This window comes from Reticulibacter mediterranei (assembly GCF_016587455.1).
In genome coordinates, this window is the sequence record NZ_BNJK01000001.1 from 3,917,675 (window position 1) to 4,379,047 (window position 461,373).

Annotated in this window: 389 protein-coding genes, 3 tRNA genes, 2 rRNA genes and 2 pseudogenes (2 of these 396 only partly in view); 204 read left to right on the top strand and 192 right to left on the bottom strand. The window is 52.9% G+C overall.

The genetic code is table 11. From position 1 onward, the window contains the following. Both K3T83_RS16890 and K3T83_RS16895 read right to left on the bottom strand, forming a co-directional pair. Positions 1-271, bottom strand: the 5' portion of a protein-coding gene (locus K3T83_RS16890; RefSeq protein WP_220204126.1) for an SUI1 family translation initiation factor. It extends 89 nt beyond the left edge of the window; the window shows 271 of its 360 coding nt (coding positions 1-271); it begins with the start codon at positions 269-271; its stop codon lies off the left edge, out of view. Between the two features lie 96 nt (positions 272-367). Next, positions 368-724: a hypothetical protein gene (locus K3T83_RS16895; RefSeq protein ID WP_220204127.1), complete on the bottom strand. Its 357-nt coding sequence runs from the start codon at positions 722-724 to the stop codon at positions 368-370. Between the two features lie 572 nt (positions 725-1,296). Between K3T83_RS16895 and K3T83_RS16900 the strand changes: the two genes are divergently transcribed. The 5 genes from K3T83_RS16900 (at position 1,297) to hemH (ending at position 8,252) form a co-directional block, all read left to right on the top strand. After that, positions 1,297-2,400 carry a dipeptidase gene (locus K3T83_RS16900; RefSeq protein WP_220204128.1) on the top strand — a complete coding sequence of 368 codons (1,104 nt, stop codon included), beginning with the start codon at positions 1,297-1,299 and terminating at the stop codon, positions 2,398-2,400. A gap of 89 nt (positions 2,401-2,489) precedes the next feature. Then, positions 2,490-3,827 (top strand): serine/threonine protein kinase, encoded by a 1,338-nt coding sequence (locus tag K3T83_RS16905; RefSeq protein WP_220204129.1) that lies wholly within the window; start codon positions 2,490-2,492, stop codon positions 3,825-3,827. Positions 3,828-4,027: 200 nt separating this feature from the next. Then, positions 4,028-5,893, top strand: coding sequence for a serine/threonine protein kinase (locus tag K3T83_RS16910; protein ID WP_220204130.1), 1,866 nt, complete (start codon positions 4,028-4,030; stop codon positions 5,891-5,893). A 280-nt stretch (positions 5,894-6,173) separates the two neighbouring features. Further along, positions 6,174-7,241 carry a uroporphyrinogen decarboxylase gene (gene hemE, locus K3T83_RS16915; protein WP_220204131.1) on the top strand — a complete coding sequence of 356 codons (1,068 nt, stop codon included), beginning with the start codon at positions 6,174-6,176 and terminating at the stop codon, positions 7,239-7,241. A gap of 69 nt (positions 7,242-7,310) precedes the next feature. Beyond that, entirely contained in the window at positions 7,311-8,252 is a 942-nt protein-coding gene (gene hemH, locus K3T83_RS16920) for a ferrochelatase (protein ID WP_220204132.1), read from the top strand. Positions 8,253-8,325: 73 nt separating this feature from the next. On the opposite strand, the gene K3T83_RS16925 is transcribed toward hemH, so the two are convergent. The 6 genes from K3T83_RS16925 to K3T83_RS16950 form a co-directional block, all read right to left on the bottom strand. After that, positions 8,326-8,853 (bottom strand): hypothetical protein, encoded by a 528-nt coding sequence (locus K3T83_RS16925; protein WP_220204133.1) that lies wholly within the window; start codon positions 8,851-8,853, stop codon positions 8,326-8,328. Between the two features lie 492 nt (positions 8,854-9,345). Beyond that, a complete protein-coding gene (locus K3T83_RS16930; RefSeq protein ID WP_220204134.1) occupies positions 9,346-9,741 on the bottom strand; it encodes a hypothetical protein in 396 nt (131 codons plus the stop codon). 80 nt (positions 9,742-9,821) lie between these two features. Further along, positions 9,822-11,081, bottom strand: coding sequence for a bifunctional phosphopantothenoylcysteine decarboxylase/phosphopantothenate--cysteine ligase CoaBC (gene coaBC, locus K3T83_RS16935; protein WP_220204135.1), 1,260 nt, complete (start codon positions 11,079-11,081; stop codon positions 9,822-9,824). A 154-nt stretch (positions 11,082-11,235) separates the two neighbouring features. Continuing rightward, positions 11,236-14,310 (bottom strand): FHA domain-containing protein, encoded by a 3,075-nt coding sequence (locus K3T83_RS16940; protein ID WP_220204136.1) that lies wholly within the window; start codon positions 14,308-14,310, stop codon positions 11,236-11,238. Between the two features lie 262 nt (positions 14,311-14,572). Then, entirely contained in the window at positions 14,573-15,721 is a 1,149-nt protein-coding gene (locus K3T83_RS16945; protein ID WP_220204137.1) for a DUF4097 family beta strand repeat-containing protein, read from the bottom strand. A gap of 229 nt (positions 15,722-15,950) precedes the next feature. Then, the gene (locus K3T83_RS16950) at positions 15,951-16,652 is read right to left on the bottom strand and encodes an LppX_LprAFG lipoprotein (RefSeq protein WP_220204138.1); all 702 of its coding nucleotides are present in this window, start codon (positions 16,650-16,652) and stop codon (positions 15,951-15,953) included. Positions 16,653-16,814: 162 nt separating this feature from the next. Between K3T83_RS16950 and K3T83_RS16955 the strand changes: the two genes are divergently transcribed. From K3T83_RS16955 to K3T83_RS16985, 7 genes are all read left to right on the top strand, one after another. After that, positions 16,815-17,801, top strand: a complete 987-nt coding sequence (locus tag K3T83_RS16955; protein ID WP_220204139.1) for a helix-turn-helix transcriptional regulator — start codon at positions 16,815-16,817, stop codon at positions 17,799-17,801. 349 nt (positions 17,802-18,150) lie between these two features. Further along, positions 18,151-18,633: a hypothetical protein gene (locus K3T83_RS16960; protein WP_220204140.1), complete on the top strand. Its 483-nt coding sequence runs from the start codon at positions 18,151-18,153 to the stop codon at positions 18,631-18,633. A gap of 1 nt (position 18,634) precedes the next feature. Further along, entirely contained in the window at positions 18,635-20,182 is a 1,548-nt protein-coding gene (locus tag K3T83_RS16965) for a tetratricopeptide repeat protein (RefSeq protein ID WP_220204141.1), read from the top strand. A 449-nt stretch (positions 20,183-20,631) separates the two neighbouring features. After that, positions 20,632-21,030, top strand: coding sequence for a response regulator (locus K3T83_RS16970; protein WP_220204142.1), 399 nt, complete (start codon positions 20,632-20,634; stop codon positions 21,028-21,030). A 234-nt stretch (positions 21,031-21,264) separates the two neighbouring features. Then, the gene (locus K3T83_RS16975; protein ID WP_220204143.1) at positions 21,265-21,516 is read left to right on the top strand and encodes a YtxH domain-containing protein; all 252 of its coding nucleotides are present in this window, start codon (positions 21,265-21,267) and stop codon (positions 21,514-21,516) included. A gap of 575 nt (positions 21,517-22,091) precedes the next feature. After that, positions 22,092-22,697, top strand: coding sequence for an SMC-Scp complex subunit ScpB (gene scpB, locus K3T83_RS16980; protein ID WP_220204144.1), 606 nt, complete (start codon positions 22,092-22,094; stop codon positions 22,695-22,697). A gap of 3 nt (positions 22,698-22,700) precedes the next feature. Next, positions 22,701-23,579 carry a deoxyribonuclease IV gene (locus K3T83_RS16985; protein WP_220204145.1) on the top strand — a complete coding sequence of 293 codons (879 nt, stop codon included), beginning with the start codon at positions 22,701-22,703 and terminating at the stop codon, positions 23,577-23,579. Here the strand turns inward: K3T83_RS16985 and K3T83_RS16990 are convergent. Continuing rightward, positions 23,576-27,721: a BACON domain-containing protein gene (locus K3T83_RS16990; RefSeq protein ID WP_220204146.1), complete on the bottom strand. Its 4,146-nt coding sequence runs from the start codon at positions 27,719-27,721 to the stop codon at positions 23,576-23,578. The two genes, K3T83_RS16985 and K3T83_RS16990, sit on opposite strands and share 4 nt — an antisense overlap. Positions 27,722-28,250: 529 nt before the next feature. Between K3T83_RS16990 and K3T83_RS16995 the strand changes: the two genes are divergently transcribed. The 5 genes from K3T83_RS16995 (at position 28,251) to K3T83_RS17015 (ending at position 35,338) form a co-directional block, all read left to right on the top strand. Then, positions 28,251-30,707: a serine/threonine protein kinase gene (locus tag K3T83_RS16995; protein ID WP_220204147.1), complete on the top strand. Its 2,457-nt coding sequence runs from the start codon at positions 28,251-28,253 to the stop codon at positions 30,705-30,707. Between the two features lie 372 nt (positions 30,708-31,079). Continuing rightward, positions 31,080-32,885, top strand: coding sequence for a hypothetical protein (locus tag K3T83_RS17000; protein WP_220204148.1), 1,806 nt, complete (start codon positions 31,080-31,082; stop codon positions 32,883-32,885). Between the two features lie 293 nt (positions 32,886-33,178). Next, complete coding sequence (locus tag K3T83_RS17005) at positions 33,179-33,784, top strand: nucleotide exchange factor GrpE (protein ID WP_220204149.1); 606 nt, start codon at positions 33,179-33,181, stop codon at positions 33,782-33,784. A gap of 111 nt (positions 33,785-33,895) precedes the next feature. Continuing rightward, positions 33,896-34,924, top strand: a complete 1,029-nt coding sequence (locus K3T83_RS17010) for a DnaJ C-terminal domain-containing protein (RefSeq protein WP_220204150.1) — start codon at positions 33,896-33,898, stop codon at positions 34,922-34,924. Positions 34,925-34,939: 15 nt separating this feature from the next. Then, complete coding sequence (locus tag K3T83_RS17015) at positions 34,940-35,338, top strand: MerR family transcriptional regulator (protein ID WP_220204151.1); 399 nt, start codon at positions 34,940-34,942, stop codon at positions 35,336-35,338. A gap of 136 nt (positions 35,339-35,474) precedes the next feature. Here the strand turns inward: K3T83_RS17015 and K3T83_RS17020 are convergent, their stop codons facing one another. The 5 genes from K3T83_RS17020 to K3T83_RS17040 all read right to left on the bottom strand — a co-directional run bounded on the left by K3T83_RS17020 (position 35,475) and on the right by K3T83_RS17040 (position 41,636). After that, on the bottom strand, positions 35,475-36,833 hold the full coding sequence (locus K3T83_RS17020) for a glycoside hydrolase family 3 N-terminal domain-containing protein (protein WP_220204152.1): 1,359 nt from the start codon (positions 36,831-36,833) through the stop codon (positions 35,475-35,477). A gap of 50 nt (positions 36,834-36,883) precedes the next feature. Then, the gene (locus tag K3T83_RS17025; RefSeq protein ID WP_220204153.1) at positions 36,884-37,228 is read right to left on the bottom strand and encodes a cupin domain-containing protein; all 345 of its coding nucleotides are present in this window, start codon (positions 37,226-37,228) and stop codon (positions 36,884-36,886) included. Positions 37,229-37,254: 26 nt separating this feature from the next. After that, on the bottom strand, positions 37,255-39,231 hold the full coding sequence (locus K3T83_RS17030) for a zinc-dependent alcohol dehydrogenase (RefSeq protein ID WP_220204154.1): 1,977 nt from the start codon (positions 39,229-39,231) through the stop codon (positions 37,255-37,257). 374 nt (positions 39,232-39,605) lie between these two features. Continuing rightward, positions 39,606-40,829, bottom strand: coding sequence for a sensor histidine kinase (locus K3T83_RS17035; protein ID WP_220204155.1), 1,224 nt, complete (start codon positions 40,827-40,829; stop codon positions 39,606-39,608). Between the two features lie 54 nt (positions 40,830-40,883). After that, complete coding sequence (locus tag K3T83_RS17040; protein ID WP_220204156.1) at positions 40,884-41,636, bottom strand: response regulator transcription factor; 753 nt, start codon at positions 41,634-41,636, stop codon at positions 40,884-40,886. Between the two features lie 468 nt (positions 41,637-42,104). On the opposite strand from K3T83_RS17040, the gene K3T83_RS17045 reads away from it, so the two are divergent. The 8 genes from K3T83_RS17045 to K3T83_RS17080 all read left to right on the top strand — a co-directional run bounded on the left by K3T83_RS17045 (position 42,105) and on the right by K3T83_RS17080 (position 52,227). After that, positions 42,105-43,223 (top strand): LacI family DNA-binding transcriptional regulator, encoded by a 1,119-nt coding sequence (locus K3T83_RS17045; RefSeq protein ID WP_220204157.1) that lies wholly within the window; start codon positions 42,105-42,107, stop codon positions 43,221-43,223. Positions 43,224-43,392: 169 nt separating this feature from the next. Further along, positions 43,393-45,132 carry an ABC transporter substrate-binding protein gene (locus K3T83_RS17050; RefSeq protein WP_220204158.1) on the top strand — a complete coding sequence of 580 codons (1,740 nt, stop codon included), beginning with the start codon at positions 43,393-43,395 and terminating at the stop codon, positions 45,130-45,132. A gap of 187 nt (positions 45,133-45,319) precedes the next feature. Continuing rightward, a complete protein-coding gene (locus tag K3T83_RS17055; protein WP_220204159.1) occupies positions 45,320-46,315 on the top strand; it encodes an ABC transporter permease in 996 nt (331 codons plus the stop codon). A 3-nt stretch (positions 46,316-46,318) separates the two neighbouring features. Further along, positions 46,319-47,365 carry an ABC transporter permease gene (locus tag K3T83_RS17060; protein ID WP_236064920.1) on the top strand — a complete coding sequence of 349 codons (1,047 nt, stop codon included), beginning with the start codon at positions 46,319-46,321 and terminating at the stop codon, positions 47,363-47,365. Continuing rightward, entirely contained in the window at positions 47,366-48,517 is a 1,152-nt protein-coding gene (locus tag K3T83_RS17065) for an ABC transporter ATP-binding protein (RefSeq protein WP_220204160.1), read from the top strand. It abuts the gene before it with no gap. Beyond that, positions 48,514-49,629 (top strand): ABC transporter ATP-binding protein, encoded by a 1,116-nt coding sequence (locus K3T83_RS17070; RefSeq protein ID WP_220204161.1) that lies wholly within the window; start codon positions 48,514-48,516, stop codon positions 49,627-49,629. Before K3T83_RS17065 ends, K3T83_RS17070 begins: the two co-directional genes overlap by 4 nt. Positions 49,630-49,767: 138 nt before the next feature. Further along, positions 49,768-51,168, top strand: coding sequence for a GH1 family beta-glucosidase (locus tag K3T83_RS17075; RefSeq protein ID WP_220204162.1), 1,401 nt, complete (start codon positions 49,768-49,770; stop codon positions 51,166-51,168). Positions 51,169-51,423: 255 nt separating this feature from the next. Beyond that, positions 51,424-52,227 (top strand): VOC family protein, encoded by an 804-nt coding sequence (locus K3T83_RS17080; protein WP_220204163.1) that lies wholly within the window; start codon positions 51,424-51,426, stop codon positions 52,225-52,227. A gap of 23 nt (positions 52,228-52,250) precedes the next feature. Here the strand turns inward: K3T83_RS17080 and K3T83_RS17085 are convergent, their stop codons facing one another. The 5 genes from K3T83_RS17085 to K3T83_RS17105 all read right to left on the bottom strand — a co-directional run bounded on the left by K3T83_RS17085 (position 52,251) and on the right by K3T83_RS17105 (position 58,042). Beyond that, positions 52,251-53,075, bottom strand: a complete 825-nt coding sequence (locus tag K3T83_RS17085; RefSeq protein ID WP_220204164.1) for a TrmH family RNA methyltransferase — start codon at positions 53,073-53,075, stop codon at positions 52,251-52,253. Positions 53,076-53,314: 239 nt separating this feature from the next. Next, the gene (rplT, locus tag K3T83_RS17090; protein WP_220204165.1) at positions 53,315-53,674 is read right to left on the bottom strand and encodes a 50S ribosomal protein L20; all 360 of its coding nucleotides are present in this window, start codon (positions 53,672-53,674) and stop codon (positions 53,315-53,317) included. A 39-nt stretch (positions 53,675-53,713) separates the two neighbouring features. Next, positions 53,714-53,917, bottom strand: a complete 204-nt coding sequence (gene rpmI / locus K3T83_RS17095; RefSeq protein ID WP_220204166.1) for a 50S ribosomal protein L35 — start codon at positions 53,915-53,917, stop codon at positions 53,714-53,716. 124 nt (positions 53,918-54,041) lie between these two features. Continuing rightward, positions 54,042-56,012 carry a serine/threonine protein kinase gene (locus K3T83_RS17100; RefSeq protein ID WP_220204167.1) on the bottom strand — a complete coding sequence of 657 codons (1,971 nt, stop codon included), beginning with the start codon at positions 56,010-56,012 and terminating at the stop codon, positions 54,042-54,044. A 161-nt stretch (positions 56,013-56,173) separates the two neighbouring features. Then, entirely contained in the window at positions 56,174-58,042 is a 1,869-nt protein-coding gene (locus K3T83_RS17105) for an MptA/MptB family glycosyltransferase (RefSeq protein ID WP_220204168.1), read from the bottom strand. Positions 58,043-58,741: 699 nt separating this feature from the next. Between K3T83_RS17105 and rpsF the strand changes: the two genes are divergently transcribed. The 6 genes from rpsF (at position 58,742) to recJ (ending at position 64,904) form a co-directional block, all read left to right on the top strand. Next, positions 58,742-59,293 (top strand): 30S ribosomal protein S6, encoded by a 552-nt coding sequence (rpsF, locus tag K3T83_RS17110; RefSeq protein ID WP_220204169.1) that lies wholly within the window; start codon positions 58,742-58,744, stop codon positions 59,291-59,293. Between the two features lie 85 nt (positions 59,294-59,378). Next, positions 59,379-59,792, top strand: a complete 414-nt coding sequence (locus tag K3T83_RS17115; RefSeq protein WP_220204170.1) for a single-stranded DNA-binding protein — start codon at positions 59,379-59,381, stop codon at positions 59,790-59,792. 25 nt (positions 59,793-59,817) lie between these two features. Continuing rightward, positions 59,818-60,117, top strand: a complete 300-nt coding sequence (gene rpsR / locus K3T83_RS17120; protein WP_220204171.1) for a 30S ribosomal protein S18 — start codon at positions 59,818-59,820, stop codon at positions 60,115-60,117. A gap of 132 nt (positions 60,118-60,249) precedes the next feature. Further along, positions 60,250-61,728, top strand: a complete 1,479-nt coding sequence (locus tag K3T83_RS17125; RefSeq protein ID WP_220204172.1) for a peptidylprolyl isomerase — start codon at positions 60,250-60,252, stop codon at positions 61,726-61,728. An 89-nt stretch (positions 61,729-61,817) separates the two neighbouring features. Next, positions 61,818-63,059 carry a radical SAM family heme chaperone HemW gene (hemW, locus tag K3T83_RS17130; RefSeq protein ID WP_220204173.1) on the top strand — a complete coding sequence of 414 codons (1,242 nt, stop codon included), beginning with the start codon at positions 61,818-61,820 and terminating at the stop codon, positions 63,057-63,059. Positions 63,060-63,071: 12 nt separating this feature from the next. Then, on the top strand, positions 63,072-64,904 hold the full coding sequence (gene recJ / locus K3T83_RS17135; protein WP_220204174.1) for a single-stranded-DNA-specific exonuclease RecJ: 1,833 nt from the start codon (positions 63,072-63,074) through the stop codon (positions 64,902-64,904). A gap of 36 nt (positions 64,905-64,940) precedes the next feature. Here recJ and K3T83_RS17140 read toward each other — a convergent pair whose 3' ends face one another. Both K3T83_RS17140 and K3T83_RS17145 read right to left on the bottom strand, forming a co-directional pair. Beyond that, positions 64,941-65,330 carry a PPOX class F420-dependent oxidoreductase gene (locus tag K3T83_RS17140; protein ID WP_220204175.1) on the bottom strand — a complete coding sequence of 130 codons (390 nt, stop codon included), beginning with the start codon at positions 65,328-65,330 and terminating at the stop codon, positions 64,941-64,943. Positions 65,331-65,575: 245 nt separating this feature from the next. After that, positions 65,576-66,160: a hypothetical protein gene (locus K3T83_RS17145; protein WP_220204176.1), complete on the bottom strand. Its 585-nt coding sequence runs from the start codon at positions 66,158-66,160 to the stop codon at positions 65,576-65,578. Positions 66,161-66,872: 712 nt separating this feature from the next. Between K3T83_RS17145 and K3T83_RS17150 the strand changes: the two genes are divergently transcribed. From K3T83_RS17150 to K3T83_RS17160, 3 genes are all read left to right on the top strand, one after another. Next, on the top strand, positions 66,873-67,298 hold the full coding sequence (locus K3T83_RS17150) for an RDD family protein (protein ID WP_220204177.1): 426 nt from the start codon (positions 66,873-66,875) through the stop codon (positions 67,296-67,298). A gap of 222 nt (positions 67,299-67,520) precedes the next feature. Continuing rightward, entirely contained in the window at positions 67,521-68,132 is a 612-nt protein-coding gene (locus K3T83_RS17155) for a DUF3592 domain-containing protein (protein ID WP_220204178.1), read from the top strand. A gap of 20 nt (positions 68,133-68,152) precedes the next feature. Beyond that, positions 68,153-68,722, top strand: a complete 570-nt coding sequence (locus K3T83_RS17160) for an NUDIX domain-containing protein (protein WP_220204179.1) — start codon at positions 68,153-68,155, stop codon at positions 68,720-68,722. Here the strand turns inward: K3T83_RS17160 and K3T83_RS17165 are convergent. Then, complete coding sequence (locus K3T83_RS17165; protein WP_220204180.1) at positions 68,697-69,488, bottom strand: aminoglycoside phosphotransferase family protein; 792 nt, start codon at positions 69,486-69,488, stop codon at positions 68,697-68,699. The two genes, K3T83_RS17160 and K3T83_RS17165, sit on opposite strands and share 26 nt — an antisense overlap. A gap of 538 nt (positions 69,489-70,026) precedes the next feature. Between K3T83_RS17165 and K3T83_RS17170 the strand changes: the two genes are divergently transcribed. Then, entirely contained in the window at positions 70,027-71,346 is a 1,320-nt protein-coding gene (locus K3T83_RS17170; protein ID WP_220204181.1) for a leucine-rich repeat domain-containing protein, read from the top strand. A 126-nt stretch (positions 71,347-71,472) separates the two neighbouring features. On the opposite strand, the gene K3T83_RS17175 is transcribed toward K3T83_RS17170, so the two are convergent. The 5 genes from K3T83_RS17175 to K3T83_RS17195 all read right to left on the bottom strand — a co-directional run bounded on the left by K3T83_RS17175 (position 71,473) and on the right by K3T83_RS17195 (position 78,476). After that, positions 71,473-72,090 carry a LysE family translocator gene (locus K3T83_RS17175; protein WP_220204182.1) on the bottom strand — a complete coding sequence of 206 codons (618 nt, stop codon included), beginning with the start codon at positions 72,088-72,090 and terminating at the stop codon, positions 71,473-71,475. A 280-nt stretch (positions 72,091-72,370) separates the two neighbouring features. Further along, on the bottom strand, positions 72,371-73,558 hold the full coding sequence (locus tag K3T83_RS17180) for a helix-turn-helix transcriptional regulator (protein WP_220204183.1): 1,188 nt from the start codon (positions 73,556-73,558) through the stop codon (positions 72,371-72,373). A 123-nt stretch (positions 73,559-73,681) separates the two neighbouring features. Next, positions 73,682-75,106, bottom strand: coding sequence for an extracellular solute-binding protein (locus tag K3T83_RS17185; protein WP_220204184.1), 1,425 nt, complete (start codon positions 75,104-75,106; stop codon positions 73,682-73,684). A gap of 26 nt (positions 75,107-75,132) precedes the next feature. Further along, entirely contained in the window at positions 75,133-77,094 is a 1,962-nt protein-coding gene (locus K3T83_RS17190; protein WP_220204185.1) for a type 1 periplasmic-binding domain-containing protein, read from the bottom strand. 338 nt (positions 77,095-77,432) lie between these two features. Beyond that, positions 77,433-78,476 carry a sigma-70 family RNA polymerase sigma factor gene (locus K3T83_RS17195; protein ID WP_236064921.1) on the bottom strand — a complete coding sequence of 348 codons (1,044 nt, stop codon included), beginning with the start codon at positions 78,474-78,476 and terminating at the stop codon, positions 77,433-77,435. Between the two features lie 302 nt (positions 78,477-78,778). Here K3T83_RS17195 and K3T83_RS17200 point away from each other — a divergent pair, with 302 nt between their 5' ends. Further along, positions 78,779-79,687: an alpha/beta hydrolase gene (locus K3T83_RS17200; RefSeq protein WP_220204186.1), complete on the top strand. Its 909-nt coding sequence runs from the start codon at positions 78,779-78,781 to the stop codon at positions 79,685-79,687. After that, on the top strand, positions 79,647-80,015 hold the full coding sequence (locus K3T83_RS17205) for an EthD family reductase (protein ID WP_236064922.1): 369 nt from the start codon (positions 79,647-79,649) through the stop codon (positions 80,013-80,015). Before K3T83_RS17200 ends, K3T83_RS17205 begins: the two co-directional genes overlap by 41 nt. A gap of 95 nt (positions 80,016-80,110) precedes the next feature. Here the strand turns inward: K3T83_RS17205 and K3T83_RS17210 are convergent, their stop codons facing one another. The 4 genes from K3T83_RS17210 to K3T83_RS17225 form a co-directional block, all read right to left on the bottom strand. Then, entirely contained in the window at positions 80,111-81,382 is a 1,272-nt protein-coding gene (locus K3T83_RS17210; protein ID WP_220204187.1) for a M16 family metallopeptidase, read from the bottom strand. A 134-nt stretch (positions 81,383-81,516) separates the two neighbouring features. Next, a complete protein-coding gene (gene selA, locus K3T83_RS17215; protein ID WP_220204188.1) occupies positions 81,517-82,917 on the bottom strand; it encodes an L-seryl-tRNA(Sec) selenium transferase in 1,401 nt (466 codons plus the stop codon). 17 nt (positions 82,918-82,934) lie between these two features. Further along, positions 82,935-83,366 carry a type II toxin-antitoxin system PemK/MazF family toxin gene (locus K3T83_RS17220; protein ID WP_220204189.1) on the bottom strand — a complete coding sequence of 144 codons (432 nt, stop codon included), beginning with the start codon at positions 83,364-83,366 and terminating at the stop codon, positions 82,935-82,937. A gap of 55 nt (positions 83,367-83,421) precedes the next feature. Next, positions 83,422-83,646, bottom strand: coding sequence for a hypothetical protein (locus tag K3T83_RS17225; RefSeq protein ID WP_220204190.1), 225 nt, complete (start codon positions 83,644-83,646; stop codon positions 83,422-83,424). A 381-nt stretch (positions 83,647-84,027) separates the two neighbouring features. On the opposite strand from K3T83_RS17225, the gene K3T83_RS17230 reads away from it, so the two are divergent. Both K3T83_RS17230 and K3T83_RS17235 read left to right on the top strand, forming a co-directional pair. Continuing rightward, positions 84,028-84,423 (top strand): DUF4383 domain-containing protein, encoded by a 396-nt coding sequence (locus K3T83_RS17230; protein WP_220204191.1) that lies wholly within the window; start codon positions 84,028-84,030, stop codon positions 84,421-84,423. A gap of 75 nt (positions 84,424-84,498) precedes the next feature. After that, complete coding sequence (locus tag K3T83_RS17235) at positions 84,499-85,623, top strand: YncE family protein (RefSeq protein ID WP_220204192.1); 1,125 nt, start codon at positions 84,499-84,501, stop codon at positions 85,621-85,623. 22 nt (positions 85,624-85,645) lie between these two features. On the opposite strand, the gene K3T83_RS17240 is transcribed toward K3T83_RS17235, so the two are convergent. Then, a complete protein-coding gene (locus K3T83_RS17240; protein WP_220204193.1) occupies positions 85,646-85,981 on the bottom strand; it encodes a hypothetical protein in 336 nt (111 codons plus the stop codon). 287 nt (positions 85,982-86,268) lie between these two features. Between K3T83_RS17240 and K3T83_RS17245 the strand changes: the two genes are divergently transcribed. Further along, entirely contained in the window at positions 86,269-87,420 is a 1,152-nt protein-coding gene (locus tag K3T83_RS17245; RefSeq protein WP_220204194.1) for an epoxide hydrolase family protein, read from the top strand. Between the two features lie 181 nt (positions 87,421-87,601). Here K3T83_RS17245 and K3T83_RS17250 read toward each other — a convergent pair whose 3' ends face one another. The 3 genes from K3T83_RS17250 to K3T83_RS17260 form a co-directional block, all read right to left on the bottom strand. Then, on the bottom strand, positions 87,602-88,585 hold the full coding sequence (locus K3T83_RS17250; RefSeq protein WP_220204195.1) for an alpha/beta fold hydrolase: 984 nt from the start codon (positions 88,583-88,585) through the stop codon (positions 87,602-87,604). A gap of 157 nt (positions 88,586-88,742) precedes the next feature. After that, positions 88,743-90,017, bottom strand: coding sequence for an RNA polymerase sigma factor (locus K3T83_RS17255; protein ID WP_220204196.1), 1,275 nt, complete (start codon positions 90,015-90,017; stop codon positions 88,743-88,745). A 107-nt stretch (positions 90,018-90,124) separates the two neighbouring features. Continuing rightward, positions 90,125-90,985: a helix-turn-helix transcriptional regulator gene (locus K3T83_RS17260; RefSeq protein WP_220204197.1), complete on the bottom strand. Its 861-nt coding sequence runs from the start codon at positions 90,983-90,985 to the stop codon at positions 90,125-90,127. Positions 90,986-91,116: 131 nt separating this feature from the next. On the opposite strand from K3T83_RS17260, the gene K3T83_RS17265 reads away from it, so the two are divergent. The 3 genes from K3T83_RS17265 (at position 91,117) to K3T83_RS17275 (ending at position 94,525) form a co-directional block, all read left to right on the top strand. Then, on the top strand, positions 91,117-92,121 hold the full coding sequence (locus K3T83_RS17265) for an LLM class flavin-dependent oxidoreductase (RefSeq protein WP_220204198.1): 1,005 nt from the start codon (positions 91,117-91,119) through the stop codon (positions 92,119-92,121). A gap of 156 nt (positions 92,122-92,277) precedes the next feature. Then, positions 92,278-92,847 (top strand): hypothetical protein, encoded by a 570-nt coding sequence (locus tag K3T83_RS17270; protein ID WP_220204199.1) that lies wholly within the window; start codon positions 92,278-92,280, stop codon positions 92,845-92,847. Positions 92,848-93,109: 262 nt separating this feature from the next. Continuing rightward, positions 93,110-94,525, top strand: a complete 1,416-nt coding sequence (locus K3T83_RS17275) for an acyltransferase family protein (protein WP_220204200.1) — start codon at positions 93,110-93,112, stop codon at positions 94,523-94,525. On the opposite strand, the gene K3T83_RS17280 is transcribed toward K3T83_RS17275, so the two are convergent. Beyond that, positions 94,507-96,192: an ArnT family glycosyltransferase gene (locus K3T83_RS17280; protein ID WP_220204201.1), complete on the bottom strand. Its 1,686-nt coding sequence runs from the start codon at positions 96,190-96,192 to the stop codon at positions 94,507-94,509. The two genes, K3T83_RS17275 and K3T83_RS17280, sit on opposite strands and share 19 nt — an antisense overlap. Before the next feature lie 483 nt (positions 96,193-96,675). Between K3T83_RS17280 and K3T83_RS17285 the strand changes: the two genes are divergently transcribed. Both K3T83_RS17285 and K3T83_RS17290 read left to right on the top strand, forming a co-directional pair. Then, entirely contained in the window at positions 96,676-97,305 is a 630-nt protein-coding gene (locus K3T83_RS17285; RefSeq protein WP_220204202.1) for a TetR/AcrR family transcriptional regulator, read from the top strand. A 381-nt stretch (positions 97,306-97,686) separates the two neighbouring features. Further along, a complete protein-coding gene (locus K3T83_RS17290) occupies positions 97,687-97,986 on the top strand; it encodes a GlsB/YeaQ/YmgE family stress response membrane protein (RefSeq protein ID WP_220204203.1) in 300 nt (99 codons plus the stop codon). Positions 97,987-98,141: 155 nt separating this feature from the next. Here the strand turns inward: K3T83_RS17290 and K3T83_RS17295 are convergent, their stop codons facing one another. From K3T83_RS17295 to K3T83_RS17345, 12 genes are all read right to left on the bottom strand, one after another. Further along, positions 98,142-98,702, bottom strand: a complete 561-nt coding sequence (locus K3T83_RS17295; protein ID WP_220204204.1) for a P-loop nucleotide/nucleoside kinase family protein — start codon at positions 98,700-98,702, stop codon at positions 98,142-98,144. A 210-nt stretch (positions 98,703-98,912) separates the two neighbouring features. Then, complete coding sequence (locus tag K3T83_RS17300) at positions 98,913-99,773, bottom strand: hypothetical protein (RefSeq protein ID WP_220204205.1); 861 nt, start codon at positions 99,771-99,773, stop codon at positions 98,913-98,915. Positions 99,774-99,787: 14 nt separating this feature from the next. Continuing rightward, on the bottom strand, positions 99,788-101,149 hold the full coding sequence (locus tag K3T83_RS17305; RefSeq protein WP_220204206.1) for a DUF4331 domain-containing protein: 1,362 nt from the start codon (positions 101,147-101,149) through the stop codon (positions 99,788-99,790). 81 nt (positions 101,150-101,230) lie between these two features. Continuing rightward, on the bottom strand, positions 101,231-101,512 hold the full coding sequence (locus K3T83_RS17310; RefSeq protein ID WP_220204207.1) for a twin-arginine translocation signal domain-containing protein: 282 nt from the start codon (positions 101,510-101,512) through the stop codon (positions 101,231-101,233). A 293-nt stretch (positions 101,513-101,805) separates the two neighbouring features. Then, positions 101,806-102,399, bottom strand: a complete 594-nt coding sequence (locus tag K3T83_RS17315; RefSeq protein ID WP_220204208.1) for a Rieske (2Fe-2S) protein — start codon at positions 102,397-102,399, stop codon at positions 101,806-101,808. A 173-nt stretch (positions 102,400-102,572) separates the two neighbouring features. Next, positions 102,573-103,367 carry a triose-phosphate isomerase gene (tpiA, locus tag K3T83_RS17320; RefSeq protein ID WP_220204209.1) on the bottom strand — a complete coding sequence of 265 codons (795 nt, stop codon included), beginning with the start codon at positions 103,365-103,367 and terminating at the stop codon, positions 102,573-102,575. A gap of 18 nt (positions 103,368-103,385) precedes the next feature. Next, positions 103,386-104,579, bottom strand: coding sequence for a phosphoglycerate kinase (locus K3T83_RS17325; protein ID WP_220204210.1), 1,194 nt, complete (start codon positions 104,577-104,579; stop codon positions 103,386-103,388). 208 nt (positions 104,580-104,787) lie between these two features. Further along, on the bottom strand, positions 104,788-105,801 hold the full coding sequence (gene gap, locus K3T83_RS17330) for a type I glyceraldehyde-3-phosphate dehydrogenase (RefSeq protein WP_220204211.1): 1,014 nt from the start codon (positions 105,799-105,801) through the stop codon (positions 104,788-104,790). A 433-nt stretch (positions 105,802-106,234) separates the two neighbouring features. Beyond that, positions 106,235-106,705, bottom strand: coding sequence for a Uma2 family endonuclease (locus K3T83_RS17335; protein WP_220204212.1), 471 nt, complete (start codon positions 106,703-106,705; stop codon positions 106,235-106,237). Further along, positions 106,706-107,263, bottom strand: a complete 558-nt coding sequence (locus K3T83_RS17340) for an aminotransferase class I/II-fold pyridoxal phosphate-dependent enzyme (RefSeq protein WP_236064923.1) — start codon at positions 107,261-107,263, stop codon at positions 106,706-106,708. After that, complete coding sequence (locus K3T83_RS56285; RefSeq protein ID WP_236064924.1) at positions 107,155-108,162, bottom strand: PLP-dependent aminotransferase family protein; 1,008 nt, start codon at positions 108,160-108,162, stop codon at positions 107,155-107,157. Before K3T83_RS56285 ends, K3T83_RS17340 begins: the two co-directional genes overlap by 109 nt. Before the next feature lie 598 nt (positions 108,163-108,760). Then, positions 108,761-109,489: a DUF7873 family protein gene (locus K3T83_RS17345; protein ID WP_220204214.1), complete on the bottom strand. Its 729-nt coding sequence runs from the start codon at positions 109,487-109,489 to the stop codon at positions 108,761-108,763. 267 nt (positions 109,490-109,756) lie between these two features. Between K3T83_RS17345 and msrB the strand changes: the two genes are divergently transcribed. From msrB to K3T83_RS17365, 4 genes are all read left to right on the top strand, one after another. Then, positions 109,757-110,185 carry a peptide-methionine (R)-S-oxide reductase MsrB gene (gene msrB, locus K3T83_RS17350; RefSeq protein WP_220204215.1) on the top strand — a complete coding sequence of 143 codons (429 nt, stop codon included), beginning with the start codon at positions 109,757-109,759 and terminating at the stop codon, positions 110,183-110,185. After that, positions 110,185-110,664 carry a peptide-methionine (S)-S-oxide reductase MsrA gene (gene msrA / locus K3T83_RS17355; protein WP_236064925.1) on the top strand — a complete coding sequence of 160 codons (480 nt, stop codon included), beginning with the start codon at positions 110,185-110,187 and terminating at the stop codon, positions 110,662-110,664. Before msrB ends, msrA begins: the two co-directional genes overlap by 1 nt. An 85-nt stretch (positions 110,665-110,749) precedes the next feature. After that, on the top strand, positions 110,750-111,502 hold the full coding sequence (locus K3T83_RS17360; protein ID WP_220204216.1) for an SDR family NAD(P)-dependent oxidoreductase: 753 nt from the start codon (positions 110,750-110,752) through the stop codon (positions 111,500-111,502). A gap of 103 nt (positions 111,503-111,605) precedes the next feature. Further along, on the top strand, positions 111,606-112,091 hold the full coding sequence (locus K3T83_RS17365) for a hypothetical protein (protein ID WP_220204217.1): 486 nt from the start codon (positions 111,606-111,608) through the stop codon (positions 112,089-112,091). 85 nt (positions 112,092-112,176) lie between these two features. On the opposite strand, the gene K3T83_RS17370 is transcribed toward K3T83_RS17365, so the two are convergent. The 6 genes from K3T83_RS17370 to hutI form a co-directional block, all read right to left on the bottom strand. Beyond that, a complete protein-coding gene (locus tag K3T83_RS17370) occupies positions 112,177-112,743 on the bottom strand; it encodes a DUF4870 domain-containing protein (protein WP_220204218.1) in 567 nt (188 codons plus the stop codon). Positions 112,744-112,936: 193 nt separating this feature from the next. Continuing rightward, complete coding sequence (locus K3T83_RS17375; protein ID WP_220204219.1) at positions 112,937-113,140, bottom strand: hypothetical protein; 204 nt, start codon at positions 113,138-113,140, stop codon at positions 112,937-112,939. Positions 113,141-113,175: 35 nt separating this feature from the next. Further along, on the bottom strand, positions 113,176-113,715 hold the full coding sequence (locus K3T83_RS17380; RefSeq protein WP_220204220.1) for a hypothetical protein: 540 nt from the start codon (positions 113,713-113,715) through the stop codon (positions 113,176-113,178). 81 nt (positions 113,716-113,796) lie between these two features. Next, positions 113,797-115,320: a histidine ammonia-lyase gene (gene hutH, locus K3T83_RS17385; RefSeq protein WP_220204221.1), complete on the bottom strand. Its 1,524-nt coding sequence runs from the start codon at positions 115,318-115,320 to the stop codon at positions 113,797-113,799. Positions 115,321-115,432: 112 nt separating this feature from the next. Further along, the gene (locus K3T83_RS17390) at positions 115,433-115,957 is read right to left on the bottom strand and encodes a GNAT family N-acetyltransferase (protein WP_220204222.1); all 525 of its coding nucleotides are present in this window, start codon (positions 115,955-115,957) and stop codon (positions 115,433-115,435) included. A 203-nt stretch (positions 115,958-116,160) separates the two neighbouring features. Then, complete coding sequence (gene hutI, locus K3T83_RS17395; protein ID WP_220204223.1) at positions 116,161-117,441, bottom strand: imidazolonepropionase; 1,281 nt, start codon at positions 117,439-117,441, stop codon at positions 116,161-116,163. 517 nt (positions 117,442-117,958) lie between these two features. On the opposite strand from hutI, the gene K3T83_RS17400 reads away from it, so the two are divergent. The 3 genes from K3T83_RS17400 (at position 117,959) to K3T83_RS17410 (ending at position 119,446) form a co-directional block, all read left to right on the top strand. Further along, positions 117,959-118,210 (top strand): hypothetical protein, encoded by a 252-nt coding sequence (locus K3T83_RS17400; protein ID WP_220204224.1) that lies wholly within the window; start codon positions 117,959-117,961, stop codon positions 118,208-118,210. Positions 118,211-118,214: 4 nt separating this feature from the next. Further along, complete coding sequence (locus tag K3T83_RS17405; protein WP_220204225.1) at positions 118,215-118,565, top strand: rhodanese-like domain-containing protein; 351 nt, start codon at positions 118,215-118,217, stop codon at positions 118,563-118,565. 110 nt (positions 118,566-118,675) lie between these two features. After that, on the top strand, positions 118,676-119,446 hold the full coding sequence (locus K3T83_RS17410) for an enoyl-ACP reductase FabI (protein WP_220204226.1): 771 nt from the start codon (positions 118,676-118,678) through the stop codon (positions 119,444-119,446). Between the two features lie 77 nt (positions 119,447-119,523). Here K3T83_RS17410 and K3T83_RS17415 read toward each other — a convergent pair whose 3' ends face one another. Continuing rightward, the gene (locus tag K3T83_RS17415; RefSeq protein ID WP_220204227.1) at positions 119,524-121,332 is read right to left on the bottom strand and encodes a trypsin-like peptidase domain-containing protein; all 1,809 of its coding nucleotides are present in this window, start codon (positions 121,330-121,332) and stop codon (positions 119,524-119,526) included. Between the two features lie 303 nt (positions 121,333-121,635). Then, the gene (locus K3T83_RS17420; protein ID WP_220204228.1) at positions 121,636-122,202 is read right to left on the bottom strand and encodes a GNAT family N-acetyltransferase; all 567 of its coding nucleotides are present in this window, start codon (positions 122,200-122,202) and stop codon (positions 121,636-121,638) included. Between the two features lie 433 nt (positions 122,203-122,635). Between K3T83_RS17420 and K3T83_RS17425 the strand changes: the two genes are divergently transcribed. Beyond that, entirely contained in the window at positions 122,636-123,574 is a 939-nt protein-coding gene (locus tag K3T83_RS17425; protein WP_220204229.1) for a DUF6612 family protein, read from the top strand. Between the two features lie 192 nt (positions 123,575-123,766). Continuing rightward, the gene (locus K3T83_RS17430; protein ID WP_220204230.1) at positions 123,767-124,795 is read left to right on the top strand and encodes a hypothetical protein; all 1,029 of its coding nucleotides are present in this window, start codon (positions 123,767-123,769) and stop codon (positions 124,793-124,795) included. Here K3T83_RS17430 and K3T83_RS17435 read toward each other — a convergent pair. Further along, a complete protein-coding gene (locus K3T83_RS17435; protein WP_220204231.1) occupies positions 124,788-125,597 on the bottom strand; it encodes an NUDIX hydrolase in 810 nt (269 codons plus the stop codon). The genes K3T83_RS17430 and K3T83_RS17435 overlap by 8 nt on opposite strands. 6 nt (positions 125,598-125,603) lie before the next feature. Then, positions 125,604-127,250, bottom strand: coding sequence for a glutamine-hydrolyzing GMP synthase (gene guaA / locus K3T83_RS17440; protein ID WP_220204232.1), 1,647 nt, complete (start codon positions 127,248-127,250; stop codon positions 125,604-125,606). Positions 127,251-127,647: 397 nt separating this feature from the next. Here guaA and K3T83_RS17445 point away from each other — a divergent pair, with 397 nt between their 5' ends. Then, positions 127,648-128,259: a Uma2 family endonuclease gene (locus K3T83_RS17445; RefSeq protein ID WP_220204233.1), complete on the top strand. Its 612-nt coding sequence runs from the start codon at positions 127,648-127,650 to the stop codon at positions 128,257-128,259. Between the two features lie 55 nt (positions 128,260-128,314). Here the strand turns inward: K3T83_RS17445 and K3T83_RS17450 are convergent, their stop codons facing one another. After that, on the bottom strand, positions 128,315-128,638 hold the full coding sequence (locus K3T83_RS17450) for a cupin domain-containing protein (RefSeq protein ID WP_220204234.1): 324 nt from the start codon (positions 128,636-128,638) through the stop codon (positions 128,315-128,317). Positions 128,639-128,914: 276 nt separating this feature from the next. Between K3T83_RS17450 and K3T83_RS17455 the strand changes: the two genes are divergently transcribed. Continuing rightward, positions 128,915-129,628 carry a zinc ribbon domain-containing protein gene (locus K3T83_RS17455; protein ID WP_220204235.1) on the top strand — a complete coding sequence of 238 codons (714 nt, stop codon included), beginning with the start codon at positions 128,915-128,917 and terminating at the stop codon, positions 129,626-129,628. Between the two features lie 505 nt (positions 129,629-130,133). Then, positions 130,134-131,177: a ribosome small subunit-dependent GTPase A gene (gene rsgA / locus K3T83_RS17460; protein ID WP_220204236.1), complete on the top strand. Its 1,044-nt coding sequence runs from the start codon at positions 130,134-130,136 to the stop codon at positions 131,175-131,177. A gap of 67 nt (positions 131,178-131,244) precedes the next feature. Here the strand turns inward: rsgA and K3T83_RS17465 are convergent, their stop codons facing one another. Then, positions 131,245-132,630 (bottom strand): hypothetical protein, encoded by a 1,386-nt coding sequence (locus K3T83_RS17465; protein WP_220204237.1) that lies wholly within the window; start codon positions 132,628-132,630, stop codon positions 131,245-131,247. A 312-nt stretch (positions 132,631-132,942) separates the two neighbouring features. Here K3T83_RS17465 and K3T83_RS17470 point away from each other — a divergent pair, with 312 nt between their 5' ends. Further along, positions 132,943-134,745: a M3 family oligoendopeptidase gene (locus K3T83_RS17470; RefSeq protein WP_220204238.1), complete on the top strand. Its 1,803-nt coding sequence runs from the start codon at positions 132,943-132,945 to the stop codon at positions 134,743-134,745. Positions 134,746-134,922: 177 nt separating this feature from the next. Here K3T83_RS17470 and K3T83_RS17475 read toward each other — a convergent pair whose 3' ends face one another. Beyond that, positions 134,923-135,291, bottom strand: coding sequence for a response regulator transcription factor (locus K3T83_RS17475; RefSeq protein ID WP_220204239.1), 369 nt, complete (start codon positions 135,289-135,291; stop codon positions 134,923-134,925). Beyond that, positions 135,272-138,007: a sensor histidine kinase gene (locus tag K3T83_RS17480; RefSeq protein WP_220204240.1), complete on the bottom strand. Its 2,736-nt coding sequence runs from the start codon at positions 138,005-138,007 to the stop codon at positions 135,272-135,274. The genes K3T83_RS17475 and K3T83_RS17480 overlap by 20 nt, the downstream gene beginning before the upstream one ends. Before the next feature lie 778 nt (positions 138,008-138,785). Between K3T83_RS17480 and K3T83_RS17485 the strand changes: the two genes are divergently transcribed. The 7 genes from K3T83_RS17485 to K3T83_RS17515 all read left to right on the top strand — a co-directional run bounded on the left by K3T83_RS17485 (position 138,786) and on the right by K3T83_RS17515 (position 145,985). Continuing rightward, a complete protein-coding gene (locus tag K3T83_RS17485; protein WP_220204241.1) occupies positions 138,786-139,313 on the top strand; it encodes a YceI family protein in 528 nt (175 codons plus the stop codon). A gap of 102 nt (positions 139,314-139,415) precedes the next feature. Beyond that, entirely contained in the window at positions 139,416-139,889 is a 474-nt protein-coding gene (locus tag K3T83_RS17490; RefSeq protein ID WP_220204242.1) for a response regulator, read from the top strand. A gap of 133 nt (positions 139,890-140,022) precedes the next feature. Beyond that, positions 140,023-140,121: a potassium-transporting ATPase subunit F gene (locus K3T83_RS17495; protein WP_220204243.1), complete on the top strand. Its 99-nt coding sequence runs from the start codon at positions 140,023-140,025 to the stop codon at positions 140,119-140,121. 53 nt (positions 140,122-140,174) lie between these two features. Further along, a complete protein-coding gene (gene kdpA, locus K3T83_RS17500; RefSeq protein WP_220204244.1) occupies positions 140,175-141,908 on the top strand; it encodes a potassium-transporting ATPase subunit KdpA in 1,734 nt (577 codons plus the stop codon). Between the two features lie 4 nt (positions 141,909-141,912). Continuing rightward, positions 141,913-144,063, top strand: coding sequence for a potassium-transporting ATPase subunit KdpB (gene kdpB / locus K3T83_RS17505; RefSeq protein WP_220204245.1), 2,151 nt, complete (start codon positions 141,913-141,915; stop codon positions 144,061-144,063). A 15-nt stretch (positions 144,064-144,078) separates the two neighbouring features. Beyond that, positions 144,079-144,711 (top strand): potassium-transporting ATPase subunit KdpC, encoded by a 633-nt coding sequence (kdpC, locus tag K3T83_RS17510; protein ID WP_220204246.1) that lies wholly within the window; start codon positions 144,079-144,081, stop codon positions 144,709-144,711. Beyond that, on the top strand, positions 144,708-145,985 hold the full coding sequence (locus K3T83_RS17515; RefSeq protein ID WP_220204247.1) for a universal stress protein: 1,278 nt from the start codon (positions 144,708-144,710) through the stop codon (positions 145,983-145,985). Before kdpC ends, K3T83_RS17515 begins: the two co-directional genes overlap by 4 nt. Positions 145,986-146,193: 208 nt before the next feature. On the opposite strand, the gene K3T83_RS17520 is transcribed toward K3T83_RS17515, so the two are convergent. The 6 genes from K3T83_RS17520 to K3T83_RS17545 form a co-directional block, all read right to left on the bottom strand. Continuing rightward, a complete protein-coding gene (locus K3T83_RS17520) occupies positions 146,194-146,565 on the bottom strand; it encodes a VOC family protein (RefSeq protein ID WP_220204248.1) in 372 nt (123 codons plus the stop codon). A 278-nt stretch (positions 146,566-146,843) separates the two neighbouring features. Beyond that, complete coding sequence (locus K3T83_RS17525; protein WP_220204249.1) at positions 146,844-148,112, bottom strand: cytochrome P450; 1,269 nt, start codon at positions 148,110-148,112, stop codon at positions 146,844-146,846. Between the two features lie 43 nt (positions 148,113-148,155). Next, positions 148,156-149,556: an NAD(P)/FAD-dependent oxidoreductase gene (locus K3T83_RS17530; protein ID WP_220204250.1), complete on the bottom strand. Its 1,401-nt coding sequence runs from the start codon at positions 149,554-149,556 to the stop codon at positions 148,156-148,158. Next, complete coding sequence (locus K3T83_RS17535; RefSeq protein ID WP_220204251.1) at positions 149,543-149,812, bottom strand: ferredoxin; 270 nt, start codon at positions 149,810-149,812, stop codon at positions 149,543-149,545. Before K3T83_RS17535 ends, K3T83_RS17530 begins: the two co-directional genes overlap by 14 nt. Before the next feature lie 346 nt (positions 149,813-150,158). Further along, positions 150,159-154,019, bottom strand: a complete 3,861-nt coding sequence (locus tag K3T83_RS17540) for an AAA family ATPase (RefSeq protein ID WP_220204252.1) — start codon at positions 154,017-154,019, stop codon at positions 150,159-150,161. A 52-nt stretch (positions 154,020-154,071) separates the two neighbouring features. Further along, complete coding sequence (locus tag K3T83_RS17545) at positions 154,072-155,385, bottom strand: metallophosphoesterase family protein (protein ID WP_220204253.1); 1,314 nt, start codon at positions 155,383-155,385, stop codon at positions 154,072-154,074. A 607-nt stretch (positions 155,386-155,992) separates the two neighbouring features. Between K3T83_RS17545 and K3T83_RS17550 the strand changes: the two genes are divergently transcribed. After that, entirely contained in the window at positions 155,993-156,670 is a 678-nt protein-coding gene (locus K3T83_RS17550; RefSeq protein WP_220204254.1) for an HD-GYP domain-containing protein, read from the top strand. Positions 156,671-156,737: 67 nt separating this feature from the next. Here the strand turns inward: K3T83_RS17550 and K3T83_RS17555 are convergent, their stop codons facing one another. Beyond that, positions 156,738-157,487: an iron-sulfur cluster-binding protein gene (locus K3T83_RS17555; protein WP_220204255.1), complete on the bottom strand. Its 750-nt coding sequence runs from the start codon at positions 157,485-157,487 to the stop codon at positions 156,738-156,740. A 9-nt stretch (positions 157,488-157,496) separates the two neighbouring features. Next, positions 157,497-158,321, bottom strand: coding sequence for an ABC transporter substrate-binding protein (locus K3T83_RS17560; RefSeq protein WP_220204256.1), 825 nt, complete (start codon positions 158,319-158,321; stop codon positions 157,497-157,499). A gap of 493 nt (positions 158,322-158,814) precedes the next feature. On the opposite strand from K3T83_RS17560, the gene K3T83_RS17565 reads away from it, so the two are divergent. After that, on the top strand, positions 158,815-161,229 hold the full coding sequence (locus K3T83_RS17565; RefSeq protein WP_220204257.1) for an amylo-alpha-1,6-glucosidase: 2,415 nt from the start codon (positions 158,815-158,817) through the stop codon (positions 161,227-161,229). Between the two features lie 144 nt (positions 161,230-161,373). Here K3T83_RS17565 and K3T83_RS17570 read toward each other — a convergent pair whose 3' ends face one another. Beyond that, positions 161,374-162,288, bottom strand: coding sequence for an ATP-grasp domain-containing protein (locus K3T83_RS17570; RefSeq protein ID WP_220204258.1), 915 nt, complete (start codon positions 162,286-162,288; stop codon positions 161,374-161,376). Between the two features lie 2,615 nt (positions 162,289-164,903). On the opposite strand from K3T83_RS17570, the gene dnaG reads away from it, so the two are divergent. From dnaG to K3T83_RS17585, 3 genes are all read left to right on the top strand, one after another. Beyond that, positions 164,904-167,018: a DNA primase gene (gene dnaG, locus K3T83_RS17575; RefSeq protein WP_220204259.1), complete on the top strand. Its 2,115-nt coding sequence runs from the start codon at positions 164,904-164,906 to the stop codon at positions 167,016-167,018. Positions 167,019-167,171: 153 nt separating this feature from the next. Continuing rightward, a complete protein-coding gene (gene rpoD / locus K3T83_RS17580) occupies positions 167,172-168,434 on the top strand; it encodes an RNA polymerase sigma factor RpoD (RefSeq protein WP_308441684.1) in 1,263 nt (420 codons plus the stop codon). Between the two features lie 396 nt (positions 168,435-168,830). Continuing rightward, a complete protein-coding gene (locus K3T83_RS17585; protein WP_220204261.1) occupies positions 168,831-169,550 on the top strand; it encodes a YceI family protein in 720 nt (239 codons plus the stop codon). Between the two features lie 137 nt (positions 169,551-169,687). Here the strand turns inward: K3T83_RS17585 and K3T83_RS17590 are convergent, their stop codons facing one another. Then, positions 169,688-170,113, bottom strand: coding sequence for an OsmC family protein (locus K3T83_RS17590; RefSeq protein ID WP_220204262.1), 426 nt, complete (start codon positions 170,111-170,113; stop codon positions 169,688-169,690). Positions 170,114-170,336: 223 nt separating this feature from the next. Further along, positions 170,337-171,374, bottom strand: a complete 1,038-nt coding sequence (locus K3T83_RS17595) for a PP2C family protein-serine/threonine phosphatase (protein ID WP_220204263.1) — start codon at positions 171,372-171,374, stop codon at positions 170,337-170,339. Positions 171,375-171,639: 265 nt separating this feature from the next. Here K3T83_RS17595 and K3T83_RS17600 point away from each other — a divergent pair, with 265 nt between their 5' ends. Continuing rightward, positions 171,640-172,425, top strand: coding sequence for a class I SAM-dependent methyltransferase (locus K3T83_RS17600; RefSeq protein WP_220204264.1), 786 nt, complete (start codon positions 171,640-171,642; stop codon positions 172,423-172,425). 64 nt (positions 172,426-172,489) lie between these two features. Here K3T83_RS17600 and K3T83_RS17605 read toward each other — a convergent pair whose 3' ends face one another. Further along, positions 172,490-173,317 (bottom strand): HAD family hydrolase, encoded by an 828-nt coding sequence (locus K3T83_RS17605; protein ID WP_220204265.1) that lies wholly within the window; start codon positions 173,315-173,317, stop codon positions 172,490-172,492. 279 nt (positions 173,318-173,596) lie between these two features. Continuing rightward, positions 173,597-175,153 (bottom strand): carboxypeptidase M32, encoded by a 1,557-nt coding sequence (locus tag K3T83_RS17610; protein ID WP_220204266.1) that lies wholly within the window; start codon positions 175,151-175,153, stop codon positions 173,597-173,599. Positions 175,154-175,478: 325 nt separating this feature from the next. Between K3T83_RS17610 and K3T83_RS17615 the strand changes: the two genes are divergently transcribed. After that, positions 175,479-175,889 carry a response regulator gene (locus K3T83_RS17615; protein WP_220204267.1) on the top strand — a complete coding sequence of 137 codons (411 nt, stop codon included), beginning with the start codon at positions 175,479-175,481 and terminating at the stop codon, positions 175,887-175,889. Positions 175,890-176,152: 263 nt separating this feature from the next. Continuing rightward, entirely contained in the window at positions 176,153-176,410 is a 258-nt protein-coding gene (locus K3T83_RS17620; RefSeq protein ID WP_220204268.1) for a hypothetical protein, read from the top strand. Positions 176,411-176,879: 469 nt separating this feature from the next. Here K3T83_RS17620 and K3T83_RS17625 read toward each other — a convergent pair whose 3' ends face one another. Further along, positions 176,880-177,095 carry a DUF2795 domain-containing protein gene (locus tag K3T83_RS17625; RefSeq protein ID WP_220204269.1) on the bottom strand — a complete coding sequence of 72 codons (216 nt, stop codon included), beginning with the start codon at positions 177,093-177,095 and terminating at the stop codon, positions 176,880-176,882. Positions 177,096-177,269: 174 nt separating this feature from the next. Between K3T83_RS17625 and K3T83_RS17630 the strand changes: the two genes are divergently transcribed. The 5 genes from K3T83_RS17630 to K3T83_RS17650 all read left to right on the top strand — a co-directional run bounded on the left by K3T83_RS17630 (position 177,270) and on the right by K3T83_RS17650 (position 181,772). Continuing rightward, a complete protein-coding gene (locus K3T83_RS17630) occupies positions 177,270-177,917 on the top strand; it encodes a TetR/AcrR family transcriptional regulator (RefSeq protein WP_220204270.1) in 648 nt (215 codons plus the stop codon). Positions 177,918-177,991: 74 nt separating this feature from the next. Beyond that, positions 177,992-178,441: a cupin domain-containing protein gene (locus K3T83_RS17635; RefSeq protein ID WP_220204271.1), complete on the top strand. Its 450-nt coding sequence runs from the start codon at positions 177,992-177,994 to the stop codon at positions 178,439-178,441. 103 nt (positions 178,442-178,544) lie between these two features. Further along, positions 178,545-179,336, top strand: coding sequence for an alpha/beta fold hydrolase (locus tag K3T83_RS17640; RefSeq protein WP_220204272.1), 792 nt, complete (start codon positions 178,545-178,547; stop codon positions 179,334-179,336). Between the two features lie 18 nt (positions 179,337-179,354). After that, positions 179,355-180,119, top strand: coding sequence for an MBL fold metallo-hydrolase (locus K3T83_RS17645; protein ID WP_220204273.1), 765 nt, complete (start codon positions 179,355-179,357; stop codon positions 180,117-180,119). 96 nt (positions 180,120-180,215) lie between these two features. Continuing rightward, positions 180,216-181,772: an MFS transporter gene (locus K3T83_RS17650; RefSeq protein ID WP_236064926.1), complete on the top strand. Its 1,557-nt coding sequence runs from the start codon at positions 180,216-180,218 to the stop codon at positions 181,770-181,772. Between the two features lie 504 nt (positions 181,773-182,276). Here K3T83_RS17650 and K3T83_RS17655 read toward each other — a convergent pair. From K3T83_RS17655 to K3T83_RS17680, 6 genes are all read right to left on the bottom strand, one after another. Beyond that, positions 182,277-182,885 carry an AAA family ATPase gene (locus tag K3T83_RS17655; protein ID WP_220204274.1) on the bottom strand — a complete coding sequence of 203 codons (609 nt, stop codon included), beginning with the start codon at positions 182,883-182,885 and terminating at the stop codon, positions 182,277-182,279. A 54-nt stretch (positions 182,886-182,939) separates the two neighbouring features. After that, complete coding sequence (locus K3T83_RS17660; protein WP_220204275.1) at positions 182,940-183,551, bottom strand: class I SAM-dependent methyltransferase; 612 nt, start codon at positions 183,549-183,551, stop codon at positions 182,940-182,942. A gap of 335 nt (positions 183,552-183,886) precedes the next feature. Continuing rightward, positions 183,887-183,960 (bottom strand) — tRNA-Val (locus tag K3T83_RS17665). 71 nt (positions 183,961-184,031) lie between these two features. Beyond that, a tRNA-Leu gene (locus K3T83_RS17670) sits at positions 184,032-184,111 on the bottom strand. Between the two features lie 85 nt (positions 184,112-184,196). Then, complete coding sequence (locus K3T83_RS17675) at positions 184,197-185,510, bottom strand: hypothetical protein (protein ID WP_220204276.1); 1,314 nt, start codon at positions 185,508-185,510, stop codon at positions 184,197-184,199. Positions 185,511-185,838: 328 nt separating this feature from the next. Further along, complete coding sequence (locus K3T83_RS17680; RefSeq protein ID WP_220208378.1) at positions 185,839-186,021, bottom strand: hypothetical protein; 183 nt, start codon at positions 186,019-186,021, stop codon at positions 185,839-185,841. Here K3T83_RS17680 and K3T83_RS17685 point away from each other — a divergent pair. The 3 genes from K3T83_RS17685 to K3T83_RS17695 are packed head-to-tail and all read left to right on the top strand — an operon-like array spanning position 185,983 to position 190,467. After that, the gene (locus K3T83_RS17685; protein ID WP_236065123.1) at positions 185,983-188,199 is read left to right on the top strand and encodes a serine/threonine protein kinase; all 2,217 of its coding nucleotides are present in this window, start codon (positions 185,983-185,985) and stop codon (positions 188,197-188,199) included. The two genes, K3T83_RS17680 and K3T83_RS17685, sit on opposite strands and share 39 nt — an antisense overlap. A gap of 13 nt (positions 188,200-188,212) precedes the next feature. Further along, positions 188,213-189,142, top strand: coding sequence for a tRNA (adenosine(37)-N6)-dimethylallyltransferase MiaA (miaA, locus tag K3T83_RS17690; RefSeq protein WP_220204278.1), 930 nt, complete (start codon positions 188,213-188,215; stop codon positions 189,140-189,142). Positions 189,143-189,174: 32 nt separating this feature from the next. Beyond that, positions 189,175-190,467, top strand: a complete 1,293-nt coding sequence (locus tag K3T83_RS17695) for an FIST signal transduction protein (RefSeq protein ID WP_220204279.1) — start codon at positions 189,175-189,177, stop codon at positions 190,465-190,467. Here K3T83_RS17695 and K3T83_RS17700 read toward each other — a convergent pair. Further along, on the bottom strand, positions 190,457-191,206 hold the full coding sequence (locus K3T83_RS17700; RefSeq protein WP_220204280.1) for a histidine phosphatase family protein: 750 nt from the start codon (positions 191,204-191,206) through the stop codon (positions 190,457-190,459). The two genes, K3T83_RS17695 and K3T83_RS17700, sit on opposite strands and share 11 nt — an antisense overlap. Positions 191,207-191,382: 176 nt before the next feature. Between K3T83_RS17700 and K3T83_RS17705 the strand changes: the two genes are divergently transcribed. Further along, positions 191,383-191,793, top strand: coding sequence for a general stress protein (locus K3T83_RS17705; RefSeq protein WP_220204281.1), 411 nt, complete (start codon positions 191,383-191,385; stop codon positions 191,791-191,793). Positions 191,794-192,020: 227 nt separating this feature from the next. Next, positions 192,021-192,320 carry a hypothetical protein gene (locus K3T83_RS17710; RefSeq protein WP_220204282.1) on the top strand — a complete coding sequence of 100 codons (300 nt, stop codon included), beginning with the start codon at positions 192,021-192,023 and terminating at the stop codon, positions 192,318-192,320. Between the two features lie 16 nt (positions 192,321-192,336). On the opposite strand, the gene K3T83_RS17715 is transcribed toward K3T83_RS17710, so the two are convergent. Further along, positions 192,337-193,224 carry a sigma-70 family RNA polymerase sigma factor gene (locus tag K3T83_RS17715; RefSeq protein ID WP_220204283.1) on the bottom strand — a complete coding sequence of 296 codons (888 nt, stop codon included), beginning with the start codon at positions 193,222-193,224 and terminating at the stop codon, positions 192,337-192,339. A gap of 435 nt (positions 193,225-193,659) precedes the next feature. Here K3T83_RS17715 and K3T83_RS17720 point away from each other — a divergent pair, with 435 nt between their 5' ends. From K3T83_RS17720 to K3T83_RS17745, 6 genes are all read left to right on the top strand, one after another. Continuing rightward, positions 193,660-194,607, top strand: coding sequence for a phosphate ABC transporter substrate-binding protein (locus K3T83_RS17720; RefSeq protein ID WP_220204284.1), 948 nt, complete (start codon positions 193,660-193,662; stop codon positions 194,605-194,607). A gap of 65 nt (positions 194,608-194,672) precedes the next feature. Continuing rightward, positions 194,673-195,581, top strand: coding sequence for a phosphate ABC transporter permease subunit PstC (pstC, locus tag K3T83_RS17725; protein WP_220204285.1), 909 nt, complete (start codon positions 194,673-194,675; stop codon positions 195,579-195,581). Then, complete coding sequence (gene pstA, locus K3T83_RS17730; protein ID WP_220204286.1) at positions 195,578-196,519, top strand: phosphate ABC transporter permease PstA; 942 nt, start codon at positions 195,578-195,580, stop codon at positions 196,517-196,519. The genes pstC and pstA overlap by 4 nt, the downstream gene beginning before the upstream one ends. Before the next feature lie 145 nt (positions 196,520-196,664). After that, positions 196,665-196,889: a hypothetical protein gene (locus K3T83_RS17735; protein ID WP_220204287.1), complete on the top strand. Its 225-nt coding sequence runs from the start codon at positions 196,665-196,667 to the stop codon at positions 196,887-196,889. A 184-nt stretch (positions 196,890-197,073) separates the two neighbouring features. Beyond that, positions 197,074-197,865, top strand: coding sequence for a phosphate ABC transporter ATP-binding protein PstB (gene pstB / locus K3T83_RS17740; protein ID WP_220208252.1), 792 nt, complete (start codon positions 197,074-197,076; stop codon positions 197,863-197,865). A gap of 150 nt (positions 197,866-198,015) precedes the next feature. After that, the gene (locus K3T83_RS17745; protein ID WP_220204288.1) at positions 198,016-198,786 is read left to right on the top strand and encodes a response regulator; all 771 of its coding nucleotides are present in this window, start codon (positions 198,016-198,018) and stop codon (positions 198,784-198,786) included. A gap of 43 nt (positions 198,787-198,829) precedes the next feature. Here the strand turns inward: K3T83_RS17745 and K3T83_RS17750 are convergent, their stop codons facing one another. After that, positions 198,830-199,198: a hypothetical protein gene (locus K3T83_RS17750; protein ID WP_220204289.1), complete on the bottom strand. Its 369-nt coding sequence runs from the start codon at positions 199,196-199,198 to the stop codon at positions 198,830-198,832. Positions 199,199-199,575: 377 nt separating this feature from the next. Between K3T83_RS17750 and K3T83_RS17755 the strand changes: the two genes are divergently transcribed. Further along, complete coding sequence (locus K3T83_RS17755) at positions 199,576-199,800, top strand: DUF2795 domain-containing protein (protein ID WP_220204290.1); 225 nt, start codon at positions 199,576-199,578, stop codon at positions 199,798-199,800. Between the two features lie 324 nt (positions 199,801-200,124). On the opposite strand, the gene K3T83_RS17760 is transcribed toward K3T83_RS17755, so the two are convergent. From K3T83_RS17760 to K3T83_RS17780, 5 genes and pseudogenes are all read right to left on the bottom strand, one after another. Beyond that, positions 200,125-200,373, bottom strand: coding sequence for a hypothetical protein (locus K3T83_RS17760; protein WP_220204291.1), 249 nt, complete (start codon positions 200,371-200,373; stop codon positions 200,125-200,127). A 94-nt stretch (positions 200,374-200,467) separates the two neighbouring features. Next, positions 200,468-200,713: pseudogene (locus tag K3T83_RS17765) on the bottom strand (gas vesicle protein); the annotation flags it as partial. A gap of 50 nt (positions 200,714-200,763) precedes the next feature. After that, complete coding sequence (gene gvpJ / locus K3T83_RS17770) at positions 200,764-201,435, bottom strand: gas vesicle protein GvpJ (RefSeq protein WP_220204293.1); 672 nt, start codon at positions 201,433-201,435, stop codon at positions 200,764-200,766. 12 nt (positions 201,436-201,447) lie between these two features. Continuing rightward, a complete protein-coding gene (locus K3T83_RS17775) occupies positions 201,448-202,260 on the bottom strand; it encodes a GvpL/GvpF family gas vesicle protein (protein ID WP_220204294.1) in 813 nt (270 codons plus the stop codon). Positions 202,261-202,273: 13 nt separating this feature from the next. Then, positions 202,274-202,537 carry a hypothetical protein gene (locus K3T83_RS17780; protein ID WP_220204295.1) on the bottom strand — a complete coding sequence of 88 codons (264 nt, stop codon included), beginning with the start codon at positions 202,535-202,537 and terminating at the stop codon, positions 202,274-202,276. A 482-nt stretch (positions 202,538-203,019) separates the two neighbouring features. Between K3T83_RS17780 and gvpJ (K3T83_RS17785) the strand changes: the two genes are divergently transcribed. The 8 genes from gvpJ (K3T83_RS17785) to K3T83_RS17820 all read left to right on the top strand — a co-directional run bounded on the left by gvpJ (K3T83_RS17785) (position 203,020) and on the right by K3T83_RS17820 (position 210,657). Next, positions 203,020-203,232 (top strand): gas vesicle protein GvpJ, encoded by a 213-nt coding sequence (gene gvpJ, locus K3T83_RS17785; protein WP_220204296.1) that lies wholly within the window; start codon positions 203,020-203,022, stop codon positions 203,230-203,232. A 220-nt stretch (positions 203,233-203,452) separates the two neighbouring features. Next, complete coding sequence (gene hsp20 / locus K3T83_RS17790; protein WP_220204297.1) at positions 203,453-204,259, top strand: archaeal heat shock protein Hsp20; 807 nt, start codon at positions 203,453-203,455, stop codon at positions 204,257-204,259. A gap of 1 nt (position 204,260) precedes the next feature. Continuing rightward, positions 204,261-206,396: a CDC48 family AAA ATPase gene (locus tag K3T83_RS17795; protein WP_220204298.1), complete on the top strand. Its 2,136-nt coding sequence runs from the start codon at positions 204,261-204,263 to the stop codon at positions 206,394-206,396. Beyond that, the gene (locus K3T83_RS17800; protein WP_220204299.1) at positions 206,393-207,397 is read left to right on the top strand and encodes a GvpL/GvpF family gas vesicle protein; all 1,005 of its coding nucleotides are present in this window, start codon (positions 206,393-206,395) and stop codon (positions 207,395-207,397) included. The genes K3T83_RS17795 and K3T83_RS17800 overlap by 4 nt, the downstream gene beginning before the upstream one ends. Continuing rightward, positions 207,394-208,155: a GvpL/GvpF family gas vesicle protein gene (locus tag K3T83_RS17805; protein WP_220204300.1), complete on the top strand. Its 762-nt coding sequence runs from the start codon at positions 207,394-207,396 to the stop codon at positions 208,153-208,155. The genes K3T83_RS17800 and K3T83_RS17805 overlap by 4 nt, the downstream gene beginning before the upstream one ends. Before the next feature lie 8 nt (positions 208,156-208,163). Then, positions 208,164-209,117 (top strand): ArsA family ATPase, encoded by a 954-nt coding sequence (locus K3T83_RS17810; RefSeq protein WP_220204301.1) that lies wholly within the window; start codon positions 208,164-208,166, stop codon positions 209,115-209,117. 2 nt (positions 209,118-209,119) lie between these two features. Beyond that, the gene (locus tag K3T83_RS17815; RefSeq protein WP_220204302.1) at positions 209,120-209,371 is read left to right on the top strand and encodes a gas vesicle protein GvpG; all 252 of its coding nucleotides are present in this window, start codon (positions 209,120-209,122) and stop codon (positions 209,369-209,371) included. Between the two features lie 143 nt (positions 209,372-209,514). Beyond that, complete coding sequence (locus tag K3T83_RS17820; RefSeq protein ID WP_220204303.1) at positions 209,515-210,657, top strand: TRAFAC clade GTPase domain-containing protein; 1,143 nt, start codon at positions 209,515-209,517, stop codon at positions 210,655-210,657. Between the two features lie 124 nt (positions 210,658-210,781). Here K3T83_RS17820 and K3T83_RS17825 read toward each other — a convergent pair whose 3' ends face one another. Then, complete coding sequence (locus K3T83_RS17825; protein ID WP_220204304.1) at positions 210,782-211,300, bottom strand: fasciclin domain-containing protein; 519 nt, start codon at positions 211,298-211,300, stop codon at positions 210,782-210,784. 378 nt (positions 211,301-211,678) lie between these two features. Here K3T83_RS17825 and K3T83_RS17830 point away from each other — a divergent pair, with 378 nt between their 5' ends. Then, positions 211,679-213,283 (top strand): serine/threonine protein kinase, encoded by a 1,605-nt coding sequence (locus K3T83_RS17830; RefSeq protein WP_220204305.1) that lies wholly within the window; start codon positions 211,679-211,681, stop codon positions 213,281-213,283. Between the two features lie 143 nt (positions 213,284-213,426). On the opposite strand, the gene K3T83_RS17835 is transcribed toward K3T83_RS17830, so the two are convergent. Together K3T83_RS17835 and K3T83_RS17840 are read right to left on the bottom strand one after the other, a co-directional pair. Next, a complete protein-coding gene (locus K3T83_RS17835) occupies positions 213,427-213,930 on the bottom strand; it encodes an HIT family protein (RefSeq protein ID WP_220204306.1) in 504 nt (167 codons plus the stop codon). 37 nt (positions 213,931-213,967) lie between these two features. Beyond that, positions 213,968-214,354, bottom strand: coding sequence for a winged helix-turn-helix transcriptional regulator (locus K3T83_RS17840; protein ID WP_220204307.1), 387 nt, complete (start codon positions 214,352-214,354; stop codon positions 213,968-213,970). 259 nt (positions 214,355-214,613) lie between these two features. On the opposite strand from K3T83_RS17840, the gene K3T83_RS17845 reads away from it, so the two are divergent. Next, complete coding sequence (locus tag K3T83_RS17845) at positions 214,614-215,765, top strand: ABC transporter ATP-binding protein (RefSeq protein WP_220204308.1); 1,152 nt, start codon at positions 214,614-214,616, stop codon at positions 215,763-215,765. Between the two features lies 1 nt (position 215,766). Here K3T83_RS17845 and K3T83_RS17850 read toward each other — a convergent pair whose 3' ends face one another. Further along, complete coding sequence (locus tag K3T83_RS17850) at positions 215,767-216,279, bottom strand: hypothetical protein (protein WP_220204309.1); 513 nt, start codon at positions 216,277-216,279, stop codon at positions 215,767-215,769. 410 nt (positions 216,280-216,689) lie between these two features. Here K3T83_RS17850 and K3T83_RS17855 point away from each other — a divergent pair, with 410 nt between their 5' ends. Beyond that, positions 216,690-217,778 carry an ROK family protein gene (locus K3T83_RS17855; RefSeq protein WP_220204310.1) on the top strand — a complete coding sequence of 363 codons (1,089 nt, stop codon included), beginning with the start codon at positions 216,690-216,692 and terminating at the stop codon, positions 217,776-217,778. Between the two features lie 163 nt (positions 217,779-217,941). Continuing rightward, the gene (locus K3T83_RS17860) at positions 217,942-219,102 is read left to right on the top strand and encodes a protein kinase domain-containing protein (protein WP_220204311.1); all 1,161 of its coding nucleotides are present in this window, start codon (positions 217,942-217,944) and stop codon (positions 219,100-219,102) included. A gap of 74 nt (positions 219,103-219,176) precedes the next feature. Here K3T83_RS17860 and K3T83_RS17865 read toward each other — a convergent pair whose 3' ends face one another. After that, a complete protein-coding gene (locus K3T83_RS17865; protein WP_220204312.1) occupies positions 219,177-220,148 on the bottom strand; it encodes an isoaspartyl peptidase/L-asparaginase family protein in 972 nt (323 codons plus the stop codon). Positions 220,149-220,751: 603 nt separating this feature from the next. Between K3T83_RS17865 and K3T83_RS17870 the strand changes: the two genes are divergently transcribed. From K3T83_RS17870 to K3T83_RS17920, 11 genes are all read left to right on the top strand, one after another. Further along, a complete protein-coding gene (locus K3T83_RS17870; RefSeq protein WP_220204313.1) occupies positions 220,752-223,031 on the top strand; it encodes an AAA domain-containing protein in 2,280 nt (759 codons plus the stop codon). A gap of 1 nt (position 223,032) precedes the next feature. Beyond that, positions 223,033-224,160 (top strand): hypothetical protein, encoded by a 1,128-nt coding sequence (locus K3T83_RS17875; RefSeq protein ID WP_220204314.1) that lies wholly within the window; start codon positions 223,033-223,035, stop codon positions 224,158-224,160. 245 nt (positions 224,161-224,405) lie between these two features. Further along, positions 224,406-225,074, top strand: coding sequence for a GntR family transcriptional regulator (locus K3T83_RS17880; protein WP_220204315.1), 669 nt, complete (start codon positions 224,406-224,408; stop codon positions 225,072-225,074). A 29-nt stretch (positions 225,075-225,103) separates the two neighbouring features. Further along, the gene (locus tag K3T83_RS17885) at positions 225,104-225,487 is read left to right on the top strand and encodes a cupin domain-containing protein (protein ID WP_220204316.1); all 384 of its coding nucleotides are present in this window, start codon (positions 225,104-225,106) and stop codon (positions 225,485-225,487) included. A 36-nt stretch (positions 225,488-225,523) separates the two neighbouring features. After that, on the top strand, positions 225,524-226,531 hold the full coding sequence (locus K3T83_RS17890) for a Gfo/Idh/MocA family protein (protein ID WP_220204317.1): 1,008 nt from the start codon (positions 225,524-225,526) through the stop codon (positions 226,529-226,531). After that, a complete protein-coding gene (locus tag K3T83_RS17895; RefSeq protein WP_220204318.1) occupies positions 226,528-227,277 on the top strand; it encodes a sugar phosphate isomerase/epimerase family protein in 750 nt (249 codons plus the stop codon). The genes K3T83_RS17890 and K3T83_RS17895 overlap by 4 nt, the downstream gene beginning before the upstream one ends. A gap of 284 nt (positions 227,278-227,561) precedes the next feature. Next, entirely contained in the window at positions 227,562-228,587 is a 1,026-nt protein-coding gene (locus K3T83_RS17900) for a Gfo/Idh/MocA family protein (protein WP_220208253.1), read from the top strand. A 41-nt stretch (positions 228,588-228,628) separates the two neighbouring features. Next, on the top strand, positions 228,629-229,696 hold the full coding sequence (locus K3T83_RS17905; protein ID WP_220204319.1) for a helix-turn-helix transcriptional regulator: 1,068 nt from the start codon (positions 228,629-228,631) through the stop codon (positions 229,694-229,696). Positions 229,697-229,755: 59 nt separating this feature from the next. Further along, positions 229,756-230,766 carry a Gfo/Idh/MocA family protein gene (locus K3T83_RS17910; RefSeq protein WP_220204320.1) on the top strand — a complete coding sequence of 337 codons (1,011 nt, stop codon included), beginning with the start codon at positions 229,756-229,758 and terminating at the stop codon, positions 230,764-230,766. Between the two features lie 491 nt (positions 230,767-231,257). Next, complete coding sequence (locus tag K3T83_RS17915; protein ID WP_220204321.1) at positions 231,258-232,448, top strand: hypothetical protein; 1,191 nt, start codon at positions 231,258-231,260, stop codon at positions 232,446-232,448. Positions 232,449-232,607: 159 nt separating this feature from the next. Then, positions 232,608-233,477 (top strand): class I SAM-dependent methyltransferase, encoded by an 870-nt coding sequence (locus K3T83_RS17920; RefSeq protein ID WP_220204322.1) that lies wholly within the window; start codon positions 232,608-232,610, stop codon positions 233,475-233,477. 77 nt (positions 233,478-233,554) lie between these two features. On the opposite strand, the gene K3T83_RS17925 is transcribed toward K3T83_RS17920, so the two are convergent. Continuing rightward, a complete protein-coding gene (locus K3T83_RS17925) occupies positions 233,555-234,400 on the bottom strand; it encodes a MerR family transcriptional regulator (protein WP_220204323.1) in 846 nt (281 codons plus the stop codon). 169 nt (positions 234,401-234,569) lie between these two features. Between K3T83_RS17925 and K3T83_RS17930 the strand changes: the two genes are divergently transcribed. Next, positions 234,570-235,424 (top strand): SDR family oxidoreductase, encoded by an 855-nt coding sequence (locus tag K3T83_RS17930; RefSeq protein WP_220204324.1) that lies wholly within the window; start codon positions 234,570-234,572, stop codon positions 235,422-235,424. A gap of 124 nt (positions 235,425-235,548) precedes the next feature. Then, entirely contained in the window at positions 235,549-236,343 is a 795-nt protein-coding gene (locus tag K3T83_RS17935; RefSeq protein WP_220204325.1) for an SDR family oxidoreductase, read from the top strand. On the opposite strand, the gene K3T83_RS17940 is transcribed toward K3T83_RS17935, so the two are convergent. Both K3T83_RS17940 and K3T83_RS17945 read right to left on the bottom strand, forming a co-directional pair. After that, positions 236,338-236,880: a GNAT family N-acetyltransferase gene (locus tag K3T83_RS17940; protein ID WP_220204326.1), complete on the bottom strand. Its 543-nt coding sequence runs from the start codon at positions 236,878-236,880 to the stop codon at positions 236,338-236,340. The two genes, K3T83_RS17935 and K3T83_RS17940, sit on opposite strands and share 6 nt — an antisense overlap. Positions 236,881-236,885: 5 nt before the next feature. Next, entirely contained in the window at positions 236,886-237,164 is a 279-nt protein-coding gene (locus K3T83_RS17945; protein ID WP_220204327.1) for an Lrp/AsnC family transcriptional regulator, read from the bottom strand. A gap of 228 nt (positions 237,165-237,392) precedes the next feature. Between K3T83_RS17945 and K3T83_RS17950 the strand changes: the two genes are divergently transcribed. The 4 genes and pseudogenes from K3T83_RS17950 (at position 237,393) to K3T83_RS17965 (ending at position 241,405) form a co-directional block, all read left to right on the top strand. Then, entirely contained in the window at positions 237,393-238,817 is a 1,425-nt protein-coding gene (locus tag K3T83_RS17950; protein ID WP_220204328.1) for a GAF domain-containing sensor histidine kinase, read from the top strand. Positions 238,818-238,913: 96 nt separating this feature from the next. Then, positions 238,914-239,909, top strand: a pseudogene (locus K3T83_RS17955) (ADP-ribosylglycohydrolase family protein); the annotation flags it as partial. Positions 239,910-240,258: 349 nt separating this feature from the next. Beyond that, entirely contained in the window at positions 240,259-240,906 is a 648-nt protein-coding gene (locus tag K3T83_RS17960; protein WP_220204330.1) for a hypothetical protein, read from the top strand. Positions 240,907-241,186: 280 nt separating this feature from the next. Continuing rightward, positions 241,187-241,405: a hypothetical protein gene (locus tag K3T83_RS17965; protein ID WP_220204331.1), complete on the top strand. Its 219-nt coding sequence runs from the start codon at positions 241,187-241,189 to the stop codon at positions 241,403-241,405. Between the two features lie 133 nt (positions 241,406-241,538). Here the strand turns inward: K3T83_RS17965 and K3T83_RS17970 are convergent, their stop codons facing one another. Beyond that, the gene (locus K3T83_RS17970; protein WP_220204332.1) at positions 241,539-241,967 is read right to left on the bottom strand and encodes a hypothetical protein; all 429 of its coding nucleotides are present in this window, start codon (positions 241,965-241,967) and stop codon (positions 241,539-241,541) included. Positions 241,968-242,214: 247 nt separating this feature from the next. Continuing rightward, positions 242,215-243,315: an aminopeptidase gene (locus K3T83_RS17975; RefSeq protein ID WP_220204333.1), complete on the bottom strand. Its 1,101-nt coding sequence runs from the start codon at positions 243,313-243,315 to the stop codon at positions 242,215-242,217. A 376-nt stretch (positions 243,316-243,691) separates the two neighbouring features. Here K3T83_RS17975 and K3T83_RS17980 point away from each other — a divergent pair, with 376 nt between their 5' ends. Together K3T83_RS17980 and K3T83_RS17985 are read left to right on the top strand one after the other, a co-directional pair. Beyond that, on the top strand, positions 243,692-244,018 hold the full coding sequence (locus tag K3T83_RS17980; RefSeq protein ID WP_220204334.1) for a hypothetical protein: 327 nt from the start codon (positions 243,692-243,694) through the stop codon (positions 244,016-244,018). Further along, positions 244,015-244,425: a type II toxin-antitoxin system PemK/MazF family toxin gene (locus K3T83_RS17985; protein WP_220204335.1), complete on the top strand. Its 411-nt coding sequence runs from the start codon at positions 244,015-244,017 to the stop codon at positions 244,423-244,425. The genes K3T83_RS17980 and K3T83_RS17985 overlap by 4 nt, the downstream gene beginning before the upstream one ends. Positions 244,426-244,467: 42 nt before the next feature. On the opposite strand, the gene K3T83_RS17990 is transcribed toward K3T83_RS17985, so the two are convergent. After that, positions 244,468-245,139 carry a Uma2 family endonuclease gene (locus K3T83_RS17990; RefSeq protein ID WP_236064928.1) on the bottom strand — a complete coding sequence of 224 codons (672 nt, stop codon included), beginning with the start codon at positions 245,137-245,139 and terminating at the stop codon, positions 244,468-244,470. Between the two features lie 401 nt (positions 245,140-245,540). On the opposite strand from K3T83_RS17990, the gene pdxS reads away from it, so the two are divergent. The 5 genes from pdxS (at position 245,541) to ilvA (ending at position 251,751) form a co-directional block, all read left to right on the top strand. Further along, the gene (gene pdxS, locus K3T83_RS17995; RefSeq protein ID WP_220204336.1) at positions 245,541-246,428 is read left to right on the top strand and encodes a pyridoxal 5'-phosphate synthase lyase subunit PdxS; all 888 of its coding nucleotides are present in this window, start codon (positions 245,541-245,543) and stop codon (positions 246,426-246,428) included. A gap of 25 nt (positions 246,429-246,453) precedes the next feature. Then, positions 246,454-247,065 carry a pyridoxal 5'-phosphate synthase glutaminase subunit PdxT gene (pdxT, locus tag K3T83_RS18000; RefSeq protein WP_220204337.1) on the top strand — a complete coding sequence of 204 codons (612 nt, stop codon included), beginning with the start codon at positions 246,454-246,456 and terminating at the stop codon, positions 247,063-247,065. A 40-nt stretch (positions 247,066-247,105) separates the two neighbouring features. After that, entirely contained in the window at positions 247,106-248,188 is a 1,083-nt protein-coding gene (locus K3T83_RS18005) for a hypothetical protein (RefSeq protein ID WP_220204338.1), read from the top strand. Next, entirely contained in the window at positions 248,169-250,082 is a 1,914-nt protein-coding gene (locus tag K3T83_RS18010; protein WP_220204339.1) for a R3H domain-containing nucleic acid-binding protein, read from the top strand. The genes K3T83_RS18005 and K3T83_RS18010 overlap by 20 nt, the downstream gene beginning before the upstream one ends. 385 nt (positions 250,083-250,467) lie before the next feature. Continuing rightward, entirely contained in the window at positions 250,468-251,751 is a 1,284-nt protein-coding gene (ilvA, locus tag K3T83_RS18015) for a threonine ammonia-lyase (protein ID WP_220204340.1), read from the top strand. 160 nt (positions 251,752-251,911) lie between these two features. Here ilvA and K3T83_RS18020 read toward each other — a convergent pair whose 3' ends face one another. From K3T83_RS18020 to accC, 3 genes are all read right to left on the bottom strand, one after another. Further along, the gene (locus K3T83_RS18020; protein WP_220204341.1) at positions 251,912-252,376 is read right to left on the bottom strand and encodes an acetyl-CoA carboxylase biotin carboxyl carrier protein; all 465 of its coding nucleotides are present in this window, start codon (positions 252,374-252,376) and stop codon (positions 251,912-251,914) included. 4 nt (positions 252,377-252,380) lie between these two features. Further along, positions 252,381-253,619, bottom strand: coding sequence for a beta-ketoacyl-ACP synthase II (gene fabF / locus K3T83_RS18025; RefSeq protein WP_220204342.1), 1,239 nt, complete (start codon positions 253,617-253,619; stop codon positions 252,381-252,383). A gap of 77 nt (positions 253,620-253,696) precedes the next feature. Beyond that, positions 253,697-255,046, bottom strand: coding sequence for an acetyl-CoA carboxylase biotin carboxylase subunit (gene accC / locus K3T83_RS18030; RefSeq protein WP_220208255.1), 1,350 nt, complete (start codon positions 255,044-255,046; stop codon positions 253,697-253,699). 443 nt (positions 255,047-255,489) lie between these two features. Here accC and K3T83_RS18035 point away from each other — a divergent pair, with 443 nt between their 5' ends. Continuing rightward, entirely contained in the window at positions 255,490-256,479 is a 990-nt protein-coding gene (locus K3T83_RS18035) for a LamG-like jellyroll fold domain-containing protein (protein WP_220204343.1), read from the top strand. Between the two features lie 64 nt (positions 256,480-256,543). Here the strand turns inward: K3T83_RS18035 and K3T83_RS18040 are convergent, their stop codons facing one another. Then, on the bottom strand, positions 256,544-257,155 hold the full coding sequence (locus K3T83_RS18040) for a hypothetical protein (protein WP_220204344.1): 612 nt from the start codon (positions 257,153-257,155) through the stop codon (positions 256,544-256,546). A 235-nt stretch (positions 257,156-257,390) separates the two neighbouring features. Beyond that, the gene (locus K3T83_RS18045; RefSeq protein WP_220204345.1) at positions 257,391-258,611 is read right to left on the bottom strand and encodes a glycoside hydrolase family 3 N-terminal domain-containing protein; all 1,221 of its coding nucleotides are present in this window, start codon (positions 258,609-258,611) and stop codon (positions 257,391-257,393) included. 233 nt (positions 258,612-258,844) lie between these two features. Between K3T83_RS18045 and K3T83_RS18050 the strand changes: the two genes are divergently transcribed. Further along, positions 258,845-259,639: an SDR family NAD(P)-dependent oxidoreductase gene (locus K3T83_RS18050; RefSeq protein ID WP_220204346.1), complete on the top strand. Its 795-nt coding sequence runs from the start codon at positions 258,845-258,847 to the stop codon at positions 259,637-259,639. 173 nt (positions 259,640-259,812) lie between these two features. After that, positions 259,813-260,523, top strand: coding sequence for a siderophore-interacting protein (locus tag K3T83_RS18055; protein WP_220204347.1), 711 nt, complete (start codon positions 259,813-259,815; stop codon positions 260,521-260,523). 257 nt (positions 260,524-260,780) lie between these two features. Here the strand turns inward: K3T83_RS18055 and K3T83_RS18060 are convergent, their stop codons facing one another. Further along, positions 260,781-262,523: an AMP-binding protein gene (locus K3T83_RS18060; RefSeq protein ID WP_220204348.1), complete on the bottom strand. Its 1,743-nt coding sequence runs from the start codon at positions 262,521-262,523 to the stop codon at positions 260,781-260,783. 394 nt (positions 262,524-262,917) lie between these two features. On the opposite strand from K3T83_RS18060, the gene K3T83_RS18065 reads away from it, so the two are divergent. The 3 genes from K3T83_RS18065 to K3T83_RS18075 all read left to right on the top strand — a co-directional run bounded on the left by K3T83_RS18065 (position 262,918) and on the right by K3T83_RS18075 (position 264,159). Continuing rightward, the gene (locus K3T83_RS18065; RefSeq protein WP_220204349.1) at positions 262,918-263,157 is read left to right on the top strand and encodes a hypothetical protein; all 240 of its coding nucleotides are present in this window, start codon (positions 262,918-262,920) and stop codon (positions 263,155-263,157) included. Between the two features lie 84 nt (positions 263,158-263,241). Continuing rightward, positions 263,242-263,694: an FAS1-like dehydratase domain-containing protein gene (locus tag K3T83_RS18070; RefSeq protein WP_220204350.1), complete on the top strand. Its 453-nt coding sequence runs from the start codon at positions 263,242-263,244 to the stop codon at positions 263,692-263,694. An 18-nt stretch (positions 263,695-263,712) separates the two neighbouring features. After that, the gene (locus K3T83_RS18075) at positions 263,713-264,159 is read left to right on the top strand and encodes a MaoC/PaaZ C-terminal domain-containing protein (protein WP_220204351.1); all 447 of its coding nucleotides are present in this window, start codon (positions 263,713-263,715) and stop codon (positions 264,157-264,159) included. Between the two features lie 64 nt (positions 264,160-264,223). On the opposite strand, the gene K3T83_RS18080 is transcribed toward K3T83_RS18075, so the two are convergent. The 6 genes from K3T83_RS18080 to K3T83_RS18105 all read right to left on the bottom strand — a co-directional run bounded on the left by K3T83_RS18080 (position 264,224) and on the right by K3T83_RS18105 (position 273,218). After that, positions 264,224-265,645, bottom strand: a complete 1,422-nt coding sequence (locus tag K3T83_RS18080) for a toll/interleukin-1 receptor domain-containing protein (RefSeq protein ID WP_220204352.1) — start codon at positions 265,643-265,645, stop codon at positions 264,224-264,226. Positions 265,646-265,705: 60 nt separating this feature from the next. Further along, complete coding sequence (locus K3T83_RS18085; RefSeq protein ID WP_220204353.1) at positions 265,706-267,325, bottom strand: radical SAM/SPASM domain-containing protein; 1,620 nt, start codon at positions 267,323-267,325, stop codon at positions 265,706-265,708. A gap of 138 nt (positions 267,326-267,463) precedes the next feature. Next, positions 267,464-270,151, bottom strand: coding sequence for a tetratricopeptide repeat protein (locus K3T83_RS18090; RefSeq protein ID WP_220204354.1), 2,688 nt, complete (start codon positions 270,149-270,151; stop codon positions 267,464-267,466). 12 nt (positions 270,152-270,163) lie between these two features. Beyond that, positions 270,164-271,498, bottom strand: a complete 1,335-nt coding sequence (locus K3T83_RS18095; RefSeq protein ID WP_220204355.1) for an NACHT domain-containing protein — start codon at positions 271,496-271,498, stop codon at positions 270,164-270,166. A 240-nt stretch (positions 271,499-271,738) separates the two neighbouring features. After that, positions 271,739-272,587 carry a class I SAM-dependent methyltransferase gene (locus tag K3T83_RS18100; protein WP_220204356.1) on the bottom strand — a complete coding sequence of 283 codons (849 nt, stop codon included), beginning with the start codon at positions 272,585-272,587 and terminating at the stop codon, positions 271,739-271,741. A gap of 145 nt (positions 272,588-272,732) precedes the next feature. Beyond that, positions 272,733-273,218 carry a DinB family protein gene (locus K3T83_RS18105; RefSeq protein WP_220204357.1) on the bottom strand — a complete coding sequence of 162 codons (486 nt, stop codon included), beginning with the start codon at positions 273,216-273,218 and terminating at the stop codon, positions 272,733-272,735. A gap of 312 nt (positions 273,219-273,530) precedes the next feature. On the opposite strand from K3T83_RS18105, the gene K3T83_RS18110 reads away from it, so the two are divergent. Next, entirely contained in the window at positions 273,531-274,454 is a 924-nt protein-coding gene (locus K3T83_RS18110; protein ID WP_220204358.1) for a LysR family transcriptional regulator, read from the top strand. On the opposite strand, the gene K3T83_RS18115 is transcribed toward K3T83_RS18110, so the two are convergent. Beyond that, entirely contained in the window at positions 274,451-276,181 is a 1,731-nt protein-coding gene (locus K3T83_RS18115) for a DUF2690 domain-containing protein (RefSeq protein ID WP_220204359.1), read from the bottom strand. The genes K3T83_RS18110 and K3T83_RS18115 overlap by 4 nt on opposite strands. Before the next feature lie 266 nt (positions 276,182-276,447). Here K3T83_RS18115 and K3T83_RS18120 point away from each other — a divergent pair, with 266 nt between their 5' ends. The 6 genes from K3T83_RS18120 (at position 276,448) to K3T83_RS18145 (ending at position 283,796) form a co-directional block, all read left to right on the top strand. After that, positions 276,448-278,190 carry a helix-turn-helix domain-containing protein gene (locus K3T83_RS18120; protein ID WP_220204360.1) on the top strand — a complete coding sequence of 581 codons (1,743 nt, stop codon included), beginning with the start codon at positions 276,448-276,450 and terminating at the stop codon, positions 278,188-278,190. A 102-nt stretch (positions 278,191-278,292) separates the two neighbouring features. Then, a complete protein-coding gene (locus K3T83_RS18125) occupies positions 278,293-278,919 on the top strand; it encodes an RNA polymerase sigma factor (RefSeq protein WP_220204361.1) in 627 nt (208 codons plus the stop codon). Further along, positions 278,916-280,229 carry a WD40 domain-containing protein gene (locus tag K3T83_RS18130; RefSeq protein WP_220204362.1) on the top strand — a complete coding sequence of 438 codons (1,314 nt, stop codon included), beginning with the start codon at positions 278,916-278,918 and terminating at the stop codon, positions 280,227-280,229. Before K3T83_RS18125 ends, K3T83_RS18130 begins: the two co-directional genes overlap by 4 nt. A gap of 321 nt (positions 280,230-280,550) precedes the next feature. Further along, positions 280,551-281,942: an ABC transporter substrate-binding protein gene (locus K3T83_RS18135; RefSeq protein ID WP_220204363.1), complete on the top strand. Its 1,392-nt coding sequence runs from the start codon at positions 280,551-280,553 to the stop codon at positions 281,940-281,942. A gap of 13 nt (positions 281,943-281,955) precedes the next feature. Beyond that, a complete protein-coding gene (locus K3T83_RS18140; RefSeq protein WP_220204364.1) occupies positions 281,956-282,870 on the top strand; it encodes a carbohydrate ABC transporter permease in 915 nt (304 codons plus the stop codon). After that, entirely contained in the window at positions 282,867-283,796 is a 930-nt protein-coding gene (locus tag K3T83_RS18145; protein ID WP_220204365.1) for a carbohydrate ABC transporter permease, read from the top strand. The genes K3T83_RS18140 and K3T83_RS18145 overlap by 4 nt, the downstream gene beginning before the upstream one ends. A gap of 42 nt (positions 283,797-283,838) precedes the next feature. Here K3T83_RS18145 and K3T83_RS18150 read toward each other — a convergent pair whose 3' ends face one another. The 4 genes from K3T83_RS18150 to K3T83_RS18165 all read right to left on the bottom strand — a co-directional run bounded on the left by K3T83_RS18150 (position 283,839) and on the right by K3T83_RS18165 (position 291,046). Then, positions 283,839-284,918: a ParB/RepB/Spo0J family partition protein gene (locus K3T83_RS18150; RefSeq protein WP_220204366.1), complete on the bottom strand. Its 1,080-nt coding sequence runs from the start codon at positions 284,916-284,918 to the stop codon at positions 283,839-283,841. Positions 284,919-284,949: 31 nt separating this feature from the next. Next, positions 284,950-285,861, bottom strand: a complete 912-nt coding sequence (locus K3T83_RS18155; RefSeq protein WP_220204367.1) for a ParA family protein — start codon at positions 285,859-285,861, stop codon at positions 284,950-284,952. 129 nt (positions 285,862-285,990) lie between these two features. Beyond that, a complete protein-coding gene (locus K3T83_RS18160; RefSeq protein WP_220204368.1) occupies positions 285,991-288,024 on the bottom strand; it encodes a replication-relaxation family protein in 2,034 nt (677 codons plus the stop codon). Then, positions 288,008-291,046 carry a type IV secretory system conjugative DNA transfer family protein gene (locus K3T83_RS18165; protein WP_220204369.1) on the bottom strand — a complete coding sequence of 1,013 codons (3,039 nt, stop codon included), beginning with the start codon at positions 291,044-291,046 and terminating at the stop codon, positions 288,008-288,010. Before K3T83_RS18165 ends, K3T83_RS18160 begins: the two co-directional genes overlap by 17 nt. A gap of 479 nt (positions 291,047-291,525) precedes the next feature. Here K3T83_RS18165 and K3T83_RS18170 point away from each other — a divergent pair, with 479 nt between their 5' ends. Continuing rightward, positions 291,526-292,029: a hypothetical protein gene (locus K3T83_RS18170; protein WP_220204370.1), complete on the top strand. Its 504-nt coding sequence runs from the start codon at positions 291,526-291,528 to the stop codon at positions 292,027-292,029. Between the two features lie 15 nt (positions 292,030-292,044). Continuing rightward, positions 292,045-293,853, top strand: a complete 1,809-nt coding sequence (locus tag K3T83_RS18175; protein WP_220204371.1) for a serine/threonine protein kinase — start codon at positions 292,045-292,047, stop codon at positions 293,851-293,853. Between the two features lie 573 nt (positions 293,854-294,426). Here K3T83_RS18175 and K3T83_RS18180 read toward each other — a convergent pair. The 14 genes from K3T83_RS18180 to K3T83_RS18245 all read right to left on the bottom strand — a co-directional run bounded on the left by K3T83_RS18180 (position 294,427) and on the right by K3T83_RS18245 (position 312,083). Then, positions 294,427-295,470 carry a hypothetical protein gene (locus K3T83_RS18180; RefSeq protein ID WP_220204372.1) on the bottom strand — a complete coding sequence of 348 codons (1,044 nt, stop codon included), beginning with the start codon at positions 295,468-295,470 and terminating at the stop codon, positions 294,427-294,429. 650 nt (positions 295,471-296,120) lie between these two features. Continuing rightward, positions 296,121-297,707 carry an alpha-amylase family glycosyl hydrolase gene (locus K3T83_RS18185; protein ID WP_220204373.1) on the bottom strand — a complete coding sequence of 529 codons (1,587 nt, stop codon included), beginning with the start codon at positions 297,705-297,707 and terminating at the stop codon, positions 296,121-296,123. A 28-nt stretch (positions 297,708-297,735) separates the two neighbouring features. Then, positions 297,736-298,635, bottom strand: coding sequence for a carbohydrate ABC transporter permease (locus K3T83_RS18190; RefSeq protein ID WP_220204374.1), 900 nt, complete (start codon positions 298,633-298,635; stop codon positions 297,736-297,738). Positions 298,636-298,651: 16 nt separating this feature from the next. After that, the gene (locus tag K3T83_RS18195) at positions 298,652-299,578 is read right to left on the bottom strand and encodes a carbohydrate ABC transporter permease (RefSeq protein WP_220204375.1); all 927 of its coding nucleotides are present in this window, start codon (positions 299,576-299,578) and stop codon (positions 298,652-298,654) included. Positions 299,579-299,690: 112 nt separating this feature from the next. Beyond that, positions 299,691-301,043 (bottom strand): ABC transporter substrate-binding protein, encoded by a 1,353-nt coding sequence (locus K3T83_RS18200; RefSeq protein WP_220204376.1) that lies wholly within the window; start codon positions 301,041-301,043, stop codon positions 299,691-299,693. Between the two features lie 667 nt (positions 301,044-301,710). Beyond that, on the bottom strand, positions 301,711-302,778 hold the full coding sequence (locus K3T83_RS18205) for a LacI family DNA-binding transcriptional regulator (RefSeq protein ID WP_220204377.1): 1,068 nt from the start codon (positions 302,776-302,778) through the stop codon (positions 301,711-301,713). Between the two features lie 323 nt (positions 302,779-303,101). After that, positions 303,102-304,001, bottom strand: a complete 900-nt coding sequence (locus tag K3T83_RS18210; protein WP_220204378.1) for an aldose epimerase family protein — start codon at positions 303,999-304,001, stop codon at positions 303,102-303,104. Positions 304,002-304,295: 294 nt separating this feature from the next. Next, positions 304,296-304,970 (bottom strand): hypothetical protein, encoded by a 675-nt coding sequence (locus K3T83_RS18215; protein WP_220204379.1) that lies wholly within the window; start codon positions 304,968-304,970, stop codon positions 304,296-304,298. Between the two features lie 173 nt (positions 304,971-305,143). Continuing rightward, positions 305,144-305,980, bottom strand: a complete 837-nt coding sequence (locus tag K3T83_RS18220; RefSeq protein ID WP_220204380.1) for a gamma-glutamyl-gamma-aminobutyrate hydrolase family protein — start codon at positions 305,978-305,980, stop codon at positions 305,144-305,146. Positions 305,981-306,148: 168 nt separating this feature from the next. Next, entirely contained in the window at positions 306,149-308,035 is a 1,887-nt protein-coding gene (locus K3T83_RS18225; RefSeq protein WP_220204381.1) for an alpha-amylase family glycosyl hydrolase, read from the bottom strand. A gap of 215 nt (positions 308,036-308,250) precedes the next feature. Further along, positions 308,251-308,946, bottom strand: coding sequence for a gamma-glutamyl-gamma-aminobutyrate hydrolase family protein (locus K3T83_RS18230; RefSeq protein ID WP_220204382.1), 696 nt, complete (start codon positions 308,944-308,946; stop codon positions 308,251-308,253). 184 nt (positions 308,947-309,130) lie between these two features. Then, positions 309,131-310,078, bottom strand: a complete 948-nt coding sequence (locus K3T83_RS18235; protein WP_220204383.1) for a gamma-glutamyl-gamma-aminobutyrate hydrolase family protein — start codon at positions 310,076-310,078, stop codon at positions 309,131-309,133. Positions 310,079-310,206: 128 nt separating this feature from the next. Continuing rightward, entirely contained in the window at positions 310,207-311,319 is a 1,113-nt protein-coding gene (locus K3T83_RS18240; protein WP_220204384.1) for a hypothetical protein, read from the bottom strand. 32 nt (positions 311,320-311,351) lie between these two features. Then, positions 311,352-312,083, bottom strand: coding sequence for a hypothetical protein (locus K3T83_RS18245; protein WP_220204385.1), 732 nt, complete (start codon positions 312,081-312,083; stop codon positions 311,352-311,354). A gap of 1,050 nt (positions 312,084-313,133) precedes the next feature. Between K3T83_RS18245 and K3T83_RS18250 the strand changes: the two genes are divergently transcribed. From K3T83_RS18250 to K3T83_RS18260, 3 genes are all read left to right on the top strand, one after another. Beyond that, positions 313,134-313,511 (top strand): hypothetical protein, encoded by a 378-nt coding sequence (locus tag K3T83_RS18250; protein WP_220204386.1) that lies wholly within the window; start codon positions 313,134-313,136, stop codon positions 313,509-313,511. Positions 313,512-313,690: 179 nt separating this feature from the next. Then, positions 313,691-314,275 (top strand): RNA polymerase sigma factor, encoded by a 585-nt coding sequence (locus K3T83_RS18255; RefSeq protein WP_220204387.1) that lies wholly within the window; start codon positions 313,691-313,693, stop codon positions 314,273-314,275. Between the two features lie 4 nt (positions 314,276-314,279). Continuing rightward, complete coding sequence (locus K3T83_RS18260; protein WP_220204388.1) at positions 314,280-316,352, top strand: HEAT repeat domain-containing protein; 2,073 nt, start codon at positions 314,280-314,282, stop codon at positions 316,350-316,352. A gap of 216 nt (positions 316,353-316,568) precedes the next feature. Here the strand turns inward: K3T83_RS18260 and K3T83_RS18265 are convergent, their stop codons facing one another. The 9 genes from K3T83_RS18265 to K3T83_RS18300 all read right to left on the bottom strand — a co-directional run bounded on the left by K3T83_RS18265 (position 316,569) and on the right by K3T83_RS18300 (position 327,748). After that, positions 316,569-316,970, bottom strand: a complete 402-nt coding sequence (locus K3T83_RS18265; protein ID WP_220204389.1) for a hypothetical protein — start codon at positions 316,968-316,970, stop codon at positions 316,569-316,571. 548 nt (positions 316,971-317,518) lie between these two features. Next, positions 317,519-319,378, bottom strand: coding sequence for a hypothetical protein (locus K3T83_RS18270; protein ID WP_220204390.1), 1,860 nt, complete (start codon positions 319,376-319,378; stop codon positions 317,519-317,521). Between the two features lie 59 nt (positions 319,379-319,437). Further along, positions 319,438-319,566, bottom strand: a complete 129-nt coding sequence (locus K3T83_RS57240; RefSeq protein WP_268963467.1) for a hypothetical protein — start codon at positions 319,564-319,566, stop codon at positions 319,438-319,440. Further along, positions 319,541-321,016: a hypothetical protein gene (locus K3T83_RS18275; protein ID WP_220204391.1), complete on the bottom strand. Its 1,476-nt coding sequence runs from the start codon at positions 321,014-321,016 to the stop codon at positions 319,541-319,543. The genes K3T83_RS57240 and K3T83_RS18275 overlap by 26 nt, the downstream gene beginning before the upstream one ends. A 469-nt stretch (positions 321,017-321,485) precedes the next feature. Continuing rightward, entirely contained in the window at positions 321,486-322,421 is a 936-nt protein-coding gene (locus tag K3T83_RS18280; protein ID WP_220204392.1) for an ABC transporter permease, read from the bottom strand. A gap of 46 nt (positions 322,422-322,467) precedes the next feature. Beyond that, positions 322,468-323,430, bottom strand: a complete 963-nt coding sequence (locus K3T83_RS18285; RefSeq protein WP_220204393.1) for an ABC transporter permease — start codon at positions 323,428-323,430, stop codon at positions 322,468-322,470. A gap of 363 nt (positions 323,431-323,793) precedes the next feature. Continuing rightward, on the bottom strand, positions 323,794-325,497 hold the full coding sequence (locus K3T83_RS18290) for an ABC transporter substrate-binding protein (protein WP_220204394.1): 1,704 nt from the start codon (positions 325,495-325,497) through the stop codon (positions 323,794-323,796). 129 nt (positions 325,498-325,626) lie between these two features. Continuing rightward, a complete protein-coding gene (locus tag K3T83_RS18295) occupies positions 325,627-326,655 on the bottom strand; it encodes an ABC transporter ATP-binding protein (protein ID WP_220204395.1) in 1,029 nt (342 codons plus the stop codon). Then, on the bottom strand, positions 326,642-327,748 hold the full coding sequence (locus tag K3T83_RS18300) for an ABC transporter ATP-binding protein (RefSeq protein WP_220204396.1): 1,107 nt from the start codon (positions 327,746-327,748) through the stop codon (positions 326,642-326,644). The genes K3T83_RS18295 and K3T83_RS18300 overlap by 14 nt, the downstream gene beginning before the upstream one ends. Positions 327,749-327,901: 153 nt before the next feature. Here K3T83_RS18300 and K3T83_RS18305 point away from each other — a divergent pair, with 153 nt between their 5' ends. Next, positions 327,902-328,258 (top strand): hypothetical protein, encoded by a 357-nt coding sequence (locus K3T83_RS18305; protein ID WP_220204397.1) that lies wholly within the window; start codon positions 327,902-327,904, stop codon positions 328,256-328,258. Positions 328,259-328,441: 183 nt separating this feature from the next. Here the strand turns inward: K3T83_RS18305 and K3T83_RS18310 are convergent, their stop codons facing one another. From K3T83_RS18310 to K3T83_RS18330, 5 genes are all read right to left on the bottom strand, one after another. Beyond that, entirely contained in the window at positions 328,442-329,758 is a 1,317-nt protein-coding gene (locus K3T83_RS18310) for a glutamate-cysteine ligase family protein (protein ID WP_220204398.1), read from the bottom strand. A gap of 96 nt (positions 329,759-329,854) precedes the next feature. Then, positions 329,855-331,477, bottom strand: a complete 1,623-nt coding sequence (locus tag K3T83_RS18315; protein WP_220204399.1) for a hypothetical protein — start codon at positions 331,475-331,477, stop codon at positions 329,855-329,857. Between the two features lie 313 nt (positions 331,478-331,790). Continuing rightward, positions 331,791-333,218 carry an aminotransferase class V-fold PLP-dependent enzyme gene (locus tag K3T83_RS57910; protein WP_373324529.1) on the bottom strand — a complete coding sequence of 476 codons (1,428 nt, stop codon included), beginning with the start codon at positions 333,216-333,218 and terminating at the stop codon, positions 331,791-331,793. A 22-nt stretch (positions 333,219-333,240) separates the two neighbouring features. Then, positions 333,241-334,443 (bottom strand): aminotransferase class V-fold PLP-dependent enzyme, encoded by a 1,203-nt coding sequence (locus K3T83_RS18325; protein ID WP_220204401.1) that lies wholly within the window; start codon positions 334,441-334,443, stop codon positions 333,241-333,243. A gap of 103 nt (positions 334,444-334,546) precedes the next feature. Further along, complete coding sequence (locus tag K3T83_RS18330; protein WP_220204402.1) at positions 334,547-335,719, bottom strand: aminotransferase class V-fold PLP-dependent enzyme; 1,173 nt, start codon at positions 335,717-335,719, stop codon at positions 334,547-334,549. 977 nt (positions 335,720-336,696) lie between these two features. Between K3T83_RS18330 and K3T83_RS18335 the strand changes: the two genes are divergently transcribed. From K3T83_RS18335 to K3T83_RS18350, 4 genes are all read left to right on the top strand, one after another. Then, a complete protein-coding gene (locus K3T83_RS18335) occupies positions 336,697-337,338 on the top strand; it encodes a TerC family protein (protein WP_220204403.1) in 642 nt (213 codons plus the stop codon). A gap of 632 nt (positions 337,339-337,970) precedes the next feature. Continuing rightward, positions 337,971-338,459, top strand: coding sequence for a hypothetical protein (locus K3T83_RS18340; RefSeq protein ID WP_220204404.1), 489 nt, complete (start codon positions 337,971-337,973; stop codon positions 338,457-338,459). Positions 338,460-338,587: 128 nt separating this feature from the next. Next, positions 338,588-340,552: an ATP-binding cassette domain-containing protein gene (locus K3T83_RS18345; RefSeq protein ID WP_220204405.1), complete on the top strand. Its 1,965-nt coding sequence runs from the start codon at positions 338,588-338,590 to the stop codon at positions 340,550-340,552. A gap of 453 nt (positions 340,553-341,005) precedes the next feature. Further along, positions 341,006-342,874 (top strand): ATP-binding cassette domain-containing protein, encoded by a 1,869-nt coding sequence (locus tag K3T83_RS18350; protein WP_220204406.1) that lies wholly within the window; start codon positions 341,006-341,008, stop codon positions 342,872-342,874. An 86-nt stretch (positions 342,875-342,960) separates the two neighbouring features. Here K3T83_RS18350 and K3T83_RS18355 read toward each other — a convergent pair whose 3' ends face one another. Continuing rightward, the gene (locus K3T83_RS18355) at positions 342,961-343,911 is read right to left on the bottom strand and encodes a hypothetical protein (protein ID WP_220204407.1); all 951 of its coding nucleotides are present in this window, start codon (positions 343,909-343,911) and stop codon (positions 342,961-342,963) included. A 137-nt stretch (positions 343,912-344,048) separates the two neighbouring features. Here K3T83_RS18355 and K3T83_RS18360 point away from each other — a divergent pair, with 137 nt between their 5' ends. Continuing rightward, positions 344,049-344,513 (top strand): hypothetical protein, encoded by a 465-nt coding sequence (locus tag K3T83_RS18360; RefSeq protein ID WP_220204408.1) that lies wholly within the window; start codon positions 344,049-344,051, stop codon positions 344,511-344,513. 395 nt (positions 344,514-344,908) lie between these two features. On the opposite strand, the gene K3T83_RS18365 is transcribed toward K3T83_RS18360, so the two are convergent. From K3T83_RS18365 to rpoC, 3 genes are all read right to left on the bottom strand, one after another. Continuing rightward, positions 344,909-345,589, bottom strand: coding sequence for a hypothetical protein (locus K3T83_RS18365; protein ID WP_220204409.1), 681 nt, complete (start codon positions 345,587-345,589; stop codon positions 344,909-344,911). Between the two features lie 74 nt (positions 345,590-345,663). Then, positions 345,664-347,460 (bottom strand): serine/threonine protein kinase, encoded by a 1,797-nt coding sequence (locus K3T83_RS18370; protein ID WP_220204410.1) that lies wholly within the window; start codon positions 347,458-347,460, stop codon positions 345,664-345,666. Positions 347,461-347,486: 26 nt separating this feature from the next. Beyond that, positions 347,487-351,551, bottom strand: a complete 4,065-nt coding sequence (gene rpoC / locus K3T83_RS18375) for a DNA-directed RNA polymerase subunit beta' (RefSeq protein ID WP_220204411.1) — start codon at positions 351,549-351,551, stop codon at positions 347,487-347,489. Between the two features lie 307 nt (positions 351,552-351,858). Between rpoC and K3T83_RS18380 the strand changes: the two genes are divergently transcribed. Continuing rightward, positions 351,859-352,557: a DUF3455 domain-containing protein gene (locus K3T83_RS18380; RefSeq protein ID WP_220204412.1), complete on the top strand. Its 699-nt coding sequence runs from the start codon at positions 351,859-351,861 to the stop codon at positions 352,555-352,557. Here K3T83_RS18380 and K3T83_RS18385 read toward each other — a convergent pair. The 5 genes from K3T83_RS18385 to K3T83_RS18405 all read right to left on the bottom strand — a co-directional run bounded on the left by K3T83_RS18385 (position 352,517) and on the right by K3T83_RS18405 (position 359,478). Beyond that, the gene (locus K3T83_RS18385) at positions 352,517-354,748 is read right to left on the bottom strand and encodes an MFS transporter (protein ID WP_220204413.1); all 2,232 of its coding nucleotides are present in this window, start codon (positions 354,746-354,748) and stop codon (positions 352,517-352,519) included. The genes K3T83_RS18380 and K3T83_RS18385 overlap by 41 nt on opposite strands. A 230-nt stretch (positions 354,749-354,978) precedes the next feature. Further along, entirely contained in the window at positions 354,979-356,334 is a 1,356-nt protein-coding gene (locus K3T83_RS18390) for an MFS transporter (protein WP_220204414.1), read from the bottom strand. A gap of 103 nt (positions 356,335-356,437) precedes the next feature. Beyond that, positions 356,438-357,820 carry an MFS transporter gene (locus K3T83_RS18395; protein ID WP_220204415.1) on the bottom strand — a complete coding sequence of 461 codons (1,383 nt, stop codon included), beginning with the start codon at positions 357,818-357,820 and terminating at the stop codon, positions 356,438-356,440. 110 nt (positions 357,821-357,930) lie between these two features. Then, a complete protein-coding gene (locus K3T83_RS18400; RefSeq protein WP_220204416.1) occupies positions 357,931-359,226 on the bottom strand; it encodes an MFS transporter in 1,296 nt (431 codons plus the stop codon). A gap of 27 nt (positions 359,227-359,253) precedes the next feature. Next, positions 359,254-359,478: a hypothetical protein gene (locus K3T83_RS18405; RefSeq protein WP_220204417.1), complete on the bottom strand. Its 225-nt coding sequence runs from the start codon at positions 359,476-359,478 to the stop codon at positions 359,254-359,256. Positions 359,479-359,570: 92 nt separating this feature from the next. Between K3T83_RS18405 and K3T83_RS18410 the strand changes: the two genes are divergently transcribed. Further along, complete coding sequence (locus tag K3T83_RS18410; RefSeq protein ID WP_220204418.1) at positions 359,571-359,918, top strand: hypothetical protein; 348 nt, start codon at positions 359,571-359,573, stop codon at positions 359,916-359,918. 42 nt (positions 359,919-359,960) lie between these two features. Here the strand turns inward: K3T83_RS18410 and K3T83_RS18415 are convergent, their stop codons facing one another. Further along, a complete protein-coding gene (locus tag K3T83_RS18415) occupies positions 359,961-360,584 on the bottom strand; it encodes a hypothetical protein (RefSeq protein WP_220204419.1) in 624 nt (207 codons plus the stop codon). A 1,139-nt stretch (positions 360,585-361,723) separates the two neighbouring features. Here K3T83_RS18415 and K3T83_RS18420 point away from each other — a divergent pair. From K3T83_RS18420 to K3T83_RS18440, 5 genes are all read left to right on the top strand, one after another. Further along, positions 361,724-363,385 carry an Hsp70 family protein gene (locus K3T83_RS18420; RefSeq protein WP_220204420.1) on the top strand — a complete coding sequence of 554 codons (1,662 nt, stop codon included), beginning with the start codon at positions 361,724-361,726 and terminating at the stop codon, positions 363,383-363,385. A 189-nt stretch (positions 363,386-363,574) separates the two neighbouring features. Next, the gene (locus tag K3T83_RS18425; protein ID WP_220204421.1) at positions 363,575-365,701 is read left to right on the top strand and encodes a zinc ribbon domain-containing protein; all 2,127 of its coding nucleotides are present in this window, start codon (positions 363,575-363,577) and stop codon (positions 365,699-365,701) included. Then, the gene (locus tag K3T83_RS18430; protein WP_220204422.1) at positions 365,656-366,885 is read left to right on the top strand and encodes a TRAFAC clade GTPase domain-containing protein; all 1,230 of its coding nucleotides are present in this window, start codon (positions 365,656-365,658) and stop codon (positions 366,883-366,885) included. Before K3T83_RS18425 ends, K3T83_RS18430 begins: the two co-directional genes overlap by 46 nt. Then, positions 366,882-367,850: a GAP1-N2 domain-containing protein gene (locus K3T83_RS18435; protein WP_220204423.1), complete on the top strand. Its 969-nt coding sequence runs from the start codon at positions 366,882-366,884 to the stop codon at positions 367,848-367,850. Before K3T83_RS18430 ends, K3T83_RS18435 begins: the two co-directional genes overlap by 4 nt. Positions 367,851-367,865: 15 nt before the next feature. After that, on the top strand, positions 367,866-369,386 hold the full coding sequence (locus K3T83_RS18440; RefSeq protein ID WP_220204424.1) for a TRAFAC clade GTPase domain-containing protein: 1,521 nt from the start codon (positions 367,866-367,868) through the stop codon (positions 369,384-369,386). 150 nt (positions 369,387-369,536) lie between these two features. On the opposite strand, the gene K3T83_RS18445 is transcribed toward K3T83_RS18440, so the two are convergent. From K3T83_RS18445 to K3T83_RS18470, 6 genes are read right to left on the bottom strand one after another with little or no spacing between them, the layout of a single operon-like run. After that, the gene (locus K3T83_RS18445; RefSeq protein ID WP_220204425.1) at positions 369,537-370,844 is read right to left on the bottom strand and encodes a hypothetical protein; all 1,308 of its coding nucleotides are present in this window, start codon (positions 370,842-370,844) and stop codon (positions 369,537-369,539) included. A gap of 9 nt (positions 370,845-370,853) precedes the next feature. Beyond that, positions 370,854-373,619 carry a VirB4 family type IV secretion system protein gene (locus K3T83_RS18450; RefSeq protein WP_220204426.1) on the bottom strand — a complete coding sequence of 922 codons (2,766 nt, stop codon included), beginning with the start codon at positions 373,617-373,619 and terminating at the stop codon, positions 370,854-370,856. A gap of 12 nt (positions 373,620-373,631) precedes the next feature. Next, positions 373,632-374,018 carry a PrgI family protein gene (locus K3T83_RS18455; RefSeq protein WP_220204427.1) on the bottom strand — a complete coding sequence of 129 codons (387 nt, stop codon included), beginning with the start codon at positions 374,016-374,018 and terminating at the stop codon, positions 373,632-373,634. Positions 374,019-374,057: 39 nt separating this feature from the next. Further along, positions 374,058-374,378: a hypothetical protein gene (locus tag K3T83_RS18460; protein ID WP_220204428.1), complete on the bottom strand. Its 321-nt coding sequence runs from the start codon at positions 374,376-374,378 to the stop codon at positions 374,058-374,060. A gap of 29 nt (positions 374,379-374,407) precedes the next feature. Next, the gene (locus K3T83_RS18465) at positions 374,408-375,676 is read right to left on the bottom strand and encodes a transglycosylase SLT domain-containing protein (protein ID WP_220204429.1); all 1,269 of its coding nucleotides are present in this window, start codon (positions 375,674-375,676) and stop codon (positions 374,408-374,410) included. A gap of 42 nt (positions 375,677-375,718) precedes the next feature. Further along, positions 375,719-377,035, bottom strand: coding sequence for a hypothetical protein (locus K3T83_RS18470; RefSeq protein ID WP_220204430.1), 1,317 nt, complete (start codon positions 377,033-377,035; stop codon positions 375,719-375,721). Positions 377,036-377,384: 349 nt separating this feature from the next. Between K3T83_RS18470 and K3T83_RS18475 the strand changes: the two genes are divergently transcribed. The 5 genes from K3T83_RS18475 (at position 377,385) to K3T83_RS18495 (ending at position 384,922) form a co-directional block, all read left to right on the top strand. After that, the gene (locus K3T83_RS18475; RefSeq protein WP_220204431.1) at positions 377,385-380,642 is read left to right on the top strand and encodes an ATP-binding protein; all 3,258 of its coding nucleotides are present in this window, start codon (positions 377,385-377,387) and stop codon (positions 380,640-380,642) included. Positions 380,643-380,679: 37 nt separating this feature from the next. Further along, on the top strand, positions 380,680-382,311 hold the full coding sequence (locus K3T83_RS18480) for a hypothetical protein (RefSeq protein WP_220204432.1): 1,632 nt from the start codon (positions 380,680-380,682) through the stop codon (positions 382,309-382,311). Between the two features lie 108 nt (positions 382,312-382,419). Continuing rightward, a complete protein-coding gene (locus K3T83_RS18485) occupies positions 382,420-383,253 on the top strand; it encodes a hypothetical protein (RefSeq protein WP_220204433.1) in 834 nt (277 codons plus the stop codon). Positions 383,254-383,265: 12 nt separating this feature from the next. Next, on the top strand, positions 383,266-384,195 hold the full coding sequence (locus K3T83_RS18490) for a class I SAM-dependent methyltransferase (protein ID WP_220204434.1): 930 nt from the start codon (positions 383,266-383,268) through the stop codon (positions 384,193-384,195). A 130-nt stretch (positions 384,196-384,325) separates the two neighbouring features. Then, positions 384,326-384,922: a hypothetical protein gene (locus K3T83_RS18495; protein WP_220204435.1), complete on the top strand. Its 597-nt coding sequence runs from the start codon at positions 384,326-384,328 to the stop codon at positions 384,920-384,922. A 118-nt stretch (positions 384,923-385,040) separates the two neighbouring features. Here the strand turns inward: K3T83_RS18495 and K3T83_RS18500 are convergent, their stop codons facing one another. Both K3T83_RS18500 and K3T83_RS18505 read right to left on the bottom strand, forming a co-directional pair. After that, on the bottom strand, positions 385,041-385,388 hold the full coding sequence (locus K3T83_RS18500; protein ID WP_220204436.1) for a response regulator transcription factor: 348 nt from the start codon (positions 385,386-385,388) through the stop codon (positions 385,041-385,043). 268 nt (positions 385,389-385,656) lie between these two features. Beyond that, positions 385,657-386,571 carry a hypothetical protein gene (locus tag K3T83_RS18505; RefSeq protein ID WP_220204437.1) on the bottom strand — a complete coding sequence of 305 codons (915 nt, stop codon included), beginning with the start codon at positions 386,569-386,571 and terminating at the stop codon, positions 385,657-385,659. A gap of 442 nt (positions 386,572-387,013) precedes the next feature. On the opposite strand from K3T83_RS18505, the gene K3T83_RS18510 reads away from it, so the two are divergent. From K3T83_RS18510 to K3T83_RS18520, 3 genes are all read left to right on the top strand, one after another. After that, positions 387,014-388,657 (top strand): protein kinase domain-containing protein, encoded by a 1,644-nt coding sequence (locus K3T83_RS18510; protein WP_220204438.1) that lies wholly within the window; start codon positions 387,014-387,016, stop codon positions 388,655-388,657. 39 nt (positions 388,658-388,696) lie between these two features. Beyond that, positions 388,697-389,884: a methyl-accepting chemotaxis protein gene (locus tag K3T83_RS18515; protein WP_220204439.1), complete on the top strand. Its 1,188-nt coding sequence runs from the start codon at positions 388,697-388,699 to the stop codon at positions 389,882-389,884. A 101-nt stretch (positions 389,885-389,985) separates the two neighbouring features. After that, positions 389,986-390,906 (top strand): hypothetical protein, encoded by a 921-nt coding sequence (locus K3T83_RS18520; RefSeq protein ID WP_220204440.1) that lies wholly within the window; start codon positions 389,986-389,988, stop codon positions 390,904-390,906. A gap of 113 nt (positions 390,907-391,019) precedes the next feature. Here K3T83_RS18520 and K3T83_RS18525 read toward each other — a convergent pair whose 3' ends face one another. Continuing rightward, positions 391,020-391,238, bottom strand: coding sequence for a hypothetical protein (locus K3T83_RS18525; RefSeq protein ID WP_220208379.1), 219 nt, complete (start codon positions 391,236-391,238; stop codon positions 391,020-391,022). Positions 391,239-391,427: 189 nt separating this feature from the next. On the opposite strand from K3T83_RS18525, the gene K3T83_RS18530 reads away from it, so the two are divergent. After that, a complete protein-coding gene (locus K3T83_RS18530; RefSeq protein ID WP_220204441.1) occupies positions 391,428-394,058 on the top strand; it encodes an FAD-binding oxidoreductase in 2,631 nt (876 codons plus the stop codon). Positions 394,059-394,112: 54 nt separating this feature from the next. On the opposite strand, the gene K3T83_RS18535 is transcribed toward K3T83_RS18530, so the two are convergent. Both K3T83_RS18535 and K3T83_RS18540 read right to left on the bottom strand, forming a co-directional pair. Further along, positions 394,113-395,051 carry a hypothetical protein gene (locus K3T83_RS18535; RefSeq protein WP_220204442.1) on the bottom strand — a complete coding sequence of 313 codons (939 nt, stop codon included), beginning with the start codon at positions 395,049-395,051 and terminating at the stop codon, positions 394,113-394,115. A 146-nt stretch (positions 395,052-395,197) separates the two neighbouring features. Beyond that, positions 395,198-395,656: a hypothetical protein gene (locus tag K3T83_RS18540; RefSeq protein ID WP_220204443.1), complete on the bottom strand. Its 459-nt coding sequence runs from the start codon at positions 395,654-395,656 to the stop codon at positions 395,198-395,200. 616 nt (positions 395,657-396,272) lie between these two features. Between K3T83_RS18540 and aspS the strand changes: the two genes are divergently transcribed. The 4 genes from aspS (at position 396,273) to K3T83_RS18560 (ending at position 400,804) form a co-directional block, all read left to right on the top strand. Then, positions 396,273-397,580, top strand: coding sequence for an aspartate--tRNA(Asn) ligase (gene aspS / locus K3T83_RS18545; protein ID WP_220204444.1), 1,308 nt, complete (start codon positions 396,273-396,275; stop codon positions 397,578-397,580). Between the two features lie 95 nt (positions 397,581-397,675). Then, complete coding sequence (locus K3T83_RS18550; RefSeq protein WP_220204445.1) at positions 397,676-398,926, top strand: alpha/beta hydrolase; 1,251 nt, start codon at positions 397,676-397,678, stop codon at positions 398,924-398,926. A gap of 82 nt (positions 398,927-399,008) precedes the next feature. After that, on the top strand, positions 399,009-399,575 hold the full coding sequence (locus K3T83_RS18555) for a GNAT family N-acetyltransferase (RefSeq protein ID WP_220204446.1): 567 nt from the start codon (positions 399,009-399,011) through the stop codon (positions 399,573-399,575). Between the two features lie 188 nt (positions 399,576-399,763). Next, on the top strand, positions 399,764-400,804 hold the full coding sequence (locus tag K3T83_RS18560; protein WP_220204447.1) for an aldo/keto reductase: 1,041 nt from the start codon (positions 399,764-399,766) through the stop codon (positions 400,802-400,804). A gap of 57 nt (positions 400,805-400,861) precedes the next feature. On the opposite strand, the gene groL is transcribed toward K3T83_RS18560, so the two are convergent. Together groL and groES are read right to left on the bottom strand one after the other, a co-directional pair. Continuing rightward, on the bottom strand, positions 400,862-402,502 hold the full coding sequence (gene groL, locus K3T83_RS18565) for a chaperonin GroEL (protein ID WP_220204448.1): 1,641 nt from the start codon (positions 402,500-402,502) through the stop codon (positions 400,862-400,864). 122 nt (positions 402,503-402,624) lie between these two features. After that, entirely contained in the window at positions 402,625-402,927 is a 303-nt protein-coding gene (gene groES / locus K3T83_RS18570) for a co-chaperone GroES (protein WP_220204449.1), read from the bottom strand. A 462-nt stretch (positions 402,928-403,389) separates the two neighbouring features. On the opposite strand from groES, the gene K3T83_RS18575 reads away from it, so the two are divergent. Further along, the gene (locus K3T83_RS18575) at positions 403,390-405,477 is read left to right on the top strand and encodes a serine/threonine protein kinase (RefSeq protein ID WP_220204450.1); all 2,088 of its coding nucleotides are present in this window, start codon (positions 403,390-403,392) and stop codon (positions 405,475-405,477) included. A gap of 5 nt (positions 405,478-405,482) precedes the next feature. On the opposite strand, the gene K3T83_RS18580 is transcribed toward K3T83_RS18575, so the two are convergent. The 5 genes from K3T83_RS18580 to K3T83_RS18600 form a co-directional block, all read right to left on the bottom strand. Then, positions 405,483-406,136, bottom strand: a complete 654-nt coding sequence (locus K3T83_RS18580) for a RecX family transcriptional regulator (RefSeq protein WP_220204451.1) — start codon at positions 406,134-406,136, stop codon at positions 405,483-405,485. A gap of 215 nt (positions 406,137-406,351) precedes the next feature. Continuing rightward, positions 406,352-406,783, bottom strand: a complete 432-nt coding sequence (gene panD, locus K3T83_RS18585; RefSeq protein WP_220204452.1) for an aspartate 1-decarboxylase — start codon at positions 406,781-406,783, stop codon at positions 406,352-406,354. A 139-nt stretch (positions 406,784-406,922) separates the two neighbouring features. After that, positions 406,923-407,177: a hypothetical protein gene (locus K3T83_RS18590; RefSeq protein WP_220204453.1), complete on the bottom strand. Its 255-nt coding sequence runs from the start codon at positions 407,175-407,177 to the stop codon at positions 406,923-406,925. Between the two features lie 38 nt (positions 407,178-407,215). After that, complete coding sequence (locus K3T83_RS18595; protein ID WP_220204454.1) at positions 407,216-407,779, bottom strand: DUF402 domain-containing protein; 564 nt, start codon at positions 407,777-407,779, stop codon at positions 407,216-407,218. Between the two features lie 78 nt (positions 407,780-407,857). Next, positions 407,858-409,687, bottom strand: coding sequence for a serine/threonine protein kinase (locus K3T83_RS18600; protein ID WP_220204455.1), 1,830 nt, complete (start codon positions 409,685-409,687; stop codon positions 407,858-407,860). Between the two features lie 364 nt (positions 409,688-410,051). Here K3T83_RS18600 and K3T83_RS18605 point away from each other — a divergent pair, with 364 nt between their 5' ends. Then, positions 410,052-411,473 (top strand): class II fumarate hydratase, encoded by a 1,422-nt coding sequence (locus tag K3T83_RS18605; RefSeq protein ID WP_220204456.1) that lies wholly within the window; start codon positions 410,052-410,054, stop codon positions 411,471-411,473. A gap of 70 nt (positions 411,474-411,543) precedes the next feature. Here the strand turns inward: K3T83_RS18605 and K3T83_RS18610 are convergent, their stop codons facing one another. Continuing rightward, entirely contained in the window at positions 411,544-411,768 is a 225-nt protein-coding gene (locus tag K3T83_RS18610) for a DUF2795 domain-containing protein (protein ID WP_220204457.1), read from the bottom strand. Positions 411,769-412,157: 389 nt separating this feature from the next. Here K3T83_RS18610 and K3T83_RS18615 point away from each other — a divergent pair, with 389 nt between their 5' ends. Both K3T83_RS18615 and K3T83_RS18620 read left to right on the top strand, forming a co-directional pair. Further along, entirely contained in the window at positions 412,158-412,403 is a 246-nt protein-coding gene (locus K3T83_RS18615) for a cation transporter (protein ID WP_220204458.1), read from the top strand. Positions 412,404-412,411: 8 nt separating this feature from the next. Further along, positions 412,412-413,215, top strand: a complete 804-nt coding sequence (locus K3T83_RS18620; protein ID WP_220204459.1) for a DUF2182 domain-containing protein — start codon at positions 412,412-412,414, stop codon at positions 413,213-413,215. A gap of 113 nt (positions 413,216-413,328) precedes the next feature. Here K3T83_RS18620 and K3T83_RS18625 read toward each other — a convergent pair whose 3' ends face one another. Then, the gene (locus K3T83_RS18625; protein ID WP_220204460.1) at positions 413,329-413,880 is read right to left on the bottom strand and encodes an HdeD family acid-resistance protein; all 552 of its coding nucleotides are present in this window, start codon (positions 413,878-413,880) and stop codon (positions 413,329-413,331) included. Positions 413,881-414,414: 534 nt separating this feature from the next. Here K3T83_RS18625 and K3T83_RS18630 point away from each other — a divergent pair. Both K3T83_RS18630 and K3T83_RS18635 read left to right on the top strand, forming a co-directional pair. After that, a 16S ribosomal RNA gene (locus tag K3T83_RS18630) occupies positions 414,415-415,901 on the top strand. A 221-nt stretch (positions 415,902-416,122) separates the two neighbouring features. Then, positions 416,123-419,089, top strand: a 23S ribosomal RNA gene (locus K3T83_RS18635). Together the 16S and 23S rRNA genes form the textbook arrangement of a ribosomal RNA operon. A 537-nt stretch (positions 419,090-419,626) precedes the next feature. Here the strand turns inward: K3T83_RS18635 and K3T83_RS18640 are convergent. Continuing rightward, positions 419,627-421,885: a sodium-translocating pyrophosphatase gene (locus K3T83_RS18640; protein WP_220204461.1), complete on the bottom strand. Its 2,259-nt coding sequence runs from the start codon at positions 421,883-421,885 to the stop codon at positions 419,627-419,629. Positions 421,886-422,387: 502 nt separating this feature from the next. On the opposite strand from K3T83_RS18640, the gene K3T83_RS18645 reads away from it, so the two are divergent. Next, entirely contained in the window at positions 422,388-423,047 is a 660-nt protein-coding gene (locus tag K3T83_RS18645) for a helix-turn-helix domain-containing protein (RefSeq protein ID WP_220204462.1), read from the top strand. Positions 423,048-423,137: 90 nt separating this feature from the next. Here K3T83_RS18645 and K3T83_RS18650 read toward each other — a convergent pair whose 3' ends face one another. Together K3T83_RS18650 and K3T83_RS18655 are read right to left on the bottom strand one after the other, a co-directional pair. Continuing rightward, positions 423,138-424,007, bottom strand: a complete 870-nt coding sequence (locus K3T83_RS18650) for a class I SAM-dependent methyltransferase (RefSeq protein WP_220204463.1) — start codon at positions 424,005-424,007, stop codon at positions 423,138-423,140. Positions 424,008-424,388: 381 nt separating this feature from the next. Beyond that, a complete protein-coding gene (locus K3T83_RS18655) occupies positions 424,389-424,973 on the bottom strand; it encodes a TetR/AcrR family transcriptional regulator (RefSeq protein ID WP_220204464.1) in 585 nt (194 codons plus the stop codon). Between the two features lie 159 nt (positions 424,974-425,132). Between K3T83_RS18655 and K3T83_RS18660 the strand changes: the two genes are divergently transcribed. From K3T83_RS18660 to K3T83_RS18675, 4 genes are all read left to right on the top strand, one after another. Further along, complete coding sequence (locus K3T83_RS18660) at positions 425,133-425,834, top strand: class I SAM-dependent methyltransferase (RefSeq protein ID WP_220204465.1); 702 nt, start codon at positions 425,133-425,135, stop codon at positions 425,832-425,834. 11 nt (positions 425,835-425,845) lie between these two features. Continuing rightward, positions 425,846-426,496 carry a nitroreductase family protein gene (locus tag K3T83_RS18665; protein ID WP_220204466.1) on the top strand — a complete coding sequence of 217 codons (651 nt, stop codon included), beginning with the start codon at positions 425,846-425,848 and terminating at the stop codon, positions 426,494-426,496. A gap of 103 nt (positions 426,497-426,599) precedes the next feature. Continuing rightward, positions 426,600-427,373 (top strand): ABC transporter ATP-binding protein, encoded by a 774-nt coding sequence (locus K3T83_RS18670; protein ID WP_220204467.1) that lies wholly within the window; start codon positions 426,600-426,602, stop codon positions 427,371-427,373. After that, the gene (locus K3T83_RS18675; protein WP_220204468.1) at positions 427,370-429,832 is read left to right on the top strand and encodes an ABC transporter permease; all 2,463 of its coding nucleotides are present in this window, start codon (positions 427,370-427,372) and stop codon (positions 429,830-429,832) included. The genes K3T83_RS18670 and K3T83_RS18675 overlap by 4 nt, the downstream gene beginning before the upstream one ends. A 174-nt stretch (positions 429,833-430,006) precedes the next feature. Here the strand turns inward: K3T83_RS18675 and K3T83_RS18680 are convergent. Together K3T83_RS18680 and K3T83_RS18685 are read right to left on the bottom strand one after the other, a co-directional pair. Next, a tRNA-Arg gene (locus K3T83_RS18680) sits at positions 430,007-430,079 on the bottom strand. A 197-nt stretch (positions 430,080-430,276) separates the two neighbouring features. Then, positions 430,277-430,957 carry a CHAP domain-containing protein gene (locus tag K3T83_RS18685; protein ID WP_220204469.1) on the bottom strand — a complete coding sequence of 227 codons (681 nt, stop codon included), beginning with the start codon at positions 430,955-430,957 and terminating at the stop codon, positions 430,277-430,279. 503 nt (positions 430,958-431,460) lie between these two features. Between K3T83_RS18685 and K3T83_RS18690 the strand changes: the two genes are divergently transcribed. Then, positions 431,461-431,688, top strand: coding sequence for a hypothetical protein (locus tag K3T83_RS18690; RefSeq protein ID WP_220204470.1), 228 nt, complete (start codon positions 431,461-431,463; stop codon positions 431,686-431,688). A 110-nt stretch (positions 431,689-431,798) separates the two neighbouring features. On the opposite strand, the gene K3T83_RS18695 is transcribed toward K3T83_RS18690, so the two are convergent. Further along, the gene (locus K3T83_RS18695) at positions 431,799-432,239 is read right to left on the bottom strand and encodes a TIGR03667 family PPOX class F420-dependent oxidoreductase (protein WP_220204471.1); all 441 of its coding nucleotides are present in this window, start codon (positions 432,237-432,239) and stop codon (positions 431,799-431,801) included. A 204-nt stretch (positions 432,240-432,443) separates the two neighbouring features. Between K3T83_RS18695 and K3T83_RS18700 the strand changes: the two genes are divergently transcribed. From K3T83_RS18700 to K3T83_RS18710, 3 genes are all read left to right on the top strand, one after another. Further along, the gene (locus tag K3T83_RS18700; protein ID WP_220204472.1) at positions 432,444-432,824 is read left to right on the top strand and encodes a winged helix-turn-helix transcriptional regulator; all 381 of its coding nucleotides are present in this window, start codon (positions 432,444-432,446) and stop codon (positions 432,822-432,824) included. 23 nt (positions 432,825-432,847) lie between these two features. Then, positions 432,848-433,495 carry a DUF7002 family protein gene (locus K3T83_RS18705; RefSeq protein WP_220204473.1) on the top strand — a complete coding sequence of 216 codons (648 nt, stop codon included), beginning with the start codon at positions 432,848-432,850 and terminating at the stop codon, positions 433,493-433,495. A 258-nt stretch (positions 433,496-433,753) separates the two neighbouring features. Beyond that, on the top strand, positions 433,754-434,815 hold the full coding sequence (locus K3T83_RS18710) for a LacI family DNA-binding transcriptional regulator (RefSeq protein WP_220204474.1): 1,062 nt from the start codon (positions 433,754-433,756) through the stop codon (positions 434,813-434,815). Here K3T83_RS18710 and K3T83_RS18715 read toward each other — a convergent pair. Beyond that, positions 434,810-435,103 carry a hypothetical protein gene (locus K3T83_RS18715; protein ID WP_220204475.1) on the bottom strand — a complete coding sequence of 98 codons (294 nt, stop codon included), beginning with the start codon at positions 435,101-435,103 and terminating at the stop codon, positions 434,810-434,812. The genes K3T83_RS18710 and K3T83_RS18715 overlap by 6 nt on opposite strands. A 213-nt stretch (positions 435,104-435,316) precedes the next feature. Here K3T83_RS18715 and K3T83_RS18720 point away from each other — a divergent pair, with 213 nt between their 5' ends. Continuing rightward, the gene (locus tag K3T83_RS18720) at positions 435,317-436,360 is read left to right on the top strand and encodes an NAD-dependent epimerase/dehydratase family protein (RefSeq protein WP_220204476.1); all 1,044 of its coding nucleotides are present in this window, start codon (positions 435,317-435,319) and stop codon (positions 436,358-436,360) included. Positions 436,361-436,784: 424 nt separating this feature from the next. Here the strand turns inward: K3T83_RS18720 and K3T83_RS18725 are convergent, their stop codons facing one another. Together K3T83_RS18725 and K3T83_RS18730 are read right to left on the bottom strand one after the other, a co-directional pair. Then, the gene (locus K3T83_RS18725; RefSeq protein WP_220204477.1) at positions 436,785-437,057 is read right to left on the bottom strand and encodes a hypothetical protein; all 273 of its coding nucleotides are present in this window, start codon (positions 437,055-437,057) and stop codon (positions 436,785-436,787) included. Positions 437,058-437,113: 56 nt separating this feature from the next. Beyond that, entirely contained in the window at positions 437,114-437,935 is an 822-nt protein-coding gene (locus K3T83_RS18730; RefSeq protein ID WP_220204478.1) for a response regulator, read from the bottom strand. Positions 437,936-438,235: 300 nt separating this feature from the next. Here K3T83_RS18730 and K3T83_RS18735 point away from each other — a divergent pair, with 300 nt between their 5' ends. Continuing rightward, positions 438,236-438,553: a hypothetical protein gene (locus K3T83_RS18735; RefSeq protein WP_220204479.1), complete on the top strand. Its 318-nt coding sequence runs from the start codon at positions 438,236-438,238 to the stop codon at positions 438,551-438,553. 117 nt (positions 438,554-438,670) lie between these two features. Here the strand turns inward: K3T83_RS18735 and K3T83_RS18740 are convergent, their stop codons facing one another. Continuing rightward, positions 438,671-439,867 carry a radical SAM protein gene (locus K3T83_RS18740; protein ID WP_220204480.1) on the bottom strand — a complete coding sequence of 399 codons (1,197 nt, stop codon included), beginning with the start codon at positions 439,865-439,867 and terminating at the stop codon, positions 438,671-438,673. A gap of 534 nt (positions 439,868-440,401) precedes the next feature. Here K3T83_RS18740 and K3T83_RS18745 point away from each other — a divergent pair. Both K3T83_RS18745 and K3T83_RS18750 read left to right on the top strand, forming a co-directional pair. Beyond that, complete coding sequence (locus K3T83_RS18745; RefSeq protein WP_220204481.1) at positions 440,402-441,148, top strand: RNA polymerase sigma factor; 747 nt, start codon at positions 440,402-440,404, stop codon at positions 441,146-441,148. A gap of 30 nt (positions 441,149-441,178) precedes the next feature. Then, the gene (locus K3T83_RS18750) at positions 441,179-441,769 is read left to right on the top strand and encodes a helix-turn-helix domain-containing protein (RefSeq protein ID WP_220204482.1); all 591 of its coding nucleotides are present in this window, start codon (positions 441,179-441,181) and stop codon (positions 441,767-441,769) included. Positions 441,770-441,899: 130 nt separating this feature from the next. Here K3T83_RS18750 and K3T83_RS18755 read toward each other — a convergent pair whose 3' ends face one another. Beyond that, a complete protein-coding gene (locus K3T83_RS18755) occupies positions 441,900-442,247 on the bottom strand; it encodes a hypothetical protein (RefSeq protein ID WP_220204483.1) in 348 nt (115 codons plus the stop codon). Between the two features lie 291 nt (positions 442,248-442,538). Between K3T83_RS18755 and K3T83_RS18760 the strand changes: the two genes are divergently transcribed. From K3T83_RS18760 to K3T83_RS18790, 7 genes are all read left to right on the top strand, one after another. Next, entirely contained in the window at positions 442,539-443,297 is a 759-nt protein-coding gene (locus K3T83_RS18760; RefSeq protein WP_220204484.1) for a prolipoprotein diacylglyceryl transferase, read from the top strand. Between the two features lie 18 nt (positions 443,298-443,315). After that, positions 443,316-443,669: a hypothetical protein gene (locus tag K3T83_RS18765; protein ID WP_220204485.1), complete on the top strand. Its 354-nt coding sequence runs from the start codon at positions 443,316-443,318 to the stop codon at positions 443,667-443,669. A 433-nt stretch (positions 443,670-444,102) separates the two neighbouring features. Then, complete coding sequence (locus K3T83_RS18770) at positions 444,103-444,498, top strand: hypothetical protein (RefSeq protein ID WP_220204486.1); 396 nt, start codon at positions 444,103-444,105, stop codon at positions 444,496-444,498. Between the two features lie 17 nt (positions 444,499-444,515). Continuing rightward, the gene (locus tag K3T83_RS18775) at positions 444,516-444,851 is read left to right on the top strand and encodes a hypothetical protein (RefSeq protein WP_220204487.1); all 336 of its coding nucleotides are present in this window, start codon (positions 444,516-444,518) and stop codon (positions 444,849-444,851) included. 54 nt (positions 444,852-444,905) lie between these two features. Then, positions 444,906-446,480: a radical SAM protein gene (locus tag K3T83_RS18780; protein WP_220204488.1), complete on the top strand. Its 1,575-nt coding sequence runs from the start codon at positions 444,906-444,908 to the stop codon at positions 446,478-446,480. Positions 446,481-446,484: 4 nt separating this feature from the next. Continuing rightward, positions 446,485-447,381 (top strand): permease, encoded by an 897-nt coding sequence (locus K3T83_RS18785; protein WP_220204489.1) that lies wholly within the window; start codon positions 446,485-446,487, stop codon positions 447,379-447,381. A 130-nt stretch (positions 447,382-447,511) separates the two neighbouring features. Next, complete coding sequence (locus K3T83_RS18790; RefSeq protein ID WP_220204490.1) at positions 447,512-447,907, top strand: PPOX class F420-dependent oxidoreductase; 396 nt, start codon at positions 447,512-447,514, stop codon at positions 447,905-447,907. A 138-nt stretch (positions 447,908-448,045) separates the two neighbouring features. Here K3T83_RS18790 and K3T83_RS18795 read toward each other — a convergent pair whose 3' ends face one another. After that, positions 448,046-449,200, bottom strand: a complete 1,155-nt coding sequence (locus tag K3T83_RS18795) for a hypothetical protein (RefSeq protein WP_220204491.1) — start codon at positions 449,198-449,200, stop codon at positions 448,046-448,048. 300 nt (positions 449,201-449,500) lie between these two features. Here K3T83_RS18795 and K3T83_RS18800 point away from each other — a divergent pair, with 300 nt between their 5' ends. Then, positions 449,501-450,367 carry a helix-turn-helix transcriptional regulator gene (locus tag K3T83_RS18800; protein ID WP_220204492.1) on the top strand — a complete coding sequence of 289 codons (867 nt, stop codon included), beginning with the start codon at positions 449,501-449,503 and terminating at the stop codon, positions 450,365-450,367. Here K3T83_RS18800 and K3T83_RS18805 read toward each other — a convergent pair. Together K3T83_RS18805 and K3T83_RS18810 are read right to left on the bottom strand one after the other, a co-directional pair. After that, entirely contained in the window at positions 450,314-450,775 is a 462-nt protein-coding gene (locus K3T83_RS18805; RefSeq protein WP_220204493.1) for a hypothetical protein, read from the bottom strand. The two genes, K3T83_RS18800 and K3T83_RS18805, sit on opposite strands and share 54 nt — an antisense overlap. 53 nt (positions 450,776-450,828) lie before the next feature. Then, positions 450,829-452,871, bottom strand: a complete 2,043-nt coding sequence (locus K3T83_RS18810) for a DUF4132 domain-containing protein (protein ID WP_220204494.1) — start codon at positions 452,869-452,871, stop codon at positions 450,829-450,831. 202 nt (positions 452,872-453,073) lie between these two features. Here K3T83_RS18810 and K3T83_RS18815 point away from each other — a divergent pair, with 202 nt between their 5' ends. Then, positions 453,074-453,343: a DUF5348 domain-containing protein gene (locus K3T83_RS18815; RefSeq protein WP_220204495.1), complete on the top strand. Its 270-nt coding sequence runs from the start codon at positions 453,074-453,076 to the stop codon at positions 453,341-453,343. Positions 453,344-453,410: 67 nt separating this feature from the next. On the opposite strand, the gene K3T83_RS18820 is transcribed toward K3T83_RS18815, so the two are convergent. Continuing rightward, on the bottom strand, positions 453,411-454,337 hold the full coding sequence (locus tag K3T83_RS18820; RefSeq protein WP_220204496.1) for an MmyB family transcriptional regulator: 927 nt from the start codon (positions 454,335-454,337) through the stop codon (positions 453,411-453,413). Between the two features lie 192 nt (positions 454,338-454,529). Between K3T83_RS18820 and K3T83_RS18825 the strand changes: the two genes are divergently transcribed. Beyond that, positions 454,530-455,279 carry an SDR family oxidoreductase gene (locus K3T83_RS18825; protein ID WP_220204497.1) on the top strand — a complete coding sequence of 250 codons (750 nt, stop codon included), beginning with the start codon at positions 454,530-454,532 and terminating at the stop codon, positions 455,277-455,279. Positions 455,280-455,334: 55 nt separating this feature from the next. Here K3T83_RS18825 and K3T83_RS18830 read toward each other — a convergent pair whose 3' ends face one another. Beyond that, complete coding sequence (locus K3T83_RS18830; RefSeq protein ID WP_220204498.1) at positions 455,335-456,543, bottom strand: MFS transporter; 1,209 nt, start codon at positions 456,541-456,543, stop codon at positions 455,335-455,337. 248 nt (positions 456,544-456,791) lie between these two features. On the opposite strand from K3T83_RS18830, the gene K3T83_RS18835 reads away from it, so the two are divergent. The 5 genes from K3T83_RS18835 to K3T83_RS18855 form a co-directional block, all read left to right on the top strand. Then, the gene (locus tag K3T83_RS18835; protein ID WP_220204499.1) at positions 456,792-457,229 is read left to right on the top strand and encodes an ester cyclase; all 438 of its coding nucleotides are present in this window, start codon (positions 456,792-456,794) and stop codon (positions 457,227-457,229) included. 93 nt (positions 457,230-457,322) lie between these two features. Further along, entirely contained in the window at positions 457,323-459,002 is a 1,680-nt protein-coding gene (locus K3T83_RS18840) for a benzoate-CoA ligase family protein (protein ID WP_220204500.1), read from the top strand. A 65-nt stretch (positions 459,003-459,067) separates the two neighbouring features. Beyond that, complete coding sequence (locus K3T83_RS18845) at positions 459,068-459,637, top strand: NUDIX hydrolase (protein WP_220204501.1); 570 nt, start codon at positions 459,068-459,070, stop codon at positions 459,635-459,637. A 129-nt stretch (positions 459,638-459,766) separates the two neighbouring features. Then, positions 459,767-460,510 (top strand): response regulator, encoded by a 744-nt coding sequence (locus K3T83_RS18850; RefSeq protein ID WP_220204502.1) that lies wholly within the window; start codon positions 459,767-459,769, stop codon positions 460,508-460,510. A gap of 10 nt (positions 460,511-460,520) precedes the next feature. Continuing rightward, positions 460,521-461,373: the 5' portion of a sensor histidine kinase gene (locus K3T83_RS18855; RefSeq protein WP_220204503.1), read on the top strand. It continues 674 nt past the right edge of the window; the window shows 853 of its 1,527 coding nt (coding positions 1-853); it begins with the start codon at positions 460,521-460,523; the stop codon falls past the right edge of the window.

Genomic DNA, 461,373 nt, shown 5'->3' on the forward strand with positions numbered 1-461,373 from the left:
TGTCTTTGACGGTACCACCAGAGCCGCACAGCTTCTTCAGTTGTTGCCCCAGCGCGATTAGCTCTGCCTCGCTCCCTATGACGCCAGTGATAACGGTTACGGTCTTGCCTCCACGCTGCTTGCGATCACGCATCACACGCACGATGCCATCGCTCTTTTTCGTTGATGAGGTCGTGAGCTGATTGCAGCGACAATATTTATAGGACTGTCCACAACGAGGACAGGTATCAACTCTTCCGCTCTCGGTCGAATAGACGATGCGGTCAGACATAGTATATGCTCCTCTCAGGATATCGGGCAAGGAGAAGGGGCCGCACCGCAGCGCGATGCTGCAACACGACCCCCCTCCCGACTTGCTCTGGCTCGGTCAGAACTCGATGTTCAGGATGCCACAATAGTACGGCGCTTCTCGGAAGTCCGGGCGACGCTCCGCGATCTCGTCCGTGACGGGGAAGCGAACGAGGAAGATGACCCCCTCCTGCTCGACCGGCCAGGTGCTCTCATCGTCCGGTTGGGCGATGCGCACCTGGTTATTGCACGGGGACAGGTTGTGCACCTTGCCGCCTACGCGGATGCAGCGAAGCCGCCCCACGACGTTGACGATCACGAGGTTCTTGCTGGGGTCCGCGAACACGACCTCCGCAGCAACTGCGTTCTCCTCAGTAGTGCCGTCGAGGAACGCGACAGATCTCTCGATCCGGGCGATCCTTTCCGGGTTGACCAATCCACTCACCTTCTTAGTCTGAGAAGGCCCTTTGCCCTCCATCTAACAGGTGTTGAGCAAGCGTGGTCTCGTTCCTTGCGCCTGGCTCTACAGCAACTCACGCAGGGGCTCACTGTTTGGGAGGACAAGACCTGCTTCCTCCACCGCTCCAAAGAGCGCGGGTATGAGCCGAAGACCCGGCCATCGTTGGCACAGAGGCCAGTACAGCATGATGACGATACGCTACTCAACTTTTATTATAACAAATCAACAGGGAGCACTCAACCAGCGATCAGCACTCCCCAGGGCTTTCCAGTTCTCCGCTCAAAGGGGTGCAGGGGTCTCCCTGCCGGGGCCTGGGGCGTCCCCAGTTTCCTTCCCTCCTTCGCGCGCCGCCTGCGGCGGCGCGCAAAAGAGAAGAAAAAAGTTTTTTGCGGGGACACCCCGCACCCCGGCAAAGGGCTGCCGCCCTCTGCACTCCTGCTAGATGGGAGAATTGGAAAGCCCTGCAGCACTCCCCAATCGACGCGAAATTGCCATCCTTATCCGCTAGCAACATTGTATGATATACATAAAAACTGAGGAGAATAACTATGCTGATTATCGATGCCCATGAAGATATCGCTTATAACGCGCTCGAATGGGGACGCGATATTCGCGATTCGGTCTACGTTGTGCGTACGCGCGAGGAGCAGGCAGGATGTTGTTATAGCGGCGATGATAGCGTCGGGCCGGGAGGAATCGCCATGTCGGGTCTGCCAGAGTTGCGGCGCGGCGGAGTAGGAATCATTTTTGGCGTCATCTTTGCCTATCCACAGCGCGCCGCCTCATCGCCCGCAACATGCGCCAACACTCAGGCATACCATACCGCAGAAGAGGCGCACCGTATCGGGCAAGAGCAACTGGCCTACTATCAACAACTGGCCCAGGAGCCAGGGATTTCGCTGATCTGTAATGTAAAAGATCTGCGGCGCGTGCTGGCAGATTGGGAGATTTCCAGCCCCGATGATAGCGCTCGCCCTCTAGGAATCGTGCCACTGATGGAGGGTGCCGATCCGATTCGCACGCCCGCCGAAGTCGAGCAGTGGTTCGCCGATGGATTGCGCATTGTCGGGCTGGCATGGCAAGGCACACGCTACAGCGGAGGCACAAGAATGCCCGGTCCCCTGACCACGGATGGCAAAGCATTGCTGCGTGAGATGGAGCGCGTGGGCATGATCCTCGATACCTCACATCTGGCAGAAGAGAGCTTCTGGCAGGCGTTAGATCAGTTTCGCGGGTCGGTGATCGCCAGCCACAGCAATTGCCGCGTCTTCACGCCAACCGATCGCCATTTGAGTGATGACATGATCCGCGCCCTGGCAGCTCGTGATAGTGTCATCGGCATCGTTCCCGTCAACTTCTTTCTGGATGGCAACTGGTCGCGCACAAATCGCTTCCCGCTGAGGCTGGATCAGATGGTGAAACATATCGATCATGTCTGCCAGTTGGTCGGCGATGCGCACCACGTCGCCATTGGCAGTGATATTGATGGTGGATTTGGACGCGACGAGACGCCCGAAGAGATGGATACCGTGATGGATCTGGCGAAACTTGCCGATGCCTTGCGCTCAGCTGGCTATAAAGAAGAAGATATTGCTGGCATTATGGGCCGGAACTGGCAGCGCTTTTTAGAGCGAGCGCTTCCACAATCTTAAAGAGGAAGGGATTAAAAATTTGACACGAAACTAGCCGTCTGTCCGTGTATCCTGTGTTACATATGACTGCCAGGAGAGACAGAAGTGCTATGCAGAATTTGGAAGATATCACAATCGATCACTATCATATCGAGCGACAACTGGCTCATGGGGGAATGTCAGAGATTTATCTCGCACATGATATCGTATCGGGCCAGAAGGTCGCGGTCAAGATAGTCCACCGTAGCAATAGCGAGTATTACGAACGCTTTCGCTATGAAGCGGTGCTGATGTCTACATTGAAACATAAGCATATTCTATCCATGCTGGCTCATGGAGAATATGAGTCATGGTATTATCTAGTTACTCCGTACATCGCATATGGGACACTTAATAAGCGACTGGCCGAGGGCGTGCTGTCGGTGAAAGAGGCGGCAGAGATACTGGAGCAGTTAAGCGATGCCCTGCACTTTGCCCACGAGCAGGGCATCATTCATCGAGATATCAAGCCATCAAACGTGTTGTTAGATGAGGGCAAACACGTCTATCTGGCCGATTTCGGGCTGGCAAAGAGGGCAGGAGAAAACAAGGGTTTCACCGTCACCGGCATTATGATGGGAACGCCGGAATATATCGCCCCGGAACTGGCCGAGGAACCAGCTTCGGCAAGCAGCGATATCTACGCACTGGGCGTCCTGCTGTATCAGATGCTCACCGGCAAGGTGCCTTTTAGTGCCAGCACACCGCTTGCCATTTTTATGAAGCATGTTTCGGAACCTCCGCAGCGTCCATCTCTCCACAACTCCGCGCTTCCCGCCTCTGTTGAGAAAGTGATACTGAAAGCGCTAGAGAAAGATCCACGCAGGCGCTTCAGAACGGCGGAGGATCTGATGAACGCCTATCGTCTAGCAATGTCGGTTGAAGTTCCATACGTACGCGTGCTGGAAGAAACCGCAACGGTCGTTCCTTTCTCTATCAAGCAACCGACGCTACGACCTGTACGATTGATGAAACATCGATCACCCATCGCTCCCGTCACTACCGGAGCCGCTTGCTTGTTGCTTCTCCTCGGTTTATCGCTCCTCCTGACATACTATGAAGCCCCACTGCAATCTGTCCCTGCTCAACAACAGGGATACGCACAGATGACCACGCCAGCAACCTCGGCCCATCCGCATACACAGGTAACCGGAACGAACGACCAGAGAATCGAAGTCTATTTGAGAGATCCCTATAGAGATACGGGAGACAATCAGCAGGTAGAGGATAGCTGGATACAATCATCGACCACATACTGGCAAAACAACGAGGACAATAAACTGGGAGATGATGACGATAAACAAAATAACGATAAAAATAACGAGGGCAACGAAAACAACAAGCAGCATAACAATCATAACAATAATGGCAAGCAACATGGGAAGGCGAACGGGCATAAAAAGCATTGACCTGCTTGCCGACAACACGCTTGTAGAGGACGATTATCCTATCGTGCATCCATAACGCATTTACAAGCGTGTTACTTTTATGTAATCGTAACAAAATTCTCGCCACCTTATCAATCGTTGCCGCATCTCATAGTAGCATGCAGCAGATTGCCAATTTTCTCAGAACTTTTTGTTCCCTTTATTCATACAGGCAGTGAAATATGTCAGATTTAGCAGGAACGCATCTAGGTCATTATCGCCTTTTACGGTTATTAGGGAAAGGTGGCATGGCGGAAGTTTACCTGGCCTATGATGAGGAGAAGCAACGGGAAGTTGCTATTAAGATGATCAGCGGGCATAACGTTGATTATCTGGAACGCTTTATGCGTGAGGTAGCAGCGGTTGACAAGCTGACGCATAAGCATATTTTGCCGGCCTACGATTACGATAGCGAGGAGTCGTGGCATTATCTGGTTATGCCTTATATACCCGGCGGTACGCTACGCGAGCTGTTAGAGGAGGGACCACTCTCTCCAACAGCGGCGCTGGAACTGCTGGAACAGATCGCCGACGCATTGCAGTTTGCTCATGAGCAGGGTATTATTCACCGCGACATCAAACCCTCGAATATTCTCTTGCGCGATGCCCACTATGCCTATCTCGCGGATTTTGGTGTGGCGAAGTTTGTGGAGAACTCTAATCGCCTGACCCAGACGGGAACACTGCTGGGAACTCCTGAATATATGGCCCCCGATCTGGCTGAGGGACCAGCAACCAGCAGCACCGATATTTACGCACTGGGGATTGTCCTCTATCAGATGATCACGGGACAGCTCCCCTTTGTAGCCGAAACGCCGCTGGCGGTTTACTGGAAACAGATTCGCGATCAACCGCAATCACCGTCGCAGCATCAGCCGAGCCTCTCGCCCGCCATTGACGCGGTTATTCTTCGTGCGCTAGAAAAAGATCCACACCAGCGATTTCACACGGCACGCGAACTGGCTGAGGCGTTCCGTCAAGCGATAGAGAAGCCCGAACATTACCTTGCACAGGAACGCCAACGTCTCCGCTCGCGGCTCAAACAAGAACGGAAAGCGGCAACCCGGCGTCCTTTACGCCTCAGACGCCCAACACCCCCATCTGACCCGTCGTTTCTGCCGGAAGCAACGCCCGTCGCAGTGAAAACCAGGGAGCGACGCCCCGTAGCGATCACGCTGCCACCGTTGCCGATCCGTCGCAGAGCAGCGCGCAGCAACGATCTGGAAACGCCCTACCCGGCACAGCCGCTCTCTCAGCAGATCGTCCGGGAACAGCCGCGCATCAGGCGACGCCGAAATACAATGGTCGTCAGCATTGTCGCGCTCGGCTTCCTGCTGTTCGTTGGATTGCCCATGTCGTATATGTATTACGTCTTCGAGACGCATCGTTCTCAGGCAACCGTATTGCCAGTTTCAACACCATCGATACAGGCCACGCAACAGGCACCGCAGGGCCAGCCGCAGACACCAGCTTCCACCGGGGCCGCACCAACCATCACTGGCAGCACGCCTCTGCTGGATGATCCCTTGAGCGCAAATACGCCTGGACGCTGGACCGAGGATGCCAACCATTGCGTCTTTGCTAGTGGCAGCTACCACGTGAATGTGTTACAAACGAACTTCTTGCAGCCCTGCCCATTGCTCGCTCCAACCATCGACAACGCCGCCGTTCAGGTTGAGGTTTCGCTCCGATCCGGCAGCAACGCGGGCGTGATGCTGCGTGTCCAGGGCGAGGGTTTTTACGATTTCGAGATCAACAACCAGCGGCAATTCTTCTTGCGTCGCCATGATCCAGGCAAAGGTTCCAGCTATACCAGCCTCATCCCTCCAACGACCAGTTCAGCAATCCTGCCAGGAGGCTTGCCAAACACGCTCCTCGTTATAGCGAACGGGGCCAATTTTAAGCTGTACATCAACGGCACAGCGGTAGGCGAGGCGACCGATAGCACCTATGCCAGCGGACAGCTCGCTCTTGCTGCTGGCACCCTGGCCCCGCTACCTGGTGGCGAGGGCAGCTTTACCAATTTTAAGATCTTCAAGGTATCTTGAAATACATTTTCTCGCCGTCGTAATTACTCGATAAATCTCTATTTCATCTTATGCTCGATAAATCGCGCAACTAAGACAGCCAGTTTCCTCAAACTTGCGTGGTAAGATCTTCTCAGAAAATTTATAAAATCTCCACAACTAATGCGAATTGTTAAGATTTTGTGAGGTTTTAAGGTTGTCAGACCTCCCAAATCACGTTATGATATGTGGTAAGTTGACACAGCCATTGCTCAAGCATGCAAGGCAGATTTCCGTATAAAAATGAATATAAGGACTAGTTATGCAGCCAGATAAAGCTACTTCCGTTATACCAAACACGGGCCGGGCGCGTTTCCTCGACGCCTGCCATCTCCGCCAGCCGGACGCCACGCCGGTCTGGTTTATGCGGCAGGCCGGATATTGTCTGGTGGAATATCGCGAACTTCTCAAAAAATATGGCGTTCTAAAAATCGCGAAGACGCCTGAACTGTGTGCACGCGTTACGTTGATGCCTGTACAATCGCTGGGCGTTGATGTGGCAGTCCTGTACGCAGATATTATGCTCCCGGTCGAAGAGATGGGCGTTGCGCTGGAACTCAACCAGGAGATCGGACCGATCATCCAGCATCCCATCCGCACGCAGCAAGATATCGACGCACTGCGCGTCTTCCCTACAGAGGAGATCGCACCGTTTGTGATGGAGGCCATCGGCCTGGTTCGCCAGGATCTTGCAGGCAAACAGGCGGTGCTGGGCTTTGCTGGCTCCCCCTTCACGCTCGCCTGCTATATGATCGAGGGCAGACCTTCGCGTGATTACGCTATCTCCAAAGGCTTGATGTACGGCCGGCCCGAATTGTGGCATGCCTTGATGGAAAAATTGACAACAATGATCGTCAACTACCTCACTGCCCAGATTCGCGCTGGTGTCGATGCAGTACAGCTTTTCGATAGCTGGATCGGCTCGATCAGCCCGTCCGTCTATCGGCGCTTTGTGCAGCCCTACAATCGCCGCATCTTCGAGGCGGTGCGGCAGACTGGCACGCCAGCGATCCATTTCGGCACCAGTTCTTCGGCGCTGCTGGACGAGATGAAAGACGATGGAGCCTCGATCATTGGTGTGGATTGGCGCGTCGATCTGGACACGGCCTGGAAGCGGATAGGCTACGATCATGGCATTCAAGGCAATCTCGATCCCACAATTATGCTCACCTCCTGGCCAGTCATCGAGGCCGAGATGCACGATGTCTTGAGGCGCGCAGGAGGTCGTCCGGGGCATATCTTCAATCTGGGACATCGAGTCAGTACAGCGACCGATGAGAACCTGTTGCGTCGGCTGGTCGATGCAGTCCACGAAACGACCCGGCGATAAATCGACGTTGAATACGAATTACTTCTCGGGGCGAGTTGTTGCCCCGCACTCATAGGGAGAACAAAACAGATGGCAAATAAACATATTGGTGTATTGTTGATGACCTACGGTTCTCCGGCGACGCTGGATGATATGCCGATCTTCCTGAAAAATGTCTATGGTGGGCGCGACGCCTCTCCCGAGGTCATCGCCGAGTTTCGTCGCCGCTACGATCTGATCGGCGGCTCTCCATTGGTGCGCATCACCCGCGAGCAGGCGGCAGCGCTGCAAGAGAAGCTGAACAGCACCAGTACTGATGAAACCACCTATAGCGTAGGAGCTGGTATGCGGTTCGCTCCGCCCTTTATCACTGATGTCGTGCCGGATGTCGCGGCCCATGCGCAAACGCTGGTTGGCGTCATCATGTCGCCACAGTATTCCCCCATCATTATGAGTGGCTATGTACGCGCGCTGGAGGACGCAGCAGAGAAGTTGCATCGGGACGATCTGGAATTGAAGATCTCCGGCGACTGGCACCTGCAACCATCGTTCTTACGGGCGGTGGCGGATCGCATCAAGCAGGCGCTAGAGCGCTTCCCGGAGGACATACGCGAGAAGGTGCCGGTGTTGCTATCCGCACACAGCATGCCTAAACGTGTGGTTGAGAACGAGCCAGATTACATCAACAACTTGAAAGAGACGGCTAGCGCAGTTGCGAAGTTGGCTGGTCTCTCGTCGGATCGCTGGCAGTTCTGCTATCAGAGCGCGGGACACACGAAAGAGGAGTGGCTCAGACCTGATTTTGCCGATCTGATGCCAGAACTCAAGGAGGCGGGACACACCCATGTACTGATCGCCCCGGTCCAATTCCTGGCCGATCACCTGGAGATCCTCTACGATATCGAGATTGGCGCTCGCGAGCAGGCGGAAGAACACGGCATCCAGTTTGCCCGCACCGAATCGCTCAACACCACGCCTCTGTTTATCGACGCGCTGGCAGCTGTTGTGAAAGATACGCTGGCTAGGGAATAAGCGTTTTTCCTCATTCAGCAGCATCAACAATAAGGCTCCGCAAGTCAACTTGCGGAGCCTGTTTTTCATGCTTCTAGCGGGGCGCGACCTTGAAGTTCATCTTTGTCGAACCCTTCACAGTGCCATCGCTTTTGGTCATCTGTACGCTCTGGACCAGCACATAGTAGCCGGGAACGAGCGTGCCAGGCAGATTCAGTACATCAGTATAGGTCTGGTTTGTCCAGTTATCGGTATGGATCGGCTTAATGGAAGACACGGTAGGGCCATCAACCTCAACCCCGTCAGGTGTGGTCGCATGGCCAATAGCATCGATTGATTTAAAAGGCCCGATAATGCGAGCGTTAATCACGATTTGTGCAGGTTTCTCATCAATAGTTGTCGAATCAGGTTTTCCCTGCCAGCGCAAACGCATATGATCGCCAGGATGCCACAGATCGGTCTCCGGTGATGGCCGCGAGAGCGTAGTATAGCTATACGTTTGATGGACTGTGGCGGAACTTGAACACGCGGCGAGCAGAGGAAGCAGAACCAGGGTAACAGACATACAGACGACCAGCCACCTGAGATGAGCCTTACCCACTATAGGCATCGAGATATGCACTGAAAATCATCCTTTCCACAAGAGCCAGCACTCTCCTGTGTCTCAACGAGAGAGATGTGATACCGGAAAACAGGTTAGCAAGAGAATAATCATTCTTACTGGTGAATACAGGTATCGTTATTGATACTATTATATCCTGTTCCCTATTGATCCTCCATATGCCATCAGGTAGAACCGTACATATTGGTGATCGGAAGGACGAGATTGCAACACCAGAAGGAGGGCCAACATCATCTAGATTGATGATATTCTATTGAGGGAACGTGGCAGCGAGACAGAAGGTTTCACCGGGCCAGAGGAGACAAGAAAAAAGATAACACAACCGAATTGTTGGTTGTGTTATCCTTCTCATTTATCGATATAATCACGAAGCTACACGCAACGACTTGAAGAAATCGAACAAGAAACAATAGAATCTCTACAGGCTAACCAGGCAGAAACGCATAACAAGCTGGTCGAGCAAACAATAAATCAATTACAGAATATATAAAACTACAGAACGAAGCTATCAGCGAGAGGGCTGCGAGCGTTGTTGTCGCGCTTCTCCCCGTTGAGATTAACGGTCGAAGCTGCTGGCTGAGCGCCAGGTCGCTGAGTCGTTTGTGGATTATAGGTATTCTGAGTAGGTGGTGGCGTATTTTGCAAGCTCTGTAAGCTCTGCAAAGCTGCCTGAGACTGGGCGCTCATGGGAGCGGAAGCTCCGCTCTGCTCGTTGGCCAGTTGAATGGTTTTCCCTTCGATGACTACGGCGATACCAATGCCACGTCGTAGATCCGCGAGCTGACGGCGCAATTCACGATTCTCAGCCTCTAACGCATCCATCAATTTTTTTTGCTCAAGTAGCATCTGGGCGATGCCTTCAAAACCAGCACTAGCAGCACGATCCATTATGGACTCCTCTATACTTTTTTGTGTACCCATCAGTTCTAAAACAAAGTCTCCCATCAAAAGTGATAACGCCCTTCCAGCTACGTAGTACCCAACAACGGCACAATTCTCTGAAAAATCGCTGCCGCTACGTCTGTTTTGGGCATTACAGGTAGATCTTCCATTGAACCATTGGCATGAAAAATGAACACTTTATTGGTGTCTGAGCCAAACCCGCTGTCTGAACGGCTGACATCATTTGCTACAAGAAGGTCCAGGTGTTTTTGCACGAGCTTCTGCTGCGCATAGGCAATCAGGTTTTCGGTTTCGGCAGCGAAGCCAACGCGCACCAGACGTTGATGCTGCGATGCTTTATCGACAACCTCGGCCACTTCTTGCAAAATATCAGGGTTCCGCACCATATGCAGGGTCAGGCCCCCATCATTGCCATGTTCACTCTTTTCCTGCGTTCCTGACTGGCCGCCAGTTTTCTTGATCTTTTGAGCAGCAACCTGAGCCGGACGAAAATCTGCTACGGCGGCACTCATAATCAGAACATCTGCGGCGGTAATGAAACGTAAAACAGCGTCACGCATCTGTATAGCTGTCTCCACCCGATGGAGTTCAACGCCGTAGGGAGGAGGTAGCGTTGCGGACCCTGTTATTAATATAACGTGCGCTCCGCGATCTCTTGCTTCTCTTGCCAGAGAGTAGCCCATCTTTCCCGATGAGCGGTTTCCCACATAGCGAACTGGATCGATAGGTTCCTGTGTGCCACCAGCAGTAATCACAACATGCTTGCCAGCAAGATCGCCGTGCCGTCCGAGAGTTGCTGTGATCGCACTCAACAACACAGCCGTTTCGGGCAAACGTCCGGGACCAACAGCACCAGAAGCCAGACGACCAACTTCTGGTTCGACGATCAATGCACCACGATCCCGCAGCAGGGCAAGATTTGCCTGTGTTGCAGGATGTGTATACATGTCTTTGTACATCGCGGGAGCCAGCAATAGCGGCGCTCGCGTTGCCAGTGCCACAGCGGTAAGCATGTTATCAGCCATACCGTGAGCAAGTTTGGCAATTGTATTGGCGGTTGCAGGAACAATTACCAGCAGGTCCGCCGCCTCCGCCAGCGCGATATGGGTTTCGGCGGCTTTTCCCGACGGCTCCCAGAGGTCGCTATAAACTGAGCGGTGGCTCATAGTAGCAAAGGTGAGAGGACGGACAAAATCTTCTGCGTGTTCCGTCATGATGACATCGACCAGAGCGCCAGCCTGCTGAAGCTTGCTGACCAGATCGACCGCCTTGTACGAGGCAATCCCACCACAAACGCCGACAACAATATGTTTATTGAGTAACATGCAGATTTCTAAACCGGAATGACCAGTTCCCCTTATATGGACAAGCCTTACAACTTCCCCGCATAGAGAACACTGCTACAATAGCATACGTTGATACTCTGCGACAAGCTGCTTGCCCCAGAAGTACCATACGTATGCTAATCACTTTGCAGCGTTAAGCCCGTACATCCTTCTTTTTCAGGAACCAGGCGATTAACGCACCAAATCCTATAATCATTACGATCAGGATGACCCAAACCAGAAGAAGGTGGAATACCGCCTGCGCCTGCGAAAAGGTCGAAAAGAGATTTCCCCAGTAAGAAAAGCCATCAGCGCCCAGCTTATCGCCATGTAAGCCGACCGTTGACCCCATACCAGCCATCGCCCAGCGAGCCGGAAAGAAAGCGGCAGGCAGTTGCAAAAAGGTCGGATTATCCAGCGAGAAGACCACACCTGCGAAAATGACCTGCGGGATCAGCACAATCGGCACAAAGCTCATCGCTCGGTCGTTGTTGGGTACGATGGCCGAGATGGTCAGACCGAGCATCAGACCAGCCAGCGAAGTGAGCGCCATCGTGATATAGATCTCCAATACCGGCGGTAAGAAGATACTATGCCTGAATGGTGCCTTGAGATGCACCAGCAAGACGATAACCAGACTTTGCAGGAGACACAGCACGCCCAGCACGACGATTTTCGAGAACATATACGGGATCAGGCCCAGATTGACCGCGCGCTCGCGACGATAAATGGGAGCCTCTTTGACGATCTCACGCGCGCCATTGATACAGCCAAACATGACGGCTGCAAAGGCCATAATAAAGAGGATCTTTTGTGCATCGCCGCCCGATCCCTGCGCGATGGCATCCTGTTGCAGTTGCGCCTTCGATTTTCCTTGCTGGGCCGCAAACGCATCGCCCTGCGGTCCATTGAGCAGATCGCGCACGCGCTGACAGTCAATCGAGACGATGGGACCGGAGGTTGCCAGCGGATTCTGGCGCAAAGGACAGTTCGTAATGCTGGTGGCGTCGAACGTGCCATGTCCCGCCATCAGGAAAAGGATCAGGCCGATGATTGGAGCCTGAAGCAGCAGGATCATCAGGTTGCCAACATCGTTGCGCAACAGTTCCAGGTAGCGTGCGGAGAGGATGCGGAACTGTCGCCAGGGATTGCCGCGCTTGGGAGGGCGGATCGCGGCATTGCTCACACGCTGGCTGGTCTGCCCGGCCGGTCCCTGCTGCAAGGGGGCAACCACATATTTCTGGAAGTCCGGCGACTGCTTGAAGCGCATCTCAGCCTCGGCGGGAACGTTGGGGTTCTCGTCGGTTGGCTCCAACGCACTATAAATTTCGGCGAAATCGGTTTTGCCGAAGTAGGCTTTGGTGTCGTTGGGCGGACCGAAGTAGGCCAGACGACCACCCTGACAGAGGAAGCAGACATAATCGCAGGCGTTGATATTGTTGGTGGCGTGCGTCACGAGCACAATCGTACGTCCCCGGTCGGCCAGACGACGCATCAACAACATCATCTTACGATCAAGGCCCGGATCAAGGCCCGACGTTGGCTCATCCAGGAAGAAGACGCTCGGGTTTGCCAGTAGTTCCAGCGCAATCGAGACGCGTTTGCGCTGTCCACCAGAAAGCTTATTAACAAGCAGGTGGCGGCGTGCCTTCATCTCCACATCTTCCAGCACCTCGTTAATGCGCTCTTGAATCTGCTGCTCCGTAAAGTCGTTTGGCAGGCGCAACCGAGCGGCATAATAGAGCGCGCGCTCAACGCTCAGTTCGCGGTGGATAATGTCGTCCTGTGGCACATAGCCCAACTGCGTGCTGAAGGCGGCGAGATTGTGATAGTAGTCCTGCCCGTTATAGAAAACCATGCCATCTTGAGCCGGTCGCAAGCCATTAAGGGCATCCAACAACGTGGATTTACCAGCGCCGGAGCCGCCAACCAGGGCCACAAATTTACGCGGAGGAATGGCAATCGAAATATCGTTCACCAGAATGGCATTATTGTTGCCGGTCTTCTTCAAGTGAAGGGCATCGATGCGAACCGCCTGGCTCTCGTCCTGCTGCGTTAACTGCGTGCCAGTAAAGGTGATTTTGAAGGGGCCGATACGAATTACGTCGCCCGCGCCGAGTACCTGGTTCGAGACGCGTTTAGGCTGTTCGTTGATATAGGTGCCATTGGTGCTACGCATATCAACGAGACGGTAGCCGCCCTGCATCAATTCCAGACGCGCATGGTGTCCCGAAACCTGGGGATGGTTCAGCACAACCGTATTGTCGCTGGCACGACCAAGGGTGATGAGGGGAGCACCCAGCGGGATCGGACGAATTTCGGGGAGCGCCTCCTGAGAAGCCCCGCTACCATCATTGTAGGTGAGGGTAACAAATGTACCATGCTCGTCGCTAATACGGAGGATATCGCCCCTGGTGAGTACCTTGCGCCACTGCTGATTGCCCGCAATCGCCTGTCCCATATAGTCGATGCCGTTGCGGGTCTGTCCATTCCTGGCGCGTGGATGAGGATGGATAAAGACAAGCTGATTTCCCTCATGCACAATTTGAGCATGGAAGCCGGAAACGGTGGGAGCATTGATGACGATATCGTTGGAGGGATCACGTCCGATGCTGATGACCTGTTTTGTGAGTGGATAGGGTTGGCGCTCCTGACCGGTGTTGGTGCTGACTTCGAGCGTTGGCGTTCCACCTGGAAGACTGGCCTGAGCTGGGGCCGCATCAAACGCGCGCTGGGTGCCAAATTCTGCTGGTGCGCCATACGGTTGAGCCTCCAGCGTTGGTATATAGGGAGGTGAGCTGGGAGGAGGAGGCGTGATTCCCGATGGCGATGCTGGCACTCCTGGCAAGGATACACCACCGGGCTGATTGGGAAATGCCATTTGCGCTGAGGCCGCTTGCTGTTGCGCACCACCTGCCACGCTGAAAACGAAACTGGATGATGCACCCAGACTGATCACGTCCTGTTCATGCAGCACGATCTGTGGAACATCGCGCTGATTGACGGTCAGAGAGTTTTGCGGCGTCAGCTTCCGAATATTCCAGGCTCCATTATGCCAGACGATTTGCGCATGATGGCGTGAGACGGATGGATCAGGGATGATAATATCGTTGCCGGGTTCACGACCAATATTGATAGTCGTTTTATTCAACTGATGAGTGCTGCCAGCAAGCGGGCCTGACAGGAACCGGATCGTACCGACGATTGGTGGTCCATTTACCGCGTCCATGAAGATTTGCCGCACGTTCTACCGCCACAATATGCTTATGCGCCCCATCACACAAGCAATATTCTTGTCGAATGCATAGATGCACGATGCAGACGGAAAGGGTACGGTCTCTCCTTTCTTGATGAGAGTGATGAGCGTACTATATGCGGAGTAATAATTTAGAGCAAAAATGACGGAGATAACATATAATGGCACTCCGCATCTCTGGGCCATTATAAAGGATACCTGTAATGGGTGCAATATTTGCCTCGTGGATTCGCGCTTACGCTTGAGCTTTATGGATATTGACATCGCCAGTACTGACATCCAGAATCAGCTTTGCCGTCGCCTGTGAAGGAGCCTGGCTATTGAGCGGACCGTGATAGTTCACCGGCCCGCCGTTGTTAGTGACCTCAATAGGAAATTCGCTATGGATCGCACCAACATTCGTATTGGCGTCAAGAGTGACATTGGTATTGCCAGGCAGCGTTACATCAATAGTACCCTTCTCACTCTGTAAAACGTAGCGAGCGTTCGTATCTGGTGTATCAGGTAGCAACAACCAGCCACTAAATGTCACATTTCCTTGAGCGGTACCGATCCGCGAACCGGGAGCCAGCACTGCATGCGAAATCTTGACATTGCCGGTGCCGCCGCTAATTTGTAGCGACCCGCTCACCCCATCAACAGTTATCGCACCGACAGGAGCCTCGATATCGAGCAACAAAGAGGCGATGTTATCCTGTGGCAGCGCCTTCTGAGGCAAGGTAATAGAGATATCAACGGCATCGCTGGTAGTTCGCAACAAGCCCTCGCTATCCGGGATCGTTACGTTGACGGTCAGAGTATTCGCTCCAGCATTACCAGTAGAAATAGCGGTAGGAGTTGAGGAAGGCGTGGGTGTTCCCTGCGGTTTGGTGCAGGTGAGAGGATTGGTGATCGTTCCAGGCGGTTGCACCTCGACAGCGATACGGCCAAACGCTTGATTGGCATCGCTCTGCGTGTTCTTATGCACAATCTTCTTGCTTTTGACCGTAGCGCTTGTTGCATTGGGATCAACCTTGATGGAGATATTGCCGATCTTGTCGCAAACCTGAATCTGCGAGAGAGCGGCGGGCAAGACAACCTGTGTCGTATCTTCGTGCGTGAAGGTTTGCAGACCACCACCAACCGGCCCGATACCGATGCCCCCCTGTCCCTGAGAAGCGCGAAAAGCCAGGAAGACCACAACAGCCGCGCCAACGACCGTCACCAGGATTCCCAACAGGCAACCCGTGAGCAAAGCAGGCCAGACGCGGCGGCGACGAGGACGACGGTTGCGAGGTCGTGGACGTGGAGGATACGGGCGTCTGGGAGAATAAGCATCCTGCTCGTATTCATCATAGTAGCGTCTAGCCGGTCGTCTACCTTCTCTATTTCTTCCGTTATCCATATAGGGTCTTCGGCCTCGCTTTCCAACTGAGGGGCTATGTAGATTATTTGTACCTGCACCAGTACTACGAACGAGATACTGCGCAGGTTTGCTTCCTCTCTCTACGAACAAACCTGGTAATCTCATTCGTAGTTTCCCGATTTATCGGGAGGCCGAGCTACCTCTGTAACGCACCTCCCCTCCCGATAAATCGGGAAACTACGAAAGGAAAATTTCATAATAGAGAAGATTACATGGGAGCCTGGATGGTAACACCCTCATTATATTTCGAGAGTTTAAAGGTGCGCACCGTCTGTGTGCTATCGCCCTGTACCGCAACGCCGCTCATTTTAATCAGGTAGGGCAGCTTATCGGTTTTGCCGATACAGGTTGTCGTATCAACGGTTGATCCGGCTGGAGCCGCACCACTGCCGGTAATGCCAGCGATGTATTTTGCATCGAGCTTGCCGCTGGTACTCCAACAGGGAGTGCCATCCACATCGCTATCGGTTGGCGTGCTGGGATTCTGAATATTGCCCAGGATAGCGGCGATGCCTGTTTGTGGATTCGACAGGGTGCGAGGATCGAAGACGCCCGGAGCCTCAGTCCACTTGCCGGTAATCGGATCGGTGATATACTGTTTATCTCCAATCGCGATCAGCTTGACCTGGGCCGCGTTGCCAAGCATCAACACATTGCCCTGAGCCTGAAGCTTATCCGGCACCAGTGTATCGCCGTCTGCATCCTTAATCACCACATTTCCGGTTGTGCCGGGATTTTCCGCGACAAGATTGAAATGATATGATTTCACCTTCTGGATTGCCGTCTGTGCATCGCTGAGCAGTTGTTTGGCGTCGGGCGCGTTCGTGTCGCCTCCGCCACACGCGGTCAGCAGGAAGATGAGTGCAAGCAGGCCACAGATGGGTAGGGAACGTCTGTATTGTAGAAGCATGAACATTCCTCCATGGTGGTTATTTGGTGGCATACCGCCCAATCAGACCGATAGAGAGTGCCACCCAGAGTATTATACAGCGCAGTTCGTTGTTATAAACGTGGAAATCAAGGGGATTTTGCCAGTGTAACGATTCCTCTCAGATGGTACAATAGAAAACGTATGAATCGTACTGACCGTCTCTTGGCTATTGTGCTCGAATTGCAGGGCAAAGGGCGACAACGCGCCGAAGATCTGGCCCGCACGTTCGAGACCAGCAAACGAACCATTTATCGGGACATTCAGGCTCTTGGCGAGTCCGGTGTCCCGCTAATCTCGACGCCTGGACATGGCTATTCGCTGATGCCCGGTTATTTCTTGCCGCCCCTGAGCTTTAGCACCGAAGAGGCGACAATGCTTCTGCTGGGCAGCGATTTCATGGCCCAGAACTTCGATGCCCAGTATCGAGCTGCCGCGCAATCTGCCAGCCGCAAGATTATCGGCGTCTTGCCTTCCCAGCTACGTGACGAGGTAGAGTATCTTCAAAGCAGCATCCACTTTGTCGCGCTGGGAGTCAATAGCAATCCCGCTGAACATGAGAAGCTTCAACTTTTGCGCCGTGCTATTCTCGATCACCATATAGTCCATTTTACCTATCACACACGCTATGCCAGCAATGGCAACGATACAACCAACGAGCGAGACGCCAACCCCTATGGCCTCTCTTATTTTCTTCAGTCCTGGCACCTGGTCGCCTATTGCCATTTGCGCAAGGATAATCGCGTCTTTCGCCTGGATCGTATCGAGAATCTTACTATTCTCGAAAAAACCTTTCAACGTCCCGAAAACTTTCAGCTTCGTCCTCCCACACGCGAGAAAGATCGTGCGATTGTCATCCGCGCCCTTTTCGATCACGAGGTTGCTCGCTGGGTGCTTGAAGCACGCTCTTTTCCCATCACCTCAAAGGAAGAGACACCCGAAGGATTGTTGGTCACGCTGATGGTGAGACAGGAGAGCCTTGCCCTGCAATGGCTGCTCAGCTGGGGACAACATGTGCGCGTGCTGGAACCGGAGTCAGTACGGCAACACCTGTTTGAAGAGGCGCAGGGAATGTTGCGCAACCACCAGCCCACAGTAGCAGAGCAAAAAGTCCAGACTGTATTGACATAATGCTGCTCAGTTTGTTTCCTACCCCTTTCGTTTCATCTTAACTCGTTTTGTTTTCCATTTATATGTATGGATATAGACAAAAAGGCTATACCACTGCACACAAAGTTGACAGCCGGTATGCAATCATTTATCATGGAAGAAGAGTTAGCAAACGCCCTTGATGCCTTTTCGTATCATCTCCGTTGACCGGCCAAAACCTGTCAACCCCTTGCTCTTATCTATCACCAAAGGGCGTTGCGCTCGCTCTTTCGCTCTTTACACAGTTCGGTTCGGTGTTTGAAATCAGCATTGCCACCACACAGACCATCATCGCTTCACTACTTGGATGAATACCAGGGAAGGCTACTCCATGCAAGCGGATGTCACTCTCGGTGTCATTATCGCAGCGTTCGCTCCACCCTTTGGAGCAGCTATCATTATTCTCTTCTGTCTACAATCGTATGTGTCTTTGCACATCGGACAGTATAACTGTATTATCGATACTTATAATCGTATGTTGCACAAAAAAGAGAAAAGCGTTTTCACCTATACGCTTGAAAGCACAATGTATGTCTGCATTCAACCAATCAGACATATCCTGGCTCATAACCTCCACCATGCTGCATGCCCATCCCATCGCCTCTTCCACCACTGTAATATCAACATATATCAATATAGTGGTGGCGATGGGGCGGATGCGAAGTATCGAGCTGTACGGCCTGCTCCAAAACTGGCTCTACATGCGCTGCACTTATTGCAAAAGAAAGATGCTGATTGCAATCAGTTCTTTGATGTTTTTGATGCCTTGCCTCTATTCATTAGCGGGGAAACTACTATAAAAAGGAGAACATAAGATGATGGAAACTGAGAGTGCGCTTGAGCATAATAAGCGTGGGGCGGCACATGCGATGGCCGGTGAGTACCAGCTCGCCCTGACCGAATTTTCGCAGGCGATTGCCCTGGAACCCGACGAACCCTCTGTTTACCACAACCGCGCCCTTGTCCATCGCAGCCTGAGCGATTATCAACTGGCGATTGCTGATCTGGACACGGCCATCGAGCTGCGACCCAGCTATACATCAGCTTATTATCAGCGCGGTCTGACCTACTATTTGCTCAAGAAATACCGCAAAGCCATTTATGACTTTAGTATGGCGCTCTCTCTGAAGCCAGAAGATATGGTTGGCCCAACCATTGGGCGCAGTCTGGCATATATGGTGCTGGATGAATATGAGCAGGCTATTTTGAATCTGGATCGAGCCATTACAATCAATCCTGCACAGGCGGGGATGATGGGAGCATACAACAGTCGCGGACAGGCACATATAGCCCTCAAGCGATTTGACCGTGCCATTCTCGATTTTGAGGAGGCGCTTGAATTGACCCCGGACGATGTGGTCCTGCTCAATAGACTTGGCGCAGCCTATACCGACAATGGACAGCCCCAGCACGCCATCCAGCACTATACAAAGGCACTCTCACTCCAACCCGGCACAGCATTCACCTATAATAATCGTGGTGAGGCGTATCGTCTGCTCAAACGATATCACGAGGCGATCGCTGATTTCGAGAGCGCGCTGTCCCTTGACTCTACGCTGGCCCTCGTCTACTACAATCGTGGCCTGGCCTATACTGGCCTGAACGATTATGAGCAAGCGCTGGCCGATTATCAAAAAGCGCTGGATTTTGAGCCGACGCTCTACGGCGTACACAAGGATCGAGCACGAGTATATCAGGCGCTCAAGCAGAACTGGGATGCCATCGCCGATTACTGCTGCTTTCTGGAAGAGATTCCCAACGACATCACCTCTCTCTTCCAGCGCGGCACCCTGTATTTAGGGATGAACCAGGCGCGCACAGCCATCGAAGACTTCAATCGCGTGATCGAGCTGGAGCCAGACTATGCTCCTGCATATAACAGTCGCGGTGAAGCATATCTGCGCCTGCCCGATATCCACCGTGCCAGAGAGGACTACCAGCGCAGTTGGGAGCTTGATAGAAGCCGGGTCCAGCATGGTTGGATGAGCCAATGGATCGATATGTGTCTCAGCATGCCCGACGCGAGCATGGCAGATCGTCTGGAACAGATCGCCGAAGCCGACTCGCACGATTACGCAGCCTATCTCTGCCGTGGGGTGGCGCTCTGGTTACGCGGCGACGTGGAGAATGCATTGACCGAAATCAAGCTGGCAATCGCGCTTGAACCGGGCCAGTGGGGTGCCTATTTCTGGCAGGGAATGCTCTGCGCCTCCCTGCAACGCGACACCTACGCGCTCGCCTCCTTCTCCGAAGCGCTCAAGGCAAACATCCCCCCAATGTTGCTCGCCCCCCTGCACTGGCTCAAGCAGGAGCGCCCCGACTTCTATAGCGAGCATGCAATGGCCTGGTTGAAGCAACAATAAATAATCGCGTTATTTGGTACACGTGAAAAATGACAGATATGGTAGGGGCGATGGCTGGTCCTCGTCCTGTAACCCTACCAATGCGCTTGGGGAGGCGGACGAGGACCAGCCATCGCCCCTACCATATTCGACCTCACCCCGGAGTTCGTAGATGCACCAGCAAAATTTATTTGAAAATACACATAGTTCAGGTTGTAGCACTTTGTGGCAGCTTGTTTGATCTGAGATAAAGTGGTACACTACTCGATATGCTGAGGCGAGTGATAGCGCTTCGGCAATCTTGTTTGATCCGCGAGAAAGTGATACACTACTGGCATTACTGAGGAAGAAACGTTGCTACTTTATCTCAACGTCTTAGAGAGATGTAGCGGCGATAAGAGGAGGCGGTGTTTCATCCCCCATTGTGGCTATTTGAGTCGCGTGGAGGTTCGCAACGCCGAGGAGATGTTGTGACAAAGCGAATACTCGTTGTTGACGATAGAAATGATCTACTTCACCTGATGCGCCGCGTTCTGGAAGATGAACAGTATCAGGTTTCTATCTTGCAAGATGGTAGAGATGCATTCGCCACCGTCAGAAGCCAACTACCTGACCTGCTGATCCTCGATCTCAAGCTGGGCACGATATCGGGGCAGGATGTCTTGAAACAACTCAAAAGCGATGAGGTTACGGCTGATGTTCCCGTCATCGTGTATACAGCTGCCGTTCTCGAAGCCGATGAGGTCGCGAAACTGATAGAGGGCGATCAGCAACACTACCAGAACGTCCACCTGCTGCGCAAGCCATTTGAACTCAATACGCTCCTCGATACCGTTGAGGAACTGCTGGAGAACTCTGGACGAGGATAATTACTTCGCTGCCCTTCCCTCGCTCCCAGAAATACATGCTCGGATACGGTCTGCACGACGCTTTTTCTCTTTGACTGCATACGTGACAGATCAGTCATCCGTTATACTATAGGATGTAGGCAGAGAATTCGTGTTGTAGGTGCCTGTGGCGATGTAGCTCTATGTCCTTTCCGGTCGTTACACCATTATGAACTCTCTACACACGTTTTCGCGGAGAAAGGAAGGTAAACCGCAATGAAGTTCCTGTTAGGATTACTCACAGGGTTAGGTCTGGGCGTCTTAATCGGTCTACTATTTGCACCGCAATCGGGAGCAGCTACCCGCTCATTGTTAAGCGAACAGAGCGTCAGATTGCGCTCCGGCGAGCTAAGCGATGATATTCGCTCGCGCGCACGCGAAGCGCTCGAACAGGGCCGCGAAGTGTATAGCCGCACCAAAGGCGAGCTAACCGAACGCTACACCAACGCTCGCTCTGGCAACCTGTAGCCATTGCCAGCTTGCCTCCCTACCTGAGAGTCAAGCTTTCAACATGTTATCGGTCTTTCCATACATAATGAGAAAAAATAGAGAGTGATCTTCACAACCAGTAAACGAAGATCACTCTCTATTTCGTTGGAAAGGGCGCAACTATAAACGAAGCGAAACCGAAGTTGAAGTAGGAATTGGTTGTTGTGGTCGTCCTACATAATTAGCCATGCTGAGTCCTTCTTCTGCCCTATTACCCATTTTAAACTCATTGTCGTGGAAAACAGCGGGAGTGCCACAATTGAATCTCATTCTGTTGCTCCGCTGCTAATAATCTATCACATTTGCTACACCAGGTCAATAGAAATTTCCATTTTTAGCGTTCTCTGAATACATTGTAATTTGATATGCTAATATTATATATTTTGACATACAAAGACACATCGCGATTGATGTGTAATACAAGAAACGATGACGTTTGTTTCATCATCGATGCGCCGTTAAAATGGAGGAGTCATCAAAACATAGATATTTTGTATGACGAATAGTTCATGTTCGTTCTCTCCGCCCGTTTCTCATGGTATACTTTTCTCGCAATGGAACAAGATTCACTCGATGCACAAACACCCACTATACTGCTAGCTGATCGGCAAATGGGGGCGGTGATTGAAAGCCTGCTCTTTGTTTCCGGGCGGCCCCTGCAAAGGGGGGAGCTACGCAAGCTTATAGGGGTTGATGAGGAGCATTTAACGGCGGCGCTGGCCGCGCTGGAATACTATCTGGAAAGCCAGCAGCGGGGGATTCGTCTGCAACGGCTGGGCGATCAGGTGCAGTTGGTCACGGCCCCGGAGCATGCGCGTTATGTGGCGGCTCTGCTGGGACTCCCAATGACGGCAAAATTAACGCCTGCCGCACTGGAAACGTTGGCCGTCATTGCCTATCGTCAACCGATGACGCGGAGCCAGATTGAGTCGGTACGCGGCGTCAATAGTGATCGCGCGCTGGCCAGCCTCATTCAGCATGGGCTGGTCGCGGAAGTGGGACGTGCCCAAACGGTAGGTCGCCCGGCCCTCTTCGCCACCACTGCCGAGTTTTTACAACAGTTTGGCCTGACCAGCCTGGAACAGTTGCCTCATATCAAACCACCGGAAGCGCACGCTGAAGATGAAGAGCAACCGAAAGAACAGGAGAGCGAGGAATAGATCATGCGTATCGGACGGCATATGCCCACTAACTCCCGACTCGTCAAAGCGGCGGAAATGGCTCAACAGATTGGTTGTAACGCCATCCAGATTTTCGCCAGCAATCCGACCGGCTGGACGCCACCAGCGGACGATCTTGAGGGAGATGCGCTCTTCGCCAGCGCCGCTCAAGCGTGCGGCCTCGATCCAATCGTCATTCACGCGCCCTATCTCATCAATCTTGGCTCGCCTGATGAGGTCAACTGGCAGAAATCTATCGCTCTGCTGACCTGGACATTACGGCGCGGCGCTCGTCTGGGAGCGAAATATGTCATATTTCACACGGGCAGCCATCGTGGATCAGGCGTCGAAGCTGGTATAGCTCGAATTGCGCAGGGGATTACACGAGTATTGTCAGAGACACCGGCTGAGGTAATGTTGCTGCTCGAAAACGATGTTGGTGCAGGCAACTCATTGGGCGGGAAATTCGCACAACTGGCCGCCGTTCTCGATCTGTTGCCCGAGTATCAAAATCGCCTCGGCGTCTGTCTGGATACCGCGCACCTGTGGGGCTACGGCTACGATATCTCCAGTGCAGAGACAACGCTGAATGTCTTACAACAATTTGTGGACATGATCGATCCACAACGCTTGAAGGTCATCCATCTTAACGACACCGAGAAGGCGCTGGGGAGCCACCGCGATGTGCATGCGCGGCTGGGAGAAGGCATCATCGGCGAGGACGGACTACGCACCCTCCTGCAAGATCCACGCATCGATCACGCGGCAGTGTTGATGGAGACGCCCATTAAAACGGACGAGAACAACAAAGAGGATTGGGAGGCTGATATTGAACAGATTGCACGCGCGAAAAGCCTGATGTGTGAGCAGAACGCTCTCTAATCGATTTTAGAGAGACCTGCCGAGACGTAAATTGCCGGGATTACAGTTGGCTTCGATGTCGGTGTGCCGGTTGGGGTTGGTTGCACCGAACTACTCGTTGGCGTAACCGTTGGTCTGGGTGTAGGTGTTGCCCTTGTATGAGTTGGTTTCGCTGTCGGTTTGGGCGTCGGCTTTGCAGTCGGTTTGGGCGTTGGCGTGAAGCTCACATGAGTCGGTTTGGGTGTTGGCTTCACCGTTGGTTTGGCGGTAGGGGAAGGCGGCACCCGGGTCGGTTTGCTGGTGGCTGTGGGTGCCTGCGTGGGAGTTGGTGTGGCGGTCGGTGTTGGGGTCGGTGTTGGCTTTGCCTGCGTTGGCTTTGCGGTCGGAACCTTCGTCGGTTCTGAGGTTGGCGTTGGCGTTGGTGTGGCCGTTGCCGTCGGTGTTGGCTTTTGTGGCGGTGGTGTCGGAGTCGGCACCACCGTCGTTGCTGTTGGGCTAGGTTTAGGCGTTGGGGTCGGGGTTGCAGTGGGCGTCGGTGTTGGCTGGGCAGAATGGACAGTCAGCAACACCGTCACAGTGACGGCATTTCCCGAAGCTGGCGTAAACTGTACCTGGGCAGAATAAGGAGTCGTACTCCCTTTGAGCTTTGAGGCATCCACGGAGAACGTTACCTTCGTCGAGGCTCCAGATTTGCCGTTGCCGCTCTCAGGAGAGACGCTCAACCAGGATGGAGTGTCGCTTGCACTCCACCCGGTCGTATCGCCGCCGTTATTGGTGATCGTCACTGATTGAGATTGCGGATTGTTGCCCTCCGTCGTTGAGAAGCTCAGTGATGTATCGCTCACCTGCAACGACGCGGAGGCCACATTGATCGTAATCGGCACCTTGATCGGGCTGTTACTGGCAGCTTTCCCGGTCGTGGCATCAACCGCCGTAATCGTCAGATAGGTGCTGATTGGACCATGACCACCATTGATGCCGGTCGCATTGACGCTCACCGTCACGGAGGTACTGGCGTTGCCATTCAGAGTATGCGTTCCCCCACCAGACAGAGAAACGTAGGAAGGCGCATCCTGGGCAAGTGCAGCCGTCCACTTCATCGCTGAGCCGCCATGATTGCTAATCGAGACAGGCAACGACGCCTGACCCGTTGTTACCGGGATCGAGAGCGAAGAGGGGCTGACCCCAAGCGTTGGCGATGATTGCACAGCCAGAGAGACGCCAACAGTCTGAGGACTGCCCTCAATCGCAACACCGCCATTGGTCGCCGTGAGGGCAATGCTCCCGGTATAGTTTCCCGCCTGAAGATTTTTGGCGTTGACACTCACCGTGAACGTGGCGCTCTGTCCAGCTGAGATGCTCGCAGACGAGGGCGAGAGCGAGAGCCAGTTTGAACCGGACCCCAGCGTCGTCTTCGTCGCAATCGTCACGCTCCCGCTGCACGCGCCACTGACAGAGACCGTGAAGGTCTTCGTCTTTGGTGAAGCATCCATCCCCTCTTCCGCATTAAAGCCGACAGCCGATTGAGAGGGCTGCTGCAATGAGCAGGAAGGTTGAATGCTCAATGTCACCGGGATCTGGATGGCGTTTCCAAGCGATGCACCCGTCGAGCTATCTGTAGCAGTAATCGTCACCGAACCGTTGTACGTCCCCGCTTTGAGACCGGAAGTGGACGCGCTCAAATTGACCGTACTGGACTGGTTAGCGGCAACCTTCCCGGAGGTGGAAGATGCGCTCAGCCAAGAGCCACTGAGCGAGGCATTCCAGTTCACAGCATGAGGACACGCACCATCGGCCTTAATGGTTAGCTTCTGCGCCGCGAGCTGCGTCGCTTGATTCGCCGAGCTGACGAAATTAAAGCCATTGGGCGAGGTGCTAATGCTGCACGCTCCCTGTACCACAAACGAGACCGGGATCGTGCGCGGACTGCCACCAGCAGAGTGACCGGACGAATCGGTAGCATTAATGGTGATCGAACCATTATAGGTTCCGGGTGCCAGCGAATTCGAGAGCGTCGCGGAAACCTTCAAATTGATCGACTGATGGCTTGCAAGCTGTCCAGCAGCCGGAGCATCAAAGAGTCCGGTTGCACCCAGCAACGTTGTAGACGCCGACTGTGTATTTGATGGTTGAGCGGAGAGCTGTCCCGACGTTGGCGAAACGGAGAGCCAGTCGCCACCATTCGAAGTGGAGGCCGAGGCGCTCCATTTGAACGTCCCTCCGCCGGTATTGCTGACCGTAATGTTCCGTGAAGCCGGACTTTGTTGTCCTGCCACTGCGCTAAACGAGAGAGAAGAAGGACTTGCGCTCATCAGCGGCGTCGTTGACTGGCCCATCGTGTAGGTCACGGCTACGGTCTGCGTCCCCATAGAAGAGGAAAAAGCTATTGAGCCATGATAGACACCCGGAGCCAGACCAGCGGTATTGATATCTACAGTCGGGTTAGAGGGCGTCTTGCCACTCTTCGCACTGAGAGAGATCCAGTTATCGCTCGTCGTGGCTGTCCAGGAGATCGCGCTCTTACAATTCTGAGAAGTTCCCAGATTGACCGTTTGCGAATCTGGCGATGAGAGCCGATACACGCTGGTAAAGTTGAGCTGTGTTGGCTGAGCGGCAAGCGTGCAGCGAGGTCCGACTGTGACGCTGACATAGACGCTCTGAGGCGTATTCTGAGCATCGTCCGAACCTGTGCTGTCAAAGGTAATGACGCCGTTGTAGGTACCGGGCAACAGGTGTCCTGTATCAACCTTGACCGTTACCGAATCTTGCGAATCTTTATCAACCATACCGGACTGCGGCGAAGCTGAGAGCCATTGGGAGTTCGAGGATGCATGCCAGTTGAGCTGCTGCCCCCCCGGATTATTGATCGTAACGGTTTGTGGCGCAGGAGAAGAGCCGCCATCGGTGGCCGAGAACGACAGCACCGCCGGGCTAATCTGCATGATCGCCTGATTGCCAGATTGTAGCGCCGTAACCTGCATCTTCACCTCGATGGTATCAGAGCCACCATTGGAAGCGAAGGTGATGCGCGCGCTATAGGGACCGGGTTGCAGTTTTGAGCGATCAACCGCAATCTTTACCTGAGTTGTCTGGCCGCTGATAAAACTGCCGCTGGCCGGGCTGACGAGGAGCCAGGTTACAGACGTATGCGCCTGCCATGAAATCAGACCACCGCCCGTATTTGTCAGCGCCACTGTCTTTACGCTACTCTCACTTGGATCGCCCGTCCCCAGGTCCAGGCTATTGACCGAGAGATGAAAGTGGCCAGGTCGCGAAGGTCCACTCTCTCCCGTCACCAGAATAGGAAACGAGACGGTTTTATGGGTGACGGCATCCTCCGCATTGAGCGTATGTGGAAGCGCACCCCAATCCTGCAAGACCTGAACGGTGTCGCTAAAACTGCCGTGCGCGTCGGTGGTAATAATCGTGTTGCCAGCCGTATCCCACATGGGCATCGCATTATCGCGGGTCAGCCCCACCTGCGTATGAGGGGTAAAGTTTGTACCACGCAACGTGATTAAGCCCCCAACAGCAACGCTGCTTGGCGTCACCTGCAAGGCCATTTCGTTACTTTCAGGAGTAGCACCAGCCAGACCGCGCCCCAGCGAGACGAAGACGCCAAAGACGCCGCTCAACACCAGGGCGATCATCACAAGCATACTGGCCCATACAACGATGCCGGGGGTATGGCTGCGCCTGGCAAACGGAACTGGCACACGCGGCGGTGTCGGGCGAGGAGGGTAGCTGGGTTTGAGACGATTGGGGGTCAGCTCAACATCCTTGTGCCAGGTGGCAGGATGGAACTCATCCTCGTCCATTTCCTGAGATGCCTGATCCATCAGGTCATCCAGCAGGGGCCGCGTAATCAACCCGCGACGCAATCGTCCGGGCGTGCTTATTACCGTTGCAACGTTCGTCTGCCCACCCCGTACGCCGGGCATGGTCATTTCCAGATCTTGAGGATGTATCTCGCGTTGTACTGAAGAAGATGCAGGCACGAGGGTATCCTGTGCCGCTATCTGCTCTTCTGCTTGCTGCCGGGCTATCCTTTGATCGTTGAGAAGTTTAATTGATGACGGGGTAATCATTTCGCCACAAAAGGCGCAATAATTGGCCCAGTCGGGCAGTTCCTTGCCACAATTCGGGCAACGTATTCTCTTCATAGACGGCCCCCCTTGCCGGACAGATACGCGATTTTTGCCTTATGAATAGTTTATTTGAATAGATCTTAAAAAAGCGCAAACCCTCCCCACATACTAAGGATTGTATGCAATAATATCAATTCCTGTCAACTTTTCATAGGCAGTCCGGGTTCATTGGCAGTTTCCGTGCAGAACAAACGAAATTTCTGTTGGAATATTTCCTACAATCTGGAGGGTACAAAGCAAGCATACTTAAAGGATATCAGAGAGTACAGATCCAATTGGATAACTTGCCCTATCTGCACTATTCTACATTAGCCCCTATCTATTAAAAAAGTATCACAAAATTGTAAAGAATCTGTCGCAACATCTCTGGCAATTCGTGCAATTACTACTGAGATTACTCAGGATGAAAACTGTAACCAGGTTAAGATATTTATAAGAGAGGGAAGCAGAGGTACCGGTATGAGCGGAAGTACTTGACGGATCAGCATCCCTCTCCTAGAATCAATACTCGATACGCAACGAACCTGGGAGGAGTAACTGATTTATGGTAGATCGCGTCGGTCAGCAACTAGGCAACTATCATCTGGTACGCCGTATAGGAGAAGGTGGTTTTGCTGATGTCTATCTAGGCGAGCATATTCATCTGGGAACACGAGCCGCCATCAAAGTACTCCAGATGCAACTGCTGGAGAAAAAGAATATTGACGCGTTCCATAATGAAGCAAGGATGATTGCCCACCTGGTTCACCCGCATATTATTCGCGTCCTCGACTATGGAGTCCAGGATTGGGTTCCTTTTCTGGTCATGGACTATGCACCAGGCGGAACGCTACGTCAACACTTTACCGGCAAGCCAGCTCAGATCTCCAGGCTGTTTCCCTATATCACACAGATGGCCGCCGCGCTCCAATATGCCCATGACCGGCACCTCATTCATCGCGACGTGAAGCCTGAAAATATGCTGTTGGGCGCAAACGGCGAGATTTTGCTGACCGACTTTGGCTTTGCGATGGTGGTTGAGAATATCAATTCGCGCGGCACCAAAGATATGTCTGGTACAGCGGTCTACATGGCCCCCGAACAATTGAAAGGGCAGCCGTGCGCCGCCAGCGATCAATACTCATTGGGCGTTGTGATCTACGAATGGTTGAGCGGCACCAGACCTTTTCATGGCTCGTTCTCCGAAGTGGCGAGTCAACAGATGCTCGTTCCCATCCAACCGTTGCGAGAGAAGATACCAGACCTCGCAACGGAAATCGAAGCCGTCGTCATGAGAGCGCTGACACAGGAACCGGAACACCGCTTTGGGAGCGTTAAAGAGTTTGCCCAATCGCTATTGCTGGCATATCAGGCGAGCAGAAGAAATCGCGGTGCGTCGCAGCGGACAGGGGTGTCCATGCCCGGCTGGTTGCCACCCGCCACCAGTGGGGTATTTCCGCCACAATCGCTCAGCGGCAACCCAAATTCGTTGTCGGGCCTCACCAATCCAAACTCGCTTTCGGGGCTTTCGGGTCCAGGTTCTTTATCGGGCCTGACCGGGCCGTCCTCACTCTCTGGATTTGCCAATCCAAACTCACAAACGTTTAAAAGGCCTTCCGGTTTGCGACCATCAGGAGCCAGGCCAACATCACCGTCATTGCCATCGCTCAGCGGGTTGACAGCGCCTCCTGGTGGACAACCCACGATCCCTTCACAGTCGATGAAAAGGCCAATCACACAAACATCGCTCCCTGGGATACCCAGGGTGAATCCGCAGACACCACGCAGTACTGGACCCGCCTTACCGCCTCTACGCTCATCCGGTCCCTTCCCGCCAGTATCGCCCTCGTCAGGGCATATCCCTTCCATACGCCAACGATCGACGCAGGGCAATCTGCCAGTTATCTCATCTGAGGGGAATAGGATGACACAAAACTCATCCACCAGACCATTTCCCTCCTCGCAGCGGCCAATAAATCAGGTCTCGCTGTCGGGCCATATCACAACGCCAGTGCCCTCCAGTAAACAATCGTCGGGCAATGTATCTTTTTCGGTCCCGTCCAAACCTACTACAGAGGCAGAGGAGATCAAGCAGCTTTACGCGGAACTGGACGAGATCAATAAAGCCAACGCTGGCACCAAACCGCTACCTCAAAGAGGGCGTTCTGGCTTTGACAAAACCGTGCTCTGGCTTATATCGATACTTGTCGTTTTACTGGTACTTGGCAGCACCGGCGGCCTTTTCTATCTGGAAAACGCCAATCAAGCGAAAGACAGGACGCTTCAGGCAACCAGCACGAGCCAGAACGCCGCACAGCCAACAGCTGCCACGACGCAACCAACACCCACACAGACGACAGACCAGACCATTCCTACTGCAACGGTGAATACAGCCAATCCTTATCCGCCCAAAACCGGCACGCTGGTCATTAACGATCCGTTAAGCAAGAATAACTACAAGTGGCAAGAATACACAGACACTAACACCGGCAATTCCTGCAAATTTTCCGGCGGTGCCTATCACGTGGCTTCTATTGGCAATAGCGTTGCAGCAGGCACCTGTTTTGCGCAGGCGACCGATTTCACCAACTTCACCTATCAGGTGCAGATGAACATTCTCCAGGCTGGCGCACAATTCAGCGGCGGCGGCATTATGTTCCGGGGCAATAGTCAGAGCGGCATCTATTACTATTTCGAGATATATAAAAGTGGACGCTATAACCTCACCGCCTGCTTCGGACCAGGCAAAGCGAACTGTACGGTGCAGATCTCGGGCTACCCTAAACAGACCTTCACCGTCGCCGGGTTTAATACGACGCCGGACCAGCCAAACACGCTGGCGGTGGTCGCTCACGATACCGCCTTCGACATCTATGTGAACCAGCAGCACGCCCTCGGCCCAATCTACGATGGCAACTTCACACACGGTATGATCGGCGTCTACGCGACGGGTGGTCTCGATACTGGTCCACAGGAGGCCGCAGAGGTCGTCTTTAGCAACGTCAAGGTCTGGCGGCAATAACCCCTCACAATCCCCCGACCGTTACATTGGAAAGCGATGTAGCGGTCTTTTTTCATTTATTTTTCGGGCATAAAAAACGCAGATGCTCTTGAGAGAAACGAGAAGAGAGTGTAACGGGCCGGTGGTGGACTCCTACGAGTCCCACCACCGGGCTGCGAACAGAACCCTACGGCTCAGTCGCAGCGAACCCTACTTGCTCATTTGAAGTTGAGGGACTGGCAAAACCCCTGGTTAAGAAATAACCAGAAAAACACAACCATATCCTTACTAAAATCCTACTCCTCCCCTGCTCTGGTTACACCTCACGGCTCGAAACGTATAGATACGTGAAAGGCATGAGAACGTTCAGCTCATGATGTACACGATAGATAAATGAGTAAAGAGCAACGTACACCATTTCGGCGACAATTTATAAAACCGTTGTCGCTGATTCCAAATAATGGGCCAGCCGCTTCTCCTGAGATATCAATGCCTTTGTCTCCCCCTGTGATAGGAGAAACGGCTGATCTGACAGAACTCACCACACTAAAAACTCCGGTAGTCATACCAGAACAATCGACGCAACAATGGTCGCCACCACCATTCTTTACCGAACTACAAACTGGCAAATCTGATGCCGTATCCACACCGGTCGAACCGACATCATCGGCATGGGCAATGCCAGCGCCGAGGCAGCACACCTCCGGGCTTTTCTCCGCTGGTTCCAGCGTCGCGCCCCCTCCGCAGGACATGACTTCAGCGGCCTGGACCATGTTACAGATTGAGCAAAACCTGACAGCAAAGCAGACTCCCGTTTCATGGGGAGCACCTCAGACGGAGCAGCAAGCGGCGGTCGCGCAAGCCAGACCAATCTCAGAAGCATGGGCGCTTCCACAACCCGAGCAAAACGCGCTAATCTCGCAGACAGTCCGGCCCCCACAACAAACAAAGCAGCCCGCTGCACCATCTCTTCCCCAGCAGCAGAAAACTCGCAAGAAGCGCGTGCCGATCTGGTTTGCGGCATGCAGCGTGATTGTAATTATTGTGCTGGTGTTAGGTCTGGGGAACGGCACGGTGGGAGCCTGGGCCGCGGATACGTTCCGCGCCATCGTCGGCCCGGTCGCTACCGCGCAAATCGAGGCCTGGTATCTCAACGCACAAAACAAGGTGCAACAATGGCAATTCCAGGCCAGCGGCCAGCATGTCAATTCGCCCTGGAAGTTGACTCCAACGGCGGTCAAGCCGACGCCAACACCAACACCTCCGGCCTGGTCCACCATGAAACCGATGCCTCTGTCCGCGATGCAACCGATTGTCTCGCCAGCCCTTGATGGTGAGGGAACCTGGAACGTATTAGAGCAGGCACCAAAACCCTATAACTATCTCCCGTTAAGCGCCCGGGCCTTTATTCGCCCCGATCCGACCTATCCTTACGCCATTGTGACGCTTTTACAGTTTGACGCGCGTTTTTCACATCTACACGTCGTATCAGGCACGCAGGAGCCGGGAGGACCGCTGGGGAATCATGGAGCCGGGATTATTCCTAAGAAAGATCAGCAGGACAATACATTACTGGCAGCACTCAATGGCGGATTCAAGTATGCAGATGGCGCATATGGATTGATGACCGATGGCGTCGTCTATGTGCCGCCGCAGCCAAAGACCGCCACCATCGCCATTACGCGCGAGGGGAAACTACTATTGGGCAGTTGGGGAATTGATCCGCAACTCAAGAGCGACAACAAAGATCTCATCGCATGGCGTCAGAACGCCTCACTGCTGATCAACAAAGGAGTTATTAACCCCTTAACGAAAGATGGAGCGGCCTGGGGAGGCACCATCTTGAATAGCGAATACACGTGGCGTTCAGGTCTTGGCATTACCGCAGAGGGGAATCTGGTCTACGCGGCAGGCAATGCGCTGGTGCCGGAGACGCTGGGAAAAGCGTTGCTGGCTGCTGGCGCGGTGACGGCGATGGAGACAGACATCAACCCGTTCTGGGTCCGCGCCTTCCTCTATCAACGTGATAGTGCCGGAAATTTGACGATCACCAAGCTCAATCCGCAGATGCAGGGGACCGGCTACGAATATCTGGACGTGGACCAGCGCGACTTCTTCTACCTGACGCGCTATGCTCCCCCCATCGACGGAGCCACACCAACCGCGACACCTAAGACGGGAAAGAAATCCTCTCCATAACCTGGAAAGCACCATCTCACGTAGCGACAATCCCTTGCGGTTGTCGCGGGCTGCTAATGATGCGTATGGCCTGCGACAACCGCAAGGGATTGTCGCTACGGTGGGGTACAGGTTGCATCCCTTCATCAGAGAGACTATGATTGATAAAATAGAGAGGGTTTCGTTATCGGCAGCCAACTTTCCCAAAACTTGACAGGAAGTGACTCAAAGTTTATAATGAAGATGCAGTAAAGTTTGGGTACTATCTCATCGCTGATGGGAAAATAGAGAATATTAAGGAGTTTACAACTGTTATGGAAGAGCCACAGGAGAAGTCAGCAGAACAGCAGCCCACTCCTGCATCTGACCAGCAGTCTGAATCCACAAATATGAACATAAACACCAATAACAACACGCCTTCTGAAGAGGCCGCACGCATCGCAGAGTTAGAAGCGCAGCTGGCTCAGGCTAAACAAGAAGCCGCCGAGAACTGGAACAAATATCTGCGCGAAAGGGCCGAGCAGGATAACTTCCGCAAACGGCAAGAGCGCGTACTGGCGGATCGTGTTCTGCATCAGAAGAAGGCACTTTTCCATAAATTACTTGATGTGATGGATAATGTGGAGCGAGCGCTGGTTTATCAGGATACGCTGGACAAAGCACAACTGCAACAGACATTGCGAATGCTGCACTGGCAAATGAACGAAGTATTGCGTAGTGAAGGACTCTCGCCGGTCGCAACGGTGGGCGAAACCTTTAATCCCTATATTCATGAAGCCATCGAAGCGGTCGAAAGCAGCGATCAGCCCGAAGGTACAATCGTTGAAGAGGCACGCAAGGGCTATACGCTTGGCGAAGAGACGCTTCGCCCTGCACGCGTCAAAGTGAGCATGGGAAATAATCCCGGCAACAATAAATAGTCGAGATAGACAGGGTGCGCATACGAGCAAAGCTAGTGGGAAAGTGCCTGAGAGAGCGAATACGTGTACGCGCTCAGGCATTTTTCCAGTTAAGAGAGACAAGAAGAAATTATGGATTATAAGGATTATTACAAGACGCTCGGTGTCGCGCGTGGAGCTAGCGCGGATGAAATCAAGAAGGCCTTTCGCAAGCTGGCCCGCAAATATCATCCCGATGTCAATCCCGGCGACAAGAAATCCGAGGAAAAGTTTAAAGAGATCAACGAGGCGTACGAGGTGCTTTCCGATCCAGAGAAGCGGCGCAAGTACGACACGTTGGGTCCGAACTGGCAGGAACAGTTTGGTCCGAGCTTCTCACGCTCACGCAGCAATGCCTACACTTACAACGGCGGACGAACTGCCGGTGCCCCCTTCGATTTTGATGCCAACTCTGGCTTCTCCGACTTCTTCGAGGCGCTGTTTGGGCGCGGTCCTCAGATGAGCGGTATGGGAGGCATGCGCGGCGCAAGCGATATACGGCGGCGGGCTGGCGACAATATCGAGCAACCGGTCGAGGTGACGTTGCAGGAAGCCTATGTCGGCGGGTCGCGCACCTTCAATATCCAGTCAACCGAGGTCTGCCCGACCTGTAAAGGGACCGGGGAAGTGAACAACAAAACCTGCTCAACGTGTGGCGGCCAGGGAGTCCTCCCTCGCAACAAGCGCATCCAGGTGAAGATTCCGGCTGGCGTTGACAATGGATCGAAGATTCGTGTGGCTGGCGAAGGTCAACCCGGCATTGGTGGTGGGCCGCGCGGCGACCTGTTCCTGGTCATCAGCGTCAAGCCCGATCCCACGTTTGAGCGCAAGGGCGACGATCTCAACGTTGATATTGACGTTGAGCTGGTCAAAGCCATGCTGGGCGGCGAAGTTCCAGTTCCCACGCCTGACGGCCGCAAATTGATCCTGACCATTCCACCGGAAACGCAGAACAATCGCGTCTTCCGTCTGGCCGGAAAGGGCATGCCGCGCCTGCGTGGAGAGGGAAACGGCAACCTCTATGCACACGTCAAAGTCGTCTTGCCGATGCATCTTTCAGCGGACGAGCGAGAATTGTTTGAGAAGCTGGCACGCAGCCGAAACGTCGAAGTCCATTCATAAGAGGAGAGTCTAATCATGCCTGAGAAGGGCGATGGCGCGTGGTATATCATCAGCGTGGCAGCCCAGAGAGCGCAAGTACACGAACAAACACTGCGTCATTACGAACGCCTTGGACTCATCGAGCCAGCGCGTAAGGGAAGTAGTCCGCATAGTCCACGCCTCTATTCAGATCGTGATATCGAACGCGTCATGCAAATTCGCCGTTTGATGCACGATCTGGGCGTCAACCTCGCGGGCGTCGAGGCGATCTTGCATATGAAGGACCGCATGGAACAGATGCAAATGGAGGTGGAGGAAGAGATGGAGAAGATGCGCAATCAGCACGCGCTGGAGATGAGAAGATTAAAAGATATCATCGAGCGCCTGCAACGCGGTGCTAATGCTGGCAGTGGATCTGAACCTTCCCAATTCTAACTTCGGACGCAACGCGAAGAATGGAACAACACAAGAAATGGGGAGAGCCATCCGAATATGGCAGGGGCGCTGGTTGCCCCATCATCGCGACTGTGGAGGCGGGCGAGGACCAACCAGCGCCCCTGCCATATTCGGGTTAATCTTGAGGTGGCTCGGCTGGCATCAAGTGGCGCTCCATCTTGAGGGCGATAATGCGGGTCGCGGCCTCATCCACGCGCGATTTCGCCAGGCGTCCATCGTGCAACGCCTCCTTGAGACCATTCAGCATATCAATCATCTGTCCCGCACCTGTCGGGCCAAGCAGCATATCGTTCCCGGCGTTCAGCGCCAGCACTCCGGCTTCGGGCATACTGATCTGCTTCCCATTGATCTCGACTCCCTTCATATACAACGCATCTGTCAGCGTCACCCCATCGTAGCCAAACTCATTGCGCAGAATATCGGTCATAAAGATCGGAGATAGCTCGGCGGGATAGACAGGATCAATCGCGGGCATCAGCACATCAGTTGGCATAATCATACCGGGCCGCTCAAGCATATCCTCGCTCTGAATAAAATGCTTGAAGGGGGCCAGTTCGACGGCGTAGAGCTGCTCTTTTGTGCGATTGACGACAGGCAGCCCGAAATGGGCATCAATCGCGGCATCGCCCAGGCCAGGGAAATGTTTGATACAGGCCGCAACTCCATCGCTCTGCATCGCTTTCATATATGGTCCGGCAAATTTCTCCACCGAGTCCACAGTATAGCCAAAAGTGCGCGTGACCTGATCGGGCGCGTCTGGTCGCAGAGCCACATCGACATCGGGAGCCAGATTGACGTTAATGCCCAGGGCAAGCAGATCGTGCGCGACCTTATGCCCCTGCTCTGCCGCGACATTGGGGTCGCCGGTCCGATAGATGGAGAGCGCGGAAGTACGCGGAGGATAAATATGGGTCAGACGATGGACGATGCCACCCTCTTCGTCGCTGGAGATGAGCAGCGGTAAGCGTGCATGCTGTTGCATAGCAGCGATATCGCGCTTCGTCTGATCAAAGGTCATCATCTGAAACTCGTACATGATGACACCGCCCGCATGCAGTTGGGAGATCATCATATCGAGATCGGGCGAATAATACTGATCGTCATACTCAACCATAATGAGTTGTCCCAGCTCTTCGTCAAGCGACATACGAGCGACATAGAGGCTGGCGAGCTGTTTATAGCTCATATGCGCGGAGAGGTGATGCAATTTATCGACCTGCTGAGCAGTGAGAGGTCGCGCGACAAAAGAGCCATAATGCCTGAAGGGTGTGTGTCCCGGCGCTGGCGTTAGCGCTTCATCTTCAAAGAAGTGTTGCCAGGTGAATGTGCCAGCCAGAACCAGCACAACCAGAGCGCAGAGCGTGATAAGCAGGCGAGCATTATAGCTCTTTTGTCGCGGACGTGATGGAGCAGCGACGCCGGGACGGTGAGGATGCCCCACATTGCGTTGCTTTGAAGGTCCACGAGTTGTCATGTTACGCTCCATGTATCACCTGCCAAAACAGCAGATCATGATGTTAAGGCTCAGTCTTCAAGCCAGTCTGTGATGAATTGTGGGCTCTGGTGAATATCAATCTGCCTCAGTGGGCCATCGCCAGAATTAACAAATTTGTGAGGTGTTTCTGCCGGAACAATCACCACCTGTCCGGCCTTCGCAGCGAGCGTCTCCGAGCCAACAGTAAACGTGACGCGCCCCTCTTGAATCACAAAGATTTCTCCGTAGGGATGCTTGTGCAAGCGCACGCTATCGCCCGGCGGCATATCAACCCAGATAAATGAAACGTTGGTCTCTCCATGCAGATATCCCTGAAATTCATACACGTTTCCGTCATGCGGCAATTCATCCCTGGTAAGAACGGTATAGCTCACACGGCCTCCTTAATGTTAAGAACGCATCAGAAGCGCCTTTTGTTGCCCTCTTTTCTCTTCTTTCTGTTCAACTGGCGCGCCCTCCCATTGCTCAACACGCTTTGCTCTTCTTCATCGAAGGCCGGGGCAGCTGCGACCTCTGGCATCTCATAATCTGTTTCCTCGCCCCCAGACGACTCCGGCTCATCCTGACCAGCCTCTTCCTCCATAGCAAAAATCGCTGCCACCTCATCTGGCAAAGGTGCAGTTTCCAGCAACGGCGTTTCCTGATCCTCCGCCTCTGGATGAGGCAGAGGTGCCGCTTCGTCTTCATCCTCGTCAATAAACGTTTCATCCTCTTGAGGTGTATATGATCGGGATTCATATGACGAAAACGACTGCTCTCTCTGCTTCTTCTTCTCCCTACCTCTCCCTGCTTCTACCTCTAGAGGCTCCTCACCACTTATTGTTTCAAGGTCATTTTGCCATGAGAATGGCCCGGTATCGTTATCAGAAGGGGCTGGAGCGGGTAAGGGAACGACCGGAGCGGCAGTAAACGCCTGGGCAGCTGGAATAGCAGCTGACTCTGGCGCGCCACTCTGCCGGGCAGCAGGCCCGCTTTTTCTTTCTTGTTGTTGCAAATATGCCTTCCATGAAGATGGCTGCTGCTCCGGTACAGGCGTGGAGGGAAGATCAGGCGGTTGCTGAAAGTCGGATAGTGACTCATCCTCAGCGGGCGGCAGAGGCGTATTGATGGTTGTGAGATGGCGCTGCCATGTTGAGGCACGCACATGAGGCACGACCGAAGCTGGCAACAGGGCATAGTCAAAGACGATCTTAATCGCGCGGTTCTGGCTCTTGCTGCTCGCCGTTGTGAGCGCGTGTTGATAGTTGGTCAGTGCGAAACGGTGCGTAATCAGCGACTCAGGGCGCAATCGGTTGCGAGCAATCAACTCGGTAGCGATACTAAACGTCGAGCGCCTGTTCGCGGTCTCCGGGGGCCAGCTCTCGATGCCATGACTGAGCGAGCCAAGCAGGTTGACTTCCTGATACCAGAGGGGCGTCATATCAAGGTGCATCATGTGTAGATCAACGCCCACCAGCACAACGGTCGATGTGGCACGCACCCAGCGTAGAGCATCGTGCAGCGTTTTCTGCGAGCCAATCGTATCATAAATCACATCGAAGCCACCCATCAACATCTGATTGCCAAGCCAGCCGTGATAGAGTTCAGAGTGCGTGACCTGCTGGACCCCCTGATAGCCATCCTGTGGATAGATGATATGCTCTACGCCCAGCCGCGTTGCCTGCTCGATCTGAAAAGCGTAACGAGCCAGCACGCTCACCTTCGCCTCCGGGACCAGCGCACGCAGCAACATCACGGTCAACAGGCCAATCGTGCCAGCGCCAACCACCAGCACATGCTCGTCCGGTTGGGGCAAGCGGCGCAAGATAGCATGCAAAGCCACCGCAGTCGGTTCCAGCATCACCGCCTGTTCATCGCTCAGGCTCTCAGGTACGCGAAATAACTGCTGCTCCGGCAACAACATCTCCTCGCTCCAACCACCACCAAGCGGTGCCGGCGCTGGTAGTTCGCCCCGCTCACACAGATTGTAGCGGCCCGTCGCGCAGAAAGAGCAAAGTGGTTCGGCTCCGGTTGAGAGGCAGTTGGGGCTATATTGCAGAACCACGCGGTCGCCAATGCGCAAATGTTGCACATCCTCGCCAACTTCAATGACCTCGCCAACCACTTCATGTCCTAGATAAGTGGGATGACGCCCGGACACTGCGGCAGGGGCAACGCGCAAATCGCCTTTCGCGTAGATCAAATGGAGATCGCTCCCACAGATGCCAGCCAATCGATTGCGCACCCGAACCCAGTTTGAGGCCGCCAATCGCTCACGAGGCACATTTTCTACGCGTAAAGGAGCGAAGGAAGAGAAATACGCGCCAGGCCAGAATTGACCGAGGAGACGAGTCAAAAGAATACGTTTTGGGTCGAGATCCAGGGTTGAGGTCCACATAATTCCACGTACCTTTTATCTGGAGGTCGCCAGTGGATCAGGCTGCTGAAAATACCGTCGTAGTCGAGCGATAATAAAATGTAACAATCAAGATTGGGAGACCCCCGTGTATGGCAGGCGCGACGGCTTGTCCTCGCCCTGGGGGTCATCATCGCGCCTGCCATACACGGGAAGCGTGTGTTGCCCATCATTCCCGATCTCGGTTGTTAAAAATCATTATCCCACGACTACGGCGATATCTGGTCATGTACTGCCATGCCGACGACCGTTGAACTACAGTATTGCTGTATTCCGTTGATAGCAGTGTATCATGACAGGCTGAAATGGTCAATTCAGCCAGATATATGTATTTCTATCTTAAAATGAGGGGTATATTAATCGACACATGGCAGCATCACGCGGAACTCGGTACCGATATCGGGATCGCTACAGACCGTAATCGAGCCATTATGGGCGCGCACGATGGCGGAGGCAACTGTCAGGCCGAGGCCAGCGCCAACAGTTGCGCCATTGGAGGCAACAGAATATTTATGGTGTCCTTTATAGAAAGCATCAAAGATATGTTCAAGGTCTTCTTTGTCGATCTCTCCATTATCGATCACACGGATCAACGCCTGTTTATTGGTTTTACCCAGATAGAGCGTAATCTCGCCATCGGGGGCAGGTCTGCCATGCTTAACGGCGTTATCGAGCAGAATGAATAGCAGTTGTTTGATCCGATCTTTATCGGCTTGCAAACCAACCGTGTCCTGCGTTTCAACGACTAGAGAAATCTTACGCTCATCGTTCAGTCTATTTCTAGCCTGAGCAACGCCGGCGCTGGCCATTTGCAGCAGATCGAGGTATTGCGTTTTGAGCGGTCTGCCGTCATCCAGACGAGCGAGCGTAAGAATATCATTGATTAAGCGAGTCATCCGCTCAACCTCCCCCTTCATACGTGAGAGGATGCGTTGAGCAGTTTCCGGGTCATCCTTTGCCCCTCGTAATAGTACCTCGGTAAAGCCGCGTATCGAGGTGAGCGGCGTGCGCAACTGGTGAGAGGCATCGGCGAAGAAGCGCTGGAAACGCGACTCGGCCACGCGCTGCATCTCCTCAGCGCGTTCCAGACGCGTTACCATCTCATGCAGGCTGCCCGCCAGACGATCAACCTCATCCTGGGGAGGCAGGCGCAGAGGGAGGCGCTTCCGCTGCTGCAAATCACCAATCGCAATAGCCTGAGCAGCATCGGTGACACGCGAGAGGGGACGCAAGAGCAGTGATGTAAAGACAAAAGTAATCAGCGCTCCCCCAACGACCGTTATGATGGCGGCAGGGACCACGATGTATGGTGGAGTTACCCGTTGATAGGTCAACAGGCAGATCACTACAACGACCAGAGCCAGCACCATGCCATAGACCAGCGTCAGTTGCATCCGCAGGCTAAAAAACGGGCGTAGCCAGCCCGGAAATTCGCTTTTCGGGCTATGGCTATCAAGTAGTGCCTCCAATGGTCGCCCTCCCGCAAGCGAGCCTTCCAGGTGCGAAGACAATGACAATGAATGCTCCGGTCTCTGACCCGGAGATTTTTTATCTTCTGATTGTTCCTGTGGCTCTGACATACGGGCGGAACTCCACTTTTCTATGCGACAACATTCTTGCTCTACACAAGAAATTTATCCTTTCAGTACGTAACCAACGCTGCGAACCGTCTGGATAAGACGAGGAGAGCTGGGCGAATCCTCAATTTTCTCCCTTAAATAACGTACGTATACCTCTATGATGTTGGTTTCACCAAGAAAATCGTAGCCCCAGACGCGGTTCAGAATGGTTTGTCGATCAAGGACTTGTCGGGGATGGCTCATAAAAAGATGTAACAGGTTGTATTCGGTAGCGGTAAGTTCGATCAGGCGACCGGCGCGCGTCACTTCACGGGTCGCAGTATTGAGCTTCAAATCGGCAAACTCCAACACCTGCCCGTTGCTCTCATCGCTTCCGCTGCTGGACTTGGGATGACTGCGGCGCAAAATTGCGCGAATGCGTTCGAGCAGCTCATCAAAATCAAAAGGCTTGGTGAGATAGTCATCAGCTCCGGTACGCAGCCCGGTAATACGATCACGCACTTCATCTTTCGCCGTCAACATCAGCACTGGAATATCCCTGGTGATCGGATTGGCCCGCAACCGGCGGCATACCTCTAATCCATCGATGCCCGGCAGCATTATATCCAGGATGACCAGATCAGGATTGATACGCTGAGCCGCAGTAATGCCCTGCTCCCCATCTGATGCCGACTCCACTTGAAACCCTTCGTAACGCAGCCCCAACCGAATGAACTCTATGATGTTCTCCTCGTCATCAACGACCAGGACTTTCAAGAGCTGCGGTTGCTTCTCCTGGTTCGCCTGCCAGGTCGCGCCTTGCTGCATATGTTCTCTCCTCAAATCATGCTCTGGATTAGCAGAATTGCATAAGTGCTGCTAAAAAAGCCTCAGTTTCCTACCCAACATTATAGATATCCTTCAACCGACCTGCAAGTCAAAGCAATTGCCGTTAGCTTATTCTCAGCAGAAATTAATCATTAATATAGTAGGGGCGATGGCTTATCCTCGCCTATTGCCTATACAATAGGACATACAGCTATATAGGCGAGGATAAGCCATCGCCCCTACTATATTCGATTTCACGACATACAAATTGCCACATCAGAAAATTGATGAGAAAATTGCTTCCAAAATCTCTTGACTTTCTCAATGCTCATCGGTATACTTAGATTTGTAACCGGTTCCGAAAGCGGTTACGTAACCGCTTTCGGAAATTGTGGCAAAGATGGGCCAATCAAATTTTTTTATTTCTTGTGTTACAAGCGATGATGCTGCATCAGGGAGGACTAGCCAATGGCAGGAAAGCCAACTATCAATGACATTGCACGTCTGGCCGGAGTGTCGAAGGCCACTGTCTCCCGGGTTTTAAATCATAAACCTGATGTAGACCCCACTACACGCGACCGCGTAATGCGCATAGTGGAGGAACAAAGCTTTGTCCCCAGCATTACAGCAACTGGGCTGGCTGGTGGTCAGAGCCACCTTATCGGTGCGCTTGTTCCCTCTTTCACCTGGCCGTTTATTTCCGATATCATGCGAGGTGTCGCAGAAGTCGTCGGCCTGACATCCTACGAACTGGTTCTCTATAGTATCAATGATAGGGTGCGGGAAAACGACAAAAGCGATATCCTTGACCACATTTTGGCGACCAAGCTGACATCTGGACTTCTGGCGATCATTCCCGGTCAATCCTCAAAATATGTCACCCGCCTGCATAAATATGGATTGCCCGCAGTGATCATCGATGATCAAGACCTGCCGGGGGATATTCCCTGGGTGGGAACGGATCATCAACATGGTTCCTACCTGGCAACCAGACATTTGATCGAGCTTGGTCATCGCCGTATCGCCCACGTTCAAGGTCCACTCAAGTATCTCTGTTCTCACGAACGCTATCAAGGATACTGTCAGGCTCTTGAAGAGGCAGGGTTGCCTCTTGATCCTCAGCTTGTTTTTGAAGGTGACTTTATGCAACCAACGGGACGAGCTGCTGGCAACTATTTCTTTTCCCTACCACCAGAGCAGCGACCAACCGCTATTTTCGCGGCAGCCGATCTGATGGCATATGGAATCATGGCGGTTGCCGAGGAGCGTGGTCTTCAGATTCCCCAGGATGTGGCGCTCATCGGATTTGACGGTCTCGACTCATCGGCTCACGTGAGGCCCGCCCTCACAACCGTTCAGCAACCCTTTTATGAAATGGGCAGACAAGCAACTGAGCTGCTTTTATCAATGCTTGACAAACCTCGTTTCTCTCTTCGTTCTTCAGATGCCCATCTGTCACAGCCATCCGGCATCGGTCGCAACGGAGAGCAGCGTCAGGAGCCGATCCGTATCCATCTTGCCACGAACCTGATTATACGCGAATCATGTGGTTCTCCCCGGCGCGTCCCATTTTCATTGCCTGAATGATTCAATCTGTATCACTATAATCCCACATGGTGCAAGGCACTGTTTGCTTTGTTTCTATGCAACCATCCTGCTCTGGAATGAGCGGAGTCAAAGGACTCAGAGGCAACACGTTCATTATCGCTTTGTGGATCGAGGAATGATTCACGCACTCTATGTCAGGAGGTTTTTTGTGTCTTTTCACACTCTATCTTCATCATCCACCAAAATGATGAAACCTCAATCTCCGAGAAAGGGGATAGGTGGTCTACTCGGCTGCTGCGCCCTCGTGCTGATGGTGGTGCTGTCTGCCTGTAGTGGTAACGCCAACCCGACGACGGGCCAGGGAAATAAAGCAGGTCAACCGGTTTCCCTGACAGTCGTAGATTCTCCACGCGGCAACTTTACTTCAAACTTTAACCCGCTGCTTGATCCAGGTGGCACTCGAACGGGAACGCAGGGCTTCCTGTACGAACCATTGATCTTTACCAGCCGTTACACGGCCAAAGTGGAACCCTGGCTGGCATCCAGCTATGACTTCCCGACCGATGCAAAGAGCATCACCTTCACCATTCGTCAGGGTGTCAAGTGGAGCGATGGACAGCCTTTCACTGCTGATGATGTCATGTTCTCGCTCAACATCTTGAAGCAGTACCCGGCCCTTGATCGCTTCAACCTGTGGAGCACGACCATCAAAGATATTGCCAATCCTGATCCACAGACCGTGAAGATCACCTTTAAAGAGGCGAATTCGACCGCGACCTGGTGGTTTAGTCAGACCTTCATGGTTCCAAAGCACATCTGGCAGAGCATCAGCGATCCCGTGAAATACACCAACGACAAGCCGGTCGGTACGGGACCATACCTGCTCAAATCGTTCTCGCCGTCGCTGTATGTCTTTAGCAAGAACCCCAATTTCTGGCAGTCTGGCAAGCCTGAGATCGACGAACTGCGCTTCCCCGCCGTCGTTGACAACTCAACTGCGAACCTGATGCTGTCGAAGGGCCAGGTTGACTGGGCCGGTATTGGTTGGGATCCCAAGCTCGATCCTGGTTTCACGGGCAAAGATGCTGCGCACAACCATCACTGGTTCACACCAACCAACACCGTTATGCTCTACCTGAACCTGACCAAAGCACCGTTCAATGACCTGAATGTTCGCAAGGCTATGAGCCTCGCCATTAACCGTCCGGCATTGCAGCAGAAAGCAGCTCCCTATGCCGCTCCTGCCAATCCATCGGCTATCCTCTTGCCGCCACATAAAGATTACCTTGCATCGGACTATCAGAATGCACAGTTCAAGCAGGATCTTGACCAGGCAAACCAGCTGATGCAGAAAGCTGGTTACACCAAAGGTAGTGACGGAATCTATGCCAAAGGCGGCCAGAAAATCTCCTTCAAGATGATGGTCGTTAATGGCTGGAGCGACTGGCAGAGCAGCACGCAGCTGATTGCAAGCGACCTGAAGGCGCTTGGTATGGATGCCAAAGTTGATACAGTGGCAGACTACACCCCCTACTTCAGTGCATTGCAGGTAGGCAACTTCGACACGGCTATCTCCTGGACTGATCAGGGACCAACGCCTTTCTATCCGTTCAACGACTTGCTGTCCAGCGATCACGCTGCCCCGATTGGCAAGGCCGCTCAAGCCACCAACTGGGGTCGCTGGAAAGATGCCGCGACCGACAAGTTGCTCAACCAGTACAAGACTTCCGCTGACCCGGCTGTGCAGAAGCAAGCAATTCAGGGCTTGCAGAAAATCATTGCAGATCAGCTTCCGGCTATTCCTCTGGACTACAACGTTAGCTGGTTCGAGTACACGACGACTCATGCGACGGGATGGCCCGATGAGAACAATCCTTACGACTATGGCTCGCCGTTCAACAACCCCGATAACGAGTATATCGTTCTGCATCTGCATGCAGCAAAATAAATCTGGCAGCCGTTCAAGCGTCTAGTTTGAGCTATGCCCGTGAGAGTAGAGGTCTTCTCTACTCTCACACCACCAATACAACATCTACACTTCTTGATTCAAACGATAGAGCATGGCCTGCATAAAGCCACTCATGGCTAGCTCCTGTTTTTCGCCCCATATCAAAGAAGAGAGAAAGAGAGAAGAGATGCGCCATTTGCTACGTCGTGTGCTGTTTTATCTGGTCGCATTATGGGCTTCGGCGACCATGAATTTCCTGATCCCCAGACTGATGCCTGGCGATCCAGCCCAGGCGTATGTCGCCAAAATGCAAGGGCAAAGCAGCATATCGGCACAAACGTTACAAAATATTCGTATCCAGTTTGGATTGAGCGATGATCCCCTCTGGATACAATACTTCCACTATCTGAATAATTTGTTGCATGGCAATCTGGGTATTTCGCTCTATCAATACCCGACTCCGGTCGCACAAATTCTGGCCTACGACCTCAAATGGACGGTCGGGCTGGTCGGACTGGCCGCCGTCATCAGCTTCATCCTGGGTACGCTGCTTGGCGTGCTGGTTGCCTGGAAGCGCGATGGTTGGCTTGATAACACGCTACCGCCACTACTCACCTTTTTTTCGGCGGTCCCTTACTTCTGGATGGCACTCGGCCTGGTCTACGTCTTTGGCTTTGTGTTCAACGTTCTTCCCATCGGCGGTGGCTACGATACGCTGACCGATCTCACGGTTGGTTGGAACATGGATTTTATCCTCAGCGTTATCCAACATGGCATTCTTCCCGCCATCACGATTGTTATTGGCTCGATTGCAGGTTGGGTGCTCGGTATGCGCAACACGATGCTGACCACGCTCTCTGAGGATTATGTCCTGATGGCTCAGGCAAAAGGTCTCTCGGAGCAGCGCGTGATGCTGGCCTACGCCGCTCGCAATGCCATCCTGCCCAGCATCACCGGCTTCGCAATGTCGCTGGGATTTGTTGTCGGTGGCGCTCTGCTCACCGAGATGGTCTTCTCCTATCCCGGCATCGGCTTTGACCTGTTCAACGCTGTTACCAACCTGGATTATAGCCTCATTCAGGGGACTTTCCTGGTCATTGCCCTCACGATGCTGGCTGCTAACTTCATTGCCGATGTGGTCTACACCTTTCTGGACCCACGTGTACGCCAGGAAAGGGGATAAAACGTGCAAAGAGATACACAACCACCAAATAGATATCAGGCAACACCCACACCGAATCCTTTTCCGGCTGCGAATAGCGCCCCAACGGGCAATACGCCAGAATTGCCAATTGCTCCAGGCGTCCCGGTAACAACCGGCACCGTCAAAACAGAAGGCTTCACGGAAAAGCAAACTTTCTGGAGCAATTTCACCCGTATGCTGTCCACGAACCCTAAAATGACGATCGGTTTCTACATTGTTGGCTTCTTCATCCTGATGGCGCTGGTCGGGCCTTTCCTGACGCATCAGAGTCCAACAACCTTCACCGATGATCTGTTCCAGCCACCCTCTGCAACCCACTGGCTCGGAACAACCGAGAAGGGCGAGGATATCTTTGCCCAGCTTGTGAACGGCGCACGCATTTCGTTGCTCATTAGCTTCGCCGCCGCGACCGGGGCAACCCTTCTCTCCATCTTCTTTGGCCTGACCGCTGGCTACTTCGGGGGAGCCGTTGATGATGCTCTCTCCCTGCTGACAAATGTTTTCCTGGTGTTGCCAGGCCTGCCACTGGCGGTGGTGATCGCCTCGTTTGTGCCGTTTAAGGGTCCGGTCGTGGTCATTTTCGTCTTGCTGGTTACAAGCTGGCCCTGGGGAGCGCGTGTTCTCCGTTCGCAAACGCTCTCGATGCGTGGACGCGACTTTGTGGAGGCAGCACGCAGCGTGGGCGAAAATCCCTGGCGCATCGTCTTCTCAGAAATCTTGCCCAACGAGATCGCGATTGTGGCCTCCGGCTTCGTCGGCACCTTTGTCTACGCCGCTCTGACCGAAGTTGCGCTTGAGTTCCTGGGTCTGAGCGATGTCTCGATCCCAAGCTGGGGCGTGATCCTGTTCTGGGCAAAGGCTCAGAATGCACTGTTGACCGGCGGCTGGTGGATGTTTGTTCCGCCCGGCCTATGCGTCGCCGTGCTGTGTGCCGGTCTGACCTTTATCAACTATGGCATCGATGAAGTGGCAAACCCACGCTTGCGTAAAGATCGCAGCCGCAAGAAAGCAAAGAAGGTTGTGGCGTAAATGGCTTTGAAAAAAGAACAACTCCTGCTCAAAGTGAACTCCATCAACGTTGACTACGAAGCGGCCAATGGTGCGGTTCACGCGGTCAACAATATCAGCTTCAGCCTGCGGCGCGGCGAGATCCTCGGTCTGGCAGGCGAAAGCGGTTGCGGCAAATCAACGCTGGCCTATGCTATTGCGCGCCTCCTGCGTCCACCTGCCATGATTACCAGTGGAGAGGTGCTCTATTATCCGTCTGCTGAGCACGACAACGATTACCAGACGGTGCGCAAATCCTCACTGAGCAAAGTGCAGAATGGACACGCGATTGAGGATGGCATCGATATTTTGAAGTTGTCGCCTGCCCAACTGCGCGCGTTTCGCTGGAACGAGCTTTCCATCGTCTTCCAAAGCGCGATGAACGCTCTCAATCCAGTACTGTCTATCGGCACTCAGATTACCGATGTACTAAAAACACACTGCCCTGAAATGAGCCAGGATGCGCGCACCCAGCGAGCCAAAGAGCTACTACATCTCGTTGGGATCGCGCCAGATCGACTGCGCAGCTATCCTCATGAATTGAGCGGCGGCATGCGTCAGCGCGCCATTATTGCAATAGCACTGGCCCTTAAACCCGAATTGATTATTATGGATGAGCCGACCACCGCGCTTGATGTGGTGGTACAGCGTGAAATCTTGCAATTGATCAGCGAATTGTGTAAAGAGTTTAATACTTCATTGATCTTTATTACGCATGATCTCTCGCTTCTATTGGAACTGGCCGATACTATTGCAATTATGTATGCCGGAAATATTATTGAACACACGACGAGCAGCGAATTATACAGGAACCCGCGCCATCCCTATAGCTATGGGCTGCTAAACTCGTTCCCGACGCTGCATGGCCCACGCCGCAAAATGAGCGGCATCCCTGGCACACCGCCTGACCTGCGCAAACCGCCAACTGGATGTACATTTAATCCGCGCTGCCCCCTGGCCTTTGGTCCCTGCACAGCCCATGTGCCGCAGCTGATCCCTCTTCCCTCACGAGCAGAGGGGCAAGAGGTCGCCTGTCACCTCTATGATCGTCGTTTCCGCCCCGAGGGGCCACCCACCGCAGCAGAGGTGATGGCTCGTTATGAACTACTGGCAGAAGGGAGTCGCTCACGATGAGTATCATGCAATCACCACTGGGGGTGGCAGAAAGCGCCCATCAGTCGCGCGCCATTCTGGAGGGACAAGATCTGGTCAAGCATTTTCCATTGCGCCAGTTCAACCCTCTGGGAGCCAAACGCGCTGTTCGTGCGGTAGAGGATGTCTCTCTTGGCCTCTATCCCGGTCATGCAACCGCTCTGGTTGGCGAAAGCGGTAGCGGCAAAAGCACTGTTGCCCGTATCCTGGCTCGCCTCTATGATCCAACGGGCGGCACGTTGCGGTTTCGCGGCGAAGAGGTCAAACTGCAAGGCGGAGCGGCTCTGCGCCAGTATCGACGGCATGTGCAGCTCGTCTTTCAAGATCCGTTCTCTTCGCTCAATCCTATTCATGATATTCGCTATCATCTGAGCCGACCGTTGCGCATTCATGGCCACGCGCACAACCACCAACAGGAGACAGAGCAAATTCTAGCTCTGCTCAATCGCGTGAGCCTGACGCCCGCCGACCAGTTTATCGAGAAGTATCCGCACCAGTTGAGCGGCGGCCAGCGCCAGCGCGTTGCCATTGCCCGTGCGCTGGCGGCCAGACCAGAAGTGCTGCTGGCAGACGAGCCGGTCTCGATGCTCGATGTCTCGATTCGCCTGGAAATTCTCAATCTGCTGCTGCGCTTGAAGGATGAGGAACAACTGGCTCTGCTGTTCATCACCCACGATATCGCCAGCGCTCGCTATGCCGCCGAAACTACGCTGGTGATGTATGCCGGTCAGATGGTCGAAGGAGGACCGAGCGAAGAGGTCATTCAGCGTCCGAAGCATCCTTATACCCAACTCTTGCTCTCTGCCGCTCCCGATCCCGATCGTATGGGTCCAGACGGCAAAGGTGGTGCTACACTGCCCGCACGTGGAGAAATTCCTAGCCTGATCAATCCGCCGGTTGGGTGTCGCTTCCATCCACGCTGTCCGCACGCGATGCCGGTCTGTCGGCAGAGCTTCCCAAAGAGGACCGATCTTGGCGGTGGACACTGGACTCATTGTTTCCTGTATGGAGAGGGACAGACTAGCAGCCAGCAGGCATCGGGTGCCTCCACTCCCATACAGATTACTCGAAATAAACAGCAGGACAGAGCCTAGTCAGCAGGAGTTGCTCCCATCGAGGGGCTACTCCTGCTAACCCATTTGCAGTAGAAAACCTTCTCATCTTCGCTCTATGATGACGATACGTAAGGATGACTACTTTAAGCAAATTGAACACGCCCAACAGGAGCCTTCATGAGTACGATACAAAAAACGCTAACTGATGTTGAGTTAGCCAGGCAGTTTCCGGCAACCTTTCTCTGGGGTGCTGCAACAGCTTCCTATCAGATCGAGGGCGCAACCCGCGAAGATGGACGCAGCCTCTCTGTCTGGGATGAGTTTGCTGCGACTCCTGGCAAGGTTGCAGGCGGCGATACGGGCGATATTGCGCTCGATCACTATCACCTGATGCCAGAGGATGTCAAACTGATGAAGCAGATCGGCCTGGATGCCTATCGCTTCTCCATTGCCTGGCCGCGCATCTTACCTGATGGACGGGGCAAGGTGAATGAAAAGGGACTTGATTTCTATGATCGTCTGGTCGATACTCTGCTGGCACACAATATTCGCCCGTTTGCGACTCTCTATCACTGGGATCTGCCGCTGACGTTACATCAGCAAGGAGGGTGGCTCAATCGCGATACCGCGTATGCTTTCGCTGACTATGCGGAGATTGTCGTCAAGCGGTTGGGAGACCGTGTTGCCGACTGGACAACGCACAACGAACCCTGGTGTGCGGCCTATCTGGGCTATGGCATTGGCATTCACGCGCCGGGCCTCAAAGATCGACAATCAGCCCTGGTCGCTGGTCATCATCTATTGCTTTCACATGGTCTGGCGGTGCCGTGCATTCGCGCTCACAGTGGTGCTACGGCTCAGGTGGGCATCTCGCTCAACTTCACACCTGCCTATCCCGCCGATGATAGTCCCGAAACTCAGCGCGATCTGGCGCGCTATGACGCTTTCTCAACGCGCTGGTTTCTCGATCCGCTCTACCGCGGCAGCTATCCAGAGCATTTATTTGAGGCACTGGAGTTGACTCCACCTCCAATCCAGCCCGGCGACATGGAGATCATCGCCACGCCCATTGAGTTTCTCGGCATCAACAACTACTCGCGCGCGGTCGTCATCGGCCAGCCCACGCCGCCACTCGCAGATCAATGCCAGATGCTCTCGCCCGTTCCAGGTGCTTGCTACACTGATATGGCTTGGGAGATCTATCCACAGGCGCTCACCGATTTACTGGTGCGTCTGCATCACGAATATCACGTACCAGCCCTCTATGTGACTGAAAACGGGGCCGCCTTTGCCGACACCTGGAACGGCGATGATTGCGTTGAGGATGCCGGTCGTACTGACTATCTGCGCCGCTACATCCAGGCTGGTGCGCGCGCCATCGAGCAGGGAGCGCCGCTGCGAGGTTATTTCACCTGGTCATTGATGGACAATTTCGAGTGGGCCGAGGGCTATAGCAAACGGTTCGGCATCATCTATATCGATTATCCCACGCAGCGCCGCATCATCAAGGATAGTGGCCGTTGGTACGCCAACCTGATCTCAGATTTTCATGCCATGACACAGCAACAGGCAGAGTAACATACACTTTCGACGCAGACCATCTCTTTCTCTTTCCTCCTCATCCCCGCTGCGGATCTGAACTGTGACCAGATCCGCAGCGGTCTTTTTGGTCCTTGCAATTGCGAATCATCTGACATCACCAATTTCTTTACTTCACTAAAAAAGCTGTTCAATTAGGAACGATTCTCCCATCTTATCGGGCTACAATCGGAAAAGTTGACGATATGGGGAGAAGCCAAAAAGCTCTCTACCAGTTTGAAAGGTATATATTTTATGCTTCACTTTCCATATGGGACTCCTACCTGGATCGATCTTGGCTCACACGACATTGGTGCCTCTGTTGCTTTCTATACCAATTTATTTGGCTGGGAGGCAAATACAGTTGAACAGAGCGGCGGCTACCGCATGTTTTCCTGTGAAGGCAAGATTGTTGCTGGCATTCACCAATTGCAAGATAGATCGCTCTCACCACAATGGATGACATATATCTCGACCGATAACGCCACCAGAACAACGAACCGCATCGAGGCTGCTGGCGGGCAGGTTTTGATGGAGAGAGACATTGCGGATGAGATGAGTATGATGGTCTTCCGGGATACCGTAGGGGCTGTGTGCGGAGTCTTCCAGGGTCGGCTGTTCAACGGCGCGCACGTCTTCAATCAGCCCGTTTCGCTCACCTTTAACCTCCTGATGACGCGCCAGCCGCACGCCGCGAAATCCTTCTACGCCCACATCTTTGGTTGGGAGCCGGGAGATCGAAAAATAGGAGAAATGGCATTCACCTACTTTTTTCAGGAAGTGCGCGGTGTTGCCGGGCTAATGGCAATGAACGAGCGCTGGCCGCAAGCGGTTCCATCACACTGGCAAATCTCCTTCTCAGTTGATGATGCCGATAAGCTCGCCGCACGTGCGGTCGAACTCGGTGGGAAAGCACAACCGGTGTTCACCACCCCCTTCGGACGCAGCGCCCTGCTAACTGATCCACAAGGGGCCAGCTTCTCTATTAGCCAGCAAACGCCTGAAGTGCGGGCGGCGGTACAGACCCCCGAAGGCGTTCTGGCCGAACTGCGCAAGTAAAGAAACACATACTCCCTACTCGCTCAATGCCGCTGGCGCACAGCCTCGTAGAGAATGATCCCTGCCGCCATCGCTGCGTTGAGCGACTCAACATTGTTGGCAAGGGGAATGCTGATGGTTGAGGTTGCAAGGGCGCGTGCGGCAGATGAGGGACCGTGCGCCTCATTGCCGATGACCAGTGCGAATGGCTGGCGCAAATCCTGCTCATAATAGAGAGCGCTACCAGCCTCCGCCAGCAAGACGCGTCCGGGGGCATGCTCAGCTACGCGCAGCTCAATGATATCCCACGAAGCGTTGCTCTCGACGGGCAGTGCAAGATGAGCACCCGCAGCCGCACGCACCACTTTTGGGCTGAACCAATCGACACAATTTGGAGTCAACAGCACCAGCGCAACATTGGCAGCCAGGGCGGTTCGCAGAATGGTGCCCATGTTGCCGGGATCGGCGATATCATCGAGAATGAGCAATGCTGGTCGGTTGGCGACAGCTCTGCGACGGCGGATCGCGTCGGGCGTAAAGGCGTTCAGAGGTAACACGCTCACCACGCCCTGCGTCTGCTGCGTATCACTTACCGCCTCGATGACCTGCTCGCTCACCTCTATCAATTGTTGCGAGGAAAGATCGGGGGTATGTAACAAACGCTCCAACAACGCCCGACCCGCGTGAGTTCGCTGCAACAGGTCTGGCTGATAATAGACTTCGTAGGGCCAGAGGCGAGCATCGAGCAGAGCCTCCAATAAATGCGGCCCCTCCATCAGAAAGAGGCCGCTTTTTTTGCGACCGCGCGGTGTATGCAATGTTTGCAGTTTGCTAATGCGTGGGTTGGATTGGCTTGTGATGAGCACCATAGCGTTTGCTCCGAAAATGGTGTCTGACGTGTATGGCAGGGGCGATGGCTGGTCCTCGCCCGAGGTACACAACACGGGTAATTATAGGAAACACGGGCGAGGACCAGCCATCGCCCCTGCCATACACGGTTCATTCTTCCTGATCCATTGTCAGTATTAAGAAAAGAGCAGAGGATGGTTGCTGCTGTGAGCGACCATCCTCTGCTCCTCTTCGTTTGCTTCTGTTTGTCGAGCTGGCTCTACTTCTTGACGGCATCCAGCGCGGTTTTGACCAGAGCGGTGAATGCAGCCTCGTCGTTGACCGCCATTTCTGCCAGAATCTTGCGATCTACTTCGATATTGGCGGTGTGAATGGCGTGCATCAGGACGCTGTAGCTCACGCCATGCATGCGAGCGGCGGCGTTGATACGAGTGATCCAGAGGCCGCGCATATCGCGTTTGCGGTTGCGTCGGTCGCGATACATGTACGCCATTGAGCGCATTACTGATTCATGCGCGGGACGGATCAGGCGGCGGCGGGTACCACGATGGCCCTCCGCCATTTGTAATATCTTTTTATGCTTCTTATGGGCAGGTACGCCACGTTTTACTCTTGGCATAGTTCTTTCTTAATCCTCCATTACTTTCTTCGGACGCAATTAGAAGGCGTAGGGCAGCAAGCGCTTCAAACGGCGAGTATCAGCCGTTGCCAGTTGAAACTTCTTGTCTTCCGAGCGTATCAGGTTGGACGATTTGCGGCGGCGCAGGTGGCTAATTGCCACTTTGCGGCGCATGAACTTGCCAGAGCCGGTCACGGAGATCCGCTTTGCGGTTGCTTTGTGTGTCTTTAATTTCTGCTTCATTTCTCTCTTACTTTCTTTTTTCAATCCTCTCAATGCTCAATCAAAGGCGCAGAGAAGCCTTTTTCAAGAGCGTCCCCACTTGCGCCACGCATTATAACATAGCTATTCGCGAGAAGCAACACGCCTATACCCCGCTCAAAACCCACAGCTTTGCATCGCTAAAAACCACATCTGTGCTGATTGCCTCCTCGAAAGCAACCACGCCTATACCACCGCTAGTTAAGGAGAGACGTGGGACAACACCGACCGATTGCCCATTAATATAGAGGTAGATCGTATGGCTCAGAGCAATAATGGTGAGAGTGTTCTCCACACCGAGGTCGGCCTTCACAAAAGGATAGATCTGGTCACAATTGAAAGTGGCTGAAGTCATACAACCAGCACCTCCATGTTCGGCATGCGTCAACCAGACGTTCCCTGTTTTGCAATACTTCGCCCCTGTATCACGACAGAACAGAAAAGCATCATACGTCCTGTAAGGGGTTGTTGGCTGGTAATCAATAATCAGCCCACCAGCATCACCGCTTTGAATGCTGACCTGCGCCTGAAAAGCAAAGGTTGTATATTGATCGTTCGATGCAATGCACGATGCAAATGATCCGGCATGAGTGGTGACATGATACGCATCCTGCATAAATGCGCACGAGCCAAAGGTGGGTGCGGCATTGAACCAGGGCCAGACGGTGCCATCGAGCTTCATATCCCTTTTCGTTGGCGTTCCCGCTGTAAACTGCTGATAAATCTGTTGCGGGGTTTGTGACAATGGAGTTGGATCAGGTGCTGGCGTGCTTTGCGGGGTTTGTGGCAATGGAGTTGGATCAGGTGCTGGCGTGCTTTGTGGCGTGTTTTGTGATGAGCGTGTTTGCTGTCCTGGTGGCTGCGTTGCCTGCTTTGCTGGCAGCAGTTCTGACAAAAAGGAAGGGCGAAAAACCATCAATAACGGTCCCAGCGCAACCACAACGAGCAGCACAGAGAGCAACATCACCGGGGAAATGCGACGCGTCTTCCCTAGGGTTGCACGCGCCAACGACGGTTTTGCGGACAATCCTTGTTCCATCGATAGTGCTGTCCGGGAAGCGGGCACCGTTGGAATAGACTGCCATTTGCTAGACGACCATTCATCAGCAGGCAGTACTGGCCTTTTTGATTTGTTCGGCGTCACCGTCTCCGCTAGCCTGTCTGTCTGGGGCGGAGATAGTTCTACAAACCCAGGAACGGTATTGTACTCTCTAATCTGTTGCATGGATGGACTGGCAGCCATCGCCTCTTGCAACGCGTTATGTAACGCCTGAGCGAAATCTCTTACTGAGGGAAAGCGATCTTCCGGCCCTTTGGCAAGCGCCTTGAACACGACCTGCTCAATCTGTAACGATACCTCTGGACATAGCTCACACAGGCGTGGAGGTGAATCCATGCGATGCTGTACCGCAACCTCCACATAACTACCCTGGAAAGGACGCCGACCAGCGAGCCACTCATACACAACAATTGCCAGCGCATACTGATCGCTGGCATAGCAGGCTTTCCCCTGGCTCTGTTCAGGAGCCATATAAGCAGGCGTACCAACCGGTGAGTGCGAACCCATGCTGGCCGTGTTCTGCTCTACAATACGGGCAATGCCAAAATCGCTGAGCTGCACACGTCCATCGCCGCATATCAGTATATTCTCCGGTTTGACATCACGATGAATGATATTGTGTTCATGTGCATATTGTAATGCCGAACCAATAGCCTGAACATAGTTGTCAATTACCGGCCAGGGCAGCTTCGTCCCTTTGGGATAACAGGCGCGAAGCGTGCCACCAGTTGCATAGTCCATAATGAGGAAAGGAAGACCATCTGAACGCATCACACCAAAGTCGAGGATAGGCACAATATGTGGATGTTGTAAACGAATCATCCGTGCTTCGTTAATAAATGCACTCCCATGATCCCGCCCCGTCAGTGGGAGACCCAACACCTTCACCGCCGCAAGCGAAAAGTTGGAGACATGCTCTGCCAGATACACAGTGCCATATGTACCGCGACCAAGCAGGCGAGTCAAGCGATATCCGTTGCATTGCTGCCCAATGCGTTCTTCTCGTGAATCAACCATCGTCAGCCTCCGAACTGCTTTCCGATGATAGGATGGAACAACAAGCAAGGGCTGAAGAGAGTCCTACTGCTCTCAGCCTCGCTTTTTATCTTATATGACGCTAACTCATCTGTCAACAAATATGAATCACAATAAATCGGTGTAATAGAGCATCAAGAATGCTACGGGCGTGAGGGCCAGGTGGGACGAGAGATCCAGGAAGGACGCGAGCGACGAACGAAATTGCTGATCCCTCGTGGCCGCTTCTGAGCAGGCGGGAGCGTCGGGCGCGTCATACGCCAGGTTGAGGAGAAAAACTCGATCCATCCCCACAATAAAAAAGGCAGTCCAATAGTACTGAGCGCCTGCCCCTTCCAGACGGTTGGCAACTGCCACCAGTAGTAGCAGAGCAGCGCACCCAGGCTCAATAGCACAGTGAGCAGCGTCGTCCCGCGGTTCTTCGCGCACAGAGCCAGCGTGAACGGGACGATCAAATACCAGGGCCAGTATGTCGGGAGCAAGAGCAGCAAAATCAGGAGCAGCCAGCTTGCACAAAAGAGAACCAGATCCAGCGTGTTTGCCAGCCAGAGGCTAAAGAGCAGAAATGTACCGGCAATCAGCAGCACGCCCGGCGTCCAGTGCGAGGACTGAGCCGCCCAGGAGGCCAGTTTCGGCAACTCCATTGGCAGATTGAGCAGGGCTGCATCGAGCGAGTTGATTGCGCTCTGCAACCAGAACGATTGCACCAGCGCCGCACGCACACCCTCTATGCCCCAGCCTTCCCAATAAGGCGCGTAGGCAAGGATTAAAATCAGCGCTGTGATCGCCAGCATGCCCAGATACCAGAGGAAGCGGAAGCCCAGGCGAATGAAGCGCAAATGCAGATTGATGAGATGCAGGCCGATCAGTAACAGCGGCAGGAAAAGTATATTCACCAGCACCGCGAGCAGGGTAAAGACCCAGCAGAGGATCAGCGAATCGCGCAAGAAGAACGCGACCGCAAGCAAGAGGAAGAGGGCCACAACGATATCCAGATGCATCTGTGCGACGCCCAGAACCAGAATGAGCGGATTCCAGGCGTAGAGCAGCGTGGCTGAAATGCGCGCATCTGGCTTGAGCTTCGCCAGGAGGCTCCAGAGCAGTAGAGCATTGAGCAGGTGAGCAAGCAGACCGATCAAACGAAATCCGATCAGAATGTTGGCGATGCTTTGTCCGGCAAAGAGCGTAACCAGCAGGCTTGCATCCAACCAGACCGGTCCATAGGAAACCGCCGGGGGGAGAGAGGCAACAGCGCCAGTAGTTGAGGTCGTCGGAATAGTATAGAGTGAATCGTGCGGAAAGACGGAGACAGGCACGATATAAGGATTGACGTGATAAAAGACCACCATACGGCCATAGAATGCGTAGAGCAGCATATCGCGGGAGGTGGCGCTGTTAGACACTGGAGCAAAGAACATGATCAGGCCAAACAGCGTCGTCAGCAGCATGATCGACCAGAAAAAGAGCGCCTCGCGACCTGGAGAGAGCCAGGATTGCGCCGCCTTTCGTCCAATGTTGACAGCAAGCAGATTGAGCAGCCAGGCCACAATGAGTAGAAGCAGCAACAGCGTGGTGCGGCCCGATGAGAGCGGATCGAGCCAGGGGACGCGCGCCAGGAGAGCTGGCAGTTCGGGGAAAGCGGTCGTCCAGAAAAGCGTCGGCAACCAGGGGAAAAGGGTCGGGAGCGCCTCCTGCATCATATCGCGAGCAGGGTTGGCAAAGAGCGGATAGAGGGAGAGATAGGTCAACCCGAGCAGCAGGCCCAGGAGGAATAATCCCGGTGCAGCAAAGCTACTGCGCGACGACCTTTTTTGGGCAGGAGGTAAAGGATATCGCTGCTGATTGTGCAACTGTACAGATTGTGTATCGAGAGCGACGGTCTTTTCAGAGAGCGCGGACTGAGTTTGACGCGAATGAAGATCTTGCGGATGCTGCTGCATAGCTACTCCGTCAACCGAAAGAGAGATCACAATAATTTCGTCGTACTCTGTCGGCCTTCGTCGTTGGTGCATCCAGAACATCCTCCGAGGTGTCTCGTGTATGGTAGGGGCGATGGCTTGTCCTCGCCCGGTGTGACCCCCTCAACACGCCTGGGGAGGGCGAGGACAAGCCATCGCCCCTACCATACACGGGGAAACACACACCGCTCCATTTGCCCAATGAAGGCCGACAGAGTACGACGAAATTATTTTTTCATAATTCAATAGATTTAGTATGTCCTATCCATGCGCAACTGTCAATAAACACGCGAGCGAAAATGAGGGAAAAACAGGCAACTATTGGCAGGTAGGAACACGACACCGCTGCTGCCTGTTCTTTTGTGAGACACATGGGCCATCACGCGTTTTTCCTTTCCGCTTTTCCATCTTTACAGTGCATTATAAGAATAGATAGGTGAAAGGTTGAGAGACCTCGGCTCTATTGTCAGACATAACGAACAATGTTATAATAGCGTGGTATTTGATGACCTCACTCCTCTTCTCACGGCTCATGCTCGTGTTGCAACACCATTCAATGATTGGTAGAGCAGGGAGCGAGCGGGTTTCATCATCTCCCACGCTTTGTGGGACGCTTCACTTGTTACCGAGGCCGCTGAAGTTATTCGCGGCATCTGTTGTTCAGCATCAACATTATGTTGCTGCTCCACCTGCCCTGGCAGATAGAGACAATCGATTTGACCAGGCGCACACCCAGAGGAAGGAGGTGGCTTCGTGAGTAGAGATTACGAATTGGCGTTTATTCTCAATCCCGAGGTCAACGAAGAAGAGACACGTGCAATGCTTGAGCGTGTCGAGCAGATCGTCGCTACGTATGGCGGTCAAATTGTCAAGGTCAACCAGTGGGGGCGTCGCCGTCTGGCCTACCCCATTCAGCGTCACCGAGACGGACAGTATATATTCATCGATATGATCCTGACTCCTGAAACGGTTGCCGAACTCGAACGTATGCTAAAGGTTTCCGAAATCGTTCTCCGGTACATGGTTCGCAAACGCGATCCCAAAGCTGTTCAGAAGGAGCGCGAAGAGCGTGCAGAGCGTGAGGCTCGTGCAGCAGCAGCAGCTGCTGCAGCCAGCGAAGCAGCTGCCGCAAGTGCTGTAGCTGTGGCCGAAGCACCAGCCGAGACCAGCGAAGCAGCTGAGGAACCAGTTGCAGCAGTTGAGGAAACGCCAGCAGAGGCGGCTCCAGAGGAAACACCCACCGCTTCTTCCGAAGAGGAAGTTGTGGAGGCTCCCGCAACGGCCGATGAGTCAGCCGAGTCATAGGATCATATGTTTGGGTTCGTTCGTTCAATCTCTCAACAATAGCAGGCCGGGGCTGGTTATCGCGTCGAAAGGACTTGTTTGAGCTATGAACAAAATCATGCTGATTGGGAACCTGGGTCGAGACCCTGAGATGAGCTACACGCCTAACGGAGTGGCGATTACAAAGTTTTCTCTTGCTGTCAGGCGCGTAGGAAAAACTCCTACAGGCGAGCGGCAAGAAGACACCGATTGGTTTAACATCGTCGCATTTCGCAACATTGCGGAGACCTGTAACAACTATCTCCGCAAAGGCAACAAAGTGTATGTCGAAGGACGCCTCACTCAGCGCAAGTATACCGACAGGAACAATGTTGAGCGCACAGCTATTGATGTTGTCATCAACGACATGGAAATGCTGACACCTAAGAGCCAGAGTCAGGGCCAGGGAGGTTCAAGCAGCAGCCAGGATAACTACCTCGAAGATGACTCGCTGGGAGATTTGGACGACCACCCCTTCTAAAAATTAAAGAAGGAGAAAGTCTGTGATGCAAAGACGTTCTGAAGGGGGCGGCACCGGTACTGCCCCACGTCCACGCCGTGAAGGTCGTGGCGAGCGCGGTGGACGCCGCAAAATCTGTCAGTTCTGCCACGATCATGTGCGCGAAATTGACTATAAAGATGCCAATCGTTACATGAAACGATACATCTCCGATCGTGGAAAAATCGAGCCACGCCGCAAAACTGGCACTTGTGCCAAGCACCAGCGCGGCCTCAGCACCGCGATCAAACAGGCTCGCTTTATGGCTCTGCTCCCCTACACGGCAGAGCATATGCGCGGCATGTAATCGGTATGCCTGAGCGATCTGTACACTAGCAAAAGAGATGGGGGAGACCTTCTCTCCCGTCTCTCCTACTCAGAAATTTATGGTTCCTCCTTTCGGCTTTTGCTGCCAGGGGTTGCCACTACGGAGGCATTCATGAGTAGTCAGACAGCGCGTCGGCCAGACCGCAACACGCGCACTGCCAGAAACAAGAAATATATAAAACAAACAGCGCACGTTTCGGCGCGTCGCGATGGCAAACCTCTTATCTTCGGCTGGGGAGGCCATCTCTCCCACAGCGAAAAGACCCTCCTCCAGCGTCGCGCTATCTGGACCATCACAGCCATTATCTCGCTGCTCATCGTCGGCGTGCTTGTGCTTTACTGGATTACTATCAACGTCATCAATCCCAACCGTCCTATTACCACCGTCAATGGTGAGGGCATCCCGCAATCCGATTTTCGCAAAATGGTCGCGGTTCAGGCAGAGATACATAACAGCACCCTCAACGGCCCACACGGGTTGAGCGCTCAGCGCGACGATCTGCAAAAGCAGTTGGCAACGCTCCAAAAAACGTTTACTGACGATCAGAAAAAGGTTGACGATCTCAACGCGCAGATCAAAAAGTTGCCTGCCGGCGCAAGCGCGCAACGTACTGACCTTGAAAATCAACTCAAGGCCGCCCAGCAAAAGGTGAACGACCTTCAGGCGAAAGGCACTTCGGTTAACGCACAGTACCAGGACATCTTGCAGAATCAAATCCCACAGCAGCAGCAGCTCTATACACAGCCGCAGGTCGGCAACGATAGCGCTCAGTGGCTTCAGGAAGATGCCCTCATTCGTCAATGGCTGGCGAAACAGAGCAGTTCTATACAGAATCAGATCGAACCAGCACCCGGAGATGTCAATAAAGCGGTGCAGGATTTCATCTCCGGCATTCCTAAGACCACCAACTATCAGAAGTTGCTGAAAGACGACAATATCAGCGATGCCGACGTACATACGATGCTCACCATCAAGGTCCGCCGCGACAACATGCAGAAATATCTGGCGTCTCAGATCGCATCGCCTGCTCGCCAGGTATTGGCCCGTGCCATAACCCTGCAAACGAAAGCCGACGCGGATAAAATCCTGGCCCAGCTCAAGAAGGGCGAGGACTTCGGCAAGCTCGCCAAAGCGAAATCCGTTGATACCAACACCAACGCGAAGGGTGGCGATCTAGGCTGGCTCGTTCGCGGTCAGTACGCGATCAACAATGCGCAGAAAGTGGCCGCAGGCATCGATAACTGGATCAACGATCCCGCTCGCAAACTGAACGAGATCAGCCCGGTCATCAGCGAAAACGGCACCTACCATATCGTACAGATTATGGGCTTCGATCCCTCACGTGCCATCGATGAGACGACGCTGAAAGATCTCAAAGACAACTCACTGACTACCTGGGTGCTCTCACAGAAGGCACTGCCCGGCGTCACCGTCACGGAGATCGATCAGACGATGTTGCTTGATGCCAACAATATGCCGCCCGGACTGCCCGCTTCTGCCCCAGCGCAGCAACAGCAGGGAGGAAGTGGCCTGCCCGGTGGTACTGGTGGTCTACCCGGTGGTGACACTGGCCTACCAACACAGCCGTAAAGCTTCACGAGGGGCACCCACTGACAGACGTTGGCAGGTTGCCCCTCTTCTCTACCCAATGGAATAATCCCAGAAAAAGCTATAAACCCATGACTATAAGCGCCCCTGATACAACAACAAATGCTCAGAACCGCCTCCTGCCGGTCACATCCACCGAGCCAATCGAGCGGTTGCTAGAAACTGCTTCGCTCTACCTGCATATCCCGTTCTGCCACACACGCTGCTATTATTGTGACTTCAATACCTATGCTGGCATGCTCCCGGTGCGCGAACCCTATGTCCGTGCCCTACTTACCGAAATCGAACTGGCCGGGAAGATGGCGCAACTCGCAGATAATACGCTGCGCCGCTCTCGTACAATCTTTTTCGGAGGTGGTACCCCCAGCCTGCTCAGCGTCCAACAGATGCAGCGCCTCTTGCAAGCCTGCTCTACCGCGTTTGCCGTCGATGCCGATGCTGAAATAACTCTGGAAGCCAATCCGGGCACATTGACGCAGGAACAGCTGGCAGGATTGCGCGCGGCTGGCGTCAATCGTCTCAGCATGGGTGCGCAGAGCTTTGACGCAGACCTGCTCAAGTCGCTGGGCCGCATTCATACTCCTGAAGAGATCACGCAGGCCGTCACCTATGCCCGCGCTGCTGGCTTCACCTCGATCAATCTGGACTTCATGTTCGGTCTACCACAGCAAACGATGCAACAGTGGCAGGAGACGTTGCGGCAGGCGCTTGAATTGCGCCCGGAACACTTCTCGCTCTATTCCCTGATTATCGAGGAGGGCACGCCCTTCTACGACTGGACGCACGAGGGACGCATCACGCCGGGCGACGAAGACCTCTGCGCCGATATGTACGAGATAGCCGATGAGTTGCTGCATGCGGCGGGCTATATCAACTATGAAATCTCAAACTGGGCCTTGCCGGGCCACCACAGCCGCCACAATCTGACCTACTGGCAAAATCTGCCCTATATCGGCATGGGCGCGGGTGCCTATTCTTACTTCGGCAATCGCCGCTTCTCAAATGAGCGCGACCCGCTCACATATAACAAGGTTCTCAAAACTGGACGCATCCCCGAAGTGGAGAGCGAACAAGTAGAGCGCGAACAGGAGATGTCCGAGACAGCGTTCCTGGCCCTACGCACAGCCCTGGGGCTACATCTCCCGACCTTCGAGCAGCGATTCTCTCAGCCATTTGCGCAATTTGTTGGTGATCGCTTGCAGATTGTAGAAGAGGCGGGACTGCTGGAACACGAGGATAGCTGGCTGCGCCTGAGCAAGCGAGGCCGTCTGCTGGGCAATGAGGTCTTTTTCCGGCTGCTACCAGAGGCGTAAAGGATAAAAAACGTGGAAATATCATCGCATCTATCAACACATTGGGAGGTTCATCCTCTCCTGAGCAAGAAGCAATTTCAGGCCGCCAGCGCAGCAGGGATCGCATCTATTCACGCGCAATTGCTCTCCAATCGCGGAATAGAGACGCCTGCTGCCATGCAAACCTTTCTGGCAGCTCGCTACGAGGAGACTCCCGATCCTCTGACGCTCATTGATATGCCACGCGCCGTTGATCGTATCCAGCACGCACTTGAGACCGGAGAACACATCACCGTCTATGGCGACTACGATGCCGATGGCGTGACCTCTTCTGCGCTGCTCTTCCGTACACTGCGTCGTCTGAAACAGCCAGAGGCACCGCTCGATTTCCATATCCCGCACCGCCTGCGCGATGGTTGCGGCCTGAATCTCGCCGCCCTCGATATGCTCAAAGCACGCGGCACAACGCTGATTGTTACCACCGATTGCGCCAGTTCCGATGTCGAGCAGGTGGATTATGCCCGCACGCTGGGCATCGATGTGATCATCACCGATCATCATCATCCACCCGCCGAACTGCCGAGAGCTTATGCAATGGTCAATCCCTGGCGTCCCGACAGCACCTATGGAGAGCGCTACCTCTGTGGCGCAGGCATCGCCTTCAAGCTCTCTCAGGCGCTCTATCGTGCCAACCAGCAACCACAAGAGGTCGAACTGGAACTGCTCGATCTGGTGGCGATAGGCACAATTGCCGATATCGCGCTATTGCTGGGCGAGAACCATACCCTGGTGCGCATGGGCATGGAGCGGCTGAACGCGACCCGCAAACCCGGCCTGCTGGCACTGATCCGTAGCGCTGGCGTGCAACCTGGCAAGATCCGCGAGCGAGACATCTCCTTCGGCATCGCCCCACGCATCAACGCCGCCGGACGCATGAAAGAGGCCAGCATCGCCTTTGAATTGCTAACGACAGATAACGAAGAAGAGGCCGCCGCTCGTGTGGCAGAACTGAACCAGCTCAATCAGGCCCGCCAGCAGGAGACGGAGACGCTGATGAAATATGTACGCGAACAGGCGCAGAATCAACCCACAAAGTCTGTCGTGCTGGTCAGCGGCGACGACTGGCACGAGGGTCTGATTGGTCTGGTGGCGGGCAAGCTGGCGGAAGAGATCAAGAAGCCAGTGCTGGTCCTGAGCAACGATCGTGCCAGCAAGACAAGTCGTGGTTCAGCGCGCAGCCAGCAGGGATTTAACATTATCGAGGCTCTGCGCGGCTTTGCGGACAATCTGGAACGCTATGGAGGCCACGCGCAGGCGGCGGGCTTCACCATTCGCAGCGAATATATCGACGCGCTCCACGATCATCTCGTCGGCTGGAAAGAGAACGGTGGCACAGTGATTGCTCCCATGTCGGAGAGTACACCGCTGTTAGAAGATACGAACGGAGCGAACGAACCAGAAAGCGGGGAAGACTCTCTGCGCACGGGACGGCAGATGGTCGATTTGGCGATTACCCGCGATCTCATCAACTACGATTTCTACAAGCAATTGCGCCAGTTGAGTCCCTTCGGGGCTGGCAATCCTGACCCAATCTTTCAGATGGAGCATCTTCGCCTGCTCGATGCCCGGGTAACGGGTTTCAACCGCCAGCATCTCCGCCTGCGCCTGGGCAGTTCCAGCAGCAAAGCACACTACCAGGGAACGCTGATGCGCGGTGCCGACCGCCTGCAAAGCCTCAAGGGGGTCGAGCACGTTAACATCATCTTCAAGATCGAGTCGTCGGAGGACGAGACCAGAGCGGATGTGTGGCTGCGCATATTAGATATAGAAGCTGACGAGCCAGGGGAAGGAAATACGACCATTTGAAAGAGACCTCCAGGTTTTGGAGGTCTCTCCGCTTTTTTATAAGTTCTGGCCCACTACGCGCTGAATCTTCACATAAAGTCTGACGCGCGGGTCGCCCCGCCAGCGGCCAGAAGATCCATAATGGACGGCCAGTTCGTTATAGAAAGCTCCCGTAGGATCTTCTTCGATCTGCTCAACAACGCCGCGAAATTCGGCGTAAATATAGGGATCATCGGGATCGACGATAGAGATTGCTACACGTGGATCACGTTTGATGTTCTGGAATTTCTGGCGCACGCTGGTATGCGTAAACTTGATATGTTCGCCATCCCATAAAAACCACATCGGAGAGGATTGCGGCTCTCCGTTGGGTCCAATAGTTGCAAGATGCGCAAATCCCTTTGATTGCAGTATTTTCTGAACCTTTGGATTGTTCAAATCTGCCATGCACAATAGCCTTTCCACAATAACTTCTTACGAACCACAGACAAATGTCTATTTAGAGAAAACACGCCGTTGCTACGATTTACTCCCTAATTACAATGAGCTATCCTCTACTTACCGGATGAACGAAATGAACCGAATATGTATGTCGTAGTCGAGCGATTGATCGCGATCCGTTCGAGATACGTAATATATCGCCCGATCGCGATCAATCGCTCGACTACGACGTAACAGCACGATTGCTGCAATTAGCCAGCAATACCCGTCACATCCATAACCAGCAACAGGACAAGCAGCACACAGGTCACACTACCAGCAATGATAGCCCAGGAGCGATGGCGGAGGCCAGATTCTCTGGCACGTTTCAGGGCGGAAGAGAAGTAGAACCAACCGCCAACAGCGATGAGCGCAAACTCCATCACCATACTGACCAGGGGAAAGGCCCAGAGACCGAATCCCAGCAGCGGCAGATTGCCCAGGTTGCCGGGCAGAATCGGTAAATCAGCACGGTGCACCAATAGATCAAGTAACCAGTGGCTAAAGACGACGGCCCCGATGGTTAGTCCCGTATTACGGCCCCACGCGCGCCAGGCCAGCAGTCCCGCCACGATTGCAATGAGTAGCGCACCTACCAGCGAGTGCGTATAGTTGGCATGAATAATCGCCTCGCCATAGCCGCCCTTATCGATTGGCACGATCGTTTCAACATTGGTCAGAAGCAATGGGACAAAGAGCACATCGAGCAGTTGTGTTGAAAGCATCAGCGCCCAAAGCGGCACAGAAGGCTGTTTCGCCTTGACAGCCGCCGCCAATCCAAAATGTCCAGCTAACATTTATTTTCCCCCTTTTTCGCATCAATACGTGTATCCAGCCAACCGCACAGGATGGTAAAAAGCAGCACAAACACAATAAAAGTCATTGCAGTTTCTCCCTGATCCTAATCATCAAACCAATCATTTGAGATGAGCAAATGAATTATCTCTCTCTTTTTCTACGACGGATAATCATTAATCTTATTATTATAAATAATAATCTAACTTCATTAGATTGTCAAGAGGGAAAGATCAGGAATGCTCAATGTAGTTCGTAGTTTCCCGATTTATCGGGAGGGGTGTGTCACCCGCTTGAATGGAAGTTGTGCCCCCTCCCGATAAATCGGGAAACTACGACATACCTTACCGTTTTTGAAAGGAACAGTGTATTATCGCGTTGGGAGAACCACATTCTCAGGTTATTTCATTCATCTTCATTACTGGGGCAGCGAGTTGCTCAAAAAGAGGAATCTTGCCATTTCGATTATGCTGCATTTTGGATACAATACAATTTTTTATTTAAAAAAAGTATATAGTGGGAAAAAGATAAAAACTGTGTTAGATTCAAATTTTGTAGAGTTAAAAAACCCTGGTCTACACGTTTAGATAGTAGGTATATAGAAATAATTGCAATGGAGCAGAGGGCGTTTGCTTGTCATCATCGATTGATAAGCATCGCTGGCATGAAAGACCATAAACCTCTTCTTCGTTTGCGCCTGAAGGGAGTTCTCATATGCAATCACCGTACGAGTCCCCGTATCAGCAAGCCGCGCCACAGCTGCAATATGTGAGCGTTGGCCCCCGTTTCCTCGCCGTTCTTATTGATACTATCCTTGTTGGCATTGTCAATGGCATCATCTCTGTCGCTCTTCATAATAGCGGCGCAGTTGGTGCCATATCAGCGGTCATCGCAATTGCTTACTATATTGTGATGGAGGCAACTCAGGGCGCGACCGTAGGCAAAATGGTGCTTGGCCTGCGTGTTGTGAAGGTCGATGGCACACCAATTAGCTGGAACGAGTCTGTCATTCGCAATCTGCTGCGCATCGTTGATGGTCTATTCGTGTATCTCATTGGCGCAATCCTGGTGTGGAACTCCCCAACCCGGCAGCGTTTGGGAGATCGCGTGGCTAAAACGGTGGTGGTTCGTAGCCGCTAAGAGCGTCTGTTAAGCCGTTTATTCCGTAGAAAAGGGCAGTGCAGTGAATATCATTGCACTGCTTTTTGCCGTATACTTCATTTGCCCGACGAGATAAAAGCGTGTAGAATGAGACAGAATAAAAACATTCCGAAACATGAATAAGAGCCTGGCATACTTCCAATACTACTAACTATAAGAACTACTTATGTGTGCGTCTTCGGTGAAGTAAGGATCTATTTTATGTCTACCATATCTGGCACCACTGCCGCAGCCACAATAGGAGCAACTAGAAAGGCCGGTATTCTTTTTGCCTGGTTCACGGCTCTAATGATCGGAACGGCCTGCCTCTATCTGGGAACGATTGCTTTTGCCGAACGTGTGGCTCCGGCGATGCGTGTCTATAGCTATCCTGAAGGTCGCTGCACTATCCATTTCATTCGCCCGCTGATCCCCTGGCGGCACAACTCGATGGGATCAACACCTCGCTATATCATCGTCTTTAGCTTCACGATCCACACAGCCAGCAATCAAGATTATCAAATAGTGGGCGCAGGGATGAACAGCACGATTGTCACCAACAATGACGAGGTGCAAAATATCGTCAATAACTATCATCAAAACGGCGTCTACCCCTGCTGGTACAATCCCTCCGACCCCTCACGCGTCGTGCTTTACCGCAGCATGCCCATGCTCTCCTTTATCTGGTGCAGCTCATTTGTCGCGCTGGGCTTGTTAATCATGTCAAAGTCGCTGGCACACATCATCAGCGGCACCTCTTCTATCATACAAGCTGTGATACAGGTTTATATTAGCAATAAGCGTATAAAGAAACGGAAAAGCAGAATACACTGACCACCTGGGAGCAGTATTACATGAGCATCTTCAGCCACAACATCTACGAGAATATTCGTACCCGTACCATTGTGCTTTATCAGGGCAAGATCTTGTTGCATCCACCGGGCAAAGATGGCAGCGATGAAGCCTGGAAATTGCCCGGTGGAGGATTGGAACCGCATGAGTCGCTGGCCGAATGTGCGCGGCGCGAAGTGCTGGAAGAGACGGGCATTCCCGTACGCGTGGGCCGCATCGCCTTTCTGCTCGAATGGATCGTGCCTCGCTATACAGGAGCGTTAGAGGATGGCGATGGTCACGGCTTCGGACTGGAGGTCTATCATTATGCCTATCCAGAGGAGCCGCTGCCGCCGACAAAAGCAGAATTCCCCGGCGAACAGCCTGCCCGCTGGATTCTCCTGGAAGAGGTTGCAGCGCTTTCCGTCTGGCCTATCGAGTTAAAAGATCTCTGCCAGCATTTGAGCCAGGGCAACGAAGAGATCGGCTCTCTCTCCCTGATCGGTAAACTCAGCAATCCCTGGGATCGCACCGAACGCAACGCATGGAGTTCGCCTCCTCATGAAATCACGATTGAAGATGCTGCTCAATGATTGCGCGGTAGCGCTGCAAGGTCTGCAACTCGCGGCGATAATGAGCAAGGTGTCCCTCAGCGAGCATTTTCTGAAAGGCTACGTTACCAGCGCGGGCCTGCTCAATTATAAGTGTGCAGAGCACCTGTAAACGTGGCTCGACCAGTTCCAGCACCTCATGAGCGGCAATACCATAGGCATCACAAAAACGCTGGAATCGTTCGCCCTGCATATGAGGGTCGGTCAGACCTGGCTCGATAATGGCTGGATCATCGAGATGCGCCAGAGGAACAAAACGATACGCCGCATATGCCAGATCCCAGGCGCGCGGACCCGGCCCGGCACAGTCGAAATCGATGAGTCCATGCGGTTGACCTGCCACATAAACCATGTTATAGGGTGCGATATCGTTGTGGCAGATAACCTCGTGGCGGCTCACATCGGGATAGACCATCTGCCAGCGAGCATCAGAGGGCGGGACAAAATCGCTTTGGGCCTCGTGATAGTGTCGCACCAATCTGGCAACGGCCTGCATCGCCTCCTCTGCCCACATATACGGCGGCAAGGGATAATGCCCAACCTCACCCGCGAAAAATGTGAGCATCTCGCGCCCCTGCTCATCGATGCCCAGAAAGCGCGGCGCGGCACCAAAACCGCGTGCTTCCAGATGATGCAGAAGCGCGTGAATAGCGCTGCTCCATACCCCCGTAGCACGGCGAACCGTCTCTCCAACGCGTACGGCACCCGTGACATTGCCGCCATGTAATAGAATTTCCTGTTCAGACATTGTACCTCCTGATATAGCGGGGCAGAAGTGGAACAGGAGAACAAAAAAGCGCTGCAAGGCCACTTCTGCCCACAGCGCTTGACAACAAAAAACGAGACACATAGCAAGGGAGAACCATCCGCACAAAGGACGCGTGGGCGTCTAGTAGAGGGTTCGCTCCTGACCTGCCATCTGTGTCTGCTCGCTTTCTTTCTAGTAGGGGCGATGGCTTGTCCTCGCCCTGCCATATTCGACCTCGCCTGGAGGATTTCTTGTATGTGTCCTTTATGGTAGCATAGGCATCTGCTATCGTCAATCGCAAAACAATATGGACCAGGGCTTTCCAGTTCTCCGCTCAAAGGGGTGCAGGGGTCTCCCTGCCGGGGCCTGGGGTGTCCCCAGTTTCCTTCCCTCCTTCGCGCGCCGCCTGCGGCGGCGCGCAAAAGAGAAGAAAAAAGGTTTTTTGCGGGGACACCCCGCACCCCGGCAAAGGGCTGCCGCCCTCTGCACTCCTGCTAGATGGGAGAATTGGAAAGCCCTGCAATATGGACAGAGAAAATTGAAAATAGAACATAACTATCATGGCGTTGTGCTACCAGCGAGCGAAATAGACGCCCTACGGGAGCTAGAGCGGTTGCTACAACAGAGCGGTTCGCTTGATGCAGGACAGAACATTCCTCTCTTGCAATCAGAAGAGGTTGAAAGAAGCGAGGGCAATATTTCCTGCACTATTGCAAATAATACTGTTATTGCTCTCTCGACGCGCTCCTGTGCATTAACCTCGCTGCCTGAAACGTTGAGCAACTTCACCAATCTATGCATGCTGGATATCGCTCATAATCAACTGGCCGCCCTGCCTGAGTCGCTAGGCAACTTAATGCAGCTCAAAAGAATATATCTGGACGGCAATCAATTGACCTCTCTTCCTGAGTCGCTAGGACATTTGACGCTGCTTGAGGAGATACAGGCCGATGCAAACCAGCTGGCAATGCTGCCTGAGAGCATTTGCCAGTTGACGCTGCTTGAGATAATGCGCTTTTATGGCAATCAGCTTACGACACTCCCGGCACAGATCAGTCAGTTCAAGCGCCTCAAAGACATCAGTGTTGGTGGCAATCGCCTAACGACCCTCCCCGATGCGCTATGGGGCTTGAGAGAACTGCGCTCGCTAAATATTGCCGAGAATCGACTGGAGGCGGTTTCAAACAGCATTGATAACCTGACTCATCTTGAAATGTTGGACCTGGGGCATAACAAATTGACGGCACTACCACAGTCGCTCGGCAATCTCACCAGCCTGACAACATTTCTCTATCTCAGCGATAATCAACTGACGGAACTCCCAGAGACGCTTTTTGAGCGGCTGGAGCATTTGCGCTATCTCAACATCACCGATAATCAATTAACCACTCTCCCTGAGACGATTGGCAATCTCACCAGCCTGAAAGAGTTGCGCGGATATAATAATCAACTGACGGCTCTTCCCGAGTCATTGGGCAAACTGAAACATCTGCAAGAAATACACATGATGAATAATCTACTGATGGCGCTTCCCGAGTCGCTGGGAGAGATGGAGAGCCTCAGAGAACTACACCTGTCTCACAACAGATTGGTAGCGCTCCCTGAGTCGATTGGCAAGCTGATCGCACTAACGACGCTCGATCTGCGAGGCAATCGTTTGAGCAGCCTGCCCGGGTCATTGGGCGAGCTGAACAGTTTAAGGCATCTCGATTTGCGAGCAAACAGGTTGGTTGTCCTTCCTGCCAGCATTGGAGATTTGCCAAAGCTAGAAAAGCTCGATTTGCGATGGAACAAACTCTCATCTCTCCCGGCATGGCTGCGACGGCTGGAAGAGCGTGGATGTTCTATTTACTTGTAAAAAGGTTTTCTCATCATCCAGGAGCCTTTTGTGATCGCCGTTGAGATTGCGATGGTAGTTATGATGATCTGGCTCAACAGGGACAGAGTCACAATGGCGAAACCATCCCTGAGCAGTCACAGTAAGTTATACCAGACAGAGGGCCAGCAACCCGAAGATGGTGATGACACCACCGGAAATGCGGTTCATCCAGAGTAGCCAGTGAGGAGTAAATCTGGTGCGAAGCAGGCTTACCCCTCCAGTCAGCAGACACCACCAGAGCATTGAGCCAAGAAAAACGCCACTGACGACGAGCAGAGCGGTCATACCGTTGTTTTGTCCACCACTGCCAACGCCCAGACCGGCGAAGATGGCGGCAAACGAAAGGATAGTAAGCGGATTGGTCAGGGTAAGCAACAGCGTCGTTACATAGGCACCCGCGAAGTTTGTTGCCGGTGTAGCTTGAGCAGCGCGTTCAGCTGGTTTGCTGAGCAGCGTTTTGATGCCCAGATAGAGCAGGAACAGACCACCCACGATATGCACCCATGTTTGTTGTTGCACCAGGAAGGCCGCAACAACAGTTAGACCAAAACCTGCCACACACCCATAGAGACCATCGGCAGTGGCGATACCCAGCCCGGAAACCAGCCCATAGAAAAAGCCCTTGCTCATCGTCCGTTGAATGCATAAGATGCTCATTGGACCAATTGTGGCGGCAACCGAGAGGCCGATCAACAGACCGCGCACAAAAAAACTTACATCCATGTCTTTCTCCTGCAAAAGAATGAAAGCGAACAACATAAAAAAATCGCCGGACCTTTTGAGAGGTCCGGCGAAGGGATACGCTTTGCTGTTAGCTGCTATAGCATCAGGGAATCGGAGGCATGCCAACAAAACCGGACCTCATCATAGTCTGGCTTTGCTGCTGCTGTTGTCGAACCACAGATAAAAGATGGCTCACAAGATCGCTCCCGATTCTTTATTCAACTCATTTATTCTTACAATGAAACCAAGTGTAGCATATCCGCTCTCTCAAAGCAACTTGTTAACGCTGAAAGAGTCGAGAGAGCGAACGGACACGTACTTCCTGGCCCCAGACGGCGAGCATATGCTCGTACAGGGTGTAGATTTCGCTGAAAGCAAGGTCGCTATGAATTTCCTGGGCGGCTTTGGCGGCAGCTTCAAGATAAATACAGCTCTGCACCATATTGCCGAGGACCAGCGAAGTGTAGGCTCGTTGCTTTAAAAATTCGGCACGTATGCGCTCGGGTGGCGCTGGTTTGAGCTCATCGATGCGCGAAAAGGCATCCCACGCGGTCTTAGGCTGTCCCAGACGGAGAAAGACCTGCCCCTCATATAAGAAAAGCATATAGCGTTCATAACGAATATAAGAAAAACTGGGATCATTCATAGGATCGTCGGGAAAGACGGCGAAGGCTAGTTGCAAAAACTGCAATGCCTCTTTCTCGCGGCCCATCGTGGCCTGGATTTCGGCCAGAGCTGCGAAGATCCAGCAGTGAAGTAATGGAGAGATCTCATCGTTGCTGCTATTAACGCGCCTCAAGGCATCGTTATAGGCGCTGAGGGCTGAGCCAATACGTTTGCGTGCGATAAAGATAGAAGCGAGGCGCATCTGTGAAGCGATATAGAGGTTCCAATCTTTGGCAATCTGGCTATAGACTAACGCCTGTGACGCATTCATCTGCGCCGTCACAAAATCGCCGCGCTGCAACTCCAGCAAGGCCGTCAGTTGATAGACCTGAGCGGTCAGATGGGCCGCCATTTTCTGCTCCGGCCCGGGATAGAGAGTCGGTCGGGCCAGATTGCTGAGATAGGCGGGGAGCAGGCGCTCCAATTCCGTCTGTCCACCGATCATATACAACTGCCAGCAAGAAGAGATGCCCATTTTCCAGAGGGCCAATGTTTCCGTGAGATTGCCAGTGTCCACAATGAGCGCATCGCTATCCGGGTTGGCAGCAAAATCTTTCTTCGAGAGAATAGGGTCCAGCAACGACCTTTTCGTTGGGGGTGGCACCACCTCAAAGCCCAGTTCAGCAGGAGACATCTCGAAGACCTGGCACAGAGCATAGAGAGATGTGTTACGTGGCGTTTGAGTGCCAGACTCCCAGCGAATGTAGGTGCTTAAACTGACTCCAACTTTTTTACTTACAAATTCAGGCGTCCAGCTTTTTTGGAGCCGGGCGGTTTTTAACATACTATTTTGTTGCTTCATCAGCAAGCCTCCCAGACGCAATTTACCCACACTGTTATAAGCCCTTTTAATGCGCGCGTCAAGTAGTAGGGGCATTGAAAAAATATTAAAAATGGAGGCAATAGAGCAAGAGCAACGAAAATGCTATGACGAAGCACACACAAGCTTGCTCACAGTTTGGCAACGCTGCATAACATCTTGCAGTTCGGTTTGTAGCCTCTGCAATGCTATAGCTGGCTTCTCTGATCCAATCAATGCCGCGTTGACGTGGCTTTCAATCGCACTTGCAACTTGTGAGAAACATGGCAAAACTGGACGCAACTGGGCATTATCTAATAGTGTTTCCAGCAGTGATTTCTTAGGAGAAAATGTGGACGGTTGATCCAAAAATGCAAATAGAGGATTCCATGTCTGCACGCGCTTGTCTTTATAAATGCTTGCCAGCGTTACCGTAAAACCTTCCTTCACGGCCAGGTATTGCTGTGCTTCCCTCTGCAACATCCATTGTATAAATTGCCAGGCAGCTTCCTGGTTCTGTGAGTATCTATTAATTGCTAGCTGCCAACCGCCGAGACAGGATTTAGCCCCTGACGGGAGCGGCGCAATATCAAATGTATGCCTCACCAATGATTGGCTGGCATCCTTGCTCCATGCACTGATATTAGGCCAACATCGCATAAAAACAGCATTGCGCCCTAACCATTGATCGACAGTTTCATACTCTCCAAATGTTGGAGTTGTTGGAGGAGATATAGTACCAACCCAACTCACCATTTCGCTTAGTGCAGCAAGAGCCTCCGGGCTATTGATAGTAACCACCTGGGGAGCATGAGGATCAAAAATACTTGCGTTATAGCTTGAGAGTACCTCTACAAAATCACAGACCAGCCCATCATATTTCTTTCCCTGCCACACATATCCCCATTTGCAGCGTCCTTCTTTTTGAACAACGCGTGCCATCGCCTCCAGATCTGTCCATGTCTGCGGAGGCCTGGAAATGAGATCAGAAAAATCTTTACGGTAATATAGCAATCCGATATCGGTATGTAAGGGAGCCGCCCAGATTTGCCGCTGGCCGGTCTCAGGATTCGGAAAAGTTACAGCTTGCAGAGGTTTTTGCAAATAGTTTTTGGCATTTGCTTGCAACCATGAATTGGTCAGAGGTATGATCCAGCCGTTACGTACAAACTCATCCATCCAGGGAACATCAAGAGAGAGAACATCGGGGCTTCCCTGATGTGCTTGTAATTTGCTCACCAGGTCGTCATGAGGGTTGCAATGACTCTGTGCCTTCGTAGCCTGTACCTGTATATCTGGATGAAATCGATTGAACATCCGAACAAGGAAATTGAAAGTACCGTAATGATCATCCTCGGTTTGCCATATAATCTTTGTCACCTTATTACTGGTAGGCTGTTTCTCTTGCTCACATGCTTCTAACAACATACTGGCAAGGCTACCTGCCAGACCTATCTCACTGGTCCGTTTGAGAAATGTTCGCCGGGTGAGATATCCGGTACGCCTTTGTTCAAGCAGTTGATTCAAAATGGCCTGCCGTGAACCAAACATTGCACACGAAGCTCCTTATCTGCTATTTAATACTTACCCGCCCCAATTATTATACTGTGTGTGCCATTCCCAAGAATATGCAGAACGAGTACGGCTTTATTTACTGCCGAGCTATTACCTGGTAAAAAAGCTATCTGCCCGCTTATTCCCTGAAATGCATGTCCGGGTGTGAATTTCTGTATTGTTTTGCCTAATTGATCAGCGGAAATAGGATGTGATTTTTGAGCGCTGTCATCACAAGAACTCCCTTGAGTTTGGCAGAGAGCGGTCGCCAGGAGAGAAGTTGCATCGTATGATAATATTACATCGCTATCGGCTCTATCGTACACATAATCATTATTGAAGAGATGCAGGGGATCATAAGCGCTTTTATAATCTACCACCATAGGTGGTTTGGTGAAACCATCTGGTTGGGATGCGGCTGTTTGTGGATCATAGAAAGGAAAGGTACTGATCGGAGTATGCCGAATGGACCATTCATCGGGGAAGGCCGATGCAGTAAAACTAAGGCCGGTGAAATTGCTGATATCATTTGGAGATGCATGTATCCATTGATAAGTAATATCGCTGCCCATTATTTGAACGCTACGACTCGTTCCTTTGGTTAGTCCATAGAGAGCTGTATGGAGCATTGCTATATCTGCAAAAGGGCCGGTGAAGTAGATCAGATCAAAATCACTATCAACTACCCGATTAGCAACCTCCTGCACGTTATACTCACTTCCCACACTGTAGGGTATAGGCGTGGTTTTCAACGATCCCGACTCCACAATAAAATCTTTCCCCAATCCACGATCACTACCATCAGTGGGATAAACAACCGCTATCTTTGTAGCGTGTAATCTATCGGTAATATATGTTGTAGCCGCTCTCGCCTCATCTTGTAGGGAATGGGCAACACTCAATAGGCCACGTATATATGGCTGTTCCAAAGGAATCGTAGAGATCATTGGTAGAGAGGAGTGATTGAGTTTTTGCACAAGCATGCTTGATCCTGGTAGCCATCCGACGATACCCACTATTGTTGGATCAGCCTTAATCGCCTGCATAATCTGATTGGCAACCTGTGCCTGACCGTCGCTATTTGTGGTTGCCTCTCCTATATTTGCGATGAGCAAATAGAGTTGCGGGCCATTCTGATGCAACTGATTATATTCAGCCTGTGTAATATATGCTCCCTGAAGGATATCACGACCAATATTGATAGTATCCGATTTATTTGACAAAGGGACAACAACCAGGATTGTTTTATGAGGTCTTGCTATACAATTCTCCCCCGCAACAGAGTCTCTTTTACCAATGCCAAGTATACATTGATTTTCCACATAAATTTTCACTTCTGCGTCCGCTGTATCATCATTTGCTGCCATTGTCCAATAAACATTGGCTTTCAGAGTATCCCCATTACTCATCTCACGTATTGCATCTTCTTTATAAATGTTATTTAACCTGGCTGTGTCAAACGCATCTTTCCCATCACTAATGCCTATCCGTTCTCCATCTATAACCTGTGTATGTATACCCGTATCTATCGGAGGAGCAGGAGCAGGAGGATTGGTATACTGTAACATGAGCAGTCCTACCTTTCCCAAAAGGCCGAGCACGAGACAGGCCACTAAAGCAACAATGAGTATCCGAGGAGGTAATCTTCTCCAGTTGAAGGTACTTTGCACTGTTCTAAGAGAGGCTGCATACTTAGCGGCATCTGGATGTTTGCTCAAAACACCTATTAATGCATCGCTTAAAATAATAATAATGATAACCAGTTTATTCTCAAGTAAGAAGTTACCAACATGTAATATTGTCTCCCACGTCGTAAACTGTAGAACAATGCCTAAAACAAATGCTATAAATCCAGCTAATATTATCCCTGTTTTCCATAAAAAAATCTCTATTGTCCATATCCATTTACATAACCAGAGAAAGCCGATGGCCATCAGCTTAAATATATGTTGCCATTGCTCTTTCACATCTTGATATTTCGTCATCGCCGTCTACAGCTTTCTTTGCACCATTGCAAATTCTACTCTAGTAATCCTCTGTTCTCAGATATTCCAGAAGTGAAAAAGTAAAGCTTTTGCTTCACCTCTACTATACATGACGTGCAAAAGTACAATGAAATCAAATGAGACAACAGCTTGCCACAATAGAGCAATCACTCTTTCTTGTATAACGATCACAATATTCCGCAGTTTCAACATAAAGCATATATATTCATATTTTATATATACTATAGTAAAACATAGCCTGTCATCCTCTTAACCCAAAGAGGCTATAGTTGCATATTACAGATCTTGCTTACATCTGTTGCAAGGTTATGCTGGCTTTACTGAGGAAGTTGAAGCGGGAAGCCAAAAAAGGTAGCTAGCTCTGGGCCGAGGAAAGCAGTCACCTGGGTTATCTGCCCGGAACCATCGAGCGTGATAACCTGCACGGCGAACGCGCTATACAATCCGGTTGCTTCGTCTGATCGATACACTACAAATGCGGGTTGCCCATTGGCATGCGTTGGAAATAAGCGCCACTTATCCTGTACGCCAGAGGGAAATATGGCAGTGCGGAGAACAGTGCGAATCGCTTCTCGCCCCTGATACCAGGAAGGAACCGGCGGCATACTCAATATCGCATCTTCTTTCAGCAGCGCCACGAGTCCATCCACATCGTCTGTCTCCCAGGCATGGAGATAGCGTGTGAGCAACGCGTTTGTCGCGGCATCAACGCGATGAAGCAGTACCATCTCTCGCTGCTCACGAGGATAGTTCTTCTCAAGCGTCACCCGTGCGCGGTGCAGGGCGCTATTGACCGCTGAAACCGAGATCTCAAGCAACTGTGCGACCTCGGCAGCGCGCCAGTCCAGCACATCCGAGAGGAGCAAGATAGCTCGCTGCCGAGGTGGCAGAAGTTGAAGAGCAGTGAGGAAGGCCAGGGAGACGCTCTCATGTTGAGTATAGCGAGCTTCCGGGTTTTCCGCAGCCTCGATCAGCCAGGAGTCAGGAAAAGGCTCAAGCCAGAGCGTCTCGAAGCTTCTAGCAGCAACCGGCTTCTGTGGATTCCACGCGGGAGAAGCTGCGGTTGGCAGAGTGCGAGGAGACCTTTTCTTGAGAGTATCGAGGCTGGTGTTGGTTGCAATCGTGTACAACCAGGCTCGCAGCGATCCCGGACCTCTGTACGTAAAGCTGTCAAAGTGGCGCCAGGCTCGCAACATCGTATCCTGCACCGTATCTTCAGCATCATGCAACGAACCCAGCAGGCGATAACAATGTAGAAGCAGCTCATTACGATAGGATTCGAGCAAGCGCTCTGGCTCTGCTTGCTCTACACTCAAGCCTTCCTGCTCGCGCTCATCAGCCTTCCTCGATTGCTCTGTCACATTATTTCCTCTCACAGTCGTATTTTCCTGGATAGCTCCGCTTCAACAGAACTCTCGCACCTTTCCGCGAAAATAACCCACTCGTATACCATTCTACTCACACCATTCTCTACAGGCAAGCGTCCATCTCCACATACTTAATCATGGATCACATTGTAACATGCGAGTAGGATAGCTACCTGATCAAACTGTCGTAGTAAGCAAAACTATGCGGTTTGCAACGACTTTTCTGGACCGCACAATTTTGCTTACTACGACAGTTTGATCAGATAGCTATCCTACTTTCTCAAGAGGAGGTTTTTATGATCAGTCCACAAGCCGCGCAAATTCGTGCGTTCATGAAGAGTACCGCCGCCACATCTGTAGTGCAGGCTCGCCTCTCTGTCGAAACGAGACGATCCCAGTTTGAAGCGCTACGAGCGCAAATTCCTCTTCCTGCTGACACACAGGTCGAAGCGATCAACGTGGGATCGGTCGCAGCCGAATGGGTAAGTACACCTGAAGTTGATGATCGTCGTGTGCTGCTCTACCTGCATGGAGGAGGATATGTATGGGGTTCTTGCGCCTCCTATCGTGCTGTTGCCGCCACTTTTTCTCGCTTCACACAGGCGCGAGTCCTGCTCCTCGACTATCGCCTCGCCCCAGAGCATCCCTTCCCGGCTGCCCTGGAGGACTGCATCGCGGCTTACCAATGGCTGCTAACAAGTGGTATCCAGCCTGAGCATATCGTTCTCATGGGAGACTCAGGAGGAGGCGGTCTCGCTCTGGCAACGCTGGTCTCGCTGCGGCAGGCTGGCCTTCCGCAACCAGCAGGAGCAGTACTGATCTCTCCCTGGCTCGATTTGACCCTGAGCGCCACCTCTTATACCACGAAAGCGGAGACCGATTTCATGGACAGTAAAGACCTGTTTCTTGAATTGCGTCAATACTATCTTGGAGAACAAGATCCGCACTCGCCCCTGGCTTCTCCACTGCTTGCGGATCTCCAGGGACTCCCTCCTATGCTTGTCTATGCAGGCAGCGATGAAGTGCTGTTGGACGACTCCATTCAGCTTGCTGAGCGCCTTCGCCATGCGGGTGTTCCAGCCGAGCTTCAGATAGGGGAGGGGCTCTGGCACACCTGGCCCATCACTGCCACAACGCGACCATTTCCCGAAGGAACCCAGGCTCTTGAACACATTGGAGCATTCGTCCAATCTCATTGTAAATAACAAAAGAACAAGGAGAACCGTCATAGTTAGATTTCTCGTACTTTATAACAAACCAGAGGACACCGAAGCATTCAATCGTCATTATCGCGAAGTACATATCCCACTGACAAAGAAGCTGCCTGGCCTGCGGCGCTATACGCTTGGCTGGAATGCGACGCCCATTCGCGGCGGCGAACCCTATTACCTCGTAGCCGAATTGGAATGGGATGACATGGACTCCTTGCGCAAAGCGTTCCAATCGCCTGAAGGTCAGCCCACAGAGCAGGATGTATCCAAGTTTACCAATGGTGGAGTCTTAAGCATGGTATACGAGGTGGAAGAGGTCTAAACAGAAGTTGTTCCTCGGGGAACAAAGTTGGCGTTCATTCGCGGAAACGTTGTTTCGCGAATGAACGCCAGCATGCTTTTTATTTAAAAGTGTATTCAGGCCAGCAATTGCTGTTCGCTCAATGGGCCGAGAGCGGTCAGCACTTGCTTTTCGCGCAAGGGGAAACGTTTCAGGGCGCGCATTACGTCTTCGGTTGTCACGTTCTCGACGCGCTCAACCTCTTCCTCAACGCTGATCAGGCGGCCCTCCGTGACCCAATCGCTGGCAAGAGAGCGCATGCGGGCAAAGGTCGATTCGCTGCTCAGCACGATTCCGCTAATCAGCTTATCTTTCGCGCGGCGCAGTTCATCTTCATAGATCCCATCGTTCAGCAGGCTATCCAGCTCGGCGCGCAGCAGCTTGAGGACGCGCGGGGCATCCTCCGGTGTGGAATTAGCTTCCATAAGCAGGATGCCAGTTCCCTCCATTGCCCAGACGCCTGCACTGGCCGACTCTGCCAGGCCACGCTGGTAGATATTCCAGTAGAGGCGCGAACCATCGCTGTCACCCAGGATGCTCCCCCCTAGAGCCGCCGCGTAATAGTCAGGATCTTTGATATCGACTGCTGGCATAGCAACGATCATGATCTGCTGCTTGAGTTGCTCGTTGACCATGATATTGTTGATCGACTGCGCAGGCTCATAGTGCGAGGCATCGCGGCCAGTATCGCCAGTGCGCCAGTTTGTGCAATGCTTCTCAGCGAGTTCGACGATATGGTCCCAATCAAATTTCCCAGCGACGGAGAGGATCAGGTTATTGGCGGCGTAGCGGCGCTGCCAGTAGTTACGCATCTGCTCGATATGCATATTGCGAATACTGTCGCGCGATCCCAGCACGTCATGTCCTAGCGAATGGCCGCCGAAGTAGGTTTGCATCAATTGACGATAGGTGTAGTTATACGGCTGATCTTCTGAGCGCGCGATCTCGTTGATAATGACCTCTTTCTCAGTCTCGAAATCGCTCTCATCCAGCCGGGGATACATCATGTCGCTCAATAGCTCAACGGCACGATCCAGATACTCGCCCAGCACACGCGCATAAAAGACGGTGGCTTCGTGGGAAGTAAAGGCGTTGATTTCCGCCCCGATCTTATTAAATTCGAGGGTAATCTCCTGCCAGTTGAGGCTCTTAGTGCCCTTGAAAACCATATGCTCCAGAAAGTGGGAAACACCTGCGATGGCCGGGTCATATTCATCGCGTGAACCAGTACGGACGAAATATGATACTGCCACCGACTCAAAATCGGGCATTGGCTGACCCACAATCTGCAAGCCATTGCTCAGGCGGTGGGTATGAAACACAGTTCCATTTGCTGTGGTTTCTGTCATTCGTTGCTCCTTACAATACAAAGGCGCAGGTGGCCTGCTCGCTCTTTTCTACAGGCATATTACTCAATTATATAGCATCATAGCCCTGGTAGAGAACGATTGTCAAATCGATATGTAGTACTTCAAGTTGTATTTCAGATCGAAGCTCCGCGATTCACCTCTTCGCCCAACGCCTGTATCACCTCCGGCTCCTGTTCCTCCAGGACCGTGCGAGGATCAAGCAACAGCGAGTTGCGCAGGATGCGGGTAATAATGGATGTACGACGCAGACGCAGGCGGCGGGCCAGCTCTTCCAGAGGCAACGGCGTGCGAGCGTCATCGAGGGCGACAAGCGTTGTGGGCAGGGTTTCGCCGGGGAGAGAGCCACCGCCAATCGTCGAAGCTCCCTGTTGCCTGCGAGCCACCACACCCTTCTCCTGAAGCTGGGCAATCCAGTTTGTGGCGCGCCTGTTTATCCTCTCAGAAGAAGCAGCTATCATGCGCCAGATGGGGATATGCGTCTCGGCTTCGGCGCGTTGATAGTGGCGCAAGGTCGTTTCCAGCGCAGCCAGCGTCATCTTGTCGATGCGTACGGCACGCATAAGCGGGTGCTTTGCCAGTTGCGCGATCACCTCCCGCTTGCCAACCAGAATGCCCGCCTGGGGACCACCAAGCAGCTTATCACCGGAGAAGCAGACAAGATCGGCGCCGGCGGCGATGCTCTCCTGTGGCGTCGGCTCATGGGCCAGCCCGTAGCGTTCGCTATTGAGCAGACACCCGCTGCCCAGATCGTTCATGACGAGCAGGCCGCGTTTATGGGCCAGGGCAGCAAGAGCTTCAATAGAGGTCGCTTCAGTAAAGCCCGTAATCAGAAAGTTACTTGGATGCACAGCCAGCAAGAGCGCGGTCTGCTCGCTGAGCGCGGCCTCATAATCGCCGATGCGGGTGCGGTTGGTCGTGCCAACTTCGACCAGACGGCAACCACTCTGGCGCATCACATCGGGGACGCGAAAGCCGCCGCCGATCTCAACCAGCTGGCCGCGCGAAATCACCACCTCGCGTCCCATCGCCAGCGCGCTCAGACCAAGCAGGACCGCAGCCGCGTTGTTATTGGTGACGATGGCGTCCTCGGCCCCGGTCAATTCACGCAAGAGCGCGGCCACATGTACATGGCGAGAGCCACGCTCGCCGGGTTCCAGATCATATTCGAGATTGGAATAGCCGCTGGCGACCCGCTGCACGGCCTGCAACGCCTCATAGCTCAGGGGAGCGCGTCCCAGGTTGGTATTGATAATGACGCCTGTTGCGTTAATGACGGGTCGGAGATGCGGCTGCTGTTCGCGCTGTAAGAGATCCTCAGCAGAGGAAAGTAAATCGACGGAAGAGGGACTGGTTGCGCCGCTGCGAATGGCGGTGCGAGCATGGGCAAGGGAAGAGCGCAAGGCGCGAAGAACAAGCGAGCGAGAATAGAGGGCAATAAGACGCTGCCCCTCTGAAGACTGTAGCAATTCATCGACAGAGGGCAAGAGACGCAGCGGATTTTGTTCGATAGTCATACATCGGCCACTCCTCTCTAATGCAGCGAGAAGAACGCAGTAATCGCCAGACTGTTCGCCACCTTCGCCATAACAGCGCGAAGATCGGCATCGTTGAGACGGCAAATGGCGTACTGGTCGGCTAGCAAGGAGCGTAGCACAGGGTACATCAGCTCGGTTTTCACCAGACTATCGGTGTCCAGGAGGGGATAATCACGTTTCAAGAGCAAGTGATGGTATGGGCGCAGCTTCCCGCGATAGGAAGTCAGGGCCACAACATTCACAGCTCCGGCATGACGGCAAAAAGGCTCCCCGGAAACGACGAGAGCGGGATGCCAATCAAGGATACGTTTCTCCTCGATACCCGGAGGGAGCGAAGGATACCCAAAGTTTACCCAATACACCATGCCAAACTGCACGGGCGATTGATAGGTCAGAGCATCCGGTGCTAGTTCTGGTGGATGAGGCATGGCGTTTACTGCTATGTATCTCTATTTTTATTATTAAAAACTATGAACGTAGTAACTATGGATGCGCCAGAGCAACTGGTGCATACACCGATGCCTCTTCTGGCTCTAGCTGTGATTGGAAACATGCTGATGTGAGAGACCAGGAACGCGCAACGAGACTGAGACGCTCCTCACGTTCGTCCTGACTCTCTTCTTGCAAGGCAACAGCTATGAGTTCCATATCACGCTGATACTGTTCCATTATCAAGGAAGAACGGCTGAAGTCGCAATTCGTTGCCATAAAGCTACCTCTTATTCCAAAGTCCTATTCGCCACACGTTAAAACTGGGTAGCGGAAAACCGCGTGAGGGTTGTTTTTTCTCCAACGTTGGAGATTATACCAGCAATTTATGCAAGAAGCAATGCTTTTTCGACGACTTTAGTACTACGGTTGTAAAGATATGCAATCTCACTATTTTCTTCGCTCATGCTTGCATGAAAACGCAATATGATTTAGAGACATTTATGATACGCCATATTCCAACACATAGATGCAAAATGACACATACTCTATTGCCTTTTTTGCCTTTTTTTTTCGGAGATGCCACAGGTTATCTCTCTTCGGTAATCCAATTCCACCACTCTGGCGTAGTCTTCAATAGAAAGGAGGAGCTATTTCATTATGAATAGCGACATTCAAAAAACATTTGCATTTGCCGTTGGTATCGTTTTTGTCCTCGTAGGCATTCTCGGCTTTATCCCAGCTCTTGTTCCTGGCGGAGCACTGCTCGGCATTTTCGCGGTCAATGTCTTGCATAGCGTCGTCCATCTGCTGATCGGCATTCTGGGTATTGCCGCAGCTTATACAGGCCTTGCGCGACGCTACAATCAGGTCATTGGTGCCATCTACTTGCTGCTGGGCGTCCTCGGCTTTATCCCTCCGCTGGTCATCGACAATGCGCTACTGGGCATCGTCAGCATTAATCTGGCCGACAACCTGCTCCATCTTGTAGCGGGGACCGCAATGGTTGCCGTTGGCTTCGCGTTAGGAAAAACCCAGATTTCAGTTGCCAAATAATAAGCTTTTTGAGAACGATGGGGAGCCTGTCTACCAGACTTCCTGTCGTCATGCTATTTTTAAGGAAAGATATCTATGCTCTACTGGTGGCGAACCATACAAATGTTGCTGGTTGCTTGCTGGCTCTGCTTCCTCTTCACTACACCTGTAAAAGCAGATGGAGGAGCACCCAATCTGGCCTATATAGCAGGCAGTTCGGCAGGGGTCAGCATTATCGATATTGTCGAGCAAAAAATTACCGGGACAGTTGCACTTGCGGGCGAGCCGCATATGATTCTGCTCAGCCTCGATGGAAGTATCCTCTATGTGACACAGCCGCGCATAAGCCGGGTCACTTTCCTTGCCACCGCCACCAAACAGGCCATCTGTACCGTCGATCTTGCAGGCAATTCTTCGCTGCTGGCACTTGATTCTCGCGCCCACCTGCTCTATGTTGCAGGCAACTACGCATCACAGGTTGTGGTTCTGGATGCGATGAATTGTAAGCAGAAATACACGTTACAGACCAATAGCGGTGTCTACGGTCTGGCGTTGGCAGGAGGTGAAGGCACTTCATCCGGCAGTCAGGAGATATGGGTTGCAGGTGCAACTGCGCTCTCTGCCTTCGATGGCGCGGGCAAGTTACTCATAACGGTGCCCATCAGCGAAGGGCCGGAGTATCTCAGTGCACCGCCAGGCAATACGCTCTATGTGACCACGAGGAGTGGGATGGTACGCGCGGTGGATAGGCAAACGAGGCGCTTGCTGCCGTTTTCATTGCACGGAGGCGCATTTGGTCCGATGGATTTTGATGAGACGACAGGCGAAGTGTATATTCCTGACAAAAGGGAGCATCAGATCGATGTAGTTGCGCCGATCAATACTGCAACAGCGCAGCAAAGCCCGACGCGCATCATTCATCTCAATGGTTCTCCGCAGTCAATTGCCGTCACCAGTGATGGACAATTTGGCTTTGCCGCGCTGGATAACGGCGATGTGGTCGCACTCGATATTCCTGGCCGTCAGGTAATGCGAACCTTCCATGTGGGCGGCTCCCCCCACTTCATCATTACGGGGCTATATCCATCTCTTTTACATTTCACACCACAACAACGAAACCAGCTTTCCTTTCTGGATGACCTTGTTCATTATGGATCAGTGGTTGTGCTTTTGCTGATTGTAATTATTCTCGTACTGAGAGAGCAACTGCGCAAGAAATAAATGGTGCAATAATTGCACCACGCTAATGTAAGGCGGATTGTACCTCAACCAGATGGCCCGTTCCTTTGAGGGTCGCCAGTTCAATATCGGCAATGCAACGCAAGCTGATATTGTTAAAGATCAGTGTTCCCTCCACATGAACGATGCCAGTACATCGATCAAAATGAGCCTGCTTGAGATCGGTGGAATTTGTATCAACCCACATCCCCAGATCTGTTCCACCCCTCGTCCCGGTAAACTTAATCAGGATATATCCCATATCTTCGATGCTATTTCTAAAGGTGGTGAGAGAGGGGTTTGGACCCCCAACAGTTACAGGGTGATATCCTTTTGAAAGACACTGCACAAGGTTATCCAAGCGATCGCTCCTTTTTATATCAAAACATGAATTTGATGATTTGCAAGTAAAAAACAGTTTCTATCAATTCTTCATGTATATTTCTGTACTCTACAACCTGCGTTTATTATATGCGAGAGTTCTTCAACAATCCTCAAGAAACTCTCAAAGAAGCTTCAAGATTTCGCTGCTGATTTCTCATAAATATATTGGGACATTTCTCCATAAACGAGGGCGGATCATGTCACCTTTGAAGGGTATACTGTTTTTGTAGTAAGCAAAAGAAATGCGAAGGAGAAAGTTTTCAGATGAGCATACAACCATTCAAAATAAATGTTCCCCAGGTGACCCTTGATGATTTACACGAGCGCCTGAACCGCACGCGCTGGCTGCGCGAAGCGAAGGGAGCTGGCTGGACCTATGGAATCAGTTTAGAATATATGAAAGAGCTGATGGACCACTGGCAGCACAGTTACGATTGGCGTAAACATGAGGCGGCGCTCAATGCTTTTGCCCAGTTCAAGGCAGACGTTGATGGCGTCGGCATCCATTTCATCCACGAGCGCGGCAAAGGCCCCAATCCTACGCCAATCCTGCTGCTACATGGCTTTCCAGATTCGTTCTATCGCTATCACAAGGTCATTGAGCGGCTCACTAATCCCGCCAAATATGGTGGCGACCCGAACAATTCGTTTGACGTGATTGTGCCATCCATCCCCGGCACCGGCTTCTCCGATCCTGTCACGTACGATGACGAAGCCAACGCGGATCTGTTCGCTAAATTGATGACGGAGGTGCTTGGATACAAGCAATTTATCTCCGCTGGCGGCGATCATGGCGCGATCATCACACAAGCGCTGGCGCGCAAGCACCCGGAGCTACTGATTGGTATTCACCTGACCGATGTTGGCTACCCCGATCAAAATACAGATTTTTCAACGCTTTCGCCTGCCGAAATGGAGATGGCCCAATGGGTGCAAAAGTGGTTTATGGAGGAAGGAATCGGGGTCAATATGATCATGGCAACCAAGCCGCAAACGCTGGCATATGGCCTCAACGATTCGCCTGCTGGTTTAGCCGCGTGGCTCATCGGTTATGGCAGCAGTGGAGGCAGGGGGAAAGAGGAATTGAAAACGCGGTTTAGTGCCGACGAATTGCTGACCAACGTGATGATCTACTGGGTGACAGAAACCATCGACTCGGCTGCTCGCACCTACTATGCCAACATGCATGTTGCCAGCGGAGGAAATCTGGGGAAGAGCGAGTCTGTTCCGGCAGCTGTTGCCCATTGCCCCTATGATCCGCCCCTGCCTCGTGAATGGGCCGCGCGCCAGGTCAACCTCGTGCATTTCACCGATTTTCCGCGCGGCGGTCACTTCATGGCCTGGGAGGAGCCGGAACTTTACGCCAACGATATTCTGGACTTTGTGAGCCAGCTCCGCAACCAGGCGAATCAGTAATCACGTCTATTATTGCTTTTGCTCGATTGATCGCGCTCATCCCTCCTTCGAAGGGAAAGGTAATAAGCACGAGGGGAAAGCAGCGCCCTGTCTCTTGTTCGCCACTGATACTTCGGTTCCGCATTGGGACAGAGAGACACAAAACAGGGTACTGCTCTCATGGACGAACCGGCAGTTGAGATCAGCAATGACGAGAGCGGGTGGTGAACTGGTCTAGGATATCGAACACCGCAGTAACGACCACATCTGGACGTTGGGTGTAGGAGAAGTGCCCAGCATCTTTCAGCACTCGATGTTCACTTTGTGGCACGGAGTTGACAAAGGCCGTGTGTGCAGCAAGCTTAATCTGATTGAAGGCGTGCTTGTCTTCATCAGAGCCACCTGGCATAGGGTCGATCTGCATACCGGTCAGGACTATAACTGGCATATTGGGCGGTACTGGCCCATTGGCAACTTCCTCCTGGATGCGGCGCGCATTCTGCATATCGCGAAGGCCAATAATTGCACGGTCAGGGTCCAGGTGGCGGGCAATGAGTGGGTCGCGCACCCTTTCGGGCAGTTTCTCCCATTCTGCGAACATAGTCGGATACCACTCACGCGCGATGTCGGGATTACGCCGTAGCTCTTTCAGCATCGCCAGCACAACTGCCTCGTTATCCTCCTGCGGTGCCGGAAAGCTTTCAGTAGCGGGGTCGATGAGAACCAGGCCAACCACGTCATCTGGGAAATTCTGAGCGAAAGCTCGCACCAACAGCCCGCCGAGGGAATGACCAACTAACAGATACGGACCTTCGATGAGTGCTTTGCCTAAAGCGTTGTGTAGATCTGTCACGATCTCTCGCGCTGAGCGCTCTCCTGGCCCGGAATCACTCCATCCACTGCCAGCACGGTCGTAGAGTACACAGGTCGTGCGTTTTGCACACAACTCGAACATATTCAGGTAATCCAACCCAAACGCTCCAGCGCCTGCTTCGATCACCACAGCAGGCGTACCTGTGCCCGCATGGTGCAACATGAGTCGGCGACCGCCGCCGACATCATACAGCTTGCCTAGAGGAGGAACATCGTCCTGCACGTTAGCGTAGCCATCCTGCTCAAGCAGTTCTTTCGGTTCCGTTTCACTCTTCGTGTGGGTAATATCATCTGGATTCAAAGAAGTTGACATCTGTTTTCTTTCCTTTTCTGCTTCCTCGACAGCCGACGTTTCAAAAAGCTCGGTCTCGCATCCAAGAGGCATAGTTTTCTGCACCCTTATCACCGTTTTTGGAAATGACCTTACGCACTTTTCGTTTTCGAGGTATTCCCGGTATGTGACGCCAGCGTCAGCATCGTTCCTGGATGGTGGTCAGCAAGTGCAACGTCTGCGGGTGAGCCAGAACTGTGAGGGTTTCGGCACTGGAGAGATCAAGCAGGCGAAAGCGGATAGCGTCCGATCCTTTGTAGGTCATAAACGAGGCGGCTTCGTAATGGACGCGTGGGCGAAGCAGAAAATCACGAATGGTGGGGGTTCGCAGTACTGGAATATACGCTTCGCAAAAGCTGGTGCCACAAGATGGGCAGTCTACCCGTGCGTAGATTCCCAGCGGTAGTGCATCGTAAAGACTGCAAGGAGAAACAAGCGTACTGCGATCAATGATCTGAATCTGCACTCTGGATTGACACGTCGGACATCGCTGCTGGTTCAAACAGGTATGATAGAATTCTGCACCTGCCTGCATCACACGTCTAAGAGCGGGGCGGAATGAGCGGATTGGACCTAAGAAGCCTGGGAAGTTTCCTGTATTGGTGACATCGATCTGATAGCGTGGTGAACACTCGGGACAGCGCAAACGCATGGTCGCACCTCCCGTTTGGTGTTCTACGATGCCGCGTAAGTGCCGCTTGCCGCACAGAAAGCACCATTGCCGTGTCTCCTGCCAGCCCAGAGACTCCTCCTCGTCAAGCCTCAGCCCGAAAGCCCGCGCCTCTTCGCGTAATTCTCCATGCAAGACCTGATGAAGCTTTTGCCGCGCACGATGCAGTTTGAGTTCGAGTGCCCCCAGGCTCACATCCAACCGCGCAGCTACTTCACGCTGGGGCAGTTCGTCTAGATAACACAGCTCGATGAGTTCGCGCGTATTCTTCTCAAGATGCGAAAGCGCTCGATCAAGCAACACCCGCATATCCTGGCGCTCCAGTTCCTCAACAGGATCAATGGCAAGCGAATCGGACAGATCAAAACTCTCTTCGTCCAGGGTTTCGCGCAATTTACTTGTGTAAGGAGCGGAAGGCTTTGCATGAAGATGCCGCTTGCAGATGTTGCGGCAGATGCCATTAAGCCAGGCTGACAAGCGTTCTGGCTGGAGCTTCTCAAGGTGTCTCCACGCCTCAAGGTAGGTTTCCTGAACCACATCTTCGGCTTCATCTAGTCCGATCCCTGACATGTATGCTAACCGCAGCAAACGTGGGCGAGTGACTTCTATGCTCTCACTAAGCGCTCTCATGAGTTCTTTCTGGGAACGTCGAGGCTGGCAGATCGAACAGCTTTGGAGTCGTGTGCCATGCTGACAAACGAACGCAGTTGCGGTGCCCTCTGGAGGGGTTCCTCGTTTCTGCATTGTATTCTTCTCCTCTCTGCTCACCTATCACGTTTTTGCGCGGTTTCCTTACGCACATTTCCTGAGCAGTCTTATACCTCCTTCTGCGAGCGTATGATAAAGATACCCTAAGCGCTCAATCTTTTCTCATAGAACATTTGATGTGTTTTTATTATTGTCTCTTCATTGTCCGGCACGTACATGTGACAACGGATATCGGGATGTTCGATGAGTTGAAATTTGGCATAATCAAAGGTCAGACTGCCAACCAGGGGATGTGATAGCTCTTTGCGGGTTGCGCACGTTGAACGGACATTGTGGCTGGCCCATACCTCGCGAAAAACGGGGCTGATCTGTTGTAGGCGCTCAATAAATGCCTGGATGGACGGATCAGTCAGCGAGTCATTGACTCTACCGCGAAAAGTCTCCGTCACCTCCTGAGCATATTGCTCTGGCTCACGGAAGAGCGTGATCTGTTGGCGAAAAGGCGTTTTGCTGAAGAGCAACCATAAGATATTGCGTTCGCCCGCCGGGATCTGCCCGAAGTCGCCGAATATCAGACGGGCGGCTCTATTCCAGCCCAGCACATCATAGGTGCGCCCAGTTAGGATGGCCGGGATCGTTCCCATCTCATCAAGTATACGCTGATAGGTCTGTTGCAAGGACGGTTCCAGCAATGGTTGCTTTGTCGGAAGGGGCTGTCTGGCAAGGGTAAAGAGATAGGACCGCTCATCTTCCGTCAGTTGGAGAACGTTCGCCAGGCTTACAAGAATGCTGCTCGATGCTTGAATATCTCGTCCCTGTTCCAGATAGGTATACCAGGTCGTGCTGACGCCCGCCGCAATCGCGACCTCTTCTCGTCTCAGTCCCGGTGTGCGTCGGCGTGGAGCCGTGGGCATACCGATCTGTTCGGGAGAGAGGCGAGCGCGTCGTGTTCTAAGAAACGCCCCTAATGCTTCTCTACGTTGTTGTTCGCTACCTCGCTGCATGGCTGCTCTCCTTCCTTCACATTGCTTCATACTCGGAAGCTGGTACTCATCATGCTACCATAAACGCTGTCTGGTTCTCAACGTTGGCCGCTACTATACTCATTACTATCACAAGCAAACAGGAGATTATCATGCAAAATAATGAGATAGCAACTCCCCACAGTCCTCGTTTTGGACTCGTCCTGTCTAATCGCAGCCTTGTTACTGGCACCACTACAGTAGAAGAGTTGCTGGCACTGGCACAAAGAGCTGAAGAGGCTGGCTGGGATTCGGTCTGGGTCGGCGACTCGATTCTTGCCAAGCCCCGCCTTGATGCGCTAGTACTGCTGGGTGCTCTGGCTGTCAGCACCCGACGAGTCAAACTGGGACCGGCCAGTTTCACCAGCACACCACTCCGCGATCCCTTGCAACTGGCCTATCAATGGTACAGCCTGGATGTGCTTTCACAGGGACGCATGATCTTCAACGCCAGCCAGGGAGCGCCAGGAACACAGGGGGGGACATTCGCAGAGGAGTTCGCCGCCTTTCATATCGATCCTGCCTCACGCATGCGGCGCATGGAAGAAGCAATCGAGATCTTGCGCCTGGCCTCGTCGCAGGAACGAATCAGCTATACAGGCGAATATACTCAGTTTCGCGACGTGACAATCCTACCGCACCCGATTCAGCACTCCCTGCCGATCTGGATCTCCACCGCAACCGATCCACGCAAACCCAAAATGACGACACGAGCATTACAAAGGGTAGCTAGCTATGCTGATGGCTGGATGACCATTAGCCGCACACCTGCGTTGTTTGCCGACAATCTGGCTGATATTCGACGCTATGCACACGAGATGGGCCGCAATCTGGGCAATGATTTCGAGGCCTGTCTGTATCTGGATATCAATATCAACGACGATGACGAGGTGGCATTTCAACAGAGCAAAGAGTTCCTGGATCGCTACTACGAGCATGACTTTACACGTACTGAGGTGGCGTTGCGTACCGTTTTTGGCTCGCCCCACACTTGCATCGAGCGCCTGCAACAGTTTATGCAAGCCGGTGCTACAGCATTTATCCTCCGCATCATCGGGCCAGACGAGCCGCGCCAATTTGAGCGGATTACAAAAGAAGTGATGGCGACTCTACAATAGAGAACAACAGGTCGCCACAGAATAGCACAGTATCCTTTTCGGGAGCATCGACGTGTATCATACGTGTTGTTAAGATGCCGCAAATTGCCAGTATAGAGGGCATAGCATCAGAAAGAGAGGGAAATTCCCGCTTCACATACACAAAGGAGATGTTTGATGACGCAACAATATCAAAATAATCCAAATGACCCAAATAACCCGCTGGTTTATCAGCAGTATGCGCAGGCCTGGGATCAAGGCACCTACCATCAGATACCGGAAGATCAGGCGCGACAGCAGTATCAGCACTTTGTGCGCAACGCGTCGCCACAAGCTATTGAGCAGGTACATCAGCAATATTACAATCAGATGCAGCCACAGCAGCGCACCAACTTTTTGCAGGGATTGGTAAATTCATTGACGCAGCAGGGGTATGACCCGCAGCAGGCGGGCGTGCAGACGACCGACCCCAAACGCATGTCGCCGCAGGATGCAGCACGTCTCACGGCATATGCCCAGCAGCAGCAACCCGACATACTGCATCAGCTGCTAGGGCCGGGAGGTCCATTGGGCAGCACAGGCGCAAAACTGGCCGTCGCCGGACTCGCTGCTCTCGCCGCCAAACACTTCCTCGGTGGCAGCGGATTTGACTTTGGTGGCGGCGGCACCACTGGCGGTAGCACCTCTCGTGGTAGCACCATCACTGGCAGCAACAACGCAAATGATAGCGGCGACAGCATACTATAGGCTAACACACCACTACAGCTAGAAGCAACGCACAGGAGCGCTAAACGAAAGATATTGGCGCTCCTTCTTTCTGTCCTCTTCATGCAACCTGTATCCCGGGATAGGAAAACGAAACCAGCCCGGTCCTGAATCGTCTCTGAATAAAGAACACGCAGAAGTAATAGCACCGGAAACTTTTATTGCCAGCTTCCGGGTTGTTTGATAGAGTATGTTGGGAAACATATAGCTATTGCAGGAACCAGATCAGGTTGAGGGATATTGCATGCAAGTTGAGATTGGTAAAAAAGAGACTCAGAATATATGGCAGCGCTTCATTCATTGGCTGGCTACCCTGTTGGAAGGAAAAAAACAGAAAAGCACCATTGCCTCGCTAGACGGCGTGCGAGCAATCGCCTGCTTGAGCGTTGTGGCCTATCATCTTACACTGGTGACGACGCAGGATATCCGGCTCTGGTATCCAGGCAAGGTTTCGCGCTGGATCGCAAGCCTCGCCTATGCTGGCGATACGGGCGTGACGCTCTTCTTCGTCCTCTCAGGCTTCTTGCTGTTTATGCCCTACGCGAAGGCGCTGCTGTTCGATTCCTCCTGGCCGCTGGCTCGCCATTTTTATTTGCGGCGTGCGCTGCGCATCCTGCCCGCCTATTACGTGACCCTCTTCCTGATGATCCTGATCTACACGCCGAGCTTCCTGCAATTCAAGCGGTTGGGCGACCTGTTTATGTTTGTGATCCTCTTTATGGACTCCTCGCCCACCGCATTCAAGCAAATCAATGGGCCGTTCTGGTCGCTGGCCGTTGAGTGGCAGTTTTATTTGCTGCTCCCACTCCTGGCGCTGGGGATTGCGCTACTCGTTCGCCGCATCGCTCCACCGAAGCGTCTCGCCGCACTACTCTGTTGCCTGGGTGGTGTCATCGCCTGGGGCGTTCTTAGCCGCACTCTGGGACTGTATTTGACGCAGCATCCAACAGAGACGTTTCATCTCCCACGCACAGTCATCAACGTTTTCCTGTTCTTCTTTTACGGTGTGCCAAGTGCTGGTCTGCATGGCAAGTTTCTAGAGGATTTCGGGATCGGCATGCTGGTGAGTACGCTCTATATCTACTGGCGCACGCAGAGCAGCGAGGGGCGCTTTCGGCTGGTATCGCGGCGGCTGGCTCCCTGGCTCTTCGTCGCGGGCCTGCTCTGGCTCTACGTCATGTTTATGTGGAAATACGACCAGAAATTCCCTCATACATGGCCCCTATTTGATAACTACTTCCCACTGCTCGATCACGTTGGCGAGCTTGGCTATTCCATCGGCTATGGCGCGTGTATCGCCTCCATCCTGTTTGGAGCGGACTGGCTCAAGCGGCCCTTTGAGTGGACACCATTGCGCTGGATCGGCCTGCTCTCCTTCGGCATCTATATGTGGCATCTCAAGCTATTGGAAGATTTCACCCATCTGGCCGTGCTCCAGTTGCAAAGCCTGGGCTGGAAAAATCTGATCCTCTACAATCTCTACTGGGGCTGGTTCCTGGTGTTTATTGTTCCCTGCATGCTGCTACTCTTCGCTCTGGTAGAAAAGCGAGGCATTCAGTTTGGCGATAAGCTGACGAGGAGAAATACTGAGGGGCAGCGCACGCCGCCCCCATCAGCAAAAGAAGTGGTCTCTTCCGGATCTCAAACCTCCGGTACATAGAAGATATAGTCATCCTGCACGAGATAGCGATACTTCACGCCTTTGGACTTCAACTTTTGTTCAACGGCGGGAATACGTGTGCTTTTATCGGATGGAGCGTTATAACCCGTATCGATAGGAAAGACATAGGCTGAGGCGGGATCAGCGCTCACGATATCGTAGTAATGCGGATCGCGGTTGTGGCTGGGAGTGAGCGAGCCGGTGACGACGCCGCAAATCACCTTATCGTTGCTGAGGAAGGCGATCTTATTGCAGGTCCAGTAATCCGTATAGATATGTTTCACGCCCAGATGCTCCAGGTCGTTGATCAAAGTCTGATCGTGCTGATTCTTTGCTTGAATGGAGGGCAGTTCGGCAAAGGCCAGCACCGTTCCCGCGATCAACACAGCGCACATGCCAACAAGCGCAATGGCACTGATGATCCGCGTGATCAAGCCTACAAAGCGCACTTGCATCGTACGCAGACCAGCCCATAGGGGCCACAAGATGGCGGGAGTGACGATAAGCAGGCCGATGATATAGCGTCCGTGAATGCCAGGCCAGGTCAGTGGGGCATCGCTAAAGGTATAGAGCATTAGCGCCATCAGGCCAGCACCCAGCAGCGATAGGCGGGCCGTCTGCCGCATCACGTCCTGCCGCTCTTCCACAGGTGCGCGACGACGCAAGCCGCGCCAGATAGCCCAGAAGACCAGGGCAAAAGCAATGGCAAAGACGAGCAGATAACCGAAGCCCCAGACGCCGTGTATGAGCGTGCATTGCAGCGAGTGCGGGCTGTTCGGTCCCAGAAACGAGAGTTCGGTGACGGGACAGAAGGGATTGCCCGTCATCATAGGGATGCTGATCTGAACCGTTCCCTTCAACTCCTTGACGATATTAACCAGCTCTAGATAGGAGTTGGATGTGCCATGCAAGCCCCTCAAGGTCGTCAGCGAATCCTTGCCAGGAGCCGCCGTCAGATTATAACGGATCAGGGGATAAGCACCAGCGACAAGACCGAGCAAGGCAGAGAGGGCCGCCACCGCCTGAAGCAGTTCACGCCAGCAGGCAATCAGCAAGAGCAGGCCAGGCATAAACACAAAAGGGATGATCAGGAGATCGGACCAGAGGCCCAATCCCGCCACCAGCCCCCAGCAGGCATAGACCGGAAAGCGCCATGCTCGCTTGCGCATGGGGAGAGCCGGATTGCAGGTCAGAGCTAGCCAGCAGGCAAACAAACAGGATAGAGAGCCAAAAAGCAGGGTTTCAGGATAACCACCAATCGCGCTTAATTCGCGGCCCAGCACATAGCTCGACCCAAGCCCAAGCAGAAGCAGCGTCACCAACGCCCAGGTTTTTGAATAGAGCAAACGGGTCAGTAGATAGGTAGAGGCGAGAAAACCAGTAATCATCAGCACCAGGCCGAGGCGCAAGGTAAAGAGCGACGGCCCCAAGAGGTGAAAGATCGCTGCCGCCACATACGCCTCTAAAGCGCCCATGTAATATTGCCCATAAAAGAAAATAGGATGCTCGCCGCGATAGGCAATATGCAGCGCCATAATGCCTATCGTTCCCTCATCGCTATTGGTGAGTGGTCCTCCCAGAGCGGTAAAGATGAGGCGTAGCACAGTCGCAGCAATAATGAGTAGAACGGCAGCAACTTCATTCAAGCTAATTTTAAGATATTTCATGCAAATCCAGCGATGTGTTTTGTATCGACCAGGAGAGGGACAAAACACACCTACTCCCTCCTGAAAAATTTTCCCCTCGCCATCCTGTCTATCTACTAAACGAACAACGATCGTAATAAAGCGCGAGAAATGGGACTCATGATGAAATTTACAGACATGTCTCTGTGTAATGAAGTTGACTCTCGCGCTTCGTAGTCGAGCGATTTATCGCGCATGTGCGGGAATGCGCGATAAATCGCTCGACTACGAAGCGCGAGAGTCCCAGTCCAGGTTGTTCCAATTTCATCATCATCGCACAACTATGAACCAAAGGCCAGTACAAAACGTTATGAAAATTGTAAGGTATTGACAGGATTTGACTTTTGCGTTATCATTATGACTATGAAGTCACGGAAAGAAATTTAGGTCACAGAATACATCTAAATGTCATGAAGTAACCAACAGGTCACATTGGGGTCTCCTGAAGGGAGGTTTGGACCAGAGATGGTCGGGCATCGTTCGTTAAGAGAAAAACAGAGGCAGGAGCGCGAAGATCTCATCCTCCAGGCAGCCGAGGAGGTTTTGCTGGAGAAGGGATATCACGACATGGCAATGGATGAGATTGCCAGCAGAGTAGGAATTGCAAAGGGAACCCTCTACCTGCATTTTGCCCGCAAAGAAGATCTGGTCTATGCCATCATCGAGCGGCAAATGCAAGCACTTACCAGGACTATTGAGCAGATTAGTGCTCAGCCTGGATCTGCCCAGGAGAGGCTAACCCTGATGGCTGAAGCGATTTTTGGCGATATGTCGGGCCAGCGCATGCAACTCCTCTACGCACTCCATAACAGCATCGACTTTAAAAATGTCATGAAGGAGCGCTACGGCAAATCGATGGACCCAATAGCGCAGCAGCTTACCAGAGTATTAGACGAAGGAAAAGCTAACGGTGAATTTGACGCAACGCTGCCAACGCCCATTATGCTCCACACCTTCTTCTGCATGCTTTCTCCACTGGCCCATCGTCGTCTGGTGGTCGAGCAGGGCATGAATCTCAAGGACGTGCTGAGCGAGGTTAACCGCATCTACTTTCGAGGCATTGGGGCAGAGTGTCCAGCCCAGCGAGGCTCATAGAGCGGTGACAGACATTTTTTGACGAAATAGAGAAAAAAGAAGATCACTTCACCAATACTACTTCGATCTTCGGGCACAGCAAAAGAGCGTCTCTCTGAACGGAGAGGCGCTCTTTTCTTATCTTCCTGCCCCTGATCTGATCCCGCCTGGTAAGAGGGAATCAGAAGGAGATTCACATCGTTCTCAGGAGAATCTTAGCGAATTTTTAGGTAATGAGCTGCCGAAATCTGCATCTACCGTTCCGAGTCAATCGTGGTATAGAAAGCAAATGGATTAAATGCAAAGATCGCACCTAATCCATTTGCAACCAAAGAAATAAACATTTTCGTCAAAGTTAAGTACCTACCTGAACAATGAGTTGTTAAAGGAGGATTGATTACCATGACAGTTGGACTTCTTGTACTTGGCGCAGCATTAAATCCCGGTGGCCTTCTGGCCTGGATCGTTGTTGGTCTTATCGCTGGCTTCCTGGCTAGCGTTGTGATGCGTGGTGGTGGCTATGGCGTGCTGGGTGACATTATTGTGGGTGTGGTTGGTGCCTTTATCGGCGGCCTGCTGATGAACCTGCTGGCTCCCGATGCCAATATGGGTTTCTGGGGTAGTATTGTGGTTTCGTTCATTGGTGCCTGTATCCTGATCGCGATCCTGCGCGCCGTTGGTCGTGGCCGCACGACCCTATAACCCAGTGCCTAACCAATCGTTCTGTTTTACCTCTTGCATATGGTTATAAGCTAACCAGATAAAGAGTTTTCGTAGTTGAGCGATTGATCGCGGTGGGACTGCATAAGATGTGGTTCACTCACCGCGATCAATCGCTCAACTACGAATTTTATTTCTCATAGGGCCGCACACGCCCTTTGGAGCAGGTCTGTATAATCGAAGCTGTCGGGTGTGGTGGTGTTGATCTCGATGAGCTGGCCGCCGAGAGCAAGCGGGGCAAGATCCCCCTGTAAAAGCCGCTCTTTATTTGACGCAAGATATTCCAGATCATGATGGCCGCCGTGTCGTTCGCTTGATCCAGCACGCGCAAGGATGCGTTGCAGCAGAACTTCCCCCTCGGCTCTGCATACGATCTGCAATGGTTCAAAACCATATGCGGCTTGCAGTTTGAGAAATTCAGCGCTTCTCAATTCGGGCCTGCCAAAAAAGCCCTCAACGATCAGTGGCCGGCCTGCCGCCAGCAATGAGCCTGTCACGTAGTAAAGCATAACAAAGCTGGTCTTGCCCAGCAACAGTGGCTCCCCATTGCTCCGACAGTCCAGCGCATCGTAGAGGGTCTCATATATGCCGTCTCTAGAGAAGACCGGGAGCGATAGATCCGCCGCAAGGCGTCGCGCTAAGGTCGTTTTACCGCTACCGGGGAGACCATTCACAATAATCAATGTTGCTTTTTTCACAAGGATCTCTTCTCTCTATCCAATGATTTTTTACAACCAAAAAGCAGTTCGTAGTTTCCCGATTTATCGGGAGGGGTGCTCTCTCCCGATAAATCGGGAAACTACGAACTACTTTACCGCGTTTGAAATGAAAACACATCGTTCAAATGTCCGATGTGTTTTCGTTGACACCTATGCTATGATTATGGAGGAAGGAGCGCTAGACAGCTCTTATTGTTGCTGATAGAGATGTTCAGACCAATAGTGATGAGTCTTGGCAACAACTGTAATCACATTTTTGATCTCTTTCTCAAGACGATAGACTGGTCCTGCAGGCAGGTATAGTACGTCCTCCTCGCGCCGTACACAGACGTTTTCCACCACAATTGCACGCAGCATCCAGAGCGCCATCTCCTCATCGTCGCAGCGCAGACCAATCCATCCCAACTTCTCACTCCGCACAACTGGCAGCGTTGTTACCATGCTCAGACCACGCTCGATCTCGCTCAATACGCGCTCGTACCGCTCAAGATCGGCTCGGATCTCTTCTGGCAAGGCTGGCTCCAATAGGTCGCCTCGATGGGGTGGACCACCTTCTAGAGCCAGATCACAGAACGTCGTCCACATCTCATCCCATGCTACCTGTCCCGCCTCATCGTAGCGCATGGGAGCCGTTCCCATCGGGGCCGCACTGATCTTTTTCCTAGCGCTGCATATAGGCGGCAAAAGGGGAGGATACGCCTCCTGACCATCTGGAATAGCCGCACGTGACCCCGTGATGTCGCGCCAATCCACCTCTGCAATCTCGCCACCAGCAATCGTGATCTCCCCCGCTGGACTGGTCACGTTACCCCACAACGTATAGAGACCGGCTGGCAGCTCTGCGAAAACGGCGGTATAGCGCGTCTCCCCGTTTATCTGCCGCTCCAGCACCTCCGTATGCACCCGGCGCGTGTTCTCCCCCTTCAAACTGACCTCAATCTCGCGATTGCGCAACTCCGCACGCGTATAGATGATGAGAGCGCCGATATCGTCGCCAATGTCGAGTACAATAGGCTCGCAATGCACCCGTTCAGAATATGCCAGGGCCATATCTCCTCCAGCCATCAGGAATCAAAACCGCTCACAGGCGTTCCCAGATATGGGAACTGGTTCAGGAATGGGACGGCGTTATTGGCTGCCGTCACACCATCGGTCACTTTGGAGACTGCGGCATCCGGCTCAAACTTGTGATCGATCAAGGGATAGGTCGCTCCTGCAACCGCGCGCAGTTCGATAGTAACCACATCGTCGATGAGACGGCGACCATTGGGGAACCCGGCCAGATCGTTTCCCAGCAGGCCAAGATTGTTCGGCTTGTTCGTTGGAGGAATCGCCATGTTCAGGCGCAGCATATCGGCCTGCGTCTTGCCGGTAAAGTTCTGGAAGCCGGAGATGAGGCCGGACGGAATGCCGGTCAACAGAATTGCTGCCAGATCGGCACGTGGCGCTTTCAACGCGGCAAGATGCGGAAAGACCTTGGGATAGAGGACAGGGATCAGGCGGGCCAGCTCGGGATTTAGCACGTATTTGGCAAACGTTTTATCCTCGGCGGGTGGCACGCTGTTCCAATAATCTTTGTCTCCCAGCGGCACGACCACCTCATTGAAAAGAGGATTGCCGAGACGCGAGACTTGCACCCAGGGGCCGGTGGCGGTCTCCTGACCACGAGTACCATTTCGTACCCTGGCCTTCTGCCGGCTCGCTGAAGCCCAGACGCCGATCACCGAACGCGCATCATTCGCGTTGGTTGCAGCAGAGCCATCGCGGGTCAGCAGTTTCTTCGGGATTTGCAGCGCAATCGTATGCACGCTCAGCCCTTTGGTGCCATTCACACCATTTGCCGCCGCGCTGGGGATGAGATGCAGATTTTGAAAGGGGCGCAGATCAAGGAGATCGAAAACCGAACCAAGATCGACGAAAAAGCCTTCCGCACGCTGACCGGCGAAGACCTTCTCGCCCCTGGAGAGGCTATGAACCGCCGACCCAGCCAGTTTTGCATAATTGGGCGTCGAGCGCGGCCCGATATTGCAGGGCGGCGTTGTCAGATTGTCCCCTAATTTCGTTGTGTGCCCCTTGTTAACCAGGGTAACGGAGTAGAATTGTGGTCGGTTCCAGTTTTTGCTATCCAGCGCGGTAATTGGGCCGGTATTATACAGAAATGTATTGGGGTTGCGCGTCTGCGTCTGGAAACGAAACTGATAAGTGAGATCGGGCAGGCCATCGCCGTTATTATCGATATGAATTTCGTAGAGAACGTCGTCGCCGAACGAGAAGAAGTTCGGGCCGGCTGCCGGCCCCTGTAAAGGAATATAGTTAGCAAGAATGGTCACAGTGTCCGGCTTATCAGGACTGACAAAGGCGTACACATCGGTATTATCTGCTACCGGATCTTTCGCAATTTCTGGTGCCTCTCGATGAGATGACATAATGTTAACCTCACAGCAGTATGACTTGCATCAATACTTTTCTTAAAAAACAAACAGATGAAGTTTCCCAGGCAAGGAAGACTAGCGAACCGCCTGTAAGAGACGAGCGACTAGATCTTTATCACGGTAGGTAATTTCTTGCGTGCCAAACAGGATACCGATCTCGCCAGTGGAGGCATCACGAATATGAGCTACCAGGCTTGTTGTCGGCAAATCAGCGGTAGAAGAGAGTTCTACCTCAGCAGCATGGGCTGTCGGGATGTCACTAGTGTTCACGAATGCAGGCGAGGCCATGAGCAGGCCCGTTGTGGCAACTCCTGCTGATGCCTGCTTAAAAAAGCCGCGGCGTGTCAATTTAGCCATTTTTTCCTCTTCTATGATATGCAATAAACACTCGAATAATAAGTATAAATCCTATATATCACATACTTCTACGCAACCTCATAAGGTACACCTCCTTTTCCTTTTTTCCGGTACAATCCCAACCTCTATAAACTAATACGGCAGAAGTATATTTCTGGATTACCATTTTGCGCGCTTTTTGTGGCTCTGACTAAAAAAGGCCAGATAGTAACGATTGACCCGGCACACCGCAATATATGCGATGTGCCGGGTCAGGTGCCGAAAACGTGATTGAAATACTAGTGAAATACCTGCTATGACGCCAGCGTAATGGCTCCGTCAGCGCCAACAGTAACTTTCATGGATTTCAACGGCTCTTTTGCCGGAGGGCTGACCACTGCGCCGTCCTTTGCGGGATCAAAGGTTGCGCCATGACAGGGACATTCGAGCAATTTGCTGCCGGAGTTATAAGAAACCGCGCACTCGTCATGTGTACAGGTTGAATCGAAGGCCGCAAAATTACCATCAGAGAGGTGAACCAGCACGCCGGGATTTTTCTGATTCTCAATCGGGAAGGTAACAGCACTATTTACCGGCACATTCGCCGCCTTCGCCAGCGGCTTCATTCCACCACTCGCAGCGGTTGTTGCAGTCGCAGCCTGTGTTGGTGCTTCGGTGGGTGCCTGCGTAGCTGCGGCAGTTGTTGAGCTATTCGTGTCACTCCCACCAAAAGAACATGCAGCAAGAAGGGTTGCAGATGCGGCAACTCCACCACCAGCTTTCATAAGCTTCAAGAGATGGCGACGCGATATCTCTTGAAGCTTCTCTGTATCCCATTGCTCAGGAGCCTCTAATTGAGAGGAGGTGATATCCTGATACCCTGTTTCAAACATGTCCTTCTTTAACAAAGGCGTAGCTTCCTTTCCTTTGATAGATATTCCTGTTTCTACGGGGTAACACGGGAAGAGAGGGCGCTATTTGCCAGTAAGGACTTTTGGGTTGCGGTGAAATAAAGATGCCCAACGCAATGCGTTGGGCAAATTCCTGACAATAGCAATGTTACAGTAGCGGTGTAACATTGCTATTGTTGCATCACTTCAATTGTTTTGCGCACAATCTCCACAAAATCTGGTTTGAGGCTGGCACCTCCAACCAGAGCACCATCGATATCGGGATGAGCCATAAACTCGCTAATGTTGGCTGGTGTAACGCTGCCGCCATACTGGATGCGTAGGGCCTGAGCTGCCTCAGCACCATACATCTCACCATAAAGTTCGCGAATACGATGAATGACCTTGCCAGCTCCCTCCACCGTTGCCGCTTTGCCGGTGCCGATGGCCCAGACCGGCTCATAAGCAATTACGACCTGTCCGGCCTGCTCCGCCGAAAAGTTGGCGAGGCTGCCTTTGACCTGTTCCTGAATCACCTGCTCGGTCTGTCCCGACTCATACTGATCGAGGTTCTCGCCAATACAGACGATGGGGCGCAGATTGTGTTTGAAGGCAACCAGCGCCTTTTTGTTCACCAGATCATCGGTCTCATGAAAGTACATGCGGCGCTCGGAGTGTCCAAGTATCACGTTGTCGCACAGCTCACGCACCATACCTGGCGCAATCTCTCCGGTAAAGGCACCCTTTTCTTCAAAGTACATATTCTGTGCGCCCAATTCCAGGCGTGGCGCGACGTATGCATCCACAACATCCTTCACCGCAGCAATGGAGATGGCGGGTGGACACAAAATACACATGATGCGAGCATAGGAACGGACCAAGCCATCCAGCGCAGGTACGATCTCAGATGCGAAGCTCGACGCCTGTTTGGGACCGTAATTCATCTTCCAGTTGCCCGCAATAATCGCGGTTCGAGGTACTGCCATAGTGTCCCCTTTATTACATTATTTATCTTGCAATGCTGCCACGCCAGGCAGAACGCGGCCTTCGAGGAATTCCAGAGAGGCACCGCCACCTGTGGAGACGTGAGACATCGCATCAGCGGCCCCAGCCTGCTCGACTGCCGCAGCGGAATCGCCACCGCCAATAATTGTGGTCGCGCCCTCCTGTGTGCGTTTGACCAGGATATCGATAGTGTCCTCGGTGCCTTTGGCGAAGGCGGGCATCTCAGCGACGCCAAGCGTACCGTTCCACACGATGGTCTGCGCACCGGCCAGTGAGCGGCGGAACAAATTAATAGTTGATGGGCCGATATCGAGGATGCGCCAGCCGGGTGCGACCTGATCTTTCGCCACAACCTTATGCTCAGCATCGGCGGCGAAACGGTCCGCAATCACCACATCGAGGGGCAACAGGAACTCGGTGTTCTGCTCATGCGCTTTCTGGAGCAGTTCGCGAGCGGTCTCGATCTTGCTCTCCTCAACCAGCGAATCGCCAATTTCGTAGCCTTCCGCTTTGAGGAATGTATTCGCCATACCACCGCCGATCAAGACGCCATCGGCAATGCTAATCAGGCGCTCCAACACGGCTATTTTATCGGAGACCTTCGCGCCACCCACAATAGCCTTGAAGGGACGTTTAGGATTCTCCAGGGCCGCGCCGAGATAGTTGATCTCTTTCTCCATCAGGAAACCAGCCACGCCGGGCAGGTAGTGGGTGACGCCCTCGGTGGAGGCGTGCGCTCTATGGGCGGTGCCAAATGCGTCATTCACATAGAGGTCGCCAAGAGCCGCAAGTTGGCGGGCGAAATCGGGATTGTTCTTCTCTTCCTCTTTATGGAAGCGCAGATTTTCCAGCAATAGCACCTGTCCAGGCTGTAACGCCTTTGCGGCAGCCTCCGCATCTGGTCCGATGCAATCGGCTGTGGTCTGGACAGGGAGTTGGAGGAGTTCGCCAAGCCGCTGAGCAACAGGGGTCAGGCGCATCTTTTCAACGACCTCACCTTTGGGCCGCCCCAGATGGGACATGAGAATGACGGCCGCGCCGTGATCGAGCAAGTACTGAATAGTAGGGATCGCAGCTTTGATGCGTGTATCGTCGGTGATATGCAGGTTGGCGTCCAGAGGAACGTTGAAATCGACACGCACCAGGACGCGCTTACCCGCTACATCGATATCGCGTATCGTCTTTTTGTTCATAACAAATCTCTCTTTTACACAATTAATGTTTAGACGAACATCATTCCATCAAGGAGCGTAGCATTATGCAATCTCGTTCCCCTCACAAACAGGTGGTGAGGATCACAGAGCGATCACGGGACGCCAGTTCGTCTAAACACCAATTAATAGGGTTGAATATGGATTTCACTTTTGAGTTGGCTGAAATCCATATCCATATGATGGGCAGTTATACGCCCTTCTGACCAACGAAACGAGCCAGATCAGCGACGCGGTTCGAGTAGCCCCACTCGTTGTCATACCAGGCTACGACCTTGACCATCGTGCCGCCAAGAACCATCGTAGTGAGACCATCAATGATCGAGGAGCGGGGATCGCCTCGGAAGTCGCTGGAGACCAGAGGCTCGTCGGTGTAGCCCAGGATGCCCTTGAGTGGGCCTGCCGCTGCATCTTTGAATGCCTGGTTGACCTCGTCCTTCGTTACTTCTTTGCGCACATTGGCAACGAAGTCAACGACGGAGACGGTCACGGTCGGGACGCGCAGGGACATACCATCGAAGCGGCCCTTGAGTTCGGGGATCACGAGAGAGAGCGCACGAGCAGCACCGGTTGTGGTCGGGATGATATTGGCGGCTGCGGCACGAGCGCGGCGCAGGTCTTTGTGAACCTGATCGAGAATGCGCTGATCGTTCGTATATGAGTGAATGGTGTTCATGAGACCGCGCTCGATACCGAAAGCATCATTGAGTACTTTGGCGGCGGGAGCGAGACAGTTGGTGGTGCAGGAAGCGTTAGAAATGATGTTGTGCTTGGCGGGATCATAGGCATTCTCGTTGACGCCGAGGACGAGCGTGATATCCTCGCCCTTTGCGGGAGCGGAGATGATTACTTTCTTGGCACCGCCTTTGAGGTGGGCCGCCGCTTTATCTGCATCTGTAAATAGGCCAGTAGACTCGATCACAACCTGAACGCCCAGATCGCCCCAGGGAATCTGAGCGGGATCGCGCTGTGCAATAACTTTAATCTTGTGTCCGTTGACGATCAGGGAATCAGCTGTGGCCTCGACCTCACCGGGGAAACGCCCGTAGGTGGAGTCATAGCGCAATAGGTGAGCATTGGTCTGGGTGTCGGTGAGATCGTTAACGGCCACGACCTCAACATCTTGTGCGTGACGCTCCAGAATCGCCTTCATCGATTGGCGTCCGATACGTCCGAAGCCGTTGATGCCTACGCGGATAGTCATGCTATATTCTCCTCTAATTGTGGGTTGGTGGAACTCTTATTCAGAACGAGTTCGCACATGTGAAGGATATCCCTTCGATCACCGTTTGGTTTATGTTTCACGTGAAACACCAGAACAAGATATGTATGAAGGCCAACGCTGACATTTGCTACGTTGCATTCGACAGAACTGTACCAGGAAAGAGGCTGGGGACCGTTCGTTTCGCTACCCCTGGCTGCCCTGTTTATCGGTCGTCTCGCTATTGGAGGGTGCCTATGATTACTTCAATCTCATATCTCCGTATACAGATTATCATAAGAGGCAAACGACTACAAGAGAGAATCATTACAGAGAGGATAGGTGGATTATGGCTAGTTCAAATAGTCTCTTTGCATAGCATAGCGTTTACCGACAAGCTCTTCTCTATAGAGGGCGGGAGAGGAAGAGGGGAAGCTTAATATGGCTGTTCCAGCAGTGGTTCGTCGAAATTAATACCTTTATAGATCTCTTCCACTGTGAGGGGGACATCGATGCTGGCTAACGCAACAATTGAACCAGGACCATAGAATAGATGCTGCCAGTTTTCATCGTCCTCTTCGTCGCATCGATAGACCTCTACAGCTTGCATAAATTGATTAATGAGGACGATCTCCTGCACGGTTGGACAAGCTTTATATGCCTCCAGCTTTTTGCCCCGGTCCAGCGTTTCCGTCGAGGGAGAAAGTATTTCAACCACAATGCGCGGTGAACGAATCAGCGTATTGCCCCGGCGACGATCAGCAACAGGGAAGAGAAGAAAGTTCCCCTGTCTCGTAGCGCCAATCCCTTGCGGTTGGCGCGGGCAACCCCGACACATCGCGTGGGGCCGCGCCAACCGCAAGGGATTGGCGCTACGAGACAGGGGACCACCAGTACAACATTGCAACTATTTCTCTGAAACCACAGGAATCACACCGATAGAGAAACGAATATAGTTGTCGCTATAGCCAAAGCCGGAGCCGGGCACGCCTGCGATGCCGGTCTTCTCGAAGAGCGAGAAGGCATCCTCTCCAGCTGCCAGTTTGCTCCAGTTATAGACGGTGGCATCGTCGTCGAGATAGATCTGCTCAAACAAATGTTGTTTGTCATTGATACGTTGAAGTTGGGAGATCAATCGTTGGCGGCGCAAGCGATAGAATGCACGCAATTTCTCAGCCAGATGGGGGTGCTCTTGCAACAGCAGGTAATAGGCCATAAAGCGGAGTTGCCACTCCCCCGGCAGCGAGGCCATGCTGTTCGACCAGCTGGGTGAGATGGCACGAGCAATGGTGGGATCGCCACACGTGACCCAGCCAAAGCGCTCACCTGTTAGCGAAAAGTTTTTGGAAAAGCTGTTCACAAAAATGGTGTGTTTGTGGGCATCGGAGGGTGAAAATGTTGCCATGCGCGCCCGGTCTTCGTCGGGTTTGCCAGTGCCGAGATAGGCCAGATCAGCCAGCAACATGATATGACGCCCCTGCTCGCGATAACGACGCAAAATGTTGTGTAAGCTCTGTAGCTCTTCGGGGTATAGGCAAAAGTGGTGGGATTATTGGTAACGGTCAGATAGATGAGACGAATATCGGGTGCCTGCTGCAAAATTTCATCCAGTTGAGTCGGTATCAATTTGAAGTGATGCTCCTCTAATGTTGGGAAGCAGTGCAAATGATAGCCGCACGATTGGGCCTGCCATTCTGGGACGCCGAAGCCGGGTTCGGGGAAGAGAATGCCCACCTCTCCAACCTGCTGTTCGCGATACATATGAGCCAGGCCACGCAGCACTTTATCGATACAATCCATCGCACCCAGGCCGAGATAGACCTGCTCACTGCTCGCGCGAATGTGCCAATGAGACTCCATATCCTGCGCCAGCCAACCCCGCAATACAGGGTTACCCACGCCATAGATATCGTAGATGCGCGGATCATAGTTATGGGCCAGCAACAGCAGTTCGCACTCCATCATACGATCATGCAGCCAGCAATAGGTCTCGCCGGTAGCAGTATAGCCATGCAGATCTTCTCCAGGCAGCGCCACTCCCAGTTCGTCAGCAAGACAGCGGTAATCATTGGGGCCACCGGGTTCTCCCTCGCATTCGGTAACAAGGCGCAGGTTGACATCACCAATGGTACGATTAACGATTTCCGAGCGAATGATCTCCTCAGCAATGCCGAGCTTGTGACATTCCTGCTCCAACTCGGCAACTAGACGCGCCATCACGCGAATAGGGCCAGGGCCGCTCTGAATATGGGGACGATAGCGACGAAGAAGATCGCAGCGTTGTTGTCGTAGCGTTGTTCGTTGATCGTGTAATGATGGAGTGGAAGAGGTTGGCGAATTGATAGGATCATTGTGAGTTATCAACGTTCATAACTCCCTTCTCTTGCGCTGCACGTAGCGCATCTTCTCACACGGAAGAGGCACCGTCACCATTGACGAGCCATTATTAAAAAGTGTAACACACGGAACAAGAAGGGACAAGGAGAAAAAACGAAGTCTGGGGCGTAGCCTGCCCCAGACCCCTGATGTACCGTCCATTTGCGCACACCAACACGTTTAAGAGCGTGGTTCATGTATAATAGCGTTGTGTTTTACTATTAAACTACCGATCATCGAAATGGAGTACCTGAATATCATCGCAAGAAACGACGATAGGCTGATCGGGCCGGAATTGCACTGGCATCCAACGGTTTCGACCGCGCCCACTTGATTTGGCGTTCGACGGTAAATGCTAAGCCTGGAGTAATAGTTTGAGTGTGGGTTGGCGTTCGGCGTCGCCTCTACCAGCTGGGCTACCCCGCCGCGAGTGGCGGGTGCAGGAGTCGAACCTGCCCTGAAACGTCGCTGCCTTAAAACTAAACTTCAGCCTTAGTTTGTACTCCGGCTACATGATAGCGCAAATGAAGCAAGAAAGCAACGATACCAGGAGAAATAGCAGGGCTTTATCCCTCTCTCCTCATTGCTAGCCGAACAGGTATTGAAAGACCTTCGCGCCAACCTTCTGCTCGGTGACTTCCATATTATTTGCTTCCTCGCGCGCGAACTTCACCGCCTCCTGAAGCTTTTCAATCCGATTCAACAGTTCGTTGACACGGTTGGCGGGCAGGGCACCGGAGAACTTGGTGGTACGCCATGTGCCGACCACGACATCTTCATAATAGACCTCGACCTGAGCAGGATGTTTTTCGGTCGCCTCTGCTTTGACGTGGTTGCGTGGGATCTTCTTAGTCTTGATCGTCTGCATCGGCTCGGTCGCCCAGTAATCGGCAGAGGGATCAAATGTCCAGGTCTCAGAGGCATCGAGGACGGGCAACTTCTTAATAAAGGTATGCAGGTCCACCAGTTGCTTTTCTAGAAAGAGCAGGTAGGTTGCGGGCACCTGTGAGAGCAGCACGGTGCCGTCAACGGTCACGTCGGCCTTTGCACTGCAATTGGCCCAATCTTTCGTTGCCACGACATCGAATAGTTTCGTCAGTACTTCGGACGTTTTGCGGATCACATCTTCCGCCTTGACCTGTACTCGCGTCGATTCCGGGGGGAACTGTTCTCCTTCTTCATCTTTCGGTCGATAAGTGCGTGCGATCCCGGCCAGTAACGCTGGCTTCTGGAGAGTATGATGGGCTTCGGTCAAATCCTGTAAAGAGCGGCTCTTTGTTCCTTTTTCAATAGCAATTACCTGATTGAGTTTCATGTTTTTCCCCTATAAAATCAATAGTCATATTTCATAGAAGCTCATTGATAGAACACAATCAGTATACTAAACCGTGTCAACCGGGACGGGAGGCCGATTTTAGTACCTTTACGATGGACGACGTTTCACGTGAAACAATCGGGTGAAAAAGACAGCGAAAAGATAGCTAATACGTGGAACATCCCGCTGGTAGTCCGTGTTCTATAGAGTAGAAAGACGTTATATTATAAGGAATAACAAAGAGCAATTTTGATAAAGGAACATAACATGAGTGATTTAAAACAGATGCCCGAATCTTACTGGAAAGAGAAGCTGACGCCCGAACAGTATCGCGTGTGTCGGCAAAAAGGAACCGAGCGTGCTTTCAGTGGGCCGTTGTACTACAATCAAGAGCAAGGTATGTACGAGTGTGTGGCCTGTGGGCACGAACTCTTTTCCTCCGAGAACAAATTTGACGCGGGCTGTGGCTGGCCTAGCTTTGATCAACCAATCGATTCAGAAAACGTAGAGTATCACGAGGACCGCACCTTCTTCATGGTCCGCACAGAAGTCAACTGTAAAAATTGTGGAGCGCACCTGGGCCACGTCTTCGATGATGGTCCACGCGATACGACCGGGCAACGTTATTGTATCAACTCCGTCTCATTGAAATTTGTACCAACAAAGCAGGAAGACGAAAAGGAAGGAGAAGCATAGTGGCAACTGAGAAGGCAACATTTGGCGCGGGCTGTTTCTGGGGTGTTGAGGAGATCTTTCGCCAGGTTCCAGGCGTAGTCGATGTGGCGGTAGGCTACGAGGGCGGCACGCTGGACAATCCCAGCTATCGAGATGTGTGTACTGATCGTACGGGGCATGCAGAAGTGGTCGAGGTCGATTATGATCCTGAGCGCGTCTCCTATGACGAACTGCTGAACATCTTCTGGAACAACCACAATCCCACCACATTGAATCGGCAGGGGCCGGACGTGGGCACGCAGTATCGCTCGGTCGTTTTCTATCACACGCCAGAGCAACAGGCAACTGCCGCCACATCGAAAGAGCGATTGGAGCGCGAGGGTCGTTTTAAGCGGCCAATCGTCACCCAGATCGTTCCAGCCTCCACCTTCTATCGTGCTGAGGAGTATCACCAGCAATACCTGGCAAAGCATGGACTCTCTCACTGTCATATCGACTAATGTGTTGCGTTTCCCCTCTCCCTTCACAGGGAGAGGGGAACTTTTTTGTTTCACGTGAAACATTGCGAAGGAGAATAAATATTTCATGTCAACATTGCAGGGTAAAACTGTCGTTATCACTGGAGGTGGCCGCAGCATTGGACGACGACTCGCGCTCGGTTTCGCGGAACAGGGTGCGCATGTGCTGGTCCATTACGCGCATGCCAGCAAAGGTGCGGAAGAAGTTGTGAGCCAGATTTGCGCACAGGGCGGACGCGCCGATCTAGTCCAGGCCGATCTACAGAAAGCCGACGATGTGGCGCGGCTGGCACAGGAGGCACATAGCAAGCTGGGAGCTATCGATATCTGGATTAACAATGCCGGGGCCAGCGCCAATAGTTCGGAGACGCGCGGCATGACGGATATTGAAATTTTTGAGCGCATGGTGGGCGTGGATATTTTTGGCACGTGGCGCTGCTGCACAGAGGCCGTTCCCTTTATGCGCGACGGTGGCTGTATCATCACCACCGGCTGGGATGGCGCTCTATCTGGCTATCCCACTTTCCCCGATCAGATGTACGCGATCAGCAAGGGCGCGATCATGTCGTTGACGCGCTGCCTCGCACAACAACTCGCACCACGTATCCGCGTCAACTGCATCGCCCCAGGTCGTATTGAAAACGAATGGGTACAAACGCTTTCGGAGCAGACAAAGCAAAAAGCCGCTGACGATATCCCCATGAAGCGCTGGGGAACGCCCGACGATATTCTGGGAACCGCGCTCTTCCTGGCCTCCCCTGCCGCATCGTTCATGACTGGTCAGGTATTGCTGGTCAACGGTGGTGGAGTGATGCGCTAAACGCAAATGTTTCACGTGAAACGTTTGGAGAGGCGAAACAAAAAGCGGGCGGATCTCGTGTTGCATAGTAAGGCATGTATAAGGTGAGTAGAAAGGAACAACTATGTGGCGGAACACGCTGGCTGGCGCTATCTCTGGAATAGTGGGAACATTTGCGCTCGATTTCACAACATACGCTGATATGGCAATACGCGGGCGCTCTTCGAGCAACGCACCATCACAATTAGTGAAAATCGTTTCGGAAAAAGCGGGCCTTCCCACCTCGTCTTCGGCGAATGGACACAAACAGGAAATCCAGAATCGCGAAAATGGGGTTGGTTCGTTGTTGGGCTATGTTAATGGCATTGGCATGGGTATGCTTTATGGATTGTTGCGCTCGCAAACGGAGAGCGTCTCGACGCCATTAGCGGGAATCGTAGTGGGACTGGCGGCGATGGCGGCCAGTGACGTTCCGCTGATCTCACTGGGCATCAGCAATCCCAAAACCTGGGGACTCTCTGGCTGGCTCTCCGACCTTATTCCGCATCTCATTTATGGTTTTGTGACCGTCTCAGCATATGAGACGCTTTTTAATAACCAGGATAAATAATCCGGCATCTAGCAACTATATATCGCCCGGAGAGAACCTCTGAACAGGTCTCCGGGCGATAGCTCGTTTTCGTTCTTTCTCATACTTACTTCAAATGAATATTGCCGTTGACGTAGCTTTCAGCGATCTCGCCAACAATCGGCAGCTTGGTATATTTCCCCTGGAAGGCATTAATGACCCCGACGAACCAGCCCACGCACATAATGATGTTGATCATCACCAGGGCAAAGATAGCAAAACCCTTGATCAGAAACAGGTCCATATCGATAAGCTTGATCAGGAAGATCATCATAATGGTATAGCCGCCGAAGAAAAGCAGGGATTGCATAGCATGGAAACGAACCAGGCGCTTCTGATTGCCAAAAATCAGGAATAACAATCCTGTCAGCCAGAAGCCGATATAGCAAAGTCCTGCCGCACCTGCACCACCCAGTTCTGAGGGATTGAAGCCAGCATAGTTACTCTGCTGTCCCGGAGGAGGCATATATCCCTGCTGTTGCTGATAAGACTGATTAATTGGTTCGATAGGTGAATTCGCCATTGGAGGCGTCGAGTAAAATTGCTGGCGCTCATACTGCTGTAGATCGATGGAATCAGATGACTGAGAGGTGTAATCTTGATATTGCTGTCTCTGGCTATTATATGAATTCATGGAAACCTATCCTTTCCTGATGCTGATATCGTACTTGCTGCTCTATTCGTTATGAGCGCTGCCGGGCGAGGACAAGCCATCACCCCCTCCCATACACGACGTTCGCTATAGGTTGCCTTTGTCGCTTCGGAGGTAAATTTCGTTTACAAGGAGAAGTATAGACACCAGTTGTCAGGAAAGTATGGCAAAAATGTTACGAAATGATGTCAGATACAAAATGTTTCACGTGAAACATTGCTTGCTCAAAAGACCAATGGTTCAGACCATAATTGGTGCATTCACGAAATCCTCTGGAGAGGCCGAAGATGGCAGGGACGACGGCTTGTCCTGGTGCCCCATTGCGGTCTGTTGCAACACGGGCGAGGACAAGCCGTCGTCCCTGCCATCTTCGGGTCATGTTCACCACTCCCCATTATTTGCCAGATGTACCAATTATGCTGGTTCTGGAAGAGAGGCACGTAGCCCTTCACGGTAACGCTCTAAATTCTGAAAATCTCCTGCCTGCTGACATTCTTCAAGGTAAATTCTCGCGTCCTCAGCCCATTCCTCTTTGATATGTTGGAGATAAGCTAACGTTGGAGCCACACCTGCGCCGACAAGAAACTGGACATCAAAACCGCACATGGTATCAAAGTTCACCGTCTTAGCTTCCCATAGCAGACATACATCCTCCACCTGAGCAAGCAGGAAAAGCAAGGCACCACAGAAACGAATGCTCTCAAAGATCCCCCACGCGTTCTCATGATAGACAATTTCCTGTTCCAGCAGAAAACGGATAAGAGGCCGATCTTCTTGAGAGAATTTTTTTGATAACGCCTTCAGGACCGAAGAGCGAAACGCCGCGTTCTGGTCGTCTCCCTCTTCGTTCTCAGGCAATCTTGCTTCTTGATAGGCAACCAGTTGGAGCAATTGCGGTCGAGGAGGCCCTGGCTGAAAGCTTCGAGCCTCACGCACAAAATCTTCCGCCAGCATATCTTTTCCTCTTTCCGCATGCAGAAAAGCCACAATTGCTCATAACCAGGCTGCTTTAAGCGTAATGTTTCACGTGAAACACTACTCATCCACCTGAGCAAAAACACCAGCGCGCACAGCCTGGGCAAGCGTCGCGATATCGGGGGCCAGCACGCGATCTTGCTGCAACATGGGGACATGCGACCGAACGCGTTCATAAGCGGCCTGCACGCCCTCGCCCGGTTTGAGCGGCTTACGAAACTCCAACATCTGCGCGGCACAGAGCAGTTCGATGGCAACGACCTGCTGGGCCTGATCGAGAATGCTGCGTACTTTATGAGCGCTGGTGACGCCCATGCTGACGAAATCCTCCATGCCTGCCGAGGTCGGAATCGAGTCGATGCTGGCGGGATGCGCCTGAATTTTGATCTCGTTGACCAGTGCCGCCGCGACATATTGCGTAATCATAAAGCCTGAGTTGAGGCCCGGATTTGGCGTCAGGAACAGTGGTGCACCGTGTTCGTCCCATTCGTTCGGACCGAGCAGACTATAGATGCGTCTCTCCGAAAAGCTCGCCAGTTGTGCCAGAGCAATCGCCATCACGTCGAGGGCCAGCGCCAGAGGTTGGCCGTGAAAATTGCCTCCACTCAATACATCACCCTCGTCGGGAAAGACGAGCGGATTATCAGTCACAGCGTCCAGTTCGTTTTCAAAGGTCTGTATACAATAAGCCAGCGAATCGCGAATCGCGCCAAGAACCTGGGGAGCGCAGCGCAGCGTATAGGGATCTTGCACACGCGCACAGTTCTGATGGCTACGATTGATCTCGCTATTGCTCACCAGTTTGCGCAGATGCGCAGCAGTGATCATCTGTCCCACCTGTCCGCGCCGCTGATGGATACGCGCATCCAGTGGAACATGGCTTCCCATCAACGCTTCGATGCTCATCGCACAGGCCACCTCTGCCGATTGTACCAGCACCTCCGCATCCACTGAAGCCAGCACGCCAATCGCCTCCATCAAATGTGTTCCATTGATCAGTGCTAGCCCCTCTTTCGCCTGCAAACGCAGCGGAACCAGTCCAGCCTGTTGCAGTGCCTCCTGTCCTGAGAGGTGCTGACCCTGATAAGACGCCTCGCCTTCTCCCACCAGCACCAGGGCAAGATGCGCGAGCGGTGCCAGATCACCACTAGCTCCGACCGAGCCGCGCGATGGAATGATCGGAGTGATGCGCGCATTAAGCAGATCGATGATGAGCTGGACAACCTCCACACGCACGCCGGAGTTGCCACGCGCCAGACTAGCTGCGAGCAACAGCATCATGGCCCGTGTCACGTCCTCGCTGAGCGGCACACCAACGCCTGCGGCATGGCTACGCAGCAGATTATGTTGGAGATCAACCTGTTGTTCCTGGGGAATACGAACTTTGCTGAGATGTCCAAAACCAGTGGTAACGCCGTAGACTTTGCGCCCCTCAGCTGCGAGCGTATCAATCACAGCTCGCGCTGCTGTTATCAAATGAATGGAATCGTTACTTAATACGACTGGAGCATACTGGCGAGCAACCGCCACAACATCAGAGCGTGTGAGCTCCTCGCCCTTCAATACAATGTGAGATGATTGCATAGCTACCTTCTTCTGAGAAGATTATCCTTTTCCGGCACCATTGCCTTCTCCCTATTGTAGCATAGAGAAAAAACAATGGATGCAGGATTTTTGGGGCCGGTGGAAGCGTGTGCTATTCACCGCGCAACTTGCTGTAGAGAACGAGATCGTGCCATTGACCACCGCGCCACTGCGCTCCACGTATGATACCCTCACGAGTAAAACCAGCCTTCTCCAACGCCTTTTGTTCAGGCACGTTTTCTTTATCGGTTGAAGCCTCAACGCGCATAACAGGATACGTATCAAAAAGATAGGTAGCCAACAACTTCTGAGCCTCGCTGCCATAGCCTTTGCTGCGATAATCAGCGTGCAACCCGATGCCGATATTGTAAGCGGTGCTACCCTCATTCGGTCCGTAGCGCTGCTGATGATAGCTCACAAATCCTGCTACTTCGTCACGTTGCGTGACCACCAGCAATCTCCCGTACTGAGATGTGAGGAAACCATGTTCGGCAAACCTGCGCTCGATAGTTTCTGCCGGGACCAGACCAAATGCATCGTACTCGCTCAAAAAACGACGATCATGCTCCCAGGACTCCATGAGCGCAAGATCGCTACGTGTTACGATACGTAAATAGACATTCTCTCCCTGGATCATAAGCATTCATCCTATGTTTTGCTCTTTATCATATCACCACCAGCTACTTATTGCAGAGAATGCTCTCTATGTTTCACGTGAAACATCCCAGGAGAAAGCAATAAGGAACCATTATGTTTCACGTGAAACATAATGGCCCAACCTTCGCATGCTCTCTTTGATTGACAGTGGGGTTTATTGACTTAAATGTTTCACGTGAAACATTAACGTCGAACCAGGATTGAATTGACCAGATCGGTGCCAAAGTGATAGCCGATCTCGTGATAGTTCTGAATTGACCAGAGCGCCAGTTCGCAGCGCTTGCCAACCTCAATACTGCCAATCTGATCGTCTAGAGCCAGGGCACGTGCGCCGTTGATGGTTGCCGCCGTCAATGCCTCTTCTAGTGACATGCCCATCGACGACATCGCCAACCCCAGCATCATCTGCATATTCTCACAATATGAAGTGCCGGGATTGAAGTCAGTGGCAAGCGCAACGTGTAAGCCATGATCTAGAAAGCGCCGGGCCGCTGGATATGGAGTACGCAATGTATACGAACAGCCCGGCAGCAACGTCGCCACAACACCAGCCTCGCGCATCGCATCCAGATCAGAATCGCTAGCATAGTCGAGATGATCGGCAGAGGTTGCTCCCAGCTCTGCTGCCAGTCGTGCGCCACCGGATGGACTAAGCTGATCGGCATGTACTTTAAGGAGATACCCCAGTTCTTTTGCTCGCTCCAAAATGAGATGGCTCTCCTCCAGTGTAAAGGCCTCGCGCTCACAAAAGACATCGCAGAAGCGAGCCAGCCCGACAAACGAGGGTAACATCTTCTCTACCACCAGCTTCACATATTCGGAACGCCGATCGCGATATTCGGGAGGAATACTGTGAGCGCCAAGAAAAGTGGGAACGACGCGCACCTCAACGTATTCAGGAGGCGTTATCTCTTCGAGTGCGTTGAGTTTGTTAATGATCTGCAAACAGCGCTCCTCTGTTTCCAGATCCAGCCCGTAGCCTGTTTTGATTTCGACGGTGGTTGTGCCATAATCACTCATGGCCCGTAGCCGCTGCAAAGCCAGCGAGATTAACTGCTCCTGATCGGCCTCACGAGTCGCTTTCATAGTAGTGAGAATGCCGCGCCCCTGAGCAAGCAACTCTCCATAGCTGATCCCGGCTCGCCGCTGATGAAACTCTTCGGCACGGTCACCAGCGAACACGAGATGGGTATGCGAATCGACGAAGCCGGGGGTCACGACCACGCCCTGGGCATCAATAATAGTGATACCATCAGGACCAGTGGCAGGATCAGGCAGTAGCTCCGGCCCATGTATATCATCGCGACCAATCCATACAATTGTTCCATTGTGAACCGCCACCGCAGCATGCTCGATGATTTGCAGGGGGCCGCTCGCGTCTTCGATAGGCTGTTGTGCCACTGTAACGAGTTGACCAATATTGCGAATCACAGTATCCGCAACGATTTTTAGCGCGGGAGTCATGCCAGTTTCTCTCCTTTATATCTTCATTGTTATTACATGTTACACCACCAGGGATTTCCAATTCTCCCATCTAGCGGGAGTGCAGAGGGCGGCAGCCCTTTGCCGGGGTGCGGGGTGTCCCCGCAAAAAACCTTTTTTCTTCTCTTTTGCGCGCCGCCTGCGGCGGCGCGCGAAGGAGGGAAGGAAACTGGGGACACCCCAGACCCCGGCAGGGAGACCCTGCACCCCTTTGAGCGGAGAACTGGAAAGCCCTGGTTACACCACGCGTCCACTTGCTCTCTGTAGACGAATTTGTTACACTGTCAAAGATCAATGCGTGGTGAAACGCCTGGGTTCTTTACCATCCAAATAATGCTCATGGCAGCAGGCGCATTGCATATCTCAACCTTAATGTAAGTACGTATAACAGCACGGCTATGGTTTTGGCCGAAGCCTCCTCAAAGCATGGTCGAGCGATTGATCGCGCGATAACGCATTTGTTGAAGATCATAGTGCAAGGCTGTACAGGAGTGCGCGTATGCGAGCAGTTGATGACAGCAGCCCCAAGTATGCTGCTGTGCTTCGTGTGCTGCGAGTCTGGAAACAGTTGCCTGAGAGTGATGTGGCACGTATGCTACGCGAATACTTCCTTATTACCGATGATTTTCGTGAAATGGAAGACCAGGGCTTACTGACGCTGAGTTTTGTGGGTGATGAATATATGATCATTCCTACAACGCTGGGGCGGCTCTGGCTTGAGCAGTACGAGAGCGAGAGGACTGAGGAATAAATCTATGATGTATGACGACGAAGAGAAACTGCCTTACACAACAATTGGCACCGACGAGGCAAAGCAGATGATCGAAGCGGGAGCGCACGTCATTGATGTTCGCCAGCCCGATGAATGGAATCGCGGACACATTGCCGAGGCCGAACTGGTGCCGCTCGATGGCATCTATATCTTCGGCAAGGCGCTGCAAGATTTGAATCTCCCGGCGGGCGAGGATGTGATATTTGTCTGTGCGTCGGGACAGCGCAGTGCAGCCGCTTCTGAGGTTGCCTTGCTGGTTGGTCTCAACAAAGTCTACAATCTTGCCAACGGTATGAATGGCTGGGTCAATCGGCGCTATCCCATCGAGCGCTAGAGCGCATAATTTACCAGATGTGGGTGTCTATCGTCCTATAAGTGGGAACCCTTTCTCTACAGGGAAAGCTGGTTCTCACCGAGGGATTTATTTTGAGAGGAGATTTTCGTATGCCGTTATTAGAGGGCAAAAAAGCCTTTATCTTTGGTGTTGCCAACCATCGGTCGATTGCCTGGGCCATTGCGCAGGCGCTTGCTGCTGAGGGTGCCCAACTCGTTCTCGCCTATCAGGAACGCATGGAGAAATACGTCCGCGATCTGGCGGCGAAGATTCCAGGGACCGAGCTGGTTCTCTGCGATGTTCAGCAAGACGATCAGCTTGATGCCGCATTCACACGGGCCGGTGAGATCTTCGGGGGCAGCATCGATATTCTGGTTCACTGCGTCGCCTTTGCGCCACCAAGCGAACTGGAGAACCCATTTCTCGACACAACCCGTGCTGGTTTCCATACCGCGCTCGATATCAGCGCCTATTCGCTCATCGCAATGGCAAAACGCGCCGAGCCGCTGATGAAGGCGAACGGGGGCAGCATCTTCGCGTTAACCTATATGGCAAGCGAGCGGGTTATGCCCAAGTACAACGTAATGGCGGTTGCGAAGGCGGCGCTGGAATGCAGTGTACGCTATCTGGCCTTTGAGCTGGGCGAGCATAACATTCGCGTCAACGCCATCTCTGCCGGACCACTCAACACACTGGCGGCTCGTGGCATCTCCGGCTTCACTGGCTTCCGCGATCAGGTATCGCAGGTGGCACCGCTGCGCCGAAATATCGAACAGAGTGAAGTGGGCGATACAGCTCTCTTCCTGAGCAGTTCTCTGTCGCGCGGCATCACCGGCGAGGTAATCTTCGTAGATGCTGGTTACAATATCATGGGTGCGTAATCACTTTTTTCAAATGTTGACAACAAAAAAGAAGAGGCGGGACTCGCTTTTGAGTCTCGCCTCTTCTTTTTTGTGCTCTATTGTTCCACGCGTCGAGATGGCGGCGGTGGAGGTGCCGCCTCGCCACAGATGCTACAGAAGCGCGCATTGGGTCGGTTCATGTGTCCACAGGGCCAGACGCGCAGGGTGGTAAACGTACCAGAGTTGCCATTCATTGGCATATTGGGCGACGATACCGGGGGCATCGTTCGCGGCAACGTCTGCGATGGCTGCGACGGCTGTACCACTTGCGCAGGTGGAGGCGTCGGCTGCGCTGGCGCTCCAAATGCCGCCATACCATGATTCATAGGCGCATTCGCGCTATTGGAAGGCATCGGAGTTGCAGGTCGCATCTGCCCGTTCTGTGGAAGCGGTGACCCCTGCGGAACTGGCGGCTGTTGCGCCATCTGGCCTTTATCAGCTCCAGCGGGCTTCTTTTTGTTGCGTCTGGCTACTGCTCCAAACAGCACAATCGCCAGCAGCAACACCACCGCGACAGACCCGATGGTGAGCGCGAGCGCTGGCACCTGTCCTAATCCAGGGATAGATGGCACGTTCGATGGTTTAGCCGTAGGAGTTGCCTTCGGCGTGGGCTGAGTCTTTGGCTCGTTCTTTGCCTGGGTTTGAGCATAGTCCAGATAGCGCGTGACGGCTTTAAAATCTGGATAGTTGGTCGAGAGCTGCTCAAATCCCTTCTGAGCCTGACTCCAATGACCGGCTGTCGTGGCGGCATAGGAGGTGAATGATTGGCTCCAGAGCTTCTGGAACGTTCCAGGAGTTGTATCTAATCCCACCGATTTGACCAGATCGCGCGCACTATTGCTGGCCTGCAAGAAGCTGGTTCCAGCCGGTGCGCCCGGATTGGAAACGATGCCGAAGCTCACGATACCGACCACGTTACCATTGCTATCCAGTGCTGGCCCACCACTATCACCCTGCTCCACATTGCCTCCTACCTGGATCAGAGGCGCTCCGGTATCAGTCGATTTGATCGAGCTAACATTGATTTTGTTCACTGAAGAGGTGAGTAGATCGGTTGGCTTATTGCTGACATCGCCATTGCCCGGGAAGCCAATGATGGTCAACACGTCCTGCGTCTGCACCGTAGAGGAGTCGCCCAACTGAATGCTTGGCGTATCAGTAAAAGGAGCGTGGACGATGGCAATATCTTTCTGGTCAACCGCACTCTGCGCCTTGATCTTATCGACCGTCTTGTGAATGTTGGCCGGGATATCCCTGAACGACGCGGCATCCAGCGGACCGGTGTAATCGGTGCTTAATAAGACCTCGCTGGTAGCCTGATCAAAAGAGGGGGTCGAGCGCAACTGCCCACTATCAAGCTGCTGTTCCACCTGATCGGCTGTTACCTGATTCCCTCCCTTCCCATTCATATATTTTGCTACGTCGGGTGCCGCCACCTTATCAAGAAATTGCGTCATCTCCTGATCTTTGGGCGGATTCACCACATGGTCGGCGGTCAGAATGTCGCCCTGAGAGGTGATAAACGCGCCGCTACCCGACACTTGCAACATATATGCCCCATCGACTGCTACCTGACTCGTGCTGTCCTGCTGGGGAAAGGTGGCATCGCCTTGCGGCAGATGCACAATCAGATGCGATGGTAACGTTGTAATAATGCGTACAACTGATGGCTTGGCAATATCAACCGCCCGGACAACCGGATCAGAGATATTACCACCAGGGATGCTATCCGCGTAGGTGGTCGCTGGGTTGACGAAGACCGTTGCAAGCAAGCAACAGATAATTCCCAGCACCATCAACGCGCTAGACCAATGACGCATGCTTTCATTATATAATGATGAATTGGGAGCCATGCTTTTCTTCATAATTCTATCATTCCTATCCGTGACAATACAGGTTGCGCGATAGGGACGCGGTTGTTACACCCGCTGGCTCCCCTGGTGCCTGAAAACCTGAGAGGATCTGTCAACATAGCCCTACAGTCAGGCACTTGCTGGACCTGGGATAGAGAAATTTACCAGTAGCATTATACCTCATATAAGAGAAATACGCTGCTGAGTGCCATGAGTTGCAGGTGAGTTCGCACGTATGCTATCTGTCTCTACTCGTCATTGCTCGTTCTTCGCTTGATCTTTTTACGTTGCCATCTGGTCCCAACCAGCTCTCCCCTATGAAAGCGAGCGCTGCATCCATTCCCTGACAAGCAAACCATACAGGTTCAGATCGACAAAGTGATCGTACAGCCACTCTCCCTGCCGAATAACCCCCTCATGCTTGAAGCCGAGACGTTGTGGAATAGCACAGCTTTTCAGATTGCCGGTCGCGCAGCGAATCTCTACTTTGTTCAGCGTCAATCTGGAAAAAGCATACTCTACCATTGCCTTGCACGCATTCGTCATCAACCCTTTGCCCTGAAATCCCGCCCCCAACCAGTAACCAATCTCTACCTTGCGATTCCCCCAATCGACGGGATGATAGCTAATCGTACCCGCCGCCTGCCCCTGATACCAGATCCCACACGTCATCGCCTTGCTCTCTATATATTGCGTTTGCGCCAGCCGAATAAACATGCGCTCGTCGTCCACCGAGACAGTGCTATCGAGCCAGGGTAGCCATGTGCGTAGATGGGCGCGATTGTTGTCTATAAGATGGTAAAAAATAGCTGCGTCACGCTCCTCCAACGTGCGCAACTCTGTTGTATCGTCAACTCGGATGCGCAATGGTTCGATGCTCATTGCTCTTATCCTTCCTTACTTACTATAACGTTTGCTCAGCCACCAATGAGGCACACTATCCCTCTAATTCATAGCCACTATTGCAGCAGGGGACAGGTAACATCTTTTGCTTACTCCATCCTAACGCAATTATCTGGCCCGGGCAATGGGAGGATACCACACCTGCCAGGTCTCTTTCTCACCAGAAACCGCTCTATACCTTTGTTACGTATCAATACTATAGCAAATAACATGCCGGTTTCCGCGAAACTGGCAGTACCAATTGTAAGGAATGGAATTGCAAACCATGCCTTGCAATTACGTGAGTAATGATAATACACCTTGTAACGTTTATATGGTAGGGATATAGGGGGAAGGTCCATGCCTGACCTTTCTCGTCGCAGGGAAACGGTTCATTTTGAGGTTTCCTGGAAGATCCATAAGGAGTTTTCCGATGAGCACACGAATACGATATAGTATTCTTTTCGTCATCATGACAATTGTAGTAACGCTCATAAGCGCCTGTTCGCAAACAACAACTGGTACGACAACCAGTTCATTAACGCCGTTGCAGGTGCTCCAAAACAGCTCCAATGCGATGCAAAAGCTCAAATCGTCGCATGTGGAGATACAACTGACCAACAACATACAGACGAGTGGCACCAATGCGACGGGCACCGTTAGCACCACCAATCCTGCTACAACTCCGACTGTGACGGGAACGCCTGCGCCGCAGAATTTGACGGTCTCCGTTAAAGGCAGTGGTGATCAGGTTCTCCCCGATCAGCAACTCAATCTGGCAATCACCTCTCTGAACGAGACGACCAATCTTTCAGAGGTGACTCAGGGCGACAAGTTGTATGTGAAGAACTCACAGGGACAATGGTATGTGCTGAACAAGAATACCTTGCAAAACTACGTAGGTAATCCTCTGGCTGGCGTCAATATCGATCAGAACACCCTGTTAGGGCTGGCGACACAGGCCACTATCGCCGATCATGGCACTGAGGCGCTCAACGGCGTGAACCTGCGCCACATCTCAGCCGATCTCAACAAAGCTGCGCTGAAGCAACTGTTAAACAACAACCCCGATCTGAAGAGTACGCTTGGGCAGCAGAACATCGATACGTTGATCGATCACACAAAGTCTTTCAAATCGACCATCGATGTCTGGATTGACGAATCACAGTTCTATATCCATCGCACTCAGTTCAAATTGAACATGCTGGCTGATACAACCGGAATGGGCAGCGAGGTGCCGAAGACCATTTCTACCAATTTCGACACCACTGTCGATCTAAGCAAGTTCAATCAGCCTGTCACCTTCAACGTTCCCACCAACGCCACTCCTACGGATAACCCTGGCGCGGTCTTTGGGATTGGGAAACCGTAAAGAGTTTTTATTGTTGTAGTTCCCAATAGGTTGTAGTCGAGCGATTTATCGCGGGAAACCGCACGACAAGCTTTCCCGCGATAAATCGCTCGACTACAACCTATTGGGAACTACTATCCTTCTTACAAAAATATATGATTTTATATAATTTATAGGCATATTAGATACAAAGAAAATAGCAGGAGAAATACTATGCCAGGTGATATAAGAAAAAAGCGAGAGGGAAAAGAACAAGTAGAAAACCCTCCAGATACACAATCCTCCTGGGGAGAGCTATCATTTGCTCAGCAACGTGAGATATTATACCCAACAGAGGGGCAAAAATCAGATCGTAGTAAAGGCGCAAAGGCAAAAGTAGATGTAGATGCTTTTTTTAAAGATACCTTCGTCTCTCTTATGGAAAAGCAAGGTATCTCTATTCCGCCAGATGAGTTACTCCCCTTTGACAGACACACCCCTATACATGAAATAGCAGAACCCTTTGGAAAGGATTTTGCTATTTCATTTATTATTTCATGTGGAAAAGCAATAGATAAAAAATGCGAACAAGCGACATATAGAAAGGATGCATCTCAAAAATTTAAAGGGTATGATAATAAAGTTACGCTGATATCAGATAGCCTGTTTGAAGTAAAATCCTCTTCCGACGATTTTACTTTTACGGGAAGGATAGATCCAGGAGAAGATAGCAGCATTACCATCATAGATGTTAAAAGAGAAAAAGGCTCTCAGGCCCTATTTCTTGGCGAAGCATTAGGAGAACTGTGGCAATACGTCCTATCAAAGATTGCATCTGGAAAAGATGACATGGGCACTACGATTAATATAGATGCCTCCAATTTAAGCAAGTACCCAAAAAAACTACATCGCACAAGAATTGAAAATCCAGAAACAAAAGCGAGAATACGTCAACTCCTGCAAGGAAAAATGCAAAAACCAGGTATTATAGCCATAACCAGGAATAGTGAAGGCGTTTGGACATTAGGTAGCAGCTCATCAATAAAGCCACCTTTCAACCATGAGGAGATACAAAATCTCGCTGTAGGCGTATTGGCAACTCCTCATGGTTATGCGTCAGCATTTCTACCAAAGCAATATAAGCATGTCTTTGGAGATATAGAGCGCACTCAACTCCAGATAAAGCTTGCCTACAACTCCTCAGACATAGTTGACATAGAAGCAATAAGCTTTCACTTTGACAAAAGCGATAGGTTTAAATAAGTCCCGCCATCATCTCTGCAAACCACGACTCGCCAAACTTCCAGCCTCCGTACATGAGCAGATTTGGTTCGCCAGTGGCGGAGATGTTGCCATGATGTTGCAGGATAAACGCTTTCAGGCTTTCAGGCGTCACGTGGAGCGGGATCAGCTGCTTGATCTCGTTCTCTTCGGGAACACGACCCTGCACCTCTGCGAGCGGAATGTGCAGGCGCGTCAGAAAGCACATCTCGCCATGCGGCATCGCCAGATCGTAGACGACGCCCAGACAATATTGCTCGCGTATATCGTCTGTTTGAATGCCCGTCTCCTCGCGAATCTCGCGGCGTATGGCTCCGAAGGGATCGGGCAGGCCAGCCGCCTCATCCAGATGGCGCTCGAAAAAGCCGCCGATGACGTGATAGCGCCCCACATAGACATCAACGCCCTGCCGCTTGTCGAGCAAGATAAAGTCATCGCTCGTCTCCACAACGGAGCAGACGGCGAGAGGATTTCCCAGTTCCGCGCGTGCCTTTCCCGCAGCGAATTCGGCAACGCGCGTTGTCACATACTGCTTGTAGCTGGTATCGCCCATCGTGATATGCAGCGTGCCATCAGCCTGAGCGGAGGCCGAGATCAGGCGAAAGAGCGGCGTCTCGAACAGCGGCGTTCCCTGCCGCCGTGCCTGTACCAGCCTTTGCTCCCACAGATCATTCATCCAAGTTTGTATCTCAGCCGTTATGGGCATCTGCAACCTCGGATCATAGTCGATAACGAGTTGCGCGGGCCGATAGAGGCCGCGCGCCGGTATCTCAAACTCGATCATGAATGTCTATTCCCACTCAATGGTTGCCGGTGGCTTAGAGGTGATGTCATAAACGACGCGATTGACGCCCGGCACTTCGTTGACGACGCGATTAGAGATGCGAGCCAGCAAATTCGGAGAGAGCCTGGCCCAGTCAGCCGTCATAAAATCGCCAGTGGTGACGGCGCGCACCGCAAGCACATTGGCATAGGTGCGGAAATCGCCCATCACGCCGACGCTCTGCAACGGGGTGAGCACGGCGAAAGCCTGCCCCAACTCGCGATAAACGCCAGCATTGCGAATCTCCTCGACCACAATCTTGTCCGCCGCCCGCAACGTCTCAAGCTTGCCCTCATCAACCGCACCAATAATGCGGATCGCCAGACCAGGGCCGGGGAACGGATGACGCCAGACCCACTCTTCGGGCAGGCCCAATACTAGTCCCACCTCACGAACCTCGTCCTTGAACAACGTGCGCAGCGGCTCAACCAGCTTAAAGACCATCTCTTCGGGCAGGCCGCCGACGTTGTGGTGCGTCTTGATGCGTCGCGCGGTCGAGGCAGTGTCGTGGCTGGTACTCTCGATTACGTCGGGATAGAGCGTTCCCTGCGCCAGGAAAGGAATTGGCCCATGCTCCTCTTCCAGCTTGCTTGCCTCTTGCTCAAAAACGCGAATGAACTCTTCACCTATGATCTTGCGCTTCTGCTCTGGATCAACAACATTTGCCAGGCGAGAAAGGAAGCGCTGGCGAGCATCAACCACGACCAACGGGATATGGAAATGACTGGCAAAGGTATCAACCACCTGCTCGCGCTCGCCGGCACGCATGCAACCAGTATCGACAAAGACGCAGATCAATTGATCTCCTATCGCGCGATGGATCAGCAGCGCCGCTACCGCCGAATCGACGCCGCCGGAGAGCGCACAGATAACACGCTCACTGCCCACCTGTTCGCGAATCAGGGCAACCGTTTCATCGATCACTGAACTTGAGGTCCAGCCGGGTTCGCACTCGCAGATACGGAACAGGAAATTATAGAGCATCTCCTTGCCCTGGGGCGTGTGCGCCACCTCTGGATGGAACTGGAATCCGACGAGGCCGCGCGGATGGGCGATCACCGCCATAGGATTGCTTTCAGTGCAGGCCAACACCTTAAAGCCTTCCGGCAAGACATCCACGCTATCGCCGTGACTCATCCAGACGGGCAGGCGTAATGACCATTGCGGCACCTGATCCAGATGCTCGGTCTGCTCAGGCGAGACCTTGATGCCCTCGAAGATACGGAAAATCTGGGGGTCATTGGCAGCTTCGGCGCTCACTTCAATCGTTGCCGGCCCATACTCGCGCGATCCCGAAGCCGGCGCGACATGCCCATTGAGTTGCAGAGCGAGCAGATGCATACCGTAACAGATACCTAGAATGGGTAGGCCACTATGCAAGATCTCAGGATCGCAGATAGGCGCTCCCTCATCATAGACGCTGGATGGCCCACCAGAAAGCACGAAACCTTTGATATCAAGGTGAGATTTTTGCTTGAGTTGAGCCAGCGTGGTATTCGCAGGAACCAGCTCGCTATAGACGCGACATTCGCGGATACGACGAGTAATAAGCCGACTATACTGTGAGCCAAAATCGAGAACGATGATCGCCTGTCGGCGCTCCAGGGAGTGCATAGATGCCCTTTCTATGTTGCGACCGCCCCGGAGAGAGGCGGCCTGCCATTCAATAAACACACTTGAAAGTTCAGATAATCGCGATAGAGGGAAAACGTACTCCAAATAACGGGACCAGTTAAGAGAACTGGCAACGCTGTCTTCTGCCCATCCACCAGAACAGGCAGTATAGGTATCGAACGCAGCGTTGCCAGTTGAATTCATCTTTGATGATTGAAAGTATATCACAGGATACGTCTTTTAGCTCAATGTCATAGTTCACCCCAGGTTAGTGCTTATCCAACCTATTTAAATCACACATAGAAACTTATGAATAGAAAACTACACTGATACATTTGCAGTCATATGGTATAATGTAGGCAGATAAGTGTGAGCAAGTAGCTATGGAGGTTTGTGCATGGTCAATTATCCACAACACACCATTCCCCAAACTGGCGACCGTATGACGGTTCAAGACTATTTCAAGCTCGATTATACTATCCCCAATGAAAAATACGAATATCAAGATGGCATGATACGCTTAATGTCTGGAGGCTCCGGCGAGCATGACCAGATCGCCTATAATGTTCGTGCTGCACTCGATTTGAATTTCCGCAGCGGCCCTTGCTTCATGCGAGGCTCAGATATGCGCGTTCAAGTTGCTGAAAATACATACTTTTACCCTGACGTCATGGTAAGTTGTGATGTGGCAGATCGACGGCGTGGCATCAAAGTAATCCAATCTCCACGCATTGTTGTGGAAGTCCTTTCCCCTTCTACCGAAAGAGTTGATAGGACAGCTAAACTTCGGGCCTATCAGCAATGTCCCTCCATTCAAGAAATTGTGCTGATCGATCAGTTTGCTCCACACGTTGAGGTCTATCGACGCGATGAAGAGATCGAGACCGAATGGAGCCGTTCTGTCTATGAAGATGGGGAGGAAGTTGCCCTTCAAAGCATCGATGTGTTCCTTACAATGGATGAGATTTATCATGATATCGATTTTAACGAACCATTAGTTGAGGAGTAGCCAGAGGCAGCGTGAAAGTTGTCACACTGCCTTTGATTGTTGCAAGCAACAAATGCTAGTAGCGGGGAGCTTCCAGACACGTTACGCCTCGCCCGCCAACATAGGCGCTATGGCGCACACCAGCCGGTAAGATCATACAGTCACCTGGAGCCAGATCGATGGCCCGAGGCGTATCCGTATCATCGGTTTGATCGGGCAGGACAAAGCGAATGGACCCGCGCACACAATACAATACTTTCTGATAGCTGTGATTATGCACCGCGTACGATTCGCCTGGACCATTTGACCAGGCGTAAGGGGATAAACCATCCTGTTGCATACGTTCACGTAATTCTTGTTCCTGGGGAGGCGTCTCCTTCTGCCAACGAATCACCTGCATTGTATTTTCCTCCATTATCGTATACCGTGTTTAAAGATGAGCTTGTTCTATCATATGGCTGGCTTCATGAGCCAGACACAATTGCCAAATTTGTTAGACAGTATAGCGCAAAATCAAGCAAAAATGTAAACAGCAGGTTAAATCCTGGCAAATATTGTATTAACTGGACGTTTTTTGTTGTACAAGATAACTATTGCAGGCACGTGGTAAAGGAAGTACAATAGAATTCTAACCTCATTGATGTCGTATGCTCTGAAAGGAGGAAGCCGTCTATCCATGAGCACGACACAGATAGCCGCGATACTGTTCCAGCTACAACAGTTCGACCTCGATCTAGATCGTCTGACAGCCGAACAGCAGGCAATCCGCAATTCCCTCCAGGGAGACCGCAAACTACAGAAACTACGTTCGGAGTATCACGCGGCACAACAGCAAGTTCAGGCCGGACTACAGGCCCAGAAAGAGGCTGAATGGGCATTGGAAGACATTACCAACCGATTGAAGACGCAAGAACAGCGTCTCTATAACGGGACAGTAGTGAACGCCAAAGAACTGCAATCGCTTCAACAGGAGGTACAAAACCTGCGCGCCCAGCAGGGGCGTCAGGAAGATCGGGTGCTGGAAGTCATCGATAACGTCGAGTCATTGCAGGAGATGGCCCGGCACAAGCTGACAGCACTCCAGGGAATAGAAGAGATCTGGAAACAGGAAAGCTCCTCGTTAATCGCTCGGAGCGATCAGTTAGAAGCCCATTTACAGGAGCTACAGCGAAAGCGAGGGCAATTAACCTCTACCATTGAAGCACAACTAGTCGAACGTTATGACAAGATGAGGCGCACCAAACAGGGCAGAGCTATCTCCAGAGTGGAGCAAAACTCCTGCCAGTGGTGCCGCGTCATCTTAACGCCCAGCGAATTGCAGCATGTACGGATCAGCACAGAGTTACAGACCTGTACAAATTGCGGACGCATTCTCTATTACGACCGATAGCCATTACAACTGGTGCCATTACGCGACCAATAACAAAGCCGTTACACAATAAAGCCAAACATGACGAACCAATGACGTTCCTCAGTGCCACAACGCCGCCCTTCACGTCACTGCCGACGTATGTTTCGTTTTGCAGTACACGTAAAAAACGATATTGACAATCTGGATGTATTCTTGTATTCTGTACAAGAGAAATTGTTCATTCAAATTCTGGCTCAGCCAGTTTCGAGGAGGTGCAGATTTATGGGAAAGCACACAACATTGTTTTTCGTGCTTGGATGCACCTTGTCTACTCTGTGCAGGGGTGACGGATACAGGTTGCCCGGCCAGGTTCCCTCCATCCTTTTGCAATGACAGGTACCTGGCACGCGCTAGTTCCGTCAGGCAACAACATTCCGCATGCCTGTCTATCTTGCCACGACAGGTTTCTCCCTCCACACGGTAGATTAACTCCCCAACAAGTTCCATAAACCGTGTTTTTTTATTCTCTGGAGGGAAAAGAGCATTGATTGATGATCCGGCAATACTCACCGGCACAGTATTAAGTGGTGCGCATGGCATCTTTGACGTGTATACCGACGATGGCATCCTGCGCTGTACACTGCGAGGCAAGCTGAAAAAAGCCTTTGCCCAGGCCCAATCAGCGAAGGCTACCGGCAAAACGCGCCCACGCCCCGACAAGCTCCCGGCAACGTCCCAGTACCATCGTACCGAACGTATCGAAAAACGCGACAGTAGTGAAACACCTCCTCCCGCTCGACTCTCCGTAGGCGACCATGTCAAATTGCGCCGACTTGACGCCAGCACGGGTCTGATCGAAGAGATCCTGCCCCGTCAAAGCGCCCTGGTGCGCAAAGATGCAGGCTCGACTGCGAAGAAAGTGATGCAGCAAACGCTGCTGGCGAATCTCGATCAGGTGGTGATCGTCCTGGCGGCAGCGCAACCCGAACCACATTTCGGCCTGCTGGACCGCTATCTAGCAATCTGCGAATCGGCTCGTCTTCAGACACTCATCTGCATGAACAAAATGGATCTCCCACACAGTGCAGATGTTGAAGAGGCGGCAACATTGTACAGCAAACTGGGTTATCAGGTTTTGTGGACGAGTACGCAAACCGGACAGGGCATTGAGGAGTTGCGTGCCCTGCTCAAAGAGCATACCACGCTGTTCAGTGGGCCATCAGGCGTGGGCAAATCTTCGCTGGTCAACGCGCTGGAGCCGGGCATGGCGATTCGTACCGGACTGATCAGCGATGCAACGGGCAAAGGCAAGCACACCACCACTGGCTCACAACTCTATCCGCTATCCGGCGGCGGCTGGCTGGCCGATTCAGCTGGTATTCGCGCACTGGCCGCCTGGAATATCCCGGCTGAAGAACTGGCCTGGTGCTTCGTGGAGTTCCGCCCATACCTGGAAGAGTGCTTCTACTCCGATTGCGTCCATATTGACGAAGAAGGATGCGCAATCCTCCAGGCGGTACAGGACGAAGTCATTGATGAACGTCGCCATCGTAGCTATGTTCGCATGTATACCGAAGAAGAACGCTAGCACTCATCGTCTCATTTTTCAAAACTGGACCTGTGGCAAAGAATTCATAACTTGCCGCAGGTCCAATTTATGAGACAAACACCGCGTGATTGGCTATCTGCGCTGCAACATCCTGCACATGCTTATCAGCAAAAGGGAGCGTCGGCCAGAGGAGATGGGCTGGCTCGCTGGCTGCTTGAAGTTGGTTGAAGCGATAGAGAAGATAAACATTGTTCCCGCTGGATGCTGGCAATTGCAACGACGTTCCACCCTGTACCGAACCAGTCGCGAGACAGCCAGAGGCGCGGTTACTGCCCGAAGAAAAAGACCAGGTAATGCGTTGCTGCGTCTCCTCCAGCTGCTGATATTCACCTAAAGATGTCAGCTGACCAACCAGGCCAATACAGTTCGGATCATCGAAAGGGCTGGCCCCCTGTGGATGAAATGCGGCGTGCCATTGGTTGTGCTCTCTCGTCACCTGGAAAGTGACAAGATATTGATCGCCCGGCGTATTAACGCCTGTCCGTGAGACCTGTTTATCTTGCGGCGTATACTCCCAATTCTGCCGCGCCACAGCGGCGATATGCCAGCCCAGCATCGTTGCATCTCCCATACGTATCGGCCAGTTGAGCGTACAAAGCAACCGACAATCACTGCTACCTCCATTCGTACAATCAGCCCCAAAACGTGGCCCTTTACATGCGCCAAGAGCCGCGATATTCGTATCCAGCACGAAGCGTTGAGTGGCCTGGAGCGGCTGCTTCGCGGTAAACGCCTGGCCGTTCTGCTGATAACTATATCGCTCACCAACCTGGACCATCTCACTTGATTCCAGCTTATCCAGCAAATCTTGCAACACATGTTTCAGCGCCTTCTGCTCGTTCAGCGGCAACTGTTCCAGGGAGGGGCTGTCTCGAAAAGCAATGATCCAGGCATCTTTTGTATATTCGTTGGCACCACCTGGACGTACAATACAATTCTTTTGTAGATATGAGACCACCGGAGGCACAACCAATTCGCATTGCAACGGGGCAAACGGTTCGCCACGCCATTGCAAAACATGGGTGCCACGAGTGATCGCAATGGGAGGCCCGCTATCGGTCATCGGCGCGGACTTCAGCGACTGCCCATCCAGCGTAAACTCGCCCCATGAGGGGAATTCTGGAAAGTAGAACAGGTTGTCGCCAGATAACATCTGCTTTTTATCTGATGGCAACAGCTTTGGCAAGAGTGTCTGCATAGGGAACATGCTCACAAGGAAAACACTGAGCACTACAAGTATAATTGAACTAATGATGATGGTTCGACGCCGCTTTTGTTGCGGCGTATAGCGCGACGACAGCGCTATTTTCCGGACATTGGTCGTCGCGCCATGCCGCTCTTTACCAGTCTTATATCCTTCCGATAGATCGCTAATCTCTATTTCTTGCTCATCATCAAAAGATTCATGTTCTTGATTATTCTGGTCAAACATACGCATATCTTTCATTAAGAGTTTCTCATGCTACAAGTATGCTAAACATACACCGTGTTCTCCTTATTATACAGTCTCAATCAGGCTGATGTGCAATGACATACGCAGTAGATATAGGATAGATGCACCCCACTATAGGATTTTCTTCACTAAAACGATCTCCTGCTCCTCGTCTCCTTCCGTATGCGCGCATATCATGCTACAATGCATGCAATCGGGCAAGGCTATGTCTTTGCCCTCGCTGAGACGAATGAACTTTAACGACTACGACTTGTTGTTAAAGTTCATATATCTGGAAGGAGATCTCGCTTCGTGACCACAACCCGGACCTTGCCTCACTGGGATATGAGCGTCGTCTATCCCGGCCTCGATTCCCCTGAGTTCGCTCAGGATTTTGCCGCTATTGTTCAGGATATTCAGCAACTTGCCAGCAGCTTCGACACGCACCACATACAGAAACGCCCCAATCTCACGGTTGATAGCGAGGTCATCCAGACCTTTGAGACGATTACCAACCAGCTCAATATAGTGCTGGACCGCACCAAGACTCTCAGCGTCTATATTAGCTGCTTCGTGAATACAAACTCTCACGACAATCTGGCACAGGCGCGCATGAGCGAACTACAGCGTTCCCTGGTCGTCCTCTCGCAGCTTTCTACACGTATGACTGCATGGCTTGGTTCACTGGATGTAGAAGCCTTGATTGCAGGCTCAATGCTGGCTCAAGAGCATGCCTACGCCTTACGCAAAGCAAAAGAGCAAGCCGCGCACCTGATGTCCCCCGCCGAAGAGTCGCTGGCCGCCGAACTCAACGTAAGCAGCGGCTCAGCCTGGACCAGACTGCATGGGAACATTACCTCACAGCTAACCCTCGCGGTAGAAGTAGATGGCGAGACGCAAGAGCTGCCCATGAGTGCCGTACGCAACATGGCCTACGACACCGACCGCGATGTGCGCCGCCGTGCATATGAGGCAGAACTGACGGGCTGGAAAAAGGTCGCGCTCCCTCTGGCGGCCTCGATGAACAGCATCAAAAATGAGGTACAGGTTCTCGCCCACCATCGGCACTGGCAATCGGCCTTAGAAGCCTCTTTGTTCGCCAATAGCATTGATAGCCAGACATTAGAAGCCATGCTGAGTGCAGCCAGGGCATCCTTCCCCGACTTCCGCCGCTATCTGCATGCCAAAGCGCGCGTGCTGAGCGTGTCGCGTCTGGCCTGGTACGATCTCTTCGCCCCCATTGGAACCGAGAACAGGACGTGGGACTTTGACGAGGCAGCCGCTTTTATCGTGGAGCAATTTGGCACCTACTCCGAGCGCCTCTCCGGGTTCGCCGCCCGCGCCTTCGCGGAACACTGGATCGACGCAGAACCGCGTCCCGGCAAACGCGATGGTGCCTATTGTACGGGGTTGCGTGGCACGGAATCGCGCGTCTTCGCCAACTACAAACCGGTCTTTGGCGGCGTGAGCACCCTGGCGCACGAACTGGGGCATGGCTATCACAATGTCAATCTGGCACACCGCACGCCTCTACAACGCAGCCACCCAATGACGCTGGCAGAAACGGCGAGCATCTTCTGCGAAACCATCATTCGCCATGCCGCGCTCCAGAAAGCTGATGAGCAGGAGCAACTGGCGATTCTGGAGGCATCGCTTCAGGGTTCCTGTCAGATCGTCGTGGATATCACCAGCCGCTTCCTTTTTGAGCAGCGCCTCTTTGAGAAACGACAACAGCGCGAACTCTCCGTCGATGAGCTGAACGATTTGATGCTGGAAGCTCAGCGCGAAACCTACGGCGATGGATTGGACGAGGAGCTGCTCCATCCCTATATGTGGGCCATGAAGCCACATTACTACAGTACAGGCCGCTCTTTCTATAACTATCCCTATATGTTCGGCCTGCTCTTCGGGCTGGGATTGTACGCACGCTACCAGCAAGATCCAGAGACATTTAAGCGAGGCTATGACGATCTGCTTTCCTCAACGGGAATGGCCGATGCCGCAACGCTGGCAGGTCGCTTCGGGATCGATCTGCGCACCGAGGATTTCTGGCGCGCGAGCCTGGAGATTATTCGTCAGGATATAGACCAGTTTGAAGCGTTAATTCAAAAATAACGTGCGTCCTTCGCATACAACCGAATATGGGAGGGGCGATGGCTGGTCCTCGCCCGTGTTGCGCATTTTGCGTATGATGAACCAGGGCGAGGACCAGCCATCGCCCCTCCCATATTCGACCCTACATCCCAAATTTGCCGCCTATCATTTTAATGCATAAAATAATTTCGATGCTTGCTACTCAATAAACGGCTCGATGGTGCGCAAAATATCTTCGACGGCAAAGGGCTTGGGCATGATGGCGTCAGCCTTGAGCTGCGTTGCCTCGACTAGATTATCGAGGGCAGACATAATAATTATCACGTGACGTTTGCGCTTCTGAGGTTCTGCAGCGAGGCGCAAGCAGACTTCGCGCCCATCCATGCCAGGCATCAACATATCGAGAAAGACCAGATACCGGCCATCGTTACTCAGCTTTTCCAGTGCTTCACGTCCATTGCGAGCAATCTGGGGTGCATATCCTTCCAGGCTCAATATATCCACCATCATATCGCGGATAATTGGATCATCATCCACAACGAGAATATCACGATTTTTTATGCTCACCTGATTCATATTCTCCTGTTTCAATTGGTGATTCAACACGTGGCAGATAAAATGTAAAGGTCGAACCTTTATTGGGAATGCTCTTCTCCAACCAGAGCCGTCCACCCATTGCCTCCACGTAGCGCCGACAGATATAGAGACCCAGACCCGAACCGCGAACTGGCGTCGTCAACGAGCGGGGCGCACGCACAAACTTTTCAAAAATCTTCGACTCATCCTCTGGTAGAATGCCCTCGCCTTGATCCTGCACTCGGATCAGCGCAATCGGCATATTTTCCTGTTCCACCATTGCGGCGTGATCGATCTGATCTTCGGGCAAAAGATTTTGAATATCGATCAATTTCGTCGCTTCAGCAGAGAGAGTGATCTGGCTTTCTGGCGGCGAGTATTTGGAGGCATTTTCGAGCAGATTGGAAATGACCTGACGGAAATACAGCGCATCGCCGCTTACCCACAATGCGGGATCAACACTGTTGATGATCTTTTGCTCGGCACTCATCGAAAGCATGCTGGCCGCAATCTCAGCCGCCGAAAGCACCTGGACCGGAGCAATCGTCAACTCCAGCTTCTTATCGACCGCCCCCATCTGTGCCGCCACCGTCATATTTGACACCAGATCGAGCAATTGCTGAGCAGCACTACCAATTCTCGTGGCAAAACGCAAGATCTGCGGTGGAGAAATGCGCGCACTCTGCCGCCGCAACAGGCTGGTATAGCCAATAATCGCGCTCAGCGGAGTACGTAGTTCGTGAGAGGCAGTGACAATAAACTCATCCTTCAATTTATCCATGCGCTCCAATTGGGCATAGGCCAACTCGCGCTCTCCAAAGAGGTTCGCGTTGCGAATCGCACTGGTCGTCTGCGCACAAATTGCCAGCAGCGTCCCAACCTCTTTGGGACGGAAGAAGCGCACGCCCTTCGGAGTTGGCACCCCAAGCAGCCCCACAAGTTCAGTCTGATAGGTCATGGGAATCACCAGCATTTGTCGGCCTGGAATAGAGGGCTGCAAGATCGTTTCGCGCAAGAAGATGGCACCGCCCTCATCGCATTTCTGCGCCAGATCGTCCAACTGATTGGCCTCAAGATAAAAGAAGCCACCTTCGTTGACCATCTGCTCCAAAAACGTATCTTTGAAGGGGAGGCGAATCATGCGGATCAGTTCGTCATGTTCGGCTTTATTGCGTGGCGGTGCGATAGCAGGTAGATTGCTGCCATCGTCCTGCAAGGTCGCGCTGGAAAGGCCATACATCGCCTGTGCCACCAGTTCCTCTTTGTTCTGGGTCAGCTGGAAAAATACGCACAGATCGACATGCACCAGCTCTGCCACCGATTCAACAAAACTGGTCAGCAGTTCGCCAACGTTGAGAACAGCGCTCACGGATTGCAGAGCGCTGTTAATGCCTGCCAGTTGTGCCTCTCGCTGTTTTGCCTCGTGGAGCAATTGGCGGTCACGTTCATAAAGCTTCACATTCTCGATACCGACCGTGACGATCTGCACCATCGTCTCCAACACCTCCACCTCTTCGGGTCCATATGCCCGCACGCGCTGGCTGCTCAAACGCAGAGAGCCAACAGATCGATTGAACATCTTCATGGGCAACAGGAGAAAAGCCTCGGCCTGTCGCTGATCTCCCCACGCTCCAACCAACAATTCATGATATTGCTCGGCCTCTTGCTCGTCGTGCGATGGCGAAAATTGCAGGGTATGTTTCTCTTGTTGCGTGACCTGCCACCAGACGGGACGCTCCTCTTTCGTTGAAACAGTTGGCTGATCGGCAAGGCCCAACATCTGTTCGTCCTGCGAGACGGCAAATATATCATAAATGCGCTCTGTATCGCGATCATACAGCGTGAGCAGGATTGATGAGGCGTTCACGACCTGCTTAATAAAGCGATGCATCTTCTCGACAAGGTCGGCGAGGCTCACCGTCGTCGGGAATGCTGTGCTAATCTCTTGCAACAATTGCAGATATTCCCAGGTGCGATGCTGCGAACGCTGTAACCTATCATTTTGTAGATAGAGCGCCACCCGCTCCACCGCCTGAAGCGCCTCCTGACGCTGCCGGGGTTGAAAGCCTGCACCAATGCCACTCGTCATCTGATACAATACCATCACACCCAGCAGAGAGCTAGGTTGCCCCTGTCCATGCACCTCCGCCAGCAAAATCGGCTCTTCTATTGGGATAATCAGATAGGACGAAGGCGTGATGTCAGTTTGAATAGCATCGGCCTGCCCCTTGTGAAAGATCTCCAGGTATTCCTCGTGGCTGTTGATGATGAACGCATCGTTCTTTTGCCAGGCAAAACCAATGATATCCTGACCTTTGGGATAGGTGGAGTCCACCGCAAACAGCGAACACAGCTGCGGCACGACATCCTCCAGATCGTCTAGAGATGGAGGGGCGGAGCGTTGGCGGCGAGTGGGAGAGGCAGCTCCATCATGCTCAAGATGCACAGTCATGCGCCGCCGCATACTTCCTGGCCCCGTTCCCGGTGGCGTCAGGGGAGTATGAGAAGCAATAGATGCATGCAGATCGCGCTGGCGTACGTGGGCCTGTACTCTCATCTGACCAACGCTTTCATCAAGCAACGCAAGACATGCCCCTTGAGCAGCGAACTGAACCATCATTTGTTGTAACAGATATTTGAGCAACGATGCTGGATAGCCATCATCGGCGTAGGATTCAGGACCACTCCAGGTCGAGGTTGACGACATCACAATCCCTCACGTTTTTTCCATCACTATTCTGCAAGAGGCGCAATCCATATATATTCGAGCAATTGAGCTAAATAGCGATCACATATAACCACATGCAGCTCTACTTGCCTAGCATATCATAGGTATCTGTCATATTCAACTATGGTTCAGCATGTTTTCTCAACAGAATTCTCTCATACAGTACTTCGTGAATACATAGTACTAATGTGCATTCTTCTTATTACGACTATGCTCAAATGTGCCTCCCTCTCTTGACAGGGGCAAGTGCCAACCCTATGATGAGTACACCTGTTCATTTATTCTTTTGTCCCCTTTTCAGCACATACTTGTAACGATATTTGCAGTATAGTATGGACAGGTGCGTCTGCTATTTTTCTTATTTTTCAGTACATACGGAGAAGAGTGGAATGTTAGAATTGGTACGTTGTGATTTCCTACACAAAGCTATACCTGGCCGAGATCACCACGCTCAACGAAAGGGCGCACAACAGCGCCAACAGAGATACACCCGGCATCGCTACACATTATCACATGCCATGAATCGGTAGCAGCAACTATTTCACCTCTTCTATCGATTCGCTTACACTTCCTTGTCAGTCAATAAGTGAATCACATTGCTGCATACTCCATCCTGGTAATTCTATCTATTGAATGTACTTGCGATGGACGTTCAACGCTCTATCAGAACCTCGTTCTCTGCAATCCCCACTTTACTCATGTAGGAACAGTTGGTCCTTTTGCAGAAAAGGTTCTCGATCCACAAGGAGGTTTCTCTATGGTATGGGAAATTGATCCTGCTCATACGCTGGTTGAGTTCGCTGTAAACCATCTCACCATCAATCTTGTCAAGGGTCACTTTGATGAAGTACAGGGCACGCTTCATCTCGATACAAGGCAGCCCGAAAATTCATGGGTCAGGGCGTCGGTCAACACGGCCAGCATCTATACAGGGATAGCACAGAGAGACGGACACCTTCGTTCATCAGACTTTTTCGATGTAGAGAAATATCCAACCATCACATTCGAGAGCGTCCGTGTGCGACGCACTGGTCCCAAAAGTGGTGCTGTGGTTGGTAATCTAACGATACGCAATATTACGCGCGTGGTAAGCTTTCAGACAGATTTTACCGGCTATGCTCGCGATCCGATGATAGGCCGCTGGAAGATGGGGCTAACCGCCTCAGCTGTGATTGACCGTAGAATGTTTGATATGAGCTTCACTCAGATATTGGAGGCCGGCATCACCCTGATCGGCTTCGAGACGCGCATCGAACTGCGCATCGAAGCTATTCAGAGCGAGTAGAGTTCTCGTCTCCTGAGCAAATCTTGAGCATTTTTTGCCACCCACTTAGCCCCAATTGACCTCTTCTGGCATAGACTCTCTATATGAGGAGGAACGAAAGAGATGTCAGGAGAGGAAACAACGCAACGGCAAACTCATATTCTGCTGGTTGAAGATAACGAGATATTGCGAGAGCTAATTCTGCGTAATCTGCAAGTTCGCGGTCATATGGTAAGCATAGCAGATAGCGCGGAAGCAGCTCTGGCTCAATTGCAAATGCATCTGAGCAATGGCTTTGATCTCGTCATCTTAGACATCAATTTGCCGGACCGCACTGGCTGGGATATATTACGCATTGCGCAACAGGAAGGCTATCTGAAATTACAGCAGCATAATGAGCGCAATCCCACCTTGCCGGTCGTGGTTCTCTCGGCAGTTCGAGTTAGTCCAAACCGCCTGGCCGAGTTTCATCCCCTGGCGTATCTCCCCAAACCTTTCCCGATGGACGCACTCTTACGCCTCGTCTCTGAGGTTGCAGAGCAGCGTCGTACCGCCAAAAAAACAGCGCTGGAGGCTATCAATGACCAGATATCATGATGCTTCCAGACGGCAGAGAGGTGATGTGTGATGTTGGACCTGCTGATTATCGTCGTCATCATTGTATTCTTCGTCGTTCTTGCTGGCTTTACGCTGGCATGCGAACGACTATGAGAAGTGGAAGAGTGATGAAATGAGCGGCGCACTGATTGAATATGTGCTGGTTGGCCTTGTAGCATTGGCTACTATTGTCTATCTGGTGTTCGCATTATTAGCGCCAGAAAAGTTTTAAGTAGGGAGCGCGGTTGATAAACCTCGCACTTTCGCTTGATTGAGGTGATTTTTATGCCTGTGACGGTCAATAGTGTCGTACAGGTGCTTGCCTATCTGGTCCTGTTACTATTAATTACAAAACCAATGGGCCTGTACATGCTGAATGTTTTCTCCGGTAAGCGTACCTGGCTCACCCCGGTCTTTGCTCCCGTAGAACGTCTTTTTTATCGATTATGCGGCATCAATGCCGAAAAAGAACAGAAATGGTACGAGTATACCATCGCGATGCTCCTCTTTAGTGCTGCTGGTATGCTGCTACTCTATATAGAACAGCGAACGCAACAATGGTTGCCGCTCAATCCGCAAGGCTTTGGAGCTGTCGAGCCGCAACTTGCCTTCAATACTGCCGCCAGCTTTACCTCCAATACCAACTGGCAGGCGTACACGGGCGAGCAGACTATGAGCTATCTAACGCAGATGATGGGGCTGGCATTCCATAACTTCGTCTCTGCTGCCACCGGTATTGCTCTGGCTGTGGCCTTTGTACGCGGACTAACCCGCCGCAGCACTCAACATCTTGGTAATTTCTGGGTCGATTTGACGCGCTGTATACTGTACATCCTGTTGCCCTTCTCTATCGTGGGAGCGCTGGTTCTGGTCTCGCAAGGTGTGGTGCAGAACTTCAATGCCTATACGGTTGTACACACGCTTGATGGAGCAACCCAGATCATCGCTCAGGGACCGGTCGCATCGCAGGAATTTATCAAAGAATTCGGCACCAATGGCGGTGGCTTCTTCAATGCCAACTCCGCTCATCCCTTTGAAAATCCTAACGCCCTGACCAATATGATCGAGATGCTCGCCATCTTCGCAATTCCCGCCGGGCTGGTCTATATGTTTGGCAAAATGGCCGCCGATACGCGTCAGGGCTGGGCAATCTGGGCGGCGATGGCGCTCATCTTTGTGCTGGGCGTGGCCGTTGCGCTTCCAGCCGAACAAGCTGGCAATCCTCAACTAGCACAGGTTGGAGCGAACCAGCAGATCACAGCTACGCAGGCGGGCGGCAATATGGAGGGGAAAGAAGTGCGCTTCGGCATCACGCAATCGGTCCTTTTCGCAGTGATCACAACTGATGCCTCCTGTGGTGCAGTCAATGGCTTCCACGACAGCTATACGCCGATTGGTGGCATGGTGCCGCTAACCAACATAGCGTTAGGAGAAATCATCTTCGGCGGCGTTGGCTCTGGACTCTACGGCATGCTCATCTTCGCGGTTCTGGCCGTCTTTATCGCCGGATTGATGGTCGGACGCACGCCTGAATACCTGGGCAAGAAGATCGAACAGAAAGAGATGAAGATGGCGGCCCTGGCAATTCTAATCCTGCCCGCCTCGATCCTGGGTTTCACAGCAATTGCCAGCGTCCTCCCAGTCGGTACCAGTTCGATCCTCAATCCTGGGCCGCATGGTCTATCAGAGATGCTCTACGCTTACACCTCTGGCACTGGCAATAACGGTTCGGCCTTCGCCGGTCTCTCTGCCAATACGCCGTTCTACAACTGGACCATTGGTTTTGCCATGCTGGTTGGCCGTTTTGCCTTCGTGGTGCCAGTGATGGCGCTGGCTGGCTCGCTTGTGCGCAAACGGATCGTCCCGGCTGGCCTGGGAACCTTCCCCACAACAGGGCCGTTGTTCGTCGTCTTGCTGATCGGCGTGGTGATCATCGTCGGGGCGCTGACCTACTTCCCGGCCTACGCTCTGGGACCAATCGTTGAGCATTTGCAGATGCTTGCAGGAAAGGCGTATTAAGCAGATGAGTAAAGAGATATTGGAACCACAGCAACAGGAAGAAAAGACGCTGGCAACCAAGAACTGGAAAACGCGGCGCAAGGGCGGCGTCTCCATCTTCAATCCCGCCATCATTCGTCGCGCTACCATCGATTCTTTTAAAAAGCTCGATCCGCGCTGGCAGGCCAAAAATCCAGTCATGTTCGTTGTCGAGGTTGGCAGCGTCATTACGACTATCGAGTTTGTCCGTCTGCTATTCACTGGCCCCGCACCCGAAACGGGCTTTGTGCTGGCTGTAACCATCTGGCTCTGGTTCACAGTATTGTTCGCCAACTTTGCCGAAGCGATGGCCGAGGGGCGCGGTAAGGCGCAGGCCGACACCTTGCGCAAATCGCGCACCACGACAATTGCCCGCCGTCTGACAAGGGCGGATCGCTCCGGTCCGATAGAGGAGGTGGCTGCGCCACAGTTGCGCAAGGGCGATCTGGTGCTGGTGGAGGCAGGCGATGTGATTCCCGGCGATGGAGAGGTTATAGAAGGTGTTGCCTCCGTCGATGAATCGGCCATCACTGGTGAGTCTGCTCCTGTCATTCGTGAAAGCGGTGGCGATCGTAGCGCCGTCACAGGTGGAACACGCGTCCTCTCCGACTGGATCATCGTGCAGGTGACGGCCAACCCTGGTGAGACCTTTCTGGATCGCATGATCTCGCTGGTAGAGGGTGCCTCGCGCCAGAAGACTCCGAACGAAATCGCCCTGAACATTCTGCTCGCCAGCCTGACCATCATCTTCCTGATCGTCGTCGTAGCGCTGGAGCCGTTCGCCATCTATTCGGGCAGCGCCGTTTCGGTCGCTACCCTGATTGCGCTGCTGGTCTGTCTGATTCCAACCACCATCGGTGGCCTGCTCTCCGCTATCGGCATCGCGGGAATGGATCGTATGGTGCAGCGCAACGTGCTGGCAATGAGCGGGCGCGCGGTGGAAGCTGCCGGAGACGTGGATGTGTTGTTGCTGGACAAAACCGGCACGATTACGCTAGGAAATCGCATGGCGAGCCGCTTCGTTCCCTTGAAAGGTGTGAGCGAACATGATCTGGCCTCCGCCGCAATGCTTTCCAGCCTGGCCGACGAAACACCGGAGGGCCGCTCAATCGTCACGCTGGCACAGGAGCGCTACGGAATGCAAGAAGATGCGCACCTTCCCGCAACCTTCATCCCCTTCTCGGCCCAGACGCGCATGAGCGGCGTCGATCTCGACGGCGACGGAGGCACCCACGCCATCCGCAAAGGCGCGGCCGATTCTATCAAATCCTATGTTGTAGAGAATGGAGGCGAGGGCGGCGACGAACTGGACGAGATCGTAACCACGATTGCAAAGGCGGGCAGCACGCCTCTGGTGGTCGCCGATGTGCGACCCGGCAACTTCAAAGGCGAGAGGGCGCGTGTGCTTGGCGTGATCGAGTTGAAAGATGTTGTGAAGGGCGGCATGAGAGAGCGTTTCGAGCAGTTGCGCAAGATGGGCATTCGCACGATCATGATTACCGGCGACAACCCGTTGACCGCCTCTGCCATCGCCAGAGAAGCGGGCGTGGACGATTTTCTCGCTCAGGCAACCCCGGAAACTAAGATGAAGCTGATCAAAGAGCAACAATTGGGCGGTCGGCTGGTGGCAATGACCGGCGATGGCACAAACGATGCTCCGGCACTGGCTCAGGCCGATGTGGGCGTGGCGATGAATACAGGCACGCAGGCAGCAAAAGAGGCGGCAAACATGGTGGATCTCGACTCGAACCCGACCAAGCTGATCGAGGTGGTCGAGGTCGGCAAGCAGTTGCTTATAACTCGTGGAGCGCTCACGACCTTCAGCATCGCCAACGATGTCGCCAAATACTTTGCCATCATTCCCGCCGCGTTCTCCATCACCTATCCGGCGCTGAACGTCCTCAACATTATGGGGCTGGCGACGCCACATAGCGCTGTCCTCTCGGCGGTCATCTTTAACGCATTGATTATTATCGCTCTGATCCCGCTGGCCTTGCGGGGCGTCAAGTATCGTCCGGTTGGCGCTGGGGCGCTGCTGCAACGCAACTTGCTGATCTATGGTCTTGGTGGTATCATTATCCCGTTCCTGGGGATCAAGCTCATCGATCTTATCCTGGTCGCGCTGCATCTGGCGTAGCAAAGGAACAAACATATGGACACTGTTACAACATCTTTCAAAACACGCTTGCAATCATTCTTCCAGGCTTACATCCGTCCTGCTGTAGTGATCACCTTGCTGCTGACGGTGCTAACCGGGCTGATCTATCCGGGCATCGTGACGGCGCTAGCCCAGATCATCTTTCCCTATCAGGCCAATGGCAGCCTGCATACGGTCAATGGAAAAGTGATCGGCTCCGATCTGATTGGGCAATACTGGACCTCGCCGCGCTACTTTCATGGTCGCCCATCGGCTACTATCAATCCAACAACCGGGACGCCCGAACCCTACGCCGCAGACAATTCAGCGGCCTCGAATCTGGGGCCAACCAACAAAAATCTGATAGACTCAGTACAGCAGCGGGTGCAGCAGCTTCAGAAGGAGAATCCAGGCGTGCCAGTTCCAGCTGATCTGGTGACATCCTCAGGCTCAGGGCTGGACCCGGATATTACTCCTGCTGCGGCCTACTTCCAGATACCACGCGTAGCACACGAACGAGGGCTAAGCCAGGAGGCTGTGAAGCAACTGGTCGATCAAAACACGCAGGGGCGCTTCCTGTTCATCTTTGGCGAACCGCACGTGAACGTATTGCAGCTCAATCTGGCCCTTGATCAGCTCAAGCCATGAACCAATCTAATGCTCGCGCAAGCGAGGACGGACGCCCCGATCCAGAGGAGCTTCTCACTCGCTACAACCTGCACGATCACAATCTGGAGGCGGCCTCATCTGCTGAAGCCGCCCCGGAACATGCCGGATCGAATCGCGGACGCCTGCGTGTCTATCTGGGAGCTGCTGCTGGATCTGGCAAGACTTACGCCATGCTGAACGAGGGGCGCAGGCGCAAGGCCCGGGGAACCGATGTGATCGTAGGATATGTGGAGACGCATAAGCGTGCCCAGACAGAGGCGCAGCTGGGCGATTTAGAGATCATTCCGCGTAAGCAGATCAACTATCGGGGCGTGATATTAGAGGAAATGGACCCCGAAGCAATCCTGGCACGCCATCCGCAGGTTGTGTTAGTGGACGAACTGGCCCACACCAATGCGCCCGGCTCAACACACCCCAAACGCTACCAGGATGTTGAAGATCTGCTCAATGCCGGAATCGACGTGATTACCACGCTCAATATCCAACACCTGGAAAGCCTCAACGACTTGATCACCAGCATTACCGGCATCCAGGTGCGCGAGACTCTGCCAGATCGCATGCTGGATGGGGCCGACGAAGTAGAACTGATCGATATCTCACCCACTGCGCTGCGCCAGCGGATGCGTCACGGCAACATCTATCCCACAGAACGAATAGACGCCGCGCTCAACAACTTTTTCCGCGAGGGCAATCTCACAGCCTTGCGCGAACTGGCCTTGCGCCGAACGGCACAGAAGACGCAATCCCAGCTAGAGCAATATATGAGCGAACACAAGATCACGCAGTTGTGGCCTGCACGCGAAAAGGTGCTGGTTGGCTTCGACCATCGGCCACACACGCGACAGGTCTTGCGCGATGCATGGCGACTGGCTCACGGTCTAGATGCTGACCTGATCGCCGTTTCTATCGAACCAGAGGGCTATCCCGCCTTCGCCAGCCGTCTGATTCGCTGGTTTCGCTATGGTAAAGATGCCCGTAAGCATCAGGAAGAGGCACACCGTCACCTGGAAGAACATGCGCTGCTGGCCGAAGACCTGGGAGCAGAGGTGATTCGCACGAAAAGCAGCGATATCGCCCGCGCCCTGGTCACTATCGCACGTGAACACCACATTACCCAGATTGTACTGGGCCAGCCCTCGCGCAGCCATTGGGAGGAGTTGTTGCGCGGCTCAATCATCAATCGCATCCTACGCCTGAATACCGAAGTGGATATTCATCTGGTGCCACGTAGCCGCAAAGATGAAATGTCATAGTGCTCTGGTCAATCTTCATTCGTTGATACGTTGATGCATCCCTAATATTTGTGGGGAGGACCGAAAATGGCAGGGGCGATGGCTGGTCCTCGCCTGGGTTGTCCCCTCCTCGCGCCTGAAGTAGCCCCATCACCGCGCCTGGGAAGGGCGAGGACCAGCCATCGCCCCTGCCATTTTCTACGACTTTTGGAGTTATTTGATTAAATCATTACCAGGCGGGTGCCCAGATGCCAAATTCGTTGTTATCGGGATCGCTGATCGAGGCCCATTTGCCCCAGGGTTGGGTCGTAAGTTCCTGAGTAAAGGTGACGTCACGAGCCTTGAGCGTCGCGCAGGTCTCCTCTATATTGTCGGCATGCAGAACAAAGCCGGTCATGCCTGTTCTATCGCCGCCACTTTGACCACGCAAACCTAGCATGATATGCGTCTGCGTGCCGGGAAGGGCAATTTCAAGCCAGCGCTCAGTTTCGCTCATGGGCTGGTCGTCTATCTTTTCAAAGCCGAGTTTGTTGACGTAAAAATCGAGGGCTTTGTCTTGATCGCTGACGCCCACAGTGATGGTGCCAATTTTCGTGAACATGTTTCCTCTATCCTTTCTGCTGATGCTCACCAGCAGACACTCTCATCGGTCGACTACGACCGATGAAGGTATTACACGCGAACAGATATACTCGATCAACAGGTCGAGTATACTTCATCATGCTCAAAAAAACTTCTCCAATCTTGCTCACCTCACGACACCAACTCATATGATATGGATGACACGTATTGAAAGTTGATGCGTTGATGCATCCCTAACATTCTGCAGGGGAGGACCAGCCATCGCCCCTGCCATACACGATTGTCTTTCCAACATGGTCATTGAAGGTTGATAGGGTAGTAGGGATCAGATGCTCTCAAGCTTTCGCGCACCTCCTCGACCGTCATGAGCAGGTGCTCTGGACCGCGCAGAAGGGGACTGGGACGGTAGGGCGGCGGGTCCACGACCAGACTCGGCTGAGAGAGACGCCGCACGAGTTCGGTGAAGGCAATCTGGGCCTCCATGCGTGCCAGCGGCGCGCCAAAGCAGATATGAATACCACTGCCAAATCCCAGATGCTCATTATCGCGCCGCTCAGGATCAAAGCGATCCGGATCCGCGAACTGTGCCGGATCGCGGTTGCCTGCCGCCAGAGCCAGCGTGACCAGCACGCCTTTAGGAATCGTCGTCCCGGCCACGGAGATCTCGTCGAGGGTGGCCCTTTGCGAGATGAGTTGAACTGGTGGCTCATAGCGCAAGACTTCCTCTACGGTTGCGGGGATCAGGTTGGGTTCGTTCCGCAAGCGTTCGAGGATCGCCGGATGCCGCAGCAGCGTGAGCATCCCATTGCCTATCAGATTCACGGTGGTTACATGCCCGGCGATCAGCAGCAGCCCGGCAGTCGCGACGAGGTAAGACTCCGCCATCCGTCCTTCGGTGCTAGTATCGGTCGCCATACGTGAGAGCAAGTCGTCACCCGGATGCTCTCGGTGGCGCTCGACCAGCCCGGCCATATACTGGCTCAGGTCACTACGTGCCTGTTCCCGTTGTCGGCGTTGCTCTTCGGTCTGTGCGGAGATATTTTCGATGAGAGCAGTGGCCCAGACACGAAATTGAGGTTCATCTTCCAGGGGGACACCCAGAATCCGGCAAATCACCGTTACCGGCAGGGGATAGGCAAAGCTGTCAATAAGATCAAACTGGCGCTGTCCCTGGAGTTGGTCGAGCAGCGTGGTGACGAGGTGCACGATCTCCGGGCGCAGTTGCTCCAGATACTCTGGACGCTCTGGTGGACCAAAGTGGCGCATCGCCTGGTAGCGCAGGCGATCATGCTCCGGGGGGTCCAGGCTGATAAACGAAAACGGAGCCGTGGAGGTCCGTGGTCGCCCCCGGGTTTGCACACTCTTTCTCAGATCGGAACTGATACGCGGATCATGAAGCAACGCCACAATCTCGCGATAAGTGCTCACGACATATGCCCCCGCTTCATCTGGGCCGTCTTCCTGCCAACAGACGGGGGTCTCTCGGAGCTTCGCCCACAGTGGGTAGGGGTTCGCACGATTGGCATAATCATAGATTTGTCGGAGGATGGTGGTGTCCTGGGACATAGCAGTTCTCCTTCCTCATAGAACGCTCGTGTGCCTCTGCTGTTTAGGTTTGGCGGTGACGTGGAATCCACTGCACCCGCCGTTCATTGGGGTCGTGCCCGGTCAAGACCACCGTCGCCTCATGGTTGGGCACTCGCGGGTCAGGAAAGGCAGCGGGGACCGGCGAATTCGGCGTGGAGTGATCAGCAACAGGAAAACTGAGTGGGAACGGCGCAGCTTGCTCAATCAAACGCTGATAAAACTCCACCCACTTGGCGTGATTAAACGTCACCGCAGCGACCAGTTGCCCTTCTTTTCCATAGGCGGCAACAAAGCTGGCATCATCCAGTCCTCCCTGGGTGATCATCACCTCCTCGGCCGCCGAGGGAACTCCTACTGATTTGATATTGACTCCAAACTGACTGGACCAGAAGGCTGGAACGGCAACGTGCGGGCTGCGGTCAGCGGGGACACAGACCATATTATGCGCGGCGACGCGGGCCTGCTCCACTGCATTGCCCCAATGTTCCAATGCCAGAAACTGATAATTATAGAGGGGATGCGGGAAACGCGCGATATCGCCAGCGACAAAGACATCATCAGTGACAATCGCATTGATATCGAAGACACGGCACCCTGCATCACAGCCAACCCCAAACGTCCCGGCAGCGAGTCCAGAATCGCGGAGCCATTCTGTATTGCGGATCGCCCCCAGGGCCACCACTGCCACCTCGGTATCGATGGTGCTGCCATCGGAGAGATGTGCGCGACGTAGCTGTCCCTGGGCATCTCCCTCAAGAGAGGTAACGGTTATCTGACAACGTAGATCCACCCCATGCCGGCGCTGCAACCGGGCCACCCGCTCAGCAATCACGCCCCCAAGTGCTCCTACCAGGGGAGCAGTCCCACGTTCGACCAGCGTGACAGGCAGGCCCAACTCGCAGCAGACGGAGGCAATTTCCGACCCGGTGAATCCACCCCCGATTATGAGCACCCGGCGTGGGTGGGCGGCCAGGCACTGCTGGAGGAGTTTGGCATCGTCGCGTCCACGCAAGGTGAAAACACCCTCAAGTTCCGCCTCAGACGGGTTGGGCCAGGGACGCGCACGTGTGCCGGTGGCGATGAGTAGGCGGTCGAAAGAGACGCTATGCCCATCGGCCAGGCGGACCTGCTTGGCGGAAAGGTCCAGGCCCGTTGCCGCGATGCCCAACTGCCACTCAACATCGGCCAGGGTCTCAAACCTGGGTAGTCCGGTATGCTCTGCTGGAATCCAGCCAGTCAGGACCGCCTTGGAGAGCGGCGGGCGGTCATAGGGCAGATACGGTTCATCGCCAATGAGCGTCAGGTGTCCGGTAAATCCTTCGGCACGCAGGGCTTCGGCGGCACGGAGTCCGGCGAGGGAAGCGCCCACAATCACGATGCGCCCGCTGTCTTTGAATGCGCTCCTGGTTTCATAGCTGCTCATGGGGTGCCTCTGCGATCTTCCGGGTGGCGGCTTTGGACCATTCTACGAAGATGGCTTGAACTGGACAGGCTGCTGCCGCTCGCAGCACGTGCTCACGCTGCGCGGCGGAAGGTTGGGGGTCGTACCAGAGCGCTTCCGGCCCATGGAGCTTGAAGACGTCAGGGGCAAAAAAACAACACTGGGCATAGGCCTGACAGCGATTGAGATCCACCACCACACGCAAGGAACCTGACGGTGCAGGAGGAGAGTGTGTCATCGGCTCTTCCTTTCTGTTCTTATGCGTTTCCTACGGCATGCGATATCCCATTGCCCCTCACGCGGTGAGGCGCGAGGGGCAAAGCGCCCGATCTTGCGATCAGGGAGCTCATCTGAATTCCACTCAGGTTGAACATTTCACACCAGCAACGACTCCTATGAGCATAGCGGCTGAGGGCAAGAGCCTGCCGCTTGATCTCCCAGCATCCACTCGACTAGCCACTGTAGGTCGAACAAACCCACGAAACCCCTATCGCTGCGGCAAGAAAAACCAGAAATAAAAAAGCCATGTACGTTCGCTCGAATGTACATGGCTTTTTTGTAGCAACAATCCCTTGTGGTTGTCGTTATTCCTGCTTCAATAGCGAGATGGCAGGCATACGCATCACTGTTGCGTCGCTCTCCTCGTCGTCAAAGTCCAGCTGTTGCACCTCTTTGGCGCTCTCTACTGCGGGAGCAATGCTGTTGCCTGGCACAACCGGGAGGTTGCTCTCAACCACCTGCCCATTATCCAGATAGAGGTGATAAGGGAACATCGACGGATCGAAGGCACTGCTATGCGAAATGAGGATGATCTGCTCAAAATGGCGACTCAGTACCTCGCCAGTCACCACATTGACCAGCGCACGCGTTCTGCCGCGATCAAAGGAGCTGAGCGGCTCATCCAGCAGCAAAAAGCCCGGTGCGGCATTCAATTCACGTGGTAACGTTGTGATGGCAAATGCCAGACGCAGCGCCAGCGAGAGTTGATCGGCGGTTCCCGCTGAGAGTGCGGACTTGGAGACATATTTGCCAGCCCCGGAGTCCCAAACCTGGATCTGGAAGGTTCCTCCGCTGATGGCCTCCTCCTTATTCTCCGTCAACAGGTGTACATCGTGGTAGCGACCGCTGGTAAGCAGGGGCAAGATCTGTTGCATTGAGCGCTCAGTGCGCGGAACCGTCTTTTGCAAGAGGCGCTCGCTAACAGCCTTGAGCAACTGGCTGCCACGCTTCTTGGTCTGGACGGTTCGCTCCTGCTGTTCCATCTGAGCGCGAGCCTGAGCCAGATCAAGCGGAGTATCGCCTGCCTGCAACTCGGTGTTCATGCTCAGCTCCTGCCGCTCCATCTCTTCCAACTCACGCTCGATTTCCAGGCGCTCTAATTCGAGGCGCTGACCATCCTCCACTTTATAGTCGGCAAAGAGCGGCCAGATCGCCACGATGTCGTCAGCCCTGTACGATTTGGGCGCTGGCCGGTTGCGCTGTTCCAGCAAGATGGCGATACGCCCCTCAGCCTCGCTGATCTCCTGACGACACAATTCGATCTTGGTTCTGGTGGCTCCCTCACGATCTTGCAACGTCTTTAGCTCTTTAACTATGCTCGGTTCATCGGCGCGTGCGATCTCCTGCTGACAGCGTTTGCGCAGGGCCACCAGCACCTCGGCAAACGGTTTGGGCGGCACAATCCAGCTTCCCAGCGTGTTGCTAAACTTCGCCAGTTGTTTATAATGCTCAGCCAACGCTTCCTGCAATTCGCGAAGCTGGACCGTATAGTTTTCCTGCTTCTCTTGAAGCATAAACTTGTTGCCCAGACCGATCTGTAGCTCCTCCAGTTGCTTGCGCGCACTCGACTCGGCCTCGCTGATGGCAGCCTGACCGAAAGTTACCCCCAGTTGCTTAACGCGCTGACGGAGCGAATCCTGTAGTGATTGCAACGCCTGACGGAGTACCGCCTGCTGTTCACGCGTTCTCTCAATCTGCTCAGCTGGATTGTTCAATTGATAACGCTCTTCGCGCTCCTCGATAGCCTTGCGACGGGCCAGTAGCACATCGAGCGCATCCTGGTGGATCTTCACCTGTGCAGCCAGATCGTTGACCAGATCGAGCTTACCATCCAGAGTCGCAATCTCCCGCTCAGTCTCCCGCAACGTGCCATCGACCAGTCCTTCTAGTTCAGCAGTTCCGACCGTGCTGATATCGTGCAGACCAGGAGCAGAATGCAACTCGGATTGCAGGCGCTCACTCATGCTGGGCAGCGGTAGTCCTTCCTGACCAGCCATCAAGGTGATTTCCTGATGCAGGCGTTCAAGCGTCTCCTGATCGGAGCGCAGGTTCTCATTAATGTTGTCCCAATCTTCTCGGCGACGCAAATCCTGTTGCTGCACCAGTTCCTTACGCAACCGCGCCACTGCCTCCATCGTGAGGTTTACCTGATTGCGCGCGCTGCCAGCTTCGTCTCGTTTCTGTCTGGCCTGCTGCTGCATCTCAGCGAGACTCTCGCCATTATCTCTGCTCTGACGCAAAAAGGTCTGCGCCTCATCGAGCGAGCGCGGCACTGTACCACCTAGTGAGCGAATCTCCTGCTCGATCTTCTGTTTAGCTTCGCCGCTCCCAGACATGCGCACGGCAGTCTCGCGCGCCGCTACCATCATGCCAACCTTGCTGATAGCATCCTGCAAGAGCCGATCGGCCTCCTTCAAATCCTGGCTTGCTTTGTTAAAGCTCTGGAAGCTCAACACTGCACCCACAATGAGCAGCACAGATGCCAGACCCGCTACCGCAGCGACAATGAACGAGATTGAGGTTCCCTGAAGAACTTCGTAAATCGCGATACCCAGGCTCAACACAAGCAGGGCCACGCAACCGGCAAGGAACATCTTATATTTGTTGCTCGCAGCACGTGCCTCCATCGCTGTGAGATTGAGCTTTTCCTGATGCTGATAGGCCAGACGTACATGCTGCTCAGCCTGAGCTAACCCCTGCGCCTGCCCTTCCAGACGATACCACTCCTCGACCTGCCGCCGCATCGCCAGTTGCCGCCAGCGCTTTTCCAGCCCATCGGCATGCTGCTGAACCTGCTTGGCCTCCATCTCGACCAGTTCCATCTCATGCTCGGTGTCAAGCAACTCACGCTGCAACTTCTGCACCTGCACAAGATTCTGTTCGGCCTGCCCCTTCCCCTCTAAACGTCGAATGGCCTGCTCTTCCAGGTTACGAAACGTGGAGAGTCGCTGAGAAAGGATCTGCAAACGTTGGAGGCGAGCTTCGAGTTGAGGGCGGCCCGCACGCCTGCGCTCCTCCAACTCCTGCACCGCCTGTTTCGTCTCCTGAAGCTGCTCTCTGGCATGCTGCACCCGCTCATCCAGCGTGCGCAGATCGTCCTTTACCTCTTCATGCTGCTTAAGCTCCTGCTCCAGTTCTTTGACAGTATCCACAGACGACAGTAGATCGTTCGACATACGTTGTCGCGTGCCAAACGAGCGTAACAGGTCGCTCAGTTCACCCACACGCTTTTCCAGCAGCGGCAGTTCCTCGCGTTCCCGTCGCTCCAACTCGACGATCTGCTTCTCCAATTCGGGAATCTGTTGCCGAGCTTCTGCGATACCATCGTAGGCATCGATGATTTCTGCCAGCGTATTATCGGCCCTTTTGAGCTGCTGGACGCGGCTCTGATTGCTCTTCAACTCGACACGCCGGGCCTTGACGCGCTCCAGACCTCGCTCCTGATCCTCGATATCGCCCTCTTGCAGAGCAATTTCCTCCAAATCCTCAGCCACTTTCACAGCGTCCAGAGCTGCCTCGATATCATTTAGTTGCTGGCTTAATACAGGGATACGCGCCTGAACCTCGGCCAGTTGCAAACGGTCGGCACATTCTTTCAACTGGCGCTCATCGTCGGGCGAGATCTGAAATCGTTCGGTCAACAGGGTCAGATTTTCCACGCCCAGCAATTTGCGAACGGTGGTTTCGCGCTCAACCCCACTGAGCCGCTCCAGATGTTCTAATCCCTTTTGCTCAACCATACAGGAGTTGCGCAGCGTTTCCCCATCCATCCGTCCCAGTTCGGCAATAATGCGTTCGTTTGCGGCCTCAAGGCGCACAATCGGTGCTTCTTCGGGCATCCCCAGGCGACGAACAAGCAGGCAAACGCTCAGCCCTTTTCCACGCTCAATTGTGCGGGTGATGGTGAGATCGGTCGTGCCAACAGAGAGGGAAAGCGTCACCGTTGCGCTGCTGGCCCCATAGGAAATCAGATCATCTAGCGAGCGCTTCTCATATTGCATGACGAGAGGTTCGCTGTAGAGTGCAAAATAAATACTTTCAAGGAGCGCGGACTTGCCAGATTCATTTGGGCCTTGAATCAAAATGCTTCCTCGCTGCGGGAAATGCACGTTCAATTCCCGCAAGAGCCGGAAGCGCTCGACAGTCAGATGCTTTAGGATTATCATTGATCAACTCCGTTCACCAATGCCCGCTGCTGGGCTACCACGAGGTGAATAGCTACCGTCTATTTTTCATCTCATCCATTGCTAATAACAGTTCCTCTTTAGTTGCCTGAAGCGCCTTTTTCTCTTGCTCATCGCCAGCAGCAGTAATCCACTCGTCGGCCAGTGCAATCAATTCTTCGCGGGGAGAGAGGCGTTCATCCATGCCTACAGAGGTGGCATCCTGTTCAGGAAGCAGTAACAGGGCGCTATCATCGATAGCCAGAGCAAAACAATGTTCCTCTCCATACCGCCGTATCTGATTCAGATCCAATTGATGATACTGCCCACGCGTCAACTCTCCTTCGAGACGCAGTTGGATCATTGCATCCTCACCACAGAGGGGACGCAGGCGCTCAAGAATGATATCGGTTGGTGATGAAGCGGAGTGGCCCTTCTCAGGCCAGAGATCACGTGTGTGGATGGTCAAACGCCGCAACAGCAGGGCATCAACAGGAATGTGATTGCACCAGCGGATACCATCGGCGGCAATTCCCATAAATACAAAGCCCGGCACCTGATCGGGCGTGCTAAAATCGATATGCTGCGTCGCCCCTGCCACCACAACCTCGCTCTGACCAATGTGGCTGCGCTGGTAGCCATGATGATAACCAGCCAGGATATATGAAAAAAACGACTGACTGGCAATACTACCTCGACTGACCTGTGCGCGTGTATCCAGCAACGACGAGCCGTTTGCCAGTCCCTCAATCGGAGCATGCAACAACAACAGACGGATAGTAGCCGTTTCAATATCGCTGCGCACCCGCAATCGCGCTAATGGATCGCCCTCTTGCCCGGCAAGCACGCCGAGTCCACAGATACCGACACGGCAACCATGCAGGTCAAGAATCACAGGTTCTATTTCATCCGAATCATTTTTATGGGTAGGAGGAAAATAATGCAGCGCTCCCAGGCGTGAAAAACTGAGTTGGGGAGCAGGAGCGGACTCATCGCTGTGCTGCTGCTCCACGGCTGGCGTATCATGCACTCCGCCCAATACAAATGTACGCACGTTGGCCTGCTTCAATTGAGCCAACTGCGCTGCCACAAAGTTGCGATCACGCTCATCGGGTGTGATCGTATCAAAAAGATCTCCCGCTTGAAGAAACAGGTCTACCCCCTGAGCTATCGCAAAATCAGTCGCTTGCTGAAATGCCCGGCGCACTTTTTGTTGACGCTCTTCCCGTTTGCGGGGCTGTTGTCCAAAAGCAATATAGCCAAGATGATTATCAGCCGTAAAGACAACCGTCACTACATCTTTCTGACGTTCTTTCTGTTCAGAAGCTTCCGGCTCTTTTTGTCCCTCTAGAGTGTTCTCTGCCATCATGCGCCACTTCTTCCATTGTTTTCATGAAAAGATAACGTACCACAACCTCTATAAATGCAGATAAGAAATACAATTTCACATTCAGATGTCTAGTACAACAAATAGACCTGAATGTTATTCAGAAAATAAGTTGAGAAAAAGCAATACTTGATAAAAAATGCGCAAATAGAGACATCTTCTATCAAGAGTACACCCATATATGTTACAACGAACGAGCCATAGTCATCTAACCCAAATAGCCTATGACAGAGGAAGCAGGTCCAAAAGTACCTTAACATGGACAAGATTTACAACTAAATATTAATATGTTATGAGCCTGGCAAACATTTTGACAAATTACGAGATCAGAAGATGCCTATATCTTCTGCCTTTTCACTCCTATACTGGCGAAGTTGCCCGTACTTCATCATATAAAATGAGAGCGTAAAACGTGCCTTCGTCAGTTTCTTGTGCAGTTGGATACTCAGCCTCGCTCATCCAACCGCAAAATATCGATCATGTCCACGTCATTTGAATGTAAGGCCATTATACTATGTCTATTCGTTTTCTCGTAGTGGTTACTACGATAGTTGCCTGGTTGGTTTACCGGCAAGTGGGAGCGTGAGTGGTGGAAGCCAAACATCAGCTAAAAAGAGATTCAGAAACACGGAAAGTTCTACTCTCTTTCGCCAAAAGTATTCAGGAACGCGACATCGTTACCTATGAACATTCCCGTAGAGTTGCGATTTACACACGCCGACTGGCTCGTTATCTTGGCTGGAGTCGTCGGGAGGCGCATGATCTTGCCCTGGCAGCACTGGTACATGATCTGGGCAAGACCTGGATTGGCAACGACATTTTGAATAAATCGGCCGCGCTCTCAGAGGAGGAGCGCCGTCAGATGGAACAACACCCGATCATCGGAGCGCGCATTCTGATCGGCTGTGATATCCATCCCTTTTACGTCGAGACCGTTCTCCATCACCATGAAGCCTGGGATGGACACGGATATCCCGCCGGGCTATCAGGAGAAGATATACCGCTCAGCGCACGCATTCTCACGGTGGCTGATGTCTACGATGTGCTGACATCTCAGCGGCCCTACAAAGCGCCCCTCTCTAAGGATGCAGCTCGCGAACGGATTTTGCAAGCTTCCGGTGCAAGCTTCGATCCGGTGATTGTTCGCGCCTTCCTCCACCTTGTAGACAGCACGCCCAATTTTACGGTCAAGCAACACCTCTGCGCCTTTCCCACCAGAGAGATTGTTCCCTCTCTCCCGCGAAAAACATTTCAGGCCGGCTTCTAAATGCTGGCCACCGCACCCATTTTCTCATCCAATGATTTCGCGGACTGGCTTCTCAATACGGGGTTCCTCACCAGATAATCTTGCGGGCAGCAAAGATCGGCCCGTCTCGACATACTAACTGCTGGCCTGTGCGTGTCTCTACGCTACAGGTCAGGCATACTCCGCTCCCGCAGGCCAGCGGTTGTAATAACACCCCCTGCGCAAAATTATGCTTACGCATCCGCTCATAACGCCAGTATAACCCCGCCAACGTTTCACGTGAAACACTGCAACAGACGGCATCGGCCCAGGTGAGATACTCTCCCGCTTCGGCCAGCAGGTCTTCGGTCACAATATGATACTCCACCTCTTCAGGCAACAAACCCGGAGGATAGATCTCGTCAGCAGAGGAGCTAAGGCTTAGCAGCGTTACCGCCATCTCTCGGCGCAACGCCACTTCCACCAGCATGGGAAGCGCCGCCATCTGCGCCTCCTCACCAATCAATAAGAGATTGCGCACCGTTGCAGGGAGCTGCCAGCCACGTCCCAATGGACCAAATAGATCCAGATGCATCCCGATCTGTTGTTGAGCCAGCCATGCACTACCACGCCCGCGCACAGTTACCAGCAACGTACAAAGACCCTGCGAACGCTCAACACTATGGATGAAAAATGGTCGGCGCAATAATGGATCGAGCGCCTGGGGATGACAGCAGCGAACCATACAAAATTGGCCGGGCTGAACCGCCTGTGCCAGTTGGGGAGCCTTCATCTCAATCAGATGAACACCGGGCCGCAAAATCGTGTTGGTAGTAATCATAGCAATGGAGAGACGCACGCTATCCCCTTATGTTCTACTGGTCTCCTCGTGGATCAGTCCCCACTTCACAATCAGCGCATGATATGTGCCGTCTTTGTGCATTGCCACCAGCGACTTCTGCACTGCTTGAAAAAGGGAACTGTTGTCCTTACGAATCGCGATGCCTTCAACCGTTGTGTTGGTAATCGGTCCGCCAAACTCAAAATGTCCCGGGTATTGCTTGATAAAGTAATCGGCCTGCGGTGCATCTTGATAGACGGCCACAACCTGCTTCTTCAGCAGTAATTGTATCACGCTCTGTTGATCCGCCAGTGCAGAGATCGTGATGGGGGCCTTGCTGTTGCGCTTGCAGCTATCGCTCTGCATCGTCAGGTCTTCTTGCTCAAGCGTATCAACCTTGACTCCCACACGCTGCCCGCACAGATCTTCCACGCTGGTAATTTTGAGGGGATTGCCCTGCTGCACTACAAGCACCTCCCCTCCCTGAAGATAGGGCACAAATTGCACTTTTTTTTGCAGGGCAGACGTTACGGGGATTGCCGATATCGCGAGGTCCACATCGCTATTGACTACATATTCGGCCAGCGACGCGAATTCCAGGCTGACAATCTCCACGCGCAGGCCGAGGCGCTTACCTATCGCGCGGATCAGATCGGCATCAAATCCTTCAACTTGATGAGTGCGGGCATCAACGTAGATCTGAGGGGGATAATTGGTATAACTGCCTACCGTCAGCACCCCAGAGGCGACGACATCCAGCGAAGGCGTTGCGCTGACCGTTGGATCAGGCGTCCCGGCTCCTCGCTGCATATTTGTAACCGCATCACAACTGGCGAGCAGCAAAATCAGCACAACGCAACACAACCCCAGAGGGGAGAAGCGCCATACACCTCTGCCTCGTGATCTACTTCTCCAATTTTGCGGGTGAAAAAATACAAACAATGATGATACATCTCCTCAACGGCCAGCATCAACGCTCCCTTATGCCTCGAAGATCAATGAAAATCAGCACCTATCCAACTCACACACAATAGTAAACAATTTCCCCGTAACTTCTCACCATATTTCCTCTATATATTACGCCACACGGAACCCCTGTTTCACAGAACTACGTGTACAGACTATACATATTTCATTGTTTCATTGAGCGCGTCAATAACCATCACAGTTTGGTAACGCTGTGAAAAAAATCTCTCATACCTACTGTTTCTCACGCGAGGGTATGTTAAACTATTGAAGGTATCCGGTCGCAATGGTGCGAACCTGAACAATGTACAACCGAATATAGTCCATTTGTAGTCACGGATGAGATGATTTATATTTGAAGTGGCTTGGAGGGTCTATCATGCCCATCATCTTTGATCGCAACGTCTGTTGTGACCTCAACGAGACTATCAAGCGTGAGTGGCTCGTGACCAATGGTCTTGGTGGATATGCAGCTGGGACGGTGGCAGGCGTCCTGACGCGTCTGCAACATGGATTACTTGTGGTAGCACCGCCGGAGGTGAGTACTCCACAACTTTTGCTGGCCAAGATTGACGAAGAGGTCTTGTTTGACGAACGTACCTACTATCTGGGCACAAATGAATATCGAGATGGCACGCTAAACCCGGCTGGATTCGTCCACCTCGAAACGTTTCGCCTGGAAGAAGGTTTCCCCGTGTTTACCTATCATCTGGGCGGTCTCAAAGGCATCATGCTTGAAAAACGTATCTGGATGCCCTACGGCCAGAATACAACCTGCATTCAATACCGCGTCTTGCGCACCGCAAACGACGAAGGTTTTGTCTATAAAAAAGTTGGCCTACAACCCACATATGGCAGCCTGCGCTATCAGGAGTTTGCCCACAATGCTCCGCACGCCCTGACCCTGACGCTGTTGCCCTTCGCTACCCATCGCCCACATACAACGGCACTCCAACACGACGAACAGCGCCAATTCTCGATACAGGTTCGTTGCGCGGAGGATTTCATTGACGCGGATGCAATGGGAACAAAGGCTGCCATCACCGGCTGTACCTTGCATATGCAAGATGAGGCAACCGAGACCTTCCCATATCACATTCTGGCCCTGGCTCATCAGGATAGCCACGCAACCTTTTTGCCGGCAGGCATCTGGTACTGGAACTTTTTGCGGCGACACGAGGCCAGCGCTGGCTCTCCGGCAACCGATGATCTCTATCTGCCCGGCGTCCTGCGCGCAACCCTCTGGCCTGGAGAAGATGCCGCGCTTACTTTGATCGTCACAACCGAAAAGCTCCCGTCGCACTATCGCTCTCTGGAGAAACTGAGGCGCTCCTATCCTCAAAACGTGGAGAGACAACGGAGGATCTTTTCGCATGCCTTAGAACCAGAACGCTACTTTGGAGAAGGTGGCGAGGCAGTCCACGCTCAACAGTTGCGCGTCCTGCCGCTGCTGACGACGCCTGACCCCGTAACTGGTGGTGAGGAATATCTCCGTCAGTTGCTCCAGGCGGCCAATCGCTTCCTGATTCGACCGCACTATCCACGACCAGAACATATAGACAACCAGCCATTTCTGATGGGCCAGACGGAGCGCATCTCTCTGCTGCTCTCCAACTACTACCAGATGACACCCACAACGCGGGATATGCTGATTGCGCTCCCCGGTCTGTTGTTGGTGACGGGACGCAACGACGACGCTCAAACGGTGCTGCGTACACTTTTCCGCCTCTTTCGAGGTGGATTGTTGCCAGATCGTTTTCCCCCATCGGATCACCGCTTGAGCGACGACGATTATAGCAATGCCGATGCAGGTCTCTGGTTCTTCTACGCCCTCGATGCCTATCTCCGAGCCTCGCGCAACTGGTCGCTGCTGGAGGAGTTTTATCATCGCCTGGCAGATTGCATCGAATGCTATACCCGGGGAACCAGCAACGGTATCTATCTCGATCCCGACGATGGCTTGCTGATCGCATCTCAACCTGGCAAGGCGCTCACCTGGATGAACGCCCTCGTCGATGGCATTCCCGTTACCCCACGCGCTGGCAAGCCTGTTGAGATCAATGCACTCTGGTATCATGCGCTTTCACTCATGCATGAGTGGTCCCAACGCATCGGACAGCACGGCCAGCTCCGCCACAATGCCTTTTTCTATAAGCACGGACGGCTCCTGGAGCGCTGTCGCGCGAGCTTCGAGCAACGCTTCTGGCACACGAATGGGGGCTATCTCTATGATGTCGTTGATGGTCCAAGCGGGAACGATGCCTCTATCCGCCCGAATCAGCTATTTGCGTTCGCGTTCCGCTATCCGGTACTAAACCCATCATTCCATCAGCGTATACTGGATGTCGTGACTGAACACCTGCTGACGCCCTATGGTTTGCGCACGCTTTCACCGCACGATCAAGCATATCGCAGCCGACTGGAGCAGACACCCGATGAGCATGCTCGTACGCTCCATCAGGGCAGCACGTGGATATGGCTGCTGGAACCCTACATCACAACGCTGCTCACCACACACAGAAACTCGGTTTCACACAACAGCAGCCAGAATGATCCTCTGTGTCAGGAATATCTCTGGCGCAAAGGTCTGCAAATGCTTGAACCAACCAAAGAGTTATTCTCTCAAGGATTGCTGGGGATGAATGCAGGCATTTTCGATGGCGATTCGCCACATCGCCCCTCTCGTCACAGCCATTTCCAGGCTTCGGCAACTGGCACCGCCGCACTTCTACGCTGCTACGAGATGCTGTCTCACATACGTACCGCGTATCCCGAATACGCGTTGACATATTAATGACTATGAGATGACCGAATATGGCAGGGGCGACGGCTTGTCCTCACCCCGGCTACCCCACACGTATTAGGGGGCGACACAGGCGAGGACAAGCCGTCGCCCCTGCCATATTCGGGTGGCGCTGCCCCTTCTTACCAGGTAAAGCTATGCGGGGACATGTATCATCGATCCTTGCTTGCATCTGGCAAGTTGCACTTCTCTGGCGATAGCATCAGCAAATCGCTCGACCGCTTCTGGCACCCACTCCAGCCATAATCTCGGATCGACCAGTTCTACCTCCATGAGATGGAGCTGCCCCTCTTCATCATTGACAAGATCGACCCGTGCGAAAAGCGTCGGGGTGGGGAGCAGATCAACAACCTTGTATGCTAACCGTATCTCTTCTTTCAGGGGAGTAACGAGGGAGTTCTCTGGCAGTTCAGTGGCATCATGGCCCGGCTGCTGGGCCACGCCACGAATAGGAGAACGTACCACTGCATGAGTAACCTTACCATCAATAACGAAGATTGAGCGCTCTCCACGGCTCAAAACGTTGGAGAAAAATGGCTGCACCAGCATATCCTGGAGAGACAACATGTGGTCGAGATACAGTTGACCCTCGGTAGCCGCCGCATCCTCATTGATCAATATCGTGCCATACCCATTGCCCGAGACCGCTGGCTTCAGCACCACCTTCGACCAGCCACGCTCTCGCATCGCCTGGGCAAGATCGACCGACGATCCCTGTTCGCACCAGAGCGTTGGAATAACGGGGACACCGCGCTCTTCAAGCTCCCGCAAATATCTTTTATGCGTACACCAATGCAGCAACGGAGAAGGATTCCATAGGGTATGCAACTGTGAAACCTGTTGTGCCCACTCCAAAAAAGCCTCGGGCCAACGATAATAGTCCCAGGGTGAACGAATGACGCTAACCAACGGACGAGACCAATCCATCGTCGGATCATTCCAGGCATATGCACATGCATCGATATCCCGTGCAACGAGCGCTCTAAGCAAAAAGCTATCTGAATGGCTCAATTTCGGCCATTCAGAACAGGTAACGAGGGCTACGTCCATAAGAATTTGTACACTCCTTTTCAATGCAAAATGACAGACCAGCACAAGCCCATTCGCACCAATCCGTTCACGTAAGTATAACATGAATAGCTGAGAAACCTGTTCTCTCCCCTATTGAGGCTGGTAAGAAAAAGCAGATCCATACACCTATACTGAACAGGTTAGAGTGCCAATCGCACAAAAGGAAGCGAATTAATGAGATTAGAGGTATCGCTGATCACTTTTGCACACTTTTCCACCCGGTTATCCACAATTTTTGTGGATAACTTGTGCATAATTCATTGCGTTGATATATCTCTGCGATATATCAACGCATCTTATGGTTAAAATAGAGAAGGATAGGGAAAGTTTTTCACGGAAAGGAGAGGCAGATTTTACGTTACCCAAAATACCTATTACTATTCTGCTAATAAGCAGAAATAGGAAAAATGATCTGAGTAGGGAGAGTGTTGGGAAAGCGATTGTATCCGAAAGGATAGGGACTGATTGCATATAGAGCAAAAATACCATTTTAAGATATTTTATTTACATACCCATCTACTCCGATTTAATAGGTGCATGCAAGTATTTCGTAGTCGAGCGATTGATCGCGGAAAAACTTGCTATACATACTTCCCGCGATCAATCGCTCGACTACGAAATAGAGGAACACTGCCAACATAAATTGTTAAAACCCATCATCATATATTTTCTTCAGAATGATATATCACAAGCACAATATTTATGAAAGACAATGTATTTGTATGTTTCCTACAAAAATATGGCTTGAATGGGTATGTACGCATGTCATTACACAGGACAAGATATCTTTTTTAACGCTAACGCATCTTCCCCATTTGTGCAAAGTTATCCACATACACATAATTTTATTTATGATATGACAAGTATCAACTCATTTGTAATATAGCCAGCTATATAGCCACAAAGAGTTATCCACAGAAAATTGTGGATAACTCAGAAAAGTTATCCACATATCCACAGTGAATGCATCCAGATATGCACATATAAGACTTATCCACAAAAAGTGGGGATAAGTTTTCCACATTATCCACATAACACTGCCTCCTATGTGGATAATGCCGAAAAACCAGAGGACTTATCCACAAAAAGTGGGGATAAGTTTTCCACATTATCCACATAATACTGCTCGCTATGTGGATAAGTTATGAAAAATCGATGAATTTCTATTTGAGTTGATAGCTATCAACTCAAGATTTTCGAGTTTTCCACAATTTTTGGGGATAACTTATCCACATAGCAAGCGGCGTTTGTGGATAAAAAATGGCCTTTTTGGAAAGTTTTCCACATAACACACTTATAAATATATTGAACTGGAGAGTTTTCCACAAAGTTATCCACATACACGATGAGAAATATTTGCAACCAGGACTTATCCACAAAAAGTGGGGATAACTTATCCACATTATCCACATCCAATATATTTGCACATAGTTATACCCCACTTATCCACAAAAAGTGGGGATAAGTTTTCCACATTATCCACATAACACTGCTCGCTATGTGGATAGCACCAAGCTTCCTTATAATTCTTTAAGGTTATCAGCAGTTGTCCTACAAGTTTTCCACAAAAAGTGGGGATAACTTATCCACATTATCCACATAACACTGCCTCCTATGTGGATAATATGGATAACTTGCTAAACCTGTTTACTTTTTAGCGATCTTTTAGACTGTTGTCCTACGATCAAAGACCGTCATTTACACAAGCACACAAACAAGCAGGTAGTTATTACATAGATTTATTGCAATCTTTATGACCTATTTCATCCATAGATGCATATATCTATGCTGTGTATTCTGCCCAAAATTGTGGATAAGTGGATAACTTCACAGAAATTACACAAGAAGCTCATTTTATCCCCAAAAGTTATCCACAAACCTGTGGATAACTTATCCCCACTCTCAAAATTCTGTGGATAACTACCCCTTTTTTGGTGAATAAATATTCAATATTCTTGTTTATCGATGAAGTTATCCCCAGGGTTATCCCCAGGTTATCCACACTTTATCCCCATAAAAAGGGGGTATGTGGATAACTTATCCACACCAATTAAAGAGGCTTGGGGAGCTGTTTTACGGGAGGTTATTCCTTGAGGGTGGGGAGGTCGAAATCCGAAGTTATCCACTTATCCACAGTCCCTACTACTACTATTTTATATATCTTATTATAAACTTATATAGAGATAATAGTAATAGGGCTGTGGATAAGTGGATAACTTCGCCAATAGCTGAGGCTAAAAGGGAATGGAGGTTGGTTGGCTGGAAAAGAGCGAAAGCAACTCTGGTATCGGCAAAAAGGCCGGGTAAAAATTTTTCTCGCAGGCGTTTATCGCGTCTATATTAGAGGGTTCATTGGAAGATTGGATCAGGCATCTGATATACTGTCATGTGGAAAGTGCATCGAAGAGTGTATCCTCCAGCTCATTGCTTCAGAGGGAAGAGTCAGCGGCATCAGTAGTAGTACAATCGGTATAGTCACCACCGCAAGTTTGCTATTTTGTCTTTGTTCGTGCGACTTTATGTAATATCGCTCGTTCTATCTGTGTGAGCGGCCCGGATCTATCCAGTATTTAGCGCACTTTCTTGAGGAACAGATGATGACATCCGTCATAGAGACCATCAAAGCAAAGATTGATGTTGTCGAAGAGGTCGGGCTGGTTGTTAGCTTGCAACAAATCGGTAGAGGTTTTAAAGGTCTCTGCCCCTTTCACAATGAGCGTACTCCATCGTTTTATGTCTTCACTGAGACACAAAGCTGGCATTGTTTCGGCTGTCATCAAGGCGGCGATGTCTTCGCTTTCGTGCAGAAGCAGCAGGGATTGGAGTTTACTGAAACGCTGCGCTATCTGGCGGAAAAGGCCGGTGTTCAGGTTGAAGATGAGACGGGAAGAGACCCGGAGGAGGTGCGCGAGGCTAATGCTGCGAAAGAGCGCCTGCGCAAGCTCAACGAGGAAGCGCTCCTCTGGTTTCATCATATGCTTCTGCGCTCGAAAGAGGCGACCGAAGCGCGAGCATATGTTGAGAGCCGAGGCATCTCAGCCGAAACGATCCAAGTCTTTGGCCTGGGCTACGCGCCCGATCGCTGGGATGGCCTTTGCAACTATCTATTAGCTCAGGGTCACACTGAGTACGAGCTGGTAACGGCTGGATTAGCGCGTAGACGTGAAGAGTTGGATGGGCAAAGCGGGGAAGAGACTCGGAGCAAGGTGTATGATTACTTTAGAAACCGTCTCATCTTCCCGATTCGGGACAGGCGCGGTCGTGTGATCGGATTTGGGGGGCGCGCTCTGGGTGAAAACAAACCGAAATACTTGAATTCACCCCAGACCCCGCTGTTTGAAAAAAATACAGTACTTTATGCCATTGACATGGCAAAAGATGCAATAAAACAGGCCGGGCAAGTCGTTATAGTTGAGGGATATGTCGATGCGATCATCGCGCATCAGTACGGGACGAAGCAGACCGTCGCCTGTATTGGCAGTGCCATTACAGAAAAGCACATTTTACAACTCAAGAAATTGACCAGGCAGGTAACGCTCGCCCTGGACCCCGATGCTGCCGGGAGCGCCGCAACCGAGCAGGGTATCCAGGAAGCGCTCCGCTCCTTTGACCGAACCATCGTGCCAGTTCCTCTGGCGGCAAGCAGCTATGAGAAACCGGAAGGGACAAAGCGCAACGGTCAGAACGGAAAGGCGAAGCGGCCAGGACAGAACCAGCCGCGTGGCATGATCCGTCTGGAAGAGCAGGTTGATGCAGAGATCAACGTTCTGCAACTGCCAGATGGAGAAGATCCCGACGAACTGATCCGGCGCGACTACAACGCCTGGTTGTATGCTGTCACACATCCATTGCCGCTGGTAGATTACTACTTTGTGGTAAAAACGGCAACACTTGATCTGCGTGAACCGTATGGTAAAGCAGAGGCGACGAAACGTTTATTGCCGATCATCGCCACACTCAGTGATCGCATCAAGCGGGATGCCTACATGCGCAAGCTTGCTACTCTGATTCGGGCCGACGAGCGGAGCCTGTACGAAGAGTTGCAAAAAGTGTTGCGCGGGCAGCGCACGTCCGCAACAACAGCCCGGTTCTCGGCACCGTTGGATGCCAGAACCACGCAGGCCGCGAAGCCGAAGGATACTTTTCTTGATGAGCAGGAAGATGAGGTCAACACGCAACGCGAGGCCGACCAGAGCAGCGGCGGACAGCAGCAAACGGTCAGACTTGACAGAAACAAGCACGATAAGATACAATGGGAGGACTACCTGATTGGGCTACTCATGCACAATCCTGAGTTAACTGCATATGTTTGTGGTATAATTAACGTTGGTGACTTCGCTGGGACAGACACGCGAGAGTTGTACCACTATCTCAACTCTAAGTATCAACAACGTGCTTCTTCTCCCTCACTTCAATCCGTTGAACAACCTGGGCCGCCTCCCGACTTGCAAGAGGCAGTAGCCAGGGTTACGCGATGCGTTGAGTCGAGTTCTCCGAAGGATGGAGCGGGATTGATTAAAGAGGTAATCCAGTGCGCCACTCGGCTCAAGCGAACACGACTGTTACAATTAAATACAGAGCTAACTTATCTTATAGATGAGGCTGTACGTACTGGCGACGGTACGGCAGTGCGTCAATTGAGTTTACAGCTCTCCTCTCTCCAGCGAGAATTGAGAACGCTGTACTCTGCAACGCATTTACAGGGGTAGCCAGTACTTGCGTGCAGCATTGAAGCATTACTGAGATCACTTTAACCAATCGGACCGGAAAACAGGAACCTTTCATCTCTTTATCCGTTTTATTATTCATCATCCTGTTTTCTGAAGGGGGATGCCAGAATGGTGAATCGGGAACAAGAAGTTATGGATCGTATACACAATGGGCATATGAATACGGAACCATTGCGGGATGTGTTTGAGATCGAATCTTTTGATGAGTCCATGTTGAATAATACTGATAGTGTTTTTGATATTGAGACCGTAGGTCATCACGCTCATGCCACTTCTAGTGGTACCCTGGTGGCACCTATCGACGAGAGCGAGATTGACCTGTTTAAGCTACAGGACGATGAGTCTATGGACGCCCTGGACCCAACTAAAGAGCCGCCCGCTGATTGGGAGCCAGGCCCGGAGGATGTTGTTGATGTTGTTGGCGTTGACAACGATATCCTGGCTGATTCCAAGTGGGAAGAGCTACAAGACGGCTTCGGCATCGCTATTGCGGACCTGGAGAGTAGCTTAGATGACCCTGTGCGCATGTATCTGCGCGAGATTGGGCGTGTTCCTCTGCTGACCGCCGAGGAAGAGGTGCATCTGGCACATTTGATGGAGCGCGGCAAAACCGAGCGTCTCCGCGCCGAGCGCCTCAAGGTCACTCCTAATTATCGTTACATTCGCGAGGGCGAAGAGGCTCAAAAGCGTCTGACTGAGGCCAACCTGCGTCTCGTTGTAAGTGTGGCAAAGAAGTATATTGGGCGTGGGATGAACCTGCTGGACCTGATCCAGGAGGGCAATATCGGGCTGATCCGTGCCGTCGAAAAGTTCGACTACACCAAAGGCTTCAAGTTTAGCACCTACGCCACCTGGTGGATTCGTCAGGCCATTACGCGCGCTATCGCCGATCAAGCTCGCACAATTCGTATCCCCGTTCATATGGTGGAAACGATCAATCGCCTGATCCGTATCAGTCGCCGTCTGCTTCAGGATCTCGGTCGCGAACCAACCTCCGAAGAGATCGCCGAACAGATGGAGATCAGTGCGGAGAAGGTGCGCGAGATCATCAAGGTCAGTCAGGAGCCGGTGAGCCTGGAAACTCCTATCGGCGAAGAGGATGATAGCCATCTCGGTGATTTCATCGAGGATCATACCGCCCTGGCTCCCGCCGATGCCGCCAGCCACCAGTTGCTCAAAGAGCAGGTGGAGGATGTGCTGGATAGCTTGACCGAGCGCGAGCGCAAGGTCTTGCAACTGCGCTTCGGGCTTGATGATGGTCGTAGCCGCACGCTGGAAGAGGTTGGCAAGGAATTTCATGTTACGCGCGAACGCATCCGTCAGATCGAGGCCAAAGCTCTGCGCAAATTGCGCCATCCCAGCCGCAGCCGTAAGCTGAAAGACTACCTTGATTGAAAATGGGAAACTCGCTTTCCCTTCATGAGGGGTCACGCTTAACAGGCTCTGTCACTGATGGTGTTGTGTGATGTTGTGTGATGTGCCTCTAGTGGTGCATACCTTTTTTGCTCCTGGCATTCCTGACAATATACGGCATTATATATCGTCTCGATACATATAAACCCGGCGACCAGAAAGAACTTATCCATTTCTGATCGCCGGGCTTTCTTTCCTTCCCCAGTAGGCTCTACCGAATTTACAAATTCTTTACACTTTTCTCGCTCAACTTTTTCCTTCCTGCGTTACCATATAGTCATGTATATCTATTGTTGCTGCATGCTTCGTTCTGTGGTGTACTGAAGCTGCGGTAAAGCATCTCTCTCAACAAGAGGGTCTGGAAGGAGAATATGAGCAATGCATCTACGCTTGAGCATGGCTTTGATGGGACTACTATTGGTTGCGGTTCTCGCAGCGTGCGGAGGAGAAAATGGAACTGCTGGCAACAATAGCAATCAAAAGGCAACGGCGACGACCGCTGGCAGCACTCCCGGCGCATCTTCAAACTCGTGTGTTGCCCCCACCGGCAATGCCAGCGCATATAACACGGTGGCCGATAAGTCGGAGGCGTCGTATAGCGTGCAGGAGCAGTTTCTCAATCGCGATCTGCCCAACAATGCGGTCGGCAAGACCAAAAATGTGCAGGGCAGTTTTCTGCTCGCAACTGGCGATCAGCCAGTGATCAATAACTTGAAGATGACCGTTGATCTGCGCACCCTCACCAGCGATGAACAGCGCCGCGACAACGCCATCAAAGATCGCTGGTTGGAGTCGAACACGTATCCCAACGCAGTTTTTGTGGCAAAGGATGTGAAGGTGCCTTCCGGCCAGGGCGAGGTCACGTTTGATATGACGGGAGATATGACGATTCACGGTGTCACGCGTCAGGAGACCTTTAATGTGACCGGCAAGATGAGCGGGGATACGATCACCGGCAAGGCGACGACGAATATTCTGATGAAAAACTATGGTTTCGATACACCAGCGATCTCTGGCTTTCTAACCGTAAAAGATGGAGTCGCCGTAACGCTCAATTTTACGACCCAGAAAGGCGATTGCGCCCAATATCTCTCATAGGCCATCTTTATCACAATCAAAGCCTCTGAAGAGGTCGTGAATGTCGAAATATTCGATTGTGAATGACTGAGGGTGTCACATCTCATGACACCCTCCACTCATAAAAAATAGAGCTGAGCAACTTATGTCGCTCAAAGTCAACTCGTTGCAGCTTCAATGATCTGGAAGCGATGCTCTATCCTGGCGCTTTTACTCAACATAACATTGACGCCACAATAGTTTGTGGTATCCAGGTCGATGGCGCGCTGGATATTTTCCGGGCGGAGATTGGTGCCGGTAAAGATATGTTCAACAACGATGCGGGTAAATATTTTCGGATCTTGTTCAGCTCGCTCCCCAGAAACGTTGATCTTGTAATCGGTCACGTCCTGCCGCATTTTCCGTAAGATGGAGCGAATGCCGACGCCTGCACAGCCTGCTAGCGCCACCAGCAGCATCTCCATTGGCCGTGCCCCCTGGTCTTCCGGTGCGCCGCTCAGGGTGATGCTATGTCTGCTACCAGTCTCGATTGTAAAGCTGCTCTCTCCAACGCTCTGTGCATGAGCAACCATTTCATTTGCCATTGCTGTTATCTCTTTTCTTGCTAGATTTCCGTCTCACATTCCCACACGTAGCGACAATCCCTTGCGGTTGTCGCGGCTCATTTTTATTATTCATTGGATCTCTTCAAGATGTCAAATACGTCATGGTATAACAACTGACAAAGAGAGCCGGGGTACTTCGCCCCGGCCATAACATTATTCATTCGATTTTTGATTATCAATCATTCTCTATTGTTTTCGATAACTATCGCAGCGATACATGCGCAACAACAGCCGTAATGTTGTCAGGGCCACCGTTCTCATTGGCGCAGGCAATCAGACGCGCAGTACTTTCCTGGGGATCGTTATTTGTGACGATGGTGGCTATTTCCTCATCAGAAACCACACCTGTCAGGCCATCGGTGCAGAGAACCAGGATATCTCCGTTCTGAACCGGCTCAGTAAACAGATCGATCTCAACATCTGTGCGTTCTCCCATACAACGGTAGATCTGATTGCTCTTCTCATGCTTGCGCGCCTCCTCCTCAGTCATCACCCCCGACCGCACCTGTTGGGCAACCCACGAGTGGTCCAGCGAGATCTGGCGTGCTTTTCCTTCGCGTACGATATATGCCCGGCTATCACCCACATTCGCGATATAGACCATCGGACTATGCACGACAGCGGCAATACAGGTGGTTCCCATCGATTTTGCGGTTCTTCCTTCCAACTCTATGCTGCGACTGAGCGCAATATTAGCCTGACGCATCGCCCCAACCAGCACAGCCCCGGTATCGCTGGAGGTATCCTGATAATAAGACTCACTAACAACACGAACTACAAGATCGCTGGCGATTTCTCCCGCATCATGTCCGCCCAGACCATCAGCAACCACGAATAGTGCCCCTTTCTGCGTCATCACCTGCTCGTCTTGTGGTACTACCGAAGTCATACTGTCTTCATTGCTTGGACGTTTGATGCCCTTATCTGTACGTGCAAAGACTTCTAGTGAGGGCAGACCATTTGCCATGACATGCTCCTTTTCCACACCCAGAACATGCTGCAATTGAGCCAGCGCTGCTCTGTAGTGTTCGATACAGACGGTAACTGTTAGCTCATACAGGATGAAGCCCCAGAAACGGATAATCCCTTGCGTCCCTGCTTGTTGTTCTGCTTCTCGCCAGCAATCGCGAAAAACCAGCGTCATCTCGCGGCTATACATGCGCCTGAACTTTCTCGGATAGATGTAGAGAAGCAGGCGATAAAGGCTTTCAGAGAGGACTAGTAATGATGCTGTCTTCATGCCTGACTTCTCTGCTTCTGTATAACCTGACCCATTGAATATCTCCGTTTCTATATATCTGTTACGGATATATCCGCTATCAATATAGTAAGTTGAGAAAGGGCATTTGTCAAGAGGGAGCCGAAAATCGCTTCTTATATTATCATATAAAATAGATCTTGATCTATTTTATATGATCCTGGGAAGATGCTCTTCGGAGGGATGGTTTATAATTGGAAAGCACAGGATATGTTAGAATTTTTAGCAAGCAAAGGACTGAATGAGTATGCCAATTAACTTTCATGCCTCCGAAAATCGCTATACCTATGCCCATCGTCAGGTGGATAGTGCCTGGAAAGAGATGGTGCAGAATATTGTTGCGGTGCAGGGTAAGCAGGTGGCTGATATTGGTTGCGGTGGTGGCCTCTATACCGCTGCTTTTGCCGAGATGGGGGCTGGAGAGGTAACGGGTGTCGATTTCTCGCTGGAGATGCTGAAAAGTGCCGGAGAGCAGTGCAAGGAATATTCTCACGTCCTCTTCAAGCAAGGTGACGCTCTGCAAACCGGTCTGCCCTCTCAAGGATACGATATTGTGCTGGAACGAGCTGTTACTCATCATCTCAAGCTGAGCGATCTGCCGGGCTGCTTTGTCGAAGCGCTGCGTCTGCTGCGTTCGGGTGGCACCTTGATTGTGCAAAATCGCACGCCAGCAGATTACTCGCTGCCAGGCAGCCAGACCCACATTCGCGGCTATTTTCACGAGCGCTATCCACGTTTGCGAACCGTTGAGATTGGTCGTCGCGCCGATAGTGCCATTATGGTTGCAGCGTTGCAGCAGGCAGGCTTTCAGGGCATCGAAGAGCGCTATCTGTGGGAGGTCAAAGATGTGCATGGAGATGTTGAGTCGCTGGCTGAGAATCTATTGCAGCGCAAAGACCGCTCGATCCTGCATGAGTTGACCGATGAGGAGCTACGAGACCTGGTGAACTATATTCGCCAGCAGTTTCAAGGCTACAAGGGCGAGATTGTTGATCAGACCCGTTGGACGCTCTGGATCGCGCGCAAACCCTGACTGAAACCATAGATCACTCTCGATTTTTGAGTGGGTGGGCGATTGTCGCCCACCCTTTTTCGCTTTACTGATTGAGCAACTCTTCCAGAAACACAGCAACGCCGTCTTCGCTATTGGAACGAGTGATGGCATCCGCGCTGGCACGCACCAGGGGATGCGCATTCGCTACCGCCACACCGTAGCCGGCCCAGTTCAGCATTGAGAGGTCGTTGGGCATATCGCCAAACGCCACCACCTCATCAGGGGTAATGCCATGCTCCTCACAAAGTGTTGCCAGTGCTCGCGCTTTCGTCACGCCTGCCGCTGAGATTTCGAGAAAGGATGCGCCAGAGTGAGTAACGATCACCTCTTCTCCCAGAAGCGAGGAGACGTGCCGGTGAAAATCCTCGACCTCATATGTAGAATGCAATGCGAGGAGCTTGGTCAGTGGTTGGTTACAGAAAGAGAGAACGTCATCGATATGTATTACCTTCTTCTCCACAATGGGAGAAAGGCGATAAAAATCCGGCTCACAGGCAAATTCCAGGCCGCACTCACATGCGAACATCAGGTCAGAAAACGTGTTACGCAATATTGTTATTAATTGTCGTGCCAGCGTTGGTGAGAGCGGCCAGTGCTGGACAATCGTATCAGCATCCAGATCATAGACAAGCGCACCATTGCAACAAATTGCCAATCCGCTAATATCTAATGCCTGGGCGATCTCGCGCAAGACGCGCGGCGGGCGGGCGCTCACCAGTACCACCGTCATGCCCGACTTTTGCACGCGCTGGAGCGCCTCATGCGTTCGAGAAGAAACTGTGCCATTGGGCAGCAACAGTGTGCCATCCAGGTCTGTTGCCACCAGACGTATTGTTTGTCGCGTTTGAAATAGTCCTTGCGTTGGAGTCATTAGAGCCTCTTTCTTAAGCAAAATGTTTTAAAGAGAAGTGATATAACGCTCATAAGAAAAATGAGGAATATCTCTAGAAATATTCCTTATCCAATAGTACTGTACGTATTTAATACGTCTGAATGGTACATCAATTTTTTTGCAGAACGACAATAGGAATCATTGCTAAAATAGCTTGTGCTGCACTGCCGACAAAATGGTGAAGATTTTATCTCTGGATAGCTTGGAAAATGTAGGGGAAATGTAGGGAGGCGGCAATTGCTGCCGCCTCTCCATCGTTCAGGAGTTCAGATCGTAGACTCTCTCAAATTTTTCGGTGAGATAGCGTACGAAGTATTGGGGATCAGGCTTTTCGCCTGTGGCGCGTCGGATCACCTCTTCAGGCTGATAAATGGCACCTGTCGCATAGAGATGTTCCCGTAACCAGTCAAGCACAAACGTTGTATCTCCGGTTGCCAGCCGCTCGTCCAGATCAGGGAAGGTCTGGCGCAGCGTTGCGAAGATCTGGGCGGCATAGAGATTGCCAAGTGTATAGGTTGGGAAGTAGCCAAAGCCAGAGGTCCAATGAACATCTTGCAGGACGCCATTAGCATCTTTGTCAGGCTCGATGCCGAGATACTCCCGATACTTCGCGTTCCACTGCTCAGGTAGGCTCTCCACAGTGATATCGCCGTTGATCAGCGCTTTCTCCAGCTCGAAGCGGATAAGAATATGCAGGTTATACGTCACCTCGTCGGCTTCGACACGGATCAGGCTGGGCTGGACGCTATTGAGGGCACGCGCAAAGGTAGCGACATCCACATTGCCGAATTGTTCGGGGAAGACCTCCTGCACGATGTGATATTTGCCCTGCCAGAACGATTCCGAGCGACCCAGCGCGTTTTCCCATAGTCGCGATTCGGATTCGTGTACGCCCAGCGAGGCGCCACCAGCCAGAGATGTGCGCAACAGAGAACGCGCCACACCTTGCTCATACAAGCCATGACCGCCTTCATGCAGGGCTGCCATGAGCGACATTGGCAAATAGCGTTCGTTATAGCGAACCGTCAGACGAACATCTATTGGGGAACCAAAGCTGGTTGTAAAGGGGTGTGCCGAAATCAGCATCTGGCCGCGCGAGAAATCATAGCCGATGCTCTTCAGGATTTTCTGGCAGAGCTGCTCCTGCTGCTTTGCTGAGAAGTTTCCGTACAGGCTTGAGGTATCGACGGTATGGCCGCTCTCCTGAATGCGCTGTAACAGTGTCTTGCTCGTTGTGCGCACTGGCTCAAAAAGCTGTACCAGCTTGCTTGTAGTCAGCCCTTGCTCGTAAATGTCCAGCAGAGCGTCGTAGCGCGACTCTTTGTATCCGAAGCGATCAGCAACCTCGCGTTGCAGGGTGACGGTGCGCTGAAGCCAGGGAGCGAAACTGGCAAAATCGCTCCGTTGACGAGCTGTGATCCACGCTTCTGTGCTGGCAACCTTCACTCGCTCCATTTCTTCAACCAGCGTACGAGGAAGTTTGGTTGCTTGTTCGTAGGATCGCAATGACTGACGTACCAGTCCACGATCTGCCTCTGTGAAGCGAGGTTGCTCGACGACCTCGTTCAATGCATGCAAGACCTCTCCCAGGCGAGGATCGGTCGCGCGTTCGTGCAAGGCTCCCTGCAACGTCGCCATCTGGTGCATACGGGCCTCGCCAGCCTCTCCGGGCATTGCTGTATGCTGATCCCATTCGGCAAGAGCACCCAGCGCGCTCAGATCCGCTATCTCATGCTGGCGCTGCAACAATTCGCCGATACGTTCATCACTGCTTGTAAAGTCAATTGTCCCCATTGTATTTGTTGTCAATGTCAACTCACTTTCTTTACCACTTGGCAGGTGCGATCTGTTCGCCGATTACATCTTACATGTTCAATGCATCGTGTACGACTTCTCAAAGATGGCTCTGGCGTCCTCGCACCTTCATTTTTGCCAGCTAGCCTTATTATACGTCAAAAGTTATATTTCAGCAGCGGAGAGATTAAAAAGAGACCGGAATGTAGCCATTGTTTCCGTTCACCCGAAAGTGCGCTTCTGTGCCATTGGTCCCAACCTGATCGACAAATATTTATGGTAGGCGTATGCTATGCGACAGCGAGAAAGTCAACAATAGACATTATACATGGTAAGGGGATATAGAATGTACAAAGAACGCGTCTCGGCTGTGACGGCGGGACATTCTGCACGAAAAACTATTCTACTTATCGAGGATCACCCTGTCTTTAGCAAGATCTTTGCCCGCATTATTGCTGAATATACATCTCATTCTGTTATACGTCTGACGGATGGCCTGGATATTATGCAAGCCATGTGCCAGTATAATCCCAATCTACTTATTCTAGACTATGATCTACCTGGTATGAACGGGATCGAGATCTATGATCTTGTTCATAACACTGCCGATTGGGAGCATGTTCCCGCTCTTATGGTAAGTGCTAGCTTGCCAATGAGGGAGATCCGGCAACGCAAGATTCCGGGCCTGCACAAGCCCTGCGGCACTAACGATCTGCTTCGTGCCGTTGAGCAAGCCCTGACGAGAGCAGCTATCTAGCCTGCTCTCACCTCTGAGATCGCTCACTTTATCGCTCCTCGCGAATACTCTTCTGTCTCCTTTTCTCAGCTTCGTTCGTGTTACTACAATAGAAATTCAGCCTCTACGATGTTATGAATTTTAACAATTTACAGTGGTAGCCTCCATCATTTCGTAGTCGAGCGATTTATCGCGGGGGTGGAGCTTGTGGAGCGGTCCCCCGCGATAAATCGCTCGACTACGAAATGATGGAGAGTAGTAATTAGAAACTAGAGGATAATAGTATGGCAGAGAACAAGAAAAAACGCGATGAATTTGACAAAGAAAAAGAGCAGGCTCAGTATGGCAGTTCTGGCAATGAAGGGTTATATGGCAAGGGTCAGTATACAAACCAGGGGAAACCAGACCAAAAGACGGAACAGGCTCATCAACTGAAACCGGACAATGCTGCTCAGCTACCATTGGGAGAGACGGCAGAGCAGACGAATCGCGAACTGGAGGGGAAAATTCAACGATCTAATAAAAAGTTATCCACAAATTAGAACTCTTGTCCACATAGTTGTCCACATCGAAACGATATATTACTTGCTGTGATGGGGATGTGAGAAAAATGGTGTGAAATGAGATCGTCGAGTGATGGCGAGATCCTATACTAATGGTGTAAGAGGAAAACCTCTTAGAGAGAAAGGAGGGTTTTTCTAATAACTAGAAAGACAGATTTCTCACCGAGGGGAATAGTGGAAGAGAGGCGGATAGCAGTTGTACAAAAGACTCTATGCAAGCATTTGCAGAGTAACGTTCGCTCAACGACCTGAGCTTAATGATTGCGCTATCGTCTTTCTTGCTAAAGATGGAAGGTGGGGAAGCTCACTTGAATACATAAGCATGTATCCTGAAAGGAGTGGGCCATTGGACGAACATATGACGGATGCCTTAGTTGGCACCCGTCATTTCTTTTGTGCAGGGAAAAGAATCATGTTTCTGCTTCCCCTGCACAAAAAATAGCAGAAATTACTGCTTCAGCGAATCAGCGATATCGAGATTCTTGCTCAGGACTTTCTGTACATCCTCTGAAGACGTGTAGTTTTTATCAGGGATCTGGCGAAGCGCAGACAGAATGCTATTGTCTGCGCGCTGCTTCCTGGCTGCCTCGATCAATTTTGCTTTGGGAGTTGGATAAGAAACGGTACTGAGAATCTGGTTGAGAACGTCTGAAGCTGTACTCATCAAATATCTCCATTTTCTTTCTCGACGTATTACATACGTCCGAACTGTTACTAACAGATACCATCCCTGGCAAACAATCCTTCTACTACCTATCATCGGTTGCTTGATACCGCAACTATAGGGCAAGAACCATAACCCCTTGCAGTTTCTAATTTGATATGGTATATTGCTTGCATGAGCAAACAAGATTCTGCTCCTGCAAAATCAGAGGAGCATCAAAAGACAAAAGAGCGCATTATTGCTGCCGCATCAAAGGTGCTGGCGGAGAAGGGATATGATGCGTCAACCCTTCGAGAGATCTCACGCGAAGCTCAAGCGGCTCCCGGGCTGGTACATTATTACTTTGGCGGAAAAGATGAACTGCTCGTGGAAGTGCTTCAGGCGGCAGGTCAGCGTTTCCATCGGAGAATGGAAGGTCTGGTTGAGCATCTACCAGCCGATCAATCTCTTGATGCGTACTTGCAACAACTTTATGAGCGTGTTGATCTGGAGCCAGACGTGTATCGTTTGCGCTACGAGTCGTTCTCTCTGGGCTTGCACAATCCGCTCATTCAACCAAAAGTACGTGAGCGGCTGGCTGAGCGGCGCAACGAGATTGGCTCAGTTTTCGCAATGATGTTGGAGAATATGGAGAAGGCAGAATATATCGGACATCCCTCCTTCGATCCAACCATACTGGCAGCCCTTCTGCTCTCTCTCTTTGATGGGCTGGCGTTGCAAAAGATTATGGAACCCGATTTTGATCTAGAAGCAGCCTATCAATTGCTTGCGCAGATGTTACATAGTTTGCTTGGAAGCATCGGCGAGGAGCGCACCTCTTGAGATGCATTGGAATGGCTTTTTATTTGTTTCTGAAATTGCTTGCTTGAGCAACTTATAAAGGAAAGGATAGAATCATGGATGCCATCATACTGAAATCAGGAGAGGGACGTATGATCTCTCTTGGCGCTATTCGGATGTGGGTTCAGGAGGACGGAACCCATACGCGCGGCACGCTGGGCGTTGCTGAGTTTGAAATACCACCTCATGCGCCGACGCCTCCTCCGCATATTCATCATGCTCACGAAGAGGTCTTTTACGTCCTCGAAGGCGATTTGGAGTTTCTGGTAGGGACGCAGACCATGCGAGCCGGCGTGGGAACGTTCGTGATGGTGCCGATTGGTGCTCTCCATACCTTCAGCAATCCAACGGACAAGCCAGCTCGTTTTCTGAACACATTTACGCCCCCGCGCTATATTCACTACTTTGAAGAAATGAGTCTGCTTTTCCAACAAAGCGTTCCTCCTAGCCCACAGCAATTGAAGAACTTGATGGCCCGCTACGATACAGAAGTTGTTGCTTCTTAACATTTTTTACGTGAATTTGCTTGCTTGAGCAATGTATCAAATGCCATTGCAACCTCGCTAGAAACTGGCGAAGTCGCAGAACAAAACAGAAGGGGTACATTTTATGAATACTTTTAATACACGAAGAGAGTCTTTTGCCGATGGTCTGGTTGTGCGCATTGACGAGTCGGGAAGTGGTCGCCCCATCCTCGTTTTGCATGGTGGCGCTAGCGCGCAAAGCGTTATGGGCCTGGCCTCTGCACTCTCCAACCACGCGCATGTGTTTGTGCCGACCCATCCTGGATTTGAAGGTGAGCCGCGTCCTGATTGGTTTGATCGCATTGATGATCTTGCTCTCACCTATCTGGAGCTATTGGAAAAGCTCGATCTGCAAGATGTTCTGGTTATCGGCTCCTCTGTGGGCGGCTGGATCGCTTCTGAAATGGCTGTACATGATACCTCGCGCCTGAGCGGTATTGTATTGATCGATGCCGTTGGCATTCAAGTGGATGGGCATCCCGTTGTTGATGTGTCCTCGATAACGCCTAATGAACTGCTGGCCCTGAGCTTCCACAATCCGGCGGCTTTCCGCATCGATCCTGCGACTGTAACTCCTGAACAGGCTGCTCTCAGTGCTGGCAACATCAAGACGCTCTACCTGTACGATCAAGGACTGCATATGGCCGATCCAAAGTTGCGGCGGCGGCTCAGACGCGTGACCATTCCAGCCCTCGTTGTATGGGGAGAGAGCGACCGTGTTGTTGATTCTGAGTATGGCCGTGCCTATGCTCAGGCGTTGGGCAATGCTCACTATGAACTGATCCCAGAAGCTGGTCATCTTCCACAGCTCGAACAGCCTGAGCATGTACTCAACCTTGTATTGTATTTTGCCAATACTGTCGCTCTGCATAAATAAATCGGAAAGGGAATGACTATGAAAACACTGACGATTATCCGTATTGCCCATTCAAGTGTTTTGATAGATTTCGATGGGCATAGTGTGTTAACTGATCCCTGGTTTTCGGAGAAGGAAGGTTATTATCATGGGGAGCCGTACGGGATTCTCTTAGAGGATTTGCCGCGCCTCGCTGGAGTCGTCGTTAGTCATGAGCACTACGATCACTATGATATGGAAGCCTTTCAAGCCTATCCCGATAAGCAGGTGCCGATGGCGGTGATTCGTGGCACGGCTCAACCAGCTCGTGAGGTGGGTTTTACAAATGTTATTGAGATGGAGGCGTGGGAAAAGACCACCTTTGGTCCTATTGCCATTACTGCTATCCCTGGCAAGCACGGCGTCCCTGAGATTACATATATGCTGCAAGCTGGCAATTTTACTGTCTACTTTGGCGGCGATACGTTGCTGATCCCCGAGTTGAGGGAGATTCCGCAGCACTTCCCACAGATTGATGTCGCGCTTCTGGCGATCAATGGCTTGCAGATTCGTTCGCTGGGTAATCAGCAGGTGGTGATGAACCCGGAAGATGCGGCGCAGCTGTGCGGCATCATTCATCCCCATTATGTCGTTCCTATGCACTATACCTTTACGGGTGGGCCGGTCTCAGATGAGCAAACGTTGAAGTACGCCGGTACTCCCAAAGAATTACTACAGGCGTTTCAGCATTTCGTTGCCGAGCGCGCTCCTGAAGCATCTTCGTGTATCCTTGCCCCTGGCGAACCTCTGGTTGTGAAAAAATAGAAAACCCGTGAGGTCGTCATAAAGCGCGGAAAAGTCTCCTGGCATCTTGTGACGGCCTCGCATATGTTCAGCCTGGAAAGAAAGGCCCGGACACAGATGCAATCACGAAAGGCACTAACACAAAAGACTACGGTGCTGCATGGAGTACCTGGAGAGAGCGAGCAGCAGGACGCCGCTATCTCGCCTTCTCAGGTTAGTGAGAACATGAGGAAATCAGGGAGAGAGGCTACCGGGAAATGGACTATGTTTTCTCTCGTCGCCATAGGCATCTTTATGGCGACCCTTGACTCATCTATTGTCAATATCAGCCTCCCGATTATCGCACGGAATTTTGGCGTTCCCTTGAGCGGAGCTGTTGAATGGGTTGTCATCGCTTACCTGGTCGCAACCGCAGCAGTACTCTTAACTGCTGGGCGCCTGGCTGATATGATTGGGCGCAAGGTCGTCTGGACGGCGGGTATGGTTCTCTTCACGGTGGGTTCGGCCTTCTGTGGGTTTGCTCCTTCGTTGGGCTTGCTCATCGCTGCCCGCACGGTTCAGGGCGTAGGAGGTGCATTATTAATGTCGATAGGCCCGGCCATGCTCACCAGCGCCTTTCCTGCTCATGAACGTGGCCGTGCACTCGGCATCAACACGATTACAGTTGCACTCGGCGTTAGCATTGGTCCTGTTCTGGGTGGCATCATCACGGCGTCTCTTTCGTGGCGCTGGATCTTCTATGTCAATGTTCCCATTGGTCTCATTGGTCTCATCGCAACTCTGCTCATCCTCAAAGAGCGCATCCGCCTTAATTCTGGTCGCTTCGATCCGCTGGGCGCTCTACTGATTGCCGTCTGCATGGCCGGGCTGACCTCTGGACTTTCCTTTGGACAAGAACTGGGGTGGACTTCGCCCCTGATTCTGGCCTTCCTCCTCGCGAGTATTCTTGCTCTGATCGTCCTGCCATTTGTGGAGCGGCGCGTCCGTAACCCGGTCATTGTGCTGTCTCTTTTACGCAATCGCGTCTTCAACTCGTCTATTATAAGCCTGCTGCTCAGCTTTCTGGCGCTCTCCGTTGCTACCTTCTTGATGCCGTTCTATTTTGAGCAACTGCGCAGTTTTTCAACGATCCTGTCCGGTATTCTCCTCACTCCGATACCTATTACGTTGGCTCTCACGGCCCCTTTGAGCGGTTCCCTGGCGGACCGAATTGGTTCGCGCTGGCTGACGGCTGGTGGCCTGACTATCGCCTGCATCGGCCTGGTACTGATGAGCCAGCTTAATGAAAACAGTTCCCTCTTCGATATGGTCTGGCGGATGGTTTTGACGAGCGTTGGTCAGGGGTTGTTTCAGGCACCAAACAATAGCGCGCTGTTAGGCTCCGCGCCACCCGATATGCAGGGCAGTGCCTCTGGTTTTATGGCGACGGCTCGTGTGATGGGTCAGAGCTTGAGTGTAGCCCTGGCGGGTGCAATCTTTGTCGGTCTGGGTGGTGCCACAGCTGGGAACGCTCTTACGACACATGCCAGCAACGTCCAATATATCGGAAATCAACAGATCTTCGATACAGCTTTCCAGGCAGCATTTCTTGCCTGTGCGGCCCTGGCAGCTATCGGTATTGGTGCCTCTCTGGTACGAGGGAAGGAAGAACGCCGAAAGTCAGGAGTAAAGTAGATCATCCCCTAACAGAAATAAATGACAAAATACTAGAGGATTGAAGCGGGCAAAACCTCATGAACCGGCTTCAATCCTGGATAGATGTATATGCCAAAAATCAGTATGCGATAAAGCATGACGATCTGCGTATATTTTTACTAGAAAATCTGTGGAGCTTGCACAGATAAAGCAGAACTGGGATATATCATCTCGATATTATACTCTTTGTCGAGAGAAAAGGAAAAAGACGATGCATGTTCCGCCAGTGGACCCGCGAAAGGCGGCGATGGAAGCAGAATTCAAAATAAAAGAAAAAGAACGGGAAAGAGATGCCTCTCTGTATCTGAGAGATACTTCTGGAGCTTTTCAGGGGAAGCAACTTTCCAGGTTCGCATCCGTTCTTCCACAGTTTATAACGCTTCTCCTTCTCGTTGCTGGTATGGTGCTTCTCTATTACTTCCTTCATTAAAAATGCTCATCTAATAAAATGCTCATTTTTTCTACAGCATTATAGTAAGCTACTTAAAGTCTCCAGGCAAAGAGCCTTACATGTTTAAGTTGAGTTTTAATGCGATAAAGTTTTTTATCAAATCTACTCATATCATCAGGCAGAAGTTTGATGTCGGACAGAAAAGCAATTTTCTCGACAACATCATCAATTGACATACTTTCTGTATTCAGGTGTGATTGAAAAACTTCATTTGACAGTCCTTCCAAACATCTATCTATCTGTTGTGCTCCCCAGGAATCAGCTCCATCCCCTCTGCTTTTTAGTCTTTTCAGTAAGGTTGCTTTTGAAGCCATCAATGCATAGTGTTTTACAATCACTCCATGATTTTGTAAAGAACCAATTATTTCATTAAAATATTTTGGGTTAACTATAGTCATTGGAATGATTAAGACTCCCTTGTACTTTTCCTCTATATACTTTATGAGTGAAAAGTTAAGCTCTCTCCACACCTCATAATCTTGAAAGTCTCCTTTATCTTTAATACTTGATGGGATATTCTTTGAAATAAAAAGTCCCAGGTTTTCTGGGTCATAAACGAACGAATTTTCAATTCTTCTATGCAGTTCAAATGCTGTTTGTGTCTTGCCTGCTCCAAAGGCTCCATTTATCCATATAATCATAAATTAATCTCCCTATCACGGTCAAGCAAAGGAAGGCGTCATTACGTTTCCACCTCACCCAACTGCCTGCGCCAGAACATTCAGCCAGACATGGTTGCCAGCGGTGTCCCGATACTGCTCAACTGGCACAAATCCAGCATGCGAGAGGGAAGTCGTGATGACGGTTTGCCGGTAGTGGACAAAAAGCCGCTGGACATGGGCAAACTCGCTTATCTCTGACTCCCACATTTCGTTCTCACCTTCCAGCAGACTCAGAAAAAGCATGCCAGCGGGGACCAGGACACGGTGCATCTGACCCAAAGCAACGGGAGCCAGGGCGTGTGGGACATGCAGCAAAGAAGAGCTACACCAGATCCCTTCAAAGGAAGCGTCAGGAAACGTGAGGTGGCACATATCCATGTGCCTGAGCTGGCCGCGTACCCGCTGACGCGCTTGAGCCAACATCCCAGACGAAAGATCGATCCCTGTGGTGCGAAAGCCCTGAGCCTCCATCCAAGCCATATCGCGACCAGAACCACAGCCGACATCGAGAATATGCGCGCCTTTCGCGAGATATCCCAGAAACCTCTCTCCCAGTTCGACGAGACGTTCTGGCATCGCTTGATGGCGCACGGCATACTCCTGGGCAATGAGATCATATGCCTCTTCTGCTTGGTAACGAACCATCCCTTGTCTCCTTCCATTGCAGTGCTGAGTGGAACATACGAGAGAAACCCGTGCAATGCTTGCCCTCTGTGAGGCAAGCTATCTGGAGTGCAACTCTTCTTGTCATCTTGTTGCGCATCCCGTGAGTGACAGAGATCTTCACAGCTGAGTTTACAGCGAGAAAAAACTATAGCACAAAGGAGTACCCATGCATGAAAAGTAACCTCTTACGACCATTTTTGCTTTCTCTGCTAGCGATAAAGGCAGTAGGCTTCGACTTACAAAGATGCACGAAAAAGCCCATCTATAGCACTCTTTCTCTTTGCTATAAATGGGCTTCTAAACTGGTTTTATGATGGGCGACAAGGGACTCGAACCCCTGACCTACTGCGTGTAAAGCAGCCGCTCTAACCAACTGAGCTAGTCGCCCTGATTTGTGTCTCGTCTCAAGAAAATGGGCATCCATTTTCTTCACTTTCTGGACGCCCTTATCTTTGACAATGCCCTCGAGTGGACTCGAACCACCACGCCTCTCGGCACAGGCCCTCAACCTGCTGCGTATACCATTCCGCCACGAGGGCAATTTTTGTGGGTTATCACGGAAGACATAATACATCTTTGCGTGAAATTTGTCAACGGTTTTCTTGCCGTGTTTTAAAATCTCCTCTATCTTCCGCCTGCTTGCTCCATCGCATAACGTCGCAGCAATCCTCCCCCTGTCCGTGCTGGTCCGGCACTCACCGATTCAAGCTGTGGTTGCGCGCTTCCATTGTCAGGCACAAGGCCCGGCAGCGATAAACCCGGGCGATACTGCGGCTGCCGAATCGCGATAGGCTCGTCAAATGAAAGCTGCGGTACGCCTCCTATGCTTTGCGGGCCTCCAGCGCTTCCTGTGAAAACTGGCTGTTCATCAAATGAGAGTTGCGGCACCCCATCTATGACTAAAACCGGCTCGGCAGCGAATGAAAATATATTGCCTCTGGCTGAAGTTGTTGCAAAGAGGCCATCAGCAGAGGAAATGGGTTCCTTGATGGGTTGCGCCTGCTGCGATTGTTCCCACCAGGGGAATGCGGGCGATGAGAGGGGTTCGGCAATCGGCGAGAATTCGTTGACATAGAGCGGAGGCAGTTCGATACCCGGCTCCAGCGCTTCCGTGACCTTCTCCACTTCCATAACCGTCGCCGTACGTCTCCTGACCCCTAACCCTGCCACCGCCAGTAGCAGAGCCACCATCAGTCCACCAATTACCAGCAACAACGAGTTTTGTGGCAAAGCATTGCCGGTCATCACAGGCGTTTGCGTTTGCGTGGCTGCTGTGGGCTGCTGTTCCGTTCTGGCTTGACGGCTGGTATCGGCCTCTGGATTGTGAGCGGCCTCAAATTGGAGCGCGATAGGAGCATGACCCAGAGTTGGCGTCGGTGTTGGCGGAGGTGCCTCTCCACGATAGCGCAACATGTTGTTGACGACTTTATTTGCCCATTCCAACGAAGTACTCGTTCCCACATAGGGATAGCAGATGGTATAGACGGAGGTCAGACCACGATTGACGTAGCGGCTGCGTAGGACCGTGAACCAATCGGCAGCAGCAGCGGCATACGAGGGATAGAAAATATAGCCGTTGGTTCCCTGAACAGCGCCGGGATTGCGGTTATTCAAGCCAACTCCGGCCTGTCCATCGTTCGTCTCCACCCACCAGACGGCCAGAGCAAAAGCATCATCGATATTGGCGGCACGAGCCGCCTGCTCCACCACTTTTCCGGTGCCAGCCATTGGACTACCGACGCTGGCAAAGATTTTATCGACAGTCTCCGCTGGCAGCGTTGGCGGTCCGACAATATTTCCACCATCTGCCCGACTGCTTTGCCCTTGAGCAATCTGCCAGGCCAGCGTTACGCCACCGCTCAGCAAAATGAGCAACGTACTGAGCAAGAGAGCTATATGCGAACGCGATGGTTTGCGTTGAACCGATTGTATCATCATAAATAATGACCTGCCTTCCAACGACGACTACCGGCGATTTTGATCTCAATTCATCAAAACACGTACTCAAAATGTTTCAAGGCAAAAGGGACCGGGAAAGAGTACGTGCGAAATTTAGTAATCAAGCAATCTTAAACGTCTTATTAGTTATACTACCCTGTGTTTCCAAATCATTTTGTCAGATAGAACCTGATGCATTGGCACCAGAAGAGATATTTCAAATAGATAGTTCTACCATTGTACCATGCCATGTGATTCTGAAGAGTGTGTTACGTTTTTAATAGGTAGTATGTCCCACAGGGGTATGCTATACTGAGAGGCGCATATCTTATCCTATACAGCAGTTGAGTGAAGATGGGGGTTCGCCATTAGTCAGCATAGCGGCCAGAATACGCAAACTGGACACCTGGAGCGCCGTACCTTGCTTCATCATAAACGTTATCTGATCCTGCGCACTATTGGCAGGGGTGGTATGGGTGCGGTCTATCAGGCGAAGGATCTGAAACGTCATGTTCTTTGTGCCATTAAGGAAATGAGCCTTTCAATGGTTCCCCCAGAGGAGCAGGCGCAGGCTATCCAGAATTTTAAGGATGAGGCAAAAATTCTCTGGGGGCTGAATCATCCCAATCTCCCCACCTTTTACGGTTTCTTTTCAGAAAATCAACGTCACTTCCTGGTGATGGAATTTATAGATGGGCGCACGCTGGAAGATTTGCTTGAGCAGAATCGCGGTCCTTTCTCCGAAAGGCGTGTGCTTGGTTGGGCGCGTCAGTTGTGCGACGTGCTGGAATATCTCCATAGTCAGAATCCACCCGTGATCTTTCGCGATATGAAGCCGGGCAATGCCATGCTCACCCGCGACGGACAGGTGAAACTGATCGATTTTGGCATTGCCCGGCTTTTTCGTCCCACTGGCTCGGTTGATACACAGTTGCTCGGTACTCCCGGCTTTGCGCCTCCCGAACAATACGGCAGCGCGCAGACCGACGAGCGTTCGGATATTTATTCGCTGGCGATGACGCTTTACCAGTTGCTTACCGATAAGCTGCCAGAGACCGGCTTTGGTCTGAAAGATGTCCGCGCCGACAATCCACGCATCTCGCTCGCCGTCGCCCGAGCATTGGAGAAGGCGGCTGAGATGGATGCCGATGACCGCTACGACGACATCGCCGAGTTTCGTCGGGCACTACTCGGTCCTGGCACCTTCTCCTTTGATAACGGCGACGTGGCAACCACTCCCGAAGAGCTGGCCGCCCTGTGTGCGCGCTATCCCGACGAGGCCTCCGATTATATCGCAAACGGCGAGATCGAGTCCTGGTTGTATGAGATTGGCGAAACGGAGCTTGCCCGCACCGCACGCTATATCCGCACCATGTCTGATGAGCCGATGCACGCGGTCGAGCGGTTCTTGCAGGCTATTCTTGGCAAAAATGCTTATCTGCGCCGGCCAAAGAGTCAAACCACTTCCACTGGAAACTCTCGTGGTGGGCGTGTGCAGCCAATGAAGACAGCGACGCACAAAGTTGCTGTTTCGCTACTGGTAGACCCACCCGTGTTGCAATTTGGCGAGGTCTATCAGGGCGTTTCTGGCCCCCTGACCATAACCATCTCTGGCTCTCATGGCAGGCGCGTCAAGGGCGCGATCCATACAACCGAACCCTGGATTTTGATCGACCAGCTTCAGTTCGACGATGCGACGACTGATATCAACGTTCAGATCAATAGCACCTCCTTACGTGCTGCGACTCATTATACCGGCAGCATTCTCATTGCTCCTGAGAACGAGGGGGCGAAGGAGCAGATCGTGACGGTTGAAGTGGATGTGCAGAACTATCCTGTGCAAAATGGCTGGCGACCCAGAGGTGGCAAGACGATTGGTGCAGATCTGGACGAAGAAGAATACGAGGAATATGATGAAGGTGACGAGCTTGTCATGGACAAGGTTGCCACCTTTTCATCGGACGGACAATCTCAGGTGTTGATTCGTCAGCAGCGGGCAAGCTCTATCAGCACACGAGCGAAGAAATATGAAGAGAAATATGGTCGTTCCACCGATACGGTCGGCGGTTGGAACCCGATCCAGATTTCCAGTCAGAGGCAGTTGTGGATACAGCATGTGCTGGCCTTTATCGCTGCAATGATGGTCGGGAGCCTCGGTTATACCCTGCTTAAAGCATTACCACCTCTCGCGCAGACTCCGTTGCTCTCGCCGAGTCCCTGGTTTATTGTTATCCTTGTGTTGCTGGTGCCCGCCACGACTTTTGGGGCGCTGCTCGTCAATCGTGACGGCCCCTGGAGCTTTCGCGATAAGATCAATCATGCCTGTACCGGGATGCTTAGCTCGCTGGCTGTGTTATCGCTGGCAGAATTCATCTGGCAACTCGTTGCCCACTCGAACTTCGCACCAGCTGAGTTAGTGTTGATGCTGGCGATAGCTTCGCTAGGAGCCTGCGTCGGCGCGTATTCTTACATCAGCGAGTACATTATCTTTGGGACAAGCTGGCTGCTTTCCCATCTGCGCTGGACTGTGGTGACGATAGCGGCTGTCGTTGGTGGCATCTTTGGGTTCCTTCTGACAACGAGCGTAGCTCTGGGCTGCTTTACGCCCTTCAGCATCGTGATTGGAGCCGGAGTTGCAATCGCTCTCGTGTTGCGTGTAGACTACCTGATGAAGATACAGTATTCATAGAAGAGGGTTGGTTGTGGAGGAATATCGTCCGAAACTTGTGGTTGTACTCGGCCCGACTGCCTCTGGCAAGAGTGGCCTCGGTATTGTGCTGGCACAGCGTTTTGGCGGAGAGATCATCTCAGCCGATTCCCGTCAGGTCTATTGTGGCCTCGACATTGGAACCGCAAAAGTGACTGCTCAAGAGCAGGCGTTGGTGCCGCATCACCTGTTAGATATCGTTGATCCACAGGAGACCTACACCGTTGCGCAATTTCAGCAGGATGCTATTGCAGCCATTGCTGGCATCATTGAGCGTGGACACGTCCCGCTGCTGGTTGGCGGCTCGCCACACTACATTCAGGCCGTCGTTGATAATCTTGTGATTCCCAGCGTTCCACCGCAACCGGAACTACGTACACGTCTGGAAGCGCAACCCCTTCCAGATCTGCTTGAGCAGCTTGAACAACTGGACCCGCAGAGCGCCACCTCGATTGATCGTCACAATCCGCGTCGCGTAATCCGCGCATTAGAGGTCTGTCTCATCACAGGCAAGCCGTTCTCCGAACTGCGCGGCAAGGCACAACCACTCTATCGCAGCTTGCTGCTAGGCGTGCAGTGGCCTCGTCCGCTGCTTTATCAACGCATTGACGCGCGCGTTGATGAACGGATGCGCCAGGGCATGGTACAGGAAGTGCGCGATCTGCTAGCACGTGGCATTACTCATGAGCGACTGGACGCCTTTGGCCTGGAATATCGCTTCATCAGTCGTTGGCTCCGAGGAGAGTTTGCCAGCGAGGAAGAGATGGTGCAGCGCTTGAAATACGCAATTCACGATTTCACGCGCCGCCAACTCACCTGGTTTCGTCGCGATACACGGATCACATGGATCGAGGGCGGCGCACAAATGGAAGAGATGGGTATACAAATAGTGAGCAATTTTTTATTAGAAGAGCATAAAGAGTAAGATTACTATCTGCTTTCGATGGGATGCCAGTATTGTGCATCCACGAAATTCTCCAGGAGAAGGCCGAACATGGCAGGGGCGATGGCTGGTCCTCGCCCGGCTGCTTAAATGAGATGAACAACCAGGAGCTTTGCACGATTATGGGAGATGCGAAACCAATTGCCAGGAGTGCGATCGTGGCGGAGGAACAGTGGGATGTGGCAGTTTCAAGGGCGCTTGCACAGGTACAGGGAACTCCTGTCGATGTTGCCTTGCTTTTTGCCAGTGGCGCATATGCAGGGCACTATCCTGCAATGCTACAAATGATACGCCATGCCACTGATGCATCTATTGTACTCGGCTGTTCAGGAGAAGGTGTGGTTGGTACGCGGACCGAACTGGAGCGGATACCGGCTCTATCGCTCATGACGCTTTCTCTCCCTGGTGCAACGCTGCATCCCGTCTATTTTACCGAAGAGATGATACAAAACTACAGAACGCCGCAGCAGTGGCGCGTGGCCCTCGATCTGCCGTTAGATGATGTGAACGCCTGGCTGGTCTTCGCCGATCCTTTTCGTCTCGATTGCGAGGGGTTGATCAACACGCTGTCTCTGGCCTATGCTGACCTGCCTCTGCTGGGTGGATTGGCTTCCAATGATATGGAGGAGCGGCGTACCTACGTCTTTTACAACGATGAGGTGTTTGATGAAGGCGCGGTCGGTCTGGCTATTGGTGGCGCTTATACACTGCACCCTCTGGTTTCGCAGGGGTGTGAGCCGATAGGTGAACCCTGGACGATTACTCATGTGCAGGATAACAGTATGATTGCCACCATTTCTAACCGTCCCGCTTATGAACTGCTGATTGAAACCATCACGCAATTGACTCCTGAACTCCAGGGCCGTGTGCAAAACAATCTGCTTGTTGGTCTGGCAGCTGATGAGTATCGCGACCATTTTGAGCGCGGTAGTTTCCTCATTCGTCAACTCATAGGTGTGGATCGCCATAATGGTGCGCTGGCTATTGGTGCATTTCCACGCGTTGGACAGACTATTCAATTTCAGATTCGCGATGCCACCACTGCTGACCGAGATTTGAAGGAGCTACTGGTCCAGATTGGCGCAAGAATTGGCGATCAGCAGCCTGTGGCCGGTATTCTCTGCACCTGCAATGGGCGCGGCGAAGGTATGTTTGGTGGGCCTGATCATGATGCAGGAGCGGTTGCGCAAACGTTTGGTTCCTTACCGCTGGCAGGCCTGTTTTGTAGCGGCGAGATTGGTCCGGTTGGCAAGCGCTCCTTCTTGCACGGTTTTACGGCATCTCTGGCTTTGTTGGTCAAATGCTAATGCATGTTTTGAGGGATGCGAGCGTCGTTGTATTATTTTGCAGCCAGAGATCTACTCCTGACTTTTTCTCTTTCCATTCAGGTAGATGATCGGTAATAATTTTACCGGGTCGCGGCGTCTCTCCAACGCGCCAGGTAAATTGGGCTATTGATCCGTTTGGCATTGAAAATGCTTTAAGAAATTGATGAAATTGTTGCATTTCTTCAGGGCTTATATTGTTTTCAATGTCTTGAGTATTGCCCTGTAGTACCCGGCGCGCGATGATCCATAGGACCGCACGAATAAACTGTTCATGACTAAAAATGGCAATAAAATCATTTTCATACGTAAAAATTTTTGTAAGTATTTGCTGTACACGCTGTATAAACAGTGAGAATGACTCGGCTCCTTCGCCATCAATGTGCAATGGGTTCAAGCATTGCCAGTATGCATGGGCCAGAGGACGACGTTCTTCTATAGTGGTATTTTGATATTGAGATGGAGAGAGATAGGTAAATTCCTGCACTTGCCACTTTTCATGTCTGCTTGCCGGGAAACGCTCTAGCGTCGGTTGTGCAGTCTCTTTAGTACGTATATATGGAGAGGTAACGATAATATCGGGCTGTGTAGTAAACGCTCGGGCGATGTATTCTGCCTGTTTCCATCCTCTTTTCGTTAATTTGACGCTCTCAGGACTTGTGGTTGGTAATCCTACATTGGCTTCGCTCTCTCCGTGTCTGATAAACCAGACGGTCGGCATACTCTCTTTTTCTCCTTTATACTGGATATAGTATTTACATTGTACCGATTGTGCTATGTCAATTGCTGACAGTTTTCTGACAATCATGTCGGCTGTCACTTTTTTTCTGCCCAATGCGTACCAATAAAAGTAACCAAAAGAATAACTACGTCAGGATTTATAGAAGGAGGGAGATTGTGACGACTTATCAGACTCCTATTGTTGCAGGGGTTTTTCAAAATCCAGAGCAGGCAAAGAACGCCTTTGATATGCTGCGTAACGCAGGTTTCAATGAAGATCAGGTGGGAGTTGCGCTGCCAGGATCGAGTAATGTGAAGGATGGCCTGGCCGAAGAATTTAAAAAGCTTGGGGTGTCCCAGGATCGCGCGCTCTACTATGAACGCGAATTTAATGCAGGACATATTGTGGTATCGGTGCGGCCTGATCAGCGCGAGCAAGAGGCAAAGACCATCTTGCACAACAATGGAGGGTATGATTACGGAGAAAACACCTCCTCACCTACACAAAGCGCCCAGCAACAACCGGGCAACCAACCCTCTACTCAAAATTATGGTCAGCAGGATTATCGTGCAAGCGATCAGTCATAAAGACACAAAAGCGTATTCTCACAAGACGGGATGATTGGCAAGTTATTTGTCAATCATCCCGTTTTTTATTGAGTACGAATGTATCTGGCAATCAGGAGGTGGAGAGGAAACGAACGGGCAGCAGGCGTAGCTTTGTCTCTCTTTTTCTCTACTGTACGTATACTTTATATTAGAGATGTCTGGCGCCGCTGATCTTTAAACTCCACTACTATCTTTCGGAGTGTCTTATGAGAGAGCAAATTTTGTTAGAACGTCCGCATATCTATATACCGGCAATTGCAATCATGCGGGCGACATTCAAGCACTCATGGAATAAGATACCAGTTGCCACTACAGCTGCTCCTGAGCATGTTTGTGGTGAGGCACGGCGCATCGGTTATTCAGGCAAAGATGAGAATGATCTTGCGCTCTATCGGCTTAAAATCCGGCCCGGGCGTGGCCTCCCCACTGTGACATTACCAGGCATTTACATTATTGAAAATGGCCTGTTTCAGGACTATGAAGACTGGAAACGGTCGCAGATGTAGCTTTTATATCGGCTGGTTAGGTATCTAATACTACCGGATTGGCCTGACGAAGATGTGCAGCGTCGGCGATGGCGTTGATCTCGACGATCCTGTTGTCTGTGATCGTGAGATTAAGCACAAGGAACAGCTCTCCTTGCCGGACCACTGCTATTCCTACTGTTCCGTTCACCAGCGCTGGTTGCGCTCCGCGCGCGCGCCCTGAGAACTGCTTAGCTACAGCCTCCGCACCACGTATTTCGCTCGACGAACCCGCAGCCGTGGCGACCTGATCTGCCCGGAAGACAACATCTGGATCAAGTACCGTCAGGAGCGCGTTGAAGTCTCCCCCGCGCGATGCTGCGAGGAAGGCGTCAACAACTTTTCGCTGGCGAGTAAAATCGGCGTCGGGCAGCGTCGAGGTTCCCCGTACACGGCGACGCGCACGGCTCGCGAGTTGTCTTGCCGTTGCGGGGGAGCGTCCCACAATCGGTGCGATCTCCTCAAATGGGACTGCAAATATATCATGTAGAACGAAGGCGAGACGCTCGGCGGGATTCAAGGTATCAAGTACCACAAGCAGAGCAAGGCCGACCGAGTCAGCCAGCAGCGCTTCATGTTCGGGATCGATCTCGTCCTCACCGCTTATGGGTTGATCCGTCTCGTATGTTCCCAGCGGTTCCTCTTGTCGTGAACTGCGCGAGCGTAACATATCGAGGCATATCCTCGCGACAATCGTTGTCAGCCAACCACCTATATTCTGAACGCTGCTCGTATCGGAGCGGCTGAAATGGAGCCATGATTCCTGTACTGCATCATCTGCCTCGTTCAGAGAACCCAGCATGCGATAGGCCACCGCCCGTAGATGGTTGCGATTGGCCTCAAATTGCTCTACCAACCATTCATGTTCGTTATTTTTGCTGCTCACCTTCTATTCCTTCCGTCGTTGTGTTTCTCATAATAGAGACGGACGAAATTTGATAGATGTGACAGGGAAATTGGTATTATGACGACCTGAAACAACTAAAAATTGACAGGGTTGCGGAGATTAAAGCATATGCAAGTCCCAAAGAGGTGATAAGCTCTGCTGTTTTAAAAACAGAACAGCCGGGCTTATTTGCGTTTTTGGCTTCTCTGGCCGCCTGAAGTAAGTATTGCGATTGTGTTAAATCTCGTTCACCTATCCGAAAGGAAAGTTTTACCGTCCCTTAACATATCTATAAAGCATAGTTAATTTAGCGATGATACCGTATGAATGCAATGATAATAGTGGATGCGTCAAGAGAGAAATATGCGCTCCACTGAGCCAACGCTTGTTCTATCTGTTCTATCTGTTAAATTTGCCTTTTGAGAAGGAGAATCTATGTTGAAACAATGGCGCGTCGCCTTTATTCTGGTGGCCATTGCTGCGCTCAGTATGATTATTTCCGCCTGTGGTGGCGATTCCGGTACAGCAGCCACCGCTACACCCACCACTGCGGCAGGCACCACCGCCACGACCGGCAGCGCATCGTCTGGTGGCTTCAATTGTGTCTCTGGCACGATCACAGCCAGCGGCTCAACCGCCCTCCAACCCTATGTCGACCAGGTTGCCAAGCAGTATCAGAGCAAATGCTCTGGCGCGAAAATCACTGTTCTGCCTGGCGGTAGTAAAAAGGGTCTGGCTGACGCCGAGGCTGGTACCTCTCAGATCGGCAACTCCGACGTTCCCGCCGCCAGCAATCAGGCCGATCTGGTCGATCACCAGGTCGCTATTGTAATCTTCGTGATGATCGCAAATCCTGATGCCGGGGTGAAAGATCTGAAGACCGCCGATATCCAGGGCATCTACGAAGGTAAAGTCACCAACTGGAAGCAAGTTGGCGGCGCTGACAAGCCCATCACCGTTGTCAGCCGTCCTGCGACCTCCGGTACCCGCGCGACCTTCAAAAAGTTCATGCTTGACAACAAAAACGAGTCGCCCGCTCAGGCCAACAATCTCACGTCTGATAGCACTGGTACTGTCGTACAGACGGTGGAGCAAACCAGCGGTGCTATTGGCTACGTGACGCTCGGTGGCGCGAAAGAGGCCGGCACCAAAGTCATCACTACCACGATTGATGGGAAAGAGGCGAGCGCCGACAACGTCAAGACCAACGACTACAAATTCTGGAATATTGAGCACATGTATACAAAAGGTCAGGCTGATGGCCTTACGAAAGCGTTCCTGGATTACATGTTGACTGAGGATGCCTTCACGATTGGCGATGGCCTCGCTTTCGTACGCGTCCCCAATGTTCCCGATGACATCCGCGCAACTCATAACAAGTAATATGTCTTATGGTCGTCCCTATCTCGCATAGGGACGACTTCTGACTGAAAGGAAGGAGGAGAGGCGTGCAGAGAGCGCAAATGATGCGTTTATCAGATCAGATCGCCCGGATTATCTTCCTCAGCTGTGCCGTATTGATTGTTGCCGTGATCGTCGGCGTCTTTTACTTTGTAGGATCACGTGCATTTCTCGTTTTTACTTCGCCCGGTGGGGCCTCGTTTAAAGATTTCTTTACAGGGACCACCTGGGACCCTGCCGCCAACCTCAACGATGAACCCTCCTATGGAGCCTGGGGACTGATTGTAGGATCGTTAATCATCACATTCTTCTCGGTTCTGATCGCCACGCCGCTCTCTTTCGGCATGGCCCTGTTCATGACGGAGGTCACACCGCGCTGGCTGTCGCGCATCCTTCAGCCACTTCTAGAAATCTTTACCGGGATGCCCTCGGTCGTTCTCGGCTTTCTGGGCCTGATCGTCCTGGCTCCATTTCTGGGCAAATTAACCTCTACACTCGGCTATGGCTATGCAGCCGCAATCCTTGTCCTGGTCATCATGATCCTGCCCACGATCACCAGCATCTCTATCGATGCCATACGCGCCGTACCGAACAGTGTGCGTGAGGCGAGCCTGGCGCTCGGTTCAACTAAATGGCAGATGATGAGCAAGGCGGTGATCCCGGCAGCTGCGAGCAGCCTGGCAACAGCCGTAGTGCTCGGAATGGCCCGCGCGATTGGTGAGACGCTGGCCGTCGCGATGGTCCTCGGTGGTCATGCCGCACCCGAAAAAATCTTTAGCTTGCAAGCGTTCTTTACTCCCACCACTAATATCACGAAAGCCATCCTTGAAGACTTTGGCGAAACTTCCGGCGTCGCTCAGGATGCCTACTGGACCCTGGCGTTCCTGCTGCTGGTCATTTCGTTTCTCTTCATTTGTATTAGCCGCTATCTGGCGAGTAGGAGTGTGTACAAATGAGTGCGCGTGGCGTGGAACAGATTGCCGAACAGTCTGTCGGTCAAAAAAGCTCGCTGGACGAACTGCTGCGTATCGTGCAGCGCCTGCATAGAGGCAACAGGATCGCACTGGGCATTCTCTGGGTGGTAGCGCTCTTTGTCGCACTGGTCTTTGCCGCGATCATCGTGCTACTGCTTGTGCAGGGGTTCACCGCTCTGATCGATCCGTCGTTTTACGCAGCCAGTGATCTCGGCATCGGGCGTCAGTTGTTCAATACGTTCTATGTGCTGATCCTGACCGAGATTATCCTGTTTCCCCTGGCTCTGGCGGCCGCTATCTACATGGTTGAGTACGCTCCCCAGGGGCCGTTTGTGACGACCATTCGCTTCGCAGCTGAGACGCTGGCGGGCGTTCCCTCGATTGTATTGGGCCTGTTTGGTGTCGTCCTCTTTGGCTCGATCTTCGGGTTTCATATTAGCCGCCTGACTGGTGCGCTGGCTCTGCTCTGCTTGAATATGCCCCTCTCGCTGCGTCTGTTTGAGGATGCATTGCTGGCGGTGCCGCGCGAACTGCGTGAAGGTAGCCTGGCGCTAGGCTCAACCAAATGGCGTATGATCCGCACCGTTGTACTCCCTTCGGCCCTGCCCGGTCTGATTACCGGCCTGATCCTTTCCGCTGGCAAGATCGTGGGCGAGACGGCCGCTCTGGTCTTTACAATGGGTGTCTCGAACCCCGCCAACGTCTTTACGCTGGACCCGTTGCTGTCGAGTGATACGTTGACGATCCATCTCTGGTATGTGAAGACGCAGGGAGCTGGCTCGATTCCAGGGCTGACCACTAGCCTTGCAACCGAAGTGTCTGCTGGTTCAGCGGCACTCCTGATAATCATCCTGTTCGTAATTAATATTCTTGCACGAGGCCTGGGACGGGCTATTCAGCGCCGCATCATGGCCGCTTAATACTCCCTTTCCGACCAATTGACACGCAGCGTAAATGCGTGGTTTCGTTCTCGGTCGGCATGAGAGTCTGATTGTTCAACCATTTCGTTCTGGCGACCACGTCAAAGAAGGGGTCGCCGCAGAGAATTGAGGGCAAAGCGAACCTATGAATGCATCAGCAGAATCTCCCATCAGCGGAAATGGAGTGCTTCCAGAAGGTGCCAGCATTCTCTCCCGCAAGGTTGCACGCAGCGGCCACATCTCGTATGAGGGACGCCCCTACTTTATCAGTAAGGCGCTGGCTGGTCGTTACATCCGCCTTGTGGTATTAGATGGTCGCCTGATTGTCGATGCGTCGATCCCTTTGCATAAAGAATATACCCTGAGTTAAACGTAGTGAGTGAGCAGTAGTCAAGGAGATATACTTTATGGGAAAGGATGCTCAACGCGTCAGCCAATCTGAGTCCAACATTAGTGTACATTCACTATCAGAGAAGACAATGCAAGAGAAGAGTACAGAGAAGGTGAATAGCTCTGCACCGGACACCTCAGAGGTTGCAGAGGCTACTGCACATATGGGGTCGTTTGATCCGCGCAAGACGCTCAATCCGAATGCCGATGTGAAGATCGATGTGACCAATACCAATTTCTTCTATGGCAAGAAGCAGGCATTGTTTGATGTCTCTTTGCCTCTGCGCACTCGCCAGGTCACAGCACTCATTGGCCCATCTGGTTGCGGTAAATCGACCTTTTTGCGCACGCTCAACCGCATGAACGATCTGATCCCGAATACGCGTGTCGAGGGGCAGGCATTGTTCGATGGGGAGAATATCTATGCGAAGAATGTCGATGTGGTTCTGCTCCGTCAGCGCATCGGCATGGTGTTTCAGCGCCCGAATCCGTTTCCAAAGTCGATCTTTGAGAACGTGGCCTATGGCTTGCGCATCCAGGGCAAATCGCAGAGCTATATTAAGGATCTGGTCGAGAAGAGCCTGCGTGGGGCCGCTATCTGGAACGAGGTGAAGGATCGTCTCAATGCCTCCGCGCTTGGCCTCTCTGGTGGTCAGCAGCAGCGTTTGTGCATTGCACGCGCCCTGGCGGTTCAGCCGGAAGTCTTGTTGATGGACGAACCCTGCTCCGCGCTCGACCCGATTGCAACCTTGAAGATTGAGGAGCTGATCACAGAGCTGGTTAAAGACTATACCATCGTTATCGTCACGCATAATATGCAGCAGGCGGCGCGCGTCTCTCACTTTACAGGATTTTTCCTGAGTGGTAAATTAGTAGAGGTCGCTCCAACAACCGATCTCTTTGAGCACCCCAGACAAAAAGAAACTGAAGATTATATCAGTGGACGTTTCGGCTAGTCGTATTCACATCAAAAGCGGCAAGATATTTCGTAGTTTCCCGATTTATCGGGAGGGGCTTGGGGAAAGTGGCAACCCCTCCCGATAAATCGGGAAACTACGAAATATCTTGCCAGGTTCGTAGAAAATCTTTAATTGGGAGGCTTCTCTGTGGCTCAGAAAATTCTGGTGGTGGATGACGAGGCAGTCCTCGTTGAAACCATTGCCTACAATCTGGAGCAATCTGGATATCAGGTAGTCACTGTTGCTGATGGCAGCAGTGCTTTAGAGGCGGCTCACAGTGAGACTCCTGATCTGATTATCCTCGATATTATGTTGCCTGGCATCGATGGGCTGGAGGTCTGCCGCCAGCTTCGGCGCGAACAGCAGACGGCCACCACGCCCATCATTATGCTTACGGCCAAAGGTGACGAGATCGATAAGGTGGTCGGGCTGGAGGTCGGCGCGGACGATTATGTGACCAAGCCGTTTGGTCGGCGCGAGTTGCTAGCACGGGTGCGCGCCCTCTTGCGTCGTGCCGTTTTGCCCTCCGCACAATCCGTGCGCGTAGAAGATGAGGAAAAGAACGGGAGCGGGAAAAAAGCCCAACCGGCTGATACGCGTTCTCAGCGCTTGCTGGTGGCCGGTCCTCTCTCTATCGATCTGGCGGGCCGCCGCATCAATTGTCGCGGTCAGGATATGGAACTACAGCCCAAGCAATTTGAGTTGCTGACTTATCTGGTGCGCAATCGCGGCACGGTCCTCACCCGCGATCAGTTGCTCCATAACGTCTGGGGCTACGATTACGCTGGTGATACTCGTACAGTCGATGTGCATGTACGCTGGCTGCGTGAAAAGCTGGAAGAAGATCCAGCTAATCCCAAATTGATTCAAACCGTACGCGGCGTCGGCTACGTTTTCCGCTGGGACAAAGCATCATAAGAAGAGCGAGGGAAGAATTTTTCTCTCGCCCTTTGATCAGCATCTATTCTGATGGGCTTTTATCTATCAATTTGCGTAAGAATGGCGGGATTTCGAGATCTATCCCCAATGATATCTGTATCTCTTTCTCGTTAATACTCATAGACGCATTGGGCAGGACTATCTTTTTTACGCTTTCTTCGAGAGATTTGATAACCTTGGAGCGAGCAGGCCAGAGCAAACCTTTCACTTCAGGATCTTGGAGAACTATCTGGTCACTTTCCACACAGGGACGAAATTTAATCGTTGATGCCAACGCTTTCACAACGAGCCAATCATCTTCAACATGTAAACGTATCTGGCCTACAGGCCGGTCAACATGGATGTTGATCTCGTCTAAGACAGAGGCTGGAATGGTTATGTTTATATGCAAATCTATCTCCTTATCAAGAGAAAATCTCCGCTATATAGGCTCATAGTTGCTACTTCTAACACGTTATATCCGGTTGCCAGGTTTACGCTTAAAATGTAAATTTTGAGAAGAAGTTGTTGATTTTTTTATCCATTATGCCGGTATCTCTCGATTCACACGCCCCAGGCATGTCCAGGAGCATAGTTCTAAAGGTCAAACCCTGAAGCTTGCAAGAGAATACAAAAGCTTTGATTAATTCCACTATTTCACATACTTATTTTTGAAACCCCCTGCTCTTTGTCCTCGTGTATTATTGACAGATAGAGGAATTTTTAATCGCCAGGGATGACATTGAAGAGAGCGTATTGTCACAATACGCAACAGAAAGAGGTAGTGTGATGAACATTGATCTTGGAGTATTGAATCCGGTGTTAAACCAGATTCAGTTTCCCATTAGCAAAGACAACCTCATTAAGTCTGTAGAGCAACAAAAGGGAGTCAGTAGTCAAGTAGTGGACGTGCTCCAACAACGCCTCCCAGATAAAACATTTAATTCTCTACAGGATATTCAAAAAGAGCTTGGTGGGCTGGGGGGAAATCTCGGCAACATCAAATTGCCGTGAAAGCATGTAGGACAGAGTTCAAAGTTACAGGTTACGTCGTAAATAAGTTGCCATTGAGGAAATTCTACTGGCCCAGACAAGCTAAATCTTGATGGCAAGCTAATTATAACTTGCCTATCTCAGGAATCAGCTGCCGAGCATTGCTATACTTCCATAAATGTAGTTGTATGGCTGAATTGCATTGTTCTACTGGAACAGCAATTCAGCCATACAGTTTTATAATAAGATCTTAAAGCTTTCATCACATGAAAGCTTTAAAGGCGAAATGCATCTTTTAGGGAATCCTTCCCCCAGTTTTGCCACTCTATCGAAGTGGGTGGCTAGCTAGCCTCCGAAGAATTTTCGGAGTTGAGATTCGATGACAGAATCAAGGACAACAATAGGCTTTTTGGTAATGGTCACGTGTACTGTGTTATCACTTACTTCATAGTGACCTTCGATCCCCTTGCCTGAAAAATTGCCGCTGTTTGTATCACCTGTCAGTGTTGCTCCACTTTCCTTGGCGGCGTTTTTTGCCCGTTGGAGAATGGAGGCTGTATCACCCGAAAACGGAATGTCAAAAGTCTTTGTCATTGCTATTTCCTCTTCTAATAGAAAGGAGTATCCTTCTAAAAAACTACGAGTTACTATCCCTTCAATATCGGATCCCCTACCCTTCATCTATCTCTGGCTGTGCTTTAGAAGAAATAAATGGGTCATGCTCCCACCAATCAATGCCAAGTGCTTTTGCCTTATCCACTGAGGCTACCAGCAGTCGTATTTTGATAGTTAAAAGCTCAACATCTACCAGATTAATTCTGATATCTCCAACTATCACCACTCCTTTATCAAGAATACGCTCTAGAAGATCAGCTAAATTTGTTGTTTGTAAACGGCTAACTTGCTCTGGCATAAATAACCTCTTCTTACACATTCTTGTTTGCTAAACTCTGAAACCTTATATGGGTGAGCTGCTGAAAGCAATTAAACAAGTTCTCCTAAAGGGCCTAAATCTAGATTCAAATCCTCGTCTTTTAGGTCGAAATTTGCTTTCAATTGATTCATCTTCTCATCCAAAAGTAAAAAGGTATTTCCTACAGCTTCTATTTCTCTGTCATTTAATTGATTAGCCTCTATTCTCCGAATTGCTTGTTTCTCCATAAGTTTGCGAATTAGATCAACTAGCGTTAATACAAGCTTGACCAATCCTTTTTCTACATTTTCGTGGTCGATGTCTGTTTTTGGTTGAGATAACTTGTTTAACTCATCGCCGATAGCGGATGATAACGTTCCGTCTACAGTTGTTCCATCGCTATTGCTACTCGCGCTAATTTCTTTGGCTAAAGGTGTTGAGACGAGATCATTGCTTTTCTCTTCAAGTCGTAGCAAATGGATAGACTCTTCCCGAGGAGGAATGGGCAGGGGAATTATCTCTGCTTCTCTTCGGCCACTTCTGTTTGCTGCATGCTCGACTGTTTTCACAGAGGAGAGTAGCAAACCCAGATTTAGATAAACGAGCTCAACATCTGCTACCGACAACAGTATCTCTCCCTTTACCATCACACCTCTATCTATAAGCCTATCCAAAAGCTCTAAAAGAGTAACACGTTGATTTCTGGCTATCTGCTCACTGGTTTGGCTTGGCTGATTACTCATAATACAAGTTCCTTACGTAAAATTGTACGGGGGCCAGGGACCGGAAAATTCAAGGTCTAAGCTCATAAATTCATATTTTTCCATCAAACTTTTTCCTTGTTGATGAAGATGAGCAACCTTTGTCCTCTCGACCAGGTAAGCTGCATTGAGGATCATCTCTTTCTTTTTCCCGGTCATTTTTTGCGGTAAGATGTTGTTCAGATGGGCCTCAGAGGCTTCCCTTCCTAGCTCTTGAAAAATCTCCTCTGTGACCTGGGCAAGCAGAGTAGCTATATGGTCCCTTACCTCTTCTTCCATTTTTTTGCCTAATAAATAGGCTGCTCCCCTTGACAATTTTTCTCGTCTGGCTTTCAGATCACTAAATTTAGATTCAGTGTCTACAACGTATTTATTCAATGCTTGTATATCAATATATGCCTTTAGTCCCCATTCTACTTTCCCGGCAAATCTAGCCAGGAGACTTTTAAATTCCTCACCACGATCCTGCACCATCTTTAAGACAGCTTTTTCATCTTTTAAAACTGTCCCAAACTTCAAGGGAACAACCGTAGTATCATCGTGCATCAGAGCCTCAATTACGGTCTCATGAGCTTGCAGTACCTCTCCACTCTCATTTTGAATATTTTCTGTATTTTTTGTCAGTTCAGAAATCAAGTTCTTTACCTGATTTTGAAATTGATCAATAGCGATCTCACTCACTATCACGCAGATATCATTTTCCCCCACAGAATAGACGTTGCTTTTCTTATCAACACCGACGATTTCAAGCTGTTGAGGACTTTTGCCTACGATCGCGTAGGCATAGAGTCCACGTCCAGGAATCATAGTTTGAACCTTTCTATTCTTCCTCTCTGTCCCCGTTCTTTTTTACCTGCTTATAGGAAGAAACTTCAAGATCCGCGGTCAGCTTGACAATGTAACGCTTTTTTTCGAACACCTGATATTGTGGTAAGGAAAGATTTCTTTCTAGCACTTCGGCCTCGGCTGTCCAGATGCCATTCGCATTATCAATGCCGATAACTCTTATTTCTTCTCTGACTTCTTTTGCACCAAGAGCCTCCTTCAAGAATTGTTTCACTTTTTCTCTGACTGCATTCATCATCCTTTTTATCTTCTCCATGATTTATCAACTCTTAGGGCGAAAGAATTGCCATTTATCTCAACATTAAATCGATCTATTCATGATAGTATAGCAAAAAATTATCATAAATGAAAGGGTATGTGATCCAGATTTAGTTGCATATATTGCCTCATTTGCCGATCGAGAAGATCGCGTTATAATAAGTCGGTATTATATTGTTTGTAAATTTATTGTAATCGGATTATATACGTCCAACGTATACATAATATAGGCCAGCAGCAAAGATAGTGAGCATTTCCAGTTGGGCATTTATATAAGTAGATATAAACAAGTTTGTGGCACACTATGGCATAGTCACGAAACCACGTCTATCTCTACAATATAAACTGGCTGGTTATCTGAATCTACGTCATTAAGGTTGGCCAACACTGTTTAGTCGATGATAGTGCAATGACAATTTGCACTTGCAGTATATATGTTATTACTAGATGAGGAGAACAAATATGCCCGTAGAAAAGGCACCCGCGTCCTCTAGCCTTGCAGAGGTAGTTGACAGCATTCTTGACAAAGGTATCGTCATTGATGCCTGGGTCAGAATCTCTTTAGTGGGCATCGAAGTCATATCGATTGAAGCGAGAGCGGTCGTTGCTTCTGTGGAGACGTATCTCAAATATGCAGAAGCTATTGGACTTACCGCTACAGCTGCTCCGGCCTAAAGAGGGAAACCATCTTCTAAAAGCATTCTAACCAGTAGTGCAGATGCTTCGTTGAGCTGTTATATGAACGTCCTTCTGGTAGAACCCTGTGCTACCAGGAGATGCTTTTCTGGCAACATATGCCATCGCTGGGGAGGTCTGCTCTTCGGTCTGCGAGGAATGCCAGAAGGAGATAGTAATATTCTTGAAAAGATGGAAATAATTCCAGAAGGAGATACACATGTCACCTAAAGGGATTAAAGATATTAAAGGTATTCATGCTATCAAAGGAATTGGTAGCATGAATATCCGATCCGGTCTATCGGCTGAGAGCAAAAAGGATGCAAAGCATTTCCAACTGGATGTCGAAAAAGATAATCTCATGAAGCTGCTTGAGCAATTCGAGCGCCAAAAAACGCAAATAGAAAAGAGACTCGCTGAAATTGCTCAGTTCGTTCAGAGTGAGACGCCCCAACCTGAAGGGCAGCAGAAAAGAGAAACCCAGGAAGAAAGTAGCGTTCCAGAGGAAGATGTTGCTCAAAATAAGCAGGGAGAGTTTGATTTTCGGATTGGGAAAATCTCTTTCAACGACATTATTCAGGGTATTGGCAGCTTCATTGACTTAGTAGCCACGATGGAAGCAGTCGGGAAGGGAGAAGAAAAGCGGGAGGGAGAATTTATCAGCCCTTCGGGACGTGTCAAAGCAGTCTATGGCCTCTCTATCAAAGAGGGCCTCGGGGGCAAACCAATTGTTGAGCCATTTGGCAATGTAAAAAAGGGTGCCCAGGGGCCAGTCGTTGAGGAGGAGAGAGAGCCTTTAGTCGATATCTTTGATGAACAGGACCACATTTCGGTCATTGTCGAATTGCCAGGGGTGCTGGTCAAAGATATTCATATCGAAGTCAAGGGAGATATCCTGACGCTTTCTGCTGCTAACAGTAGTCGCAAATATTACAAAGAGCTGGTCCTGCCCAAAAATGCTGATGCCAGCACCTTAGAGAGGAAGTATAAAAACGGCATTTTAGAGATAAGAATGAGTACGAAGTAGTATGAAAGATGTGAGCATTCAACTCAAAGTAGTCGAGGCTCATCCTCGCGATGTGGGGCGTGGCATTGCTCGCGTCGATCCAGAGGTGATGGAGAGGCTGAGCATTAACGACTCAGGAGAAGTCATTGGTCTGAAAGGCAAGCGGGAAACCGTAGCCAGGATCATGCCCACTTTTCCAGAGTTGCGTGGCCAGGGTGTTATCCAGATTGACGGAATTATCAGAGAGAACGCTCAGATAGGTATTAACGAGCAGATCAAACTTACCAGAATGAAAGTTGAGGAAGCAAGGAAAGTAAGATTGTCTCCTTTAACCTTCATTGGAAGAACGGCGACTGATAATGGGTATCTTTCCAGGCAACTGGCAGCCATCCCAGCCATTGCTGGCGATAGAGTACAAACGACCTTTTTGGGGGCAAAGAAGCAGGACTTTCGTGTCGTCGATACCGTACCCACGGGGGCAGTACTGTTAACATCACAAACAAGCATTACTATTGCTGGGGAGGGCAAGGCGACAGAAGCCAGATTGACCTATGAGGATATCGGCGGGCTTGGAGATCAGGTGAGGCGCATTCGGGAAATGATTGAGCTGCCCCTGCGTTTCCCCCAGGTCTTTGCTCGCCTGGGCATCGATCCCCCAAAGGGCGTTCTGCTGCATGGTCCGCCGGGGTGTGGTAAGACCCTGATTGCTAAAGTGATCGCCAATGAAACCGACGCCACGTTCTTGCAGATCTCTGGCCCGGAGATTATGCACAAGTTCTATGGCGAATCTGAGGAGCATCTTCGCAATGTCTTTGAAGAGGCGAAGAAAAAGGCTCCCTCTATTCTGTTCCTGGATGAATTAGATGCCATCGCCCCGAAAAGAGAAGAGTTGGGAGGAGAAAAACAGGTTGAGAGAAGGGTAGTTGGTCAACTGCTGGCCTTAATGGATGGCTTAAAGGAACGGGGTCAGGTTATAATTATTGGCGCGACCAATTTGCCTAATATCCTTGATCCCGCTCTGCGCCGCCCTGGTCGCTTTGATCGAGAAATCGTGATTCCCATTCCCGATAAACATGGTCGTTTCGAGATCCTCACCATCCACACCAGAGGCATGCCTTTCTCGGATGATGTGGATATGGAGCGCTTAGCCTTTCTCACCCACGGTTTTGTAGGGGCCGATCTGGGTGCATTAACGCGTGAGGCGGCTATTTATGCCATTCGCCGCCTCATGCCTTGCATCGATTTTGAGCGAGAAGTGATTCCGGTCGAGGCTCTGCTGGCACTAGAGGTGACGATGGATGATTTCCTTAATGCTTTACGTGAGGTGGAGCCTTCCGCTATTCGTGAGTTCTTTACCGAGATTCCTGATATCGGTTTTGCCGACATTGGCGGGCTGGAGCAAATCAAGCGTGTACTCCTTGAGACCGTCAAAGATCCTTTATATCATCCAGCAGTGTATGCGAAGGCGCATACCAGACCTGCCAAAGGTATCATCGTAAGCGGCGAACCAGGTACAGGAAAGACCTTGCTTGCCAAGGGCATTGCTAAAGAATCAGAGGTTAATTTTATTGCCGTCTCCGGTCCAGAATTGCTGTCCAAATACATTGGCGAAAGCGAACGTGGTGTGCGTGAGGTCTTCAAAAAGGCTCGGCAGGCTGCTCCTTGTATCTTGTTCTTTGACGAGATTGAGTCGATTGTCCCGCAGCGCGGGAAGATGATAGGCGATCAGGTCACCGAGCGGGTCGTCACTCAGTTCTTAACTGAGATGGATGGGATTGAGGAGCTAAAAGGGGTCACGGTATTGGCAAGCACGAATCGGTTGGACTTGATTGATCCTGCCATTCTGAGGCCAGGCCGGTTCGATTTTGTGCTGGAGCTGCCCAAACCGGACATGAAGGCGCGGGAGGCTATATTTCGTGTGCATATCAGAGGGAAACCGCTAGCCAAAGAGGTTGCGCTGGAAAACCTGGCCCGAGAGACGGATGGGCTGGTGGGAGCTGATATTGCCTCGATCTGCCAGAAGGCCAGCCTGTTGGCGATTCGGGAGTTTTTAGAAAGCAAAGAGGAAGATCTGGAGCATTTCGTCATTGAAAAGAGGCACTTTATGGAGGCGATGGAAGATGCGATATCCCTTGTGAACAGCAGGAGTAGGACATGAAAAACGGTACATATATCTATGGCATCATCAACACGGGTACGCCTCAGGAGTTTGGAGAGATGGGTATCGGCGACCGAGTTGCTTCCAAGGTGAAGACTCTTGGCTTTAAAGATATAGCAGCCGTTGTTTCCAACAGTACATTGACGGCCTATGACTCCTTGAGCAAAGAGAAAGTTGCCAAAGACTTAGCAGTCCATCAACTAGTCATTGAAAAAGTAATGCAGGCTTGCACCATCCTACCAGTGAAATTCGGGACTATGACAGAGACCGAAGACGAGGTGATTAAATTCCTGGAAAAAGGCTATGATCTGCTACACAACGAGCTAGATAAAGCGAAGAGGAAGATAGAACTGGATGTCGTTGCCTGGTGGGATTTACAAAAAATCCTCGCGACACTCCCTCACCAGAACGAGCAGCTTCAAGCCAGACAACAGGAAATAATGATGAAAGGAGGGGAGGTTAGCACTGAGGATAAAATCGCGCTCGGCCAACTTATTGAGCAAGAGCTGAATGCCGAAAAAGTCAGGTATCAGCAAACGATTTTGGAGACGCTCAGGCAAGAGACCGTGGATGTGCTTTTGCACGATTTGCTAGGCGATAAGATGATCCTAAATGCAGCTTTTTTGCTAGCAAAGGAACACGAGAAGTCTTTTGACACGGCGATCCAGAGCCTGGATCAAAAGTTGCTGAATACCGTCAACTTTCGAGTAGTAGGTCCACTTCCCTTATACAGTTTCGCTACTATTGTTTTCAAAAAAATTGCTCCAGAAAGAATCAAAGATGCGAAAAAAGCGCTTGGCTTGACTGGAGAAATTACGGAGCAAACTCTTCGCGACGCATATCACCGCCTCGCACAGAAATACCACCCGGATAAAACGGGCGAAGAAGATTCTACAGAAGAGTTTCAACTGATCCATGATGCTCACAGTACGTTGCAAGATTTTATCGAGAACGGATCGATGCACGTAGAAATGTATCGATGGAAGGAGGAAATGCAATGAGTAACAGTGAGGGCTACTATCTCTATGGTATCCTGGCCTCCAGCGATAGGCAAGAATTTGGCCCGATCGGTATAGGCGGAAGAGAAGATGTCGTCTATACATTGCCCTATCAGGATATAGCAGCAATCGTTTCCCGCTCTCCAATTGTCAAATATCCAGTGACCAGGGAGAATACGATGAAACATGCTAAAGTGTTGGACAGGGCGGTAGAAGAAGGCACCGTTTTGCCTGTTCGCTTTAGCACAATTAGCGAGGCCGAAGGATTGATCATAGAAAAAGTATTGCAGCCTCGTTACCAAGAGTTTGTCGATTTATTGAGAAAAATGGAGGGGAAATTAGAACTTCGAGTGAGAGCGCGCTGGCCAGACATGGATGCTATTTTTGCCGAAGTGGTTGAAGAAAACAAAGATATTAAGTCGCTAAAAGAAGAGTTACTTCACGAAAAAGACGCGCAAAAGAAACGGGCAGGAATGGTAAAAGTCGGAGAAATGATTCAAGGAGTCCTGGAGGAAAAGAGAAAAGAGGAAGCGAAAGAGTTGCTAGAGACATTAAAACCGCTTAGCCTTGAGTGGAGAGAGAATCAAATTTACGGCGATATGAATCTGATAAATGTAGCTTATTTAGTAAATAAGGAGAGGGAGGTAGATTTTGACAAAAAGGTAGCTGATCTGGATAGTATGTATGGAAAGAGAAAGCAGTTAAAATATACACGTTCGCTAGTACCATACAATTTTGTCGAGATCGTGATTCATTGGTAGGAGGCACTGTGTCATTAAACGGGTTGTTAGACACGTCCCTACAATTTATTCTGTTCGGCGGTAAAGGTGGCGTTGGGAAAACAACGATGGCTGCGGCAACAGCCGTAGAGCTAGCTAAAACGCACAAGGTGTTAATCTTTACGACTGATCCCGCACCATCGCTGGGTGATAGCTTCGGTCAAGCGATTGGTAGCGATCCCACTACGATTGCTGGCATGCCGAATCTTTATGCGATGGAGATCGATGCCAGGAAAGTCCTTAAAGAATTTAAAGAGGAATATGGCGGCGAAATCTTAGATATCCTGCAACAGGGTACCTATTTAGCAGATGAAGAGACAGAAGAACTTTTCCAACTCGATGTTCCAGGTCTGGACGAAGTAATGAGCCTCAAGAAAGTCATCGACTTTATGCAGAATTCTGACTATCAGATCTATCTTGTAGATACTGCACCAACTGGTCATACACTGAGACTTCTTACGTTACCAGAACTGTTGGATCAGTGGATAAAGTTTTTAGCTACTCTGCGCTGGAAATATCATACCGTAGTAAGGCACTTTGCAAGAGAAGAGCGGATCGAGAAAGCCGATGAGTTTCTTCTGGAAATGAAAAGAACCGTGAAGAAAGTGCAGGCACTCTTGCAAAATGCCGAGAAAACAGAGTTTGTCGTGGTCACTATTGCCGAGAAGATGGCGGTTTCCGAAACAGGGGATCTACTAAGAGGTCTTGAGCGAATGCACATTTCATCTCGACATATTATCGTCAATAATGTCTTCCCACGCGAAGAAGCTGATTTTGCCAGGCAAAGAAGAGCATTTCAGGAACGATATGTTCAGGCTATAAAGCAGGAGTTCCGTCCACGGAGTATTACAGAGGTCATTTTGCAACCAACCGAAATCCAGGGCATTGACAAGTTACAAACGCTAGGAATGCAGTTGTTTACTGAAAGCAAAGAGGAGGTTTAACCATGTTTATCCTTGACGATCTGCTATTCAAGTTACCAGCCAAAGGTTTCATGGGAATATTCAAGAAAATTGCTGAAATGGCAGAAGAAGAGTTAAATGATACGTCCAGAATAAAAGAGGAGCTACTGCAATTGGAGTTCTTGTTTGAAACTGATCAGATTACTGAGGAGGAATACCAGGAGAAAGAGGCCGCAATTATGGAAAGACTTAACGTGCTGGAGGAGCAACAGGAGGATATCACGCTAAGATCATAGTATATAGTACTTTTGCAAGCCTTCTCGCTCCTAGCGATGGGTATGGCTGACGATAATGATTCTGCCCGGCTTTAAAACTCTGTTCGCAGTTTGTATGGTCAACATCAGGACATCCTGTGTATGTATACAAAGGAATACTCATCATGAATAATTATAATGTAGCTGTGATAGGGCCACATAGCTGCGGCAAAACGGTTTATTTAGCGAGCATGTATCATAAGCTTTATACGCAGAATAAAGATGCACAGTTCTTCCTCCGTAGCGAGCAGAACAGATTACTTAATGAGAAGTATGAGCAAATTGCTAATTCAGAAGAGTGGCCTGCTTCTACAACAGAAATCTCAGAATGGCATTTCAGGTGTTGCGTCCAGGCAGAAGATGAGCATATCTACAGCGTATTTCAATTTACATATCTCGACTATGCGGGAGAGAAAATTACGGATACACAGCAAGGTTCTATCTTGCGAACTGAATTGGATGATAGATTTAAACGTGCTGACACACTCTTAGCTATACTCGATGGTAGAAGAATTCGCTCACTGATGCGCGGCGAGAAGGAGGGGGAACATTTTGTAAGTGTCGAACTTCCGAATATTCTCCAAATTATGTTAGACCGGGATGAGCCTGTCCCTGTCCATTTCATCATTATGAAGTGGGATCTTCTTCAACCAGACTATTCATTTAAGGAGGTGCAAGAATACCTTCTGGCTATCAAGGAATTTCAGCAGTTTGTGCAGGGAAGAAAGAAGTATCCTACGCGGTTAATTCCAGTCAGTTCAATCGGACCAGAATTTGCTAAACTGCAAGTTGACGGCAGGATGTGCAAGATTCCTGGGAGGACTCCGATCCCGTTTCAGATAGAGATGCCACTTGCATGTGTTTTCCTGGATATATTACAGGTTGCATTGCAGAAACTCTCCGAGGAGGAAGCCTTGTTAGGCAAAATTAACAAGCGCCTTCCTTTCTTAATGGTGCTGAAATCTATTATCCCGTCACTCAAGACGTTACGTAAAACTGTGCGGGACAAGTATAATGATAAAACTCTCGTACGTATCCTTACCCATGAAAGTCTTGATCTTCTCATAGATTACGCAGAATCCTGGGTACGAGGCATGCACGAACAAGAAGCACAGCGAGAAGAAAGGCTTCGTAGAGAGAGAGACCTCACTCTTAAAAAGATTAAGGATGAACAAACTGCGGCTAAGCATGTAATGAAAAGTTTTGAGTATCTGGTAAATCAGTTGGAGCAGGATTTTCCAGCATCCAGATTATTCAATGTAGAATAAAGGGAGAGTTGCATATCAGACGAAGACGGCTTGCCTGTCTATATGTCTGTAATTGTGCTTATCTCCCTCTAGCCTGGCAGCCTCTACCAACAAACGTCAAGTCGATTGAGAGAGCCTGATAGTGCTACTCGACAGGCCGCTCCTTCTCTCCTGGTATATGTACGGTGCTACGTTCGCCGAACGAGAGTTCGCTCAAGCCTGCTGGCCAGAGAATGCCATCGATGACATGAATAATCCCGTTCTCCGCTTCAATATCGGTCTGAACAACCCGCACGCTGTTGATCTGGATATGATCGCCAATCAGCGCACGGAGCGTGTACCCTTCCGCTTCGGTCGGCAGTTGGAGCACCTGTTCGGCGGCTGGTGATTCTTGCTGCACCTCTTTCCTCAATTCGGCTCTGCTCAACTTGAGTGGCACGATATGGTAGCGCAGAAGCAAGTTGAGCTTATCAATGTTGGTCATCAGATCGAAGCCTGTGCGCTGTTGTAGCGTATCAAACACGAGATCGTGGGGCGCAAAGAGCGTTAGCGGACGATTTCCTTGCAGTGTATATTCCAGTCCTGCCGCATTGAGCAGCATCTGTAAATTATTGAACGTATAGGGCGAGGTCAGCCCTTGCAAAACTTGCTCTATTTTGGACATCTCATGGTTCCTTATGCAAGCGGTAAGGATTTCGTAGTGGAGCGATTGATCGCGTGAGTAGAGCCTGGGAGGTGCTTGTCCCAACGCGATCAATCGCTCCACTACGAAATCTTTCCCAGAATTTGGTCGTAAAAAATCACTCGCTCATCATTCTCAGTGGTGGCACGAATAAGCAAGGCTGGAAGTAACATGACACCCCATTTCGCCGCCTTCCAAATATGCAAATTGTTGAGGAGTGGTCTATAAAGGCTATTGAAAGCGTCCTACTCTTGCGCAAATTCGACTCTATCGTATATAAAATGAATAATGCATGTTCCATGTCATCGCCCATCAGCGGTGAGCTTTTAGCATGCCTCCCTTCGCCACGAGGTTTTCGAGATGCATTCATCACTATTTTCGGAGTACCAGTCCATTGCACAGTTTGCCAGGGGGTCGGCAACTGAACTGGTGCTCGCACAATCTGTTCATACGCCTGAAGATCAGGTTATATTTAAAATATTTAATGCTGTTAATTTTCAGCAAATACATGAGCAGGAACGCTTTCAACAGGAAGTATATACGCTCAAGCAACTGCATCATCCCTATATTTTGCCGCTCTTGCATGCAGAAATTGTGCAGGGGCATCCTATTCTTGTCAGCAAGTATATGCCGCATGGATCGCTACGAACCCGCCTCTCTTCTGCCTCTCCCGGACGTATCCCTTTAGGTGAAGCATTGCCCATTATTGTGCAAATCGGGCAGGCGCTTTCGTATGCCCACGCCTGGAACGTCTTGCATAGTGCCATCAAGCCTGAAAATATCCTGTTCGATGCGAACGGCCATGCCCAACTCGCCGACTTTCCCGTACCGACCTTGCTCGCCTATACCATCACATCTTCCCAGACGCACTATATAACACCAGAGCAGCATACTGGTCAGCGCAGGAAAGAGAGCGATCAATATGCGCTTGGTTGCCTTGCCTATGAAATTTTGACGGGATATGTGCCAGAGGGAGAAGCGCCTGTTCCGCTTACACAGCTAGTTCCTGGCATTTCTCAGCATATAGATGCTGCGGTACTCAAAGCGCTGGCAGCTGATCCAGCCCAGCGCCACGTTAGTATTAACGCCTTCATCGAAGGATTGACAGCCTTGTCGCTCAAGGTATCAGCGCTTCCTTCAATGGAGATAATGGGCAGCGAACCAGCATCAGAGCTTGAGCAGCAATTGGCAGGGGCGATGAATACCGCTCTGCCAGGCGGTAGCTTGCCTGCTGAAGCATATATGCAACCGATCGATGCTGCACTGACCAGTGCGATGGATGCAACGATGAACATGGATGCTCCGATGCCCGGAATTGCAACGATGGCTTCTGCCCAATGGAATATGCCCGTAGAGCCTGTGTATGCAAATGCGATGGAGCCAATGGCTGTGAGTAGTGGGCAGGCGTGGCAATCGTCGCCTGTCGGTGCCTATCCAGCACAATGGCAACAAGAGGCGAGTATGCCACCGCCGTTGCCAAAAAGGAAGGTGAGCAGGTTGGGATGGGTGATCATTGCGCTGGTCTGCGTGGCGGTGTTGACTGCCGGGACTGTTCCTATGTTGCTTCCTCTTGCGAACAACCCGTCAAAAGTGGAACAGCAGAAGACCGCAACCCCGGTTATGCAGAATAACACTGCAACTGAGACGCCAGAGCAGGCAACTCCCACTGCAACGGTAGAGGCAACCCCAACAGAAGATCCGGCAGCTCAGGATACACCCGTTGCGCAGGCGCAGGAAACAACGCCCACACCCGTTGTAGTGGCAACGCCAACACCCAGGCCAACAGCGACGCCAACACCGAAGCCAACAGCGACACCAACACCCAGGCCAACAGCGACGCCAACACCGAAGCCAACAGCGACACCAACACCCAGGCCAACGGCGACGCCAACACCAACGCCGACACCGACGCCAACACCGACGCCGAGAACCTGTTGCTGGCTCTTATGCAAGCCATGTAAATGAAAATAATTGGTGCATCCGGCAAAACGATTGGGAAACTATGATCGTGTATAGCAGGGGCGATGGCTGGTCCTCGCCCCTGCTATACACGATCATGGCCGGAGGATTGTACAGATGTGCCGATCATCCTCATAACGACAGTTTGGTTATGAAGATGCCGCTATCACCTTCTCAACTGCTTCTTTCAGCTGGCGATACACATTATCCAGATGGTCTGGCATCACTTTCACATCGGCAATGACAGGCATGAAATTGGTATCGCCGTTCCAGCGGGGAACGATATGAAAGTGGATATGCTCAGCAAAGCCTGCGCCAGCTACTTTGCCCTGATTAAAGCCCATATTAAAACCATCGGGATGCATCGTCTCGCCTATGGCCTTCAACGCGATTTGCGCCTGACTCATCAGATCGGCAAGGACAGCGGCATCAAGCTTTTCCAGCGCGCCGATGTGCTGATAAGGCGCGATCATCAGGTGTCCGTTGTTGTAGGGATAGAGATTGAGCATCATGAAGCAATGCTCACCGCGATGAATGATATGATGGGCATCATCATGCTGCTCGGCTGGTTGCGTGCAAAAAATGCACCCCGGCGGTGGCGGCGTTTTTGGAGTGATAAACGCCATGCGCCAGGGTGCCCATAAGTTCTCCATACAAATCCTCTACGCAAGCCACATCAGGCTATGGTTCTCACTTCTTTTCTGAACATGAGAGCGATTCAAGACAAACCCACTGCTCCGCCCAGATGTGGATCTCATCTACCACCGGCTTTAAGGCGTGCCCCTTCTCAGTGAGTTGGTACTCAACACGGACCGGGATCTGTGGATAGACGATGCGATTGACAATCCCCTCTGCTTCCAGTTCACGCAGACGGTCGCTCAATACGCGATCAGAGAGTCCCTCCACCAGCGCCGTTAATTCGCAGAAGCGTTTTGGCCCCCCCATCAGAGCAGATAGCAGAAGTCCCGTCCAGCGTTTACCCAGGATTTGAATTGCGTGTTCGTAGCGAGGACACATGTGAGTTATAGCATTCGCCTGTGTCAAAGTTTCAGTTGTTTCGCTCGATTGAGTTGCCATAAATTTTCCTACCATTTCGGGTTCGCTGCACAACAAACCAGTGTAGAATACGACCACTACCAGTATTATGTGCCATCAAGTATACCATGTTTCTCTTTCTAAGGCAAGCAATGCTACCGACAAAAAGTAAGTAATGATCTGTAATAGTAATTGTCGTTTGATTCTCGTATAGCTTTACCTGTCCTTTCTATCACGTTATGATATTTTCACTTGATATCAATTCATCAATTTGCTATACTCAGTGAAGAAAAGGAGATCTATGAACTCACTCTTGCGTGTTTCACTCGATACTTACCTCGACAGCTTTCACCTCTCGCTCAACTTCTCAGCAGCGGAGGGCAAGACGACTGTGCTGCTGGGAGAAAGCGGTGCCGGGAAAAGTACTGTTTTGCGACTGCTGGCCGGGCTGCAACATCCACAACAGGGCCATATCTCCCTCGATTCTGTCACCTATTTCGATAACGAGCAAAAAATAGTGGTTCCGCCCCAGGAGCGGCCCTTTGGTTACGTATTTCAGGATTATATTCTCTTTCCTCATCTCACAGTCTTCGAGAATGTCGCCTTTGGCTTGCGTGCGCAACACCTCCCGAGCCGTCTCATTCGTGCGCGAGTAAGCGAGGCGCTGGATCGGGTACATCTCGTTGGCTACGATATGCGTAAACCGGCGCAGCTTTCCGGTGGGCAACAGCAACGGGTGGCGATTGCTCGTGCGCTGGCACTGCAACCACAACTGCTGCTGCTCGATGAGCCGCTGTCCGCTCTTGATGTGCAGACGCGGCGCGAGGTGCGCCAGGAGCTACAACATATTCTGGCCGAACTGCATATTACAACGATCATGGTGACGCATCAGTATCTGGAAGCGTTGCTTTTTGGTCACTCTATCCTGGTACTCGACGATGGACACATCATTCAGCAGGGGGATCAGCGCGATTTGTTGGAGTATCCGCGCTCCTCGTATGTCGCCGAACTGATCGGGGTCAATTTCTTTCGTGGCCGCATCGTGCGCTATGAGGCCGATGGCACCTGCGTTATCGCTTTGCAGAACAGCGAGTACCAGCCCTTTGAGATTTTCGCGGCTCTCTCTGAGCAGGGACAGGAGGCAACACCAGATATTGGAGAGGAGGCATATGTTGTAGTGAATCCGCGCAGTGTGACCCTCTATCAATCACCCCCAGATGCATCGGCTCGCAACCTGTTTCCCGGCACTATCACTCAGGTATTGCGCCTGCGTTCGGGTGGTGTGCAGAGCCGCGATGGATATGTCCGCGTCAGTATTGCGCTGGATGGGCTGGGGAGCAAGTTCCCGCCGCTTACCGCTGAGATCACCGAAGTCTCCGCAACTCGTTTGAGATTGCAACAACAACGGATCTATGCAGCTTTTAAAGCGACCGAGGCCAGCGCATATACCTAGATTATTCGTGGACGGTCTCGCTCTCCCAGGTACATGTCTCTGGAATGGTCTCGTGCAATGCCGCTGCCAGGCCGTCCAGGTCCGTCACATCGTCGCGATAGACGGCCCAGGCTTTGGCTTTCTGGTCTGGTGCGGTCACTTTGCGATAGGCGATGACGCTAATACGTTTGCCATTCGGGAAAAATTCTTCTTTGACGCGTGTCAGATCTTCCCAGCGTACCTCAATCACGTTGCCCCGGCGGTCTCGCTTGACCAGTGCCTCTGGTTCCAACGTGATCGTAAAAGGTACGGGTGCGATGATGCGGAGATAGTAAATAAAGCCGAGGATAAAAAGAAGGGCTGCTATTGTGCTGCCAATGGCCGTTGCAACTGCGCCCTGCTGGATCTGGCGCAGAGTGATCCACAGCACGATGCCAACGATGCAGACCAGTCCTATAATAGTGACACTCAATTTGAAGCGGCTCAATCCTGGCCCGATAAACTCCTGGCTATGTGCCGCTGGCGAAGTTGCCATGTGAAAAACTCCCTGCTTCTCTCTGTATATGTTGCGTTCGCAAAATCGTGATTCTCTCATGGTGTATTGTAGCAACAGGAAGGAGAGCGCGCAACCGGGAGAATCTTCCTGTATCGTTTCACGGATGTACAAATTCTGGCGTGATCTCAAATAAAAAGACCCATGCAGGGAAAATCTGGGACTGGCATCCTAGCGTACTTTGCGTTACATCTTCTGTATGATATACTGAACCCGTTGTCTCAGGTTGTCCCAGTATTTGTACGACTCAATCAACTTCGTCCTGTTAGTGCGAATGCCAGGCGATCCCTCAAAGGAGGTTAACAATGTCTGATGGGAACGCTCTCATCATTCATTTTTAAGTCTCATAACGGATTGAAAGAGAATGAAAACCAGGAAAGGAAGAGCGCATCATGTTTCGACCGCATCCTTCTGGATCAATAGCTGGGACTCCCAATTCCGAGCCGCAGAACGTCCAACATGTTTCACAACAGGGTTCGCAGCGCATTACCGGGAAGCTGCTGGCAACCCAGGGCTATGTTGTCGGCATTGAAGTGAGTGGCAGCGGCGCTCGCCAATCGGTGGCGCTGGCAAATTTGGATGGAGAGATTCTCTATCGCGTTCGCCGCCCCCTGGACTACGTTCCTGATAGCGAAACGGTTCTGAAACTTCTGGATGAGATGCTGGCCGACGTGACAGGTCATGAACGGTTACAGGATGGTCGTATTTTGCGCGTTGGCGTGGCCGTTGGTGGGCTGGTGGACTCAACTCGTGGCGTTGTGCGCACCCTGTATCATGCTCACGGCTGGGACAATTTTCCCTTACAGGACTATTTTGCTGAGCGGCTTGATGTACCTTGTATAATTGATAACAATGCAAATGCTGCTGCTCTGGCAGAAGTGCAGCGTGGAGTCGGGAGCGGCGAGCGGGTAGTGCTGTATGTCGGGTTGGGACGCGGAATTGGTGGTGCGCTGGTGGTCAATGGCAAGATCTATCATGGAGAGACCTGTACCGCTGGTGAAATCGGTCACATGCTGGTACGAGACGATGGCCCCGCTTGCTCCTGTGGTCATCACGGACATCTTGAAGCGGTCGCCTCGGCCCGCGCCATTGCTGGCCGCATGATTGGTCTTTCTGTTGAGTATCCTGAAACGGTGGCTGCGCTACAACAGCTCACGGGTGGTCGCACTGAGCGCCTCACTGCCGATCAGGTGTTTCGGCTTGCGGCCAGCGGCGATAGGGTTGCACAGCATATCATTGACGAGGTTCATTCTTATCTGGGAATTGCCCTTGCCAACATCGTTCATGTAGTAAACCCGGGCATGATTATCCTGGGGGGATCTGTTGCCAAAGCCGGCAATCTGCTCGTTCAGCCTTTGCAGGAACGACTCCAGCACCTCTGTTTGCCGGCAGCTGTACAATCATTGCGCGTGGTTCAGGGAAGTCTGGGGTCGGAAGCAAATATCCTGGGCGCGGTTACGCTGGCTTTACAGGACGTATAACTGCTCAGGGCTCTTCGCGTGCTGGCGAGGAGAAACCTGCGCGTTGCCCATTGCTCAGCATCCTTTGCATGCGGGCGGAGTCTGCGCCCTTTTATAGTTACTCCAAGAATCTCAGCGTGCCGATGGGGATCTGTACCCCAATATGGATGCAGGATGAATATGGATGAATAATCTTGAGAGGCTTATGGTGGAAACAGGCCGGGTCATTCAGCGGCGCTACTTGCTGCAACGCCTGGTGAAGCAGGGACAGATTTGCGCTGTATATCAAGGCTTTGACCAGGTGCTACAGCGTCCTGTAGCCGTCAAAGTCGCTGCTGCCGAGCAGACGGCTACCTATCGAGCCGCCCTGCGCTTAACGTCCCAATTCGCTCACCCCAATATTATTGGCGTCTACGATCTTATCATCGAGCCTGATGCCTTCTATCTTGTGCAGGAATATGTAGACGGCGACGATTTTAGCACCCTACTGCAAACGCAACTCACCCCGTATCAGGTAGCCGATTTTGGCGTGCAGGTATGCCGCGCCCTCATGTATGCCGGCACTCCTTCGCACAAGGTCTGTCATGGCGATCTGACTCCTGCTTCGGTGATTCGTGACCGTTCGGGGCTGGTGCGTGTCAGCAACTTTGCTCTGCCCAGCGATACAAATTATTTCACAACCTGGAGTGTGATTGGCAACGATGGTCGTGCGTTGGCCGATGCTCAGCTTCCCTGGGGCCAGTTGACCGATGAGCGCCGCGCCGATGATGCGCGTGCTGTTGGCCTCCTGCTCTATCAGACACTCACTGCTCGTACTCCGGGCGCAGTTTCCGTCGAGCCTCCCGCCGATGGTCGCCTGCGTTTTCAGCGCAACGTTCCCCCGGAATTATGCAATATCGTTGCTCGCGCGATCGTACGTCAGCATCCTCAATATATTACAACTGCCGAGGCGCTCTATGCCGAATTAAAGCCGCTGGCTGAGGCGTTGGAGCCACCAATAGTCGTGACCACCAGTATGACCGGCATGGATGAATTAGCGGCGCGCTCTCAACCCTTGATGGGCGGCCAAATGGCTGGAGTTGCTGTACGTGAGACCGGAGCGGCGGCTCCCTTTACCGAAGGCCATGCCCCGTTCACTGGCATGGAAGCGGCATTACCTTCTTCCGCAACGGTGGCTGATTTGCCTGCTAAGCTGGCAACGGCACGTCAGGCTGCGTATGCTCAGGTGGCCCCGGCTGGTCAGGAGCGCAAGCTCAATTTGCCCGTCTTGATTGGCCTTGGCCTGGCATTGTTTGCGATCTTCTTTATCGTCGGCTTTTTCCTGTCTCGTGCCGTTTTCCATTAATCGAGGGGGGTGAATAAGCGTTTCTCGATCATAACGATATGATCAATTGCTGGCTGGTCAGCATTCTCTGTCGCTTATACTCCTGCGACTGGTTCTTGCATTCCTGTTGTGATATAGGCATGAACCAGATGCTCGCTGTTCCAGGCGAACCCGACGTTGGCGTGGCGGTCAACCAGGATCAGGCCGCCGGTTCCGCTGGCTTTTGCTCCTAGCAGCGCTATGGTCGCTTCGGCAGCATCGCGCGCTGTTGCTCCTCGCGCCACCGCATCTGTCGCACGTTTCGCAATCATCAGGCGCACGAAATCCTCTCCGTAACCTGTGCAAGAAACAGCCGCGTTATCATCAGCATAGAAGCCGCAGCCCACCAGCGGCGAATCTCCCACTCTTCCCGGATATTTATTGTGAATGCCGCCCGTCGAGGTCGCGGCTGCCAGGCGGCCCTGCTCGTCGATAGCCACCGCTCCTACGGTGCCATGCTTCTTCTCTAGTGGCTCCTGCAAGTTCTTCTCGCGCCTCTCCTTTGGTATACGTGCTGCCAGCCTGCCAATTTCGCGGCGATGATAGCGCGGCTCCTGCTCGTCGATGCCCTGTTCGGCGCGCACCTTTAACCAGTTTTGATATTGGCGCTCAGTCAACAGATCTTTAAAGGTGCAGAAGGGAATATCGTGTTGCCGGGCAAATTCGCGCGCACCTCGTCCGTTCAGGAGGGCGTGTGGACTCTCCAGCACTTTGCGCGCCAGGTTGATCGGGTTTTTTATCAGTTCAACTCCGGCTACAGCTCCGACCTGCAAGCTATGCCCCTCCATAATGCCTGCATCCATCTCGATATTGCCCTCAGCTGTCAGGCAGGAGCCGACGCCAGCATTGTACAGGGGATTATCTTCCAGGGCGCGCACTGCCGCTTCGACAGCATCCAGGGCGGTTCCGCCCTGCGTTAAAATATGCCACCCAGTCAGCGCGGCCTCTTTACAGCCTTCCTGCGTGGGTGCTATGCGTTCAGGAGTCAGCGTTCCCGCGCCCCCATGAACAATGATCGTTACAGGCATAATTCCTCCTCCAATTGATGTACAGGCATTGTACCACCTGTCGCCTCTCTCTAGCAGGCTAGCAGATTGTTTCGCCTCATCAATAGACGCTACAATAGAGTATATCGATAAATGCTGTGGATATTCAATCGAAAACTAGAGGTTATTCCAAAAAGAAGATCTGTGCTGTTATAGGCTATTCAGGCGACGGACTGGTGTATTTGTAACCCTCGGGTTGTACCCTGCGTTGAATTCATGCAAGATAGGTGTTGTGCCAGCCTGTCCTACGTTCTGTAATTTTTGCACATGCTGAATTTAATAATTCATGAGTCATCCCGGACATTTTCCCTGTGGCTCTCACACGCCTCAGCACCTTCGGCGCTTCGTGGTGGTTGAGATGGTGGCTGGAGGCGGGCTGTGCCCGCCTCCAGCCACCATCTCCTCAATCAGCGAGCCGCTGTGCGGCGAGCAGTGCGGGCAGAGGTCGCCACAAAACCATCCGGGATGACTCATAGTATCGCGTCTTCATTATCGTTTCATACATATCCAGTATTCTTATGTGGAAGTGTCTAGGAGTATGCATTTCAGTTGTAGTATTCGTAAGGCATCAATAAGGGGCGTGAATTGAACAAACGTACGGTTACTATTGGCCCTGTCTTTCTGGTTATCTCTGCCAGTGTTGCACAGGCGCTACAAGCGAGCCAAAAAGACTATCCACACCTGCCTGATTCGACCCAGCTAGAGGTCGATATGAATCTACTCAACGATCAGAGTGGTGTTCCTGCGGTGGTTGCTGACAATGAGCAAAATCCTCATAAACTGTTTTTATATACGCCGTCGTATTCTCTAGAGCTAGACGAAATAGAAGAGACTAAAAATGGATATCGTATCAAGCAGATCGAGCCTGTCAATGTACAGATGTATGATCGCTTAGCACAGGGATCGTTGTCGCTCTCTGCTACCCGCTGGCATCTCTGTACGCAGGAGAAAGAGATCCCCAGCGGCCAGAGCAGCCACTGGCAGGTGATCGAGAAAGAGTGGCAACTGTTGCAAGAACAGATTGAGCAGCTTCGTGAGCTAGCTCGACGAGATGCTGCTCCTGTATTGGCTCATTCACTATTGCCGTCGCAGCATGAACGGTATCTCGATCTGGCTGCATCCTTGCTTGAGCTAACCCATTCACTGAAAAACGAAACGAACGAGGTCCTTCTCTCCGCTCAACAAGCAGCCGTAGCGCTCTTGAGAGAGGGGAAAGCGGCCAATCCTTATTTGCTCACGGTGCTGGTGGATCACAGCTATCAACCATACGAAGAGGCAACTATTCCTCTGGTAGCGGGAGAGCTGAGCAGTGAGCAAGAGGAGATCCTGCAAAAGGGGCTGTCGGTGCCTGACCTGCTCCTGATTCACACAGCTCCCGCAGCCGAGCATATCAAGGCGATAGCGGAACTGATCCACGCCTGTAGCGCCAAAAAGCAGCATGTCCTGCTGGCAACCTCGACTGAGCAACGGCTTGAGGACGTATTGGGACGGTTGCCAGATGAACTATTGAGCCTGCGCCTGGATCAACAAGAGGATGAGCTATCTACCAACAGTACAGGCGCTCGCCCGGTAAAAGCGTGGGCGAGGCAGATGAGGCGGCAAATCCTGGAAAAAACTGAGGCCGCGCTCCCGCCACTGAGCAGGCTGGTTGTCTCGAAGAAAACTATCGACCAGTGGATAGAGCGTTTGCAGCGCCACATGGCCACCTTGAGCGACGAGGCGACGAAGCAGCAAGTTTCGCTCCTGCGTCAGCGTATGAGTACGATTGAGCAGTTTATCAGTACACCATTCATGCCTACACTTTTGGAGCTTGCAGCGGCAGTGCAGCAATTAGAGGAGAATCTGGCCCAGCAAAAAAACAGGCTGGAGACCTTCAATGAGCGTCAGAAGCCAGCGCTTGGCCGCCTCTTTCATGGCGTTGATCAATTGGCCCAGGGCTGGCTGAAGCGACAACAAGGGGTGGTGGACAGCTTGCAGGCGGAGTACGAGGCCAAAAAGCGGATGTATCAGCAGGCTCAGGAGACGATGTTGCAAATAGTTCGCGATGATCTGGAGTATGTCTGGTGTCAACAGCGTATCCAGGAGATCGAGGCCGAGTATGCAACAGCGCTGGCTGAAGCCACAAAAGCAGCCACGATCTTGCAAGATACCGTACGCGAACTTGTGCCTGTGCAACCGCCACTTGAGCCGTTCAGCGAATTGACGTTGCAACACTATCTCAACTGGTATACAGTCACGAGAGCGCTATTGGAGCAACGGCACGATCTTTTGCAGGAGTGGCGTTCCCAACTGTCCAAATATGCGGAAATAGTCTATCCAGAGCTATTGCGTTATGCCGATGTTGTTGGTGGTACATACTCTGATATTGTTGCGGCTAAAGAGTTGACGAAGATCACGTATGATCTGGTCATTGTCGAAGATGCGGGCGGCATGGTATTGCCAGATCTGCTACCTCTGCTGGTGAAGGCCAGGCGAGCCGTACTGGTGGGCAATCCCGATCAGGTAACACCATTCGATAAAGAAGCCGTGCAAGCCGTGTTGCAAACGTGCTCTGATGCCGAACAGACGCCAGAGATTACAATCCAACTTACCAGCAGCGTTTTTGCGCAGCTCTGGTCCTCGCCAATCGATGCCGCGCATACTGTGTGCCCGGCTGCACCGGTTCAGGAGGGTGCTGAACCTGTCGAAAAAGCAGAGGAGAACAGTGCGCCGGAAGAGGTCCGTGTTAATACCTCGCCATTGCCTGCCGAAGAGGGGAAAGAAGAGTTGCCGCCAGACCAACCAGAGGAGCAGGCTGTGGCACCTGATGAGCAAAGCGAGTCCGCACGGATAGAGTCCGCACGGATAGAAGAAGAGGTGATATAGGATGAGTGTGGAAAACCCTGCTGTGATCCGACCTTTCGCAACTCCTGAGCAGATCGTCGAGAAGGTGCTGGCGTTGCCTGATTGGACCCCTGTGCGGCTCTTTGGCATATTATTTCCGCTCTGGGATGTTGATGCTGTCGGCGTTCGTGGCGAAGCGCAACCATACCCGTTTTTTGAAAAGATCATCGAGCGCGGTATCGTTCAAACCGGGTTGGTCTCTGAGGCTATGCTAGCCGATTTCCTGGGATTAGAGCCTGATCTGGTTGAGCGCGTGCTGGCCTCACTGGAGATAGCTGGTCGTCTGGTGAGGATTGATGGTCAGTTCCATTTGACATCACTGGCTGTCAAATCGGTGCAGGAGGGCAAAAAATACGTCCCGACCAGAACGCATCTCAAGCTCTACTTTGAGGGTTTTTATTCCAAGCCACTACCCAATACACACTACGACGGCGTGAAGATCCTCTCGCAGATGGAGGTCGAAGGTTTCGTCGAGGAGCGGCGCGGGACGGATTGCCCCTTCTATCGCCTGTATAGCTTTCAGCGCTGGACCCCACTGGCGATCAAAGAGCTGGCTCTGCGCGAGGATCGAATGGAGTATCATGTCCCGGCAGACATGGAGCAGATCGCGTTGCTTCGTGTCACTCCCGCATACCTGCCGCTCTATATCGTCGAGGCCCGCAAGCAGCTTGTCGAGGCCACCCCCTATTATATGGTCTTTTCGGCGATAGAGGATGAGCGCGACAAATTCCTCGAAAATCTGGTCAATTCCTACTCTGAAATGATGTTACCGCTTTTTGGTCAGGAGCCGCTCGATTTCACCACGATGTGGGAAGAGTGGCAAAAAGAGCAAGGTCTCTCCGCTGCTCATATCGAACGGCTAGAAAATGGCCCCTGGCGCGCAACGATCCCCGCTGACGAGTTGCACTCAGAAGCGAGCAAAATAAGCGCCTCAGATCTGGGAAGCTATCATATGAAATATGGCTATTTCCTGCACCTTTCAGGCGAGGACGAAGCGCCCGTTGAGCCAATAAAAGAGCCAGAACAGAGCGAGGATGCGGAGCCAGAGGCAGAGAAAATAGAAGAAAAGATCGATCCTGTTCCCCCTGATGAAGCATCTGAGGAGAAATAGCGATAATCGATAGATACTCCCGTAGCGACAATCCCTTGCGGTTGTCGCGGGCACCACCGACACCACGAATGGGGGCCCGCGACAACCGCAAGGGATTGTCGCTACGGGAGGGGGAAGCGCTCCTCCTCTATTTCAGCGTTGCCTTTTCATTTTCTTCTGGTATACAATATACAATATACAAAACTTCTGATAGAGATGTGGATAGCTGGTCAGGGAATCAGAAATGTATGGAGGAGTGCGATTTGATGGATAAAATGGAACATTACACGCTGCATCAGCGCATTTATTATAAACTTCGTGAGCTTATCGAGTCGGGGAAGTTGCCTGGTGGCATGCAGCTTGATGAGCGCACGCTTGCACAGGAGTTATCGGTGAGCCGTACGCCCTTGAGAGAGGCGATTGCGTCGCTTGTGGAGGAGGGGCTTGTCGAGCGCCGCCCCTATCGTGGCAATTTTGTGCGCACGTTTACCGCAAAGCAGGTCAATGATCTCTATCGGGTGCGTCAGACGTTAGAAGGGCTGGCAATTCGCCTGGCCGTTTCCAACATCACTGAAGATGATCTGGAGCGGATACGCGCCATTCTCGCTGAAGCGCAGGAGGCGTTGGAGCACGACGATATGGCAGCTTATAGCCTCGCCGATCAACGGTTTCACGAGACCATAGCTCTCTTGAGCGGCAACGAGATTTTGATAGAGTCCCTGAATCGCCTGAAACGTCAGATTCAGATTGTGCGTATCGGAGCGAACCGTGACCCGCAGGTCGTTCGGCGCACTGCACTCGAAAGGCCACGTATCCTATCTGCACTCGAAGCACGCGACGCGGATCTGGCAACGCGTTTGTTAGAGGAGCATATCGACGGCGTTCGTCGTTCCGTCGTGGCCTTGATTGAGAATACCACCATCGCGACAGAGTAATATGTGATCATTTACGAGAGGAGCAATAAGTGAACGAGCAAGATGTTATAAGAAGGGTTACAGCCGAAAATCGGCAAAACATGAGTTGGGGCAATCTTGCATGGTTGGTGGGAGCAGCGCAAATGCCAGGAGCGGAACAGACGTTGGGTGTGGTAACTATTTTGCCGGGCAAGCGTAATCCATTGCATGCTCATCCCAACTGCGAAGAGCTGCTCTACGTCATCTCTGGCGAATGTGATCATAAGCTGGGTGATGAACTTTTTCATCTCACGCCCGGCAGCGTGATTCGCATTCCACGCGATATCCCTCACTGGGCGCTCTGTACCTCCGGTGAACCGCTCGTTGCCGTCGTCTCTTTCTCTTCTCCAGATCGGCGCACCAACACTCTGGAAGAGAGCGGCGAGATTGCATAACGGACTAGTATTTAAAAGGAGCCGAAGGAGCCAACAATGAAACGATTCAACATTGCAGTTGTCGGTTGTGGAAATGTTTCTCGTATGCATTTTGAGGCTTATCAGAGCCATTCCGAACGCATCCAGATAGTGGCAGCCTGCGATCCCGATAGCGGAAACTTGCAGCAGGCACAGCAACAGTATGGATTTGCTCAGGGGTTTGCCTCTTTAGAGGAGATGCTTGCTCACGCCGAATGGGAGGTGGCCGTTGTTTGTACTCCAACTCCTATACGTAAACCTGTTGTAGAGGCTCTAGCGGCGGCGGGAAAACATATTTTTGTCGAAAAGCCCTTCGCCGATTCTTATACTGTTGCTCAACATATGGTCAACACATGCGCTCAGGCGGGTGTACAACTTGCTGTTAATCAGAATTTTCGCTATCACTATCCGTTTGAAAAAGCGCGTGAACTGATCGCACAGGGCCAGATCGGGCGTGTGGTTAATATCGTACAACAGGATTTGATGTTTCGTCAGGATAAAGGATGGCGCATCCAGACCCGACGACATGCGCTTTCTGTGATGGGCGTACACTGGCTTGATGGTCTGCGCTGGCTGCTGCAAGATACTGCAACCTCGCTGATTTGTGAGACCCGCTCATCGGCGACTATCGAGAGCGTTGGAGAGACCGATGCAGCTGTACAGATCACATTTAAGCAGGGTGCTCTGGCCTCTTATGTAGAAAGCTTCTCATCGCCCATTTCAAGAACCGAAACGCTCATTCTTGGCGAGACGGGCGCTCTCGTTCTTACCTATCGCGGTCTGAGCCTGTTTGATCTGAAAGATAGTTCGCAGCCTCGCCTGCAATGGGAAAATCCGCTCAGTGGCTCCCATAAGCCGGAGGCAACCTTCATTGACTTAAACCTGTTGCTGGCCGCCTTAGAGCAGGGAGAGGAACCGGTCAATAGTGGGCGCGACAACCTGCAAACGATTGCGCTGCTCGATGGTGCGTATCGTTCGGCAGAGGAGCAGCGCCCCATCATTTTCAATGAAGGAGTGCCGGTATGAAGCTCGCTTTTTCTAAGCCAACGGACAACGATACTCAGCGGCAGCAACTCTTCACCAGCTTTCGCTCTCAGGGCTATGAGAGCTTGCAATTGAAGTACGGTCAGTACAGCGAGTATCTCCATCAGCCTGCGTGCTTTATCGAGCAATGGGGAACGGAGGCCAGCGCCATTGCCTCTGGTTTGATTGTAGGAGGTGTATTGGATGAAGCCGGGTTAGAGACCCTGCGCCGCCTGTTCCAGTTTGCCCAGGTCGTCGGCTCTGAACGTATCATCTTTTGTCACGCTCAATCCAGGCAAGGCTTGTCTAGCAGCGATATCGTGGGCTTTGCGCGTCTCCTCTCCGATCTTGGCAAGGAGGCACAGGAGCGCTATGGTATAACTCTATCGCTGCACCATCATTATAACCAGCCAGTCATGTATCGCGAAGATTTCGCCGTCTTTTTTGATGCCGCTGATGATCGATTCGTCAGGCTCACTGTCGATACAGCACATCTTGTCAAATCTGGCATCACTGATATTGCGGGCATCATCAGAGAGTATCGTCATGTCATAGATAATATGCACATAAAGGATATCGCTGATGACACGTTCAAAGTGCTTGGTCAGGGCAACATCGATTTCGCGCCAGTCTTTGAAGCGTTGCACGAGATCGGCTACGAGGGCTGGCTCTGTGCTGACGAAGAGAGTGGCAGCGACCTGCTAACAGCACTGGAGACCTGCGCTCACTTTATAAAGCAACGACTGTAGAGCAGATGACCGAGGTTAGTGAAGCAGACATTCTAATCATGCTATGTCAGTCTTTATGTCGCATTATCACACCCATCTTGTCGCGACGTAAGATTGAAAAATGACCTGCCAGGTGGTTAAAATTACTACTAGTAGATGTGTTTTAGTCGCAATTTCATAACCATTTACCAAATGTAGCGACAATCCCTTGCGGTTGTCATGGGGCAGGCGCAAAAACAAATATTTCACGTGACAATCCCTTGCGGTTGTCACGGGGCGTCACCGTTATTTCAAAGGAGGCAATGATGATTCGAGTTGCGATGCTGAGCTTCTGGCATGTTCACGCACGCGATTATCTGAAGCAGGCGTTGGAGCATCCCGATACCGAGATTGTCGCGGTCTGGGATGAAAATCCTGAGCGAGGACGTGCGCAGGCGGCTTCTCTGGGAGTTCGCTTTTATGAAAAGCTTGACGAACTCCTCGCGCAACCGGATATCGATGCCGTGATTGTCGATACACCCACCAATCTGCATCGCGATGTCATGGTTGCGGCAGCTCTGGCGGGCAAGCATATTTTCACAGAAAAAGTAATTGCTTCCACATTGCACGAATGCAACGAAATCCTGGCCGCTGTTGAGAAAACTGGCGTTAAACTGACGGTTTCGCTTCCGCGCCTCTATCATAACTATACCCTGGCGATCAAGCAGGTGGTGGAGCAGAAGTTGTTGGGGGAGCTGACGCTGGCGCGGGTACGACTCTCGCATGATGGAGCCTTGCGCACACCGGAGAAGCCAGATGGTTGGCTCCCGGCCCATTTCTTCAATCTGGAACAGTGCGGAGGCGGTGCCTTGATCGATCTGGGCTGCCATCCGATGTATCTGGTCCGGTTCTTCCTGGGTCTGCCGGAGAGCGTCAGCGCGCACTATGGCTACGTTACGGGGCGCGAGGTCGAAGATAACGCCGTCGCCATTTTGCAGTATCCACAGGGCGCTCTGGGTGTCGTGGAGGCCGGTTTCGTCAATCACTTCTCGCCCTTCACCATAGAGCTTCATGGTACAGCAGGCAGTCTCTTTTATGGCACGCCCGAAAGCAGATTGTTGATCCGCAGCACTGTTCTGGGCGAAGAGGGCAGCCGCCAGTGGAACGATCAGACCAGCACGATTCCCGCTGACGAACCAATGGCTTTCCTGCAATGGGTTGCTCATATTCAACAGGGCACGACGGCCAACGAGAATGTCCAGATGGCCGTTGATCTGACGAGACTGATGGAGGCCGCAAACCTATCAGTACAGGAGAAAGCGCCGGTAAAGCTGGCAACATTATCTGTTTGAGACGACACCGTAAAGCAGCGAACCAGGGTGGAGAAAACGCTATGAGAGCGGCAAAAGATCTGAGCAGATCGCAATACCTGGTGGCCAGGCGCAACAGCAGCCCGTTCCTTTTCGAGCCAATGCAGGATGAACCGGATGCATTGGATCGGCTGGACATCCAGTTTCGCTGGGGTCACTATGGTATCCAATTGTTACGCTGTAATCTTACCTGCTTCGGGGAGCGACAGGTCGTTCCCTTCCACAAGCACCGCGATTACGAGTTCCACTTCATCCCACGTGGGAAGGGTACGGTCACGTTGGCGGAAGGGACATTTCCGCTGCACGCAGGCATGTTCTACCTCACCGGGCCAGAGGTCATTCATCAGCAAGAGGCTGGTCCCGACGAGGATATGTACGAGCTTTGCTTGCATATCGATATCCTTCAGCTTTGCACGCCTGCGCAAGATGACCAGGAGACCTATTGGGGAGAGCAATGGGAGGTGGCCGAGGCCGACGAGTGCATTCGTCAGCTCAATACCATGTCGTCCATTCCCACGCTCGATCAATACAACGCGATGCACTGGTTTTTGACGGCGTATCAAGCCTGGCAGGACCGTGAGTTTGGTGCGTTTACCACAATTCGCCAGTCGATCATCCAGATCCTGCTTCGCTCCGCACGGGCGCATCATGTGACTCAGATTCACCCTGCGCTACCTGCTCGCGATATGACGGCATATCGTTATCAGCTTGCTACACAATATATTCGTGATAACTATGCTCGCCCACTCACCCTGGAGGAGGTGGCCGATGGCCTGCATATCAGTAGCCGTCAGCTCCAGCGCATTCTGGGTGAATACGCGAATGAGACCTTCAGCGGCTACCTGGAACGTTACCGTCTGGCTCAGGTCTGTATGTCCCTGACGCATTCCGACCAGACGGTAGAGCAGCTTGCCGCCAATCATGGGTTCTCCAGTGGCAACTACCTGCACTACGTCTTCAAGAAGCGGCTTGGTATCACGCCTCTACAATATCGAGAACAGCAGCGACGCGATACCTCGAACGAGGCATTTAACGAAAACAAAATCGAGCCATGCATACCTGATGGCGCGCCCTATATGTTATTAGGGTAAAAAAGTTGGATGAAAAAACTCGTTTTCTATTCATATACTTTCAAAAAGGGGAGAATTGCATGACCATCAAAATCGGACTCATTGGCTGTGGAGGGATTGCGGAACCGCACCTGAATGGCTACCTCAAGGTCGAGGATGCACGCGTCACCGCTGTCTGCGATGTGGTTGCGGACAATGCGAAGAAGCGTGCGGAGCAGGCTGGTGGAGCGCAGATCTTTAGCGATATTCCCACGCTGCTTGCAGAAGGCGATATCGATGCTGTAGACATCTGCTTGCCCCATCATCTGCACAAAGGTGCTATCGTTGCAGCTGCTAATGCTGGTAAGCACATTCTTTGTGAGAAGCCTCTCTGTTTGACACTGGAAGAGGCGGCGGCGGTGAAAAAAGCGGTTTCTGAGAATGGGGTAACTCTGATGTGTGCGCATAATCAGTTGTTTATGCCACCTCTCAAGCTGGCCCGCGAGTTGATTGAGAAAGACACGTTCGGCAAAGTATACGAAATCCGTACTACCGATAGCTTTTATCACAACTTCAATACCAGCACAATGGGATGGCGCGCACATCGCGAGTTCATCGGCGGCGGTGAGTTGATCGATACCGGCTATCATCCCTCGTATATGTTGCTGTACCTGGCTGGCAGCAGGCCGGTTGAAGTGACTGCCATGCTCAGTCAGCATCGCCTCAGCTTCATGGATGGCGAGGACTCGGCCCAGGTATTGGTCCGCTTCGAGAATGGCGCGGTTGGCAACATCGTTACCGGTTGGGCCTATGAGCCAGCGGACACCACCGAGCGCTTCTCGGCGGTGGCTGAGAAGGGCTATCTCTCCAGTGATGGGCGCGATCTGCGCTACAAAGTGCGTGGACAAGATCCGGTCGTGATCAATACCGTCAAACTGCCCTCTGTGCATACGTTCGATGCCGAGATCGCGGATTTCATCGCCTGCTTGCAAGAGGGACGCCGCCCGGTCCATAATGAGGATGATGGCATTCATGTGCTTCAGGTCATTCTTGGCGCGTACAAATCGGCGGAAGAGAAGCGTACAGTGGCATTGGAGGAGATCGAGTTCTAACCATACGCTCAATGTAACGCGTTAATAAAACCTGCCTGACAAAACCTAATATATGGCACCTGATGATTGTGCTAGATCGTGGATAATAGCGCAATCATCAGGTGCCATCTTATTCGATAACTCCCTTAATTCTTTCCCTCTATCCCTCTATCAGGTGCCATCTTTCTATGGTACAGTTGAATTGATAATGATTTACTTGCAGTAAATGAAACTTCCAATTTATAACAACATCGAATATTATTTCATATATGAGTTATCCCGGACTTTTTCTCTGTAGCTCTCGTACACCTCAGCGCCTTCGGCCCTTCGCAAGTGGTGTGGTGCAGGTGCAGTGGCAGGCGGGCACGCCCGCCTGCCACTGCACCTGCACCACACCACTTGCGAGCAGCGGAGCTGCGAGCAATCAAGGAGGAACTCTCTCAAAAAAGTCTGTGACGACTCATAAATATTCGATTTATGTTTAAAAAGTATTTTTCAGGAGAGATGGAACGATGAGGGAAGACTCTTCTGGCACAGCATCGAAGCAGAAGAAATTAGAAGAACTTCTCATGGAACTCGGTTCGTCTGTTGAGCACAGAGAGGCTGAACCGACGATCTATCACGCCGAGTCGCCGATTATGGAACATCCTGCGCCCGCTCCCGCTGATAATACTCCATCACAATTTGATTTGTCGAGCGATGGCACGAGGCTTTCGCGAAAACGAGCACAGATCAGAGATAGGATTGAGTCAACTCTGTTCTCTCCACTGCCTATTGATGAACCCCTTTCCCTTCCGACCATGCTGAACGATCTTGAGGAGATCGAACAGGATCATCAACAGATAGGCACGATCAGCGATGTCACATCGCTAGCGTCTCCCGTTCCAGTTCAGGAGACACCGCGTTTGTCGGTCCCTCCTCAGAGCGACGGGCATCATAGTTTCTGGTCCAGCGGCAAAGGTCGATATCTCATCGGCCTTCTGGTCTGCCTGATTTCATTGGGTGGCGCAGAACTCTTCTGGGTGTTCCAGCAGACGCACACCCCTCCTTCGGCACCGACCTGGCAGGTGACGGTCACGCCTTTCAGCACATCCACTGTACAGCCAACGCCGACCGCAACCCTGCAAACGATCACTCCCACCCCCACTCCCACACAACAGGTCGTTGCAACTGCGCAGCCTGCCAAAGAGCAACCAAAAGAGGCTGTCCCGGTCGTATCTTCTTCTTCGCCTCCTATCTCTTTTGAGAGCGGCAAAGAGGATGGTTGGAAGATCGTCGAAGGAGATGATGCCGTTAATACTGTAAAGAACGTCAAAACGAAAGAGTCAAAGGACGGGAACTACGCTCTGATGGTTTCCTTTGATTCCGAATCTGACGATGATAATACCCCGGACAGCTATCCATGTGTGGCAACCAGCAACTTTCCCGTGCCTCTGACCGCCAGACAGACCATTACCGCTTACGTTATGAAACACAAAGGCTCTAAGGTGCAGGCCAGCCTCTACGCCATTGACAGCACGGGCAAGTGGTACAAGGCCAACGATACGAAAGGCGGCACGACGCTGGTGCAAAACGACGATACCTGGTATTCCATTACCTTTACCTTGCCGGCAGACTTCAAGGGTTCTGCTTCTCAGGTTGGCTTGATCTTATTTGGCTATAATGCCGTTGTTTATATCGATGATGTAAGCTGGCATTCTTGATATCTTTTCTCTCCAATGTGTTTCGTGGGCCGGGAAGTTCCAGAAAACAGGTAGACAATGATTGATGCGAACGATACAATGGCATCATCATTTCCTGGCTTCGTACAGTAGACAATGTTTATTCAGAACGCAGCGGATAGAAAGGACTCTCTCATTAGTATGTCAATGGACTCTTCAGAGGAGCAGAACTCGTATTTCATCGATGGCGAAAATGCCGCAGAGATGGCGCGCCTGATTGACCAGGATCATGTCATTACAAAAGGCATGGGCGGTCTGTTTGCAGCGCTCCCCGATCTCTCACGGATTACCCATGTGCTGGATCTGGGTTGTGGTCCTGGTGGATGGGCTATGGAAGTTGCTTACGCGCATCCTAAAATGCAGGTTGAGGGCGTCGATAACAGCGAAATCATTATCAAGTATGCCAATCAGCAAGCCAAGATTCAGGGCTTGGATAACGTACATTTCAGCCTCAGCGATATTACCAATCCGCTCGATTATCCAGATAACTCTTTCGATCTTGTTAATAGCCGGATGATCGGCTTTTTGCCTGCTCCCGCATGGCGACAACTGATGAGTGAATGTCTGCGCGTGGCAAAACCAGGTGGCATCATTCGCCTGATCGAGTTTGAGTCGCCTGGCACAAGCACCAGCGCAGCTTTAGAGCATATGATCGAGCTATTTAGTCGTGCGCTGACAGCGGTGGGACAGAACTACTCTTCTCGCGGCCACCGCCTGGGTATTTCCGCCATCCTGCGCCGCCGACTTCAGGAGGCCGGAGCAGTCAATCTCAAACAGATAGCGCATGTGATTGATTATTCTGCGGACACCGAGGCGCACGAAGCTTTCCTGAAAGACTGGCGTACAGCCTTCAAATTAATGGAACCTTTCCTGATCGCAACCGGTGTTACAACCCCCGACGAATTTGATCAGGTCTACAATCAAATGTTGATTGAAATGATGTCCAACGAATTCTCTGCCGTGATGTTCTTGCAAACCGTCACAGGCGAAAAACCAGCCGCCAGCGCATAAACTCAAATGTCGTAGTCGAGCGATTTATCGCGGTGGCTCAAACCGCACCACAAGCTTCACCGCGATAAATCGCTCGACTACGACACGGGGAGCTTCTCAACCGGAAATTGTAGTTCTGTGACATACTGGTTCGCTTCCAGATGTTCTCCATGTTGCAGGCGTATTTGCCGTAGCGGGCCAGCATGTCGGTATCCATTCTCCTCCACCCAGCGATGCAGTGCAATATACGCCAGGCCCAGCGAGAGAGCATATCCCGTGTGAACTGTGCAGGCCATTAAGCCAGCTGGCAATGTGCGAATGTTGACCGGCTCATGGCCCGTTGGCAGTGCAACTTGCAGCGGGATGGCTGCTTCCACATCGACTGACATCTCTGCGTCGCGCATCTCATGTCTTGTGTGCCAGATAATCATATCTGTTGCGGATTGCTGCATATTATTTTGATGAAGATACGCAACGAGTTGTTCGCGCAGGCGTCCGATATCGGCAATGGATGGAATGGAGGCGCGCACGGACGCAACAGGCAGGGGATCGACTTGCTTCAAAAGAATATCGTATGCTGGCATATTTCCCTCCTGCTCGATCTGGCGAAGTCGCGTGGCAACACGTGCGAGGCGCTCCTCCTCTGCGTCGATCATCTGTCGAAGCTGTACCTGCTTGTGTCTGAAGAGCGCTTGTAGTTGCCCTAGCGATAGATCTTCCTCCAATAGTTGCGCAATCTGTTCCAGGGGAAAGCCCAGATCTTTGAGAGCCAGAATGCGGTGCAGGCGTGGGAGTTGATCGAGCGAGTAGTAGCGATAGCCCGTCTCCGGGTCCAGCATATGCGGCTTGAGCAGACCATACTGAGCGTAGTGGCGCAATGTCACGATTGATACATTGCCAATGCGCGCAAATTCACCAATCTTGAGCATCATAGATTTTTTCATGTCTGAAACATCCTCAATGGGAGCATACATCCTCATGTAAGGTGAGAGTCAAGTGGTTATGTATCTCTCTTTTGACAGATATTGTTTCTCCGCCATTTTGCGCTGTAGCTCTCCCAGAATATATGATTAAATAGTAGTCTAACATAACGAAAGGACTCGAAAGCTATACATGAGTACTTCTATGCAAGGCAAAATTTGCCTCATCACCGGAGCCAATTCAGGCGTTGGCAAAGCAACAGCTCTGGGATTGGCCCGTATGGGTGCAACTGTGGTTATGGTCTGTCGTAGTCAGGCGAAAGGTGAAGAGACGCAGAAAGAGGTTCAGGCGCAGAGTGGCACTGGCAATGTACATTTGCTGCTAGCGGACCTCTCATCTCAACAATCTATTCGTGAACTTGTAGCGCAATTTCAGCAGCAGTTTTCGCAATTGCATGTGTTGATTAACAACGCGGGGATGCTTCCGTTGGGTCGCCGCGAGACGGTGGATGGGCTGGAAATGACCTTCGCCGTCAACTACCTGGCCCCGTTCCTGCTGACCAATCTCTTGCTCGATACGCTCAAGGCCAGCGCACCGGCTCGTATCATCAATGTTAGCTCGGATGCCCATGAAGCAGGCTATATCAACATGGACGATCTACAAGCCAAAAACGGTTTTAGCTTTATGAAAGTCTATGGGCAATCCAAACTGGCTCTTGTGCTGTTCACCTACGAATTGGCGCGACGCCTGGAGGGAACGGGCATTACAGTGAATGCACTGCATCCGGGTTTTGTCACTACGAATCTCGGCCAAAATGATATAGGACCATTTCTGCGCGCAATCGCAAGAGTCGTCTTTCTGTTTGGCATCAGCCCGGAGAAGGGGGCTTCAACATCGCTGTATCTGGCCTCATCGTCCGACGTTGCGAACGTGACCGGCAAGTATTTTGAGAAGAGCCAGTCACACCCATCAGCGCCTATCTCCTATGACGAAGCCCTCCAGCATCGCTTATGGGAGGAGAGCATCAAGCTCACACATGTATCATAAAATATTATGTTGAATGTTCCGCGTAGCGACAAATCCTTGCGGTTGTCGCGGTTAAAAAGCGTAATATGTATATTTACCGCGACAACCGCAAGGATTTGTCGCTACGCGAGGGAGGGAAAACACGATGGATTTAGGCTTACAGGGAAAGGTTGCTCTGGTTATGGCGGCAAGCAAGGGGTTAGGACGTGCCAGCGCCTCGGCTCTGGCTCATGAAGGAGTTTCTGTCACAATTGGAGCACGCGATAGCGAAAAGCTAACGCAGACGGCCCAGGAGATCGGGAAAACCAGCGAGAGCCGCGTTTTGGCCGTTCCCTGCGATGTGACGCATCCCGAAGATCTGGCGACCATCGTTGAAACAACCATGCAGGAGTTTGGTCGGCTGGATATTCTTGTCAATAATGCCGGTGGACCTCCCTTTGGTTATTTTGATAGTTTCGATGATGAGGCGTGGCAGCAGGCGTTTGAACTGAATCTGCTCAGTACTATCCGTCTGATCCGTCTCGTGCTGCCACATATGCGCCAGGCCGGGGGAGGCCGCATCATCAATATCGTCAGTACTTCAGTCAAGCAGCCAATAGATGGGCTTTTGCTTTCTAATACCATTCGTCCTGGTGTGGTCGGGCTGGCGAAGTCGCTCTCGTTTGAGCTGGCCCCTGATAACATTACGATCAATAATGTCTGCCCTGGTCGCATCCTTACGGATCGCCTGCTACAGGGGGCCAGCGTGCAGGAAAAGCTTGCTCAGGGCATAAGCGCGGAAGAGGCGCTCAGTGGGCAGACGAAAGATATTCCGCTGGGACGCCTCGGCAAACCGGAGGAGTTGGGCGCACTGGTGGCTTTCCTGGCCTCATCTCAGGCCAGTTATATCACTGGCACCACTATTCCGGTCGATGGTGGCCTTGTGCGCTCGCTCTTATGAGGAGGAGAGCCACTCGCGGTCGAGGATAGCGTATAGAAAGCGATCCCACCAGCGCATCTTCATCCATTCCGTCTCGCGCAGGCAGCCCTCGCACTTCATGCCGATTCGGGCCATGACGCGAGCCGAAGCCGTATTCTCGGCAATACAGTAGGCGCAAATGCGATGCAGGCGCAGGTCTCGAAAGCCAAAGGCCAGCAGCGCACGAGCTGCCTCCGTCGCATAGCCTTTGCCCCAATAGGTTGGGTCCAGTTCGTAACCAATCTCGGCCTCCCAACTATTGAAGGAGTTGACGCGAATGCCGCAGTTCCCGATCAAGCGCTGCTCGCTTTGCAGGATGATGGAGAATTGGAAGCGCTGACGCGGCAGCTCGTCGCGCCAGTTGATGAACATTTGCACAAACTTGCGTACATCCTCCGGCGTTCGGTGATTCCAGGGGGTGAAGCGCAGGAAGAGCGGGCTGGTCTGGTAGCCATAGACCGCTCGCCAATCCTCCTCTTCCATCTCACGGAGCAGGAGGCGCTGCGTTGTCAGAATCATAGCAGTTACTCTATCCCAATATCCCAGGCCTGTTGTAAATCGTCACGTGAATAACATTTAAAAGCCATCAGGGTATGTGTTTTGGTAATAGCTGGCAGTTGTTGCATATGGCGGGTGACGACATCGGCAAGCTCTTCATAATTCTGGAAGCGCAGCACCGCCACCAGATCGTATTCGCCGGTCACAGAGTACACATCCGCTACGCCCTCTATCTCCAACAGCCGTTGAGCAGTCTCGTTTACCTGTCCACGTTGTGCATTAATAAGTACGATTGCAGTTACCATGATATTGCTCCTTCGCTCTCTACAATCTTATCCTATTGGCATATGACAACACATATCACCAATTATCGCATATCAGAGGGCATCTTCCTATCCTTATAGAAGGTCATAAATAGGAAAGGTGAAAATAGAACGTTCCCGATTGACGAGATTGCACGCGGTTCACACCACGGCGTACAATGTCTCCTGAATATTTGCTAGTGGCTTTCACATATGGAAAGGAGGCGTAAGATGGAAGAGCGTTTGCAAGATAGTGCCAGGAGTGAACAGATCAAACGGGAGTTCGCGCACCTCTATGAGCAAGGACTCCACTTGCAACAGGTTCACGAGGCGGTCATGGCTCTCAATACGGCAATCGCATCCCTTCCTGAATATGATGCCCAGGCAATGCCTGAAGAGCCCTTTCCCCTCTCATCCCTGGCTTCTTTTGTGGCTCAGCCGCTAGTAGATCTAATCCGTCAGATGCTTGATAGTAGTCGTGTGATTCTTCTCGCTGTGGGATCTACAGGGCGGTTGTCCTATGTCGCAGGCAGCGGCTTTACTGCTGAACAAGAACAGGTATTCAGGTCGTCAAATGAATTAGTTACTTCAATGTTTTTTGACGAGCAGGCGCTTGCTCGTCTCTCTGTGCAGCAGGAGGTGTTTCTTACTTCTGAAGATCTGCGCCACCGCACACGATTTGCTTCAGAGTTTGGCTTCGAGAACCTTCTCGTGCTACCCCTATTTCTGGAGAAGCAGTTTGCCGGGATACTTACCATCTTCAAAGCGGGTTCTTCTGGTGGGTACACCTCTGAGGAAACGGAGTTCGCCAAAATCCTTGTGCTAGAGATCGAACTACTTGTGGAATGCCTCAGCATCATGCGTGAGCGAATTGAGTCTGCAACCGGAGCACGTGTACAGCAAGAAGTGGGTCATCTGAGCAATAGTTTCCTGACCCTTGCCAGTCATGAGCTAAAAACTCCTCTCACCGGGATCATTGGCAATCTCCAACTTGCGCAGCAGCGGTTAGCCAGGTTAAAGCGGCAGATCAGAGAGCAAGCGGAAGAAGTGAACAAGTCCATTGAGCGGATTGAGACTCCTTTAGCCTCTGCCATTGAAAGCGCTCATCTTCAGCAAGATGTCATTCATGAGATGATCGATACCCTCTCTATGCAGACCAGACCTTTAGATATACAGATGAAGGAGGAAAATCTGCTCACGCTGTTGCAAGCTATGCTAACCAGAATGCAGCGAAGCGCTCCTCTGCGCACAATAGCGTTGACAATTCCACAGACAATACAGGCAGTCCTTGTCCGTGTTGATGGTCAACAGATCATCCAGGTACTCACTAACTACCTGATTAATGTCTTGAGTCATTCACCCATCGAACTGCCAGTGACGGTCCAGTTAGTGGTGGCAGATACTGTGGCCCTGATCCTGGTAAAGGATGGAGGGCTGGGTCTCGTACCAGAAGAACAAAAGTTCCTCTGGCAGCGTTTCTCTCAGGGGAAAAGTCATGCAATCCAGCACGAAGTGGATGTGAACCTGGGAACAGGCTTCTATTTATGCAAGATGCTCATTGAGCAATATCATGGTCATGTAGGTGTCCAGAGTAACCCTGAGGAGGGAACGACGTTCTGGTTGACTTTGCCGATTGAAGCAATTCTTGAGAAATAAGCTAAAAAGTCATCCTTGCACAAACATACTGATACAGTGTAAGTTTGCAAATTTGGAACTATACTATACAAAAAAGCTGCAAGGAGTAACGGTAGCATGCAACAGCCGAGCGCGCGTCGCGTCTCCGGTTCCCTCTTTGGACTCGCCTTTGGTGATGCTCTGGGGGCCGATACCGAGTTTTTGACGGTGCAGGAGATTCTGCGCACCTATCCCCCACGCGGCCCTCTGGAGCCGCGGGGCAATCCCGCTCGCGTGACCGATGATACACAGATGGCTCTCGCCGTTGGTGAAGCGCTGCTTCAGGCGGAGCGTCCCTATACTTCCTCTACGCTGGAAGCCCCTTTGCGACAGACATTTCTCGACTGGTATCGCAGCCCGGAGAATAATCGTGCGCCTGGTATTACCTGCATGAACGCATGTCGGCAACTGGAGCGTGGCATGCCCTGGCATGAGGCGACCAATATCAACTCGAAGGGCTGCGGCGCGAATATGCGCGTGGCACCGGTGGCGCTGCTCCCGGCTGGCAATGATGGCGTTACGGAGCAGACGCGCGCTGCTATCGCTCAGTTTCAGGCCGCCCTGACGCATGGACACCCAACTGGTCTGGCTGCCTCTGACCTGACCGTTGCCACCATCGTCGATCTGCTCAATGGTGGTGATCCCGCTGATCTGCCGCAACGCCTGCGCTCTTATGCCCTCCGTCAGAGCACCATCTATCATGCCGATTGGCTGGGTCCATTGTGGCAGCGTTCGCATGTAGCTGCCTCTCCTGAAGGGTTTATCGCTTATGGTTGGGATGAGTGCCTTGCCGTACTGGATCGCCTCGATGTGGCTCTGCAAAAGAGGGATCGGGAGAGCGATCCCTGTCTGGCAACCGGCGCGGGCTGGATAGCTGAGGAAGCCTTTGCGACCGGCCTGCTCTGTTTCCTGCTCTATCCCGACGATCCGCAAGCTGCCATTCGTCGCGCCGCCGTCAGTTCGGGCGATTCCGATTCAATAGCCTGTCTGACCGGTGCGTTCGTTGGTGCCTATCACGGTCTGGCTGCCTGGCCCGGCGATTGGATCGAGCGCATCGAGTATCGTGATCGCCTTACAACCAGGGCTTTCCAGTTCTCCGCTCAAAGGGGTGCAGGGGTCTCCCTGCCGGGGCCTGGGGCGTCCCCAGTTTCCTTCCCTCCTTCGCGCGCCGCCTGCGGCGGCGCGCAAAAGAGAAGAAAAAAGGTTTTTGCGGGGACACCCCGCACCCCGGCAAAGGGCTGCCGCCCTCTGCACTCCTGCTAGATGGGAGAATTGGAAAGCCCTGGCCTTACAACGCTTGCGCTGGCATGGGAACCGCAGAGATTGTGATGTGGCAAAGGGAGCGTGTTTCTTGTAGAATAAAGGGAACATGCTTGTTTTGTAAAGAAGATGGCTGCAATTTCCCTCAAAGGATATACGATATATGCCAGAATATGCTCAGATACAAACCTATGCGACCTACACAGCGCGCAATTTGCAGACGTTGTTACAACTGTATCGCACCGTGCTGGAACAACTTGGTTGTACCGATGCACAGGTGATCGCGTGGCTTTCACAGGTCGAATGGCCGGCTTCGGAGGAGGAGGGATTTGGTGATATCTATGCCTCGCCGTTTAGCCTGCATCCCGTCGATGATGCTGATCCTATCGAGTGTGCTGGACTCTCCATCTCGTTCTACACTCAATCCGGCGCTCCCAGTCTGGAAGATCCTCCCTTGTGGATCGCCTTCAATCTGTTGTTCGATGTCGCAAAGATACGTCGTCACGCGGCCCCGGTCTATCGCTCTGGCGTAGGTGGAGCTATCTGGTATATCATGCGCGAACTGGCCGAGTCGTTCCGCGAAGTTGGTATCTACTTTACCGACGAATGGCAGGAGAATCAGTCCTGGCGAGCTATTGCGGAAAATGTAGGCGATCCCTGGATTTTCGATCTGGCAATTTTCCCGCGCGAGCTGGCGGATCGTTTTAAAGAGGTGCCCCCAGGGTTTCAGGGAACTGTCATCGAGGGCGGCTTTGGCTTTGCTCAGGAGAATCGCTGGCCTGCCCTCCCCTGGGATGAAGCTGGCAGTTAGCGGAACCAAGCAGCAGGTCCAACTAAAAATAAACTTTTTGGTCAGTGAAAAATCAGGTGTCCCGGCGTTTATCTAATGACAATGGGGTCGCCTGATTGTATTTTTGGCTGCAACATTTCACCGACAAATAACGTCTATTACTACGTAATCCTCTCTGACGTGGATTTGATGCTCAAGGAAGCGCACGGTTCATCGATTTGTTTGATTCGGTTAATGTTGTACGAGTGGAGGGATGATACAACGAACGCACCGACAATTGAGAAAGGACAGGAAAAAGAGCATGACCCTTGAATGTAGTACCGACTTCTTTATCTATGTCCCGACTGTGCAGGCTGTAGAGACCCCTTCTCGCGTGAACAAGGCAAGAAGTGACGAGATCGCTTCCAGACATGCAAATTTGCCATTCACACTTTCTCTGAAAGAGTGGGTGAAGATTCCTCTTGAGGGACCACTTGTCGTCTATGCCCGCCTGCGTGAAGGACAACTGGCGTTATTATAGATGTATTTTTTATTTGTAGGTTGTTAATATTTGGATGTTTAGGTATGGCAACGGCTCGTCTTTCCCCTTGCCATACCCGTTTTTTTCAAGGGAACCAGACGAGGACAAGCCATCGCCCCTCCCATATCCGTTTTTATTGAATGTCCTGTTGGTTGCCGTACTGATCCTGACTACCCCTGGTGCCATATTGATCCTTATCGCTGCCCGGGGGCACGATATCATGCACGGTGCCATATTGATCTTTGACATCGTAGATCCCTTGACCGCCCGGCGTATCTGGCTCGTTCTCTGAGCCTATGGGATTCTGGCTGCCATATTGATCCTCGGCAGCTGGATCAGAGCCCTCAACCGGTCCCATCTCCAAATCTTTCAGATTGCCATAAAGATCTAGATCAGGATCATTCAGGTCGCCGTACTGGTCATCGTCAGAATCAGGATTGGGGTTATCCAGTTCGTTATATTGTCGCTGGATCTCTGGATCGTTCACCACTTCTTCTGGCGAACGTCGATCCTTTCGCTGCTTGTCAAATGGTTGTTCTTTATTGACAGATTGCTCTGTCATGCGACGACACCTCCTTAATTTTTATGGGCGTAATGTTGGCGTTGTGATCTCAGGCGTGATTTATCTGGGTTGTTGCACTCCCTTGTACCAGATAACACGTAAGGCAACAACAAATTGTTTCACAGCAATTTCTCTTGCTTCACCGCTTCTTAACATTTAATAATCCCCCAATTGTCGTAGTTGCTCGATAAATAGAGTGCTTACGACAATTGGGGGATTACCGGTTTATTTGGTGAAAATCATACAGTTAGATGATAAACTTTCCATCCTCATAGCAAAGCTGCCCATCGGCATATACCTTACCCTGGCGCAGATCACAGACCATATCCCAGTGTAGCCCTGACTCGTTAACGCCACCCGATTCGGGGAGCGATGCCCCCAGTGCCATATGCATAGTGCCGCCTATCTTCTCGTCAAAAAGCGTATCGCCGCTGAACTGCTGGATGGAATAGTTCAGGCCAAAGGCGACCTCGCCCAGCGTGCGCGACCCTGCATCTGTATCAAGCATCGCATTGAGAAAATCCAGGCCACGACTCGCGCTACTCTCTACCACTTTGCCATGCTCAAAGGTCAGGTACACGTCTTCCACCTCGTTGCCATCGTAAATAGCGGGATAGCTGAAGCGCACAGTACCGTTTACCGAGTCCTCGATGGGACCACTGAAGACCTCACCATCGGGGAAGTTCTCGGTTCCAGCGCAATTAATCCATTTGCGACCACCAACACGATAGGTAATATCTGTATTGGGCGTCACGATATGAATCTCGTCATGCTGGGCCAGGAAATCCGCGATTCGCTGCTGCTCTGCATGGATTTTGCGCCAGGCTGCGATGGGATCTTCAAGATCGAGCAAGCCAGCTCCATAGACGAAATCCTCGTATGCACTCAACGGCATGCGGGCATCCTGCGCGTGGGCCTGTGTGGGATAGAGCGTGCCACACCAGCGCTCCGTGCCGTTTGCCATGCGCTCCAGCGAGCGTTTTGTCAGGGTAGCCTGAGCTTTGCGCTTTTTCGCAATGCGTTTTGGATCAATCGTACTCATCGCGCGCGTGTTCTCTTCTGCCCAGATCGTCAGGGTCGCGTCAAAGTAGTCTGTGACAAAGACATTGAAGTCGGAGACGTATTCCAGTTGCTCATCGTTGCTCTCCTGCAATTCGATCTCTTGCAGACCTTCGAGACCGATAAACGTCGTGACGTAAGCACCAGCCCGGATCGCCTCGCGGTAGACCTCACGAACGAGGGGGGCCGCAATGTCTTTGCTTTTAATCGCCAGTTTATCGCCAGGTTGAAGCTTGAGAGAATAATGTACCAGCACCTTTGCCAGCTTTTGATGTCGTGGGTCCACCATGTATAGTCCTTTCTACTGCCAGGCCAGGAAACAAATCCTATCTAAGATTCCTATGCTCATTCTTACTAAGTAGTATGACACTAGAGCTAATAAATCTCACAGAAATGGCCCCTTTGGAGGATGATCTCCCACTTCGTAGAGGAGCGATGTTCGCGTTGGGACGGCCTGTGAAGCGGTTCCACTAACGCAATACATTGCTCCACTACGAATTACCAGGGCTACTTCTGGCCTCGTTTTTTATGTCAGGAAAACAAAAATGGAAATTAGGAATTTCTTATTTTTCTAAGGATTGAGCGGGATGATTTATTGACTTTTGCAGACGAGCCAAGTACAATAAAAAAAAGATGGCGTTGTGATTTAACCAGGAGGCATCTTCATGGCTGTTGCACATACAGACTTTTATCGTCATGAAAACCTCGTCCGCAAATCGATACAGATACCCTCGTCCCAACACAAGGAGCTAAAAGCTCTGGCTGTTGAATTAGACTCCTCGCTAGGAGACGTAGTGGAGACCATTATGGAACTCATGCAGCAGGACAATTATGAACAGTTACGCTTAGCAATCATTCAAAAACGCGAACGCGCGATCTCCTCTCTCAACCACTCCCTCGACGAAGCCTACGCTTATCTCGGTTCTATCCCAGAAACTTTAGAAGACGCTCAGTTCTTTTTTGATGCCGGGCGTGAAGGTATGGTTGCATGAGTGATGAGGCCAGGCAAACCCTGCCCAGCCCCAGACAGTATGAGGTCCATAGATTTCCAGGTCCACGTCGTGGCGAAATCTGGGATGTAAATTGGTCGCCGGGTCGTGGTGCTGAACAACAAGGCACTCGCCCAGCATTAATTATTCAGAATGATCGGGGCAACTCTTCTGAATCGTATCCCTTGACTATCGTTGCCTCTATGAGCCGCACCGAGCGCGAGTTGCCTTTGCACGTGCGTATCGCTCCTACCCCAGAAAATGGGTTGACCGATTACACCGATGTCAAGTGCGAGCAACTGATGACGATCGAGAAATCACGCCTATTGCGGAAGCGTGGCTCGATCAGCAGCGAAGAAATGCATCGCGTCGATCTGGCGCTCAAACTGAGCCTGAACCTGCTCATCTAAACCTTTTTTGTGCGGCTCACAAAACTGTATCTCGACAAACGGTCAGATGAAGAACTGGTCTACTCTGACCGTAAAGTCTTTTATTACCCAGGAAGGCAAGAAATCCTCTCCTCGGAAGATACCGAGTCGGTGGTAGATGCCAGCTTCCAGGGCATAGATTTCGACGCTCCGTGCCAGCGGATCAACAATCCAGTATTCACGCACTCCTCCCCGCGCATACGCATTATATTTCCTGCCTCGATCATGCTCCACCGTATGTGGCTCCAAAATCTCAACAACGAGATCAGGTGGGCCTGTAACATGTGATGATAATAAAAATTCATTGTTCACTCCTCCCAGTAATACCAACAAATCAGGTTGTACTACTGTACGAGGTGCGAACTCAACATCGATGGGACCAGCTATAACGTTTCCTCTGCCTTTTAACGTTACAAATGAGTAGAAATAGTATCCTATACAAGCAGCGATTTGTTGATGAGACACCGTGCGAATCGGTGGGGCGACATACAAAACTCCATCTATAATTTCATGACGACATCCATCATCGGGGAGTGCTGCATAGTGGCTGTAGGTCCATTCGCCCTGGCGCGGTCCGGGGACATGATCGGCAGGAGTGATCCCTTCTGGCAGTTTGGGCGTACCTGGCATGGTGGCTCGACCTTTCTTGTGTGTGTAGATGGATGCTCTATAATCCGTGCCGCTCCACATATCCATAGTTCTTTCCTCCATATTGATGAGGGATAAGCAAACCCTATCCCATTGATTATACCATAAACCACACTTAGAAGCTCATATTATTACAACATACTTTTTATATAATGTAAATACCTAAAAATACGTATATTGCGATATATCTATGTTGGTGAAGCGCAAATACGCAAAAATGGCTATGTTGGTGCGTCTATCTGGTGATGGAATAAGCTGGTACTGTCTGCTTGTTTTCTTCTATAGATACGGAGTTTACAACCTCATCCCTATTACTATAACCAGAAAACAGCCAATGTGTATGGCTGATCCCAGCCAACGCAATTGGCTGTAGCTTCGCTTCAACGACGTGTGGTAGAATCATTCTATCAGCTTCTACCAATTCTACACACGCCAGGAGATACATATTCATGCAAAAGCAGACAGGTACAGTACAGGTTAAACGCAGTTTTCCAGAGATGCTCAAAGGCGGGGTTATTTGTGATGTCGTCACACCCGATCAAGCGAAAATTGCTGAAGAGGCCGGAGCCTCGGCTGTGATGGCACTGGAGCGTGTGCCAGCCGATATCCGCGCTCATGGTGGCGTTGCTCGTATGAGTGACCCCGAATTGATTGTGCAAATTAAAGAAGCCGTGACAATTCCGGTCATGGCGAAGTGTCGCATTGGTCATTTTGTAGAGGCCGAAATCTTGCAGGCCATTGGCATTGATTGCATCGACGAATCTGAAGTGTTGACGCCAGCTGACGAGAGCTTCCACGTCAATAAACATCTCTTCTCGGTGCCATTCGTCTGTGGTGCTCGCGATCTTGGCGAGGCGCTACGCCGCGTTGGTGAAGGTGCCGCCATGCTGCGCACTAAAGGCGAGGCCGGAACGGGCAATATCGTGGAGGCCGTTCGCCATATGCGCACCATCATGGGTGGCATTCGTCGCCTGCAAGGGCTGCCCGAAGAAGAGTTGATGACCGAGGCCAAGAATCTTGGTGCCCCTTATGATCTGGTTGTGGAAGTGGCGCGAACCGGGAAATTGCCGGTGGTCAACTTCTCAGCCGGTGGTGTGGCGACGCCAGCTGACGCGGCTTTGATGATGCGCCTGGGTGCTGAGGGCATCTTTGTTGGTTCAGGAATTTTCAAATCTGGCGATCCTTTGAAGAGAGCCAAAGCCATTGTCCGAGCAACCACGCACTATCAGGATGCCCAGATTGTAGCCGAAGTCTCGCGCAACCTGGGTGAGCCGATGGTTGGCATCAATCTGGATACGCTGCCACAGGACGAATTAATGGCACGGCGCGGCTGGTAAGTTGGGAGTGAACGGGTAACTGGTTATGAGCGAAAGACGCAACCCTGCTATGCGTATCGGCGTATTAGCATTACAGGGTGATTTTGCCGCACACATCAAAATGTTGGAAGGGCTGGGTGCTGAGGGAAAAGCGGTTCGACTTCCTGAGCATCTAGAAGAAATTGATGGTATAATTATACCTGGAGGCGAAAGTACTACTATTGGCAAGTTGATGGTCATCTACAACTTGCAGGAAGTATTACAAAGAAAAATTCAGGAAGGCGTTCCCATCTGGGGAACGTGTGCGGGCTTAATCTTATTGGCAAAAGAGACGGATAATGCTCTGCTTGGTCAGCCTTTGCTGGCCTCTATGAACATTCGCGTCCGTCGCAACGCATTTGGCAGTCAGCGGGAAAGTTTTGAGACTGATCTGTCGGTGCCGGCACTAGGAGAAGCGCCGTTCCATACATTCTTCATTCGAGGGCCAGCTGTTGAGTCGGTTGGACCGGGAGTGGAGGTACTGGCGACGCTCGATGATGGTACAATCGTCGCTGTCCGTGAAGGAACCTTGCTTGGCACTGCATTTCACCCGGAGGTATCGGGAGACCCACGTTTCCACCAATACTTTCTCCGCATAGTACAGGGCGTCAAAGGGTAGGGGCATCCCCGGTGCCCCTGGGACGACGCAGGAGTACTGGATGATACGACCGGTATTGTTCGTTGATCTACCGGGAATCATCTACGCTATTGACCGCCGCGCTCGCGGCAGGCAACACGAGTTCGCCAACTTTGTGTGCTGGCCGGAGCCGGTCGAGAGCAATTTGCCCTCGTCGCCTATCCTGAGAAACATACTTCCGCTCAGCCCTGCCTCGCGTACATGGATTTGCGAAGATCACTGGCGCATTCTCGGGTTCGCTCAGGTGTGTGAGCGCCCATCGCGCACTGCCTGGGATCTCGCTTATCTTGCCTCGCTGGTACAGCGCGATGTCTCCGGCGATGAAATACTCGCGGCTCTCCTGGAATATACCCTGGAGATGGCGGCCACACATGGCATCCTCCGCATCTTTGCCAAAGTGGAAGATGGCATCCCCGAAATGGAGATGTTCTTGCGCTCTGGCTTTCAGCGTTATGCACGCGAGTTGACATACATTTATGAGCCGCAGGCAACCTCCCTTCCTGCCTCCGAAGGAGAGCCTGCCTCATTGAGGCGCTGGAGTCGCCACCACGCCTGGGGCTTCCACCAGCTCTATCGCGCCATTACACCGCAACGCGTGCAAATGGCCGAAATGTATGATAACTACGAAGAATATACAAAGCTCCATGTTGGTACGCCACGTGCGTTAACTTCCCCTTTTGGACGGGGCAATGAGAATTATATCTGTGATGTGGGCGTGCGTTTAGGCGCGTGGTTGCGCCTCTGTCGTGGCTATGGCTCGATCCCGCATCGCATTTTTCTACATGTTCATCCTGAGCACGCTGACCTGGCGGAGCCGCTCCTCCGTTTCGGGATCAGAAGGCTCCTGGAGATAGACGTACGGCGCATCTATTGCCTGGTGCGCGAGTACGACTCTTTTGTTATAACCGCTCTACGTAATAGTGGATTTGAGCAGACCTCCACGCGGGCACTGCTCGTGCGACACGTGGCGCTCCTTGCTACGAGGCAAAGCACAGTCCCTCTACTGGAACAACGAGCGGTCTATGGCTTGAAGGGCCTGGGGACGGTCAATTCTCGCCAAAAGTTAAGAGGTGATAAAACTGCCTATGCAACATGTGATCACTGACGATCTTGAGGCTCTGCTAGCGACTCTTCCGCCTGGCATCCACGACGCGGTCAATCGGCTTGAGAACCGAAGCGACCTGCTGGAGATCGTGATGGACCTGGGCCGTCAGGCCGAGGGACGGTTCCCAGATGGGGAGGTGATCCTTAGTACACAGCCTGTGACCTACGCCGACCTTGAATACGTGGTTGAGCGTATCGGCGAATTTGGCGACGATAATCGAGCTGGTATCGAGCGGACTCTCCATCGTATCAGCGCGATGCGCAACCGCAAAGGCAAGATCGTCGGCTTGACCTGCCGTATTGGGCGAGCGGTACTTGGCAGTATTGCCCTGATCCGAGATATCGTGGAACAGGGCCAATCTATCCTGATTCTTGGTCGCCCTGGTGTGGGTAAGACAACCCTCCTGCGCGAGATTGCTCGCGTCCTCGCTGACGAGGCCAATAAGCGCGTAGTGGTCGTCGATACCTCAAATGAGATCGCTGGTGATGGCGACATCCCTCATCCTGGCATTGGTCGCGCGCGCCGTATGCAGGTCGCTCGTACGGCGGAGCAACATGCTGTTATGATCGAGGCGGTCGAAAACCATATGCCGCAGGTGATCGTTATCGATGAGATTGGCACCGAGTTAGAGGCCGCTGCCGCGCGTACCATCGCGGAACGTGGCGTGCAGCTTGTCGCGACGGCTCATGGTAATTCGCTTGGCAATCTGCTGGTCAATCCGACGCTCTCCGATCTGGTTGGTGGCATTCAGACCGTAACGCTCGGTGACGAAGAAGCTCGGCGTCGCCATACGCAAAAGAGTATTCTTGAGCGTAAAGCACCCCCGACGTTTGATGTTGTGGTCGAGCAACAGAGTTGGGAAGAAGTGGTTGTCCATCGCGATGTAGCTGATACGGTGGATAACATGCTGCGGGGCCAACTTGTGGTCGCCGAGGAACGCACGCGCGAAGAGGAGAGCGGTCAGGTCTACACTCGCCGCATTACCTCCGGTGGCATGGATGTGCCAACCTGGGGCGTGGGCAGCCTCGGTGGCACTCGTCCAGGCCAGGGCTTTACTGCCAATATGTTTGAACGCCCAGATCGAGCGGATCGCTCGACGCGTTCCGGCGGTGGCGGCAACGTGAACCAGCTTCGCCAGGTCAGTCCGCCAGTGAACACGAGGAGTGCGCGCGGCAGCGGTAGCAACGAGCGTATCCGTAACGGACAGGCCATGCCTGCTCAGTTCCAGGCTCAGGCTCCGGTGCGTGCGTTAGCTCCTACCGGGACGGCTCCAATTGATGTGGAAGCTCGCGCTGCGGTCCTGACAGCACCCCAGGTCGCAGTAGCCGAGTATCCAGAGGAGAACGAGGCCAGGGGAGAGACGACTCCTGCGCTCAAAACACTAAGACTCTATCCGTTTGGCGTCAATCGTGATCGCCTGACGGAGGCGGCTCGTCAACTGCGCGTGCCGATCCTGGTTGTGGCGAACCAGAAGGAGGCCGATGCAATCATCACGCTGAAAAATTACTATCGGCGACAGCCTGAGCGCCTGCAAGATGCGGAGCAGGCGGGCAAGCTGATGATTATTCTCAAGAATAATACCATCGGTCAGATGCAGCACGCCCTCGCGCGCATCTTTGATCTGCCCTCCTCTGATCTACCAGGTGAAGAGGAACAGGAAGGAGCATCTGGTGACAGTTTATCCTTTGATGATCCGACCAAGCAGGCGATGTTAGAGACCGAGGATGCCATTCATCAGGTGTTGAACAAAGGGCTGACAACGGCTGAACTGCCACCAGCCAATGCCTACATTCGTCGTCTACAGCACCAGATGGCGACCCGCTACAACCTGCTTTCGCGCAGTCGTGGCAAAGAGCCGAATCGCCGCGTGAAGATCTTTCGCGTCCGCGATTAAACCGCGCTTGATCTCTTTGTAGGATAGATATTAACGACCCGGTAAGCTAGCGGGAGAGGCTTACCGGGCTTTTTTTGTCTAGAATGTGCCTTTCGCCAGGCGCTGCACGCCTCACTGCTCGCTCAAGGTAAGTGGGGGCTGGTGGCAAGCGGCGCGCCTGGCGAAAGGCAATATTGAGAAAAACATGCATCTACCGCGACAACCGCAAGGGTTTGTCGCTACGTAAGGATGTGGGATGGTCAAATCGATGGAAACATTGTCACCGGGTGCTATCTACGCTATAATTCCTCTCATAGCATTTGTGCAATGAAGCATAAGATCATGTCTGCTGCCATGATGACAGCGCTGTTGTCCTGTGCAGGACTGAAAGGAGTCGGTATTATCTATGCGTCGTCTCTTAGAAAATGATACAACTGGTGAAACTACGCGTGAGGTGGATGGGGAGCGTACATCGGTTACAATTGCTGATGTCTGGCAGGCTTATAAGTTTCTGAAACCTATTATGCATCACACGCTTCTGTCTCCCTCTCGCACGCTGCGCAATATGACCGGAGCCGATATTTATTTGAAGGCCGAGCATATGCAACGTGGAGGCTCCTTCAAAGCACGCGGTGCCGCTTATAAGATTTCTCGTCTGACCAAAGAACAACTCAACGCTGGCGTGATCGCGGCTTCGGCTGGCAACCATGCCCAGGGGGTCGCGATTGCTGCCGCTCAATATAAAATTCCCTGTACTATCGTGATGCCTGAAGGTGCTCCTCTGGCAAAGGTGATGGCGACTCAGGAATATGGCGCGAACGTCGTCCTGTACGGCAGCACTTACGATGAGGCATATCAGCACTGTTGCGAGTTGCAGGAAAAATCGGGCGCAACGTTTGTGCATGCCTTTGACGATCCCGATGTGATCGCCGGGCAGGGTTCGCTTGGTCTGGAGATGCTCAACGATTTGCCCGATGCCGACGCCATCATCGTTCCTGTCGGCGGCGGTGGCCTCATCTCGGGCATCGCCATTGCTGCACGTGCGCTCAAACCTGATATTACGATCATCGGTGTACAGGCTGCTGGTGCCCCAAGTTGTCGCGCCTCCCTGGACGCAGGCCATCTCACCACGTTGCCCGCCATTCAGACTATCGCCGATGGTATCGCCACCAAGAGTCCAGGCAAATTGACCTTTTCGATCATTCAAGATCTGGTCGATGATGTTGTGGTGGTGGACGATATCGACACGATCAATGCCGTCCTCTTGTTGATGGAGCGCTGTAAGATGCTGGTTGAGGGTGCTGGTGCAATTGGTCTGGCGGCGCTGCTCAGTGGCACTGTCAAGCTGAAAGACAAAAAAGTGCTGGTGCCGCTGACGGGGGGCAATATCGATATTAATCTGGTGAGCCGCTTCATCGAGCATGGTCTGGCCGTTGCGGGTCGCTATTTTGTCATTCACACCCGTTTGCAGGATCGCCCCGGCGAACTGATGCGCATGCTCTCCATCATCGCTGATATGCGCATCAACGTCCTTGACGTGCGCCACCAGCGCCTCTCCAATCGTCTGCCTATTATGCAACGCGAAGAAACGATCACATTGGAAACCCGCGACCGTGCCCAATGCGAAGAACTGCTCAAGCGATTACGCGCAGCCGGGTATCTGGTGGAAGAGGCTCAGGCACTGGATTAGAACATAAAAGGTATGGGGACATGATTATTGGCGCATCCACGAAATCTTCAGGGCCATCCGAATATGGCAGGGGCGATGGCTTGTCCTCGCCCTGCCATATTCGGATGGCCCTCCCCGTTTCTATTGCCGGATGCCAATAATCATGCCCGTACAAATGGCGTTATAGTGGCTCGACGCGTAGAAGCACTTCGCCCTTTTGCACAACGCTGCCGTTGGTAGCGACGAGGGCTGTGACACGCCCGGAGACTTCGGCGGTAATCTCGTTGAAGACCTTCATGGCCTCGACGAGCGCCACCACCTGTCCCACCTGCACAGTTTCGCCCACGTTTACAAACAGTGGCGAAGATGGCGAGGCAGCAGAGTAATAGACGCCAGTAAGGGGCGCGTTGATGGCTACGCTTTTATCTTCGCGACCACCGCGACTACTCTCAACGGCTGTTCCGTTTGCTCCGCTCGTAGCGACAAACTGGGTGGGAGCGGAGACCAGCACCATATTGGGCTGGCGACGAATCGTGATTTCGAGGTCGCCCTCGCTCAATTCCAATTCGCCAACGGAACTCCCCTCCAATACCTGGATGATCTCTTCAACCCGTTCCAGCCAGGATGCGTTCTTCTCTTTATCCATGCTTCTACTCTTCGTACCGTTTAAAGATCAGGCTGATATTGTGTCCGCCGAAGCCCAGCACATTCGACATAGCGACGTTGACGGTGGCATGCCGAGCTTCGTTTGGCACATAGTCGAGGTCGCACTCAGGATCAGGATGATGCAGGTTGATGGTCGGCGGAATAATGCCGTTCAGAATGCTCTGAATGGAGATGACCGCCTCGACCGCGCCCGCTGCTCCCAGTGTATGGCCGGTCATAGATTTAGTCGAGCTGACTGCCAGTTTATAGGCATGCTCGCCAAAGATCGTTTTGATGGCCCGTGTCTCGGTGCTATCGTTCGGTGGCGTTGAGGTACCATGCGCATTGATGTAATCGACCTGTTCGGGCTGTAGACCAGCTTTCTTGAGGGCGCGGCGCATCGCTCTTGCCAGTCCCTCGCCGCCGGGTGCCGGCTCGGTCACGTGATGAGCATCGCTGGTGCAGCCATAACCGACCAGTTCTGCCAGGATGGTTGCGCCACGTGCTTTCGCAAATTCCAGGTCTTCCAGGATCAGCATTGCCGAGCCTTCGCCCATGATAAATCCGTCGCGGGTAGCATCGAAGGGGCGGCTGGCTCCCTGTGGATCGTCGTTGCGGCGCGAAAGGGCGTGCATATTGTCGAATGCTGCCATCGCAATTGGAGTCACGGCCTTCTCCGAACCGCCAGCAATCATTACCTTTGCGTCGCCACGTCGAATCGCTTCCCAGGCCTCTCCAATGGTGTTGCCGCTGGTCGCGCAGGCGGAAACGGCGGCCCAGTTCGGCCCTTTGGCACCGGTCATGATCGAGACAATACCAGGAGCACCATCGATAATCATCATATTAATAAAGAAAGGGCTGATGCGGTCCGGCCCCTTGTCATGCAGGACGCGGAACTGGTCATGCAGCGTTACCAGACCACCAATGCCGCTACCGATATAGACGCCCACCTCATCGGCAATGTCGGGCGTAATCTCAAGTTTTGCATGAGCTAATGCCTGCTTGCTGGTAGCGATTGCCAGCTGCTCGTAGGGATCATTGCGGCGAACCTCTTTCCGATCCATGTAGAGCGAGGGATCGAAGTTTTTGATCTCGCCTGCAAAGTGGACGCGATGTTTACTGCTATCGTAAGCAGTGATCTCGCCGATACCCGATTTGCCCTGACAGATTGCCTCCCAGTTGGAGGCCAGGTCGTTACCTAGCGAGGTAACCAGTCCCAACCCGGTTACAACTACGCGAGACATAAAGTCACCTCCTGTATGTCATCCTATCAATTCCGATGCATAATCACAGCGTTTGTGCTTGAAAATGGCTCGATATCTCAAATACCCAGCGCCTCCGCTTCGTCTTGCAGGAAGCGAGTATAGGTCTCGCCTCGGATGAACCCCTCATGACTGAGCAAGCGCTGATGGAAGGGAATGGTGGTTTCGAGTCCTTCGATGACATATTCATCCAGCGCTCGTTGCATGCGAGCAATCGCTTCGTTACGCGTTTCAGCCCAGACAACCAGCTTGGAGAGCAACGAGTCGTAATGGGGCGGGACTTCGTAGCCTGCGAAGAGATGGCTATCAACGCGCACTCCAGGGCCACCCGGTGGCAGATAGCGCTCGACAGTGCCAGTTTGGGGCCGGAAATCCGCGCTGGCATCTTCCGCCGTTATGCGACATTCGATGGCGTGCCCTCGGAACTGAATATCTTCCTGCTGCAACTGCATGGGCAGACCTGCCGCGATCCGAATTTGTTCCTTCACCAGATCGACGCTCGTTACCAATTCCGTCACTGGATGCTCAACTTGCAGGCGAGTATTCATCTCCATGAAGTAGTAGCGATCCTGCTCGTCTAACAGGAATTCGAGCGTTCCTGCATTGCGATAGCCGACCTGTTGCACTGCTCGAATCGCTTTTGTGCCGATCTCCTGACGCAACTCTGGAGAGAGATGTGGGCTGGGCGACTCCTCCAGCACTTTCTGGTTGCGGCGCTGGCATGAGCAGTTGCGCTCTCCCAGGTGTACTCCATGCCCATATTGATCGACTAACACCTGGATTTCAATATGGCGTGCGCGAGCCAGATAGCGCTCGAAATAGATTCCGTCGTCGCGGAAGGCTTCGCGTACTTCGTTCTGAGCAATGGTGAAGATGCGGTCAAATTCTTCCGGCTGCTGAATCAGACGGATACCGCGACCACCGCCACCAGCGACGGCCTTGAGCATCAGCGGAAAGCCAATCTCCCGTGCCGCCTCTTTCGCTTCAGGCAGCGTGCGAACGACGGGCGTGCCGGGCAACATTGGCAGTCCTGCTTCCGCCATTGCCTTGCGCGCGGACACTTTATCGCCCATGACCGACATCACGCTGGCCGAGGGACCGATAAAGGTGATCTTTACGTCGTTACAGATTTCCGCGAAGCTGGTGTTTTCAGAAAGGAAACCGTAGCCTGGATGAATGGCTTCTGCATTGGAGATGAAAGCCGCGCTGATGATATTGGGAATGTTCAAATAGCTCTTGCTGCTGGCTCCCGGCCCAATGCAAATACGCTCATCGGCCATACGCACCGGGAGTGAATCTCGGTCGGCCTCTGAATGAGCAATAACGCTGCGTATACCCATTTCGCGACAGGCACGAATGACACGTAGCGCGATTTCACCACGATTAGCAATTAAGATTTTCCGAAACATTCTATTATAGGATGAAGCTTTGCGCATAAGAGAGACTCTTTGACGCGCTTCACCTTACTCCTCTCACAGCAAAAAACCCTGGGTGAGGGGGCGTCATTTACGCAATTATATCATAATCGCCAATCTTGAGAAGAGGTTGTACTAGGAGGCGCGGTTTTTCGCCTGTACCTGTAATGATATTGATGTATTTAACAGGTCGAGTTGGTAACGATTCAGTAACGCTCTTATGCTACACTTGTTTTCATCTAATATTCTGCTACCTGTAGCACGGTCAAATTTTTACTGGCAGGTGTTATAACATCATGAAATGTCTCTCTTGTGGTTCCCAGCTACCCGAAGGGGCGAGAGCCTGCCCTTTCTGTGGTGCTTTCGCACCTGTTCCCGGGACAGATCCAGACTCCCTGAATATGCCAACGGTCTCTTCGTCAAAGAGCGATCCCACTGTGTCTGCGTCGTCTTCAACCCCCCCACTACAAGCAGCGTCAACCGGGTACGGCGTTGATCCCTATCACGTCCCACCGCCGCTCTACGATCCCTATAAGGCGCAAACTGGAACACCGCCCTATGGCTCAACAACCGAATATGCGCCACCGCCGCCTCCATCGTATTCCACGCCCGTTACTCCTCCCCCATTTGGTGATACACAACCCCCATTGCCGTCGCAACGTAACCAGAAGAAGCGTACCCTCGTTATCGTGGGCATTGTGGTGTTGGCGTTGATCCTGGTCGGCGAGGGCTTTGTGCTGTTCTCTTCAAGCCGTCCAGCGCCGCCCAAGCCGCAAGCAACGGCGACCCCGGCTGGAGTAACCCCAACGGCCCAGCAGAATCAGAACCCATATGGAGCGCTGGGGGGAACGCTCGTGGCCTCTGATCCTATGCGGGATAACAGCAAGGGCTACAAATGGGATGAGGCGACGATGAACGACGACAAAAATCATAGCCAGCAGGTCTGTACCTTCAAGGATGGTGCCTATCATCTCACCTCCTCGGCCAAAGGGGGCTTGATTTGCGATCCAGAAGCTCCGGCTCTGACTATTAGCAATCTCGTCTTTGAGGCGAACCTGACGATCAACAAAGGCAATGAGACGGGGTTAACTATACGCGTCGATCAGACGAAAGCGACAAACTATCTGTTCTACATCGATACACAGGGAAATTATGGGATTGGCATCGAAAATCCCAACGCTGCCAATCAGAACGATCAATATAAATCATTGAATCAGGGCAAAAATGCGGCTATTAAAATCGGCCTCAATCAGTCGAACCTGCTGGCGATTGCTGCCAATGGCGATACGATGAGCGTGTATGTCAACGGTCAATTCGTTGCCAGCGTTCAGGACAAAACCTATAGCAGCGGTCAGATTGGCATCTATGCTTACGGCGATACAGGTTGCGATATTGCTGTGAGTAACGTGCGGGTCTGGAAGCTGTAAACATGTAAGTGTATATACATATTGAGCAGGATGCGCATAGTTAACATACGTATCCTGCTTTTTGCTAATGGATCTTATTTGCAGCAGCAACCGTAAGCATAGTGATGACAAAGAACGCTATTACGCCAACGATAATGACGAGTGCGATAATAGAGAGAATCAGTCCGGTTACAGCAGAGCCGGCGCGGGTAGTAGATTGACGGCCCTTGATGCCATTAATAATACCAACGATAGCACAGATTAATGATGTCAGTGAACCAACAAACGGAACAATCCATATCAGTACCGCAATGATCCCACAGGTAAGGGCTGTAACTGCTGCACCTCTGTAGGGATCGAAAACAGCCTGCGGCACATATCCATTTTGCACGTTGTTAATGCTAATATTGACGGGTTGAGCGTAGGGATTGGGGGGCACTTGATACTGTGGTGCAGGCTGCGGCGCGGGATAGGCCGGATAGGGCTGCTGGTAGGGCGCTGGTTGTTGGGGCATCATCCCGGCCTGTGGAGGATAGGCGGGAACCTGTTGCTGAGGCATCATCCCGGCCTGTGGAGGATATGCAGGAACCTGTGGTGGATAGGTATTGTAGCTAGAATTGGGTTGCCCTGGATAGCTAGCTTGTGGCTGAAGCTGCCATTCAGGATTATTGTACGTCGGTGGTGGTATTTCGCTCATAACACATGTCCGTTCTTCAAGAGGCTAGCAGAACATTCAGATCGAGAGTAGAAAATCATATATACCTTTTTAATGATAATGCAGAGCGAATAAATTGACAATGCAGAGTAGCTCTAAATTACCATTAGGAGGGCAATATTGAGAAAACGAAATCTTATCCTGAGCAGTTCAAGATAGATTCTTGCTATTTCTTTGCGAACTGAAAACTGATAAAAAGTGGCTTTGATAGAAGTTCCTAGCTCCCAGCAAATTGCAGCGCTATATCATGCCCAATAATATGATATTTCAACTTCAATTCGAGAATGCGCGTCACTGATGCATCGATCTGGCTGGTCGAGATCTGGCCAGTTTTGACCGCTTGTTGCAAACCATATAACATGGTTTGCGTTTCGTTGAGGCCGCGTGGCCCTAGCAAGAGATCAGTACCAGCTTTGACCGTCAGTACCGCCGCCTGCGAGAGATTATAGGTGTTGCTGATACCGCCCATCCAGAGCGTATCGCTGATGATCACTCCCTGGAAGTTGAGATTTTTGCGCAAGAGATCGGTCACGACACGCGGCGAGAGCGAGGTTGGCAGGTTTGGGTCAAGCTGCGGGTTTTCGATATGCGTGACCATCACCATCGGTACATTCCCCTCGTGAATCAAGGTGCGATAGGGGACGAGATCGACTGCGTTCAACGTCTCAAGGCTGCGATCCATGCGGGGTAGCGCAAGATGCGGATCGAGATTGGCGCTACCCAGGCCGGGGAAGTGCTTGAGACAACCCACAACACCACCATCGGTCAACCCCTTGAGATACGCGCGGCCCATATCTGTTACCAGCCTGGAATCGGAGCCGAAGGTTCGCTGGGGCAGGCCCGGATTGTTGGCGTTGACCAGCACATCCACAATCGGCATGAAGTTGACGTTCAACCCCAATCCTCGCAGGTCGGCAGCCGCACCAGAGCCAGCTTTATAGGCTTGCTGAGGATCTTTGCTCGCTCCAATCTGTGCATCGGAGGGACGTTCCCCTGTGATTTGTCGCAATTCGTTGACCACTCCACCCTCGTAGTCGGTCGAGATAAACAATGGCACATGCGCCGCGTTTTGCATCGCCTGATCGAGCGCCACAAGCTGCGAGCGCGTCTGAGCATTGTTGTTTTTGTTCTCGATCAACACGCCGCTGACATGGTTCTGTTGAATCATCTGTCGCAGATCACTATCGAGTGTTGAGCCGTAAAACTCAACAATGACCATCTGCCCCAACTTCTCCTCCAGGCTCATGTGCTGCACCATCTGTGCGGCCAACTCTGCATCGCTCAAAGTTGCTGATGTGGGTTGAGCCGTGAGCGCAATAGATCTGGCGGTTGGCGTGGCTGTTGGCTTGCCGTTGCTAGCGGAGGAGGAAGCGCAACTAGCCAGCATAAGCAGGCAGCACAGCAGGGCAAGAGCGTGCTTTTGAGCAATTCGGCCCATCGCGTCGTTTCCCCTTTCCGAATAAGATAGCATCAGGATCAGCTTGCAGACGAACTCAGTATAGCATATCCCGGTATCATTCAAAACCGGCTTGACAGGTAAATTCTCATTTTATATTGCCTCATCCAGATGCTCTCAGACCTACGATGCGTAAACTCTGGTTCTACTATACGGGTTGCGCCATACTGCTTACAGAAAGAACATCTTACCTGATCAAGAAACGGAGAACATATATGCATTCAGAACAATTTGCCGTGAAAACATCGTCCACGCAGCGTCGTTTAGAGGGGAAAATAGCGATCATTACAGGTGCCAGCAGAGGGATAGGCGCAGCGGCGGCTCGCCTCTTTGCCAGCGAAGGGGCCAGCGTGGTTCTTGCCTCCCGCAGTGAACAAGAGATGACCCACATCGTTGAGGAGATTCGCAGTGTAGGCGGCAATGCGCTTGCCGTTCCCACTGATGTTAGTAGCGCAGCTTCGCTCGAAGAACTGGTGCGCCAGACCGTCGAGACCTACGGACGGCTCGATATAGCTTTCAATAACGCCGGAATCGGCATGCATAAGCCCTTCATCGAGTATACTGAAGAGGAATTTGATCGTGTTCTTTCTGTGAACCTCAAAGGCGTCTTTCTGGCGATGAAGTATGAGATTATCGCAATGCTGGAAGCTGGTGGCGGCGCTATTGTCAATACCAGCTCAGTAGGTGGCTTGGTTGCCGGACCTGGGCTTGCTCCCTATAGTGCCAGCAAACACGGCGTTATTGGCCTGACCAAAGGCGCAGCAGGCGAATATGGAAAACACAATATTCGTGTCAACGCGATTGCTCCTGGCTCTACCCTGACAGACATGATGGCGCGTTGGATCGCTTTGGAGCCAGGAATCGAGCAGCAACTCATTCATGCAACACCACTGGGTCGTATGTCCAATCCCGCTGAAGTTGCTGAAGCCGCGCTCTGGCTCAGTTCCGACTCCGCCTCGTATGTGACCGGTGCAACGCTGCTGGTTGATGGTGGTGCGCTGGCCAGGTAAGAGACCTGCATACTACTAGAAACTACTGCTTGACACATGCTGCCCTGTTCATTATAATGCAGATATATCAAGATATATCGATAATGAATTGGGCAGTTCAGACTGAGTGTATTTGCCGATCTGAGGCCGATACGTCTCTTATTGGTCATGTGTAAAGGAGTATCATTTCAATAATGCAACAACCCTCCACTCAAGAAAGGCCGCAACCTCGCACGGGAACGATCATCGATATAGTGGATATTACCCCCTCGATGCGCCAGATTCGCATCGCTGACCCCTCTTTACGGGAGGTGCAATGGATTCCTGGTCAGCATGTAGGCATTCTCATCGGAGAAGGTGAGCCGCTGCTCAGAGTCTACTCGGTCAGAAATCATGATGCCCAGCAAGGCACGCTTGATCTCTGGGTGTTGCTCAAAGAGCTTGGACCGGGCAGTCGTTGGGCGCAAAAGGTCGGCGTGGGAGATACCGTTCGGTTTGGCGGTCCTCGGGGATCGTTTATACTTGTTCCCGATGCTCCCTATTATCTCTTCGCCGGTGAAGCGACGGCAGCTGTTCCCATCGCGGCCATGCTGGAGGCGCTACCCGCCCAAACGCAGATCTTTGGCTGTCTACTGGCAGAACGACCCGGCGAGGAAGTCCCTCTCACCAGTTCCCACATCCTCCCCTGGGTTTACCGCAACGAAACTCCCGCCTCTCCATCGCCAGTGTTAATTGAGGCAATTCAATCTCTGACCCTCCCCGAAACTCCCGGAATGGCCTATCTGGGAGGTGAAGCGTTGACGTGTCAGGCCCTACGCCGCTATTTGATCGAGGAAAAAGGCTGGCCTGCCTCCGCGATCAAGGCCAAGCCCTTCTGGGCACCAGGCAAAACCGGCCTGCACTAGCCCTTTGCGAGATGCACCAATTATTGGTGCATCTCGCAATTGAAGGGGGAATGGCTCTGGGCAGAGAGGATGTTGGGTCCACCCGTAGCGACAAGGGGAGGGGCGGAGAGGACGCGGGGGCCTTGCGCTTGTCGCCCTCGCCACATGGTTTGCCTGTTTCCTGGTTCCAGCGTGACCCCAACAACGACAAGCGCAAGGCCCCCTCAACCCCTCACACCGCTCCTTGTCGCTACGGATGGGGAGAATCATTTGTTCGTTTATGCGGAGGCGGTCGCTAGCACCTCCAATCCAAGCGCTTGCATCGCTTGCCGGCGTAGGAGATATTTTTGCACCTTGCCACTGGCCGTCATTGGATAGCTCGCTACAAACTGGATGTAGCGCGGCACCTTTTGATGGCTGATCCGTTCTCTGCAAAACTCTTTTAACTCGTCCTCTCCGATCTGCTCGTTGGCTTGGGGAATGATCAGCGCTGCCAGTTCCTCGCCGAAAAATTGATCGGGAACGCCAATCACCTGTGCCGCCATCACCTTTGGATGGCTCTGCAACAACTCCTCGATCTCGCGCGGATAGATATTCTCGCCCCCTCGGATGATCATCTCTTTCAAGCGGCCCACAATGCGGATGTAGCCATTCTGATCCATTGTTGCCAGATCGCCCGTATGCAGCCAGCCCTCTCGATCAATCGTTTCACGCGTGCTATCAAGCATCTTGTAATAGCCTTGCATAACGAGATAGCCGCGACAGCACAATTCCCCGCTTTCTCCCCAGGGAACCGTCTCGCGGGTCGTTGGCTGAACGATTTTCACTTCGACATGAGGCAGCGGTGTTCCCACCGTGGTTGCCTTCATCTCGAAGGAGTCGCTGGGTACTGTCTGACTAATCACTGAACTGGCCTCTGTCTGACCAAATACAATCGCGATATCGGCTCCGATCCGCTCTTTGACCTCCTCCATCAATTGGGCGGGAACGGGGGCACTTCCGCTGATTACCAGACGTAGCGAGGAGAGGTCGTAGCTGCTAAAATCGCTCTGTTGTAGCAACGCAATGAGCATAGTTGGCACTGCATCCAGTGTGGTGCAGCGCTCGCTGCTGATGATCTGGAGCATCTTCTGGGGGTCGAATGCAATCATAGGATGCAGTGCCGTTCCCTGATAGAGCGTTTCCAGCACGGTCATGCAACCAGCCGCATGGAAGAAGGGAATGGGACAACAATTGCGATCGTCCGGGCGCGTGTTGTTGCGGTTCGTAATGCCTATTGCGTTATTGATACAGCTAAAATGCGAGAGAACAACACCTTTAGGAGAACCAGTCGTTCCAGATGTGTATAGGAGCAGCATCGGATCAGATGGTTGAACCGCAGACTGTCGCTTGCGTAATTCCTCTGGTCTGGTATAGATGCTTCCAGCTAGCATCTCACGGAAGAGCGCCGGTCGCCAGGCATCGAGATGGCCCGATTTGCCCGGAGGGGGTGTTCCCAGCAGACAGACATAGCGTAGAGCTGGCAGGGACTCGCTGCTGGTCGCACCATAAGATAATCCGGGGGTGACGAGCGACGAGATCGTTTCCAGACAATTCTGGTCGTGCATCCGAGCCATAAAAAAGAGCGCGACGACATCACTCTGCTTTAAAATGTACTCTAACTCGGCCCGGCGATAACTGGAATTGATTGTGACCAGCACCAGTCCGACTTTTGCGGCTGCCATCTGAAGCAATGTCCATTCCGGCAGGTTGATTGCCCAGACTGCGATATGCTCGCCCTTCTTCAATCCGAGCGCCATCAGGCCACGCGCTACTTCATCGGCTCGATCACAATATTCTCTATAGGTCCAGCGGATATCGAGCGCTCCACCAAACTCAGGGTAACAGGAATAGACCAGGGCTTCGTGTTCAGGTAGTTCCTGAGCGCGGCGGTCTAAGAGATCGCCGACGGTCGTTTCCAGCAGGGGTTCACCTGCATGATCGGCCTGCCAGTAAGACAGGCCGGAGTTGCTCCAGCTCATAGTTGCTCTCCTCACGAGTTGCAGATGGTACTTCCCTTTTCACTGTCAGGTCGTTGTAGCAAACAGGCAGTGTTATATATAGAGTTCTATGAACAATGTAGGCGGTACAGCGATTCGTATGCAGAGTACTGCATATTAAAATGACCGTCAAGCACACACATTGTTAAAAAGATGCGATAATCTTGCAAATAATAACCTTATTTTCGCTTTTGATCGTTTTATTCTATAGAAAAAATAGCGTTATAGCGGCAAAAATGTATGCTTTCGTAGCAGAGAGATTTAATCGCGCGTAGGCAGGATTACGCGAAAAATCGCTCCGCTACGGCGGTGAGATTATTTTGTTCATGTTTATTTCACTGAAAATAGTATACCGATGTGACAAAAAGGAATTGCTGTGCTGACTGGCCAGGGCTTTCCAATTCTCCCATCTAGCAGGAGTGCAGAGGGCGGCAGCCCTTTGCCAGGGTGCGGGGTGTCCCCGCAAAAACCTTTTTTCTTCTCTTTTGCGCGCCGCCGCAGGCGGCGCGCGAAGGAGGGAAGGAAACTGGGGACACCCCAGACCCCGGCAGGGAGACCCCTGCCCCCCTTTGAGCGGAGAACTGAAAAGCCCTGGCTGACTGGCCTGCTCGCTTGACAATGTGAGCGCCACGTCGGATACTATTTTTATAAAGTACACTTAACATATTTTCATATTTGTGAAGGAGCAGTATACATAAATATGTTGGATACAAGTAAAATAGGCCAGAGCTTTCCTCCATTCATTATCGAAGTTGAGCGGGCAAAGATTCATGAGCTTGCCCTGGCGATAGGAGACAACAATCCTGTTTATCATAGCCGTGAGGCTGCACTGGCAGCTGGCTATAAAGATGTGCCACTTTATCCAACTGCCCCGACGATCTTTAACTTCTGGGGCAACGTTGATCAGCATCGCCATCTGACAGATGCAGGTATTAACGTGATGCGCATTTTGCACGCTGAAGAAGAGTATGAATATATCGCACCGATCTATCCCGGCGATATCCTGACTGGCGTAACAACGATTATTAGCGGAAGAAGCCGCAAGATGCGTGATGGATCATCAATGGATGTCTTGACGACTGAGACGCGGTATACCAACCAGGATCAGCAGCACGTCTTGAGTGCTAGAACGACCCTGGTTGTACAGGAATAGCATAGAAGGAGGGTTGTTATGACGACGCAGGCAGAGTCGAAAAAGCTCTATTTTGAGGATGTCCAGGTTGGCGATGCGTTACCGCAACTGGTCAAGGAGCCGATGACCCATTTACGGTTGGTACGTTATGCCGGGGCTTCGGGCGACTTCAATCCGCTGCATACCGATCCTAAAGTCGGCGAGGAGATCGGCACTGGCGGCATTATCGCGCACGGCATGCTCATTATGGGTTTTGTGGGCCAGTTGGTGAGCGATTATGTCGGTCCTGAAGCGCTACGCAAGTTCGGCGTTCGGTTCAAGGGAATGACGCACCTCGATGATGTCATTACCTGTGCAGGAACCGTGACGGAAAAATATGAGGCTGATGGCGAGGCACGCATCGCTGGTAAGGTCCAGGCGGTCGATCAAAATGGTGATGTTAAAGTCGCCGGAACCTTTGTCGCCGCGCTGCCACATAAAAGCTAGCTCTATCTCATCTATTATCATGCGGAGCCTCAAGCATAAATGGCTCCGCTACAATGCCTGTATATCAGTTTTGTATCTCTAATAAATTAATAACCAGGCCACGAATAGCTTCTGCTATCTTGCTCAATTCCTCCTCAAGCTCTGTTGAGGACATTCTGCTCAATGTCTTGCCTCCTGAGGGTAATGGCGTAATCTCGCCAAAGGGTGTGTGCTTCCAGTTCCCTATGGGACGCAGTAACAGTGGCACCAGCGTCACCGCTCCCCCTGAACTCAGTTTGAGTGCCTGTAATGCCTGCTCATGATACTCCGAATCCAGGAAGCTGCTGCTAAATCCTACAAAAATTAACTGCGAACCACTCAAATAGCGTTCCTGGGTGAGCTGTCGATGTTCGCCTGGTCGAAGCATTCCCCTGTGCCATTCCTCAATTAAGTTATCCGCCCGTAATACTTTTAGTTGTCTCCAGAGCTTTTCCATCACAGGCAAATCTTCATCGCAGTACACATAGAAAACTCGAATTGCTTTTTTCTTCTCCTGTTTCTGCTCCTGTTTGTCGAATGGCATCGGCCTTTGATATTCTACTCCCTGGGTATGTTTCCTGTTCAGGTGGTGATAGAGGATACGCCAGAAATCCTCGTGCCCATAGTTTTCTCCGACAATGGAGACAGCTTTTTCCTTCTTTTGATGGAGAATGGATGCTATCTGCTGATCATCGATACTCTTTTCATCTTCACTCACCAGCCATAAAGTTGCGGGCGAAGCGAGCAAAAGAGGCAGCATCGCACTATCCCAGAGATGATCAATGCCGACTGCCAGTACGTCACCATGTAATAGAGTGTGTAGATACTGATTGAGCTTGTCGTTGTTTAAAATGTAGGAGTGGCGGTTGTAAATTGTATATTCACGTGATAGCCAGTCTCCGAATACTTTTGTGAGCCTATAAGGTAGCTCTCTTTGCTGAGGTGGATATTGGTTTCCCTCTGTTGAGGGTCCATTAGCTGCTTGCGACGCTTTGTAACGTTGACTTTGTTGTGGCGAAGGCCGTTTTCCAGCTATAACTACCTCAAAATCTTTTTCTTCGATCAAGCCTGCGTGATGCAACGCTTTCTCAACCAGATCATCTATATTTGTTGATATGATCTCTCTAAAATACCCTCTTTTTACAATTTCCGCGAAGTAGCCATCTCCATCATGTAGCTCTGGTAAGTTTTTTACACCCTTAAAGATATCGTGTAAAGTTGCATGCATTTCTCTTTCGCCTAGCTGGTTACGCATCAGTACCTCGTGACATTCACGGAAGCTCCAGGCCAGAGAGTGGGTTTGTAAATTATGGGTGGTATATTGCTGACAGTAATTATAAAGAGGTAAACTGCGATATAAGGCACCAGCATGAGATCCTAGTAATAGAATGGTTTGCTGATTATGACGCCTTCGCATCTCCAGCCATTTACTTATATCGTGTATAGTAAATCGTTCGCTTCCTTTCATGCCAGAACTACACTTTCCAGGATATCCAGATGTAGATGGTACGATGTGATGACGGTAGAACTATGAATGGAATGTGAGCGAAGGCGCATATTGCAGGAGCCTTAGTGCCTCCAATCGTAGGGCTTCAGGAAATAAAGCCTTGTAGATACCACAATTAGGGGAACGGATATCGTTGCGTCCGGTAAGTCTATATGTTACGGCTGCACAGCCACCAGCGCACCAGTAGCGCCAGTTGCATGTGCGGCAACCTTCTTTTTCATCGACATCCAATACCTGTATCCCTTCTCGCTGCCTACGTATGTCCTGCAACGGATCATCGGCATCGATTGTTGTAATTGTGTGTGCAATCTCCGTCTGACACTTCGCGACGCCACCATGCTGGTCGATCACCAGATAACTCTCTCCTACATTACATGTATGGTGATGAGGAGCGTCAAAACTAGCTTTATCGATAAGTGCGCTATAGATACGTCTCGCTGGCAAGTGTCTTTCAATGATTGCAAACGCCGCTTTCATCCCATGTATCATCTGTTTTTCGGAGAATTGCAGATCTGTCAACGATGCAGAACAATCATTCTCCCTATAATAACTAAACGAAAATGGCAGGTCGCGCTCAAGTAAATAATCAACGAGTTTAGGGAGACCAGCGAGATTGCGTTGCGAGACCGTCACATTGATATTTGGCATCAGGTCATGTTCTAGCAAGCGTGTAATAGCGCGGTCCACCAGGCGAAACGATCCCATTCCGTTCACGAGCGGGCGCTGTTTGTCGTGATCCTCGCCGATGCCATCAAGCGAGATCGTCACTCCGATGTTGCGCTGTTTGAGCTGCTGAATGCTTCTGGGCAACAAGGCTGCACCATTACTGAGCAAGGTAGCGGACAACCGCAGACCATGTTGTTCTGCCTGCCGTAATGCATAATCGTGAAGTGCTAGCACTTGAGGGAGACGCAGGAGAGCCTCACCACCTGCATACTTCAAATGTATTTGTTGATAGTGAGCATGCAGAGCGGAGCGAATCACAGCATCGACAGCGCGCTCTCCAATGTCAGTTGCCATATGTTCTGTGCTTTTCGCGATATAACAATAGGAGCAGCCCATATTGCAAGTATTGGTCACATGCAACCAGGCCGAAAGCGTTTTTGATGGGGCGGAAGGCAGAACCAGAATATCAACTTTTTTATCTTGATCAATGATAAGTCCTAGCGTAACGAAGAGGGTAACGATTCGAGCCTTTTGTAGTGCTGATGGCTGGTCAAGATCATATTCAGGATTACCGGCCCATTGTTTCACCAACTCCTTCAAACTATGTTTGCTGCGAAATAGTTCTAGCAAAGAGCGGGCCTCTTCGTCCAGCACAATGATGTTGCCCTGATCGATGGGGTTGCAGGCCAGCCAGTGTGTAGCATCCAACTGTGCAAGATAGAGATTCTGGGAGCACCAAAGCCTGTGGTTCCAGAGAGATAACATGCGGTCTTGTAGAGGAAGGGGAGCAACAATGCACTGCTGATACGGCGAAGCGCAATCGCTACAATCATCACAATCATTTGCATAATAAGCAGATGTGTCGAGAAAGTTCTCATAACGAGAGTTTTCTCCAACACATCTGTCACCTGTCGAAAAAATATGAGGGAAGATCCCCGATTGTTGGTAAAGAGCAGGATCAAGCCAGATATGCATCGTATATTTCCCCGTTGAATGATATTGTTTACTTGATTGTGCAGTAAGCAAAGGCACTACGAGACGCTATACGAGCAGGCTAGAATAAAGTCATGCACCATGTGAAGGAATTGGAGGCTATCCTGTTCTCTGAATCTTTCATTGCAAAAAAAGCTCCTTGACTTCATCACAGGCGGTCAGCAGTTCGGGATACTCTTTGTCGAGGTTGTGTCCTTTCCAATAGTCCGTGATATCATACAGAACACGTCTTGCCTCTTCCTGGTTGGTTACTCCTATAAGCGCATCGACCAGCTGTTGAACTGCATCGTTATATTCTCCATGATTATAAAGTGCCATATAACGGCAGTAAGCAACAAAATGTTGAAATGCCCTCCTCAAGTCTCTCTCATGATATAGCAGATCACCTTGCATAAATTCCATGCGTGCTAGCAAATCATAGTAGTTTCGTTCGTTAGCGTTCCGTTCGGCCTCTAATACTGTCTGGTGATACTCATCTGTTTTGTCCTGAGTTGCCAGACATTCGGCCAGATAGATCGAGGCTTCTACCAGTTGATAGTTATCTGCAACGCGCCGCGCACGCTCTATAGCCCGTTCAAAGAAGGATTGTGCTACCTCTAGTTCCTGTTGTTCTCTATACACCCGCCCTTGCCAGATAAGACTCGTAATATAAAATTCTACATTTGATTCGACTGCGATTCTTTGAGCTTGCTCAAACCAGGTAAGAGCTTCGGCGAAATTCTTTCTCTCGAATTGTACTTGCCCCAGACGATGACTGACTGCTGCAATGTCTCTTTTTGAGTCTGTGCGTAAGTAAACCTCATATGCAGCCTTAAAGCGGTTTTCCGCTTCAGTAATGTTATTCGCAGAGAGATAGATAGCGCCAAGCGTACTTAAACTACGCCCAATCTCGATTTCGCTTATTTCATCTTTCTGGAATAACTGCCAGCGAATGCGCCATGCGATTTTACAATGCAGCAGCGCCTCATCGAACTTTCCTTGATAACGATAAACAAAGCTCATATTATTGAGCGTCTCGGCATAATTATGCATAGTCTTGGGCGTTTTAAAAAGGTCTGCGCTTTGTTGATAATAATCCAATGCCTCATCAAAATGACCACGTCGCCGCTCGATATAGCCGAGCATGTTTAATAATCCAGCACGAAGATCCTGAAAATCTTTTTTATCACTGCGCTCAGTGATAATATTCAGGCATTCTTTAAGATGGCTTTCTGCCTCACCCCAGATATTTTTCCTGTAATAACATCGTCCCTGTTGGTTGAGTATCTCGTAATAATTTTCTTCATACCACTGTTGATCATGTTCTTTGGTGAGTTGCTCTAAAACATAGAGTGCCTCATCGGGTACATCTTCCAGGAGTAACAATTGTGCTTCAGCCAGACGCGTTTCGTTGCGTTGAGCCAGAGGCATTGAAGATGTGAAGCTCTGAACTTCCTGGAAGAGCAGACGAGCAAGTACTCTTTTTCTGAGCCTTCTCGCGATCTGAAAACGACCCCGAAAATATTCGAGTCCTTCTTCTAGATTGATGAAAAGACTATGATGGAGTACGACAAGGTTACAGAGTTGTTGCCACGCTTCGTTCTTTGGTTCAGTCGATGAGGACTGGCTGTAGTATTTGATGATGCTACGGCTGATGTCTTTGCGCAGGCGTTTGTCAGGGTCTAACCCTTCCCAACAATATTTGACGACCAGCCGCCTCATCTCGTCGTGTAAAACAAAGCTATCGCCTGTACTTGCCTGACGCACAAAAGAGAGTTGCGGCAGTTTCATGGCAATCTCTTCCCGACTGGTCCGGTGTATCGGTCCCAATTGTGGCACCTGATCTAAAATTTGTTCTAATAATGTGAGATTAAAATGATGATAGGCGTGAGCCATAAAGAGGATAACCCAATTGATTGGGTTTTCTAATTTATTGATCTGCGGTATCAGGTGTTCCTCAAAATGCTGCTCCGCTATTACCATAAGCTCATCAAGAGATTGTATACGATTATTCAACACATCCACCACCAATCCAATCATAATCGGACGACCTTCGGTTCGCTTATATAATGCCGCAATCTGTTGCTCATCTTGCGGCGGTAGACTATAGATCGCTTCCGCGTCAATATAGTCCAGCATTTCTTGTACGTTGAATGGATAGAGCGTAACGCTCTGCACCTCCGCCTGCCGGCCTAGCCAGTTGGGATGGTTCCAGTTCAGCCTGTTGCGACCAGCCATCAGGACTTTCATGTGGGAGGAGCTATAGGTATCAGGAAACGTTTGGGAACTGCGCAAAACCGCTATAATAGGATTATCCTCAATCACTTCAAATGTATCAAAAATGATCAGTAGCGTTTTTTGCTCCTCTGCTAAGATCGGTTCGAGCCGCTGAATATCTTCAACCAGTGCTGCCGCAATCGCTGTGAAAGTTGTTTCATCTTCAGCAACATCGCTCACACTTCCGACATTTGCGCTTTCCATTTTCTTAGAGTTATATTGCTCGCGAATCTTAGCAAATGCTGGATACTCCCACCTCGGACACAAATTATGGAACGCTCCTACAATCTTATCTGCCAGGAACAGCCGATCTCTATCGTCTACGCTGAAGAAATCGACCATTAAGACGCCAATATCCGGGTGCTGGCGTGCCTCTTTCGCGCATTCTCGTAATAGCCAGGTTTTTCCTATGCCTCCCTTTTTCTCTGGCTCCTCCGTTTTATCGTGGAAATAGAGAATCCAGGGAGCGTCAGGCTGGTGTAGCCATGTTGTAAATTGTTGTATCTCCTGCTCGCGGCCAATAAAATGGCTCTTTTTTTCTTGTGTTTCCATTCCCTTTGTCCCCTATACATCTCCTTTAATTTGAGCGGCGCGTTCCTGTATAGCCTGTTCAATCTGTGGCAAATACTGACCCAGTTCTTCTTTGAGTTCCTGATCTTGCGCAAACTCTTCAAAGAACGGCTGGAGAAACTCTGGCTGCTCTTTGAGGATACTTGCTAGCGCTTCCATCACTTTTTGTTCATGATGCTCTATAGACGGATTGCTTGCGAGATGATATAAATATTCACGTGCATAACGAACACGATCCTGCCCCGTCGCTTCCTGAGCCAGTTGATGATTGAGGTCGGCCAGAAAGTTATGGACAGCAAAATATTCCTGTGGGCGCACTTGCTGGTAGAGCAGGAGAAAGAGGTGGCGCACCGGCGTTTCTACTGCAAATCCGAAACGTTCCAGATTCCACGAGAAAACATGCGTTGTTTCGTGAAGTTCTGTGGGCAAACTAAAATAGGCAAGACTGCTTTTACGATGATATTCAGGTGCGAAGTGCGTTATAAGCTCTTCCATGAGCATTGTGTTAGAACGACGGGGAACAGAGAGCAGGCGCAGAAGCGTGAAACATCTTTCCTTCCAGTCACCTTCTGCCCCTTTCAAAATTTCCTGATCGATGATCCGCTCTTTTAATCGTGCAACTATCCGCTGTTTTCCTGCTTCAGTACGTGGATCATTCCCATCGTTGATGGCCTCCACCATGATGTTCATTGCCAGTGGATATCCCTGCGTCCAGCGAAATATGATGGAGCGCAGATCAGAATCGATCTGTTTCTCTGGCTCGTTGATGTCCTGTTCCCATTTGTCCAGATATTCTTCACAACTCGAACGATCCAGCGCTCTTAAATTATGCCATTGCAACTTCCTGGCCACAGAGCGCTCATTCTCGAACTCGATCATCTTCTTACTTGCCAGCACCACAAATAGCTTCTCGTCGTCGATTAAGTCTCGCAGCAATGCTTCTATCTCCTCTACCTGATCGTTGCCTGTTTCGTCTACTGCGTCCAATAACATAACGACCGGCCCTTGCTTAAGTAAAACTTTGATCGCGCCGACTGCGGATTGCTCAAGTTGTAGACCACTTTTCCGTAAATAATTGTTAACCTGGTTAACTACTTCTTTCTGAAGAAATGTACTTTCCTTGCCTGCGAGACTCACCCAGATATATGGAAGCATCGTGTCATGGCAGCGTTCTTTGATCTGTTCCAGCAATAGCGTTTTGCCAATTCCACTTACCCCATAAAATTCAAGAATAGGATTGCGAAGCAACCTATGCTTGTCTAACAACGTGCGGAACGAGTCATCGATTAATTGCATCTCACGATCTCGATCGACGAAAACACTCATCATCTTCTCCATGCAAATATTCTATTTCTGTGCGAGTGTACTATATAAATATTTTGCCTTTAGCTTTTTATCGTGGAAAATTCGCAGAATTAGCCTTCACTGCCCAATGATAATTGTATTTTACAACAAATAAGCCTTTATCGTCTATACAAGTAGTATCTTTTGAAGCAGTGTTTGCATCTTACAAGAGTAAGATTTATTTTTATCTATAGTGGCTCTATTTCCTGGCCCTATCTTATAGCATTAGCTTTTCACGCCCCACGCCGTTAAAAATTGCCAGTGGGCGCGGAAGTTCGGCTGCATCAGCTCCGCCATGGTTGCGTTGTAATCCGCGTCCAGCTCTTCCTGACTGGTTTGCAGCACTTTGCGATAGAATGGTTGGGCCAGAATCATGCTGACGCGAAAGTTTTCAAGCATCGCGGGATAACCAGAGGTGCCCACCGAATAATCGAGCAGGTGCGGTTGCTGCTGAATATCGCGACATCCTGCACCGCGCAGGTGTTGCGCCAGCATAGTTGTTGCCCCCAGATTCAGGCCAAGAGGATGCTGTGAAAGGCCAGCCTTTGCTATTGCCTTGAGGGATCGAACTTTATCGATTTCGAAATGTTCACTATTGGTGTTACCCCACGTATCACATTCGGTCAGCACGATAAAACCGCCCGGACGTGTGACGCGTGCAAACTCTTTGATGATCTGCGGCCACCATTCTTTGTGGAGAAAGCCTGCCATGAAGCGGGCATTTACGAGGTCAAATCTAGCATCGGGGAACTCGAGCGTCTTTGTCGCATCCATGACGGAGAAATGGATATTGTCTAGCTTTTGCACTTTTACATAGGCATTGGCGTAGTCAACCATTGTTTTACTAATATCGATGCCTGTAACTTCAACGTCTGGGAATTGTGATGCCACCTCGCGCGTCCACCCTCCAGGACCACAGGCAACATCGAGAACGCTACGTACACCGGTCAAATCTAAATTGGTAGGAAACAATCCTCCCATTGCTGCGGTCACTGCCTGATCCAGATTGATCAGTCGCGCCATCTCAGCTGCGCTTTCTGTGGGCAGAATATAGCTATTTTCGTTGGTACTCATCACGTATCCTCAGCTTAAATCTCTATATGCCAATCGATCGGTGACATCTTTTGCAAGCATATACTTTTCTGTGCTGATGTGCTAGTACCTGGACTGTTTCTTACCAATTTTCACTACCAGCCTGCTGAGAAGCAAGAGAGCGGTATTACGCTAATGTCGCTTGCCAGCTTGCTATGTTGCGCTTGATTTGAGCAATATGGACCGTGTCGTGTTCTACCCAGTGTCCTACCCACTCTTCGGCTGTGAAGTGATCATATTCGGGATGATACGCTTTTCGTGCCCACTCACTATCGCGTAAGAAGGTCAGGATGTTCAGGCTGGCCGCACGTTGGATGGCGAAATCGTGCAGCAGCTCGCTCACCCGATCTCGTCCCTTGTTGCGCTGACTATACCAGTATTTCTCGTCATGGGAGCCGAGCGAAGGCACGTCTTCTTTGATGATGCGCTCCAACCTCGTGCGCATAATAAACATCTCGTCATCAACTAGGTGGGCCAGAATTTCGCGAATCGTCCACTCATCTGCATCCTGCCGATAATCCAGCGCCTCATCGTTTAATGCAGCTGTCAGGCGAACAAGTGTGGGATGAGTCTGTTCTAATGTGGTAATCAACGCAGAACGGGCCGTGATCATTAGAAATGTCCCTTCTTCATAAAATGAAATAATGATTTCAACAATGTACAATGCCCAGATATGGCAGGGGCGACGGCTTGTCCTCGCCCGTATTGCACCAAATATATGTATTGTAAGACTGGGCGAGGACAAGCCGTCGCCCCTGCCATATCTGGGTGGTCCTTCCCGTCTCATTTGACGGATGCGCCAATTAATCTTTTATATGCCTTTTTGCTTTCGCTTGTCTTTATTCTATCTGTCTGTTATGATGCAGTCAAGCGAATAAAAGTGATAGAAACAATCGCTAAAATCGATCAATCAAGAGGAAAGAACATGGATTTGCGTCAGCTCACTACTTTTCGTGCCGTCGCCCAGACTCTCAGCTTCCATCGTGCTGCCACGCAGCTCAATTATGTGCAATCAAGTGTCAGTACGCAAATACAGCTTTTGGAAGAAGAACTTGGCGTGAGGCTCTTTGATCGTCTCGGTAAGCGCGTTGTCCTGACTGAAGCGGGACAGCAACTTTTGCATTATGCCGAGAAGTTGCTCAATCTGGCTGAGGAGGCGCGGACCGCGATTATGGACGGCGATGGTCCCCGAGGCATGCTCACAATGAGCGCGCCGGAAACGCTCTGGACCTATCGCTTGCCCGCTCTGCTCAAGCGATTTCGTGAGCTATTTCCCCTCGTGCAGCTACAATTTCGCCACTATTCCTCTAAAGAACTGTTTCAGCGTGTGCAGGAGGGGGCCGTTGATGTGGCGTTTGTGCTGGATGAGCCGCTGCTCTCGACGACCGTCTCCGTCGACCGACTGATCCCGGAACCACTGCTCATTATTGCTGCTCCTGACTCGCCGCTGGCCTGCTTGCCCGAAGTTGGACCGTTGGATCTCGATGGGCAGCAGTTGTTGTTGACCGAGGCCGGTTGTAGTTATCGCAATATCTTCTATCGCGCCCTGGCTGCCGAGGGGGTGCATGCCAATTCGGTCCTCGAATTTGCCAGCGTCGAGGCGATTAAACAGTGCGTGATGGTGGGATTGGGCATTGCAGTATTGCCGTCAATTGTGGTGGAGAAAGAGATCGCGCAGGGAAAGTTGGTGGCGCTGCCCTGGCAACGGTCGTCAGAAGCACACTTTGCGGAGGGGATCGTGACGCAAATCATCTGGCACAAAGACAAGTGGCTCTCTCCTTCGCTACAAGCCTTTCTGAACCTCACGCGTGAGATTCTCACACATGAAGTTCAGATTGCCTCAGCCTAAAAAGGACCGAGCTGGCTTGACCAGGATGAACTACCACTGGCAGATTTGTACCAGCCATAAGCTGAGGCCGTTGCATCGGGTCCATCGTATACCATGCCGGTATAGCAGGATGTTTGACCAGGCGCAACCGCCAGATTTCCTCCCGAGTCGCAGGTATAGGCTTTGCCGTCACCATTACGCACAATCTTTGCATTACCAAGCGCATTGGCAGCAACCGCTTTACTGAACACAATTTTAGCCCATGCCGCGTGGCATGTGATGCTGAATTGAAAGTACAGGGTTCCGGTGACGCCGTTAAAACTCACAGACTTTGGCGTCGAATTGGAAAGGGTTGCCGCGCATGTCTTGCCACTAACGGTATAGGATGTGGGATTCTTGCCATCAACAGCGTGAGAGGCCGAAGCGGGCGTGGGCGTCGGAGTAGGCGCAGGTTTGGATGCAGCCGTTGGTGTAGGCGCGGCGGTAGTGGGTACAGATCCCGTTGATGCAGCCGTCGTTGGGGTTGGGACGGTTGCGGAATCCGAAGGTGATGTCGGGGTTGGTATAGGAACTGAAGCACCTGTTGGTGAAGAACCAATGGTGCCATCCTGAGTGCCAGTGGGCGGCACAACAGGGGTATTAGTAGTAGTTGACGCCGTGCTGCTGGCTGTGAGCGTTGGCGTGGACGAGGGTGTTGACTGATCTGGTGGGGCTGGCAATGGTTGTGTAATAAACTTCTCAAAGAGATTGCGGAACGTCTGCCCCTGTGTTGTAAGCGTATTGGTCGGGCTGATGAGAGGAACCGGAGCGTTGATGCCTGAGTACTGCATGGAGGCAAAGACCTCATTTGTCGCCAGTGTTTGCAATGCGTTTTGCGTCCAGGTTGCAACGAAGTTCTTATCTGTACTCTTACCATCGGTTGGTGTTGCATTTGCTGCATAGTTCCAGGCGGTAATCATCACGGGGCGCGAACTGGGTATAAATTGCTTCATCAGCAGACGCGCGGCGGTGATGTGCTGATCCCAGGTGTGAATGCCCGCCAGACATTGCTGCTGACTCCATGACGCATCACACGTAAATTCGTGCCAGCTTATCTCGTCGGGCAATGGCTGTGCATGCTGCAAAAACTGTTGCAAATAATCGTCATCATATTGATATGTCGCTGGCCCAACAAATTGCGCCTGGGGGGCCAGTTGCTTGAGTTTTGGTACGATCTGGTTCCATGATTGTGTATACTGGTCGGCTGTCACACCGAGCACATCATCTTCATCGCCATATTCATAATACACTGTCTGGCCGGGGAAGACGTTCGAGATCGTTTGTATCGCCAGAGTATCATCGGCCAGCGCTTGCGAAGACAATGTTGAATGCAGGCTGACCAGGGGAATTGCGCCGATCTTCTGAATATATTGTGCTTGCTGTGTAATTTCTTGCTGCGAAGGTCGTTCAGTGAGCGATATACGTACAATTTGTACGTGAAGAGTGTGCAAGAGTTGCTGTGTGGATGAAGACTGGCTGATCTGGAGCTGATCGTTTTTTGAGAAATCTAGATTGGTGCCAAAAAGCAAGGGAGAGACCTTTTTTGTTGGCATAGGCGTTGTGGATGAAGATGCTGCATGTTGCTTCGACGGCTGTTGAGCGTCGATCAGAGCGTTCATACCCAGCACGATCACCAGAATCACTCCCAATATTATGGTGCCTAAAAAGAGAAGACGTTTTACATGTTCTGGTAACTCTAGCATGCGCATAGGAAATAATGCCTCGTCGTGAACTGAGAAAAATAGAGGATACATAGACAAATGTAACATGTAGGGCGTTTGCTCGCAAGTTTTCCAGCCTGTATGTACCCTTTAGAAGCAAAAGGCAAAAATTTGTCTCTGTTTCTGTCAGGTTTTGGTCGCATCTTTTGTCATATAGATAAAGGGGAATCTCCTCTGTTTGGAGAAATGGACTCTTCAGCAGGTTTCCAGTCAAAGGCTGAAAAATGTACGGGGAAAGATCAGGAGCAGGTACGATGATACGAGAGGCAAAGGGGTGTGGCAGGATACAACCCAATAATATATTGAAGCAAGAGCGGCAACAACGTGGTTGGTCGCGGGGCTATGTTGCCGAGCAGATTGGGATTGCCGATCCCAAAACAATTGGACGCTGGGAGCGTGGAGCCTCTTTCCCCAGTGCTTATTTTCTTCAGCGCTTGTGTCTCCTCTTTGAGATGCGACCCCATGAACTGGGCCTTTTGCAGGAAGATACAATGTCTTCTTCTGTTCTCTCCTCCATACAACCGCTATCGATCCATCCAGATGAACATCATGCAGAGCCAGTTTTTGATCCGCTGATCCCTTCACCACATGTTGAAACGGATGGGCTGGTGGCTCGTGATGCCATGCTGCAACAACTGAAAGAGCTGCTTTGTGGAAAAGGGCGCGTGCAGATGGCGCTGTATGGGTTGCCAGGTGTCGGAAAAACCGCACTCGCCGCAGAACTGGCCTATGATAGTGTGATGCAGCGGCGTTTCTGCGATGGAATTCTCTGGGCAACACCGGGACCAGAGGCGAACGTGCTGACACACCTGGAACGTTGGGGCAATCTTCTGGATCTATCAACTGCTGAGATGCAGCGTCTCACCACCATTGAGATGTGGATACACAGTCTTCGCTCTGCCATAGGGATGCGCCAGATGTTGATCGTTATCGATGATGCGTGGACAACTGAGAGCGCATTCGCCTTCAATGTTGGCGGCCCAAACTGCTCGTATCTGTTGACGACCCGCTTACCAACCGTCGCGCTTCATTTCGCCAATGCCAATGCGCTCCATGTCGGCGTATGGGGCGAAGAAGAAGGTCTGCAATTGCTGGAGCGTTTTGTCCCGGCGCTTATTACGCAAGATGAGCCTGCTGCGCGCAGATTAGTGAGAGCCGTTGGCGGGCTGCCATTAGGGATCACTATTATTGGCAAATACTGTCGTGATCATAGCTATGGCGGTCAGCAGCGGCGGTTGCAGGCGGCGCTGGAACGGCTCAATTCTGCTGAAGAGCGTCTGCACCTGGAACATCAAGAAGGAAAACCAGAACATTCGTTTATTTCAATGGAGATAGCTATTGCAACCAGTTATCAGTATCTTGACGAACGCGCCCGATATATGCTCTCGCAACTATCAGTATTCCCATGTACGTGCAACGGTTTTTCAGAAGAGGCAGCACTGGCTGTCAGCGCGATGACGATTGAGGCGCTGGATGCGCTGGTAGATGCTGGATTGCTGGAAATGATCGGTTCGGGCCGCTATGCTCTGCATTCGACTATTGCAGATTATGCGCGCATTCAGCAGTACAACGTCACTTCTGCGCGCAAGCGTATGGTTGCCTATTTTGTTCGCTATGTGGAGATGTATGGCATGGATAGCCATGCTTTAACGATAGAACAGCACAATATTCAGGAGGCGCTGAGCATGGCTTTTGCCCTCAGCATTTCCAGTGCAACGTTGCAAGTTGTATTGAATTTCGCTGCCTTCTTACAGGAGCGTGGACACGCTGAGCAAGCGGCCTGGTGTCTCCAGCAAGTTGAGCAGGCAGTACGTCAAGCCAATAAACACAGTGGGTGGCCCGGTGGTGCGCTACATGAGGAGAGGCAGCTATTCTCAGCACAGGAGCATATTCCTGCCGTGTTGATGCGGGCATATCAAGCATGCGAGCATCGTCTGGTGGCACCTGTCACTGCTCAGAAGAGGCGACCTCATCTGCTGACCGGCCCTCCCTCCTGAGCAGATGGTGGTGCAACAGGTATTCATCAGCTATCATTGTTGTAGCAGATGCAGGAAAGACTCCTGAACCCGCTGCTATTTTATCTGAGAGGCGGTTCGCCCATGCCGTATTGGGGAAGGGAAACAACCCCTACAACATATATAGAAAGTAGCCCTGAAGAGTGTGGGCTGGTCGTACGGGCGCAGGGAGGGAATCAAGCGGCTTTTGAAGCACTTTATGAGCGATACAATGACCGTATCTGCCGTTATGTCATTCGCATGGTTGGCGATGATGGTGTGGGCTGTGAATTGGCGCAAGATGTATTTGCTAAAGCGTGGGAGGCATTGCCGGGACTGCGTCAACCAGAAAAGTTTGTTGGCTGGCTTTATCGAATTGCCACCAACTACACAAATACCTATCAACAGCGCGGGAAGCGTCTGCGCTTGATTTCCTGGGATATCTATAGAGGAGGAGCGGAGGAACTGATTGCTGAGGGGCCGGAGGCGCAGGTGGAAGAGAGCGAGCTGCTCAAGCTCGCCCTCGCACGGGTTTCACCAACGTACCGACCATGCCTCATTCTTTATGTAATCGAGGAACTGTCTCAGCGCGAAATCGCTCATCTTCTCAAAATAAAGGAAGCTTCCGTGAGTAAATATGTCAGTCGAGGAAAAGAAGAGTTACGGCAGATCTATCATCAACTGGCGATCGGACAAAGCGCCGGGGCTAGAGGAAGGGGGAAGAAGCGATGAATCCACTCTCTCCCTGTCTTGCCTGGGCTGAGAAACTGGCGCTTAGATATGAAGATCTTACGCTGGAAGAGCGCACAGCCCTTGACGCCCATGTGCAATCGTGCCAGGCTTGCAGACGGGCGCAGGCGGACTATCAGCATCTCGATGCCCGGTTGCGGGCGCTGCCGCCACCAGCAGTAAAGCCGTTGCCGCGCCTCTCGCCGATCCTTGTTTCTGCCGAGCGTGAAGAGCGTTCGACCAGAAAACCGCAGCCGAGCAGGGCGCCATCTCCTGCCCGTCGTCAACGTACATCTTCTTTCGTGCGCATTATAGAGAAAACGTTACCTGCGACGCTGGTTGCCAGCCTGATCCTCGCCCTGGCCGTCCTCTTTGGGGCGCGCTATGTATTCACGAGCCTCGCGCATCCCCTTGGCACGACGCTGCTTTCCTATACGGGCCAGCACGATATCGTGGACGCAGTGGATTGGTCGCCAGATGATCGCTATGTCGTCTCGGCAAGCTGGGATCGCACAGTACAGATCTGGGATGCCAAAACGAAGACTCGCCGCCTGACCTATACGGGGCATAGCGATATCGTAGATGCCGTCGCGTGGTCGCCGGATGGAAAGTATATAGCATCGGGAAGCTGGGATCATACGGTACAGATCTGGAATGCGCAGACTGGACAGTTACTCATTACCTATAAACAGCACCATGACGTTGTTTCTACGGTGGCATGGTCGCCGGATGGAAAGTATATAGCATCGGGAAGCTGGGATCATACGGTGCAGATCTGGAATGCGCAGACCGGTCAGCGAGTGGTGACATATGGAAACGATAAGAAGCAGCCTTCCAACGAATTTATCAATGCCGTCGCGTGGTCGCCAGATAGCCGCTTTATCGCTATTGCTGATCGCGATTCTAAGGTCAACATCGTCGATGCTACAACGGGCCTGATTCTACGCACGTATCGCGGCCATACTGATGTGGTCAACACTGTCTCCTGGTCGCCAGATGGCCGCTATATCGCCTCGGGTGGACGCGATAAGACGGTGCAGGTCTGGAATGCTGCGACGGGCAAAACCGTGCAGACCTATAAAGGGCATAGCTTTGATGTCTCGGACGTGTCGTGGTCGCCAGATGGGAAATACATAGCGTCGAGCAGTTGGGATCATACAGTCCAACTCTGGAATGTCCAGACCGATCAGACTCTCTACACCTACAAAGGCCATAACGAGAACGTGGAAGCAGTCGTGTGGTCGCATGATGGGCGCTATATCGCCTCCGGCGGCTGGGATCGCACCACGCAAATCTGGGAAGCAGCGATATAATTGCAGGCGGTTCCCCCGTAGCGACAATCCCTTGCGGTTGTCGCGGGTTGCCCCTATGATGCGCCTTGCCCGCGACAACCGCAAGGGATTGTCGCTACGGGGGACATTACGAGACTACAAAAAGCCCCCATGCAGCCCTCTTAAAGGCGTTTCCCGGAATAAGTGCGTTAGTTAGACTATGAGCAGCGATCATCACAGCAGGCATATTTTCTCTGATTTTATTGAGCGGTGGTAGCGACAATCCCTTGCGGTTGTCGTTGCCACCAGGAAACGTAGCAACCAGTCGCTACAGCAATTTGAGGGACCAAAGGAGGATTTCCCATGAACCTTTTTGATCGTCGGCAGCGTCAAAACCTGGATCAACTGGTAGAAGAGTATAGTCATAAAGGGCTGAGCCGCCGTGTATTTCTTCAGCGTGCCATGTCAGCAGGTTTAACGGCCAGTGCAGCGGGAGCATTGCTGGCAGCCTGCGGTGGCAGCACAGGGAGCAGCGGCGGCACCTCCTCGACGCCAACCACTATTGATGTATTAAATGTCTGGGGTTCAGACGAGCAGGCATCCTTTAAAGCGGTCGTAGCACCTTTTACGGAAAAGACAAAGATCACCGTCAATATCGAATCCACACGTGACCTCGATGCCGTTCTGACCACACGTTTGCGCGGCAATAATCCGCCGGATATCGCCATTTTGCCAAATCCTGGCAAGGTCAAGCAGTTTGCCAGCCAGAATAAGCTCAAGCCGCTGGATAGCTGGTTGGATATGGGTCAGATGAAGTCCGACTATGCCAGCTCCTGGCTCGATCTTGGCTCCCTTGATGGCAAGCTCTATGCCCTCTCCTATAAAGTTGCCAACAAAGGGACGGTCTGGTATAGCCCAGCACAGTTTAAGGCCATCAATGCTGAGACGCCTAAAGCCTGGGACGACCTGATCAAACTGTCCGATAGCATCGCCAGCAAAGGTAAATATCCCTGGTCAATGGGGGTTGAGAGCGCGGCAGCCAGTGGCTGGCCTGCTAGCGACTGGGTTGCTCAGATCTATCTGGAACAGTCTGGTCCCGATCTCTACGATCAGTGGGTAGCCCATAAGATCCCCTGGACGCACGATAGCATTAAGAAGGCATTTCAAACGTTTGGTCAGATCGTCGGTGGCAAGCACTATATCAACGGTGCGCCCCAATCGATTCTCGCGACCAATTACGAGCCAGCGAGCTATGCGCCCTTTGCCAATCCACCGACCGCCTATATGTATTATCTGGGTGATTTCACCGCCGGATTTATTACTGGACAATATAAAAACGCCAAACCGGGGACGGATTTCAACTTCTTCCCCTTCCCAACGATCAATCCGCAATATCAGGGAGCCATCACTGGTGGTGCTGATCTGGTGACGGCGATGAAGGACAATGGCGCGGTCAGCCAGTTCATCAAATACCTGGCGACAGCAGAGGCGCAGACGATCTGGGTGAAACGCGGCGGCTTTACCTCGGTCAACAAACAGGTTGATCTGACAGCCTACCCCAATCCAGTTGCGCAGGATTCGGCCAAGATGCTCACCGATGCCTCCATCTTCCGCTTTGGCGCTGGCGATATGATGCCATCCCAGGTGCAACAAGCATTCTGGAAGGGCACACTGGCCTTCATTAGCGATCAGAAGCAACTGGATTCGATCTTGAGCGGCATCGAATCGACTGCACAGTCAGCATATACATCATAAGAGGGACAATTGTATGGCAAAGGCGCTAACAAACCGTTCGTTGCTTGCTCGTTCTGGGAACGGGCGAGCATCAGTCTGGACGGCGTGGTTCTGGATCACGCCTGCCATCCTCTTTGTTACGATCTTTCTGCTCTATCCTATGCTGGATACCATCTGGCTCAGTTTTTTCAACGCCGATTCCGAGCGCTTTGTGGCTGTTGATAACTACCGTCGCATCTTTACCAACGCGGCCATGCTCGATGTGCTGAAAAACAACATTATCTGGCTCGTGCTGGGAACCACGCTTACCGTCTCGCTTGGACTGATTATCGCGGTTCTGGTTGATCGGGTGCGGATCGAGAGCGCGATTAAAGCGGCCATCTTTGTGCCAATGGCAATCTCTTTCGTCGGCGCAGGCGTGATCTGGCGCTTTGTGTACGAGTATGCGCCCGCTGGTCAGACACAGATCGGACTGCTCAATGCCTTGCTCAGTGTTCTGCATGGTCAGCCAGTGGCGTGGCTGATCGATACCAGATGGAATACCATTGCTCTGATTATCGTCTACGTCTGGATGTGGACCGGCTTTTGCATGGTCATCCTGTCAGCCTCGCTGAAAAGTATCCCGGCAGAAATTCTCGAAGCCGCTCGTATGGATGGAGCAGGCGAGATCACCATCTTTTTCCAGGTCACGGTGCCGATGGTTAGCTCAACTATTGCAGTGGTTGCAACAACGATGGTGATTAATATCTTGAAGATCTTCGACGTGGTATATGTCATGACTGGTGGCAATTATCGCACCAACGTCATTGCCGTTGAATACTACCAGCAGTTCTTCAGCTTTAACAACTTTGGCGTGGCAAACGCTCTGACCGTTCTACTACTGATCGTCATTATCCCTGTTATGGTGATTAATGTGCGTCGATTCCGCACGCAGGAGGCCCAACGATGAGTACTGTACCCGCGAACACCAATGCCCGGTCAAGCGCAGCATCGCGGGGGCTTCCTGCTGAGAAGAAGCAGCCCTTGCATGAAAGTCTGGTAAGCGTCATTAGCGGTGGTTTCGTGACAGCAATTGTTCTGTTCATCGCTTTTCTCTGGTCCATTCCCACGTTCGGGTTGTTTATTAGCTCGTTGCGACCGGCCGATCTGATCAAGAGTACTGGCTGGTGGGCCGGGCTAGTGCCGCCCTGGAACTTTACTCTAGAGAACTATCAACAGGTTTTGCAGGCGCAGGGGTTGGGGCAGGCGTTTCTCAATAGCCTGATCATTGCGATACCGGGAACCATCCTACCAGTGCTGGTAGCGGCCTTTGCTGCCTATGCCTTCGCCTGGATGGAGTTTCCCGGACGCAACTGGCTGTTCATCCTGATTGTCGCGTTGCTGGTGATACCGGTGCAAACGACGCTGATCCCAATACTCAACATCTTTACCAGCGTTGGGCTGACGGGCAGCTATGTGGCGATCTGGCTGGCGCATACGGCCTATGGTCTGCCTTTTGCGGTTTATCTGCTGCGCAATTTCTTTGGTGCGCTTCCCAAAGACCTATTCGAGTCGGCACATATCGATGGGGCATCGCATATGCGGGTGTTCTTCAATATTCTGTTGCCGCTCTCGGTGCCTTCGCTGGCCTCGCTGGTCATCTTCCAGTTTATGTGGGTCTGGAATGATCTGCTGGTTGCTCTGATCTTCCTGGGTGGCAGTCCACAGATTGCGCCAATTACTGTTACAATTGCCAACCTGGTCAACTCCTACGGCACCAACTATCAGGTGTTGACCTCAGCCGCTTTCATCTCGATGGCCCTGCCGCTGGTGATCTTCTTCTCCCTCCAACGCTACTTTGTGCGTGGAATGCTTGCTGGCTCCGTGAAGGGATAAGAAAACCAATTTGTAGGGGCATGATTTACATGCCCCTACAAATTATTCTGTATCTTTCATTATCTGTTGCATAACATCATCGATCTGCCGCAATATTGTGCGTTCGACCTGGGTTGGTTGCTCCTCTTGCTCAGTGAGCAGTTGTCGATAGTCGAGCAGTTGTCTGTAGATGGCGCGGAGCCTTGTTTGCCTTGCTTTCATTTGTGTTGATGGGCGCGTTCTGGTTTCGATGATTTTCTCTGGTTGTGGTGGCGGTGCAGGTTGAGAGATGGGTTGTGGGCTGACTTCTTTTAGTACCTGAATCCCGTGAGTTTCTGCTACTGATTGTGCTGCTGGCGGCGTTCGTTCTGCTGGTTCAACAATTGTTGCAGGCGGAGTGTGCTGTTCGGTTTTCTGGCGTTTGATCTCGTCAACATAGCCGGGAAGATCTTCGGTGGTCAATGTACGTTGCAGCAAACGTTCGATGATCGGGGCGCGCTCTGCCGGATCATCGATATCCAGCAGATAGATCACTGCTCGCATGCTGTTTGGTTTGGCAGTGATAAAGGCTTGAATGTCGGGAGGAGCGGAGGCGAGGCGCAGGCGATTTCTGACGTAGCCGCGATCTTTTTTGATGGCATTGGCGACTTCCACCTGCGTCAGGTTCATTTCGTCGATCATCAATTGAAACAGTTTGCCCTCTTCCAGTGGAGAGAGATCTTCGCGCTGAATGTTTTCTGTGGCGGCCAGAGTCGCCATCTCCTGATCGGACCAGGAATGCACAATGACGGGCAGCGTGTGCATGCCAGCTCTTTTCGCGGCGGCCCGGCGTCGGTGGCCTGCCGTAATCTGATAGGCTCCATCCGTCTGAGGATGTGGACGCGCTACGAGAACGCCCTGAAAGCCCTGACTGGCTATCGTGTCCGCCAGTTGTTGCAGATTCGTTTCATCCAGCGTTTGTCGAGGCTGATAGGGATTATCGTGTAAAAGATCAATGTCGATCTGTTCGGGCTGCTTTTCATGAATGAGTCGCTGCTGCTCTTCGTTCACGGGAGATGTGAAGATACTGGACGCCAATGTTTTCGATGTGGCTGTTCTGAGATAGCCAACATCGAGCATTGATTTTTTTACTTGTTTTGCCACGCATTTCTCCTGATCTATGGACGATCCAAACCTACTTATGCTCGTCTGCTGCTATGGCCTGGACGACGCGCTGTACTGCTTCATAGGCCGGGCCTTTGATAACCGCCAGGATTTCTGCTAGCAGCCGCCAGTAGTCTTTGGCATGTTCGCTATAGGGATCGCTCAGCACGACGACCGAGCGCTGATTGGCGGCGCGGGTAAAGGTGGCGCTCTGTTTCAATTCGGTCTGGAAGCAGGAGATATTCAGTTCTTTGGCAAGGTCGCCGCGTAACGTATCAATAATATCTTGATGTCCTTTATAACGTTGCACTTTGGTAAAGACCACTCCGGCTACCTTCAGCGTCGGGTTCAATGCATCGTCGCGCGCCTGTTGTATTACCTGTAAGAGGTCGCCCAATCCCTGAACGGATAGCACTTCGGGAATGAGGGGAATAATAATGGCTTGTGCGGCGCAGAGCGCATTCACGGTCAGGACACCGAGCGATGGATTGGTGTCAATGAGAATGTAATCGTAGTTGGCTTGCACCGGTTTGAGCGCTTTTTTGAGTAGGGTGGGCCAGGTCAGTTTGCCTCGTAGCTCACCGTCAGCAGCACTCGCCTTCATATTGATTGGGATAAGATCGGGGCCAGAGATGGGCTGATCGGTTTCTTCGGTGAGATCAGGGTCGAAAAACGCCAGGCTTTTCGGATCGACAAACGTTGGTAAGATCACATCCTTGAGTGGTTTACTGCCCAGCAGCACATCGTAGAGCGTATGCTCCAGCATGTTGCGCTCATAGCCAAAGGTAAAGGTTAGATGTCCCTGGGGATCGCCATCGATTGCCAGCACGCGGAAGCCCAACCGGGCAAGCATAACAGCAAGATTGGCTGTCGAAGTCGTTTTTGTGACGCCGCCTTTCTCGTTCACGGCGGCGAGGATGATAGGTTCTTTTTTCTGGCTCATACTCGGATCTCTCTCGCACGAATTCTCATTCTATGACACGCTCATTATCTATTAAGAACTCAAATAACCTACTCATCATAACATTCGCCAAACGACCTGACAACTCTGCCCATTGCGTATCCCCACTTTCTATACCATCTGCTGTCGCATATCAAGCAGGGAACGTTGAGTGGGTTCGCGCTTTTTATTGCCTCTCCCTGCACTCTCTTCAGGAGCCGGAAGGAGTTGCCGCCAGATACTCGCGAGCGGACCATGCGCGGCGACGCTGGCTACGATGGTCAGGCGTACAATCATGCCGGTTCCTGCCAGATGTTGCTGTACCAGTTCGGTGATTGCCGTTGCGCGTCGTGTATCGGTGGTGACGATTAACAGCATAGGCAAGGTTGATAGGCCAGCAGCAATCCATTCGCGCGAGCGTACAAAATGCGCATAGTTCTCTAACCTGCTAGCAAGATTGGGTTCATTCGCGGCAAGTCCATCCCACTCGACCCAGGCCGATAGTCGCCTCTGTCCCGCTTTGTCTGCCTTGTCTGTTTTGTACGACCTGTAGACAAAAGCGGCAGTTGGCCGAAGCGTATATCTGGTGCTGCGATAGGTGTAGCGATGCTCGCAATGGCCGCCCATCTCCCACCAGAGGGTGCCGTGCTCCTGCCCGTTTTCGCTGCCGGCATACATATCATCGGACAGGGCAGAAAAAAACGTGTAGGCCGCAAGCGTCTGGGGAAGCGAACGCTTGAGCCGAGCCAGGCCACGCTGAATGATGTCGCCTTGCTCTTCTTCCTGCTCTGGTGTTGCGATATCTTCCAGTGGTACATGACGCGAAGCTGCCAGAAAGCGCAGTCCACGTGGCGAGAGATGCCATCGCTCCTCCTGCTCAACGATATACTTGTCAACGCAGGAATAACGTCGTAGCTCATAGAGATAACGAATGATCGTTTCGTTTTGCAGGTTCAGAAACGCCGCCATCTCCTCAATGCTCAATAAGGGAGAGCGATAGAGCAGATGCAGCATCTCCACATGGCGCTGGGAAAAACACAGCCCCAGCAGCGAGACCGCCTCTTGCTCACCTTCTTCCAATTGAGGAGAGAAGCTCACCGTTCTGGCCCTTTGCATAAAAGCGCCTCGCACGAGGGGCTGATGCTGATCTGTTGGTATCGCTGGAGCGCTAAGAGGGCGCAGCAGGCCGGGCGGCAGCGCTTCTCGGGCTAACGGAAGGAAGAGATCGCGCAGGCGACAGGAGGCCGCGATAGACAATTTCTGCCAGGGTAGGGTCCAGACGTTTTCTAGCGATTGCTCTGACGGAACGACGGCGATAGCACCGATCAATGGTGCCACATGTAACGTGTTAGCAATACGCGTGGCCTGATGTTGCCATATCTCCTGCTGTCGTTGAGTGCGTGCCAGGACGATCAGTGGCGGAAACATGGGTACAGGAGCTTGCGGATATCCTCGCTCAACCTGAGCGCGATATCGGAGCGCGGCCTCCAATCTACGCCTGATCTGACGTACATTATCGTTGCTTGCCAGATCCGCATCGATAAACAGCAGGGCGCAATAGTCCTCGCCCTTTGCCGTTGTCTGTGCCTTACGATGAAAGTACAGAACCGCATCGGCCTCATAGTTCCAATGATGTTCGTGATCGAGAAAGGGGTAGCAATAATCGCGTCGCCAATGCCAGGCTAGCTCGGCGCGATGGCCGCCCGCGTGCGCTAGCATGCCGGGAGCCTGGGAGACCAGCCCATTGACCAGGTCTTGCAGGCGTAACAACGCTTGCAGACGAGGCAACAGGGGCAACAACGCCTGCTCATCGGCCCTCCAATAGGAGGCGAGAGAGGAGGCCAGCTCATAGATATCGGTGCTGGCGTCGGTACTGGTTTCCTCCTGATGGGCTGCGACCAGAATACCCTTTTGAGTGAGATGATAGAGGCGACAAGTGGTTTTCACACTTAATGAAGGTGTGATGTGTTCGACCAGCTTCTCTTCACCCAGACGAGCCAGATGGCGGTAAACCGTCTTCTCGCTCGTCTCCAGGGCCAGTGTAAGATCCTCCACGCGCTGAAATGGGTAGCGCAGCAGCCAGCGTATAATCTTGTGGCTCACTGATGAGCGCGCCGTTTCGTGTCGTGGACGAGGCGTGACCGTTGTCCTATTGCGCGTGATCATCTACTTCGCTCCGCTCCCGGCGTGTATTGAGATTTACCAGCTCGCGCTGATCGTTTGAACCATCATCGTCAAAGCCATCGCTGAAGGCCAGCGCCGTAGTTCCTCCGGTGCCGGTTTTCTTCGCCTTTTTGCCGCCGCGTCGCCCGCGACGCCCGCGACTGCGTGGCTGCTCTCCTCCCGGATTGTTGGTTGCTGCAAGAACAAGGTCTTCTGTTTCATTGGCCTGTGGCTCAGGTTGTGGAACGGGTGCAGCCGGAAGCGAGATCACAGCATCGGGCGGATTGATGGCTCCAGTGGGAACAGCGTTGCGGCGCTTCTTGCCTTTGGGCATTGGTGGTGGCGCGAGGCGCAGGCTACGGACCATTGCTTCACGCAGGCGCTCGTCAATCACATCGACCGAGCAGGTGTAGCGCACGCGGCAGCGTGCGCGAATGCTGTCTGCCATCGTTCCCGTTCCCGGCTCTGGCGGCGAGACGTTCAGCGAGAAGGTCGGCTGGCGGCGGCTTCCCGATGCCAGTTTGACGTAGCAGCTATACATGTTCAGGTTGGTGATATCTTCTTGCTCCACGCCCAACTCTTCACACAGCGTCTCCGCGTCCTGCGCGCTCATATGGAAGACAACCAGTTGCTTGACGTTTGCGAGCACCATTGGCAACAGGACCTCATCCAACTTTTGCAGATACTCCAGTGATTGGGTCGCCAGGAAGAAGGTTGCACCATATTTGCGTAGTTCGGCCAGCGCTCCATAATCGGCTCCGGCAATCGTCTGGAACTCGTCGATGATGATTGGCAAACGCACGCGCTCCTCCAGCGCTTTGCTGCCCTGTTCCTCCATCGTGAGCTGAATCAGGCCAAGCAACGTGGCGCCGACGATGGCGGCAACATCGGCACCGACAACGCCCTTTGCCAGCTTGAGCAGAATGATCTTCCGCTCGGCGACCAGTTGTGTGAAATTGACAGTGGAGACACTCTGCCCCAGGATGCGGCGAGCGATGATACCCTCGAATTTTGCCACTTTCGAGAGGACCGGGATCACCACGTCACGCTGTTGCATCAGGGTCATCGGCTCATAATATTCGCGCCACCAGCGATGCAGATAATCATCCTGAATCTGCTGAAGAATGGCGTGACAGAAGTTCTCGTTTGTCAGAATGGGCAACACGTCCAGAATGGTGTACTGCTGATGCGGCCCTTCCTGCGCATCCTGGGCGACCAGCACGCGATTCGCCTCGAAGAGCGTGCGCAACGCCATCTCAAACGCGTTCTCCATACGTGGTCCCCAGGCCTCTTCCCAGATCTTAGAGAGCGTTTTGAGCAGGTCCGAAATGGCCTTGTCGCGATTTCTTCCCAGCGTGATATCCAGTGGATTGATGCCGGTAGATGCAGTGGGGTCGGAGAGATCGATCAGCACAACATCGTCGGCCCTATCGTCTGGTACGGAACGTAGCGCATGTTCGCAGAGGTCCCCGTGTGGATCGATCAGGACCAGACCGCCCTGTGCCATTGCATCGCGGGCGATATGCTCCATAAAGGTACTTTTGCCTTCGCCGGATTTGCCGCCGATCAGAGTATGCAGGGTGAAGAATTGCGGATTGAGAGAGAAAGGAAGTTTGTAGCCGCCATGCTCCGAATAGCCTATGGGCGGGTATCCTTCCGATAAACGCGCCAGCTCAGGCGACATCAGCAGGGTGCGCGACCGACGCTGTTCCACCAGTGCCAGCTCAGGCAACACGCTCGACGAGGGCATGTGCCAGAGCGCCGCCAGCGCGTCAACGCCAATCAGGTGGCGCGATTTCGCCAGACCTTGATGCCAGCCATAACCGGGACGTTTGATCTCAGGGCTGATCAGGCGACGAGCCTCCGTAGCCTTTATCTGTTTGGGGAGAAAGTATGCACCGCTGGCGATGTGAAATTGGCGATAGGCGGCAATCAGGCGCAGCAGCACTTCCTGGCGCTCTTCGTTGTTCTGGCGCTCTGCCTGCAATTGTTGCCATGTCTGGCCAGCCCTTCTCCCCTCCACATAGCTCTCACCAGTTGGAATGCTCACAGAGCGTGTTGCAGGCCCGATCACATACAGGCGGATGCGGACACGATAGGCCATGCGCGACGTTTTCTCTGAGACCAGCTTGGTATCATACATCTCTCCTTGAAAGAGGCCACGTATGCGCTCGGTTGCAAGGAAGATCAAGCCACCGATGACCAGGACACCAACAAAGAACGCAAAAATCTGGAAGATCTGGCCGCCGCCAATGTTGGGATCTTGTCCCTGAAGCAATCTTTTGAACGCCTCACCAACCCAGGCTGGAATCCAGCGTTGCATCAGGGCAAGCAGAATGATCATGACGCCCAGGATCAGAACGACCGGCGTACTCAGGCTCTCCCAGGGTGATTTGCTCGCCGCCCAGTTGGTGGCCTGCGTTGCGTCGCGGGCATTGGCCGTATCGATCTGTGCCTTGCGTTTCTCGGGATCGAGCGCATCTTCAATCGATTTACGTAGATATGGCTTCGACCAGTTAGGGGGCGCGGGAACCAGCCCGATTTGAGTAACGGCGCGCATGCCATCGGGCAACTTGCTCAGGGCCGCCAGCAGGCCGAGGAGAGGATCAACTTCTCCCTGGGGCTTTTGTTTTGAGTCCTGCCACGAGCGTAACGGCATATATGGGGCCGCTCCTGCTACCAATTCGATCGCAGAGACATCTTCGTGGGACTGCAATAAAAAGGGGTCTTCATAGGCCCGCAGCGGCTCAACGCCAAGCTGCGGATATTGGGAGCGCAGCAGTGCCTCGACATGGTAGAGGGCCGTCTGGCTGGTAGCGCGTACAATAAAGCTGCGGCGCTCTGCTGTCCCTGCCAGCTCTAGCGCAACTGGATGCTTTTGGTCCAGCACCAGGCTTTGCATCGCGGCCTCAAGCGCTACCTCTTGATCCCGCTGTTTCTGGTTAGCTTTGCCCGATCTGTGTGGAGGAATGATATGCAGCGCCAGGGGTTGTGCAAACTCAGGCGGCTGGATCTCTGACCTCATATTTCTTATCGTTCTCATCACACTATCAGCAGCGCGAAAATCCCTTGCCACATCTGGGAAAAGGGGCGCGCCACCCTCCTTTTATTATGCGGGTGTTCTGCTTTACTCCAGGAGATTATTTCTGGTCAGGTGGGCAAGAAGCTTGAAGGCCGGTCACTACTACAACAGGCAGTTTCAACAGGTATTTACACTCACTATAAACGACACATTGATGAAAAGTACCTGCCTGGAGACCAGATTTTCCTTCATAGTTTGCCGCAAAAGAGTGGCAACATTTTTCTCGTCCAGCGAAGGTTTCTCTATTTTGTCCCTGTTTTCCACTGCCAGCATGCCTTTCTGTCTGTTATGCTTTCCCCAGGGTATTGCTTGAAGGCCGTTTCTCCGTGTGGAAATATCAATTGTTGAAATGATACCATTAGTTGCTCATGACTGATTATAACCGGGTATCTGATGTAGTTGTTCTGAGAACAGCAGGTACAATGCGACAAAAATTTGTCTATCTTTCTCCCGAAGATGTTCCTGCATTGCCTGCCGGATATTTTTTGGCGTTGAATGCAGATGAACGGATTGTCACCTTGTTGGGACATGGGCGCGTCTGTGCGCAGTGCCGTTTCTCTCGCAGCGCCTTCCGCCTGCTCTTCGTGCTGCTAAGAGCGCCGTATGGGGCCGATTACGCCGAACTGCTGGCCTGTTTGCGCTGTTCGGAGGCCATCTTCCGCAAACTGCTGATGGCACCTTCCTATGAACAGATGCTAGAGATCCTCGCTCCTCAAATTGCTCGCTGGCATAAACATCTTGAGCGCTGCTCCAACCAGGGACAGGATATGCTGGAGAAAGAACTCAAGATCGTGCGCCGGGCGGCAAAAGAGCGCCAGGGGGTAAATCCAGTCTTACGAAAAAATGGTTTTGCTCTGACAGTCCGGGCATTATATCGTAGGGGCTATCTGCTCACCCGCATTCCCCTTGCGCAACAGGCCGGATGATTTGAGGTTTTGACTATGGCGCAATTTCTAAATAACTACCAGCTTATTGCTCAGATTGGCAAGAGATCAGCGAGTAGTGTTCATCTTGCCCAGTCCCTTCTCGATCCTACCCTTGAGCCTGTCGTGGTGAAAATGTTCAATACCATTAACCTTGAACAGGAGCAGGAGCAAGAACATTTTTTGCAAGAAGTGAGTTATCTCAAGCAGTTGCGTCATCCTCATATCCTTTCTGTGCTGGATGGAGGGATAGAGCGTGGTCATCCCTGTCTCGTCAGCGCCTATGCTGCTCATGGATCGCTACGCAACCGCCTCTCCGCTCTGTCACTTGAGCTTGAGCATGCTATGCAGGTAATTGTGCATCTGGGCGAGGCGCTCTCCTATGCTCATGCCTGGAATATTCTGCATGCTCACCTCAAGCCTGAAAACGTGCTGTTGGGTATTGATGATGAGGTGCTGTTGGCAGATTTTACGCTCGAAAGTCTGGTCGAAGGCAACACGCCTGATACGCGCCCGGATTTGCGCACTGCCTGCTATATGGCTCCTGAACAATTTAGTGGGCAGACAAGCGAGGCTAGCGATCAGTATTCTCTGGCTTGTCTGGCCTATGAATTATTAACGGGGTCGCCACCTTTTACAGCTGCTGCTTATTCGACCTGGAAGCTCAAACACACTTCAGAAGAACCCGTGCCGTTGCGCGTCCATAATCGCGCCATTCCAGTTGCTGTGGAAACTGCCATACTCAAAGGGCTTGCCAAAGATCCCGCAGAGCGCCATGCTAGCATCGAGGCATTTGTAGAGGTGCTGAACGGCGCACTGGTCAATATCGCGATGGCTACCGATGATACCGTAATTTTGCCCGTCTCTCCTGCTCCTAAAAGTGTTTTTCCCTACCTGGATCTCATCAAAAGCTATGCGCTTTTGTTTGGAGCAAAAATTAAGCAACTGGTTCGGCCACTTGGAGCAAAGATCAAGCAGGCGCTTCGGCCACTTGGAAAAAGCAAGTTAGCGAGGCGTATCAGAACGGGCCTGCTCATTGCCGGTCTGTCTGTGCTGGGCATCGGGCTGGTTTCGCAATTTGTAGTTGCCCAATATACCCCGGCCGAAGCCAGCCACGTCTCTTCTCACATAACGCCAACCGCTACTACCGTGACGATTATCGACCCGACCGTCTCTTCCAAACCAACGGAAGAGGCTCCCACCGTTACCGTGATCCCTATCACGCCTGTTGCGTCGTCTGGGGATAGCATTCTTGCTATCATCCCAACGCCAACGCCAACTCCGATCCCAACGCCAACTCCGATCCCAACGCCAACTCCGATCCCAACGCCAATACCAGCATTAACCCTAACCCCAGCATCAACACCCACCTTAGTTGCGACACCCACCGCTATTCCAACCGCCCCTCTCGCTACACCTGCGCCAGCGATACCAGTTTCGACCCCGCCCGCTACGTCAGTTCCTACCGCGACGCCTGTTCCTGTCGTTGTGGTGCCAACGCCAACGCCCAGACCTGCACCAACACCCAAACCCACACCAACACCCAAACCAGCACCAACACCCAAACCCACACCAACGCCCAAACCCACACCAACACCCAAACCCACACCAACACCGACCCCAACAGAGGCTCCGGCATCTACTCAAGAGCCAACGCCTACAACCGCTCCTACGCAGGCAGCAACGGCGACATCCTCTTCGAACGGGAATGGGAATGAGAAGTCAGCAAATGGGAAGTCAGCAAATGGGAAGTCAGCAAATGGGAAGTCGGTCAATACCTGTTGCGTGCTTCTTCTTTGTCTCCCCTGCTCATCGTCGAAAAAATGATGCAGTTGAAAAAGTTATGGTAGTAATCTCCTATGATATTGTAGTCATGGATAATAGGTGTACCTGGTAGATGGAGCGGCGAAAGTCACCCGAATATGGCAGGGGCGATAGCTGATCCTCGCCTGGCTTCTCATACGCCACGGTGGGGTCACGGGGCAAGGACCAGCTATCGCCCCTGCCATATTCGGGGAAACCCGGAGAATGTTTCCCATCCGTAGCGCCAAGCGTGAGGCTTCCACCAAACTCCCATTGTTTCTATGAGAGACCGGGCATTCTTTGTTTCCTCACCTTTTCCCATTTAATTGCCTGTATGCACCAATTATCGCGGGGGAGATCGTACGACGCTATCGGGTCACATGCGGAAAAGAGGCGATGTCTCGCCTGATCGGGGATGGCAATTGCATTGCGCCCGTCGTATCGCTACGACCAGAGCGATCACAGAACTATAGCCTGATAGATGGACGGGTATATGTCCTGTTGTACTGATCTAAAAGGTTTTTAAGCTTGCCTGTGGTGTATCGAATGAGGGGGTGCGGCGCCTGCCTGCACCGCGCCCCCTCATTCGGCCGAGCCTTAGCCCCTCTTCACGAACCGCTTGAGAGCGAGGCGCGTGCCCTCTTCACCGCTCGGTTCGCGCGAGGTGATGGCCGGGACGAGCAACCAGAGGGTGTTCGAGACCCCCTCTTTGCCGTACACAGCCAGCGCTGGAGCGACCCCCATTGCGCTCAACCACTGGCTGGTGGCGAAGCTGGCCCCGTAGATGATGGCGGCGATCAGCGTACCGTTCAAGGTAGCCCTGGAGGTCACGAAAATCAGGGCCACGCGTGCTATCCGCGTCTCCAGCTTTGTTCGCGTAGCGGCCCGCATGTATTCCTGGTATTCCGGAATGGCACGGCGCAGGCGGCACAGCACCGTGATGCACAGGATGACCAGCGAGTTCAGGCTCGACAGCACGATGGTCGCGTTCAGGTGTGAGCCGTCCTCCTGGTGCAGCAACACCGGGAGGTACGCTATTACGCCGTGAGTGATGAGGAGGGTCAGCAGCATCACGGACAGCGCCACGCTGAACGTTCCCACGATGGGATGCAGTATGACGCGCTGGACGCGGGAGATCTTCTGTACCGCCGCTGCCAGCTTTGCGCTCGCGTTGCTGCTCACGCGCCCGGCCAGCTTCCACTGCAAGATGAAGCCGAAGGGGGCGTAGGCGAGCGAGGTGATGTAGTAGGCGGTGTTCAGCCTTCCGCCGTACCACGCCTGGGTTGTGATGCCGCCGATCCAGTAGGCGAAGAACGCCGCCAGAGGCACCCACAGGAAGTAGAGCGCCTTTATGTGGTCGCGCCAATCGTTGTGGCGCAGCTTCTTTTGCCCGACCGCCGCCGCCGTCCAGGTTGCCGGGACAGCGAAGCCGGCTAGGACCAGCGAAGCGATGAGCGCGTTCTTCGAGGGAGACTGCGGGACGGCCCACGCGACGAACAGGGCCATGATGTGCACGCCGCACATGAGTCGGATCGCCCAGCGCTGGACGATGTTGTCCAGCTGGCCGTTGATGGCCCCGGACGTTTCCCTGGCGGCCTGGCATATTTGCTTGAACGGGCTGATGAACGGGAGGAGGTTCATCGTTGCTCCAATCGGTTGAAGGAGGTTGATTGGTGCGTTCGAGGCAGGAGGATAAACACAAAACTACCCTGCTCCACTTGCCTCTGCATGGAGATATGATAAGAAATGGGAGAAGGTCAACAGGTTTCCCTGCCCTGATTCTCGCTCTGGTAGGCAATTACAGCTTTACCATGCTGAGCGCTGTGATCGGCTCCTTTTGGCTTGACGGTGGATGAGCAGGATCAATAAACCCAACGGCCCGATTGTAACGGCGGAGGGCGTTTCGCCTAACATAAGTAGTCGATCGACTAACTTATGCATGCTTCTTATTTTTATCTGTACCATGCTTTTTACCAAAAAGCAACCCTTGCTTGCTATAGATCAGCCTGTGGAGCGCTTTTAATCATTATAACTCTTAAATATCATATATATTCGTTATGGGAATGAATAATGGTTGCATAGCGCCAAATTGGTGCGGAAATGAAAAAATTGCACCTGATTTGCATAAGTATAATGTGCAAGCGGTTGTAGTCGAGCGATTTATCGCGAGGAGGGCGATTGTTGCGCTATCTCCCCCGCGATAAATCGCTCGACTACAACCGCTTGCACATTACCGGTTTATTGGTTCAAATTCATTATAGTGAAGGAGGTGTTGTGGTGTTCGATTCTGTTCAGAGGATCTCAATCAGCAGGCCTTCGTTGCCGCGAAGATAAAGCTCTGCCAGATCTCTCGTGCCTTCAAAATCCATGTAGGTTGTCAGCAGCACCCGGCCTTTCCCAGTAAGGCTCAGGACCTGCTTTTCGTCGGACAAATTCAAGACCACCAGATAGCGCTCTTTCTGATACCCACGCTGATACACAAAACATGAGGGGTTATCCTGCTCTATCGACTGATAAGAACCCAGTTTGAGCGCTGGCAGCAGGCGTCGTAGTTCTATCAGCGTTCTCGTGAACATAAGAAACGAGCGTATGTTTTTGCGTGATACGGAGACATTGTTGGTCCGGTAATCCTCCGATACTGGCAGCCAGGGCGTTACATGGGATGAGCTGAAGCCTGCATTCGCGCTTGTATCCCATTGCATCGGTGTGCGTGCATGGTCGCGACTCAGTGCTGGATACTCTTTGCCCTGTGGATCATGGATCATCTCAAGAGGCACGAGAACGTTTTCCATGCCTAGCTCGTCGCCATAGTAGCAGGTTGGGGTGCCACGCAAGGTCAGCAGCAGCATCTGGGCCACACGCGCCTGGGCTTTCCCAATCCGCGTAGCGATGCGTGGACGATCATGGTTGCTCAATACCCAGTTCGGCCAGGCACCAGCCGGGAGCAGACTCTCATAGGTATCAATTACCTGACGCAGTATTGCTGCCTCCCAGCCCGGAAGCGAAAACAATTGAAAATTGAACGGCAGATGTGCCTCATCGAGCGACTCGCCATAGTAATGGACCAGTCGTTCAATCGGGAGATAGATCTCGCCGATAAGCACGCGCTCTCCATAGGTATCCAGCACACTGCGCATCTCGCGCACGATTGCATGGACGCCGGGCTGATCTTCGTTGTAGAGTCTGAACTGGCGTTGTTCGGGCAGATCGCCGGGCCTCCAATCGGGATTGATCGGGTTATCGCGTAACTGCTCATCCTTCATCAACAACCAGAGCACATCGACGCGGAAGCCATCAATGCCACGATCCAGCCAGAAGCGCAGGACATCATACATTGCCTGACGAACCTGTGGATTGTGCCAGTTGAGATCGGGCTGTTTGACATCAAACATATGCAGGTAGTATTGGCCTGTCTGCGCATCAAGTTCCCAGGCCGAACCGCCGAAAAAACTGGTCCAGTTATTGGGAGGGCCGCCATCAGGTGCTGGATCGTGCCAGATGTACCAGTCTCGTTTCTCGTTCTCGCGGCTGCTGCGAGACTCCTGGAACCAGGGATGTTCATCCGAGGTATGATTTGGCACAAAGTCCAGTACCAGCTTTAGCCCACGCCTGTGTGCCTGTTCCACCAGTACATCCAGTTCCTGGAGCGTCCCAAAGAGTGGATCGATATCGCAGTAGTTGCTGATATCGTAGCCAAAGTCCGCCATAGGAGAGGGAAAGATAGGCGAGAGCCAGAGAATATCGACTCCCAGCCATTGCAAATAGTCGAGCTTTTTGGTAATGCCCGGTAGATCGCCGATCCCGTCTCCATTTGTGTCCAGGAAACTTCTTGGATATATCTGATAGATTACGCCGGTTTGCCACCATGACGGCTGCATGTATTTTCCTCCATCCGAATGAATCGTTTTAGCCTTTGACTGCTCCCGCTGTGAGTCCTGCCACAATGCGACGTTGGAGCAGCAATACCATCAGCACCAGAGGGACAGTGACGATGATCGAAGCCGCCGCCAGTTGCCCGTAAGCGATGACATGTTCTGAACTGAAATGGGTGATGCCAACTGTGACCGGTTGCGCCCGTTCGTCGCTCGTCAGCGTAAAGCCGAAGAGAAAGTCATTCCATACTGCAATAAAGGAGAGGATCATGACCGAGAACACTCCAGGAGCAGCCAGGGGAATCAGTATCTCCCAGAGTGTGCGCAGGCGCGATGCCCCATCGACACGGGCCGCCTCTTCCAGATCTATCGGCATCTCACGGAAAAATGAGTTCAAAAACCAGATCGTCAGCGGAAGCGTCAGCAGGAGATCAGGAATGATCAGAGCCATGTAGGTATTGTAGATGTAGAGCGAACTGGTAAAAAGCACAAAAAGCGGACCCACCATAGCGATAAATGGGAACATATTCACCGAAAGCACTGTGCTAAGTACCACAGTTTTTCCCAGAAAGCGCGTACGTGCCAGAGCATACGAGCATAAGATGCCGAAAAGTAGCGAGATCAGTGTGGTAAGTAGCGCGATCACGGCGCTATTTTTGAGCGTTGGCAGGAAGAACGCTGAATTGATCACCTGCACGTAATTGCTCAGATCAAAGCTATGTGGGAAAAGCGTCGGTGGAGAAACAAACATCTCCACGCCATTTTTGACCGAGGTAATAAAGGTCCAGTAGAGCGGAGCCAGCGCCAGAAACACGACGAAAAAGACCGCGATATAGTGTCCGATTGTTCCTAGCCATTCCTTTTGGCGGTCGTTGCTCTCGTTTTTTGCAGCCTTCTTCTGCTCAACGCGGGCGGTTCGCTGTTGTACAACCATGCCACCTTCTCCTTTGCTATGCCTGCTGTAACGTGTCGCGCATAGCCGCAACGACCAGCAAGCTGATAATCAAGCCGAAAAGAAACACTACGACGGCGGCAGCAACACCGGGAGCAAAATCGCCAGGCGTGCCCGCGAACATTTTGATATTGGCGTACGAGGCCATAGAGGGCGTGGCCTGTCCACCAAAGACATAGAACAGGTCAAAGACGCGGATGGCATCTAAAGAGCGGAAAAGGAAGGTGATCAATAGTTGAGCCTTGATAAGAGGAATTGTAACGTGCCAGAACTTTTGCCAGCGCGAGCCACCATCGATACTGACCGCTTCATAGAGTTCCGCAGGGATCACCTGAAGGCCCGCGAGCAGCAGCAGCGCGGCAAACGGCGTGGTCTTCCAGATATCGGTAATCAGCGCGGCAACAATGACGCCCCCTGTGCTGCCCAGCAAGGTATCGCCTGGAGCTAACAGATGTAACCATTGGAGAATGGTGGTCACAATACCCACCTGATCGTTATACATCAGGAGCCACATCTGAGCCGAGACAACGGTGGGAAAGGCCCAGGGCACCAGGATCGAGGCGCGCACCAGTCCGCGTCCCCGGAAATTTTTATGCAACAATAATGCAACGCCCAGACCCAGCAGCATCTCCAGGATGACGCTGAAGACGGTGAAAATCAGGGTGGTACGAACAGCGCTCTGGAAGACTGGATCACCCAGCACCCGGGTATAGTTTGCCAATCCCACGAATTGAGGGCTGGCAATCAAGGGATTATCTACGGTGCTAATCGAGAGCGAATTGAGCATAGGGTAGACGCCGATAGCCAGAATCACCAGCATCGTTGGCAGAACCAGAAAATAGGGCATAAAGCCACCGCGTGCCTGGATGCGTTCTAGCAGCGTCAGCCCGTCATTTGAGGGCTTTTGAATGCTTTGTGTTGCCATACAACTATCTCTTTTCTCTTCTTGCAAGGCCGCGAGAGGCCATGCGAGGTCAAATCCTATGAGAAGAGAAGTGTGGGGAAGCAAGCCTCCTCACACTTCCATAATCAGCGGTTTATTTTTTGATGGCCGCCTGAAGATCTTTTTCGAGATTGCTCAATGCAGCAGAGACGCTGACCTGCTTCTTCAACGCCTGATAGACGTTGCGCTGAATAACGTCGGAGACATCGCTGTATTGCGGCGAAACCGGGCGTGGCAGGGCGTTTTTGAGAATTGGTCCCAGCTTGCTAAATAGCGGCTGCTTGGCCAGCACATCGCTGTCGCTATAGATGCTTTGCAATGCTCCAGTCAGGGAGGCGTTGAGGGCCAGTTTCTTCTGTGCTTCCGGTTGCAGCATAAACTTGATAAACTCCCAGCAGGCATCGGCGTTTTTAGAATAGGCATTGGTCGCCAGGTTCCAGCCACCAATCGTGGAATGTCCTACTGTGCCGCTTCCTCCATAGGGCAACGAGGTAATGTCAAATTTATCCGCGACCTTCGACTGTTTGGGATCGTTGCCCAATGCATAAGCATATGGCCAGTTGCGCATAAAGGCTGCATCGCCGTTTTGCCAGACGGTACGAGCCGGCTCTTCCTTATAGGTAGTCACAGCTGGCGGAGAGATCGTCCCGATCCAACTTACCATCTCAGTGAGCGCCTGATTCGCTTCGGGGCTGTTGACTGTAACCTTCGTCGAATCGTTGGGGTCGAGAATGGAGCCGTTGTAGCCGTAGAGTACCTCGACAAAGTCGCAGACCAATCCCTCATACTGTGCACCCTGCCAGACGTAGCCATATTTGATTTTCGAGGGCGACGCAGCTTTGGCAGATTTGACCAGATCGTCCCAGGTTGCCGGTGCTTGTGAGATCAAATCCTTGCGATAGTACATTACGCCCAGATCAGTACGCAGCGGTGCCGCCCACAACTTGCCCTGGTAGGTGCAGCCCTGGATTGGACCCGGCAGATACTTCTCGCGCTCGGATGTCGGCCACTGCGCCTCTGTGATCGGTACTGTCCACTGGCTGGCCGCAAACTGAGCAGGGTAGACGATATCGATGGACATCACATCAGCACTGGCACTACGGGCGCGCAGCATATTATTGTAGCGTGCCAGCAAATCGTCGGTGCTGACGACCTGCTGCGAGGTAACGTGAATACCTTTCTGCTTCCCGATCGACTGATTGAACTCGTTGACCAGCGCGACGTAGGTGCCGGTAGCATCCTGCTCACTCAGCCAGACGAGGCTTGTCGAACTTCCTGTGCCGCCGGTGCTATTGCTGCTACCTCCGCAGGCTTCCAACAACGATAGTGCGGCAGCGCTGCTCAGGCCCACAGCTCCAACCCGCTCTAGAAAGGTGCGGCGGTTGATGCGCCCGTTGCGGATCTTACGAATACTCTCTTCCATTTCTGTGCGTTGCTCGGAAAACATAATGATCCCCTTTCAAAAAATGACATAAAGAAAATAGATATCTATTTCTGGAAGAGCATATGATCAGCTCTTGTATTTTCACACATGCGCTTGGTAGGATACACTGTCATCCGCAGGTCCTTACTTAGGCGTTCGACAAAAGCATCATCATATATTCCACCAGCTCACGAACACTCCAGTCGTGTGTATAGAGTGTTATCGCTAGAGCTAAAAGATGCTGGATAGCAGTTCTTCCTGATCAAAAACTGGTCATCATGCTAACCAGGGAAACTGTCAAGCCATCGTGTGACTTGCTGCGCCTCGATATATCAATGTGTCGATTATAGGTGAGCCGTGTAAATGGTGTGAGGTCTTGTGTGAGTCCAGCAAGGTTTGCGCCGAAAAAAGGTACGCCTTGAGCAGTACAAGCATTATCACTGATCGCGTGGTAATGGCACGAAGATGAAAAAGAATGTATTTGCGTTGTTGTCTCATGCTCCGTTTCCTCCTTGAAAGAGAGTCTGTGAAAAATTAGCCGCCTTCGATCTAACAGGTTCCAGGCGAAAAGGAATGCTATGCTACTGGATCGAGCTTCTCTATACGTCGAGAAGTCATGTCCTCAGTTCGTCCGTTCTTTTAAGTTCGGACCTGGATGGAAGAACAAAGTTGTATCGAAAAACTAAGCGTCTCAGGCTGAATTGCGCACGATTAAATCTGGCTCGACGAGGAATTGTTCTGGACCAAGCTGCGTGACTGGGAAGGTCGGATCTTCTAGCTGTTTCAGGGGTGCGGCCTCCTGTTTCAGAATGCTGACCAGCAGTTCCAGAGCCAGTTTTGAGAGTACATTTGTTGGCTGACGTACGGTTGTGAGTGCGGGATCGACAAAGGCCGCAAAAGAAAGATTATCGAAACTGGCAACCGCGATCTGTCCCGGTTCCTTCCCTATTGCTTTGCCCTGCGCTCGTAAGGCTGAGAGTACGTATAATGCCAGCCAGTCATTGCTGGTGACAATCGCGGTGGGTGCCTCTTCCTCTGGAAGAGCAAGCACGCGCTCTACCGCTTGAAACGTATCCTGCTGGTTTTGCAGACCCATGATTATCAGATGTGGGTCTTCTACCAACCCATAGGATTGCAACGCTTCCAGATATCCACTCTTGCGGAAATAGACATAGGACGCCTCTAAAGGCTTGCTCAGGTATGCGATCCGTCTGTGTCCCTGTTCGTATAAGTAACTGACCAGTTTGTGAATACCTGCCCGGCTATCGACATCGATAAAAGGATAGGAAAGATCGGTTTCGTCTAATTTGCGGCCAAAGGCCACAAAAGGCATACCGATCTCCTGAAGCAAAGAAATCCGCGGGTCTTCGGGCTGAACGTGTGCCAGAATAACCCCATCGGCTCTGCTGGAGTTGGTCAGCTTGCGATACATTTCAGACATGCTTTGTTCCGGGTATGGCAGGGTTACAAGCAAGCTGAGATTGTGTTCAAAGCAGTCAACGGCCAGCATCCCAATAAATTCCTTTACAAAAGGCTCTGACTCAGACTCAATATAAAGGTACGGGGCAAAAGCAATGGTATCGGTTCTTTTTCCGCGCAGATTGCGTGCCGCTGCGTTGGCGTGATAGCCCAGCTCTCTCGCAACGCGCACAATCCGTTGGCGTGTCTTCTCGCTGACATCACCATATCCATTGAGCGCACGTGAAACAGTGGTGATCGAAACCCCTGCTGCTTTCGCAACATCATGGATGGTGTGCATATATCTGGCGCTTCCTCCTTTCTTTTACGTGGATGGTTTCGCACCATCCGAAACGTTTTGGATATGAATAAGTATATATCCAAAACGTTTCGGATGTCAACCGTTTTGCTAACCAGATTCAAAAATGGACCTATTGAGGGACAATGCTTTATATAAATGATTAAATGATGTCTGGTCATCATGACGAAGCGGATATAAAAAAAGGGGCGAACAATAATAGAGAGGAAGAGGGGCTTTAATTGTCTGTGTTTTTGTTTCCAGGACTTGCGACCACCCGTGCCCCGGTGGATGTGGCGCGTCCACCGGGGCACGGGGTCATGGGGTCACGGACGGCGATCGACCGGGTAACGAGTCACGCGGAGACCCCACGTGACGATGTGCTGGTCGCCGGGGTCGAGGATGCTGAGTCCCATGTGGTTGTTGAATGCGTCTGGAGCGCAGCTTTGCGGCTCCAACGCTATAGCCCGGCGGTAGCCGTCGGGCGGCAGCGTGTCCGCCGTGTAGACTTGAAGGAAGGGCACATCCATGAACAGCGTGATCGCTGCCCTCCCTGCGCTCAGAGAGATGTAGCTGAAGCCATCAGGCTCCTTGGTGAGGTCAGTGAAGCAGTGGTCTATCACCGTCTCGCCGATAGGCCTGGCAGCACGGAAGTCATAGCTGCCTCCTGCCACCGGCTCCTTCGTCCCGAGCGGGATCTGCCGGTTGTCCACCGGCAGCATGCTTGCCGCGGGGATCAGCAGCGTGCATTCGTTCAGGCTGGTTCCCGGCACCTGCACGTACGGGTGGAAGCCCACGCCGTACGGCGCGGGTCGGCTCCCCGTGTTCGTTGTCTTCGTCGTCACCAGGATCTGGCTTGCTGACACCTCGTAGGAAACCTCGATGGATACCAGGAACGGATATCCCTCGTCGCTTCCGTCCAGGGTCGTCCTCACGGTCAGGGCGTCCGGCTGGTGGCCGACGACCTCCCACTCCTTGCCCCCGAGCAGCCCGGCCAGGGCGTTCTGGTTGCCGGGTTCGGTGATCTGGAGCTGGTACGAGGTGCCGTTGTGCTGGTACCGTCCGCCGTTGACGCGGTTGGGGAACGGGCTGAGAACGCTTCCCGCCGCGTACTTGCCGTCGAATGGCGGCAGGAACTCGTGTCCGTCCACCGAGAAGCTGTGCAGTGCGCCTGCCCGAACGATGGCTTGTACTGGCCCGCTGGCGATTTGAAGCGCGTTGTCCATGTTCTTCCTCCTTGGCACCGGGACTGTTCCGGTGCCTGTTGTGAGAACGAGGGGCGATCACCTCTCCTCTCAAAGCGACAGTCCTGATAGTACTTATGACTGCCAGTTCGAGAGGAGGGGAGATCGCCCCTCGTTCTCAGTAGTTGTGCCTTGACTGGGCGGTGGCCCTGGCTCTGATCCGCCGTGGAGGAGCCAGGGCCACTCGCCGATGCTGTACGATTCTGGAGCTGAAGTGTGGTGCGACTGCGTGTGCCCCCGGCAGGAGCGTCGTTCGCTGGGGGCACACGCGGTTGGTCAGTACTGCCGCCGACGCCGCTGCTGGTGTCGGTGCTGCGCCTGGAACTGGGCGATCAGCGGCTTGCCGATGACGGAGGGCAGCCGCCACATGCTCTGCGAGAGCCGCAGCTCCACGGCGGTGATCTCGCATTCGGGGGTGGTCAGCACCGCGACCTCGACAGATCCGCTCTTGATCCACGCGCCGCTGGCGGGCTGCCAGAGTTGGATCTCGTGGTCAGGCATCTCCTGGAACAGCGAGGTGATTCGGATGCTGAGGGAGCTGTGCTGGGCCTCGACGATGGTCCCCGCGCTCGCCAGCAGCCTGATGAGGCTCTGCTCCAGCGGAGTGCGGGGCTGGCTCACCAGGGCTGCACGCCTCTCCCGTAGGATGGGCCAGCGCACCTCCGGCTCGCAGCCGGCGAGGGCGAGCAGGTCGGGGATGATCTCCTCCATGCCCGGGGTCGGGATCAGTGCGTCGCCGTCGTCGTTGAGCGTGGACCGGTAGGCGATGGCGAGTTCGAGCCAGAGCGTGCTCGGCTGGGGCACCGACTGACCGAAGATCTCACCGGGCAGCAGCGCCCTGGCACCCCGCGTCGCCCGCTCCGTCACGTCGGAGGCCGTTCCCGCTTCCTGGGCGCGCTGCCGAATGATCGGCAAGGCCCGCTGAACGCCTTCTTGATCGATGTTTTTCACTGTCGCTCCTGTGTTGTCTCCTGATGAACGGGTTTGTGAGAGTAGGTGTACAGGTGGCGGTCGCTGGCCTCCCTCGTGCGTTTTCAGCGACCGCCGCCTGCATCTGTGTGGGTCAGAACCCTCCGTACTGCCGCTGCTGCTGACGAATCAGGAGTGGCGGCAGTCGTGGTGGGCTAGCGACCCAGTTGGCGGATGAACCACGTGAACAGCCCCGCGCCGAGTCCGGCGTCCTCCTCGTGCTGAGGCTCCCACAGGGTTCCGAACTGCCTCGGAACGCCCTGCCCGTCGCAGCGCGCCCACGCGTGGGGCATGTCGTCCTCGGTCCAGGCGACCACCTGGAGGGTTCCCTTGTTCGGCCTCCCGGGACGGCTTGGGAGCTTGATGGCCTGGTGGTGCGAGCACTTGATCTCCGGGTCGGAGTCCAGAGACCCGGGAGCCACCATCTCGCCGGGGTCCGGCGGCGTGAGCCGGACGGCGTCGAGCCAGCTTCCCGGCTCGATCCTGAGGCGCTGGGAGACGCCGCCCTCGGGCATGTACGGGTGCTCGCGCTCGTGGCCGGCCACGTGGCGTTCCATGCTGGCGCCGGCCTCGATGGCGATGAGCTGGGCACCGAGGCCCGCCCCGAGCGTAGGCACCTTGCGCTTCCACGCCCAGCGGACCACGTCCCACAGCCACTCGCACTGCTCGAACCGGTAGCCCTCGGGGTCGTTGCCCTCCCACCAGTAGTCGTCTTCCGGCGCGTCGGTCCAGAAGCGCTCCGGGAGGTCGTAGCCGCTCAGGACGCCGACGCTGGTGATCAGCAGGGCGTCCATCTCCAGGAGCTGGCGGTGTCCGCTCTTGTTGCGCCGGATCACGACCGGCTCGCCGCCCGCGTGCTCGACCGCGACCGCGTAGTCGTCGATCAGGTCGAAGGTTGCGGGGACGATTCCTATCTGCGGCCTCGTGTTAGCGGCCGAAACGCCGGTCAGCACCTTGCTGAGGCGACGGCCCTTTCCTGCTTCGTTCCTCACTACCTACCTCTTCCCTATGTTGCCCCGGACGTCCTCGCTGTCGGACTGAATGGCCGGAGTCTGCTGGATGGGATCTGTTATGTCCGGGTGGTGTGCCGGGCCTCGTGCGATGCTGAGCGAAGCCCGGCACGGACATGGTTCTTTCTGATCGGTGCGGTAGCCAGCCTGTCAGTCGTCGTATCCGATCTCGAACAGGGAGCCTCCTTCCCCGGACAGGAAGATGTCGAGCCTCATCTTGTTGAGCTGCCCGACGACCCGTCCCCCCGAGAGGGTTCGGATCTTCGAGTTGCGGAACCGCGCCAGTTCACGCGGCAGCTCGCTGGAGAACGGCGCGTCGTCTTCGGACAGGTTGAACGCGCCGATGATGGCCTTGTTGTGTCCGTCGAGGTAACGGGCAACGCCGAACTGCGGGATGGCCCCATCCTCCCTGGGGCCGGGGAGACCCAGACCCAGCAGCGGCTGCACGTGGCCGAGGGCCAGTAGCGGCGTGCGGCTGAGCAGCTCGTTGCGCTTGATCGTTTCGTGGAGGATGGAGCCGGGGTCTGCCAGGGCAGCCTCGACGTTGCGCACGCGGTAGTCCCCGCGCTTTTCGAGGACGTCCAGGTCAATCGTGTTGATCACCGGGAGGTACAGGTCGTTCGGAGACGCCTGCGAGAACCCGGCGTTGAGACCAGGGGTCCACTGCATGGGAGTCCGTACACCCTCCCGGCGGTCGCCGGTGGGTCCGCCGCCCTTGGCGAGCAGGGGGTGGTGGCCCATTCCGATGAGATCGGCGTAGTAGTCGATCAGCGCGCCCGGCAGGATCATCCTGATGAGGTTGAACAGCCGGATGAGCCTCCTGTTCCACAGGAGCATCTGGGCCAGGTTGCCCACGACCGCGTCGTTGGCGAACGGCTCCCCACGTACCCCGTCGCCGTAGAACTTGCGCAGGATCTCCAGGATCTCGGTGGGGGTCAGCTTCCACTGTGCCCACTGTGCCCGGTGGTCGTCGTGGTTGCTGGCGATCAGCAGGACGAGCAGGCCGAACAGCACCTGGGGACGATTGAGCAGCAGGTCCACCAGGGGGGAGGCGTCGCGCATGGCGAACACGAGGTCCATCGCCACCCTCTCCCGGAAGCCGAACCAGGCGTCGAACTGGTCGCCGTCCTGGTAGCCCCGCATCTGCTCCTCGGGCAGATCGCTTTCGCAGAGCAGCAGGGCGTCGGGGAACCTCGCCTTGATCGCCTCCCTGGTCCGCCGCACCCAGTCGTGGACCTCGTCCACATCCTCGTGGGAGGTGCCAGGCTTGAAGATGAGGAACGGAACGGCGTCGACCCGGAAGCCGTCGATGCCCACCTCATCCAGCCAGTAGAGCATGTTGCCGAGGTTCTCAGCCTCGACCTCCGGGTTGGCGTAGTTCAGCGCCGGCTGCGTGTGCTTGAAGCGGTGCCAGTACCACTGACGCCGCACGTCGTCGAACGCCCAGCACTCTGCGGGGACGCGCATCCACCGGCCACCGACGCGAACGAGGACCATCCGCTTGTTCTCGGAGTTGGGGAGGATGCTGCGAACCTTGTGGAGTCGACCGTCGGGGCCGGGGAAGAGGACGTTCCCCTCTCCCTTCGGGTCCCAGATGTACCAGTCACCGTACTTGCCGCGCGGGTGCTGGCGCGACTGCTGGAACCAGGGGTGCAGCTTGGACGTGTGGCACGGCACCCAGTCCATGAGCACCTTGATGCCGTACTGGTGTGCCGTCCGCACCAGCTCCTTCAGGTCCTCCAATGTGCCGTACTTGGAGTCGATCTTGCGGAAGTTGGTGATTCCGTAGCCGCCGTCGGTGCCATCGTCCTCCAGGAAGGGGGTCATCCAGATGGCCTTGACGTGGCACTTCGCGAGGAACGGGATCTTCTCGGTGATGCCCTTGAAGTTGCCCGTTCCGATGTAGTTCTCCCCCGGCCCCGACCTCTTCGCCTCGTAGAACGCGTCGGGGCGAATCTCAAGGAAGGTACCGGACGCCCACCAGGGGAGCCTGTTGTTAGCTGCGAGCAAGGCGTTGCCCGACAAGGTTGGTGTCATTTCGCTCCTCGCGACGATGAGATGGAACTTTATGGTGTTTCCGGGTGAGCGACTCAGTGGTGCAAATCGCTTCCCGTCTCCGTGCTGCCGTTACTGTGTGATCAGGGGCAGTGGAAGTTTTGAGGCGTGCTGGCCGAACGTGTCGGCTTTGCACGCCGCGACCGCCCCACCCGACGGCCTGCCAGGTGGGGCGATCATGGTAGATCAGCCGTGCGCTAGCGCTGCGTCAGCAGTTGCTGCCACTGCTCGAACAGCGCCTCGTAGTAGCGGGTGCCGAAGTTCGGCATCTTCTCCGGGTGGAACTGAGTACCCCAGACGGGGTCTTCCTCGCTCTCGAAGGCGTGGATCTCGCCGTCGTGGTTGCTGCGTCCCGTGACGATCAGCCCCGGAGGGGTGGGAGGCAGCGCTGCCCCCTGGGAGTGCATGCACACCACGTCCAGGTTGATGCTCCCCGCCACCTCGGCGAGCAGGGAGTTCGGCGTGAGCAGCACCGCCGTCGTGGTGGTGTCCTCGTTGGGCTGCGAACCCGTGTGGCCCGGGATGCCGGACTTCAGCCGGCCCCCGCAGAGAACCCACCACAGTTGGTGGCCGAGGCAGGTTGCCGCGACGGGCACGCGGAGCCTGCGGAACATGTTCAGCCACACGAGAGCCTGGAGGTCGGCGTTGATGTCGGTGTCCGGGATGGACGCGTCGGGGGTGACGCTGGGGTCGTAGAGCGCCGGGTGGACGTTGCGGCCGGTCGGCCCGACGCCCGTCACCAGCACCCCGAGCACGCCCTGAAGCGCGTTGAGGTTCGGGTTCGGCGGCAGCACCCGAGGCTCGGCCCCGGCCGCCTGGGTGACTTCGAGGTAGCCGTTCTTGTCCGTCGGGTCGGAAACGAGGATTCCGACGATCGGGCGATGGTGGCTCATGTGCATCCCTTCGTTGAGCCTGTCGAGGTGGGCCGCGATCCCTCACCGCCCTTCTCCTCTTGAGGTAGGAGAGAAGAAGAGGGGAGAGGGATCGTGGCCCCGGTTACTGGTTGGTGCTTTGTGGCCAGTGAACTGTTACGGTCCTGTTACTGCGTTGTGGTGCCTAACACGCTTGCCCTGATCGTCAGCGCCGCTTCCTGGCCGCCTGGGCCGCTTTTTGGACGAAGTACGGGATGATCTTGTTCAGGGCGAGCGCCGACGCGTGATCCGTGACCTCCAGCTCCGGGTGGAACTGCGTTCCGAGGGCGAATTGGGTCCGCAGCCCTAGAGGCTTCGTCCACCTCTGATTGAACCCTATTGCTTCCGGCACGCAGTCGGGAAAGGACTCCGCGACTGAGATTAGCCCGGGGGCCACCTCTCGTATTCCCTGGTGGTGGAGGGTGTTGGTCTGGACCCGCTTCTCTCGACCCAGCGCGTGGTAGAGCTGGCTGTTCCCGTCGATGCTGACCGGATGCTCGGCGTGTGGACCGCACTCCCACCTGGAGTGATTCAGGGTCGGCTTCTCCGATCCTCGTTGCTTGACCAGATCCTGGTACAGCGAGCCGCCCATGGCCACGTTCCAGGCCTGGAAGCCCAGGCACATGCTCAGGAATGGCATGGGTTGGATCAGAGTATTCCAGAGGATCACGGCCATGTCGAACTGGTCGAGTTCCCGATCGGTGTTCAGGGAGACGCCCGTGTTATCCTCGCCGTACCACTCCGGCGAGAGGTCCGACCAGTCCGTTCCCGGAACGACGACGCCGTCGAAGATGGTGTCCGGCCCGAACGTCTGCGCGATGGTTTCCAGGCGACCCGTCTCCGGGACGATGAGGGGGATTGCACCTGCCTCATGGAGCCGACTCACCAGAGGCTCCGACGCCTGCTCGTAGCGGATGTGCATGTCTCCGATCTCGTTCTCGCCGGGCCGTGCGATGATCGCGATCGTCGGCTTCTGACCCGGGCTGCGTCGCGTGCGCCGCGACCCGAGCAGTTTGTCTGCGTGCGGGATCAACTCGTGGGCGCCGATGGCCTGGAGACGGTCTCGTACGAAAGCCCTCAGATCGGCCCTGTCGTCTTCTGTTTGCGTTTCCACAAAGACTCCATGTGTGTCTGCGACGTGTTTGCTCTCTGTCTTTCTGTTTGGGGGATGACTTTCAGGGAGCGCCGCAGCGCGGCGCGGACCCGCAGGCCCACGCCGCGCTACGACCTGACCGGGAGGCGTCAGGAGAGGTCGTCCAGCCCCTCCGCCTCCCGGGTGTTCTCTGCCGCTTCGGACAGCCGCTGTTCCCGTTCGGCGTTGCGGTTGTGCTCGGTCTCCAGGGCCGTCGTCCTGGCCTCGATGGCGGCGATCCTGTTGAGGATGTACTTGATGCTGAGCACGACCGCGGTGGTGAGCGTCAGGCCGCCGAGCATCCAGGCGACGATGATCCCGCCGGTGATGATCATCAGCACGGCCGTGCCCAGCGCGAGGGCGATTGCCGCCACGGCGTGGAAGCTGCGGAGCTTCAGCGGGTGCTTGATGTCCATCACCCATTCCTTCCGCCAGAGCACCGTCAGCAACAGCCCGACGATGCTGACCGCGAGCGCCACCCAGGTGTACGCGGGAGATCCCACGCTCAGGGCGACGACTCCGCCGAGGCCGAAGGCCAACGCCCGGAAGGAGTTGATGCCCAGCACCTGGAGCGCCTTCAGCGCCCTTTCACCGTAGATCGCTCCCTCGAACATGTTGGCGCCGAGGTTGATGACGTCGATGCCGAGGATGAGCACCCACCCGCTGGTCTGGTGGTTCGTCACCACCAGGAACGCGGCGCCGATGGCGGTGATGATCGCGGCGACGTACAGGCCGCGGTCCCGCCACTGGTGGACGACCCGCGAGACGATGAGCATCATGATGGCACCGACGGCCGCCGCCGCGAACGCCCAGTTCCTGAACCACTCGGTCTGGGGCAGGCCGAGGAGGTGGAACTGAGTGGTGAGTCGCAGTTGCGGCCCCGCCAGCACCCAGCCGGAGAGGAAGTTGACCAGCGCGGCCTTGCGCACCCACGGGGTCCACGTGGCCTTCGCGGTGGCCTTCCATCCCTGCTTGCTCTTGAGGGCGCCATCATCCTTCTCGTAGATCCCGAACAGGATGAAGCCGATCACGAAGGCCACGAGCAGCACACCGGCGACCAGAACGCCCCAGGTCGGACGCGGCCCGAAGGTAGGCCCGCTCCACGCCACGGCGAACGGAAACGCCTGTCCGAGCACGATCATGGCCCCGCTGATGACCTGGTTGTTGGAGATGGGCAGGCCCGTGTCCACCCTGTCGGCAGCGGGCCGGACGAACGCGACCACGACCGACGAGCACCCGACGAGGACGAGGATGCTCAGCGCGAAGATCGACGGGGGAACCCAGACGGCGAGGGTGATGTAGCCCCGGCCATGATCACGAAGCCCAGGATCGCCCGGCGCCCATTGAGCCAGGAGCCCGCGCCCAGGCTGAAGATGAACAGGATGGCTGCGACTGCCCACGCACTGATGTTCGCCGCCCAGTGGGCGATGGTCGGCGGGTAGAGCGTGCCGACCTGCGGGAGCATGTAGGCGGTCGCCTGGTTCCCGGTCAGCTCCGCCGCGTAGACGAGGCCGAACCCCAGCAGGGCCAGGACCCCGAGCAGCCGCTTCCTGCCCATGAGGCTGATCAGGAGCAGGTAGACGAAGCCTGCTCCTGCCAGGTAGCCGGCGCTCTGAAGGACCTGGACGGTGATGTCGGTCCGTGCCAGGGCGACGAGGTCGGGCAGGACGGCGGCTCCGACCTCCGCCAGGAAGCTGAAGCCCAGCAGCGAGAGGAGGACGAGCAGCCGCCTCCTGCTCACCAGCGGCCAGCAGATGAAGCCGAAGCCGGCCAGGATGGTGCCGTAGGGCAGTGCGAGCGCGACATTGTGGGGGAGGGACAGGACGGTGTTGGCGCCCGCGGTCAGAAGGACCAGGCCGATGACGGGCAGGAGGGCGAGCAGCCGCTTCCAGGAGCCGAACTGCGTGCTGACCAGCGCCAGGAGCAGCCGCTGCAAGGCGGCGGGCGGGTGCTGTTCGGCACCCTTTTCGAGGTCTCGAGTCTTCATGACTCTCCTTCGGAAGATTGTACCGTTGTGGCTGATTGGGCCGGCGGCCTCGAAGAAGTATCAGCCGGAGATTTTTGCTGGGGTGGAATTGTGGCCGTCTGTGGAACCGACCTGCGGAGAGTCGCTTCTACGTGACTCCCACTACAACCTCCTCTTATTGTTGTCAGGGGACGGGGAAAGCGGTGGTCAGGGGGACGAGGTGCAGTATGTAGTTATGACTCTTTTGCCAGGAGCTACCTCCTTGAGATAGGAGAATGGATGTGGGGAGAATTGTGACAAGCACATCTCTACCCCGCTCTACACACGCACACCTTAATTACCGGGTGCGTATGTACAGCGCACTAGAAATGTGCTGAACCACGATGAAGGGTCAGGCAGAGGGAGATCTGCCTGACCTTGGAAGTTGGTGAGTGGTATTGAGGATGGTGATTTGATTGCGGCGAGCTTTGCTCAACCATGAGGCGTCTGTGAGATGAAACGCCTCATATGCCTATCACGTTAGGCACTCACGCTACCTTTCGTTGTTCTGCTGTGGTAGCCAGCTCGATCACTCTACAGCGATCTTGTACCTCCTGACGTTGGAGAGACGGCCTTGTATTTCTCCGGCAGTAATGGCGCTCTGCCGTTTCTTGCAGCTATGCAATCAGATCTTTCTGCTTATTTCTGTACCATATCCCCCCTGTAAATACAATGTTAAGAGGTAATGAAGCCGCCTGTAAAGCCGATATATTCGTTTAACAACATATTAATGAACGATTAACACTCTGCTCGTCAGGAAACAGGCCCACAATTCTGGCGGGTTTATAGAGGAAGCATACTTTAACCTCGTCTGTCAGTCCTCAGCCGTCGATCTTTCGCTATTTTTCTCGCCTTCAAGCAGCTCTCAGGAGTCATATTGGGCAAAAAACGGCGTGGATGTCATTTTCTCATCATAGTTAGCTGATTTGACGCAGAAAGAGCGCTAAAAATATGCTCTCTTCCTTCTATTTTCTGTGTACACTTGGGCAATACTTTCCATCATTTTTACCGTGCGTTGGAGGACATGCAGATATGGGGCGCATACTCTCAGATGAGCTTTGTGAGGGACCGCAACTGGCGGGCTATGCTATTTACCATAACGATCATTTTCATCACTTGCAGATTAATGGACGGTTGGCACGGCTCTCGCCAACTGAATATACCCTGTGTATGCGTTTGTTTCGCCACTTTGAACAGCTCCAACAGCCTGGGCGCTCTGCATCGGAAACCCCAAATATCTATGTTAGCTTTGAGGAGTTGCAGCAGTGCGCCAATCTCGCCGAGCGCAGGCATGTCACGCGCCATGTGAGCAATGCAAATGGCAAATTAAAAGTTCACGGTATTACCATTCTTTGCGTCGGCGAATGTGGCTATACCTTGCACTTTCAACGCCCTTCAACTCTCGATTAAATTTGTTGAGAGAGATGCATGGTTTCACGAAACCATCTCACCACACATCATACGCTTTGCCGCAAACCCCCTGGCAATGTTGCCACTTCATCCCTTAACAATCGTTTGTAACCTTTTTCATCTTTTTGGGGTTATAGTTACGAGTCTGCCCAGCATGAAAGATGATGCATGGAGTTGCCATGAATACGAGCAACGAAGTAAACCTGGACCAGTTCGCTGCCGACGTGGATCTGTACCACGAACAGTTGGTCATGCTCTACTGGCAGCCGCTCAAGGCTTTTATCTTGAGCAGAACAGGGAGTCTACAAGATGCCGAAGATATTGTGCAGGAGGCGTTTATTCGCGCCTACCTCGCCCTGGATCACTACACACTCGAACAAATCCAGACATTGAAGGCACGTCCCTGGCTTTATAAAATTACCTGGAACGTTTTTTGTAACCATGTCAAACATTCTAAACTCTCTTCTCAGGTCTATCTTGAAGCTCTGGAAGAAAACTCCCCTTTTGAGCAGAGCCAGTTGAGCGATGAGCATCCAGAGTTTGCGTTTGAACAGGTTGAACGCCGCCAGGAACTTGAAACCCTGGTCGCTACGCTTCCGCAAAATTATCGTGTGCCGGTCAGTATGTATTATTTTGAAGAGCTACGCTATCGTGAGATTGCCGAAATTCTTCAGCAACCAGTTGGAACGGTTAAGGTCTATGTGCATCGTGGCATCCAGATGTTGCGGAAAGCGTTGACCATACCCAGAAATGAAGTAAGGTGAGGTCATGGAATTTGACAAGCAAGAGCAGCGAACAAGGGAGTCGCAGCAAGCAGAGTCATCTCATCTTGATGAGAGGTCTATTCCGGTTGTTCCACCAGTGCTGGCTTATCTTGGTATGGGCAGTGGGGGCATGGACGGAGGACAAAACGGAGCCTCTTCCACGCAGGAGACGCAGGTGGATCAACTGGTGGCTGCGCTCGACAGTCAAGACTGGGTAGGTCGTGTCGCAGCTGTCCGCAAGCTTGGAAAGTTCAAGCAGGATGCGCCGATAGAAGTTCTGTGTGCAGTTTTGCACCAGGACGAACATCAGGCGGTGCGCGCCGCAGCAGCAAAGTCTCTTGGTATGATCCGCGTCGAGTCATCCATTCTCCCTTTGATTGCAGCATTGCAGGATATTTCGTGGCACGTCCGTACGGCTGCTGTAACCGCGCTGGGCAAGCAGGAAGCAGCACACGTGCCGATAGAGCCGCTGATTATCGCCCTCTCCGATGAAGATGATTCGGTGCGTACCGCCGCTGCGTGGTCCATTGGACAGCTTGATTCTCGTGCTCCCCTCGCTCCTCTCATCGCAGCATTGCAGGATTCCGCCTGGCAGGTCCGAGAATCTGCCGCTCGCTCATTGGGTAAACTGGGGAGACAGGCAGCACGTGAGCCGCTCCTGGCGGCTCTGAGGGATAAAGACGAGCAGGTGCGGGAGGCAGCAGCCGGTGCTCTGCGACAATTGCCCGCTACGCCGTTCCTCAATAATGATCGGAATACAGAAGCAATCCGCCCTGTCTCTCGCTCGACTGGCCCTATCGTACATGACTTGCTACTTTCATCTAACAAGCAAGATCGCTCCCCCTCTACAGGGAAACTGGTTGAGCAGGAGGTGGATAAACTTCCCCTTCCCACTTCCTATCTTTTAATAAGATCAGCGCAGAACAATTTAGGGGAAGAGGGAGAGGACGATACACCTATTGAGGTGCTCCCGCCACGACGAACTGCTGTTCCTGCGCGTCGGGTAACAATGCGGCGTACCATCGAACGTGCGCTCGTTGCAGTGTTGATTGCTGCAATTGGCCTTTCCTGGCTGCTGGTGAGCCACTGGCCTGGTACGACGACTGGCAGCGGAAATACGCTCGATAGCGCCGCTGTGTTTAGCTATCAGATGCCTTCGGGAACAGCAACCGATCTGGTCTGGGCTGCGCCTTCAGAGACTCCCAGTGAGAGCAATCTGGTTGCCTTTGCCACCAACAATGGTTGGGTGCAGGTCTGGAATACCTCTAATAAAACGCTGGTCACGACCTATGGACCTTTCAAGAAAGTACTGGCGCTGAACTGGCCTGCAAGTGGCTTGCAGATTGCCATCCTGACCAACGATGGAAAGCTGCAATTGATCGCTGGGAAGAGTATGCAGCCCGTCTTCTCCCTGCTGTATGCTCAGTCCACACAGCCTCTTGTCTCTCTCTCGCCAGATGGAAAGCGTGTGGCGATAACGACGCCTGCTGGCCGTCAGAGTTCCGTGAGCGTGTGGACGCTGGCAACGCATGCTGTGATTGTCGTGCATCCCAGCCAGCCCGGAGAGATCACCTCGCTGGCGTGGACCAGCGACAATTCAGCGCTTGCTACGGCCAGCGATAATGGGGAGATGCGTATTATCGATCTCTGGAGCGTGACGCGAGGTACATCTATTGCCGATCCAATGACCGTACCATATGTGCCTGTTCCGTTCCGCGTCCTCAATATGGCCTGGTCATCGGACAACGTTCATCTTGCCTATGCGCTGGATGATGGCGAGGTGCGCGTCTGGGATAGAAGAAGCTATAATCACCTGCTATTCCATTCCACTGCCGATCAATCCAGTGCTTCTAATGCAAATTGGAGCGCGGTCGTCGCCTGGTCGCCCGATGGCAAACATGTAGCAACGACAACGCAGCATGGTATTGTCCAGATCTGGGATGCAACGACCGGCGATCTGCTTTCGACCTATCAGGGCCATCATCAGCAAATCAAAGCTCTGTCCTGGTCGCCTGACGGTAAACATATCAGTTCGGCCAGCGCTGATGGCCTTATACTGGTCTGGAAAGCGTCTTGAGGCTTGTTGATCGATTGATAAAAAGACAAAAAAAGCGGAGCCAGCAAGTGGGCCGACCACCTCAAACGTGTGGTCGGCCCACTTGCTGCTGGTGGGGACTACTGCGGCCCTGTGCTGATGGCGATGGTGACGGGATCAGCTATCTCGTGCTGCGTCGTTTGTGTGTCTGGAGGCGGGACGGGCGACGCCCAGGAAGCGTCGCCCGTCTAGAGAGAGCTAGGCCCAGCGTGTCAGAACGCCGTCCTTGTAGCTCCTGTCCTTGAGCGGGAAGCGCGGAATGTCCACGAACTCGGCTTCGATGTGGCTCTGAGCGACGGCGCGGTCGAATCGGGAGAAGATGGCCGTACGTCGCAGCTCTGCATCCGTCTCTGCGCCTTCCTCCATGCGAGTAAAGCTGATCAGACGGGTGCGACGGCTGGAGTACTCGGACGCGGGGAGTTCTTCCATTGCCGTGTTCAGGTAGTGCCTCGCGTTGCAAGGGCAGAAGCCCGCAACGTGGACGGCGGCGAAGAAGATGAACTCTTCACTCTCTTCGCTCTGCGTGAGGAACTGGCTGGGGATGCTCTGCCGGGTGGGTTCGACCGGCGCGACTCTTACCTCGAAAAGAGCCTGATACATCGCTTTCCCTTTCGGTTATGTCTCTCTGATGATTTGTCTCTCGTTGACGCTACGCCATGCTTATTCAGGTAGCAACAGTCACCTCCGGCCCTTTGCAGTGGAGTGGTCGGCTCACTGTGCCTTTTTTCGATGAGGCAGCATCGTTTCCCTTTCTCAGATGGAATGTTGGTCCGACTGTCAGGGAATATTAGCACCTGCTAATATCTATAGCATTCTATGAAGAGGAAATCAAGCCTGTTATAGTGTGAAGTCGCTCTAGAGGCCGATTAAAGTGAGTTAGGTTGTGCTAACTCATTTGCAAAAAAATTTTTTATGTAATAGTTTATGACGTTGATGAATTTACATAAACAAGATCGGGAAGCCTCGTAGTTTCATAGTGGAGCGATGTATCGCGGTGGTTCGGCCTCACAAGCGGCTCCCTCACCGCGATACATCGCTCCACTACGAAAAACATTTCCGCCTTTGAAAGGAAAATTCCATATATGGAGCAGGAGGGGACGGTCCCGCCGGGATCGTCCCCTCCTGGTTGTTGCTGCTGTTCCGGTCTGCTAGTAGCGGTTGCCGGTCAGTGGCCTCCTCCTGGTGGGGGGACGCGTTGCGGCGATGGAGAGGACCATCCGCTCGACCAGCAGGCCATTGAGCCAGAGCGAGATGGTGTTGTCGCTCAGCTTCAGCTCTCGGAAGATCGCCTGAAGATCGCCCGGGAGCTGGGAGATTTCGAGGTCAGCCGCTGACCCGGCGATGTACAGGCCCGCCTTCGTGTCTCCGCGCGCCACGACGTTGGACTCCAGGTCTTTGACATCGACCATGTCGAAGAGTCCCCGGTAGAGCAGGCTCTCCGGCGGCTTCCTGTCCAGACCCGTCGCGTCGAACAGGAAGCCGAACGTGTTCCGGCGGAGTAGACCATCCGCATCGTAATGGACGATCTCCACGGACGTTTCTTGCAGCTCATACCAGGTGGCCTTGTCCGGGATCGACCGGGTTCCGGGCGTGAAAACGTTTGCGTAACGCCTCCGATTCTGTTCGTTGAACTTCTCTGGCGTGCTGGCCTGTACGTTGTACAGTGTTGCGCGTGGCCTACCTGCCGGGGAGGAGCCGTTTCGGTAGGCGCAGGACGGAGCCGTTCCGTCGATGATTTCTTTGGCGACGCACATGGTATTGCCGTCGCCGATGAAACCGATGCTCTCCGCGTAGAGAATGTCCGTGAAGGGGTACGCGCCCGGGTCATAGTCCAGGTCGTATGACCACAACTCGTAGAGCTTCTGGATCGCCGTGAGGGTCCACACGCGTTGTGGCCGGACCTTTTTGGCGATCTGCGCCATCTCTCTGCGGATCTCCTGAAGGCGCTTCCTCACCCGTGGAGTTGTGGGCACGCCTTCGAGTTGCCGCCGCTCCTTACGCAACGGTGCCAGTTGACCCCGCACCATCAGGAGATCCTCGTCGAGTTCGCGGGCCACTCGACCGTGGAGTTGTCGGGTTTTGGTGTCGGCGATCTTTGTCTGCTCTCGTCCCGGCCCTGTCAAGCAGATGACGGTGTCGGCGAGCAGAGTGCGTCGGGTGCCGTCACTTGCGTCGACCATCTCCACGAGCAGGCCGTCCTGAGTACGCCGCAACCGGGAGAAATCCACCCGCTGCCCCAGCAGGCACTCATCTATGTCCAGCACCATGTTTGTCGCGATGAGATCTCCCAGTGCGGTGCCAGGAACGTATTGGACTGTGCTTCCGTCGTCGCAGGTGACGGTTTTGGTCTCTCCCTTCAGCAACAGGTCAACGTTGAGGTAGACCTGTCGGCTGTTGACCACGTGCGTTGTCGGTCCCCCCTGGGTCGGCAGTGCTGGTGCGCTGAAATCAGAGATAGCGCACGAGCTGTTGATCCAGAAGGGAGAGTTGCGCCAGTCGCCGCCGATCCGTCGCTGGTCTGTGATGACGGTGACGCGGTGGAACGGCGCGAGAATGCTGGCGACGAGACAGGTGAGGGGACCACCGCCGATGATGACGATGGATTTGCGGACGGGACGCTGTCCGCTGCGAGCCGCCAGGTCGATCTCGTCGAGCTTGAGGTTAGAGGTGCGCTCGATGTGTTCGTCGAGCTGCTTCATCCAGCGGCGCAGAAGTCGTGCGTCCCCGAAGATGCGCTCGAAGATGGGCGCGATGGGGTCGGCGGGGTCGTTGAAGCGCCTGTCGAATCCGGCAGGAAGGGGGCGAGGCGTGGGCTGCGGCGTGTCGTTCACGCCGATTTGCTCGAAGAACTGTGCGAAGATCTGCAGGTGCTCCTGCCTGGTGCTCTGCTGCCAGACGACGAAGTCGGGACCGGAGATGTTGTCGAGCAGCTTCTTCAGCAGCTCGGAGACATCGGCGATCCCGGAATACCCTTCGATGATGCGCTTCAACTCACTGAGCGTACCCATCTTGCGTCCTTTCTTTCGGGTTGGACTGGGGATGATGCAGAATGGGGTAGGTGTAGCGTTCAGGTTGTATAGGGCAGGGAAAGGGGTGGCACTGCTTCGTTGGGGGACGAGCAGGGCGGGCGGCGCTCCGCAGTGAGAGCGCCGCCCGCCTGTGGGCCGGTGCTACTGCTTGGTGCCGTAGCCGTCAAGCAGATCCTTGAGCCTCTGTGCTGCGGGCCTCAACCCTCGGAGGATGTTCTGCTGGCGAACCATGCTGGTGCGTCGCTGCTCCAGGCCATCGTGCTTCGCGTTGTCCCGAGAGATGCGGGTCAGCATCTTCATCAGTTCGCCGAGGAGTTCCTTACGCTCCTCGTCGGTGAAGATCATTCCCTTGAGGCGCTCTACCTCGGCCTGGGTCAGGGAACTTGAGTTGACGGAACGGAGTTCGTCCGGCAGCTCGCTGTTCGCCTGAGAACTGGTGAGAATGCGTTCCCGCAGCTCAACTACACGACCATCGGACTCCCGGAGGGTGCCGTTCAGCTCCCTGATCTGTTGGTCGATTGTGTTGAGGCGCGTGTAGGATCGCTCCTCCTGTGTGGCGATCTGGAAGAGGAGCATGTCAACCAGCCGTTTGAGGTCGAGGAGGTCGGCGAGCTTCTTCAGGTTGTCGTCGTTCAGGCTGTCCGTGTCCAGGCTGCTCACCATCGTGACCAGGCGGTCGAGTCCGAGGCAGTTGGCGAGCCTCTTCAGATCGTACGAGGTCAGGTCGCCGTCGCTCAGCTTGATCTGGCAGAACGCATCGATCAAGCTCTGGCGGGGTGCTCGCCCGACGATGCGCCTGGCCTCGTTGTTGCTCAGTGTGCCGGCGTCGATGCGTCGGTCCACCTCAGAGATGAGGATGTCACCCGGGAGAGCCTGCATGAGCTCACGCTGCTTCCTGACGTTCAGCTCTTCAGCAGCGATGCGGGCCAGCACCTCAGCGCTGAGAATGTCACCGGAGAGGGCAAGCACGAGCAAGCGCTGCTCCTCGCCATTCAGCGTGTCGGCCTTGATGCGTCGGCTCACCTCAGTGCTGAGGATGTCACCGGAGAGGGCAAGCGCGAGTTTACACTGCTCCTCGCCATTCAGCGTGTCGGCCTCGATGCGTCGGCTCACCTCAGCGCTGAGGATGTCACCAGGGAGGGAAAGCGCGAGTTTACACTGCTCCTTGATGCTCAGTGTGAGCTTTTCGGCAGCGATGCGGGCCAGCACCTCAGCGCTGAGAATGTCACCCGGGAGAGTCTGCACGAGCTCACGCTGCTCCTCGATGCTCAGACTCCCCAGTATGCGCTGCCGAAGCGCCCGGCTCGTCCTGTAGATGCCACGGCCCGCCCAGTAGCCACCGAACCCGAAGATGGAGGCAGCGATGACCATGATGATACCGAGCGCGATGGCGACTCCGTAGGGGGTCGGCAGCGTCACGTAGCGATACCAGGACCACCCGGCGAGCGTTGCCCCGACGATGCCGTAGGTGAGGGCCGTTTTGCTCAGGTTGTTCGTGCGCACGTAGTCGTAGTAGGGGGTGGGTGCCCGCTTGATTCCGTCCACCGCGCAGATCACGAGCGACGCGAGCATCGCGGCGACGGTCAGCGGGCCGACGATTTCGATGAAGAGGTCCATGTCCCTTCCTTTGTACTGTTCCCGGAGGGTTGGGGGTGAGTTGAAAAGGAGGAAATGTCTGGCAACTATATGCCTGGCGACAAATCACTCTTTGTGGGGATGAGAGACGCCCATCATGGTAGAGCAGGTTTGATGCGAACCTTGAGCCAGGCTCACTAGCGAGGTACTACTCAAACGACCCCGGCCTATCTATTAGACGCGGATATGACTGACACGCCTATTTTGAGGACACAAGCCTCCCGATTGGTAATAGGACCAATATCTTTCACTTTTACTTGTACCCTGTCGCTGCGAAAATTGCAATGCCTGCTTGCCATGAAGCCGCTTGAGAGGCTGAGAGAAACGCATGCACTGGCATGTAAAGAGGACGCATTCATAGCGACAATCCCTTGCGGTTGTCGCGGTGGATATGCACAAAGCGTACATTTACCGCAACAACCGCAAGGGATTGTCGCTACGAGGGAGAACATTAACGTTCTGTCATGTGGGGATCGAGTGCGTCGCGGAGTCCATCGCCGACGAGGTTGCAGCTTAATACTGTAAAAAAGATGAGCAGCCCGGGGATGAAGACCAGGCCGGGATTATTATCGAAGAAGCCCTGTCCCGCACTGACCATACTGCCCCAGCTTGCCAGAGGTACCTTGATGCCAAAGCCGAAGTAGCTCAGGATCGATTCCAGAATGATGTTGTTACCGACCTGGAGCGTAGCGTTGACGATAATTGGCCCCGCTGCGTTGGGCAGGATGTGGCGGAAGATCAGGCGGAAATGGCGCGCGCCAATCGTTTGTGCGGCCAGCACATACTCGCGTTCCTTCTGTGCCAGAAACTCGCCGCGAATCAGTCGGGCCGCCGTCGTCCAGCCAAAGATGGCGATCAGGAAGATCACGCTGAGCGGCGATCCATTAGTGAACGAGGCGGAGAGGACGAACAGCAGCAGATAGAGCGGGATTGCCAGGATCGTGTCCGTAATGCGCATCAGCAAGCTATCCACGATACCGCCATAGTAGCCGGCAAATGCGCCGATGCCCACGCCCAGGACGATTGCTACGAACATCGAGCTGAGTCCCACCAGCAGCGAAATCTGTCCCCCGGCCATCGCGCGTGCAAACTCGTCGCGCCCCACATCATCGGCCCCGAGAGGCAATTGGAATGATGCGGGTGCAAAAGGCGCGGCCACTCCCACGTCGTCGGGATGGTTATGTCCCGTTACGAGCGGACCCAGGAAACAGAAGAGGAACAGGAGGATCAGAAAGATGGCTCCGGCTGAAGCCATGCGATGATGCAGGAAGCGGTCGAGAATGATTCGGCCCTGGCTGCGCCTTTTCTGAACGAGCACTGGCGATTGTTCTTCCAGCGGCTCCGGGGACTCTTCGGGCGTGGTATTGGTCTGCTCAAAAATCTCCATGCGAGAACTCCCTTCTTTATATATAGAAAGAGTTTGATAGCAGCATCTAGCTGTAGCGAATGCGCGGGTCCATGACACCATAGAGGATATCCGCGATCAGATTAAACAGAATGACCAGTATGCCGCTGAGCATCAGCATGGCAAGCAGGACGGGGAAATCTCGTTTCTCCAGCGAGTTGATGAAGAGCAGTCCCATGCCGGGCCAGGCGAAGATGCCCTCTGTGATCGTTGCGCCTCCCGCCACTGCGCCAAAGTCGATGGCAACGATGGTAATAAGAGGAATGATCGCGTTGCGCAGGGCATGTTTTGTGAACAGACGCGCCGAGGAGACACCCTTTGCTCTTGCCGTACGAATGTAGTCCTGCTTGATCACATCGATCATGCTGGCTCGCAGATAGCGGCTCCACCGTGCTGTGAAGGAGATCGCCAGCACCAGCATAGGCATAATCAGATGGAGCAGATGGTCGAGAAACGTATTAAGGGGGCTGAACGTATAGCCCAGCGTAGCCGTTCCTGATGTTGGCAGCCAGCCAAGCGCGACGCCGAAGATATCCTGGAAGAACAGCCCCAGCAGGAAGATCGGCATTGAGATACCAAAGTAGGCGAGGGTCGTAATTGTATAGTCGGTAAGCTGTCCCTGGCGAACCGCTGAGTAGATGCCCAGAACCAGGGTGAGCAGCAGAGCCAGAACGAAGGCGCTGATAAACAATTCGAGGGTGGCAGGCAAGCGTTGCGCCAGAATATCTGTTACGGACTGACCCGTCGAGAACGAGAAGCCAAAGTTGCCGCGCAAGGCATTGCCGATCCATTTAAAATATTGGACTGGCAGCGGATCGTTCAGACCGTAGCTGGCTCGCAGCGCTGCTCGCCCAGCCTCGTCCAATTGTGGATTATCCAGCACAGCTTCGGGGCCACCCGGCAGCAGGTGTAGCAATATAAACATGAGTACGGAAATCAGTATGAGGAGCGGGATCGCCTGAAGCAGGCGTCTCACAAGATACTGTCCCATGTTGTACCTCCGATAGAAGGGATTCCAATTCCGTAGTCCTCTGTCAAGCTTCATTGAGGTGTATCCAGAAACTCCTCAGGCATGTTCCCGTGTATGGCAGGGGCGATGGCTTGTCCTCGCCCTGGTGCCTCATCGCGCGGCCTGTGGAGGCGGACGAGGACAAGCCATCGCCCCTGCCATACACGGGGAAGTTCTCACCGCGTCATGTGCCAAATGAAGCTTGATAAAGTACTACGACACATTATAAAAGCATTTTGTTCTTGAGATAAGAAGGAGGTCTCCGTTGTTTATAGTGACGAGAGACCTCCTGGTAATCATGACTGAGTTGCCTGTCAATGCTTGAAATCGACAGTGTTTGCTCTATTATGCAGCAGAGGGGCAATGCCCGCCATCGCACCACCATTCCCAGACATTGACCGTTTCGGCAGCACCAAAGGGACCGGGCTTGTAGTTATGCGTTCCCTTTTTCGAGATGGAGATATCGTTCGGGCTAAACAGGAACGTGACCGGGAAGTCTGTCAACATGATTGCATGGATCTGATTGAAGATCTGCTGGCGCTTGGCTGGATCTGCGGTTGCCTGTTCCTGCGCGAAGAGATCGTCCAGCTTCGGGTTGCAATACCAGTTGAAATTGGCTTTGCCGATCTGGTCGCATGAGAAGTTGACAGCATCGTTGGCATCATAGTTGTAGCTGGAGGCCCATTCCGCCATATCATATTGACCAGCTTTACCGCTCGCCAGGAAGGTGCCAAAGAAGGTGCTGGCGGGATAGTTCTGGATATTGATCTTCACGCCAATTTTCTGGAAGTTCGCCTGATTGATAATCTCATCCTGTTCGCGCCACTGGTTGTTGGCGGTCGTCGAATACTGGAACTCCAGGCGCAGGTTGCCTTTCTGACGGACTCCATCGCTGCCTTTCTTCCAACCTGCATCATCGAGCAGCTTATTGGCGGCGTCCAGATCGAATTTCGGACAAGTGATATCGGCCTGATAGCCAGGGTTGTAGACCTGTGTATGGTCGGTGCAGGTTGGCACACCAGCACCCAGGCGAGAGACTTTGATCAATTGATCGTGGTCAACTGCCAGGGCTATCGCTTTGCGTACGTTGACATCTTTGAGCGCGGGATTGTTCTGGTTGAAGTGCAGCGCCTCGTAGTTGGCCGCGGTGCCCAGCGTCAACTGGTAGTTGTTGAGCTGCTTATACGACGGCAACTTGGAAGAATCGAGGAACCAGGCCGAGTCGATGGCACCCGATTGCAGGTCTTTCAAAATCGTCTCCTGTTTGCCGACTGGACGGAAGATCACCTTATCCAGATATGGCAGTCCTTCGGAGGCTCGATAATAGTTGGGGTTGCGCACCAGGGTATAATGATCGCCCGGCAAGCTCTCCTGCATCGTGAAGGGGCCGCTGACGACCGAGGGCTTCAGATTGTCTTTTGAGTGCTTGATTTGATCGGCAGCGATATTGGCGAAATAGTGCTTCGGCAATGGTGACTGCATGCCATCGATCCAGGTTGGCAGGAAGGCCGCGTAGGAATCCTTGAGATGGAAGGTGATGGAGAGTTTATCGGCGGAAACGTCTGCCGAAGCGATATGGCGCAGAGCAACGACGTTAGCGGCTCCAAACTTGGGATTGCTCCACAACTTCCAGGTGAAGTCGACGTCCTCAGCGGTCAACGGCTGGCCATCCGACCATTTGAGATTGGGGCGAAGATGGAAGGTCCAGGTTTTGGCATCTGCGCTCACCCCACCATTTTCTACGGTTGGCACTTCGGTCGCCAGGGCAGGCTGGACATGGCCGGTTGGGTCGCCGGTAAACAAGGGAGCATATAACGCTTGCATGACCATCCATGCGAACGTCTGTACGGTTGCGTTAGGGATCAATGAGTCAGGCTCGTTTGCCAGGTCGTCAACCCAGACACCGCCTTTGACAGGCTGTGAGCTATTCGTGGTGGTTGTGCTAGTCGTCGGCTTCCCCTCTGGCGCGCAGGCACCCAGGATCAGCCCAAGGATGACGAGTAGAGATCCCACCAATGCCAGGTGGCGAGTGTGCGATTGCTTTCGCATGTAATCCTCCTTCAAAAAGAGAGAAGAGCTATGATATTTCCTCTGTGTTGAAAAGAACAATCGGGCGAACGAAATGGTTACAACAATGGCTACGGGGTGAAAAAAGAAAACGGCTATCTCACATCTCCTTTAGCCGAGAAGCTCCTGTTCCACCTTGTCGGAAAAATGGCAGGCGGCATAGTGTTCACGCCCCTCTTTGGCCTCAAATGCTGGCTCAACCTCCCGACAGATCGCCTGTGCCATCGGGCAACGCGTATGAAAGCGGCACCCTCGCGGGATATTAACCGGGCTGGGCAGGTCGCCTGAGAGAATGATGCGCTGACGTTTGCGCTCTACCACTGGATCAGGAATGGGGACCGCCGAGAGCAGCACGCGCGTATAGGGATGCTTGGGAGCCGTATACAACTCGTCGCGGTCTGCGATTTCGACAATTTTCCCAAGATACATCACCGCGATACGATCCGCGATATGTCGTACTACGCTCAAATCATGTGAAACGAAGAGATAGGTCAGGTGGAATTGTTGCTGTAAGCGCTGCAAAAGATTGAGTACCTGAGCGCGCACCGAGACATCCAGAGCCGAGACCGGCTCGTCGGCGATCACGAATTCGGGGTTGATCGAGAGTGCGCGGGCAATGGCGATACGCTGGCGCTGCCCGCCGCTGAATTCATGGGGATAGCGATCAACATATTCGGGGCGCAGTCCCACCACTCGCAACAGTTCGATGGTGCGCTCGCGGATCTCTTCCGCTGAGCCGGTATGATAGATGTGCATGGGTTCAGCGATCAGCGACCCGATGGTAAAACGAGGATTGAGCGAGGCGTAGGGGTCTTGAAAGACCATCTGGAGGCGCTGGCGTATCTGCCGGAGCGGTTCGCCTTCAATGTGGGCGAGATCCTGGTTGTCGAAGAGAATCTGCCCCTCCGTTGGCTTATAGAGCCGAATCAGTGTACGACCGATCGTTGTTTTGCCTGATCCGCTCTCTCCCACCAGTCCCAGCGTGCTACCTTGCTCGATGCTAAAGCTGATGCCATCGACCGCTCTAACATAGCCAATCGTTCGCTGCAAGACGATGCCCTGCGTCAGGGGAAAGTGCATTTTGAGATTACGGACAGCAAGCAGGGTTTTGCTCTCTACCGAAGTGTTAACTGTTGTCATTGCCTGCACCTCCCTGGTCTGGCACCGTCGCGTGGGCTATACGCGACTGCTCATCGATAAATACCTGGAGTGCCTGCGTGCGTCGTCGCACCTGCGCATAACGCTGCTCCTCTTTGCTGGTAACGTCGATCCAGCAGGCTTTGTAATGATCGGTTGTGTCGGCTGCAAGCGTGAGTGCAGGTTTTTCGTTGCAGATCTTATGGGAGAAGTAGCAGCGCGGCTTGAATGGGCATCCTGTGGGTGGATGCAGCAGATCAGGCGGTGTTCCTTCGATGGTTTGCAGCGTCGCTTGCCGTGCCTCATCCAGGCGTGGCACGGAGCCAAGCAAACCGATGGTGTAGGGATGGCGAGGATCGGCAAAAAGCTGCTCGGTTGGTGCATCTTCAACCACTTTGCCAGCGTACATAACCAGCACACGGTCGGCGGCTCCTGCGACCACACCTAGATCATGCGTGATGAGGATGAGGGCGGTATGAAATTCCTGGCAGATAGTATTGATGAGTTCGAGGATTTGCGCCTGCACTGTGACATCCAGGGCAGTTGTTGGTTCGTCGGCGATCAGCAGCTTCGGGTTGCATGCCAGTGCTATTGCGATCATCACGCGTTGCCGCATGCCGCCGCTGAACTGATGTGGATAGGCGTCGAAGCGCTGCTGAGCGGAGGGGATACCAACTTTCTCCAGCAGCTCGATAGCGCGCTGGCGGGAAGCGCGTGCAGAAAGCTTGAGGTGTTGCTGCACTCCTTCGGCGATCTGTTCCCCGATGGGCATGGTTGGATTGAGGCAGGTCATAGGATCTTGAAAGATCATGCCAATCTTGCCGCCACGAATACCGCTCATCGTTCGCTCTGGAACTTTGAGTAGATCCTGGCCCTCGAAATAGATATGACCGCCAGCATACTCTCCTGGCGGTTGCGCGATGAGCCGCATGATGGAGAGCGAGGTAACACTTTTGCCGCAGCCACTTTCGCCAACCAGAGCGACCTTTTCGCCCTGCTGAATCGAGAAGCTCACATCATCGACGGCCCGCACATACCCGGATTTCGTCTTAAAATACGTTTTGAGGTTCTGAACATCTAATAGAGGCTCTCCCAAATTCTAACCTCCTGTACATCATATGGCCTTGCGGCCAATCTCTGTAATTTCTCTGTGCAGGCAATAACAACAAATCGTGGTGGAAGGTTACAACAAATCGAATAAATTTTTCTCACCTCTTTGATTATGTTGTCGTGACGTAATGATGCACTTATGAAAAAGGCAAAAGAAAAGCACGACCGTAGACGTGGGGCTGAGGGAACGGCTCATGAAGCCGTTCCCTCAGCCCCACGTCTACGGTGGTTCTCAGGGGGCCGCGTAGCCGATCAAGTCGAGAATCTCCCTGGCCTTCTCGAACTGGCCCACCTCGTACAGGCCAGCCGCGCCCATGAGGGCAGCCTTCAGAGTCGGATCGATCTGCCGCTCGGCGATCCGATAGAGCTGGTTGGCGCCTGCCTCTGCCTTGTGGTTCGAGTCCATGTCTTACCTCCCTTCGATGACTCGATAAGCTGGAATAGCCTGATGCCATCCCGCCTCCGCCCGGTACAGTTCCTCATTCGTATTGTGTGAGGAGGTGCTGTGCCGCACGGAGGCGGGACGGATTGAGCGTGGCAGCAGGAAGAGGGTGTGCCAGCGGTTTCTGGCGTCAGGTACTCACGCGCGGGAGTTTATTCGGGCGACATCCCGCGCGAAGTATTGGAGGCGGCCAGGATGAGGTTTCATGAAACCATTTCCAGCGATCTGCCCGCTTGCTCACCTCATGCTACGAATGAGGTACTGGATTGCTCCCTGTTCGCCTCCTTGCTGGAATGAGCGACGGAGCTGGAGGTATGCAGCGTCTCCGTTGGCGATCTGGTGGATGCGCTCCAACTCTTCCTGGAGACCCTTGGCCACCATCAGAGGCTCGACCTCCCTGGCGAGGAGCAGGATGCCTTCCTTCACGGTGACCCTGTCCGCCTGGTCGCCCGTGAACGGGTTGGTGATGACGGCTTCGAGGCCGTCGCGTGCCGCCGTACGGCTGTCGGCGTTGATCCAGGCCGCCGCTCGATCCTTCTGTGCCCCGTTCATGTACGCGAACGGGGGAGTTCCCTTGCGGTGCAGGAGGTAGATCCAGTCGTAGACAGTCTCGTCGAACGCGGACCAGGCCAGCGTGTCCTCCGGCCTGCTTTGCGTTCCCTTCTCCCGGTGTTCGTGGGTGTCACGAGGCCCGCCAGCAGAAGGCGGCTCGTGGGCGACACGGTACTCGCCACGCCACTGACGGAGGAGGTAGCTCTTTGCACGCCTGGCCTCCACCCTGCCGGATGCGACCTCTCCTTCGAGCCAGTTGACGAAATTAGCTTCGTCGTCGAACGCCGGTCCGATCCCGAAGCTCTCCAGGACGCTCAGCCACTCGTGGCGGACCGTTGCCAGCCCGGTGTCCACGACTTCTAGCGCGTTCGCGTTCGCGGGGACACATAGCGGACCGTTGGCCGTACCCCCGGTGAACAGAGGCACGAGCGGGATACCCAGGTTGCGAAGATGCAACTCCTGCGTTGAGCTGAGACCGGGGACACTGTACTGGTCCTGTTCGCAGGCCACGTGGCCAGACTTTGCGAAGGGATGGCCGATGAACGGCCTGGCCCGGCCCTCCATCCGCTGCCAGATTCCTCGCAGGTACGTCGGGAACTCCGGGATGTCTGCGAGGCTGAAGTGTCCGTCCCAGGCGTGGGGGTGGACATCGACCCCGATGATGGTCAGGTCGAACTGTGCGAGACCATCCCGCAGGAAGTCCAGCGTGGCGAAGAACCACGACCGCAGTTCGGCGTGCGACCGGAGGACCGGGCTGTTCAGCTCGATGAGCCAGTGGGACAGCTCCTTTGCGAAGGTGTCTTGGTTCACTCCCCTGGTCTGGAGGAGATCCCACCGGAGGTAGCTGTCGAGCCAGGCCCAGACGAGAACCATTTCCTCGGCGGTAGCTCGCCGACCGTCGCTCAGGTGAACGACGTGGAGTTCGATCTCCTTGCCGCGCTTTCGCTCCTTGAGGGCCTCCAGGTCTTGGAGGATGCTGGTGGTTTTGTTGTTGGTGTGCATGATCTTCTTTCTCGCTGAGGTGGACTCTTGAGGGGCCGTCGGGCCGACCTCCAGGATGCTGCGGAGGTCGGCCCGACGGCGTAGGTGTTCGTTGGGTCAGTTGCGGTCGAGCAACCGGGTCAGCTCGGTGGCCAGGGGGGTGTCCTGCACGGCCGGGTGGCGCAACTGGGCCATGAGGTCTTGCGTCTTCGTGGTCCAGTCCTCGTGCATCAGATCCCACCGGACCTTGAGCAGGGCGAGCCCCTCCTCCAGTCGCCTTTCGGCCTCCGCGCGCTCGTGCTTGAGGTCGGCGCGCGCTTCGGAGATCAAAGGCTCGAAGTGCGGGTAGAACTCCAGCAGCACGACCAGATCCGCGCTGCCCTGTCCGTGCAGCCGGTTGAGCTGGTTCGTGTAGTTGCCTCGGAACGCCGTGAGCCAGTCTTCCAGGTGCTGGAGGTTCCGACCGATTTCCAGCAGCGTTTCAGGAGCGATGGAGGACTCCGCGAGCAGATCCTCGATCTCCTCGATCTGCTGCACATCCTCGGACGTGGCCGTGAAGTGGTTCAGGAACGGTTCGCAGCCACCTCGGAAGGTCTTGAGGATGTTCGCGATCTCGATCTTCAGCGTGGGCAGTCCCAGGATCGTCTCCAGGGCGACGATCCTCTCCTCCAGGGCGACGATCCTGCTCTGGCCGGGACGGAGCCGCCGCATCGTCTGGGTGCGGACCCACGTGCTCGCCTTCGCTCCGAGACCACTGATGACGGCGGCCCCGAAGCCCCCGATCAGGTAGGAGGGAGCGCGCGTGACGACGGTGATGGCGAGGAGCTGCCTGATCTGGTCCGGCAGAGCGCCGTGCCCGGTGCGGTAGATGTCGGCCAGCCAGCCACCGACGTAGCCGCCGAGGAGGATGAAGCCGATCAGCCAGCCGACGCCGCTAGCCGTGACCTTCGCCGCCATCCTGATGCGCTGCCACCCCCGAGCGCCCGTGTGAAGGCCGACGAAGATGTAGCCGACGAGGAACAGCGACAGGAAGTCGTAGCAGGGCGGCACGACCGTTCGCACGGTCAGTTCCGGCATGAGGTGGAACAGCCAGCCGAGGATGCCCGACTCGTAGCCGGCCCCCTCGATAGACATGTACGCGTCCACCACCAGGCCGAACAGGGCCACCGGTACGATGCTGAGGAAGATGATCGTGACCAGCCCCGACGCCTCCTTGAGCGCCGCGTCGGTAGATGTCTTCTTCAGTTCCTTCCACTTCTGCTGGGCCATCGCGATATTCGTGCCGATGCCCAGGGCGATGAAGTTCGTGTACGCCTTCGTGTAGAAGTCGTGGGTGTAGATGGCCCACGCCGTCGCGAAGACGACGCACGTTGCGATGATGATGGCCCCTCGCCGCTGGAGTTGCGTGATCTCCCTCGGGTCAGCCCTCCGGGCCGCCGCGCCTGCCCAGGTGGTGAACACCCGACCGCCGACGGGAACGGTGGGAACGGTGAGCCACATGAAGGCCCACAGGAGCGTGGTGCCCCCGAAGATGGGCCGGAGCATTTCCGGCCCGCCGAACCAGGTGAAGGCGAGCATGATGAGGGCGACGGTCAGGCCACCCCAGGCCAGCTTCTTCGGCGGGAGGTGCCGCAGCAGCCACTCGTCCATCTGGGGCAGGAGGCGCCCCCACGCCAGAGGCGGCGAGAACCAGCGCCGCCTGGTCTCGGTCGTTACTTCCACTTTTTCCACTTCTTCCACTTCTCCTCTGTCCGATTGTGGAGTTCCGACAACATTGCCGGGTTTGCCTGGAGGTCGTCGGGCGAGCGAATCCTATGGATCTACCGCCCTTGCCTCCTTTCCGGGCTTATATAGGCACTATAAGCCTGGAGAGCAAGTAAGGGCTTATTTTCCTCTCCTAACTGGGCATATTTTGCGCCCGTTGCACGCAGGGTGGCCGGAAGGAACTGCTGCGTGTGGTTGTTCCGCATCCTTCCGGCCATCTGTCTTTCAGCGATGCCTCACGATGAGGCGGCGCGCCGTCCGTACTCCTGGTGGCGCGCCGCCTCATTGTCTACTGCCTACCGACCCAGGCGGGGTCGTTGGGGTTGAATCCCATCTCCCGCAGCGTCTCTCCCAGGAGAAGGACAGCGAGCTTCACGTCCTCACTTCCGTTGAAGATCCAGGGGCCGAGGCGGAGGCGTCCCTGGCCCGAACTGAGGTAAACGCCCCGGGCGTTGAGCCGCGAGCAGACCGCCGCCGCCTGCTCGTCGCTCATCTTGACCGAGATGTAGCCGCCGCGCTTTTCTGCCTCCCTGGGGGAGATGATGGTCAGCCCCAGGTTCAGGCCATCCAGCGCCGAGATGATCTCGTCGCCCAGACTCCGGACGTGTTGCATGACCTGCGTCTGGCCCCGACGCAGGTCGCCCTCGCCCAGTCGCTCGTACAATCCGATCAGGTTGCGCAGCGCGTCCCGCAGGTTGTAGAGGAGCGACCAGGGCAGGCCACCCGTCTCCAGGCGCTGGCCATCCGACCGCAACTCGTACCTGCCGGTGAAGGGCAAGTCGAACGGCAGGACCGAGTACCAGCCAAGGGCCTCGGGGGTGATGTTGGGCCACTTCTCACGGTTGACCCAGCAGAGGGCGACCCCGTTGGACCCCAGGCCGAGCCACTTGCCCGTCGTGCCGAACAGGGCGTCGAAGTGGGCCAGGTTGAGCGGGATGACGCCAGCCGCCTGCGACACATCGACGATGATCCTGGCCCTGACCGCGTGAGCCGCCTCCGCGATCGCCTCCATCTCGCGCAGTTCGCCCGAGACGTAGTCGCAGGCATCGATGGCGACGAGCCTGGTTTTCTCGTCGATGGCGGCGCAGATCTCCTCCTTCATCTCGCCGCACAGCCTCATCTCCACTCCCAGACGCTCCAGGCGGCTCACTCCGAGGGAGATGGTGGAGTAGGCGCTGTTGGGGACGACCACGTTCTCGTCCGGGTGCAGGTCGTCCATCACCATGCATCCGATGAGCGTGTTCAGAGCGCCGGTTGTGTTGGGGCTGAAGGTGATCTCGCTCGGGCTGCACCCGGCGATCAGCTTTGCGCTCAGTTCGCGGAGTTCTCCTTTGGTTGCCGGGTAGTTGTTGGGAGCGAATACCTCGGTCCCCTGCACGAAGATCTGCTGGTACTCCCTGTACGTCGCGATCTGGCTCCGCCACGGCAGTCCACCGAACGGCGTCGTCAGGACACTCTTCACCCCTTCCGGCGCGATGAACGCGCTCAGGGGGACCAGGGGCTTGCGATTACTCATAGTGCTGTCTCTTCCTTTCGAGGTCAAAGCGTGCCCTCCACGCTTGCCTCTGCTACGCACATCACAGGGATGCCCATAGCACAAACAAGCGTTATTGAGGCGGGTATCAGTGGTGAGCATGAGGATGGCGGGCGGGAGACCTCGTCGGGCCGTCTCCCGCCTTGCCGTCCTTTTGTGCTGTTCGTACGAGATAACCATCATTGCTGACGAGGCGCTACAACCTCTATCCCGCGACCCAGGTAGGATCGAGCGGGTTGTAGCTGAGTTCCAGCAGGACTTCTCCCAGGTGCTTGACGGCCCGCTCTACGTCGGTGCTGCTGTTGTGGATGCGCGGACCCAGCCGCAGCCCGGTGCTGTCGTAGGAGAGGTAGATCCCCCTTTCGGCCAGTCGCTCGCACACGAGTTTTGCACTCGCGCGCTGCATCCTGATCGTGGCGTGCGGGCCGCGCAGTAGCGGGTTCTTGCCTGCGATGATGTCCAGAGTGAGCTGGTCGTTAGTCCGCGCCAGATCTTTCAGCGCCAGGACGATCTCGGTCGTCAGCGCCAGGACGTGCTGGGCGATGTCCTCCAACTCCAGGCGCAGCTCTTGCATGTTGCGCAGGGAGTCGAGCAGCAGGAAGATGCCGAGCCAGTTGAGACCTCCGGGTTGCAGCCGTGCTCCCGGATCATCCTTGAACAGGAAGCTCTCCTCGCTTTCCATCTGGATTGAGTTCCGGCCCGCGTAGCTCGGTCGAATGGCTCCGGGCTGCCACCGGGCGCGGTTGAGGAAGATGGGCGTGCATCCGTTGGAGGCTCCAAGGAGTCCCTTGTACGCGGTGGAGACGGCCACATCGAAGTGGTGGAAGTCGAGCGGGAAGATGCCGATGAGTTGCGAGGCATCGACTACGAGACGCGCCCCGACCGAGCGGGCTACATCCGCGATCCTGGCGAGGTCGAGCATCTCGCAGTACTGCGTGTCGAACTCTTCGATGATGATCAGCCGCGTCTGTTCGTCGATTGCGCCGATCACGTCATCGGTCGTTCCTTCCGGCTGTCGAAGCTGTGTTCCGCGCCTCTGGCGCAGGGACTTCGCCAGGAGGCGCAGTGAGGAGTAGGCGGTGCTCGGGGTGACGATGTTGTGCTGGGCATCGAGAGATGCCTCAATGCAGTCGAGGAGCTTGATGAGTGCCTCCGTCACGTTGAGGGCGAAGGCGATGGAGACATCTTTCGGGGTACCTGCAACCTGCCTGGCGAGCAGCGGGTAGATCTCCTCCTCCACCTGCGCGAAGACCTCCTCGATCCGGGTTCCGCTTGCCAGCGTCAGGAAGTACTGTTTGGCGGCCTCGTTCGCGGTCTTCCAGGCGAGGCCGCCGAGCGGACCGGCCAGATAGCTGACCGTGTTGGGCGGCATGATGAACCTGTCAGGGGCAACGAGCGAGTTGATCATGGTTCCCTTCCGTTCCGAGAGGACAGGGGCGTGACTTTCACGCTTGCCTCTGCTACGCACACCACAGGGATGAGCATAGCACAAGCAAGCGTCTGCTCTCTACTTACCAGACTCCGTCGTCGGGAGCGTAGTTCATCTCTCTCAAGGCTTCGCCCAGGATTTGCACCGCCAGCTTTACATCCTCGCTTCCATTGTGCAGCCAGGGACCGAGGCGGAGGCGTCCCTGCCCGAAGCTGAGATAGATACCGCGCTCGTTCAGCCGGGCGCAAACCATGCGGGCCATCTCATCGCTCATCTTGACGGAGATATAGCTACCGCGCCGTTGCGCGTCTCGGGGCGAGAGGATGGTTAGCCCCAGGTTCAGTTTGTCCAGTTCTGCGATGATCTCATTCCCCAGCTCCCGGATGTGTTCCGTGATCTCCTGCTGGCTGAAGGGTGACAGATGACGCAGCGCATCCCGCAGGATGTTGAGATCGCGCCAGGGGAGGCCACCCGCCTCAAGACGGCTGGCAGTGGGCTTGAGCTGGTATTCGCCGGTGAAGGGCAAGACAATCGGTAGGACCGCGTACCAGCCTACGTTTTCAGGGGTGATATCGGGCCATCTCTCGCGGTTGATCCAGCAGATGCCGGCTCCGTTGGACTCTGCACCGAGCCATTTGTAAGTCGTGGCAACCAGGGCATCGAAGGGAGCGAGCGCCAGGGGAAGGACACTAGCTACCTGTGACACGTCGATGATGATCCTGGCTCCCACTGCATGTGCCGCTTCTGCGATTCTTTCCAGATCAAACAGCTCACACGAGACATAGTTGCATGCCTCGATTGCAATGAGCCTGGTCCTGCTGTCGATGGCTGCAATAATCGCCTCCGTCGTCGCCTCGCACAGCCGGATCTCTACCCCCAGCTTTCTCAGCCGCTCCACTGTTAAGGGGACGGTCGGGTAGCTGTTGCCCACAGTGATTACATTGTCGTCGGGATTCATGCCTTCCATTGCCACGCAACCGACAAGCTTTATCAGCCCCTCGGTCGCATTGCTCACGAAGGCTACCTCCTCCGGTGTGCAGCCAACGAGCCGCGAACATAGCTCGCGGGTCTCTCCACTCACTTGCGGAAGAAAATTGAACACCTCGGTCCCTTGTAGGGAATTTCTGAGATATTCCTCGAAGGCCCCGGTGATGGTTTTCCAGGGCAGACCTCCGAACGGCGTTGCCAGAAAGCTACGTGTGCCTTCTGGCGCAATGAACTCGCTCAGAGGTACGAGCGGTCTTCGCTTCTTCACTTTTTCCACTTTATCTTCTTTTGGCCTTCTTTCTGCTCGAATAAAAGTAAAGCACCCCTTCACTTTAGGACACCTGGATGCCCGTAAGCGTTAACGTGCATATGTAATACCACTCTCGAAGCCGAATGATACCCCTGGTAATAGGCCTCTTTCGTGCAAGAGACGATATTGGAGTAGAACCTCAGCTTTGAGTAAGTCTGGCTCCTGAATGTCTGTATCCAGAAGCTTGCGGAGAGAGTGGCAAGCTCTTCCCACATGAGGGATATTCTGGCTCCTGCTATCAGACCGGTTCGACCCGCTCTGATGCTCACGCCCGGAAGTTGGGCTGGCAACCTCCTTTTCCACCTGATGAGAGGGAGGTGGGATAACCCTTACGTTGTATTTCTATCTGTACAGTATATTTTACCAAAATGCAATGTTAATACAACGTTAAGCCAGCTCTCCAGGCTGATTTAATTATATTTTAAAATTGTTAACAAGGTTGCCTATGAGCAACAAGTGACATTGTTTGGTCAGGAGAGCTGCTTTTTCTCTTACGGAGAAACTTTTCGCGTTAATGATCTCATGTAGCAGCGTTTTCTATCCCAAAGATACCACAATTGGCATCGCTCTATTACATTTTATACTCTTTTTGTTCATCTGTATAGATGAGAAAATGGCGTCATAGAGATTTTTAAAGAGAAGCCGCCTTGCAATTCTGGTGGGGGCATGGTACAGAGAAAAATAGCAAGTTGACACCCGTCCGGTTAGCATCACCGTCATCGATGCGTGTATGGGAGGAACAATGTAGCCGGTGTTGTTTATAGCAGCACTGTCCTGTCCATCTACTCCGCGAGCATACCACTCGCTATAGCTATATCTATCCTGTCAGGTAGCAATGAGCCAGAAGCGCTTATCTGCCTGCTCGGGGGAAGCTGTTCACAATTTTTCCCCTCAACTGCAATGAGAACCAGATCCCTCTCTCCGAAAGGATGATCTTGCTCCTTCGTATCCTGGGCATGGCTGCGATTGACGGCGCACTGGCGTTCGATATCGCAGCATTTTTCGCAAAGCTTCTCGTGGGTTTTCCCACGAAGAAGCGAGTTACCCTGTTCTCGCTACTCATCATACAAGACTTCCTCATCAAGGCCGCCATAACGTGGAGCGCGTCGTGGTTGGCCAGCATCACCGTCCTCAAGATCCTGGGAGGTATCTACCTCATCTTCAGCGTGGTTCGCTCCAAGAAGGGGCACAGCTCTACCCGTGAATCTCTCAAGGACAGGCTGCTCCAGGGCATGACCGCCAGCTTCTTCCTGAACATCGACGCTGCGGTCTCAAATGGCACTCTGGCGCAGGGCCATGTATGGCTCCTCTTCATCGCTCTGGGGATGAGCGCCGTCGTGATCTGTGTGGTGATGGCTGGCTTCTCGTGGCTGGCAGGCCGGGTGGCCTGGATGAAGCAGGTGGAGAACCTCATCCTTAGCGGGACGGCTGGATACCTGATCGCCGCAAGTGCTCGGGTGGAGGCTCCCGCGCTGATGGTTGGCATCATCGTTCTCGTGGTGGTGCCCTGCCTCAACTCGAACCGGATCATTTCGCTGCTCAAACGTGGGTGGCGATTTCTGATGAAGAGAAGGTAAATCGATAAACGCCCCGGTCCCGCCGAACAGATAGCTTGTTCGGCGGGACCGGGGCGTTGGGGGGATGATAAGATGGAAGAACCGTCGGGAAATGAGAGAAGATATACCAGGAGATTTTTTTGCTGTTTTTGGCTCTCCGGGCGGCTTGAGCACCTATCCCTTGGCCGCAAAAAAGAGCATTTTGGGACGAATTTTGGAGCCTCTAGAGCATCCTGGCGGCGATCCCGGGTTGTATCATTTTTGGGGGCATGGTACAGAGAAAAGTAGAAAGAATGCTTGCCATAGCTGTATAAATAAGGCGGGACTCATGATAGGAGGCGCGTATCTCTCCTGAATGAGTCTCTGCTCAGGCTTTGAACCTCTGTCTGGCTGGCCTGGATAGACTGAGTTCCCTGGGAGTAGTAAACGATACGTAACCTGTCGCAGATCCGTTATCCGCGCTACCAATCATCATTGCGCGGTAGCTTTGTATAAAAAAGTTAATAACTGACTGTCTATGAGGAGTGAGTCCTGTTCTGGCGAACACTGTATCGTCGGGGCAGGGTTCTCTCTTTGTGAGACAACCTCCACCTGGCAGAGAACGTTGGGTTGCCGGGTCGCTCCTATCTGTCACTGCACGAAGGGGAAAGAACGTGGACCAGAAGAAGTCGTACAGGCGGTTCATCGTCGGCTGCCGGAGGCTGCTGCTCGCGGCGCTGTTCATGGGACTGCTGAGCCTCGGATGCGCGGCGGTGAGCGGGGACCTGTTCGAGAAGTTCCTCATGGTGAACCAGCCTCTGCACGCCCAGGATGCGGCGTTCCGGGCGGTTCTGTATCTGCTGGTTGGCTTCGTCAATCTGGCGTGGCTCCAGCGCGCTCAGTGGAGGCCGTGGCCGCTCGTGGCGTTTTCAAGCATCATGTGCGCGGTGGGGCTGGTGGTGGGCTGGTTGAACCTCGTTCAGTTCATCGCCGTGAACAACCAGGGCTTCGGCTACGTGATCGCGGCCATCGGGTCGCTGGCCGTCGCGTTTCTCTGCCTGCTGAAGTGCTCGGGCCTAATCGCCAAGATCAGGAGCCAGTACTTCCTGTGGAAGCACCAGGATCTGATCAGGGAAATGATCGACGAGGCAGGACTGTCGTAGTAGGAGTCACCGGTCTGCGTTCATGAGCAGGCGGGCACGTGCAGTGGGAGGCCGTTACCGTTCTTGCAGGTGACGGCTTCCCGTTGTACCGGCCCTCAACATCCGAACCATCGCTATTAGGAGCGAAAGTGATACCGATCTGGCTGGTGTCGGTGCTTGTCGCCGCCCTGCTGGTCATTGTCGGGCTGTGGCTCGACAACAGACGTCAAACGAGGAAGGAGACATCGCTCGACCTCGCCGAGAGCGGAAAGGAGGAGAAGCGCTCCCGGCTCAAGAAGTTCATCGGCATCCCCGGCAGAATGTGGCGCGGGCTCTGCCGGCTCGGGCACATCTGCTCCCTGCTCGCTCATCCAGCGCGTGCGGAGAAGGAACAGGGCACCCTGCGCCTGCTTCCCTTCTTCCTCACGGAGAAGAGGCAGATACTCAAAGCGTTCATCCTGGTCTCGCTGACCGCGTGCCTCACGCTGATCTTTGGCATGCTCATGCGCCAGCTCCCGCTCGTCGTCAAGGATGGCCCGCAGCAGGTCGTGCAGGTTGCCGGACTCGCCATCCTGGTGATCTGCCTCAACGAGCTTGCTAATCTGCTCGCTCAGCAGATCATGGTCCGCTGGAGCGCTAACGTGGTCGAGAACATCAACGAGGCCGCGACGCGCAGTGCCCTGGATGCACGCTACGAGGTTCATCTGCACGCCGACACCGCAGAGGTGGTGAACGGGTCGCAGCCAACGCAACGAGAGTGGCTCATGAACTCGCTGAACTTCGGCGCGTTCACCCTGCTCTCCTCACTGGTCACGCTGATCGCCTCCATCGTGATCTGCCTGTTCACCAACTGGCTGATCACGCTGGTGGTCCTCGCCCTGCTGGTTCTCTGCTCCCTGCAAATCGTGCGGGTGGGTCAGATCCGTGGTGAGCTGTACAAGCTCCGGCGCAAGGTTCTGGGAGAGGAGAGTGTGGCCCTGAATGATGCCTATTCGATGTCGGGTATTCAGGACCGCAAAACGGGGGGGAAAGATTTTCTCCCGCAGATTAGTGGCTATGCTCATGAGTGGAAGAAGGCTAGCGTGAGGACGATCTGTCTCGCACGCACTGCCTACGTTCCCACCAGTATCGTCGTGGGCAGCCTCTCGCCGCTCCTCTTCCTCGTGATGGCACTGACCGGGGGGATGTCCCTGACGGGAATCCTGGCGATGCTTGCTCAGTTGTCGATCATGGCGTCGAAGCTCGCCGGGGTCACATCCGGGTTCCAGTTTGCGCAGGATCTGCGCAACTCCGCCCAGGGCTTCGCAATGATGCTGAGGCTGGAGCCAGAGCTTGCTCCCACCGACGACGCCGTCCTGGCGCCGTTCGACCCGCGCAATCGCACCATCAGGGTCCGCGGCGTAAAGTTCATGTATCGCGGGACGGAGGACTTCGTCATCACTGAGGCGTCCTGCGAGATCGAGCCTGGTTTCCTCGTCTCGGTCATCGGACCGTCTGGCGAGGGCAAGAGTACTTTCGCCCAGATCCTGGCCGGGCTGCTGCACCCGCAGCAGGGAGAGATCTGGTGTGGAGGGCACTTCCTCCACGCGCTCACTGCGGAGGTTCGCAATGGCTTGGTAGCCTACATGGGCCAGTTCGCACCTGCGTTCCACGGCACCGTCCGCGAGGTGTTCAGGGACAGGTGGGGCGACGCGTCGGATGCCGAGATCAAGCAGGTGCTCACTACCACCAGTCTCTGGACTGAACTGCGTAAAAAGCAGGGTCTCAAGACGGAAGCGTCGAGCCTGTCGGGTGGCCAGCGCCAGCGCTTGCACTTCGCGCTGATCGACTTCGAGATCCGCCGCGAGGGACCGAAGATCGTGATTATCGACGAGGGAACGTCGGACCTCGACCTCGCTTCGGAGAGGAAGATCGTCGCGAGGCTGCGGGTCATGGCCCAGGAGGGATGCACGGTCCTCCAGGTCGCCCACCGCGTCGCCGCGATTAATGTGGGGACGCACATCTTCGCAATGGAGAACGGCGTGGGAAGCCTCATGTCGATGAGCGAGGCATGCGCCGACCAGGAGAGCCTCTACTACCGTCTGGTCGTGAGCACGGGCGCGACCAAGGTGTAGGGCGCCCGAGAAAACCAGGAGTCGGCCACATTACCACCAGCAGGTGGCGTGACCGACTCCTGGCCTGGTCAAACAGGGTAAAAAAAAGAGGTTCGACTTTCTTTATCGAACCCAAATACATAGAAGCCATCATCTCTTTTCAGATGGCTCACAAATACTCTCCCCCCTCTTTTGAAAAGGAGGATACAAAGTTCTCTACTATTTGCCCTGTTCTTTAGAAAAGAGAACAAGACTGCCCCTACCCTATCCTGATCCGCCAGAAGCGAACGGATATGGATATCGTCCATCGGATCTGTGCTGGCCTGCCAATGCTTTTTACAGTGCGTTAACAGCACATTAACCCATTCTGATAGAAGTATAACACAACCTCGGGGATTTGTCATCCCTTGAGATTAGTAAAATTAACGGAAAGTTAAACATCACCGAAAACCACGTCCTGAGAGGATGAGTGTCATGAAGGCTGTGCTGGGTCTGTTCTTCAAGTACCTGCCCCGCAAGCAGAGGCTCCTGTCGCTGGTCATCGTGCTGCTGCTGGTGCCGCTGAGTACGTACCTGTTCATCATCGGGTCTGAGAAGACGCGCGAGTTCGGAACCATCGTCTCGCAGGGAAACGTTAAGAGTGCGGCTATGACCGCGCTGGTGGCGCTGCCCATCATGAGTGGAGCCTTCGGGGTAAGCTCTCTGCTCTCGCGCTTCGTGGCGGGACTGTGCGCGAGGGCGGCCGGAGGCATGAGGCGCGATCTCTTCGAGCTGTTCTCGTGGGCCCCGCCAATGTCCGTCGATCCACGCAAGGCGGAGGGGGGGCTAACCTCGCGCACCTCCGACCTGGAGCGCGCCTGGACCGAGGGGGCGCGCCCGCTGCTGCTGGCAGTGACCAACGGGGGTGGCTACATCGTCATGGCGAGCGTCATCGACTGGTGGGCCGCGCTCTGTATGGCTGTGCTGGCCCTGTTCTTCAGCAGCCTCGTGGAGTTGACGCTGGGCAAGCGCAGGGTGGAGAGCCAGTCCATCGCGCGTGATCGGCAGTCGGCGTGGGACCGCTGGGGGCGCTTCCTGGCGCGTGCGTTCGGGCAGCGTCTCCTCGCTATGCGGGATCGGTCGTTCGAGTTGCAGCGGGGAGAGGCGTACAACCAGAAGAGGCTCGAAAAGACCAACACGGAGAACACGTACAGGGCGCTGGGCGACTGGGCCATTCAGAGTGGCAGCTTCGTAACCATCGTCGCGACTCAGCTCATCTACATCATCCACCAGCACGCGCTGCATCAGGGGATCGCGCCCGGTGCGATGCTGGTGCTGGCAAGCGCCGTCACCCTCTTCCAGAACATGATCAACCAGGGAGCGCAGGGGCTGAGTACGCTGCGCAAGGGAGAGGTCTCTCTGCCGCATATCCGGTCGATCCTCGCTCTGCGTCCCCTGGCTGAAGAGGCACGGCGGCGGGCGGCTGCCCTTGAGAAGCAGGCGGCTGAACTCAAGTTGCAGGAAGGCAAGCCGCTTGTTCCGCCGATGACGGTTACGCTCGCCGATGTAGTCATCAGTGATAGCGGCAGGCAGTCGATTCTCAACGTCCCTCACGCCCGCCTGGAGCCGGGCAGCTTCGGGGTTCTCGTCGGTGCCTCGGCCTCGGGGAAGAGCACCTTGCTGGCTCTAGCGACGGGACGCCTGCATCCCAATCAGGATGGACACCTGACGCAGGGGTTGCGCAGCAAGGGAGCGGTGGTCTGCAACGGCGAGGCGTCGGGCTGGCAATACCTGAGCGCGTCGCACATCGAGGGAGAGGGACGCTGGCTCTCGCTGACGGCACCGGAGCAGAGCGACACCATCAGGACGTTCCTTCAGTCGGCCAGGGCGAACCTGTTGCCGCGCAATGGCGAGACGGAGATCGAGAGGAGGGAGAAGGAAAAGGAACTGCTGGACGCTCTGAGGGAGGTCGGGCTGCTGGATGTCGTCAGGGACAGGCTCGACGACACCCTGAACGGAAACAGCCTGACAAGGCAGCAGTTGGCGCTGCTGTCTCTGGCCCAGGTAAGTCTATTGCCTGCCTGGAAGCGCTCGCTCATTGTGCTCGACGAGACCTTCTTTGCCGGGAAGCTGGTCGAGGATGAGAAGAGCCGCCGGCTGGCCGTGCGGATGCTGCGGAAGTGGAACGATCACGGCTCCACGATCATCGTAGCTGAGGATACCTGGGACCGGGTGCCGCGAGAGCTGCTCACGCCGCCCAGGGGACGCAAGCAGTCGAAGACGCAGCCGCTGAGGTGCTTCGAGCTGGGCAACGGCACGCTCGCTGAGATGTCGGTGCCTGCTTCTCTCGCTGGGAAGCCCTGAAAGGGCAACGCCGCAGGCATGCAGATTAGATGAGGTTGCCCCCGGTCTATGCAGGTCGGGGGCAACCTCCTTTCATACAGGAGGATTCAGTGGGAGAGTACAACAAAATCCGGCTTCTCCAGAGCGTGATCGAGGGGCGGCTGGCTGGGATGCCGGAAGAGGACGTTCAGCGTGCCTTGACGGGCACCCCGCTGATCGACGGCTTCCGCATGCAGACGGTGCAGCGTTTCTACAAGTACGGCTTCACGGCCACATGCAGCGAGGCGGGGATCACCGAGCGCCTGGAAGCGAGCGAGGAGGTGAAGCAGTTCTGGCACGCGCAGGCAGAGGCTCTGCGCAATTCGCTTGGTGGGGCCGATGTCCTCCCGTCTCCTGTGACGGTGGCGGAGGACGATCCCCAGTCCTACAGAAGCTACGCCGAACTGACCGCCAGGGTTGCGGAATGCGAGTATGTCGCCGCGCAGTGCGAGACCGAGCTGGCGGCACGTCGCCAGAGGAGCTGGTCCGAAATCGGGCGGCTGCTGTGCGAAGAGGAGATCGCCCGCCTGCGGTGGGAGATCTGCAAGAGTAGGTATGAGTCGACGGTGCGCGTCGAAGAGACAAAGGGAGAATGAGAGATGATCGCGTCGAGCAACGAGAAGAAGCCCTGCTGGTTCTGCAACCTGGGCGCGGACCAGATGTGCCTGAGGCCCGAGCGGAAGGAGTACATGGCCTTCAGGTGGTACTCGTGTGACGAACACCACCTGCTGGGGTGGCGTTTCATCCGCGCCCTGGTCCACTTCATCGGCGGCCTGCTCGACATCGAGCTGAGCACCGAGAAGCCCTGCTGGTGCTGCAAGATGGACATGCAGCCGATGTGCCTGAAGCCCCGGCGGAAGGCGTACGAGCTGGCGATCGCGCTCCACACCTGCCAGGGGCACAGGCTGCAGCGCTTCCACATCGGCGGTAGCCTGGCGCGCCGTATCGCCGCCCGGCACAACCGAGACCGCAACACAAAGGGCTGAACCGAGCCGTAGGAGGCCGCCCGCCTTACACACGGGCGGCCTCCTGCCCACTATCGTAGTCGCGCGATTGATCACGCATTGCTTGTATAGCACAACATGCGCCGATCAATCGCGCGACTACGACGCGAGGAGAACATCACAGCGAACGAAGAGCGGGAAGGAAAGGCGCAATGATCGAGATTACAAAGGGTGGCCGGGCGACCGTTAACGGCGACCTCGTGGAGTACCAGCTCGAAGGGCAGCCGGAGACGTTGTTCAGTGTCGGCGATCAGGTGAGAGTCAAAGGCGGATTCGCGAAGATCGCCGAGGGCGAGGTGATCTGCGTCGCGGGAGAGGTCAGAGCTGAGCGCGAGAGCAAGGTGGCGATGATCGGGGGCCGTGTCACGATCACCGACAGCGAGGTGCGGCTCCCCACCGGTGCCGAGGACTGCCTGATCACGGCTCATGGTCGCTCGAAGATCTACCTGAGCGTGGGGATCAGGATGTGCGAGATCTTCGCCAACGATGAGACCATCGTCTATGTGCCGCGCGATCCCAGGCAGGAGACAGGCCGCGGGGAGAACGTGGCGACACGCGGCCTGTACAGCCTCGATATCGACTTGCAAGGGGATGCGCGCATCGAGTACCTCCCCTGACTGGCAAACGGGGGAAAGTCACCAGAAGGGGGCTGTTCGTTCAGCGGGTGGCCCCCAACGTGTTTCATCTTACTCGCATCAAGGAGAGAAGGAGAAAGCCCATGCGAATCTGGGCAAAGCTGTACTGGCCAGCGCTGATACTGGCGCTGTGCTTGCTGCCGCTGGCATCACAGCCAGCGGCTACTCAGGCAGAGGCGAAGGTGCCAGCGGCTTCGGTCGCGGTGGTGAGCGCCCAGCAGACGTCAGCGAAGCCGACCGCAGCGGGTGTCAAGCTGGGGAGCGGCTCGGAGATCTTCGTCCGAGCCGACCTTCAGCCCGACGGACAGTACAAGTTCGTCGGCGGCCTGACCAAAGACCTCGCTGGCACGGGAGTTCACCTCAGCGTTACCCCCACATCAAGCACCTATCTCGCGCCGGGAGATTGGCGATGGGTGGATCAGACCTACGACGACATGCAGGCGGTCGCAGGCTACCCGGAGGTCCACTTCACGAAGCCCCTCTATATGGCTCCGAACGAGCCTCTCGAAGTGAGCCTGACGGCGCTCTCTCGGGATGCCGATGGGAGTGTCATGCTCCCTAGCGCGTGGATGCAACTCATGCCGTGCCAGGGGAGCCGGTGTCCGCGACACATGCAGATCGATCTCCAGGTCTACTACGGCCTCGGCGGTGTTCAGGAGACTCTGACAACTCAGATAGCGGCCCCGCATGGCGAGGAGTTGCGCAATGGGTTCATCACCTACCCGGCTAACCCGTTCATCGGCAACAACCAGCCGCAGCGCTCCTTCCCGGCCTATGGGTCGGCTGGCCCTGTCCGGCAGGTGTCGCAGATCGTGGTGCCCTATGCCCTGGAGCAGCGTGGCATCGATGCGTACTCGGCTGAGGCCGCGACAGCCACGAGGTGGGATTTCCTCCCCGCCGATGCCCTCGCGTCCGCGACGACGGATATATACGCCGGTCTTTGAGGGCAGGGCGAGCAAGCAGCCGTGAGACGGTGAAGTAGTCTGAGGGAAGGCGGCACACGCTTGCACGCCGCCTTCCCTCAGACGAAGAATAAACGAGAAATAACTATCTGGCAAACAGACGCACCCTGACAAACGACTTTTACGGCGCTGGATTATTGCGTTTTGGTCATGTGACCGGAGGAGCTGCGCTATGGATAGCGGCGCGAAGCCATCCCCTGTACCTCCTCCGGGTCGGTCGAGGAGGGCGCGAGCGTTGCCAGGAGGTGACGCATATCCGGGCTATTATTGAGCGGACCTATCAAATATTCGTTCACGACGCGCTCCTGTTGCAGATCGATGAGGTTCAGGATAACTCCGGCCAGACCTGCTGAGCGCATGTGTTGCAGGGCATAGTGGCCGCTGTTCGCTTTAAAGTAAGGGCAGAATTTTCGTCCCTCGCCGTAGAGTTGCCACAACAACCACTGCAAGAGATTCATGCTGCCAGTTGTCTTGCCTCTCAGCGAGGCTATGGCTACCAGCCGGCGAATCTCTTTTGCAGCCTCCAGAATGCGCTGCTCCTGGGCATAGATGCTCAGGTGCGTCACGCTGTCCTCTGGTATCGTCTTGATGCGGGCTAGATCGCTCTGATCCCAGGCGCAGGGACGAAGTACGATGGATAGTACCCGCGCTTGCTGCGTATCGTGCAGCTTCAATGCGGCAGCAGCAGAGGCCATGCAAGATGGTGAAGTCAGGAAGTCATCGCTCAGGAGCAGCAGAATAATATCTGCACCCCTCAGCGCAGCGGGCAGGTTGCTTTCGGTGAAGCGCATCTCAGGAAAGCCAGCAACCAGCTTATACAACTGCTCCCGGATGGAGAGCCACAGGTGGCGGTCGGCTGTGCCGGTGGAGATAACGGTGTGAACCATGACGGGAGCTGCTGGTGTGGGAGGAGTCGCGGGCTGGTTTCTATACTGAGGCGCTCGCCCGCTCGCCTGCTGTGATTGAGGCTTATTTTTTTGTATCTGCACGCCACTGGCAATTCGAGCAGATGGAGCAACTGGTGATTTTTGCGGCCTGGGGATGTTGACCGATTGCTGGTGGGTGCGCGGCTGAATGATGTTCTCCAATGATTGCTTGACAACCTGCATGCTGGCGGGACGTTGTTTTGCGTCGAGGGCGACCATGCGCTGTACCAGTCGTTCCAGCACAGGTTGGTTGATGGAGAAGGGTTGGAAATAGAAGGGGTGCTGCGAGGGATCGATCCCGGTGAGCATCTGATGCAGCGTGGCTCCAAGACTGTAGATATCGGAGCGAGGCGAGGTGGCCTGCCGATATTGCTCAGGTGGTGCGTAGCCGGGCGAACCCAGCGCCGTTGTATCCTTCGACTGGCCCGGCTTAAACAAGCGAGCGATGCCAAAGTCGATCAGATAGATCTGCTGCTGCTTATTGAGCATGATATTCGCTGGTTTCAAATCGCGGAAGATGACCGGCGGGTGTTGTGAGTGCAGATATTCCAGCACGATGCAGAGCTGGCGAGCGATATTCAGCGTTTGTGCAAGGGGCAGATGGTCGCCGCGCTGGTGCATCGTCTCAAGTCGATCTTCCAGCGTTTCGCCTTCGATAAACTCCATAACGAGGTAGCGCCTGCCTCTATCCTCAAATTGTTCGTAAATGTGAGGGAGGTTTTGATGCTTGAGGCGAGCGAGCAGTTCTGCCTCGTGAATAAATGCATCGATCGCCTTTTGTAGCTCCTGACCGCTTAATCCTTGCTGGCTCATTTCTTTAATCGCAACGGTGCGCTGCTTCAGATGCAGATCGTGTGCTTTATAGACGGCGGCCATACCACCTTTACCGACCTGCTTTAAGATCAGGTAGCGTCCATTTTGCAGCAATGATTGCGGCGATAGCAGGCCGGTCGGCGTGGTTCGTGGAACGGCGGTGCCGCACCAGCTACAAAAGCGTACGAGAGCGGGAATATCTTTGCCACAGACATGACAGACCTGCACGATTTGCACCTCCTGATCGAACATATTTATTTTGAAGCCGCTGTATATCTTCTTCTGCCAGCGCGTGAGCGCCTGGAAGATACTGCTGGTGGGTGGCGAGGATGCAGGCCAGAACCAGCCGGGATGAGATGGCCGAGCATCACATTTTCTTTGAGTCCCACCAGATGATCCGTCTTACCCTCAAGCACGGCATCGGTCAGCACATGTGTCGTATGCTGAAACGAGGCGGCAGAGAGCCAGCTTTCTGTTGCGAGCGCGGCACGTGTCAGCCCCAGCAGGAGCACGCGTGCCGTTGCTGGTTGTCCGCCCTGCGCCACAATATCGGCATTTTTTTCTATATAGGCGAAGCGATCAATCAGCGCCTCCGGTAAAAGATCCGTATCGCCGGAGTCTTCGACTTTCACGTAGCGCACCATCTGGCGGATCAGGATCTCGAAGTGCTTATCGTGAATATAGGCTCCGGTGGTGCGATAGACGCGCTGGGCCTCCTGAAGCAGATAGTATTCCAGCGCCTCGCGCCCTCTGAAGCGCAGGAGATCCTGCAAGTTGAGCGCTCCGGTCGTTAAGGGATCGCCTGCCTGTGCAGCCTGCCCATCGTTGACCAGCAGTTTGCGTCCCACCGGGATAATATATGAGCGTCCGGTGGTACTTTCTCCCTGGATCGTCAGTCCTCCCTGCTCGTTGAACGAGACCTCGCCAGCTATGCGAGCGCGGATATCGCGTACTGCTGAGTTTGCATGGCGAATGGAGAGTCGCGCGATGACCTGACCGGGCCGGACCTGGCTATGGGGACGCACAAGGAGAGCGCTGCCCGGAGGGAGAGGATAGTCGTCCTGCACCGCAGTACGGGTCATGACCTGTACTGTCTGGATCTGCGTCTGTGGGTGCTTGCTGATCTGAACCACGCCATCGATTTCGCTGACGATGGCCGGATCTTTTGGCACGCGTGCCTCAAAAAGTTCTTCGACGCGGGGCAGCCCTTGCGTGATATCGCCCTGACCACCAGCGATGCCTCCGCTATGGAATGTACGCATCGTCAGTTGCGTTCCTGGCTCGCCGATTGATTGGGCTGCGATAATGCCAACTGCTGTGCCAACCTTGACCTGTGCGCGTGTTGAGAGATCCCAACCGTAGCACTTGCTACAGACGCCGCGCCGACTCTGGCAGGTCAGCAGAGAACGAATACGCACAAGTGAGATGTGGGCGGTGGATATGCACTCAATGGCCTCTTCGGTTAGTTCATCGCCTGCTGCCAGACCAACCTGGGGCAGCGCTTCGGCCAGGACGCGACCGATCAGGCGGCTGCGGCTATCGGCCAGACCCATGCGGCGGCTATCTTCCTCACTGATCAGCAGACCTTCTCTGGTGCCGCAGTCCTCGCTTGTGACAATGACATCCTGGGCCACATTGACGAAGCGAATGGTGAGATAACCTGCACTGGCGGTGTTGAGCGAGCGATCCATCAGGCTTTTGCGTGCGCCATGACTGCTGAGAAAATATTCGGCCACATTCAGCCCTTCCAGGAAATTGCCGCGCACCGGAGTTTCAATGATTGCGCCGGTGGGACTCGCCATCAGGCCGCGCATCCCGGAGAGCTGACGGATCTGCTGCAATTTTGCTTTAGTGGCCCCGGAACTGGCGATGGTTGCGATGGAACCGAAGGGATCAAGTACGCCCTGCACCTGGCTGGCGATGCGGTCGGTGGCCTCTGACCAGATGGCAACGGTTTGCTCGTAGCGCTCCTCGTTCGTAATGAGGCCCATTTGCCAATCGGCGCGCAGTTCGCCGATGCGTGTGTCGGCATCGGTCAGAATGGTCTTTTTCTGTGCTGGCACCTCAACATCGCTGATGGCAAAGGAGATGCCCGCGCGTGTGGCGTGACGGTAGCCAAGCGTTTTGATGGAGTCGGCCATGTGTGCCGTGACATCCAGGCCGTAGGTTTTCATGCACTCCCAGACCAGCTGTTTAAGCAACTCTTTGGTCATGGCGTAGTTTCTGAAACGCAGTCCTTTGGGGAGAATGGCGTTGAAGAGCAGGCGGCCAACGGTAGTTTGCACTTTGCGACTGTCGGGACAGGGACGAGAAGGAGCAGGAGGCGGCTGGATAAAGATACGATCGGCATTGATGCGAACGGTGATGCGGGCTTGCAGGTCGATGACGCCCAGCGTATATGCGATGATGGCTTCGTTCGTATCAGCGAAGATGTGACCCTCGCCTTTTTTGTTTGGACGCTCCTGGGTGAGATAATAGCAGCCTAACACTATCTCCTGGCTGATGCTGATCGATGGCTCGCCAGAAGCGGGCGAGAGCAGGTTGTGGATGGAGAGCATGCGCTCGCGAGCCTCTTCCTGCGCTTCCCGCGAGAGGGGCAGGTGGACTGCCATCTGATCGCCGTCGAAGTCGGCGTTGAAGGCAGAACAGACCAGGGGATGCAACCGGATCGCATTGCCTTCGACCAGAATCGGTTCAAAGGCTTGAATGCTCAAGCGGTGCAGCGTTGGCGCGCGGTTGAGCAAGACCACGCGTCCATTCATCACCTCTTCTAAAATATCCCACACGGCAGGATGGCGGCGCTCTACTGCGCGCTTGGCGGCTTTTGGCGTTTCGACAACTTTGTTGAGCAGGAGTTTATGAATGATAAAGGGTTTGAACAGTTCGAGGGCAATTTTCTTTGGCAGGCCACATTGGTGGAGCTTGAGCGTGGTGCCAACGCTGATCACCGAGCGCCCCGAATAGTCCACGCGCTTGCCCAGCATGTTGTGGCGGAAGCGTCCCTGTTTGCCCTTCAAATTATCGGAGAGGCTACGTAGGGGTTGTCGATGGGGTCCGATATGTGGACGGCGGCTGTGGGCGTTGTCGAAGAGGGCATCGCAGGCTATTTGTAGCGCTTGCTTTTCGTGGTTGATCATCAGTTCGGGGGCATGGATGGCCTGAAGCCGCTGCAAACGCAGGTTGCGGTGGATGACTCGTGTATATAACTCGTTAATATCGGACGAAGCAAAGCGTCCACTGCTGAGGCCGAGGACGGGGCGCAAGGCCGGGGGCAACACAGGAATAGCATGGAGGATCATCCATTCTGGGCGCGCACCAGAACGTTTCAAGGCCTCAACGACCTTCAAGCGCTTAATAGCCTTGCTGCGCGTGGTTCCATCCTGGTCTTGCAAGGCTGGACGCAGCGAGAGGGCCAGCCGCTCCAGATCGATCTGTTGCAGCATGCTCTCGATAGCCTCGGCACCGATGCCCAGGCGAAGTGCCGCCGGATCACATTCCGCTTTCAGCAAGCGACCCTGAGCGCTTTCGACAAGCGAGAGGGGGGTGAGGCGAGCGAGGGCGCGCTTCACCAGCCGTAACTGTTCCAGGCGCTCATCTGACGTGTGCCAGAGCAGCGATTCGTCGGCTTCTGTCTCAGGTGTCTCAGGTTGTTCAGGAGAGAGCGGGGTGCTGCTATCCAGATCGGAATCTCTCATAAGGGCGGGAAGATCACTCTCTTCAGAGGGTGCATCGATGAGTGTTGCCAGAGCGCTCTCACCTTCTCCAACGCTGGTTTGTATTATGTTTTCTAGCGATAGTGCCGATGGGAGTATACTGGCGGGTTGCCTCTCATCTGGCAGGTTTTCGAGTTGCTTTATTTCTGCTTCGATGCGCTGTATTTCTTGCTGGAGTACAGCTTCGTTGAGATGTAACACGATGTAGTGTGTATAGAGAAGAATGCGATCCAGGTCGCCCGGTGAGATGTCCAGCAGGACCGCAATGCGGCTGGGATGGCCCTGAGCATACCAGATATGGCTGACGGGAGCTGCCAGCTCGATATGGCCCATACGTACGCGCCGGACGCGCGATGACGTGACTTTAACCCCGCATTTTTCGCACGTTTTGCCCTTATAACGATATCTTTTGTATTTACCGCAGGCACAGGTCCAATCTTTTGTAGGACCAAAGATGCGCTCACAAAAGAGACCTCCCGGCTCGGGCTTGAGTGTGCGGTAGTTGATGGTTTCAGCCTGCGTGACCTCGCCCGAACTCCATGAGCGGATCTGGGCGGGACTGGCGAGAGAGATGCGAAGTGCTTTGACGGATTGGAATGAAATCATACTTTCCCTGTGTATGGATGTGCTTATTCAGCGTGAGTGCCTATTTATCCAGTTACCATAACGAACCATATGCAGGTTGTCTATGGGTATAGGGGGACAAACATGTACCGGTATTGCATTCTGTACATTTTATAGAAGCGATTTGGGTAATATTACGCATGTCGAGAGTGGTTTGAAGCAGTACACTTCTCCTGAGAAAGGCACACGTAGCGACAATCCCTTGCGGTTGTCGCGTTCCTGTTCATTGTGACGGAAACATGCATGTTGCCAGATGAGTTGTCTTTGTATTGCTCAGAAAGGATACATCATGAAATCAATAGGCTATTTGCCAGGCATAAAAAGCCTCTTACCGGCTATGCTGGGTCTTTTCGCACTCATTCCACTCTTCCTTCTGACGGCCTGTGGTGGTTCAGATGCAGCCACAATTCAGACTCAAGGGATGGCTAATGCATCTCAAATGGCGTCATCGTCTCATTCTAAAGATTATCCCGATCCGACCAACCAGGATAAGCTTCCTGAAAGCGTAAAAGTGAAGGGCGATGGGCTAACGGTGCTTTTGAGAGCGCCAGTTGTAGAGGGGAGTCAGATCTACGAATGCCAGGCCAGCACCACAGATGCGAGCGGCTTTGCCTGGAAATTTCAGGCTCCCTTTGCGTTTCTCAAAGCTGACGATGGCACCAATGTTATTCACTCAACCGGGCCTGCCTGGTTATATACGCAGGATGGTAGCATTGTGCTGGCAGCCGTAGGGAAATTTACCGATTCCACCGGAGCAACTGTTCCCGCCAGCGCTACGCCAGATGCCAAGTCCATTCCCTGGCTGCGCCTGGATGTCACGGAGCATAAAGGTAGCACCGGCCTTTTCTCCAAGGTTGAGCAGATCCAGCGCCTCTATACAAAGGGCGGCATAGCTCCCTCCTTTGGCTGCAATCAGGATGACGCCAAGCATCATGTTACTCAATCGGTCAATTATACCGCTGAATATGTCTTCTGGGGCCACAAGTAGTCTCGTTGGATGAAAACATTGAGGGAAGCTGTCCGTCATGGGTGGCTTCTCTTTTGTTTCTTATTTGCATGTGGACATGATGTCGTGATGACGATATAAAAATAAAAATCAATGTAGCCACAATAGCATAGCATTGTGGCAATCCATCACTGGCAGCCCTTAGCGTCAAGGGCTGCCAGTGATGGATTATGTATAACCTCCTCCTCTCCTGGGCTTGTTGGGCAGCTTGAGCCAGCTCATACATCCAGGCCTCCTGAGTTTCCCGCTGTCGGGCGCGACTGTGGAGGGTTGCCATCGTTGCCTTCAGCAACCTCTCAGAGTTGCTTATGACCTGAGGCAGGTCTTGCCGAAGCTGGGCCTCGTCCGTCCGCATGTGCCACAGATGGATGGACATGGTGTTATCGTTGTCGAGTCGGGAGAGGATATTACTCCTTGTGTCGTTGTTGTCGATCTGACTGAGCAACTCCTTTGCCAGTCTTGGCGGCAGGGCCAGTATCGGTTCGTAGAAAGCTCGCAGAACCCATCCGGTCATCTCCGGCACCTGTGCTCGATGGGTGAGCGACAGCAAGATTGCTGCCGTTACTCTCGGATCGACGAGTTTGGCGATTGCCTCCTCTCTTTCTTCTTCTGTCTTCGGGTGTATGATTTCATCAAATGTCAGCATCCCATCTGCGCGTCTCTGTTCGTACCGCTCGCGAGTTGCCTTGTAGATTTCCTCTTTCCTGGAGTTGAACTGTTGGACGATGTACCCTACCAGTATCTCGTTTAGCCCTGATAGATGTACTGCGAGGAGCGCTGGTAGCAGCAGTATTTGGAGCATGTGGACTTCTGCCGAGGACGTATACTGATCCAATTCCTGGAGAAGAACCCGCAAGCTGACCTGCTGCTTCCTCTCTCTGATGGCGACCGCAATGCCCAGCACCACCATCACGAGCAGCCCTAGCGCTGAGAGTCCGATGCCCGTCGCTCGGATGCCGATGGTTTCGACCCCGATTACGGCCAGCACGTTTGCCAGCATTGTTCCGCCCGCACCGACGAGGTTTTTAAGGCTTTCCAGGCGGCCGTGTATGCTCTTGTCAGTTCGTTCCGTCACGTGCCCTTGCACGATCAGGTTAGGCCCGTACTCGAGCACGGCATCTGAGCCTGGGACGCCGAATACCAGGAAGGTGACCGACAAGGGCAAGCTGAAGGCCGCGGCGTAGAGTCCTAGCCAGATTGCCCCCCACAGGCTACCTATGAACAGCCCTCGTAGCGTTACAGGTCTGTTCCCTTGCGCAGCCAGGGCAAGGGAGGCGACGATGACGCCGAAGGCGGTTGCCCCCGACAGGAATGCGTAGCCTTGCGACCCGCCAAAGAGCGCGTTGCCAGTAAGTGGTGCCATGACCGCCCCCCGTATGAAGAATATGACCCACACGGCGTAAGCGGCCAGCGCCCAGCGCGCCTCAAAACGCGAGGCTACGCTCTGCCAGGCAACGCTTGTTTCTCCACTCCGAGGGAGGAGAAGTCGCAGGCCTTGCCACCTCCACCACCTCAGTGTAGACCCGTTCTCTGGCTGCTTGCGCCCGTATCGGGTTCGGAGTGTGTAGATAATGGGTCCGAGATACGAGAGAGCGTTGGCCGCGAGAAGTTCAGGACGGATCGTTGGAGCCAGGGCGAACACGGCTGTCAGGCCACCAGCGAGCGCTGTTGCCGCTAGCGGTATGAGTCTGTTCGCGATCATGGCGGTCTGGTACACTGCCTCGGGCACAAAATCCCTGATCAGAGCCGACTCAGCCGGCCCGTAAACGGTGTTGACGACGGTTATAACGACCGTTATGACCACCAACGCCCATGTTGGTAGCGTGACGGGACTTATGGCGGCTTGTCCGCACAGTGCAGCGGCGATGAGGGCTTGCGCACCCATCGTCAACAGCAAGACGCTCCGACGAGGGTGCCTGTCTCCGAAGAGCATCTGCCATCTGGCCGTGAGAGCCTGTGCAGCACTACTGGCAAGCGCCATGGTCAAGAGCGCAATAATGCCGCCCTCGAAGCCGCTTATGGCCAGGTATATAGTTTGTAGTGTGGTCCCGAACGCCGAGACGCTTTGCCATAGCTCGTAGCGCCGGAATTCACGCTGCTCTCGCAGCATCCTTCCGACCCCCGCCAGGTCTTTGGCCACGGCCAGGATCCGATTAATAAGCTTAACGAACATAACAGATCTTGCGTCCATTCTTAGACTCGAGAGGTTGATTATCCTATCTCTGGATAGCTTTTACTTGCTTTCCTTTCCTCCTCGAAGATAGGAAGAGGATTTTGTGCTCCTTTACATATCTTGTCAGTGAGAAGAGTATTCTGGCAGAGTTGTTTGCTAAGCTGCCTCCACGGCTGGAGAGGGGTGGGGTAGAGACCTGTTCGGCTCTCCCTCTCCAGCGACAAGGCAGCTTACTCGAACCTGACCTCCTTAAACACGACCGTTTCGAGCTTCCCCGCCCGGTGCAGGTGGTGGAAGATCATCCCGCAGATAGCGACACCCCCCAGCCCCATAGCGTTCGAACCCGCAGCGGCATAATGAGCGCCAAAAGCGGGAACCAGGACGAAGCCGGTACTTATGTTGCTGATGACTATACAGACCTGCGAGATGCCTTGCTTGATGCCGCTTACCCGCCCCTGTAGCCCCAGCGGGATATTGCTCTGGATCAACACATTAGTGCTAGTCCTGATGATCTCTGCCAGGATGGTTCCGAGCGCCATCAGTGCCATCGCCAGCCACAGGACTGGAGCCAGACTGAAGGCGGTGAGCAACGTACCCATCAGGAATATCTGTATCAGTAGTCCCCGGATGGTTTTTTGCTGCTTGAGCCGGAGCAGGATGAAGGCTCCAAGCAGGCAACCGATTCCGTTGGAGGTAGAGATCATGGCATAGCCATGTACGCCACCGAGGGACATGCCGATGAGTGGTTGCACCAGACCGCCGTTCATATAGAACAGGGACTGGACGGTGGCGATGAGGAGCAGCAGCCAGACCGCCGGAGTATGTGCGATGTACTTGATGCCCTGCCAGCGTATACGCTGGGGAGCGGGTGCCGCGCTTTCAGGGAGCAGCGCAGGAGCTTCAGCGCTTTCAGGGTACGGGGCATGCTTGAGCCGGAGCAGGAACACGATGATGGGGAAGTAGCTGATGGCGTTCGCGAGGAACAGCCAGGTGATTCCCCCTAGTCCGATGATCATGCCAGCCAGGGAAGACGACCCGATCCATGCGATGTTCATGCACACAGCGTTGATGGACAGCGCGTCTCCGATCTGTTGCTTTCCGGCCAGTTCCACCGTGAGCTTTGTCTGTGCGGGTCCACTTATCCCGTCAATCATGCTTGACACGGTCTGTAGCACGTAGAGGGACACCAGCCCCAGGCTCCCCGTCATGTGCAGACCGCAGAGGATTCCTGCTTGTGTCATAAGGGCTATCTGGGAACCCAACAGCAGGATGCGCACAGAGTAGCGGTCAGCTAAACGCCCACCCAGAGTAAGCGATACGATGCCGCCGGGCAGTATGCTCAGAAGCAGCGTTACCGCCAGATTCCCGGCGCTACCAGTCATCTCATAGACCAGTACGCTGATGCTGGCCCATTGCATCCACGAGCCAGCGCATGAGATGAACTGTGTTGGCAGGAGCCTGCGGATGAAGGCGTTCTCGCGCAGTACCGGCGGCGTGTATGTCCATGACCAGATGGCGAGGGCCAGGGCGTAGGCGACGCTACCAGGTGCGCGTTCGCTCGTCGGTGATAATGTTTGTTGGGACATGCGTTCCCTTCGACCGAGAGGGTTTTGAGTTGAAGTGACCGAAGGGGGGAGCGGAACCTGTCGAGCTCTCCGCTCCCCCCTTCGGACAGATGCCGACGAGCAACTATCTGTTCGCCAGTATTGTTGTTCTGCACGAGCTGAAAGCAAGTGCAGCCTTGATATACGATCGGGACCTGTTGGGAGAGGTCTTGTTGGGGACGAGCTGGAAGATAACGGCTGTGGCAGGTGCGACCCAGCGCGGAGCCACGGTCGGCATTTCCAGCAGATGCTTGTGGCGGGCGACGGGCCACAAGATGGAAAGGGCAACAAGGCTCGTTCCACCAACCACCATTGTGGCTACAGAGGCTCCCAGCATAGGATCGAGCCACAGGCCAGCGTGTACGTTAGAGGCTGCCGCACAGACAACGCTCACCAGCAGCGAGATCCCGCTGACCCGGCCCATAAATTCTCTGGGGACGTTTCTTTGCCTCAGCGTGCCAACCGCGTTGACGAAGATCTCAGCGGCGAAACGCGCTATTGCCACATTGACCATCGCCCACACCAGCGACGAGTGCCACGCGGAGAAGCCGTGCAGCAGGATGAACAGGGAGAAGAACGTTGCCGAGGCAAACATCCTTCTTATAGTTGGCGGCCTGCTCTGCCTGATGACGACGAGTGCCCCAATCAGGCTTCCAGCGAAGTTCGCAACCGTGAGCAAGGTGTACGCATGCGAGCCTCCCAGTTCTGCTCCAACCAGAGGCAACATAACGGGCCGGCTCGCCATGAGGAGATCGATCACGGCGATGGTCGCAAGGGCCAGGAGGATGTCCGGGGACCGGCGGATGTACTGTATGGCCTCGCGCTGTGTGACCTTGCGCTTTTGCTCCGGTGCTTCTTTTCGTGGCTCAGCTCGTCCAACGCACAACCGGGACAGATACCCGACGAAGCAGATGCAGGTCGCGAAGCTCAGGAGGAAGATCCAGCTCGCCCCCTCCACGCCCTTCGAGAACGCCGCGATGAGATAGCCCCCGATTGTTGATGTGTACGAGCAGGCGTTATAGACGGCGCGCGCGTTATGCAGCTCTTGCGTCCTGACCATCTCCTGCATTACTGCTTCCTGAGATGGGTCGTTGAGGCCGGTCAGGATGCTGATCAAGACCTGGGTTCCCCAGATCAGGGCAAGCCCTATAGCCCCCTCGATCCGAATGGACCCGATGAAGGTCAGGGAGAGCAGCGCCATGCCCATCCGAGTACACAGCATGATCGTACGCCGCGAATATTTATCGGCGATGCGACCACCACCCCATAGGGCCGGAGTACGAGGCAGGAGCGTCATTAGCACCGTGCCGACCAGGACCGCCTTGCTGTTTTTTCCCTGGAAGGTGAGCCAGAGGATAGTCGCCTCTTCTGCCCGGTAGCCGATGTTGGCGATGAGCAACCAGAAGGCGAGACGGCGGAAGGCGGGATTGCCCAGGGCGGAGATGCTTGATCTGTTGCCGGAGGACATGGATACCTTTCGTGGAGTGAGCGTAGATGAGGGAGAGATGCCCGGAAGTATACCTCTGAGACGATATCCCTTCTCAGGAGCATACTTCCAGGCATCTCTCCTCCTGGCTACTACGCCTCTCTGATTGTGAACCAGATGATGCCGGTAGCGGTATACGCGACCCAGTTTGGAGCTACCCTCCCCAGCAGGTGCTTACGCCAGGCGAGATGCCTGATCGTTGCGACCGCGAGTAGGCCCAACATGCACGCAGCCATCAGGCCATAGGAGACCCCGAACAGGGGAACGAGCACTGCACCCGCGAACAGGTTGCTCAGTCCCATACTGGCGACGCGGACCGCCTGAGCGATACCGTTGACCCTTCCCCATAGCTTTGGGGGGATGTCGGTCTGCCGTTCCGTGCCAACGGCGTTGGTGAGGTACTCAGAGGCGATGGTGGCGAGCGCGATGCTGCCCATCGTCAACGGGAGCGAGTGGCCCAGGGCCGAGGCTCCATACGCGCCGCTGAAAATGCTGTAGAGTGCCCCGGCAACGAACATGCCGCGCCTGGCCAGTGTCTTGCGCCGCCTCATCAGCGTGAATGCCCCGATCAGGCTTCCGACAGAGGCTCCTGCCGTCAGCATGGCATATTTGCCACCACCGCCCAACTGCTCGCCTATCAATGCCTGAGTCACTGACATGTTAGACAGGCAGAAGTCTACCAGGCCACCCAGCATGAGCGCATAGCCAATCCTCGGCGTCGCTTTGATGTACTCGAATGCTTCGCGCACGCTGCCACGCTGCTGGGTAGGCGTGCTTGTTGGCTCAGGTGCTTCTCGTTGGATGTGCAGCCGGGACACGTAGACGATGAGCAACAGGTAGGTGCAGGCGTTCATGAGGAAGACCCAGGTGGTTTGCTCCATCGTGATGAACACACCAGCCACGAGCGGACCCACGATCCCCGCTACGAACGCGACCGTACTCATGGCCGCACGAGCGTTATGCAGCCATCGCTCCGGCACGAGTCCCTGCACGACTGCTTCCTGGGCCGGGACATTGAACCCTGACAACATACCAGATAGGGCTTGCAGCAGGAAGAGCAGCACGATCCCTGTCGAGCCCTTGATCTGTGTCGCGCCCAGGAGCATCAGCGATTGCAGCGCCATGCTGACCTGGGAGAGCTGCATGATGCGCGCCGGGGAGTAGCGGTCCGCGAGCCTCCCACCCAGCGGCGAGAAGAGGCTGCGGGGGATGTAGAGCAGGACGACGATTCCCGAGAGGGCCACCGCGCTGTGCGTCTTCATGAGGACGATCCAGTTGATCGCGGACCCTTCCGCCCAGTTCCCGATGTGGGAAACGAACAGGAAGAGTATGAGCCACCGAAACGTCGGGTTGCTCAGAGCACTCTCGTTTAACTTTCTGCGTTGCACGGACGATTTCCCCTCGTGTAGAGTAGGCTAGTTAGTGCTTGTCGCGCTGGCATTGGAGACAGCCGACGCCATTGGGTACGCCGTGAGAACATGTTTGCTTGTCGCGCTGGCATTGGAGACAGCCGACGCCCTGGGGCGTACCGTGAGGACATGGTTCTGACATGTTTCCTCACCCGAGTGCTTGTGGGGTTGGTAGATCGGGCGAGCGGTGAAGCGGAGCGAGGGGCGCACTTTTCCCTCGTCCCGCTTCACCGCTCGTAGTCGTGCCTCAGTCGTCTTCTCCCCTGATCGTGACGACCTCTGTCTGGGTGTATGGGATACCCATTGAACGGAGTTGCCTTTTGATGTCCTGGCTCTCCCCGCGTGCTGCTTCTTCCGTGCTGCAAGGAGGGGTGTTGCTTTTGATGACGACCAGTTTCGTTCCCTTGATTCTTGCTGCTCCTTTGAAGCGATCTGCCATCTCTTCTCCTTCTCTCGACGGGATCTGGTCAGTGGCGGTATCTGAGCCAGATGATGGCCGTGATCGCCAGCGGGTGCGGCGACGGGTGGTTGCTGCTTGTGATCGCTCGCATGATGAGCATCAGGTAGCACGAGCAGGCGCACTGCTTGCTGTTACCGTTACAGTGGTCGCTGTTGGTGTAGAAGGCGCACGGCCACATGCCAGTTGCCCCCTTTCCATCATTTGTTGGTAGCGTGTTTGTGGATGGCTGTCTTGTCCGGTGCGAGTGTTGGGTTTACGTGCAGCTCTTCTTGTGTCGGGCAAAGAAGTATTTGCGCGTGGCTTCAAGGAAACTGCCAGCTACCAGCCCGAGACTGATGAGCAGCAAGCTCATGCTGGTGTGGCCGGGGTGAATCCCGTAGATGAGAACGAAGATCCATGAGACGGCGAACCAGAGCCAGAACAATGTTTCGACGTACACAGAAAGTTCGTCGTCATTGTTCTCTGTAGAGACGGAGACTTCCCAACGTCCCTCCAGCAACGTATTGGCGAGCAGGCTTGCCAGCCCGTACCAGAGAGGATTCAAGGGGAAGTGCAGACATGTCGCGGCAAGCAAAAGGCCGCAGCATGCAATGCACTCGAATGCGACGAGCTTGAGGCTGCGGTCGAAGTACTTCGCAATCTCATGAGCCAGCTTGTGGCGAAACAGCACGGTCAGGATGGCTGCCAGCAGTAGAATTGCTCCGCCAATCGGCCCGAAGATGGCGACGTAAAGCGTTCCCATTGCCAGGCACAGGGCAATTCCCGTGTAGAAAACAACAGGAAGTATGATGGCGAACCATGCCAGCCCATAGAGTTTCCAGAGCACGCGTCCAACGCGAAGCGCTGTATTGAACCGATTTCTGGTTTGAGTGTTCATCAGTAGCCAATTTCGTACCAGGGGTAGCTTGTTGGGGATAATTGTTAATGAGGGAAAAACACCCACCTGTGCACGCCTATATGTGCATTTCTGACTAAGATCAAGCAAGCACGTGGCGCGAATGACTTGTGTACAGGAAAGATATCGTATCGTTGAACGTTTCAGGCCGGGGAGCGCAAATAAATCCTCCTACCTATTAGAAAAAGGCTCAACCCGGAGCGTTCATGCATAAACAGAGCTACACACGGCTTCCATTCATGCATTCTGCTACTACAAAAGCTAGCAGATACTTGTTCTCTAAGTATCCCTGTACCACATCCTTTCGTAAAATGCAAGTTGTGAACAGGCTCGCACCGCTCTCCAGGCCAATAAAATTGTCTCCTGTTGAGGGAAGGGCGAGAGCAATATGTAACCTAAATTAATCGGACGACCTGAAGAGCATATATCTACCCGACAGGCCAAGCTGTTAGCTTGCCTGATAGATGCAGCATCGCTCAGAGCGTGCTTCCTGCGACGCTGCGGACTGAATAGGATCGGCTCTCAATACTGAGAGCCGATCACCCTTCAGCGGCAATCTTGACCCTATTCTCTGAAGATGAGCGTCGGCATCTTGCTCACCTTCAGAGAATAGGGTCAAGATTGCCATGCCCCATTATGGATGAGCAGAATGTGTTGACGACAAGCGGATTCTAATTACTCATTGTGACGAAGAGGTGATAGGTAGAGCGGACGTGAAGCAATGCTTTATGAGCAAGATCTGTTTGCCCTTACTCATGATCCCTGCTATTTTATAAAGCTTTGCAGGTATTGCTTTTATCTTGATTCTTTCTGTACCATACCACTTCTTAAAATGCAACCCATTGATATGCTTATGCTGCTTCCCAGGCAGATAAAGTGATTCACATTCGTATCAAGCAGGAAAAAAACAGATTATTGTTCTGCAATCTGTCCCTATAGAAGCCTTTTTTTGTTCTGCCCCTTCATTTATAGTTAAAAAGATAATGGGGTCGTTGGGCGTAAGGCAATGAAAGATAAGATTGTATTTTAGATGACTTTTGTGCTGATCTGTTACCACCATTACTAAACAGAATAAAAAATGTTTTATATGCCTATACATATTAAACAATCAGGAGGCGATATTGAGTAATCAGCAGAAGACCATCTTTGGCATTGATCTCGGCACGACGTATTCGTGCATTTCCTATATTGATCAGCACGGCAATGCTGTCATTGTTCCTAACAAAGAACATCAGTTAACGACTCCCTCGGTTGTGCTATTTGAGGGGAAGCAGCGTATTGTGGGGGAAGAGGCTAAGAATAGCGCCTTGCTCAGCCCGGAGGCGGTGGTGGAGATGATTAAGCGGCACATGGGCGAGGCCAACTGGCGCTTTCTCTATGAGGGCAAGGAGTATGCGCCTGAAGAGATCTCATCGTATATTTTGCGCAAGCTGGTGGCTGACGCAGAAGAGGCGCTGGGCGTGCCAGTGCAGGACGTGGTAATTACCTGTCCCGCCTATTTCGGCATTGCCCAGCGTGAAGCGACTGTGCGTGCTGGCGAGATAGCGGGTTTGACGGTGCATGAGATCATCAATGAACCAACGGCAGCTGCGATCACCTACGGCTTGCAGAGCGCAGAGAATCAGGTTGTGCTGGTCTATGATCTGGGCGGCGGCACCTTTGATATCACCATCATTGAGATCAAAGACTCGAAGATCTCCGTGATTGCGACCGGAGGCGATCACACGCTGGGTGGACGCAACTGGGACGAGGCAATTGTAGGTTATCTGGCACAGCAATGGCAGGCGGAGACCAGTTCGTTGGAAGATCCGACCGACTCGCCGGAGACGCTGCAAGATCTCTGGCTCAAGGCGGAGCGGGCCAAGCGTTCGCTCACGGCCCGTAAATCGACAAAAGTGGTGGTCACTCATGGCGGGAAGACTGTCAAGGTGACGTTGACGCGCGATAAGTTCGATGAGTTGACGGCTGGCTTGCTGGATCGTACGGCCCTGTTTACGAAGATGACGATGGATGAGGCGAGGAAGCGGGGATATAACAATTTCGATCTGGTCTTGCTGGTTGGTGGCTCCACGCGCATGCCTCAGATCTCTGCGCGCCTGGAACGCGAATTTGGCTTGCCGCTGCGTATTTTCGAGCCTGATGAGGCTGTCGCCAGGGGCGCGGCCATGTATGGGCAGAAATTGCTGTTTAATCAACATCTCAAGGAGAAGCAGGCTGTACCTGCTGGCACTGCGACAATAGATCAGGCTGCGAGCGCGAAACAGGCTCATCTGGAGATTGCACGTGCGCTTGGCCTGCCTGATGAGGCGGTGGAGAAACTGGCCAGCACCGAGATTACCAACGTCACCAGCCACAGCTTTGGCGTCATAGTTACCATCGATTTCCAGACCTCACGAGAGCGCGAGGTGGCCGAAAATCTGGTGCTGGTCAATGATCCCTTGCCGGCCTTCCGCATGCATACCTATGGGACGCTAGAGGCGGATCAGGAGATCGTCGAACTGCGCATTATAGAGAATGGACAGGAGAGCGAGATCGTCGAATTGGAAGAGTTCCAGGAATTGGAGGAGCTTGGTAAGATTATTCTGCCGCTTCCGCCAGGGCTGCCGGCTAACGCACCTATCGAAGTCACCTTTGAGCTTGATCGACAGGGCATTTTGCACGTGACCGGGCGAGAGCCAAAGAGCGGTGCCACCTCAGATGCAACCTTTGAGGCGAGAGGCGGAATCACAGCTGAGGAGGTACAGGAGGCGAAGGTGCGTAGTTCAAAGATCACCATTTTGTAAAAGGCGTGATAAAGTGAGCATACAGGATCGGGGGAGACGGGCGAGGACAAGCCATCGCCCCTCCCATAGACGAATGGTTCACAGGCGGTCCGCATATGGGAGGGGTGATGGCTTGTCCTCGCCTGGCATGGTATGAGCAGTACAGTATCACGCCCTAACTTCTTTCTACTATTAGATTTGGAGCCGAAGTTGGATGCTGCCTGGGATCAGGCAGCATTTGAGCAGGTATTGAAAAAGAAGCGCACCGAGTGGAGCCGTCAGAGCGCGGGCGTTGCGAAAAAGGCACTGGTGGCGAAGCAAAACCTTGCCCTGATTCCTAAGATCCAGGAAGTGATGGCCGATCCCAAACTGCGGGCGCAGGAAGCGCGAGCGGCTCGCCTCGAATTGGCCGCCGTTCGTCGCAAGGAATTTGAGCAATTTGAGAAGCAACTGGCGTTTCTCAATGCTAGGGAGACGGTGATGGAAGAGGAGGTCAATAAATTTATTGTCACCTTTCAACATCTGCTCTCGCCTCGAGAGATACGTAACCGCATCCAGGTTGAGATAAAGGCACCCGCCAGCGTTGAGAACCTGCCTGCACTCGATGCCTCTATCGCAAAGCGCGTCACCAGCCTGCTTCAGTTTTTGCGTAAAAACACACTCTATGACCTGCTTCAGTGTCCTCCCCAGACCGCAACCTCTGCATTGTGCCGTGCCGCCGAGATCTTATATACCCAGCTTGTGCGCCTGCCACCCACAGCGGAGGTGACGGCTCGCATTGAACTGGCCGGATTAGCACGCGATATCTTCCAGTCAGATGAGATGCGCAGGCGCTACGATGTGCATGTGAGGTTAGAGGCGCTGAACCGTTTGCTGGCTGAACTGGATGTGGCTATGGAGCGCTCGGTTGATGAGGAACTGCACCCTAAACAGGTAATGCTCTATCTGGAGCATGCCAGGCGTCAGGGATGGAAGGAGCAGGATGCTCTGGCAAAGTTGAAGGAGCACGCGCGGCAACAGAAATGGATAATCACACTGCCTGCTCATCCTGGGAGCGAACAGCAGGTCGTCTGTCCAAATTGCAGACATGCCAATGTTGTGGGACAACGTCTCTGTAGCTCCTGTCGTTTCGTGCTGGCGCTGGATTGTCCTCGCTGTGGCGTGCTGGTCACATCTGATATGCCGACCTGTGGACAGTGCGGCTTTGTGATCGGCAATCGCTTCCTGGTGGATCGTTTGCTGGAAGAACTGCGCAATGTGCTGGCAACGGGCGATGGCGAGCGGGCCGGTGAACTTTTACAGCAGATCGAGCAGGCGTGGCAGCCGGGAACACCCGATTCACGTTCGCTCCAGATCAAGAGCTACCACATGGAGGTGCAGCGCCTCGCCCTGGCGCTTCATCAGGCAAAACAGGAGGTGATGGAGCGCCTGGACATGCTGGCGATTCGCGAAGTGGCCGTCAACGAGCAGCGCATGGTGCGGATCGATTGGGGGCCGGTTGGTAGTGGAACCGTCGCTATTCTGCGTTCGCCAAAAGAGGTGTTGCCGCAAGAGAAGGCGGTGCCTCTTACGGAAATAGAGCAGGTGGGCGTCTTGCTCAATGATCAGGGGAACTACACGCTCGATAGCTGGCGAACAAGAGAACTGTCCTGGTACACACCTGTTATTGTTGTGCAACAGATGGCATTTACCGGGCGATCGCGCTCATATTGTTGTCTCGAACGCGTTGGCAATCTGCAATATCAACAACTCAGTTCGGTGTTGCGCTTGCGCTGGCAGTGGCCGGAGCAGTGCCAGGAGGTGTTGCTGTCATATAGCACCCAGCAGGAGTTTCAGCATTATGATGCGAAAACGACGACCTGTACAGTGAGTCGTGAAGAATATGATCGGCGTGGCTACTATGATCTGCACAAAATGACCAGCCGCGACTGTTTTCTGCTCGTTTCAGCAACCATGCAATTGCATGATCAAAAGGTGCTGGCAGATGGGGTGCGCCTTGCTGTGCTCCTGTCCAGTCAGATAACGATCACCTACGTAATCAAACAGGCGACGCTGTGGCAAAAGAGGCGCGTGTTGCATATCTTCATCGATCCGCCGGGACCGCTGCCAGCGCTGTTGCTTGTTTGCAAACAGGAGGGATTGCCCTTGAGGAAAAGCGATGGAGACCCGTTTCAGCGGATCGAGGCTGACGAGCAGGTAAGGGGGAGCGTCCAGGTGGAGCTATCGATGCATCCGCTAACGAAGGGAACTTTCGGCAAGCTGTTTCTAGAAGACGAGGCGTTGTATAGTGAGTGGGTTGTTCACCATCCGGGCGAGCAATCAATGAGGCTGAGTTGATGATCGGATGGACGCGCAAGACAGTATGCCCGTTTTGTTTTCACGCCTTCGCCTTGCGTGCGATGCGTTTTCGTTGCCTGGCACCGACCTGTAAGGGGCGCGAGGTCGATCCAATCTATGCTGATGCGCGCGGGACCGAAGCCGTAGTGAAGGGACGCGTCTTGCTGCCTGGCAAGGTCGGTCTGAGTGGCGTTCCCTACGTGGCGCTGTGTGATGCATGTAAGGCAGTGAGCCACACAAAGCTGTGTCCCTATTGTCATTTTGAGTTACCGCACGATGTCGGACAGGTCGATCAGCGTATCATTGCTATTATCGGAGGGCGCGCAACCGGCAAGACGCATTATATCGCCTCGCTGATTACACGGCTACAAAACGATGTAGGCAAGAACTTTGGCTTCACCGTGCGCATGTTGGGCGATCAGACGCAGGAGCGTTGGGAGCGCGATTTTTACACACCGCTCTTTGTGCGCAAGACGGTGCTTCAGCCCAGCCGTCCGGCTCAGATCGATCCAGAGATCAAGTCACCGCTGATCTTTCGTCTCACCTTTAATGGTGGAGGATACAGACGTGTGCTAAATCTGAGCTTCTTTGACTCGGCGGGCGAAGATATGAGTTCGCTCACGACGATGGCGTTGCAGAATCGCTATATCACCTATGCCGATGGGATTATCTTTCTGCTCGATCCGTTGCAGATCCCCAGCATTCGCCAGCAACTCGCCACCAGCGCCAATTTTCCGGCAGCAGATCTCAAAGCCTCGCCCGAATATATTGTAGGACGCCTGCGCGACCTGTTTGAAAGAGAACATCGGCTGCGGGTGACGCAAAAGGTGAAGGTTCCCATTGCCTTTACACTGTCCAAGATCGATACGCTATTTGCGCTGCTGGAGCCAGGATCGGAGTTTCGTCATCCTGGAAACCACAACGGCTATCTCGATCTGGATGATGTGCGATCAGTGCATAGCGAAATTTTGACCTATCTCTCGCTGTGGCTGAATCCGAACTTCTGCAATATTATTCACAGCAACTTTGGGCGCTATAACTATTTCGGGGTCTCGTCGCTGGGAGAGCAGCCGGATCAGAACAATCGTCTCTCTGCCATCAGCCCATTGCGGGTCGAAGATCCATTTCTTTGGATCTTACAGCAATTTGGACTTGTACGTGGAAAGAAACGGAGTAGTCGATGAGCGGGCGTCAGTATTATTACACGTCGTATGTGCATCAGCAGACGGGCCGGGCCGGATTTCAGGTCAAGGCTATGTCGCCGGGGCTGGCACCGGAGCTACAAGAGACGATTGCTCGCCTGATCGCGTATCGCGTTCCCACCAATCTTGATATCCAGCAAGTGGAGACACACCCGGTCGCGCTCCGTTATGCATATAAAGGGCCGGACGAATGTATTTTGCTCTGTAGCCGCTCATGTGGACGCGATGAGTATGGTCGGCCCGGCAATTTTTTTGCCCATGCGGTAGTACTGCAACAAGACCTTTTTACCAGCGTTCCCCCTGGCTTCTTCTGGAAAAGCGCCTTCTGGTGCGAGCGTGATACGGTTGAGCGCGAAGAGATAGCGTCTCTTCCCCTGTTAGCATTAGAGGACGAGGAGCCTGCGCTTGATCTGGAGGATGTCTGGTCGTTTGTGGCTGGAGAGCAGAGGCGCGCGTTGCTCTATCGCTTGTTGTGTGCGGTAATGCAGAGCCAGCGAAGGCAAGGACGCATCGTGATTTGCGATAGCGATGAGCATGTAGCACTCTGGGTGGCAGCGGTCAGCTGTTTGTTGCCTCCGGCGTATCGACCGCTGTTGACGTTTGCGACATATCATCACGATCCACGCCAGGCCCCCTTCATGATTGTTGGGACAGATGCGGCCCGCAGCGCGGTATTGGAAGATGATGCCTCGATTTTTCTGCTGGATGCTGTACGTAGGCAGTGTAGTCCCATTGAGCCATCGCCCTACGCGGAACTGGCTGTGGCAGCGGCTCAGCCCGATCTCTATGAAAACATATTGCTCACGATGTTTGCGACGTTGTTTGCGCCGGATGAGGCTGATGCATCCCCAATCAGGATCGATGAGCGACTGGATCAATTGGCGCTGTCTGTTCGTGACCGTATAATCGATGATCCTGATTGGTTCCAGGGCCATTTTCAAGAGTAGGGGAGGGAATAAGGTATGGAGCGCTTCCTCTTCATTATCGAGTGCATCGCAGCCGTGCTAGTTGCTGTTCCCTTTCTTATAGTAGTGGGCGGTGTTTGTCGCGCCCTCATGCTGGTGATCTGGACGTTTTATGATGCACTGGTTGAAGAAGAGGCGCTCTATCCTGTGCCGATAGTCGTTGAGCCTGCGCGCAAGATGTTTGCTTTTGATGGTGGATGGAGGGTCATTGGCTACGTGACTCAGCTGTTGCCCGCCCGCGTGCATGAGAGCGCGCTGAACTGGCTGGAGGCGTATGAAACCGTGCAATATGCCGCCTGGTCGCGCCCCTGGCTCGCGCCGTTTGCGTGGCTGGCGATGCTGGGATTGCAGATTGCCGCGCGCATCCAGTACGTGATCGCAGCTCTGGCGGCGCTCCTCTTTGTCGCCATTCATGCGTTAATATTGACGGTCTGGGCGTTTGCGCTGCTGCTTGCTCTGGGATTGGTGCTGCCACTGCGCTTCTGCTGGAATGTGCTGCATTACTATTTCTTCCCCTGTCCTTACTGTTATCAACCGATAGCCCGTCCCGTCCATGTCTGTCCGACATGTAGGGCAAAGCATACGCGCTTACGACCAGACCTCTACGGGATTTTGACACATCGCTGTCGGTCGTGTCGGCACCTGTTGCCCACGCTGGATATGCTGGGGCGCAAACGGCTGGGGCGGCTCTGTCCCTCCTGCGAGCATTCTCTCAGTGGTGCGATTGGGCGAGGTGCGAGTGTACATATTGCGCTGGTCGGGGCGTCGGCAGCTGGCAAGACCTCATATATAGTGCAGGCAATGGGAGCGTTGAGCGAGAAGTATCGCGAGTGGTATCGTTTAGGCTTTACCGATCAGGAGCAGGAGAAGCATTTTAAGCAGGCAATCGATCAATTGCGGCATGGTCGGGCTATGGCAACTGTTACCACAACCGTTCCTGTGCCGTATGTGCTACATATGCAGCCTTCGCGCCTCTCCGCGTCTCGACTTATCTATCTGTATGATCCGATTGGGAAAACATTTACCAACAGCGAGTATATGAGCCGACAGGAATACTATCGCTATACACATGGAGTGTTGTTGTGTATTGATGCCAGTGCGCTGGTGTCGGGGGGAGAATTGCCGGTAATGCAGGCTTATGAGCATATGATGGAATTATTTGAGATCTTTGCCGGCCTGCGTGGAGGGAGACGGTATCGGCAAGCGATAGCAGTAGTCGTGACGAAGGCCAACCAGCCACAACTTAGCGATGAACTGGGAAGTGCGGCGCGCATGACATTGATGCAGCAGGATGCCTCGGCCATTTCTCAAGGGGAGGCAATGCACCAGCTGGCAAGAGCATTCCTCTGTGCGCATGGATTGGATAATGTGGCGCGCGATCTCGAATCGCATTTTGAGCATGTGCGCTACTTTTCTTGTGAAGCTTTGGAAGGGAGTACCGAGAAAGATGGAGTGGCGCTCTCGGTGCTGGAGCCGCTGGAATGGCTGCTAGCTCACGCCAGAGCCATTCCTCGCTGACTCTGGGATGAGGCCGAAAATGGTAGGGGCGATGGCTTGTCCTCGCCCTGGCTCACAACACACAAAATGCGCAACGAGGGCGAGGACAAGCCATCGCCCCTACCATTTTCGAGTGGTGTTTCCCCTCTCATTTTGCAGATGCACCAATTATCATGAGCGCTTGCGGATACCGGTTGGTTTCTGGTTCGTTTTCTTCGGTGCAGCTTGAGAGGTGCCATCCTCGGAGATTGTGATGTTTTGTTCCTCGATTGAGCGTTTGAGATCCTCATCATGCATAAAAACATCGGGTAGTGGTCCCTCGAAGGGGTTGCCGTAGACAAAGATGGAATCGTCTTCGGAAGCCTGTTCCTCTTCTTCCTGCATTTGCTCCTCAGGATCTTCTTGCTCGAAAACATGCAGAACATCCTCTTTGACCGCAAAAGGATCATCTTCTACGACGGAGAATGGATCACTCGGTTGTTGTGCGGGCTGTGTGGGTTGCCGTTTTGGGCTGGCAGCCGGGAGCGCCTGCTTGCTCTCTTGCACCTGACGCGCCTGTTTACTCTCTTGCTCCTGACGCTCCTTATTCATCTTTGAACGATTGGCGATCACCGTAGCCTCAAGTGGATCTTCGGCAGGAGCAGGAGGCGGCGTATAGACCGGCACTTCCTGATCGGCTGGCCGCTTCCAGGAAATGTCGTCGTCCTGATCGGATTCATATGATGAAATGGGAGCGCGTCTCTGAATGGAGGTCGAGCGCTTCCTCGGTGGCTCCTCATCTCTTTCGTCGTGAACTGGTTCCTCGATTTGCAGATAATCGCTTTCGTCTTTGTGCTGGGCCGCTCCTACCAGCAAGTCGTAAGATGCGTAGCGCTTGGTGCTGGCCGACTGGCTCACGGCGGGAATATCGTAGTCAGGTGGCGTAGTGAGCTGCGTCGGCAGATCAATAAGTTCTGTTGGGAAATCCTCTTCATCATCGGTCGCGAAAGGATTGGGCGGGATCGATGACGATGGCGGCGGTGGTGGTGTGTAGGATTGCGGTGGTGCATAGGAAGAAGGATAGGGATTGGGAACGACCGGGGGAACTGCTGGCTGGGGAGCAACTGGTGTGGCGGTGGCTGCTGCTGCCGCTACAGATGGCCTCGCCGTCTGTAGCGTAGCAATATCTGAGTAGAAGGCGATCAGCGTTCTCACCTCACGGGTAATGCCCCAGATGAGTAGTCCCCAGGCGCAAATGAGAAAGATGGACTGAATGGCAAGGATGAACAGCGGCAGCAGGAAGGACATTCCCTGCTGCGCGATGAGCGTATCGGCCTGGACTATTGTTTTCAGCAACAGGAGCCAGGTGGGATGAGGAAGACCGAATGAGAGCCAGCCGAGCAGGATTAACGCCAGCAGCATAGGCAGGCAGTTGAAGCAGAGCAGCTTCAACAACTGTTCCTGTGCTGCGGCCTGTTGTTTGTCAGAGAGTGCTTTCATCGTTTATCCTCAATTGCGTAAATGTTCCAAGGGATTGCCCTGCGATCCGCTCGGCGTGGCCCCGTTACCGTTGGTCGGCTGTGTGGTTCTGTTCGAGACAATCCTGGTGCTAGGAGATGGATTGGACGGCTGCGTTGGCGGCAGTATTGTCTCGTTGGAGGCCAGTTCCGCCAGCAGATCGTGCTGATCCTCCTGATTGCGCTGGTTCTGCGAGAACGCGCCCAGGGTGGTATTTGCCATCTCTATCTCTTTTGGCGAGGCGACAACCTCCATAGGTGTCCAGATCTTGGTGGCGAAGAGACCCTCGCCGCGCCTGGCACCGAGCAGGAAATTGCGCTGTCCGGGGCTGAGACGGAACGTGCGCATCACTGACTCAATGGTGGTGGAGTCCTGTTTCATCAGGTATTTCATGGTTGCCATTGCCAGGATTGTGCGTCCCTCTTCCGAACCCAGGAAGTCGTCAGAGTTCTGCGTGGTACACCAGAGGCCACCGCCATATTTACGGATTCTTCTGGCAACCTCGGCCAGGAACTTCGCTCCCTGCGAGAACTGCATCAACAGCCAGGCCTCGTCGATCAACACAATTGTATTGGGCTGCGGGACACGAGACTGTCGCGCCTGACGCATCTTTGTCCAGATAAACTCGGTGATCAGGAAGAGTCCCAACGGTTTGAGCGTCTCGTTCAGCTCGCGGATATTGAAATCCATGAAGCGATTGTCGAGCGCAACGCGTGTCTTTGCCGGGAAGATGTGTAGATAGCGTTCCAGGCGCTCGCTCAGACCATAGGTATCTTCGCCGACGCCGAAGCGATGGTCGCCACGCAGCGCACTAGACAGGATGACGTAGAACTCCTGCATATTCGGCGCTGGCCTGCTATGCGTGGTGGAGTCCATTGTGATGCCGCGATTGGCGTAGGTTTTGACCAGGCAGCGATAGAGGAAGGCTTTCTCTTTCTGTGGCAGGATGCCTTCATCTGAGAGCAGCAATTCAAAGAGCGTAATCAGGTTGAGCAGCTTCTCGCGGAAGAAATTGATCTCGCCGCCTTGATCGTCCTGTTCAGCGGTTGCCAGTCCCTCTGGGGTAGCTGGCTGCGCATAGAGATCAAAGGGATTGATCTGTAACGAATCTGGCGAGAGGCGAACGTACTGTCCTTTGACGCGTTCGCAGAGATGGTTATATTCCGCTTCAGGGTCGATGACATAGACGTTACAGTTGGGCAGGAGGCGGCAGGTGGTCGTTTTCAGGAAGAAGCTTTTGCCAGCACCAGACTTGGCAAAGACGACCATATTAGCGTTTTCCAACTCCTTACTATTGAAAGGATTGAGGATGATCAGGCCTCCGCTGGGATGGAGACCGAACATAACGCCGGTTTCCATGCTGATATCGCTGCCGGTAAAGGGATAGAAGGTCGAGGCCGAACTGGTGCCAAAGAGTCGTCCGCGTCCCAACTGATTATCGCCATCGGGCAGGCAGCTAAGGAAGCCAGCCTGATGTTGCCAGTGAGCCGGGAGAGCACGGAAGTCGAGGCTACGAATAGCAGCAGTGAGGCGGTTATTGCGCTCGCTCAGTTCGCGGCGAGTGCGGCCACGCACCTGCACAAAGACGGAGAGTGTAAAGATACGCTCGTCGCCACGTGCCAGCTTTTCGCGCAAGCCTTCTACGTCCTGCAAGGCGATGGCTGTGGTAGGATCGGGTGACTTGCCCTGGCGTGCCGAAGCCAGCACGGAGCCACGAAATTCGATAGCTTTGCGGCCGAGCCGATTATTGACCTCCTGTGGCGAGAGTGGCGCGATATGAATACTGAAATCGACGTATGGCTCATCGACCTGAATAATCGCGTCGAGCCAGCCGGGATAGGCGCTTCTGGGATAGTTCACAAAAGCGAGCGTACGAGCATATTCCTGTCCGGCCTCACCATCGATGCGAATGTACCAGGGGTAGACCTGGATAGTGCTGGGCGAGACGAGTTCGGGAATGCTGACAAACTCCGGAATCTTACTTTTCTTCTTTGGTGGAGCCTTCTTCTGCGCCTTTTTGCCTGACTTTTTTGTGCCCTCGTCATCTGAATCTTCTGGTCGAAATTTTGTCAGGTAATCGTCCTGAGTGAGGCGAGGACGATTCGCTTCCAGTTCGGAGACCATGAGACGATCGACGCCATCGATCAACGAGTCGGAGAGAGGAAATTGTTTGGCTTCATCGGAGACGAAGCTGCTTTGATAGAGGGTAAGGATTTCCTTGTTGGTCAGGCGATGACCGGTCAGGCCGAGACGCTCAAGCTGGCGCAAGGTTTCTTCAGTGCGTAAGCGGAGCTGGGTCTGAGCATTAATCAACGCCTCGGCCTGATTTTTGGCAGTTGCGTCATCCGCCGGGATAATGATATAGAACATTCGTTTAACGAGCGCTCGTTTGGAAGCCAGCTGGCGCACAAAATCTGCATGGTCGCGTGCAACCTCCGCCAGGTCTCCCTGCACGGCTTCCATCGACTGCAAGTATTCATCGAGACGATATGGGCGATTTTTAATGAGAACCTGAATGGGGAAGGAAAGCCCGTTGAGGAAAGCTTTGAAACCTTCGATCAGAGCATCTTTATCTTCCTCAGACATCAGAGCAAAATTGACAGTATTGACTTGCAGGATGCTGCGATAGGCAAAGAGCTTTTTTCCCATTTTCAGGCATGCCACATCGCCCGATACCTCGTGCAATCTGACGAATGACTTAATAACATTGCCAATGCCGACAAAGGATTGGCTGGGAGTCTGGGGACTTACTAGCATGGATTTATGCTCCTAGTCTTCTTCTAGAGCATCAGCGTCATCTGAACGCTGGCTGTCGTTTTTCTCGTTGGTCAGATCTTCGTCTATTTCTTCCTCCGGCTGTTGATACATATACACCCTGGGCATGACAACGTAGGTGAGCCAGACAACGATCCATTCTTCTAGCGGCCTGGAAGCAATGTTGGTCAGGGCAATGACAAGCGCAATAATGACGATCACGGCGGCCAGGAAACCGCTCAGTACCTGGCCGCCGACGCCGCCCACAGCGTCTTTCATATTTGCCCAGACACTATAGGCGCCTACGATGCCACAAACGATGATGAGCAACTCGCGACCTGTACGACCAAAGATGACCGTGGGCTGCTCGTTTAAAAATGTCGGAAATTCTTCCTTCTTCACGGAAACCTCGTGATGTGAGAATAAACGCCATCGTTTTGACTATTTAAATGCTCCACCGATAAACGACGACAGAGCGGTTGCCATCAACATGATAATTAAACCGATAACGGCAGCCGTTAATGCCATGTTTGAAAGCGCGATTCTTCGCTCGTTACCAAAGGCCACCATACGCATAATACCGGCAATCGCGACCGCAATCAGGAATATTGTGCCTCCCACAGCAGTAACAGTTCCTCTAATTTGTTTGATGAAGTTGTTGAGCTGTGGTAATGGATCAGCCATCAATGCTCCCAGAGGGATAGAGAGATTATGGGTGAGATGAGTCAAATCGATGGTTGAAAGCAGGTGCATAAACAACATGATAGCTGTTTCCTTTCTGGTTATGACTATTACTTCTTTGGAATGTTTAATTCCATGATACTGATGACGTAATTGTAAGGTTCCTTTTTCAGGTTGCTGAACCAGTTACTACCGCTGCCAACGTTACCACCGCCAGCGTTATAGGCCGCCAGTGTTTTCATGTAAGCAATTGTAGGCGGATTTGATTTTAGATAATTTTTATAGGCGGATGCCATCATGCGTGCAGAGGCATCCAGTGCTTTGATCGGGTCAAGACGATCGTCAACACCTCCTCCCACTTTCAGGCCCCAGGTCGGAGCCGTCCCTGCCATAAACTGAGCGATGCCGACTGCTCCTGCAGAAGAGCGAGCTTTTGGATTAAAGCTGCTCTCCTGATTGATTTGCCTGACAAAGTAGCGGGGACAAATGCCATATTTAATAGCGTCCGCCCATGCTACCTGTACGTATGGTGACGACGGCATACCTGCTGGCATCTGCATGCATTGTGGTCCAACCACAGGCAACGCCGCTCCACCAGCGGTGAAATCAAGCTTTGTATCATGCAGGAAGCCGATCACCGTATAACTGCGCCAGGTTGATGCAACCAGGTTCGTGCCTGGATTGTAAGGCAAGATAGAGATGGGAATGCCTGCTGGTACGTTTATCCCCGGGATGCGGGGGTCATTTTGTGTTGTCAGGGTGGTATAGCCCGCATTGCCCTGTGCCACCAGGATGGATCCCATACTCTCTCCCTGTTTGGGAGGCATGACCGACACCACAATAGAGACGTGTCCAGCCTCGCCTGGATGATCGAGGACGACGATATCGCCAGGAGAGGGGAGTCCCTCCCCGTTGGCAATGCGTTTCCAGCCGGACCAACTGGCGGCACCTGTCCAATAATCTTTGGCGAGAGCAATACCGCCATTATCGGTTGGCAAGGGAAAACCTGCCATGTGATACGCGGCCCTGACGAAGGCGACACATTGCACGTTGTCGGCCGGATAGCCATCGACGTGGCTGTCACGCAGATAGGTATACAGCTCTGAGAGATAAGCTGCCGGCGTACTATATTTGGGATTGAGGCCGGGAATCGGCAAAGGACTCATATTGCCAGTATCAAAGGCGTCCAGTTTTGGCTTTACCAGATGCGACGCAATATTGAGCGCTTCTATCACCACGCTAGAACCTCCGCCTGTTTCCAGGCCGACCTCTTGCTCTGCGGCTTGCTCCGCAACAGCAAATCCTCCAATTGCACAGAACAGGATGAAGAAGCAGGCAAATGCAATAATAAGCAGCGATTGCAGATCTAAACCTGCCATGATTCCCGACTTCTTGTTCATCTCTGATCATTTTCTCCGTGCTTACTTTACTAGCATGACCAGCGAAACACCCGTTGCTGCCGCGCTCGCCACTCCACCAACTGCACCTGATACGGCGCTTCCAACCGCCGCACCACCCGACATAATCATTTGCGTTGAGGGATTGAGGCGGAAGAGAGTGGGCATGCGTATGATAAACCAGAGGAAAGCAATATAGACGATGAGTTGAGAAAGGTTCACACCTGCCATCATACTGTCTTTACCCATAAAGCCTGGAAGCTTGCCATCGATGACTTTGAAGATATTATCAAAGATAAACATCGAAACGATAATACCAACAGTCTGTAAAAACTGTGACATGACGGTGGTAATCGTCCCTTGTAGCCAGAAGCTTGTTGCACCCTGTCCTGAGCGGCCCGGTAAGGCCCAGCAAGCGATACATGGGGCACTGATGACTGTGTAGAGATCGATGAGTAAGATACGTACGATCAGTTGTCCAAAAAGCATTGCTGACATCGTAAGGGCCATAAGTTCCAGGATCAGATATGGCAGTATCCCAAATAAGGATGAAAGTAAACCACTTATTGCTCCGTTTACAGCTCCACCGACGCCCCCAGTGACAAGACCTTTTACAGTTCCGACTACACCTGAGAGGAGACCACCGCCGCCGCCGGTTAATATTTTCTTGAAGGAATCGACAAAGATCGATTTAAAGCTAACATTGCCGGGCATATTTGTAGAGTGGGTTTGCAACGTATTCGCCCACGACAAAAAGGCAGAACACAGGTTGTTATTCAATCCAATGAGAATACTAACGAGAGCCAGGCTTATATGTGCTGCGATGAGAGCTACCAGGACGCGAGGAATTGATTCTGCTACATCCGCATAACGGAACATTGTTCCCGAGACCATGATGCGAATTCCGTTGAATGCAATGAGCAAGACTATGAAGACATCAACGATGGCGACACCGCCTGTCCATAGTTGCTTTACGCCATCTTGTCCTACTGTCAAATCGGGTCTGGTAAAGAACATAAAGGCATCGTCAGAAATAGGATCTTGTATCTTACCGGCGTTAGGGCTTTGACTGGAGGTGAGGTCTGCACCATCGGGATAACAGTTCCCTTGCGCGTCACACACATCATGAGGTTGCATAGGGCTGGCATACGAGGAGGGCCGCCCTGTTTGATGGGTGGTAGCAATCGGTTGCGACTTTGCCTGTTGCATGGGTGGCGTAAGCAACGCTGTGATGGAAATCCCTAGTAGAAAAAGCCAGAAGATTAGATCGGCACGCCGAAAGAAACGCTTTTTCCGTTTTTGTGAATGCGCCAACAGACGCATAACAATATTTTTGCCCATAGCTTTTTCTGTCCTTTTGTCTGCTGGATGTAATGATCCAGATCAATCAGGGTTTCAGCAAATTATTCAGGATATGTTCCACATTCATCGTTGCACGATGACGGTCTGATAAATACCTATCTATACGCTTCTAATAGTAGACAAGTTGATGTATATCGAATAGGAGGAAAGAGGGACAATTCGTGATAGCAATTGGCGCTTACTTTTTGATAATGCGATTTTCCCAAAAAGGATAATTCAGTGAGAATCCTTCCCTCTATTCTCCTGGTAAATAGTGTGTGTTTATGCTAAGTATCAAGGTAGTATGCCTTTCTGCACAAGATGAGTTTTTCTATGGAAGGAGGGGTGAATGGTGAACGGGAAAACGGAGATGGTTCCGGGATTTGATGTTGAATCACTCAAGGTATTGGGGCGGCTTATTGGAGGGCTGGAGCGATTCGCGCTGGAGAACGCCGTCCCGGAGCAGTTTGATCCTGCCGATTTCTTCGATGAGGACGAGCAGACCTTTTTTCTCATCCAGGGAATGGCCGATTTCTGGAGTCGGCAGAGCGGGGTAGATTTCTGGCAGCATATGGTGGATCTGGTGATTGGCGCTCATAGCCAGCGCCAGGCCGATTTAACGATGGTGATGCTGGGAACGCCGCGCATGCTCTCGGTCCTGATCTCGTTGGGTAGCGAGAAGACAACGCGAACCATTCTGGAGGGTATCTTCCCTGGCATTCGTTTGCAGGCCGTGACCTCCGAAGAGCTAGCCCTGACGCTCTCCTCTCATTTTGCGGTACAAGGCGTGGTTACAGGTATTCCCAGCCGCAAGATCACCGGAGCGGAAGGGCGTGATGAGCTGCATGAGCAGGAACCAAATCAGACGGTGCGTTCCCAGGGTGCTCAGAGCCGTTCGCAACTGGAGCGCGTCGTACGTGGCATGCATGGCGCAACCTGGGCCTATATGGTGCAGGCCCATCCGCGACCACGTAATAAGGTAGTGGAAGAGCGCATGAAAACGGTTGATCTGCTGACACAGGTGACATCGCGTTCGCGTGCGCAATGGCAATCGACCAGACAGGGCAGCTTGCAGACGACCACGATTGAATCGGAGAGCCAGACTCAGACATACAGCGGCGATATGGTCAACTATCGAGCGCAGTATCTCATCAAACTGCTTGAGCATGAACTGGTGAGATTGGATCAGGCGGCGGCCGCGGGCCAATGGATTGTCAGGACGTATTTTGGAGCTGATAATGCCGACGATGCTCACCGTCTGGCCTCTCTGTTGTTAGGAACGTTGGGTGGTGCCGAGTCTCGTCCGGAGCCGTTGCGTGCTCTGTTCTGTCAGCCGCGCGGCCAGTCATTGGAAGGGTTTCATACCTTTCTCACCTCCCACGAGATCGCCTCACTGATCCAATTTCCACGCGAGGAGGTGCCGGGCTATGCTATCCATGACCATGTACTCTTCGACGTAGATTTTCAGGCTCCCGACGAACAGACCCTCCCGCTTGGCTTAATTCAACAGAACGGGAAGGATACCGCGAATACCTATAATATTTCGCTCGATGCGTTAACGAAGCATGCCGTCGTGATCGGCGTGACTGGTAGTGGTAAGACGACCACCGTGATGAACTTGCTCGATCAGGTTGTTGAGGCGCGCAAGCCCTTTCTAGTGATCGAGCCAGCCAAGACCGAATATCGTGCGTTGCATAGCGTTTTCGCGCGTCGAGCCAATGTGCGTATCTACACACTGGGCAATGAGATGGTTGCCCCTTTCCGACTCAACCCCTTTGAGTTTGAGACTGGCAACGAACCGGGCGAGGTCTCGGTTCTCACACATATCGATTTCCTCAAAGCGGTTTTTAACGCGGCCTTTCCCCTCTATGCGCCGATGCCGCAAGTGCTGGAAGAGGCGCTGCACGAGGTCTACGAGGATAAAGGCTGGGATCTGACCAGTGGCATCAATCGTCGTTTGCCTGATTGGTCGGAGCGCCACCTCTATCCGATCTTTCCGACGCTTACAGATCTGTACTATAAAGTAGAAGAGGTGACGAATCGGCTGGGCTACGATGATGAGGTAGAGAGTAACGTCAAGGCAGGTTTGAAGGCGCGTATTGGTTCGTTGCGTATCGGCTCGAAAGGATTGATGCTCGATACGGCGCGTGGCATGCCGATGGAGCAGTTGTTTGCAACGCCGACTATTCTTGAATTAGAGAATATCGGCAACGACGATGAAAAAACGTTTTTGATGGGGTTGTTGCTTGCGAGGCTTTATGAGTTTCGGCGCGTGCAGGTGGCGACCGGACGTATTCCTGGTGGCCTTCAGCATCTCATTGTTTTTGAGGAGGCGCACCGGTTGTTGCAAAATACCTCGACCCATGTGGATACTGAATCCTCGAATATGCGCGCGCAGGCCATCGAGGTCTTTACCAATATGCTGTCCGAAGTGCGAGCCTATGGGCAGGGCGTGCTGGTGGCGGAGCAGATACCGAGCAAACTGGCCCCCGATGTCTTGAAGAACACCAACCTCAAGATCGTCCATCGTCTGATAGCGCAGGATGATCGGCAGAGCATCGGGCAGACCATGAATCTGACCGCAGACCAGCAGACGCATCTGGGCATTCTCACCCCTGGTATGGCAGCCGTCTATGCAGAGGGCGCGGACCATGCGTATCTGGTGCGCATGGAGAATTACAAGCGCAAGATTCAGGCCTTGCCCGATAAGGCGCTCAAGCGTATCAGTGCCAATTACGCCTCAGTGCGACCGTTCCAGAGCATTCTGGATATCGATACATACGATGTGCCGCTCTCAGCCTTTGGGGGACCGGATCCGTGGATGTATCAGGCGGCGGGAAAGCTGCTCGACTCGGAAAAGAGCAAAACGTTATGGGCGAATATATTGTTGCGCCTCATGTCCAACCCCAGTGCCGTTTTTCAGGTTTTAACTCGTATTTCGGGTTATATTGAAAGCGAAATGGCGCATATCTCACAGGAAGAGCACTACACCGTGATGCGTATGATGCTTGTGCGTGGGAGCGCTGAACTGATGCATGCGCGTGGCGCTCAGTTTGGCTGGACCTATGGGCAGGCGGAAGAGCTATGTGTCCTGTTAACCAGAGGCTTGCTGGCCCTGGCTCGCGCATATTATCTGGCACGAATAGAGGGCAATGCTGAGGATAATGACGAGGCCCGCTGGGATGCCCAGATCCAGCCATCATTGGATCTGGCTAGCGAGCAACTGGCCGAGTTTATGAGCCGCTATGAAGTTTTAATGCGACGAAGGCAGGGACCATTTGCTGGTTGCACGAATTGTCGGGAGAAATGCTTGTTTCGCCCGGAGGTCAATGTACTGCTCGTGCCCAGGAACCGCCAGTGGATTGAGGATGAACTGAATAGCGAGGAATACGAAGACGAAGAGAAGCGGCGTGAAGCTGTGGTGAATGCTGCTACGAATCTTACCCGAAGCTGGCAGAGCGACGAACAAGATGATGAGGTGGAGGAGCGGGTGCCAGCAGTGAGTTACTGCGCGATTCTTCATACATTGTCGCAGATGGGCTATTCTGAGTATGAGCAGAGAAGAATGAGCGAGCCGATTGGTGATATCCTGTTTGAAACAAAGTAGGGAAAAGGTTAAGGAGTAATAAAAGAAGGAGCGCCAAATGTCTAAAATAGGAGATATGGCAAAAAGACAGGGCTTTTCAGATAAAAAGATTCAAGCCAGAAGAGATAGAACCGTATATAGGACGGAGAGAAGAGGAGCGCTTGGTATAAAGAAGGGGATGGAAGAGAGGCTCAATAGAAATATAGCAAAAGTCGATAATATGCGTACCAATCGAGTAAATGAGATAAATACAGCAAGAGCAAACGCGAGAGCAGATGTTGCCACTAATAAAATTGATAGTAAGCTTCAGGTGCAGGAAAAAGTAAATAAAGCGCAAGCAGAAGTACGCAATGCGCAAACAGAAGTACGCAGCGCGCAAGCAAAGGCAGATAGGACAGAGAGGGCAGAGAAAGGTGCACAACGCAGGGTAGATAAAGCACAGGAGAACGTCACTAAAGCGCAAGAGAACGTTGCTAAGACCGAGAAAACGGCGAATGATACGAGGAAAGAGGCAGGTGATGCAAGGGCGAAGGCACAGGATGCAAAAAGCGAAGCCATGCGACTGGAGAGGGAGGCGCAGACCGCAAGAACGGAGGCGACAAATGCGAGAGCGGATGCGATAGATGCAGGTGAGAAGGCAAAAGATGCCCGAGAAGCTATGGCTAAGGCGGAGAAGCGGGTAGAGGGAACTGAGCGAGCGGTAGCGAGAGCTGAGCAGCGGGTAGAGGATGCAAAGGGAAGAGTGACGGAGGCGAAGAGTGACGTAGAGAAAAAGGATGAAGCATTTAAAAAAGCGCAGCAAGAGGCAACGAGCGCAAAGGAAGCTGCGGATCAAGCAAAGGGAAAGCCGGATGAGCAAGAGAAAGCAACAGCGTCGGAAAAGAAGGATGGGCTGCTGAAAAAGGCCGAGACGGATTTGGAGGCGGCACAAGGAAGACTAAAGACAGCCGAACAAGCAAAGGCGCAAGAGGAGGAGAAGCTGGGGAAGGCGCTACAAAAGCTGGAGAAAGTGGAGAATGAGCTTACAGGGGCGGAAAACACATTTAGGAAAGCAGATGAAACATGGGTTAAAAAAGATGCAGAGGCGACAAAAAAAGAGGGTATAGCAGATAAAAAAGAGGCGGATGCGGCGGCAGCATGGGGCGAAGCAGTGACAGCAGCGTCAGCTGCGGCAGCGCTAGAGGCACAATCGGTGGTAGCAGATACGAACGCAGCGAATGCAAGGACCGACCTGGAGAACGCAAAGATCGACCTGGAGGCTGCAAAGATCGACCTGGAGACCGCAACGATCGAGTCAAAGCATGCCAAAGAGGGACTGAAAGATGCCAAAGAGGCATTAGGACAGGCAAGAAGAGATGCAGCGAGTATGGAAAGAGAAGCAATGCGCGCTGAAAAAGATATAGATGTTAAAGCAGCAGAATATGAAAAAGATATAGATATGAAGGCCGAGGAGATGAAGGGGAAATTGGAAGATCAGGTAAGTGACCTTCAATCCAAATTAACGCTGGATTACGAAAATAGCTTAGCTGCGCTAGATAAGCAGACCAGAGAAATGATCTTCAAAGACAGGTATCTAAAGAAACAGATGACCATGACGAAGTTACAGTTTGCAGGGCAGATAATTAGTGGAACGACCAACAAATTGGCCGATGGTTACAGGGGAGCTTTCACTACAACTTTGAGGAACTAAATAGAAAGGAACGCGAAACGTTCCCTCTTTTCCCCTGGCAATACCTTACGCTTTGCCTTATGCTAAGCCGTGGTCTATATATTCCTCGAAAAGATAGGAGACGCTACCATGCCGTCCATCAAATGTTCGTCCTGTGGGCATCGCATGCTGCGCCCTAACGCAACACAGACCTGTACAAATTGTGGTGCTCCCCTCCTGCCACCAGAGCTGATGGAAGAGGAGGAGCAACAGCAATCGCTTGTGGTCTATGGCTCCTCCCAGGTAGCTCCTGCCCGGCCAGCTCAGGTGAGTGAGGAGCAGCAGAGAGCGCTTCAGCCCTATCCCACATCCTCGCAGCAAGTTGTGTCTGCTCATCAGCAGGCGCTCGATGTGAACCCGTTCGATGCCAGCTCAGCCAGCGTGCCACAGGTGTTTACCGGCCCTGCGGAAGTGTCGCTGGCTCCGATCCCTCAACCGTGGGAGAGCGAGAGTTTGCCGCGCGGTTTTCCCAAACGTCCCCCCGATATTTCGGGAACGCTGGTTCTGGTGCAGAACCAGCATGAAATTCGCCGGAACACTGGTTTCTCGAAAGCGCTGGTTGATGCGCTCTGGCCTGCGCCTGACTCGTCATCGGCAAATAAAGAGCGACAGGTCAACGTCACCACCCTGCGTATCCGCAATAGTAGCGATGGCGTGCAGCAGGATGCACGTATGGAGGGCTATCTCAAGGGGGCAAATATATCGATAGGCGATACCATCTCTTTGTGGGGAAGACGGTACAAAGGTTCACTGGTCATCTATCGAGGCTATAACCATACGACGAAGAGCATCGTCATGACGAATACGATGACTTCACCGCTGCCTGTACTTCTTTTTCTGCTACTCCTGGTGGCTCTATTTTTTCTCCTCTCCCCTTTTCTGCACATCAGTCTCCTACCGGACTTGCAGCAATTCCTGCACTGAAAGTGATTAAGCATGGAAGAAACAGCTAAAACGCCGTTGATTCAGGATACGTTTGATACTGCGCGCATGACAGCCTTTTGTCGTGCCCTCGAAAGCGAGCAGGCAAAGCCACACTTCCATGATCCCTATGCGCGCCTGCTCGCTGGTGAGCGGGGAGCGGAGATCGTCGGCGCGATGCCCGGCGGCAATGAGAAAACGTGGCCCATCGTGCTGCGAACCTGCGTCTATGATGAGATTATCACGCGATTGGTCGAAGAAGAGAAAATAGACACCGTGATCAATCTCGCCGCTGGATTGGATGCTCGCCCCTACCGTCTGGCGTTGCCATCCTCATTGCGCTGGATTGAGATTGACCTGCCACATGTCATTGCATATAAAACGGAGAAGCTGGCCGAGGCTCAACCAGCCTGTCAACTGGAACGCATTCCCCTGGATATTCTCAATGAGGAGGAGCGTCAGGCCCTCTTTGCGCGTGTGAGCAAAGAGGCGAGTCAGGCGCTTATCATTGCTGAGGGGCTGTTGATCTATTTGACGGTGGAGCAGGTATCACAACTGGCCGCTGACCTGCATGCTTATGATGTGTTGCGCTGGTGGCTCGCCGAGTTTGTGACGCCGCGTATGTTGCAGCAGGATGAGAGCAGATGGAACACACTCTCCAACGAGAGCGTCCACACCCATTTTTCGCCGCCGGGTGGGGTAGATTTTTTTCGCTTGCTCGGCTGGACTACTGCTGAGTTTCGTCCACTGATTACAGAGGGGTTGCGTTTGCGCCTGCCTGTCCCGAATGCGTGGCTATTGCGTTTGCTGGCATTGCTTGCCCCGGCGAAACCGGGAGAAGATCCGCATAATGTGGGAGCCTGTATTTTGCTGGAGAATAATGGAGCCTCTGCAACGGCGACCGACGAGCAGCAAGCGGAAGAGAATGTGGCCGAAAGTCAATAGAGGTCGCTTGCATACACGAATTGTCCCTTGCTCCCTCTTTTTTTTATATTCCTCTTTCTTTACAATATCTATTGTTCTATATTTATTATAGGAAGACTATCTGGATAGAGCGATGAAAGAGAATTATTCGATGATGCAAATGCTCCTCGCGAGAAAATTATTGGGTCTGATGATGGGAACCATGCTCCTGGTAGGGCTTTTCGCGCTGCTGCCAGCTACAGCATCCGCACACAGCTTGAACGCGCAGGTGGCGAACAATGCCGCGAAGCAGAGCGAAGCGTGTGCCGCTCCTGACGCTCGGACGTTGTGTATTGCGCCCACAATGGAAAGTCTATGCCCTGGGAAGCAATGGTATGATGATACAAGCCATGATGGACATCCTATTGGATGGACTTATACTTATGGATCGCGCCATTGCCTGAATGTGACCTGGACTGCTTCCGTTGACTTAAAGGCGTGTACATCGGCATGGATATATATTCCAGCGGGCCATGCCACAGGTTATGCAATGTATGAAAATGGGATACATTCGGAGCCTGTGGAGCAGGGCAAATATGGGACTGGCGGTGTAGGTGAATTTGTCCAGATTTTTGATGGTCTTTCCCTTGCTGGAAAAACTATCAGGCTAACCGATATGACCGACGCGTATGGAAATCAGGGCTATCATGATGCGCAACTCGGCTGGGGAAAAGATTCTAAGTATTCGTTGAAGGTGTTGTGCCCGTAGTTGAAAGCAATTGATGCGGTAGAGTTGGTTCTACAAGCTCTACCGCATTACCTGAAGGAAGGCTATAGCGCCAACCACAGAGATGAGAAAATCGTATCAACGTTGTTGGTTGTATCGATTAATCGAATGGAGGCTCCGGGAGGAGCAGATAGCCGTAGCCCAGTACGCAATAGACGTAGATACCTGTGCCTCGTAGCTTGCCACGAATACGGTCGATGTGCTTATCCATCATCGTTCTCACCTTTTCGTCCAGCCTGTATTGATATGCTGTCCAGGCCAGATCTGCATAAGTCACAGGAGACCCATGACGTAAGGGGAACAGTAAACGATATTCAGTTGCTGTTAGCCCGACTGTAGCCCTCCCGACCATAACGGTATGCTGTTTGGTATTCCACTGGATGTCGCTGACACTCACGAGTGGTTCCTGGCAGATCGGGGATGAGATTCTGTTGTCTGGAATTACCATTACTGCGATTTCTCCTTTTTTTGACACGACCATATACAGCCTTCGAGGGAGATCGAATCAAGAATAATAATTGCCTCATTATGCCCCTATAATGATAACATGGTTTAGAGCTTGAAGAGGGTTTTTATAGGGTCTTTTTTGGCCCCACTATAAAGTAATGATACACAAGCAAAGGCAGAAATCCAGGCTAGAGGATAGAAATATGACAAATTACCTAGTCAAATTCAAGTTTGCAACCCTGGAAAAGTGATTTTTGGATGGGATGTTTTCAACTTATCAGATTAATCAGCGTGAGGGAAGCAGAAGTTGTGATGGGAAAATAGTTTTGTGTGAGGGCCAGGCGCAGTAAAACAAATTTGGCAATACTATTAACAACCTCCTGTGTTTGTTCGCATGCACTATCCTGCTCTGTGAAAAGATCGGGTGCCCATTGTTTAAGGTCAGCTTCGCTGACATCCCACTGAACATGCCCATAGGGGCCGAGAGTGGCTCCAGCCCAGCGGATAGCGCCGAAGAGTCCAATCTGGAGCCAGCAGAGATCCCAGCTGGCCCCGGCCCAGGGTGTCCACAGGAGGGTTGCAGGAGGGAGGTCAGCTGGTAGTGGAACCGGGCAGGGCAGGATAGGGGAAGGAACGCCATTGACGGGAGCGGCCTGGCTGTAGCACCACCAGTGAGGTTCGTTGGCCTCGATCATGCTGGGGAGCCAGCCACGTTCTCGGGTATCGTCAAGCTGGCGAGCGATAAGGAGACCCGCTGCGCTCTGAACGTCGCACTGGCCCCAGGCATGGTGGCGCAAGAGATTGCGTTCGCGCCAGGTAGAGAGGGTCTGACCGGTGATGTGTTCTTTCGTTTTGTCTTTGCGAAGGGAGGGTGTGAGTACCCCGAGTGTTTCGCGAAACCAGCGAGGATGCACGTAAGATAGGGATGTCGTGCAATCGGTTTGAATGGAGGAAGCCATCAGGCCGTAAGTGTGCTGACGCTTTTCATAGACACGTCGCTCAAAGAGCCGCCAGCTCTGGCTGAGTTGTTGCGATACCTGTGAGCTGCGTTTGCGTGGATCGATGCCGCGTAGAAGTTGCGAGTTGAGAGGTATTTCTTGCCGGGCAAGAAGGTGATGCACCAGGGGTGTTGCGAGGGGGGCAAGCTGTGGGAATCCATATGTTTGCTCAGTCTGATTTATCACGCTGTTCTCCTGTTCATTCCACAAAGTCAGCTACTGTAGGTAGAGATGAGAAATAGTAGCTGGGCTTCTCTATATTTATACGATATTGTATTTATATTTTGCTATGCTTCTAGTAGAACGTGGCTAATAGTGGTTTTTACCATAGAGTATCGGCTATCAAAATGGAAGGGCGATAGAGGGTTATTTTTGTGCGCTCTGTTAATTTGTCCCTACTTTCCCCCCATCTAAAGGAAACAATGGCCTTATACTATCCTTGTTTGTTAATGTCTTTCTCCTTAGTTATCATAAGAGCGTCGTAATAATGCTGGTTGGTTGACGGAAGAAGCGGAATGAGATGTAAGAGTTGAGTCATGTCAATCATACTAATAACGCCACGACAAAGCATAAATAGAATTATAGCATAGACTGGGCCTGAAGCCAGCAGAAAAGGAGCGTATGCCTCATGAATCAAGCGGCCAATCGATTGATAGGGAAAATGATTCGTGGGTATTGTCTGGAGGAATTACTGGTATGTGATGATGCTGCCGCCACTTATCGAGCAAGGACGCAAGAGCTATGGCAGGTACAGGAATTGCTCATTACAGTATTGCTCCTGCCAGAGGACTATGCGCCGGAGCAGCGAAATCGCTTCCGCGAGCGCTTTTTGCAGGAGTCGCAGCGGCTTGCCACCTTGCGGCATCATTATCTCTTGCCTCTTTTTGGGAGCGGAGAGCAAGATGGTTTGCTTTATTTGATCGGCCCTTATCTGTTGGGAGAGACCCTGGCTGATCAGTTGCGCCAGCATAAACGCTGGACCCCAGAGGAGGCGTTGGGACTGTTAACGCCGCTGGCGTCAGTTCTTGATTATGTTCACGAGCAAGGGCTGGTCTATCAGTTTTTAGAACCTGCCAATGTTATCTTGCAGAATAGCGTCACAATTCAGTTAGCAGGATTGGGACGAAAATCGCTGTTGCGCCAGAAAGGGCTGGTGCCAGAGGGCCAGTCTTCAGCTGCCTTTGACCATCTAAAAAGTATTACAGGTGCATATCTGGGAAAACCACAATATATTGCGCCAGAGGTATTGAAAGGCGCAGAGGCGGATCATCGTTCTGATGTCTATTCGCTGGGAGTGCTGCTCTGCGAGTTGTTGAGCGGGCAACCGGTGCTTGCTGAGCAGGATTACTACACATTGGCAGAAAAGCACGTCAGGGAGCCGCTGCCTCCGCTACGAGAACTTGCACCAGATATGCCAGCATCGCTAGAGCTGGTGTTGAATCGTGCTTTGAGTCGCAATCCAGAGCGTCGTTTTCAGAGACCGCTGGCACTGCTCAACGCCTACAGCCAGATGTTAGACTTGCGGCTTCAGACACCGGCCCCAGTTGCCCTTGTGCAGCAGGTCAAGCAAATGTTCTCACTTCCCGCAGCCGGACCGGAAAACAATCTGTATCTGCCTTCACCTCAACAGCAGCAACCTTTGCTTGCCTCAGTGCCGGAGTATGCCGAGGATACGACAATGGTTGTGCCGAGACAGGCCGTCTCTGGCTCTCTGGTAGCCTCGCAGTCGTCTGTGGAGGAAGAGGAACACACCCACATGACTGTGAGCAGTGCTGAAGAGACGTTGCTGGTGAGCAAAGAACAGTTATTGAGCCGCTTGCGTAAGGCACCAACGGGAGAGTTGCCGCCAGTTGTAACAGAGTTCGATGAAACAATTGTCGAGACGAGCAAGAACCCCTTTGAAGATACAGCGCCTCAGAAGGCGGTGCGTGCCACAGAGGAAGAAGCAGCGTCCAGGCCAATTGTCTATACCGACGCGCAGACTATCAGCGTCGTTGATGCGCTGCTCCAGCTTGATACACCGCTAGGTAACGAGGACACCCACCCTATCACGCAGATGCCGCGAGAAGAGAGCAGGTTTGAGCAGATCGATCAATCAGAATATGCTGCGATCAATACAGATGCGGACCTCCCTCTGGTTCAGACGCGCACGCACATGATGGCGATGGCGAGCCAGTTGCAGCAAATGAAAGAGCGGTTGCGAGAGCAGGCGAAGGCGACGGGCATAAAAAGGCTTGATGAGCCGGTACGTCAGGCGGAGTATCACCCATAAAAGCATCGCGGATGCTTCCGAGAAAGGTAGTAATATGGTATGAATCAGAAGCTCAGCATGCAATTTACGTCGCTGCTCTATCTTGAATTGCTGGTTGCATCGCTTATACCGGCGGCGGTCATTCTCGTCGTCGCGGTGATTGGTACCTTGCAAGTTATGCGCGCAAACCCGCTGCTCTTTGTGCTTGTGTGCGTTCTGTGTGCGGTAATAACGGCGGGGTGCGAGCTGGCGCTGCTCTGGCAGATGCAGCGAGCGCTGAAAGATCAGTTTGCCGATATTATTATGGTTTGTCGTCATTTTATGGCTGGCAAGAAAGATGTGCGGGCGGTGGTTCAGAAGGATAACGAGCTTGCTACTCTTGCCCGAACGATCAACTCACTTCTCGATACGATCAAGCAGCAGGTGAGTGAACCGGTCACGACTCAAAAGAAAGAGGAACCTCAACTCAGTAGTCAATTGCAGCAGTTTTTACGCGAAATATCTCCTGTGATGGATGGCGATCTGCGGGTCAAAGCGACGATATTTGCGGGCGATCTCGGTATTATTGCAGATGTTTGTAATTATTTAGTAGAAGAACTCGCTCAGCATATTAAATGGACTCGCTATTCTTCCAACCAGGTCATTACGGTGACGCGTGACTTGATAGAGCGCTCTATCGAGCTGGCACAATCATCGGAAACACATATGTTGCGTATTGCCGAGACGACAGAGACGGTGGAGAAGCTGGTGGCTTTTATTCAGCGGCTTGGTGATATCTTGCAGTTGAGCGTTGATCTGGTGCAGGGAACGCAGTCGCACCTTCAAGGGGAGCGCGGCTATGGTGAGAACGGAGCGCGTGGGATCAGGATCATGGATTCTAGCCCGCATACCGATCGGCTATTGGACCAGTTGGATACTGATACGCAGCGGCAGGCCAGGATGCTGGAAAGTGCGTTAAACGCTACGCAGGAGCATGTCACGCTAGCGGAATCGATGATCGAGGGTCTCTACGTTTTTGCTCAGCGCATCCATGAGTCCAGCACGCAGGTATTGAGTACCGCCGAACGGGTCGGCTCGCTCGTAACTCTGGCTGAGCAGTGGCGTAGTTCAGTGGCATCGTTTCAGTTGGTAGAGAACGGACAGATTGGGCAGGAAGGCGACGAGTTTGAATATACAGGTCCCACTCCCACATCGAAGATGAAGCGCATGGAGCTACTCAGCAGGCATACCGGAACGGACAGAAATTAGTAAGGCATCATCTGGCTTATCTTTTTCTTTTGACCACGTTCCGCTGGTGACAGACAGAGAAACAACAGGTCTGCGAGTGGATTGTGAAAAAGGGAATATCTATGTCGATACATTCAACTGGCAACCGCGAACAGGTGCAAACATATCAAGAGCCGCCCACCGTGTATGCTTCTGATGGCAATGGCAACCAGCAGAACAATCACTACGACGTGTTTCCGCCTCCGTCGCCTTCCGGCTCTGGTCAGCAGGCGATACATACGTTGAGGATCGTGCTGTTGTTGCTTGCGATTGTCTGTCTGGGTAGTCTGGGAGCCGTTCCGTTGGCGACCAATTTTCTGCCAACAAACTTTGTTAATCCAGCGGCGACTCCGACACCGGTTGCGGTTCGTCCGACCCCGACCCCTCTCCCGACGATGCCAGGAGGAGAATGTACGGCGACTCCACAGAATATGAACTATGCTTCCACTGCTCCGACTCCTGCGCCCGGTAAAGGTAAAAAGGTCGCGCCGACTCCGACTCCAACGCCTATGTTGCCGTCGGAGTGGTTGAACTCCGGGCACACGCAGCAAGATTTTGGGAATGTGCAGGCGTGTGCAGCATCTTTTGTGGCAACGTATGAGACTATTGATGCCAATGATTTCAGAACGTTAGAGGCCAGCACGGCGATGTTCTCTTCCGGCGCAAAACTGCGCTTTTATGGTCGCCTGCCTGGAAGCAAGGCCGATAATCGGATGGACCCTTTGTGGCGCGCAGTCATTCAGAAGCAGAACTTGAAGCAGACGGCACAGGTGACGGTTCCAAGTCTGCTGAGCGCGCGATATAGCGATAAACATCTCTATGTCTGGATGCTTGTTTCTTATCACCTTTCGATTGAGAGAAACGGCCAGACGCTCGGCCTGGACTCACAGCGCACGGTTTTGTTGGTAGATATGGTGACTCAGGCTGGCGGATCTGGCACGGGCTGGCAGGTTTCCGGGTGGGGAGACGGCGATGTGGCCTTTGCTGTCCCCAATCCCGTCTGAGAATGTGCCATCATTTCCATTTATGAGCGTTATTATCAGTATGAAGAAGCATAATGATTGGTGAATCCACGAAATCTTCGTGGATTCACCAATTACATATTCTGGAAGGATGTTCAGGCAGGCGTACCCTCGTCGATCCACTGATGGAACAGGGCGATACGTTCTTCTGGCCATTCTTCATCGCAGGGCATGCTGCCATCTTCGATGCGCGCAATGATATCGTCGGCGTGTGTGCGTACATCGTTGTAGTTCCACAGATCAAACACAAACTCCATCTCATCCCGATCAAACTCACGAAATAGCGGCTTGATGTCCTGGGCAAAACTGGTCATACTACTTATTTCCTTTCAAAAAAGACTGGTCAAATGTACTTGAGACCTTCTCTCAAAACTTATACCCCCTGGTGGGTCCAAAATGCAAGTCTTCGCAGCCTGGTTTGTGGAGTGTGGTAGGATATTTGCAGAGATCGCTCATATCTATTCTTTTCACCCGGTTCATATGTCAGGAAGAAGGGACAGGTCATGTTAAAGGAGACTGCACGGCGTTCGTTGATGGCGCTTTTGCCGAAGGGTCAGGTATTTGTCGATAGATCGGCGTTGCTCGCTTACGAGGCAGATGCAGGCATTGATAAAGGGATACCGGAGGGCGTCGTTTTTCCTCGCCATGCCGATGATGTCGCACACATCATGCGCTGGGCGGCTAAGCATGCTGTTCCCCTGGTGGCGCGTGGGGCAGGTACGGGGCTCTCTGGCGGCGCTGTGGCTGATCGTGGTGGCGTCGTGGTGGATTTTGCGCGTATGAATGGCATTCTCGATTTTGATGTGCCGGGCCGCAGCGTGCTAGTGCAGCCCGCCCTGATTAATTTGCGCCTGGATGAGCGTGCTAGAGAGGATAACCTGTATTTTCCGCCCGATCCCTCCAGTCAGCGAGCCTCGACGATTGGTGGCAACGTCGCGGAGAACTCCGGTGGTCCCCACTGCTTTAAATATGGCGTCACCACAAACTATGTTACCGGTCTGGATGTTGTGCTGGCGGATGGCCATAAAATGCGTGTGGGAGGCCGTGCTCTGGATTATCCCGAATATGATCTGTGCGGACTGATCACGGGCAGCGAGGGCATGCTGGCGCTAATCACCTCGATTGCTGTGCGCTTACGACGCAATCCTCCGGGAGTCAGGACCATGCTGGCTATCTTCGATACGCCTGAACAGGCTGGCGAGGCTGTTTCCGCCGTAATTGCCGCCGGGCTGGTGCCTGCAACGATGGAGATGATGGATCAGAAGATCACACGCATGATCGAGCCATATGCTCAGGCGGGCCTGCCACTGGATGCGGGCGCGATCCTGATTATTGAGGTTGATGGTTATCCTGAGAGCCTGGATCGCCAGATCGATGAGATTGCTCAAATTTTGCGCAAACATGCCGTACGCGAGATGCGCTTTGCTCATAATGAAGAGGAGCGCTACCGCATCTGGCTGGCACGCAAGAGTATGGCGGGCGGCATTACGCGTCTCGCCCCCGCCTATTATACCGTTGATATTACGGTGCCGCGCAGCCGCTTGACCGAGATGCTGGTGGAGGTCGATGCTATCTGTGAGCAGCAGAATATACGCACCGGCCATGTGATGCATGCCGGCGATGGCAACCTGCACCCTATGCTGCTGATTCCCGAACCCGATAACCCTGATCTGATGCGGCGCATTCTGACGGCGGGAAGAGAGATCGTGCAGTGCTGCATCGAGAAGGGCGGGAGCCTGACCGGTGAGCATGGTGTGGGCATTGAGAAGCGCGAATACATGTCGCTGATGCATAATCCTATTGAACTGATGGCGATGTGGGATGTCAAGCAGGCGTTTGATCCACACAATCTGCTCAATCCCGGCAAGGTCTTCCCGCCTCCCGAAAAGGGCGAGGACGGCCCTTTTGCAGGCTATTCATCACATGCTAATGGTTCTGCCGTTTCCGAGATAGCTCCTCAAGGTGAAACCTTTGTGCCTGCCTCACTGGAAGAGGCTGCTCAGGGGCTGCTGGCCTTAACGCAAGAGGATCGCTGCGTCGTTATTAGCAACGCGCAACGGTCGGTAGGGGATGCCGTGAGGATGAGCGCGGAGGCTTTGCGGGGAGTGAGCACCTATGCGCCCGACGATATGTATATCATTATTGGTGCCGGGACGCCACTTCAGGAGGTGCAGGAATTTCTCGCGCAAGATGGCAGGCAACTGGCGCTGGCCTCTCCCTGGCCGGAGGCAACGATTGGTGGCCTCATCGCGGCAAACGTCAACGCTCCCTTACGTATGAGGTACGGTGCGCTGCGTGATCTGGTGTTGTCTACCCAGGTGGCGCTGGCCGATGGTCGCGTGATTCGGACGGGGCGGCCCATCGTCAAAAATGTCGCGGGTTATGATTTGAGCAAGGCGTTGATTGGCTCGCATGGCACGCTTGGCTTTATTGGTGAGGTGGCGCTCAAGGTTGTTGTGAAGCCACGCACGCGACGAACGCTGCTCGTTCCGGTGGATGATCTGCGGCACGGATTGATCTGGGCCAGGCAGGTGTTGCCTCTTGCGCTGGTTGCGTCAGGCATCGTGCTGTGTAAGGGATATTGGGGCGCGAATATCCCGACCAATCTGCATGAGAGCGCGTATGTGCTGGCTTATACTGCCGAGGGGTTGACAGAGGATGTTCTGGCAGAGCTGGAGCAGGTGCGGCAGGCGCTTCACGTGCTTGGCTGTCCCGATCCTGTGGAGGTCGATGATCTGGGAGCGACCGACATCTGGACTGAGCTGTTGAGCAGTACCGCCGGATCTTTGCAGGTGCGTGTTGGTGTTCCGGCCCGCGAGTTGCCAGCATATATCCAGGATCAGTCAGTCACGCTTGATGCGGGTAGCTTTCTGGCAGATCTGAGTAGCGGCTTTGTCTATGCGGTCCAGCAGCCCGAAACATTCGAGGAGGCGCAACAGGCGCTCAAGGCATTGAGAGCCCCCGCGCTGAGGCTGGAAGGCTATGCAGTGGTGATGGATGCCCCTGGCGAGATGGCCGACAAGTTGGATCGTTGGGGATATACGCCCCAGGGCATCGATGTAATGAAGGCGCTCAAGCGGCGTTGGGACTCACGCGGCATTCTCGTTTCGCCTGAGCGCTTCTTGCAATCTTAAAAACATCATGATGTCGTCATTGCGCAATGACGACATCATGAGCATTATCGATTTTTACCTCACGCCAGCAGGCACCTGTGGTTTGGTGGTTGCTGGCTTTTTGTCGTCAGTGATCATCGTTTTGAGTACGGCCAGGAAGACGGTGAGTGCGATGATACCACAGATGAGCAGGCCTATTTCGTTAATATCGTCGGGAGGGGCCGAAAATCCGCCCGTGCCAGCTCCCAGGAGCAGAGCCGCAAGCAGTCCACTACAGACACCCCCGGAGAAGATACCACCTCCTAATCCCCAGAGCCAATCTTTAAAAATCTGGGAACCGTCGCGGCTATCCGGGGCTGTATGCTTCCCAAAGAGGGTTCGTAGCAGCGCCCACACAGCCAGCAGCGCCAGCAGTATGCCACACAGAATTTCGAGACCAGCAGAAGCCGTGAAGAAAATTCGCCCACCGGACCAGAAGGTGCTGCTCTGCGGTTCCAGTTGGAGCTGAACCGGTACATTTACATCGTACGTTTTTGTTGAGAACATGAAGCCCCCTGATGGATAAGAGATGGTGCCGCTGAGTGTGCCAGAGATCGTACGCTGTTCTGGACCACCGATTGACGAGGGGACTGTAAAATTGCCACTAACCGTAGCCGTCTCGTCGGTCGCGCTCAATTTAGTGCTAATCGTAGAACCCCAGGTCCGTTCCTTTGGGGCAACGATCGTTAGCGGTGTATTGACGCCATTGAGTGTGAGCTGAATACCATCAGTAGCCCAATAGCCGGCAATAGTGCCGCTGACCTGTATTGCAATCGTAACTGTCTCGCCACGTGCCGCAGTTATCTTGAGCGTTTTGCCGTTTTCTGCGATAAAGGAATAATGATCTGCATAATTGCGCGCGGAAAGAATATATCCGGGTATACCGATGATAAAGACGATCAGTGCGATAAGAAGCAGTATAGTGGATAGCTTCTTCTTAGGGCGAGGTTGACCTGAGGGTACTCCAGATTGCATATTTCTAACTCCTTGATAATGATCTATTCTCCTTCTCTCTTGAGGGTATTGAATGGTTCTGTCTTAACATAGCTGTACTATGTTGTCAACAATATGGTGCCGGTGTGAGGACAAACTGACCCTATTGCGGGAAACAAGAAGATATGTTAGACGTTGGAGTGAGCGTTGGAGCCAGCATTAGAGCCAGTTGCCAGCGTGTAGTAGACGTAGCAGTTACTATCCAAAGGTACTATGACTAGTGGCGGGGGAGTGGCAGACAGGCTCACGCGAGGAAGCATCAGGGGATAGGGCGAAGAGAACAGAGTGGAGATTGTGCCGACCTGGACAAGCGGCCAGAGATTGCGCTGCTGCACTTCTGTCAACGAGTGGCAGAGAGGAGCGGATTGTTGATGTTCGCACCAGCCCTCGCGTGCGCAGGTGGCGGGATTGGTGTATGTCTGACCATTGTAGTAGATGCGAGCGGGAAGCCCACCGGAGCCGGGCAGCGCAAAGCCGAAGCTATTGGCAGCCCAGGGTACGCCCAGATACCAGAGCAGGCCAAGCAGCATCAATAGAGCCGCTATGACAGGGACCGAGTACCAGAAAAGCTTACGGCGATCTTGCATCTTTTTCTCCTTACGTCAGATGACAGACGTAGAACGGCTGTCATATTTTTGCACCCTTGCGTCGCCCGGGGTGCTTGACCTGCCAGCAATACTTATGTTATAATGCATAGAAAATAACATGTCAAAAAGCTGTGATAGGGACAGGTCGAGTAGCTGTTCGGCATCCAGAGAGCGATGCGCTTGCTGTAAGCATCGTTGTTGGCCCTGCTTGATAACACCCTTGAGCTAAACCGGCGAAATTTTGCATATGAGAGAGTAGCTGGTTGTTCGGTTCGCATCCGTTAGCATGCGGCGGTTTATTAGCAAGAATGAACCGACAGAGGCTCCGCAAGGAGCAAATGGTGGTGGTACCACGATTGGCGCAAAGATGAAATTTCGCCCTCGTCCTCCAATATATAGGGGACGAGGGCTTTTTGTATTGTGCGTCAACCAGTCCAGGAAGGAAGAGACGCTATGGATAACGACGGAGACGATAATAATCTGAGGGAAGACATCTGACATCTGCACGACATGTAGTCATGACGGACCTGCCTGGTGTACTTCCTTCTCGCAAACGTGGCAGGTCCGTTTCATATGTTGATAGTCTTACAAGCAGATATCAGGAGAGGATCTTTCTATGGAACGTATTCGTACAACAGCTATTCCAACACATACTGGTGAGCAGGTGCGCATTGCTGGCTGGTTGCATTCGTGGCGTCAGATGGGCGGCATTCACTTTCTTGTTATTCGGGATGGCTGGGGCACCATTCAGGCGGTCGCTGAAACCTCAGAAGAGATCGCCCCACTCGTCGAAAGCGGGGCAACTTTTGAGAGCATTATTGCCGTTGAGGGGCGCGTTGTGAAGGAGGTTCAGGCTCCCGGAGGAGCAGAACTGCACGATTTGCACATTGAGGTGATTACTCCCGTCAGGGAAGCGCCGCCCGTTCCGCTCAACAAGCGCAAACTGACGACTGGCCTCAGCACTTTGCTGGATCACGCGCCGATTACCGACCGCCACCCATCGCGGCGAGCAGTGTTACGGCTGGCGTCCGGCGTGATGAGCGGCTTTCGTCGGGTATTGGACGGGCGCGGCTTTACCGAGATAGCGACGCCCAAGATCGTTGCAGCAGCCACCGAAAGCGGGGCCAACGTCTTCCAACTCGACTACTTCGGGCGTCCAGCGTACCTGGCGCAGAGTCCACAATTTTACAAGCAGATTATGGTCGGAGTGTTTGAGCGTGTCTATGAGGTTGGTCCCGTCTTTCGTGCGGAAGAGCATGATACGGCGCGTCACCTGAACGAGTATGTCAGCCTTGATATGGAGATGGGCTTTATCGAGAACCACTTTACGATTATGGCCGTGTTGCGGGACGTGCTGGCGAGCATCCTTGATACGCTGCACGAGCAGTACGAGGCAGAGTTGGAGTTGCTGCGCGTCGCGATGCCGATTGTGCCAGAGCAGATCCCGCATGTTCATTTTGCGGAGGCGCAGGAGTGGATTTATCGCACACATGGAGTTGATGTGCGCGGCGAGCCGGACCTGTCGCCGCAAGATGAGCGCTGGCTGGGACAATGGGCACAACAGGAATATGGCAGCGATTTCCTGTATGTGACGGGCTATCCTATGCGCAAGCGACCATTTTACACCTATCCTGACCCTGAGCGGCCCGAGTACTCCAACTCGTTCGACCTGCTGTTTCGTGGAACAGAACTGGTCACAGGTGGGCAGCGGCTCCATCGCTATGAGGATTATGTCGCGGCGCTGGAGAAAGCGCATCTGCCAATGGAGCCGTTCGCCTATTACCTGGAAGCTTTTCGCTATGGCATGCCACCACATGGAGGTTTTGCCATTGGCTCCGAGCGCCTGCTGATGCAATTGTTGGGTGTGCCAAACGTACGGTTGACCACTGCATTCCCGCGTGACATTATGCGTCTCGTGCCTTAAAGACAGAGTTTTTGATACAATAAAAAGGAGATAGGAGGAAAGCTTCTATCTCCTTTTTTGCCCATTGGTGTATTACGGGTAATGAGGGTGCATATATGGAAGCATTAAACGGCCTCTGGAGTCCCCGGCTCATTACATTGCAAGAGCAATTGAAGGAGGGCGGCGAGTCAGCCCTGCAAGCTTTCTGGGAGCAAGTTTTCGTGCAGGGAACACCGCTTGTTGAGCAGCCTGATGAGCAGGTTGGCAAAAAAGAGTATCTTGTGACGTTGCTCTGGGGTGATCCTACAGACTGGGAGCCAGGCGAGTTGACCTGTGCGCTGGGAGGCATCTTAAATAGCCGTCGTATGGCTCACCCTCTATTCCATTTGGATGGTAGCGACATCTGGTATAGAACGTACCGTTTGCCTTCTCAGGTGCGAGCTACCTACCACTTTTTCCTTAATGGAGAGCCAGTTTCCGACTATTTGAGTCCGCTTGCTCTATTTGTGCCAGCAGACCCGGTGAGCGTCTATGGTGGGAAGGAGATGCAGCTTGCTATCGTGGAGCTACCAGATGCAACACCGGACGATCGCTGGAGTCTGCGACGGCCTGGGATACCACAAGGCCATCTGCAAACGCAATCTTTTACCAGTGCTATTGTGGGTCACGACTATAGCCTCTCGATCTATACTCCTCCTGGTTATCGCTGCGGTGACGGCGGACCATATCCCCTCCTGCTTTTCTTCGATGAATGGACCTATACGCATGTGATTCCCCTGCAAGTTATACTTGATAATCTGATTGCCGGTGGTGCTATACCGCCACTGGTAGCGGCGCTGTTTGGGCATACACGGCGCGAGGATCGCATGCATGAGATGGGCTTCTACGAGCCATTCTTTACGTGTGTTGGTCAGGAATTGCTGCCCTGGATCTGGGAGCGTTATGCTGTGAGCCGCGATCCGGCACAAACAACGGTTGTCGGGGCAAGTATGGGAGGTATTGCAGCCATGTATAGCGGTTTGCGGTATCCCGAAATATTTGGCAATATCTATAGCCATACCGGTTCATTCCAGGCTGGTCCTCCCACTGAGCGAGCCTATCATCGTTTGGGGCAGGCCTTCAGGCAGCGTTTCGCAACCGCCCAGCGCTTTTATCTCGATGTTGGCATGCTTGAACGCGACGAGATGGGATTTGGCTCGCCCGATGGTGGTCCTAATGCTCTTGAAAGCAACAGAATGATGCGCGATGTGCTGCGTGAGTTGGGGTATGAGGTGCATTATGCCGAGTATCCCGGTGGGCATGATTTATTATGGGGAGCGGCTCCGGTGGCCGATGCGCTGAAAATACTGATCGGGAAGCATGAATAGAGAGCAGAGCATGCTAAAATAATGAGAGAGAACAGATGTGGTCAGATTATAAGGTTTTACCAGTTCGGGAGGAATCTATTGTATGGCTATACAGATTCACGATCTCTCAGCGCAACAACTTGCGGATACAACGTTGCAGAGGCAAATTGGTGAAGTATATCAAGAAGCATTTACGACGCTGAATCTCTATGAGAACGCAGAGAGATTGATGGAAATGTTAGAGGTTCATCGAACTCGCGAAGGATTTCGTTGTCTGGTTGCTCAGGATGATACAACGCAGCAAATTGTCGGTTTTATTTATGGTTTTACATCGCGTCCGGGCTTCTGGTGGTTTGATACCGTCTCGCGTGCATTGAGCAAGCATGCCATCGAGATCTGGTTTACGAATGCCTATGAAGTTGTGGAGTTCGCCGTTGCTCCCGCATGGCATGGACAGGGTATTGGAGGTCGCCTGCATGATGCCTTAATGGATAGTTTGCCTGTCGATACATATAGTACGGCAGTGCTCTCCACCTATCCTGGCGATACTAATGCGATGTATCTCTATCGCAAGCGCGGGTGGGTGCCGCTGCTGCAAGATTTCTACTTCCCCGGTCGCACCAGACCAATGGTCATTATGGGGCTGGACCTCGAAGCACGTGCCCACTAACTCTCAAACTCTTGCAAACAAGGGAAGCCTATGTTATAAATAGAATGAACGTTCGGTCTGGATAAGATTTGTAAAAATAAGTATCTGATTCAGATCATCAGTTATTTTTGTTTACCGCAGACCGAACAATCAATCTATACATGTTGTTGGAAATGCTTGCAATGTCATGGAAAGACGGAGAGATACCTATGATTGAGGTGAGCCAACGTAAACTGGGTGCTTCAGAGTTGGTTGTTCCGGCTCTAGGAATTGGCGTATGGAGTTGGGGCGATAAGCGCTTCTGGGATTATGGTCGCACGCATACACGCGACGATATCGCGCAGACGTATCGTACCTGTCTGGATGCCGGGTTGACCTTTTTTGATACCGCCGAAATGTATGGAGATGGAGAATCGGAGCGCTTACTTGGGGAGTGTCATCGTGAAGATGGTCGTCCTATTACCATTGCCAGCAAGTTTGCGCCACCGCTGACGCCAGTTTCGCTCAAGCGTGCTTCTGCCAGGAGTTTGCTAAAAGCGTTGGATCAGAGTTTGGAACGCCTGGGGATCGAATGTATCGATCTTTATCAAATTCACTTTCCCTCTCCCCTGCTCAAAGTGGATGCGTTGATGGATGTACTGGCAGAGGCGGTACAAGCTGGCAAAGTGCGTGCGGTGGGGGTGAGCAATTACAGTGCAGCAATGATGAGGCAGGCTCACGCACGATTGGCACGTTATAATATCCCTCTGGCCTCCAATCAGATACATTATAGTCTGTTGCATCGCTATCCTGAAACGAATGGAGTGTTGGATGCATGTCGTGAGTTGGAAGTTGCCTTGATCGCATATAGCCCTCTGGAGCAAGGGGTTCTGAGCGGCAAATATCGCTTTGGGAGAGCCTCGTTGCCAGCTTCACGACGCTTACTTGCTTCTATGGGTATGAGAATAGATCCGTTTGGAGATACCAAAGGTGTGCTGCCAGTATCCCGACGCTTACTGGATGGTCCTCGTACTCTGCGACCGGAGAAGTTGGAGCCGTTGTTTGTTGTGTTGGAGCAGATTGCACTGACGAACGGCAAGACGACCGCGCAGGTAGCACTGAACTGGCTGATACATCAGGATGCCCATATCATTCCTATTCCCGGGGCCAAGAACGTGCGCCAGGCAAGCGAAAATGCTGGAGCGCTTGGTTGGCATCTGACCGAAGAAGAGCAGGATAAGATTAGCAAGGCAGAGGTTGCGACCCGTTAAGCGAAAAAAGGATCATGCTCGACAGAAACGAGCATGATCCTTTTTTGTTTGTGATGGTTACATCATTCCGCCCATGCCACCCATGCCGCCGGGCATGCCGCCAGCGGGAGCTGCGGGAGCCTCTTCGGGGATATCGGTGATCAGGGTATCGGTCGAAAGCACCATGCTCGCGATGCTTACTGCGTTTTGCAGAGCGGAGCGGGTCACTTTGACGGGATCGATGATGCCAGCCTGGAACATATCAACGTACTCGCTGGTCAGAGCATTGAAGCCATAGCCGGAGTTGCTGCGGCGCACGCCTTCAACGATCACGGAGCCATCTTTACCCGCGTTGATAGCGATCTGGCGCAGAGGCTCTTCCAGAGCGCGGCGCAGGATGCTGACACCCGTTGCCTCGTCGCCCGAAGCTACCTGTACGTTATCCAGGGAGGAGATCGCAGCGACCAGAGCCGAGCCACCGCCGGGGATGATGCCCTCTTCGATAGCGGCGCGGGTGGCTGAGAGCGCATCCTCTACGCGATGCTTTTTCTCTTTCAGCTCGACCTCGGTTGCGGCACCAACTTTGATGACGCCAACGCCACCGGCAAGTTTCGCCAGGCGCTCCTGGAGCTTCTCGCGGTCGTAGTCGCTGGTGGTATCGACGATCAGAGCACGGATCTGAGCGATGCGAGCCTGGATATCGTCGGTGGAACCAGCACCTTCAACGATGGTGGTGAATTCTTTGTTGGCGGTCACGGTGCGAGCACGGCCAAGATCCTCCAACTGGGTGTTTTCCAGCTTGAGACCTTTTTTCTCAGTGATGACCTGAGCGCCAGTCAGAATAGCGATATCTTCTAACATGGCATCGCGGCGGTCGCCAAAGCCAGGAGCCTTGACACCAAGCACATTGAAGGCACCACGCATTTTGTTGACAACCAGAGTTGCCAGCGCCTCGCCATCGATATCCTCAGCGATAATTACCAGATCTTTGCGGCCACTCTGCAAGACGCGCTCAAGCAGAGGCAGGATATCAACAATTGCGCTGATCTTTTTGTCGGTCACGAGGATGAAGGGATCAGAGAGTTCGGCCTCGGTGTGGTCCTGGTTGGTTGCCATGTAAGGGGAGATAAAGCCGCGATCAAACTGCATACCTTCGGTATACTCGCGCTCAGTGGTGATGCCGCGACCCTCTTCAACGGTGATAACACCGTCTTTGCCGACCTTCTCCATAACCTCGGCGATCAGGTTGCCGATTTCGGGATCAGCAGCGGAGATGGAGGCGACCTGAGCAATCTGCTCGCGGGTCTCGACCGGCTTGCTCATGCTCTTGATCTGAGCGATGGCAGCTTCGGTTGCCAGGTCCAGGCCACGACGCAGGATCATGGGATTGGCACCGGCAGCCAGATTTTTCAAGCCTTCGGTAACGATCGCGTGAGCCAACACGGTTGCGGTAGTAGTGCCGTCACCAGCGATATCGTTGGTTTTGGTTGCGGCCTCTTTGAGCAGTTGAGCGCCCATATTTTCAAAAGGATCGGGCAGCTCAACATCGCGGGCGATGGTCACGCCGTCATTGGTAATCGTAGGGGAACCGAATTTCTTGTCCAGTACCACGTTGCGGCCCTTTGGACCAAGTGTTACTCGCACAGAATTAGCAAGCACATCAATACCCTTTTTCAGGGAGTTGCGTGCCTTTTCGTCAAACTGCAAACGTTTTGCCACGAAAAATCACTCCTATGTTTCAGTTCTAAAAAGCAATTCTTGCATCAAACATGGACAACCACACGGGGATTGCCACGAATTCATTCTACTACTGGTCTGTTACTAGTTGATGCTCAGAAAGGCTATTCAATGATACCCAGAATGTCGCTTTCGCGCAGGATCAAATATTCTTCGCCGTCGAGCTTGACCTCTGTACCAGCATATTTGGCAAAGAGAACTTTCTGTCCAACCTGGACCTCCAGGGTGGTGCGCTTGCCATTATCCAGAACCTTGCCGGAGCCAGCGGCGACGACTTCGCCCTCTTGCGGCTTCTCTTTGGCTGTATCTGGCAGAACAATGCCGCTCTTCGTGACGGCTTCACGGGCGATAGCTTTGACAACGACGCGGTCGCCCAGTGGTTGAATTTTGACACTCACTGTTGACATACTCCGTTCCTCCCTAATTTGTGCTCTATTTTCAAGAGGCTAACTGGATGTGCCACCAAATTAGCACTCTAAACATGAGAGTGCGAACCGGCTATTATAATACACCATCCAATGGAGATGTGCAAGAGTCGGAGGGGAAATTTTATGAATTGATTCACGAAACTTCTATGGTCTCAATACCATCGAAAAATTACAGACCTCTCCGTTCTTTTTAGCAAGAGAAGAGACAACGGTAGAGGCTATTCAAGCCGCTTATAGGGATATTTGTTAATCTCTTCACTTCTTCACTGTGAGATGCTATACTGCTTGTAGCATGAATTCATATCATACTCTCTCATGCTGATTGTTTGTGATCTTATGTATCTCCTAAAATAATCAAAATGTGTATACAAGGCGTAAGATGGCTGCGTCATGGCAGAGCGTTTAATGGTATAATTTGCGCATGAAGGAAAACGCGGTCTTATGAAAGAACAACAGGGTATCGTCTCTGAGGGACAGAATTTGCGCCACTTCGGGAATTATGATCTGGTCCGTCGTATCGATATGGGCGGGATGGGTGAGGTCTATCTGGCGCGGCAGCGAACAGCTTTTGGACGCGAGGTAGCGGTAAAAATTATTCGCTCCGATCTCGTTCACGACATCACAGCACGTAAGCGTTTTTTACGAGAGGCCGAAGTCAGCGCGCATATCAAACATGAGCATATTCTGCCATTGGTGGAGTTTGGTGAGGAGCAGGGGCGTCTTTTCCTGGTGACTCCATATATTGAGGGAGGCACGCTGGCCCGTCGTCTTCAGGATGGTCCTCTCTCTCTTTCCGATGTTTCGCATGTCTTCACGGCGCTGGTGCAGGCCGTTGCTTATATTCATCGACGTGGAGTGATCCATCGCGATCTCAAGCCCAGTAATATCATGCTCGATCAAGAAGAGGGTGGCGATGAGATTTATGTGCGCCTGATCGATTTTGGTATTGCCTCGATCCAGGGCACCGCTGCCAGTCCTCCATTGACGGAAGCCGGAACTGAGATCGGAACGGTTGTCTACATGGCACCCGAACGTCTCAATGGGATTGCTGCGCCCAGTAACGATATCTATTCGCTGGGTGTGATCCTCTATCAGATGCTTGTGGGACAACTGCCTCGCAAAGGGGAAGAGGTGCGCCTGCCGCTGCAACTGGAAGGAATTATTCGTCGCTGCACGGCGGTTCAGGTCGAGCAGCGTTTTGCCACTGCCGATGATCTGTTGCGGGCGTTCAGACAGGCCTGTGAGGTGCTCGACGCTCCCTCACAAAAGCAGACTGCCGCGCAATTCGTCGCCCAGGCAGTCGTGCAGCAGGTCGCCCAGCCAGTTGTGGCTGAAGCTGCTGAAGTGAGCGATAAAAGCGACGCGCCCACTCTGCGCCGTTCTCCAACGAATCGTCTGCTCGATTATGCTGCGTCTGAAGGGAACAGCAATCCACGAGCGGAGGTGGTGTTGCCACAATCATCTACGAACAAAACATTTAATGATGATGATTACAACGCCCCTACTGCATCGGTCGATCCATCTGCATTCGCGACCGGAAAATCTCAGCGATTGGCTCGCGACGCTGTCTATCCACACTCTCCCGCAAGATCTCAGCAGCGACGTTCAAAGCGTTCTCTGCTGGCGTTAGTCCCGATCTCGATTGTTATTGTGGCGCTGTTAATTGCGGCAACGGCGCTCTTTGCGTTCCAGACAGCCGTGACTGGTCGCGTGACGGTGACGCCGCAGGTCAAGGCGGTGAGCAAAGTGTTGACCGTGACCGCCAGAACGGATATTACGAGCGTCGATCCAAATACCTCCTCTATTCCTCTGAGTAAGCTTTCGTTGACCAGGCAAGGATCAAAGACTGGTCCAACGACGGGAAGCGATCTGGTGTGTGCCATTTTCCTTCCCCCCTCGAAATGCTCGAAAGTCGTGTCGAACGAGGATGTGTACAAAGTCGGAGTTGAGTTAAAGCAGGATCTCAAGACGCAGCTAAAGCAAGATCTCAACAGTCAGTTGCACGCGAAGAATGCCACCGCGCTTGGCGATCCAACATTTACCGATGTGCCTAACTCGTTCTCATACAACCCATCGGTCAATAGTAAAGCGGATAGCGTTACCGTCAATCTGACCGAGCAGGGAACGGCGAACTATTATAGCACGAATGATATACAGGTGCTGGCTCGTCAGTTGTTGACGCAGCAAGCCGGGGCAAAATACGAACTAATTAATACCTCTACGCAGGTTGGCACGGCGGTTGTGAAGAGTATCGATCCTACCAGTGGAGCGCTGACGCTGTCTGTGCCGGCGGCTGGTGTGGCGAAATATCAGCTAACGGCCTCGGACCTGCAAAATATTCAGGAGCGTGTCAGGGGCATGAAGCTCAAGGATGCCCGCGCCTTTATTGAGAAGCAGACGGGTATTGATCCGAAATCGCTCGTGGTGTCCGTCACTGTTGGTGATAGCATGCCGGGCGACGTGCGACAGATCAAGGTAACACAGGTTGAGCCAACGAATATGCCAACAGTGCAGTTACCAAAGGCATGATGAGGTTATTCGAGATCGTTGGCAGCCTCTTCACGCAGCTCCTCCCAGAGTTTTTTGACGGTGCGTGAAGTTACGTCGTAGCCAAAGCCGCGTCGTTGCAGGAATGAACCCAGACGGCGATAGAAGGTCGCGTAATCCAGGTCGGGTTGATGCAGCAGCGACGTAGCTTTTTTGCGTGCGGCACGCTCGGCTCGCTCCTCATCCTGCTCATCGTCAACGATCTCATCCACAATCTCGCGCTGCACACCCTTCTGGCGCAGTTCGCTTTTGAGCGCGTGCGAGCCTTTGGGATTGAACTGTTCACGCGTCTCGACCCAGAAGCTTGCGAAGGTGCGATCATTGATCAGATCCAGGTGGTCCAGACGAGCGAGGACCGTTTCGATCATCTCTGGTGGAGTCTCTTTGCGCCGGAGATAATTGCGCACCTCCTGACGACTGCGTGGCCGGAACGAGAGATAGTTCAGGACGCGATCAATGGTTTGCTGCAAGCTTTCTTCGTGGCGTAGATGCTCCAGCTGTTCTTCTGTCAACTCCTGCCCGACCCGCAAGCCCATTTGCAGCACGATCAGCGCGTTAGCGCCCATCAAGAAGCGTCCATCGGCGAAAATATTGACGCGTTCGGTATTGGTGGCCTGTGTTTGTAGTGAAGTAATACGCATGAGAACACTATATCATAAAACTATCAGGAGCAAAATCTTCTTTTTGAGCATTCTTTTTGGTGGCAGGGATTGCGGTAATGTGTCGTCTGATGGATGAGTTTTGGAGGGAAATTTTCATGAATAGGGAGGAAAGGGAACCTTACAAACGTTTGGTAGGCTGGGAGCAAGTAGTAATTCATTCAACCGATGGGGTCGAATGAAGGAACTACCCGAAGTTATGGAAGCAACACAACTTCGCTTTCTATTTGTTCTTCTGCAATAGCGTCCGGTAGCATCTCGATCAAAGGAACGTCTTTTTTCTCGACGAGGCGATTGTTTTCATCGACAAAAGCGATCTGCGGTGTGAGTGAGCGGATCTCTTCTTCTGTGTATTGAGCGTAGCTGATGATGATAACAAGATCGCCCTCGGAGGTCAGGCGAGCGGCGGCACCGTTGAGGCAGATGACGCCGGAGCCGCGTGCGCCAGCGATGGTGTAGGTTTCCAGACGTGAACCATTGTTGATATTGACTACCTGAACCTTCTCATAAGGGTAAATGTTCGCGGCGTCCAGCAAATCCTGATCGATGGTGATGCTGCCAATATAGTTCAAATTGGCCTGAGTGACGGTGGCACGATGAATTTTCCCTTTGCACATGGTACGGAGCATATGCTGATGGTTCCTTTCCTTGCTGTATGTAATCAATTTGGCGAAGAGATATTTCCCCCTTCATGTATGTAACGACTGGTAAGGGAGTTTGGAAACAACCTGGCCGTAATTGGGAAACAGGCTGTGAGATATTACCTATCTAAGTGTTCTTCTCGGGGGACGTGAGCGCTGCCAGCAGGCCACGTGCGTAGGCTTCCGGGACGCTCTGGGCATCGTACATGCCGTCGCCCATCATCAGACGGTAGCGGCACTTCCAGCGGCGCGCGGGCCAATCGGCGAGCCGGATCAGCGTATAGGTGGGAACTCGAGCTTCGAGGGCTTCACGCAGGGCAACCTCACTAAAGTCGGTGATGTTATGGTGAGCGAGTTGGGTCTGTAACGTCTCTGGTAGCATAGTGGGAAAGTTCCTGTATTCGATGACGACCGAAGGGGTCAGATTGGCGCTTCTCGCAGGATGGTGGCGGCCTCTTCTGGCGTCAATTGTTCAAAGTCGGTGCGTGGCAGTGAGCGTGGGACGATGGCGAACGGACCAGTCCAACGTTTTGCCTGCTCTTCCAACCAGTTGAGCATTTCAAAAGATTTTTGGCGCGACTGCTCGACGATAGAGTAACGCTGTGCTGCCCGCTGAAAGACATCCTGGTCTTTGGTATAGACGCTGTAATCTTCACGAACGACGACATCAATATAGAGATCTGTGTAGATCATTTCGGCTGCTGTGTTGGTGTAGTCGGAATAGGGCAGGACGACATCACAATAGCCACTCAGAAAGTTGCCGCTGAGATCGTAGCCGATATGGATGGTGTACCAGGCGTCGGGCCAGAAGTAGCTTAACTGATGTTTTTGCGAGATCCAGGTTCCGGGCCGCCAATCCATCTGGGTGCCAGCGGGCGTCCAGATCACGAAATGCTCGTCGCTGACTGGCAGGTGGTAGCCGTGCCAGCTGGCCCATTGACTGCCATCTACCAGCACTTTCCGAATGGTTGTGTCAAATAACATAGCTGTTCCCCTTCTTTGCGAACAGTGAGCGAAGGTGTAAGCATAGTATAGCCAACGAACGCGGCCATAGACAAGCAGCTACAGCGACCACAATTTGGCATTGCTAAATGCGCTCTGTCCTGGGCCTTTAAAGTTTACCGCAAATAAACCAATCTGCCCACAATTGGAGGCGGTGTCGGTAACGCTTTTGACGAAGTGCGAATTGATGTAAAAAGTAATTTTGCTGCCTTGCGCAACAATGGTGAGCAGATTGGTAGTATTTTGCCCCTGTTGAAATGCGTCGCTGCTCCCGTTAGTGACAGTTGCAAGACCATTGACAAGATCATAGCCGCCATCGGGACCGACGCGAAGGCGATATTCCTGATTGGCATGGCGGAAAATCAAGCCACCGCCACCGTCGCCATTAAGTATTGTCATCTCAACTTGATAGGCGAGGTTACAGATATTGGTCTTTGTGGCAAGGCATCGGGAGAAAAAGCCTGCTGTGGAGCTGATAGTATAGAGGCCGTTGGCAAAAACGCAGCTGCCATTGCTATCCCAGGCCCGTGCGCTCTGTGATGCGAGGGAATCGCTAAAAGTTGGGGTCATGCCGGTAATGGCGCTATACAACTGTTCTGGCGTGGTTGCCTGAGCAACTGCTGTGCGCTGGGCCACAACCGTTTGCGTTGCCCTTGCTATGCTGGTTGCCTGAGCGTTGGCCGTTGGCGTGGCCTTCTGGAACACCGTTCTACTCAGGAGCGCCGGTTGAGTATCAAGTAATATCGCACCTGCCATCAATATCAGAAACAGAGGAACAACAATAGCTAGCAACTTCCAGGGCTGTTTAGGACGTTTCGGCGGTCCCATAGGTGCCGGTGGCGTTGATGGGGGGAAAGATCCTGGCTGGTGCGCCGATATAGGGGAATAGCTGGATGGAGTCATGGTTGGGCGAGATGATGAGGGAGTCCGGGAAACAGCCATTTCTGTTGCTGCATTGGCTATCTCGTATTGGTTGTTGTTTACCTGTTGCTCTGGCGGTGTTTTTATGGTGAGTGGATCGCTGGCGATGGTATTTGCTCCGAGCGGTTGCCAGTTGAAGGAGACCTTTTCCTGGTATGCCTGTTCGAGCGCATAGGCGAAGTCCTGTATGCTTGGAAAGCGGTCGTGCGGCTCTTTCGATAAAGCTTTGAAGATGACATTTTCGATGCCGGGAGTAATTTCGGGAAAGTGACCGTAGAGGGGAGATGGTGTTCTGACCATATGCTGGCTGATAACCTCAGCAAACGTTCCCTGGAAGGGGCGCGATCCGGTAATCCACTCGTAGACGACGACGGCAAGAGAATACTGATCGCTGGCCGGGCGCGGCAAGCCCTGGAGCTGCTCTGGAGCAATATAGGGAAGCGTACCCGCCAGTTCTACGATTGTCTGGGACTCGGTGCTGTGCGCGATCGCAGCAACGCCGAAATCGCTGAGCAAAATATTGCCGCGCTGATCGATGAGCATATTTTCAGGCTTGATATCGCGATGCACCAATTTCTGGTCGTGAGCATATTGAAGCGCATCGGCGATCTGGTGGACATACGAAATAATAGAGGCGAGCGGGACTTGAGAGCCTTTGGGATGACGATGACGGAGGGTGCCACCTGGTGCATAGTCCATGACCAGAAATGGCGTCATATTGGCAACATCGAAGTCAAAAACACGTATGATATGCGGATGGGAAAGCCGTGCAATCCGCCGTGCCTCCTGATGAAATACATCTACTTCTTCGCTTGTGAGCTTGGTACGTAGGATTTTAATCGCGACCAGCGTTCCTAGATGCAAATGTTCCCCCAGATATACATCGGCAAAGCCTCCTACACCCAGCAAGCGTTGCAACCGATATTTGCCCAATTGTTGCCCTACGGCATTGGCTTTTTGCTCATTCATGTGTGGATACTCCCATATTGTACATGCGCCTGCGAGATCGTTGTGAGGTTTTCTCTTGTGCCTCGCATACAGATATAAACCATTGAGGATCGTCAAATGTTGCTCTTGTGTACTTTTTGATTATAGAAGAGCGGAGTCAGGTGCGCTATGAAACAGTAAACATTTCTTAATAACCGGTATAACCTGACTCGTTGTGGTTGGCTTGCAATGCCATTATAGCGGATAATCGTTGCATTTGCTACGTTTGCCAGATGCTTCGATGATTTGAGCATCATTTTCATGTGTTTTACTCAGATCAGTGGCAGGAATATGGGGTGATATAATAGCAAAGGTAAAACCATGCTCGAAGAGGAGATTCGCTTTTATGACCAATACTGTCGATGAGACCCGCATTGAACGCGACTCTATGGGCGAGATGCGGGTTCCCATAAATGCCTATTATGGTGCCAGCACCCAGCGCGCTGTGCTTAATTTCCCGATCAGCGACCTGCGTTTCCCGCGTGAGTTTATTCGGGCTCTCGGTCAGATCAAGCAGGCGGCGGCGCAGACTAACGTGGAACTTGGCACCGTCGATCCTCAGATTGCCAACGCGATAGTGCAGGCAGCGCAGGAGGTCATCGAGGGTAAGCTGGATGACCATTTCGTGCTGGATATTTTTCAGACCGGTTCGGGCACTTCGACCAATATGAACGCAAATGAGGTCATCGCCAATCGTGCCAGCGAACTGCTAGGAGGTTCACGAGGTTCGCGCAAAGTACACCCTAACGACCACGTGAACTTCGGCCAGTCTTCGAACGATGTTATTCCCACCGCTATCCATCTCTCCGCGCTGCTCAGCATTGAATACGATCTGATCCCGGCGCTTCAGAGCTTGCAACAGGCGCTCCATGAGAAGGCCGATGCGTTTATGCCTATCGTCAAGACGGGACGCACGCATTTACAGGATGCGACCCCTGTACGGTTGGGACAGGAGTTTCTTGGTTATACTGGACAGGTCGAGCGGGGGATTGCGCGGATGCGTCATGCGCGGGGAGAACTGGCGGAAGTTGCGCTGGGCGGAACTGCAGTGGGAACGGGCGTCAATACGCATCCTGAGTTTGCTGCGCGTGTATGTCGTCGTCTCTCGGAGATGAACGGCGTTGAGGTACGTGAGACGAGCAATCATTTCCAGGCTCAGAGTACGCTGGATAATATCGTGGAGGCCAGTGGAGCGCTAAATACGCTGGCGGTAAGCCTGATGAAAGTTGCCAATGATATTCGCTGGCTTGGCTCGGGTCCACGCGCCGGTATTGGCGAGATTGAGTTGCCTGCGGTGCAGCCGGGCAGCTCGATTATGCCTGGCAAGGTCAATCCGGTAATTGCCGAGTCGGTCTGTATGGTCTGCGCTCAGGTGATAGGCAACCACACAACGATTACCGTCGCGGGACAGTCGGGCAATTTTGAAATCAACGTGATGATGCCCGTTGCTGCTTACAACCTCTTGCAATCGATTCGCTTGCTGGCGGCCTCAGCTCGTAACTTTACCGAGCAGTGCATTAAGGGCTTGCAGGCGACCAGTAAGGGGCCGGAGATGGTCGAGCGGGGTCTGGCGATCTGCACATCGCTGGCTCCAGTGATCGGATATGATGCCGCCGCCGCTATCTCAAAGGAGGCGCATAAGACTGGCAAGACGATTCGCGAGATTGCACGTGAGAAGACCAGTTTGAGCGAGGAAGAACTGGATCGTATCCTCGATCCAGCCAGCATGACGAAGCCTGGTCTGGAGGGTGGCCCTGCGGGAGGCTAGATATGGTAGTAAACAGGGAGCAAGAGACCAACTCTTGCTCCCTGTTCAGGTATGTGAGTATCTGAAGTGCTTACGAGCCAAATAACCCGCCCAGGTTGCCAAGATTACCCAGGCCGCCAATCATACTTTTAATCTCTTCGGGAGAGTTAAACTGTTTCTCGGGAAGATTGTTAAGCAGACCGACAATTTGTGGGCTGAGGTTAAACTTTTCGACCAACTGGATGAGCTGCTGCTTGCCAACAGGATACTGCAACATGCCGAGCGCCTGATCGAGCATCTGTGGATTAATATTCATCAAGTACCTCTCTTTTCCAATCGTGGACGACGTTGTTTGCAGGTTTGAAAACCTACACCTAGTATACTCGTTATTGTGAGATCTCTGGTTTCATTTCGCTTAAACTGAAGTGTAATAAATAAATTTTGCTTTATTGAGTGCTGATCAACACCTGATAGTAAGCTGGTTGAAAATAGGTACATCTCCCTATAGGAGTTTGCCAATCAATGAGGGTATACTGTAAGCACGTATTATGTGTGTTACATAGAACATTGCCTGATTGTTGGTGTAGACTAAAATAGTGCATGGGATACAGGTACTTGTACCTGGTTATGTGTAGATTGAGATGTGAAAAAGAGTCAACAGACTTTACCGTTGTATCATTTCTCGCTCATGGAAGGGAGCAATACATGACCTACCAATATGCTTTTCATGTGGAAGATGTTACCTGTGAGAAATGTGATGCACGCATCAAAGACGCTCTGATCGCTCTTCCCGGCATTCAGGCTATTGATTATGTACGGACGCCAGAAAATGAGGCACGGGTACATTGCGTGTCAACCGAAGCGCTCTCTTCTCTACAGATTGAAGAAAGCATCGCGCAAAAATCAGCCGGTACTACACATCAGTATCGGGTACGCTGGGATCACGCGTAGGAGGGATTTTGGCGTCAACGGGTGCAACAAACGAAGCCAGGGATGCCGTTACATTGGATGAGGAGCAGACGAGAGAGCACTGGGGGCTGATCATCTATCCCTGGATGCTGGTTGTGCTGGCATGGGGAAGCATTTTGCTTGCCTTTGCCACAGGTCAGAGCTTCTTGATCGATCACGATTATTTGCTCCGAACAAGCCATCTTTCCTGGCCCATCGCTTTCATCGTATTCTTCTTTTCCTGGCAGGTGATGACTGTTGCGATGATGCTACCTTCAGCACTTTCAACTATCACTCTCGTCGGGAGGATGAGTCGTAGCGCGGGACCATTCTGGCTTGTGCAGGGAATATTCATTCTTGGCTACACCTTCGTCTGGTCGCTTTTTGCCTGTATCGCTTTCCTCAGCGATACCCTTGTTCATCAGCTTGTAGACCATTGGCCCTGGCTTTATACCCATTCGTGGTTTGTTGGGGCAACAGTATTGGTGATTGCTGGTGGTTTCCAGTTCAGTGCATGGAAACGTTCTTGCTTACGACGCTGTGGTCGCGAGGGGATAGATCGCAGTGCTCTGTCAGACACAGGGATGATCTGGCGTCTGGGACTGCGATATGGGATATTTTGCTTGGGAGCCTGTTGGGCCATTATGCTGGTTATGTTTGGCATTGGGATGAAGAGCTTGCTCTGGATGGTGCTGCTGGCAAGTATTGTGTTGGTGGAGAAGGAGATCCCGGGTGGACAACGCTTCACAATGGCCATCGGGGTGGGGTTTCTCGTCCTGGCCCTGCTCTGGTTGCTGTTTCCTCTAGTGAGGTGATACTCTTTCTCAATCGGGCAATTCAATACGAAAACAAACAATCACAGAGGAACAAATCTCCGTGATTGTTTGTTTATCCATGCACTTTCTTGCGTAGAGAGAGAGGGTATAAGTTACAGGGCTGGACGGGCAGAGCGGAATTGAAATGCTCGAATAATCAGCATAATGCCAAATATAATGGCATAAATGCCGATGAATAAGGCGATAGTCAACAGGCCGACTCCTGGCCGGGCAAGTAATAAAATGCCGAGCGCTATAGAGAGGATACCAGCTATGCCAATTGCCCATTCCTGTCCAGGCGTGCCGTGTCCGCTAAAGGCTTCAACAATCTCGAAAATGCCTGTAATGATGGCCCAGACAGCGATGAGCGTGAGGAGCACAATAGCGGTGATGCCTGGCCATACAAAGGTGGCGATGCCTATGAGAATGCCAACAATGCCCTCCAGCAGCAATACCCACCAGCGTCTCAGTGAGTTACGCTCTTGCAGCGAGACGATGATGGCGATGATGCCATCAACCAGTGCATAGGCACCAAAAATGGCGACCAGTACCAGAATAGTCAGGCCCGGCCAGGCCAGCGCCGCTACCCCAAAGATGACAGCGATCAGCCCGCGCAGTGCAAGCACCCACCAGTTGCGTTGCATGAGATATTGATTGGTTAACATGTGATATTTTCCCTCCGGTTTTCAGGTTTTCTCTGCTACCAGATTCGCTCTACGAGAAACATAATAGTAGCAACTGATATGCTACATGTAGCCAGCATGCCCCCTCTATTTACTTCACGTCTGTTTAGAGCATAAAGATACTCATGGGATGGTATTAGAGCAGGATATGGATGAATTTTTCGGAATTTTATAAAATTTTAAAAATTGGTTAAAAACCTATTGACATGGCGCGGAGTCTGTGGCATAATCACCAAGCGGTCGGGGGAAACGAGAAAAAAACTTCTCGGATCAAGAACTCAACCGATATCCAACTGAACGGTTGGATGCACGGCATACAAGTAAATGCCATGTCGAACCTTGACAACTGAAGAGTGGAAAACAGAACAAACAGCAAACTGTTTTAAGGTTTTAAAAACAGTTCCTGTCAAATAAGAGTTTCTGCGAACAACAGCCAAGTAATTGTAACTTGAGCTGGATCGCAACTTGACATGCCTTTGCCCATCGTCCGAGCGATGATGGTCATGATAAAGAAATTGGATGGCGAGTTTGATCCTGGCTCAGGATAAACGCTGGCGGCGTGCCTAACACATGCAAGTCGAACGCCCTTAGCAATAAGGGAGTGGCGGACGGGTGAGGAACACGTGGGTTATCTACCTCCGGGTGAGGAATACCGGCGAGAAATCGCCGACAATACCGCATATCCTTCGCAAGAAGGAAAGCTCCTTCGGGGGCGCCGGGAGATGAGCCTGCGGCTGATTAGCTAGCTGGTGGGGTAAAGGCCTACCAGGGCGACGATCAGTAGCTGGTCTGAGAGGACGATCAGCCACACTGGGATTGAGAACGGCCCAGACTCCTACGGGGGCAGCAGTGAGGAATTTTCGGCAATGGGGGCAACCCTGACCGAGCAACGCCGCGTGCAGGATGACGGCCTTCGGGTTGTAAACTGCTTTTCTTTGGGACGAGTAAGGACGGTACCAGAGGAACAAGCCCCGGCTAACTACGTGCCAGCAGCCGCGGTAATACGTAGGGGGCAAGCGTTGTCCGGAGTTACTGGGCGTAAAGCGCACGCAGGCGGTCTCTTAAGTTTGGAGTGACAGTTGGTGGCTTAACTGCCAAAGTGCTTTGAAAACTGAGAGACTTGAGGGCTTCAGAGGGACACGGAATTCCGGGTGGAGTGGTGAAATGCGTAGAGATCCGGAGGAACACCGAAGGCGAAGGCAGTGTCCTGGGGAGTACCTGACGCTCAGGTGCGAAAGCCAGGGGAGCGAACGGGATTAGATACCCCGGTAGTCCTGGCCGTAAACGATGACCACTAGATGTGTGGGGTATCGACCCCCTACGTGTCGTAAGCAAACGCGATAAGTGGTCCGCCTGGGGAGTACGGTCGCAAGATTAAAACTCAAAGGAATTGACGGGGACCCGCACAAGCAGCGGAGCGTGTGGTTTAATTCGATGCAACGCGAAGAACCTTACCAGGATTTGACATGCTTGCGCACCGCCCGTAACGGGGCGTGCCCGCAAGGGACGCAAGCACAGGTGCTGCATGGCTGTCGTCAGCTCGTGTCGTGAGATGTTGGGTTAAGTCCCGCAACGAGCGCAACCCCTGTCGTTAGTTGGATTTCTCTAGCGAAACTGCCACTCTCAAAGTGGAGGAAGGTGGGGATGACGTCAAGTCAGCACGGCCCTTACATCCTGGGCGACACACACGCTACAATGGCCGGGACAACGAGTCGCCAACCCGCGAGGGGGAGCCAATCTCAGCAAACCCGGTCTCAGTTCAGATTGTAGGCTGCAACCCGCCTACATGAAGTTGGAGTTGCTAGTAACCGTGAGTCAGCACATCACGGTGAATACGTTCCCGGGTCTTGTACACACCGCCCGTCACACCACGAAAGTCGGCAACACCTGAAGCCGCCAGGCTAACCCCTTGTGGGAGGCAGGCGTCGAGGGTGGGGTCGGTGATTGGGGTGAAGTCGTAACAAGGTAGCCGTACCGGAAGGTGCGGCTGGATCACCTCCTTTCTAGGGAGCACTGATGAGGCGAGCTTCTTCAAGAAGTTCATCCAGTCCTCATCGACTTCCAGGTCGGTCAGGAACTGCACTTTGAAGCATATGCTGCTGTTTTCCACTCTCCAGTTGCCGGGGACCACCGACAATCAGTACATGAACAACTGAATCAGTATTCTTACTTCAATTTTGCCGAAGAGCAAGAGTGAAGCAGAGGGAAAGCAAGTTTTATTAGAGAACAAGCTACACAGAGGACAGGGTGGATGCCTTGGCGCTTTGGACCGAAGAAGGACGCGGAGACCGGCGAAACGTTCCGGGGGAGCTGCATGCAAGCGTTGATCCCGGAGAGTCCGAATGGGGCAACCCCTCCAGAGTGATGTCTGGAGACCCACATCTGAATCCATAGGATGTGAGGAGGTCAGTGGGCGAACTGAAACATCTCAGTAGCCCGAGGAAGAGAAATCAACCGAGATGCCCGGAGTAGTGGCGAGCGAAACGGGAGCAGCCCAAACCGTTCCTTCGCAAGAAGGGGCGGGGTTGTAGGACCGACAACAAGCAAGTTTGGTGTACTTGAACAGGCTGGAACGCCTGACCAGAGCGGGTGAGAGTCCCGTAGAGCAAGCACTGAGCAAGCGGGTCGGGATCCTGAGTACCACGAGACACGTGCAATCTTGTGGGAAGCTGGGGGGACCACCCTCCAAGGCTACCTATCCAAAGCGACCGATAGTGAACCAGTACCGTGAGGGAAAGGTGAAAAGCACCCCGAGAGGGGGATGAAAGAGTCCCTGAAACCCTGTCCTTACCAGCAGTCAGAGGTCACTGTACTCTTGGAGTACTTAGGACTAATGGCGTGCCTTTTGTAGAATGATCCGGCGAGTGCATCGGCGTCGCCTGGTTAACTCTCGCTAAAGAGAGGGAGCCATAGGGCAACCGAGTGTGAAGAGCGCGTCTGTGGCGTCGATGCGACCCGAAACCGTGTGAGCTACCCATGAGCAGAGTGAAGCGAAGGTGAAACTTCGTCGAGGCTCGCACCCACCAGTGTTGCAAAACTGGGGGAGGACTTGTGGGTAGGGGTGAAATGCCAATCGAACACGGAGATAGCTGGTTCTCCCCGAAATGTATTGAGGTACAGCCACCAGAGAGCATCTGTTGGAGGTAGAGCACTGTTTGGGCTAGGGGCTAAGTGCTAGTTACCAACCCCAGGCAAACTGCGAATGCCAACAGCATAGACTGGTGAGTGAGACGGCGGGGGCTAAGCTTCGTCGTCAAAAGGGAAACAGCCCGGACCACCGGCTAAGGTCTCCAACTCAATGCTCAGTGTCAAAGGCAGTCTCTGCGCAATAACAGCCAGGATGTTGGCTTAGAAGCAGCCACCATTGAAAGAGTGCGTAATAGCTCACTGGTCGAGTGCAGAGGCACCGACAACGTAGCGAGGCTCAAGCATTGGACCGACGCCGTGGATTATCACCTTCGTGGTGATAATGGTAGGGGAGCGTTCTGCGTGCCGAGAAGCCAGATCGTGAGGACTGGTGGAGCGCGCAGAAGTGAGAATGCCGGAATGAGTAGCGTAATGTCTGTGTGAATCAGACACACCGAAAGCCTGAGGGTTCCTGGGCACCGTTGGTCGTCCCAGGGTCAGTCGGGTCCTAAGCCGAGGACGTCAAAGTCGTAGGCGATGGCAAGCAGGTAGGATATTCCTGCACCGGAGACGGTCGTTATGAGAGAAGGGGGGACGCGGTAGGGAAGGTGATCCCAGCAAGTGGACAGGCTGGGTGCCTTGTCTGAAGCGCGTGATCGAGGCAAATCCCGATCACACATCGCGTGACAGCAGGGCCGAGTCCGCGCAAGCGGGCGGTAGTCATCGGTCCCCAGGCCGCCAAGAAAAGCCTCTATCCAGAACGTTCTCCGCCCGTACCGCATACCGACACAGGTAGGCAAAGAGGAATCTCTTCAGGTGAACGAGCGACCCTCTGTTAAGGAACTCGGCAATTTGACCCCGTACCTTTGGAAGAAGGGGGGCCTTAGTAACTTCTGGGTTTATCCCGGGGGTGAGGAGGCGGCACAGAATAGGCCCAACCGACTGTTTACCAAAAACACAGGTCTCTGCCAACACGAAAGTGGATGTATAGGGGCTGACTCCTGCCCAGTGCCGGAAGGTTACGAGGAGCGGTGTGCGTAGCTGCGAATCTAAGCCCCGGTGAACGGCGGCCGTAACTATAACGGTCCTAAGGTAGCGAAATTCCTTGTCGGGTAAGTTCCGACCCGCACGAAAGGAGTAACGAGTTGGGCGCTGTCTCAACAGAGGACTCGGCGAAATTGAAGTACCCGTGAAGATACGGGTTTCCCACGACAGGACAAAAAGACCCCGTGGAGCTTTACTACAGTTTGGCCTGGATACGAGATATGGCGTGCGTAGGATAGGTGGGAGCCGGAGAGACCAGCCTTGTGGGGTTGGAGGAGGCAGCAGTGAAATACCACTCTCGTGATGTGTTGTATCTCATCTTTACCCGTGATCCGGGAAGGAGACAGGGCCAGATGGGTAGTTTGACTGGGGCGGTCGCCTCCCAAAGAGTAACGGAGGCGCTCAAAGGTTCTCTCAGGGTGGATGGACATCACCCGGACAGAGTGCAAAGGCACAAGAGAGCTTGACTGCAAGACGGACAGGTCGAGCAGGGACGAAAGTCGGACTTAGTGATCCCACTAACCCGCGTGGAAGGTTGGTGGCTCAACGGATAAAAGCTACCCCGGGGATAACAGGCTGATCTTGCCCAAGAGTTCACATCGACGGCAAGGTTTGGCACCTCGATGTCGGCTCGTCGCATCCTGGGGCTGGAGTCGGTCCCAAGGGTTGGGCTGTTCGCCCATGAAAGCGGCACGCGAGCTGGGTTCAGAACGTCGCGAGACAGTTCGGTCTCTATCCGTCGTGGGCGTAGGAAGAGTGAGGGCAGTCATCTTCAGTACGAGAGGACCGAGATGGCTTGACCGCTGGTGTGCCAGTTGGGGGGCCTCCCCCACCGCTGGATAGCTATGTCAAGAAGGGATAAGCGCTGAAGGCATCTAAGCGCGAAGCCGCATCCAAGACGACTCTTCCCATCTCTTCGTGAGATCAAGATCCCAGAAAGAACATCTGGTCGATAGGCTGTCTGTGGACACCTGGTAACAGGCGCAGCCAAGCAGCACTAATGATCGTACGGCTTGTTTCACTTGTCTCTGCTTCCTCTGGCTCTCGGCAAAATTGAGGTAAGAATACTGAATGTAGTTGGATCAAAGAAACCGACACCATTGTTTAGAAATAGCGTCAATGGATGTCGTTTTTTTGTGCCCTTTTTAGGAGAATGTTGAAAACCTGGCTGTTTTTGTGGATAAGTATATAATAATTGTGGAAAACTTGGAGATTTACCTCTCTTTCCGATAGGCTCATCCTGGAAGTTGCACTACATAAGGATGCGATTAATCACCTTTTTGAGAATCTTCCCTCAATCCCTCCGAACTAAATGCGACTCTGGACTTAGCGAATATAGAGAAAGACGCAAATTGGATATATAGCCAATTTCGGGTCATTACGGGCTAGAGTGTCGTCAGGCGATATAGAATGCGCGAGCATCTCTTCTGAGATGACATCAGGATGAATGGGACGATGACGAAGAGTGCCTTTGATGATTAGCGAGGCGCTGGATAAGCAATATATCCAGCGCCTCGCTTGTTTTAACTTTCCGTATAAGCCCTATATAGCAGAGGATCTACATGTGCAAGAAGTAGTACAGTGGTGCCAGTACCAGCGTGATCGTGCTGAGCAGCTTGATCAGTACGTGAAGCGAGGGACCGGCGGTATCTTTGAAGGGATCGCCTACCGTGTCGCCAATAACGCTGGCTTTATGTGGCTCGCTCTTCTTGCCGAGGACGATACCTTCTGGGTCAGTGCGATCCACCGGTTGTCCTTTGACGTTGACGCGCAGGAAACCCGCCTCGATATATTTCTTCGCGTTATCCCATGCGCCACCGCCATTGTTGAGGAAGAGGGCCATCACAATGCCGCCCATCGTCGCAACCATCAACATACCCGCAGCGGCCTGGGGACCGAGCAGAACGCCAACCAGAATTGGTGTGAGAACGGCAATTGCTCCAGGCAGGATCATTGCTCGTAGCGCCCCGTTGGTACTGATATCGACGCAGCGGGCGTAGTCGGGATCAACGCGATCCTCCGGGTTCTCAGCCATGATATTGGGCTGCTCCTGGAACTGGCGGCGAACTTCCTCGATCATCCGTTTGGCGGCGGTGCCCACCGCGCGGATTGCCAGTGAGCAGAAGAAGAAGATCAGGGCCAAGCCAAGCAGGGCCGCAATGAAGATCGGCATATTGGCCAGATCGACGCGGTAGACCGCAGGGTCATGCTTGAAGCCATACAATACGTCCAGATAGGCGCTGAAGAGCAAGAACGCCGCCAGAGCCGCAGAACCCAGACCATAGCCTTTGGTTAACGCCTTCGTGGTGTTGCCCACGCTGTCGAGCGCATCAGTGATATTACGAGCATCTTCGGATTGTCCACCCATTTCGCTGATACCACCAGCGTTATCGGTGATCGGTCCAAAGGTGTCCATCGTCAGGATATAGGCACAGCTCATGAGCATGCCCACAGTGGCGACGGCGGTACCAAAGATGCCGCTGACGTTGATGATACCCATCTTTTGCAGCTCGATCGGAATGTTGACCTGGCTGCCAAAAAAGTAGGAAAGACCAAGCGCCGCACAGATCGCCAGCACCGGCATAACCACACATTCAAGACCGATGGTAACACCCTGAATAATCGTAGTCGCAGGACCGGTCAGGGACGACTCGGCAATTTCACGAACTGGTCGCCACGTGCCAGCTGTGTAGTATTGAGTGATGAATACGAAGGCAATGCTAAGCAAGATACCCACAACACCAGCCAGCCCATACCAGACCCAGGCAGGAATGCCATAGTTAGCGGTAGTATCGTTGCCACCAAGCAGCAAGTAGCTACCAGCAAATATTCCGATAGCCGAGATAGCACAGGTGATGTAATAACCGACGTTCAGCTGGTTCATGGCGATCTCGCTGGGATCGCGACCATTGGCCTGCTCCGGTTCGGTCACGACAGATGGACGAATATACAGGACGCCGAGCGCTGAGGCGATGATACCAAACGCGCCAAGCACCAATGGAAAGAGCATCCAACCGATATTGTTGGTTGCTTGATAGAGGGTTGCACCAAGAATCATCGTGCCGATATTTTCGGCGGCAGTAGACTCGAAGAGATCAGCGCCGCGACCGGCACAGTCTCCCACATTATCGCCTACCAGGTCAGCAATAACAGCCGGGTTACGAGGATCGTCCTCTGGAATATTGGCCTCCACCTTTCCCACCAGATCGGCTCCCACATCTGCTGCTTTCGTGTAAATGCCGCCGCCGAGCTGGGCGAAAAGGGCAACGAAGCTGGCACCAAAGCCGAATCCAACGATCAGTGAAGGCGCGAGTGCAGGTTGAGACAGGCCTCCAAAGAGCATGAAGAGGGCTGAGACACCAAGCAGGGAAAGCGCGACGACCAGAAAACCCGAAACTGCTCCACCACGTAAAGAGACAACCAGCGCCTCACCCAGACTGCGCCGGGCGGCACTTGCGGTACGACTATTAGACTGCACGGCAACATACATACCGATATAGCCCGAGACACCAGAGCAGAAAGCTCCAACCAGAAATGCTACGGCTGTATGCCATGCCAGGTTGATTTTATCGGCTTGAGAACCCTGACCGAGCAGAGCTAACGCGCCTGCCACCAGGATTGCAGCCAGTACAGACAGCATCGCGATTGTCCGATACTGGCGATTGAGAAAAGCCGTTGCGCCTGCGAAAATAGCATTCGCTATCTTCTGCATACCGGGGGTGCCTGTGTCTTTACGTAGTACATAGAAGACAAGGTAGGCTGCAAACACCACAGCAAGCAGGCCCACGACTATGGGAACCCAGATATAATTGACCATTAAAAACCCTTCCTCCATAAGCAAGTCGGCACTTTTCGACATTGAGTATCAATGCGAAATCAATAGGCATCTTAGAGATGGCTATTATAATGGGAAGATGAAGTACCCTATCAAAGAGAGATTTGGTACACGTTGTAGTAGAATGTCTTTATTATTTATCATACTGTCTCGTTCTTCGTCAAGCTTTGAATATGCACGAGATCACTTTCATCAGGATCACAAGAATTGATTAGATCGGCCTCCTATGCTCATTTCTATCCTATTATAAACTGTACACCCTCCAAAAAATGGTAAAAAATATAGCCGGTCACAGGCGGTTGTTGTGTTATATATAGCCGGTTGCAACCGGAAATGCCAGTAGCCGTGCTTTTACACTGAAAAGCCTATTCTTGCAGAAAGTTTGATATAATGATGGGAAAGGATGTATACCTCTGACCACATGTTGATGAGTACCTGGCTTTCTCTCATGCGCAGTCGCGAGATTCAGGAGACTTGCTATGGGGTGAAGATTTCCGCAGTGCAGGCGGCACAACTGGTCGGACGTAACGAGCGGCGTATCCGGGATTGGATTGCTACACGCCGCCTACCTGCGATCAAAGTTGGCCAGAGTTGGCAGATTGATATCGAGGATCTAGAGCGACTTCCTGGTATCACTATTGATCGTACCCAATTAGAGGCGTTATGGAGCCGGGAGGTCGGCGCGTTATCAGAATTGCGTCAGCGTGTGCGCGATCTGGAGGAGGTCGTGTTGAATTTGCGGAATGAGGTGGCGCAACTCAAGATGCGCTTGCAGGATATTGAGGGCGCTCAAAGAGCCAGCGTGCTCTTTGAACATGCCGAACAGATCCCCCTTGATTTACGCATGTACGCTACTGTAACGCCTCCCTTCCCTGATTTTGAAGACCGTGCAGGCGGTCAGGAGGTGGAGCCGCCCCCAGGCTCCGTTCGAGTGAAGCAGTTTGCTTTAATTCATAAAGTTCACGCTGCTATGCTGACCTACCAGATTGAGACCGGTAAGATAGAAGATACGCCCCTGAGCATGGGTAATGGTCGTAAAGCACACTGGTTGACGCCAGAGCAGCAAAGAGCAGTGATTGTATTCTGGCGGCGCAACGGCACACATTTTGTTCCCTGTCCTATCTGTCCACATACTGCTATGTAAGAGTCTCTCGAAATGTCGTAGTCGAGCAATTGATCGCGCAACAAGTTCCCCCGCGATCAATTGCTCGACTACGACATTTCGAGATTACTGTTATGGGCGTCTGCCCCAGGCGGTGAGATAGAACCAGAGACAATTGAAATTGTCGGATTGTACCTCTTCCAGCGCTTTTTGATAGAGCTTATCCGCCTCTTCCTGAGTAATCAGGCCGGTCTGGACCATCATAGGTTGAAGCAGCTTCATAAACGTTCTCATATCCTCATAGAAGCTCTGGTGAAAAGCTGACCCGTTAGAACAATCAACGGCATAGGCGTGGACCTGCACATCCTGGCAACCAGCTCGACGTAAGAAGCTCCCTAGCATGGGCGTGACGCTTGTCTGTCGTCCGTCTGGCGAAAAGATGTTGCCGGTTATCTGAATAGCTTTGAGGCTGAGAGCGCTATAGCGCTCCATTGCCTGGTTTGCGCTGATCGGCCACTCGCATTCGGTCAAACGAATAATGCCGCCAGGCCGTGTCACGCGCACATATTCTTGCACCAGATCAGGCCAGGCATTGATGGTGCGAAAGAGAAATGATGCCAGCAGACGTGCATTGACCAGATCGAAGGAGGCATCAGGAAAGTCCAGGCCATCCAGAATGTTCACTTCCTTAAAGGAGGCGTTGTCTTGCTGCTGTTGCTGCGCTTGAAAGCGTGCATACTCAATCATGAGGTGGCTGACATCGATGCCTGTGACTCGCTTATTGGGATATCTGCGTGCCATTTCCAGCACCCACTCGCCGGGGCCACAGGCGATATCCAGGACATCGTGAACCTGCTCAAGGCTTGTCTGTTCGGCTAGAGGTCCACCCATCGCCTGTGTCAGCATCCGGGCCTGTCTGGTGAGGCGTGCCATTTCTGCCGCATTTTCAGGATCGGTAAAATATGCGTTCTGATCGGATGGTATGTGAGGTGGTGTGGACATAATTCCTCCACTTCCCTGGTTTTTCTCTCATGTTAGAATTATCTCTCCTAATTATAGGATCAAAAGTGTTTTCTCCGCAACACAGCGTTTTTTTTATGTGTATGCATCTGTACTATTTTTCTGATATTTTTGAGAATTAAATTGTAATGGCTGCTCTTATGTTGTTGGCATAGGTAGTAAGCTCATCTGCCTTTACTAGCTGTGGAGCGTCCCATCACTTTTGCAAAGGGAGAGGAAAACCGCTATATATAGAGCTTCTGGCATCAATAGCCCCTGGCGAGGAGGAGAGGGAGAGCTTTCTGAACATGACCACTTTCATGCTGGATGAAGGCCCTGCGTTAAGGAAGAAGCTTGGTAGCCGCGTTCTCCTGACATGCCGGTTTATTCGCTCTTTCTCTCGATGGTTGTCCAGACCCCAGGCAGAGCCAGTTGCCGAAAGATCTCATCTATCCTTTCTGGTGAATAGGGGAGTTCGGCCTCGATCCACCAGGTGAGCAAGTTCAAAAAGGCCCCGGCCAGGTACTGAGCTACTACTGCCGGGGGAATCGACGGAGCGCGTTTTTGTGAATAGGTCCTCTCCAGGGCTTGCTCAATGCTTCTGCTTAACGTCGTCTGGAACACTTCCCACACCCTTTCCCCTGCATGGCCCCGCACAAGCGCTCGAAATTGTGAAGCATGTTCCTGGATATGGCGAAAGAGCGCCAGGCTGGGAAGAAGAGCTTGCTCGACAGCGTTGTGGGCCATTGGCTGTGAAAGCTCCTCAAGCATCTGTTTGAGCAGTGCTGCCTGCACATCCTCCTTATCAAAGTAATGAGCATAAAACGTGGAGCTCCCAACGCCTGATCGCTCCAAAATGTCTCGGACGGTGATCGCTTCATACCGTTTTTCTTGCAACAGTTCTATCAAAGCGGATTGCACTAGATGGCGGGTGCGCCGAGAACGGCGATCGTGTTTCTCTTGCTTCATGGAAAGGCTTCTCCTTATCGGACAATTTCGGCAAGGTGTGCGGTAGTGAGCATTTCTCTCGTATTGCTGCTTGACCGGACACACCGACCCCCTGTTTAATAGATACCGAGCACTATCTCCATTACAGGATAGTCTGTTTTTCTCAAAGGAGCAAGTTCTATGCATTCGTTCACGCATATCCACAAAGAGTCTGGTGCGGCGTCTGCCTCCCAGAGACGAGGGATCGTCGCCTTCTCAGCCTGGAGGTATGACCTGCTTGTGCAGTGGTTTGTCATGCATGGCAAAGAGCAGGCGTTTCGGCGCATGACTACTGATCTGGCCGGGCTTCAACCCGGTGAGAGCGTGCTGGATGTGGGCTGTGGCACCGGCACGCTGGCGCTGGAGGCCAAAAAGCGCGTTGGGGGAACTGGTCGCGTCTGTGGGATTGATCCTTCGCAATCTTTACTGGCTGGTGCCCACCGCAAAGCAAAGCGCAACAGTCTCTCCATCGATTTTCAGCCTGGAGGAATCGAGCAGATTCCTTTTCCCGATCACTCGTTCGACGTGGTGCTCTCTACTTTTATGATGCACCATGTGCCTGATGACCTCAAGCGGCAGGGATTCGTTGAAATTGTCCGCGTGCTCAAAGCAGGAGGACGCCTGCTGCTCATCGATTTCAAGCGTGCAGAGGAACACCAGAGCCAACCTGAACCACTTGGGGCGGGCTCAATGGGGCTGCAAGACCTGCCTGCCCTCATGAAGGATGTGGGCTTCTCTCAGATAGAAATGGGGGAGATCCCTTTTCACATCAGAAGTGCTGTTGCAGTTCACAAACACTACGGCTTTATTCGAGCGCGAAAAGGCCTGGTCGCGGAGAAATAAGGAGAAGTATTATGCTCATGCTCGATCTTTCTATAGATGAACTGCTGACCACTACCCGCTCAGTACGCAAACGGCTGGACCTGGCGCGCCCTGTGGAAGCAGCAGTGATCCAACAATGCCTCTCTCTGGCCTTGCAGGCTCCTACCGCTGGGGCGCAAGAGCACTGGCATTTCGTGGTCGTCACTGATCCCGCCTTGCGTTCGGCTCTGGCTGCACTCTATCGGAAGGTGGCGGCCCCGATGCTGCAACAGAGTGCACAATGGATCGCTTCAGCCACCGATGAGAAGGAAGCGGCAAGCCGTACCAGGATGGCTGACACGTCGCAGTACCTGATGGAGCACCTGCACGAGGTTCCGGTCCACGTCATTCCCTGCATCCAGGGCCGTACCGAGAACCGCTCTCTTGTCGAGCAGGCCAGCTTTTGGGGTTCGATCCTGCCTGCCACCTGGAGCTTCATGCTTGCCGCACGTTCACGCGGCCTGGGCACAGTCTTGACAAACTTCCACCTCTTCTACGAGAAAGAGGCAGCGAACATCCTGGATATCCCTCACGAACAGATCACACAGACCGGGCTCATCCCTGTCGCCTATACCCTGGGGACGACGTTCAAACCCGCTGCTCGTAAGCCGTTGGATCAAGTGCTGCACTGGAATCGGTGGTGAAGAGGAATACGCTCGAAATGTCTACCGCCTTTCTCTACAAACTATCGACATGAATACAGTATGATGCTCTTCCGAGAGCGCATTGAGAAAAAGGAGTTCTGCATTGCCACATCATCGGAACACCATCCAACACCATCTTGCCAGCAGTAGCTCTGCTGGGTCACTGCTGACGCTCCACCAGGTGAGCAAAGCCTACCAGACGCCATCTGGTTCATTTATCGCACTGCGCGATATCGACCTGGGCATTCACCAGAATGAGTTTGTCGCCGTCGTCGGAAAGTCCGGCAGTGGGAAATCAACGCTGATCAACCTCATCACGGGGATTGATCGCCCCTCAACGGGTGAGGTGATGGTCGATGGGACGCCTATTCACCGGCTGAGCGAGAACCAGCTCGCTCTCTGGCGTGGGCGCAACGTCGGCATCGTCTTCCAGTTTTTTCAGCTCCTGCCTGTTTTGACGATTATTGAAAACGTCATGTTGCCTATGGATCTGTGCAATACGTACCCTGCCAGTCTCCGACGTGATCGTGCTCTGACGCTTCTCGAACAGGTTGGGATCGCCGCGCAGGCCCAGAAATTGCCGACAGCGCTCTCAGGAGGTGAGCAGCAGCGTGCGGCGATTGCGCGAGCGCTGGCCAATGACCCTCCGCTCATCGTTGCTGATGAACCAACTGGCAACCTCGATACCCGGACTGCTGACGCGGTGCTCAAACTGTTTACTGACCTGGTTGTGCAGGGGAAAACGGTCGTGTTTGTCACCCATGAACGCGACATCAGACGCCACGTCAGCCGACAGATAACACTGGTGGATGGTCGCGTAGACGATGATGCACGAGGCGAAGCGCATCATCGAGCGTCAGGGGAGGTACAGCAGTGACAAGGCTTCTTTTCATCAAGCTGCTCAAGGATCTACGAACAACCTGGACGCGCATCCTCCTGATGATTGTCGCTATCAGTATCAGTCTGGTCGCTTTCGGCACCGTGCTGTATACGCGTTCAATCATCGATCCCCAGATCAGCAACGGCTACACGAGCACTCAACCTGCTTCAGCCAGAATCGTGCTCTCTGAGGGAGTCGAGCAGGAGCAGGTTGACTCCATCCGCAGCCTGGCTCTGGCTGAACCTGGCATCATCGACGCGTCGCTGCGGGCCGTGAGCACGTTCCAGATGCAGACACAGGACGCTCGCTTGTCGGCGATCCCGCTCCAGCTCTTCATCGCTGCCCCCAACGATCCGATGAGGATTGCCAGGTTCCCGGTTGAGCAAGGGAGCTGGCCGCCTCCTCCCAACGGAGTCCTGATCGAGCGGGAGGCCCTCAAGTTCCTGAACCTGAAAGTTGGTGACAGCTTGGTGATTGCAGGTCTCGACGGCAGGCCGGTTTCCCTCAGAATCACCGGAGTTGTCCATGACCCGAGTCTGGCGCCTGCCTACGAGGAGCAAAAGGGCTACGGCTATATCTCGACGGCGACCCTCCCGCTTCTGGGCAAACCGCCCGTTCTCGACGAACTGGCGATCACTGTCGCGGACCAGCCTGGAGGAACGGTGCCAAGCCACAACCGAGAGGTCATCGTACAGACCGCGCTGCGTCTCGCCAACCGGTTGAAGCAAACACACCACCTCTCCATCGAGCAGATACAAGTTCCTCCCCCCTATCAACATCCGCACCAGGGGCAGATGAACATGCTGCTGCTGGCGCTTCTCGCCTTCGGCGTCCTGTCGTTGTTGCTCAGCGCCATCCTGGTCGCCACCATGTTGAACGGACTGCTCACCCGGCAGATCCCTCAGATCGGGATACTGAAAGCTATCGGTGCTCGTTCGCGTCAGATCTTGCAGTTGTACCTGATCATGACGCTGCTGGTGACGGCGGTCGCCACCACCCTGGCCTTCATTCCCGGCATCATATTGGGGCGTGGATGGGCCCAACTAATGCTGGTTAGCATGCTGAACATGGACCCGACGAGCCTCGCAGCTCCGTGGTGGACGTACGCGCTCGTCATCACCTCCGGTGTTGGTCTGCCGTTGGTGATGACACTGATCCCTCTCATGCGGGCAAGTCGCAGAACGGTTCGGGAGACGCTCGACGACCGTGGCATGGGCCAGAAGGTGCTCAGAGCAAAGGGCTTTGATACCTGGCTGAGCAGGCTGCGCGGCCTCGACCGCAAGTGGCTCCTGGCGCTGCGCAACACCTTTCGGCGTCGAGCGCGCTTCGGGTTCGCGGTCGGATTGCTGGCGCTGGCCGGGGCCATTTTTATCAGCGGACTGAACACATTAGCGGGCATCGAGGCGATACCAGATACTCTGGCGGCGGAACAACGATGGGACATTGAAGTAGCACTGGATGCACCAGTTTCCACAACCAGGCTCGAAAGCGTCGTTGCACGCATCCCGCATGTGACCCATGTCGAAACCTGGACCTCGGAGCCAATGGCACCTCAGTCCTCTGGACAGGTCGACGTCACTACGACGTATCCAGATCAAGGGCACGGCTCTCTGAATGTGACCACGGTGCCGGCGACTTCATCAGTATTCGTCCCACCCCCCGTTCTGGAGGGGCGATGGCTGCGTTCAGATGACACGAACGCGATGGTTCTCCCTCAGATGATGAAGAACCTGTTGCAAGGTCGGCGCGTTGGCGAAGCGACCATCCAACTCGCGGTTGGGGGAAAACGCACCACCTGGCGCGTCGTGGGCATCGTAGAGGAATTGTTCGCGCCAACGTGCCCCTGTGTGTCGCGTGCTGGCTTCGATCAGGTCACCGGTCGCACCGGGCAGGCCAACATCATCCGCATCGTCACCGATAGTCACGATGCGCAGACACGGATGGCTCTTGGTCAGATGGTCAGGCAAACGCTGACGAATGCCGCGATCAAGGTGCGGTACGTGCGGCCACTCGACTGGCTTACTGCGGTCTCAACAGGCCACCTTTCTGTGCTGGTTATCGTCTTCCTGGTGATGGCCTCGGTCATGGGTGTGGTTGGACTGATAGGGCTGGGTTCGACGATGAGCACAAACGTGCTCGAGCGCACTCGCGAGTTCGGTGTGATGAGAGCGATTGGGGCACCTGCCTCCATCGTGCGCCGCGTCGTGGTTGCCGAAGGCGTCTTTACGGCTGCTTTATCGTGTGTGGTTGCGGTCATTGTCGCTCTCCTTCTCACCAGGGTTATGGACGTGGGGCTTGGCAACCTGTTTCTCGGCGCGCCGCTACCGTGGCGGTTCTCGACAATCGCGTTGCTTGTCTGGGCAGTGGCAATCGTCCTCGGAGCAGTACTGACCACCCTGGCTCCTGCCTTTCGGGCATCTCGACTGACCGTTCACGAAGCGCTTACGGCTCTCTGAGAGAGGACGCACGCGGAAGGACCGACGGCGGCAATCACCACGCTGCCGGTCCTTCCATGTACAGCATGCATGCTACGAAAGGCTTGAACCCTGTTCTGTGGCAGAGACTCGAACGAGCTTTCCTTAAACAAGGCGGGAAGCTTTCCTACGAAAACTTCCCGCCTTGTTTTGAAGTGGGGCTGAGAGGGATCGAACCTCCGACGCACGGTTTAGGAAACCGACGCTCTATCCACTGAGCTACAGCCCCAACTCCCTCTATATTACCATAGCTGGTCAACAGTCGCTACACTTTTTAAGGTCAGAATTATATTTCGTAAATTATAAGGCGGATATCTAACCAAGAGATATCCGCCTGTTAGCTTTATTGTGCATGGGGTCTGGAAACGATGTTCTTCGCCAATGTATAATTGCTGCGCTTGCATTATAGCGCGAGCGCGACAATGGCTACTGGCTGATGAACGTCACTCCCGGTCCTGTGTGAAATTGCCAGCGGGTGACTGCCCAGGGATTGGCACCCCAGTTCATCGAACTGGCGATGACGCTACTATTGCCCTTTACCTGCTCAACAACTCCGACATGTCCCAGCCAGGATGCTCCCTGCACCCCGCTCTGTAAGACAATGATCGATCCCACCTGGGGAGTAGAAGAGACGCGCCAACCGTACTCATTGGCCCGTTGCGGCCATTGCCACGCGTTGGCATTGTCCGTCCAGGGAACATAAGTGCCGTGCAGATCATGGTAGCGCTGGTCGGCATACCATGTGCATGCACCATATGGAAATGCGTTTCTTGCGCTTTCCATCGCTACTGCGTTCGCTCGCATAAGAACCCGAGGCGCTTGCAGAGCGTTCATGGCCCCCTTTGCAGAATGACGAGCAGCTATGTTGTCGTCAGCAACACAGGTCATCATACTGCTAGAATCCGGGCTGATGTGATTTGTTAACCCGCCCGAAGAACTACCCGGTGTTTGGGTATGCTCGCCTTCGGAACAGGAAGATACTCCAGATGTGTGCGCGACCCGTTTGAGCGGAGGCGCACTCTTGCCCTCTACATGTCCCCCGACAGTGGCTCCTGTTATGAGCAAACCAAATATTGCTGCTACACCTGTCCTTGCTACAAATTTCATTACCTTATGTGACTGAATTAACTTCCAGACGTGTTGATGTGTTTGCAATGTATCCTCTCTCGATTCTACGACTTGCAGACCCCCGCATGAAATCGTTCCTTTCTCGACACAGACGCAGACGATTGGTTCAATCAACTGGCGTTTCAGTAAAAAAGGAACTAATGCATAGTAGCACTATACACAGTGAGTTGTCATGGTACATACTGATATATAGATCATATGGGCTAGAGAGAGAAAGAATTTATCATTTCTAGCTCTTAATGCATAATAATATACTATTTTAAAGTTGCAACCAGTAATTTAATTATATAGTTACTTTTGGTAAATTACATAAACTCATCATTAGTTGAGGCGAGAAGACGGATTTGATCGTATTGTAAATAGTGATCCTGGTCACTCGGCCGCTTGCCCGGCCTGTAAAGTGGAAAATTGAAGATAGCGCTACTTTTCGTGAATGATTGAAGCATGTACGATGGATTGAAATGGAAGAAGGAGATTCAGCTATGAGCGATCATAAAGAGACGAAAAAAGAGCAGCAGCAGAAGACCCACACAACCTCTCGTGAGCATGAGGCTGAGCGCAACGAGGCCGAGCACGAGATTCGTGAGGCTGCTCGTCACGCAGCTCATGAGAGAGAAGAAGAGCGCAAAGAGGCTGAAGAGGAGATTCGCGAGGCTGCTCGTAAGGTTGCTGAAGAGTCGGACAAGGGCAAAAAACAAAAGAAGCACTAAAAACATAGGTGAAACGAAGGCCGCACCAGTTGCTATGCTGGTGCGGCTTCTTGCTATCTTGATGTCTTTTTTCGTGATCATCAGGATGGTGCAAGTTATAGAAAGTTCTCCTATGAAGATGAGCCTCGCACCTTTATAGGATGGATGCGCAATGCCACCGAATACTCCGCTGCAAACTGTTCTGGCGAACCAAATGTGCTGGTCATCCAATGACGATATTTTGCTAGATAGAGCTGATGTTGGTCAGCTGGAAGTTCAGAAGTGCTGACTTGGGCACGCCCTGTAAATACTATGATTCCAGAACCAGTCCGGTAGCCATCAAAATGCAGCGCCACCTGGGAATTTCGGCGCACAAAATCCAGGCGTCTGGCATGAGCTAGATTATAGACCAAAAAATTGGAAGCTGTCTCATCCCACCAGAACCAGACGGGGGCGGGCTGAGGCATTCCACGCGTATCCACCGTAGTAAGCCATATGAGATACTCTTCATGGACACGACGCCGTACATTTTTGCCAAAAAGCGTGTTGTCACCTGGAAGTTGAAAGCTCATTCTTCAAAGTCCTTTCGTTTATTGCTCTTCTGCACGGTGGAGTAAGTGCAAACGTTGACATTACTCTCATTCCTTTCGGAGAAGGCAAGGTCATCATCGTCCTTGCTCTATCTGTGGTACGCGCCGGCTTGACACAAGCATACCATTGAGCTATCTTTAAAACAAGAACGTACAAAAAAGGTAGGTACTCTCCTGGAGGAAAGTATGGGTACACAGGTAGAAGCCCGCTTCTTTCAGTGTCCAGTTGATGCTGGATTGGCGTTGATGGCTGGCAAGTGGAAGCCGCGTATTTTATGGAAATTGTATCGCTACCAGATCATGCGGTTTGCTCAGTTTAAGCGCATGCTACCTGGTATCACCGATAAGATGCTCACCCAGCAATTACGTGAATTAGAAACAGATGGGTTGATTATAAGGACGGTGTACCCTGTGGTTCCCCCTAAAGTCGAGTATACCCTCTCCACTTTTGGCAGGACGCTTGAACCAGTGATCGCAGCGATTGCAACCTGGGGAGAAACGCATGAGCAGGAAATTCGTTCCCATTTAGAGCCAGACAATGTTGCTTTGCAAGAGAAATCATCTTGAGGCTAGAAAGCCGCTAAATAAAAATGGTTCAGTTTGCCTTTATCTACCATATGGCTGAAGCTGCCAATTGGCCTGTAATCCAGCGGAACGGCCTGCACAGCACTAGCGCACTGCTGGATCTTGCGGACATCTGCGGAGAGGACCGGGAACGATTGGAGAAGCAGCAGCGATTGACGCATACCGAACTACTGAATGGGGTTCAGCTTCGGGATCAACGACCCATGCCTCCGACAGCTCTGGCAAACTGCTTGATCGGCCTCACGCCGTCCGAATGGTACGCACTTATCAATGCCCGCGTCTTCTTCTGGCTCGATCCGGCGCGACTCAATCGGCATCGAGCGGCCTGTGAACCACGCCCTCAGGTCGTGTTGACGGTGGATGCAAGCAAGCTCGTGGCTGCCTATGCTGAGAAGATTGCCGTAACACCGATCAATACCGGGAATGCCCGTCGTCGTCCCGCCAGGCGGGGAGCGGCAACCTTCGTTCCTTACGCGGCCTGGATCACCTCCGCCTGGACCAGCGAAGCTGCAAGCCTGGGCACCCCGGTACGGCCATCGTCGCATCATCCTGTGGAATTGACCGTTACTGGATCGATCCCAGATATCATGCAATTCGTTGTCGAGGTACAGCAACTGGCACCCGGACAATTGTTTACTCCAGCCTATCATTGATCTGGTCTTCTCCTCTCATGGCCAGTTCCATCTCATTGAGTAAGATGCGTAGAAAACATTTACTATCTTTCTGTGTGGTAAAAACAGGCGGAGTTGTCAGGGAAGGAAGGCAGGCACATATGATTTGGAAACGGGTGAATGCCTGCACTTGATAGAATATGGCACAGTTATGATATACATCGCAGTTGACTGTGCGGTATAAATCTGGTAGAGTGAAACAGAAAAGTTTTCTATTGGGTAGAAAGTATAGTAAAAGCGATGGCAAGACGATCACTATCAAAACAGCCGCCCTCCATTGTGGAGGTCGCGGAGCGCGCTGGGGTTTCTATCGCCACAGCCAGCCGAGTTATGAGTAATTCATCGTATCCTGTGAATATCGCGACGCGCGAGAAGGTGTTAAAAGCTGCAACGGAGCTGGGGTATACACCGAATTCGCTGGCGCGGAGCCTCCGTTCTCAGCGTAGTAAGCTGATAGCTGCCATCGTTGGTGATAATGCTGACCCCTATTTTGCCGAGATTATGCGTGGTGTGGAAGATGTTGCCAGTGAGCATGGCTATCTCACCATTGTCTGCAATTCGGATCGCCAGCCTGCAAAAGAGCTGCATTATCTGCGTACATTGCGCGATTACCGGGCCGATGGCGTGCTCTTTGCTGGTGGTGCGCTCAATGAGCCGAGTCATGCTCAACGCCTTGAAGAGGTCGTGAACGAGATGAAGAGTCGCGGGGCGGCAATCATTACGCTGGCTCAACATACGCTGGGTGTGCCATCGATACAGACTGATAATTTCGGTGGTGCGCGTGCGATGACGACGCGATTGTTGGAACTGGGGCATCGTCGTATTGCGTTTGTGGCCGGTCCCTCTAATTTGACGGTTGCCAATGTGCGCTTGCAGGGCTATATGGCGGCACTGGTTGAAGCTGGTCTGTCGCTTGATCCACATTTGATCCTGACGGGTAATTTTGATCGCGAGGGGGGGCAGCGTGCAGCTCACGATATCGCGCAGATTCCAGTGGAGCACCGACCAACGGCTATCTTTGCTGCCAACGACCAGACCGCTTTTGGCGTGATGCTGGGGCTGGGAGAGATGGGCTGGCGGGTACCGGACGCTATCTCCGTCTGCGGCTTCGGTGATTTGCCAATGGCACAGATCGTCTTTCCCCAGTTAACGACGGTGAGTATCCCTTTGCGTCAACTTGGCCGCACTGGTACTCTCCGCTTGCTGGCAGCCCTGCGCAATGAAGAGATTCCCCCGCTGGAGGTGCTGCCAACGACCGTTGTAGAGCGCAGTTCGACCGCGCCCTACAGGGAAGCGTTATAGACGCTGTTTGCGCTTGCCAAGCCTCTGCTCCCCCGTCACTTTCGTTTCCTCTGGTAACACAGGCTCTCCTGTTTCCTGATCGTAGATAACGGGAGTGACCTGCTCGCGGCGAATGGCGTTGATCGGCTTCGTCCCTGCTGGTGGCGGGGTAGTACGTGGTCCAGGCTTTGATGTGGGCCATGCAGGATAGTGAACCCGGTAGCTTTCGACTGTTGTATCGGGAGCAGGTTGCGCCACTGCCTGAGTTGTATCTTGCGTTGCTGTTTTGGCTTCAGCCTTCTGAGTCATCTTGTTGTCCTCCTTATGTATTTGTCACGCAGCAAGCGGGAAAAATAAAGACAACCATGCCTATGTACCTGTTCGCGAAGAGGATACAGTACTTTTAGGCGCATAACCGTTATGGTGCCTTGCCCACTCGTTGCATAAATTGACAAGCTCTTACTTTCTATTGTACACCGATAAATCCACTCTATGCGATGGAAGAACGGAGATGAATATTCTATGAAAGTATTAATTACCGGTGCAACTGGTCTACTTGGTGGACATCTTATAAAGCAATTGCAGGAGCGCGGTGAGAATATTCGGGCGTTGGTATTGCCCGTTGAAAATACGGATAAATTGACGGCGCAAGGCGTAGAGGTCGTGCGAGGAGATATCACTGATGGCAGTTCACTTGGTCCGGCCGTGGAAGGGGTTGATCTCATTTTTCATCTGGCAGGCATGATGGGCGTCTGGCGGCCTCTCTCTGATTATCGCCTGGTCAATGTCAATGGTTCGGAGAATCTCTATAAAGCAGCACAGAAGGCCGGTGTACGGCGTTTTGTACATACCAGCTCTCATACCGTCTATGGTCTGGGGTATGGCCGCTTCATGACCGAAGAAGATCCCCTGCGACCTGATCCCGATCCCTATAGCCTGACCAAAGCGGAAGGCGATCGCGTGATCCGCCGCCTGTTGCTCACAAGCGACATGGAGACAGTGATCCTGCGTCCCGGCACGTTCTTTGGCCCTGGCGATCATCTGCATTTTGGTCGCATGGCCCAGAAGGTCAAGGATGGCAAAGGGTTGCTGCTGGGCAAAGGCGATAACGCGCTGCCGTTCTGCTATGTCACCGATATTGTGCAGGGTTATATGCTGGCCGCGTATCACGAAAAGGCTCCGGGCAACGTGTACAACATTACCAATGATCGCCCGTTGACGCAGAAAGAAATGTTTGATGCCATTGCTGATGCTGTTGGTGGTCAGCGCCCGACCCTTCATCTGCCCTACCTCCCCATTTATGCAGGTGCGACGGTTGCCGAGAGGATTTTTGTCGCGGCGAATCTCAAAATGAAGCCGCCCGCCACACAGCTTGGCGCAATGATGTTTGGCTCCGACAATCGCCACAGCGTAGACAAAGCCCGGCGCGAACTGGGTTATGAGCCACAAGTGAGCCTGCGCGACGGTATCAAATTGGCCGCCGAGTGGTTCAATGCCGGTGGCTTCAACAAACCACCTGTCACTGCTGCCAGCCAGAACGCTCCTCTCGCCGGTGCCCGCAACTAATCTTTATAGTGAGCATGTAATTAAACCGGCCAATAATAAAGAGTGATTGCAATTGGAAAAAGCTGTTTTTGATTGCAATCACTCTTTGTTATACTCCAGCCACCAAACACAGGCTTCTTCAAAGAAAGCGATACCTGCCTCAATAACATGAATCGCGCCTTCAACTGAGTTTGCTTGCGGTTGATGGTGTAAATACACCTTGGCCGCAGCCTCTACAACCGGCCTGGCAGCAGGAACAACACGGGAGGGTCAAGATTATACATGTTTTTCCCCTTTAAGCATAGTGGAGCGATTTATCGCGTTGGAGCAGCCTGGGAAGCTTCCCAGGCTGCTCCAACGCGATAAATCGCTCCACTACGACGGACATTGTAGTTTATAAGCCAGGGATGAGATTGCGTCTAACCTCATTCCTGTTTGCTATACATTAGCCCATTGTGCTAACTTTTTTGCCAGCGCCTTTGAAACCGAACTTTTTGATGGTGGTGTGGAGCCAGCCAGCGGTGGGGCCATCATCCACGCGCTTGCTTGTATCCACCAGGAAGGCGGCTGTTTGTGGGCGAGGCGGCAGATCCCTTGATAGGCGCAGCTTCGTCAACTCTTCATGATGCTGGAAAGCCCAGTATAGATTGACGCGGCAACCTTTACAGTTCTTCGCGTCATCCTCGTTCATCGTTCCGCACTGTGGACACTCGGTCATAGTAGAATTCCTCCTCAATAGGTTATGAAACGACAATAATTCACGAACATATACTGTTAAATCAATCCCATGCGCATCGCCTCAGCAACGGCCTGCGCGCGGTCTGTCACATTCAATTTACGATAGATATCTTGCATTTTGCGTTTGACCGTCACCTCGCTCCAGAACTGACGAGCGGCGATCTCTTTATTGCTACAACCTTCGGCGGCCAGTCGCACCAGCTCGATTTCGAGATCGGTTAGCCCGGAACGCAGACGTTCCTGTTCTTTTGTCAGGCGGCTAAACTCATCAAGAATCCTGGTGACGGAGCGCGGTTCTGTAATCGCTCGCTCTCCCCTGGCGACGGCATGTAACACCGCTAACAGCTCGTCGAGCGATTGCGCTTTTTGCACATAACCATGAACACCGAGGCGCATGGCACGCAACAATTGCTCGTCGTCGCTGGAGCCAGTAAAGGCGACGATGCGTGTGTCGGGGCTGGATCGCATGAGCTGTTGTGCTATATCCAGCCCGTTTGTTTTGCCTAGAAAGATGTCAAGTAAGACAATATCAGGTTGCAATTGTTGGGTCAACAGGAGCGCCGCGCGGCTGGTTGCCGCCTGTCCCACCGGTTCAAATTCCTCTTTCTCACAGAGAAGAGAGATGATGCCTTTGCGCACGACTTCGTGGTCATCAACGACCAAAACTCGGATGCGCTTGCAACATTGCTCTGTTTGTTGAGCGATAGGTGCATCTGCTGTGAGTTCAGTCTCAACTGCGGCGGCTGCCTTCTGCTGCTCGCTTACATCGTCAGGTTCAGTATCATCTTCTGATGAGGTACGCGGAGAGGAAGCATTGAGCCAGGTCACAGGGGGAGAAGGGAAAGATGTGATTGTCATACAAACTCCATTGTAATATCAATCTTACAATAACACACTCTCTCTGGTTATGCATATTTTATTGTATAGGTACTTTTAATTCATTGTAGCGTTGTTGCCGCTCACATCCCCGTCATGTATGTTACTATGAGTGTGGACGTTGATGGCAACCATTTCGTTGCAGATAATGATACGATTGGTCAAAATTCTCTATACGGTAGCCACTTTACTCTGACGGAAACATATAAGATACTACGACGAGAGCAATCCGGCCTCATCATCCATCCATATCAGGAATTGAAACACAGACGGAGACTACGAATGACCGAACCCGATGCAACCAGGGCCGAACACGCCTCCCTCTCACATGAGGATGAGCCTGTTACCGAGGAACACCGAGCGATTCTTAAAGCTCAAAGAGCTGCGGCCTTACAAAACCCGCCAGGGAATCATGGCGATATTGCCTATCAGATGTTGCTGTTGCAGCAACGCCTGGAAGCCTACGAGCGCCTTCATCGAGAAGAAATGGCCGAATTGCGCCAGGAACTTGATCGATTGCGCAAAACCTTTCTGGAAGAGACCAGCTTGCAAATGCGTGCGATCAAGCTTGGGCGAGAGCCGCATCATCCGCAGGAATAATCTTTCCTATCCGCAATATGCGTCGTAGTGGAGCGATTTATCGCGTTGGGCAATCTAGGAGGCAACTCGAACCCACACGCGATAAATCGCTCCACTACGACGCATATTATCTGGTGCTTATACCCGAACTTTCTCAGCCGAGGATGCCTGGGCCTCCTGAGCAGCATTAATTACGGGCAAGTTGCGCAGTTTGGACGATTTGCCGTTATTGCCCTTGAGCGCTTCCATGAGCGTCTTCTGTCCAACCTCTAATGCAACGCTAGACATCGTTGGCACATGGGTTAGCATGTTCGTGTAGGAAGCGTTTGCCAGCGGGCAGTAGCACTCGCCAGCTTTGATGCTGCGGCGTAGCTCGTTTGCTTTGGCGGTGCGCCAGACCGAACCGAAGTCGTAATTATGTTCGCGCAGATTGCCGACCGACTCGGCGCGGATGCAGCAGGTCCAGACATCGCCGTTAGGAGCGATCTGGGCGGACGAAATACCGGCCATGCAGGGGATGATCTGCCGCTTCTCAACCAGGGTGCGTTTCACGATATCATAGTAGCGCTGGCGGAAGGCCTGGGTGATGCGGGCCACGCCCTGCGAGTTTTCGTTGCGGATATCTTCCTGCAAGCGCTCGATGACAGCACTATATTTTTCCTGTGGAGGAGTGATGCCCATACCAACGGTATCCAGTTCAACGCGTTCTTCCGCGATCTCGCTGATAAACTGATCGGGCTTGAGTTCTTCCAGCACAAATTTGCGGATGTTGTCGAACTCGTCGATGTTGAAGTTGGAGACAACCGTGTGGATGCCGAGGGTGAAGTTTTTGTAGCGTGACTTGAGCGCTTTCAACCCGGCATAGGTACGCATGGCGCGCTCGAAATTGCCTTTGACGCCGCGTACTTCGTCGTGTTTTGTGCCAACACCGTCCAGAGAGAGATTGATAATCACGTCTGAGCCGGGTGCGGCCTGGAGTACTTTCTCGATGCGGCCCGGAATAATTTTATCCTGAATGCCGTTGGTGGGAATATTAATGATGCCAGGACGACAATTGCGGTAGGCTGACTCTACCATATCTGGCAGATCTTTGCGCAGCGTTGGTTCGCCGCCACTGAAGGTAAACCAGTAAGGGGCTTGACCGAGAGACGCAAATGTTTTCTCATACTCTTCTATTGTGAAATCATCATTTGGACGCTGCCAGACATTACATGTTTTACAACGGGAGTTACAGCGATAGCTCACGCTGATGGTTAGATTCATAGGAAGCACAAGCGGCTTATTCAATATATAGGATGCCTGTGACTTCGCAATATTGGGTAGAACTTCAAGCACGTCTGTTTTTCTCCCTTTTAGCCAGGTAAGATGCTTAATAAGCTGGCCGTATCAAAAAACTTGTAGACCTTTATCTTTTTTGGGTAAAGCTTATAATAACTTGCAGGTGATGTACTGTGTTATCTTTTTCTGCCTTCCCTCTTTTGCAAAGGTTATATGATTTCATTGTAGGATAGAGGACAAGCTCCTGCTCGCGGCCATTGCGAACGATGGCTATTCCCACCAACTGAGTCTATAAAACCTCAAGACATCTCGCAAGTTACCATCGTATACTACGACGCATACATTCGTATATGGGAACTTGCCGGGCGGGAGATGTACCAAATAGGCTACCTCATTCGTTGGTATTGACGGGCCATTTGTCTTATTTTCATCTCTTCTGCTTGTCCCACGCTCAAATAATTGGTATGCTATCTATCTGAACGGTTGGATAATGGAGAATTACCGCTTTTTTGTTGGCAAAAAGAATGGAATGACAGAGGCCACGAAGTGAAAGAGAACGCAGGAAGAAGAAATAGTGACCGGGGGAGAAATATGATCGACCTGACTGATCCTACGCTGGATAAGCGGCTGCAACAGCGGACAGCGGAGGGGCGATATGAAATAAGTGAGATCGAGCTTGTTTTGAATATGCGAGCGTTGCAGGCACAGGACAGGATGGCAGATGTGCAACGGCTGGCCGAGGTGTTGCTGAATCGCTGCGCCCCTATCTTTCAGCGTCATTCACAGGGATTGCGTCATCGTCCTGAACTGCGGGAAGAGACGATTGCGAATATGGGTGAGCATCTATTGCGTGAGGCGCTTAATCCCCAGGAAGTATTTATGACGCAAAATTTTATTCATTATTTACGTTGTCTCTGCGTAGATGAGTTCAATCGGGTGTTGCGCCAGGAGGGTTTGTACTATCGGCGCGACGACGAGGGGCGACCGTCGGGCAAACCAATGCATGTGCCACGTGCGCTGGTTGATCAGTTGCGACCACAGCCGCCCGATGATGAAAGCGCGCCAGCGGCGGATGTAGCCGATCCTCTTGACCAATATGAGCATTTGCACGCGCAGGAGGAGAGTCAGCGTATCTTAACTTATCTCAGTGATCCTCTGGACCGCATGATTATGGTGTTGCGTGCCATCGAGGGGCGTAAGTGGGACGATATCGCCACGATCTGCAAAAGGACGGAACGCACTGTCCGGTTGCGCTACGAGCGCGCTCGCAGCTACTTGCGCGAGTGCATTACGCGCGAGCAACAGGTGGCTTATGCACCAGTGATCCAGCAGCAATAGCGGTTGGGGAAACAGAAAGGCGTGAAGGATATGAATACTCCTGAATTACAGCGATTGAAGATGGAATGGCTAGCCGCTAGAGAGTCTGGCGATGCAGAGGCCCAACGCAAGCTATTGCTCGATCATCCCGGCGAACAAGCTGCTCTCGTTGATTTTATGGCTGGTTACTACGCGACCGAAACGGTGGCTTTAGAAGAAAATGCAACGCTCTTGCCATTGACGCAGCGTGCCACACAGAAGGCACTGGAGCGCGTGTTTGTGGCCCCAGCTGTTGCGGCAAATCTGGCCGAGCTACGCAGGAACCGCCATCTCAGCAAAGTTGATGTGGCGAAAGGGCTGCGCCTCAGCGTTGATGTATGGAATAAGTTTGAGTCTGGCGCTATCGAGCTGGTGAGCCTGAGTACACGTCAACTGGATCGTCTGGCCGCCTACTTCCAGGTCAGCATCGAGCAGTTTTCAACCCTGCTGAATAGCTCGCAGCCCGCCGTCTCGTTCAATCGCCGCCAGACGCGCGAGGCCGCCCGTAACGAGCAGCAGAGCCTGCAAAAACAGAGCTTCACCGACGCCATTGCTCGTAGCACGATGTCTCAGGAGGATCAACAATTCTGGCTGGATGCATAACACAATGCTGAAAGGACACTTCGCCCCTGAAACACCTCGAAATTTCGTAGTTGCGCGCTTTATCACGCTTGTGCTTTCACACCTATATTCATATGCCGGGCGCGATAAATCGTGCAACTACGAAATGCTTTTAATAGCGCGGTCCCTGATAGGGTGGTTGCTGGGGATAGGGTGGTTGTTGTGGTGGATAGAACGATGGTTGCTGCGGGAAGGGTTGGCCTCCTCCCCTGACCTGCGCGCGTAACTGCTCCAACTCCTGTAGAATAGGCCAATTGCCAAAGGCCAGCATGCAGATCACCACGATATTTGCGATAGGGACCAGCATAAGCAGGCTCATTGCCCCGCTATACCCCGCTTTCGAGAAGATTTTCCAATAAATAAAGATGCCAAAAACCGTTGCTGCCAGTGCAATTAGACCAATAATAAGCGAAGAGGCTGCAATTATTGCTCCAAGTTGCTGTGCTTCACTTTCAGACATACTCGTCTCCTTCGTGCTTTTTCTATTTCAACCCCGTCATATCTGTGCCATTGTATAACTATTGTCAGGGTACATGAGAACCACTTGGAAGTCAATGAGGGGTTGCATACTGTTCGGATGATCTACTTCACATTTCGCTGCGAATCGCAAAATGGGTCAAATGACCCATCCTCTCTCTATAATCGAGCTGCTATACTTACTGTAAGTATGCTATTCTCTATTTCAGCTATGATGTGCTTGCTATGCATGTATCATGAACATTTTTTGTTCAATAATGGGAGGGAACCGGTTATGTATCCCTGGCTGCGTCTCGGACCATATGTGATCTCCACATATTCTTTAATGTTCCTTTGTGCCTATATTATTGGCGGCTCGCTTACTTATTATGAGGCGAAGCGACAGCACCGCGCGACCGAAGCGATTTTGCGAGTAGCTCTAGGCGCGCTCGCTGGTGGTACGATTGGCGCAAAGGTCAGCATGTTTATTTTTCTTGGCCCCGAAAACTTTATCAAGGATTTGCCCTATTTGTGGTATAGTGGGCAAGCGTGGACGGGAGCCTTCTTTGGTGGCTATCTGGGCGTCCTGCTGGTTAAGCGCTTTACTCACATCAACTATGCGACTGGCGATATTTTTGCTCCGGCCCTGCCGCTGGCTCAGGCGATTGGACGGCTGGGCAATCTGCTTGGCGGCGATCCCTTTGGTCTCCCTAGCTCTCTACCCTGGGCCATTATGCAGCAGGGTGTGCGTCGTCAACCTTCGGCGCTCTATGAAATGATCCTAGACCTTGTTCTGTTCGCGATCATCTGGCGTTTGCGCGATAAAATGCCGCGCTCCGGCGATCTCTTCAAGCTCTATGTCGTTGGCTATTGCAGCTTCCGTTTCCTGGTTGATTTTACTCGCGCCGATCCCCGTGTCCTGCTCGGTTTTACGTTGGTGCAGGTGCTTTATGCGATCTCCATCGCTGGTTTTAGTTATAGCCTATGGCGCTCGTTCCGCGAGGCACGAGCCATGAAGCGTGTACCAGAGGGAGCCGAGACCGTTTCGCTGTAATGGAAAAGAGGGAACAGCATGAGCGATCAAATTCCACCGGATGAGCGCCCTTCTCTTGATGAGTCTGCACCGCCTATAGCGGAGCCGAATAAAAAGCGGCAGTACTGGCTCGGAGTCGCCTATGGAGCCATTCCGCTGGTCATCTTTTTGATAGGTGGTGTCGTGGCACGCCTTTCTCGCTCTAACTATGGGGTAAATGGGATTTTTCCTACGGCAATAGGGGTGATTGTTTACATTATTCTGCTTGTCATCACCATTATCTACCTGACTAAACGAGAGAAGCGTTTCATAGGGTATGGTTTGTTGACATTGTTGCTAATAACCCCGGTTGTGGCGGTCTATGGTTGTATGTTGATCATCCAGGCGAATTAGTATTAGAGCGAGAGGTGTGTCTAGGATGCAAGAGCAGAATAGTGATTATTCTAAGCAGAGAGGGGAAAGACAAGAGCGAGAGATATTTTCCTTTAAAGAGATATCCCCGCCGCCACCTCACCAAACGAACCGTACACTTCAGTATTTTATCGGCCTTATTATTGGTTGTATTCCCATGGAACTCTTTTTCCTTTTCTCAGCGGTTTTCTGAGTATTACTATGGTTTCTAATATTTCGAGCGTCATTATTTTATGTAGCTATCTGTTCATTTGGATTGCGGCTATAATATGCCTGTGCATTAACTATGCACGCTTCATGGGTTATGGATTATTCACGACGGCAATTATTTTGCCTGCTATATTTGTTATATTAGTATATGTAATGTTCTGAGTCTGTTATCATAATGCATATTAGACAAGGAAGACTTTGAAGGATGCAAGAGCAGGATCATTTTAATCAAGAGGAACAGCAGCCCGAGCGACAGGCGAAGAGGGTTGATGGCATCTATTCCTTTCATGAAGTGGTCTATCCTCCTCCAGAAATAAACCGCCCACTTCAGTATTTTATTGGCCTTGCCATTGGTTGTATTCCTCTGGCTCTCTTTTTCCTGTCAATCAGTCGTTTCCTGGGCATTGCCCCGGCCTTTAGCGCTCTAGGTGCCATTGCTTTCTATGGCTACTTTGCCCTCTGGCCCGCAGCAATAGTCTGCCTTTGCATTTCACGTGTGCGCTTCGTGGGCTATGGGCTTTTAACGATGGCGATTATTTCCCCTGTTATATGGACCATCACATGCTTTGCAACGTTTAGAGCGTGTTATCGCGCGTGTTAGTAGGAAAAATTTGAAAGATGCAAGAACAGGATCATTTGAATGAAGAAAAACAGTTTATAGGAGAAATGAAGAAAAATAGGGAAATCTATTCGTTTCAAGATGTAGTTTATCCTCCTCCTCTCTGGAAGCGTGTAGCGTTTATCTTACTTCATCTTGTAGTGGGATTTGTATTTGGAGTGCTTGTAATGTTGTTAGCGTTTAAAGCCGCACCTGAGCAGAGCAATATTGTATATACGATATTGCTTACAGCTTCTATACCCGGCATAATTCACCCAAAAACACGTATTCGGAGTTTTGGATTACTGCTAGCTCTAATTATTGTAATGCCTTTAGTGCTGTTTTCTTATCGATAGTCTGGTTGTAATCCTCTATCCTGGAATATACATCAAGGAAGGAATTTGTTTATCATGCGCAACCGTAAGAATCGTCGTGAGCTGGCAGCGTTGCCAGTAACACCTGTTGAGGGCGTTTCTGTTCCTGGCCCGGAAGATCCACTGATGGCGCGGCACGACCGGCCATATATTTACCACAACTTCACCAATAGCCTGTGTCCAGAGTGCTTGAAGGTTGTGCAGGCGAAGATTATTTTGCAGAACAACAAAGTCTATATGCTCAAGACCTGCCCGGAACATGGAGCGATGCGTACGCTGATCTCCTCAGATGCCGCCTATTATCTGAGCCAGAGCCAGTATAACAAGCCCGGCACGCTGCCACGCCATTTTCAGACGCGTGTTGAGCAGGGCTGTCCACTCGATTGTGGGCTGTGTACGGACCACGAACAACACTCCTGTCTGGCTCTGGTTGAGATTACCGAAGCGTGCAATTTGCGCTGTCCCACCTGTTTTGCGAACTCCGATGTGGGGCGCTTCTCGCCACTCGCTGAGGTGGAGCGCATGCTTGATACCATCGTGGAGAACGAGGGTTATGCTGATGTTGTGCAGTTCAGCGGCGGCGAGCCGACGATTCATCCCCAGTTGTTCGAGATATTGGAGATGGCGAAAACGAAACGTATCAAGGCCATGATGATCAATACAAATGGCGTGCGTATCGCCCGTGACGAGGAGTTTGTGCGTCAATTGAGCGCCTTCAAGGGCAATTTCGAGGTCTATCTGCAATTTGATGGCTTTCGACAGAGCACCTATGAAGAGTTACGTGGCCTGGATCTGCGCGAGATCAAACAGCGAGCGATTGCCAATCTGACAAAATATGAGATCCCAATCAATCTGACCGCGACGATCAAACGCGGCGTGAACGAGGACGAGATCGGCGAGATTATCAAGTTTGGCGTTGCGGAGAAGATGGTGCGCGGCGTGACGCTTCAGCCTGTGACCAGTGTTGGTCGCCACGACGATTTCAATGCGCTGGATCGTACAACGGTGCCGGATGTGATTCGTGCTATCGACGAGCAGACAAATGGCGTATTCCGCGCCTCAGATTTTGTGCCGCTGCCCTGCCATAGCGATTGTATCAGCATGACATACGCATATGTGAAGGGCAAAAAGGTGAAGCCTCTGCCGCGCTATATCGATGTCAAAGCCTATCTAGATGTGATCGGCAACCAGATCAATTTCAGGATCGAGGATATGAAGGATGTTGTGGGGTCCGCTCTGATGCGGCTCTGGTCCGCCTCGATGCCGCTCAGCACCGCCAACGCTCTGCACGATTTTAGCTGCTGCCTGCCTGTTTCGCCAGCGGCACTCTCGCAAAAAGAGCATGGGAGCGTGCTATATGAGAATATGTTCCGCATCGTCATTATCGCCTTTATGGATGCCTGGAACTTTGATGTGCGCTCGGCCAAGAAGTGCTGCGTCCATCATGTCCTGCCTGATGGCAAGATTATGCCGTTCTGTTCGTACAACACGCTGCATCGTCCCAGATATATGCATAAGACGCGTTTTCGCGATCAGGAAGGACGGGAAACAGAGCAGTATTACACAGATCACGAGACGGACGAGACTTTGCATGATCCCCATTTGAGGTAGTGGCATGAACTTTCTCTCTTCGGCGCTGCCCTGGCGTGGACTGCTGTTCTTTCCGGCGCTGCTGGTCTTTATCGGTGTCCTGCTGTTTAGCACGGCGACGCTGGCTTTCTATGTCAAACAGAGCATGTCATTTGCGCGGTTACAGAGCCTGTTCACACGCTGGCCTGGATTGCGCGGAAACGTGCTGGCGGCGCTGCTGGGGGCCATCACTCCCTTTTGCACCTGTACGGCGGTGCCGCTGTTTCTGGGCATGCTCGAAGTCGAGGTGCCGCTGGGACCGGCCATCTCGTTTTTGTTGGCCTCGCCGACGATCAATCTTGGTGCGATCATCCTGCTCTTCGTGGTCTTTGGCTGGCGTATCGCGCTCTTTTATGCTGCCGCCTGCCTGATAGCCGCAATCATTGTTGGCTGGTTGCTGGGACGCATCCCGCGAGAGCGCGCATTGCGCGATTATTTGTGGCTTGAGGAGGGGGATGAGGCGGCGGGCAGTCGGCGTGTGATGTGGAAGAAGGCTGCTCTGCTAGGAGGACAGTTCACGCGAAAACTGCTGCCCTGGCTGGCGCTGGCGACGCTTGGAGGTATTATCATCGATCTGTTGATCCCGACCAGTACGGTCGTGAGCCTGGGTCAATGGGGCGTTGGCCTGGGCATACCACTGGCTTCGCTAGTGGGCAGCGTCATCTATGCCGATATTCTCTTGCTTATCCCTATCGGTTTTGCCCTGATTCAGCATGGAGCAGCCATCCCGGTTGTGCTGACCTTTATGATCGCCTCTTCGGGTCTCAGCCTGCCCGAAATGGTCGTGCTGGGACGTGTACTTCGTCCGTATGTAATGATATGCTTCGTGTGCGCAACGTTGCTGGTCTATATGCTGGTTGGTACGGGTTTTCTGTGGCTCTAGACTGTGCAAAAGGACAGTCCGCTTCTGGCTAGAAGGACGATTTGTTTCTGTGGCCAGGATGGTATCCTTCTCTCTAGAAGAAACAGGCAATTTTGCTGTTCTTGTCAGGAAGAGAGATATGAGGTGTGTTATGAGTAAATTTACAGAAATAGAGCTGGAATATTTGCTGTCACAGAAGGCGGGAAGGTTGGCAACTGTCAATCAGCGTGGGGAGCCACAGAATGCGCCCGTGACTTTTCGTTATAATGCTGAGCTGGATACAATCGATATCGGCGGACCGAACAATGGCAAATCGCAAAAGTATCGTAACGTGGTGCGCAATGGCGTGGCCTCTTTTGTCGTTGACGATTTCACTGAGGTAGGAGGGCGCGGCATCGAGATTCGCGCACGAGCAGTGGTCTTTCCTGAAGGTGGGGAGGATATCGTGCCAGGCTTTTTTAGCCCGGAGATCATTCGCCTTTATCCCAAACGCATTATTGCCTGGGATCTGGCGGGAAAGCTGCCTTATTCTAAGCGAGATGTGTGAAGAAGCTCGTTTATATAATATTACCCTCCATTGCGTAGTTGCGCGATTTATCGCGCGTGGCCCACTCTCACAGGTGTCACACCGCGCGATAAATCGCGCAACTACGCAATGGAGGGCAACAGCATCATTGCTGATCGGTTACAACAGGGTGCCAACGAGATACCACAGCTTATCTTCGCCACGACCAGTTGCCTTGCCAGCGTCTTTGTCTTCGGCGTAGGTATAGAGGGCGTGGCCGTCATAGAAGACCTGCATGCCGTTGGCAGTCTGATGGATCGAGAGCTTTTTCGGCAGTGTGGTTGAACTGGAGATCGTCATCATACCCTGCGGAGCCATAACGGGGGGCCAGTCTTTCGCGCAATCGCCGGTACAGGTGGATGTGAACATGGTGTCAGCGCGATAGTAGTACAGCGCGAAGTTTTTATTCGTCATGAGGACATCAACTTTATTGCCGTTGATGGTGGCCTTTCCCATATGAATAAATGCGTTCATGTTCCCCATCATATTGGGAACAATGGTAATCACTGGCGCCATGCCGCCATTGTTCATGTCGCCATTATTCATGTTCCCGTTATTCATGTTCCCGTTATTCATATCACCATTGTTCATGTTCCCGTTGTTCATGTTGCCAGTTGTGGCGGTAGGCGTGCCACCGTTCATCATATCGCCATTCTTGGTAGTTGCCATCGCGTTCATCATGGAGTCTACTAGAAACCACTCCATGTCGTCGCCATGACCGGTTGCCTGTCCAGCTTGCTTATCTGATGCATAGGTATAGAGGGCGTGGCCGTCATAGAAGACCTGCATGCCGTTGGCGGTCTGGTGAACCGATAACTCTTTGGGTAGCATGACCGAGCTGGAAATCATCGCTCCCTGTGTTGCCAGGACGGGTGGCCAATCTTTGGCACAGTCGCCGGTACAGGTGGATTTCAGTGCAGTGTCGGGTTTGTAGTAGTAGATCGGAAAGCCTTTGCTCGTCAAGAGCACGCTCGTATCTTTGCCATCGATGGTGGCCTTGCCTGTGCGGATAAAGGCCGTAGTGTTGCCAGTTGTATCGGGTGTTACCGTAATGGCCTGCATATTCCCGTTATCCATATTGCCATTGTTGTTATTCATGCCATTGTTTGCGGTTGTCCCGTTGTCCATATTCTGATTTGTCTTCTGATTCGCTCCATTGTTCTTGTTTGTCGTGCCCGTTTGTCCGCCCTGATCCATCATGCCACTACATGCAGTCAGCAAAATTGACAGCAGGGCAAGTAGCGCGAAGGGTATCGAGTGTCGCAGTGTTTTCATGTGATGCCATCCTCCTGAAGCCGTAAATAAACAAAAAGCCTCTATTCTATAATCTATGTGAAAAGCGATCATCATCTTGAAAAATACTATCAAGCGAGCCAGTTCATCAATGATGTCACCTTTATGTACCACTACTCATGTATTATTGCTTCTAACGAAAAACACGCTGGTTTTTTACAGGATTTACAGCGGGGTACTTTTTGCTTATGTTATTGTGTATCATAATGTTTGAAAGTAAAGGATCATGCTAGTATGTATTTGACGCGAGATGCTACACTGAGAAGCGAAAGAGGCTAGCATATGGATGAAATAGAACGTCGTCGAGAACTGGCGGAGTTTTTGCGGACGCGGCGAGAGCGCCTCTCGCCACGTGATGTGGGATTGCCGCATGGTTTCCGCCGTCGCGCGGTTGGCTTGCGCCGCGAAGAGGTCGCTCAACTTGCGAATATCGGCACCTCCTGGTATACCTCGTTGGAGCAGGGACGGCCTGTTAATCCCTCTGAGGAGGTGTTGGAGAGCGTAGCTCGTGCGCTACAACTGACAGCTGATGAGCGCCGCCATCTGTTTCTGCTGGCACTCCACTCTCTCCCGGCGCGCGAGTTACCGATAAAGGAACAGGTGAGCTTGGCTTTAGAGCGGATGGTAAAGGCGCTCGACCCTCATCCTGCCTATATCATGGATCGCTGTTGGGATATTGTGACCTGGAATCTGGCAGCCGGTAATATATTTGATTTCCACAATATCCCGCCCCCTTATACGCGCAATATGTTCTGGCGTATCTTTAGCGACAAGACGATTAGGGAGCGCTATGGCGATTGGACCGAGATGGGGCGTGGGCTGGTTGCGCAGTTTCGTGCCGATAGCGTGCGCTACCCTGATGACGAGCGGTTTGCCCGACTGATCGATGATTTGCAGCGAACGAGCGAGGATTTTCGTAACTGGTGGGCGCAGCACGATGTACTGAGCATTCCAGATTGTCATAAGGAGATGCAGGATCCCCAACTGGGCTATCTGGAGTTTGAGTTTGTGACGTTGCAGGTGCCGACCAACCCTGACTTGAGGCTACTGGTGTATACGGCGAACCCTGCAACGCTGGCAAAACTGGAAGCGCTCTTAGCCGCCGATCAGCGGGGTCAGGCGCAAGAACTGTATGCTGGTGGTCGGTGAGAAGGTGATCTCTTCATCCAGGGTTTTGACGCGTTTGTTATCGATCAAAACAATATACGTGCCAACCTGGAAGGCTCGTAGCGCCTTCTTAACCTGGGCTTTAGCGTCGGCTGTGGCGATGCTGTTGAATTGATCGGGCGAATGAATCTTGCCCTGCTGCTGTTGGGCGGCGATCTCTTCTTCGGTCAGATATCCACGCTGTTTTGCCTCCTTTGGCGAGAATATCCCCAGCGAGCCAGCCATCTTTTGCATGCGCTTTGCTACCTCTTCACGAACACCCTCTTCAACCGCCCTCTGGATCAACTCGGCAACTGTCAGCCGCTCCTCCAACAGGTTGAGGGTAAGGCATTCCGGCCCCTCCGCTTTAATAGAACCGATATTTTTGGTATGTACTTCTAGTGTGAGCATTGCTAAATCCTTTCTCTTGATGGAAATGAACAATGAATTGTATTTCTTGATGGTTAAACTTTTGGCAGTTGGCGTAAGATGGTGGTATCAGTGATGGTTTCGTCGTGTGAGAGCAGCAGAATTTTGCTGAGAATTTCGGATGTTTTCGGGTCGTTCTCCTCGAAGGGCAGATAGAGCTTTTGCGTGTTGTAGCGCGGCACGATACAGAGATAGCGCCCTCCTGGTTCGGTGTAAATGGTGCCGTTGCTCAGATCGACTTTATACAGGCAGCGGCTTCCACTGATATAGGCACAGCGCCCCGCGATCTGAATCGTTTCGCCCAGCTCAAGCAAGGGGATTAGTTCGCGCAACAATTGTTCGCGCTGATGTGGCGGTTGGTTCTGAGCGTCGCTGCGATGTTGCTGGAGCGGTTGGTCCTCTACTTCCCAATGCTGATCGGTTCCCTGGCTGGCACTGATCACACATTGATCGATATCGCGCATGACCTCCGAAAAGATGTGAGGGGGAACATCATGTAGCGGTAGACAGGCAGTGTCCAGGTCGAGGCGAGGACGAGTCCAGAGCATGCTATGTTGAATGGGATAGAAGGCGATCTGCCCGGTTGTCGCAGTGTAGGTGTGGCGATAATTGTAATTGCACCAGAAGTAGGCTCGCATATTATATTGTGGGAAATCACACCAGCAAACTCTATACGATGAGCGCCAGCCTTGCACACGATTGAGGGCATTGGGTTGACTCTGGGAAATGATATGCGAGGCGAAACGATTGCTATAAGTGCGCGTCTCCTCTTCGGCGGGAGTGAGCAGATAGCTTTCGCGAAACATCTGTTTGAAGGGCTGGCTGATCTTGTGCTGCACGATATAACGTTGCCAGCGTGAATGATCCTCGGGCTGCATTTCGATCGGGTGTGCGATATGCAGGCAATGTTCGTTTGCGACCTGCACCTCTGCTCCCTCGGCTGTTAGCCAACTCCCTTGCACGTTGTAGGTGGCATAGGCAAGATGGGTTCCATCAGCTGTGGAGATAGCCCAGACGAGGCGTCGGGCCAGGTGGCCGGAGACGGGATGCTGTGCAAATGTGCTTTGCCATGCCTCCCACGACCAATTGCGCTGCTCACGCATTGCGTTCTCCAGGCGATTTTTCTGCGTTGAGAGCGTGATGGCGAGTGCTCTTGCTTCATAGGTTGCCGCTTGCCAGGCTGTTTTGTGGGTGGCGTCTAGTTCCGGGGGAAGACTGCGATATGATTTTCCGCTCGCACATTTTATGCCGCGCTGTACACGTCCGCTTGCGCTGATTGAGAGCCGAACTGTATCGGCACCAACGGGCCATGTGCGCACTCCCTGAGCGTTCAACTCATGGTGCAGGATGACTCGATCCTTCAGTTGCTCCACCGATATATTTTGCTGATCGGCGATGATTCTGAGCGTCTCTGCAATGTCTAGATGGAGTTTCTGCTGCCTGGTGAGTCGTGTCAGTTGAAGCAAACGAGCAACGGCGTTATCGTCGCTCCATTGCGCCATCGTCCAGAGTGCTGGTTTGCGGAGCTTGGCACGCATAATATCCATCAGGAGATCACGGACCTGTGGGTCGGGAAAATCCACCAGCGCCCAGCAAGCAGCTTGAGCGATCTTACGGGTGCGTGTTGTCCCCTTGCCACTGAAGCGCTCATACCAGATATCGCCGTGTTTGTGCCAGCCTCGCGAGCCGAGATAGTCATAGGCATTGGAACTGTAAACGGTGATGGAACTGTGGGAGTGCTTAATGCTGGGTGCAACATGCTCTCCACGCTCCAGCGCTTGCAGCACACGGGCATCATCCGGGTTTGCAGGACCAATATACCATTCTCTTTTCGCCGCCAATCCCATGAGCAAGGGACGCAGAAGAGGAGTCGGTATGGTTTGTTTGAGTTCTTGCCACTCGCGCAACCATTTCTTTGTCGGTCGCCGGCCCCGGCTGGAAAGCATGTGCAACATCAACGTGTGCAATGTATCGAGATGAGCCGTGAAATAGTGCCGCAGTTCGTCGGCATGTTCGCCAAAGGCGAGGTCCCACTGGCTCCAGATATCAATCATGCGTAATTGTGCCTGTGCATCCATTTTGATTGTTTCCCCCCTGGCAATTGTTCTCTCTATTTCTCTTCTTTTTCGCAGCACCAAAAGTGGTAAGCAGGGGCACGATTTGCTGATACAGCCACATTCTGGCCGCTTATCTTGTGAAACTATCTGAAAGATTATTGCGTAGTATAAATAACTTCGGCGAAGACCGAAATATGGTAAAGAAAGATGCTGCTACATAGCTATGAACAGACTGGTGTATAATCAAGAACGCGACGAACTCGAACTCAATGGCAAGTCAGTTGGCAAGGGGCACCCTCTGGAGCTATATGTCATGGGATACTGGCTCTCTGGAATGGTGCATCGCGATAATTCTGGCTGGTATCTGCTTACGAGAGATCAGGTCGGGATTCGATTGGCCGCAGGCTTGCGTGCGCGAACCCCCGATGTTGCCCTCGCATTGACGTTTCCCGCGCATATCGAGAACTCCCTTCATTACAAAAAGAGTAGTTGAGACCAGAATGAAAGGATTGCGCTAAACTAGATATCTCATATTCCTCAGATCAAAATGCTGCGGTATTTTAGGATAGGCCAGCGGCACTCATATTTGATTCCTCAGTGCTGCCAAGAGATGTAACGACCATACGGGCTGGCTCATCCAGGGGGAGTAGCGCTATAATGCAAGGATACATGCGGCTACAGACCGAGATACGAACCTGCCGTAGTTGAATCTGTTGCACATCTCCAGTAATTGCATTTCTGCCCAACAATAGCTTTGGCAGTTCTTGTTGCTGAGTGAGCGTCGCAGGGACTACTTCTTGTTCCCAGTACTGGCGAAAATCGGCGACAGCACAGAACTGCTCCACCAGTGTTTGATACCAGGGTTCAAATTGGTAGAACCTGTTGCTCTCCTTGAAAAGTTGAATGCCGCGACTCACTCCTGCTTGCCAGGCTTTGGTGGCCTGTTTATTGAAGGTCGAACGCTCTCGAAACGGTAGGTCATGGCGAAAAAAGAGAGAGAGCATATGCCGCTGTTCTTGCGGAATTGTGGCGAGCGGAAGAGGCGCGAAGAGGCGCTGGAACAACTCGTTGATGGCCTCGATGTGCAGGGTATGTGTTACCAGTATGGCCGGATAAGGGAGCGTTTGCATGAGATTTTTACCCAGCTTTAACGCCAGTTGAAGTTCGGAGCCGGTCAATTCAAGGCTTTCTGGAAGATAGCGAGCGGCTAAGAGTAAGTTGTTGCGCTGAACCATGCTACATTCGAGATAATCGGCAATTTGCATTAAGGTCTGGCGGCTCGGAATGCGCTGTGAGCGACCAACAAGTAAGTTTTTATAGGTGGGACACGCCTCATCTGTTAACTCCTGCTGTGTGAACCGTTTGAGGAATGGATGAGGATGGTTTCTCACCTCTTGCTGACGAGCGATGCGCAGAATTTCAATCTCCTCAAGAAGTTCACGCAGCATCGCAGGCTTTTGAGAAGAACCGGGGATGCTCTCAATCATATCTCTCTCCTGTGGTGAGGATTGACCAGGCTCATCAAAAAAGATGGAACGATCCCTCGCCAATCCGGGTGTAATTTTACACTTGGTATAACACCTACGCCCTTCTATACTATTTCCTGGAACCAGTACATGAGTAAACAGGTTCATCCATTTGTATCTCACAAATCATAGAGAAAAACGGAAGGAACAATCATGGCAAAACTTGCAGGAAAAGTGGCGGTTATTACGGGCGCAAGCACTGGCATTGGCCTTGCTGCGGCACAGCGTTTCATTACCGAAGGTGCGTATGTCTACATCACCGGTCGTCGGCAACACGAACTTGATGAAGCCGTCAAAAAAGTTGGGAAAAACATCACTGGCGTTCGGTCTGATATCTCGAAGCTAGCAGATCTCGACCATCTCTATAGCACGATCAGGCAGCAGCATGATCATATTGATATCCTTTTCGCTAACGCTGGTGGAGGAGAATTTGCTGCATTAGGGGAAATTACAGAGGCACACTTTGACCAGACGTTTAACACGAACGTTAAAGGGACGCTCTTTACGGTGCAAAAGGCGCTGCCACTCTTGCAAGATGGCAGCTCGATCATTCTCACCGGTTCGACAACTTCAGTTACTGGTATCCCGGCGTTCAGCGTCTATAGCGCCACCAAGTCTGCTATCCGGTCGTTCGCACGCGGCTGGATGATGGATTTGAAGGATCGCAAGATTCGTGTCAATGTGTTGACTCCTGGCCCAACGAATACGCCTGGACTTCAGCAATTAGGAAGGGATGAGGAGCAGCGCAAGCACCTGCTGGCGGAGCTTGTTACCATCATTCCGTTAGGACGTCTGGGCGATCCCGAAGAACTGGCGAAAGTTGCCGTCTTCCTCGCATCTGATGAGAGCAGCTTTATCAACGGGATCGAACTGTTCGTCGATGGGGGACAGGCACAGATCTAGCGGATTTGGGATCGCGGATCTTCGATGAGGCCCGCGATCCCGCCGCTTCATTTGTTCACTTCCGAGGAATGAGCAGGAAAGCGACGATGCCCAGAAAGAGTAACATGCTGCCCAGTCCCATACTGACCCTATCCAGTCCGATGTCTCCCAGGTGCCCTATGACTGGATCAACCGTGCTCTTCCCCAACATGCCAATGAGGGAGAGCGCAGAGAGCGTTGTGGCACGCGACGTATCTGAAATACGTTTATTCACCTCTTGCTCTATAATTGGCGTCTGCCAGGCAGAGAAGCAGACCACACCTGCTACCAGCCCTATCGTGAGGAGGGGAGTATGGAGCCAGGTGAGCAGTATGTAGCAGAGACCAGGGAGAAGGCAAGAACACATAAGCAAGGAACGAGTTCCCAGTATTCTTTGAAAGGTTGTGCTTCGGAGAACCAGAAACAGTTGCAGCCCCATTGTAGCAGCCATGAGAGGCCCAAAAAAAGCAATAGGAATACCCGCTTTTTGAAAGTAGGGCTGGTTATACCAGAAAATGGAATTTGTCATAGCAAAAGCGACCCAACGAAGGAGACTCAAGAAAGCGAGTCCGGGTTGTGTGCAGATGGTATGCCATGCAATGCGTACGATCTGCGTAACCCGGGCCGCTTCTTTTTTCTCCTGAACGCCGGTAGCCGGGGCATAATGGGATAAACGAAGGGATGCGACGAAAGCAAGCAGAGCAGGAGCAAAACTTGCAACAACGGCAAGTGTTGGGCTGTAGGCACCCAGGAAGCTACCAGTAAGGAGTCCCAGAAAGAAACTTGCGCTTGAAGCACTGCTGAGTAGAGCGAAAGCATCGCTTCCTTGACTGCTTCTTTTTTGAGGCGGCAAGGAGGTGTAGATTAAGGCACTTTCGCAGCCAGAGACAGAGGCAATAGCGATGCCACCAAGGGTCTCAGCCACAGCGAACATCCAGAAACCATGAGCGCTCGCAAAAAAGCCCATCCCAACGAGGCCAATAGTTCGTCCAATGAGCATCATTTTGGCATAGCCAATGTGTTCTGCCCAGACACTTGTGGGAATATCGGCAAGCAGGATGGCTCCCGAGAGAATGGCTTCCATGAGAAACATTTCCGTGAAGTTGAGTCCACGTTGTTGCTCAAAGAGCACCATCGTTGTCGAGTAGAAAAACAGATCACCTGAGAAACGTGTGATGACTAACCAGCGAAGCAGAGGAATGCGTAACAGCTCACGTGAAGGCACAAAACGCCAGAAAAAAGACATAAGAATAACCCTCCTGATAGAAATCAAACTCATAGACAATGAGCGTTCCTACAGGAGGTGCTCGCGCCTTTTTAGCGCGTGGGAGGAGGACTTATATAGGATGCGAATGAATGTAAATACGATCCATATTTATAGAGCACCTTCTAAAATGTCAATCTATTCGCGAGTATTTTTATACCATAAGATGCTAAAATGTCAATATGTACTTTCTGCGACAAAGGAATATCTCTGAGAAAGGGGAGAAATCTATGGCAAGTCCACTAGAGATCTACAAGGAATATCAAAGCCGTCTAAGATCGCGCGATTTTGAACACCTGGGGGAGGTAGTAGATCTGGAAGGATTTCGAGATATCTGTATTGGCCTCTTTGACTGGACAACTGGTTTCGAGACAGCTTTCCAGAACCTCACGAGGAATATGCTGCTTCCGTTTGCCGATTGGCACACGAGCATCGAAGATGCTGTTGAAGGGCAGGATACGGTTGTGGTTCGTTCGCGTGCGGAGGCAACCCATGTGGCCGACTTCCTTGGTATTCCAGCAACCGGTCGCCGTGTGAGTTGGGAAACCGTGACTATAGTGAAAGTTAAGGATGGTCGTGTCGTTGAGAATCGTTCTCAGCCAGATCTCTGGGGGATCTATCAGCAACTTACTGCCACCGTTCCGCCTCAGGAAAAAGCAGCAATCTGATAGGTATCATCTTCTCTTGAATTTGGGTACAATAAGAACTGGCATCAATTTGTACGTATGTTGTTTGCGCTCTCAGAGAAGAGAGGTGATACTATGCTCTACGGACAATCCGCCGCCCACGCCCTGGAACCTCAGATCAAGTTACCCGATACCTTTAACGCCGCCGTTGCTTTTCTGGATCGTAATCTGACGGAGGGACGCGGCGCAAAAACTGCCGTTTATTATGAAGGAAAAACCTATAGCTATGCGCAAATTGCAGAGCTTGCCAATCGCATCGGCAATGGTCTGCTCGAACTTGGCGTTGACATAGAACAGCGCATCGCTCTCCTCCTGCTCGACTCTCCGCATTTCGCCGCCGCCTTCTTTGGGGCAATCAAGATGGGAGCCGTACCCGTTCCCTTGAATACGTTGCTCCGCCCGGATGATTACATCTATATGCTCAACGATAGCCGTGCGCGTGTTCTCCTGGTCCATGCCACGCTCTGGCAAAACATTCAACAAATCCTGCCGCAACTCAAATGCTTGCGCCATGTAGTGATTGTGAACGAGAACGATGAAGCGGGGCATACAGCTTCTTCTCATGTTGCTGTCCATAGTCCCGCGAATACGCAATTCATCCATAACTTCGCGGATTGGGTTGCTCATGCCTCGCCCACTTTGCAGGCGGCCGAGACCAGCAAAGATGATAGCGCGTTCTGGCTCTATAGTTCAGGCAGTACCGGGTTTCCCAAAGGCTGCGTTCATTTGCAACATGATATGACTTATTGCGCCAATTACTATGCAAAGGGCATTCTTGATATTCAGGAGAGTGATATTACCTTTTCCGCTGCCCGGCTCTATTTCGCCTATGGCCTCGGCAACAATCTCTACTTCCCGTTTAGCGTAGGAGGGAGCGCTGTCTATCATCCTGGACGCCCTCTACCGGAAGCGATGTTCAAAGTGATCGAACAGTATCGTCCCACCATCTTTTTCGGTGTGCCAACGCTGTATGCCTCGATGCTCGCCCTGCCTGACGCGGAGAAGCGCTTCGATTGTTCGTCGTTGCGCGTCTGTGTTTCGGCTGGTGAGGCGCTTCCTGCCGATATTCTGCGGCGCTGGGAACAGCACTTTCACGTGCCGATTCTAGATGGGATTGGCTCGACCGAGATCCTTCATATATTCATTAGCAACCGCATCGATGATATGAAGCCGGGCAGCTCTGGCAAGCTTGTGCCTGGTTATCAGGCGGTGATTACAGATGAGCAAGGACAGCCCGTGCCTGCTGGCGATATCGGCAATCTGTTGATCAGTGGGGAGAGTACGGCGGCTTATTATTGGAACAAGCACGACAAGACTCGCGATGCCATGATGGGCCGCTGGATTCAGACTGGCGATAAATATTACCAGGACGAAGAGGGCTATTTTTGGTACTGTGGGCGCGCAGATGATATGCTCAAGGTAGGCGGCCAATGGGTGTCTCCCGTCGAGGTGGAGAACACGCTGATCGCGCACCCGGCAGTATTAGAGGCAGCAGTCGTGGGTGTATTCGATCAAGAAAATCTGGTCAAGCCCAAAGCATTTGTTGTTTTGCGCATCGGACAGACGCCCTCTGAGCAGCTGGCTGAGGAGCTGAAAACGTTCGTCAAGCAGCACATTGCGCCGTTTAAGTATCCGCGTTTCATCGAATTTGTGCCGGAACTCCCCAAGACGGCGACGGGCAAGATCCAGCGTTTTCTCTTGCGTGGCACCGGACAGACGGAACCATTGGACCCTTCCGCCGTAAAGAATATATAACCGATGATGGAGAGAGAATGAGAACGCTCATCTCTCTCCATCGAATCTGGCTGGAAGGACTGTACATGACGCAAGAGAAGAGGCTCTGGAAGGTACGTTCAGCAAAACGTATCCTCGATACGCCGTACCTGAAAGTGCGGCGCGAAGAAGTTGAACTGCCTGAAGGGATCATTGTTCCCGATTATTATATTATTGAGAATCGCGGTTGGGTGGGCATCGTTCCCTATACCGAGGATGGCTATTTTCTGCTCAATACGCAATATAAGCATGGAATTGGACTTGAAGTTGTAGAGTTTCCGGCGGGAGGCATTGATGAGGGGGAGGATGATCCTGTGCAGGCGGCGCACCGCGAGCTGATGGAGGAGTCGGGATACAGCACTGACAGGATGGAGCTATTGGCGCACATGCTGGCGAATCCTAGCGGGGCTGTGACACGGATCTGGTGGTATCTGGCATATAATGTGCGTAAAACGGGCGCGCAGAAAATTGATCCCGTCGAGGTCATCGAGAATCGTCTGGTCACGCCGGGAGAACTGCTGGAGCTGATTCATAGCGGCGAGTTTGCTGTGCAGGGGCAGATCGCGGCGGCATATATGGCATTGGAGCGCCTCGGCTTCTTAAAAGCGACGTTGTAGCAAGGGAAGGGTACATAAACCCGGCTCCTGAGAACATCACAGAAATTTTACATATTTCAGGAACTTTCTTTAAGGCTTACTGATACACTTGTTACGGTAGTGTATCAGAGACCGGGCGTGGAGATTGAGATGAAGATTCTTGTGATTGAGGATGAAGCCAATATCACGCAAGTTATTCGACTCTATCTAGAGCAGGCAGGGTATGCGGTGATCAATGCCAGCGATGGGATAGCGGGGCTGGAATTGCATGCTCGCGAGCAGCCTGATCTGGTTATTCTCGATTTGATGTTGCCGGCTCTGGATGGTATGGAGGTGTGCCGCCGTATTCGGGCCTGGGCCAATACACCGATTCTGATGTTGACAGCCCGTCAGGGTGAAGAGGATCGGATTGCGGGCCTGGAAGTGGGGGCCGATGATTATCTCGTTAAGCCGTTCAGTCCGCGCGAACTGGTAAGTCGGGTCAAGGCGATTCTCAGGCGCAGCACGACAGTACGAGAGCAGCCGGAAATAGGCAGAGAAGAGGCCATTCCCGAAAAAACGGCGCAGGAAGAGCTGCGCTATGGTGGGCTGTTGCTCAATATTCCGGCGCGACGCGTGACCGTGAATGGGCATCAGGTCGCGTTAACGGTCAAGGAGTTTGATTTGCTGGTGACACTTTCGCAGGCACCGGATCGGGTCTTCACCAGAGAGGCATTGTTGAATCAGGTGTGGGGCTACACCTATCTTGGAGACGGTCGCACCGTTGACGTTCATATTGGCACATTGCGGAAGAAGCTGGAGGCAGCTGCGGACGTGCCTCATCGTATTCAAACAGTATGGGGAGTTGGTTATAAGTTCGTGCCATTTCCCTCGGCACCTTCCAAAGGAGAGTGAGGCGTGCCTTATGCGCAGTCTGTTCGTCTTTCCTCATTTGAGTTTGAAAGCCAAACTGGTATTGAGCTACCTGGCGGTCGCGCTGGGGGCAGTGCTGATTATGGCGGTCATCATCGCTCTCGCTGTTCAGAGCTATTTTAACAGCACGCAGCTTAATGCCCTGCGCGAAGCCGCGCTCTATCGCGCGCAATATATCTCCTACATCTATCAACGCGCGGGCAGTTGGGGCAAGGTGAATCAGATTCACATCTCCCCCAACGACCCGGCGGTCCTGGTGCTGACCGATGGTCACGGAACTCTGATCGCCTGCGCTGAGCCAGCATTCATTTTAAACGGAAATTGTAACGACCCCATTCTCCGTAACGCCCTTTCCGCATCATTGGGAGGCGAGATCAAAAGTGGCTATTTGCCGGTAGTAACGCAGAACGGCACCTATTCGTCGCTCTTCGTCAGCGTGCCAATTACTCTCAACGACCATACGATCGGGGCATTGTTTCTCTCCGATCCTCAGATCTATCCCGATGCCTTTCCCAGTCAGGTGAATACCGCGATTTTGCTCACCGTGCTGGCCGTCTCGCTGGTTGTGCTGTTCTTCAGCATCCTGTTCGCTACCCGCCTGACGCAGCCGTTGAAGTCTTTGACCGATGCCGCTGAGCAGATGAAGCAGGGGAAATATGCACAGCGTGTGCTGCCGCCAAAGACGCACGACGAACTGGAACTATTAGCGCAGACGTTTAATGAGATGGCCGATACAATAGAGGCTGATATGGGCGAACTACGGCGTCAGGAGCAGGCACGACGAGAGCTGCTTGCCAATATAGCGCACGACCTCGCCACGCCGCTCACAGCCATCCAGGGTTTCA

Coding starts and splice junctions, on each gene's coding strand:
- K3T83_RS16900 (WP_220204128.1), top strand. CDS start 1,297: ATGCTGATTATCGATGCCCATGAAGATATCGCTTATAACGCGCTCGAA.
- K3T83_RS16905 (WP_220204129.1), top strand. CDS start 2,490: ATGCAGAATTTGGAAGATATCACAATCGATCACTATCATATCGAGCGA.
- K3T83_RS16910 (WP_220204130.1), top strand. CDS start 4,028: ATGTCAGATTTAGCAGGAACGCATCTAGGTCATTATCGCCTTTTACGG.
- hemE (WP_220204131.1), top strand. CDS start 6,174: ATGCAGCCAGATAAAGCTACTTCCGTTATACCAAACACGGGCCGGGCG.
- hemH (WP_220204132.1), top strand. CDS start 7,311: ATGGCAAATAAACATATTGGTGTATTGTTGATGACCTACGGTTCTCCG.
- K3T83_RS16930 (WP_220204134.1), bottom strand. CDS start 9,741: ATGGATCGTGCTGCTAGTGCTGGTTTTGAAGGCATCGCCCAGATGCTA.
- coaBC (WP_220204135.1), bottom strand. CDS start 11,081: ATGTTACTCAATAAACATATTGTTGTCGGCGTTTGTGGTGGGATTGCC.
- K3T83_RS16940 (WP_220204136.1), bottom strand. CDS start 14,310: ATGGACGCGGTAAATGGACCACCAATCGTCGGTACGATCCGGTTCCTG.
- K3T83_RS16945 (WP_220204137.1), bottom strand. CDS start 15,721: ATGGATAACGGAAGAAATAGAGAAGGTAGACGACCGGCTAGACGCTAC.
- K3T83_RS16950 (WP_220204138.1), bottom strand. CDS start 16,652: ATGCTTCTACAATACAGACGTTCCCTACCCATCTGTGGCCTGCTTGCA.
- K3T83_RS16955 (WP_220204139.1), top strand. CDS start 16,815: ATGAATCGTACTGACCGTCTCTTGGCTATTGTGCTCGAATTGCAGGGC.
- K3T83_RS16960 (WP_220204140.1), top strand. CDS start 18,151: ATGCAAGCGGATGTCACTCTCGGTGTCATTATCGCAGCGTTCGCTCCA.
- K3T83_RS16965 (WP_220204141.1), top strand. CDS start 18,635: ATGATGGAAACTGAGAGTGCGCTTGAGCATAATAAGCGTGGGGCGGCA.
- K3T83_RS16975 (WP_220204143.1), top strand. CDS start 21,265: ATGAAGTTCCTGTTAGGATTACTCACAGGGTTAGGTCTGGGCGTCTTA.
- scpB (WP_220204144.1), top strand. CDS start 22,092: ATGGAACAAGATTCACTCGATGCACAAACACCCACTATACTGCTAGCT.
- K3T83_RS16985 (WP_220204145.1), top strand. CDS start 22,701: ATGCGTATCGGACGGCATATGCCCACTAACTCCCGACTCGTCAAAGCG.
- K3T83_RS16990 (WP_220204146.1), bottom strand. CDS start 27,721: ATGAAGAGAATACGTTGCCCGAATTGTGGCAAGGAACTGCCCGACTGG.
- K3T83_RS16995 (WP_220204147.1), top strand. CDS start 28,251: ATGGTAGATCGCGTCGGTCAGCAACTAGGCAACTATCATCTGGTACGC.
- K3T83_RS17000 (WP_220204148.1), top strand. CDS start 31,080: ATGAGTAAAGAGCAACGTACACCATTTCGGCGACAATTTATAAAACCG.
- K3T83_RS17005 (WP_220204149.1), top strand. CDS start 33,179: ATGGAAGAGCCACAGGAGAAGTCAGCAGAACAGCAGCCCACTCCTGCA.
- K3T83_RS17010 (WP_220204150.1), top strand. CDS start 33,896: ATGGATTATAAGGATTATTACAAGACGCTCGGTGTCGCGCGTGGAGCT.
- K3T83_RS17015 (WP_220204151.1), top strand. CDS start 34,940: ATGCCTGAGAAGGGCGATGGCGCGTGGTATATCATCAGCGTGGCAGCC.
- K3T83_RS17020 (WP_220204152.1), bottom strand. CDS start 36,833: ATGACAACTCGTGGACCTTCAAAGCAACGCAATGTGGGGCATCCTCAC.
- K3T83_RS17030 (WP_220204154.1), bottom strand. CDS start 39,231: ATGTGGACCTCAACCCTGGATCTCGACCCAAAACGTATTCTTTTGACT.
- K3T83_RS17035 (WP_220204155.1), bottom strand. CDS start 40,829: ATGTCAGAGCCACAGGAACAATCAGAAGATAAAAAATCTCCGGGTCAG.
- K3T83_RS17040 (WP_220204156.1), bottom strand. CDS start 41,636: ATGCAGCAAGGCGCGACCTGGCAGGCGAACCAGGAGAAGCAACCGCAG.
- K3T83_RS17045 (WP_220204157.1), top strand. CDS start 42,105: ATGGCAGGAAAGCCAACTATCAATGACATTGCACGTCTGGCCGGAGTG.
- K3T83_RS17055 (WP_220204159.1), top strand. CDS start 45,320: ATGCGCCATTTGCTACGTCGTGTGCTGTTTTATCTGGTCGCATTATGG.
- K3T83_RS17065 (WP_220204160.1), top strand. CDS start 47,366: ATGGCTTTGAAAAAAGAACAACTCCTGCTCAAAGTGAACTCCATCAAC.
- K3T83_RS17070 (WP_220204161.1), top strand. CDS start 48,514: ATGAGTATCATGCAATCACCACTGGGGGTGGCAGAAAGCGCCCATCAG.
- K3T83_RS17075 (WP_220204162.1), top strand. CDS start 49,768: ATGAGTACGATACAAAAAACGCTAACTGATGTTGAGTTAGCCAGGCAG.
- K3T83_RS17080 (WP_220204163.1), top strand. CDS start 51,424: ATGCTTCACTTTCCATATGGGACTCCTACCTGGATCGATCTTGGCTCA.
- K3T83_RS17085 (WP_220204164.1), bottom strand. CDS start 53,075: ATGGTGCTCATCACAAGCCAATCCAACCCACGCATTAGCAAACTGCAA.
- rplT (WP_220204165.1), bottom strand. CDS start 53,674: ATGCCAAGAGTAAAACGTGGCGTACCTGCCCATAAGAAGCATAAAAAG.
- rpmI (WP_220204166.1), bottom strand. CDS start 53,917: ATGAAGCAGAAATTAAAGACACACAAAGCAACCGCAAAGCGGATCTCC.
- K3T83_RS17100 (WP_220204167.1), bottom strand. CDS start 56,012: ATGGTTGATTCACGAGAAGAACGCATTGGGCAGCAATGCAACGGATAT.
- K3T83_RS17105 (WP_220204168.1), bottom strand. CDS start 58,042: ATGCACCAACGACGAAGGCCGACAGAGTACGACGAAATTATTGTGATC.
- K3T83_RS17115 (WP_220204170.1), top strand. CDS start 59,379: ATGAACAAAATCATGCTGATTGGGAACCTGGGTCGAGACCCTGAGATG.
- rpsR (WP_220204171.1), top strand. CDS start 59,818: ATGCAAAGACGTTCTGAAGGGGGCGGCACCGGTACTGCCCCACGTCCA.
- K3T83_RS17125 (WP_220204172.1), top strand. CDS start 60,250: ATGAGTAGTCAGACAGCGCGTCGGCCAGACCGCAACACGCGCACTGCC.
- hemW (WP_220204173.1), top strand. CDS start 61,818: ATGACTATAAGCGCCCCTGATACAACAACAAATGCTCAGAACCGCCTC.
- K3T83_RS17140 (WP_220204175.1), bottom strand. CDS start 65,330: ATGGCAGATTTGAACAATCCAAAGGTTCAGAAAATACTGCAATCAAAG.
- K3T83_RS17145 (WP_220204176.1), bottom strand. CDS start 66,160: ATGTTAGCTGGACATTTTGGATTGGCGGCGGCTGTCAAGGCGAAACAG.
- K3T83_RS17150 (WP_220204177.1), top strand. CDS start 66,873: ATGCAATCACCGTACGAGTCCCCGTATCAGCAAGCCGCGCCACAGCTG.
- K3T83_RS17155 (WP_220204178.1), top strand. CDS start 67,521: ATGTCTACCATATCTGGCACCACTGCCGCAGCCACAATAGGAGCAACT.
- K3T83_RS17160 (WP_220204179.1), top strand. CDS start 68,153: ATGAGCATCTTCAGCCACAACATCTACGAGAATATTCGTACCCGTACC.
- K3T83_RS17165 (WP_220204180.1), bottom strand. CDS start 69,488: ATGTCTGAACAGGAAATTCTATTACATGGCGGCAATGTCACGGGTGCC.
- K3T83_RS17175 (WP_220204182.1), bottom strand. CDS start 72,090: ATGGATGTAAGTTTTTTTGTGCGCGGTCTGTTGATCGGCCTCTCGGTT.
- K3T83_RS17180 (WP_220204183.1), bottom strand. CDS start 73,558: ATGAAGCAACAAAATAGTATGTTAAAAACCGCCCGGCTCCAAAAAAGC.
- K3T83_RS17185 (WP_220204184.1), bottom strand. CDS start 75,106: ATGTTTGGTTCACGGCAGGCCATTTTGAATCAACTGCTTGAACAAAGG.
- K3T83_RS17190 (WP_220204185.1), bottom strand. CDS start 77,094: ATGACGAAATATCAAGATGTGAAAGAGCAATGGCAACATATATTTAAG.
- K3T83_RS17200 (WP_220204186.1), top strand. CDS start 78,779: ATGATCAGTCCACAAGCCGCGCAAATTCGTGCGTTCATGAAGAGTACC.
- K3T83_RS17210 (WP_220204187.1), bottom strand. CDS start 81,382: ATGACAGAAACCACAGCAAATGGAACTGTGTTTCATACCCACCGCCTG.
- selA (WP_220204188.1), bottom strand. CDS start 82,917: ATGACTATCGAACAAAATCCGCTGCGTCTCTTGCCCTCTGTCGATGAA.
- K3T83_RS17220 (WP_220204189.1), bottom strand. CDS start 83,366: ATGCCTCATCCACCAGAACTAGCACCGGATGCTCTGACCTATCAATCG.
- K3T83_RS17225 (WP_220204190.1), bottom strand. CDS start 83,646: ATGGCAACGAATTGCGACTTCAGCCGTTCTTCCTTGATAATGGAACAG.
- K3T83_RS17230 (WP_220204191.1), top strand. CDS start 84,028: ATGAATAGCGACATTCAAAAAACATTTGCATTTGCCGTTGGTATCGTT.
- K3T83_RS17235 (WP_220204192.1), top strand. CDS start 84,499: ATGCTCTACTGGTGGCGAACCATACAAATGTTGCTGGTTGCTTGCTGG.
- K3T83_RS17245 (WP_220204194.1), top strand. CDS start 86,269: ATGAGCATACAACCATTCAAAATAAATGTTCCCCAGGTGACCCTTGAT.
- K3T83_RS17250 (WP_220204195.1), bottom strand. CDS start 88,585: ATGTCAACTTCTTTGAATCCAGATGATATTACCCACACGAAGAGTGAA.
- K3T83_RS17255 (WP_220204196.1), bottom strand. CDS start 90,017: ATGCAGAAACGAGGAACCCCTCCAGAGGGCACCGCAACTGCGTTCGTT.
- K3T83_RS17260 (WP_220204197.1), bottom strand. CDS start 90,985: ATGCAGCGAGGTAGCGAACAACAACGTAGAGAAGCATTAGGGGCGTTT.
- K3T83_RS17265 (WP_220204198.1), top strand. CDS start 91,117: ATGCAAAATAATGAGATAGCAACTCCCCACAGTCCTCGTTTTGGACTC.
- K3T83_RS17270 (WP_220204199.1), top strand. CDS start 92,278: ATGACGCAACAATATCAAAATAATCCAAATGACCCAAATAACCCGCTG.
- K3T83_RS17275 (WP_220204200.1), top strand. CDS start 93,110: ATGCAAGTTGAGATTGGTAAAAAAGAGACTCAGAATATATGGCAGCGC.
- K3T83_RS17280 (WP_220204201.1), bottom strand. CDS start 96,192: ATGAAATATCTTAAAATTAGCTTGAATGAAGTTGCTGCCGTTCTACTC.
- K3T83_RS17285 (WP_220204202.1), top strand. CDS start 96,676: ATGGTCGGGCATCGTTCGTTAAGAGAAAAACAGAGGCAGGAGCGCGAA.
- K3T83_RS17290 (WP_220204203.1), top strand. CDS start 97,687: ATGACAGTTGGACTTCTTGTACTTGGCGCAGCATTAAATCCCGGTGGC.
- K3T83_RS17300 (WP_220204205.1), bottom strand. CDS start 99,773: ATGGCCCTGGCATATTCTGAACGGGTGCATTGCGAGCCTATTGTACTC.
- K3T83_RS17305 (WP_220204206.1), bottom strand. CDS start 101,149: ATGTCATCTCATCGAGAGGCACCAGAAATTGCGAAAGATCCGGTAGCA.
- K3T83_RS17310 (WP_220204207.1), bottom strand. CDS start 101,512: ATGGCTAAATTGACACGCCGCGGCTTTTTTAAGCAGGCATCAGCAGGA.
- tpiA (WP_220204209.1), bottom strand. CDS start 103,367: ATGGCAGTACCTCGAACCGCGATTATTGCGGGCAACTGGAAGATGAAT.
- K3T83_RS17325 (WP_220204210.1), bottom strand. CDS start 104,579: ATGAACAAAAAGACGATACGCGATATCGATGTAGCGGGTAAGCGCGTC.
- gap (WP_220204211.1), bottom strand. CDS start 105,801: ATGACTATCCGCGTAGGCATCAACGGCTTCGGACGTATCGGACGCCAA.
- K3T83_RS17340 (WP_236064923.1), bottom strand. CDS start 107,263: ATGTTGCTGGCTGATCTGGCCTATCTCGGCACTGGCAAACCCGACGAA.
- K3T83_RS17345 (WP_220204214.1), bottom strand. CDS start 109,489: ATGAAACTCAATCAGGTAATTGCTATTGAAAAAGGAACAAAGAGCCGC.
- msrB (WP_220204215.1), top strand. CDS start 109,757: ATGAGTGATTTAAAACAGATGCCCGAATCTTACTGGAAAGAGAAGCTG.
- K3T83_RS17360 (WP_220204216.1), top strand. CDS start 110,750: ATGTCAACATTGCAGGGTAAAACTGTCGTTATCACTGGAGGTGGCCGC.
- K3T83_RS17365 (WP_220204217.1), top strand. CDS start 111,606: ATGTGGCGGAACACGCTGGCTGGCGCTATCTCTGGAATAGTGGGAACA.
- K3T83_RS17370 (WP_220204218.1), bottom strand. CDS start 112,743: ATGAATTCATATAATAGCCAGAGACAGCAATATCAAGATTACACCTCT.
- K3T83_RS17375 (WP_220204219.1), bottom strand. CDS start 113,140: ATGACCCGAAGATGGCAGGGACGACGGCTTGTCCTCGCCCGTGTTGCA.
- K3T83_RS17380 (WP_220204220.1), bottom strand. CDS start 113,715: ATGCTGGCGGAAGATTTTGTGCGTGAGGCTCGAAGCTTTCAGCCAGGG.
- hutH (WP_220204221.1), bottom strand. CDS start 115,320: ATGCAATCATCTCACATTGTATTGAAGGGCGAGGAGCTCACACGCTCT.
- K3T83_RS17390 (WP_220204222.1), bottom strand. CDS start 115,957: ATGATCCAGGGAGAGAATGTCTATTTACGTATCGTAACACGTAGCGAT.
- hutI (WP_220204223.1), bottom strand. CDS start 117,441: ATGACTCCCGCGCTAAAAATCGTTGCGGATACTGTGATTCGCAATATT.
- K3T83_RS17400 (WP_220204224.1), top strand. CDS start 117,959: ATGCGAGCAGTTGATGACAGCAGCCCCAAGTATGCTGCTGTGCTTCGT.
- K3T83_RS17405 (WP_220204225.1), top strand. CDS start 118,215: ATGATGTATGACGACGAAGAGAAACTGCCTTACACAACAATTGGCACC.
- K3T83_RS17410 (WP_220204226.1), top strand. CDS start 118,676: ATGCCGTTATTAGAGGGCAAAAAAGCCTTTATCTTTGGTGTTGCCAAC.
- K3T83_RS17415 (WP_220204227.1), bottom strand. CDS start 121,332: ATGAAGAAAAGCATGGCTCCCAATTCATCATTATATAATGAAAGCATG.
- K3T83_RS17420 (WP_220204228.1), bottom strand. CDS start 122,202: ATGAGCATCGAACCATTGCGCATCCGAGTTGACGATACAACAGAGTTG.
- K3T83_RS17425 (WP_220204229.1), top strand. CDS start 122,636: ATGAGCACACGAATACGATATAGTATTCTTTTCGTCATCATGACAATT.
- K3T83_RS17430 (WP_220204230.1), top strand. CDS start 123,767: ATGCCAGGTGATATAAGAAAAAAGCGAGAGGGAAAAGAACAAGTAGAA.
- K3T83_RS17435 (WP_220204231.1), bottom strand. CDS start 125,597: ATGATCGAGTTTGAGATACCGGCGCGCGGCCTCTATCGGCCCGCGCAA.
- guaA (WP_220204232.1), bottom strand. CDS start 127,250: ATGCACTCCCTGGAGCGCCGACAGGCGATCATCGTTCTCGATTTTGGC.
- K3T83_RS17445 (WP_220204233.1), top strand. CDS start 127,648: ATGGTCAATTATCCACAACACACCATTCCCCAAACTGGCGACCGTATG.
- K3T83_RS17450 (WP_220204234.1), bottom strand. CDS start 128,638: ATGCAGGTGATTCGTTGGCAGAAGGAGACGCCTCCCCAGGAACAAGAA.
- K3T83_RS17455 (WP_220204235.1), top strand. CDS start 128,915: ATGAGCACGACACAGATAGCCGCGATACTGTTCCAGCTACAACAGTTC.
- K3T83_RS17465 (WP_220204237.1), bottom strand. CDS start 132,630: ATGTTTGACCAGAATAATCAAGAACATGAATCTTTTGATGATGAGCAA.
- K3T83_RS17480 (WP_220204240.1), bottom strand. CDS start 138,007: ATGTCGTCAACCTCGACCTGGAGTGGTCCTGAATCCTACGCCGATGAT.
- K3T83_RS17485 (WP_220204241.1), top strand. CDS start 138,786: ATGGTATGGGAAATTGATCCTGCTCATACGCTGGTTGAGTTCGCTGTA.
- K3T83_RS17490 (WP_220204242.1), top strand. CDS start 139,416: ATGTCAGGAGAGGAAACAACGCAACGGCAAACTCATATTCTGCTGGTT.
- K3T83_RS17495 (WP_220204243.1), top strand. CDS start 140,023: ATGAGCGGCGCACTGATTGAATATGTGCTGGTTGGCCTTGTAGCATTG.
- kdpA (WP_220204244.1), top strand. CDS start 140,175: ATGCCTGTGACGGTCAATAGTGTCGTACAGGTGCTTGCCTATCTGGTC.
- kdpB (WP_220204245.1), top strand. CDS start 141,913: ATGAGTAAAGAGATATTGGAACCACAGCAACAGGAAGAAAAGACGCTG.
- kdpC (WP_220204246.1), top strand. CDS start 144,079: ATGGACACTGTTACAACATCTTTCAAAACACGCTTGCAATCATTCTTC.
- K3T83_RS17515 (WP_220204247.1), top strand. CDS start 144,708: ATGAACCAATCTAATGCTCGCGCAAGCGAGGACGGACGCCCCGATCCA.
- K3T83_RS17520 (WP_220204248.1), bottom strand. CDS start 146,565: ATGTTCACGAAAATTGGCACCATCACTGTGGGCGTCAGCGATCAAGAC.
- K3T83_RS17525 (WP_220204249.1), bottom strand. CDS start 148,112: ATGTCCCAGGACACCACCATCCTCCGACAAATCTATGATTATGCCAAT.
- K3T83_RS17530 (WP_220204250.1), bottom strand. CDS start 149,556: ATGAGCAGCTATGAAACCAGGAGCGCATTCAAAGACAGCGGGCGCATC.
- K3T83_RS17535 (WP_220204251.1), bottom strand. CDS start 149,812: ATGACACACTCTCCTCCTGCACCGTCAGGTTCCTTGCGTGTGGTGGTG.
- K3T83_RS17540 (WP_220204252.1), bottom strand. CDS start 154,019: ATGATAATCCTAAAGCATCTGACTGTCGAGCGCTTCCGGCTCTTGCGG.
- K3T83_RS17545 (WP_220204253.1), bottom strand. CDS start 155,385: ATGATGGCAGAGAACACTCTAGAGGGACAAAAAGAGCCGGAAGCTTCT.
- K3T83_RS17565 (WP_220204257.1), top strand. CDS start 158,815: ATGCCCATCATCTTTGATCGCAACGTCTGTTGTGACCTCAACGAGACT.
- K3T83_RS17570 (WP_220204258.1), bottom strand. CDS start 162,288: ATGGACGTAGCCCTCGTTACCTGTTCTGAATGGCCGAAATTGAGCCAT.
- dnaG (WP_220204259.1), top strand. CDS start 164,904: ATGATGACATCCGTCATAGAGACCATCAAAGCAAAGATTGATGTTGTC.
- rpoD (WP_308441684.1), top strand. CDS start 167,172: ATGGATCGTATACACAATGGGCATATGAATACGGAACCATTGCGGGAT.
- K3T83_RS17585 (WP_220204261.1), top strand. CDS start 168,831: ATGCATCTACGCTTGAGCATGGCTTTGATGGGACTACTATTGGTTGCG.
- K3T83_RS17590 (WP_220204262.1), bottom strand. CDS start 170,113: ATGGCAAATGAAATGGTTGCTCATGCACAGAGCGTTGGAGAGAGCAGC.
- K3T83_RS17595 (WP_220204263.1), bottom strand. CDS start 171,374: ATGAAGACAGCATCATTACTAGTCCTCTCTGAAAGCCTTTATCGCCTG.
- K3T83_RS17600 (WP_220204264.1), top strand. CDS start 171,640: ATGCCAATTAACTTTCATGCCTCCGAAAATCGCTATACCTATGCCCAT.
- K3T83_RS17605 (WP_220204265.1), bottom strand. CDS start 173,317: ATGACTCCAACGCAAGGACTATTTCAAACGCGACAAACAATACGTCTG.
- K3T83_RS17615 (WP_220204267.1), top strand. CDS start 175,479: ATGTACAAAGAACGCGTCTCGGCTGTGACGGCGGGACATTCTGCACGA.
- K3T83_RS17620 (WP_220204268.1), top strand. CDS start 176,153: ATGGCAGAGAACAAGAAAAAACGCGATGAATTTGACAAAGAAAAAGAG.
- K3T83_RS17625 (WP_220204269.1), bottom strand. CDS start 177,095: ATGAGTACAGCTTCAGACGTTCTCAACCAGATTCTCAGTACCGTTTCT.
- K3T83_RS17630 (WP_220204270.1), top strand. CDS start 177,270: ATGAGCAAACAAGATTCTGCTCCTGCAAAATCAGAGGAGCATCAAAAG.
- K3T83_RS17635 (WP_220204271.1), top strand. CDS start 177,992: ATGGATGCCATCATACTGAAATCAGGAGAGGGACGTATGATCTCTCTT.
- K3T83_RS17640 (WP_220204272.1), top strand. CDS start 178,545: ATGAATACTTTTAATACACGAAGAGAGTCTTTTGCCGATGGTCTGGTT.
- K3T83_RS17645 (WP_220204273.1), top strand. CDS start 179,355: ATGAAAACACTGACGATTATCCGTATTGCCCATTCAAGTGTTTTGATA.
- K3T83_RS17650 (WP_236064926.1), top strand. CDS start 180,216: ATGCAATCACGAAAGGCACTAACACAAAAGACTACGGTGCTGCATGGA.
- K3T83_RS17655 (WP_220204274.1), bottom strand. CDS start 182,885: ATGATTATATGGATAAATGGAGCCTTTGGAGCAGGCAAGACACAAACA.
- K3T83_RS17660 (WP_220204275.1), bottom strand. CDS start 183,551: ATGGTTCGTTACCAAGCAGAAGAGGCATATGATCTCATTGCCCAGGAG.
- K3T83_RS17675 (WP_220204276.1), bottom strand. CDS start 185,510: ATGATGATACAATCGGTTCAACGCAAACCATCGCGTTCGCATATAGCT.
- K3T83_RS17685 (WP_236065123.1), top strand. CDS start 185,983: ATGGGTGCGGTCTATCAGGCGAAGGATCTGAAACGTCATGTTCTTTGT.
- K3T83_RS17680 (WP_220208378.1), bottom strand. CDS start 186,021: ATGACGTTTCAGATCCTTCGCCTGATAGACCGCACCCATACCACCCCT.
- K3T83_RS17700 (WP_220204280.1), bottom strand. CDS start 191,206: ATGCCGACCGTCTGGTTTATCAGACACGGAGAGAGCGAAGCCAATGTA.
- K3T83_RS17710 (WP_220204282.1), top strand. CDS start 192,021: ATGAGAGAGCAAATTTTGTTAGAACGTCCGCATATCTATATACCGGCA.
- K3T83_RS17720 (WP_220204284.1), top strand. CDS start 193,660: ATGTTGAAACAATGGCGCGTCGCCTTTATTCTGGTGGCCATTGCTGCG.
- pstA (WP_220204286.1), top strand. CDS start 195,578: ATGAGTGCGCGTGGCGTGGAACAGATTGCCGAACAGTCTGTCGGTCAA.
- K3T83_RS17735 (WP_220204287.1), top strand. CDS start 196,665: ATGAATGCATCAGCAGAATCTCCCATCAGCGGAAATGGAGTGCTTCCA.
- pstB (WP_220208252.1), top strand. CDS start 197,074: ATGGGGTCGTTTGATCCGCGCAAGACGCTCAATCCGAATGCCGATGTG.
- K3T83_RS17755 (WP_220204290.1), top strand. CDS start 199,576: ATGAACATTGATCTTGGAGTATTGAATCCGGTGTTAAACCAGATTCAG.
- K3T83_RS17760 (WP_220204291.1), bottom strand. CDS start 200,373: ATGACAAAGACTTTTGACATTCCGTTTTCGGGTGATACAGCCTCCATT.
- gvpJ (WP_220204293.1), bottom strand. CDS start 201,435: ATGAGTAATCAGCCAAGCCAAACCAGTGAGCAGATAGCCAGAAATCAA.
- K3T83_RS17775 (WP_220204294.1), bottom strand. CDS start 202,260: ATGATTCCTGGACGTGGACTCTATGCCTACGCGATCGTAGGCAAAAGT.
- K3T83_RS17780 (WP_220204295.1), bottom strand. CDS start 202,537: ATGATGAATGCAGTCAGAGAAAAAGTGAAACAATTCTTGAAGGAGGCT.
- gvpJ (WP_220204296.1), top strand. CDS start 203,020: ATGCCCGTAGAAAAGGCACCCGCGTCCTCTAGCCTTGCAGAGGTAGTT.
- hsp20 (WP_220204297.1), top strand. CDS start 203,453: ATGTCACCTAAAGGGATTAAAGATATTAAAGGTATTCATGCTATCAAA.
- K3T83_RS17795 (WP_220204298.1), top strand. CDS start 204,261: ATGAAAGATGTGAGCATTCAACTCAAAGTAGTCGAGGCTCATCCTCGC.
- K3T83_RS17800 (WP_220204299.1), top strand. CDS start 206,393: ATGAAAAACGGTACATATATCTATGGCATCATCAACACGGGTACGCCT.
- K3T83_RS17805 (WP_220204300.1), top strand. CDS start 207,394: ATGAGTAACAGTGAGGGCTACTATCTCTATGGTATCCTGGCCTCCAGC.
- K3T83_RS17815 (WP_220204302.1), top strand. CDS start 209,120: ATGTTTATCCTTGACGATCTGCTATTCAAGTTACCAGCCAAAGGTTTC.
- K3T83_RS17820 (WP_220204303.1), top strand. CDS start 209,515: ATGAATAATTATAATGTAGCTGTGATAGGGCCACATAGCTGCGGCAAA.
- K3T83_RS17825 (WP_220204304.1), bottom strand. CDS start 211,300: ATGTCCAAAATAGAGCAAGTTTTGCAAGGGCTGACCTCGCCCTATACG.
- K3T83_RS17830 (WP_220204305.1), top strand. CDS start 211,679: ATGCATTCATCACTATTTTCGGAGTACCAGTCCATTGCACAGTTTGCC.
- K3T83_RS17835 (WP_220204306.1), bottom strand. CDS start 213,930: ATGGAGAACTTATGGGCACCCTGGCGCATGGCGTTTATCACTCCAAAA.
- K3T83_RS17840 (WP_220204307.1), bottom strand. CDS start 214,354: ATGGCAACTCAATCGAGCGAAACAACTGAAACTTTGACACAGGCGAAT.
- K3T83_RS17845 (WP_220204308.1), top strand. CDS start 214,614: ATGAACTCACTCTTGCGTGTTTCACTCGATACTTACCTCGACAGCTTT.
- K3T83_RS17850 (WP_220204309.1), bottom strand. CDS start 216,279: ATGGCAACTTCGCCAGCGGCACATAGCCAGGAGTTTATCGGGCCAGGA.
- K3T83_RS17855 (WP_220204310.1), top strand. CDS start 216,690: ATGTTTCGACCGCATCCTTCTGGATCAATAGCTGGGACTCCCAATTCC.
- K3T83_RS17860 (WP_220204311.1), top strand. CDS start 217,942: ATGAATAATCTTGAGAGGCTTATGGTGGAAACAGGCCGGGTCATTCAG.
- K3T83_RS17865 (WP_220204312.1), bottom strand. CDS start 220,148: ATGCCTGTAACGATCATTGTTCATGGGGGCGCGGGAACGCTGACTCCT.
- K3T83_RS17875 (WP_220204314.1), top strand. CDS start 223,033: ATGAGTGTGGAAAACCCTGCTGTGATCCGACCTTTCGCAACTCCTGAG.
- K3T83_RS17880 (WP_220204315.1), top strand. CDS start 224,406: ATGGATAAAATGGAACATTACACGCTGCATCAGCGCATTTATTATAAA.
- K3T83_RS17890 (WP_220204317.1), top strand. CDS start 225,524: ATGAAACGATTCAACATTGCAGTTGTCGGTTGTGGAAATGTTTCTCGT.
- K3T83_RS17895 (WP_220204318.1), top strand. CDS start 226,528: ATGAAGCTCGCTTTTTCTAAGCCAACGGACAACGATACTCAGCGGCAG.
- K3T83_RS17900 (WP_220208253.1), top strand. CDS start 227,562: ATGATTCGAGTTGCGATGCTGAGCTTCTGGCATGTTCACGCACGCGAT.
- K3T83_RS17905 (WP_220204319.1), top strand. CDS start 228,629: ATGAGAGCGGCAAAAGATCTGAGCAGATCGCAATACCTGGTGGCCAGG.
- K3T83_RS17910 (WP_220204320.1), top strand. CDS start 229,756: ATGACCATCAAAATCGGACTCATTGGCTGTGGAGGGATTGCGGAACCG.
- K3T83_RS17915 (WP_220204321.1), top strand. CDS start 231,258: ATGAGGGAAGACTCTTCTGGCACAGCATCGAAGCAGAAGAAATTAGAA.
- K3T83_RS17920 (WP_220204322.1), top strand. CDS start 232,608: ATGTCAATGGACTCTTCAGAGGAGCAGAACTCGTATTTCATCGATGGC.
- K3T83_RS17925 (WP_220204323.1), bottom strand. CDS start 234,400: ATGAAAAAATCTATGATGCTCAAGATTGGTGAATTTGCGCGCATTGGC.
- K3T83_RS17930 (WP_220204324.1), top strand. CDS start 234,570: ATGAGTACTTCTATGCAAGGCAAAATTTGCCTCATCACCGGAGCCAAT.
- K3T83_RS17935 (WP_220204325.1), top strand. CDS start 235,549: ATGGATTTAGGCTTACAGGGAAAGGTTGCTCTGGTTATGGCGGCAAGC.
- K3T83_RS17940 (WP_220204326.1), bottom strand. CDS start 236,880: ATGATTCTGACAACGCAGCGCCTCCTGCTCCGTGAGATGGAAGAGGAG.
- K3T83_RS17945 (WP_220204327.1), bottom strand. CDS start 237,164: ATGGTAACTGCAATCGTACTTATTAATGCACAACGTGGACAGGTAAAC.
- K3T83_RS17950 (WP_220204328.1), top strand. CDS start 237,393: ATGGAAGAGCGTTTGCAAGATAGTGCCAGGAGTGAACAGATCAAACGG.
- K3T83_RS17960 (WP_220204330.1), top strand. CDS start 240,259: ATGCCAGAATATGCTCAGATACAAACCTATGCGACCTACACAGCGCGC.
- K3T83_RS17965 (WP_220204331.1), top strand. CDS start 241,187: ATGACCCTTGAATGTAGTACCGACTTCTTTATCTATGTCCCGACTGTG.
- K3T83_RS17970 (WP_220204332.1), bottom strand. CDS start 241,967: ATGACAGAGCAATCTGTCAATAAAGAACAACCATTTGACAAGCAGCGA.
- K3T83_RS17975 (WP_220204333.1), bottom strand. CDS start 243,315: ATGGTGGACCCACGACATCAAAAGCTGGCAAAGGTGCTGGTACATTAT.
- K3T83_RS17980 (WP_220204334.1), top strand. CDS start 243,692: ATGGCTGTTGCACATACAGACTTTTATCGTCATGAAAACCTCGTCCGC.
- K3T83_RS17985 (WP_220204335.1), top strand. CDS start 244,015: ATGAGTGATGAGGCCAGGCAAACCCTGCCCAGCCCCAGACAGTATGAG.
- K3T83_RS17990 (WP_236064928.1), bottom strand. CDS start 245,139: ATGGATATGTGGAGCGGCACGGATTATAGAGCATCCATCTACACACAC.
- pdxS (WP_220204336.1), top strand. CDS start 245,541: ATGCAAAAGCAGACAGGTACAGTACAGGTTAAACGCAGTTTTCCAGAG.
- pdxT (WP_220204337.1), top strand. CDS start 246,454: ATGAGCGAAAGACGCAACCCTGCTATGCGTATCGGCGTATTAGCATTA.
- K3T83_RS18005 (WP_220204338.1), top strand. CDS start 247,106: ATGATACGACCGGTATTGTTCGTTGATCTACCGGGAATCATCTACGCT.
- K3T83_RS18010 (WP_220204339.1), top strand. CDS start 248,169: ATGCAACATGTGATCACTGACGATCTTGAGGCTCTGCTAGCGACTCTT.
- ilvA (WP_220204340.1), top strand. CDS start 250,468: ATGCGTCGTCTCTTAGAAAATGATACAACTGGTGAAACTACGCGTGAG.
- K3T83_RS18020 (WP_220204341.1), bottom strand. CDS start 252,376: ATGGATAAAGAGAAGAACGCATCCTGGCTGGAACGGGTTGAAGAGATC.
- fabF (WP_220204342.1), bottom strand. CDS start 253,619: ATGTCTCGCGTAGTTGTAACCGGGTTGGGACTGGTTACCTCGCTAGGT.
- accC (WP_220208255.1), bottom strand. CDS start 255,046: ATGTTTCGGAAAATCTTAATTGCTAATCGTGGTGAAATCGCGCTACGT.
- K3T83_RS18040 (WP_220204344.1), bottom strand. CDS start 257,155: ATGAGCGAAATACCACCACCGACGTACAATAATCCTGAATGGCAGCTT.
- K3T83_RS18045 (WP_220204345.1), bottom strand. CDS start 258,611: ATGGGCCGAATTGCTCAAAAGCACGCTCTTGCCCTGCTGTGCTGCCTG.
- K3T83_RS18050 (WP_220204346.1), top strand. CDS start 258,845: ATGCATTCAGAACAATTTGCCGTGAAAACATCGTCCACGCAGCGTCGT.
- K3T83_RS18055 (WP_220204347.1), top strand. CDS start 259,813: ATGCAACAACCCTCCACTCAAGAAAGGCCGCAACCTCGCACGGGAACG.
- K3T83_RS18060 (WP_220204348.1), bottom strand. CDS start 262,523: ATGAGCTGGAGCAACTCCGGCCTGTCTTACTGGCAGGCCGATCATGCA.
- K3T83_RS18070 (WP_220204350.1), top strand. CDS start 263,242: ATGTTGGATACAAGTAAAATAGGCCAGAGCTTTCCTCCATTCATTATC.
- K3T83_RS18075 (WP_220204351.1), top strand. CDS start 263,713: ATGACGACGCAGGCAGAGTCGAAAAAGCTCTATTTTGAGGATGTCCAG.
- K3T83_RS18080 (WP_220204352.1), bottom strand. CDS start 265,645: ATGAAAGGAAGCGAACGATTTACTATACACGATATAAGTAAATGGCTG.
- K3T83_RS18085 (WP_220204353.1), bottom strand. CDS start 267,325: ATGCATATCTGGCTTGATCCTGCTCTTTACCAACAATCGGGGATCTTC.
- K3T83_RS18090 (WP_220204354.1), bottom strand. CDS start 270,151: ATGGAAACACAAGAAAAAAAGAGCCATTTTATTGGCCGCGAGCAGGAG.
- K3T83_RS18095 (WP_220204355.1), bottom strand. CDS start 271,498: ATGATGAGTGTTTTCGTCGATCGAGATCGTGAGATGCAATTAATCGAT.
- K3T83_RS18100 (WP_220204356.1), bottom strand. CDS start 272,587: ATGAGTACCAACGAAAATAGCTATATTCTGCCCACAGAAAGCGCAGCT.
- K3T83_RS18105 (WP_220204357.1), bottom strand. CDS start 273,218: ATGATCACGGCCCGTTCTGCGTTGATTACCACATTAGAACAGACTCAT.
- K3T83_RS18110 (WP_220204358.1), top strand. CDS start 273,531: ATGGATTTGCGTCAGCTCACTACTTTTCGTGCCGTCGCCCAGACTCTC.
- K3T83_RS18115 (WP_220204359.1), bottom strand. CDS start 276,181: ATGCGCATGCTAGAGTTACCAGAACATGTAAAACGTCTTCTCTTTTTA.
- K3T83_RS18120 (WP_220204360.1), top strand. CDS start 276,448: ATGATACGAGAGGCAAAGGGGTGTGGCAGGATACAACCCAATAATATA.
- K3T83_RS18125 (WP_220204361.1), top strand. CDS start 278,293: ATGCCGTATTGGGGAAGGGAAACAACCCCTACAACATATATAGAAAGT.
- K3T83_RS18130 (WP_220204362.1), top strand. CDS start 278,916: ATGAATCCACTCTCTCCCTGTCTTGCCTGGGCTGAGAAACTGGCGCTT.
- K3T83_RS18135 (WP_220204363.1), top strand. CDS start 280,551: ATGAACCTTTTTGATCGTCGGCAGCGTCAAAACCTGGATCAACTGGTA.
- K3T83_RS18140 (WP_220204364.1), top strand. CDS start 281,956: ATGGCAAAGGCGCTAACAAACCGTTCGTTGCTTGCTCGTTCTGGGAAC.
- K3T83_RS18145 (WP_220204365.1), top strand. CDS start 282,867: ATGAGTACTGTACCCGCGAACACCAATGCCCGGTCAAGCGCAGCATCG.
- K3T83_RS18155 (WP_220204367.1), bottom strand. CDS start 285,861: ATGAGCCAGAAAAAAGAACCTATCATCCTCGCCGCCGTGAACGAGAAA.
- K3T83_RS18160 (WP_220204368.1), bottom strand. CDS start 288,024: ATGATCACGCGCAATAGGACAACGGTCACGCCTCGTCCACGACACGAA.
- K3T83_RS18165 (WP_220204369.1), bottom strand. CDS start 291,046: ATGAGGTCAGAGATCCAGCCGCCTGAGTTTGCACAACCCCTGGCGCTG.
- K3T83_RS18170 (WP_220204370.1), top strand. CDS start 291,526: ATGCGACAAAAATTTGTCTATCTTTCTCCCGAAGATGTTCCTGCATTG.
- K3T83_RS18175 (WP_220204371.1), top strand. CDS start 292,045: ATGGCGCAATTTCTAAATAACTACCAGCTTATTGCTCAGATTGGCAAG.
- K3T83_RS18180 (WP_220204372.1), bottom strand. CDS start 295,470: ATGAACCTCCTCCCGTTCATCAGCCCGTTCAAGCAAATATGCCAGGCC.
- K3T83_RS18185 (WP_220204373.1), bottom strand. CDS start 297,707: ATGCAGCCGTCATGGTGGCAAACCGGCGTAATCTATCAGATATATCCA.
- K3T83_RS18190 (WP_220204374.1), bottom strand. CDS start 298,635: ATGGTTGTACAACAGCGAACCGCCCGCGTTGAGCAGAAGAAGGCTGCA.
- K3T83_RS18195 (WP_220204375.1), bottom strand. CDS start 299,578: ATGGCAACACAAAGCATTCAAAAGCCCTCAAATGACGGGCTGACGCTG.
- K3T83_RS18200 (WP_220204376.1), bottom strand. CDS start 301,043: ATGTTTTCCGAGCAACGCACAGAAATGGAAGAGAGTATTCGTAAGATC.
- K3T83_RS18205 (WP_220204377.1), bottom strand. CDS start 302,778: ATGCACACCATCCATGATGTTGCGAAAGCAGCAGGGGTTTCGATCACC.
- K3T83_RS18210 (WP_220204378.1), bottom strand. CDS start 304,001: ATGGACAACGCGCTTCAAATCGCCAGCGGGCCAGTACAAGCCATCGTT.
- K3T83_RS18225 (WP_220204381.1), bottom strand. CDS start 308,035: ATGACACCAACCTTGTCGGGCAACGCCTTGCTCGCAGCTAACAACAGG.
- K3T83_RS18230 (WP_220204382.1), bottom strand. CDS start 308,946: ATGAGCCACCATCGCCCGATCGTCGGAATCCTCGTTTCCGACCCGACG.
- K3T83_RS18245 (WP_220204385.1), bottom strand. CDS start 312,083: ATGAAGACTCGAGACCTCGAAAAGGGTGCCGAACAGCACCCGCCCGCC.
- K3T83_RS18250 (WP_220204386.1), top strand. CDS start 313,134: ATGGGGCGCATACTCTCAGATGAGCTTTGTGAGGGACCGCAACTGGCG.
- K3T83_RS18255 (WP_220204387.1), top strand. CDS start 313,691: ATGAATACGAGCAACGAAGTAAACCTGGACCAGTTCGCTGCCGACGTG.
- K3T83_RS18260 (WP_220204388.1), top strand. CDS start 314,280: ATGGAATTTGACAAGCAAGAGCAGCGAACAAGGGAGTCGCAGCAAGCA.
- K3T83_RS18265 (WP_220204389.1), bottom strand. CDS start 316,970: ATGTATCAGGCTCTTTTCGAGGTAAGAGTCGCGCCGGTCGAACCCACC.
- K3T83_RS18270 (WP_220204390.1), bottom strand. CDS start 319,378: ATGGGTACGCTCAGTGAGTTGAAGCGCATCATCGAAGGGTATTCCGGG.
- K3T83_RS18275 (WP_220204391.1), bottom strand. CDS start 321,016: ATGGACCTCTTCATCGAAATCGTCGGCCCGCTGACCGTCGCCGCGATG.
- K3T83_RS18280 (WP_220204392.1), bottom strand. CDS start 322,421: ATGGAGATTTTTGAGCAGACCAATACCACGCCCGAAGAGTCCCCGGAG.
- K3T83_RS18285 (WP_220204393.1), bottom strand. CDS start 323,430: ATGGGACAGTATCTTGTGAGACGCCTGCTTCAGGCGATCCCGCTCCTC.
- K3T83_RS18290 (WP_220204394.1), bottom strand. CDS start 325,497: ATGCGAAAGCAATCGCACACTCGCCACCTGGCATTGGTGGGATCTCTA.
- K3T83_RS18295 (WP_220204395.1), bottom strand. CDS start 326,655: ATGACAACAGTTAACACTTCGGTAGAGAGCAAAACCCTGCTTGCTGTC.
- K3T83_RS18305 (WP_220204397.1), top strand. CDS start 327,902: ATGAAAAAGGCAAAAGAAAAGCACGACCGTAGACGTGGGGCTGAGGGA.
- K3T83_RS18310 (WP_220204398.1), bottom strand. CDS start 329,758: ATGCACACCAACAACAAAACCACCAGCATCCTCCAAGACCTGGAGGCC.
- K3T83_RS57910 (WP_373324529.1), bottom strand. CDS start 333,218: ATGATGGTTATCTCGTACGAACAGCACAAAAGGACGGCAAGGCGGGAG.
- K3T83_RS18325 (WP_220204401.1), bottom strand. CDS start 334,443: ATGATCAACTCGCTCGTTGCCCCTGACAGGTTCATCATGCCGCCCAAC.
- K3T83_RS18350 (WP_220204406.1), top strand. CDS start 341,006: ATGAAGGCTGTGCTGGGTCTGTTCTTCAAGTACCTGCCCCGCAAGCAG.
- K3T83_RS18360 (WP_220204408.1), top strand. CDS start 344,049: ATGATCGAGATTACAAAGGGTGGCCGGGCGACCGTTAACGGCGACCTC.
- rpoC (WP_220204411.1), bottom strand. CDS start 351,551: ATGATTTCATTCCAATCCGTCAAAGCACTTCGCATCTCTCTCGCCAGT.
- K3T83_RS18380 (WP_220204412.1), top strand. CDS start 351,859: ATGAAATCAATAGGCTATTTGCCAGGCATAAAAAGCCTCTTACCGGCT.
- K3T83_RS18385 (WP_220204413.1), bottom strand. CDS start 354,748: ATGTTCGTTAAGCTTATTAATCGGATCCTGGCCGTGGCCAAAGACCTG.
- K3T83_RS18390 (WP_220204414.1), bottom strand. CDS start 356,334: ATGTCCCAACAAACATTATCACCGACGAGCGAACGCGCACCTGGTAGC.
- K3T83_RS18395 (WP_220204415.1), bottom strand. CDS start 357,820: ATGTCCTCCGGCAACAGATCAAGCATCTCCGCCCTGGGCAATCCCGCC.
- K3T83_RS18410 (WP_220204418.1), top strand. CDS start 359,571: ATGTCCTGGCTCTCCCCGCGTGCTGCTTCTTCCGTGCTGCAAGGAGGG.
- K3T83_RS18415 (WP_220204419.1), bottom strand. CDS start 360,584: ATGAACACTCAAACCAGAAATCGGTTCAATACAGCGCTTCGCGTTGGA.
- K3T83_RS18435 (WP_220204423.1), top strand. CDS start 366,882: ATGAGCGGGCGTCAGTATTATTACACGTCGTATGTGCATCAGCAGACG.
- K3T83_RS18440 (WP_220204424.1), top strand. CDS start 367,866: ATGGAGCGCTTCCTCTTCATTATCGAGTGCATCGCAGCCGTGCTAGTT.
- K3T83_RS18445 (WP_220204425.1), bottom strand. CDS start 370,844: ATGAAAGCACTCTCTGACAAACAACAGGCCGCAGCACAGGAACAGTTG.
- K3T83_RS18450 (WP_220204426.1), bottom strand. CDS start 373,619: ATGCTAGTAAGTCCCCAGACTCCCAGCCAATCCTTTGTCGGCATTGGC.
- K3T83_RS18460 (WP_220204428.1), bottom strand. CDS start 374,378: ATGTTGTTTATGCACCTGCTTTCAACCATCGATTTGACTCATCTCACC.
- K3T83_RS18465 (WP_220204429.1), bottom strand. CDS start 375,676: ATGGCAGGTTTAGATCTGCAATCGCTGCTTATTATTGCATTTGCCTGC.
- K3T83_RS18470 (WP_220204430.1), bottom strand. CDS start 377,035: ATGGGCAAAAATATTGTTATGCGTCTGTTGGCGCATTCACAAAAACGG.
- K3T83_RS18475 (WP_220204431.1), top strand. CDS start 377,385: ATGGTGAACGGGAAAACGGAGATGGTTCCGGGATTTGATGTTGAATCA.
- K3T83_RS18480 (WP_220204432.1), top strand. CDS start 380,680: ATGTCTAAAATAGGAGATATGGCAAAAAGACAGGGCTTTTCAGATAAA.
- K3T83_RS18485 (WP_220204433.1), top strand. CDS start 382,420: ATGCCGTCCATCAAATGTTCGTCCTGTGGGCATCGCATGCTGCGCCCT.
- K3T83_RS18490 (WP_220204434.1), top strand. CDS start 383,266: ATGGAAGAAACAGCTAAAACGCCGTTGATTCAGGATACGTTTGATACT.
- K3T83_RS18495 (WP_220204435.1), top strand. CDS start 384,326: ATGATGCAAATGCTCCTCGCGAGAAAATTATTGGGTCTGATGATGGGA.
- K3T83_RS18500 (WP_220204436.1), bottom strand. CDS start 385,388: ATGGTAATTCCAGACAACAGAATCTCATCCCCGATCTGCCAGGAACCA.
- K3T83_RS18510 (WP_220204438.1), top strand. CDS start 387,014: ATGAATCAAGCGGCCAATCGATTGATAGGGAAAATGATTCGTGGGTAT.
- K3T83_RS18515 (WP_220204439.1), top strand. CDS start 388,697: ATGAATCAGAAGCTCAGCATGCAATTTACGTCGCTGCTCTATCTTGAA.
- K3T83_RS18520 (WP_220204440.1), top strand. CDS start 389,986: ATGTCGATACATTCAACTGGCAACCGCGAACAGGTGCAAACATATCAA.
- K3T83_RS18525 (WP_220208379.1), bottom strand. CDS start 391,238: ATGACCAGTTTTGCCCAGGACATCAAGCCGCTATTTCGTGAGTTTGAT.
- K3T83_RS18530 (WP_220204441.1), top strand. CDS start 391,428: ATGTTAAAGGAGACTGCACGGCGTTCGTTGATGGCGCTTTTGCCGAAG.
- K3T83_RS18535 (WP_220204442.1), bottom strand. CDS start 395,051: ATGCAATCTGGAGTACCCTCAGGTCAACCTCGCCCTAAGAAGAAGCTA.
- K3T83_RS18540 (WP_220204443.1), bottom strand. CDS start 395,656: ATGCAAGATCGCCGTAAGCTTTTCTGGTACTCGGTCCCTGTCATAGCG.
- aspS (WP_220204444.1), top strand. CDS start 396,273: ATGGAACGTATTCGTACAACAGCTATTCCAACACATACTGGTGAGCAG.
- K3T83_RS18550 (WP_220204445.1), top strand. CDS start 397,676: ATGGAAGCATTAAACGGCCTCTGGAGTCCCCGGCTCATTACATTGCAA.
- K3T83_RS18555 (WP_220204446.1), top strand. CDS start 399,009: ATGGCTATACAGATTCACGATCTCTCAGCGCAACAACTTGCGGATACA.
- K3T83_RS18560 (WP_220204447.1), top strand. CDS start 399,764: ATGATTGAGGTGAGCCAACGTAAACTGGGTGCTTCAGAGTTGGTTGTT.
- groES (WP_220204449.1), bottom strand. CDS start 402,927: ATGTCAACAGTGAGTGTCAAAATTCAACCACTGGGCGACCGCGTCGTT.
- K3T83_RS18575 (WP_220204450.1), top strand. CDS start 403,390: ATGAAAGAACAACAGGGTATCGTCTCTGAGGGACAGAATTTGCGCCAC.
- K3T83_RS18580 (WP_220204451.1), bottom strand. CDS start 406,136: ATGCGTATTACTTCACTACAAACACAGGCCACCAATACCGAACGCGTC.
- panD (WP_220204452.1), bottom strand. CDS start 406,783: ATGCTCCGTACCATGTGCAAAGGGAAAATTCATCGTGCCACCGTCACT.
- K3T83_RS18590 (WP_220204453.1), bottom strand. CDS start 407,177: ATGCTACCAGAGACGTTACAGACCCAACTCGCTCACCATAACATCACC.
- K3T83_RS18595 (WP_220204454.1), bottom strand. CDS start 407,779: ATGTTATTTGACACAACCATTCGGAAAGTGCTGGTAGATGGCAGTCAA.
- K3T83_RS18600 (WP_220204455.1), bottom strand. CDS start 409,687: ATGAATGAGCAAAAAGCCAATGCCGTAGGGCAACAATTGGGCAAATAT.
- K3T83_RS18605 (WP_220204456.1), top strand. CDS start 410,052: ATGACCAATACTGTCGATGAGACCCGCATTGAACGCGACTCTATGGGC.
- K3T83_RS18610 (WP_220204457.1), bottom strand. CDS start 411,768: ATGAATATTAATCCACAGATGCTCGATCAGGCGCTCGGCATGTTGCAG.
- K3T83_RS18615 (WP_220204458.1), top strand. CDS start 412,158: ATGACCTACCAATATGCTTTTCATGTGGAAGATGTTACCTGTGAGAAA.
- K3T83_RS18625 (WP_220204460.1), bottom strand. CDS start 413,880: ATGTTAACCAATCAATATCTCATGCAACGCAACTGGTGGGTGCTTGCA.
- K3T83_RS18640 (WP_220204461.1), bottom strand. CDS start 421,885: ATGGTCAATTATATCTGGGTTCCCATAGTCGTGGGCCTGCTTGCTGTG.
- K3T83_RS18650 (WP_220204463.1), bottom strand. CDS start 424,007: ATGTCCACACCACCTCACATACCATCCGATCAGAACGCATATTTTACC.
- K3T83_RS18655 (WP_220204464.1), bottom strand. CDS start 424,973: ATGAAGCAAGAGAAACACGATCGCCGTTCTCGGCGCACCCGCCATCTA.
- K3T83_RS18660 (WP_220204465.1), top strand. CDS start 425,133: ATGCATTCGTTCACGCATATCCACAAAGAGTCTGGTGCGGCGTCTGCC.
- K3T83_RS18665 (WP_220204466.1), top strand. CDS start 425,846: ATGCTCATGCTCGATCTTTCTATAGATGAACTGCTGACCACTACCCGC.
- K3T83_RS18685 (WP_220204469.1), bottom strand. CDS start 430,957: ATGAAATTTGTAGCAAGGACAGGTGTAGCAGCAATATTTGGTTTGCTC.
- K3T83_RS18690 (WP_220204470.1), top strand. CDS start 431,461: ATGAGCGATCATAAAGAGACGAAAAAAGAGCAGCAGCAGAAGACCCAC.
- K3T83_RS18695 (WP_220204471.1), bottom strand. CDS start 432,239: ATGAGCTTTCAACTTCCAGGTGACAACACGCTTTTTGGCAAAAATGTA.
- K3T83_RS18700 (WP_220204472.1), top strand. CDS start 432,444: ATGGGTACACAGGTAGAAGCCCGCTTCTTTCAGTGTCCAGTTGATGCT.
- K3T83_RS18705 (WP_220204473.1), top strand. CDS start 432,848: ATGGTTCAGTTTGCCTTTATCTACCATATGGCTGAAGCTGCCAATTGG.
- K3T83_RS18710 (WP_220204474.1), top strand. CDS start 433,754: ATGGCAAGACGATCACTATCAAAACAGCCGCCCTCCATTGTGGAGGTC.
- K3T83_RS18715 (WP_220204475.1), bottom strand. CDS start 435,103: ATGACTCAGAAGGCTGAAGCCAAAACAGCAACGCAAGATACAACTCAG.
- K3T83_RS18720 (WP_220204476.1), top strand. CDS start 435,317: ATGAAAGTATTAATTACCGGTGCAACTGGTCTACTTGGTGGACATCTT.
- K3T83_RS18725 (WP_220204477.1), bottom strand. CDS start 437,057: ATGACCGAGTGTCCACAGTGCGGAACGATGAACGAGGATGACGCGAAG.
- K3T83_RS18730 (WP_220204478.1), bottom strand. CDS start 437,935: ATGACAATCACATCTTTCCCTTCTCCCCCTGTGACCTGGCTCAATGCT.
- K3T83_RS18735 (WP_220204479.1), top strand. CDS start 438,236: ATGACCGAACCCGATGCAACCAGGGCCGAACACGCCTCCCTCTCACAT.
- K3T83_RS18745 (WP_220204481.1), top strand. CDS start 440,402: ATGATCGACCTGACTGATCCTACGCTGGATAAGCGGCTGCAACAGCGG.
- K3T83_RS18750 (WP_220204482.1), top strand. CDS start 441,179: ATGAATACTCCTGAATTACAGCGATTGAAGATGGAATGGCTAGCCGCT.
- K3T83_RS18755 (WP_220204483.1), bottom strand. CDS start 442,247: ATGTCTGAAAGTGAAGCACAGCAACTTGGAGCAATAATTGCAGCCTCT.
- K3T83_RS18760 (WP_220204484.1), top strand. CDS start 442,539: ATGTATCCCTGGCTGCGTCTCGGACCATATGTGATCTCCACATATTCT.
- K3T83_RS18765 (WP_220204485.1), top strand. CDS start 443,316: ATGAGCGATCAAATTCCACCGGATGAGCGCCCTTCTCTTGATGAGTCT.
- K3T83_RS18770 (WP_220204486.1), top strand. CDS start 444,103: ATGCAAGAGCAGGATCATTTTAATCAAGAGGAACAGCAGCCCGAGCGA.
- K3T83_RS18775 (WP_220204487.1), top strand. CDS start 444,516: ATGCAAGAACAGGATCATTTGAATGAAGAAAAACAGTTTATAGGAGAA.
- K3T83_RS18780 (WP_220204488.1), top strand. CDS start 444,906: ATGCGCAACCGTAAGAATCGTCGTGAGCTGGCAGCGTTGCCAGTAACA.
- K3T83_RS18785 (WP_220204489.1), top strand. CDS start 446,485: ATGAACTTTCTCTCTTCGGCGCTGCCCTGGCGTGGACTGCTGTTCTTT.
- K3T83_RS18790 (WP_220204490.1), top strand. CDS start 447,512: ATGAGTAAATTTACAGAAATAGAGCTGGAATATTTGCTGTCACAGAAG.
- K3T83_RS18795 (WP_220204491.1), bottom strand. CDS start 449,200: ATGAAAACACTGCGACACTCGATACCCTTCGCGCTACTTGCCCTGCTG.
- K3T83_RS18800 (WP_220204492.1), top strand. CDS start 449,501: ATGGATGAAATAGAACGTCGTCGAGAACTGGCGGAGTTTTTGCGGACG.
- K3T83_RS18805 (WP_220204493.1), bottom strand. CDS start 450,775: ATGCTCACACTAGAAGTACATACCAAAAATATCGGTTCTATTAAAGCG.
- K3T83_RS18810 (WP_220204494.1), bottom strand. CDS start 452,871: ATGGATGCACAGGCACAATTACGCATGATTGATATCTGGAGCCAGTGG.
- K3T83_RS18815 (WP_220204495.1), top strand. CDS start 453,074: ATGAACAGACTGGTGTATAATCAAGAACGCGACGAACTCGAACTCAAT.
- K3T83_RS18820 (WP_220204496.1), bottom strand. CDS start 454,337: ATGATTGAGAGCATCCCCGGTTCTTCTCAAAAGCCTGCGATGCTGCGT.
- K3T83_RS18825 (WP_220204497.1), top strand. CDS start 454,530: ATGGCAAAACTTGCAGGAAAAGTGGCGGTTATTACGGGCGCAAGCACT.
- K3T83_RS18830 (WP_220204498.1), bottom strand. CDS start 456,543: ATGTCTTTTTTCTGGCGTTTTGTGCCTTCACGTGAGCTGTTACGCATT.
- K3T83_RS18835 (WP_220204499.1), top strand. CDS start 456,792: ATGGCAAGTCCACTAGAGATCTACAAGGAATATCAAAGCCGTCTAAGA.
- K3T83_RS18840 (WP_220204500.1), top strand. CDS start 457,323: ATGCTCTACGGACAATCCGCCGCCCACGCCCTGGAACCTCAGATCAAG.
- K3T83_RS18845 (WP_220204501.1), top strand. CDS start 459,068: ATGACGCAAGAGAAGAGGCTCTGGAAGGTACGTTCAGCAAAACGTATC.
- K3T83_RS18850 (WP_220204502.1), top strand. CDS start 459,767: ATGAAGATTCTTGTGATTGAGGATGAAGCCAATATCACGCAAGTTATT.